The following is a 461,373-nucleotide window of genomic DNA, read 5'->3' on the forward strand; positions in this document are numbered from 1 at the left end:
ACTGTCATATAACAGTGCCGAGTCAAAAAGATGAGGAAGTATGGGAAAAATGTAAGCGAATGCATCAGGCATACAAGGATACTGATTCTCATGAGTCTGGTAAAAACGTCAGCCGTGAAGAAGCTTTCACCATGTTGATGAATAATGCAAAGAACGAGAAAGTGGACTTTATAGTTCTTTCCGGTGATATAATTAATTTCCCGTCAGAAGCTTCAGTTGATTTTGTTTATAAGGAATTGCAGAAGTGTGGAATACCATATGCCTATATATCCGGAAACCATGACTGGCATCTTGAGGGAACTCCTGGGTCTGATTATTCTCAACGTAAACAGATGATAGGTGTTCTTAAACCTTTATATAATGGAAATAATCCTTTCTGCTATTCTACTTTGTATAAAGGTGTTAATTTCGTATGTATCGATAACTCAACATATCAGGTTGACAGTGAACAGCTGGCGTTTTTCAAACAGCAGCTCAATAAACCATATCCTATTGTTCTGGTTATGCATATTCCTGTTTACACGTTGCTCAATAATGGAAACGCAACTTTCGGAAATCCAAAGTGGGGCAGGGCTATAGATGAGAGTTATGAAATAGAAAAACGTGAGCCTTGGAGTGATAAGGGAAATACAGACGAGACCAAAGAGTTTTACAATTTGGTTATGGATAATAATGTAATAGTCCTTTCCGGTCATATACATACAAACCGTGTGGATCGGGAGAAAAATCTGTTACAATTGGTGACTGGGCTTTCCAGAAATGGTGTTCACAGGATGATTAATTTTAAATCTAAAAAATGAAAGAACAGAATAAAGGCAGGCAAATGATATTAGGTTGCGGATTGCTTATGATTTCGTCACTCGCATATTCTCAGAAATCCCCCAATGTAGTAATCATATTGGCAGATGATATGGGATATGGCGATGTATGCTGCAACAATCCATATTCCCGAACATCAACACCCGCTATTGACGCTCTAGCTGCTGAAGGACTTCGTTTCACTGACGCTCATTCTGCCGGGGCTTTAAGCGGACCGTCACGATATGGCCTGGTTACTGGACGATATTTCTTTCGTGAAATCAAGCAGAAGGAATATTGGGGATATCTTTATCCTTATATATCAAAAGACCGTTTGACCATTGGCTCACTTATGCAGAAAGCCGGATATACCACAGCTTGCATTGGTAAGTGGCACTTGGGATTGAATTGGGCATTAAAGGATTCTTCACGTCCGCATATCCTTTCTCCTTCAAAGTTTGATTATACGAATACAGATTTTTCTGCTCCTGTAAGTGATGGACCAACAGAACGAGGGTTTGATTACTCATTCATATTACCCGCATCATTGGATATGCCTCCTTATGTTTTTGTACGTAACGATAAAGTGGTTGACCCTGATGTTGTTCTTACTGCAGATGTATATCCTGCTAAAAAGGAAGAAACTGTATATGCCTGGGACCGCAAGCATACTGGTGAGTCTGATATTTATTGGGAGCGAGGAGTTTGGTGGCGTAATGGTGAGATGTCCAAGTCTTTCAAATTCGAGGAATGTCTTCCTATAATAATAGATGAAGGAATTTCTTTTATTGACAGAGCCGGGAAAAGCGGAAAGCCATTTTTCCTTTATATGCCACTTACCGGGCCACACACGCCATGGCTTCCGGAAGAGCGTTTCAAAGGCTCTACATCTTTGGGCACATATGGTGATTTTATTGCTAATATAGATGACGCTGTAGCTCGTGTAAATCTGAAACTGAAAGAACTTGGTATAGACGATAATACTATTGTCATTTTTGCTAGTGATAATGGTGGAGCATGGGAAGAGGAAGACATTCAGCAATATGCTCACCAGAGCAACTGGAGCCGCCGTGGAGAGAAAGGTGATGCTTGGGATGGTGGTCATCATGTCCCTCTGATTGTGAAATGGCCAGGTGTAACCAAACCTTCAACAGTTTCGGAAAGTACAGTCGGATTGGTTGATATTATGGCAACTCTTGCCGAAATTACCAGTCAGCCATTACCCTCCGGTAGCGCAGAAGACAGTTTCAGTCTTTTACCTATATTGAAAGGGAATCTTTCTGCTCAGACTCGTGATCACATAATATATCTTTCCGGTTCCGGTAAACTGGCAATAAAAAAGGGAAACTGGAAATTTATCGACGGACTGGGCTCCTGTGGTTTCAGCTTCCCGCATAATCTCGAGCCTTTAAAGAATGGCCCTGAAGGCCAGCTTTATAATATGGCGGATGATATGATGGAGACAAATAATCTCTATCTGTCGGAACCTGAAAAGGTTGAGGAACTTAAAGGCTTGTTGGAGAGGTATGTAGATAAAGGATATAGTAGATAATAAAGAAAACAAGTTGACAAGGGAACAAGTTGACAAGTATTTCCCTTGTCAACTTAAACTCGAATTATCTACTATTAAATTCAGTTAAGTATGTAAGTTGAGTTAATCATTGTTTTTATTTGCGCTATTTTGTGAAAATACATATTTTTGTGATATGTGTCGAATAAAATAGTTACAGACAATGGACGTGAACGATTTATTATTGATTGAACAGATACGTAATGGAAAAGAGAGCGCGTTCCGTTATTTGTATGACAATCATTATGTCGTTTTATGTCGTCTTGCCAATGCCTGGGTTAATGATCCTTATGTGGCAGAAACCATAGTTGGAGATACTATTGTCCATATTTATGAAATACGTGAAACTCTTAATATCACTACATCGTTAAGGTCTTATCTTATAAAAGCAGTGCGTAATCGCTGTCTTAATTATATCAAGCAGGAAACACATTTATCAGAAGTATCAATAGAAGAAGCTGATGCATTTGAATATGTCAATAAATGTTCATTGGCTGAGACACCGTTGACATCGTTGCTTGAACGTGAATTAGAGGAGAAAATAGAAGAGGCAATAAGAAAATTACCTAAAGAAACACGCGCTGTATTTACCAAAAGCCGTTTTGAACATAAGAAAAATGAGGAAATAGCAGAAGAATTGGGAATTTCTGTAAATACAGTTAAGTATCATATGAAAAGGGCATTATCTATACTTCATAATGACCTGGGCAAATATTTTGTATTCCTGTTTTTATTTGATTGAAAGAAATTTCCACTTTTTTTAAAAAAAACATATTTTTCACTACCCCTAATTAATTCTCCGTTGTCTTACATATAGAAACAAATGATATATGAAAGACGATTTTCAAAATAAAAATATAGATAATCTTATTCTTGACTATTTGCAAAAAAGCTTGAGTAAGGAGGATGAGGCATATTTGCTTGATTGGATAAATATGTCTGCAGAAAACAAGAAATACTTTGACGATATGGTAAATGTATGGGTTGTTTCGGCAATAGCCGATGACACTTATACATTTGACTCCGACAAGGCGTTTGATAAATTCCTTAATAATATAGGAAAACAGACATTGAAAAAGAAAGTAAGATCTAAATCTTATACTCTTTATTATCGTATAGCAGGAATTGCCGCAGCTATATTCGCTATTGCATATATCTCATTTTTTATGGGAGGAAATATGGTGGAAAAACAGTTTATGGATATAGTTGTTGAAGCTCCGTTGGGTTCTAAAAGTAAAATGTATTTGCCTGATGGAACTCTTGTGTGGTTGAATGCAGGTTCTAAAATAACATATTCTCAGGGATTTGGAGTAAAAGACAGGAATGTGGAACTGACAGGAGAAGCATATTTTGAAGTTGCCCGTAATGAAAATTTACCTTTTGATGTAAATACGGAAGACCTCAAATTAGAGGTTTTGGGCACTAAGTTTAATTTCAGGAACTATCCGGACGATCCGGAAGCAGTCATTGAATTGTTGGAAGGCAAAGTTCAGGTTGAAAATTTGATGAAAGAGATGCCGGTTGAGTATTTGGCAGTAAATGAAAAAATTGTTTTGAATAAGCGTTCCGGAGAGATGGATAAGATAACTGCAAAGACAGAACAAGCCAAAGATTGGATTTCAGATATTTTGTTTTTTGATGAAAAACCGTTGTCTGAAATTGCAAATGAACTTTCCAGAATATATAATGTGAAGATTAAAATTGAATCTTCTGATTTAATGGAAAGATGTTTTTACGGATATTTTGATACAAAAAAACAGAGTGTTGATGATATATTGAATTCATTGGTTGCTACAGGTGGTTTTTCGTATATTAAAGAAGAAAGTAATACAATAGTAATAAATAAAAATAATTGATAATAAATTGTAGCCTATGGAGAAATACTGAAAATGGAAAAACAGTAAAAAATGCCGAAAAATGTACCATATTTTTCGGCGTTATGATAAGAAAAATTATTACTAATCAGCATAGCTGATTCTTGCTGCAAATATATATACCTTGAATCGCTATCTGGAATTTGTTAATCTTTAAAACTCATTGCTTATGTTAAAGTTTAAGCGGCCATTATGTATTGTAACCACCCTTCTGTGTCTTAATGTACCTTTAATGGCTAAGACTATTACAATCAATTTGAATAATGTTTCTGTAAAACAGGCTATGGATGAACTGAAAAGTATTACAGGATATACTTTTGTTTATTCATCAAATGATTTGGATTCAAAAAAGAAAATTTCCGTATCAGCTAATGATGAAGATATTGAAGCTGTTATCGGACAAATTCTTAATGGCCAAAAAGTTAGTTATGAAATAAAGGATAAGACTATTATTGTAAAGAAAATAACCAATACAACTAATACCCAGCAGTCTGCACCTAAGAAGGTTACAGGTACTGTTGTGGATGCTTCAGGCATTCCTGTTATTGGGGCTAATGTTATGGTGAAAGGTACATCTATTGGAACAATTACGGATATGAATGGTAATTTTGCATTGGATGTTCCTAAAGATGCTGTACTTGAAGTTTCGTATATTGGATATAGTTCACAAGTTCTTAAAGTCGGAGAACAGAATAATTTGAATATTTCTTTGAACGAAGATACTCAGGCACTAGATGAGATAGTTGTAGTAGGTTATGGTGTTTCAAGAAAAAAGGATTTAACTGGTGCTGTAGCTGCAGTTAAAGGTTCTGATTTGGCTTCAAGAAAAACAACTCAATTGTCAAATGCGCTTCAAGGTGCAGTTTCTGGAGTAATGGTTACAAGAGATAACTCAGAACCTGGAGCTACAGCCGGTAGTATAAAAGTTCGTGGTGTAACTACTATCGGTGAATCATCTCCGTTGGTTATAATAGATGGAGTTCCTGGTGATATTAATCAGGTTAATCCTGATGATGTGGAGAGTATGTCTGTATTGAAAGATGCTGCTTCTGCTTCTATTTATGGTTCAAGAGCAGCTGCCGGTGTAATATTGATTACAACAAAAAGAGCTAAAGAGAGTGAACTTTCTTTAGGATATAATTTTGAATATGGATGGGAAATACCTACAACATTACCTAAATATATGGATGTCCAGCGTTATATGGAGGTTGCCAACGAACTGAGATATAATGATAATCCTTCTGGTGGATGGTATCAAAACTATTCTGAAGATCAGATAAATAACTGGTTAAAGAATCATGAAACAAATCCTAATCTATATCCTAATACAGATTGGACAGATTTGATACTTAAAGGATCTGCACCTCGTCAAAAACATATGATCAGTTTGTCTGGGGGAGGGAAAAATGTCAGAACCAAAGCCTAATTTTCTTATGATCATGTAGATGGATTATATGCAGATAGATATTATGAAAGATTTATGGCACGTGTAAATAATGATATTAAAATCAATAAATATCTTGGTGCTACTATAGACTTTAATTTTAAGAGATCAAAATCTCATAAACCTACATTCTCTCCGTTTGACAGAATGAGAATAACTCCTCCTGTGTATGCTGCAGTGTGGGATGACGGTCGTATTGCTGAAGGAAAATCTGGAGCAAACCCTTATGGTAGAATGATTGCCGGAGGTGAATCTAATGAATGGTATAATCAGATAGGTGGCAAGGCTTCATTGGATTTGACTCCAATTGAAGGCTTGAAGATTTCTGGAGTTGTAGCTCCGGTGTATAATTTTGATAAAATAAAGACATTTAATAAAGCTGTACCATATACATTGGCTGATGATCCAAATACAATAGGAGGATATTTGGAAGGACAGGCATCAACTAAACTTACAGAAAAGAGAAATGATAATTATAATGTAACAATTCAAGGTATTGCCAATTATCTGAAAACGATAGGAAAACATAATCTGAATATAATGGCAGGTTATGAAACTTATTATGCTTTTTGGGAAAATCTTATGGCATCACGTGATCAGTATGAAATAAGCAATTATCCATATCTCGACTTGGGACCGTTATCTATGCGTGATAATAGTGGAAATGCTCAGGAAGTGGCTTATCAATCATGGTTTGGTCGTGTAATGTATAATTATGATAATCGTTATTTGTTACAGGCTAATATACGTTATGATGGTTCATCACGTTTTCATAAAGATTACCGTTGGGGTTCTTTCCCTTCTTTCTCCGGAGGGTGGGTTATAAGTGAAGAGAAATTTATGAAAGAGAATATGCCTAAGTGGATGTCTTATATGAAATTGAGAGCTTCTTGGGGTACATTGGGTAATGAAAGAATTTTCAAACCAAATACTAATCCGGCTGAACAAGATTATTATCCATGGCAAGCTGCTATTGTATTCAGTAATGTCTTGTTTTATCAGAATGGAAAACCAATCTCACAACTATCTGCAGCACAGCAGGCATATGCAATTGAAAATATATCATGGGAAAAAACAAAATCTTATGATATAGGTCTTGATATGCAATTTTTTGATGGTCGCTTAAGATTTGGTGGTGATTATTATAAAAAGACAACAACTGATATGTTGTTGGCTCTTGAAATTCCGGACTATGTAGGCTTTGATAACCCTCAGAAGAATACTGGAAGTATGTATACTAATGGTTATGAAATTGATTTGGGATGGAATGATCAGATAGGTGATTTTAGTTATAGTGTTTCTGTTAATTTCTCAGATTTTGTCTCAAAAATGGGAGATTTGGGAGGAACAGAATTCTTAGGAGATCAAGTTAAAATGGAAGGTTCAGAATTTAATGAATGGTATGGCTATGTAAGTGACGGACTTATTCTTACAGAAGAGGATTTAGCTGGTCCTAAAATTAATGATAATGTACAGATAGGTGATGTGAAATATGTTGATATTTCAGGACCTGAAGGTAAGCCTGATGGTAAAATTTCTCCAGATTATGACCGTGTGTTGTTGGGTGGTTCACTTCCTCGTTATATGTTTGGTGGTAATATAGCTTTAGGATACAAAGGGTTTGATTTCTCTGTAGCATTCCAGGGCGTGGGAAGCCAAAAAGTACGTTATTCTACTGTTATGGTGCAGCCGTTACGTGAAAATTACGGTAATGTTCCGTCAATATTGGAAGGAAACTATTGGAGTTCAAAAAATACAGATGAACAAAATGCATCAGTATTCTTTCCTAGGTTGACTTATACTAATGCTGGTTCAAACTACGCAATGTCTGATTACTGGTTGTTTAATGGTAGATACGTACGTTTGAAGAATATAACATTAGGATATACTCTGCCTAAAGATATTCTTCAGAAAATCAAAATACAAAATGCAAGGTTGTACGTATCTGCAAATGATTTGTTCTCAATAAGCAAATTCCCCGAAGGATGGGATCCAGAAATGGGAACGTCTGCTTATCCTATAACAACATCTTTGTTGTTCGGTCTTTCTGTTAACTTCTAATATAAAAGATTATGAGAGTAAAATATATATTATATTGCTTTATAAATGCATTATTCATAACAAGTTGTTATGAATTGGATTTGAATCCTTTGGCTCAGGGATCTAGTGAAAGCTGGTATTCAAACGAAACAGAAATTGAAATGGCTTTGAAGGATGGATATAAACATGATTTTTGGCATTCGGACAGTGAAGAGTGGACAGATGATTATGTATATAGGGAAACCAATTCTCAAATTGTGAATGGAACTCTTAATGGTCAGGATGGAATAGTAACAACGCTTTGGTCCAATCAATATAAAGCAATAGCAAGAGCTAATACAGTTCTTGCTAATATGGATAAGGCTGCAGAATTACAGATTTCTCAGGATAAGATTAACTTATATACTGCAGAAGCAAAATTTCTCAGGGCATCAAGATATGCTACTTTGATTTCTCATTTTGGAGATGTCGTATATGTTACGGAAGTTATCAGTATTGATGAGGCTTTTAAGATCGGACGTACACCAAAAGAAGAGATAATTTCAAAAGTTTATCAGGACTTCGATGATGCTATAGCTTATTTGCCGGAATCATATAGTGGAACATCAACTATAAGAGCAACTAAGGGAGCTGCGTTGGCTTTGAAAGCAAGATTCGCTTTATATAATGGTGATTGGAAAATAGCAGCTGATGCAGCTAAAGCTTGTATGGAACTGAATGAGTATGAATTGTATCCAAATTACTCAGAACTGTTCCTTGCGACAACTAGAAATACTAAAGAAAGTGTGTTTGCTCTTCCTCGTTCTGTAACGGATAAAGTTGTTTTGGGTAATGATGTTGTGCTGAATGCTATATCCAGAAACTCCGGAGGATGGGCTGCAAAGGATCCTTCTTGGGATTTGTTGGCTGCTTATACATGTACGGATGGATTACCAATTGACGAATCTCCTTTGTTTGATTCTCATGATCCATTCAAAAACAGGGATCCTCGTTGTTCCGCAACAATTGTAGCATTTGGTTCCAAACATTTAGGTTTTGAGTATAATCCTCACCCTGAAGCTTTGGAGGTTCTTAATTACAATACAGGTAATATGCAGAAAAATAATGATACAAGAGCAAATGCCCAATATGCATCTTTCAATGGTCTTATTTGGAAAAAAGGCATAGATGAAAATTGGCTGGCTAATGGTTTTACTGTAGATCCGGATAGGATAATTGTAAGATATGCAGATGTATTGTTGATGTATGCTGAAGCTAAGATTGAGCTAAATGAAATTGATCAGTCCGTTTTGGATGCAATAAACCAAGTAAGAGCGAGAGCTTATGGCGTTGGTTTGTCTGATGTTAATTCATATCCGGCAGTGACAACTATGCAGCAGGACAAATTAAGAAAAATATTAAGGACTGAACGAAGAATGGAATTTGCGTATGAAGGTTTGAGATATATGGATTTGGTTCGTTGGCGTTTAGCTTCTAAGGCTTTGACTAATAAGAATTACGGATTACTATATCCTTCTTCATTATTGATTGAAAAAGTAACAAGTAAGGGTGGTTGGTTTTGGCCTTCTGTTCCAGAAATTGATGAAGATGGAATACCTGACTTTACAAAGATGGAGGAAGCCGGACAGATTGTTGCTTTGTCTCAAAGACTTTGGAACGATAGACAATATTTATGGCCTATACCAACTAAAGAAGTATTAATTAATGAAAATTTGAAACAGAATGAAGGTTACTAAAAATATAAAACTTATTTGTTTATGTGTTGGTTTGTCAACCTTTGCAGGTTGTTCAAATGTGGAGAAAAAGGATATGCTAGATTCAATATCTGGCATTTACCCTCATTTGGCTTATTACAATAATGAGGGGGAGTGTGGAACTGGTGCGGTTGTGCCTTGGGCAGGACGTCTATGGGTTATAACTTATGGTCCTCATTTACCTAACGGGTCTTCGGACAAATTATATGAGATAACTCCTGATTTGAAACAGATCATAAGGAAAGAAAGTATAGGCGGGACTCCGGCTAACAGAATGATTCACAAGGAGAGTTCTCAGTTGTTTATTGGTCCTTATGCTATTGACAGTTTAGGTAATGTAAGAGTTATTCCATATGATGTGATGCCTGGCCGCCATACCGGTAACGCCCGTCATTTAAGTGATCCGGAAAATAAAATATATTATGGAACCATGGAAGAAGGATTCTATGAAGTCGATGTTCATTCATTGGATGTAAAAGAATTGTATCAGGATGGTAATAATAAGAAACAGAAAAAGAATGATACAGACGCTGGTCCGATAAATGATTTACTTCCGGGTGTTCATGGAAAAGGCTTGTATTCCGGACAAGGTGTGATGGTTTTCTCTAATAATGGTGAGGGTACGCAGGAAGCATTGAAGAAATTTGATGTTGAAGCTGGTGTTTTGGCTGAATGGAATGGTAAAGATTGGAAAGTGGTTCGTCGCAATCAGTTTGTTGAAGTGACAGGACCTGGTGGAATATGTGGAAATCCTTCTCCTTCCGACGATCCTATATGGGCGACAGGTTGGGATTATAAATCTGTGTTGCTTGGTGTAAGAGATAAAAACGAAGGTTGGAAATTTTACAGGCTTCCAAAATCAAGTCATTCTTATGATGGTGCGCATGGTTGGAACACGGAGTGGCCTAGAATAAGAAATATTGGAACAAATTCGCAACCTGACTATCTTATGACTATGCATGGTCTATTTTGGCATTTCCCTGCAACATTTGAAGTAGGTAATACTGCCGGTATTCGCCCCCGCTCTGCATATTTGAAGGTGATAGGTGACTTTACACGCTGGGGAGACAAGCTTGTCTTTGGTTGTGACGATTCTGCTCAGAAAGAATTTTTAAATAAACGTCAGGCAAAAGGTGAAATAGAAGGACCGGGACAGTCAAATTCTAATCTTTGGTTTACCTCTTTGTCAAAACCTGATGAGTTGGGCCCTGCTACTGTAGAAGGCGCTGTATGGGCTGATGAAAGCATTGGGAAAGGTGAGATTTCCGAGCCATTTCTGTTTTCAGGATGGAATAATCGTTGTTGTTGGATAGATAATAATGGAAAATCCAAATCTACATTTGTTTTTGAAGTTGATGAAAAAGGTTCTGATGAATGGAAAGAACTTATGACAGTATCATTAGAGCCTGGAGAATCAAAATTTATACCTTTTGATTCATCAAATAAAGCGGAATGGATTAGAGTTCGTTCAAATAATTCTACAGAAGGAACTGTTAGCTTTTCTTATACATCGGAAGATGAACGTCTGCCTGGAGATATGAATCCTATGTTTGACGGATTGTCCGTAGTTTCTGAAAAAACATCGGTAGGTGGATTACTTTATGGACTGGGAGAAAACAGACGTAGTCTGGCACTGTTGGCAAATGTTTCAGAAAACGGGAATAAAAAAGAAACAGGTTATTATGAAATGTCGGATAATTTATCTTTAGTAAAAAAAGCAGATGAAAAAACGTCTGATTTTATCCGTACAAAATTTGCTATTCCGGAAAAAGTTGTATCAATAGAAAATGGTTCAGTTTTGATTGTTGACGATTTGAAAAGACGCTGGAGATTGCCTCTAGGAGATAAAGAATTTGAGAATTTGACAAATGCTTCTCAGCTCCGCGTTTGTCGTGAGGTCGCTACAGAACGAGATTTGTTCAGTTGTATGGGTACATTTTATGAATTGCCTGCAGAAAATGCTGATGGTTACGCAAAGATTCGTCCTATATCAACTCATAATTATCAGATAAATGATTATGCCTCATATCGTGGAATGATGATTTTGACGGGTATAAATCTTGAAAATGCAAAGAATAATCCTCATATAATAGTCTCAGATGATGGAAAAGCGGCTGTTTGGGCCGGTGTTATTGATGATTTATGGAAGTTGGGAAAACCTGTGGGTAAAGGTGGTCCTTGGGTGGATTGCAAAGTTAAATCTGGAGAGTATTCAGATCCTTATCTTATAGCATTCTATGATAAAAAAGAATTGAAGTTATCTCATAAATCAGATAAAGTAATTTCTTTTGATGTAGAAGTCGATCCGACAGGCAACGGTGATTGGATGTTATATGAAACATTTAAGGTTGAACCTGGAAAAGTTTTTAATCATAAATTCCCGTCATCATTCCAGGCAAGATGGATTAGATTCTCTGTAGATAAAGACTCTGAAGTGACAACTTGGTTGGATTATAAATGATATTATGGATTAATGCTTAAAAAGGAGTTATATTTGTCTTTGGGCATAGTAATGTAAAAAGATATTATAGCTCCTTTCGTTAACTTTGTGATATAAGTAATAAAACAATAAACCATGAAATCTTTACTTTATTTTTTATCCTTCTTCTTTTGCTGCTCAGTTTTGAACTCTGCAAACCTGTTTGTTGAGGCTGAGTCATTCAAGACGAAAGGTGGTTGGGTTGTTGACCAACAGTTTATGGATTTGATGGGCTCGTCATATCTGATGGCCCATGGGATGGGAAAACCGGTGAGTGATGCGGTGACTTCCGTAGATTTCCCAGAGAAAGGAACTTATTATGTGTATGTGCGTACCTATAACTGGACTTCACCATGGAAAGATGGTGAAGGAGCAGGGAAGTTTTCTCTTTATGTGGATAATCAGAAACTGACTTCGCCTTTAGGCTGTGAGGGTAATGCTTGGATGTGGCAGAGTGCTGGAAAAATTGTAGTTAAGAATAAAAATGCCCGCTTGCGTCTTCATGATTTGACAGGATTCAATGGCCGTTGCGATGCTATTTATTTTACTACGGAAAAAGATGATTGTCCGCCGTCGGATGTAGCTGCATTGGAGAAATTCAGACGTGCAAAATTGGGTATTCCGGATGTTGCTCCTCTTGCGGGAAAATATGATTTGGTTGTAGTTGGTGCCGGAATAGCAGGAATGAGTGCTGCAGTTTCTGCTGCACGACTGGGCTGCAAGGTGGCATTGATCAACGACCGTCCGGTGTTGGGCGGAAATAACAGCTCGGAAGTTCGTGTTCATTTGGGCGGACGAATTGAGGCTGGTCCGTATAAGGAACTTGGTAATTTGCAGAAAGAATTCGGTCCTGTAAATGGAGGAAATGCAAAGCCTGCGGAAAATTATGAAGACCAGAAGAAAATGGACTGGCTTCTCCAGGAAAAAAATGTGACTTTGTTTGCTAATTATCGTGCTATTGCTGTTGAAAAGGATGGTAATCGCATTACGGCTGTAGTAGCAAAGCATATAGAGACTGGCGAGGAGCTTCGTTTTGAGGCACCATTGTTCTCTGATTGCACCGGTGACGGCACAATAGGGTATCTTGCAGGTGCGGATTATCGAATGGGGCGTGAAAGCAAATCTGAGTTTGGTGAGGCTACTGCTCCAGAAAAGGCTGATAAGATGACGATGGGTGCCTCTGTTCAGTGGTATTCCGTAGAAAAACAGAAGCCTACTGCTTTTCCTTTCTTCAATTATGGTGTTCATTTTGATGATAATAGTTGCGAAAAGGTAACGATGGGTGAATGGACTTGGGAAACTGGTATGAATTACGATCAGATAAAAGATTTCGAGCGCATACGTGATTATGGCCTTATGGTTGTTTATTCAAACTGGAGTTATCTGAAAAATGAGTTGAAAGAAAATGATATATACAAGAACAGGGAGCTTGGATGGGTTGCCTATATTTCCGGCAAACGTGAATCGCGTCGCCTTATGGGAGATTATATACTTAAGGAAGATGATTTGCGCAAGGCTGTAGAGCATGAAGATGGAACGGCTGCTACAACCTGGACTATTGATTTGCATTATCCGGACCCGGCAAACACGAAGAACTTCCCTGGTGCTGAGTTTAAGTCGATAGCCAAACATATACCGATTTATCCTTATCCGATTCCTTATCGTTGTCTGTACTCCCGCAATATAGATAATTTATTTATGGCAGGCAGGAATATCAGTGTTACTCATGTAGCTTTGGGTACAGTGCGAGTTATGCGAACAACAGGGATGATGGGCGAAGTGGTTGGCATGGCTGCATCATTGTGCAAGAAACATAACGTATTGCCACGCCGTATATATCAGTCTTATTTGGATGAATTTAAAGAGCTTATGAAAGAAGGTGTTGGAAAAAAAGGTCTTCCGAATAATCAGAGATATAATGAAGGAGGAACTTTGAAGGAGAAGCCTTCGTTTTATTGATTGTGTTTTTTGATATAATTATACAGAGAGTGTGTGTTTCAAAATAGTGTAACACAGAGTCTGAGTACAGAGAAAATAGAAAAACTCTATACTTCTGAGACTCTGTGTTTAATTCTATTTTGAGAAAACAATAACTATTCCTTTTATATCTTACTTATAACTTCATTTTAACTTATCCAAAACCTATTGACTTATCCCTAATTTTTATACATTTGTCATGTATGCTGTGAGAAACACATTTTCACTGTCTGACTTTTCTTCCTATTTTTTGATGTGAGGAAATTATTATGAAAAAAAACAAATTATTTTTTGCTGCAATACTTTGCTGTGCTGTGTCCGGAATTTCGGCTCAGAGAACAGTTTATGTTTCACCTGAGGGAAATGACACTTGGAACGGTGATAAAGAAAAACCATTTCAGACTCTGGATAGGGCTTTTGCCGAAGCTGTAGATTTTTCGGCTGATACATTGTATATCAATGTGGCATCGGGAGATTACCATTTGAATAAGACAATCCGCTTGTCCGGTTCTGTTGGTTCGCCTGTCGTTGTGCGTGGAGATAAGCTTGATATGCCTCGTTTTCTCGGAGGTATGCAGGTGCGTGGATGGGAGAAATATAAGGGAAATATATACCGTGCTTTTATCCCTGAGGTGAAGTTGTACGATTTCTCCTTCGAACAGTTTTATGTCAATGGAAAGCGTGCTACATGGGCAAGGACTCCGAATAAGGACTGGTATATGGTGAAGGGATACAAGGAATTTGCCTACGTTTCCGGTGTCCGCTCGGCAAACTATGCCACTCAGAGAATAGAACTAGACAAAGTAGATATGCAAACGCTGAAAGGCTTGTCGGCAGACGAGTTGGCTGATGTGCGTTTTCGCTTTTATCATAAATGGGATATAACGCAGAAACAATTGTCCTATGCCTGTCCGGATTCCGGATACGTGTATGTGCAGGGTGGAGGAATGAAACCGTGGAATCCGGTAACTGAAGGTTCGCGTTACATAATGTATGGATACAAGTCTGCTTTGGACACTGCCGGCGAATGGTATCTGGACAAGGCAGAGGGTTATGTATATTATATCCCACGTGAAGGAGAAGATATGTCCACGGCAGAATGTATGGTTCCGACATTACATCAGTGGCTCGTGGTGGAAGGTGAGAAAGGCAAGCCGGTGAAAGATATCCGTTTTGAGAATCTGTCTTTCCAGTATTCTGCATTCCGTATGCCTCGTAACGGAAACGAACCTATGCAGGCTGCAGCAACTGTTGAGGCAGCGGTTGAACTTGAGCGTGCCGAAAATATAAGCTTTGTAAATTGTGAGATGATGCACACGGGTGGTTATGCTTTGTGGTTAAAGTCGGCTTGCCGGAACAATAAGGTGGATCATTGTTATATTGCAGACCTTGGCGCTGGTAGTATCAAGATTGGTGAGCCTGTATATACTGAAGATACAACAATGGTGAGCCGACATAATATAGTAAATAACTCCATTATTACCCACGCGGGAAGTGAATTACCCTGCGGTGTTGGTGTAGCTATTTTCCATTCTTCCGACAATCAGGTGACGCATAATGAAATATCAGATTTGAGATATTCCGGTGTTTCCGTAGGCTGGGTTTGGGGTTATAATAATTCTGGTTCTCTGTGGACAAATGTTCTTATGGACGATGGTACCGTGGATTTCAAACAAATAAAGCTGATAAGTCCGGCAGTGAGGAATCTGGTGGCATACAACCATATTCATCATATCGGATGGGGTGAATTGTCGGATATGGGAGCTGTATATACTTTGGGTGAGTCTCCTGGAACACGTATTGTAAATAATATTATACATGATATTCTTTCGTATGACTATGGTGGCTGGGGCTTGTATACTGATGAAGGTTCCACAGGTGTTGAGATGAGTTCAAACCTTGTTTATCGTTGTAAGAGCGGCGGTTTCCACCAGCATTATGGAAAGGAAAATCGTATTGAAAATAATATTTTTGCTTTCGGCCATTTCTATCAGGCACAGTACACTCGTGTGGAGCCTCATTTGTCATTCCATTTCAGGCATAATATTATACTGCAGGACGAAGGCGAAACTCTTGCCGGTCCATGGGAAAAGGGAAATCTGGATATGGATTATAATCTATACTGGCATCTTAATGGTGAACCGGAATTCGGAAAACACAGCTTTGGTGAATGGAAGAAATTGAAGGAAAAGCATTCTATCCTTGCCGATCCATTGTTTATGGATGCGGAGAATGATGATTTCCGTTTCCGTTCGATGAAGGCTGCACGAAAGATTGGTTTCAAGCCTTGGGATTTTTCCAAAGTGGGGGTTTATGGCTCGGATGAGTGGAAAGAGAAGGCTAAGATGAATGAGAATGATATCAAGGTGTTTGAGGAGATTAGAAAAGAGAGGGATAGGAAGTGAAAGGTGACAAGTTGATGAGTTGGAAAGTAAGTTGCTCAAGTTTCGCAAGTTGAACTTTCAGATAACAAGTTGACAAGATTTTTAGATAATAATTCCCAGACACTTAAAATATTAATATAAAGATTATTGAATATGTATAACAGATTTATCCTTTTTGCAGCTTTCATAATATTGTCTATATACAATTCCGGAATATCGGCGGAGAATATTATTACTGTCAGTCCTGCATCCGGCAGTGATAATTCCAATCTTTCTGAGGCATTGGAAAAGGCAAGCAAATATAATGGCAAACCGGTTACTATCAGTCTTAAACCTGGAATATATGATTTTAGCCGTGCTGAATCATCGGAGAAAATATATTATGTGTCTAATACAACTTCAGAAGAGGAAAATCCTGAACCTTTGAAACATATAGCCTTGCTGCTGGAAGGTATGAAGAATGTCACTATTGATGGTTGTGGCTCAACTTTGCTTATGACCGGGGAGATGACTTCTTTTGTGTTTGATAAATGCAAGAACATAGTTTTTAAGAATATAAATATCGACAACAGTAACCCGACACAGACAGAGATGACAGTGAGGGAAAACGGAAAGGATTATCTGATTGCCGAAGTTCATCCTACATCTAAATATAGAATTGAGCAGGACAGACTTGTGTGGTATGGCGACGGCTGGTCATTTTCCGGAGGAATAGCTCAGTCGTATGATTATGTCAGTGACATGACATGGCGCTCATGGTCGCCAATGACTGGTTTGGTGAAAACTGTGGAGATTGAACCAAATCTTCTTTATCTGAAATACAGTAAAAAGCCTGAGGTGAAGGTTGGCACAGTGTTCCAGATGCGCGATGCCATCAGGGATGAGGTTTGCGGATTTGTGAACCGTTCGGCAAATGTCCGTTTCGAAAATGTAAACTTTTATTATCTGGGCAATTTCGGTGTGGTTTCGCAATATAGCGAGGATGTGACATTTAGCGGATGTAATTTCATGCCAAAACCAGGTTCGGGAAGGACTAATGCTGGCTTTGCCGATTTTATCCAGGTGTCCGGTTGTAAGGGTAAGATTAATATTGATGGTTGTGCATTTGCCGGGGCTCATGACGATCCGATTAATGTTCACGGAACTCATCTTAAAGTTGTGGACTTTATGGATGCAAGGACATTGAAAATTCGGTTTATGCATCCGCAGACTTATGGATTTGAGGCTTTCTTCAAAGGTGATTTGGCTGAGCTTGTAAATGCAGAAACTCTTTTTTCTGTTCTGCCGTGTAAGATAGTTGATGCAGAATTGGTCTCTCCAAGGGAAATGGTGATAAAACTGGACAGGAATATTCCTGCAAATGTTCGTGAAGTGAAGAATCTTGTGGTGGAGAATGTGACATGGACGCCGGAAGTCAATATTACAGGCAATAAATTCTCTCGTATCCCGACGCGCGGTGTGTTATTGTCAACACGCAGAAAGTCGCTTATCGAGAATAATGTGTTTTATGGAATGCAGATGAGCGCAATACTCGTTGCTGATGATGCTATGAGCTGGTACGAATCCGGTCCGGTGCATGACCTTACAATCCGCCGGAATACATTCATCCAATGCGGAGGTCCTGTTATATTTATTTCTCCTGAAAATAAGAAATATGAAGGTGCAGTTCACAGGAATATTGTTATTGAAGAGAATGTATTTGAGTCTGATAATCCTTCTGTTCAGGCTATATCTGTGAAAGGTGTTGACGGACTTGTTGTGAAGGATAATATGTTTCGTATGAAAAATGAAAATAATCTTATATTGAAAGATGTGTTGAATGTTACGGAAGATGTGAAGTGATAAAATTAATTCTCTGTGACTACACTTCTTTGTGTTTAAAATAAAAATCTAATAACATGGCAAAATCAAGAAGAACTTTCCTTAAACAAGGATTATTGGGAACACTGATGCTTGGTGCCGGCCCATTAGTGCAGACTGTGGAAGCTGCTGGCAAACCAGATAAAAGGCCTTTAAAAATAAAGGCAAAAAGAGTGGTGATGATTTCTCTGGATGGAATTTGCGTGGAAGGATTCCTGAAGGCGAAAACTCCGAATTTGGATAAGCTGCTAGCCGAAGGTGTACTATCTTTGGAGACAAGGGTTGTGATGCCATCGGTGACACTTCCAAACTGGACAAGCCATCTCACAGGAAGCGGTCCGGAGCTGCATGGAGTTGTGGACAATAGCTGGGAAATAACAAAATTCAAGCTTCCCGCAGTGGAGAAAGATGCGGACGGATATTATCCTTCTGTATTTAAAGTGCTGAAAGATAATTTGCAGGGAATGAAAACTGCATTCTATTATAACTGGCCTAATTTGATTTATCCTTATAACCAGAAATATCTGGACGAAGTGAGTTTCCTCGAAAACGATGGCTATGTCAAGAATCTGGAGAAAGCTTTTGAATTTATAAAGCAAAACAAGGATTTGCCTACAGTGGCATTTATATATTCCGTACATACGGACCATGCCGGTCATAAATACAAATGGATGTCTCCTGAATATATCAAGTCGATTGAGGAAGCCGATGTGGAAATTGGAAAATTCCTCGACAAACTGCAGAGTGAAGGTCTGAAGAATGATACTCATTTTATGTTCCTTACTGACCATGGTGGTGTAGGCAACGGACACGGCGGTGTGAGCGAAGCCGAAATGATTGTTCCGTGGGGAATTGTAGGTCCTGGAATAAAGAAAGGTTATAAATTAAGTGAACCTAACAACACTGTCAACACTGCCGCTGTCATTCTACAGCTCTTCGGTGTGAAGAAACCGTTGTGCTGGGTGGGAGAGGTACCGAGAACGATATTTGGGTGAGTTGACATGGCATTAGAGGTGAGTTGACGAGGCTACAGATACGAGTTGACAAGGTATCTGATATATATATTTATTAATTAACAACCTTGTCCCTTTGTCAACTCGTCAACTTGTTCCCTCGTCAACTTGTCCCCTCGTCCCCTTAGTATAAACCTAATTTATCATTATATTATATGAACCCAAAATTACTACTCACAACCGTCTGTCTTTACAGCGGACTGTCTGCCTTTGCCGCAGACCACACAAATATAATCCTTATAAACTTGGATGATGTCGGATATGGAGATTTCTCTTGCAACGGAGCTTATGGTTATACAACCCCAAATATTGATGCACTTGCTTCTGAAGGAGTAAGATTCACGCATTTCCTTGCCGGACAACCTATCAGTGGAGCGTCACGTGCCGGACTTCTCACTGGTTGCTATCCTAACAGAATAGGTTTTGCCGGAGCACCCGGACCGGATTCCAACTATGGTATCCACAAAGATGAAATGACAATGGGTGAACTTCTGAAACAGAAAGGATATCAGACAGCCATATTCGGCAAATGGCATTTGGGCGATAAACATCAGTTTCTTCCGTTACAGAACGGATTCGATGAATACTATGGACTTCCGTATTCCAACGATATGTGGCCTAATCATCCTCAACAGGGTGAAGTCTTTAATTTCCCTGATTTGCCGACAATAGACGGAAATGAGGTGGTTGGCTATAACACAGACCAGTCTCAGTTTACGACTGATTATACAACCCGTGCCGTTTCGTTCATCAAGAAGAACAGTAAGAAACCGTTCTTTATTTATCTTGCCCACTCAATGCCTCACGTTCCTCTTGCCGTGTCGGACAAGTTCAAGGGCAAGAGCGAACAAGGTCTTTTCGGAGATGTAATGATGGAAATAGACTGGAGCGTCGGTCAGGTGATGAAAGCTTTGCGTGAAGAAGGCTTGGATGATAATACTTTGGTTGTTATCACATCCGACAACGGTCCGTGGGCAAACTATGGCAATCATGCCGGTTCAGCAGGCGGCTTGCGTGAGGCAAAGGCAACAACTTTCGACGGCGGAAACCGAATCCCGTGTATTATGTATTGGAAAGGTCACACCAAGCCGGGCACAATATGCAACAAGTTGGCATCTAATATTGACTTGTTCCCGACATTTGCCGAAATAACCGGAGCACCGCTTCCTGAGAGAAAAATAGACGGTGTTAGCATCCTCTCGCTTATCGAAGGTCGTGAAGGTGCAAACCCGAGAGAATCATTCGTGTATTATTATAACAAGAATGACCTTGAAGCTGTGACCGATGGCGAATTCAAATTAGTATTTCCTCATAAATATGTCACCTATGGCGCATACGAGCCTGGAAATGATGGTCAGCCAGGGAAACTTACAAATCTGGAAATAATGAAACCGGAGCTTTATGACTTGCGCCGTGATCCGGGCGAACGTTATAACGTCGTGGCACAATATCCTGAGCGTGTAGCTAAGCTAAAGAAAATCGCAGATGATATGCGTGAGGAGTTGGGAGATAATCTGACACGCAAGAAAGGCAAGGAGCGCCGTGAACCGGGATTATTGTGATTATATTTGTCTGGAATATTTTTTTGTTGGATAATCCTTGATAAAAATTGTAGTTGAATGAAAACCGTGTTCAATGTTAGTAAATGGTTTGTCTTATTAAGCCTGTCAATGATAATTGATAATGCAAAGGCTCAGTCTATTGCGGATAATATTATTGATAATATTGAGTCTGTTTCTGGCTTGGTTGCATATTGGGATTTTTCTGGAGAAAAGGATTTTCTGGTTTCAAAAGGCAAAGGTGAATATCGGTTGAACTGCTCTCGAGATGAAGGTCCTGTAATAGTTAAAGAAGGTCCTTTGTCCGGAAATTCAATTTATTTTGATGGAACGGATTATTTATATATTCCATATAGTGAAACCGGAAAACTTAATGTGAAAACGAATGCTGTTACAGTTGTTGCTTGGGTGAAGTGGACTGGTGAGTAAACCGGATTTGTTGCAGGAATGTGGAATGAATATAAGGATGGAGGAAAGAGACAATATGGATTGTTTGTTTCTCTTCCTTATTATAATGGAAAAGACCAGGTTTGCGGTCATATTTCATATACCGGAAAACCTACACCTCCATTCCCGTATTCAATTGATTATTCAGCAAGTGAAGGAAAAGTTCCTATGAATGAATGGTGCTGTGTTGCTTTTACTTATGACGGAACATATATATGTTCTTATCTTAATGGAGTATTTGAAAAACGCGATGAAGAGCTCATCGAGCATACAAAAGGCTTTGACGGATATCCTGAAGGATTAAGGCAATGTAAGAATCCATATTATTTCCCTGATGGAATAGGAGATAATGGTTCAGATTTTACTGTTGGCGCTGTTCTCCTGAAAAATGGAATGGGAAACTTCTTTAAAGGGCAAATAGGTGGAATTGCTGTTTATGATAAGTCATTAAGTGATGACGATATGAGAAAAATAAGTAATCCATTTAATAAGGAAGATTAAGTTATTAAATTGGATAATAATCAAACAGAATCATTATTTATGCAACGACGAACATTTATAAAATCCTCAATATTGATGGGGCTTGGTTCTTCCGCACACTCTTTGAATGCAAAGGCGGCAGAATCAGTCACTGCCGGACTGAAAGAAAATTCCGGCAGCGATGTCAAGCCGCATATTATTTTCATAATGACAGACCAGCATCGTGGAGATGCATTGGGATGTATGGGAAACAAGGCTGTAATATCTCCGAATTTGGATAATCTTGCCAAAGAAGGAACAATTTTCCTTAATGGATATACTTCTTCCCCCAGCAGTACACCTGCACGCGCCGGTCTGCTGACTGGAATGTCGCCATGGCATCACGGAATGCTTGGTTATGGCCGTGTTGCAGAAACATATAAATATGAGATGCCGCGCATTTTGCGAAACTTGGGATATTACACTATGGGTATAGGTAAAATGCACTGGGCGCCACAGAACAATCTGCACGGATTTCATGCAACTTTGCTTGACGAGAGCGGACGAGTGGAGTCAAAAGATTTCATCAGCGATTATCGTAAATGGTTCCAGACTCAGGCGCCGGGCGAGAATCCGGATAAGACCGGTATAGGGTGGAACGACCACGGAGCTGCAACTTATAAGCTCGACGAACGTTTGCATCCTACCACTTGGACAGGACAGACTGCTTGCGAGGTGATACGAAATTATAATTCCGACAAACCACTTTTCCTGAAAGTATCGTTTGCCCGCCCTCATAGTCCTTACGATCCTCCAAAGAGATATTTGGATATGTATGACGGGGTGGATATTCCAAAGCCGGACAAAGGCGACTGGTGTGGACAATATTCCGAACTGAAGAATCCAAAAGATGTATCAACCGACGCAGCCTTTGGAAATTTCGGCGACGACTATGCCTGCAATTCCCGTAAACATTATTATGCCAATATCACATTTGTTGACGACCAGATAGGAGAGATAATAAAAACTCTCAAGGAAAAAGGAATGTATGACAATGCCCTGATATGCTTCACTGCCGACCACGGTGATATGATGGGCGACCATTATCATTGGCGAAAAACATATCCGTACGAAGGTTCTGTTCGTATTCCGTATATAGTGAAATGGCCAAAGTCATTGAAAAAAGAGGTGCCGGACGGTTCAATACTTGAGCAGCCTGTCGAGCTGCGCGATTTCCTGCCCACATTCATCGATATTGCCGGAGGAAGCGTTCCGCCAGATATGGACGGACGTTCATTGCTCGCACTCGTTGAAAACAAGAAGCCGCAGTGGCGAAAGTATATAGATATGGAGCATGCCACATGCTATAGCGAAGATAATTACTGGTGTGCTCTCACCGACGGAAAGATGAAATATGTATGGAATCTGCATAACGGTTCAGAACAGTTGTTTGATTTGCGTAACGACCGTAGCGAGAAACACAATTGTATCAATGATTCAGCTTATTCTTCCGTTCGCCGTGAAATGTATCAGGCAATGGTGGAACACTTGAAGGAACGCGGCGAGAGTTTCGTGTCAAATGGAAAACTGATGACTCTGGATAAGACAATGCTTTATAGTCCGAATTATCCGGGAAAATAATAAGTTCAATTTCAACTTTAAGGTTAAGTAATTATCAAACGTGATAAACAAATATTATGGAATATACAATAACAAACTCTAAAGATAGAATAGTCTGGCTTGACGTTGTAAGACTGATAGCTATTTTATTGGTAATAGCCTGCCACTGCACAGACCCGTTTAATGCTTCGCCTGAAGCCAGGGCAAATCCTGAGATAAATTTCTGGGGTTCGGCTTATGGCTCAATGTTGAGGCCTTGCGTGCCGTTGTTTGTCATGATGACGGGTTTTTTGCTCCTTCCGGTAAGGCAGGAAGCTTCGGCATTTTACAGGAAAAGGATTCCGAGAGTGCTGTTTCCGTTTCTGGTGTGGTCGGTATTGTTTGACCTTTCCCCTTGGTTTATACAGTTTGTTGGTGGTTCAAAGGAGCTTGTAGTACAGTTTTTCCCTTGGGAACCAAATCCTTCGGCATCGCTTGCAGACGCATTGAAGACGATAGCTATGATACCGATTAATTTCACCGTTTATGCAACACCGATGTGGTATATATATACATTGATAGGTTTGTATCTTTATATGCCTGTGTTTTCGGCTTGGGTTGAGAAGGCTTCGGATAAGGCAAAATTGTGGTTCCTTGGAGTTTGGGCAGTCAGTCTGTTTATTCCATATCTGATGGTTTTTGTATCTCAATATTTGTTTGGTACTTGTTCGTGGAACTCATTTGGACTGTTCTATTATTTTGCCGGTTTCAATGGCTATTTACTTTTGGGACACTATCTTGGCAGGATTGAAAAGCCATCTTTTGCTAAGGTGGTTTTCTGGGGAACACCATTGTTTGTTGTCGGATATTTGATTACATACTTCGGCTTCCGTTATATGACTTCCGATCCGAATGTGAGTCTGGAAGGTATGGAGCTTTTCTTTACATATTGCTCTCCTAATGTGGTGATGATGACAATACCTGTGTTTCTTATTGCCAGATATGTTAAAGTAGGTTCGGAGAAACTTCGTTTGGCGTTGGCAAATCTTACGAAATGCGGTTTTGGAATATATTGCGTGCATTATTTCTTTATCGGTCCGTGCTATGTGTTCACGCTTTGGCTTGGTGTGCCAATTCCGGTTGTTGTTCCAGTTTCTGCCTTGTTTACATTTGCTTGTTCATGGACATTTGTTTATTTTGTGAGCAAATTGCCGGGAGCAAAGTATGTAATAGGTTGACAAGAGTTGAGAAACTTAAACAATATAAATATGAAATACTTTATAATATCAGATATACATGGTTCGGCTTTGACGTTGAAAAAAGCTTTGGAGAAGTTTAAGGCTATGGAATGTGAATTCCTTGTTATTATGGGAGATATTCTGAACTATGGCCCTCGTAATTCTATTCCTGAAGGTCTTAATCCAAAGAAAGTTGTGGAAATGCTTAATCCTCTTGCCGGAAGGATTATAGCCGTTCGTGGAAACTGTGATGCCGAGGTGGACCAGATGCTTCTTGATTTCCCTTGTATGGCAGATTATGCACTTGTAGTTGATAACGGTAAGAAATTGTTTTTCACTCATGGACATATTTATAATGAAGATAACATGCCAAAAGGAGATTGGAATGTTATGTTTTATGGTCATACTCATTTGTGGAAACTGGAGAATGGTGACGGAATGATTATATGTAATTCTGGTTCCATCACTTTCCCTAAACAAGGCAATCTGCCGACATTTGTTGTGTATGATTCAGGAGTGATAAGTGTGTATTCGCTTGATGGGGAATTATTGAAAAATATCGATTTGAATCAGTAATATTCAAGATTTCATTTTTACAATAAATATCACAGCATTGTCGCTTTCTGCATTTTCCGGAAAGCAATCTTTCAAGGCATCTCCACTTTTGAAGAAAGAATAAGTATGGCAATAGATATCTGAAGGGCAAAGGCTTGAAACTCTGCCAGACAGGAAGAAATCATCCTTGAAACCGTCTTTTATCTGCCATGCTTCGTTGTGTTGTATATCAAGGCAGAATGTGTTGTTTTTCTCCGGGCAGGAATTGCTTGTAAGAGATGAAATCCAATATCTTGTTCCCAATTGCACGGGAAAAGAGGTGATGATATTTTCATCTGATTTTATGTGTCCGTCGTTATTGAAAATATACAGTGAGTCACGGAGCAGGCTTTCTGCTTCTGAAGTTTCCTTATAGGCATATATCATTCCGGAATCTTTGTTTACCATAAGATTTGCACGGTGATAGTTCGGTGCAATATGTTTTCTGCCGTTTTCTGCATCGCATAGTTTTTTCTCGCCAATTTTATTGAATGAAGTATCGTATTCCACAACGCAGTCAACAATTTTTGTGCAGCTTGATATTGAATCTTTTATTTGTTTTCTTTCAGAAGTATAAATTCTGTTGTTATAGAGAACTGCTGACATCACGTTCTGTTGAGGCAAGTCACTTTTCAGTTTCTTTTTCTTAAGCAGTTTGCCGTTAAAGTTGTAGTAGTGGATGTCGTCTTTGTTGCCCAGGACTATTATTTCTTTTTTACCTTCATTTATCATATATCCGGCAACGCTTATTTCGTCGGGATTTGTTATTTGTCTGATGAATTCACCTTTACGGTTGAAAAGGAACAATGTATTTCGGCTGACAAGAAATAGATAGTCGCCTTGTTTGTTTATGTTGCGTGCATATTTTATCGGCTCCATTCCCGAAGGTGTTTGCAAAGGTATGGCTACAACTTCTTCGGCAATGTCCGACAGAACTCCGTCATTATGTTTCTCTGTGGCTGTGTCTTTATTGATTTTATTATATAATTGCCAGGCTGATATTGAGAATATCAGTGTGAGCAGCAGAATGAATGACTGTTTCATAATTATGCGTTGTTTTATTATATAACGCAGGGGTAGGGGAAATATTGTGTGGGAGGGAAGGAATTGGGGAATAAAGGAGTTAAGTAGTTTAGAAGTTAAGGAGTCAAGGAGATTTGCTTATATTCTGTAGCCTTGTCAACTTGTTAACTCGTTAACTCAACAACTCTTCTCCTTGTCTCCTCTCTCTCTGTTACTCAATATTCTTTCTTATCTTGGCAAGATATCCTTTTATGCCTTCTGAATCTTTATTCTTTATCATTTCCTGAAGAATCTCCAATTCATTTTGGATACGTTCGATTTGTTTTGGAGTACGAGGATTGAAAAGTATTTCAGTCAGCAGATAATCATCTTCAGAGAGAAGACCACGGGCAATTTTCATGTGGCGCTTGAAAGTTGTTCCCGGTGCATCCTGATGCTTCATTGTTGCAGCGAAAACCATTGTTGATGCAAATGGAATGCCTAGAGAATAAGCAACAACTTTGTCGTGTTCCTCAAAAGAATATTCGCAGATATGTAGATGTAGTTTGCCATATAAATCTTTGAAGAATATTTTACCCAAATGGTCACCTTCAGAGATTATTATGGTATTCTCTTTTTCAAGATTACTCAGATTTGCAAATGTTGGTCCGAACATAGGGTGAGTTGAAACATAAGGGAAACCGCATGTTTCATAGAATTCCTTAAGATTAGTCTTTACAGATGCAATATCAGAGATAATACAATAAGGAGGCAAATATGGCAAAACTGAGCGGAAAGCGTCAATTGTGTGATTCAATGTGACGCAGTTTATGACAAGTTCCGGTTTGAATTCTGCTATTTCCTCTTCATTGCTGAGGCGCAGTGCGTTGTAGATAAAACGCATTCTTTTCGGATCTTTTTCCAGGACTGCAACTTCGTGTTCGAAGCTAAGAAGGTCTGTGAAAAAAGAACCCATTTTCCCTGCACCTAAAATAAGTATCTTCATTTTTCAGTATGTTTTGTTTTAAGTTTCGTAAACTTACTTATAGTTGACGAGTTGACAAGGCATTAGAGCTAATGTCTCTTTTTATTAAAAAAACAATGAGTAAATATTCAATTAATATTCCTTGTCAACTTGTCTCTGAAGCCTTGTCAACTGAACTTAAATTATTTATCATTATTCATTATTATCATCTGCTGACGTACAGATTCTTCGTGAATTTCGCGCAAGATGTTCTTTACAAATTCAGTACTCAAATCCATTTGTTCACCCATGCTTGAACGATTTTCAAGGATTTCGCTGTAGCGCGGAGACTGAAGGATTGGCATATTATGTTCTTTCTTGTATGTTCCGATTTCTTTTGAAATACGCATACGTTTAGCCAAAAGTTCAAGTAGCTGCTCGTCGATTGCATCAATCTGTCGGCGTAGAGCACTTAAGTTTTCAGTGGTCTGGTTTGACTCACGTATTACAAGCAAGTTGAGAACATAATCCAAAACGTCCGGAGTGATTTGCTGTGCTGCATCGCTCAAAGCGCAATCCGGATTGCAGTGAGATTCGATAATCAGTCCGTCGAAGCTCAAGTCCATTGCCTGCTGGCAAAGAGGAGCAACAAGTTCACGCTTTCCACCAATATGGCTAGGGTCGCAGAATATAGGCAAATTAGGCATACGGCGACGCAATTCAATTGGAATATGCCATAAAGGAAGATTTCGGTAAATCTTTTTGTCGTAAGAACTGAAACCACGGTGAATTGCTCCAAGTTTGCGGATTCCTGCACCGTAAAGACGCTGGAATGCGCCAATCCACAATTCCAAGTCTGGGTTTACCGGGTTTTTAATCAATACTGGAATATCAACACCTTTCAGAGCATCAGCAATTTCCTGTACTGCAAAAGGGTTAACTGTTGTGCGGGCTCCAATCCAAAGAATATCAATTCCTGCTTTCAATGCTTCGAATACATGGTCTTTGTTGGCAACCTCAGTGGCAACATACATTCCAGTTTCTTCTTTTACACGTTTCAGCCATTTCAAGCCTTGAACGCCGATACCTTCGAATCCTCCCGGTTTTGTACGAGGTTTCCAAATACCGGCACGGAAAATCTTAATTCCTTTTGAAGACAATTCTTTGGCTGTTGTCATAACCTGCTCTTCGTTTTCGGCGCTACATGGGCCGGCAATTACTATAGGACGATGTGAATCAATGCCTGGAAGCAAAATTGATTCTAAGTTCATTGTTTCCATATTTGTATGTTTTTTTTGTTCTTTGTTTTTGTTTGTTAGCTGAGAAGTTAACAAGTGGACAAGGTGACAGGAAAGAATCTCTATCTCCTTGGCTTCTTAATTCCTCATTTTTCCATAACTTTCTTAATTCTATCCAATGCTTCAGCCAGAGCTTCATTCTTGCAACACAGGGAAATTCTGATATATCTTTCGCCACGGCTGCCGAATATGAATCCCGGAGTGATGAAAACATTTGCTTCATAAAGCACTTTGTCGGCAACTGCTTCGCTGCCTGCAGCATCGGCTGGGATTTTTCCCCACAGGAACATTCCGACCTGATTTTCGTCGTATGTACAACCTATGGTTTTCATTATCTCACCGGCAAGAGCACGGCGGCTTCTGTAGATTTTGTTCATTCCATCATACCAGTCTTTCTTTGCAGACAAAGCTTCAACAGCTGCATACTGCATTGGCTTGAACTGTCCTGAGTCGATATTGCTCTTTACTTTCAGAATCCACTGTACGAACTGAGAGTTAGATGCAAGCATAGCCATTCTCCATCCCGGCATATTGTGAGCTTTACTCATTGAGTTCATTTCAATACAGATATCTTTTGCTCCAGGAATACTGAGGATACTGATTGGATTGTCATTAAGAATAAAACTATACGGATTGTCGTTACATATTATAATATTATGTTTCTTTCCAAACTCTACCAGTTTTGCATATAATTCCATACTGGCATTTGCTCCGGTAGGCATATTCGGATAATTGGTCCACATAAGTTTTACTGACGAAAGGTCCATTTTCTCCAATTCCTCGAAATCCGGCTGCCAGTTGTTGTCTTCTTTCAAATCATAGTTAATAAGATTTGCACCGACAAGTTTGCTGACAGAACTGTATGTCGGATATCCAGGATTTGGAACTAAAACACCATCTCCAGGATTAAGAAAAGCAAGAGAAATGTGCAAAATACCTTCCTTTGAACCGATGAGCGGCTGGATTTCTGATTTAGGGTCCAAATCAACATTATACCATGTTTTGTACCATTCTGCATAACCTTTTCTCAGTTCAGGAATACCAACATAAGGCTGATATCCGTGCTCGTTGGCATTTCGTGCATGTTCACACAGAGTTTCGATTGTCTGTTCAGAAGGCGGCATGTCCGGACTTCCGATACCAAGATTAATCACATTTTTTCCGGCTGCATTCATCTCGGCTACTTCTTTAAGCTTCTTTGAGAAGTAGTATTCCTGAACGCTGTTGACGCGTTCTGCCGGAACTATGTTACATACTTTGTTTTCCTTCTGCATATTCTCCTAATATTTTTAAGTCTTTTGTTAACGGACGTATAGCGTCCAATGCTTGTCTGTATCTTGTATAGTCTGAAAATGTCAGGTTGATATAGAACAGATATTCCCATTCTCTTCCGATAATAGGCAAAGATTGGATTTTTGAAAGATTCATATCATAAAATGACAAAACAGACAGAACTTTGGAAAGGCTTCCGGCAGTGTGTGGCAGGGCAAATACAAGAGAGGCTTTATTTTTAACGGTGTTTCGCTGCATTTCGTCGGCAGTCCATCTGTCGGCAATTGCCAGAAAACGAGTAAAGTTTCGTTTGTTTGTTTCGATGCCTTCTGCCAAAACCTCCATTCCGTAGATTTCGGCAGCTAGTTTTCCGCAAATGGCGGCATGCCCTTTAAGCTTGTTTTGTGCAATCCACTGTGCGCTTCCTGCTGTATCTTCTTTCTCAACTACCTTAGCCTGTGGAATAGTGTCAAGAAAATCGGAACATTGCATCAAGGCAATTGGGTGAGAGTTTACTTCAGTCACATCACTAATCTTTGTTCCCGGAAGAGCAACCAGAGAGTGAGATATTCTGAGTTTGTATTCACCGATTATTGAGAAATCACTTTCTCTTATCAGCTCGTGATTTTGCAGAAGACTTCCGGCAATTGTATTTTCTATAGCCATCAGACCTAAAATTTTCGGGTCTTTCTTGATTGTGGAAATCACATCGCGGAAGGTATTACATGGAATTGTTTCCACTTCATCTCCTTCAAAATATTGTCGTGCTGCTATATCGTGATACGATCCTGCTATTCCTTGTATTGCAACTTTCCTTTTCATTGATTTTATAGTTTTAAAATAAAAAAAAGTCCCACCAAAACTGGCAGGACTTTATATTTATAATTGATTATACATTCAACATCAAGTATCAATTCTTTACATACAAACTCCTGCCTTTACCTTGCTAAAAAAGTAAAAGTAATAAAAGTAATATGTAAAGCTAAATCGATTCATTTTGTCTAATTATTTTTTATTCCGTTGCAAATGTAACGATATTTTTTTAAAACCAAATATTTTTACGAAAAAAGATAGGAAAAAGTTACACTGCCTTTTGTCCGGCCTGTAACGACAGCATTTCTTTTGGTACGGAATTGCGTATGTTTTCTACCAAAATACGTGCTATACTGAAGCGCACAAAGTCTTTCCTGTTTATGAATACAATTTCACGAGTAGGCTTTGGAATAGCAAAAGGTCTGACCAATTCCTTCTGCTTCTCGCTAAGCTGTGCCACTGCAAGTTGGGGAATAAAAGTCATGCCATTTCCGTTTTCAACCATTCGCATGAAAGTTTCGAGGCTTCCTAGTCTGTAAGCTGCCTGATTGATTTTTACTTTTTCACGCTGGCAGAATCTTACAAGCTGATCGCGGAAGCAATGTCCTTCGTCGAGGAGCCATAGCCTTTCGTCGTTGATATCAGCAGTCTTTATAATTTGCTGTTCAAATATTGGCTCTTCTCTTGAAATATATCCGAAAAATTCCTCGAAATATAGAGTCGTCCCGTCGAGAGTAGGATCATCTGGCTGGTTTGCAATTATTGCAGCATCGATTTCTCCTTGTTTTATGGCTGCCATAGTAGGAGCTGTTTGCATTTCAAGAATTCGGAGATCCAGTTCCGGATATTGTTGTTGTATTTTATGCATTATGCGGGGAAGCAGGTAAGGAGCAATAGTAGGTAACACTGCAAGGCGGAATGTTCCGCTGATTTGTTCTTCCTCTTCTTTTACGATATCTTTTATTTTGGAAACCTGCTGCAAAACTGTTCTTGCCTGCTGCAAAACTTTTTTTCCGGTTGGCGTTGGCTTGATTGGCTGTGATGAACGATCAAATATTTTCACTTCAAGCTCATCTTCCAATTTCTGAATCATTGTGCTCAATGTAGGCTGAGTCACTCTGCAATGCTCGGCAGCCTTGGCAAAATGTTTATAATTCTCTACGGCTAGGATATATTCCAGTTGTTGTATGTTCATGGATTTATTATTCTTTGTTGATTAACAAAGGTATTGTTTTTACTTAAGTTTCGCAAGCTAAACATTATTGGAATTACTGGCAGGTTTGCTAATAAAAAAGACAATGCATCAAAGTTGATTATGACACATTGCCTTTAGCAAATAAATTTCTTACTTAAGATTATTAAAAATCAATATCCAGTTTTATTGGATTATCATTGGAAGTGTTTTCTATCTCTCTTTCTTCTGGCTCATAATAATCCTCTTCGTCTTGGCGTCTGTAAGGATTATTGGATCTGATGTAGTTTATTACTTCTTCCATCCCATCCATAAATTTTATAAAATCTTCTTTGTATAAGAAAATTTTATGTTTTTCGAAAGAAATAGGACCGTTTCCACTTCCACTCTTAGGCTGGATTTTCTTACTTTCTGTTATCGCAAGAAAAAGGTCGTTTTTTAGATTCTTTTTTACATCCAAGTAATAAATCCTCTTACCAGCTTTTATGGCTTTAGAATATATAATTTCCTTATCGCCATTTTCAACATGAACTTTTCTTTCAGATTCTTCCATGACAGTATATTCGGTTAATATTACACTTACAACCCCAAATTTGTAAAATTTATTTTAATATACCAACATTTTAAAACAGTTTTTCTGAAAAAAAAGATTTTTTGCTGCATTGAAAGTGTATTTTTATTAGATTTGTTCAGGAAATTAGTATATGACTTTTATAACAGAGATGCTAATTTCTTTTTTAATTTATTAAAAACTTGAACTCGTGGAAAAAAAGATAAAATTAAGGGTGCAAGGACTCACCAATAGCCAGATTCACTCAAGCGCCTATGCTTTGGTTCTTGCAGAAGAAAACGGAAACCGCCGTATTCCGGTAATTGTTGGAACTGCCGAAGCTCAGTCTATAGCAATAGCAATTGAGCGTATAATGACTCCTCGTCCACTCACTCATGACCTTTTTGTTTCGTTTTCTCATGCTTTTGCTATCGAACTAAAGGAAGTACTTATATATAAGTTTCTTGACGGTGTGTTTTATTCGGAAATGTTGTTCTCGAATGGAACAGATGAAGTGCGTATTGACTCCAGGACTTCTGATGCTATAGCAATTGCTCTTCGCGTAAACTGTGATATTTATATTTATGAGAATATAATGGAAGAGTGTGGTGTGGAATTGGAAAATGTCAAAGACAATGTGTATGAAGAAGAGGCTGATGATGACTCAAAAAATATTCTAGACCTTGAGCCGGAGGATATTGACGATCCGGCTTTGCTTAAACAATGGCTTTCGGTTCTTTCGGTTGAGGACTTACAGGAGCGTCTGGAACTTGCCGTTGAAACAGAAAACTATGAATATGCCAAAATGTATCAGGAAGAGTTGAACCGCAGAAAATTATGATATTTATGGAAATACTAAGAGGAATTGTCGGGATATTTTTTGTAGTCTTGATTGCCTATTTGTTCAGTTCGGACAGGAAGCGAATTGACTGGAAACTAGTCGGAGGAGGATTGTTCCTTCAGTTTGCCTTTGCTCTGGCTATATTGCACGTGCCTTTTATCGGGGTATTTTTCCAGTATTTGGGAAAAGCATTCATTAAGTTGATGGACTTCACTGGTGACGGTTTGTCTTTTCTTTTGGGCCCGTATGCCTCAAAAGCTAACGGATTCAGTTTTCTTCTCCACTCATTGCCAATTGTCGTTTTCTTCTCGGCTTTGGTTTCCTTGTTCTATCATTGGGGAATCATACAGCGTATTGTTGGTGCAATGGCATGGTGTCTCAGAAAGTTTATGAATATTTCTGGGGCAGAAGGGCTTGTTGTTTCAGGAAATATATTTTTGGGTATGACAGAATCACCAGTCTTAATTAAGAACTATTTGCCTTCGATGAATAAGTCTGAGATTTTCCTTGTTATGGTTGCCGGAATGTCAACAATTGCAGGTTCTGTGATGGGCTCGTATGTCAGCCTTTTGGGAAATGGCGATCCTGCAGCTCAGCTTTTGTTTGCCAAACATTTGCTTTCTGCTTCAGTTATGGCTGTTCCTGGTTCTATAGCGATAGCCAAAATAATGTGTCCTCAGACTGAAAAAGTCATCGACAGTGAAAATAAGTCTATTGAGCAAAACTCTTCAGATAATATCTTGAGTGTTATAGCTTCGGGAACGCAGACAGGTGTGAAACTTATGGTGAACATTGCAGCAATGCTTCTTGTGTTTATAGCTCTTGTTGCTCTTGTAAATTTCATTATGTGTGATATTATAGGAAAATACACAGGCTTGAATGACTGGATAGTTGAGTTCTCAGATGGCAGAGCTAATGGCCTTACATTCCAGTTTATCTTGGGTGTTATAACTGCTCCTTTAATGTGGCTTATCGGTGTGCCTTACGAGGACATGATGATTGTTGGTTCACTGTTGGGACAGAAAACAATTTTGAATGAATTTGTAGCTTATATGCAGATGCAGCAATGGCGTGAAGCTGGAATATTCGTTTATGAAAAGTCTGTAATAATGTCAACATATCTGCTTTGTGGTTTTGCAAATATTTCTTCTATTGGAATCCTGCTTGGTGGTCTGGGCGTTTTGGCTCCGGAAAAGAAAGGACTTATCAGCCGGATGGGTGTGAAATCCATGATTGCAGGAATGATGGTTGCAATACTTTCAGCTACAATTATAGGAATGATTCTTTAGGCATAAATATTGTTTCACATTATCATATTAATCAAGTTTCGCAGGAAAACAGGTTGACAAGAGTTTTTCATCCGGATGAAAAAAAAGTTTCATATATTGTGAAAAAACTTTTTCATACCCATGAAAAAAGTTTTCCAAGCTGTAAAAATCTTGTGAAAATGCAAATGATTGATATACAAGGATAAGGCTATATTGCTATTTGTGTGGAATTGTGAAGGTATACAAATTGCTGAGTATGTGACAATATTCCATATTCATTTAATAATGATTTAAACAGTAAAATTATAGATATACGATGCAAATATTTTATACTCCTGATATTGATATTAAGCAGGAACTGACAGAAGAGGAGTCCGGTCATTGTGTCCGAGTGCTACGACTCAAGGAAGGAGATGAGATACTTCTGACGGACGGAAAAGGCTTTTTCTATAAAGCAACAATTACAAATGCTCATCCAAAGCATTGTGAATTCGAAATCATTGAAACAATCAAACAGGAAGCTTTATGGCCTTTCTATTTACATATAGCTGTGGCTCCAACCAAGAATATGGACCGCATGGAATGGTTTGCCGAAAAAGCTACGGAAATCGGTATTGATGCCATAACTTGTCTGAACTGCCGATTTTCCGAACGTAAAGAGGTGAAGACTGCAAGATTGGAAAAGATTCTGGTAAGTGCGATGAAGCAATCTCAAAAATCTACATTGCCGGTGCTGACCGGAATGACAGATTTCAAGAAATTCGTTCAGCAACCTTTTGACGGTCGTAAGTTTATTGCCCATTGTGAAGAAGGAGAGAAACTTCTTCTTAAAGATACATATAAACCGGGCGAAAATGCTCTTGTGCTGATTGGTCCTGAAGGTGATTTCAGTCCGGAGGAAATAAAACTAGCCATTGAAAATGGTTTTGAACCGATTTCTTTAGGAAAGAGTAGATTGCGTACGGAGACGGCGGCGCTGGTGGCTTGTCATACGTTGCAGGTGTTGAATTGAGTAGTTAAGTAGTCAAGTAGTTATTGGTTGTTTTATCCTCCTTGACTTCTTAACTCCTTAACTCCTAAAAAATATATTTCTATGCGTAAAATTTTATTTTCAGCTTTCTTCGCCATTATGGCTTTTGCTTCCGAAGCGGCAAAAGTGGATACAGTTATGGTGAGAAGCAATACGATGAACAAAGATGTACAGACAGTGATTATTGCTCCGGATAAAGCTGCGGATGAGAAATGTCCTGTAGTGTATTTGCTGCATGGATATGGTGGTGATGCCAAAACATGGATTGTAATCAAACCGGAATTACCGGAAATAGCGGATGAGAAAGGAATTATCTTTGTTTGTCCTGACGGCAAGAACACTTGGTATTGGGACAGTCCGAAGAATAAGGACGTGAGATATGAAACTTTCATCTCAAATGAACTTGTTTCATATGTGGACTCGCACTATAATACTATTGCTGACAGAAAAGGCCGTGCAATTACTGGATTGAGTATGGGTGGACATGGAGCTATGTGGAATGCCATCCGTCATACAGATGTGTTTTCAGCAGCAGGAACAACCAGTGGCGGAATGGATATTCGTCCGTTCCCGAAGAATTGGGAAATGAGCATTCAGCTTGGTGAATTGTCGGAAAACAAGGAAATATGGGATAATCATACGGTTATAAATCTTGTTCCAACTATGAAGCCAGGCAGACTTGCGATTATTATGGATTGTGGTGAGAGTGATTTCTTCCTCGAAGTGAACAAAAACTTGCATGAAGCATTCCTGAAGCAAGGAATTGAGCATGACTTTATCACTCGTCCCGGTGAGCATAATTCTAAATATTGGAACAATTCAATAGATTATCAGATTCTGTTTTTCCAAAAACATTTTACGAAATAAAAAAAGTGCCACCCGCTATAGTCTCACGACTTTACGGGTGGCTGTTAACTTATAAGGATAAACTTGTTATGAATGAGTATGGTTAATTTGTATTTATTATTCAGCAAATTCACCGTTCTCGTTAATAATGATTACAATTTCACCACTATCAACTGTTTTTACGGTTACTTTATAGATTTTGCCATCTTCTGTTTCCTTAACAAAAGCTTCTGTAATTTCTGATTCTGAGAATTTTTCAGTCACAGCACCGGTCACAGCTGCCGGAACATCCTTTAGTTCAATCTTTGTAAAATCGTCCTGTTGGATAGTCATAGTTATGTTACTATCTGTAGGCATTACGTTTTCAACTGCGAACAAATTGGCAGAAGCCATTGCTGTAAACATCATCACTGATAAAAATGCTAACTTTTTCATACTTGAAAATTTTAATAGGTCAATTTTGTGTTTTTTGTTTCTGAAGCTCTTGCTTCTGATAACTATAGTGCAAGAGTTATGCCAAATTATAATAGGTTTTAGTAAATGATTGAAAGATAGCAGATATATGAATAATGAGTGTAAAAGAGTGGTAGAATTTGGATTGTGGACAAAGTTCTCACTTGTGGAAAAGCTCACCGGATATCTCGGTGAATTTCCACATAGATATCCGGTGGCACTATGGTGCTTTTTCAGTCAACAGCCCATTCTTTCATTTCATACATGTCTTTGTATTCTTCCCAATCGTTGTCTACTTCCGTGTAAATAGAAATTGGCAAAAGTTCGAATGAGGAAAGGGCTTCGTTCAGTCTTTCTCCAAATACGCGGACAGTTCTGGTGTAGAAAACCCATACTTTTTCATTTCCTCCGGTGTAAATGCTGGTCATAATGGCAAGTTTGTCTTTTTTCTCCATTGCTTTACGCAAAGTTTCTTCAACAGATTCCATGAGTTCGCCTACAGATTCCGAAGGCATGCCTTTTTCGTCGCCATCGTATTTCCAAGTTATTTCAACTCGTTCCTTATATTTTCCGGTTTGGATAAACTCGTCAAGTTCATCTCTTCCGCTGATAGTTATAATTTGCCCTTCCTCATTTTGGGAAAGAGCGGTGAACCAAACGTCTGATAATTTCATATATATGTTATCTCCTTTCCTAGATTATTCTTCATCGCCCATATACTGGAACGTATTATATAAATTATTGTACTTGATTTCAGCTTTCATTAACTTGTAATACTCATCCTGAGTGAGCAGACCTTTACATGTCATAGTTTCCTTGTCATTTACAGGGCAACTGTATGTGAAAGGCTTGCGTTTATATATATCTTCAAGTATTTCCTGGCGGTGCTTGTTCAGATACTTTTTGTGGGAATTGAATTGAGCAACCAAATCTTCATATTCTGTTTTTTCATCTCTTTCTTCAGGAATATAAGGATTCACAACTGCTTCCATCAATGAAATGAAGATGAAATCGTCCAGATTCTTTGCCAGATAAGTAGCGTCAATCTCATCATGCGGAGCCAGAACAACAGGAATGTCTTTTCCTTTTTTTTCGTTCAGGCAGAAACAATACAAATCTCCGGAACCATTCTGACCGAACGGAACAAGTTTTATTTCTGAAGGAATTTTTCTGTAATCATTTGGGTCAGCCATCTTTTTCATTTCTGCGTCAACATCTTCAGCATATAATATTTCAAAGTCACAGTTGAAAAGTAGCAATGGCGGATTCTTCCGGATTTTTGGATACTCAGTTTCAAACCAGTTTTCTGTATATTCGCCGGCAAACAGCATACCGTCGGCACATAATTGTCTGAACAGTTCAAGATATTTGAAGCCGAAAGTCTTTTCTATTTTCTCAAGTTCTGGGATATTTCTCATTTTTCTGACAGTTTGTATGGTTGTTATTATAATGCAAATTAAGTATTTTTTCTGTTTTAAGCAATTAGCTCGTACCAATTTCCTTCTTCCTGTATGCTGAAGGAGACATGCCCATTATCTTTGTGAATAATCGGGAGAAATAGGCAGGTTCTTCAAAACCAAGAATCATTGCTATTTCATTTAGTTTCATGTCTGTAAGCTCTATATACTGACAAGCTTTCTGTATTTTCAGACGCAGGAAATAACTTATCGGTGAAACACCTGTTTCTTTTTGGAAAAGCATAGATAAATGCGAAGGAGAATATCTGAAATAAGACGACAATTGTTCAAGGCTTAAATTATGTTGTATATTCTCTTGCATATAATGAATAACTTTTGCCGAGAAAGACAAATGCTGTTCCGGAGATGACGCAAATGACCTGTATTGCTCCAGCAGAACAAAAGATGATAAGAAAGCATAAAGATTCAGTGAGGAATACATCATATATTCCTTTATATAGCCCATGGAGAAACAACGGTAAATTTCCTCAAACATCTGTAGTCTTTCTTGTACTCTGGAGTTATCTGATGGTGAAATTTCCTTCGGCTTAGCTGATGCCGGAGCAAAGTATTTACTTAGCTTACCTTTGAAATGTAGCCAATATATGCTCCAGGGCTCATCATTGTCTGCTCCGAATGAGTATGGCACACCTTCCGGAATAATAATATATTCATTTTTTCTTACCGGATATGTTTTGTCATTTATTTTATACCAGCCTTCTCCATCAATACAGTATATAAGCATTGAGTAATCACATCCTTGTTCTTTTTGGACATAGTGATATTTTACATGCGGGAAGAAGCCTATTTTACGTATATAGAGATTCCCGATGATTGGATCTTTGCTATATTTTGCTAACAAATCGTCAGGCAAAGAAATAAAGCGTTCCCCTTTGAATCCTTCTTTTATTTTTGCCATCGCTAAATCGTAAGATTGTGTAAGTAAATAAAAACAAAGGTATAATTTCCTTTGATAATGAAGCTATACCTTTGCCGTAAAAAATAATAATATGAGAAAAATGAAGTATTTTGTATCTGGAGCTTTGTCTCTAATGTTGCTGTCGTGTTCACAGCCTTCTGCAGAAAAAATGCTGGCAGAAAAGATTCAGAAAGATATTACATTGCATCAGGTTGACAGTATGGCACGTGCCGTAATAGGTCAGGGACTGAATGCCGGAAGCGGTTATTCTCAGATTTGGGCAAGGGATATGAATACATTCATTGAAGTGGCATGCGAGGAAACTGACCATCAGGTGTTACGTCAGGCAATAGTGTTGTTTTTTGCTCTTCAGCAGCCAAATGATGAAATGATTGACGGTTACGTTTTGAAACCGGAATTTACATGGTATGATGATACTCCATATTATTCTGATGCTGCGCCAGATCATGTAGCTTTCAAGAATACAGTTGAGACAGACCAGGAAACATCATTGATACAGATTGTTGGAAAATATATCCGCAAAACAGGAGATAAATCCATTTTGAGTGAAAATGTTGCCGGACGTACAGTGCTTGAGCGTATGGACGATATGGTGGATTATCTTATGCGTGAACGTTATTCAGAGAAATATGGATTGATTTATGGCGCAATGACTGCCGATTGGGGTGATGTTCAGCCAGGAACTGGTTTTGCTTGCGATATAAATGACAAATCATATATGGCTATTGATGTTTATGACAATGCCATGTTTATAATAGCATTGGATTATCTTCAGGAAATGACTGACGATAAGGTTTTGTTGGAAAAATGGAAGAATCTTCGTGACAGAATAGCTGAAAATTCAAGAAAATATTTGTGGGACAGCGAACATCAGAAATTCATTCCTCATATTTATTTGGATAAAACTCCTGATTTTGGTGATTTCGATGAAAACCAGGTTCATTATCATGGAGGAACAGCTGTTGCAATAGAAGCCGGTTTGCTTACTAAAGAAGAAATAAAGGCTGTAAATGCTCAGATGCTTGAAAATGTCCGCCTTTCAGGAATGCCAAGTATAGGTCTTACTCTTTATCCTACTTATCCGGAAGGTTTCTTCGGTGGAGGAATGGCTGAGGCTTATAATTATCAGAATGGCGGGGACTGGACTTGGTTCGGTGGAAGAATGATTCAGCAACTTATTGCAAATGGAATGGTTGAAGAAGCCTATGACGAAGTTCGTCCGATGATTGACCGCGTAATAAAGAACAATGGTTTCTACGAATGGTATGGTAAAGGTGGCGTACCAAGTGGAAGCGGTCATTTCAAAGGTTCTGCCGGTGTGCTTGCCAAAGCAATTGAAATGTTTAATGATTGGGCTGAAAAGCAGAAATAATAAGAATAGAAGTTGAGGAGTCAAGAAGTCAAGGAGTCAAGAATTAATTCCCCGCTTTCTGTAACCTTCTCTCTTCGTCACCTTATAAACTTAAAAACTTATAAACTTAAAAACTCAAAAACTAAAAACATATGCGTAAAAGCAATTATGATAAATTTCCTGCAACCAATGTTGCTGGTTTTTTGTGGAAAGGATGGGAATCAATTTGCTCTGAGTTGAAAAAAGCTTGCAACAAAGAGAAGTTCGTTGTAGTGATTGAATGCTATCAGGGTGTTTATCACGAAGAATTGAAGAAAGGCTTTGCCGGCTTGCAGGCAGATTTGTGGATTGACACACAAAACTTGTTCAAATCAGTTTCGGAAATCGAGAAGATGACTTATCCGTACACAACTGACGACCGTTTGTTCGGTTTCCGTGCAAATTTCTCTTTTGCAGATTTCCTAGATGCGGATAAATTAGCAGAAGCAAAGAAACAGGTTGCTGAATCAAAAGCTCTGACAGTAATTTATGGTCATGGTGCTGCATTGGTTGCACCAGATGCTGATTTGATTGTTTATGTGGATATGGCACGTTGGGAAATCCAGATGCGTTCTCGCCGTCATGAAATAAATGGTCTTGGCGTTGAGAATAGTGCAGAAGGAGCTTCATATCACTATAAGCGCGGTTATTTTGTTGACTGGATTGTATGTGATAAACTTAAGAAACAATTGTTGCCTAAAGCTGATTATTGGTTGGATACACATATCGCAGGTCAGCCTAAAATGATAACAGGTGAAACTTTGCGTGAAGGTTTGAACATCACAGCACATAAGCCATTCCGTGTAGTTCCTTTCTTTGACCCGGCTCCTTGGGGCGGACAATGGATGAAATCAGTCTGTGGTCTTGATCCTAAAGAAGACAATTACGGATGGTGTTTCGACTGTGTTCCTGAAGAAAATAGCTTATATTTTAAAATAGAGGGAGAATTATTTGAAATGCCGTCTAATAATCTCGTGTTCTTTAAGACACGGGATTTACTTGGCGGTCCTGTTGAATCTCGTTTTGGCCAGGATTTCCCTATTCGATTCGATTTCCTTGATACAATTGGGGGCGGAAACCTTAGTTTGCAGGTTCACCCGACTACACAGTATATCCGTGATACATTCGGTATCTATTATACTCAGGATGAAAGCTACTATTTGCTTGATGCGGAAGAAGGTGCTACAGTGTTCCTTGGTCTGAAAACCGGAGTTAATCCTAAGGAAATGATTGACGCTTTGAATGAATCTCAGGAAACAGGAAAACCTTTCGATGCAGGAAAATATGTAAATCAATGGCCGGCTAAAAAGCATGACCACTATTTGATTCCTAACGGAACTATCCACTGTTCCGGAGCTGGAGCAATGGTGTTGGAAATCAGTGCTACTCCAAGTATATTTACATTCAAACTTTGGGACTGGGGCCGATTGGGACTTGATGGCCTGCCTCGCCCTATCAATATCGGTCATGGTTCTCATGTAATACAGTGGGAACGTCAGACCGACTTCGTGCGTGAAAACCTTGTGAACTGTATTCAGCCGATAGCGCAAGGTGAAGGTTGGAGAGAAGAACGTACCGGATTGCACGAAAACGAATTTATTGAAACACGCCGTCACTGGTTTACTGCTCCTGTTACTCATAATACGGATAATGGAGTTCAGGTGTTCAATCTTATTGAAGGAGAAGAAGCTATCGTGGAAAGTCCTACCGGTGTATTTGAACCGTTTGTTGTTCATTATGCTGAAACATTCATCATTCCTGCTTCTGTTGGTGAATATACAATACGCCCTTATGGCGCTTCTGAAGGAAAAGAATGCGGAACAATCAAGGCTTACGTTAGATTCAGAAAATGATGAAGAATTGTGAAAAAATAGTTTTGACGTTGGATGCCGGCGGAACCAATCTCGTTTTCTCAGCCATTAGAAATGGCGAGGAGATTGTTTCTCCGGTGACAATTCCAACTGTTACTGATGATTTGGATGCCTGTCTTCAAACAGTGAAGACAGGCTTTGAGACTATATGTTCAAAGCTTACCGAATCTCCGTCGGCAATTAGTTTTGCTTTTCCTGGTCCGGCTGATTATGAAGCAGGAATAATTGGAGACTTACCTAATTTCCCCGCATTTCGTGGTGGCGTGGCTTTAGGTCCGTTTCTTGAGAAACACTTCGGAATACCTGTTTTTATAAATAATGATGGAAACTTATTTGCTTATGGTGAAGCAATCGCTGGTTTGTTGCCGGAAATAAATGCCAAACTGGAAGCTAATGGAAATCCTAAGCGATATAAGAATCTTATAGGTGTCACTCTTGGTACAGGTTTTGGAGGAGGAGTTGTCATCAATAATCAACTGTTGTTTGGTGACAATCAGATAGGTGGTTATTTATGGTGTATGCCTAATAAGAAATACGAAGGAATGATTGCAGAAGAGAGTGTTAGCATTCGTGCAATCAAACGTGTTTATTCGGAAAGATCCGGAGATAATACGGAATATACACCAAAAGATATTTATGATATAGCTGAAGGTCTTCGTCCTGGAAATAAGGAGGCAGCAATTACTGCATTTGAAGAACTAGGGGAAATGGCAGGTCATACTATTGCAGCCGCAGTAACTCTTATTGATGGCTTGGTAGTTATAGGAGGTGGTGTTTCAGGTGCTTCCAAATATATAATGCCAGCTCTTATGAAGGAGCTAAGGTCAGAAACCGGAATGATGAGTGGTGTTCGTTTCAATCGTATACAGTCTGAGGTGTATTGTCTGGATAATCAGGCAGAGCTTGATAAATTTCTGGAAAGTACAGTTTGTAAGGTGAACATTCCTGGAACTGAAGATAAAGTGGATTACCAGACTGTTAGACGAACAGGTGTGGCATTGTCACATAATGGGGCAAGCCGTTCTATAGCGTTAGGCGCATACTGGTTTGCCGTTAATCAACTGGAGAGAAAGTAATTCCCCTATTTGATTGTCCATTTATATTTTGTGGATAATAAAACTCAAAAACCTAAAAACTTAAAAACTTAAAAACTTAAAAACTTAAATTTTATAATGCTAAATAAATCCATCATATTAACTATAGCTTTGGGTTTCTCTTTGTTCTCATGTTCTGTTCAGAAGCAAGGAGAAGAAACAAAGCAGGAAGACTTGACACAATATGTTGAGCCAAGAATTGGAACAGCACATTGCCGCTGGTTCCACTTCACTCCTGGAGCAATGCCTTTCGGTTTGGCAAAACCAGCACCTTCAACAAACGGAAGTTTGGGAAATAACTCTGGTTGGGAAGCTACAGGATATGATTATAGAGATAATACAATTGAAGGTTTCCCTTGTTTGCACGAATTTCAGGTTGGCGGAATTGTTTTGATGCCTACAAGTGGAGATTTGGTGACAATTCCTGGATTGCCTACTGATTCGGTGAAGACAGGTTATCGTTCACATTTCGACAGAAGTAATGAAATTGCAACTGCAGGATATTATTCAGTTATTCTCGACGATTATAATATCAAGGCTGAACTTACAGCAACTCCGCGTGTTGCTTTCCAGAGATTTTCTTTCCCTAAAGGTGATTCAAATCATATCCTCTTTAATATTGGTAACCGTCAGGGTGAGAGCGGCGCAGTCAAAGATGCTTGTGTAACATATACTGCTGACGGACATGTTGAAGGCTGGGTTGTTACTATGCCTGAATATGTGAAGAAATATCAGCCGGGAGCAACAGTTCCTTTGTATTTCTCCGCAGTTATGGATAAAACTCCGGTTTCTTTCGGTTCATATAATGGTAACTCACAGAAAGAAGGCGAACGTGAAAGCAAGGGTGTTGGTGCTGGAATGTATTTCACATTCAGCAATGACAAAGATGAAACTGTTACTGCAAAAGTCGGTCTTTCTTATACTTCAGTTGAGAATGCCCGTTTGAATCTTGAAACTGAAGCCGCAAATCTTTCGTTTGATGATGCAAAAGCTGAATCTCATCGTGTTTGGGAAGATTATTTGAGCCGTATTACAGTTGAGACTTCAAAGAAAGAAGATAAAATCAAGTTCTACACCGGATTGTATCACGCTTTGCTAGGACGTGGTATGGCTAACGATGTGAATGGTGATTATCCTCGTAATGATGGTTCTGTCGGAAAATTGCCGATGGAAAACGGAAAGCCTTTGTATAATGTTTATAATACAGATGCTGCATGGGGCGCGCAATGGAATCTTTCCCAGTTGTGGATTCTTGCTTATCCGGAATATATGACTGAATATGTAAGTACTCATTTGCAGGCATATAAAGATGCGGGATGGCTTGCTGATGGTTTGGCAAACAACAGATATGTTTCTGGTGTGGGTACTAATCTTCTAAGTACAATAATTGCCGGAGCATATCAGTGTGGTATTCGTGACTTTGATACAAAGACTGCATATGAAGCTTGTCTGAAGAACGAACTTGACGGCGAAAACCGTCCTTTCGGAGCCGGAAAAGTGAATACTGCTGAATTTGTAAAATATGGTTACGTTCCTCATCTTGACCAGGGTGAAGGTCATCATGAAACTTTCATGTTCTCTGCATCACATACTTTGGAATATTCTTATAGTGCATGGGCTGTTGCTCAGTGGGCAAAAGAACTTGGTGACCAGGAACATTATGACAAACTTATGGATTTGTCAAAAGGTTGGGAACGCTTGTATGACACATCATGCAACTTTATCCGTCCTAAAAAGGCAGATGGAAAATTCATTGACAATTTCAATCCATTACAAGTTTGGCGAGGATTCCAGGAAGGTAACGCATGGCAATATACATTCTATGTTCCTCATGATGTAGAAGGACTTGTTTCAAAAGTCGGTGCAGACGAGTTTAACGCTCGACTTGATAGTATATTCACTGTTTCTCAGAAAAAGATATTCAGTGGTGGAACAGAAGTTGGTGCTTTTGCCGGTTTGCAGACATTATATAATCAGGGAAATCAGCCTTGCTTGCATATCTCATGGTTGTTTAATGAAGCCGGACGTCCGGATTTGACACAAAAATGGGTTCGTGCCATTCTGAATGAATTTTATGGTACTGACGGAATTCATGGATATGGTTATGGTCAGGATGAAGACCAGGGACAGCTTGGCGCATGGTATGTTATATCATCAATGGGATTGTTTGACGTGAAAGGTCTGACAGATTCAAATCCTTCATTCGGTTTGGGAGCCCCATTGTTTGATAAAATAACTATTCGCTTGAACGAAAAATATTATCCGGGTAAAGAGTTTGTTATAACTACTACAGGAAATACTGATGCTAACAATTATGTTCAGGAATATAAATTGAACGGAAAAACGTTGAATGGCGTACGTATTCCATTCTCTGATGTTGTGAAAGGCGGAAATCTTGAAGTAGTTATGGGGGCTGAACCAAAGTTTAAGTATTAAGTTGACTTTATATGATAATCTGATAGATATGAAAAATTCAATTTCCATAATGAAACTGCTCCCTATAATGTTCGGTTTCTTTGTGATGGGATTTGTCGATGTTGTGGGTATTGCGACAAACAATGTCAAGAGTGATTTTGCATTGTCTGATACATTGGCAAATCTTATCCCGATGATGGTTTTCCTTTGGTTTGCTGTTTTCTCTATACCAACAGGAATTGTTATGGGCAAGATAGGCAGAAGAAATACAGTTCTTCTGTCTATGGCTATCACTATTGTGGCAATGATTTTGCCGTTGCTTTATTATAGTTTTGCTTGTTTGCTTTTTTCCTTCGCGTTATTGGGAATAGGAAATACAATATTGCAAGTTTCCTTGAATCCGATGGTTGCAAAAGTAGTGTCAGCAGACAGAATAGCAAGTATTCTTACCATGGGGCAGTTTGTTAAGGCAATATCTTCCTTCTTGGGCCCGATTATTGCCGGTGCAGCAGCATCATATTTCGGTAGTTGGAAGTTGATATTCGTAGTTTATGCAGTAACAACTGTTTTGTCTGCGTTATGGCTTATGATGTCTGTTGAGGCAGACCATTCTGTAGAAGAAAAACCTGCTACTTTCGGCTCTGCATTGTCCTTATTCTCTGATAAGACAATATTATGGTTTTTTGTCGGAATTTTGGCTGTTGTAGGTATTGATGTTGGTTTGAATACATGCATTCCAAAATTATTGATGGAAAAAACAGGACTTGCTCTTAGTGAAGCTGGATTGGGAACAAGTTTGTATTTTGTTTCCAGAACTGCAGGAGCTTTTGCTGGAGCATTTTTGTTGGCTCGTATAGCCGGTAACCGTTTCTTGCGAATCTGTATGATTATTTCAGTTGTGGCATTTGTTGCAATGTTACTAGTCAGTGATTTGTGGGTATTGCTATTTTTGATAGTAGTTGTAGGTCTGGCATGTTCCAATGTATTTTCTATATTGTTTTCTTATGCATTACAACACAAACCTGAACAGGCAAACGAAGTATCAGCACTTATGATCATGGGTGTTTCCGGTGGGGCTTTAGTTATGCCTTTTATGGGAATACTATCTGATACTTTTGGTCAGACCGCAGGAATGATACCGTTGCTGGTATGTATGCTTTATTTGGGATATTTAAAGGTGAAATAAATTTCAGTTAACGAGTTAACAAGGAAACGAGTTGACAAGAGTGTCAACTTGTCAACTCAAAACTCGAAAACTTATAAACTCAAAAACTTATAAACTAAAAAGCTATTTATGAAACTAAAGAACTTACTTCTTGTCGGAGCGATGCTGTTGTCAGGAACAGTGTCTGCCCAGTCTGTTTCCGCAGATAAGCCGGAGGTTGAGACAAAAGTCTGGCCTGCTGTTTATAAGTCGGAAAAAGGTCTCACACAGCGTGTGTGGGTAACAGTTCGCCACGAAGGAAAGCCTGTTTCGGCAACATTGCGTTTAGGCGAGCAGACTCAGAAAGTGAAACTGGCAGAAGGAGAGAACCGTTTCTTCTTTGAAATGCCGGAAGTTAAAACTACAGTTAAATTGCCATTGAGTGTTGTTTCCGGCAAGAATGAAATTGCTTCTGAAGAAATAACAGTTGCTCCTGCACGCCATTGGCAGATGAATCTGGTGCAGCACACTCATACGGATATTGGCTATACTCGTTCGCAGATGGAGATTTTGGCTGAACATCTGCGCTATATTGATTATGCTTTGGATTATTGTGATGCTACGGATGATTATCCTGAAGCTGCCAAGTTCCGTTGGACTTGTGAAATTTCATGGGCTGTCAGTGAATATCTGAAATGTCGTCCGGCTGAACAGATAGCACGATTGAAACAGCGTGTCAAGGAAGGACGAATAGAGCTTGCAACAATGTATCTTAATTTTGACGAGCTTCCGGATGAACAGACATTGGCAGCATCTCTTGCACCGATAAAACAATTCCGCGAGGAAGGTATGCGTGCAGAATTGGCTATGCAGGATGATGTGAATGGTATCGGATGGTGCTTCAGTGAATTCTTTGCTGATGCCGGAGTCAAATATTTGAATATGGGAACTCGCGGACACCGTGCTTTGATTTGTTTTGACAAACCAACGGTTTTCTGGTGGGAATCTCCTTCAGGAAAGAAAATATTAGCTTATCGTGCAGAACATTATAATCAAGGAAACTTCTTCGGGGTGCATACTGATGATTTCCAAACTTTTGAAATGCGAGTGCTGGATTATTTGAATCAGCTAGCTGACAAAAATTATCCATACGATATCTGTGCGGCACAGCATTCGGGTTATTTCACAGATAATGCACCCCCTTCAACCAAGAGTTGCGAATTTGTGAAACGCTGGAACGAAAAGTATGAATGGCCTAAATTGCGTACGGCTGTAGCCACTGAATTTATCAAAACAGTGGAAACTGAATATGCTGATAAAATTCAGACAGTACGTGGTGCTTGGCCGGATTGGTGGACAGACGGTTTTGCTTCCGGTGCCAGAGAAGCAGCCGTATCTCGCGTGACGCATTCAAATATCATTGCTAACCAGGCAGGTCTTTCTTTTGCCAAAATGCTTGGTGCAAAATTACCATCAGATGTTAATGAACAGATTTGGGGCGTTAACAATGCATTGTTGTTCTATGACGAGCATACATTCGGTCATAGCGAAAGTGTTCGTAGTCCTTATGCATTGGAAACTTGGGAACAGCGTTCGCTAAAACAATCTTATGCATGGGAAGCATATCGCCACACAGGATTGCTAGGTGAAACAACGATGGGCTTGTTGCAGGCTTTTGTCCCAAAGGCTGACGTTCCTTCTATTGCTGTATTCAATACTTTGAACTGGTCTTATAGTGGCATTGCACGAATGTATATTGACCATCAGATTCTTCCTAAAGAAAAAGCTTTTGAAATTGTTGATGCTTCAGGAAATATTATTCCTGCTCAGCCTGGTGAAAGCCGCTCGGATGGAACTTATTGGAATATTTATGTAAAAGATGTCCCGGCTCTGGGTTATGCTCAATATTATATAAAAGTGAAAGATGAGGCACGTCCTGAAACATTACAGGCTGAAAAGCTTGAAAATGTAAAAGTAGAGAATCCTTGGTATATAATTGAGTTCAATAAAGGAAAAGGAACAATAAAGAGCTTGTTCGATAAAGAACTTGGTAAACAACTGTTGACAGAAAACGCAGAATGGGAATTGGGTGAGTTTATTTACGAAATAATTGACAGTCGTCATCCAATGGAGCGCTACACTGCTCCACAGTTCCTTCGCCGTCGTCCTGAACGTATTCGTTTCGAATGCTATGAAAAAGGTGATATATGGGATACATATCGTTTCCGTGGTGAAACAGTTGCCGGTCGCGAACCGAACAATCTTATGGTTGAATATCGCGTTTACAACGTAGAGAAGAAAATAGAGATTGTATATCGTTTGCGTAAGAAGGCTGTAACTGACCCAGAAGTGGTTTATATATCATTCCCTTATCAGGTTGAAAACGGAAAGATTCATTTGGATGTTCCTGGAGGAAATATCGAAGCTGGGGTTGACCAGATACCAGGTTCTTCAAATGACTGGTACACTGTCCAGAATTATGCAACAGCTCGTAATGAAAACTCTCAGGTAGTAATGTGTAGTCAGGAAATACCTCTGATGCAATTTGGCGCGATAAATACAGGACGTTACGAAGCTGGTGCTGTTCCTCAGACGACAAATATGTATTCATGGCCTATGAACAATTATTGGGTGACAAACTTCAATGCTGATCAGATGGGGGAAATGCAGTGGAGCTATTGTATTAATTCTTCTTCAGATAATAGCATAGCTTATGCTACACGTTTTGCATGGGAAAATCGTATTCCTTTCCTTACACGTGTATTGCAGGCGGATGAGAACTCTAAATCTGGAAACAGACTACAACCGGCTTCTCTGTTGAAAATTATTCCGGACAATCTTTTGTTAGTGAATATGACACCTGTTGATGGGGAGAATGCTGTAATGTTGCAGCTAAGAGAAATAGGAGGTAAATCTGCTACATTTGAAGCTGCTTCTGAAAAGGTTAAGATTCGTAGAGTAACTGCTTGCGATGTGGCTGGTTCTCCTTTAGTAAATGGGACTTTACAGTTTAAGCCTTGGGAAAATAAATTTGTGAAAATTGAATTTTAAAACTTTTACTTTGTATTATTATGCTAATAAGCTAAAACATTGTTAGTTATTATAATATATTGACTAAAAGTTTATATATTTGTATTGTTTTTATTGTAATAATTAAGAAAAACTTGGAAACAATAAATATTACCAAAACTTATGGGGTGTTATTCCCTATATTGTTTATTAAGATCAATTAATTTGGAATAAGGAGGCCGTGAGGTCTCCTTATTTTTTTTTTTCTTTAGAATATGCAAAATGTTATTGTTTTATTGTTTTTGCTTTCCTTAAGTTGTAAAAATAAGATTTTTGCTAACGTGTGATTTAAAGAAAACTTGCTTAAAACATTGAAAGTATGTCTTTATAAATATTGTTTTGAAAAATGATTGCAATGATTTTGGTAAAAGATTGCAATCATTTGCTAGTGTCATTGCAATGATTTTGGTAAAAGATTGCAATCATTTGCTAGTGTCATTGCAATGATTTCAGCCAATTATCACAATCGTTTGGTGAAATCATTGCAATCTTTTTTTTAACAGGTGCTTTTATGGGGAGAGTCTAGTTTAGAAACCATGAAGAAGAGGCTTGATTATAGCAATTTTCAATCAGGAAGAGAAAAAATAGATAACAAATTTGTTGTTTCATTTATCAAGTATTGATTGCTAATGTAAAACAAATTGTTAGAGGAAAAGTGAATAATTGCGATAAATAATTTTTATGGTAAGAAAAAAATCGATTTTTCTGTCAATATGTATTTGCTTAACTTCATGAGGTTGCCATCTTTCAGAATTTTTTGGTAATAGCTTCGAATTATCGTAGTTTCAGAGTGGTTCGTTTGACAAATTGTCAAAATTGACAAAATGATAGATGATTTATTATTGGTAGTATTAAAATACTGAAGTGAATTTGCTGTACTTAAATTTCTTGACTGAAAATATAGTGAAAGGCTCAGCATATAAAAATAAAAAACTTGTTTTTGATTTTGTTCTGCCTTGCTGTATTCCATATTATCCAAATATAAAAAAACAATTATCATATATGTTTTTTCTTTTTTTTGTTGATGATGTTAAAAACATTGTTTTTGTAGGGAAAATATTGGTGTTTGTTTTGTTTGGGTAGCATAATGATATTAATGCTCCTTGTTTATTATCTTATTGTTTTTTAGGTGAGTATGCTGAAAATGTTAATTCGAAAGATTTTACTTGTAACGTGAATTTTTTTTTAAGGAAATACTTTTGTAATACATTTTTTTATTATAGATTTGCAAGCGGTTAACAACATTTTGAATCATCTGTAATTGCTATAAACGTAAATCTAAAGGTTAATAGACAAAACATAAATCTAATAACAATTACATTCATGTTTATTGTTGACTTTAAGGTAAAAAAGACATAAAAAAACAACTATCATTTATATAAATAAGAATAAAAATGAAAAAAGAGCCGAATTTTCGTAATTCCATGAAAATTTCATCTTTCTTGTTGGCTTCTGCTTTCAGTGCACTTGTTTTGCCAGTAAGTGCATCTGATATTAAGCTTAACGAGAGTGATAACTTTTCTGTTAATGAAACTCAACAAACCAAGAAAATCTCTGGTGTTGTTGTTGATAATGCTGGTATTCCTGTAATTGGAGCCAATGTCGTTCAGAAAGGAACAACAAATGGTGTGATTACAGACTTGGACGGAAACTTTTCATTGGATGTTCCTGCAGGAGCAACTGTTGAAGTTAGTTATATAGGTTATACTACACAAGAATTCGTTGTAAGCGGAAATCAAACAACATTTGACATTAAATTGATTGAAGACACTCAGAAACTTGATGAGGTTGTTGTTACTGCATTGGGTATCAAACGCCAGTCTCGTTCTTTGGGTTATTCAACAACTCAGGTTGGTGGTGAAGACTTCACAATGGCCCGCGACCCGAACTTGGGTAACGCGTTGTCAGGTAAGGTTGCCGGTGTAAGTGTGTCTGGTAACTCAACTGGTAGTGGTGGTTCTTCTCGTGTCGTAATCCGTGGTAACGCATCATTGACAGGTAACAACATGCCATTGTATGTTGTTGACGGTGTTCCTTTCAACAACCAGAACTTGGGTAGTGCCGGAACTTGGGGTGGTTTGGATATGGGTGATGGTTTGAACAACATCAACCCTGATGATATCGAAAGCATTCAGGTTTTGAAAGGTGCTGCTGCTTCTGCATTGTATGGTTATCGTGGTGGTAATGGTGCTATCTTGATTACAACAAAATCAGGTAAGAAAGGTAAACCAATCAGTATCGAATTTAACAACAACTTGACATTCAATACAATCTACGATTATCGTGATTATCAGAAGGTATTCGGTCAGGGAACATACGGTAGCCGCCCAACAGATATCAACTCAGCTAAATCTTCAGAAATGTCAAGCTGGGGTGATGTTATGGATGGTGGAGATGCCGTAAACTTCTTGGGTAATACATATAAATATTCATATGTAGATAACTGGGATAATTTCTATCGCACAGGAATCAACAACTCAACATCTGCTTCAATCAGCGGTGCAGGCGACAAGATTACTTATCGTTTTGGTATTTCAAATATTACGGAAAGAAGTATTCTTCCAAATGCAGGCAATAGCCAGCAGGGCATCAATATGAACACGACATATGATATCTTCAAGAACCTTCATTTGATGGTTAATGCCAACTACGTATTCGAAAAATTCAATGGCCGTTCAAACTTGTCTGATGGTAACGGTAACACCAACGCGTCTTTGATTCACCGTGGTAACTCATTTGATATCCGTTGGTTGGAACGTGGTGGCGAAGGTTGCGATTGGGGTACTAATCCTGATGGTTCTGAAATGCTTGGTGGTACTAACGTATATTTCAACAACCCGTACTGGTTGCAGTATCGCAAGACTAACGAAATGAACAAGAACCGTTTGACAGGATCTATGACATTGAAGTGGGACATCACAGACTGGTTGTATGCTCAGGGAGCTGTTCAGCGTGATGGTTACAGCTTGGATTTCAAACAGGTGCAGCCAACAGGTGCAGCTGCCGATCCTAACGGTTGGTTGACTGAATATTCAAAGAACTTCTCTGAAATGAACTTGAACTATTTGATTGGTTTCGACAAAGAGTTCGGCGACTGGTCTGTTTCAGCTTCTTTGGGTGGTAACCGCCAGCGTACAATAACAAAACAATATACTCCGAGTGACGGCGGCCGTCCTTTCATCGTTGACGGTTTGTGGTCAGTAAACAACTTGGGTGATAAGCGTGCTGCCAAAACTTATCTTGAATATCAGGTTAACTCAGTGTATGCAACTGCAGATTTCGGTTGGAAAAACCAGGTGTTCTTGAACTTGACAGGACGTAACGACTGGTTCTCAACATTGTCACCTCAGAACAACAGTTTCTTCTATCCATCAGCAACATTGTCTTGGGTATTCACTGATACATTCGATATTCCAGAGTGGTTCAACTTCGGTAAGGTTCGTGCTTCTTATGCTTCTGCATCAAACGGTACTGACCCATACAAGAACTTGTTGCTTTATAAGTTGAGAGATTATACAGTTAATGGTCAGCACACAGTTACTCAGAACAATAACGACCAGTATCCAAATCCGGGATTGAAACCTGTAAGCATTTCAGAATGGGAAGCAGGTTTGAACTTGTCATTCTTCCACAACCGTTTGACATTTGATATGGCATACTATGTGAAGAATACTAAGGACGATATCGCAGTTGTTTCAACTTCTTCTGCATCTGGTTATAGCTCAAAAGTTATGAACGTAGGTGAAATCCGAAACAGAGGTTTCGAATTCATGGTAGATTTCGTTCCTGTTCAGACTAGAGACTTCATGTGGAACTCGACATTCAACTTTGCCTTGAACGACAGTGAAGTTCTTTATCTTGGTGAAGGTGTGAAGATGTTGCAGATTGACGGTGCCACATCTCGCTCTGGTAACGTATCTGTTCAGAACGTAGTTGGTTCTTCTTATGGAGAGTTGATCGGTTATAAATATAAACGTGACCCTCAGGGCAATATCGTTTACAATAATGGTATTCCTCAGAGAGAAGATGAATTGTCAAGCCTTGGTAATGGTGTTTACAAGTTCACAGGTGGTTGGGCAAATACATTCAAGTATAAGAACTTGTCTCTTTCATTCTTGTTGGACTTCAAAGCAGGAGCTGATATATTCTCAGGAACAAACTATTCATTGTATAGCGAAGGTTTGCACAAGAATACTTTGATTGGCCGTACAGCTGAAAATCCTGGGGGAAGCATTGTGGGTGAAGGTGTAATGCTTGATGCAAATGGAAATTACGTTCCAAATACAGTTGCTGTAGATGCTCAGACATATTATAAGGGTATTTGTAATAACAACATTGGCGAAGAATTCGTTTACAATGCAAGTTTCTTGAAATTGCGTGAATTGTCATTAGGATATGAATTCCCGAAATCTATTCTTGACAAGATGAAAGTTGTTAAAGGTTTGAATGTTTCATTGGTTGGCCGTAACCTTTGGACAATTATCAAACATACTGACAACATTGACCCGGAAGCTGCATACAACAACTCAAACGGTCAGGGTCTTGAACTTAATGGTTATCCTGCAACAAGAAGCGTAGGTTTCAATGTTAATGTTAAATTTTAATTCTTGGAGTAAACGATTATGAACAAATATATTAAATATGCTTTCGCTGCAGCGTCATTGGTTTTTGCTTCTACAAGTTGTAGCGATTTCGGAGATACTAATATTGATCCGGAGCACATGAACGAAGGAAATGTTCCTTACGAAATGCTATTCACAAATGCTCAGCACCAGATGTTAGGTTCCGACTGGGATGTATGGCGTAATGCTTGTATTTACTCAGCACAGTGGATGCAGCACGTATCATCAATAAGAAACTGGTGGAACTATAGTTTATATGCATATAGCGAAGGCTATTCTTCTGCTTATTGGGGAATATACAGTGGCGACCGTGGCGCACTTCGTGATGTAACAACAGTGATGGATTTGTGGAAAGATCAGGAAGGTTATGAGATTGACTATAATATGGCACGTATCGTACGTGTTTACGGTATGCACCGTATGACAGATCTTTACGGTGATATCCCATATTCTCAGGCCGGTCGTCCGAACGAATATTCATATCCAGTTTATGATGCTCAGAAAGACATCTATATGGATATGCTGAAAGAACTTGACGAAGCTCAGGCTAATCTTAAGGCCGGAGGTGTTGCCAAGGTAGGTAAACAGGATGTTTATTTCCAGGGTGACGCAGAAAAATGGGTTAAGTTTGCAAATTCATTGATGTTGCGTATTGCTATGCGTATGTCAAAGGTTGAACCGGAAACTGCTAAGACTTGGGTTAACAAAGCTGTTTCTAATGGTTTAATCACTTCAAATGCAGAAAATGTAAAACTGGAGCATCCTGCAGGTGTTACTACAGATGACTCTTCTGAACCTTATGCAAAGATTTATTCACATGAAGATCGTGGAGAGTTTTTCGTAAGTGAATATTTCGTTAATATGCTTAAGGAAACATCAGACCCTCGTTTGGCATTGATTACAACTGTTTGTGAGGATCCGACAATTTCTGTTCAGAACGCAAGTAACTATCAGTATGGTAATTCAGATCCTGCAATCCAGAAAGGTTTGCCTTGTGGTTACAGTAACGATAAGACTAATGAATGGTTTATTGGTATAGATTATCCGGAATTTAAGGATGATAAATACCTTGATAATTATAGAAGCGTTTATTCAACTATCAACCGTTACACATATTCAAATCCGACATCACCGACATTTATCGTAACTTATGCTCAGACTCAGTTGCTTCTTGCTGAGGCTGCTGTTCGCGGATGGATAAGTGGTGATGCAAAGACATATTATGAAACAGGTGTACGTGCTGCAATGGAACAGTTCTCACAATTCCCAAATGCAACAGCTTTGTATAATCAGTATCTGACATCAGATGCTGTTGACGCTTATTTGGCTAAGAATCCGTTTGATGGTTCATTGAAACAGATTAATACTCAGTATTGGATTAACTGTTTCTGTGATGAATATGAAACATTTGCAAACTGGCGTCGTTCTGGATATCCTGAACTTGTCCCGGTTAAGAATGCAAAAACATACGGATTGTGTGCAACAGATGGTTCTATTCCACGTCGTTTTGCATATCCTTCAACAGAATCCCAGGTCAACAGTGACAATTACAATAGCGCAGTTTCAAAACTTGAAAATGGCGATACGTTTATGTCGCGTGTGTGGTGGGATGTTAAGTAATGTATAAAATTTATATTACTTTGTTTGTCTAAAGATTATTATAATATTCTTATATGTTTATGATATAAGTTTATTTTATAAAATAGCAATGAAACCGGCCCAAATTAGATTTTGTGGTCGGTTTTTTGCATGTACGCTCGGCATGAGTATTAGCTAACGGGTGCAAGTCCCCAATGAGCCCTAATAGCGGGAATCATACAGCCAAAAGCAAGGGTGTCCATCGCGAGGTGGAATCTAAAGGAAGCTGGAGGCAAACATCTGGTCTGACGAACAGAAACTTCATATAAGGCATAAGACTGTGGATGAGATTGCATGACAAATCAAAGTCCTATAGCTATTCGGAACAGTCAATGTAAATGGAGCAGACATAAGATTGAAAGTTAATACCCTTATCTGAGGAGGTCTCACGGACATATGGTGAAGATGAATCATTCGAAGTACCATGATGGAGTAACGCTTGCCGTGAGAAGTCAGCAGAGGTCGTATTACCCAAGGCATGTATGCCTATTGGGAAGGACCGAACTTTATTTAAACGACAGAACTGAAAACTACCGTTTGTTGGAATGAATGCATAAAACCAATACAGAAGTATTGGGCTGCCTTTAAAGAGATAGGACGGAATCCGAATGGTATAAAGGAGTGCAGACCTACAAATGGATGGTTGAAGATGATGTCGTGGAAGTGTCCTTCGATGTATTCGAAAGGCATCCATAGTAAAGAACTGCCACGTGCGGAACCGCATGCGTGGTGGTGTGAGAGGTCGGAAAACGAAAGTAGGAAGAAAGCTACTTCGTTTTCCTCCTACTCGATGAAAATACAATAACTTTTTTAAGTCTCCCCTAATTTTTTTACCATATATTTCTAAAAAAACTCCTCCGAATCCTCCGAATCCTCCAATACCGTATATTTTCGGCGGATTTTTCTGTGATTGTGTTTTATTTGATTGATTTGTAGGGTGTTGACTTCTGTTGTGCTTAAATTTGACTATCTAGGGAAATAACCTTCCGGACGAACTGAAAATATTGATTGGAATATGTTTTTATTATGATTTTTCTTCTGTTAAAATATACAATAAGCCATGTCTGTTTTAGATTTTAACTTCCTGTAACTACATATAACTCCTATATGTTGCACTCAGATAAACCAGATTTATAAAAATAATTTTGAGCATCTAGTTGTTTATACTAGATACATAGCCTTTGAACTCTGAATAACTGTGTTTGTTTTTTGTTTTGCAACACACTCATAACTTCTTTAACTACTGAAATATGGACTTGTGAAACTTGAAAATATAATTTTTTTGGGAATGGGTTTATTGTATTTTCTTTTATTGTAATAAATATCTAATTTGTAAGAATTGACACCGTCCGGAAGTGCTAATATTTTTCTGTGTCTTTATAGAGTTTAATGGATTTTTTTATGGCTGTAACATTTTATGTATTAGGAATGTGTGGAGAAATAGCCGGTTGGAGGTGAATTTTTTCTCCAAAAAATGGCGGTATTGGCGGTTTCGGCGGTTTTTTTACCGTGGAATATTAATGCTTATTGTAAAAAACATGGTAGTGTTTTCAGAAAAACATTACAGTCTTTCCCTTGAAACACTACCATATTTTTTTTGAATCATAGGTTGTTTCGATTATATTATTTTCTTTTTAGTTTCACATCTATAACTTGTCCGTCAGCTTCAGCAACAACTTTCAGGCCAGTTTCTCCATTTTCCTGTACCTTGATGAATTTTATTGTCACTTCACTTCCTTCAATATATTCAGAGCAAGAATATCCGAATTTTTCTTTTTTCAATTGTTGTATATCCAAGTCAGAGTTTGGAAGTTCAATTTTTGCTGTAAGTTTACCATCTTTTTGCTGAAAATTGAGTATACCTTCGTTGTATCCATAAGGTGCTGTTGGAGCATTAAAATTCCATTTACCTTGAAATACATCATTTTCTCCTTGGGCTTGTACTGTCATTGCGAAAACTGACAGGAATAAGGCTAGAAGTTTCTTTTTCATATTTCGTATTGTTTTAAAGTTTACACAATAAATATAGTCTTTTTGTTGTTAATAGGGAATGTTTTAATTGCAAAAATATTGAGATAATAATGTTTAAATATCGTAGGATGGGGGAGAGTATGATCAAAGGGGTCAATTTTAGGGGCCAATCTCCAAAAGATGTATAAAAAAGGCTACTATCACGGTCTTAAATACTTAACCATGATAGCAGCCTAATCTGTTGATTTTAAATTATCTGATATTTACTTTTGCTCGTAGAATGGACAAAGTCAATTATTCCCACTCGATTGTTGCTGGTGGTTTAGAGCTGATGTCATAAACTACGCGGTTTACACCTTTAACCTTGTTGATGATTTCATTTGAAACTTTTGCAAGGAATTCGTATGGAAGGTGAGCCCAGTCTGCAGTCATAGCATCTGAAGATGTAACGGCACGCAATGCAACAGTGTTTTCGTATGTGCGTTCATCACCCATAACACCTACTGAACGGATAGGCAACAAGATTGCTCCTGCCTGCCATATCTGGTCATACAATCCCCATTCGCGCATCAACGACATATAGATATCGTCTGCTTCCTGAAGGATACGTACTTTTTCTTCAGTGATATCGCCTAAGATACGGATACCCAAACCTGGTCCTGGGAACGGATGACGCTTGATAAGATGTTCCTGCATTCCAAGTTCGATACCTACGCGGCGAACTTCGTCTTTGAACAATAGGCGCAAAGGTTCAACCAGTTTAAGATTCATCTTCTCTGGAAGACCTCCAACATTATGATGGCTCTTGATTGTTGTTCCTGTGATAGATAAAGACTCGATTACGTCAGGATAGATAGTTCCTTGACCAAGCCATTTGATGTCTTTCAGCTTGTGTGCTTCTTCATCAAATACATCGATAAAGCCTTTACCTATGATTTTACGTTTCTTTTCCGGATCAGAAACTCCTGCAAGTTCGCTATAGAATTTGTTTTTCGCATTTACACCGATTACGTTCAAACCTAGGTGTTCATAATCTTTCAATACGTTTTCAAATTCATTTTTACGCAACAATCCATGATCAACAAAGATACAAGTAAGGTTCTTACCGATGGCTTTGTTCAATAGAACTGCTGTTACAGAAGAATCAACACCACCAGACAAAGCAAGGATTACTTTGTCATCGCCAAGCTGTTCTTTCAGTTCGGCAACAGTAGATTCGATGAATGAAGCCGGAGTCCAGTCTTTTGCACATCCGCAGATGTTCAAGAAGTTGTCAAGCAATTTTTTTCCGTCGATTGAGTGGAAAACTTCAGGATGGAACTGGACGCCCCATGTCTGTTCTCCTTCGATGCGGTAAGCTGCATTCTGAACATCGTTTGTGCTGGCGATGATTTTGAAATTCTCAGGAAGCTGAGTAATAGTGTCGCCGTGTGACATCCAGATTTGTGAGCCTGTTTCAATACCTTTGAACAAAGGATCTTCAGCATCTACTTTAGCAAGATTTGCGCGGCCGTATTCACGTGTGTTTGCCGGCTCAACCTTACCTCCTGATGTGTATGCAAGGAACTGTGCTCCATAGCAAATTCCCAATACAGGATATTTGCCACGAATTTCACTCAAATCCGCTTTAAATGCATTTTCGTCGTACACGGAATAAGGACTACCTGAAAGGATTACGCCCTTTACATCCGTTGCATCATGCGGAAATTTGTTGTAAGGAACGATCTCGCAATACATATTCAACTCTCTGACCCGTCGGCCAATTAACTGAGTTGTCTGCGAGCCGAAATCAAGAATAATAAGTCTTTCGTGCATGCAATACTATTATTATTTAATTGAGTGGTACAAAGATAATGAAATTTTTTATATCTGCGAACGAGTGATGATATCTATATTTATATTGATTATTTGGACAATGATTCTAAAACTTTCTGATAGTTAGGCTCTTCTGAGACATTTTTTACTAATTCTGTATGAATTATTTTACCCTCACTGTTTATCACTATTACAGCTCTTGCAGTCAGACCTTTCAACGGTCCATTTGTACATATCACTCCGTAATTCTTTTTGAAATCAGGACTGCGGAATACTGATAAAGGAATTACGTTGTTCAATCCCTCTATGCTGCAGAATCGTGACTGAGCAAAAGGTAAATCCATGGATACACAAAGGACAACGGTATTGTCAAGTGAAGACGCTTTTGCATTAAACTGTCTCACTGACATTGCACAAGTAGGCGTGTCGAGACTTGGAAATATGTTTATAATAACATTCTTTCCTTTATAATCTGATAGTTGTATATCGGTCATGTCGGCTTTAGTTGCCGTAAAGTTAGGTGCTGTTATACCTTCTTGTGGAATATTTCCATTCAGAATAGTTTCGACACCACGAACTGAAACTTTTTCCTGTGAATTAATATTTGATGTTAGAGTAAGGAAAGAAATAACTGCAAAAAATAATTTTCTCATAAAATTGATATTTTAGTTTGACGTATTATATAATCGTAAAAGTTTTACGAACTATGTTTATAAAGGAAACAAGATATAGTATTAATTTGTTCAAGCTTGATAACTGTAACTTTCAGTTGATGAGTTGATAATAGTGCTTGTTATTTAATATTGAATAGGTAAGGATAAACTTGGTATAGGAATAAAAAATAATGAGGAAAAACTTCACAGCCTTTCCTCATTCATAACCAAAACCTTAACTATGAAAAAAACTTGCTTTTGCAAGTTATGATGTTCATTTAAAGAGGTAAAATATTTTTGATTTTGTTTGATGCAAAAGTATTGAATAATATTTATTGTGCAAATTTATTTATTGTGTTTAAGAACATCTTTTTGTAATTAACATAAAGAAACAATCAAGCATAAATATTGACATTTATCAAATGATATTTTTGTATATGTTTAATTTACTGATTATTACTTGTATTATTATTGAGTATATAATTAGTCTTTTTGTAATAGATATTGGTATATTTAATATAATGAATCTTTGGTATATGGTTTAACTAATTTAAAAAAGATACAAAAAGTAATATTTTCATAAAACCATTACTAAAACTGAGTAATATTGCTATGAAGAAATTAGGTAGTTTTATAAAAGGCAAAACGAAATGGAAGTTATAAAAGGTTATATTTCACAGGTTATTGGTCCTGTTGTTGATATTCATTTCGAAGAAAAACAAAACGGACAAAAAATATCTTTGCCCCATATCCATGATGCCATGGAAATAACCAGACCTAATGGAAAGGTTCTGATTGTTGAGGTGCAACAGCATATTGGAGAGAATACAGTCCGTACTGTTGCGATGGATACGACTGATGGTTTAAGGAGAGGAATGGAGGCGGTCTCTTATGGTTCGCCTATCACAATGCCGGTTGGAGATCAGGTTAAAGGTCGCTTGATGAATGTTACAGGACATTCAATTGACGGAATGTCTGAGTTAGACAAAAAAGGTGCTTTCCCTATTCACCGTGAACCACCTAAATTTGAGGAACTGAAAACCAGTAAGGAAGTGCTGTATACAGGTATTAAGGTTATTGACTTGCTGGAACCTTATATGAAAGGTGGAAAAATTGGTCTGTTTGGTGGTGCCGGTGTTGGTAAGACTGTTTTGATTATGGAGCTTATCAATAACATTGCAAAGAAGAATAATGGTTTTTCTGTTTTTGCCGGTGTTGGTGAGCGTACACGTGAAGGTAACGATTTGCTTCGTGAGATGCTAGAATCAGGAGTTATCCGTTATGGCGAAGAGTTCAAGAAGAGCATGGAGGAAGGAAATTGGGATCTTTCAAAAGTAGATCATGAAGAGTTGGCTAAATCACAGGCGACATTGATATTCGGACAGATGAATGAACCTCCTGGAGCACGTTCTTCCGTTGCTTTGTCTGGTTTGACAATTGCTGAATCTTTCCGTGACTTGGCGGCAGAAGGAGAATCAAAAGATATATTGTTCTTTATTGATAATATATTCCGATTCACACAGGCTGGTTCAGAAGTTTCGGCTTTGCTAGGTCGAATGCCTTCGGCTGTGGGTTATCAACCTACACTTGCTACAGAGATGGGTGCGATGCAGGAGAGAATCACTTCAACAAAGAAAGGGTCTATTACTTCTGTTCAGGCAGTATATGTTCCGGCAGATGACTTGACTGACCCGGCTCCGGCTACAACATTTACACATCTTGATGCAACAACCGTTCTTAGCCGTAAGATAGCAGAGCTTGGTATTTATCCGGCAGTAGACCCACTTGAGTCAACTTCAAGAATTCTTGATCCATTGGTTGTAGGTAAGGAACATTATGATACTGCTCAGAGAGTTAAACAGATACTTCAGCGCAACAAGGAGCTTCAGGATATCATATCTATTTTGGGTATGGAAGAGTTGTCGGAAGAGGACAGACTTACAGTGAACCGTGCGCGTAGGGTTCAACGTTTCTTGTCGCAGCCGTTCTCTGTTGCAGAGCAGTTTACAGGAATCAAAGGTGTGATGGTATCAATTGAAGACACAATCCGTGGCTTTAATATGATTATGGATGGTGAAACAGACAATATTCCTGAGCAGGCATTCTTGAATGTCGGTACAATCGACGACGTATTTGAAAAGGCTAAGAAACTTGCAGAACAGGCTAATTGATGTTTTTTTGGTGAGACAGTAAAACTTGTAATTATAGTATTAAAGAAACTTATGAAGTTAGAAATCATATCACCGGCAGGACTGTTGTTCGAGGGAGAGACAAATAGTGTTACTTTCCCTGGTGCAGGTGGGGTGTTTGATGTGTTGCCGCATCACGCTCCATTGATAGCAGCTTTGCAGGCAGGTGTTATCCGCTATGAATCGGATGGAAAAACACAGGAGATGATGATTGAAAGTGGTTTTGTTGAGGTCAAGGATGATTTGCTTAGCGTTTGTGTTGAAGCAGGTGCTGGTTCTTACTAAAGTTACGAGTTGTAAATTGTAAATATAAGAAACATAAGAAACTGTGGGTTTGTTAAGTTAAATAAAACTGTCGAACTCACAAACTCAAAAACTTACAAACTCAAAAACTTAAATAATATGACTGGCAGATTAAAAATGAAACTGATGGCTCTCGTGACGTTCATAAACGTTGTTGTGGGTGTTTCATTGGGAGGATTGCTTTATACAATATGGCCGGACCACTATTTTCATTGGTATCCTTTGATTCCAACTTTTTACTGGTTGACGGCATTGGCTATGATTTTCTTCCTGGACAGAGTCAAGAGAAAGAAAGGTGATGTAACAGTTACTACATTTATGGTAGTAAGATTCTGCAAGTTCACTTTGGCGATAATTTTCCTTTGGCTTTATGCAGTTCTGATAGGAGAGAAGATGAGAACATTTGGTTCAACATTGATACTTTTCTATTTTATCTACTTGGGATTAGAGACATATTCTTTGTATTTGTTTGAAAAAAAGAGGATGAAAAGGGAGAAGAGAGAACGTGATGAACAGATTCAGAAATGAAATAGGTTTGTGGCTGGTTGCTCTTATGGCTTTCCTGTCTGTTGGCAGTTTGAAGGCTGAAGAGAATGCTGAGCCAGTTGATGTGCAGGAAATAGTTTTCTCGCACATTCAAGATGCTTACACTTGGCATGTGACAGAAATCGGTGAAACCGAAATATATGTTCCGTTGCCTGTTATAGTTTGGGATAAAGAATGTGGACTGGATGTTTTCCTTTCTTCACGGCTTCATGGCGGAAATGTATATAATGGCTATAAGATCGCTGAAGACGGTGAGTTTGCCGGAAAAATCGTGAGAGAAAACAGTGAAGGTGAATATGTACGTCCTGTTGATTTGTCTATGACTAAGAATGTATGTGCAATGTTGTTGGGATGTGCGCTTTTATTGGCTGCAGTCCTAGGAACGGCTTCATGGTACAAGAAACATCCGAACCAGGCACCGGGTGGTTTTGTCGGTATGATGGAAGCAGTAATAATGTACATGCAGGAAGAAGTGATAATTAAATCGGTAGGAAAAGAATACAAGATGTTCTCGTCATATTTATTGACAGTGTTCTTCTTTATCCTGTTTAACAATTTGCTGGGTATTATCCCGATATTTCCCGGTGGTGCGAATGTAACAGGAAACATTGCAGTTACGATGGTTCTTTCTGTGTTTACTTTCCTGGCAATAAATTTGTTTGCCACCAAGGGTTATTGGAAGGATATATTTTGGCCAAAGGTTCCGATATTTCTGAAACTGCCTTTGCCAATTATGCCTTTTGTTGAGTTTTTCGGTGTGTTTACTAAGCCGTTTGCTTTGATGATTCGTCTTTTTGCCAACATTATGGCAGGACATACGATAATTCTGGCGCTTACTTGCCTGATATTTATTACAGCATCAATGGGGGCTGTGATAAATAGTGGAATGACAGTTGTATCAGTTTTCTTCTGTGTATTTATGAACTGTATGGAATTGTTCGTGGCATGTTTGCAGGCATATATATTCACATTGTTATCGGCTAATTACATTGGATCTTCAAAAGTTGAAGACGAGGATTGATTTAACAAATTCATGTTTTGCAATATACTGACTTTAAGTTGAGGTGTTGCGAAACGTCTGAAAAATAAATAGTATTATCAAGATTTAGAAAACAATTAAAAACTTAAGATTATGTTATCAACAATTTTATTACAAGCAGCAGGAATGGGAATAGCAAAGATGGGTGCAACAATAGGTGCAGGTTTGGCAGCTATAGGTGCAGGTATCGGTATTGGTCTGATTGGTAGAGGTGCAGTTGAAGCTATAGGCCGTCAGCCGTCAGCCGCTGGTGATATCCGTACATCAATGTTGATTATGGGTGCCTTGGTTGAAGGTGTTGCTTTGTTTGCTATTGTGGTATGTTTCTTGGGCTTGTTCCAATAATAAAATTAAAAGCTTATGTCACTGTTAACACCAGATTCAGGTCTTCTTTTTTGGATGATTCTGTCGTTTGGTATCGTTTTGGTGATTCTTTCAAAATACGGCTTTCCAGTTATCATTAAATCAGTTGAACAGAGGAAAGCGTATATAAATGATGCATTGGATGCTGCTCGTAAAGCTAATGAGCAGTTATCCAATTTGCAGGCAGAAGGAGAGATGATCATCGCCAAAGCTAAAGAACAGCAGAATGCCATTCTGAAAGAAGCGATGAAAGAAAAGGATAATATTATAGCAGAAGCCCGTCAGAAAGCAAATGACGAAACTCGCAGGCAAATGGAAGAAGCAACTGCACGTATCCGGGAGGAAAAAGAAAAAGCAATCCGCGAAGTTCGTGCCGAAATTACAGACTTGTCTGTTGCTATTGCCGAGAAAGTTTTGCGTGAATCTCTGTCCGCCGAAGGTAAGCAAAAGCAGATGATTGATAAGCTTCTTGACGACGTTTCATTTAGAAAATCATAAATTATGGATATTGGAACACTTTCCTCAAGATACGCCAATGCTCTTTTCTCCCTTGCAACAGACAAAGGCGAGGAAGAAAGAGTTTATAAAGATATAAAAATGCTTGCTGACAGTTTCCTTATGGAAAAGGAATTGCAGACAGCTTTGGATAATCCATTGGTATCGGATGCTGACAAGGAAAAGATATTGATTGCAGCCGGAGGTATTGAGGTGTGCGATTTGTATATCCGTTTTATCCGTTTGGTTCTGCAGCATAAAAGGGAAAGCATTCTGCTTTTCATTGCCCGTTCTTTCATCGAGCAATATCGCAGGGTCAAGAAAATAACTCGAGTCCGTTTCACTACGGCTGTTCCGGTTGACAAGGATATTCAGGAACATCTGCAGAAAAAGCTGAGTGAGGAAACGGGATATACAGTTGAGTTTTCCGGTCGGGTAAATCCAGATTTGATAGGCGGTTTCCAGTTGCAGATTGGAAACTACAGGCTGGACACCAGCTATGCTTCGCAGCTCCGCAGGATAAGAAGCGGACTGCTTGCCGAAATTGAAACAGATAAATAGTGAAAGAATTATGACAGATCAGATAAAAGTTAGTGAAGTTTCGGCTGTTCTTCGTCAGCAGCTTGAAGGCATCAGCACTGATGTAAAGATGGAGGAAGTCGGAACTGTTCTTCAGGTGAGCGACGGTGTGGCTCGTATTTATGGTCTTGACAATGCCGAGGCTAGCGAGTTGCTTCAGTTTGATAATGGCATGGGTGCCATTGTGATGAACCTGGAGGTGGACAATGTCGGTGCCGTTCTTCTTGGTCCTACTGACCATGTTAAAGAAGGCGATACGGTGAAACGTACCGGACGAATTGCTTCTATCAATGTGAGTGAAGGTATGATCGGCAGGGTTATTGATCCTCTGGGAAATCCTATTGACGGAAAAGGTGCTATCATTGGTGAAACTTGCGAAATGCCACTTGAGCGTAAGGCACCGGGTGTTATTTTCCGTCAGCCGGTAAATGAACCGTTACAGACTGGTATAAAGGCTGTTGATGCAATGATTCCTATCGGACGTGGTCAGCGTGAGCTTATAATCGGTGACCGTCAGACTGGAAAGACTTCAATTGCCATAGATACGATAATCAACCAGAGAGGAAACTATGAAGCTGGAAATCCTGTTTATTGCATCTATGTGGCAATCGGTCAGAAAGGTTCAACTGTTGCTGCATTGGTGAACACACTTCAGGAAAAAGGTGCTATGGATTATACTGTTGTTGTTAGTGCAACAGCTTCAGATCCTGCAGCTATGCAGTATTTTGCTCCTTTTGCCGGTGCTGCTATTGGTGAATATTTCCGTGATACTGGCCGTCATGCGCTGGTTGTTTATGATGATTTGTCAAAACAGGCAGTTGCATACCGTGAGGTTTCATTGATTCTTCGCCGTCCGTCAGGCCGTGAAGCTTATCCGGGTGATATTTTCTATTTGCACTCTCGTTTGCTGGAACGTGCTGCTAAGATTATCAATCAGCAAGAAGTTGCTGAGCAGATGAACGACCTTCCGGACAGTCTGAAAGGTAAGGTTCGCGGCGGTGGCTCATTGACAGCATTGCCAATCATCGAAACTCAGGCAGGCGACGTTTCTGCATATATCCCGACAAATGTTATTTCTATCACTGACGGACAGATATTCCTTGAAACAGATTTGTTCAACCAGGGTAATCGTCCGGCTATCAATGTCGGTATATCTGTTTCCCGTGTCGGAGGTAATGCTCAGTTGAAGGCTATGAAGAATGTAGCCGGAACATTGAAGATTGACCAGGCTCAATATCGTGAACTAGAATCATTCTCAAAGTTCGGTGGAGATATGGACCCTGTTACTGCATTCACAATCGACAAGGGACAGAAGAATACACGACTTCTTATCCAGCCGCAATACAGCCCAATGCCGGTAGAGGAACAGATAGCAATACTTTACTGCGGAACAAAGGGTTTGCTGAAAGAGGTTGCGCTGTCGAAAGTGCATGATTTTGAATCGGCTTTCCTTGAAACAATGCGCACTTCACATCAGAAAGATGTATTGGATTTGCTGCATAAGGGAATAATCAACGATGAGATAAAGAAAACGCTGGAAACAGTGGCACGTCAACTGGCAGAATCATATAAGTAACTATGGAAACAAGAAAACAAGGAAACAGGGAGACAAGAAGCTCACTAATCTTGTCAACTCGTTACCTTGTTAACTTATAACATGGTCAACTTTCAAATTCAAAAACTCAAAAACTAAAGAACTAATTCTATGGCTTCCCTTAAGGAGATAAAATTGCGAATAAACTCTGTTCAGAGTACGCAGAAAATTACTTCTGCCATGAAGATGGTTTCTTCTGCCAAATTGCATCATTTCCAGGCTGAGGCAGAACATACTTTGCTTTATTCTGAAAAGCTGACTGGAATATTGAACGGATTGCTCGCTGATTCCGACGATTTGAACACTCCGTTTGCAGAGCAACGCAAGGTCAGCTCAGTTGCGTTGGTCGTATTTTCTTCCAGCAATGGACTTTGTGGTTCCTATAATGCCAATGTATGGAAAGAACTGTTGAATATGATTCGCCGTTATGAGGCTGAAAAAATATCCGTTCGTCTTGTTCCTGTTGGGAAAAAAGTAGCTGATGAATTGCAGCATGCAGGATATGAGATTGATGACAGATTTGTTCATGCAGCCGAAAAACCTTCATATGCCCAAGCTGTTGAAATGGCTGAAGAATTGATAAACCTTTTCATCTCTCATACGGTGGATAAAGTGGAGTTCTTGTATCATCATTTCAAGAACACGGCAACGCAGACTCTTACAACAAAGGTTTTTCTCCCTGTTGTGGTTGAGAATAATACAAACGGTGCTGTGGTTGAAGATTATTTGTTCGAACCATCAATTGAGTATCTCCAGCAGATTCTTTTTCCAAAGCTGCTGAAACTTACCGTATATACGGTTATGCTTGATACCATAACGGCAGAACATGCAGCCAGAATGATGGCTATGCAGGTAGCAAACGACAATGCAAACGATTTGATTCAGCAATTGACATTGCAATATAATAAGAACCGTCAGCAAGTAATCACCAACGAGTTGTTGGATATAATGGGCGGCTCTATGAAATGACAGAAGACAAAAGATTCCGGATATTTATTGTTCCGGATATTTTATATGAAAAAGACGATATGCAAAACCGGTATTGATATCCGTTTTTGTGTATCGTCTTTTTTATCTTTATCTTTGTGAGGATTTCACTACTAGTGAATACTTTTATGTGTTTTCTTCATAATAAAATCAAGAAATGACGGATATTCCACAAATAGAAATAGAAGCGTTGACTGCGGAAATATTTTCCCGAGACAGCTATTTGAATGATTTGACAGTTGCTGATATCGAAGGTAAAGCTCTTGTTGAAAGGATAAATAATATTGATGTATTCCGATTGAATGCATTGGTTGTGCTGTTGGTTTTTGAAGGTTCAATGGATCTTGATATAGATTATACCAGTTATACTCTTGAGTCTAATGCATTCCTGACAATAATGCCTACGCACGTTTTGAAATTCAAAAGTGCATCGGAATCATTGAGAGCTAGAATGCTGATAGTTTCACGTCCGTTTATGGAGCAGACATTTCCATCAAAGCGTTCGTCGAATATTCATTATATGAAAATACGAAAGAATCCAAGTGTACAGCTACAACCGAAAGATTTGTTCTTTTTGGATAAACGTATGCAAAGGATAAGAGAAAAAATACGTTGCAGGACACATTTCCTGCAACGCGATCTTCTGCAAAATAATTTGTTGGAATTCTTTATTGAAGTTGCAAATATAATGATATGCCGCGGCGAATTTCTTTCTCCTACAACATTGAGCAGAAAGGAAGAATTGCTAGACAAATTCCTGCAGCTCCTTTTTGAAAACTGCAAGAAAGAACACGGAGTTACGTTCTATGCCGATAAACTTTTCATCACTCCGCAGTATTTGTCTCTGGTACTTAAGGAAATGACCGGTAAATCAGCCAATAAGTGGATTGACGAATCTCTTATCGTTGAGGCAAAGATTCTTCTTAAAACTCCTGATATAACAGTTCAGCGCGTAGCCGACTTGCTTAACTTTTCTGATCAGTCAACATTCGGTAAGTTTTTCAAGAAGCATGTCGGACTTTCTCCAATGGAGTTCAGGAAATCCTGACTCCATGTTTTTCTGGAGTAAAATCCGTCAGTCTATTTGGATATAATCTCTTTTACGGAACTTATACCAGTTTATAAATTCAGTTACTCCGTATATCATTATCGCAATACCGAAGATAACAAATGTATTTGCTGCTATTGATGCAGGGTTATATATAATCATACATCCGGTTACCAAAATCAACGTTGGCAGAATATAGAATGAAACAGGAACTGAACTCCAGTTTCGTGCCTTAGCCAATGTAATTATCTGCTGAATACCTGCAATTATAAGAACTGCTCCGAGAAGATACATCATAATATTGACAAAAAATCCAGGCATAATAACAAGCCATCCGCCCAAAAGCAAGCTGCCTATTCCGTCGATAGGGAAAAATTTCTTACGTCCATTATTCTGTAATTCGTCATAAGTGAAATAGTTTATAAACGAGATAATACCAGGTATGATGAAAAATATACCGATTAGCATTACCAAATAATGAATTACAGATTCCGGCCATAAAATAAGAACCAAGCCAAGAATAACAGCTAGTATACTGCGTAGCACAGAGTTGTTGAATCGTTTCATAAATAGTTTGTTTTTAATTGTCTTACACTAAAAAATAATATAAACGGCAAAGCTTGAGATAATAGGTTAGTTTTCACCACAAGTCATTGTCTTTTTATCGTATTAATAACAAAGTTTGAGAATTGTTTGTTCAAAATAATTCATGTTATTCCACTTTTGTTTTCATGTGCTTTATTTCTGTAAAGTTTTTTACTCTTATCAATTTGTTTATTAAGCTTTTCTGTTTTTAGGTTGAATAACTTTCAAAACTTGTATTCGTAATTATATATTCTTACATTAGTGTCCCGTTAAAATCGGGACAAATTAATATTAATCGAACAATCCCGAAATAAGGGAAGAATTGAGTTCTTTGATATCGTTGAAATTAGTCTTCTCAAACAGTTCTCTAATACATGTTTTGTCCGTAAGAGAAATGCTTAGAATTTGTAAAACTTCATATGTTGACCGTTCCAGTTTCATGTCATGTTGAACTATAGCAACAAGGCAATAGCTAATAATGGCAGTACTGATTTGGATTCGGACAGCGTTTTCCGTAGTACCCCAAAACTTCTTAATTCTGAGGTGCTGCTTTAGCCATTTGAAGAACAGCTCAACCTGCCAACGGTTTTTATACAGTTCGGCGATTTCAAGTGAAGTAAGATGAAAAGCATTGGTTAGAAAGACGAACTCTCTATCCTGATCTTCGTCTCTGTACTTCACTAATCGCAAGCGCTTCGGATACTTCAACTGAGTGATTATGTCAGTAAGTTCTATTATTGAATCGGTAAGTACATTATTTGGCAATCTGCGTCTCCATCGGATACATTTAAACTGTAGATTCTTTTTGGCTCTCACCACAAAGAAAGACTCGTGCAAATGTATTTTGTAGAGTTCTTTGAAGGCATTGTAACCGCGATCAAATACATAGTAAGAGCCTGATTCATAAGGAATATACTTCATAACTTTTGAATCGTGTACAGATGCTGTAGAGATGTGGAAGTATGCTGGAACTTTTGCTTCCAAGTCATACAACACATGAGCTTTTACACCACCTTTCTTCTTACGAAATTTGGCCCACCAGAAGATTGACAGACATAAAGGTATTGTCGTAGAATCGAAGGCATATACATGCCCTTTCAACTTAAAAATATCTGCTACCTGCTTCTTCCGAGCCTGATCCATCATAAAGAATGCAAAGTCTTCAAATATGCGATAATCCCGCTTTTGGTTGGCTGAAGCAAATGTCGTTTTAGTAATAGGATTTCTCCCCATTCCAAGATGATAACATTTGCTATGATGCGCTTCCAGTGCAACGACTACATCGCGTAAACTTTCACGATTGCTAAGCTGACCAAACATCAATGCAAGAAGTTGATTCCAGCACGTGAATGATTTAACATACCGATTGCCATTATATTTGTCAACCAAGTGACGAAACTTATCTTTATCGAGAAATTCAATCAACTGGGCGAAGACATATTTGTTTTTGTTCATATGCAGTCAATCTTAATAGACTACAAAGTAGCAAATTCAAATCGTCGCACCATAAAAATGCTTGTAAAAGACTTTATTTCAACTATTTCAAAGACCGATTCCCATTTTTAACGGGACAGTAGTGATATTCTTAAAACTAAGCTTTAGTTTTTATAAATTGAGCTTTAGTTTATATAAACCAAGACTAAGTTTTTAAAAACTAAGTCTCAGTTTTAAGAATGCTTAAGCACTTTAGTGGTTAATTCCGGTAAATATTCGAGCTGAAAACTAATTGTCATACATTTTCATATGTTTGTAACATGGAGATAAGGCTTTTTGACTTTGTTAACTTGTGCCATATGCCTTTTCGACTTTATTTATGATTTATTTTGTATTGTGCGAAATGCGTAAATTTGTGTCTGAAAACCTAAGTGTTTGGTATATAATATGTAATGAATATAATTATATTTTGTGTTTGATAACATATGTTTAGAACATACTTTGTTTTTTAACTCTTTGATTGGCAAACCTTAAGAACAGAAAAGAATATACAGCTTGAGAAAATAACTGAAAATCTATTTGCTTTTTTAGTTTGTTAGTTTTACTTTTGATACAAAATAACATAAGTTTCAAAGACGAAGCATATTAAGGCGAATTTAAACATAAATGTCGGGTTGTGTAATCTAAGAAAGTGCTGCTTGAATATTTATTGAAAAACACGTTCTTATTTTGAAAAACACGTTCTTATCATATTATTCCTGTTGAAACTTGTGTGTTTTGAAACAAATGAAAAACTTAAAAACCAAATAATCGTATGAGTTATCTTAAATTTGACAAAACAGTAATGATAAATTTGGAAGAGTCTTTAACCCGTGAAGTGTTGAGAACAAATAGGTTAGGGGCTTATCATAGCAGTACTGTTGTTGATTGCAATACAAGGAAATACCACGGTTTGCTTGTAATGCCGGTACCAACCCTGGATGATGACAACCATGTCTTATTATCTTCATTGGATGAAACAGTTATTCAGCACGGTGCAGAATTTAACCTTGGACTTCACAAATATGGTGAAAACAACTTTAGTCCAAAAGGTCATAAATATATCAGAGAATATTCTTGTGATACAGTGCCAAGAACAGTATATCGCGTAGGCGGTGTGATTTTCTCAAAAGAAAAAGTATTCTCTACGTTTGAGAATCGTCTGATGATTAAATATACACTTGAAGACGCTCATTCTGCTACAACATTGCGTTTCCGTCCGTTTCTGGCTTTCAGGAATGTAAAGGACCTTACTTATGCAAATGATTCAGTAAATCAGAATTATACAGAGGTTCCGGGTGGTATAAAAACTTGTATGTATGCAGGTTATCCGGATTTGTTCATGCAGTTCAGCAAAAAGCCTAAATTTGTTTTTGACCCTAAATGGTATTACGGAATAGAATATCCGAAAGAACAGGAAAGAGGTTATCCTTATAAGGAAGATTTGTATGTTCCTGGATATTTTGAAATTCCAATCAAGAAAGGTGAGTCTATTATATTCAGTGCCGGAGACAGCCAGGTGGCTACTACACGCCTGAAATCTTTATATGAAGCAGAGATTCAATCACGTACACCTCGAACAAGTTTCTTTAATTGCTTGAAAAATTCAGCTCAGCAATTCTATTTCCGTCCTAAAAAACAGGACGCATATTTATTGGCTGGTTATCCTTGGTTTAAGGTAAGAGCAAGAGACTTGTTTATTTCTACTCCAGGATGTACTTTGTCAATAGGCGATCCTGTCCGTTTTGAAAAGATTATGGCAACAGCAATTCCTGCGTTGACAGCCTTTATGGAAGACGGTTCGCAAGATGCTGTTATCACAGAAATTGAACATCCAGATATTCTGCTTTGGGCAATATGGGCAATACAACAGTATGCAAAGAAAGAAGGTGTTGAAAAGACTAAAGAATTATATTCAGATTTTCTGACAGAAGCGTTGACTTATATCATCAGCCAGAAACATCCTAATTTGAAAGTTATGGATAGCGGACTTGTTTATTCCGAAGGACGCGACAAGGCTATAACATGGATGAATTCGGTAGTTGATGGAAAACCTGTTGTTCCACGTTTAGGTTATATTGTGGAATTCAATGCGTTGTGGTATAATGTTTTGTGCTTCTACAAAGAACTTCAGATCGAGTCAACTATAAGATCAAAGGTTGAAAGTCTGATAAAAGATATAGATGTGTCATTCCCGAATACATTTATAAATGGATACAACTATTTGTTCGATTATGTGAACGGTTCATTTGTTGACTGGAGTGTACGTCCTAATATGATTTTTGCGGTTGCACTTCCTTATTCACCTCTGACAAGAATGCAGCGCCGTGCAGTTCTTGATATCGTAACCAAAGAGTTGCTGACACCTAAGGGAATCCGTTCGTTGAGCCCTAAGAGCGAAGGCTATCGTCCGTATTGCAGCGGTCCGCAGCGCGAAAGAGACCTTGCTTATCATCAGGGAACAGCTTGGCCTTGGTTGCTTGGTGCATATTTGGAAGCTTATTTGCGAGTTTTTGGAAAATCAGGTGTGGCTTTTGCTGAACGTATGCTTATCAGTATGGAAGACGAAATGTCTAAACATTGTATAGGAACTATTGCGGAAATATTTGACGGTAATCCTCCGTTCACAGGCCGTGGAGCCATTTCGTATGCGATGAATGTGGCAGCTATACTTCGCATATTGGATATTTTAGATATGTATAACGCCGAATAAACTATGTACTATATATGAAAGCATTAATGTTTGGATGGGAGTTTCCTCCTCATATCCTTGGAGGATTGGGAACTGCCAGTTACGGTTTGACTAAAGGTATGGCTCTACAGCCGGATATGGATATTACATTCTGTATTCCAAAGCCATGGGGTGATGAGGATCAGAGTTTCTTGAAGATAATAGGAGTTAACAATGTTCCTATTGTATGGCGTGATGTGAATTATGATTTCGTAAAAGAGCGCCTGGGCAAATATATGGATCCTCAATTATATTTTGATTTCAGGAACAATATTTATGCGGATTTCTCATATCGCTATGTAAATGATTTGGGATGTCTTGAATTCTCTGGCCGTTATCCTGATAACTTGCTGGAAGAGATAAACAACTATTCAATTGTTGCGGGTGTGATTGCAAGAACTATTCCTTGCGATGTGATTCACGCTCACGACTGGCTGACATATCCTGCAGGAATACATGCAAAACAGGTTACTGGAAAACCTCTTGTAATCCATGTTCATGCAACTGACTATGACAGAAGCCGCGGTAATGTTAATCCTGATGTATATGCCATAGAGAAGAATGGTATGGATAATGCTGACCATATCATCACTGTAAGTAATCTTACACGCCAGACTGTTATTGAGAAATATCATCAAGATCCTGCTAAAGTTACAACTGTTCACAATGCAGTTGAGCCTTTGAGCCCGGAAATCCTGGCAATTCAGGACAAGAAAGGTGTGAACGATAAAGTCATTACTTTCCTTGGACGTATAACAATGCAGAAAGGACCGGAATATTTCGTTGAGGCTGCTGCTAAGGTTTTGGCTAAAGCTCCGAATGCACGCTTCGTAATGGCCGGAAGTGGTGATATGATGAACCAGATGATTCGCCTTGCTGCTTCCAGAAACATTTCGGACAGATTCCATTTCACAGGCTTTATGAAAGGAAAACAGGTTTATGAAGTTTTGAAAGCCAGTGATGTGTATGTGATGCCTTCTGTTTCTGAACCTTTCGGTATTTCACCGTTGGAAGCTATGCAATGTGGAGTTCCGACTATTATATCAAAACAATCAGGATGTGCTGAGATTCTCGATTATGCAATCAAGGTGGATTATTGGGATATTGAAGCTCTTGCTGATGCAATGTATTCAATCATAACTTATCCGGCTATGCATGAATTCCTGAAAGTTGAAGGAAAACGTGAAGTGGATAATATTAAATGGGAATATGCCGGACAGAAGGTTCGCCGTATTTATGATATGGTAATGCACAAATAGTTTTTGTGCGAAATAGTCAAAATAACAGTATAAATTTAAAAAAAAGACATACAATTATGAAAACAATCTGTTTTTACTTTCAGATACATCAACCGTTTCGCTTGAAAAGATACCGTTTCTTCGATATAGGTAATGACCATTATTATTATGATGATTTCCAGAATGAAGAAATTATTCGCCGTATAGCTGAAAAATGCTATTTGCCGGCAAACAGAACAATTTTGGAAATGATTAAAAACAGTGGTGGTAAGTTTAAGGTGGCTTTCTCAATTTCAGGTGTTGCTCTTGAACAAATGGAGATTTATACTCCAGAGGTAATTGATAGTTTCAAGGAACTTGCTGCTACAGGTAATATTGAGTTCCTTTCAGAAACTTATGCACATTCATTGTCTTCATTGGGTGATATCGATGAATTCAAACATCAGGTGAAGAAACAGGAAGATAAGATATATACTCTTTTCGGTGTTAAACCTAAAGTTTTCCGCAACACTGAGCTTATTTATTCTGACGATATTTCAGAAGCAGTTTATGAAATGGGCTATAGAGGAATGTTGACTGAAGGTGCAAAACATATTCTTGGTTGGAAGAGCCCTAACTATATGTATGCATCATGCGTAAGACCTGATTTACATTTGTTGCTTAAGAACGATAAATTCAGTGAAGACCTTTCTGAAAGATTTACAGACTACAGCTGGAATGAATATCCATTGACTGCTGATAAATTCATCTCATGGATTGCTTCAACTCCGGAATCAGAACAGGTTATAAATCTGTTTATGAATTATGAAGTTCTTGGTTCTTTGCATAGTGCTTCTTCAGGAATCTTTGATTTCTTCAAGGCTTTGCCTCAGTATGCTGCTGAAAAGAATATCGGATTCTCAACTCCTTCTGAGATTTTCAAATTGATGAAACCGGTGGATTGTTTGTCAGTTCCATATCCAATGTCTTGGGTAGATGAAGAAAGAGATACAAGCTCATGGTTGGGTAATGTTCTTCAGCAGGAAGCATTCCGCAAGATTTGTGAGATTGGTGAACGTGTTCGTATGTGTGAACCTCGCCGTATTCGTCAGGACTGGTATTATCTTCAGAGCAGTGACCACTTCTATTATATGAGCACTAAGCATATGGGACAGAAAGGTTTTAGTCCTTATGATAATCCATATGATGCTTTCAATAATTATATGAATGTGTTGTCTGACTTTATTGTTCGTGTTAAAGCTCAGTTCCCTGAAACTATTGAAAACGAAGAGTTGAACTCTTTGTTGGCAACAATTAAGAACCAGGGAGAAGAAATTGAAGCATTACAGAAAGAACTGGATAAGGTTAAGAAAAGACAGTCAAAAAAAGAAAGTAAATAATTTTAAGTTTTTAAATAATAGGGAATAAATATTTCCAGGATTGAACGAAGGGACTATTCCGATGATATTAATTCGGGATTGTCCCTTCTTTGTTTTCTTGTTTATTTGTTATTTGAAACATTAAATATTGGCATTTGGTAAAAAACTATTGATTTTTTGGAACTTATTTCCTGTCAGTTTTGCATAAGAGAAAAATATTATTTATGTTTGTGTATATATTACATTTATAAATCTGATATTTATGAAAAAAGTATTTTTGAGTTTAGCATTATTTACCACATTGTCAGTCTGTGCACAGACTCAAGTATCTGTAACTCTTCATACAGAAGAAGCTACACAGAAAATCAATAAAGAAATATACGGTCAGTTCGCCGAACATCTTGGAAGTTGTATTTATGGTGGACTTTGGGTTGGACCAGAATCGGACATACCAAATCAGGACGGATATAGAACCGATGTTCTTGAAGCCTTGAAAAAACTAAAGGTTCCTGTGCTGAGATGGCCAGGAGGATGTTTTGCCGATGAATATCACTGGATGGACGGAATAGGTCCGAAAGAAAACCGTCCAAAGATGGTGAACAATAATTGGGGCGGAACAGTGGAAGATAACAGTTTCGGAACTCATGAGTTCCTGAATTTATGTGAGTTGTTGGGCTGTGAGCCTTATATTAGTGGAAACGTAGGAAGTGGAAGCGTTGAGGAATTGGCAAAATGGGTTGAATATATGACTGCTGAACAGGGAAGTCCTATGGCAAAACTTCGTAAAGAAAACGGACGTGAAAAACCATGGAAAGTCAAATATCTAGGTGTCGGTAATGAAAGCTGGGGTTGCGGAGGAAGTATGCGCCCGGAATATTATTCTGATTTATACAGAAGATATTCAACATATTGCAGAAATTATAATGGAAACCGACTTTATAAAATAGCTAGTGGTGCTAGTGATTATGACTACAACTGGACTGAGGTACTGATGAAGAATATCGGAGGCAGAATGGATGGTATATCTCTTCATTATTATACTGTTACAGGCTGGCAGGGTAGTAAAGGTGCTGCAACAGTTTTTTCTCCTGATGATTATTACTGGACAATGGGAAAATGTCTGGAAATCGAGGACGTAATCAAACGTCATATATCTATAATGGATAAATATGACCCAAACAAGAATATAGATTTGCTTGTTGACGAATGGGGAACATGGTGGGATGAAGAACCTGGAACGACACCGGGACACTTGTTCCAGCAGAATACAATGCGTGATGCTTTTGTGGCTGCATTGACCCTGAATATATTCCATAAATATGTTGACCGTATAAAAATGGCTAACATTGCTCAGATCGTAAATGTTCTGCAGTCAATGATACTTACTGATGGACCAAAGATGGTTCTTACACCAACTTATCATGTGTTTGAAATGTATAATGTTCATCAAGATGCAACATATATTCCTTTGGATATAGAATGTGAACGTAAAGTTGTGCGTGATGACAGAATAGTTCCAATGCTTAGCGCAACTGCATCGAAAGATAAATACGGATTGGTTCATATTTCATTGGCTAATGTGAATCTTGAAGAATCTCAGACTGTATCAATAGATTTGGATGGTATAAAGAACAAAGCTGTTACAGGCAGAATCTTGGTCTCAGAAAAGATAGATGATTATAATTCATTTGAGAATCCGGATAAAGTAAAACCTGTAGCTTTCAAGGATTGCAAGATTTCCGGAGGAAAGCTGGTTGTGAATGTTCCGGCTCAATCTATTGTAGCTCTTGAGTTGAAATAAAATTGTTGTTTCATTTTAAATGTAAATTATGAAAAAGACTTTTTGGATATCTTTGGCTGCATTGTTTTCAACATCGTTTGCTTATGCCGGAGATGTAAATAATATTGTATTGAAAGCCAATAAAATCGGGGCTGAGATAAAGCCAACGATGTACGGACATTTCTTTGAGGATATAAATTTCGGCGCTGACGGTGGTCTTTATGCTGAATTGGTGAAAAACCGCTCGTTTGAGTTCCCTCAGAATTTTATGGGATGGAATGTTTTTGGTAACGTCAAACTTATGAACGATGGTCCGTTTGAAAGAAATCCACATTATGTGAGATTGGGAAATTCCGGACATAGCCAAAAACATACAGGTTTGGAGAATGAAGGCTTTTTCGGAATCGGGCTTAAGGAAAACGCTAAATACCGTTTTTCTGTTTGGGCCAGAGGTAATGGGCAGAGTATAAGAGTGGAGCTTATTGATAATGACTCCATGGCTGAAACTCAAGTTCTGGTGTCTTCCAATTTGGATATTAATTCGTCAGAATGGACAAAATATGAGTTGGAGATGGTTTCTCCTGTTACTATAGACAAAGCTCATCTGAGAATATTTCTTACATCGGACGGTAATGTTGATTTGGAACATATATCATTATTCCCGGTTGATACTTGGAAAGGACACAAAAATGGATTAAGAAAAGATTTGGTGCAAGCATTGGCTGATACCAAACCTGGAGTGTTCCGTTTCCCGGGCGGATGTATTGTTGAGGGAACAGATTTGGATACAAGATATAGCTGGAAAAACTCAGTAGGTCCGGTTGAGAATCGTCCTTGCAACGAAAACAGATGGCATTATACTTTCCCTCACCGCTTTTTCCCTGATTATTTCCAAAGTTATGGAATGGGATTTTATGAGATGTTCCTTTTGTCTGAAGAGATAGGAGCAGAACCTCTGCCTGTGTTGAGTTGCGGTTTGGCTTGTCAGTTCCAGAATGATGGCGAAGAAGCTCATGCCAAGTTGGATGAGTTGGATCCGTTCATACAAGATGCTTTGGATTTGATAGAGTTTGCTAATGGTGATGCGGCTACAACTAAGTGGGGAAAACTTCGTGCAGAAATGGGGCATCCGGAATCATTTGATTTGAAATTTATAGCTATTGGAAACGAACAATGGGGTGATTTATATACCAAGCGTCTGGAACCATTTGTTAAGGCTATCAGAAAAGTATATCCAGATATTCAGATTATAGGTTCGTCCGGACCAAATTCGGAAGGAAAAGATTTTGAATATTTATGGCCGGAAATGAAAAGAATTAAGGTAGATTTGGTTGATGAACATTTTTATCGTCCAGAAAAATGGTTCTTGGCTGAAGGAAATCGTTATGATAATTATGACAGAAAAGGACCGAAAGTGTTTGCCGGAGAATATGCTTGCCATGGAGCAAATGGCAAAAAATGGAATCATTTTCATGCCTCATTGCTTGAAGCTGCTTTTATGACCGGACTTGAGAGAAATGCAGATGTAGTTCACATGGCTACTTATGCACCGCTACTTGCACATGTGGAAGGATGGCAGTGGCGTCCGGATTTGATTTGGTTTGACAATCTTAGAGTTGTACGTTCATGCAGTTATTATGTTCAGCAACTTTATGGAAATAATAAAGGTACAAATGTTGTTCCTTTGCTAATGAATGATAAGCCTGTTGCTGGTAATTCTGATCAGAATGGTTTGTTTGCAAGTGCTGTATGGGATAATAATACAGAGGAATATATCGTGAAAATAGCAAATACTTCATCACAGCCTCAAAGTGTTAAATTGGATTTTGAAGGGCTTAAAAAGAAGAAATTATCTAATAGAGTAGAAGTAGTCACTCTTCATTCAGATGATATATATCTGGATAATACATTGGATAAACCTTCACAGATTGTTCCACAGAATTCATCCCTGAATATGGGAGATAAAGGTTTTGAAACAGATATTCCTGCTTATACATTTACGGTATATAAGTTTAAATGTGAGAAGAAATAGCAAAGGCTGTAAAGCTGTTTGTTTATTATGTGTTTCCTTTATTTTGTCCGAAGCTGATTTACTTGGCTTCGGACAAGTTTTGTGAGAAACTTAATTTATTATTTATATTATGGAGTATTAGGTGTTTAAGAAAATATAGATTTATTACAGCGTAAAAAATCCGAGGAAAAATTTGCATTTAATGAAAATGTTTATACCTTTGCACCCGCAATACGGAACTAGCTCAGTTGGTAGAGCACTGGTCTCCAAAACCAGGTGTCGGGAGTTCGAGCCTCTCGTTCCGTGCAGAGAGGGAGTCTTTTCGGATTTTATTATTCGAAAAGACTTTTTTTATATACTTATGTCTCATAATAGAAAAAGAGAAAAGCTGATTTTTTATTGAAAAAGGGAAATAAAATCTTTTATATTTATGATTTTCTCACCTTTTTTGCTTTTCTTTGCGGAAAATATTAAATGACGTGAATCTTATAATTGAACAAGGAAACACATCAACAAAAGTTGCCATTTATAAGCAGGGTTGCATGGAAGAATATTTCATGTATAAACGTATAAGTATTGATGAGATTGCAGCTTTGCTTGAGTCGTATAGTTGTACGTGCGGTATATTGTCAACAGTTATAGATATTGATGAAGAGCTTGTGTCTTATTTGCAAGCGCATTTGACGCATTTTATTTTTCTGGACGAATCCGTTAAATTGCCGGTACAGATAGAATATGATACACCTCAAACTTTAGGTAAAGACAGAATTGCTGCTGTTGTAGGAGCAAATTATCTTATGCCTGGAAAAGATTTGTTGGTTATCGATGCTGGAACAGCAATAACATATGAGCTGGTAGAGTCTACAGGTGTTTACAAAGGTGGAAATATATCACCAGGTATGACTACCCGTTTCAGGGCTCTTAACTGTTTTACAAAAAAACTACCTTTGGTACAGGAAGAAAACGAAGTTCCATTGATAGGAACTAGTACAATATCTGCCATACAGGCTGGAGTTGTCAATGGTATAGTTTTTGAAATGGATGGATATATTGACAGTTTGAGAAAGATATATCCTGAACTTTTGGTTTTTTTAACAGGCGGGCATTCTTTTTATTTTGAAAGCCGACTAAAAAACACCATCTTTGCAGATATTAATTTAGTGTTGACAGGATTAAATAGAATCTTAGAGTATAATGTTGAAGTGTAATAAATTAATAATAGTTGCATTATTGCTTCTTGTACAGTTGGGTGTAACAGCTCAAAATAATACAAATTCGCCATATACACGTTTCGGATATGGAAATTTGGCAGATCATTCATTTGGTGCGAACCGTTCTATGGGAGGCGTAGGTATTGCTTTACGTGACCCATCTCAGATAAATCCTATGAATCCGGCTTCATATAGCTGTATGGATTCAATGACTTTTTTGTTTGATTTTGGAGCTGGATTGCAATTGGCTAAATTCAGTGATGGAGCAAATAAAGATAATAAGCTGAACGGTAATTTGGAGTATTTTGCAATGCAGTTCCCAATTGCGCGTTGGCTGGCAATGAGTATAGGTGTAAAACCATATTCTTTTGTCGGTTACAGTTATGGTGCTGTTGAAACAATCGGAGATACAAAATATGCCAACACATATAGTGGAGAGGGCGGATTAAACGATTTGTATGCAGGATTGTCTATAGATATATGGAAAAAAAGATTGGCAATAGGTGCAAATGTTGGCTATTTGTTTGGTGATATTACCCATAGTCAGAATTTGACATTTAGTGATGATGCATCATCTGCATATACCACTAGCCGAAGCCAGTCTATGGATGTCAGAGATTTGAAGTTGGATTTTGGTGTTCAATATACTCATCCTATAAGTGCTACAGAAAGTATAACTTTAGGTTTGACTTATTCGCCATCAAACAGACTGAATTCAACATCCTATGATTCATTCCAACGTTATTCAAGTTCGAGCGGAACTTTGATTGAGTCAAAAGTTGATACATTGAAAGGAGTGGCATCAGACTTGCCTGAAACATACGGAGTAGGTTTGTCTTATACAAAAAAGAATAAGTTGACAGTTGCGGCTGATTTCTTATATGAAACATGGGACAAATGCTCGTATTTGGGACAGAACGATGCTTTCAACAATAGAATGCGTATTGCTGCTGGAGTTGAATATATACCGGCATATAATAAAAAACTGTATTTTAACCGTATTAAATATCGTGCTGGAGTTCATTACTCTAACTCTTATTTGAATGTGAATATGACAGATGGAGGTGTAGCCAAAAACTATGGATATAAAGAATATGGTGCTACCGTTGGTTTTGGCTTTCCGTTGGTTGACAACCGTTCTTATTTGAATTTTGGAGTTGAATATGTTAATGTAAAACCAGAACATCCATCAATGATCTCGGAACAGTATTTTCGCTTTTCCGTTAGTTATGCATTTAATGAATTCTGGTTCTTTAAACGAAAAGTGGATTAAAACAAATAGTTAACTTTAATAAGTAAGTAAAATATGAGAATCAAGGTATTACTACTAGCACTTGGCTGTACAATGGGAACATTGGGGGCTTATGCACAAAAAGGTGTCGATAATGGAACCCAATTTGGTTCTGGTGAAGACAGCGTTCGTTGTATCACAAATATCAGCTTGTTTGTACCATATGCAAAAGCTGGTAATTTCAAAGATGCACATGATTTTTGGAAAATAGCTTATGATGAATGTCCTGCTGCAACAAAGGATATTTATTTGTATGGCGTTCGTATTGTAGGTTGGCAGATCGAAAATGAAAAAGATGCTGCTAAAAAGGCAGAGCTTGTTAACAAGTTGATGGAAGTTTATGACAAGCGTGTTAAATATTTCGGTTCTGACAAACGTTATGGAAAAGACTGGATTGTAGCAAGAAAAGCTCAGGATTATATCCAGTATATGGGAAGTAATGTTGATGCAAATAAGCTTTATGGCTGGTTAAAAGAAATCGTAGACGAATTTGGAAATAATACTGATGCTTTGGGCGTTAACTTGTTTACTTATGCTTCTTTGCTTAAAATGCAGGCTGATGCTAACTTTAAAGATCAGTATATTCAGGATTATTTGAAAGCTGCTTCAGTTTTGGACGCTCAGTTGAAAGCTGCTCAGGCTGCAAACAACCAGAAAGAAGTTAAGACTGTTCAAGCTTATATTTCAAGTGTAGAAAACAATTTTGCTAATAGTGGAGCTGCTGACTGTGAAACTTTGCAGAATGTTTATGCATCTAAAGTTGAAGAAAACAAATCTAACTTGGATTTCTTGAAACAGACAATTGCTTTGTTGCGTCGTTCTCGTTGTCAGGAAGCTGAAGTTTATTTCACTGCTTCTGGTTATGCTCATGCTATTGAGCCTACTGCAGAATCAGCTGTTGGTTTGGCTAAGCAGGCTGTTAAAAAGCAGGATTATGAAACAGCAATCAAATTCTTCGAAGAAGCTGTTTCTTTGGAAGCTGATCCAGTTGAAAAAGCAAATGATTATTATATGATTGCTTTGCTTACTTTTGAACAGAACAGCTATTCAAAAGCTAGAGAATATTGCCGCAAGGCTATTGCTGAAAATGCAAATTATGGTGCGCCATATTTGTTGATTGGTAAGATGTATGCTGCTACTGCTAAGTCTGTATATCCAAGTGATGGTGTTATGGCACGTGCCGTTTACTATGCTGCAATCGACAAGTTCAGCAAAGCAAAACAGGTTGATGAATCTTGTACTGAAGAAGCTAATCAGTTGATTAGTTCATATAGCGCTCACTTGCCTTCAAATGAAGAAGTCTTCATGCACCCAGATTTGGAAAAAGGTAAAGCTGTTACAATCGGTGGATGGATTGGTGAAAGCACTATCGTAAGATAATATTTTATTATGGCAAATACGCGTTTTCTTAGTAAAACGAAAAGAAATGGCATAACAACGACCGGTATGGTTGTTGTTATGCTTCTTCTTTTATTGACTATCGCTTGCAGTTCGGAGAAAAAAGAAATTGTAGATGTAGTTTTCGATCCTGAAAAAACTTATACGATGAAAGCAACGGAAGTCAATTCCCTTGTTTCTGATTCAGGGTTGACTCGTTACAGACTGAATGCAAAAGAATGGTTGGTTTTTGATAAAGCAAAAGATCCTTATTGGTATTTTCCTGAAGGTATTTATGTGGAAAAGTTTGATACGTTGTTTCAGACAGAAGCAAGTATAAAGGCTGACACTGCATTTTATTTCAGTAAACGTGAGCTTTGGCGTTTGGTTGGTAATGTTAAAGTGGAAAGTTTACAGGGTGAGAAATTTGATACTTCGGAATTATTTTGGAACCAGAAAGAAGGAAAGGTCTATTCAGATAAATATATAAGGATTGAACAGGAAGATAAAATAATAACTGGTGTAGGTTTTGAATCTAACCAGGAAATGACACAGTATAAAATATTTAATTCAAAAGGAACATTTCCCGTTTCAGAATCTAAGGCATCCGAAAATACTGTTGAAGCTGATTCTTTGCAGAATGTTTCAAGTATAAAATAATAAAAAGAGTAAGTGGATATTTATATATACATATTAATATCATTGGCTTTTTCTGCATTCTTTTCCGGAATAGAGATAGCTTATGTTTCGGCCAGTAAATTTCGTCATGAATTGGATAAGAACGGCAATACTATTATAACAAGAATACTGGATATCTTTTATAATAATCCGAACCAGTTCATTTCAACAATGCTAGTCGGAAATAATATAGCATTGGTAATATATGGTTTGCAGATGGCGGAGTTGTTGGAACCATTCTTTCTGACTTATACTGATAATTATGCGTTGGTTGTTATTATGCAGACAATCAGTTCTACAATACTAATTCTATTTGCCGGCGAATTTGTTCCTAAAACAGTATTCAGAATAAGTCCTAATTTTTCTCTTAAGATATTTGCTCTACCTCTTTTTATTATATATATAGTATTGTTTCCTATTTCCAAGTTAGCTTCTATATTGTCAAATCTAATTTTATTGCTGACAGGAAACAAACTTTTTACGGATCAGAAAGTATCTTCTTTGACCAAAGTAGATTTGGACTATTTCTTGCAGCAACGTCTTGAGGAAGCTCCAGAGGATTCGGAAATAGAAACTGAAGTGAAGATGTTTCAAAACGCTTTGGAATTCTCAAATGTACGTTTAAGAGATTGTATAGTTCCGCGGAATGAAATAGTAGCTTGTGAATATGGAGATTCATTACAGGAACTGAAAAATAAATTTATAGAAACAGGATTGTCAAAGGTTCTTATATATAAGGATAATATTGACAATATAATAGGATATATTCATTCATCGGAGTTGTTTTTTAACCCGAAAGATTGGACAACAAGGATACGAGAGGTCCTTTTGGTACCGGAAACTATGGCGGCAAACAAGCTAATGCGTCAATTGATGCAGGAAAAGAAAGGTGTTGCTATAGTGGTTGATGAATTTGGTGGTATATCAGGAATGCTTACATTGGAAGATTTAGTTGAAGAAATCTTCGGTGATATTGAAGATGAGCATGATGTAAAAACATATGTTGCCCGCAAGATATCTGAGAAAGAATATCTTCTTTCTGGTAGAGTTGAAATAGATTCTTTGAATGAAAAATTTGATTTGGACCTTCCAGAGTCCGATGAGTTTGTAACAGTTGCAGGCTATATACTTCATCATTATCAGAATTTCCCAAAAGTTAATGAGACAATAGTAATAGACAAGTATTCTTTTAAAATAATAAGAATGACATCAACAAAAATCGATCTTGTGCGTATGAAAATCGCTGATTGATTAAAAAATAATGATAAAATGATGTATCGTTTTTATTTTTTCGTATCTTCGTGCTCTTAAATGAAAATAGCAAATATAAACTTAAAAAATAGAAAAACAATAAATGGCTACACTTGAAAAAATTAGAAACAAAGCAGGTCTGCTGGTCCTTGTAGTGGGATTGGCATTATTCGCTTTTATCATTGGAGACTTTTTAAACTCCGGTTCAACTTATTTCAGACAGTCACAGGAAAAAATTGCTGAAATTAATGGTGAAGTTATTAACTATCAGGAATATCAGCAGAGAATTGACGATATGTCTGAAGTATATAAAATGCAGACAGGTTCTTCTAGTTTACCAGAAGAATATATGACACAGATTCGTCAGTCTGTTTTTGATAACATGGTACAGGAAATCGTATTAAACGAAGCAACAGAAGAAATCGGAATGTCTGTTTGTCCTGACGAGTTGTTTGATATGGTTCAGGGTGAAAATATCTCACCGCTAATCCAACAGATGCCAATGTTTGCTAATCCTCAGACAGGTCAGTTTGACAAAACTGCATTGTTGAATTACTTGAAGGCTATCGATGATGAAAATATTGCATCAATTCCGGCTGATCAGCAAGGACAGTTCATCAAAGCTCGTAATTTCTGGTTGTTCTGGGAAAAGAATATAAAACTTCAGAGATTGGAGCAGAAATATACAACTTTGTTGAGCAAAGCTATCTCAGCAAATAAATTGGATGCTCAGGAATCATTCAACGAAACAGCTGAAACATCAAATATCGTTTATGCAATGCAGTCTTATTCTACAATACCTGATTCAACTATCCAGGTAAGCCAGAGTGAGATTGATAAACTTTACAACGATCGTAAAGAATCTTTCAAACAGAAAGAAGCTAAAGTTTTGAAATATATTTCTGTAGATATTCGTCCTAGCCAGGAAGATTATGACAATGTGCAGAAAGATATCGAAGATTTGAAAAATGAATTCTCAACATCTGAAAAGGTTGATGATATCGTAAACGAAAATTCAGATGTTCCTTATGTTGATGCTTATTTTACAGACAAAGCTTTCGATGCTTCATTGAAACAGTTTGCTACAACTGCAAGCGTTGGTGATGTGTATGGTCCTGTATTTGAAAATGAAAAATACAGAATGTTCAAGCTTGTTGCAAAAACAGAAGCTCCGGATTCAGTGAAAGTTTCTCACATTATGTTGGCTGGTAAGAGCGAAGAAGAAACAAAAACTTTGGCTGATAGCCTTATGACTGCTTTGAACAACGGTTCTGATTTCGCTGAATTGGCTAAGAAATATTCAGCAGACCAGGCTGCAGAAAATGGCGGTGAACTTGGTTGGTTTACTGAAGTTACAGCTTTGCGTGGTGTTAACGAAGATTTCAAGAATGCAGTATTCTCTTCTCCTTTGAACAAAGTTACAATTGTGAAGTCAATGTATGGAACTCACTTGGTTAAGGTAACTGAGCAGACCAAGAAAGTTACTAAATATAAAGTAGCTGATATTGATATGGCTGTTTCTCCAAGTTCAAAAACATATAGCAATATATATAATGAACTTAATCAGTTTATCTCTAAAAACCAGGATATAAACAAACTTGATGATGCAGCAAAAGAAGCTGGATATAGCATTGTGACAAACCAGACAGTAACAGCTGATAATCAGATGTTGGGAATGATTAAGAATTCTCGTCCTGTAATCCGTTGGGCTTTCCAGAATGAAAAGGGTTCAATCTCTGAGATTTTTGAATGTGATGATAAATTCGTTATCGCTGCAATAGAATCAACATTGGAAGAAGGTTATCGTCCTGTTCAAATGGTTGCATCTTCATTGAAATCAGAGTTGATTGCTAAGAAGAAAGGAGAAAAGATTGCTGCTGATTTGACAGCAAAAAATCTTACATCAGTTGAAGCTTATGCTGAAGCAATGGGAGCAAATGTTGATTCTGTTAAGTTTGTTTCATTCGGTACTCGTCGTATCTCAGGTATCGGTGTTGAACCTAACTTGAATGCTGCAGTTTCAATGGCTGCTGTTGATCAGGTAAGCCAGCCAGTTAAAGGTAATAACGGTGTTTATGTATTCAAGGTATATGAACGTAACAAAGAAAATAAAGAATATGATGAGGCATCTCAATTGCGTACAATAGATGCTACTAATTCATATAGAATATCTTATCAGGCAATCCAGTCTTTGATTAATAAAGCGGATATCGAAGATAACCGTATACGTTTCTATTAATAGAAGATATAAACTAAATATTTTAGATATGAAAGCCAAGGTAATGTATTTACCTTGGCTTTTTTTAATGGGCAGATAATAAGTGTTTTAGCTTGCGGTATTTATTCGCTGAAATATATACGGATGTATTTGGAAATAAATACGGACGTATGACAAAATATATATTGCCCCGCGTTGGGATATATCTAGATGTATTTTCAAAGGAAAAAGTATGTTCATAAAATGGATTCCTGCAATATTATTTATCGTCTTACAATGAACTCGCTTTAAACTATTATCTTTGTAATATAAACATATTAGTTTTTATGATAGAAAAGAAACGTTTACTTGGTATGACCCTTCAGGAATTGAAGCAAGTAGCAGACGAGGTTGGGTTGCCGGGATTTGCAGCAAAGCAAATTGCTGACTGGTTGTATAAGAAAAAGGTTAAGGATATATCTTCCATGACAAATTTGCCTCAGGCAAAACGTGCAGTGTTGGAAGAAAAATATGAGGTAGGAGCGTTGCCTCCAACTCATTATCAGAAATCGGTTGATGGAACAATAAAATATTTGTTTTCAGCCGGTGAAGGTATGTTTGTAGAATCAGTGTATATACCGACAGAAGATAGAGCAACGCTTTGTGTATCATCACAAGTAGGATGTAAGATGAATTGTTTGTTCTGCATGACGGGCAAACAGGGCTTTTCAAAGAATCTTTCTGCAAACGAAATACTCAATCAGATACAATCATTGCCGGAAAACGAAAGTTTGACAAATATTGTATTTATGGGTATGGGTGAGCCTTTGGATAATACGGATGAATTGTTCAAAGTGCTTGAAATATTGACTTCGTCTTATGGATACGCGTGGAGCCCGAAAAGAATAACTGTTTCAACAATTGGAGCAAAAGGTCTGAAGCGTTTTCTTGATGAAAGTGATTGTCATCTTGCCGTCAGTCTTCATTCACCATATCCGGCAGAGCGTCTTTCGTTAATGCCTGTTGAGAAAGCTTTCCCTATAAAAGGAGTGCTTGATTTGATTCGTCAATATGATTTTACTCATCAGAGAAGGGTTTCATTTGAATATATTGTATTCAAGAATCTTAATGATTCACTTCAGCATGCAAAGGCTTTGGCAGGTTTGCTGAAAGGAATTCCTTGTCGCGTGAATCTTATCAGATTTCATGCCATACCGAATGTACCTTTACAGACAACAGATATGAGCCGTATGGAAGCATTCCAGAATATTATCAATGAAAAAGGAATTACATGTACAATCAGAGCTTCCAGAGGTGAGGATATATTTGCTGCATGCGGAATGCTTTCTACGATGAAAAAAAATAATCAGGTTGATTGATGAAACTTTTTGTTTGATAAAAGGTAAAGCTTTTATCGAAAATCAAAACAGTTTCTTATTTTTGTAAATAATTAAGTTTCGCAAGCTCAACTTAAAAGTTAACAAGGCTTCAGATACTAGTCCGCAAGGTCAAAACTCTTGTTAACTTGTCTTCTTGTCAACTTGTCATCTGTAAGTTTAGCTTGCGAATCTTGAATAAATAATATATGATGTGATATGAAAAAGCAAACTTTATTTTCAATTTTGTTTTTATTGGCAATGCTCGTATTGGGAAGCTGTAATTCCGGAAGCGTGCTTACCCGTGCAACGGGTTTTGCTTACGAGGTTGTTGTCGTAATGGATCAGGCAAATTGGGAATCTGAAGGAGGAAAAGCCGTGAAGTCACAGTTGACTGCTCCAATCCCTGGTTTACCACAGGCTGAACCAAGTCTGAAAGTAACATATTCACGTCCTTCAGACTTCAATGGTCTTATGACATATGTTCGTAATATCCTTATCGTAGATATAAACAAGGATATTTATACTAAGGTTACGTTGGCTTATGAAGCAAACCGTTGGGCTCAGGGACAATATGTTATGACACTTAAGGCTCCGGATTCAAATGCAATAGTTGAGTATCTGAATAAACGTCCTACAGTTCTTACTGATTTCTTTGTGAAAATAGAAATGAACAGGGCTGTTGAGCAATTGCAGGAGAGTTATAGTTCTGTAGTTATGGATAATTTGAAGAGCAAGTATAATCTGATGCTTAATGCTCCTGAGAATATGACATTCTATAAAGATACTACAGACTTCTTCTGGGCATCTAATAATGCTAACACTGGAAGAACAGATTTGATTGTTTATACATTCCCATATACAGATAAGGATACATTTACTCCTGAGTATTTGGTGGCAAAAAGAGATTCTGTACTGAAGGTAAACCTTCCGGGTTCTTTCCCTGGTACTTATATGGCAACTGAAACCCGATTCGGTCTGGGTGTTGACTATAAAGCCATAACTGTAAATAATAAATATTGCGGTGTGATGCGTGGTTTGTGGCGTGTAGTCGGTGATATGATGGGTGGCCCGTTTGTGTCACATATCCGTCTGGATGAAGAGAACAATAGAGTTGTTGTTGCTGAAGGATTTGTCTATGCGCCGGAAACTGATAAAGGTAATTTTATACGTCGCATTGAAGCAGCTTTGTTTACATTAAAACTTCCTGGAGAATTTGAACAAGAATATGACAGTTCATTGGATGTATCTCAGGAAGAATAAAAGATAATAGATTTTATGGAAAAAGAAGAACGATTGATAAAAGTTGGTATAACTCACGGTGATATTAACGGAGTTGGATATGAGGTAATTCTTAAAACTTTTGCTGATTCCCGAATTGCGGAGATGTGTATTCCCGTAATTTACGGTTCGTCAAAAGTAGCTGCATATCATCGTAAGGTGATGGATCTTCCTGCTGTAAATATGAATATAATTTCAAGAGCAGAGGAAGCTGGGCCTAACAGAGTTAATATAATAAATTGTATAGAGGAAGACGTAAAGGTTGAATTGTCACATTCAACATCTATTGCTGGTGATGCTGCTTTCCGTTCATTGGAAGCTGCAGTAGCCGATTTGAAAAAAGGAGCAATAGACGTTCTTGTGACAGCGCCTATCAACAAACATAATATTCAGAACGAGAATTTCCATTTTCCGGGACACACAGAATATCTGGAAGAGGCTTGTGGTGACGGACAGAAATCTTTGATGATTCTTGAGAGCAGTATAATGAAGGTTGCACTTGTTACCGGTCATATTCCAATTTCACAGGTTGCATCAACATTGTCTGTTCCGTTGATTCTGTCAAAACTGACGATTTTCAATAAATCTTTGAAGCAGGACTTTGGAATTGTTAAGCCACGTATCGCTGTGTTGGCTCTTAATCCACATGCAGGAGAAGATGGTTTGCTGGGCACAGAAGAACAGACAATAATAATTCCGGCAATTAAAGAAGCAGGGAACAATGGTATTGAGGCTTTCGGCCCTTATCCGGCAGATGGATTTTTCGGTTCAAATATGATGGATATGTTTGATGGAATCTTGGCAATGTATCACGATCAGGGATTGGCTCCTTTCAAAGCTTTGTCAATGGAAGAAGGGGTGAATTTTACAGCAGGCTTGCCTTTTGTAAGAACTTCGCCAGCACATGGAACAGCATACAATATTGCAGGAAAGAATCTGGCATCAGAAGAATCTTTCAGAACTGCTTTGTATGAATCTTTGGATATCTATCGTAACAGAAAACGTTATCAGGAAGCTACTGCGCGTCCGTTGCGCCGTCAATATTTTGATAAAGGTGGAGATAACGAGAAATTGGATTTGACTAAAGACGAACCAGAAGATTTGTAGTAGAACAAAAATCTGGTATAGATATAATAAAACCACAGAGATACAGACTGTATGAAATTTATATTAGGCTTGTCTGTTTCTCTGTGGTTTTGTTTTTTTTACTGCTTCACTTTGTCCGGATTCTTTGCTATGAAATCTTTCCAACTGTTATACTTTTTCTCCATAACAGGATTTTTGGACTGTAAGTGATGGCAAAGAGCAGCAGCCAGTCCATCCGTAGCATCAAGCTGTGGCAGCATTGATTCCTGTGGAATTTTCAGAATCCGCTGCAACATTCCGGCAACTTGCTCTTTTGAAGCATTTCCATTTCCGGTAATTGACATTTTGATTTTCAGAGGTGCATATTCAAAAATGGGAACTTCCTTTTCAAGTGCGGCTGCCATTGCCACTCCTTGAGCCCTGCCAAGTTTCAGCATACTTTGAACATTCTTTCCGAAAAAAGGAGCTTCGATGGCCAACTCGTCCGGATGATATTGCTCAATCAGCGAAGTCACTCTTTCATATATCTTCTTTAAACGGAGATAATAATCCTCATACTTGTCTAGTTTCAATATACCCATCGTTTCCATGTAAGGCTTATTGTTACGTATTGCCAGAATTCCGTAACCCATAATGATTGTTCCTGGGTCTATTCCTAGAATTATTTTTTCCTTAGTCATTATTCCAGAGATATTTCTTCCATTATTGTTGTGAAACCAACAACTCTCTGATTGAATTTCTTTATCAGTCTTTTTTGGATGGCAGCTCCATCTTTTTCAAGCCAATAGTTGAGAGTTTCAGCGTTTTTTACATGAAATTGCAGAGAAAAACTTTCTCCCAAATCATCCTTTTCGTGTGGGATAATTCTGCTTAATCTGGGATGACTCAAAAAACCGCTATTAGTAGCATTAGGAATATAATCCTGTATAAGGAATTCAATGCACTCTTCCAGCACACTGTTTTCAATATGGAAAGTTGTGTTATAGATAATCATGATTTCTTTTTTATTAAATATACAAAGTTAGATATTTTTGTTGTCCTTGCTAAAATATGGAATACTTAGTTTTTGGGTTTATAAGTTTCAGTATTATTTTGTCAAAAAAACAGCAAATTAATGGACTAATCAATTTACTAGCTTACCTGATTTTTTATACTTTCACAAAAGTATAGTTTAATTGGAAATTTGTTATTAAATTGCCCGAGTTTTTTGAAGATTGTAATAAAAGTGTAATATAATTTCTAATACCAAATTCAAGTGAAATGAAAAAGTTTTATATTCTGTGCCTGGCTTTTTTATGTCTGGGTGAATTTGATTTACCTGCCCAGAATTCGGCGGTGAATAAGATTATCGAAATTGGGCAGAACGATAATCAGACAATGCATCAGCTTGATATTCTCACCAATAGATTTGGTGGAAGACCTATTGGCTCAGATGCTTATGACAATGCCGCAGAATGGATGATTCGTGAATATAAGAAATGGGGTATTGAAGCTCATCTTGAGGAAGCCGGAACTCTTCAGGTTGGATTTAACCGTGGCCCGTGGTTCGGAAAACTTTTGAGCCATGATAACGGAATGACTCTTCATTTTGCAACTCCATCATATACGGCTGGAACAAAAGGTGTTCAACGTGGACATGTGCTTATTGAACCTAAGACAGAGGATGAATTCCAACGCATGAAACATAAGCTGAAAGGTGCATGGGTGCTTATTTCCGGAACAAACACAGGCTGGCCTATTGACCGTTCTGCTGAAGGTGATTCAATCCGTGAAGCGGTCAAGAAAGAAAATTTGGAAATCACAAAAAAGAATGCCGAACTACGCAAACGTAATTACGAAAATGGCGAGAAAAACGAAATGTTGCCTTTGCGCGAGTTTCCCGCATTGTTTTACAATGAAATGAAAGAAGCCGGAGTTTTGGGCTTTATCCAATCTTCCCCAGTTCCAATCCGTGCTTTGTATGACAGGAAGATGATTGATAGCATGACATTTGATAATGCTCCCGAACTTCCGGATATCAAACTGGACGAACATCAGTTCAAAGTAATCGAACAAATGGTTAAGGAACGTCGCGAGGATTTCCTTCTTGAGTTTGATATACGTAATCACTTTAAACTTGGACCTGTAAAATACCACAATGTGGTGGCAACTATAAAGGGCAGCAAATATCCTGATGAATGTGTCATGGTGAGCGGTCATCTTGATGCATTCGATGTTGGAACAGGTGGTATAGATTGTGGAACAGGTATTGCTCCTATGATGGAAGCTGCCAGAATGATTGCCCTTTCAGGTGCAAAACCTAAAAGAACAATAGTCTTTGTTGCATTTGCCGGGGAAGAATTCGGTTTGTTAGGAGCCAAGGCATATTGCAAAACTCATGCGAAAGAATTGCCGAAGATTGCTAATCTGTTTAACCGTGACGGTGGTCCGGAGCCTCCAGTTGGTATAGCCGTTTCTCAGGCAATGTATGATGATTTTGTGAAAATTACAGAACCAGTGAAACGTATCCGCGAAGATTATCCGTTTGAAGTTACAGTACGTCCACCAAGAAAACGTCCAACTATTCCTGGAGGAGTAGATTCTGAAGTTTTTGCAGTGGAAGGTGTTCCTACATATACTTTCTCAACCAAAGATATAAAAGGATATAACTTCAGCTACGGTGAAATATGGCATACTGAGCGTGATTTATATACAAAGAATATTCCGGAATATCTTGAACATACAGCAACAGTTACAGCAATTGTAGTTTTGGGCGTTGCTAATTTGGACAAGCAATTGTCTCGCGAAGGTGTTTTTGAAGGTGAATAATTTATTGGCATTCTGATGCCGTTATATAATTGACGGGCTGTCTGGTTTATTATCTTTAGTATGAAGAATAAGCCTTGACAGTCCGTCATTTTTTTATTGTTTTTTTTCGTCGCAGTGTTCTTGAAAAAACATTGCAGTGTTTCAGAAAAAAGCTCGTAGTGTTTTTGGAAAAACATCGCAGTGTTTTTATGTCGAATATAAAGTGTTTTTAAAGGTTATATTCTGATATAAATAAATATCATTAAATTTGTCTTCCGAAAAAAGAATGACGGTATTGAAATATGATTGACCAGGCAACGATAGATAGGATATTGGATACGGCAAACATTGTAGATGTTGTTTCGGAATTTGTCACTTTGCGCCGTCGTGGCGTGAATTATGTTGGGCTTTGCCCTTTCCATTCGGACAAGACTCCTTCGTTCTACGTATCGCCTGCCAAAAATATATGCAAATGCTTTGCCTGTGGTGAAGGAGGAACAGCCGTGCATTTCATTATGAAGCACGAGCAGATTTCATATTTCGATGCACTCCGCTATCTTGCCAAGAAATATAATATTGAGATTCAGGAACGTGAGCTCACCGAAAAGGAAAAACGTATAAGGAATGACAGAGAAAGTATGCTGATTGTCAATTCTTGGGCTCAGCAATATTTTACCTCTATTCTTGAGAATAATCAGGAAGGGCGCTCCGTTGGTATGCGTTATTTCATAGAGCGAGGATTTCGTGAAGATATAATCCGTAAGTTCCAGTTGGGCTATAGCCTTAATGAGCGCGACGCTTTGTATAAGGAATCTCAGAAGAAAGGATATAAAAAAGAATTCCTTGAGAAAACAGGACTTATAATATCTTATGAGGACGGAAGGGTTAATGACAGATTTCGTGGCAGAGTTATTTTCCCCGTACATACACTCAGTGGAAAGGTCGTTGCCTTTGGTGGCCGTGTGCTTAAAAAGGAGAAAGATGCGAAAACTGCCAAATATGTAAACTCTCCGGAAAGTGAAATTTATCACAAGAGTAACGAACTTTATGGTATATTCTTTGCCAAACAGGCAATAGTAAAGGCTGACAGATGCTATCTGGTGGAAGGATATACTGATGTTATATCAATGCATCAGGCAGGAATCGAGAATGTTGTGGCTTCTTCAGGAACAGCTCTTACTCAAGGACAGATAAGACTCATCAGACGATTCACCAATAATATAACTGTACTTTATGATGGAGACGCAGCCGGAATAAAGGCTGCTTTGCGTGGTATTGACCTTCTTCTGGAAGAAGGCATGAATGTGAAGGTTCTGCTTTTGCCTGATGGGGAAGACCCAGACTCTTTTGCCCGTAAACATAATGCTACGCAGTTTACGGAGTTTATTCAGGCAAATGAGACAGACTTCATTCGTTTTAAAACAAAACTTTTGCTTGATGAGGCGGGTAATGATCCAATCCGCCGCTCTAAACTGATAAATGATATTGTAGCCTCAGTGGCTATAATTCCAGACAATATTGCACGCTCGGTATATATCCGTGAGTGTAGCAGTATGATGGAGATAGATGAACAGGTTTTGCTTAATGCCGTAAATAAAATACGTCTCGACAAGAACCAGCGCAATGAGAACAAAGTCAAACAGCAACCGGAATATTCTTCGGTCGCTCCATATAGGAACGACGACGTAAACGATTATGTTTATCCTCCGGAACTTGCCAGTCTTGAAGTGTCGGATGTGCCGGAAGTTCCGGCTGATTTTCCTATGGCTCCTCCAGTTGAGGATTTGCCGCCATCGTCTCCTGTGCCTCAGGAGGTGCCTTTGCCTGAGGAAGTCACAGCCAAGCCTGCTGCACCACAAATCAGACGTTCGCCGTATGAGCCGTATGAAATCAATCTTCTCAGATATATAATACGTTATGGCGAGCAGATATTGTTTGATTATGTAGATGATGAAACAAACGAACGAGTGCAGTGGAGAGTGGCTGAATATATCAAGTCTGATTTGGAGCAGGATGAACTTACTTTCTATAATCCATTATTCAAACGCATACTGGACGAAGCTGCCGAGCATTGCAAGGATGATAATTTTGTGGCAAGCAGATATTTCCTGGCTCATCAGGACCAACTAATCAGTAAGCTGGCTGCAAATCTTATGAGCGAGAAATACCAACTTAGCAAATATCACACCAAATATAGGGAGATTGAGGATGAGCGGGACAGACTGGACCAGCTTGTAATCAAGGATATATTTGCGCTTAAGGATGCATATATTCTTCGCCAGATAAAGGAAATCCAGGCTAAGATGAAAGAATTGCAAACCTCAGGGAATATGGATGAGGCTATGGAACTCATGAGAAAACTTGTCAGGCTTAATGAAATAAAGAATGCTTTGTCGAAAGAGTTGGGTGAAAGAATTGTTCTGAAGATGTGATGAAGTTGCTCAACTCGTTAACTTGATTTTGTTAACTGTATGTTGAGCTTGTGAAACATAAAATATATCTATATTATGAATTATCTTGAAGTAAAAGATGTAGTAAAGCGATATAGCGGGCATCTTGCTTTAGACCATGTTAATATCCAGGTTCCGAAAGGTGAAATCTTCGGATTGCTTGGTCCGAATGGTGCAGGAAAAACCACGCTTATCAGGATTATAAACCGTATAACAGCACCGGACAGTGGTGAAGTTTATTTGGATGGACGCTTGTCTCAACCGGATGATATATATCGTATTGGATATTTGCCGGAAGAGCGTGGACTCTACAAGAAAATGAAAGTAGGCGAGCAGGCTCTTTATCTGGCACGTCTCAAGGGACTTTCACGTTCTGATGCCATGAAACGCTTGAAATATTGGTTTGAGCATTTCGATATTGCTCCGTGGTGGAACAAGAAAGTCGAGGAGTTGTCGAAAGGTATGCAGCAGAAAGTGCAGTTTATCACAACTGTTATTCATGAGCCTGAGCTATTGATTTTTGACGAACCGTTCAGCGGTTTTGACCCCGTTAATGCTGAGTTGTTGAAAAAGGAAATCCTGTCTCTTAAGGAAAAAGGTCATACCATAATTTTCTCCACTCATAATATGTCGTCTGTCGAGGAGATTTGTGATAATATCGCATTGATAAACAAATCGAGAGTTGTCCTTTCCGGAGCTGTTACCGATGTAAGAAACAGTTTCCGAGAGAACAGATATATAGTTGAAATAGCGCCTTCCGTGGATGAAATAACTTCAGTTGGTGGAGTGTTTGATGTGGAAAATATTATAAAGGCGGAAGATAGATTTACTTTAATGATACGTAAGAATTATGCTGTCAGCAATTCTGCATTACTGGTAGAGTTAGGCAAGAATAATGAGATATATTCGTTCAAGGAGGCTTTGCCGTCAATGAATGAGATTTTTATTCGAACAGTATCTGAAAACTTAAAAGAGGAAAATAACAATGAGTAATATAGGATTGATAATAGAGCGAGAATATTCTTTCAGGATAAAGAAAAAATCATTTTGGTTGTTGACAATACTGATGCCGGTTCTGTTTGCTGCATTGGTTTTTGTTCCTATGTGGTTGGCAACTTTTCAGGATTCGGAAGCTAAAACGGTGGTGATTATGGATTCAACCGGAAAATATGAATCATTGTTTGAAGATACTGAAAGTTGTGTCTATATAAAGGCTGAAGGTTCGATGGACGAATACCGTAAAAAGGAAAACAAAGAGATAACAGCATTCCTCAATATCTCTGCACCTTTATCGGAAAATCCTGATGCTGCAACTTTGTATTCGTCCCGTCAGTTACCTAACAATTTGGTGAGAGATATCAACCATATACTTACTGAAGCTTTAAGAAATGAGAAGCTAGCCGGATTTAACATTGAAAATATAGACAGTGTTATGCAGGTTGCAAAAGAAAACTATTCTGTCCAGACTGTGAAATGGAATGATGACGGTTCTGAAGACAAAAGTTCATCTGATGTCGCTACAATTCTTGGGATGATGGCTACACTTATAATATATATGTTCATAATATCCTATGGAGGAATGGTTATGCAGGGTGTTATGGAGGAAAAGACAAACAGGATAATAGAAGTTATGATTTCTTCTGTCCGTCCTTTTGACCTGATGATGGGAAAAATTATTGGAATCGGACTTGTTGGTCTTACTCAGTTTATCCTTTGGTGTGTTCTCACAATATTTCTGATAGCCAGTGCGGGTGTGGCTATGGGCGAACCAGTTCAGGCTGTAGTTGCTTCGGATGTTGAAATGTCCGGATTGTCAGCTTTGTTTGCTGTGCCTTGGGCAAAGCTGTTGTTTTTCTTCTTCCTTTATTTTGTTGGAGGTTACATACTATATGGAGCAATGTTTGCCGCAATAGGTAGTGCTCTTAGTCAGCAGGAAGACAGTCAGCAGTTTATGGCACCAATGATTCTTTTCATGGTGTTCAGTTTATATGCCGGTATTTATGGTGCGGAAAATCCGGACGGACCATTGGCATTTTGGGCTTCGGTTATTCCGTTCAGTTCTCCTATGGTTATGATGATGCGTCTTGCATTTGATGTTCCTTGGTGGGAGCTAGCTTTGTCTTTGTCTGTTTTGCTGCTTACGTCTGTTTTTGTAGTATGGCTTTCTGCACGAATTTATCGCGTAGGAATATTAATGTATGGAAAGAAACCTTCTATAATGGAGATATTAAAGTGGATAAGATATAGATAATCAGATAAATTAGGAAACGAGTTGACAAAGTATTATATTATTCTTTTGACAACTCGTTTTCTTGTCAACTTGTACCTAACAAAAAAGCCGATTCAATTTCTTGAACCGGCTTTTTTCTGTTGTTCTACCAGGATTCGAACCTGGACAAACAGGACCAGAATCTGTTGTGCTACCATTACACCATAGAACAATTTGGTGATTAGCTATAAAAAGAATTTGAAAGTTGTTCTACCAAGATTCGAACTTGGACAAACAGGACCAGAATCTGTTGTGCTACCATTACACCATAGAACAATATTCATCAACTTTTGTGTTGCTAACTCTCTCGTTTGCGAGTGCAAAGGTAGATAAAATTTTATTACCACCAAATGTTTTTCGTGTTTTTTTTCAAAATATGTATTTTTCTTTGTGCTGACAGCTTTTTGTAGGAATAGTAAGACGAGACTGTGATTACTTATAAAGTTGTTTCCTTATTGGCTTGTTTCTTTATAACCTCTCTCTTAATATTGTTAAAAATGAACAGAATAATTGCCCTTTAGAAATGTATGTATTCCAAATTATCTTTTATATTTGCATCTCTAAAATACATTAAATAGAATAAATGGAAGAAACAAAAGAATTAGTACAATCAATCGTAGAAGGATTACAGGAGAAAAAAGGCTCCAATATCGTAGTAGTTGATTTAACAAACTTGTCAGGAGCAATCAGTCAATATATGGTGATAGGAGAGGGAAAGTCGCCTTCGCAGGTTTCGGCTTTGTCTGACTCTGTGTGGGAGTTTGCAAGAAAGAAAACGGGAGAAAAACCTCTTTCTATTGATGGAACGCAAGGTGCCACTTGGATTGGAATGGATTATGGCACGGTTCTTGTTCATATATTTATGCCGGAACAGCGCAAGTTCTATAATTTGGAAAATCTTTGGGCTGATGCCAAAGTGACAGAAATACCGAACTTGGATTAATCCGGTTAATATTATTTATTTCATTAAATTAATATGGACAATAAGGATTTGTTTAATAAGTCATCAAAGAAGAATAATAAGCCTGGAGGTTTTAAATTTAACCTCTATTGGATGTATGGTCTTATTCTCTTGATGCTCTTGGGCTTGTATATGACTAATAGCCCCACTTCATCGAAAGAAGTTGGATGGACTGAGTTCCAGAAACTGATGAAGGAGAATGTGTTTGAGAAGATGGTTGTTTATAACCAGAAGAATATGGTTGAGGCAACTGTAAAACCTGGAAAAGCTGATTTGGTATTTAAAAATCATTCTGAACTACCAACAGGTACGGGAATGATGGTTTATGTAAAGATTCCTTCAGCTGACAAATTTTCAGATTTCTATGATAAAGCTGTAAGTGAAAGCCAGATTGATACTGAGGTTAGTTTTGAAGAAGGAGACAGTACTTTATGGAATTTCTTTATTTCATGGTCTCCGATGTTGCTGCTGATTGCAATATGGTTTTTCCTTATGCGTAAGATGTCTGGTGGACCTGGTGGTGGACCTGGAAATGTATTTAGTGTAGGTAAAGCTAAGGCTCAGTTGTTTGATAAGGATAGTGACCGTAAAGTTACATTTAAGGATGTCGCTGGTCTTGCTGGAGCAAAGCAGGAAGTTGAAGAAATTGTTGCATTCTTGAAGAATCCATCAAAATATACAGAGTTGGGTGGTAAGATTCCTAAGGGAGCATTACTTGTTGGCCCTCCGGGAACAGGTAAAACTTTGCTTGCCAAGGCTGTTGCTGGTGAGGCAGATGTTCCATTCTTCTCTTTGTCTGGTTCAGACTTTGTTGAGATGTTTGTTGGTGTAGGTGCATCACGTGTTCGTGACTTGTTCCGTCAGGCAAAAGAAAAAGCGCCATGTATAGTGTTTATCGATGAAATTGATGCTGTCGGTCGTGCTCGCGGACGAAATGCTAATATGAATAGCAACGATGAACGTGAAAATACATTGAACCAGCTGCTTACAGAAATGGACGGTTTCGGCTCTAACAGTGGTGTTATCATTCTGGCTGCTACAAACCGCGCGGATATTCTTGATAAGGCTCTTTTGCGTGCCGGACGTTTTGACCGACAGATTCATGTGGAATTGCCGGACTTGAATGAAAGAAAGGAAATCTTTGGTGTGCATCTTCGTCCTATCAAGATTGACGATAGTGTTGATACAGAATTGTTGGCTCGCCAGACTCCTGGATTCTCAGGTGCTGATATTGCCAACGTATGTAATGAGGCTGCATTGATAGCTGCTCGTAACGATAAGAAATTTGTTCAGAAGGAAGACTTTATGAATGCTGTTGACCGAATCGTTGGTGGTTTGGAAAGACGTACTAAGATTACTACAGCTTCAGAACGTAGAAGTATTGCTATACATGAAGCTGGTCATGCAACTTTGAGCTGGTTTCTTGAACATGCAAATCCATTGGTTAAGGTGACAATTGTTCCTAGAGGAAAGGCTTTGGGTGCAGCATGGTATTTGCCTGAAGAACGTCAGATTACTACTCGTGAGCAGTTATTGGATGAAATGTGTGCTACTCTTGGTGGACGTGCAGCTGAAGAATTGTTCCTTGGACGAATATCAACAGGTGCTTCCAACGATTTGGAACGAGTTACAAAACAGGCTTATGCTATGGTGGTTTATTTTGGTATGAGTGATAAACTTCCAAATTTGAACTACTATGATTCAACTGGTCAGGATTGGGGATTTACCAAACCTTACAGTGAGGAAACAGCTCGTCTTATCGACCAGGAAGTTCAGAATATCATAAATACTCAATATGAAAGAGCAAAACAGATTCTGACAGAGAAGGCCAAAGGCCATAATGATTTGGCAGAATTATTGCTTGAACGTGAAGTTATTTATTCAGAAGACGTGGAAGAAATTTTCGGTAAACGTCCATGGGTTTCAAGAACTCAGGAAATACTTGAAGCACAGGAGCAGGAAAAGCAGGCTAAGGATGCTTCTGGTAATGAATCTCCTGTAACTGGTAATACTGAGGAATCTTCTGAAAAAGATTCTGAAAACATAGAGCAAGTTGAAAATTCCGGAAATATTTCTCAAGAGGATTCTTCTAAAGATGCTGAAGTGAAATAATAGTTCCCTATAATATTTTTATGAAGGTGTGTTGAAATTTTATATTTTGGCACACCTTTTTTCTTATCTTATTTTCAGTTTTAGGTAATATATCTCTTCTCTTTTTTCTATCTCGATTTAATAATACTATCTTTGCGCTGTAAAAGCAATTTCGGTTAGGCTTTGCAAATTAGCTATAATTTGTTTGTACATTGGGCTTATGTGTATATGCCGATTTGCTTAACAGGAATTTATTATAAACATAAAACTGAATATTTTGAATAACTTTATTACACGAACATTGACAGGGATTGTCTTCGTGGCTGTATTGGTGGGAGGAATATGTTTTCACCCTTATTTGTTTGCTCTTGTGTTTGCTATAATAACAGGAGCAAGTTTGTGGGAATTTTATGGCTTGGTACGAAAGAATGATGAAGCCGTTATTCATAAAGTTTTAGCAACAATTGGTGGAATATATTTATTCTTTTCTTGCTTTGCTTATGCTTACAATATGGCATCATCGGTAGTTTTCCTTCCTTATTTGTTGTTTATATTGTATTCATTCATAGGAGAATTATATTATAAAGCATCTGACCCGATAAAAAACTGGGCATATTTGTTCTTGGGGCAGCTTTATTGTGCAGGTTCTTTTTCTCTGCTTAATTTTATAATGTCGGCAAGTGATGAGAGCGGAGTGGCTGGTTTCAATTATATTCTAGTTCTTTCAATGTTTGTTTTTGTGTGGGTTAATGATACAGGAGCTTTCCTTGTAGGCTCAGCTATAGGAAAGCATCGTCTGTTTGAAAGAATATCACCAAAGAAATCATGGGAAGGCTTTTGGGGCGGAATGTTTTTTGCTATGCTGTTTTCTCAGGGATTTGCATATATCGACCCTTCAATCAGCCGACTTTCCTGGCTTGGACTTTCTGTTGTAATTGTTCTATTCGGTACTCTTGGAGATTTAGTGGAATCTTTGCTGAAACGCACTTTGGGTGTAAAGGATTCGGGAAAGCTGCTGCCAGGCCATGGCGGTATGCTGGATCGTTTTGACAGCATTTTGATGGCAATTCCGGCAGCTTATATATATTTCCGTCTTTTTATTCAAAATTGAAAGTAAGCACCACCATTCTGGATGTTGCTCGAGATAGACCTTCAGTGTACTTGATTGTTTCCTGTCCCTGGAGGTCACTTCTGTCTTTTTCAAGAACATCAGCAAGTCCAAAACAGAATTTAAGTTCAGGACAAAGTTTGAAGAATGGCAGATAAATATCACATCCTATACCGAATTCAACTCCGAAATCCGGACCTTTCAGCAAAATAGGAGTTCCTTTCTTCCTGCCCAAATCAAATGCACCGTAAATACCGCCTAACAGATATGGACGATAATTATTCAGCCTTAGAGCACTATACTTTATATCAAGAGGAAACATCAGATAATTGGAACGTACATTCGTTTTGAAAGTTTCCTCACTATTTTCCTTTTTGAATACAAATTGCTTGTCTCCGAAATGAATTGATGGCGTGAATCTGAGGTTGAAGAAACGGCTCAGATACATGTCTCCTATAACACCGACACTGAATCCTGGTGAATAGTTGGGTATTTCAGCAAACCATGTTTCTCCATTATATGAAGAACCTGAATTTGTCAGCAGCAAATCTTGTGAGTGCAACCCGACAAAAAAACCAAGATGAAAAAGTCGGTTATCTGTATATGGCAGATTCTTTGCTTTTTCCTTTTGAGCAATAGCCATCGTTGAGGCTAAACAGATAAAATATAATATAAAAGCTATTCTTTTCAATGTCATTCTGTTGTTTTTATTATTAACGAAGCAAAGGCAAAGATATTGCAAAATTGGGAATATTTGAGAAAATATTTGCCTCAGATATTTTTTAATATCGAATAAAACTCTACTTTTGTATCACTAATAGTTATCATTTTAAACGTTTATAAAAATGGCTTACGTAATTAGCGACGATTGTATTGCTTGCGGTACTTGTATTGACGAATGTCCGGTAGGTGCAATTTCAGAAGGTGATAAATACAGCATCAACCCTGATATGTGCACAGAATGTGGAACTTGCGCTGACGCTTGTCCTACTGAAGCTATTCATCCGGCATAATCAGACCGAAGCATGTATTAAGCATCTGCTAAGCAGATTGCTTATAAAAAATAACGAGTTGCCCTTTTTAGGACAGCTCGTTATTCTTTTATACCAATCACATCTTTTTCCGTTATTACCATATCCATTTTCCTGTCAAATCCCTCTGCGGGTATTTTATCAAAAAACTGGAAACCGAAACATATACCTATTTTCGGCACATTCAGACCGGACAGCAAACGATCGTAGAAACCTCTGCCTCGTCCCATTCTGTTCAGGCTTTTGTCAAAGGCTACACCAGGAACAATTACCAAGTCAATATTATTTTCTGGGAAAATATTATCAGGAGTTACAACCGGTTCCATTATACCAAAAGAGCCGCTTCTGAGACTTTCTTTTCCTTCGTAGCGAACCATAATCAAGTCGTCACCGTCAACTACGGGAAGAATTATGTTCTTTTTTGTGTACCACTTTTCAATCCATAAGTCTGTTTCCACTTCGCCTTTTAAGGAATAATATACAGCTATGTTATTTGCTTGTTTAAAAAGACTGGTCTGCTCAATCTTTTCCATGATTTGAGCAGACCAGTTTGATAAGTCTTCTTTGGATTGAAGCTTTTTTATACAAGCTATTTCTTTTCTGAGTTGTTGCTTTGCTTGTGATGCTTCCATTCTTATTTTAATTGTTAGTTTGGTGAGTTGAACATTGCCAACTCGTTCGCTTGTCAATTATTATTTATTAAAGTTTCGCAAGCTCAACTTGTATCTGAAGCCTTGTTAACTTTTAAGTTGAGCAACTCGCGAAACTTAAATTATTTATTTTCAAGCGGATTTGCTTTCCCTTCCTGAAGCACTTTAATAGCTTCTTTTATAGTTATATCATCGCTCAGGAAAATAGGATAGAATCCTGGATCATCAAAGAAATTCCTTACAATATAAGCATGAAGCTGTTTCTCTATCAATTTAGAGGAAATAGCAATCAGATTAGGACGTTTCTTTATACCTTTTTTAGCTGCGAAATTTGTGAATTCATTAAGAATAGGCTGTTTCTTTAAATAGTCATACAGCTCCTCATAACTCTTGTATTTTGAGAAATTATCTCTATTCTTGTCTGAATATTCAAGAGCATACAAATAAAGAACACCACTGTTGATTACATTAGAGAAATATGATGTTATTCCGCTTGTATCTCTTGGGATAAAGATATCCGGCATAATACCACCTCCGCCATAAACAGTTCGTCCGCCTGCTGTCTGATATTTCAAATTGTCATCAAGCTTGATACTGTCAGCCGAGTCAAATTCTCCGTGCATGAATCTGTTGTATATATCCTGATCATATTTGTCTCCTTCACCAAGCTCATATTGTTTCTGGATACATCTTCCTGAAGGAGTATAATATCTGGCAATAGTAAGACGAATTTCTGAACCGTCAGTCAACTTGATTGGTGATTGAACAAGTCCTTTACCATATGTTCTTCGTCCGATAATCAAGCCTCTGTCGTTATCCTGAATAGCTCCGGAGAAAATTTCACTTGCCGATGCTGATATTTCGTCTGTCAGAACAACAATTGGAGCATCTTTACAAGTTCCTGTACCGTTTGCATAAACATCAGAACGAGGAAATGATTTTCCTTCTGTATAAACAATCAGACTTCCTTCAGGCATAAATTCGTTAATCATATTTACTGCTGCTTCCATATAACCGCCAGTGTTACTTCTGAGGTCGATAATGAAAGACGAGCAACCCTTTTGTTTAAGCTTCGCTATTGCAGTTATGAACTCATTGTATGTAGTACGTCCGAATTTGCTAACCTTAATATAACCGATATTGTCAGCCACTTCATAGGCAACATCCACAGAGTTTACAGGAACATCTCCACGGGTAACTTCAAATGTCAGCAATTCCGGTTCGTTTCCTCTTTTGATACCAAGTTTTACTGTACTATTCTTGGCTCCTCTTAGATTCTTCATAATATCGTTTTGGCTGATTTTCTTGCCTGCAAAAACAGAGTCGTTTATAGTGATAATTCTGTCGAAAGGCAACAAACCGGCTTTTTCCGATGGACCACCGGGAATAACACTGATAATTAGAATTGTATCCGTCTGCAAATTGAAAGATACACCTATTCCGCTGAACGAACCTTCCAAATCTTCATTCACTCTTTCCACATCCTTTGCCGAAATATATACAGAGTGAGGGTCCAGTTCGCTGAATATTTTAGGAATAGTTCCTTCGATAAGTTTACCCATATCTACCGTGTCAACATACTGTTCGTTTATGATACGCAATATAGCATCAATTTTGTTGTTGCCGGAATTGAATCAGGGCAACCGCATCAAAATTTGTAATCATCAGTGAAGTGTTTATCTGTGCCTCACCTTAGATTTGCAGCGGCAAACCGAAACAGAAATAGAAATGATAAATTTGCAGTGAAATGAATCCATCCAAGTATTTTTCAGAAGTTACCGATCCTCGTGTAACAGGTCGTTGTCTACATTTGTTGTCAGACATATTAATGATAGGTTTGTGTACTTACCTGACAGGCGGAACAGATTATGAGGATATGCGTCTGTTTACCTTGGAACGTGGAGAAAAACTTAAGGATATGCTTTCACTTCCTCACGGTGTACCTTCAAAAGATACGTTTGAGCGTGTGTTTCAACGCATAGACCCAACCGAATTAGAACATTGTCTTTGTAGTTATGGGAAGTCAATCCTGTCGGATTTATCAGAAAAACAGATTGTTATAGACGGGAAGAAGCAAAGTGGGACATCGCCGACCTCTCGCGGGAATAAAGGTCTGTACATTTTGAATGCCTGGGTAAGCGAGAACGAATTCTGTATATATCAGAAAAAAGTGGAAGACAAGTCCAATGAGATAACAGCCATTCCCGAAGTGTTGTCAGCCATAGATATTGAGGATGCAGTTATATCCATAGACGCTATGGGAACGCAACGTGAGGTTGTAGACTTGATACTTGAAAAGAAGGGGCATTATCTATTGTCGGTAAAAGGTAATCAGAAGTCTCTATATGAGGATATTGAATGTGCTTTTAAAGTACACGGCGGCCTTGATTCGGATACGACTGTGGAAAAAGACCATGGAAGGATAGAAGTCAGGAAATGCAGCATTCTTCCAGCCATGGAATATCTGCTTCCGGAAACCATTCAATCTTGGAAAGGACTAGGGACGATTGTAAAAATGGAATCAAGTAGGGAGATGAACGGGAAAACGGCTCTTGAAACCAGATATTATATCAGTGACGAGCAAGGATTAAGTGCGTCTTACTTTCAAAAAATAATAAGAGGACACTGGAGTATTGAGAACCAACTGCATTGGCATTTGGACGTTACTTTTAAAGAGGATGATTGCAGAGCGAGGAAAGGATATTCATCACAAAACCTGTCAGTGATTAGAAAAGTGGCTTTACATATCATCTCTGAACAAAAGGATAAGTTAAGCCTTAAAAAAAGACTTTACAAGGCAGCTTTGGATATTAACTATTTAAAAAAGTTATTGCAGTTCTGACCGGATGATCTGAATCATAAAAAAGAGGCCTCTTTTTATAAGAGACCTCTCATAAGATCTTACGAATCATAGTCGAAAGACTTTGGTTGTAAAATCGACACGTAAAAAATCCAATCGCTAAGGTTGTTTTTCATAGTTAAGGTTTTGCTATCCGCAATATCCGCTTTATTTCCCAAATAACACATTTTTTTCAGAACTATTTTAACAAACCTGTTGCAAAACATATTTTGAATGGAATTTTGGTGCGGTTGCCCTGGAATTGAATTGGGTAAAAGGATTTTTCTTGCTTAATGTATTATAATGGTTGCCGACGAAAACTCCCAACGCAATGCTTAGAGCTATTATCACCGGAAGCCAAACGGAATGCTTGTTGTTCCTGTCCATAGTTTATGTTTATTTATTACGTAATGTCAACTTGTTTTCTTTTTAACTAGTTAACTGAAAAAAAACTACTTTTATTGTCAGTCTTTGTCAATTTCAATATATTCCAATTCGATATTTGCCCTTTTCAGCAAATCACAACCTTCTTCTGTCCTGTATTTTTCTGAGAAAACTACTCTTTTTATTCCTGATTGTATAATCAGTTTCGCACATTCAATGCATGGAGCGGAAGTAATATAAATTGTTGCGTCCTTACTGCTGTTTGACGAAGCTGCAACCTTTGTAATTGCATTTGCCTCTGCATGCAGCACATAAGGCTTTGTGATGTTGTGTTCGTCTTCACATACGTTTTCAAAACCGGCAGGAGTTCCGTTATATCCGTCGGATATTATCATCTGGTCTTTTACGATTAGAGCACCAACTTTTCTCCTTATGCAATATGAATTTTCGGCCCATATTGCAGCCATTCTCAGATATCTTTTATCTATTTCGTGCTGTTTATTCGCTTTGTCACTCATATATCAAGCTATTTTGAGTAGACAAGATGGCGGGATTTCCCGCCATCTTTTGTTTATTTGTCTTTTATTTTTTTATACCATTACGTATCAACAATGCATCGATAGTCGGATCCTGACCACGGAAACGCTTGTAAAGAACCGACGGATCTTCAACACCGCCTTTTGTAAGAATATTATCATAGAATGATTTTGCTACATCCTTGTTGAATATTCCTGCTTTTTTGAACATAGAGAATGCGTCTGCATCCAAAACTTCAGCCCATTTGTAACCATAATATCCGGCAGCATATCCACCGGCAAAAATATGTCCGAAGCTGCTGCTCATCAATGTTCCCGGAACATCAGGCACTGTTACAGTCGGAGCCCATGCTTTCTTTTCGAATGCTATAACATCACCTTCAAAAGGCTGTTCTAAAGTATGCCAAGCCATGTCAAGCATACCGAAGCTAAGCTGACGGCAGCAAGCATAACCGCAGTTGAAATTTGAAGCGTCGATTATTTTCTGCACCAAATCAGCCGGTATTTTCTCATTAGTTTCATAATGTTTGGCAATCTGGTCAAGATATTCCTTTTCAGTCAACCAGTTTTCCATGATTTGTGATGGTAATTCCACAAAATCCTGGTAAACATTTGTTCCCGAAAGACTTGCGTATGTTCCCTGAGCACACATTCCATGCAATGCATGTCCGAACTCGTGAAGGAATGTTTCCACTTCGCTGAATGTCAGAAGTGAAGGCTTTGTGTCAGTCGGTCGTGTGAAATTCATAACAATAATAATCTGCGGACGATGGTCTTTACCTTTTGCATCCTTATATTGTTGGCTGATACTGTTCATCCAAGCTCCGGACTGTTTGCCTTCGCGAGGGAAGAAGTCTGTGTAAAGTACTGAGAGGAATTTGCCTTCAGCATCATACACTTCATAAGCCTGAACTTCCTTGTTGTAAACAGGAATTTTCTTGTTTTCCTTGAAAGTAAGTCCGTAAAGCTGTGTGGCAAGACCGAACACACCTTTCTTCACGCTGTCGAGCTGGAAATAAGGACGAGTCATTTCATCGTTTACATTGAACTCAATGTTCTTAAGCTTTTCAGAATAATAACTCCAATCCCAAGGCATAATGTTGATATTCTTCTGCTCCATACCTCTTGCAAAACCTTGAACAGCGTTGAACTCGTTGATAGCAACAGGTTTGTAAGCTTCCAAAAGCTGGTTCAGCAAGTTATAAACATTAGCAGGAGTCTTTGCCATCTTATTCTCAAGTTTATATTCGGCAAAGTTCTTGTGACCCATCAGTTTTGCTATTTCCAGACGAATATTGACAATTCGTTTGATAATATCCTTGTTGTCATATTCATCTCCTTTGTTGCCGACGCTCATATATTCTCTATAAAGCTTTTCGCGCAACTCCCTGTTGTCGGAATAACGTAGGAAAGGAACATAACTTGGAGCAGAAAGATTGAACAACCATCCTTCCTTACCTTTTTCTTTTGCAGCAAAAGCGGCAGCTTCTCTTGCGCTTTCAGGCAATCCGGCAAGCTCTTCTTCTTTTGTAAGCAACATTTCGAAGCGATTCTCATCTTTCAGAGCATTTTGGTCAAACTGAAGAGTCAGAACGCTCAACTCAGTGCTCAGTTTACGATATTTTTCCTTGTCCTCAGCGCTCAATGTAGCACCACTTGTCTGGAAAGCTTTATAAGTCTCTTCCAGAAGTTTTGCATCTTCAATTGAAAGATTCAGTTTGTCTTTCTGATCATAAACTTCTTTTATTCTTGCAAAAAGTTTATCGTTAAGATAAATATAATTGCTGCTCTCGGAAAGTTTTGGCGAAACGCGCTGTGAAATTTCCATCATTTCATCAGTAGCGTCAGCACTTAGAACATTGAAGAAAGCATTGCTTACCTTATTCAGCAAGGCGCCACTTCTTTCAAGTGCAACAATTGTATTCTCAAAAGTTGCCGGTTTAGAATTGTTAGCAATATCATCAACTTCTTCTTTCAATTGTTTAATACCTTCTTCAAACGCCGGTTCATAATGCTCAGTTTTAATCTTGTCGAAAGGCGGAGTTTCAAAAGGCGTTTTGTATTTTCCGAAGAACGGATTGTTTGCAGCTTCTGTCATATTTATGAAACTTAATAATAAAACTACATTAAAGATAAGTCTTTTCATACTATCTCTATATTATTGATTAAACAAGTGCAAAAATAGTTTTTATTCTTTGAGACTTTTAATTTTTGAAGTAATATTTTTATTGAACTTCCCGAAGTCGTTACTTATAAATAAAAAGCTCGGCATGTTCAGGGAGAAACATGCCGATGTTCCGAAAAAAACACTGGGAGATTTTGGGAGAAAATATACTAATATCTGGATGTGATTTTATGCAACACTAATTGTCAATGTATTACATCCTCATTTTAACCATTAAAGGAATGTACTGGTTTTTCTTGTTTATATCACCTAACCCAAGCCGAGGGTAAACCATTCCTCCAATTCCAGGAATTACTTCGTTGCCTTGACGATCTTCATCCACAGCAAACTGTATGAATTGGAACTTATTACTTATCTCATTAGGAAATTCTTTCAATAAATTAGGTTGAGCATCTTTATACATCACAGGTGACATGATAACAATCATTTCTGGGTGTATACGATCAATAAGTCTAGTCAGTTGAGTCTTTACCACACATGAAGAGCTGATGATTGACTTCACAATGATCAACAGACGGCACTTTTCTATAGGTTCCTCATATGCTTTTACGATAGGTGAAATCTCGATCTTTTCTCCATTTTCTGATTTATACACGGTGTTACGAGTATTCCAATAAACAGAAACAGGAAGTTCTCCCTTACCTAAACCGTTCTCTACACCTTTGGCCAACCAGTCTGCATCTTCTGATGCACACACTAACATTGTTTCCTCTGCAGGTATGTCACCGACCTTATGTACTAATGCGCGTCCTAACTCTACACCAAGTATCTCAAATGCATTACGATACTCCTCAACACTGGTTGTTTTGTCTGCCAGTATATCTAAATACTTGCGGATCATCTTTTCATCTCCGTATTGCAGATTTTCATATCTTCTCATAACACATTTCTTTTATGATAACATTGATATTAGTTCCCACTTGTCTTTTGGATGCAGACGTATTATCTCTGTTTCTATCTCTTCGGGCCAAGGACAACTACCGTTCATACGACCTATGCTCCAATAAAACATTCTTCCACTTATATGGTATTTAAAACCATCAATAGCATCGAGAACACGTTTACACTCGTCGCTTATTTCTTCATCGGAGTAAATCTTCAGATTTACATGCTTAAAATTTTCAGCTCTACTTATTATCTCCTTAAGAGAAATTCTATTTTTTTGAATCGCATCCTTTCCAAACACCAAGAAACACGGAGGCAATATTCGCTAAAACATCAGTTGGTGTTTTTTCACCATTTGGTGTAATAGCCCTTAGTGCACGTTTTAAAGGTGTACTTATTATGACAAGACTATTTAAGTCTGCTGTATAATCAAAATATTCGGTAGATGTTTGATTCTTTATCTCTTCTGGTATTTGCTCACCAATTTTGCTGTCCTTTAGTGAATATACTAATTTTAGAGAAAATTTCTCTTTCCTCTCTTTACAGTCCTCGATCTGATGTGCAAAATCAAATGCAATATCACCTTGTTTATTTATTTTACCCCACGATAAAGATTTGGTGTTCTTTAACTGATGGTACGTATTTTGTTCAGGATGAGATATCAACATATCATCTACAAACGTGTCTTCCAATTGAGTCTGGAACTCTACACAGTTAACTGAAGATTTATATCTGGTAATAGATGATACAATTTGATAGACGGCGTAGAAATCTTCAAACAAACCACCTTTCTGATTATTTTCGCCACCTTGGTGCTTGTTCTTCAGATATAGCTTTATATCATCAGTCCTTTCCATAAGCCTCCTCTTTCGTTATTTCTTTAAATCGTGAAAGCTCAATTCCTTCTATTACAACTGTTCCATAGAACATTTCTTTCGGACGAACCCATATTTTATGTTCGCCGTAAAGTGCTTGATATATAACTACAGGAATTAACGATTCGCTATCTTGTCCTTCAGCTAGAACAACGTATTTACCTCCCTTGAAGTGACGATAATATTTCTTCGTTTTATCCATCAGTATAAAAACATTTTAATGAGAATTGATTGTAAAAATAAGATTTCTTATTTGAATGTGCAAATTGTATAACTTTGTTTTTTTATTTTGTGTTTCCATATCAAACTAGCCAATAAATGAACTTTTAAAAGTTAAGTCCTTTAATCCATGTCTGAACAGTTTTTCTTGTTGTTTCCTGTTCGTTTTGTGCGGTATAACCGCGAATGGCAATTCCTTTCATAACTGTTGCTCCTTCACAAGCAGATTGGATACGACGTTCTGTGCCTGAAAGTCCGCTTCCTTCATGTGTGCAGAAAGGAATTACAATTTTATTTTGCCAGTTATGTTTCTCGATAAATGTATATACTGCCATTGGCATTTCTCCCCACCAATTAGGATAACCTAAAAAAATTACATCGTAATCTTCCACACGAACATCTCCTTTTATTTCCGGACGAGCTTTTGATTGTTTTTCGCGTTTGGCTACTTCAATACATTCATTGTAATTTGCCGGATATGGATTTACTGTTTCGATATGAAACATATCGGCTTCAGTTTCAGCTGCAATCATTTCTGCTACTATATGTGTGTTCCCTTTCTTGATATATCCCACTGAGTAATTTTCGTCGGCCCGTGAGAAAAAGGCTACAAGAGTTTTCTGTTTTGTTTCCATAGAATTTATAGTATTTTTATTATTTGATTGTTTTGTAAAACCCGGAACTGAAGTTAGCAATAGAACCAGGATAAATATTATATGTTTCATAATTATTGTAATAATTGTTTATGGTCTAAGAGGTCCGTAAAAATATGAAGCTGTGGCTCCTCCATCCATAAGGAAATCAGATCCTGTGATGAATGCTCCTTTTTCGCTCAACAGAAGTTCTGCTACATGAGCCACTTCATCTGCGGTTCCAGGACGTCCTGCCGGACATTTTGCAAACATATTCTTATAGAAATCACCTCTTATACCGTTGAATTCGTCAATAGCTAATGGCGTAACTATTATTCCCGGTGAAATAGAGTTTATACGGGCACCATGTTCTCCCCATTTTATAGCTTCAGCCATCACACGTTTCACATTGCATCGTTTAGCCATTTGATAGGCATGTAATGTGTCTTGGATGTTTTCTTTTTTTAGTAAATCTAAGGAAAGTAGTTTTTCTGTAGGAGTAGTAGCCAAAAGCAAATCCTCATCTGAAGTAAGTGCAGCCAATCGGTGTCCAGACTGACTGGATATAGTCACTCCGCATCCTCCTTTAGCAATAACCTTTCCAATTTCTTCCAGCAATACGGCTGTCCCATATAAATCGACTTTTAGTATAGTTTCTACTGAAGCCTGACTAGGTGATACTCCTGCTGAATTAATAAGATATTTGATTTCACCATACTTACATGATTCATGTATGACTGAAAGGATGGATTCACGTGATGAAATATCTGCTTCCATTGCTACAGCATCGAATCCGTCACGGTTTAATAATTCAGCAGCTTTATGAGCATGTTCAATACTTTTGTCACCTATGACTACTTTTTTCCCTGAAGCAATTCTCCTTACAATGGCAAGTCCAATTTGTCCTGCTCCCATCCATATGATGGTATCTGTTTCTTTTCTCATTACTAATAATTATTTGTATTAATGAAGGTTGTAGTTACTTCCAAACTTCATATGCAAAAATATAGGAGGTGCTATTTGATATAATTAGATAGATTACTTTTTGATTTACCATAATTGCTGTTTTAATTCATAATACATTTAAATTTGGAAGTAAAATAGTATTTTTGGACATAGTAAAATATCTTTTAAGATTAATAAAGGATGAATACCAAACTGTTAAATATTGAAACTATAAGCCAGTATAATGAAATGCTTGGCATAGAAACATTGAACCCATTGGTTAGTGTTATAGATCTTTCCACAGCCAAACCAATGCGCCACATGAGGCATACATTCAGTTTTTATGTTGTGTTTCTCAAGGATGAAAAGAATTGTGAATTTATATATGGACGGCAACGATACGATTATCAGAAGGGTTCTGTTATATGTCTGGCTCCAGGACAGGTCATTGGTATAGAAGATACAGGTGAGGTATTTCAGCCTAAAGGATGGGCATTATGCTTTGACCCGGAATTGATTCGGGGTACATCTCTAGGTCGTAATATGTTTGAATATTCTTTTTTTTCGTATGACGTTAATGAAGCACTGCACCTTTCGGATAGCGAAAGACGGTTATTTGTTGATTGCCTTGAAAAAATCAAGATGGAGCTAGAGAATAAAACAGATAGACTTAGTAAAAGATTGATTGCCACTAATATTGAACTTCTACTAGATTACTGTTTACGTTTCTACGAACGCCAATTTGTTACTCGTGAACCTGTAAATCGGAATATCCTTGTTCGTTTTGAAACATTATTAGAAGAATATTTTTCTGGCGGAAAAGCTGTTAATAATGGACTGCCGTCAGTGAAATACTGTGCTTCAGAACTATGCTTATCTGCCGGGTATTTTGGTGACCTTATAAAAAAAGAAACAGGAATATCTGCCCAGACTTATATTCAGAATAAAGTTATAAACATTGCTAAGGAACGTATTCTAAATCCTATGTATTCAATTACTCAGGTAGCATATGAGCTTGGTTTTCAGTATCCACAACATTTTACGAGATTATTTAAAAAGGTAACTGGGAAAACACCGAAAGATTATAAGTCGTTTTCCTTATAATGTGGATTTAGTGTAAAATAAGTTTTAAGTTAAGTCAAAATATTAATCAAAAATTCTTGTGTTATAGTATACAAAAAAGAACATAATGGACAGACTATGATTGTATACAATGATATTCTTGACAAAACGTCAAACTATCATTCTGTCATCCCAACCCTTATGAGAATCCGATTTTTCGGGATAATTTACATGAAATTCGAATCGTTGGCACTCTAGTGAAGTTAAGGAAATACAAAGTGACAGGGATTTGTGGTGTTTACTTTCTTGGAATAAATATCATTGTGATGATTGTAGGAAATAAAGGAAAAATGTAAGAGAAAAGGATAAGAAGTTAGACAAAATAATAGTTCGATTTTGAATGAGATTTTGAGGCTTCCTGATAGAAAAACGTGCATTTTTTGATGGTTTTTCCATATTAACAGCAGTTTTTATGTGGTAAATACGGAGTGTTAAAAAAATGATTGCAATGGTTTGGGGAAATGATTGTGAAGAGTGTGCGAAGTTATTGTAATGACTTAGGTGAACGATTGTGATAATTTACTGAAGTCATTGTGATGATTTTCTGAAACGATGCTATTCATGTTTTCTGTTTCACTAATTTAAGAACTTTTGCGAAAAATAGCGGTTAGCAAAATTGGATTAAAATGGGCAAAAGGTTGTTGTTTTGCTAGTTTTGAAAGAAAAATGATTTTACTAAAAGTGATGGTAATTAGACGATTTAAAGTAATTATCAGTATATTGAATTTGTTAAACTTCCAGTTTTACCAATCTTTTTTCTTTAAATATTGTTGTTTGTACACTAAAAAATATATATTTGCAAAAATCACAATAAACAAAGTTAGTAACACACTATAAATATACGATTTATGAATAAGAAACCTATAGTATCAATTTTGTGTTTAGCAGGATTGTCCTGCTTTATCTCATGTTCTTCTCCTAGTGAAAACAAGGAAGAAATCAAGCAGGTGCCATTTACTCAGGTGCATATCAGTGATAGTTTCTGGCAGCCTAGAATCGAGACCAACAGAACAGTGTCAATCCCTTCAGCATTTAAGGAATGTGAAAAGAACGGACGTTTCGATAATTTCGCCATTGCCGGAAAACTAATGGAAGGCGAACATCGTGGAGATTTCTCTTTCGATGATACAGATCCTTATAAAATAATAGAAGGAGCTTCATATTCTTTGGCAAACAAATATGACAAGAATCTGGACAATTATCTGGACAGTGTTATAACTATAATTGCCGCAGCTCAGGAACCTGACGGATATCTTACAACATGTGTTACCAACAAATGTACACGCTTGTCCGGATGGTGGGGAACAAAAAGATGGGAGAAAATAAACAGTCATGAGTTGTATAACTCCGGACACTTGTATGAAGCAGCTATTGCTCATTATCAGGCAACAGGAAAAAGAACTTTGCTCGATGTGGCAATCAAGAATGCCGATTTGGTTTGTGAAGTGTTCGGTCCGGGTGAAAATCAGAAACATGTTCCTTCCGGACATCCGATAATTGAGATGGCTCTGGCAAAACTTTATAAAGTGACCGGCGACAAGAAATATCTCGACATGGCGAAATATTTCATTGAAGAAACCGGTAGAGGAACAGACGGTCATAAACTCAGCGCATATAGTCAGGACCATATGCCTATCCTTGAACAGGAGGAAATCGTTGGTCATGCCGTACGTGCAGGATATTTGTATTCCGGAGTTGCTGATGTTGCCGCTTTGACAAACGACACTGCTTATTTTAATGCTTTGACTCGTATATGGGAAAATATGGCAAGCAAGAAATTATTCATTACCGGCGGTATCGGTTCCCGTCCGCAGGGTGAAGGTTTCGGTCCTAACTATGAGTTGAACAACCATACAGCTTATTGCGAAACTTGTGCGTCAATTGCCAATGTATATTGGAATTACAGAATGTTCCTTGCAACCGGCGATTCAAAATATACTGACGTCCTGGAACGTGCTTTGTATAACGGTGTTCTTTCCGGCGTTTCTTTGAGCGGAGATAAATTCTTCTATGATAATCCATTGGAATCAATGGGTGAACACGAACGTCAGCGTTGGTTTGGCTGTGCTTGTTGTCCGGGAAATATTACCCGTTTCATGGCTTCTGTTCCATATTATATGTATGCAACACAGGCAAAGGATGTATATATCAACCTTTTCATACAGAGCAAGGCAGAGGTGAATACAGTTGATAACAATATAACAATCGAGCAGAAAACTGGTTATCCGTGGGATGGAAATATCCAGATGACTATTAATCCTCAGAAGGAAGAACAGTTCACAATTCTTGTTCGTATTCCAAGTTGGATTACTGACAGACCTGTAGCAACAGACTTATATACTTACACAGACAAGGCTAAAGATTATTCAATCCTTGTAAACGGTGAGAAAGTGAAAGCTGATATTAAAAACGGTTATGCAGCTATTTCACGCAATTGGAAAGCCGGAGACTGTATTACTCTTGATTTGCCTATGGATGTCCGTAAAGTTCGTGCAAACAAGAATGTTGAAGACGATTTGGGTAAGCTGGCAATGGAACGTGGTCCTATTGTGTTCTGTCTTGAAGGTCAGGATCAGGAAGGAAAGACTGTATTCAACAAATTTATTCCGGATACAGTTGCCGTTTCTGCATCATTCGAGAAAGATTTGCTTAATGGCGTAATGGTTCTGAAAGGAAATGCATTTGAGGTTGATAGAGACGGAAATGTTAAGAAAGTAACATTCAAGGCTATTCCTTATTCAACATGGAACAACAGAGGTGCTGACCAGATGGAAGTTTGGATTCCGGAATCAAAGGAATATGCTTGGCCAACTCCGCTTCCAACAATTGCAAGCAAAGCTAAGACTATGATGATTCAGGCTCCTATTCAGAAGGATGCTCCGGAATCAGCTTCTCAGGAAGTTCCGGCTTGGGGCGCAAACGACCAGTGGGAGCCGAAACGTTCATCTGACACTTCAAAACCTTATCACTACTGGTGGTTGAAGGAAGGAACTGTTGAATCTCTTGCTTATGAATTCGACAAACCATATAATGTATCAAGTGTGGAAGTTTACTGGTTGGATTTCGACCATTATGACGGTGATTTCCGCGTTCCGGAAAGCTGGAAACTTTATTACAAATCCGGAAAAGAATGGAAAGAAGTAAAAGCTCTTGACCCATATACAGTGGACAAAGACAAATACAATAAAGTAAACTTCGCTCCGGTAACTACAACAGGACTTAAAATTGAAGCTAAACTTCAGGATGGAGTTTCTGGCGGTATTATTGAATGGAAAGTTAATTAAGAGGACGAGTTGACAAGTTGACGAGGGAACAAGGATATAAATGTATTCAACCTGTTCTCTTGTCAACTAGAAAGTTTTTCGTATTTTAGCCCCGTTTTTATAGCATTTGGAATTATGAATAAAATCTTTTATCTGGCAGTCTCTGCCATATTGATTTGTGGTTCTTCTTGCGTATCAAAGAAGAAATATTTATTGGCAGAAAATGGAAGGCTCGACGCTTTGAAGCGCGAAGCTGACTTGAAGGAAAAGTTAATAGCAAGTGAAGATGAGAATGACCAGCTCTCAAACAGAATTGCGGCTTTGCTCCGTGACACTACTGATTTAGGCAGACAAATCCGTAATTATCAGACTATGCTGAACACAAACATGGGCGAACAGGAAAAACTGAACGCTCTGTTGCAGGAGAAAATGAAAGAACTAGACGAACGCAGCAGAACTATCAGCGAATTGCAGGATATGATGAACGCCCAGAACGAAAAGGTGCAGAGCATTTTGAACAGTGTGAAAGATGCTTTGCTGGGATTCAGCAGCGATGAACTGACGGTAAGCGAAAAGAACGGGAAAATATATGTTGCTCTTTCGGACAAGCTGTTGTTTAAATCCGGCAGCGCGAAGGTTGACAATCGAGGAAAAGAAGCTCTTGCCAAGTTGGCTGACGTGTTGAATAAGCAGACAGATATAGATGTTTCAATTGAAGGACACACAGACAGTAAGCCTATTCACACAGCACAGTTCCAGGATAACTGGGATTTGAGTGTTATCCGTGCTACTTCTGTTGTTAGAATTCTGACAAAAGAATATAAAGTAAATCCTTTGCAGATTCTGCCTTCCGGACGAGGTGAATTTATGCCTGTTGCCGATAATGAAACAAACGAAGGAAGAAGCAAGAACAGAAGAACTGAGATTATTATTTCTCCTAAGCTTGACAAATTGTATCAGATGCTGAAATAACATTGCATTTGTGATATATATAAACAAAGACGCTGAGACATTGAAGATTTGTTTTGACAAAAATCTTTTTGTCCGAGCGTCTTTGTGTTTTTTTATTTTCCAATATTCGCTTTGACGAATGATTTTTTCGTTTTAGGACATTTTCCATAAATAAAGATGTAAAATATTTGTTCCTTTGTGTAAAACAGAAAAGAAAAACGGAGGATAAGCATGGAATGGTTATATCGTCATACACAAATAAAATTAGGCGTGTTTAGCGTGATAGGTGCTTTTCTTGTGACCTTTTCCAATCTGATATGCATTCCCTGGGAAATGAATTTTTATGCTGAAACCGAACACATGAATATTTATGGGGCATATCTTTTCAGATTGCTGTTTTTTGTTGGTGTGATTTGGGGTTTGCTTGAGTTTAATCTGCGCGGTATAGAATATTTTTCATTCAAGAAACGTTTTTGGGGAAATCTGGCAATCATGACGGTTGCTTATCTGCTTTTGGCATTGATTTGCTTTGTTTTCGATGTGGAAAAGATAGATTGCACACGTTATTCTGTCTATCTGCAGTTTATGGTTGTTTTTGTGTTCAGCCTTTTTTTCGGTCATATGGTTGCCTTGAATATGGAGCGGCATCGCCGGGAATTGGAAATAGAACGTCTGCAGACCGAGAATCAACGCAGTCGTTGTGAGGCATTGGCAAATCAGATCAATCCGCATTTCTTCTTTAACTCATTGAACAGCCTTTCGGCTCTGATAAGAAAGAATGATGAAGAGAAGACATTGGCTTTCCTTAACAAACTGTCGGACGTGTTCAGATATACATTGCAGAGCGACAAAAAGGAACTGGTTACACTTCGTGAGGAAATCGACTTTGTACATGCATTTGCCTATATGATGGAAGTCCGTTTTGCCAACAAGCTGACTTTTGAGATTGATGTCAGACCGGAAGCCTTGGAGTGGTGTCTGCCCGTATTGTCGTTGTTGCCGCTGATTGATAATGTGGTTACTCATAATGCAATTGACAGCGAACATAAAATGGTGGTCAGAATATGGGTGAATGACAATGATGAACTGCAGGTTATGAATCCCGTGTTTCCGAAATTTGCTCCACCGGTAACCAATGGTACAGGATTGTCAAATTTAAGAAACCGTTTTATGCTTTTGATGGGAAAAAATATCCGTGTAGAGAAAGACGATAAAAAATTTTGTGTTTATTTGTCCTTGCAAAAATGATATTCTATGAATGTACTGATAGTGGAAGATGAAACTACCGCTTATGAGAATATGGTTGAATTGCTAGCCCGTATAGACTCAGATATTCATGTAATGGGAAATACGGAAAGTATTCGTCAAACCATAAAGTGGTTGGCCGAGCATGATGCACCAGACCTGATATTTATGGATATTCATCTGTCGGATGGTTCTGCTTTTGTGATTTTTGAAGAGACTCAGATTGAAACACCGATTGTGTTTACTACGGCATATGACCGTTATGCTATTGAGGCTTTCAAGGTAAACAGCATTGATTATTTGCTGAAACCGGTCAAGGAAGAGGATGTGCGCCGTGCATTGGCTAAGTTCGGGAAATGGGGAAGGTCTGATATCAGCCGTTATTTGTCGCAAATCACGAATATGATATCCAGGCCAAGCTACAGTGACAAGATTCTTATACCATATAAAGATATGCTGTTGCCTGTCGGAGTTTCCGAGATTGCGTGTTTTTATACTACAGATAAGAATTCCTACGTTTTCTTGAGAAACGGAATGAAATATCCGTATAACAAAACATTGGAACAGATTTATTCGACACTGGATCCTCATCTTTTTTTCAGGGCAAACAAGCAGTTTATCATAGCCAGAGAAAGTGTAACCAATATTACAATATGGTTTGATAACAGATTATTGATATCTTTGGATGTGGAAACACCGGAACGGGTATATGTGAGTAAGAACAAAGCCTCGGAATTCAAGGCTTGGATGGTTTCATAATGATAAACAATGAATTTTTCTATTAAATAATAGTTCTTAATATGTTACGTAAAATTAGATTGACGCTCGCGACACTATTCTTCGCGCTGATTACGCTCTTGTTCCTCGATTTCACCGGAACAATTCATGCGTGGTTCGGTTGGCTGGCAAAAATCCAGTTTCTACCAGCCTTGTTGGCGTTGAACGTTGGAGTAGTTGTTGCATTGTTGCTGCTTACATTCGTATTTGGTCGAGTGTATTGTTCAGTGATTTGCCCTTTGGGCGTTTTTCAGGATGTTATTTCGTGGATCAGCGGAAAGCGTAAAAAGATGAACATGCGTTTTTCTTATTCGCCGGCTATAGCCTGGCTTCGTTATGGCGTTCTGATTCTGTTTGTGATTTTGTTGGTTGCCGGAATACATTCGGCAGTTGCTTTACTGGCGCCTTACAGTGCTTATGGACGTATCGCAAACAACATGTTTTTACCGGTTTATCAATGGGGTAATAATTTGCTGGCTTATTTTGCTGAACGTGCAGATAGCTATGCGTTCTACACTGTTGATGTGTGGGTGAAAAGTGTATCAACATTTGCAGTTGCAGTATTGACTTTTGTTGTGGTGGCTGTTTTGGCTTGGAGAAACGGACGTACATATTGCAACACTATTTGTCCAGTTGGTACATTCTTGGGATTTGTAGCCCGTTTTTCATTGTTCCGTCCGGTGATTGATACTGATAAATGTAAAAACTGTAATCTTTGTGCACGTAAGTGCAAGGCTTCATGTATCAATGTAAAGGAACATACAATCGACTATAGCCGATGTGTTTCTTGTATGGATTGCCTGGATAATTGCAAGCATGATGCTCTTCACTACAAATATGCTTACGCAAAAAAAGAAGAAGGCAAAAATGCGGCTGATGCTTCTCGCCGCGGTTTCTTCTCTGCTGTAGGTGTTGTTGCTGCAACTGCTGCATTGAACGCTCAGGAAAAACAGCAGAAAGCCCTTCGTCAATATCAGAAAAATCAGACAAAACGTACTGATACACGAGTGGAACTTCCAACAGACAAGAAAGAAGTTGAACAGAAAGTTGACGGAGGTTTGGCAGATATAGAACCAAAACTTGCTCCTGAACGTCTTACACCGCTTACACCTCCGGGCTCACTTGGAATTGGAAACTTTGCCCAGCATTGTACTGCTTGTCAGCTTTGCGTTTCGGCTTGCCCTAATGGTGTGCTTCGTCCTTCAACTAAGTTGGAGAATTTTATGCAACCGGAAATGTCATACGAACGTGGTTATTGCCGTCCGGAATGTGTGAAATGTTCTGAAGTTTGTCCGACAGGTGCAATTAAGTTGATTACACGCGCCGACAAATCAGCTATTCAGATTGGTCATGCTGTTACTATTCATAAGAATTGTATTCCTGTGACTGATGGCGTAGAGTGCGGTAATTGTGAACGTCACTGTCCTACTGAAGCAATAAAGATGATTCCAGTAGACAAGAATAATCCGGATTCACCGAAGAAACCGATTGTAAATGAAGAGAAATGTATCGGTTGTGGTGCTTGTGAAAATCTTTGTCCTGCACGTCCTTACAGTGCAATTTATGTTGAGGGACATGAGCGCCATCGTGAAATTTAATATATAAAAACATCGAGAGATATGGAAACACAAGATAAGAATGCGATTAATCGTCGCGATTTCCTGAAGATTGTCGGTATCAGCACAGCTTCTGCAACTCCGTTGCTGTCCGGCTGCTCTTCACAAGGAACAGGGAGCGATGCTTCAGGCGCGTTGGGAGAGGTGCCGACAGACAAGATGACTTATCGCACTAGTCCGAAGGGCGACAAGGTGTCTCTGTTAGGATATGGATGTATGCGCTGGCCTACACTTCCTGCACCGGAAAAAGGTGGAAACCTTATTGACCAGGACGCAGTGAACCGTTTGGTGGATTATGCCATTGAGCATGGTGTAAATTATTTCGATACGTCGCCTGTTTATGTTCAGGGTTGGTCGGAGAAGTCAACAGGTATTGCTTTGAAACGTCATCCGCGTGAGAAAATATTCATCGCTACAAAGTTGTCTAACTTCCAGAACTGGACTCGTGAGAATTCAATAGCTATGTATGAGAAGTCCTTCAGAGACTTGCAGACCGATTATTTCGATTATTATTTGTTGCACTCAATAGGTAACGGTGGTATCGAAACTTTCCGTGCACGTTATATCGAGAACGGTATGCTGGACTATCTGATGAAGGAGCGTGAGGCAGGACGTATCCGTAATTTGGGCTTTTCTTTCCACGGAACAACTGAGGTTTTCGATGAGGTGTTGGCTATGCATGATTATGCTCATTGGGATTTTGTGCAAATACAGTTGAATTATGTTGATTGGCTACATGCTTCAGGCAACAACGTAAATGCGGAATATCTTTACAGTGAGTTGGAAAAACGCAATATCCCGGCAATTATTATGGAACCGTTGTTGGGTGGACGTTTGTCAAATGTTCCGGAACATATAATGCTCCGCCTGAAAGAAAGAATGCCTCAAAGCAGTGTCGCTTCATGGGCTTTCCGCTTTGCAGGTTCTCCAAGTAGCGTTTTGACAGTTTTGAGTGGTATGACTTATCTTGAGCACTTGCAGGATAATATCCGTACATATTCGCCGCTTCAGCCATTGAGCGACGAGGAGAAGGATTTCTTGGAAGAAACAGCTCAGTTGATGCTGAAATACCCGACAATTCCTTGTAATGACTGTAAATATTGCATGCCTTGTCCTTATGGTATCGACATTCCGGCAATATTGTTGCATTATAACAAATGCGTGAACGAAGGAAATGTTCCAAAGAGTTCAAAGGATGAGAATTATCGTGATGCCCGTCGTGCTTATCTGGTTGGCTACGACAGAAGCGTGCCTAAATTGCGTCAGGCAAATCATTGCATCGGCTGCAAGCAGTGTAATTCTCATTGTCCTCAGAGCATTGATATACCGAAGGAACTGCATCGCATCGATGAATTTGTGGAACAATTGAAGCAGGAAACTTTAGGTTAGTCGGTCGGGCTTGGACCTTGGTTAAATATATAAAGGGAATCCATCTTGAAGTAGATGAGATTCCCTTTTTTTGTCAGAATCATTTCTTACGGCTGGAAAACTTTTTCCATATATTATGAAAATAAAGTTTCATATATTGTGAAAAAAGATTTTCATGCGGATGAAAAAACTTTTCCAAGCCCGAAAAAAATATTGAAAATGCAATATGTTGTTTTATAGTATATTATGCAATATGCTGTTTCTTCCCTGATTTTCTGCATCTCATAGCGAAATACAATATATAAGCAAAGGCAATGAGAGGAACTGCAAAGCCGATAGACATTTCGTTTTCACCTATATATCCCATCAACATCGGACTGAATGCACCTCCGGCAATACCCATAACAATATATGACGAAGCCTTTTTGGTGTGCACTCCCATTCCTTCGAGCCCGAGGGCGAATATTGTAGGAAACATGATGGACATAAAGAAGAAAGAAATATACAGTGCATACAAAGATATATTTCCAAATTCGAATATGACCAGAATCATGCATAAAATATTTGCAAGTGAATAAATTCCCAAAAGCTTTTCCGGACTGATCTTTTTCATTATAAAACTGCCTGACAATCTGCCAAGCATGAACAATGCCATTCCTCCAAATGCCAGAATTTGTGAGGCTTCTACGTTAGTAAGTGTCGGCTTCAATTCTGTCACATAATTGATGAAAAAGCTGAATATTCCTGTTTGTGCAGCGCAATAACAGAATTGTGCCGCAATGGAGCGAACGAACTGAGGGCAGCGCCACATTGAAACTGTCGGCGTCATTTCCTTTAGTGTTGAAGCATCGTCGGGGAATAATTCTTCCATTTCTTCTTCTTTTATATCAGGAAGACTGACGAATGAGAATATCACTACGACTATAAGAACGATGCAGCCTACAAGAATATAAGGTTTTGCCAAAGCAAATGAATCGTCGGACTGAGCACCGAATATCAAGGCTCCGCCAACGAGCGGTCCTAAAATCCATCCCAATCCGTTGAACGACTGTGAGAGATTCAATCTCTGTGCAGCATATTCCGCAGGACCGAGAACAGTGGAATATGGGTTGGCTGCCGTTTCAAGTATGCAAAGTCCGCAAGCTATTATGAAAAGGGCTATCAGGAATGGTACTGCAGAATGTGTGTAAGCCGCAGGAACGAAGGCAAATGCTCCCAAAGCAAATAACATCAGTCCGGCAATTATTCCACTCTTATATCCGAAACGCTTCATGAATGCTCCGGCCGGCAATGCCATAAGAAAATAGGCAATGTAGGTCACAAACTGGACAAGTCCGCTTTCTGCTTTCGACATAGTGAAAGCTGTCTGGAAATGTTTGTTCAGAACATCAAGCAATCCGTGAGCAAATCCCCACAGCAAAAACAATGAGGTGATGAGGACAAATGGAAGCAAAAATGATTTGCCGTCAGCTGCCGACACCAAAGATTTCTTTCCTTTATTTTCCATAGGATTTCAAAGTTTGAATATTCTGTCCATTAATTGCCATTTCTCGGATGAGGAGCTGCCGGGAGCTGATTTCTGAAACTTGTCTACAAATGCTTCCCATTCTGCCTGGCGGTCAAGTGTGGCAAGGCGGGCAAATGCTTCGTCCCAGTTGAAATCATCCGGAGTTTCAACTATCATGAAAAGGCGTGAACCAAGGCGATATATTTCCATATCAAGGATTCCAACTTCGCGGATTCCGGCAGGAATTTCCGGCCATATATTTTCCGGCGAATGCCAGTGGCAGTATTCTTCGATTAATTTTTCGTCTTCTTTTAAGTCTAGTGTTTGACAATATCTTTTCATTGTTGTTTATTTTTTTAGTTGACTAGTTGACAAGTAAACAAGTTGACAAGGTTTATATCCTTGTTCCCTCGTTAACTTGTCACCTTGTTTCTGTTATTTTATAAATCGCTTTTCCCCATAATTTCCCCAAATAAGAAGCTCCTTCTTTGTTTGGATGGAGATAAAACACTCCGCTGTTTCCGTTCTCAGCCTGGAAAGCATCTTTATGATTTTTGCGGAAATAGTCAAAGCCGTCGGTATCTCCAAGATAAACACAGCCTTTTTTCACGGAGCTATAATGTTTTACCAGTTTCTTGATTTCCGGATAATATGTTTGCAGTCGGTCCAGACCTTCCTGTAAATATTCAGAAGCATTGTGTGTGTTCGGACTGTACCAAAGTGGGCGGTGAACTACAATTTTGCAACCGGGATAAAGTTCAATCAGTTTGTCGATGATGGTTCTCATATTTTTCTGATACTGTTCCGGAGAAACCGGACAGCCGTTTGTACCTCGGATAGCGCTGTCGTTAGTTCCAAGCATTATCGAGAATACAAGAGTTGCCCAATCTTCATCTTTGAATTTATCGGCTGCAGCCTTTACTTTTGGAAACAATGTGTTTGTTTCCGGAAGGAAATCCACAGTTGTACTGCCGCTCACACCTTGGTTGGAATATTTTACTGAGCCGATGAAAGGTTGTCCGGTAAGATAAATCGCAGCCTTAACAGGTGGAGCTTCGCGTGTCGGATTTTCCAGACCGGCACCATAAGTTATGCTGTTGCCGACAAACACAATGTTCAGATTTATGTTGTCGGAAGTTTTTCCAAAAGAAGTGGCAACAACAAGCAGCATTGCCAAAATGGAAATAACACTTTTCATGGTATTGTGATTTTAAGTTTAACAATTCTGGGTAATGAAGTTTATTTCATAAAAACAAAATAAACAGCTGCTACAAGGCATACGAAAGCTGCCAGGTGATTCCAATGCAATGATTCGCCCTTGAAAAGGACAGTTGTGAACACTGTGAAAATAATCAAAGTGATAACTTCCTGAATAACCTTAAGCTGCATCAGTGTGAATGGTCCGCCATTTCCCTGGAAACCGATTCTGTTTGCCGGCACCTGGCATGAATATTCCGCCAAAGCAATAACCCACGAGAAAAGAACAACTGCATAGAGCGGCCAATTGTTGATGACTTTCATTTCCTGCAACTTCAAGTGTCCGTACCATGCAAATGTCATGAAAATGTTTGATACGATAAGAAGCAAAATACTGTAAATTCCTTGCATTTTATTTTAATATTTAAGTTTGTATTTAAAGTTGACAAGGTTTTCAGAGACAAGTTGACAAGGTAAAATATTTATTACTTTGCTCTTAATTATCTGAAAGTTCTTGTTAACTGGTTTTCTTGTTAACTCGTTAACTGAATGTTGAGCTTACGAAACTTCAATGATATTATTTCTTAGGCTTCGAAGGCAAATATTCATTCTGTACATTCGTCATGCTTGCCCACAGACTGTATCGGGCTTCGGGATTGAGAGATTCCAAAGAAGCAAGAACAGCTTTCATATCTTTACGGCTCGAGCCTGATTCATACGGGCAGTTCTTAATCTGCTTTCTGTAGCCTTTCCATTCGGCAATTCTCAATAATTCCTTTTCTTCGATCAGGCACATCGGGCGGATAATCTCCATATCGAATTTGGACATTTTCAGCTTTGGTGGCATTGCGCCAAACGCTCCTTGGAAAGTAATGTTCATCAGAAGAGTTTCCAGAATGTCGTCCTGATGATGACCGAGAGCAATTTTGTTGCATCCTTCTCTTTTTGCAATGTCGAACAAAGCTTTTCGTCTTGTCCATGAGCAGAGGAAACATGGCGATTTGCGTTTGTCGGTCGAGGCATCGAATTCCGTTTCATGCAGAATGAAAGGAATGTCGTGTTCGGCAGCACAACTTTTCAGATATTCCAAATCAGAGCTGTAAGGAATATTCTTCATTACTATGTGTGCCACAATTATCTGGAAACGCGGACTGAACACTTTCGACCTGCGTCCGAGTAAATCAACCAAAGCCAGGGAATCTTTTCCTCCGGAAAGACCGATGAGAATTTTGTCTCCGTCGTTAATCAGACTATAATCCCTTATTGCTTTTCTGACTTTGTCTTCCACTTTTCGAAAGAGCATTTCTTCTTCAGTGAGTTTTGCCATAAATCAATCTTCTGCCTTATTATCTTTTATTTAAGACCTGTTCAGAAACCAGCATCTGAAAGGTGTCGCATATTTGCGGGTGCAAAATTACTACTATCAAAGCGCATGTCAAAAACAAGATTGAAAAATATTCTATTTTATGTTATTCTTAATTCAAGAGAAAAGAGTATTTTTGAAATTAGAATAGAAAGCTTTTGTTCATTTTGGACTTTCCGCACTTTTATGTCTGAGATTGTCTGAAAAACGAACGTATATCTGATAATGAGTTAATAATTTAATTACGAATAAAAGTTAGAATGAGAATTTCATTTGACAAATGGATAATGGCATTTGCTGCAACTTGTATTTGCGGCTCAATGCAAGCACAGACACTTAATGAAGCCAAGGCTTTGTATAACGAAGGAAAATATGCTGAAGCTAAACCTGCATTTGAGAAGTTTGTAAAACAATCTCCTGGAAATGCATCATATAATCATTGGTATGGTGTATGTTGTCTGGAAACCGGCGATATAGAAAATGCTGAGAAATATTTGTCTGTTTCTGTGAAGCGCAAGGTGATAGACGGATTTAAATATATGGGTGAGTTGTATTTCAAGACTTTTCGATATGATAAAGCCGTTGAAATGTATGAAGAATATATTGACTGGCTTACAAAAAAGAAAAGAGATACTGAAGAGGCAGAGCTTCGACTCGACGAGTTGGAGAATGCTGCCCGCATGATGGATAAAGTTGAGGCTGTTCATGTGATTGACAGTATCGTTGTTGATAAAAGCGATATACTTCAGGCTTATACTTTGAGTGAGGAGTGTGGCTCGCTTGTTTATTCTGACGATATGTTTTCATCTTCAGGAAATGAAAATTCTGTAGTGTTTGTAAATCAGAAAGGAAATAAGGCATATTATGGAAAGCAAACAGCAGAAAATCATTTTTGTCTGTTTACTCAGTCTTTGCTGATGGACAAATGGTCTGACGAGAAGCAGTTGCCTATGAATATAAACAGTCAGGAGGATGATAATTATCCGTTCGTATTGTCTGACGGAGTGACTATTTATTATTCGTCAAAGGGTAATGGCTCTTTGGGCGGATATGATTTGTTTGTTACCCGCTATAATATGAATACAGATACATATCTGGCTCCGGAGCAATTGGGAATGCCTTTTAATTCTCCATATAATGATTATATGATGGTTATTGATGAGGTTAAGCAGTTGGGCTGGTTTGTATCTGACCGCTTCCAGCCGGAAGGAAAGGCTTGTGTATATCTGTTTATACCGAATGAAAACCATGAAAGGGTGAATACGGAAGATGCTTCGTTGAAACAGGCTTGGGCTTCTCTGTCTTCAATCAAGACAACATGGGAGGCAGGAAAGGATTATTCCGAATTAGTGGCTTTGGCTCATGAGGTGATACCTTACGGACCACAGAAGAAAGATCATGACTTTGAGTTTGCTGTATCTCCAAATACAATGTATTATAAATGGGAGGACTTCAAATCTCCTGAAGCAAGAAACTTTTATAAGCAGGCAACAGATATCAGACAGCAGATTGAAAAGACTGAGATGCAGCTTCAGAAAATGAGACAGGAATATTCTTCTACAAAGAATACTGCCAAAAAGGAGCAGATGAAAGATAAGATTCTTCAGGCAGAAAACAAATTGCTGGAATTGGCTGACCAGCCTGCAGAATTGGAGAAGAATGCACGAAATGCTGAGGCTCCGAAATTAAAGAGAAAATAACTTGTGCGGCGTTGTATAATAAATTTTTGCAATGCCGTAGCACAATTGATTATAGCTTATGTTATCCGAAATTACTATTATCGTAATATGTATGTTGGCTGCTATTATTCTTTTGATAGCAGAAGTGTTCTTTATTCCGGGAATAACTTTGGCAGGTATTGCCGGGGCCTTGTGTGCTGGCGGTGGTATTTGGTATGCCTATAGTTTGGATATGACAATAGGACATATTACAGTTTTGAGTTCAATTATAGGATTTGTAGCTGTTTTCTGGTTTTTCGTGCGTTCACGTTCATTTAAGATTATGGAATTGAATGCAGACATAAGTTCAAAGGTTACATCAAATCTGGAACAAGGCATAAGTGTAGGGGAAAAAGGTGTCACTGTTTCCAGACTTGCGTCTGTTGGTAAGGCTAGATTCAATAGAACAATTGTTGAAGTAAAAGCGGAAAACGGATGGATTGATGAGAACACACCTGTTCTTGTAACCAGGATTGAGGACAATTATATCTGGGTCATCACAGATGAACAGGCGGAAGAAACGGAAAATAGTATTCAGTAAATAAATTATTCATTTAAAACTAAAACATATGGAAATCACAACTTCAGCTCCGTTGGTTATGCTAGGGATTGCCATTCTGCTTTTGATGGTTTTCCTTTATTATGTGCCTTTCCTTTTATGGATATCGGCAAAAGTTTCCGGGGTGAACATTTCGTTATTGCAATTGTTCCTGATGAGAATACGAAAAGTTCCTCCATACGTAATTACTCAGGCAATGATTGAAGCACATAAAGCAGGTTTGAGAAATCTTACAAGAGATGAACTTGAAGCTCACTATCTTGCCGGCGGACATGTGGAAAAGGTTGTGCATGCTCTTGTTTCTGCGTCTAAGGCAAATATTGACCTTTCGTTCCAGATGGCAACGGCAATTGACTTGGCTGGTAGAGATGTGTTTGAAGCTGTGCAAATGTCGGTTAATCCAAAGGTTATAAATACTCCTCCGGTAACTGCTGTTGCAAAAGACGGTATTCAGTTGATTGCTAAAGCGAGGGTGACAGTCCGTGCCAATATCAAGCAGCTGGTTGGTGGAGCAGGAGAGGAAACTATTCTTGCACGTGTTGGTGAAGGTATTGTTTCTTCAATCGGTTCATCAGACAGCCATAAGACAGTGTTGGAGAATCCGGATTCTATTTCAAAATTAGTATTGAAGAAAGGCTTGGATGCCGGAACTGCTTTTGAAATCTTGTCAATTGATATTGCCGATATTGATATAGGAAAGAATATCGGTGCATATTTGCAAATGGACCAGGCTCAGGCAGATAAGAATATTGCTCAGGCTAAGGCTGAGGAACGCCGTGCAATGGCTGTTGCCCTTGAACAGGAAATGAAAGCAAAAGCTCAGGAAGCACGTGCCAAAGTTATCGAGGCAGAAGCTGAAGTTCCTAAGGCAATGGCAGAGGCTTTCCGTACCGGCAATCTAGGTGTTATGGATTATTATAAGATGAAAAATATCGAAGCTGATACATCTATGAGGGAAGCAATTGCAAAACCTTCTGCTTCGCAAAATAAGACAATTAAATAAGTTTCAGTTGACTAGTTGACAAGAAAACGAGTTGACAATAGTTTTAAAACACCGGAGTTGATGATTTAAATCAGTTCCGGTGATTTTATAAAAAATCCAATAGAATATGAATCCAATTCCTTCTTCAGAATTAATAATAAATGCAGATGGAAGTATTTTTCATTTGCATATCAAGCCGGAACAGCTGGCTGAAAAAGTTGTCCTTGTTGGTGACCCGGAACGTGTGTCTATCATAGCGACTTATTTTGATAATATCGAATGCGATATCCAAAGCAGAGAATTTCATACTATAACTGGAAAGTATAAGGGAAAAAGAATAACTGTTGTTTCTCATGGTATCGGTACGGACAATATTGATATTGTTCTGACAGAACTTGATGCTTTGGCAAATGTTGATTTTGCTACAAGAACAATAAAGGATGAGATAAAACAATTGACATTGGTGAGAATCGGTACGAGTGGCGGCCTCCAGCATGAAACTCCGGTGGGAACATATGTGGCAGCAGAGAAATCAATAGGTTTTGATGGTGTTATATATTTCTATGGCAATACAGATAAAGTCCGTGATTTGGAAATGGAAAAAGAACTGGAACGTCAGCTTGAATGGAAAATAGAAGGATTACGTCCTTATGTGGTTCCGGCTGATAAGTCTCTGATAGAGCAAATCACCAAAGATGATATACTCAGAGGTGTGACTATTGCCGCAAACGGATTTTATGGTCCGCAGGGAAGGAAAATCAGACTTCCTCTTGCCGACCCAGATTTGAACAGCAAGATTCAGAAGTTCGAATATAAGAATCAGAAGATAACTAATTTTGAGATGGAAAGTTCTTCGCTTGCCGGACTTGCAGCGCTTATGGGACATAGAGCTATGACTGTGTGTTGCATTATAGCAGGCAGGGTTGAAAAGAACATGAATACGTCTTATAAAGATTCATTGTCTGAATTAATAGTCAAGGTTCTTGAACGTATTTGATTTTAATGTTTATAAGTTTTCAGATGCAAGTTGACAAGGTAGGAAAACGGACGTAAATATAAATGTCTGAATAGCTTGTCAACTTGTTTTCTTGTTAACTGGTAAACAAGAAGACGAGTTTGCATAACCAAAGTAAATAATATATATGATAGAAGAAGCTATATCGAGGTATTTGAAAGAGAACAATCAAACAGAGATAAATCCGAAAGCTGTTCTGTTTGATATGGACGGTGTTCTTTATGATTCTATGAAATTCCATGCGCGTTCATGGAAGGAAATTGCAGAAGAATATAATCTGGAAGCAGATGAGTATGATTTTTATCTGTATGAGGGAAGAACCGGAGCCAGTACCATAAACGAACTATTTATGAAAACATTCGGTAGGGAAGCTACGGAAGAAGAAAAGCATAGTATATACGAAAAGAAGGCTGCTAAATTCAGAGCCTATAATGATGGAGAAGCTATGCCGGGAACTACAGAAGTTCTGGAAAAGGTTAAATCCTGCAATATGCAGCGACTTGTTGTCACAGGCTCTGGACAAATGAGCTTGATTGATAAACTGGAACATACTTATCCCGGAATGTTTACCAAAGAGAAGATAATAACTGCATATGATGTGAAATACGGAAAACCAAATCCTGAACCATATCTTATCGGATTGCAAAGGGCAGGAGTAAAGGCTAATGAAGCGTTTGTAGTGGAAAACGCACCAATGGGTGTAAAAGCCGGGGTTGATGCCGGAATATTCACCATAGCAGTAAATACCGGTCCATTGAAAGATGAAGTTCTGCTTGAAGCTGGAGCACACCTGTTGTTCCCTGATATGAAAACTTTGGCTGCAGAATGGGATAATATAATCAGCGGAATAAACGCTTTTTCAGCTTGCAATACCAAGAAGTAGTTATTCCAATATATTGCGCTATATATTTGTCAGGAACACGGCTGATAAGCCATTTTTGATTATCATACATATAGCGTATGAATTCCTCTGCCTTGCATGACTGGCGGATTGCAAACAACGTGTACAATTTGGAGATAAGCGTAAGCATCACATTCTGATAATAGGATGCAAATAATGGATAACGTAAAGACAAGTCTTCAATATGTACACGTGAAAAGCAAAGCAATTCGCCGTCTTCAATGGCTTTTATCTCAAATTCGGAGGGCTCTTTTGTGAAGTAACCTATTGCTGAAAGAAAAGGAATGTCGCATTCGGCAGCAAAGCCTGTCACACATTCATTCCCTTTCTCGTCAACATATAAATTTACGAATAATCCTTTGTTTATAAAATAACCGTCTGTACAAAGCTCGCCGGTGCGGAGCAGATATTCTCCTTTCTTAACTTTCACAATATGAGAATGGCTTTCCAGCTCATCAATGAAAGCTTTATCACGTTTTAAAGGTTCTGGAATTCCTTCCAGAAAGCGATAAAAAGGAGATTCCGGCATTTTCCTTTAGTCTTTTAATGTGAACTTTTTCTGTCCGATAAGGTTACCGTCAGCAAAGATATCTACTCGATAAGTTCCCGGTGACAGGAATTCTTCAACATCCCAATACATAGTAACAGGAACTTCTTCTCCTTCATATTCAATCATTTTCTTCATTGAATATGAAATTTCCTTACCTTCGAAAGAGAATACATTACCTCTGTTTTTTACCAGAATGTCATCATCCGGTTTCATTATTCTGACATAAATATCTTTTTCACCAACAGGAGCTGTGATGTTCTTTGATATCTTGAAGTTCAGTACTAACTGCTGAGTTTTACTGATTTTCTTTGCTAATTTACCTCTCGAGTTAACAGGTGTAACGCTTATTGAGGTTGCATCAAGACGGCTTGCTAAAGTTACACGTTCGGTAAGTTTTTCTTTTTCTTTCTTTAAAGTAGCAGCAGTTGATGTAGCCTGTTTGTATTTTTGAACGGCTTCGTTTTTCTCAACTTTCAACTGTTCATTAGCTCTGTTCAAAGAGTCAATTTGAACAACATAGTTACGCATAATTTTACGCAAAGTAGCCAATTCCTTTTTCAATCGTGCTATTTCTTTTGCGTTTGTAGATTTTACGGTTCTAAGTTCTTCCATCAATCTTTGAACTTTTGCTTGTTCAGTAGATAGAAGTGCAACAAGTGAGTCGTTACTTACACTGAACTTATAACCTTCATATTGTAATGATAGTTCATTAAATTCGTCGGCAAGCATTTCCTTTTCAAGGTCGAATGTCTGTGTCATTGCTTCCATCTGTTCATTTTGATGGAAAATATAATAACCACCTCCGGCTACAATTAAAACCAAAACTATAACTGCAACGAGCAGCAATGACATCTTGTTGATTTCTTTTGTTTCTTTCTTTTCTATGTTATCCATAACTCTTCTTTTGTCTTATTTATATTGATCATGAGTTTTATCAAAAAACATGATTAATACACAAATTATGTTATTAATAAGTGAGCCACAAAATTAAAGATTTTTTTTCGAGCTTTTCAGAGAGTTTGCCAGTTTTTTATGTTATACAATATATTTTCGTGTGATTTCTATATCTGGATACGTTATTTCTCTAAAATAAAACCCGCCATTGGTTTCATAAATACCAATGGCGGGTTTATTATAAACTGTTATTGTTTGCTATTATTTCAATAAGTCCGGACGAAGTTTTGCAGTTCTTTCCTGTGCCTGCTGCAATCTCCACTCTTCAATTTTTCTTTGATGACCAGAGAGCAGAACTTCCGGAACCTTCCATCCTTTATAGTCCGCGGGACGAGTATAAACTGGAGGAGCCAGCAGATTATCCTGGAAAGAATCAGATAATGCACTTTGCTCATCACCGATTACACCAGGTATTAGTCTGATTACGGCATCCGAGATTATAGCAGCTGCCAATTCTCCGCCTGTAAGTACATAGTCACCCACAGATATTTCCTTTGTAATAAGATGTTCTCTGATTCTATAATCTATACCTTTGTAATGTCCGCATAGAATAATAAGGTTATTCATCATAGACATTGAGTTTGCCATTGGCTGATTGAATGTCTCTCCGTCTGGGGAAGTATAAATTACTTCGTCATATTCTCTTTGACTTTTAAGTTCGGAAATGGCACGGTCAATAGGTTCAATTTGCATAACCATACCGGCTTCACCGCCAAATGGATAATCATCCACACGTCTCCATTTATTGGTTGTATAGTCTCTTAAATTATGTAGATGGATTTCAGCAAGACCTTTGTCTTGTGCACGTTTCAGGATTGAGCAGTTTACCATTCCGTCAATCATTTCCGGCAGGACTGTAAGAATATCTATGCGCATAAGCTATGTTTGAAATCTGTCTGAATATTTGATTTTATTACCACAAATGTAATATAAAAAAAGAAGATATCCTTTTTCAGATACCTTCTTTAATTATTTGGCAATAGAATTTGTTAATTGAATAGGTATAAAAAAAGTCGTCCGAATTATAATGACGACTCTTTCTGAGTTGCGGAGGCCTGATTCGAACAGACGACCTTTGGGTTATGAGCCCAACGAGCTACCACTGCTCCACTCCGCGATGTAGTATCAATCATCCCTGATTGCGAGTGCAAAGGTAGTGATTATTTTTTATAAAGCAAATCTTTTTGGACTTTTTTGTCATTATGTTTGTAATAGATTGTATATCCGAGGTTTGATATACGGAGTTTATGGCATAATGATAGTTATATTATGTTTGAAAAACAGAACCGAACCCACATCCGTGTGGGGCCGTAATAATTTTTTTGATATATACGGCCCCGCGAAACTGTGGGTTCGGTCCTATATAACAGGCTGAATTATAATCTAGCCTTGATAGCTTCAGATTCTTTTTCGTATCCAGGTTTGTTAAGCAAAGCAAACATGTTTTTCTTGTATGCTTCAACACCCGGCTGGTTGAATGGATTTACACCAAGCATATATCCGCTGATACCGCAAGCTTTTTCAAAGAAGTAGAACAACTGACCGATATAGTATGGAGTAACTTCCGGCATAGTAACTTTGATGTTTGGAACACCACCGTCAACGTGAGCCAATTGAGTTCCCAATTCTGCCATTTTGTTTACTTCATCAACACGTTTACCAGCAAGGAAGTTCAAACCATCAAGATTTTCTTCATCGTGAGGAACCTGAACATTGTAAACTGGATTTTCAACAGAAATTACAGTTTCGAATATTGAACGTTCACCTTCCTGAATCCACTGACCCATAGAGTGCAAGTCTGTAGTCAAATCTACAGCTGTAGGGAAAATACCTTTGTTGTCTTTTCCTTCGCTTTCTCCGTAAAGCTGTTTCCACCATTCAGCAATGTAATGCAATTTTGGATGGAAGTTACACAAGATTTCAATTTTCTTACCGCTCTTGTATAATTCGTTTCTTGTAGCTGCATAGATAGCTGACAAGTTTTCAGCAAAAGGAACATCAGCTCCAGTAGCTTTTTCCATATCTACAGCACCTGAAATCAATTCACGGATACTAATACCTGCAACAGCAATTGGTAACAATCCAACCGGAGTAAGAACAGAGAAACGACCACCAACATTATCTGGAATTACAAAAGTCTTGTAACCTTCCTGAGTTGCTAATGTACGCAACGCACCTTTTTTAGCATCTGTAATAGCTACGATACGCTGACGAGCTTCTTCTTTTCCAACAGAATCTTCCAATTGTTTTTTCAAGATACGGAAAGCAATAGCAGGTTCTGTTGTTGTTCCTGATTTAGATATATTGATAATACCGAACTGGCGACCTTTCAAAACTTCGCTCAATTCATGCAAATAATCTTCTCCAATATTGTGGCCGGCATATAGCATGATAGGATTCTTGCGATCTTTCTGCAACCAGTCGAAGCTGTTGTTCATTGCTTCAACTACAGCTCTAGTTCCAAGATAGCTTCCGCCAATACCTATTGCTACAACAATTTCACATTTTGAACGAAGTAGGTTAGCTGTATTTTCGATATCAGCCAATTCTTCTTCAGTAATTGATGATGGCAAATGCAACCATCCTAGGAAGTCATTGCCTTCGCCATTTCCATTGTGCAAAGTGGCGATACACTCATTGGCTTTAGCTTCTTGAGCAAAAACCTGGTCTTTAGAAACAAATCCTAAAGCTTTTTCGATGTTTAAAGTAATGTTTTTCATAAATATTCTTCTTATAAAAGTACAGAGACATACAATGGGCTTGTATGTCTCTGCAAATATAGTGAAAGGTGAGCGGAGAGCAAAATAAAAAACTTGTTTTTGATTTTGCTGTTCCGAACCGCATCCTATAATATCTAAAATACTTATTCTATTTAAATGTTTCAGTCAGTTGTCTGATAACGGTTGTTGGAGATTTCCTTTCATATAGAATTGCATACAAAGCATTCAATATTGGCATATTGACTTTGTATTTTTGTTCGTTGATTTCGTGAATACATTTGGTTCCATAGTAACCTTCTGCAATCATTTCCATCTCCACTTGTGCCGTCTTGACAGAATATCCTTTTCCTATCATAGTTCCGAATGTTCTGTTTCGGCTGAAACGGGAATAGGCAGTAACCAGTAAGTCTCCAAGATATACCGAATCAGTGATGTCTCTTTCCAAGCCATGTACTGCATTGAGGAAGTTTCTCATTTCTTCAATTGCATTACATATGAATACGGCTAGGAAATTATCTCCATATTTCATGCCGTGACAAATGCCCGCTACAATTGCATAGACATTCTTTAAAACAGAAGCATATTCAATGCCTGTCACATCCTTACAGCAATAATTATTGAGATATTGGTTCTTGAAAACAGATGCAAAAGCATAAGCATTGTCGATATCAGGACAACCAAGTGTTATGTATGACAATCTTTCCAAGGCAATTTCCTCTGCATGGCATGGTCCGCCTATTACTGCAATATGATTTAAAGGAACATTGTAATATTCTGCGAAATAGTCTGCTACCAACATGTTCTCATCCGGAACAATACCTTTTATGGCAGAAATGATGAATTTATCCTCCATCGAAGTCTTTACCTTCATAAGGTGTTGTTTCAGGAAAGGCGACGGTGTCGCAAATATCAAAGTGTCAGAGTCATCAATAGTCTCGTTGATGTCTGAATAGAATTTAATTTTGCTTAAGTCGAACTTTACAGAAGAAAGGTAGCTTGGATTATGGCCATACTGCTTGAACTCCTCGATCTGTTCAGTACGGCGCATATACCAATTGATACTATCTTGAGTAGAAAGTACAATTTTGGCTAAGGCGGTAGCCCAGCTACCACCTCCCATTATTGCAATTTTACCAGGCAAATTCATTATACTCTGACTTTTATTTTGCTGCATTCTCTATCCATCCTGCAACATCTTCGGCTGTAGGATTTTCAAGTTCCAGCTTGTATTTCTTATTGATTTCACAAAGCTCCTGTCTTACTTTGTTCGGATTGGCTTCCTTAAGAGATTCAACAGTCAAATATCCTGCTTTCTGCAAAGCCGGAACCCAGTCTTTATTTATTCCAACAGCTACATATTTTTCTGCAGAGTCTTTCTTAACTGTCTTTTCAGGGCGCATTTGTGGGAAGAACAGAACTTCCTGGATGCTTTCCTGACCTGTAAGGAACATTGTCAGACGGTCCATACCAATACCCATACCGCTGGTTGGAGGCATACCATATTCCAAAGCTCTCAAGAAATCCTGGTCGATGAACATTGCTTCATCATCACCCTTTTCTGACAGACGAAGCTGTTCCTGGAAACGTTCGCGCTGGTCAATCGGGTCGTTAAGCTCAGAATATGCATTTGCAATTTCCTTACCGCAAACCATAAGTTCGAAACGCTCTGTAAGTTCAGGATTGTTACGATGCTTCTTTGTAAGAGGAGACATCTCGATAGGATAGTCAGTGATGAATGTCGGCTGAATGTAATTACCTTCACATTTTGCACCGAAGATTTCGTCGATGAGTTTACCTTTACCCATTGTTTCGTCTTCTTCAACACCAAGCTTATGACAAACTTCGCGAAGCTGGTCTTCGTTCATTCCTGTGATGTCGATGCCTGTATTTTCCTTGATTGCGTCAATCATGGAAATACGTTTATATGGAGCTTTGAAGTTGATTTCCTTATCACCGAATTTTACAACAGTTGTTCCAAGAACATCCATACAGATGCGTTCAAGCAATCTTTCAGTGAAGTTCATCATCCAGTTATAGTCCTTGTAGGAAACATAAATTTCCATGCAAGTAAATTCAGGGTTGTGCGTACGGTCCATGCCTTCGTTACGGAAGTTACGGCTGAATTCATATACGCCTTCAAAACCGCCTACGATAAGGCGTTTCAAATACAACTCGTTGGCAATTCTCAAATACAACGGAATGTCCAATGCGTTATGGTGAGTGATGAACGGACGGGCTGATGCACCACCAGGAATACTTTGTAGTACAGGTGTATCAACTTCTGTATAACCATGTTCATTAAAATAGTTACGCATTGAATTGAAAATCTTGGTACGTTTGATGAAGATATCTTTTACACCTTCGTTAACAACCAAGTCCACATAACGCTGGCGATAACGCATTTCAGCATCGTTGAAACCATCATATGCTACGCCATCTTTGTATTTAACAATAGGTAACGGACGTAAAGACTTAGCCAAAACAGTCAATTCCTGTGCATGAACAGAAATTTCACCCATCTGTGTGCGGAAAACAAAACCTTTGATGCCGACAAAGTCACCAATGTCCAGCAATTTCTTGAATACAACATTGTATAAGTCTTTGTTTTCGTCCGGACAAATATCGTCACGTGAAATATAAACCTGAATTCTTCCTTCAGAGTCCTGTAATTCCATGAATGACGCTTTACCCATAATGCGGCGACTCATAATACGGCCAGCAATGCATACCTGACGAGGCTCTGCATCGTCTTTGAAAGATTCTTTTATTTCTTTAGAATATGCATTTGTTTCGTACTCTGCTGCTGGATATGGCTCGATACCCATTTGGCGCAACTGTTCCATGCTGTTGCGTCTTATTATTTCTTGTTCGCTCAGTTCTAATAGATTCATTGCGTTCTTATTTTGTATAATATGGGGCAAAAGTAAAAAAAAAGTGACAATATAACAAGTTTTATCAGTCTTGCTATCAGTTTTGTTGGTCAATCACTAATAAATGTGCGACTATTCTATATAAAGTTTATTGTTTGAGATATATTCTCCAACTTTTTCCGGGAGGAAAAACCTTATATCTTTACCTGCTTTTATGGAGTTTCTGATGAAGGTTGAAGATATTTCGATGATAGGAGCAGGAACAGCATTTGCATTCTTGCAGTTTTCCGGTATTACAATTTTATATCCGTTTCTGGGATATATATATATAGGAAATTCATTCATGATATTATCATGATTCTTCCATTGTCCGAAAATCTGCCAGTTGTCAGCTCCCATTATAAGACAGAACTCCCTGTCTTCAAATTTGTTTCGCAGTGCGCTAAGTGTTGCGTATGTGTAGGAGGGCTGTGGCATTGTGAACTCAAGATCGCTTACTTGGAAATGAGGATAATCTGAAGTAGCAATTCTTACAAGTTCAAGCCGTATAGAGTCATCCAGTAGATTCCTCTTGTCTTTTAGTGGATTGTGGGGCGTAACCATAAACCATACTTCTTCCAAATCGGTGTATTCGCATAACCAATTTGCAAGAGCAAGATGTCCTATATGAATAGGATTGAATGAACCGGAATATATCCCGGTTTTTATACGCTTACTTCCCATTTTGCCTTTTGTATGAAATAATATTGTGAATTTGCAATATTAATACAAATAACATTCCTCCTCCAATAATGTATTCTTCCTTATACAAAGCAAAAATTCCGGCAAACATAGCAATAATAGCCAGGATAATGCTGGTGATGAAAATAGTTTTGCTAACTTTTTCTTTCTGGTTTATCATTATGGTAATTTTGAATGATTTCTAGATAAGTTGCTATATTATGATTGGAAGCTGTTTTTGTTTTTTCGTCTGATGATTTGGAAACTATTCTATATTATCAGAAATCTTACATTTAAATATTCAGAAACTGTTTTCGCCACAAATGTGGTTTGATTAGGTCACAAGTGTGGTTTAATTAAGTCACAGCTGTGACCTTATTAAGTCACACTTGTGACGAAAACAGTTTTTGTTATATTAAACTTAATCCTTGCTAGAACGTTCCTTATTTATCTAAGAAATTTCTGACTGTTCTCAATGTTTCCTCTTTAGCTTTGTCCAGGTCATCATTGACTATTACAACATCAAACTGTTTGGCGAAGCCTAGTTCGTATTCAGCTTTAGCAAGTCTGCTTTCTATCACCTCCGGACTATCAGTGTTGCGGCCAACTAGTCTGCGACGTAATTCTTCAACTGATGGCGGCTGGATAAATACGGATAAAGCTCTGTTTCCGTAGTATTTCTTTATGTTGCATCCGCCAACTACGTCAACATCAAAGATAACATTGTTGCCTTCCTTAAATATTCTTTCAACTTCGCTTTTAAGCGTTCCGTAAAACTTGTCTGTATATACTTCTTCGTATTCCAGAAAATCTCCGGCAGCAATGCGTTTACGGAAATCTTCAGGACTGAGGAAATAATATTCCACACCATCTTTTTCTTCTCCACGAGGAGCGCGGCTGGTTGCTGAGATTGAGAACTTAAGGTTAAGTCCCTGTTCCAGCAGATAATTTATGATAGTAGATTTTCCCGAACCTGAAGGTGCGGAAAATATTATTAGCTTTCCGTCCATATTATAATACGTTTAATACTTGTTCCTTAATCTGCTCAAGCTCGTCTTTCATGCGAACTACGATTTTCTGCATTTCCGCATGATTGCTTTTTGAACCCAAAGTGTTGATTTCACGTCCCATTTCCTGAGCGATGAAGCCAAGCTTCTTACCTTGTCCATGACCATTGTTCATAGTTTCAAGGAAATATTTAAGGTGGTTATCCAGGCGACTCTTCTCTTCGCTCACGTCGAGTTTTTCGATGTAGTAAATCATCTCCTGCTCAAAGCGGTTTTTGTCGTAGTCTTGAGCCGCCACCTTTTCCAAGTTGTCACATATGCGAGCCTTGATCTTGCTTATACGTTCATTTTCGTAAGGCTCAACATCTTTAAGCAATTGCGCAATGTTTTCTATCTTCTGACCAAACAGTTTTTGCAACATAGCACCTTCTTGAATTCGGAACTCCTGTAATTGCTTTATAGCTTGGTTTACGGCATTTTCCACAACGCTCCATTCTGCTTCGTCGGCTTCAACGACTTCAGTACGGATTACGTCAGGGAAACGCAAAACCTGTTGCATTTCAGCCCAGCTGCTAGGTTTTTCTATTCCAAGTTTTTCAGAAATCTCTTTCAATTGGGCATAATATCCTGCAACTGCTTCCTGGTTTATCTGAGCAGAAGAATCTTTTCCAATTGATTCGATATATATGCTAAACTCAACTTTTCCTCTTTCCAGAGCTTGCATCAAAAGGCTTCTGACAGCCATTTCCTTCTCTCTGTAGATAGCAGGAATACGAGTTGACAAATCCAGCTGTTTGCTGTTCAAAGCCTTGATCTCAACGGTTACTTTTCTCGAAGGCAGTTCGGCTGTAACCTTGCCGAACCCAGTCATTGATTGTATCATTGCTTTATAAAATTTTTGCAAAGATAAGAAAGCCTTTTAAGTTAAGCAATACCTCTTTTTTTGTAAGTTTGCGGAAAATTTGCGATTATGATAGAAGATTTGCTTAAGTACAATAAAGAGTTTGTAGCTAATAAAGGATATGAGAAATATATCACTAACAAGTATCCTGACAAGAAAATAGCAATAGTTGCATGTATGGACACTCGTCTGACAGAGCTTCTGCCAGCAGCTCTTGGACTTCGCAACGGTGATGTGAAAATTATAAAGAATGCCGGAGGTGTTATCTCACAGCCATTCGACAGTGTAATCAGAAGCCTTTTGGTAGCAATATATGAGTTGGGGGTCGAAGAAGTTATGATTATTGGCCATACGGATTGCGGCGTTCAGCATATGGACAGCAATATGATGATAAAGCATATGAAAGAACGTGGCATTTCTGAAGACCATATAGAAATGATGCGCTATTGCGGAATAGACTTTGAATCATGGCTTAGCGGTTTCGACGACACTGAAAGTGCGGTGAAAGAATCTGTAGATTTGGTTCAGCACCATCCGCTGATTCCTTCGGATATCGTTGTCCGTGGCTTTATAATGAATTCAGTTAGCGGAGAAATATCAGAAGTAGTTAAATGAAGTAGCAGAAAATATACTATAACAAGAATATTATGAGAATAGAACAGAACTACTCATTGGAACAACATAACACTTTCCATCTTCCTGTAAAGACTCGTTGGTTTATGGAGTATGAAACAGAAGAAGAACTGGAAAAGATTCTGCATGACGAATATTTTCAGGAATGTCTTTCTACACATATAGGAAGTGGAAGCAATCTGCTTTTCATTAACGACTATAATGGTATAATTCTTCATTCGGCAATAAAAGGAATAAATGTTGTGAGTGAAGATGACGATCATGTGGTTATTCGTGTCGGCGCAGCCGAATTGTGGGACGATGTTGTTGCCTTTGCTGTTTCAAAAGGATGGTTCGGAATAGAGAATTTATCTCTTATTCCTGGAGAAACCGGAGCTGCTGCTGTCCAGAATATCGGAGCATATGGCGTTGAGATAAAAGATGTAATAGAATCAGTCGAAGCATGGAATCAGCTGTCATTCGAAAAGGTTTGCTTCTCTGTTTCCGACTGCGATTATTCATATCGCAACAGCCGTTTCAAGAATCCGCATCTTGATCCGCATATCGTAACATACGTAAATATCAGATTATCTAAAAAAGAATCTTTCTCTTTGGACTACGGACAGTTGAAAGAGAAGTTCTCAGATGTTCAGCCAACGCTCCAGACAGTGCGCGATGCTGTTATTGCAATCCGTAGGGAAAAACTTCCTGATCCGTCGGAACTGGGCAATGCCGGGAGCTATTTTATGAATCCTGTTATCCCAGTCGAACAGTTCGACAAACTTAAAGCTCTTTATCCGACAATACCGTCATATCCGGCTTCGGAAGGAAAAGTGAAAGTTCCTGCAGGCTGGCTTATCGAGCAATGCGGATTCAAAGGCAAGCGCCATGGTGAAGTTGGAGTATATGAGAAACAGGCTTTGGTTCTGGTGAATTATGGTGGAGCAACCGGCGATGAAATTGCTCTGGTTGCGGAAAGTATCCGCACTGCCGTAAACGACCGTTTTGGAATAGAACTGATGCCAGAGGTTAAATACATTGTATAATGAAGATAACATTTCTAGGAACCGGCACTTCGACAGGAGTGCCGGAACTGCTTTGTGACTGTTGCGTGTGCAAAAGCAATGACGCAAAAGACAAACGCCTTCGCTCGTCTGTTTTGATTGAGGAAGGAAACACTTCCGTAATGATTGATTGTGGTCCTGATTTTTATATCCAGGCGCAGAAATATATAAGCAAGCCGATTGATGCAGTGCTGCTAACCCATGAACATTACGACCATGTCGGCGGCTTGGATGATTTACGTCCTTTCTGCAGATTCAAGGATATGCCGATATTTGCCGAAGCCAATGTTTGCGAGGCTATCCGAATCCGTCTACCATATGTATTTAGGGAGAATAAATATCCCGGAGTTCCAAACCTCGTTTTGCATAACATATCCGAAGCTCCGTTCCATATCGGCTCATTGGAAATTATCCCGATAAGAGTTATGCACGCCCGTTTGCCCATTCTCGGCTTCCGTATAGGAAATTTTGCATATATAACAGATATGAAGACTTTGCCCGAGAGTGAATATTCCAAATTGCAGAACCTGGATATCTTAGTCATAAATGCTCTGAGGAAAGATGAAAGGCATATTTCTCACCAAGGTCTTGAGTCTGCGCTTATGCATATATCAAACCTTGCGCCTAAACATGCATACATCACGCATATAAGTCATCGTATGGGATTGCATGCCGAAGAAGAAAAACTATTGCCCGAAAACGTAAGTTTTGCATACGACGGATTGCAACTTACAACGGAGTACATAAAGTAATGTATATCTGTTTCCTGTCAGATGTGGTTTGAGGAGTTAACTCGATGTCCGGAAAATAAAGTTTTAGTTTTCCGGCTATTGAATCTCCAAGCGAAGTGTATATGCTGTCATTAGGCACAGAGCAAGGAAAAGAGCAGAACGAGCACAGATTTCCTTCACTGGTGAAAATATCCATATTAATAGTAGAAGACGGATATTCCCAAATGACAGTATCGCCTTTCGCCAGTTTCATATGCCATTCGTTAGCCGGAACAATAAAATTAGCAGTAGCTTTATTATCGAATTCTTTCCTTGAAGTTGAAATAGGATTTGCCGACTCATCTTTATATCCGGCAAGCTGCCGGCGCGCCACATCATTCAGAAGCTTTTTGCTGAAACTGGCAATCCATAGACCATTGTGATGATAACAGCCAAGAAATGAACTTCCTTCGTTTGGATAATATTTGAAATCTATTCCATATTTCTTTTCTTCCTGAGGCGCATAGAAAGGAAGGAAACTTTCCGAAATAATTCTTTCTATTTCTTTCCTTTTCCCGTTGTTTGCCTGAATATAACAGACAACACCTTCTTTGTGGAACGACAATAGCATATACTTGAAATCATAATACATTATCAGTTTTATGAAAACTTCCGGAATATATTTGCGGAAAATGCAATTGCCGTTTTCTTTTTCCAGCACCATGTGGCGCAGTTGTCCCGGTTTGTTTACGGAAAGTATAGATGTATAATCTTCAGGAATAAGGCAAAAAATATCTTCTTTCTCCGTTTGTTTCTCTTTTTTGAGGAAACCGAAAAAGTAGCTTACGGAGATGCATGCTAAGATTAAGGTTAGCACAACAATGATGATATCTTTTGCATATTCTTTCATCCTTTTTTACTCATGAAATATTTGCACCATTTCATCAGTCCACATTCTTCACACTTTGGTTTTCGTGCCAGACAAATATATCGTCCGTGCAATATCAGCCAATGATGTGCGATTGGAATAAGTTCTTCGGGAATATTCTTTACCAGTTCTTTTTCCGTTTCCAGCGGAGTTTTGCTGTTGTTTGTCAGTCCTAGTCTGTTCGAAACACGGAAAACATGCGTATCCACAGCCATGGCAGGTTTGTCAAATATTACTGAGGCAATTACATTTGCTGTCTTTCTACCAACTCCGGGCAACTTCTGCAAATCTTTTATGTCCGAAGGAATTTCACCGTTGAACTGCTCCACAAGCATTTTTGCCATTCCTACAAGATGCTTAGCTTTGTTGTTGGGATATGAAACGCTTCTGATATATTCAAACACAACTTCCGGAGTGCTTTCCGCCAGAACTTCCGGCTCGGGAAAAGCCTCGAAAAGGGCAGGGGTGACTTGGTTGACACGTTTGTCGGTGCATTGTGCCGAAAGTATTACGGCAACAAGCAATTGGTAAGGGTTTTCATAATGCAATTCGGTTTCTGCTGTTGGCACATTTGCCTGAAACCATTCAAGAATACCTTTGTATCGTTCTTGTTTGCGCATGATTATCGTCTTTTTGTTTGTTTTTCTATTTTACCCAAAGATAAACAAACGGCGCAAATAAACAAAAAAAATACTGACAGGTTTATTTGCAATAAAAAACCTATCAGTTTCTCTTCTGTTTTATCAAGCCAAGCTGGCAACCATATTCATTTTACGTGTGTGTTTCCCCGGACCATGGTTAGTGGTCCGGGGTGGTAAAATGATTTAGGTTGCAATTTTAATTGGCTGATTCAAATTGTTTCAGAAAACGTATATCGTTCTCTGAGAACATACGTAAATCTTTTACTTGATATTTAAGGTTTGTAATACGTTCGATACCCATACCTAATGCATATCCTGAATAAACTTTGCTGTCAATTCCGCAGTTTTCAAGAACATTAGGGTCAACCATACCACATCCCAGGATTTCAACCCAGCCGGTATGCTTACAGAACGCACATCCTTTACCACCGCAAAGGTTACATGAAATATCCATTTCGGCAGATGGTTCTGTAAATGGGAAATATGATGGACGCAGGCGGATTTTAGTTTCAGCGCCAAACATTTCTTTGGCGAAGAACAAAAGTGCCTGTTTCAAATCTGCAAAAGAAACATTCTTATCCACATACAAAGCTTCAACCTGGTGGAAGAAACAGTGTGCGCGATATGAAATAGCTTCATTTCTGTATACTCGTCCCGGACAGATGATACGGATAGGCGGTTCCTGCTTTTCCATAACTCTTGACTGCACAGATGAAGTATGCGTACGAAGCAATACATCCGGCTGATGCTGGATAAAGAAAGTATCCTGCATATCACGAGCTGGATGGTCATCAGCGAAGTTCAAAGAAGAGAACACATGCCAGTCATCTTCGATTTCCGGACCTTCAGCAATGCTGAAACCCAAACGACCGAAAATATCGCAAATTTCTTTTTTAACCAATGACAAAGGATGACGTGTTCCTAAGTTGATAGGATAAGAAGTGCGTGTCAGGTCAATCTCATCGTTCGAAGTCTGGGCATTTTCAAAACCCTCTTTCAATTCGTTTATTTTGTTCTGAGCAGTTTCCTTCAGTTTGTTAATGAACATACCAACTTCACGTTTCTGTTCTGCCGGTACGTTGCGGAAATCATTCATCAACATAGAGATTTCCCCTTTTTTGCTGAGGTATTTGATACGCAAAGCTTCCAGTTCTTCAGCATTTGCAGCTGTTATATTTTCTACTTCCTGGAGTAGCGCTTTTATTTTATCAATCATTTTAATCCTTATGTTTTTATATTCGACGGGCAAAGGTAATTTATTATTTTTTGAAAAACAACGTATTTGTTGAAGTTTTTTAAGTAATCTGTTTAAATCACCACAGTCGGTAACTATGCTTTTGCTCTATTTATCGTTAAAACCTATAGATGTTATCGGAAAAATGAGTTATTAAAATAATGTATGAAGCAGCACCTCTTCCTACTTTTGGAAAAAAGATTATGAAAGTAGCGGTTTTGTATTACAGTCATAAAGGGAAAACAGCTTTTTACGCTCGTGAGATAGCAATGTATCTGTGGTCGCAAGGTTTCAGTGTCAGCTTAAGCGCTGTTTCTGATTTCAACAAGGATAAACTTAAAGAAGTAGATTTCCTGATTACCGGTTGCTGGACTTGCGGATGGTTTGTCGTCAATCAGCATCCTCACCAAAAATGGGTTGAATTCAGCAAGGAAATAGCAGGAATCATACCGCCGGAGCGTACATTATTATTTACTACTTACAAGTTCCGTATCGGAAGTATGTTTTCGAATATGAAAAAGGCTCTGTCAATTCCTAAATCTTTTCCTGTTTATGAATTGAAATCCAAAACCGGATTTCTTACAGACGAAGATAAATTAGCATTAAATAGATTTACAAATGTTTCACCTTTAAAATGAAGTTATATGGGAAATAATAAACTAACAAGTGCATCAGGTGCACCCGTTTCAGACAATCACAATGTGGCAACTGCCGGTCGTCGTGGTCCGATGTTATTGCAGGATGTTTGGTTCCTTGAAAAGTTGGCTCATTTTGACCGTGAAGTTATTCCGGAACGCCGTATGCATGCCAAAGGCTCTGGCGCTTTCGGTAAGTTTACTGTGACAAATGACATTACTGCATACACCAAGGCTGCCATTTTCTCAAAAGTCGGCAAGGAAACAGAAGTTTTCGTGCGTTTCTCAACCGTTGCCGGCGAACGTGGCGCAGCCGATGCCGAACGTGACATCCGTGGCTTCGCCATGAAGTTCTATACAGAAGAAGGAAACTGGGATTTGGTGGGAAACAACACTCCTGTGTTCTTCCTTCGCGACCCGCTTAAGTTCCCGGATTTGAATCATGCCGTAAAACGTGACCCTCGCACCAATATGCGCAGCGCACGCAATAACTGGGATTTCTGGACTCTTCTTCCTGAAGCTTTGCATCAGGTGACAATAACAATGAGCGACCGCGGTATTCCTTATTCTTACCGACACATGCACGGATACGGAAGCCATACATTCTCTTTTATCAACGCAGAAGGCAAACGTACTTGGGTGAAATTCCATCTGCACACTATGCAGGGAATAAAAAACCTTACTGACCAGGAAGCTGAAGCGCTGATAGGAAAGGACCGCGAAAGTCATCAGAGAGATTTGTATGAAAGCATCGAAAAGGGCGATTTTCCAAGATGGAAAATGTTCGTTCAGCTTATGACTGAAGAAGAGGCTGCAAAATGCCCGTTCAATCCTTTCGACCTTACCAAAGTATGGTCGCAGAAACAATATCCTCTGATTGAGGTCGGAATTATGGAGCTCAACCGTAATCCGGAAAACTATTTTGCAGATGTTGAGCAGGCAGCATTCAATCCTGCAAATGTTGTTCCGGGAATAAGCTTCTCTCCGGACAGAATGCTTCAGGGACGATTGTTCTCCTATGGTGACGCGCAGCGCTACCGTCTGGGTGTAAACCATTATCAGATTCCGGTAAATAGCAGCAAGTGTCCTTTCCTTAATATATATCATCGTGACGGACAGATGAGAGTGGACGGAAATCACGGTTCGACTCTCGGATACGAACCTAACAGTTATGGTGAATGGCAGCATCAGACAGAATATAAAGAACCGCCTTTGGAACTCGACGGCGCAGCTTATCAGTGGGATTTCAGGGAAGATGATTCGGATTATTATTCACAGCCGGGCGATTTGTTCCGCCTGATGTCTCCTGCACAGCAGCAAGTGCTTTTCGAGAATACGGCGAGAGCAATGGGCGATATTCCTGAAGAAATAAAGATTCGCCACATCAGAAACTGTATGAAAGCTGATGAAAACTATGGCAAAGGCGTTGCCAAAGCTTTAGGCATTTCTTTGGACAAGATTTGATATTTGTCGCCTTGTCTCTGAATTCATAGCAGTTTACGAAACATATATAATCTCCTTACAGAAGAACTATCCGTCTTTTGTAAGGAGATTTTTTTTATAGTATTTGCGTTAAAAAAAACAATTCCTGTATATTGTTAATATACACACAATTATATTTTCATCGTAATTCTATGCCGTGAAAAACTTTTTTCATAATATATGGAAATAAATTTTCATGCTGATGAAAAATAATTTTCATAATATATGAAAAAAGATTTTCATAATATGTGGAAAAAAAGTTTCATTGCGATGAAAAACTGTTTTAATAATTGTCGGTTTCAAGGTTCTTTCTTTTGCAATATAGAATCAGACTAATATTCTATAAAGAAAAGATATATTCAAGGTAGAAATTCAGATAAAATGAGGCATGAACATCTTACTTCAACTATTTGGTTTATCGAAATATCTGTCAGAATATTATTCTCTCTTGTCTATTCCGAATAAAATCAGTAGTTTTGCGACGCTTAAAAGAATATATATAAAATCGCGATATGAGTAAGAAATTTGCCGAATATTCGAAGTTCGACTTGTCGAACGTGAATAAAGAAATGCTAAAGAAGTGGCAGGACGGCGACGTTTTCCACAAAAGTCTTGAAATCCGTGAAGGAAAACCTTCATTCGTATTCTTTGAAGGACCGCCTTCAGCAAACGGTATGCCTGGTATTCACCATGTGATTGCACGTTCAATTAAAGATATTTTCTGCCGTTACAAAACGATGAAAGGTTTCCACGTTAACCGTAAGGCAGGATGGGATACTCACGGTTTGCCAGTTGAGCTGGGTGTAGAGAAATCTTTGGGCATTACTAAGGAAGATATCGGTAAGAAGATTTCTGTTGCTGAATATAACGCGGCTTGCCGCAAGGATGTCATGAAGTTCACAAAAGAATGGACTGACTTGACAGAAAAGATGGGTTACTGGGTGGATTTGGAAAATCCTTATATCACATACGATAACCGCTACATCGAAACTCTTTGGTATCTTTTGAAGGAACTTTACAAGAAAGGTTTGCTTTACAAAGGATATACAATCCAGCCGTATTCTCCGGCAGCCGGAACAGGTTTGAGTACTCACGAGTTGAACCAACCGGGTTGTTACCGTGATGTTAAGGATACAACTTGTACAGCTCAGTTCCGTATTCTTGACCCTAAACCAGAAATGGAAGGATTCGGTGAGCCTTGTTTCCTTGCATGGACAACTACTCCTTGGACATTGCCTTCAAACACTGCTCTTTGCGTTGGCCCGGAAATTACATACGTTGCAGTTCAGACATATAATCCATATACAGGCGTTCCTATGACTGCCGTTGTTGGTAAGGACCGTTTGGATGCTTATTTCAATCCTAAAGCTGCCGACCTTAAACTTGAAGACTATAAGGAAGGCGACAAGCTTGTTCCTTTCCGCATCGTTGGCGAATGGAAAGGTTCTGAGTTGGCTGGTATGAAATATGAGCAGCTGATTCCTTGGGTAAATCCTGGAGAAGGAGCATTCAAGGTTATCACCGGCGACTTCGTTACAACAGAAGATGGTACAGGTATTGTGCATATCGCTCCAACATTTGGTGCTGACGATAATAAGGTGGCTAAAGCTAACGGCGTGCCTGCATTGATGCTTAAGGACAAAGACGGAAATATGCGTCCTATGGTTGATATGACAGGTAAGTTCTACAAACTTGAAGATTTGGATGTGGATTATGTTCATTCTTCAATGAACGCTGCTGACTATGATGCTTGGCAGGGAAGATTCGTCAAGAATGCATATGACCCTGAACTTACAGACAAGGATGAAACATTGGACGTTTCAATCTGTATGATGCTTAAGCCGCAGAACCGTGTGTTCCGCATCGAAAAGCATGTCCACAATTATCCTCACTGCTGGCGTACAGACAAACCAGTGTTGTATTATCCGTTGGATAGCTGGTTTATCCGCACTACTGCTTGCCGCGAACGTATGATTGAACTTAACAACACAATCAATTGGAAGCCGCAGAGCACAGGTACAGGACGTTTCGGTAAATGGTTGGAAAACCTTCAGGACTGGAACTTGAGCCGCAGCCGCTATTGGGGAACTCCGCTTCCTATCTGGCGCACTGAAGACGGCAAGGAAGAGAAGTGCATCGGTTCTGTTGAGGAATTGTATAACGAAATCGAAAAAGCAGTTGCAGCCGGATTGATGGAATCAAATCCTTATAAGGATAAAGGCTTCGTTCCGGGTGAATACAATAAGGAAAACTATGACAAGATTGACTTGCACCGTCCTTATGTTGATGATATCACTTTGGTTTCTGAAAGCGGCAAGCCGATGAAGCGTGAAACAGACTTGATCGACGTTTGGTTCGATTCAGGTGCAATGCCATACGCACAGATTCACTATCCGTTCGAAAACAAGGAATTACTTGACAACAGAACTGTTTATCCGGCAGACTTCATCGCTGAAGGTGTTGACCAGACTCGTGGATGGTTCTTCACTTTGCACGCAATTGCAACAATGATATTCGACAGCGTAGCTTATAAAGCTGTTGTTTCAAACGGTCTTGTTCTTGACAAGAACGGAAACAAGATGTCTAAACGTTTGGGCAATGCTGTTGACCCATTCGCAACAATCGAGAAATATGGTTCTGACCCATTGCGTTGGTATATGATTACAAACGCTTCTCCATGGGATAACCTTAAGTTCGACGTTGAAGGTGTTGAAGAAGTTCGCCGTAAATTCTTCGGTACATTATATAATACATATTCATTCTTTGCATTGTATGCTAACGTTGATGGATTCGACTATTCACAGGCTGATGTGGAATGGAACAAGCGTCCGGAAATCGACCGCTGGATTCTTTCATTGCTGAATACTTTGGTTAAGGATGTTGACACATATCTGGAAAGCTACGAACCGACACGTGCCGGTCGTGCAATCTCTGATTTCGTTAACGACAACTTGAGTAACTGGTACGTTCGCTTGAACCGTCGCCGTTTCTGGGGTGGTGGATTGACAGAAGATAAGTTGTCTGCTTACCAGACATTATATACTTGCTTGGAAACTGTATCTAAGTTGATGGCTCCAATCGCTCCTTTCTATGCAGACCAGTTGTATCGCGACTTGGTTTCTGTAACAGGACGTGAAACTGCAGAGTCTGTTCACTTGGCAGACTTCCCGGTTTGCAACGAAGAGTTGATAGACAAAGACCTGGAAGAACGCATGCAGATGGCACAGAGCATTTCTTCAATGGTTTTGGCTTTGCGTCGTAAGGTTAATATCAAGGTTCGCCAGCCGCTTCAGACTTTGATGGTTCCTGTATTGGACGCTCACCAGCAGGAAAGCATCGACGCTGTGAAGGCTTTGATTCTTAACGAGGTTAACGTCAAGGAAATGAAATTCGTTGACAACACAGCCGGAATCCTTGTCAAGAAAATCAAACCGGACTTCAAGAAACTCGGTCCGCGTTATGGTAAGATTATGAAAGCCTTGGCTGCTGCAATCCAGCAGATGAGCCAGGATGATATCAACGCATTTGAAAAGGCTGGAACATTCACATTGAACGTTGAAGGACAGGAAGCTGTAATTGAACGTGCTGATGTTGAAATCATCTCTGAAGATATTCCGGGCTGGTTGGTTGCTAACGAAGGCCGTTTGACTGTAGCTTTGGATATTACAGTTACAGAAGAACTTCGCAAAGAAGGTTTGGCTCGTGAATTGGTTAACCGTGTTCAGAATATCCGTAAGAGCAGTGGCTTTGATATTACAGACAAGGTTAATATCACAATCCTTTCAAACGAAGCAATGGATGCAGCAGTAGCTGAATATAAAGAATACATCTCAAATCAGGTATTGGCAGCGTCTATTGAAATTGCAGATGAAGCAGTAAGCGATGCAGTGGAATTGGATTTCGAAGATTTCAAACTTCTTGTTAAGGTTGAAAAAGCATAACAATTAGTTGAAGAGTCAACTTTATATACAATCCGAATACCGTATAAAAATCGGTATTCGGATTTTTTTTGCCTAAATTGGGAATTTTCACTTCTAAAAGTTGTAAATACAATAATTATATTATCTTTGCAAGTAAATAAAGAAAGGCTTATGGATATTATATATTTTCAGAAACCTTTCTTTTGATTTTATTGTTCAACCTAAAATAAATAAATACCATGTCAGAAAAAACAAGATACTCTGATGCGGAACTTGAGGAGTTTCGTGCAATTATATTAGAGAAATTAGAAGTTGCAAAGAGAGATTATGAATTGTTGAGAGGCGGTGTAACCAATTCCGACGGTAATGATATAGCAGATACATCTCCAACATTCAAGGTATTGGAAGAAGGTGCTGCAACATTGTCAAAGGAAGAAGCAGGCCGTTTGGCTCAGCGCCAGATGAAGTTTATTCAGAACTTGCAGGCTGCTTTGGTCAGAATCGAAAACAAAACATACGGTATTTGTCGTGAAACCGGAAAGCTTATTCCGAAAGAAAGATTACGTGCCGTGCCTCATGCAACATTAAGTATTGAAGCAAAACAAGGAGGCGTAAAATAAATGAAGATATCAAAAGGTTGGGGAGCAGTGTTGATTGTAATACTGCTCCTTCTTTTAGACCAGGTATTGAAAATCTGGATTAAAACCCATTTCCAACTACATGAAAGTATAGAGATTACTCCATGGTTCTATCTGTATTTCACAGAAAATCCGGGAATGGCATTTGGAATAGAAGTTATTGGCAAACTTTTTCTTACATTGTTTCGTATAGTGGCAGTTGGTTTTATCGGTTATTATCTGTATAAACTGGTGAAAGCTAACTATAAGTTTGGTTTTATAGCTTGCGTTTCAATGGTTCTTGCCGGAGCGATGGGTAATATAATAGACTCTATATTTTATGGAGTTATATTTAACCATAGTTATGGACAAGTGGCAACATTTATGCCTGCGGAAGGCGGTTATGCGTCGTGGCTTCACGGCAAGGTTGTCGATATGTTCTATTTTCCTCTGATTGAAACAACGTTTCCGGATTGGCTTCCGATATGGGGAGGTCAGGAATTTATTTTCTTCAGACCAATATTCAATTTGGCTGATTCGGCTATTTGTGTCGGTGTTTTTTCTCTACTTCTGTTCTACCGTCACACGTTGTCAAAGAGTTTGTCTAACGAAGAAAAGTGATTATGCCTAAGGTGTGGCTGAAATATTGTATTCCGTTGTTGATGTCTGTAATGCATGTATCGTGCAGCAGAGTTCCGTCAGGTATTCTTTCTGAGAAAGACATGCAGAAAGTTATGACAGATATGTATCTGGCTGAGGCGATGATTGGAATGGACTATGATACATATAAGTCTGATACAATGAAACAGGCTTTGTATGAGTCTGTTTTCCGTAAATACAATATTACCCAGGCGGAATATGACAGTTCGATAATGTGGTACGGACGCAATATGGATATTTATATGGGCGTCTTTAACCGCATGATTGATGATTTGGATAAGCGTGCAGATGAAATGGGTGATATTCCGGCAGACCCGATTTCCGGCAGTTCCAAGAAAGATTCTGTAGATATTTGGCCACGCCGTTCATATTTCAGGTTTTCGGCAAATGCTTTGTTCAACGGAACTACGTTTGATATACGTCCATCCGAGCAATTCCCGTCCGGCAGTATTTTTGTTCTGGGTATGAATGTCTGGGGATTGGACAAGCATATGAAAAGCCGTCCGGAAATACGTATTACTGTCGAGCAGGGAGATACATCGGTTACTGTTACCGACCGTATAAATAAAGATGGTTTCCATAAGACAGTACTGAAAAGTGTAGCAACCCGCCGAATCAAGAGGGTTTATGGTTCTATCAGACTTGACAACGCTGATATGGATTATTACAAGGTATATTTGGACAGTATTAGCCTTTTCAGATATAATTATGGTTCGCAGACTCCGAAAGCTGCAGACAAATTGCCTAAACAGGTTGTTCAATGAAAAGATTCGCTTCACATTTCGTGTTCTATCACAGAATGCTTCGTTTGCATTATGTTGAATTGTCGTCCGGCAGTAACATCCTGAACGGAGTGTTTCCTCTTGAAGAAGAAATAGCAGGAACAGAATTTTATGACGGAATTTTGTTGCCGCTTCCTGCTGATTTTGATATTTCAGAAATAAATAAGATTCTGTTGAAAATAAAAGAAGAGAAGAAAAATCCGGATTGGGAAAGTTTTTCTTCTCTTCTTTCATCATATTTGGATTTGCAACTTCCGCTTGAAGGAAAGCCAATCCGTTTGCTTTTACTGGATATTCATAAGTGCACGTCTGCGGAACTCAGCGCAAATCACTGATGTTGCAATTGCTACGTTCAGAGATTCGGCAGTTTCACGTTCCGGCGGAAAGCTCGGAATAAAGAGTCTGTTGTCTATAGTCTGTTTTATTTCATCGCTGATTCCGTTTCCTTCATTTCCCATAACAATTATGCCGTGAGCTGTCAGCTCTTTCTGGTACATATTTTCTCCGTCGAGGAAAGTTCCGTAAAGCGGAATATTGTTTTCTTTCTGAGTCAGGATGAAGGTTTTCAAATCTGTATAATGAACTTTTACATGAGCCAGTGCGCCCATCGTTGCCTGAACTGTTTTAGGGTTGAATACATCGGCAGTGTCGGTGCTGCATACAATATGCTCGATGCCGAACCAGTCAGCAAGTCTGATAATCGTACCCAGATTTCCCGGGTCCTGAATGCCGTCCAGTGCCAGAACAAGGCTGCGTGAAGCATCGACCTCATTCAAATCCCACTCCGGTTGTTTGAATACGGCAAGAACATCCTGAGGATTCTTAAGAAAACTCACCTTGCGTATATCATCGTTTTCGGCAACAGCAAGCTCTGCCGCATTTATATCTCCTTGGTTTGCCATCCAGCAAGGTTTTGCAATAAGAAATTTACACTCAAAAGCCGGAAGCATGTCGGCTACAAGTTTGTTGCCTTCTGTTACGAACAGTTTTTCTTCGTTACGGAATTTTTTCAATTCCAGAGCTTTGATTTGTTTTATTTTGTTTTTGCTAATCATCGTTATCTTTTTTAAGTTGACAAGGCTACAGATACAAGTTGACAAGGAATATAATCGTCATAAAGCTTTTGCCGAATTGTCCTCTTGACTTCTCGTTGACTGTGCCACAAGCTTGCAAAATCTGAAAACTTTATTTATGAGACAAAAATACGGGAATTTATTGGAAATCCAGTAAATTTGTAGCTTTATTGATGATATGAAAAATCTGTTGCTTTATAGTAAAATATTATTGATTTGTTTGCTTTGTCTGGCTTCGTGTCATCCTACAAAATTCGTGGGTGATAATGAATATTTGCTGGATGAAGTCAAAATCGTATCAGATAACAAACACTATAAGGCTTCTGATTTGAAGGACTATGTCAGGCAGCAGGCAAACTTCAAGGTGTTTGGCTTGATGAAATGGCAGTTGTATCTGTATAGCTGGTCCGGCAAGAACGAAAAAAACTGGGTGAACAAGCAGCTCCGCAGAATGGGCGAGCCGCCTGTAATACTTGATACAACGCTTGTGGAACAGTCCGTTGACGAACTGGAGCGTTTCCTCGTGAATAAAGGTTTTGCCCATGCCAAGGTGACATCCGAGATTGATACATCACGCAGAAAGAAGGCGGTTGTTACTTATTTTGTGAAAAGCAATGAGCCATATCGAATTGTCAATTACAGGATGAACCTAAATGATACGAAGATTGACAGTATTGCAAGGTTGGAAGCTCCGAAACGTCCAAAGTTGGTTGAAGCTTTCCGTTCACAGCAGGATGAATATATATCATTGATAAAAGACAGCTGCCTTTTCGACCGTGATATGTTGGACCAAGAACGTCAGCGAATAACTTCACTTTTGCGCCGTCACGGTTATTACGCTTTTAATAGAGATAATCTGGCATATTTGGCTGACAGCTCTTACAATAAGGATATTGTAGATTTGGAAATGTTGTTGAAACCGTATCGTCATGTCCGTCAGGATGGAAAGGTTGAAGACACTCAGCATAAGCAGTATTATGTCAGGGAAGTAAAAGTGCTGACAGATTACGATCCGTTGTCGCTGGTCGATCTTGATTCATTATTTGCCAATTCAGATACAGTTTTGTATAACGGGGTGAATATAATATATGGAAACAGGAATCATTCCGTGCGTCCGTCTGTGTTACGCCGTAGTGTGTATATTCAGCCCGGACGATTGTATAATGAGAATCTGGTGGAACAGACTTACTCTGCTTTTTCACGTTTGCGTGCATTGAAGAATATTAATGTCCGTTTTAATGAGGTTGAGCAGAATGACACTATGAAACTGGACTGTATGATTCTTACAACTCCGGCAAAGACACAGAGCTTTGGTGTTGACCTTGAAGGAACGAACTCTGCCGGAGATTTGGGATTTGCTTCAAGTGTGAATTATCAGCATCGTAATATATTCAAAGGTTCAGAAACTTTCTCGGCAAAAATCAGAGGAGCATATGAATCTTTGGGTTCATCTGACAACAGTATAGGAAGTTATTGGGAGATGAGTGCCGAAACAGGATTGACATTCCCTAGCTTTGTGTTCCCGTTTATAAGCGAGAAAGTAAAAAGACGCTTGCGTGCTACAACAGAATTTAAGTTGAGCTATAGTTTTCAGACCAGACCGGAATATCAGCGTGCAATTCTTTCCGGAGGATGGAGTTATATATGGCAGGACAGACGTAACACACTGGCGCGTCATGTATTCAAACTTCTGGATATAGATTATGTGTCTCTTCCTAAAATAGACAGTGATTTCAAAAATGAACTTCCGGAATCTACCAGACTGTATAATTTTACTGACCAGTTTGTGATGGGAACAGGTTATACTTACTCTTTCAGTAATTATAATCCTCAGAACAGATTGAAAGATACACATTCATTGCGTGTGTCATTTGAAATGGCGGGTAACTTACTTTATGCCGTGTCAAAGTTGTCTGGCGCATCCAAAAATGCAGATGGTTTGTATGAGTGTTTCGGCACACCATATAGCCAATTTACAAAGGTGGATTTGGATTTTAGCAAGAGTTTTGTTCTTGATGCCCGAAATAAAGTAGCTTTCCATGTTGGTGTGGGAGTTGGATATCCTTATGGAAATACAAAGATGCTGCCATTCGAACGTAGTTATTTTTCCGGAGGAGCAAACAGTGTGCGAGGTTGGTCAGTTCGAACTCTTGGTCCCGGAAGTATGAGTCTGAAACAGGCAGCTTCGTTTGCCGACCAAGTAGGAGATATGCGTCTCGATGTTAATTTGGAATATAGAACAAAGCTTTTCTGGAAATTTGAAATGGCAGCATATGTTGATGCCGGTAACATTTGGAAGTTCCATGATGATGGCTATCATGTTGGTGCTAATTTTGACTTCTCCCGTTTTTATAAGGAAATAGCTGTGGCTTACGGACTGGGATTGCGCGTTGACTTTGATTTCTTCCTACTTCGTTTTGATACAGGTATGAAAGCCTACAACCCTCAGCTTACTGGAAAAGGACGCTGGGCTATTATCAATCCTAATTTAAAAAGAGATTTTGCCTGGCATTTTGCTGTTGGATATCCTTTCTGATATGTGTTGAAATATATATAGTCCTAGCAGTTCGTGGGGCCGTATATATTTTGAATTATATACGGCCCCACGTTGAGGTGGGTTCGGATGTATTTTTATCATTGGTTATATCGGTGAAAAATAAAATTAGTTTAGATGTATTTGTTTTCACATTTATGTTTTTTGTTACTTTTGTATAACATAAAACCTCAAATTATAATATCATGAAAAGAATTCTATTATTATGCGGAGCATTATTGTGTGCTTTTGCTTCTCAGGCACAATGGCAACCCGCCGGCGACAAAATCAAGACAGAATGGTCTGAAACTGTAAATCCAAAACAAGTATTACCGGAATATCCTCGTCCGCAGATGGTACGTGGAGAATGGTCCAATCTGAATGGAGAGTGGGAATATGCAATCAGAGCTAAAGGCGGTGTTGAACCAACTGCTTATGATGGAAATATCCTGGTTCCTTTTGCTGTGGAATCATCTCTTTCCGGTGTGCAGAAAATAGTTGGAGCAGATAACGAATTATGGTATAAAAGAACATTTGATATTCCTTCTTCATGGAAGAACAAGAATATAATTCTGAATTTCGGAGCTGTGGATTGGAAAGCCGATGTGTTTGTCAACGATATTCTTATTGGTTCGCATAAAGGAGGATATACTCCATTCTCTTTTGATATAACTCCATATCTTAAAGGTCAGAAAGGTCAGAAATTGACAGTGAGAGTTTGGGATCCAAGTGATGCAGGATTTCAGCCTCGCGGAAAACAGGTGGCAAAGCCTGAAGGTATTTGGTACACTCCGGTTACAGGAATCTGGCAGACTGTTTGGTTGGAACCAGTTGCTTCAAATCATATAACTGCGATTAAGGCAATTCCGGATGTGGATAATTCAGTTGTTGGTGTTACTGTTTCTACATCTGAGTCTTCAGTAACAGATATTGTTGAAGTTAAGATTTCAGACAAGAATAATAAAGTAGTTGCTACAGCTCAGGGTGTTCAGGGACAGGAAATGCGTCTGCAGGTTAAAGATGCAGAATTGTGGTCACCTGAGAATCCGTATCTTTATGATATGAAAGTAACACTTCTTGGTAAACAGAAAGATGAAGTGAAATCATATACAGCATTCCGTAAGATTTCTGTTCAGAAAGATGCTGCCGGAATCTACAGAATGTGCTTGAACAATAAACCTTTGTTCCAGTATGGTCCACTTGACCAGGGATGGTGGCCGGACGGACTTTACACAGCTCCAACTGACGAAGCATTGCTTTATGATATCAAGAAAACTAAGGATTGGGGATTCAATATGATCCGTAAGCATGTGAAAGTTGAGCCTGCTCGCTGGTATTATCATTGCGACCGTGAAGGTATTCTTGTATGGCAGGATATGCCAAGCGGTGATATGGGAAACCAGTGGGGACCACGTGAATATAATGCAGGAACAGATAAGAACAGAACTCAGGAATCAATTTCAAATTTCTATACAGAATGGAAAGAAATAATGAACTTGTGTATGTCAAATCCTTCTGTTGTTGTTTGGGTTCCGTTTAATGAAGCATGGGGACAATTTGATACTGAAAAGGTTGTTGCATGGACTGAAGCTTATGATCCTTCACGTTTGGTAAACCCTGCCAGTGGCGGTAACCACCGAGCTTGTGGTGATATCTTGGATTTGCATAACTATCCTGGTCCGGAAATGTACTTGGCTGATCCTATGCGCGTGAATGTTTTGGGCGAATATGGCGGTATCGGTCTTGCTTTGGATGGTCATTTGTGGTGGAACAACCGTAACTGGGGTTATATCCAGTTCAAGAGCAGCGATGAGGTGACTGCCGAATATGTGAAATATGCCAAGGAGTTGAAGACTTTGGTTAAGAAAGGTTTCTCTGCTGCAGTATATACTCAGACAACTGATGTTGAAGGTGAGGTAAATGGTCTGATGACTTACGACCGAAAAGTGATTAAGATAAATGAAGATGCAGTACGCAAAATAAACAAAGAAGTGATTGATTCAATGAATAACTGATAGTTGTGTTCTGTGCAAACATATTTTTGTGTAAGTTTGCATCATGAGTACAATGGTTAGATATATATTAGTAATATTTGGAGTATTATTTTGTATATTGGGAGTTGTAGGAATATTTGTACCATTATTGCCTACAACTCCTTTTCTGTTATTGTCTGCTGCTTTGCTGTTCAGAAGTTCTCCACGTTTATACGGAAAGTTGATTTCCCATCCGCAATTAGGTCCGTATATAATGAATTTCAGAGAGCATAAGGCTATTCCGTTGAGAGTTAAATTTATATCGGTGTCGTTGGTTTGGATTACAATTTTATACGCTGCTTATTATCTTGTGGATTATATTTGGCTGAAGGCACTGCTTATGCTGCTGGCTCTGTCGATTAGTTTTTATATTTTACATTTCAAGACGTTGCGCTGATTGGGATGGGATAGGTTTAAATATGATTAACAGTTTCTTAATGTAAAATACACTTCTTTATAACAAAATCAAAAACAAGCTTTTTATTTTGTTCTGCACTCGCCTTTCGCTATATTTAGATAATATAGGATGCGGCTTGGCTTAACAAAATCAAAAACAAGTTATTTATTTTGTTCTGCACTCGCCTTTCACTATATTTGCAAATTGAAAAATGAATAAAACTGATGAAATATAATACAGAACAGAAAAGATTGGTGTTGCCGGAATATGGTCGTAACATCCAGAATATGGTAGATTATTGCGTAACGATAGAAGACCGTGAAGAGCGTAAGCGCTGTGCCAACACCATCATAAATGTTATGGGTAATATGTTTCCTCATCTTCGTGATGTGAATGACTTCAAACATATCCTTTGGGATCATTTGGCTATAATGTCCGACTTTAAGTTGGATATAGATTACCCGTATGAGATTGTAAAGAAAGAGGACTTATATACACGCCCTCCACGAATCCCTTACAATAATTCTCGAATCCGTTATCGTCACTACGGAAAGACTTTGGAATTAATGATTAAGAAAGCAACTGAATTTGAAGAAGGAAATGAAAAAGACCAGCTTATCAAGTTGCTCGCTACTCAGATGAAGAAATCTTTCCTTACATGGAATAAGGAAACTGTTGACGATAAAAAAATATTCAAAGATTTGGATGAACTTTCAGACGGAAAAATCATTTTGGATGAGGAAGTTCATAAACTTTTGGAAAGTAAAGAATTGCTTGCCAGAAACAATAATAACAAGAAGAATTTTACACGTAAGACCAGATGAGTTCATTTATTATCGAAGGAAACTGTAAGCTGAATGGTGAGATTGTACCTCAGGGTGCCAAAAATGAGGCATTGGAGGTGATTTGTGCCGTTTTACTTACTGCTGAGAAGGTAATTATACATAATGTCCCGGATATATTGGACGTAAATAATCTGATACAGCTTTTGCGCGATATGCGTGTAAAAGTGGAACGTCTTGGAATTGACTCATATTCTTTTCAGGCAGATGATGTAGATTTGGATTATCTGAACACTGAAGACTTTTTGAGAAAGAGTGGTTCATTGAGAGGTTCCGTTATGATTGTTGGTCCGTTGGTTGCCCGTTTTGGAAAAGCTCTTATTCCGAAACCGGGTGGAGACAAGATTGGTCGCCGAAGACTGGATACCCACTTCGTTGGCATTCAGCGTTTGGGCGCAGATTTCAATTATGATGCGACTCGACAGGTATATGAAATAAAGGCAGACAAACTGAAGGGAGCTTATATGCTTTTGGATGAGGCGTCTGTTACGGGAACTGCAAACATCCTTATGGCTGCAGTTCTGGCTGAAGGTAAAACTACAATTTATAATGCGGCATGCGAGCCTTATCTGCAGCAGTTGTCGTCGATGCTCAACAAAATGGGCGCGCAAATTTCTGGTGTCGGCTCAAATCTGTTGACTATTGAAGGTGTGAAATCGTTGCATGGCACTGAACATACAATATTGCCGGATATGATTGAAGTCGGCAGTTTTATCGGTATGGCAGCTATGACCGGTTCTGATATTCTTATTAAGAACACAGGATATGATAAGCTTGGAATTATTCCTGAAGCATTCAGGAGATTGGGCATAACTGTTGAGCAGCGTGGAGATGATATTCATATACCGACTCACGATTCTTATGAAATTGATACATTCATAGATGGCTCAATTATGACAATTGCAGATGCTCCGTGGCCGGGATTGACTCCGGACTTGCTCAGTGTCTTTCTAGTTGTTGCAACTCAGGCTGTCGGCAGTGTTCTTATTCATCAGAAAATGTTCGAGAGCAGATTGTTCTTTGTGGACAAACTTATTGACATGGGCGCCCAGATTATTTTGTGCGACCCGCATAGAGCAACAGTTATCGGTTTGGGAAACAGGTTCAAACTTAGAGCATCAACAATGGTTTCTCCTGACATCCGTGCCGGAATTGCACTTCTGATTGCGGCAATGAGCGCTGAAGGAACCAGCCGTATAAACAATATCGACCAGATTGACAGAGGGTATCAGAATATAGACTTGCGTCTTAACAAGATTGGTGCCCGTATTACTCGTATATAAAATTATCTTATAATGATTTCAAGGGAAGAAGTTTTTAAAATAGGACAGTTTGCAAAACCTCATGGTATAAAAGGGGAGATTACATTGAATACACAATGCGATGTGTTTGATGAATCTGATGATCCTTATATCATTTGTGATATGAATGGAATTCTGGTTCCTTTTTTTATTGAAGATTATCGTTATAAATCAGATTCTTCTATACTGGTCAAGCTTGAGGGTATAGACAGTGAAGCTGATGCACGTGAGTTTGTCAATAAGGAAGTTTATTATTCCCTTGATGAAGTTGATGAGGATAGTATAATAGGTGATATTTCGTGGGATAATTTTATCGGTTATCATGTAGTGGATAAAAATCATGGAGATTTAGGACCGATTGTTGATGTTGATGAAACAACAATGAATGTCTTGCTTCAGATAGACCATGACGGGGAAGAACTTCTTTTGCCTGCTGCCGAGGATTTGATTTCGGATGTTGATCATGAAAAGAAAATAATGTCCGTATCATTGCCTGCAGGATTACTGGATTTGTAAAGATAAAAGTGTGAGAAATGGCTTTGAAGAAGAATAAGAAAAAGAGAGGATTTAAATCTTTTTGGAAGCAGATACGTTTCAAGTATAAGCTTTCGTTTATTAATGAGGACACTTTGGAAGAAGTGTGGTCTTTCAGATTGTCGCAATTATCAGCATTTATATCATTTTCTGTTTTCGTTTTCTTTTTGATATCTTTTACAGCTTTTATAATCATAAAGACTCCTATCCGAAATTATTTGCCGGGATATCTGGATGTGGAAGTACGCAAAGAAATCATGCAAAATACTCTTCGCGCTGATTCTTTGGAGAGAATGCTGCTCGTTCAGCAGTTATATCTGGAAAATGTGACACAGATTATATCCGGCGATGTGAAACTGGATTCTATAAAGCAAATAGATTCTATGGCACACGTGGATGCCGATTTTGAGATTCCACGCGGAAAAGCAGAAACAGAATTTGTAAAACAATTTGAGGAAGAAGAAAAGTATAGTCTGACTGCGCTTGATGCAAATCCATCTTTGCCAAACAGTGTATTTTTTATTAAGCCTGTAAATGGAGTTTTGTCTTCTACATTTGAGGCTGATATAAGACATTTCGGTATTGATATTGTGGCAACACCGAAGGAAAGCGTATTGGCAACATTGGACGGAACAGTTGTCTTTGCCGGATTCGACCCGAATTTTGGAAACGTAATACAGTTGCAGCATAAGAACGGATTTGTTTCGGTATACAAGCATAACGATGCTTTATTAAAGAAAACCGGAGACCATGTTGCAGCAGGCGAGGCAATCGCCTTGGTTGGAAATACAGGAGCTTTGTCGACAGGCCCTCATTTGCACTTTGAGCTTTGGTATAAGGGAATGCCGATAAATCCAGAAGAATATATTTCATTTTAATCGTATGAAACGACAATTAGCTATATTAGGTTCTACAGGTTCGATAGGCACTCAGGCTCTGGAAGTTGTAAGCGAACATCCGGACAAGTTTGAGGTTTATGCCTTGACAGCCAATAACAGTGTAGATTTATTGATAACACAGGCACGTAAATATATGCCGGAAGTTGTTGTCATTGCTAATGAGAATAAATATCCGGAACTGAAGGAAGCATTGGAAGATTTGCCTATAAAAGTATGGGCCGGCGCAGATGCTATTTCGCAGGTTGTGCAGGCAGAACCTATTGATATGGTTCTGACAGCCATGGTTGGCTATTCCGGTTTGCGCCCTACAATTGCAGCAATAAAAGCCGGAAAAGCTATAGCTTTGGCAAACAAAGAAACATTGGTTGTGGCAGGTGAGCTGATAACAAGTTTGGCTGCCGAGCATAATGTTCCCATTCTTCCGGTTGATTCTGAACATTCAGCCATATTCCAGTGTCTTACAGTAGGAAATAATAATCCAATAGAAAAAATATTGCTAACGGCATCCGGCGGTCCGTTCAGAAACAAAACGATAGAGGAATTGGCAACTGTTACCAAATCACAGGCTCTTAAACATCCTAACTGGCAAATGGGAGCCAAGATTACAATAGATTCTGCCTCAATGATGAACAAGGGTTTTGAGATGATTGAGGCAAAATGGCTATTTGGTGTTGAGCCTTCTCAGATTCAGATAGTTGTTCATCCGCAGTCTGTCATCCATTCAATGGTTCAGTTTGAAGATGGAGCAGTAATGGCTCAGCTTGGAATTCCGGATATGAAGCTTCCGATAGCATATGCATTCTCTTATCCTGAAAGAATGAAAAGTATGTCTCCACGTTTGGATTTCAATCAATATTCAACTCTTACATTCGAGGAACCGGATATGAAGAGATTCCGTAATCTTGCCTTCGCTTTTGATGCGGCAGGAAAAGGCGGAAATATGCCTTGCATATTGAATGCGGCAAACGAGGTGGTTGTTGCAGCCTTCCTTCAGGACAGAATAGGATTCCTTCAGATGAGTGATGTGATTGAGGCAACAATGTCGAAAGCAGCTTTCATTTCTAACCCTACATATGAAGATTATGTGGCGACTGATGCCGAAGCAAGACGCATCGCCGCTGAATTGTTTTAGTGTAACATTGCAAATATTGATTTTTAGATGGAAACATTTCTTATTAAAGCCCTTCAGCTCATATTGAGTTTGTCTATTTTGGTGATTATACATGAGTTCGGGCATTTTCTTTTCGCACGTCTGTTCAAGGTGCGCGTCGAAAAGTTTTATTTATTCTTTGACCCTTGGTTTTCTCTGTTCAAGTTTAAGCCTAAGAACAGCGATACTGAATATGGCATAGGTTGGCTTCCTTTAGGTGGCTATTGCAAGATTTCAGGAATGATCGATGAAAGTATGGACAAAGAGCAGATGGCTCAGCCGGCACAACCTTATGAATTCCGTTCTAAACCGGCAGGGCAGAGATTGCTTATTATGATAGGCGGTGTTTTATTCAACTTTTTGCTTGCGCTGTTCATCTATTCAATGACTTTATTCTATTGGGGCGATACTTATCTTCCTCTCAAGAATATGAAAATGGGTATGATGTATAGCGAAACATTCAAGGAAGTTGGTTTCCAGGATGGTGATATACTTCTTAAAGCTGATACAACAACCCTTGAGCGCTTTGGAGAAAACACTTTCCGCTCGGTGATGGAGGCTAAGAATGTAACAGTTCTCCGCAATGGTGTTGAAACTGTCATTCCTATGCCGGAAGATATGATGATGCGTGTTTTGCGTGATAAGAAAGGTTTTGCCGGAATGCGTTTCCCAATGATAATAAAGGAAGTTCCGTCTAAGGATTCTCCTGCTGCTTTGGCTGGACTTATGCCGGACGACAGTATTGTCTCTGTTAATGACAGCTCGGCTGTGACATTCGACGAAGTCGCTGTGCAATTATATAACAACAGAGGAAAAGAAGTAAACCTTGGATTCTATCGTAACGGAAAGTGCGATACCTTAACTGTGGCTGTTGATTCTCTTGGTAAGATTGGAGTTAAGGCATATACTCCATACGACCTTTATGAATATAAGAATATCAGCTATGGCTTCTTTGAGTCTTTCCCAGCCGGAATAGCAAAAGGAGTGAATACTCTGAAAGGATATGTGAATGACATGAAATATGTGTTCACAAAAGAGGGTGCTTCAAGTCTTGGTGGATTCGGTGCAATAGGAAATATGTTCCCTTCTGTTTGGGACTGGCAGTCATTCTGGGAAAAGACAGCATGGTTGTCAATCATACTTGCGTTCATGAATATACTTCCGATTCCTGCTCTTGACGGCGGACATGTTCTCTTCCTGCTTTATGAAGTTGTTGCACGCCGCAAACCGAGCGACAAATTCCTGGAGTATGCGCAGATGACAGGTATGTTCATATTGTTGCTATTGCTGCTTTATGCAAATGGTAATGATTTGTTCAGGTTTATTTTTAATTGATGAGTTGACGAGTTGACAAGGTTTTTTATAATAAAGTGAATTTATATTTGTTTGACCTTGTCAATGTTTACATGAATAATAAATATATAATAAAAAGCCCTGTAAGAGTGGAGTTTCATCCAGATCTGCTCTTACAGGACTTTTTGTTACATAAAATATCTATTGATTAGCCGGCAATGATGACAAGATTTTCGAGTAAACTCTTCCAACCGGTATTGTAAAGTTATTGTAAAGAATAATTTGTTTGCTGTTGAAACTCGAAATCCGGTGAACAGGCACAATATAAGATTTATGTACTCTAATAAACTTATCAGTCGGCAACAGCTCTTGAACATTCTTCATGCTCATTTGAGAAAGAACTGGCTTTTGGTCTGTCAAGTAAAACTTTATATAATTATCCATTGACTCAATATAAAGAATATCTGCAAGGCGGATATTTGTGTTTTTATATTCAACCTTAACAGTGATACATTCTTCCGTCATAACAGGATTAACAGCCTGCTTTCGCAAAGTCATAATGTCGCTGGCTTTCTTGATAGCCTTTTCAAATCTTGAGAAAGAGAAAGGTTTATGGAGGAAATCCACGGCGTTCAGCTCAAATCCGTCAATAGCATATTCTGCATAAGCCGTAGTGAATATCAGGAATACATCTTGCGGAAGACTTCTCGCAAGCTCAACACCGTTCACTCCTCCCATTTCTATATCCAGAAAAAGAATATCCGGATGCGTTCTCATTACGCACTCCATTCCAGCCTGAGGATTATTGAATGTTGTCAGCTCTATATTTCCTATTCGTTTACAGAATTGGGCAATAATCTCAAGTGCGATAGGCTCGTCGTCAATAGCTATGCATTTCATATATAAATGTATTATGTTGTTTTTTTAGTTTTGAGCATGAGATGGGTTTATGAGTTGACGAGTTGACAAGGCTACAGGAAACAAGTTAAATTGAAAATTGAAAATTGAAAATTAAAACTATTGACTTATAACTCCCAATAACATCTCAACTTCTCAACTCCTTGACTACTCAACTCCTCACCCCAGCCTAATAGAAAGAAGAACCTTAAAATACCCGTCAGATTCATCTATTTTCAGCGAATGTTTTCCGGGATAAATCAATTCCAGCCTTTTCCTGCAATTACTTATTCCTATGCCTTTAGATTTATTTTCCTGGTTTTGGTTTAAAATAGGGTTTTGTGTCGAAAACAGCAATTCTCCGTTTTTGGCACTTGCGGCAATATATATATCACTAGGCTTTAGAGACGAAACACCATATTTAAGAGCATTCTCAACGAATGTAATCAGTAACATAGGAGCTATTTCCTCACTTGCTGTTTCGTCGTGGTCAAATGAGAAGAATACTTTTGAATGTTCCGGCATCCTGTATTTCTGCAATTCTATATATTGCTCGATATATTCTACCTCAGAGCGGATTGGAATTTTGTCTTTCGAACCGTTCTTATACATATATCTCATAAGACTTATGAACTGGTTGAAGGCAGTTTCTGTGTTTTCCGATTGTGTCAGCACCATTCCATACAAAGTATTCAGCGTGTTGAACAGAAAATGCGGATTGATTTGTGCCTTATATAGAGCCAGCTCAGCCTTTTTCTTCTCGAATTCTATTTCCTGTCTTGCCATTATCTGACGGTGAAGTTCCGTAAGCAGACCAACAGCAAGGCTGAATGTGGTGACAACCATATACAAAAACCATACAGCCTGTTGTTGAAGCTGTATTTTAGGTGCATTTGTAGGAATTCTTATTTTCTTAATCCTCTGATGCGGATATTCCATCTGATAGTGCGTTATCAGATAAGTTCCGGCAACGGCAAGAAGCAGAAACAGAATCGCAAATAATATATATTTGTTCCCTTTGAAAAAGTAAGGCATGGTGAAACGCCTGTTTATCATATATATTAAATATAACCAGCCTATAAGCAGATACACAAATACAGAATTATACACCAGCCATCGTTCGATTGGCAAAAGCATAATCATTGCCGGTAATAGGAACAGGCAGAATACCAGGTCAATGTAGAATGGTAATTTTTTTATTTGAATCATGGTATATATATGGTTTAAACATCTTATCTGTTTGCAAAAATATTGTATTAAATCATATCAGGAAAATAAACTATGTGTTGTTTACCACTGGAACAATGCCGTTCACCACCATTTGCAAATGTTGCTGTTTTATGTAATATTTTCCTCATATACTTTTGCTGAAAAACAAATAAAGTACGGTTATGAGAAATATGTTTTTCCTTTTAATAATGGTGATGACAATGCTTAGCTGCGTGTCTGCACAACCTTTACATTCAGGTGTGAAACAACGTGTGACAATTGTAACAACCAGCAATAACAAACATGGTCATAAAAAGCCTAAGAAAGTTGTGGTTAAGAAAGTTGTAGTTGGAACTAGGGTTAAACATCGTCCGGTAAACAGTGTAGTGATTAATTTTAATAAAGTTCCTTTTTTCTATTCTATGGGGGTGTTCTATAAGAAATGTACCGATAATGAATATGAAGTGGTAAAGCCTCAAAAAGGAATGATCGTTCCCGAACTTCCTGATTATAATGTTGATGAGGTGATAATAAACGGAGAAACTCTTTTCTTGTTTGATGGAACTCTCTACAAACAGATACCAACGTCTGAAGGATTGCAATATGAGGTGACTGGATTTGTGAGTTGAGGAGTTGTCAACTCGTCAACTCAAAATACTGCATTTAGAAACAACAGGGTAAAAAAACAGACTTATGATTAAAAACTTAATATATATAATATTAGCATTCGTGTTCCCTCTGAACATGGCAGCCCAGGTTCTTTCCGGAACTGTATCGGATAAGAGAACAGATGAACCTTTGTTGTCTGCCACAGTAGGAATTTCCGGAGCTGACGGAAAGATGCAATATACAGCAACGGACATGAAAGGAATCTTTGAGTTCAAGAATATCAAATCCGGTGATTATACATTACAGATATCATATGTCGGATATAAAACTTATACAAAGAATATTTCTGTTCCGCAGTCGGGAGCCTCAATAGAAATATTTATGGAAGAGGATGTCCAGAGTATCGGTCAGGTTTCAGTTGAAGCCCGTGCAACCCGTGCCCAGCAGAAAGGCGACAGCCTTGTGTATAATGCCGAAGCATTCAAGGTTATGCAGGGAAGCACTGCCGAAGATTTGCTATCCAAGATGCCCGGCATTGTGGTTGAGGGCGGAACAGTCCAGGCTCAGGGCGAGGATGTAAAGAAAGTTCTTGTTGACGGAAAAGAATTCTTCGATGGCGACGTAAACCTGGCTTTGAAGAATCTGCCATCAGACGTAATTGCTAGCATCGAAGTGTTCGACAAGAAAAGCGAGCAGGCGGAATTCTCAGGTTTCGACGATGGAGAAGAAATAAAGACAATAAATATTGTTACCAAGGCAGGTTATCGCGAGGGAACCTTTGGTGAAGTATATGCCGGCTATGGAACTGACAACCGCTATCGTGCCGGAGGAAATATAAACCTGTTCAACGATGATCGCAGAATTTCCATACTGGGAATGAGCAACAACGTAAACCAGCAGAACTTCTCTCAGGAAGATTTGGCAGGCGTAATGTCTTCATCCCAGGGTGGCGGACGTCGCGGAGGAAGAGGCGGCGGCGGACGTGGTTCCGGTGGTGGCGGCGGCAATTCGGCAAATAACTTTATGGTTGGAAATTTGGGCGGTGTCACTTCAAGCAACGGACTTGGTTTCAATTATGTTGACCAGTGGAGCGATAAACTGAAATTTACCGGAAGCTATTTCTTCAATCAGTCTGTCAACAATAAAGAAACAAATACAGACCGTCAGTATTTCGAATCTGTCCTGCCCGGATTGAGTTATAGCGAATATAACAATTCAAGGATGGAAAACTGGAATCACAGGATAAACATGAAACTGGATTATCAGATCGACAAAAATAACTCCCTGCAGATAAAACCGAATATCAGTTTCCAGAACAATGATATGACAGGTTTTATGCAAGGAATAAACATGAACAATTCCGTTGCCGAAAATGAAATACAGAACACAACCGGTAGCAATACAAATGCATATAACATCGGAACAGATGTAATTTTCCGTCATCGCTTTCCGGTCGAAGGACGCACATTGTCTGTTATGTTCAACGGAAAGGTTTCTGATAAAACCGGAAAGACTTATAATGATTATCTCGATATTCTTTATGGGGCAACAACAACCGAAGATTCATACGGACAATTGAAAGATATCAATGAGAAGCAGTATTCATTGCGAGGAAATGTAATGTTTACGGAAAAACTCTCCGATATATTGCAGTTGCAGACAAGCTATAAAGTTTCATACTCAGACACAGAATCCGACCGTAAAGTATTCTTGCGTTCGCCAGTGAATGATCTTTATGAGCAGCTCGACGAGAATTTGTCAAATGTCTACGAATCCGGCTATCTCACTCAGGCAGGAGCATTGGGCCTTCGCTTGCACAAAGGCGGTTTTAACGTCATGGCGGGAGTTGACTTTCAGTATTCATCTCTTCAGGGAGAACAGCTCTATCCGTCGGATGCAATGATTGGAAAGAAATATTTCACTGTGCTTCCGTCGCTGACAGCAAGATATAAACTGGATCGAACAAACTCATTTATGTTGCGTTATCGCAGCTCTTCTTCTTCTCCTTCAATCACGGATTTGCAGGAAGTTGTCGATAACACCAATCCGCTGTTCCTGTCAAGTGGTAATCCAAACCTGGATCAACAGATAAATCATTCGTTGAACCTCAGATATATAAGGACAACAGCATCGGGACACACTTTCATAGGAATGCTTGGAACAACTTTGCGCACCGGTTATGTTTCAGACAGTACATTCGTCGCTACTGAAAATATAACCCTTCCATCGGGAATATCAATGGACAAAGGCGCGCAATATACTAAGCCCGTCAATATGGATGGATACTACAGCTTGCAGTCAATGATTACATACGGATTTCCGATTGATTTTATCCGCAGCAATGTCAATGTAAGCTTCTCGACCAACTATGCAAATGTTCCGTCAATTTTCAACGGAGTGAAAAACAGGACAAAGGAACTTAACCTTATTCCTAAGATTGTTGTAGGCAGCAATATAAGCCATAATCTTGATTTCACGCTTTCATATTCTGCCACATTGAACAACATTTTCAGTTCGCTCGAAAATTCAAGCTCCAGCAATTATGTGTTTCATTTAGGAGCAGCAAAAATAGGATGGACATTCTGGAAAGGTTTCACATTGCGCAGTTCATTCAGCTATCAGAATTATGCAGGTTTGGATATGGACGATTCGGATTATTTCCTGTGGAACATCTCGCTTGGAAAGAAATTCCTCAAGCGAAATCAGGCAGAAATCAAACTTGAAGCATTCGATGTGCTTTGCCAGAATCAGGCATTTACACATCAGACAGGAAGTAATTATTACGACTATGTCACATCAAACGTGCTTAAGCCTTATTTGATGTTGAGTTTTGTATATACGATAAGGTGAATAGGGGACAAGGTATCAGATACGAGTTGACAAGGTATCAGATACGAGTTGACAAGGCATCAGATACAAGTTGACAAGGTCAAAACACTTATAACGTTACGATTTTATTATCTAAAAATCTTGTCCCCTTGTCAACTCGTCAACTTGTCAACTTCTCCTCTTGTCCCCAATTCCAACGAAACAAATATTAATAATCATTTAAACAGAAAAATCATGAAAAAAGTAGTTTTATTAGCAATTGCAGTCGTTTTAGGTTTCACCACAGCAAGCGCACAGCGCCGTCAGAAACAACAGTTCACACCGGAGCAGCGAGTAGAAAAACAGATGCAGCGACTTGACTCAAAGCTTAATCTCACAGATGAGCAGGAAGAAGAAATCAAGAAACTTTACACTGAATTCTTCAACAGCAAGGTGAATAGGGAAGAAAGAAAGTCTAAAATGGATGAGCTGAACAAAAAAGTAGAATCTCTTCTGACAGACGAGCAGAAAACAACTTTCTCAGAAATGAAAAACAAGAAAAACAATAAGTGAAAGTAAATAAAAAAAGCGTATAGATAAATTCTATACGCTTTTTTGTTGTTGCGGAGGCCTGATTCGAACAGACGACCTTTGGGTTATGAGCCCAACGAGCTACCACTGCTCCACTCCGCGATGTAGTATCAATCATTCCCGATTGCGAGTGCAAAGGTATGAACTTTTTTCAAATCTGCAAATATTTTGCAAGTTTTTTTTGTAACACTTGGTAAATACCAGCTTTTTTCCATATTTTTGTGCGCAAAATGAATAAAATTGTGCAATAGTAATGCCGATGACAGTTTCAAAAACACGTGACATGTTAGTTGATGTGGCCAGACAGTTGTTTGCCCGCATGGGAGTCGATAATATAACAATGAACGATATTGCACAAGCTTCGGGCAAAGGCAGACGTACACTCTATACATATTTCAAGAATAAGAATGAAATATATCTGGCAGTTGTTGAGTCTGAATTGTCACAGTTGCATCGTGTTCTTATGGATGTTTCAGAAAAAACATTGCCAGCCGATGAGAAACTGATAACATTTATATACACCAGACTGGATGCAATCAAGGCTTTGGTGTTCAGGAACGGAACGTTGCGTGCCACTTTTTTCAGAGATATCTGGAGAGTAGAAAAAGTACGTAAGGATTTCGATGTTCTTGAAGTAAAATTGCTTAAAAATATATTGGACGACGGAGTCAAGGAAGGCATCTTTTCCATGCCCGACACCGAGATAACAGCGCTGGTGTTGCATCATGCTTTGAAAGGACTTGAAGTACCATACATCAGAGGCGTGATGGGCGACAGTATAAGTAAAAGAATAAAAAGAAGAGATAATGTAATAAATCTTATCTTTAACGGTATAAAGATAAAGTAATAACTAGAAGACGTAATGTATGTGAACGCAACAGGTTATTATGTACCTGAAGACCGGGTCGATAACCAACATTTTTTAGAATTGAATGGGCTAACCAGTGAATGGATAGAGCAGCGCACGGGAATTCGTACCCGTTCGAAGGCAAAACCGGAGGAGAATATCAACACAATGAGCATGGCTGCCATTAGAAATGCTCTTCCAAAACTGCCGTATGATATAACAGAGGTGGATTTGATTATTTCAGCATCCTATTCACCATATGATACAGTTGCTACTGCAGCTCACAACGCGCAGTACGAGTTTAATATAACAAACGCAAAGGCATTGTATCTTTCATCAGCTTGTTCGTCGTTTATCAACGCTCTTGAAGTTGTAGAAGGATATTTTGCAATGGGTAAGGCTACTAAAGCTCTTATTTTAGGAGCAGACAAAAATTCTGCATATTCAAATGAAACAGACCCGAAAGCCGGACATTTGTGGGGCGACGCAGCCGCTGCTTTCTTTATCTCAAAAGAAAGAGTGACAGACAGCGATGCCGAAGTGCTTGATGTTTACACTCAGGGCTTGGGCTATCTCCCAAAAGCTCCTCAGGCTGTGCATCTTCGTCCTCGCGATGGCGGTATCATGATGCCTGAAGGTCGTGACGTGTTCATGCAGGCTTGCACATATATGCCTAAGAATGTATTATATCTGTTGGAAAAGAACAACTATACATTTGATGATTTGAGCTATTTCATCGGTCACCAGGCAAATATGCGCATTATGTCGAACATCGCCAAGCAGCTTAATTTGCCGGAGGAAAAGTTCCTTCACAACATCGAAGAACTTGGCAACACCGGTTCTGTAAGCTCAGCTTTGGTGTATGCTCAGAATGCTGAAAACTTCAAGAAAGGTGATTTGGTAGCCCTTACAGTTTTTGGTGGAGGCTATTCAACCGGTGCTTGCCTTATCAAATGTTGAGAAACTGAGGCATAAATCCGGAACAGTATAACACAGAAATAAATTTTTAATAAATAAACCAGGTTTCGCAAGAAGGTTTGCAAAACATCAAACACAGAGGCACAAAGCCGCAGAGGTAATATCTCCGTGTTCTCTGTGTCTCTGTGTTTAAATTTGCAACAACCCAACTTGCAAAATCAAGTAAAAAAAGATAATCATGAAACTATTAGAAGGAAAAGTAGCCATTGTTACCGGTGCTGCACGCGGTATTGGTAAGGCAGTAGCTTTGAAGTTCGCTTCTGAAGGAGCAAACGTAGCTTTTACTGATTTGGTAATCGACGAAAACGGTTTGGCAACTCAGGCAGAGCTTGAAGCTTACGGAGTAAAGGCAAAAGGTTATGCTTCAAATGCAGCCAATTTTGAAGATACTCATAACGTAGTGGCTGAAATTCTTAAAGATTTCGGACGTGTGGATATCCTTGTAAACAACGCAGGTATCACAAAAGACGGTTTGATGATGCGTATGAGCGAAGGACAGTGGGATGCAGTGTTGAATGTAAACCTTAAGTCAGCGTTCAACTTTATCCACGCATGTACTCCAATCATGATGAAACAGCGCTCAGGAAGCATTATCAACATGGCTTCTGTTGTTGGTGTTCATGGAAATGCCGGACAGTGCAACTACTCAGCTTCAAAAGCAGGTATGATTGGTTTGGCTAAATCAATCGCTCAGGAATTAGGTTCTCGCGGCATCCGTGCAAACGCTATTGCTCCGGGCTTCATCATCACAGACATGACAGCTGCTTTGTCTGAAGAAGTTCGTGAAGAATGGTGCAAGAAGATTCCTTTGCGCCGTGGCGGTACTCCTGAAGATGTTGCAAACATCGCTACATTCCTGGCTTCTGATATGTCTTCTTACGTATCAGGACAAGTTATCCAGGTTGATGGTGGTATGAATATGTAATAAGTTTTGCAGGTTGTCCCCAACTTGTGTTAAACAGAAAAATCAAACACAGAGGCACAAAGCCACAGAGTTTTTAATAAAGAATCTCTCTGTTCTCTGTGTCTCTGTGTTTAAAAATTCTTGTCAACTTGTTTCTGAAGCCTTGTCAACTTTTAAGTTGAGCTTGCGAAACTTATTAATTTTATAGTTCAATGGACGTAATTTACGAAGACAATCATATAATAGCAGTCAACAAAACTTGCCGCGAAATCGTTCAGGGAGACAAAACGGGAGATAAGCCACTGTCCGAGATAGTGAAGGAATGGCTTAAGGAAAAATATAACAAGCCCGGAAATGTCTTTATCGGAGTTACCCATCGTCTGGACCGTCCGGTGAGTGGAGTTGTCATATTTGCCAAAACAAGCAAGGCACTTTCGCGTCTGAACGAAATGTTTCGTGTTGGAGGCGTAAAGAAAACCTATTGGGCTATTGTGAAGAACCGTCCGCCAAAAGAAGAAGGCGAGCTGGTAAACTGGCTTGTCAGAAACGAAAAGCAAAACAAAAGCTTTGCCTACGACACCGAACGCCCTAATTCCAAGAAAGCCATCCTGCACTATAAGGTCATATCAAAATCTGATAATTATTATCTTTTGGAAATCGACCTTAAAACCGGCCGTCATCATCAAATCCGTTGCCAGTTGGCAAAAATGGGCTGCCCGATTAAAGGCGATTTGAAATATGGCTTCGACCGTTCCAACCGCGACGGCGGCATCAGCCTTCATTCCCGCAGCGCTGATTTCATTCATCCTGTTTCCAAACTTCCAATTCATATAGTGGCGCCAATCCCTGATGATAAGCTGTGGAAGGCGTTGGGTGAGAGTGTAAGCGTTGATTAATAAGAAGTTATAATTTATAAAAATATATACGGACCTAATTGTTCGTGGGACCGTATATATTTGTAATTGGGGTCGGTCCTACGTTTGATTACTTCTATATATATTTTACAATAATTACGGTCTGTATTTTTCATAAAAAAGATGCCGACATTTACATCAAAAACATCGGCATCTTTCTTAAGGAATGATATGACCCCCAAAAGTTGGACGGTTTAACATTATATTAGGAGGCGGACTTCGATTGGAATAGGGCTCGGTATTGTACCGGGCTCTTTCCATTCAGCCTCAGTTTGATCCTGTCATTGTTGTAGTAGCGTATATACTTAACCAGTTCCTTTGAGAACTGTTCAACGCTGTCCCACTCCTGCAAATATAGCAATTCATTCTTCAAAAGTCCGAAGAAGTTCTCCATCATGGCATTGTCCAGGCAGTTGCCCTTACGTGACATGCTTTGTACGATATTTCTGTCTTTCAATGCCTTCTGGTATCTCTGATGCTGATAGTGCCATCCTTGATCAGAGTGTAGTATGAGTCCTTCCGGTATATCAGTTTTCTTGAACGCTTTATCCAGCATCTTCATTGCCATTTCCAGGTCCGGACGATATGATATTGTGTAAGATATTATCTCCCCATTGAACATATCCAGGACAGGAGAAAGATATATCTTCCTGTCCTTTATCTTGACTTCAGTCACGTCAGTTGCCCATTTCTGGTTAGGTGCAGTTGCCGTGAAGTCTCTGTCAATGACATTGGGCGCAACCGTTCCGATCTCACCTTTATATGACTTGTACTTTGCCGTCTTTCGCTTGCCATACAGGTTCATCTCTACCATAAGTTTCTGTACGGTCTTGTGGTTAAGGAGCATACCGTCATTACGCAGCTGGGCAGTTATTCTTCGATAGCCATAACGTCCTCTGTGACGATCATATATCTCTCGGATTGCGGTTCTTGCATCATTGTAGCCGTCAGGTTCTAACATCTTTTTCGTATGGTAGTAGAATGTTGATCTGGCCATCCCTGTCTTCTCCAGAAGAATCTCGAGATCATGCTCCTGCCTTAGTTCTTGGATGGCTTCCGCCCAATCTCTTTGAGACGGGCGTCTCTTGCTTCTACTAAGGCTTTCACTTTTTTTAGCAGAGCATTCTCAGCCCTCAGGCACTCATTCTCGTATCTGAGACGTTCCAGCTCTGTCATTTCTTCCGGTTTCTTTTTCCTTGATCTTCCCATGGCATTCTTTGGTAGGCGGCCTCTTGGCCTGGTGATAGCTAAAGCATCATAACCTTGAGTCCTGGCGACTTTTAGCCATACCTTGATTTGACTGGCACTTGCATTATACTTCAACGAAGCATCCAGCAAAGTTATATTATTTTCTTCAACATCACGAACGACTTCAAGCTTGAAGGCATAATCCGCCCTTACATTTTGCTTTTTCAACAATCCCGTTGGACCTTCTGAACGGTATCGTGTCCATAAATATCCAAGAAGCTCCCCGCTAATCCCAAAGCGGCGCTCAATATAATTTCGGCTAAAGCCATTCTCTAGCATATGCATATATTTTAGCCGTTCTGCATAGCCATGTTTCCTGTATTTTTTAGACATAACAAAACCCCGAAAGTTTTTTGTCTAACTTTCGGGGTGCATGTCAGAACGTCGGCATCTTTTTTATAATATATGCTGACGTTTATTTTATCTCCACAGTCAAAGACTTCAAATCCTTGTCAGCAGAAGATTTACCGTAAAGAATCTGGTATTTGCCATTTCTTACTTCCATAACCTGAGTATCGTCGTTGAATGACCAGAAAGCTTTCGGCTCAAGAGTGAAGCTCAAGCTTTGAGTTTCGCCGGCTTTGATATGAACCCTCTTGAATCCCTGCAATGACTTGATTGGTGCTTCAGGGTCGTTAGGGTTCTTGATATAAATCTGAGCAACTTCGTCGCCATCCAATTTACCAGTGTTGGTAATGTCGAATGTGATGGTTACAGACTGATCTTTTGAAATCTGGTTGGCAGAAAGTTTCGCATTCTTGTAGTCGAAGCTTGTATAACTCAAACCATAACCGAAAGGATACAGAGGCTCTTGAGTGAAATATCTGTATGTGCGGCCTTTCATGCTATAATCTTCGAAGTCCGGTAACTGGTCAGCTGACTTGTAGAAAGTGACAGGAAGTCTTCCGCCAGGGTTGTAATCGCCGAACAGAATATCTGCGACAGCAGTTCCGCCTTCCTGACCGCCATACCAAGCGTTGAGGATTGCGTCAAGATTGTCATTTTCCCAGTTCAAAGCCAGGGCGCTGCCGGTGCAGACAACGTAAACAACCGGCTTGCCTGTTGCTTTCAGAGCTTTCACCATTTCGCGCTGAACTTTCGGAATCTCAATGTTCAGACGGTCGCCTTTCTTGAATCCTTCAGCGTCAACAGGCATTTCTTCGCCTTCGAGACGTGGGGAAATACCGCCGACGAAGATAATCACGTCTGCGTCTTTTACTTTATCTGCTGTGGCTGCATAGTTTACATCTTTACGGACAGCAACAGAGAAATTCAAATCTGCAGAACCTTTTTTCTGCATATATTCTATTTTGACCGGATATTCTTTTCCTTCTTCAGCTTTGAGAATATAAGTTTTTGATGCGCCGTATTCGTTGCCCCAAACTTCTGCAACTTTTTCATCTCCGATGAACAGGCGGAATCCGTCGTTGCCCGAAATTGAGAATTCGACATCTCCGCTTACCGGTGATTTGAATGTTCCTGTAAATCTTGCCGAGAAATCTGTCAGGTTTACGTTTGGAGCAAACTGTGTGTTACCGCCGGTTGTGTAGTGAAGTTCTTTTGCAAGACCTGTATATACCGGAGTGCCGTTGAATTCTGTGTTGTTGTAGAATTCAGATTTCAGACCTTGACCGTTTTCGCTTGTGATGTTGTTTCCCAAATCTTCCATCACGAAGTTGGCGGTGTGGTTACAGCCAAGTTCGTAAACTACTTCGGCATTAGGCATTTTGTTTCTGATTCCTTCAAGAATAGTTGTTGTTTTTGTTGGGAATCCGTTGTAGTTTGCCCAAAGCATAGTTGAATCTGCGGCATTAGGACCGACTACGGCGATTTTCTTAAGATTCTTGCTCAATGGGAGAGTGTTGTTTTTGTTCTTGAGCAGCACCATACTTTGTCTTGCCATGTCCAAAGCTTTTGCCACGTGTTCCTTGCTTTCCACAACGCTGTATGGAATTTTTGAGAAAGGAACTCTTTCGTCCGGGTCGAACATACCGAGTTCGAATCTTCCTTTAAGCAGGCGAGTCAATGAAACATCCAAGTCTTTTTCCTGGATTTTTCCGTCTTCAAGGGCTTTTATTAATGAGCGGTAGCTGCCGCCACACTCAAGGTCTGTGCCGTTCAACACAGCGTCGGCAGAAGCGCTTTCTGCATCAGGGTGAGTTTCGTGTCGTGGAGTATTTTTGTCTTTCTGCCAGAAATCATCTATGGCACCGCAGTCGGAAAGGATAATATCTTCATAGCCCCATCCGTTTCTCAGGATGTCAATCAGAAGTTTGTCGCTGCTGCAGCAAGGTTTTCCTTCAAAACGGTTGTAGGCACACATCACTTCCTGAACATCGGCTTCTTTTACCAAGGCTTCGAAGGCAGGCAGATAGGTTGTCCACAGGTCGCGTGGAGTGGCTTCGGCATTATATTCGTGTCTGTTCCATTCCGGACCGCTGTGAACGGCATAATGTTTTGCACAGGCGTGAGTCTTGAAATATTTCGGGTCATTGCCTTGCAGACCTTTTACAACGGCAACACCCATGCGTGATGTAAGATATGGGTCTTCTCCATAGGTTTCCATACCACGGCCCCAGCGTGGATCGCGGAATATGTTGATATTCGGAGTCCAGAAAGTAAGACCTTTGTATCTGTCGTATTCTTTGTCTTTCTGATATTGGTGGTATTTCGCGCGGGCTTCGTCGCTGATCATATCGAAGCTTTCATACACATCAGAATCGTTGAATGTGGCAGCCAGGGCAATTGCCTGAGGGAAAACAGTTGCTTTTCCTGCGCGCGCAACTCCGTGCAGGGCTTCGTTCCACCAGTCGTATTCCGGAATACCGAGTCTTTCGATTGCCGGTGTCTGGTTCATCATTTGGCCGATTTTTTCTTCCGGTGTCAGTCGGCTGAGCAAATCCTGGACTCTTTCTTCTGTGGAGAGGTCCGGATTTCTAAAAGGATAATCTTGCTTGTTGTTGTCGCAAGATACCATCAGTAGCGCTGTGAAAGCGGCTACGGTTAGATGTTTCATTTTCATATTATTAGACTTTAATTCTTGTTGTTTCTACAATAAGGCTTATTGTATATTATATATTAAGTTGCTCTCGAAAATAAATATATTTGTCTGTTACAAAGCTAATTAAAAAAATTGTATTGACAAGGAATTAGTGATAAGTTGACAAGAAGAATAGCTATTTTTCGCTTTTAATCATCTGAAAAAACTTGTCGACTTGTTTTCTTGTCAACTCGTTAACTGAAAGTTCCGTTTGTGAAGCTTGAATTATATTAATTGCGCCTCTCAAAAGCAAAACTGGAAAAGTTTTTTGTTAAATTATTTAATAGTCCGTTTCTTATATGTATTTTTGCAGAACATGGAAAACAAATAATCAGTGGATTACAACATATTTATATATAATGAAGGCAAAAATTGAAACGAAAAAACTGACTCGTGTGCTTACTCTATGCGGACTGGCAACAGCAACTGCTGCTATGTTCTGGAGTTGTACGGGAGCTGGAGCGTCGACTGAATCTTTCGAACGTTCTGATTACTACACTCGTGGTATTGGTCATTATCCAGGAAATCCTTCTGAGGATTTTTCTCCTGAGCTTAAACCGGATGATACATATCGTAATATAGCATTGCTTCGTGCGGCGTATCAGTCATCAAGCCATGACTATAATCTTGTGGCACAGCTTGTGACCGATGGTGTTATCACAGACAAGCAACCACAGTATTTGGATTTGATTACTCCTGATGGCGAAAAGCCACGCCGTGAGCGTGAATGGATGATTGACCAAGGTCCTTATTCACGTAATATCACTGTTGGCGAGGATACTTATTTCCAGTTCTCTCTGAATAATTACAGCAAGAAGGCTGACCAGGTTTATATGCGTGGTTCGGTTGCTTATGATGCAGCTAAGGCAAATAAAGGTTATGAAATTATTTGCCAGGGTTCGAACGACGGTAAGACTTGGGAAGAACTGGGCAAATCAAGCGGAAGCGGTCTGCCGGGAAAGGCTTCTTCATATAAAATGCATTCTGACCCTAACAAGCAGAGCGAAAAAGGTGATCTTCCTGTAAGAATTATCGATCAGACTATCAGTCTTGATAAAACAGGTGATTACTCTTATTATCGTGTTTGCTTCAAAATGGCAGGTGCTGCATACTGGACTCTTATGGATATGAATTTCCTTTATCAGAATGATATTGTGGAAATGAAACCTTCGCAGTTCTATAGCAGCGCTTGGATGAGTGAAACTGACAAGCAGGAATGGATATATGTTGATTTGGGCAGTGTTTCTTCATTTGACAAAGTGGTTTTGCACTGGGTAAACAAGGCTTCAAAAGGTAAAATCCAGACTTCGAACGATGCTAAGCAGTGGAATGATGTGGCAGAGTTGCCTGGCGGTGAATCTTTGACTGACGAAATAGCAGTTAAGGGTAATGCACGCTATGTGAGAGTGTTGATGGAACAGCCTGCCGGCGAAGGTCATTATGTCCTGAGTGAAATGGAAGTGATGGGTAAGGGCGGTTTGAAGGCTCAGCCTGTTGCTCAGCCTGCTGCGGCAAACGGTGAGATTGTTCTTTCAGGCGGTAACTGGAAATTGCAGCGTGCATCTGAAGTGACTGCTAAAGGTGAGGAAATCTCTACAGCTAATTTCAATCCTCAGAATTGGATTGTGGCAACTGTTCCGGGAACTGTGTTGAGCAGTTATGTAAATGTAGGTGCCGTGCCTAATCCGAATTATGCGGATAATCAGCTCAATATTTCCGAATCATTCTTCTATTCTAATTTCTGGTATCGTGATGAATTTGAAGTTCCTGCAGATTTCAAGAAAGAACGTGTGTTCCTGAATTTCGACGGTATCAACTGGAAGGCTAATGTTTATCTTAACGGAAAACAGGTTGGCAGAATTGAAGGTGCATTCATGCGTGGCAAGTTTGATGTAACTGAGGCTATTGTTGCCGGCAAGAATGTTGTTGCCGTTGAGATTATAAAGAATAACCATATCGGCGCAATCAAGGAAAAGAACAAACAAAGTACGGACTTCAACGGTGGTATCCTTGGTGCGGATAATCCTACGTTCCATGCTACTATCGGTTGGGACTGGATTCCTACAATGCGCGGACGTAACATCGGTATCTGGAATGATGTGAAACTTACTACAACTGGTAAGGTTACGGTGGCTGACCCATTGGTGGAAACTGTATTGCCTTTGCCAGATACAACTTCTGCAAAACTTACAGCTGAGGTTATCGTCAAGAACCACGATGCTGCTGCAGTGAAAGGTGTTCTTGAAGGTAAGATTGGTGATGTGGTGTTCAATCAGCCTGTTGAATTGGCAGCAGGAGAGGAGAAGACTGTTGTGTTTGACGCTGACAAATTCGAACAGCTCAACATAAAGAATCCTCGTTTGTGGTGGCCTAAGGGTTATGGCGCTCCTAATTTGTATGATGCGAACTTCACATTCAAGGTAGATGACCAGGTTTCTGACTCAAAAGATTTCAAGGTTGGTCTCCGCCAGATGACATTCAACGAGGACAACAGAATCCTTAATATGTATATCAACGGCCGCCGTTTCATTGGTCGTGGTGGTAACTGGGGATTCAGTGAGTCAAATCTGAACTATCGTGCGCGTGAATATGATGCAGCCGTAGCTTATCATGCAGATATGAACTTTACAATCATGCGTAACTGGGTTGGTATGATTGGCGACGAAGAGTTGTATGAAGCTTGTGATAAATATGGTATAATGATATGGCAGGACTTCTGGTTGGCAAACCCTGCTGACGGACCAGATCCATATTATCCTGAAATGTTCATAGCAAATGCAGAGGACTATGTTCGCCGTATCCGCAGCCATGCTTCTATTGGTATTTATTGCGGACGTAACGAAGGTTTCCCACCTGAAACAATCGACAAGGTTTTGCGCCGAATTGTGAAGGAAGAACATCCGGGATTACATTATATTCCAAGTTCTGCTGATGATGTAGTAAGCGGACACGGTCCGTATCGTATGCTTCCGGCTAAGACATACTTTACTCTTGAAACTGGTAACGACAAGTTCCATAGTGAACGCGGTATGCCAAACGTATTGACTTACGAAGGATTCCAGCGTACATATTCTCCTGAAGGAATGTGGCCTCAGTCTCACGAATGGGGTATGCACGACTATACATTGGAAGGCGCTCAGGGAGCAACTTCATTCAATGAAATCATTGCTAAAGGTTATGGCGAAGCCCAGAATGCAAAAGAATTTACTGAAAAAGCACAGTGGGTCAACTATGATGGTCACCGCAGTTTGTTCGAATCACGCAGCAAGAACCGTATGGGTCTGTTGATGTGGATGAGCCACTCTTGCTGGCCTTCAATGGTATGGCAGACTTATGACTATTACTTCGAGCCTACAGCTGCTTATTTCGCAATCAAGAAAGCTTCTGAGCCATTGCATATCCAGTGGAATCCGGCTACTGACGAAGTGGAAGTGGTCAACTATAGTGCAGGTTATCACAAGGGACTTACTGCAAAAGTTCAGGTGTTGAACATGGATGCAACAGTTGCTTGGGAAAAAGAAGTGAATGTTGACAGCAATGAAGACACTACAAACAAGTGCATCAAACTTGAATTCCCTCAGAATATCTCTAAAGTTCACTTCATAAAGATGTGGCTTATCGAGAACGGCAAAGTTATTTCAGATAACTTCTATCACAGAAGTCTGGAAGAAAACAACTACCAGGATTTGAACAAGCTTGAGAAAGTTAAGCTTACTTCAAATGTAACTTCTGCCAAGGGTGAAGATGGAAACTGGACTGCTACTGTTGTTGTTGAGAATACAACAAAGGTTCCGGCTCTTATGATCCGCTTGAATGTTGTAGGCGACAAGGATGGCGACCAGTTCTTGCCAATATTCTATTCTGACAACTATTTCGCATTGCTTCCGGGCGAGAAGAAAGAAGTCAGCATAAAATGGAAAGATGTTGATACTCGCGGTAATGCTCCTGTAGTTAAGATTACAGGTTTTAACGTGGAATAAGAATCTCAGGAATTTTGTTTGGAGCATAAATTTGACTCTGTAACAGAATAAACAATACAAAAGACACAAAGTCGTGGATTTGCCTCTGTTGGGCAAATCCCGGTTTGTGTCTTTTTACTTATATATAAAGGATTTCAAGTTTCGCAAGCTCAATTTCCATATAACGAGTTGACATGAAGACAAGTTAACAAGATTTTTGGATAATAATTTGTGAAATTACAGGTGTTCTGATCTTGTCAACTTGTGTCTCTGAAGCCTTGTTTATTTTTAAGTTGAGCAACTTGCGAAACTTAACTTAAATTACATATTATGAAAAAGATATTATTGTCAGTTATGCTTGCTTCTGCCATGTTTTCATGCCAGCAGCCTGTTCAGCAGGAAACCGAAAAGGTTGTTCCGGCAGAAGCTTTTGTTCGCGTTCAAGGACCGGATTTGATTAAGCCGGATGGAGAAAAACTGTTTATAAAGGGAACAAATCTGGGGAATTGGCTGAATCCGGAAGGTTATATGTTTGGATTTACTAAAACAAACTCTGCAAACTTTATAAATATTATGTTTTCGGAACTTGTCGGTCCGGATTTTACAGCTGATTTCTGGAAACAGTTCAAGGATAATTATATCACCCGAAAAGATATTGAATATATTGCTTCTACGGGGGCAAATACAATTCGTCTTCCTTTCCATTACAAATTGTTCACGGATGAGGATTATATGGGATTGACTTCCGCTCAGGACGGATTTGCACGTGTGGATAGTGTGGTAAATTGGTGCCGTGACAATAATTTATATCTGATACTGGATATGCATGATGCTCGGGCGGACAGACTGGAGATAACATTGATGATAGCTATGGCTATCCTTGGCTGTTTGAAAGTGAGAAAAGCCAGCAGCTGTTCTGTGATATCTGGAAGAAAATTGCTGAACGATATAAGAATGAGACTGTGATTCTCGGATATGAATTGATTAATGAGCCAATTGCCCACTATTTTGAAAATGCCGATGAATTGAATGCAAAACTTGAGCCTTTGCATAAACGTGCAGTTAAGGCTATTCGTGAAGTGGACAATAATCATATTATTCTTCTTGGAGCTCCTCAGTGGAACAGTAATTTCTCTGTTTTTACAGATGCTTCGTATGATGATAAACTGATGTACACTTGCCATCGTTACGGAGGTGATTCAACTGCTGAGGCTATAAGAAGTTATATTGCTTTCCGCGACAGCGTGAATCTTCCTATGTATATGGGTGAGATAGGACATAATACATTTGAATGGCAATCTGCATTCTGTAAGGTGATGGAAGAAAACAATATCGGATGGACATTCTGGCCATACAAGAAGAAAGATGATTCATGTATGATGGGCATCACAATGCCGGAAAATTGGGATAAAATTATTGCGTTCTCAGAAACGACAAGAAGCACTTACAAAGAAATTCAGGCAGCACGTCCTGACCAGGAAATTGTCAGGAAGGCTATGATGGATTTTATCAAGAACTGCCGTTTTGAGAATTGTACTCCTCAAAGAGAATATATTGAGTCGATTGGATTGAGGGCAAAGTAAACCTGGATTCGGTTGACTAGTTGATAAAAAAACAAGTTGACAAGATAAAATCCTTGTCAACTTGTCCCTGAAATATCGTCAACTTATATCAAAGTATTTGCTTCTTCAACCAAATTTCCCATTGACCATACGGCACGCAGATTCAGATTTCTGTCGAAAATAAGAATATCTGCATCCTTACCTTTCTGCAATGAACCTTTTCTGTCGTCAACACCGATTAGTTTTGCCGGAGTTTCTGAAGCCATTCTCACTGCGTCAGAGAAAGGAATACCAGCTTTTACTACAGTTTGAACAAGTTTGTCCATTGTGGCAAGACTACCAGCCAAAGATGAATGGTCTGCTAGTTTGCAAACTCCATCTTCTATGACAAATCTTGGGTCGACATTCGGATTTTCACATGCAGCATAAGCCAAAGCGTCAGTAACAAGACAAGTGCGTTCAACGCCTTTGATTTTATAGACAAGTCTGATAATAGTTGAAGGCAAATGTCTTCCGTCGGCAATTACTTCAACAGTCATGTTGTCCATCAGATATACACTTTCCACTGTGCCTTCATATTTATATTCGCGGCGCTTGTGGAATCCAGGCATTGCATTATAGAAATGTGCAGCGTGAGTGAAGCCGGCAGCATAAGCAGCCTTTATATCTCCATATTCTGCTTCAGTGTGAGTGATAGCAGTCATGATGCCTTTTGAGCGAGTATATTGCGCGAACTCGTGAGCACCTTCCAGTTCCGGACTGATATCCCAGCGTTTTATGCAATCAGTGCTTTCGATAAGTTCTGTATATTCAGCTTTGTCGATTCCTTTTATATCTTCAGCAAACAGATTTCCCGCCATTTTAGGGTTCAAATACGGACCTTCGATATGGAGACCTAGAATTGTGCTGCCTTTTTCTTTCATTTTTGTTTCGCAAACAGACACAGCCTGTTTGAGAGTGGCGAAAGAAGATGATGATATAGTCGGGAATATAGTTGTTGCTCCATGATTCAGATGAGCTTTTGTGGCAGCTTCGAAAGCTTCAGCAGTTGCTTGTTTGAAATCGTAACCACCTCCACCGTGCACGTGCATAGCGACGAAGCCTGGAACAATATACATTCCTTTGGCATCAATCACTTTAGCTCCGATTACGGCTAAATCACTATTTGTAATTTCAAGGATTTTACCGTCGCTTATAAGAACTGAGCCATCGTTAAGCCAACCTTGAGGAGTCAGTATCTGACCGTTTATAATTTGTGTAAGCATAGGCATTAATTTTTTCAAGTTTCGCAAGGTTGAGATTTTTGTTGACGAGTTGACAAGTTAACAAGGGAACGAGTTGACAAGGTTTTTTTTCCCTTGTCTCTGAAGCCTTGTCCACTAGTTATCTACAAGTCGAGCTTGCGAAACTTAAGCTAAGTTATTAAAACAGTTTGTTTGTTCCTTCAACAAGTTTACCCATCGCCCAAACAGCGCGGACATTCAAATCCTTGTCCAGAACCATAATATCAGCATCTTTACCTTTCTGTAATGAGCCTTTTCTGTCATAAACACCCATTATCTTTGCAGGAGTTTCTGAAGCCATTCTGATAGCATCTTCCAGTGGAATTTCTGCTTTCTGAACAATAGTTCTGATAAGTCTGTCCATTGTTGCAATACTACCGGCAAGAGCAGAACGGTCGGCAAGTTTACAAACGCCGTCTTCGATTATGACACGTGGGTCAAAAGCAGTGTCGCTGTCGCTTGCTGCACAAGCAAGAGCGTCTGTAATCAGACAAGTACGTTCAACGCCTTTGATTTTGTGGACAAGTCTCAATATTGTTGGAGGAACATGAATGCCGTCTGCAACAACTTCAACAGTCATGTTGTCTATCAGATATATACTTTCAACTGTTCCTTCATATTTGTATTCTCTGCGTTTATGGAACCCCGGCATTGCATTGTAGAAATGCGTAGCGTGAGTGTAGCCTGCTTCATAAGCAGTATATATATCTTCATATTCAGCCTGAGTGTGACCTACTGAAGCCAACACACCTTTCGATGTAATATATTTTCCGAACTGCATTGCTCCAGGTAGTTCGGGAGCTGCGTCCCAACGCTTGATGCAGTTAGTTTCTTCCAACAGCGGAATATATTCTTCCGGGTCCGGATTTTTGATATTTTCAGGCATTTGTCCTCCAGCCATTTTCATGTTGAAATAATGACCTTCGAGGTGAAGTCCCAATACAGGGCTGTCTTTTTCTGCCATAAGTTTTTCTGTAGTTGCGGCAGCCGCACGAATCATTGGAATTGTAGAAGACGATAAAGTAGGAAAAATACTAGTGGTTCCGTGTTGCATATGGGCTTTAACAGCAGCGCGGAAAGCATCTTCTGTTCCTTCCATAAAATCGCGTCCGCCACCACCATGAACATGTATTTCTACTCCTCCAGGAACTATATACATTCCTTTGGCATCAATTAAAGTAGCGCCAACAATTGCAAGGTCGCAGTTCGTAACTTCAAGAATCTTGTTGTCCTGAATCAGAACCGAACCATCTTTGAGCCATCCCTGTGGTGTAAGGATACGGCCGTTGATAATTTGAGTTAACATATACTTGGTTTTAAGTTTTTGCGTTTATTATTCTTCTACAAAAATAAGGACTTTTGGGCAACTTTTACAGATTTTATTGATAATTATTGCCTGTTTTTATCCTTGTGATAGCATTTCTTCCAGCTCCATGGTTTTTTCTGTCCATTCGTCCATTGCAGCTGAAAGAGCTTTTTTCTTTTCAGAATATTCTGAATATAAATTTGTGTCCGAGGCTCCGTCCGGTGTTGCAAGTCTGGCTTCGATATCGGCAATTGATTTCTCAATATCTGCGATTTTTTGTTCTGCTTCGGCTACTGCTTTTTCAAGTTTCTTCACAGCTTTACTCCATTCCTTGCGAGCTTCGTATGATAATTTATTCTGTGAAGGCTGATTGTCGGCAGCAACATTGCTTGAGGCAGATTGCGATGTCTTTTCAAGCTCTTGCAAGCTTGCCAGCTTTTTCTTTTCCAAAAAGTCGTAAATGCCGCCAAGATGTTCAACAACACGTTTGTTGCCGAATTCATAAACTTTCTCAACCAACCCGTCAAGGAATTCACGGTCGTGAGATACAACTATCACAGTTCCGTCAAATTCTTTAAGCGCATTTTTCAATACATCTTTTGAGCGCATATCCAAGTGGTTTGTCGGCTCGTCGAGGATGAGAAGGTTCACAGGCTCAAGCAGCAGACGAATCATGGCAAGACGACTGCGTTCACCTCCGGAAAGCACTTTTACTTTCTTTTCAGAAGCTTCGCCGCCAAACATGAATGCACCAAGTATATCTCTGATTTTAGTGCGGATATCACCTTGGGCAACATAATCCACCGTATCGAACACGGTCATGTTGTCATCCAGCAGTTGCGCCTGGTTTTGCGCGAAATATCCTATTTTTACGTTATGGCCGAGTTTCAGATTTCCGCCATATTCTATTTCGTTCATTATACACTTCACGAGAGTAGATTTACCTTCACCGTTCTTACCGACAAAAGCAACTTTTTCTCCTCTGCGGATAGTAAGGTTTACGTGTTCGAAAACAACATGATTACCGTAGCTTTTGCTCACCTCTTCTGCGATAACCGGATAAGAGCCGGAATGTGGGGCAGGAGGGAACTTGAGATTAAGCATAGCAGTATCAATTTCGTCAACCTCAATTCGTTCAATCTTTTCAAGCTGTTTAATTCTGGATTGCACCTGAGTGGATTTAGTTGCTTTGTAGCGGAAACGCTCGATGAAAGCCTCCGTATCGGCAAGCTTTTTCTGCTGATTTTCGTAAGCTCTTAATTGTTGTTCACGACGTTCTTTTCTTAGAACCACATATTCTGAATATTTTACTTTGTAATCATAGATGTGTCCTAATTCGATTTCAATAGTGCGTGTGGTTGTATTGTCGATAAAGGCACGGTCGTGCGAAACTAGTATGACTGCATTAGCTCTTGTGGCGATGAAGTTTTCAAGCCATTGGATAGATTCTATGTCAAGATGGTTTGTCGGCTCGTCGAGAAGAAGGACATCCGGACGGCGAAGCAGCAGCTTTGCCAATTCGATACGCATTCTCCATCCGCCACTGAATTCGGAAGTAAGTCTGCCGAAATCATCACGGCTGAATCCCAAACCAATCAAAGTACGTTCCAGTTCCGCATGATAGTTGTTGCCGCCCATCATCTGGAAACGTTCAGTAAGATGAGTTACATCATCAATCAGTTTCTGATATTCCTCTGATTCATAGTCCGTGCGTTCAGCAAGTTGCAGATTGAGCTTTTCGATGTCTTTTTCCATCTCATGGATATGCTCGAAAGCCAATTCTGCCTCTTCTTTAACAGTACGTGTATCTTTCAGTTGCATGTGCTGAGGCAAATAACCGATAGTTATGTCCTTAGGAATACTGATACTTCCGGAAGTCGGTGACTGGATTCCGGCAAAAATCTTTAACAAAGTTGATTTTCCTGCACCGTTTTTCCCTACCAGAGCTATACGGTCTTTTTTATTTACTACAAATGATATGTCATCAAACAGAGTGAAGCCTCCAAATTCAACAGTTAGTGCATCTACTGAAATCATACTATTTATTTTAAATTCTTTTGCAAAGATACATATATGATAAAGATATTTTCTATCTTCGCTAATATTTATCATTAAAAATGTACTAGTATGAAAAAGAGAAATTTTTTGATGTTGATTGCGGCAACTTTGGGTTCCAGCGTTTTGCTTTCTTCTTGTATTGGACCATTTGCTTTGACAAACAAGTTGCTTTCTTGGAATAAGAGTGTTGACAATAAGTTCGTTAATGAACTTATCTTTTTCGCCTTTTGGATTGTTCCTGTTTATGAAGTAACAATATTTTTTGATGCTATTTTGTTTAACTCAATTGAATTTTGGGGCGGAAATAATCCTGTAGCTGATGTTGGAAGTGTTAAGAATGTAGAAACATCCAATGGCACTTTCTTGGTAGAAACAAAGGAGAACGGTTACCATATTCAGAAAGAAGGTGAAAAAGCTACAATGGATTTGGTTTATAACAATGAAAACAAAACTTGGAGCGTAAATGCCGATGGTAAATCTTTTGATTTGATGCAGTTTAAGGATGAAGAAAACGTCGTTATGTTTTTGCCTGATGGTGGAAAAATGGACGTAGAACTTAATGCTGCAGGTGCTATGGCATTCAAACAAGTTGCAGAAGGATATTCTACTTATTTTGCTGCAAGATAATTTTTGTGTAGTTGCAAGGTTCAGTTGATAGTACAAAAATGATTGTATGCCAACTGAACCTTGTCTGTATTTAATAATGGCGCATAACTACATTAAACAAACATATAAATTTAACATGAAACACTCAGCTAGCACTTTGATGTTGTCTGGACTTATCAGTTTTGCTTCGATAACTTCAGCAATGTCTGAAAACGAAAAATTGCCATATTGGAAAGATATCCAGACAGTGGCAGTCAACAAGGAAGCACCGCGATCGGATTTTATGAGTTATCCGGACAAAGCCTCTGCCTTGACTTTGCGTTACGAGAATAGTCCTTATTATTCTTCTCTGAACGGAACATGGAAGTTCTATTTTGTTGATGGCTACAAGGATTTGCCTGAGAATATAACAGATCCTTCAGTAAGCACATCTTCCTGGAAAGACATTAAAGTTCCGGGAAACTGGGAACGTCAGGGTTTCGGTACTGCTATTTATACAAATCATGGCTATGAATTCAAACCGCGCAATCCAATGCCGCCAACATTGCCGGAGGAGAATCCTGTCGGTGTATATAGGAGAGATATTGAAATACCTTCATCGTGGAACAATCGTGATATATACTTGTATGTAGGTGGAGCGAAATCAGGATTGTATGTTTATCTGAATGGAAAAGAAGTCGGATATAGCGAGGACTCCAAGAACCCTGCTGTTTTCCGTATAAACCCTTATATCAATGAAGGAAAGAATGTTCTTACCTTGAAGATTTTCAGATGGAGCACAGGTTCTTATCTGGAATGCCAGGACTTTTGGCGTATTAGTGGAATAGAAAGAGATGTATTCTTGTGGTCACAACCGAAAACCGCTATACAGGATTTTCACGTAGTTTCAACTCTTGATGATAAATATGAAAATGGAATTTTCCGCCTTGGTGTTGATTTGAAGAACTCTATGACTGAGTCACAGCAACTCACTGCTTGTTATGAATTGATTGACAAGGATGGAAAAACAGTAGTTTCTGAAGAAAAGGATATTTGGGTAAGCCCATATGGTGTTCAGCGTGCTTCTTTCGACGCTGTTATTCCTACCGTAGAGAAATGGAGTGCGGAAACACCTTCTCTGTACAAACTTATTATGACGGTGAAGAATGGTGACCGAGTTGTTGAGGTTGTTCCTTTCCGTGTAGGATTCCGCCGTATGGAAATGGCTCAAACAGAAGAAAAGGATGCTAATGGCAGACCATATAATGTTTTCCTGTTCAATGGCAAGCCGGTCAAGTTCAAAGGTGTAAACATTCATGAGCATGACCCGAAGACCGGACATTATGTTTCGGAAGAAACAATGCGCAAGGATTTCGAAATCATGAAGAAGAATAATATCAATGCCGTGCGTCTGTGTCATTATCCTCAGGACCGCAAGTTCTATTCTCTTTGTGATGAGTATGGACTTTATGTCTATGACGAGGCAAACATTGAGTCTCATGGTATGTATTATAATTTGAGAAAAGGCGGAACTTTGGGTAATAACCCTGAATGGCTGAAACCTCACATGGACAGAACAATGAATATGTATGAAAGAAACAAGAATTATGCATCTCTTACGTTCTGGTCTCTTGGCAACGAAGCCGGAAACGGTTACAACTTCTATCAGACATATTTATATATAAAGAATAAGGAAAAAGATATGATGAACCGTCCGGTTAACTATGAGCGTGCATTGTGGGAATGGAACACTGATATGTACGTTCCTCAATATCCGGACGCAAACTGGCTGGAGAAAATAGGAAAGGAAGGAAGTGACCGTCCTGTCGTTCCGTCGGAATATGCTCATGCAATGGGCAATTCAACAGGAAGCTTCAACAATCAATGGAAAGCCATTTATAAATATCCTAATTTGCAGGGTGGATTTATCTGGGACTGGGTTGACCAGGGATTCCTTGAAGTTGATGAAAACGGACGAGAATACTATGCTTACGGAGGCGACTATGGCGTGAATGCTCCAAGCGATGGAAACTTTTTGTGTAATGGTATTGTAAGCCCTGACCGCACTCCGCATCCGGCTATGACTGAAGTGAAATATTCACATCAGAACGTGGCATTTGAACCGGTGGATTTGGCTGCCGGAAAATTTGCAGTCAAAAACCGCTTCTATTTTACGAATCTGAAGAAATATATGATTGTATATACTGTTTCGGCTAATGGAAAAACTATTGACAACAACAAGATTTCACTTGACATTGAACCGCAGCAGTCTGCCGAGCTTAATGTTCCGGCTGTTTTGCGTCTGAAACCGAAAGCAGATACAGAATATTTCGTGAATTTCAGTGTAGTTTCAGTATATGACGAACCCGGAGTTCCTGCCGGTCATGTCATAGCTCAGGAGCAGTTCCGCTTGCCTATTGAATCACCGGTTTCGGCATTCAAAACAAACGGACCTGAATTGAAATGCTCAACTTCGGGCGATTTGCTTTCTGTCACTTCATCACGTCTTTCATTTGTATTTGACAAGTCAAAAGGAATTGTTACTTCATATAAGGTGAAGGGAACAGAATATTTTGCTGAAGGTTTCGGCATTCAGCCTAACTTCTGGCGTGGACCAAATGATAATGATTATGGAAGCCAGCAGCCAAAACGCGAACAAATCTGGAAACAGAGCAGCAAGGATTTCAATGTCACAGAAGCTACATTGAAGAAAGACGGAGAAAATGCTGTTCTTTCTGTTTGCTATCTTTTGCCGGCAGGAAATCTTTATGTGATGAATTATACTGTTTATCCTAGCGGAGCGGTTAATGTCCGTGCACATTTCACATCAACCGAGCTTACTGAAAACTCAACAGAAATGTCTGAGGAAACTCGCACAGCAACATTCTCTCCTGGTCGTGAGGCTGCACGTGCCGAAGCATCGAAGCTTAATGTTCCACGTATTGGTGTGAGATTCCGTTTGCCTGCCGAAATGAATAAGGTAGAATATTTCGGACGTGGTCCTGGCGAAAACTATTGCGACCGCAATGCCGGAAGTCCGGTAGGCGTTTACAAGACTACTGCCGAAGATATGTATTTCCCATATGTTCGTCCTCAGGAAAATGGACATCGCACCGACACAAGATGGCTGAAACTTACAGTTAATGGCAACAAAGGTCTTCTTATCAAAGCTGACAGCCTCATTGAATTTAATGCCCTGAGAAATTCAGTTGAGGATTTTGATGATGAGGAACAAGTTGCATTGCCACGACAGTGGGGAAATCTTACTCCGGAGCAAGTTGCCAACCAAAACGAGGAAGAAGCAAAGAACGTGTTGCGCCGTCAGCATCATATAAATCATGTTGAACATCGTGATTTCGTTGAAGTTTGCGTAGATTATCGTCAGCAGGGTGTTGGAGGATTCGACAGCTGGGGTGCTCGTCCGGAACCTCAATATACATTGCCGGCTAATAAAGATTATTTGTGGGGATTCACATTTATTCCTTTATAAGAAATTAGTAATTTAAGTTTCGTAAGTTGCTTAACTTAAAAGTAAACAAGGTTTCAGATACAAGTAAACAAGAGTATAATATCTGTAATTTAACTAACTTCGCCACAACTGTGGTTTGATTTCGCCACAGTTGTGACTTAATTAAATCACATCTGTGACCTGATTTCGCCACATCTGTGGCGAAGATAATATAATTAAGCTTTGCAAATAACTAAACTTAAGTTAGTAATAATAAGTACGGATTGTTTTATCCGAATTATTAAACCTCCTAGGTGAGCCAACCGTTTCACCTAGGAGGTTCAATATTTTTTACCCAATCAGACACATATAAACTAATAAACTTACAAACTATAAAACTAAATAACTGAATACTTAAATTGTTATTTGTTTTAAAAGGAGAAACAAAAAGTGTTTAATTCGTGAAATTGAGTTTAAACTATAACTGTTGTTGTTATTGAATATTTTTCGCTTTTTTGTAACTTTGCACCCATAAATTCAAAACAGAAATAAAAACAATGGGTGGTTTTTTCGGTACTATCTCAAAATCTTCATGTGCTACTGATTTATTCTATGGCACAGACTACAATTCTCATTTAGGAACCCGTCGTGGTGGTATGGCTACATACGATAAAGAAGCAGGGTTCATTCGTTCTATCCATAATCTGGAAAACTCATATTTCCGAACTAAATTTGAGGCAAACCTTCCTAAGTTCAAGGGTAATGCTGGTATTGGTATTATTAGCGACAATGATGCTCAGCCAATTGTTATCAATTCTCACCTGGGAAAATTTGCAATCGTAACAGTTGCGAAGATCAACAACATTGATGAATTGGAAAAAGAATTGCTCGAGGCCAATATGCATTTCTCTGAATTGAGTTCAGGAAAGACAAATCCAACAGAGCTAGTTGCGTTATTGATTACTCAGGGTAAGGATTTTGTTGAAGGCATAGAGAATGTTTACAACCGTATCAAAGGTTCTTGTTCTATGTTGCTCCTTACTGAAGATGCAGTTATTGTTGCACGCGACAAGTGGGGAAGAACTCCTATCATTATCGGAAAGAAGGAAGGAGCTTATGCTGCTACGAGTGAATCTTCTAGTTTGCCTAACTTGGATTTTGAAATCGATAAATATGTAGGTCCTGGAGAAATCATCAAAATGACAGCCGAAGGCTTGGAACAGCTTCGCAAGCCAAATGAAAAGATGCAGGTATGTTCATTCCTTTGGGTATATTACGGATTCCCGGTATCAAGCTACGAAGGACGCAATGTTGAAGACGTTCGTTTCCAGAGCGGATTCAAGATGGGACAGAAAGATGAATCTGAAGTGGATTGTGCATGTGGTATTCCAGATTCAGGAGTTGGTATGGCTTTGGGATATGCAGAAGGCAAGGGAGTTCCTTATCACCGTGCTATTGCTAAGTACACTCCGACTTGGCCACGCAGTTTCACTCCGAGCAACCAGGAATTACGTTCTTTGGTAGCTAAGATGAAGCTTATTCCTAACCGCTCAATGCTTGAAGGAAAACGTCTGTTGTTCTGTGACGATTCAATTGTTCGTGGAACGCAGCTTCGCGACAATGTGAAGATTCTTTATGATTATGGAGCAAAAGAAGTTCACATGCGTATTGCTTGTCCTCCATTGATTTACAGTTGTCCGTTTATCGGATTTACTTCTTCAAAGGGCGATTTGGAATTGATCACACGTCGTATAATCAAGGAACTTGAAGGTGATGAAAACAAGAATCTTGATAAATACGCAACTACTGATTCGCCTGAATATAAGAAGATGGTACAAATCATTGCAGACCGTTTCGGCTTGAGCTCATTGAAATTCAATACTCTCGAAACATTAATTGAAGCAATCGGCTTGCCTAAATGCAAAGTTTGTACACACTGTTTCGACGGAAGCAGCTGTTTTTAATTGAAGAAATCATGGCTTTGATATAAGCCGATTATACATATATATTGATAATACGGAGATTCTGTGTTTGGTTATGATTGACTTATCCAGTGTTATTAGTCAACATAAAAACACAGAGTTTCCGTGTTTTTTTATTATCCTCCATTAAAATTTGGTAGATTGAACCGCAATACTTACCTTTAGACCATAGGAATTATAATCAAAATGTAAATAAAATGACAGTTGTAGATCGTTTCCTTAAATATGTAACTTTTGATACACAGTCTGATGATACAACAGGAACAACACCTAGCACTCCTGGTCAGCGTGTATTCGCCGAAGCTTTGGTTGAAGAGCTTTCAGCATTGGGACTGGAAGATATTTCTCTGGATGACAAGAGCTATCTTATGGCAACATTGCCAGCCAACACAGAGAAACAAGTTCCGGTAATCGGATTCATTGCGCATCTGGATACAAGTCCTGATATGTCAGGAAAGAATGTAAATCCTCGTATCGTAAAATATGAAGGCGGCAATGTGATATTAAATAATGAAGAAAATATTGTTCTTTCTCCGGAACAATTCCCTGAAATAAATGATTATATCGGTCAGGATATAATTGTTACAGATGGAAAAACTCTTCTTGGTGCGGATGACAAAGGTGGCGTTGCTTCAATAATCGCAGCAATGGCTTATTTGAAAGAACATCCAGAAGTGGAACACGGAAAGATTCGCATCGCGTTTACTCCTGATGAAGAAATCGGACAAGGTGCTGACCATTTCGACGTTGAGAAGTTTGGCTGTGAATTTGCCTATACTATTGATGGCGGACAGATTGGCGAACTGGAATTTGAGAACTTCAATGCTGCTTCAGCAAAGATTTCATTCAAAGGATTGAATGTTCATCCGGGTTATGCGAAAGACAAGATGGTGAATGCAGCGCAGATTGCAGCTGAATTTGCTATGATGCTTCCGGCAGAACAGCGTCCGGAACATACAACAGGTTATGAAGGTTTCTATCATCTGATTGGTATGAGCGGAACAGTTGAGGAAGCTTCTCTTTCTTATATTATCCGTGATCATAACCGCAATACATTTGAAAAGAGAAAAGAATATATTCAGGCATTGGTTAATGTTATGAATATGAAATATCCGGGCTCAACAGTTGCTGTTGTTAAGGATCAGTATTATAACATGCGTGAGGTTGTCGAACCTCGTATGGAAATAATCGATTTGGCTAAATCAGCAATGGAAGAGGCTGGAGTAGTTCCTCTTATCAAGCCTATCCGTGGCGGAACTGATGGAGCAAGATTATCATTTATGGGATTGCCTTGTCCTAACATCTTTGCCGGCGGCTTGAACTTCCATGGCCGATATGAATTCCTTCCGGTTAAATCATTGGAAAAGGCAATGGAAACAGTGATAAACATCAGCCGACTGGCTGCAAAATAAATCGAGGAAACCGGAAACAGTAAAACTCAAAAACTTAAGAACTCAAAAACTAAAAATAATATCTATTTTATGAAAACAACACCATTCACCGATGTGCATATTGCCTTAGGAGCAAAAATGCACGAATTTGCAGGCTTTAATATGCCTATTGAATATTCCGGAATTATTGATGAACATATGACCGTTGTAAACGGAGTGGGCGTGTTCGACGTTTCTCATATGGGCGAATTTTGGGTTAAAGGTCCGAAAGCATTGGAATTTATTCAGTCGGTAACATCAAACGATGCATCAAATCTTCCTATTGGAAAAGCTCAATATACTTGTTTCCCGAATGAAAAAGGCGGAATCGTTGATGATTTGCTTGTTTATCATTATGAACCGGAAAAATATCTGTTGGTAGTTAATGCCGGAAACATTGATAAAGACTGGGAATGGTGTGTAAGCCATAATACAGTTGGAGCTGAACTTGAAAACTCTTCTGACCGCACTGCTCAGTTGGCTATCCAAGGTCCGAAAGCATTGGAAGTTCTTCAGCGTCTTACTCCGGTTGATTTGTCTGCTATTCCTTATTATGCATTTACTACAGGCGAATTTGCAGGCTGCAAAAATGTGATTATTTCTAATACAGGATATACAGGTGCCGGTGGTTTCGAATTGTATTTCTATCCTCAGGATGCAATGACAATTTGGAATGCAATCTTTGAGGCAGGAAAGCCAGAAGGAATCAAGCCAATCGGATTGGGCGCACGTGATACTCTTCGCCTTGAAATGGGTTTCTGCCTTTACGGAAATGACCTTGACGACACAACTTCTCCTATTGAAGCTGGTCTTGGATGGATAACTAAATTCGTAGATGGCAAGAACTTTACAAACAGAGCTGAGCTTGAAAGACAGAAGAAAGAAGGCGTAGCCCGCAAACTTTGTGCTTTTGAGTTGCAGGAAAAAGGTATTCCTCGTCATGGCTATCCTATTGTTGATGCAGAAGGCAATGAAATTGGTGTTGTTACATCAGGAACAATGTCTCCTGTTCTGAAAAAAGGTATTGGCATGGGTTATGTTCGCACTGACTGCTCAAAGGTCGGTTCTGAAATTTATATTCAGGTTCGCAACAAGAAATTGAAAGCAGTTGTTGTAAAAGCTCCTTTCAGAAAGTAAGAGTAATATAGAAGACAAGGCTTCAGGAACAAGTTAACAAGTCAATTCATTTTCTTGTCAACTTGTCTCTGAAGCCTCGTTAACTTTATTTATAGTTAAGACAGAACTTAATAATACTATTCAAATCAGTTTCTTTCTGAATAATGCTCTTATCCTTATCCAATAAATAGATAGTAGGGAACACCTTGATATCATAAAGAGCATTATTTTCTATATCCATATTATAGTCATAACAATTTATCCAACCTTCTGGAATATTCTTTCTGTATTCATTCCACAAAGACTTGTCATTGCCTGTATAAACAGCCAGAATCTGCAGTTTGTTCTCTTTCTGAAGTCTTGATATTGTAGTGTTGTTTCTTAGCTTTTCAGTAAACAAGCTACATTCGTCGCAACCTGGGTCATAGAAATACATAATAGTTATTTTGTCAGGCAGATTATGCAGCATAGATTTTTCATCATTATTCATGCAAATTCCGAAGTTTGCCGCAATTGTGCCAATTCTGTTTTTCTTTGCCATTTCCAACAAATAAGCCGGTCTTATTTTATCGTCTTCGCTGATGATTTTTGAATCAATGAAAGCTTCGAGAACAGGAATAAACATTTCCTCATTTTTCATTGGAGAATCAAAATCATATAGATATTTCTCAAATAAATTGTAGAAAGTAAAAACATCTTTTTCGGAATTTGCCGCCTTGTTCATAGTGCTTTTTAGTGACTGCATTGCCTCTTCTTTGCTAACAAAGCGAAACAAATCTATATAATTTACCATAGCTTGCTCTGTTGTATCTTCCGGCAGAGGTTCAGAATTGAAAGGGTATAAATCCCAATAGTGACTTACTAAAAACGAAGCTCTGTCTTCAGGTGTTATAATACAGGTGGAAATTTCTGGTAGGCAGAATGACTGGCTATATGACGAAATTGTCATAATCAAGCCAAGGCAAATTAATATATACTTCATTTGAGATAATGTTTGTTTCGGCAAATGTATTAAATCTTTTATATCTTTGTAAGAAAAGTATTATGAAAAAGGTAAGATTCGGAGTTGTAGGAACCAATTTTATAACTGATTGGGTTATAAAAGGAGCTCGTGAAGACGAGCGTTTTGAGTTGGTAGCAGTTTGTTCCCGTAGTCAGGAAACAGCTGATGCTTTTGCTGAAAAGCATAATATTCCATATACATTTACATCATTGGAAGAAATGGCAGCAAGCGATTTGATTGATGCAGTGTATATCGCATCACCAAATTTCAAGCATGCCGAGCAAAGCATATTGTGTATGCAGCACGGAAAACATGTTTTGTGCGAGAAGCCGATGGCATCTAATGCAGCAGAAGTTTCACGCATGATTGAAGCTTCAGAGAAGTATGGAGTAACTTTGATGGAAGCAATGAAGCCGACATTGACTCCTAATTTTCTTTCAGTCATGAAAAATATTCATCGTGCAGGAACTTTAAGACGCTATTTCTCTTCATATTGCCAATACTCGTCAAGATATGATAAGTTTAAGGAAGGAATAGTTCTCAATGCCTTCAAACCAGAGCTTTCCAACGGAGCAATGATGGATATCGGTGTTTATACTGTTTATCCAATGGTTGTACTTTTCGGTCGTCCTTCAAAGATAAATGCAAGCGGAGTTTTGCTTCATACAGGAGTTGACGGGCAGGGCGCAGTGAATTTCGAATACGACGGACTCAATGCAACTGTACTTTATTCCAAGATAGCAAATTCTTCTCTTCCTACAGAAATTCAGGGAGAAGACGGAAATATTACTCTCGACAGGATTAATCTTATCAGCAAAGTTGAGTTCCAGCCTCGTGCTGCCGCTGCATCAGGAAAAGGTGAGCAAAACGAACCAGAAGATATTTCAAAGCTAACTGAGCACGATGAATATTTCTATGAAGTAGAAGAATTTATCAATTGTGTTCTTTCAGGAAAACGTGAGTCTGAAATAAATAGCCATAAGAATTCACTTATAACCATTGAAATAATTGATGAGGTGCGTCGTCAGTTAGGTGTGGTTTATCCGGCAGACAAATAAAAAGTTAACAAGGCATCAGAAACAAGTTGACAAGGTCAAAACAACTGTAACTTTACAATTTATTATCTAAAAACCTTGTTAACTTGTCTCCTTGTCAACTTGTATCTGAGTCAATCACTCAAATCTAGAGTTTTTCCAAGTATATTTCTTCTCTTTGCTCTTTATAAAAGCATTGATTTTATCCAGCATTTCTTTAGGCAAATATTCAGGAGTATTGTAAATTGCTGTTAGTGTCGGCTCGTTTTCATCAAGTCTATATTCGATTAAATCGAAATCAGCAAAACTGTTTACCTCCTGCCAAGCAATAGATGTCGTGTCATTATCAGCTTTGAAGAAATCCTCTCTTTTGGCCAGATTTATTATATCTCCGGTGTTGAGTGGCTTCCAGTCTGTTGAGAAGAATTCCACTTTACTGTCAGCAACAGGACCGAAATATGTCGTCACCATACAAATCACATAAGTATTATTGATTAAAGGAAGGCGGCGCATCTCAATGCGAGTGCTTTCGGTTGACTTCAGGCGAAGATAATCCTCGTTCATCAATTCCAGAACTGATGTTCCGTTCATATTATTCTTCAATGAAGCATCTTTTCCTTCGTTATATAAATCTGTTATATCTTTTCGCCAAGCATTTTCCAGTTGAGGAATATATTGGTCCGGCATTTGGCGAAACAAAGTATTTATATCTTGAGCATTTGAGCCTAATGTCGCCACACTGGCAAACATTGTTATCAATAATTTTTTCATTTCAATCATTCTTATTTTGTTCCCAAATATAGGAATATCATTCCAATTAACACAAGCAATAAATCCAAGGCTTTGCTCTTTAAGTTTTTTTCATGGAATAGCAGAGCTCCGGCAGCAAAAGTAACAAGGACATTGCTGCGGCGTATCATTGAAATAATTGATATCATTGAATCCGGAAAACTCAGAGCATAGAAATATATCCAGTCTGCAAGGCAAATGAATACCGAGATAAACAGAATATTCCATCTCCATACAAACGGAGTTGTTTGTTTGCGGCGTGGATACCAAAGGAATATCAATATGAAACACATAATGATGCACTGATATACATTGAACCACACCTGGACAGTCATCACATCAAGGTCACCCATCAGATGCTTGTCGTATAATCCGCTACATGTTCCCAACAACACAGACAGAACAGTCAGATATATCCATTTGTTACTTGTGAATTTTATACCTTCCTTTTTGCCCGAAACAGAAAGCAGATAAAATGATGCCACAGCAAATGCCACACCAATCCACTGATACAGATTCAATCTTTCACCAAAAATGATTAAAGCTCCAAGCAGAGTCAGCACCGGCTGAGTAGCCTTAATCGGTCCGGACAATGTTATCGGCAAATGCTTCAGGGCAAAGTATCCGGAAATCCAGGACGACAGAACAATAACAGCCTTGATAAACACAGCTACATGAGTCTCAAACGACACTTTCGGAACATAAAAAGGTGTGTTGTCCAAAACGTCAGTGTAGAATGACAACAGAATGAACGGTAAAAAAATCAGACTGCAAACCAAAGTGTTGCAGAACAGAACAGGAATCACGGCGTTCCCGTTTAACGACATCTTTTTGTTTATTTCATAACATCCCAGAAGGAATGCCGATAGAAAAGCAAGTAATAACCACATATGATTTTGGAAATTTATAAAATAAAGATATCCTCCGGATAAGTAACATCAACCAGAAACAACGCATGACCGGGAACAGAAGTTCCGGCAACGCATCTGTCCTTTGCCTCAATCACTCTTCTCAGCCCAGCTTCGTCAAGTTTTCCTCTTCCAACTTCAATCAGTGTTCCCACAATGGCACGAACCATATTTCTCAGGAATCTGTCCGCCGAAATAGTGAAAACCCATAAATCTCCTTCTTTCTCCCAGACTGCCTTGTATATTTTGCAGTTATTGGTCTTCACGTCAGTATGCAATTTGCTGAAACTGGTGAAATCTATGTAATCGAAGAGCACAGAACAAGCTTTGTTCATTGCATCAAAGTCCAGAGTTCCGGGAATTTTATAGGACAATTCGTAATTGAAAGGATTCTTCTTTGTTGTAATATAATATTTATAAGTGCGGGATGTCGCGTCGAATCTGGCATGAGCATCCGGACGCACCGGCACAATCTTATGGATAGCAATATCCTTTGGAAGAATTCTGTTCATCTTTTCTGCCAGAAATGCCAAATCCTCAATAGGAGTTTCCCAGTCGAAATGAGCAATCATAAGCTTTGCATGAACTCCTGCGTCGGTTCTGCCTGCGCCGACAATGGAAACTGGTTTTCGTAACAACGTAGTCAAAGCATTCTCAATACTTTCCTGAACCGTGACTGCATTAGGTTGGATTTGCCATCCGCAAAAACTCTTGCCATTGTAGCTTAAATAAATAAAATATCGCTGCATCCTTTTTTATCATTTATTAAGTTTCGCTCGTCGCACAATTTAAAAGTTGACAAGGTCAAAGAAACATCTCACTTCTCTTCTAATTATCCTAAAAACCTTGTTAACTCGTCAACTTGTCAACTCGTTAACTGAAAGTTGAGCCAAGCGAAACTTGAATTCTTAATTAACACGGCAAAGGTATGAACACTTTTGCTTTTCTACAATAAACAGTTCAACTTGTTTTGGCACGCTTTGTTTTATGCTGTAAAACAATTATTTTTGCATCGAAAATATTATTTACTCAAGTTTCATAAATTATGTTTGAATCACTTTTGCAGACTTCCTATTTTGCTTTGTTTTTAATCATTGCTCTTGGCTTTATCCTTGGCCGCGTAAAAATCAAAGGCTTGTCGTTGGACATTTCAGCTGTTATTTTCATCGCCTTGCTCTTTGGTCATTTCGGCGTTGTCATTCCAAAAGAACTTGGAAACATTGGTTTGGTGCTGTTTATTTTCACCATTGGTATTCAGGCTGGTCCCGGTTTCTTCGATTCATTTAAAAGTAAGGGAAAGACTTTGATTATTCTGGCTATGCTTATTGTTGGCTCTGCCAGTCTTACAGGTGTAGCTTTGAAATATTTGTTTGATATAGACACTCCGAGTTTGGTCGGTCTGATTGCCGGAGCCTTGACCAGTACACCAGGTTTGGCAGTGGCAATCGACACAACTCAATCCTCAGCTGCCTCAATCGCATACGGTATAGCATATCCGTTTGGTGTAATTGGTGTTATACTGTTTGTCAAGCTTCTTCCCAAAATATTGCGTATAGATTTGCAGCAGGAAGCAAACAGGCTGGAGCTTGAACGCAAGAGCCAGTATCCTGCATTGCATGCCGCAACATTCAGAGTTGAGAATGATTCCGTATGCAACAGAACATTGGCACAATTACAGTTGCGAAGCATGACCGGTGCCGTTGTTTCCCGCCTGAAACAAGGTGACCAGATATGTATGCCAAAAGCAACTACAAAACTATCCGAAGGCGATTTGATTCGCGTTGTCGGCAATGACAAATCACTTGAGCAGGTCGGCCTTCTAGTTGGTAGCAGAGTGGATAAGGATATTCCTTTTGCCGGAACTCAGGAATTGCAGTCAATGCTTGTGACTAAGAAAAACCTTGTGAACAAGACTCTTGGACATCTTAACTTGCAGGGAACATTCGGCTGTACCGTAACTCGAGTTCGCCGAAGCGGTATCGACTTGCCTCCGAAACCGAATTTGTCATTGAAACTAGGTGATAAACTTATGGTTGCCGGAGAGAAAGAAGGACTCAAGGAATTAGGCCAGTTCCTAGGAAATGATGAGAAGCGACTTTCTGATACAGACTTTTTCCCGATAGCGGCAGGTATAGTGTTGGGTGTTCTTTTCGGTAAAATGAACATCTCATTCTCCGACAGCTTTAGTTTCTCACCGGGGTTGACAGGAGGAATATTGATGGTCGCTCTTATCCTAAGCGCGATAGGAAAGACCGGACCGATAATGTGGACCATGTCAGGCTCAGCCAACCAGTTGTTGCGTCAGTTCGGACTTCTCTTGTTCCTTTCTGAAGTCGGAACATCAGCCGGTACAAATCTTATTTCCACATTCCAGGAAAGCGGATGGACATTATTCGGAGTAGGAGTTGCCATAACAATGGTTCCTATGATAATAGCATTGATATTCGGATATTATGTATTCAAGATAAATATATTGGATTTGCTAGGAACAATTGCCGGCGGTATGACAAGTACTCCGGGTCTGGCAGCAGCAGATTCTATGTCCGACAGTTCTGCACCGAGTATTGCCTATGCCACAGTGTATCCGATAGCAATGGTGTTCCTTATTCTTTTCATCCAGTTCATAGCTTCACTGATAGTCTGAGGAAACAATTTGCTGTCCAAACCACAATATTCAGGTATATCCGCACCTGAAAATACATTTTTCTAGGTATTGCCTTGCCCTGTTGTAAAAACGAAATTTGCCATTGGATAATAAATAATGGTTTTAGGGTAAACGGCCGTGATAATTTTCGGCAATTCTGCCTTATCGCGGCCGTTCTCATTTTTAATAAGTTAAAGAATTATGAAAACAACAGGAATTTTTTTCGGTTCGTCCGGTGGAGTAACAGAAGAAGTGGCAAATAAAATAGCTGAGAAATTGGGTGTACCCGGATCTGATGTCCATAACGTAGCCTCAGCTTCGCCTGAAGATGTGGGAAAATATGAAGTATTGCTGCTAGGAAGTTCAACCTGGGGAGCCGGAGATTTGCAGGACGATTGGTATGATTTCCTTCCTAAAATCCAAAAAATGGATTTGTCAGATAAAATTGTAGCATTGTTCGGATGTGGCGACTCCTCTTCATTTGGCGACACATTCTGTGATGCCTTGGGCACAATTTACAACGACCTTCAAAATACAGGATGCAAATTCATCGGTTCTGTTGATGCCTCTGATTATACTTATGACGATTCTACGGCAGTTGTCGGCGGCCGCTTTGTCGGGCTTGCTCTTGATGAAATGAATGAGGATGACAAAACACCCGAAAGAATTGAGAATTGGGTTAATGCTCTGAAAGCAGAAATTTGTTGACATTAAAATATAGGAGATATTGCTGTATGGTTATGTTGAGCAGTGGTGTACCCGGTGAAATAAAAGTCCTTTTGAATCATATATATGAATTCAAGAAAGGAGTACGCAACCTTGTTCTCTACACTGTCAACAAGTGTTATGAACCGATTGCTGTGGAGCGTTTGGAAAGTCAGGGTATAGAATATATAAGGCAGGAAGCAGGGAAGAATTCTGTAAATATTTATTTCGGACGCTCGGAATGTCTTCACACAATAGGATTGATAGCAGATAAGCCATTGAATATGCTTTCTCCTGAAGAAGACTTCATCCTTGGAGCTCTTCTTGGATATGACCTTCGTTTGCAATGTGAGCGTTATTGCAACAGGAGGAGAAACAGTATTCAGCAATAATTTTTCAGTTGACAAAATGAGGTTGTGTCGAAATATATTTAAACGCAGAGACACCGAGATACAGAGTTTTTTTATTTAATTCATATTCAATGAATATTCTCTGTGTCTTTGTGTCTCTGTGTTTTATTTTTTGTGTTTTGACACACCATCTTCTGATATCTAGTCAACTCTCAGTTACCTATCCTTCTTAAGAAACTCAATAGACTTTTCCATATCCTCAGGAGTATCAATACCAATAGTTTCCTGATTAGTTATTCCAACCTTGATTTTATATCCGTTTTCCAGCCAGCGGAGCTGTTCCAGACTTTCTGCAATTTCCAGTGAAGACTGAGGCAGAGATGTAATTTCTTTCAGAACATCAGACCTGTAAGCATACATTCCTATATGCTTGTAATATGTGTGATTCGGCAGCCATTCACTGAAATGCTTTCCCCTCATATAAGGAATAATTGAGCGGCTGAAATACATAGCTTCCATATTTTTGTTTATAACAACCTTTGGACTGTTGGCATTGAACAGAGCCGTTTCGAAATCATCATCCGGACGGAAAGGCTTCACAAGAGTAGCAATCTGAACATCCTCCGAATCGAAGCAATGCATCAGAGCCTCTATTTGCTCCTTGCATATAAAAGGTTCGTCGCCCTGAATATTAATTATAATATCATTTTCGTTGCCTACTTTGGTGAAAGCCTCATAGCACCTGTCTGTTCCGCTCTTGTGTTTGTCGGAAGTCATAACCACGTTTCCTCCGAAACCTTTCACAGCTTCTTCGATGCGCGTATCGTCTGTAGCAACATATACATTGCTGATAACTTCTGAAACTCTTTCATATACACGCTGAATCATCGGCTTTCCGTCCATATCAGCCAATGGCTTTCCCGGAAATCGGGTTGAGGCATAGCGTGCAGGTATAATTGCTAAAAATCTCATATTGTTGAATATTAATTGATGTTTCGCAAGCTCGGTTTTAAAGTTGACAAGGTCTCAGAGACAAGTTAACAAGATTTTTTCCTTGTCAACTTGTTCCCTTGTTAACTCGTCAACTTTAAAGCCTGTCTCTTGAAACTTGAGTTATTATATCCTACTGATTGTAATATTTCAATTTGACAGAATTTTTCCTTCACTCAGTAATATTGCTTGCTTGTGTTCGCCTACAATCCAGACTATATCACCTTTTTCGAACACAGTTGAAGGTGGCGGGTTCTGTATAGATGTGTTGCCACGCTCAATACCAATAACAAGACACTTTGCCTGGTCGCGGATACCGGAATCCTGTATGGATTTTCCGATAAGAGAGGAATTTTCAGTAATGTAAAATTGCTCAATCTTAACTTCCTCCTTGCTTGCATTCTCATGTTCAAGCACAGACTCCTGATATCTTTTTTCAATATATTGATGGAAGGATTCCAAATCACTGTCGCTTCCCACAACCACAATCTTGTCAAAAGGATAAAGGCGCTCTTCACCTCCAGGAATATTTATTCTTTCATCACCTCTCACAATTGTTACTACATTGACATTGCATTTCTTGCGGAAATTAAGCTCCTTCAATGTCTTGCCAATACTTGGAGATGACTGTTTAATCTCATAGTCGGCGAGGTGCAAATCCCTTTCAAGCAAGTGATTCGTAAATTTCTGTGATATCGGCGCCTTTTTCTCTTCCTCAATTTCTCTTGCAGATAAATTGCTGAAGAAGCGGCGTTCAAGCAGAATTGACTGGCGCTTCAGCTTCCGTGAGAAAATAATGAAGAAAATCATCATTACAGCAATTCCCCACAGGAAACCCACAGTGAGGTTCACATATTTACTCAAAGGTATCATTATAAGTCCGACGCAAAGAAGAATCCTCAGAATAATCAGTGAAATAAGAGGACCGCGATTATATTTGCTGTCCTGCCACAAATGCTGGAATTCAACAGAACGGTTCTTTTTCATCATAATAGCTCTCAGGAGAGGGGCAATTATCAGGATGATTCCTGCCAGTGCTATCACGTTGCCTTTCCATCCTTCAATTTCTTTTGTGATAATAGGAGCTACAAACTGCATCCATGTGAAAATAAGAACAAGGCTCAATGACGTATATACACCAACTATTCTCAGCAAAGCCTTCAGCAGCTTGTTCCAAGTACTCTTTTGCCTGATAGTATTTGAGCCGGAAGTATATCTGTCCAGAAACCTTTTGGCTTGCTCCGGTATAACCCTTTCCGCAAATCTTACTCCCGGTTCCGCCATCCTTATCATATAAGGCGTAAAGAATGTGGTTATCACAGAAACAGCCACTACAATAGGATACAGAAAATCGTCAGTCACTTTCAATGTCTGTCCAAGCGAAGCAATGATAAAAGCGAACTCACCGATTTGGGCAAGCGAGAAACCGGACTGTATGGCAATCTTGAGAGGCTGACCGGATAACAGCACACCGAAAGTTCCGAAACATATTTGTCCGATAACCACCACAACAGTGATGATTAAAATAGGCCATTTATATTCCCACAGCAATGCCGGGTCGATAAGCATACCGACGGAAACGAAGAATATTGAGCCGAAAAGATTCTTTACAGGCTTTATAACCTCTTCAATATGCTCAGCCTCCACAGTCTCAGCCAATATGGAGCCCATAAGAAATGCGCCCAAGGCAGATGAAAAACCTGCTTTTGTCGCTATCAGAACCATGCCAAGGCAAAGACCGATGCTGAGTATAAGCATAGTTTCATCATTCAGATATTTTCTGGTCTTTTCCAATAACGACGGTATGGCAAAAATGCCGACAACAAAGCAAAACAGAAGAAACACACCGAGCTTTATAACACTGTTGAGCAGCTCCAGACCTTCCACTTCCTTGCTGACAGCCAAAGTGGAAAGCAGCACCATAAGCAAAACAGCAAATAAATCTTCGACCACCAGAATACCGAAAACCACACCGGCAAATCTCTGGTTGCGCAGCCCCATATCGTCAAAAGCCTTGAATATAATGGTAGTTGATGACATTGACAGCATACCGCCGAGGAATATAGAACTCATCTGGCTCCAGCCAAGCATCGTCCCGGTCAGATACCCGAGCGTCATCATCCCGGTGAGGATTGTAATGGCACCGATAATCGCTGTTCCGCCCACTTTCAGCAGTTTCTTTATACTGAATTCCAAACCTAGGGCAAACAAAAGGAATATAACACCTATATCAGCCCATATTCTTATGCTTTCCATATTGGTCACTGTCGGCATAATTTCTATTGACGGACCGGCAAGGATTCCTGCCACGATATATCCGAGAACAACAGGCTGTTTCAGCCATTTGAACAGAATGGTCACGATTCCTGCCAGAATAAGGATAACGGCAAGATCTGAAATTAGTGAAGGTATGTGTGACATCTTTATATGTTAATTTAATTCAAGTTCCGCAAAGCCCGACTTTCAGTTAACGAGCTGGCAAGAAAACAGGCAGGCAAGTACCATAGCCTTGTCCCCTTGTCTCTATTTATTTGTCAAAGTTATGCATTTATTTTATTTTTGCGTATCAAAAGAAAACCTAAAATGAAAAAGAAACATCCTTTGGAAGTGTTGATCGCACAGGGAGAGCATCAACAGCAGGACTTTAAGTTTGAGGTGAGCGACAGCAAGAAGATAGCACGTACTCTCAGCGCATTCGCAAACACCGACGGAGGCCGCCTGCTCATTGGTGTGAAAGATAACGGAAAAATATCCGGAATCAGAGGTGATGAGGAATACTACATGATTGAAGCTGCGTCGAAAATGTACACACGCCCGGAAGTTCCTTTCTCAAGCAGTTATTGGGATTTTGAAGGGAAAACAGTTTTGGAAATAGACATTGAGCCGTGCCCGGACCGTCCTTATCTCGCACCGGACAAAGATGACAAATACAAGGCATACGTCAGGATTGACGATGAGAATATCCTGGCAGACGAAGTTATGGTGAGGGCTTGGCGTAAACGTAACCGCCCCGATGGCACATTGCTCAGGCTCAGCGAGCCGGTCAAAATACTTTTGTCATTTCTTGAAAACAATCCCAACATCAGTGTAAGCAAGTTTTGCCGGATAGCCCATATATCATATAATGTGGCACGCAATATCCTGAGCGATTTGATGGCAATGGATGTAATCGGGTATGTTATGGTGGACAAACGTATTCTTTATTCTTTGAATGAAGATGCGAATGCCATACTCGAAGGACAGTTCGTGTAATTTTGACCTTTTAATAAATTTATTAATAAAAGGCAATAATATAATAGTTAATAATTTATAACAGGTAGAACAAATCTGAGGTTTATTCATATCTTTGTAATGTTATCAAAATTTTGATGACAGATACGACGCAAGAAGTGTCTTAACCTAATAAGATTTTTTATTATGAATGCGTTGCAATTTCAGAAAAAGTTAATGAGCATCCAGGAGAATATGTTGAATTTTGCTTTGATGTTGACTTCTAATAAGGATGACGCCCAGGACCTGATGCAGGACACTACTCTGAAGGTGTTGGACAACCAGGAGAAATTTGTTGACAACGTAAACTTTAAGGGTTGGGTTTTAACCGTTATGCGAAACATCTTTATAAACAATTATCATAAGGTTGTAAGAACACAAACGGTAGTTGATCAAGGTGTCGATTTGTATAATTTGGATGTTGTTAATGAATCCGGATTTGATTCTCCAGACGGAGCATATCATATTCAGGAAATCACTAAAGTCATAGAATCTTTGAATGATGAATTGAAAATTCCATTCTCAATGTATGTCAGCGGATATAAATATAACGAAATATCAGAAAAGCTGAACTTGCCTTTGGGAACAGTGAAAAGTCGTATATTTTTTGCACGACAGGAATTACAGAAATCCCTGAAAGATTACAGATAAGTCCGGTATGGATTAGATTTTTTTTCATTTTGAGATAAATATAAGCAAGGCGCACTCTTCATCACGAGGAATGCGCCTTTTTTTACACATCTATTTTCAATAATATGTGTTCATGTGTTTATGAAGAAAAAGTTAGTTGTTGCTTTTTTCTATTGATTTGGATTGGTATGTTTCTTACCTTAAAAAACAACTATCTTATTCATATAAACACGTTTTGTTAAATCTTGTTATTGTATAACAATCCGTCGTTTTGAAAGTTTATAGCAAAAACAAGATATTAAATTTTAATATGATATTATGAAATACAAAAACATAATTATCGAAAAATAATAATCCTGTGTTTATATTTATTTATTATGAAAGAACTCATTGCAAATGTATGAAAATAATTTAATAACTATACAAGCGTTTTTGGAAAAAAAGTGATGTGTATTGGTGAATTTCTGTCAATTATTTGTGTATTCACCGGTAATACTTGGTTATAGTCATTCTTTCTCCACTATTTGTGATAAAATATTACTTGATGATATGGGTGATTTGTTGTTAATTTCTATTTAATGACACTTTTGCTTATTCCTTATGTTTTTGACGATACTACTTTATTACTGGCGTGTTTTTGAAATGGATTTTGTAATTTTGCGAAAATTTTAAATTTTAGGGGGAAAATGAGAAGTTTTGCGAGCGATAACAATTCAGGAGTACATCCTTTAGTTATGCAGGCGTTGATAAACGCTAACGACGGACACGCAGTAGGTTATGGCGACGATGAATGGACATCTAAAGCCGTTCTTAAGTTGAAGGAAATTTTCGGTAACGAAGCGTCACCTTTCTTCGTTTTTAACGGAACAGGAGCTAATTCCGTAGCCTTGCAGGCGGTGACAAGACCGTTCAACAGTATTCTGTGCGCAGAAACAGCACATATAAATGTCGATGAATGCGGAGCTCCGGGCCGAATGACAGGATGCTCTATCGTGACAATCCCTACGGAAGATGGAAAATTAACTCCCGAATTGATAAAACCTCACCTTCATAATTTCGGAGTTTGCCATCATTCACAGCCAAAAGCTGTATATATCTCTCAGGTTTCTGAATTGGGAACCATCTACACCGTTGAAGAAGTAAAAGCAATATCCGAGCTTTTGCATTCCTATAATATGTATTTGCATATGGACGGAGCGCGACTTGCAAATGCCTGCGCTTATCTGAACTGCTCAATGAAGGAAATAACTGTCGATGCCGGAGTAGATATCTTGAGTTTCGGCGGAACCAAGAACGGTATGATGATGGGCGAAGCCGTTATCTCATTCCGTCCTGAAGTGACTGAAAACCTTGCATACATCCGCAAGCAGTCCGCCCAGCTCGCATCCAAGCTAAGATACATGTCTGCACAGTTCCTGCCATATCTCGAGAATAACCTTTGGCTGGAAAATGCCCTTCATGCTAACAAATGCGCATTGAAACTGGCTGAAGCCATGAGCAAATTCGACGAAATAAAATTTACACAGAAAATAGAATCAAATCAGCTCTTCTTCATCTTGCCAGCCGACGTTTTGGCAAAATTGCAGGAAAAATATTTCTTCTATGTGTGGAACGATGCCCGCAACGAAGCCCGACTTGTCACCTCATGGGATACAACAGATGAAGATATAGATTCTTTTATAGCAACATTGGACCAGATAATGCGTTCGAGATAAATTCCCGTTATGAAGTCAATACATATACTAACATTGCTTTTAGGCATATTTCTCCTTTCATGTGCAAATAGCAGTCAGAGTGAGAAAGAAGTTTCGGTTTTCAGGATAATGACCTATAATATCCGAAATTGCCGAGGATTGGACGATAGCGTGTCTGTCGATCGCACCGCATCCGTAATCAATAACATCAAGCCATATGTTGTGGCAGTCCAGGAAATCGACAGCGTAACCGGACGAAGCCAGGGCAAATACATACTCGGCGAACTTGCCGCCCGCACCGGAATGATTCCCGTGTTCTCTCCGGCAATAGATTATGACGGAGGAAAATATGGCACAGGCGTTCTTTGCACCGAAAAGCCAAAGGCTGTCTATCGCAGAGATTTGCCGGGAACTGAGGAAAAGCGTACACTGATTGTCGTTGAGTTCGACAAATTCTGTTTCGCTTCAACTCATTTCTCGCTGACAGAATCCGACCGCATAAAATCTGCCGCCCTGATAAAGGATTTTATAAGTAAATTCGACAAACCCGTCATAGTTGCCGGAGACTGGAACGACGAGCCTGAATCAGCATTCCTGAATGAAATGAAGAAGACCTTCAGGATATTGAGCAAAGCTGAGGAATACACATTCCCGGCATCCGAACCTTCAAAAACCATCGATTATATCGCTGTTTCGGAAAAACATTCCGAAAAACTGTCGTTGAAAGATGTGAAGGTTGTGGATGCGCCGGTTGAGTCGGATCACAGACCGCTTGTTGCGGAAATCTCAGTGGAGTAGAGTTCTAGTTGACGAGTTGACAAGTTGACAAGATGACGAGTTGACAAGTTGACGAGATATTTTTTACTAATAATTTATTAATACCTTGTCAACTTGTATCTGAAGCCTTGTCAACTTCTCTTTGAAGCCTTGTCAACTATTCCGTCACCAACTTTCAAGACTTAAATTAATAATAATATAGATTAACTTATGGCATTACAGGAACAAAAACAATCTGTTAATGAGCAGAAACCTGCGGATTTGATTTATGGAATTGACGATCGTCCACCATTCAAGGAAGCTGTTTTTGCAGCTTTGCAGCATTTGCTGGCTATTTTCGTGGCAATCATAACTCCTCCTCTGATAATTGCAGGAGCGTTGAAGCTTGATTTGGAAACAACAAGTTTCCTTGTGTCAATGGCTTTGTTTGCTTCCGGAGTATCAACATTCATACAGTGCAGGACAATCGGCCCAATCGGTTCCGGCTTGTTGTGCATTCAGGGAACAAGCTTCTCATTTATCGGTCCGATAATTACGGCAGGAACAATCGGAGGTCTGCCACTGATATTCGGAGTTTGTATGGCAGCAGCGCCGGTCGAGATGATAGTGAGCTGCACATTTAAATATATGCGTTCGATAATAACACCGCTGGTTTCGGGTATAGTCGTTCTTATGATAGGTCTTTGTCTTATCAAGGTAGGCGTAGTTTCCTGCGGTGGAGGATATTCGGCAATGGACAACGGAACATTCGGCAGCTTCGAGAATGTCAGCGTAGCCGCAATAGTTCTTCTCACCGTCTTGTTCTTCAACCGTTGCAAAAACAAATATCTCAGAATGAGTTCAATCGTTCTTGGTCTTTGCGTAGGCTATGCCGTAGCCTTCTCTCTTGGAATGGTCGATTTGAGCGCAGCTTCATCACAGAGCCTTTTCGGATTCAACATACCGGTCCCATTCAAATACGGATTGGACTTCAACTTCTCATCATTCCTTGCATTAGGTCTTATTTATCTGATTACAGCAATTGAGGCAACAGGCGATGTAACAGCAAACTCAATGATCTCAGGCAAGTCAATCGAAGGCGAATCTTATTTGCGAAGAGTTTCAGGCGGAGTTATGGCAGACGGATTCAACTCATTCGTAGCCGGAATATTCAATTCATTCCCTAACTCAATTTTCGCGCAGAACAACGGAATCATCCAGCTTACCGGAGTAGCAAGCCGATACGTAGGATATTATATTGCCGTAATGCTTATATTGCTCGGTCTGTTCCCAATCGTTGGAGTAGTATTCTCATTGATGCCGGACCCTGTTCTTGGCGGTGCAACACTGCTTATGTTCGGAACAGTAGCGTCAGCCGGAATCAGAATCATCGCTTCACAGGAAATCGACCGCAAGGCAACATTAGTGTTGGCAACAAGCATTTCGCTAGGTTTGAGCGTTGAGATGATGCCGGATATATTGAGCAAAGCCCCGGAAGCAATCCGTGCTATTTTTGCATCAGGCATAACAACCGGAGGTCTCACAGCCATTTTGGCAAATATGTTTATCAGAGTAAAAGACGAAAAATCAGAGATAAAAGAATAATACTATGGAGTTATTAAAACAGCGAATATTACAGGATGGACGTTGTTTCCCCGGCGGTATTCTGAAGGTGGACAGTTTCATCAACCATCAGATGGACCCGATGCTGATGCATCAGCTGGCAGAAGAATTCATACGTCGTTTCAAAGATGAGAAGATTAACAAGATTGTGACAATCGAGGCAAGTGGTATAGCTCCTGCAATCATGGTTGGATATCTTATGCAGCTGCCGGTAGTGTTTGTGAAGAAGAAAAAGCCAAACACTATGGAAAACATACTTACATCAGTTGTCCATTCCTTCACAAAAGGTCGCGACTATACTGTTTGTGTAAGCAATGACTTCCTAACTAAAGACGACAGAGTGCTGTTCATCGACGACTTCCTTGCACACGGAAACGCAGCAATGGGTATGGTTGACCTTGCAAAACAGGCAGGCTCAACCATCTGCGGCATGGGATTTATTATTGAAAAAGTATTCCAGGGCGGAGGAAACGAACTGCGCAAAATGGGATATCATGTCGAAAGTCTTGCCATGATCGACAGCCTTGATGATTGTAAGATAACATTTCATCAGAAATAATTCTGAGGAATAGAAAATAGTTGACGAGTTGACAAGGAATAGTTCCTGATTCATTTGAATTCGGGAATTCAAATCCTTGCCAACTCGTTTTCTTTTTAATATAACTTACTATCCTAATTTAAGGCCTTCAGCCAAAATTCAGATAGAAATATAGTTTTCTAATTAATATTGACTCTTTCTTATTTATAGGTTTCAATCTGTAACTTTTTAAAATATCAGTTTTGCAACACCCTTTTTTGAAAAAAATATCCTTCAAATTATCCATTAGTCAGATTAAATCGTATATTTGGACAGTCACACATACATTTGACAAACATTTTGTTAACTTAATATACATGAACTATGGATAATCAGCTATCAATGAATGCCAATTTGCTGGTATCTTATCTGCAAAAACCGGCAGCAGAATTTACCAAAGAAGATATCAAGAAGTATATCAGGGAAAATGAAGTCCAGATGGTGAATTTCATGTATCCGGCTGGCGACGGACGTTTGAAAACCTTGAATTTCGTCATCAACAATGAATCCTATCTTGACGAAATACTGACCTGCGGAGAAAGAGTTGACGGCTCAAGCCTGTTCTCATTCATCGAAGCAGGAAGCAGCGACTTGTACGTAATCCCAAGATTCAAGACAGCATTTGTTGATCCTTTTGCCGAACTCAAAACGGTAACAATGCTATGTTCATATTTCAACAAAGACGGACAGCCGCTTGAAAGCTCACCCGAATTCACCCTCAAAAAAGCATGCCGCGCCTTCAGGGAAGTGACAGGAATGGATTTCCACGCAATGGGAGAGTTGGAATACTACGTTATAGCTCCTGAAACCGATATGTTCCCGGCAACAGACCAGAAAGGCTATCACGAATCAGCACCATATGCCAAGTTCAATGATTTCCGCACAGCCTGTATGTCATACATTGCCCAGGCAGGTGGACAAATAAAATACGGACATTCCGAAGTTGGAAACTTCTCACAGACAGGTTTGACCTACGAGCAGAATGAAATAGAATTCCTTCCGGTATATGCCGAAGATGCAGCAGACCAGTTGATGCTTGCAAAATGGATTATCCGCAATTTGGCAAATATCTACGGTTATAACGTAACCTTTGCGCCTAAAATCACCGTTGGCAAGGCAGGTTCAGGCTTGCACATACACATGCGCCTGATGAAAGACGGCAAGAACCAGATGCTCAGCAACGGAGTTCTTTCCGAAGTGGCACGCAAGGCAATAGCCGGAATGATGGAGCTTGCACCGTCAATCACCGCATTTGGCAATAAGAATCCAACATCATATTTCCGCCTCGTTCCTCACCAGGAAGCGCCTACTAATGTTTGCTGGGGCGACCGAAACCGTTCCGTCCTGGTTCGTGTTCCTCTGGGTTGGGCAGCAAAAACTGATATGTGTGCTTTGGCTAATCCGCTGGAAAGCGCATCTGCGTATGACACAACCCAGAAACAGACAGTAGAAATGCGTTCGCCGGACGGCTCGGCAGATTTATATCAGTTGCTTGCCGGACTTGCCGTGGCATGTCGTCATGGTTTCGAAATGCAAAACGCTTTGGAAGTTGCCGACCGCACATATGTAAATGTAAATATACATAACGAAGAGAACAAATCGAGATTGGAAACCTTGGCTCAATTGCCGGACAGTTGCGTAGCTTCTGCCGAATGTCTTGCCCGGGATAGGGAAGTGTATGAAAAATATAATGTCTTCAGCCCTGCTATGATTGATGGAATTATAGCCCAGCTCAAGGCTTACAACGACTCCACTCTCCGCAAAGATATCATTGACAAGCCAGATGAGCTGAGAGCTCTTGTTGATAGATTCTTTCATTGTGGATGATGGGGGAATGATAGGTTGATGTAAATTATTCTATTCTATAAAAAACAAAGAAGACACGGATATTGCTGTTGTGCCAACAGCATTTCGTGTCTTTTTTGTATAAGCAAATTAATCTGCGTTATAAATGTTATTCTCTGATTTGTATTAATTATCTGTATCTACTATTCAATACTTCGGTAAATTTTTACCGAAAAATTAAAAGTTAAACAATAGAACCAGTAAAAGCTGGTTCGAAAACACTAAAGAGGTCATTGAAGTGTTGTCAAGACGAATGGTTAAGCATGAAGAAATGTGCTGAAAAAAAGTGTGCTAGCTTGCTGACAATAAGGGTAAAAAGTATTGCATAATTCGTTAGTTTTTAGTAAATTAGAAGTTCCCTAACTCTTCTGATTATGACTAAAGAAACACTCCTTATGCAATACCAATCTGAGTGCCTGTCGGCTCTCAAATCAGTCGTGAATATACAAAAACCTTTTGAAAAAACGTTCATGGACACCATGAAATTATTCATGGCTATCCCAGATCGTATAAACTTCCTCCAATTGGGCAGATATGGCTGTTTCTCAGAACAGACTTATCGTAACCTTTTTGAGCATGAAACTTTCGACTGGTTTGCGTTCAACGGCTCTATCATCAGCAAGCATCTCACAGGCAAAAGAAAAGCCATCGCCATCGATCCTTCCTATATCCCCAAATCAGGAAAGAAGACACCTTGGATAGGTTACTTCTGGTCTGGTTGTGCAGGAGAGTACAAGCGTGGACTGGAAATCATGGGCATCGGTGTCATTGACATCGACAACCATGAATGCATGACTTTAGGTTCCATTCAGACACCGGATTGCAAGACCTTGGATAATATGGACAAGAACCTCGTTGACTGGTACAGCAGCTATCTTATCAGTAGAAAAGACAAGATACAGAGCATATCAAGAACGGTGGTTGCAGACGCATTCTTTTCCAAGGAAACTTTCATAACGCCTATGTGCGAGAACGATTTCCATGTCATCAGCCGCTTTCGGAATGATGTAATCCTGTACTATCCGACATTGGAAAAGAAAACAGGGAAACGAGGTCATCCCAAGTGGTTTGACGGAAGAATCGACTTTGCCAATCTGGATCTGACCAGGTGCAAGGAATACGAGGTGAACAAGGGAAAACTATACGGATTGAGGGTATATGCAAAAGCTCTCAAAAGGTATGTTTCCTTAGCCATCTGGTATCCGATGGACGGGAGGACAGACAAGTGGCAGCTTTACTTCTCTACAGACGATTCCATGGATGGACGCGAGGTTCTGGATTATTACAGAACCAGATTCCAGCTGGAGTTTTGCTTTAGAGATGGAAAGCAGCATGCAGGAATCACCAACAGTCAGTCAACCGACTTCAGGAAGTTGGATTTTCACTTCAATGCGTCGCTTGCAGCTATCAACTTGGCCAAAGCGGCATGTAAGAGACTCGGAATAACCTATTCCATATCATCCTGCAAGTCTTTCATACACAATGCTTATATGCTTGAACGATTTATTTGCGTGTTTGGGATTAGCCCAGACACGCAAGTTATTGACAAACTTTTCAAAGAACTCATTTTATTTACCGCCAGAGCCGCTTAGGCTTGGCTATTTTTTAACGAACTATTGTACTATTACTTTTTATGATTTATAGATAATAATGTAATCTTAAAACTAAGGTTTAGATTTTACAAATTAAGTCTTAGTTTTTATAAACTGTGACTTAGTTCTTAAAAACTAAGACTTAGTTTTAAGATTATATCTTTACTTTTAATTTTTAAAATGAATAATTACTTGTCGGACAATAGAAATTCTTATTTTATTCCATCCCTTCCCTCAGCGCCCTCGCCATCTGATCCGGGCAAGAAGTATTCTTGTTGCCGCATTTGATACCACTGAGGCGATTGATAGCATCTTCAGCCTTCATGCCCTTAAGTAAGGCACAGATACCCTGGCTGTTGCCATGGCAGCCGCCGATAACCTGGGCGTTTTCGATAACACCGTTATTGATATCTACAATCATCATTTTTGAGCAAACACCTTGAGGATAGTATTCGATACGTTTTGTTCCCATATTTTTTATTTTGATTATTGGTTTTGTAAGTTTCTGAAAATTATATATCCGGAAATTGCGTGCAAAAGTATAAAAAGATGATACGACGGGCAAAATAAAAAAATGTTTTTCCTGTAAACTCTTCAATTAAAAGTTTAGTTTGTGAAACAAGAGTCTGTGTTATTCTAGGAAATTATTGTAATTTTGTTTGTCTAACCAATAAATCATTACGGAATATGAAAATCGGACTAATCAAAAAAATCGTTCCCTGCCTGTTTGCTGCGGGGATGCTTTTCGCTCTGTCCTGTTCGACGAAGCAGGAAAAACAAGGAATACACAAGACTGAGGCTTTGGAAAATCAGGCGTGGAATTCATCGACATGGATTTCTGCTGCTGATGCTCCGGTGGTTACGGGGCCGGTATATGACGGAACAAGGGCTGCCGATGGTGCCAGTTGGTTTGTATCGACGGTGAAGAACAGCCGGAAGGTGAGCAGTGCGCGATGGATGACTTCGGCTCTTGGGGTGTATGATATATATGTGAACGGAAAACTTATCGGCGATGAAATTCTGAAACCGGGGTTCACACATTATGAGAAGACTAAACTTTCTTTTACTTATGATATAACTGATGCTTTCAACACTGAGGCGGAGGCTGAGAATGTGCTGTCGGCACAGGTCACTCCTGGATGGTGGGCGGACAAGATTATTACTCCGGGAAACCATGATGGAATGGTTGGCAAGAAATGTGCTTTCCGCGGTGTGCTTGAGCTTACTTATTCCGACGGTAGCAAGGAGCTGCTTGGCACGGACACTAAGAACTGGAAGGCGGGTATTGCCGGCCCGGTGACTCATGCGGCTATTTTTGACGGTGAGGAATATGATGCCAGAATTCTTCCGGGTTATGAAACTCCTGAGAAATTGTCGGCTCCGGAAGTGAACGGCGAGTTCAAGGGCGAGCTGGTGCCGTCGGAAGGTGCTGAGATTTATTTCCGCCACGATTTGGCTCTTTCGCCTGTGAAGGCTTATGTGTGGGAAGGCGTAAGTGGCGAGAGCAAGGATGAATTTGGAAAAATCATTGTCAAGAAGGAATATAAGGCGGGTGAGCCGATGACGGTGAAGCCGGGCGAGAAGCTGGTGGTTGACTTCGGCCAGAATTGTGCGGGTGTGCCGTCATTTGTGTTCAATGCTGCTGAGGGAACTGTTCTGGAGTGTATCACTTCGGAATTGCTGAATGACGGAAACGGGGCTAAGAGCCGCGGTATGGACGGTCCGGAGGGAAGTGTTCACCGCCTGAACCTGAGAATCCCGGATAGCGGAATGATTTTGAAATATACTTTTGCCAATTCGGCTGAGGATGTAAGTTATATTCCGAGATGCACTTTCTTCGGTTATCGCTATGTTTCAATTACTGCTTCTGCCGAGGTTAATATCAGTAAGATTGAATCTGTGCCTGTCACTTCAATTACGAAGGAAATGGAATGTGGAAGTATTACTACGGGAAATGATATGGTGAACAAGCTGATATCAAACACTCTTTGGGGACAGCGCTCAAATTATCTTTCTGTTCCGACTGACTGCCCGCAGAGAAATGAAAGGTTGGGCTGGACTGCGGATACTCAGGTGTTCACTGAAACTGGTTCGTTCTTTGCAAACACTTCTTCTTTCTTCCATAAGTGGATGCGTGATATGATGGACAGCCAGAGTGAGCTGGGCGGTTTTCCGGGTGTTGCTCCTTTGGCTCAATATGGAAATGAGATGATGCGTCTGGGATGGGCGGATGCAGGTATAATCGTGCCTTGGACTATATGGAAGCAGTTTGGCGACACTAAGATTATCGACCAGTGCTGGGACTCGATGGATAAATTCATGAATCATATCAACGACACGAAGTATGACCACAAGACTCTGGTGAATGAGAATATGAATTATCAGTGGGCGGACTGGTTGAGCTATGAGCCGCTGGAAAGCTGTGGTGGCGGTGCTTTCGACAAGAAAGGTCCTCTGCCTGAGGCTGTGGACTACTGGAATTATCTGAGTGCATCATATTGGGTGATTGATGCAGGAATGATGCGTGATATGGCTGCCGCAAGCGGAAGAGATGCTTCGAAATATGAGAAAATGGTTGCTGATGCTAAGGCTTATATAAAGGAGAATTTCTTCACTGCTGATGGAAAGTTTAAGACTGATATTCTGAACACTATGCAGACTCCGGCTTTGTTTGCCCTGAAGAATGAGATTTGGGATGGCAAGGCTAAGGAGGATATGATTTCACGATTGAGAAAGAATTTTGAGGAGCATGACAATTGCTTGCAGACCGGTTTCCTTGGAACTTCAATACTTATGCCTACGCTTACTGAAAACGGTATGTCGGATATTGCATGGGAATTGTTGTTGCAGCGTAAGAATCCGAGCTGGCTGTATTCAATCGACAATGGTGCCACCACTATATGGGAAAGATGGAACAGTTATATGATTGAAAGCGGAATGGGACCTAAGGGTATGAACAGTTTCAATCATTATGCTTATGGCGTGGTTTGCGAATGGATTTGGGAGAGTGTTGCCGGCATTGCTTCGGATACGGCTAATCCTGGTTTTAAGCATATCATAATGAAGCCTGTTCCGGACAAGAGACTGGGCCATGTGGATGCTGTTTATGATTCTGCTTCCGGACGTATCAAGAGTTCATGGAGATATGAGGGTGATACGTGGATATGGAATTTCACTGTTCCGGAAGGATGTACGGCATCGGTTACTCTTCCTGGAGAAACTGAGGCTAAGGTTTATGAGGCTGGTGAGTATGAGGTGAGGAAGTGAGTTGAGGAGACAAGTTGACGAGGGGAGGAGTTGACAATGTCTATTATTTAGTCTTGTCAACTCGTATCTGAAGCCTTGTTACCTATAAGAATTTTGATAATATAACGTGAGTTCGACGAATTCTGAACTATCTATCAAGGCTGAAAGCCTTGTCAAATCAGGTATTTGGCTGATTTGTATAGCCCAGGGTGTGAGCCCTGGGTAAATGCAACCACCATCCGTTCTAAGCTCTGAAAGAGCGACTCTCTGTTAACGACTAAAATATAACAGAACATTGTGTCGCTCCTTCAGAGCTTTGTTTTATTATGTGTCTGTGACCCAGGACTCACGCCCTGGGCTATAAAAAGGCTTTCAGCCTTAATATTATGTCCTTTTCCCGGAATAATCCATTCTCCAAATCTGCTTTTTTATTCGTTGAACTTACGTTAATATAGGATGCGGCTCGGCATATCAAAATCAAAAACAGGTTTTTATTTTGCTCTGCGCTCTCCTTTCATTATATTTGCCCCAAAAAGAACCATATGATACAACGATTTATTATTCTGATAACCTTGTTTGTTATGAGCCTGCCGGCATGTAGCAGCCAGACTCAGGACGCTTCGGGATATAAGGATGCGCCGGCGGTGGAGATACACCGTTTTGATAAGGCTCTGCTGCAATGGCTGGAAAGTGGAGATGACGCGCAGAAAAAGGTGTTGACGGATGATTATTATCAGATGCTGGACCTTACGGGGAAAGGAATATTGAATGTTCAGACTCCGGAACGTGAGGATTTCTTCACGAAACTTTCTTCTTATTATTCGGAACCGACGTTGCGCGGGCTTTATCGTGACGCCGTATCAAATTTTGAGAATACGGATGATATGGAGAAGACATTGGGGCAGGCTTTTGCTTTTTTGAAGGATGTTTTCCCGCAGAGCCAGATTCCGGCATTGTATATGCACGTTTCGGGATTCAATCAGAATGTGCTTGTTGGCGACAGTGCTCTGTCATTGTCGATAGATAAATATCTTGGCGCTGAATATCCGCTTTACAAGGAGTTTTTCCCGGATTATGACAGGCGGAAGATGAGCAGGGAATTTGCTGTTGTGGATTATATTGCCGGATGGCTGATGAGTGAGTTCCCGTTTTCAGGAAAGGAGAATGTTCTGCTGGACCAGATGATTTATTACGGGAAAATATATTATATTGTTTCGCTGGCTTTGCCCGAAGTTTCCATTGCCGATATTCTGGGATATACTGCAGAGGACTGGCAGTGGTGTGTGGACAACGAGAAAATTCTGTGGAAAAATATAATAACAAGGAAGCATCTTTATACGCCGGATAATACGACTACACAGAAATATTTCAGTAACCGTCCGTGTACTTTCCTTGCCGACAAGGCTCCGGGAAATTTGGGAATATGGGTTGGAATACGGATTGTGGAGAAATATATCGGTGAAACAAAGGCTTCGCCTTCGGCTTTGATGAACGCGATGCCGGAAACAGCTCAGGAGTTTCTTTCGGCTTCGAAATACAGACCGTGACGTAAGAAAACAAGAAACCGTCCTATCCTCGCGAACCGGACGGCCTGAATCTTAACCTAACTTAATTCTAATACCATGAAAAACACTATATAATGGAAACAAGAAAAGCGGAGATTTTGTTGATGAAAATCTCCGCTTTTTTATATTTATTTTGATTCTGTCGCATTTTTTATTTAGAGACGTAGGTTGCCCATTCCAACTGGTCGTACCAGTCGTTGAGCTTAGGATAGTTTTTCTGGTATGCGTAGATTGAGAGTCCGCTGAATTTATCTATTGCTATTGAGCCGCACTGGGCGAAGTAGTTTTCAGGAGTGCATGCTTTGTAGATTATGGCTTTGTCCATTGCTGTTTTCAGGTTGGTATATTCTTCATTGCTTGCAATTTGGGACAGATAATCTTCCATGTCATAGAGTTTGTGGTTATTCCATGTCAGATATTCGAGGGCTTGCACCTGATATAAATCTATATTGTATAGAGATTCTTCAGTCTGTCTGCTGAGAATATTCCGGCAGGCATCTGCAAGATTGTCCAATTCGCTTGTTTTTACGACTGATACTGATGCGGAGCGTGATACTCCGGACATTTGGTCATAATGGCTGTAGAATGAATCGGCTATTCCTGTGACGTCGGCATTCAGCAGCATTGGTGTTATTTCGTTATACGGAAATCCGTCGGCAAGGATTTCCGTTGCCGAACCGATGATATAGTCTGTGCAATTTCGCAGAGCATAAACTACTTCTACGCTTGCCATATAGCAGGCGTCGAAGAGGATAAAGTCGAAATGGAAATCGTTGAGGACGTAGCTTAGGTCGTCGAGTTCCATATAATTGTTTCCGTCCTGTCCGAATGAGCGCAGATAGGAGTCGAGATTTGAGGGAAGCCATGCTGTGCCGTGGCTCCACAGAACGATGCCCATACTTTCGGAAGGAAACTGCTCTTTTACGGTTGTTATCACCGAGCGGAGATTTTCCGGAGAGGCGGAGTTTTCTTCTTCATATTCTTTTATGAGATTTCTTGAAACAATGCCATTATTGTCTTTCCGGAACTGGTATAATCCAGGTGTTGCACCTCTTTCGTCGATATATGCTATAATGTTGCCATTTTCCAAATCGGCATTCTTGCAGCCTTCTTCTATCATTTTCATATTATATTCCACAAAAGAGCTGAGGCTGTTGTCGCCAGCCATATAAATCAGTACAGTCCGTTGTGGCAAAGTCTTTTCCTCGTTCTTGTTACAGCTGAGGAGGAAAGAGAGGCATAGGACTGAGAGAATTGATATGAGGAGTTTTGTTTTCATAAATATGGTTTGAGTTTTTAAGTTTTTGAGTTTTTAAGTTTAATAGGGGACGATGTGGCGAGTTGACGAGGCTGAAAGTCTTGTTCCCTTGTCTCTGAATCCTTGTCAACTTGTCTCTGAATCCTTGTCCCCTTTATCCTTGCAAATATCCTAAAATATTTCAAAGCAACCAACAGAAGGGAATGTTATCGTGCGTTGAATCTTATTCCCAAGCCGAGCATAAGGTTGTTCGGATTCTTGAATTTGTAAAGCTGATAGCCGGTGTGGATGAATACATTCTTGGTTATATCGGTTTTCAGCACAAAAATCTGATAGAAAGAATTTGTGTCTCTTCCTTTGCACAGGAAATTTTTGCCAATACCAATATTTATGGAGAAAATAGGCATCACCACTTCCGCTCTGAGAGAAAGACCGGCTGAGAACTGTTCGCGGAATGGCGGGCGATAGAACTTCAAATCCTCAGACTCTGATGGGATGAAATCGTTGGCTATATGGTCAACTATGTTTGCGCTTTCGTCGTACTGCAAATCCAGGGAAACTCCGGCACGGAAATATTGGCTGAAATTATACAGCGGATTGAAGTTAAGACCAAGAACACCGAATGAGCCGGGAGCAAGAATCGGGTCGTGATCTTCCGGGAAAATGCCTTTTCTCTTGACTGCTCCATATACAATAAGGTCATAATTTATATAAGGCGAGAACAAAGAGCTGGAGGAAGTTGCTGAGGCAAATCTCCTTTCGGCTTTTCTGCCCAAATAGCGGGTGATTCCTACGGATGCGCCGATTGAATTTACTCCGGCATTGGGATAGCTGGTGTTTCCGTTGGAATAGTGACTGAGTCCGATTCCTGCACGGATATTGGTGTTGGGCGCAACTTCCCAGTTCAGTAGGAAGCCCAGGTTTATATAGGCATTTGTGCTTGAGCCGACTACTCTGTTTTTCGGATTTGTTTCGCTGTCATATTTCTTCCATCCGAAAGATGCGCCGAAGTTCCATTCATAATCAAATGAAAGATTACGGGAGATTGTGGCAATCCTTGATGTTTGGAATGCATAAAGGGCAATAGGATTTCCTATTTCAGCTGAATTGAAAAATGTGTTGTAGGCAAGACCTACGCCCTGTATGGCATAAGGATATAATTTCCCGAACTTTGAGTCCGGTGAAAACTGGAAGCCATATTTCAGATTTCCGGAAAGAGTTGTGTTTATGCTCTTCTGCGCATTGTTTTCACCTTTGAAGAAATCGTGAGTAGGAAATACATAAGCCGGGCGGAAGTCGAAACCTATCAGATGTGAGGCTTTTCCTGTAATTGAATCTTTCTCAGAAGCTGATATTTCGCATAAAAAAGAAAGGCATATTAATATGCATAATGTAGTTCTTATTAAATCTGTATTCTTCATCTTCACTCTAATCTCCCTAAAATAACTCAAGTTTCGCAAGCTCAACTTTCAGATAACAAGTTGACAAGAAGACAAGTTAACGAGAATTTTTAGATAATAAATTGTAAAGTTACAGGTGTCTTGACCTTGTTAACTTGTCTCTGAAACCTTGTTAACTCTTAATTTGGGCAACTTGCGAAACTTAAATAAAATAATAGTCCGTTTTTCGTTAACAAGTTTTGCAATATTAATCAAAGTCTTTTGTATTAAAAGAGTTTTAAGAATCTTTTAGAGGATTGAATGTTCTTTTTTTCGTATTATTGTGGCTGAATAAAAAGAAAAAGTATGAATAGAAGAAGATGGATTCGCAATGTTGCAGGAACAACATTGCTTTTAATGATGACACCAAATCACTTTAACCGTTTGTTTGGTGCTGAAAATTCAGTGAAAAGCCATAATGGTAAAATTGAAACACGCAGTTTCGGTGACATTAGTATTACCTGGATAAGAGACAATGCGAAGGAAGGATTTATGAACAATAGTCTTTTCAGTGATTTTGACCAGGAAATCTTGTCGCGTGTATCTCCGGACGGGAAGATGCCTTCGACCGTGAGTTGTTATCTTTTGCAGACCGAAGGAAAGAATATCCTGTTTGACACAGGAAACGGAGCTGAGGACAGTTTGCTGTTGAAAGCTTTGGAATCACTTTCGATTACTCCGAATGACATAAATGCTATTTTCCTTACTCATCTGCATGGTGACCATATCGGTGGATTAGTCAAGGATGGAAAGCCTGTTTTTGAAAAAGCATCTGTTTTTATTTCTTCTCCGGAATATGATGGATGGATGAATATGGAAGATGAAAGAAAAAATAAAACATTTGCCATTTTGGAAACTTATAAAAATAAGATACATTTGTTCAATTTTTCAGACACTCTTCCGTATGGAATTGTTGCGTTGGACGCGTCGGGACATACTCCGGGACATACGATTTACAGAATTGGAAATTGTATGATTGTCGGGGATTTGCTTCATGCTGTTGCGTTGCAGCTTGAATATCCTGATGCTTGCGCGGCTTATGACATGGATAAAGAGAAGGCTATCGGGTCGAGAAAGAAATATCTGCAATATATAAAGGATGAGAATCTGGTGTTTGCAGGAATGCATTTCCCTTCTCCTGTGTTCAGAGAGTTTGAAAAAGACTGATTCTGATAATAACACAAAAACTTGAAATATGCTCAATATTATTTTCCTGCTTGCCGGATTGGCATTGATTTTACTTGGAGCCAATATTCTGACTGACGGCTCTGCTTCGGTTGCTAAGCGTTTTAACATCTCTGACCTGGTGATTGGTCTGACTATAGTGGCATTTGGAACTTCGGCGCCGGAGTTGGTGATTAGCGTTCTTTCATCATTGAAAGGCAGTGCTGAGATGGCAATAGGTAATGTGGTGGGTAGTAATATATTCAACATACTTATGATTATAGGCTGTACGGCTTTGGTGATGCCTATGAAAGTAGGAGATGGAACAATGAGCAAGGAAATTCCTCTTGTTATTCTTTCGTCCCTGGTGTTGGCGGCTTTTGCCAATGATGTTTTGCTGGATGGAGGAGCGGCGAATGTGATAAGCCGCATTGATGGCTTGGTTTTGCTTGGCTTCTTCCTTATATTCATGCGATATACGTTTGCGATAGCACGTAATGGAGGAGAATCACAAGAGGAATCTCAGGAAATAAAGCTGATGCCGGTGTGGAAATCCGCTGTGTTTATATTGGGCGGACTTGCCGGATTGATTGGCGGCGGCCAGCTATTTGTTGAAGGAGCAAGCGGCGTGGCACGAAGCTTGGGCGTGAGCGAGTCTATTATTGGCTTGACTCTGGTTGCAGGAGGAACATCACTTCCGGAACTGGCAACTTCGGTGACTGCTGCGTTGAAGAAGAATCCGGGAATAGCAATAGGAAATGTGATTGGCAGCAATTTGTTTAATATTTTCTTTGTTTTGGGATGCAGTGCTTCGATTGCTCCGCTGCCAATGGGAAATATAAACAATATGGATATGGCTGTCCTTGTTGGCTCGTCAGTTTTGTTCTGGCTTGTCGGATGGTTTTTCCGCAAGAGAACTATTACACGTCCGGAGGGCGCTTTGCTTATTTTGTGCTATGTCGCATACACAACTTGGCTGATATTGCAGCAATAAAGGCAGAAAATGAGTATCAAGGAAATGCAGTATTCTGTATTTTTGCGAAAAAATTTTTGTGATGAATATTGTAGAGTTGACGGAACGCTATTCCGTGTTTGTATTGGGATTATTTATGATGGCGTTGGGAATCGCCTTTTGTGTTCATGCTGATTTGGGTATAACCCCTATTTCTTGTCCTCCATATGTTTTGAGTCTGGGATTGAAGCCCACAGTTGGTCAGTTTACGATAGCTATGCATGCTATCCTTGTTCTTATCCAGGTTGCTATTTTGAGGAAAGATTTTCCGAAACTGCAATATATGCAGCTGATTACGGGTTTTCTGTTCGGCTTTTTCATAGACTTTGCAATTTGGCTGACTAATTCTATTTTGCCGGAAACTTATATGATGCGTATGCTTTACGTGGTGTTCGGCTCTGCTATACTGGCTGTTGGAATACTCTTCGAAGTTACTCCGAAAGTGATGCTTATTGCCGGTGAAGGACTGATGCTGGTGTTGGCGAACAAGTGGCATAAGCCTTTTGGAAAGGTGAAGGTCGGTTTTGATTGCACATTGATATTTATAAGTCTGATTTTCTCATTATATTTGTTCGGTGAAATACGAGGTGTCCGTGAAGGGACAATTTTATCGGCTTTTCTGGTGGGATTCTTTGTCAGTCGTATCCAGCCGCATTTGCGATGGTTAACAAAATGGCTTAACAGAAGAGAAGACGGAAAACAGATGTGTTGAAGTTGCAACACAGGAAAAGCTGTCAAGGATAATAAACTGGTCCACTTTGTTTTCATGACAACTCGTATGCTGAAAGCATGGCTTTCAGAACTTGACTAATTTAATTATTTAGAGGCGTGAAGCGAATAATATCTATAATGTGTTTGTGCTTTCTGTCATTGGCTATGACATGGGCACGTCCTTTAACAGAAAGGGCAAAGGTGAGTCTGTTGACAAGTTCGCCATACGAGGCTGAGGTTTTCACTGTGTACGGACATGCGGCTTTGAGGATAAATGACCCGGGGCAGCGTATCGACATTGTGTTTAACTACGGATTGTTCAATTTCAATAAACCGTTTTTTATATACCGTTTTGCCAGCGGGGAGACTGATTATATGCTTGGCGCAATAAATTATTCCGACTATATCGTGGAATATCAGATGCGTGGAAGCACCGTGACAGAGCAGATATTGAATCTTACTGCCGAAGAGAAGGAGGCAATATGGCTAGCCTTGCAGGAAAATTATAAACCGGAGAACAGAGAATATCGTTATAACTTCTTCTTTGACAATTGCGCGACACGGCCTGTGGCTTTGATAGAAAAGAATGTTGCCGGGAATGTGGATTATTCCGGATGGAAAGCTGACAGCTTGTCTTTTCGTGATATGATTAATGATTGCACTCGCAATAAACCATGGCTTACCTTTGGCTGTGACCTTGCTTTGGGAAGTCCGACTGACCGGATGGCAACCAAGCATGAGATGATGTTTCTTCCTATGCTGCTTAAGGATGCTTTTGAGAAAGCTGAGATAGTGGGAGAGGACGGAACTAAAAGAAAACTGGTGGAAGAAACCATCGTTTTGCCTGCCGAGCCGGATGAAGCAGAGAAAACTGTAGTTACTCCTCTTGTGGCTGCAATATTATTGCTTGTTTTCTTCGTTGCGCTTTCTCTGCTGGAAGTTAGGACTAACAGATATTTTGCGGTGGTGGACGGGCTGCTGTTCTTTGTGGCCGGAATTGGCGGATGTATATTGTTTTTCCTTTGTTTCGTTTCGGAACATCCTTGCACTTGCCCTAACTGGAATCTTATATGGATTCAGCCTTTGCATCTTCTGTCTCCAATATTATATGTTGTAAAAAAGTGGAGAAAAGTCTTTTATTATTATCATTTTATTAACTTTGTGGCGATTTTGCTGTTCGTGCTGTGTTGCAGTTTTATTCCGCAACACTTCAATATGGCAGTTATTCCGTTGGCATTTAGCTTGTTGTTGCGTAGTGGAATGGTGCTGTACAGAGCGAAATCTGAAAATAGGACGTTGGCTAATCGCTGAACAATTAATACAAATATTAAGAACAAATACATTTGCATCGGCATGAAAAGCCGGGAAAAAATAATAAATGGATAAAAAAGTACGAAAAATATTATCATCACTGATAGCTATATTGGCAGTTACAAATATGGAGGCACAACAGCAGTCTCCAAAACTTGTGGTATGCATAACTGTCGATCAGTTGAGAGGTGATTATATAGAGTACTTTTATAATACTTTCGGCGAGCGCGGGTTCAAGCGCCTTATGAATGACGGTGTATTCTATAAGAATATCCGTTTTGAATTCTCCAATATAGATGAGGCAAGTGCTTTTGCCACTATTTTCACTGGTTCAAATCCTTGTTTTTCCGGTATAACAGGAAATAAGAAATATGATTTCGATAACGACAAGGAAATTTCTATCCTTAATGACCCGGAATATTTGGGAAATTACACCAAGGAGAATTATTCGCCTAATGCACTTATAAGCTCAACAATAGGAGACGAACTGAAGATTGCTTCAAAAGGAAGAAGTGATGTTTATTCTATTGCTCCTAATCCGGAAAGTGCTCTTCTTTCGGCAGGTCATGCTGCTAATGGTGCTTTTTGGATAGACAACCAGAATGGGAAATGGGCTACTACTACCTATTATAAAGGGGTACCTTGGTATGTTGACAGATATAACAGTGGAAACGAATCTCTTTCGGCACGTCTTAACCAGATGGTTTGGACACCGTCATTGCCTATGGAGAAGTATAATGCTTTCCCATATGTGCTTGATGATATTCCTTTCCGTTATACTTTCAGTGAGAATGAAAGATATTGCTATCAGAATCTGAAAACAACTCCTTTTGTAAATAAGGAGATAAATCGTCTTGCCATACAGTTCCTCGAATACGGAGGATTTGGAACACGCTCGTGTCCTGATATGCTTTCGGTGACTTATTATGCCGGAAACTATCGTGGCAATATGAACAAGGAATACACTCGTGAAATACAAGATACTTATTATCAGTTGGATCAGGATATAGCAAGTTTGCTTGATGCAATTGATAAGAAAGTTGGGCTCGACAAAACTTTGGTGGTTTTTACAGGTTCGGGCTATTACAAGAGTGAGGAGGAATATGCCGACGGTTTGCATGTGGACCGTGGTGAATTTCACCCTAAGAGATGCGTCGCGTTGCTCAATATGTATATGATGGCTTTGTATGGCCAACAGACTAAATGGGTGACAGGTTATTATAACAATCAGATATTTCTTAACCGAAAGGCGATAGAAGATGCCAAGCTTGATTTGGCTGAGATACAGAGCAAGGCTGCACGATTTGTGCAGGAGTTTACAGGTGTGCAGTCTGTTACAACCGGAACTGCGCTGATGACTGGCGACTGGAACGAAGCTACTGCATCTTTCAGACACGGAACTCATCATCTGAGACGTGGCGACTTGATTATTGAACTTCAGCCGGGTTGGCAGTTGAATTATGATAATCCTAATGAAAAAGTAAAAGTTATCAGAAATAATGCTGTTATAACTCCTCTTATATTTTTCGGTAATGGAATGAAGCCGGAGCGTATCTACCGTGAAGTTAAAGCTACGGAAATTGCTCCATCTATTACTTACATTCTAAGAATTCGTCCACCTAATGCATCACAGTCCTTGCCATTGTGGGAGCTGACTGTGAACAAGACTGTGCAATAAACAGGGAAGACGGATTTGTTTCCTTCCTTAAGATTTACTGTTTTATCAAGTGGGGACTATTGTCTTTATGTGATTTCTTGTTTGCAGGGGAGAATGCTCCTGTATCGGACATTTTGTGTCTATATATATATGAGAAAAGAAATCAAATACTTAATTAAAGAATAAAATAAAAACAAATATATTATGGGATTTAATGAATTTTTGACGAAGTTATTCGGCAACAAATCACAGCGTGACTTGAAGGAAATCACTCCTTACGTGGAAAAAGTAAAGGCGGTTTATCCTTCTATCCAGGCTTTGTCGAATGACGAATTGCGTGCCAAAACTGACGAAATCAAACAGCGTATCCAGGATTTCGTGGCTGACGAGCGTGCCAAAGTTGAACAGCTTCGTGCCGGCATCGAAGAGAAAGAGCTGGAAGAACGTGAAGCTTTGTGGGCTGAAATCGATAAGATTGAGAAAGCTATCACAGACAAGATGGAAGTGGTGCTTGAGCAGTCATTACCTGAAGTGTTCGCAATCATGAAAGATACAGCACGCCGTTTTGCTGAAAATCCGGAAGTGGTTGTAACTGCAAATGATTTCGACCGTGATTTGGCTACTCGTTTTGACTTTGTTAGAATAGAAGGCGACAAGGCTATTTATGCAAACCATTGGGTTGCCGGTGGAAATGAGATTACTTGGAACATGGTTCACTATGATGTGCAGTTGTTCGGTGGTGTCGTTTTGCACAAGGGTAAAATCGCAGAAATGCAGACTGGTGAAGGTAAGACTTTGGTTGCGACATTGCCAGTATTCTTGAATGCGTTGACTCGTAATGGTGTTCACGTAGTAACAGTGAACGACTATTTGTCAAAACGTGACTCTGAATGGATGGGCCCGATTTATATGTTCCACGGTTTGTCAGTTGACTGTATCGATAAGCACCAGCCGAACTCTGACGCTCGCCGTCGTGCTTATAATGCTGATATCACTTTCGGTACGAACAATGAATTTGGTTTCGACTATTTGCGTGACAATATGGCAACAAATCCTAAAGATTTGGTGCAGCGCAAACATAACTATGCTATTGTCGATGAGGTGGACTCTGTGTTGATTGACGATGCACGTACTCCGTTGATTATTTCTGGTCCTGTTCCTCGTGGCGAACAACAGTTGTTTGAATTGTTCCGCCCTAATGTGGAAATTGTGGTAAATGCCCAGAGAAATCTTTGCTCTCAGTTGCTTATTGAAGCTAAGAAGAAAATGGCTAGCAACGACCCGAAAGTTGTTGAAGAAGGAACAGTTCAGTTGTATCGCTCATTCAAAGGTTATCCACGCAACAAGGCTTTGATTAAGTTCTTGAGCGAACAGGGTGTAAAAGCTCAGATGTTGAAGACTGAAGAATATTTCATGTCGGAAAATATGCGTCATATGCATGAAGCAACTGACGAGCTTTATTTCGTAATCGATGAAAAGAACAATAGCGTTGAGCTGACAGATAAAGGTATCGACTTGCTTACTGGTAATGCAGGTGATCCGACATTCTTCGTTTTGCCTGATATCACAACTGAACTTTCTCAGTTGGAAAATATGGAAGGCACTGCTGAAGAAAAGCAGGCTAAGAAGGATGAAATCCTGGCAAACTATTCTGTGAAGAGCGAACGCGTTCACACTGTGAACCAGTTGTTGAAAGCATATACTTTGTTTGAGAAAGATGATGAATATGTAGTTATCGACAACAAGGTAATGATCGTTGACGAGCAGACTGGCCGTATCATGGATGGTCGCCGTTATTCTGACGGTTTGCACCAGGCTATCGAGGCTAAGGAACGTGTGAAGGTTGAGGCTGCTACTCAGACATTTGCAACTATTACTTTGCAGAACTATTTCCGTATGTATCATAAATTGGCTGGTATGACTGGTACAGCTGAAACAGAAGCTGGTGAATTCTGGGATATCTATAAATTGGATGTCGTAGCTATTCCAACAAACCGTCCTATCGCACGTAAAGACTTGAATGACCGCATCTACAAGACTAAGCGTGAAAAATATGCTGCTGTTATTGAGGAAATAGTAAGATTGACTGAAGCAGGCCGTCCTGTTTTGGTTGGTACAACTTCTGTCGAAATTTCAGAATTGTTGAGCCGAATGCTTACTTTGCGTAAGATCAAGCACAACGTGTTGAATGCTAAATTGCACCAGAAAGAAGCTGAAATTGTTGCTTTGGCAGGTCAGAGCAGTACAGTTACTATTGCAACAAACATGGCAGGTCGTGGTACGGATATCAAGCTTTCAAAAGAAGTTAAGGATGCAGGCGGTTTGGCAATTATCGGTACTGAGCGTCATGAGAGCCGCCGTGTTGACCGTCAGTTGCGTGGTCGTGCCGGTCGTCAGGGTGACCCGGGTTCTTCTGTATTCTATGTTTCTTTGGAAGATGACTTGATGCGTTTGTTCGCTTCTGAAAAGATTGCAGGCTTGATGGACAAGCTTGGATTCAAAGAAGGCGAAGTTTTGGAACACAGCATGCTGAGCAAGTCTGTGGAACGTGCGCAGAAGAAAGTTGAAGAAAACAACTTCGGTATTCGTAAACGCTTGCTTGAGTATGATGACGTGATGAACTCTCAGCGTAATGTGATTTATACTCGCCGTCGTCATGCTTTGATGGGTGAACGTGTTGGTCTTGACGTTCTGAATACAATTTATGATACTTCAAATGCTATTATTGAAGAACTTTCTGCCGGAGGTTCATATGAGGATTTGAAGATGGAAGTGTTCAAGACATTCGCAATGGAATGCCCTATTACAGAAGATGAATTCAAGAACTTGAAAGAAGATAAATTGGCTGAGAAATTGTTTGATGCAGCTCTTGATATGTTCAAACGCAGAATGGAACGTATGACTCAGGTTGCTTATCCTGTTATCAAACAAGTATTCGAACAGCAGGGTGCAAGATTTGAGAATATTATGATTCCTATTACTGACGGAAAACGTATGTTCAATGTATCTTGCAACTTGAAAGAGGCTTATGAAACAGAATGTAAGTCTGTCACTAAGTCATTCCAGAAGTTGATTCTTCTTCATACAATTGATGATGCATGGAAAGAACATTTGCGTGAAATGGACGAATTGCGTCACTCAGTTCAGAATGCAAGCTACGAAAATAAAGATCCTCTGTTGATTTACAAGCTTGAATCTTATAATCTGTTCAAGAGTATGGTCGATACAATGAATAGAAAGACTGTTTCTATTTTGATGCGTGGCCAGATTCCGGTTCACGAACCGACAGAAGAAGAACGCCGTGCAGCAGAAGCTCGCCGTGCAGCAATGGAAGCAGCAAGCCAGCAGGCTGCAGCTCTTGAGGCAGAAGCTCGCCAGCGTATCCAGATTCAGAGAGCTCAGGAAGAACAGCATGAAGATATGAGCAAATATCGCACAGAAAAAGCCGGAATCAATGGCGAAGGCGTTTCAAGTGCTGCTGCTCCTCAAGAACCGGTCAGAGGTGAAAAGCGAGTAGGACGTAATGACCCTTGTCCATGTGGAAGCGGTAAGAAGTATAAGAATTGTCATGGTGAAGGATTATAAATAATCTTTCATTAATATCATATAAAAAGGTCGGCATATTTCTAAAATAATATGCCGACTTTTTTTTAAAAACATTACCATGTTTTTTTTGAAACACTGCATTGTTTTCACTCTGTCTCAGTTATCACGATCTTCATGCTTGCACTACCTTTTTCGAGACCATAATTACTCTCGTATCCTTCAGGTTTTATTTCAGCATCAAGATGTATATTTTTGCCGGCAATTGTAGTGTCTTTTTGAATTGTGAGATAATTATCTGAATTTTTCATTTCCATATTTCTGAATATTACGTCGGGCGTATCGAATACGTTTTTGAAAGTAATATCACAATATTTATAATCTTCCGTGTTAAGTGTTACTTCTTTGTCTGTTTTTACTTCATTATTATATACCAAATTCAGATTAGGAAATTCTTCATCGGTATAATTACTGTAGATACCATCAATATAAGATTTTGTCTCATATGATGGTTTGTCTTCATCATTACAAGCACTTAATAACGCCATTGTGATAAATGATGATAAGAATAAAGTTTTTAATTTCATGATATAATTGTTTTTTTGAATTAAATGATGTGCAAATAAAAAAAACTAGCAATTTAGGTGCTTTGTTTATTGATTAATAAACTCTTTTAAATAGATTTAATATATCAAGCATTGTGTTTTAAGACTGCTATTTTCTCATTTTGTAAATGAATATCTGCTGAAGAAGTTGTATTAATTCAATAATGTGTAATAATCAGAACATATACATTTGCAAAATTGTTATTTAAACGAATGCTGATAGTTCTGCAGCTGCCAACTAGATCTCGATAATTATGTAATAAGTCCTGACAACGCGCAGAATCTGAAGCTAAGGAGGAAATAAAAGAAAACGGTATTTATATGAAAAGAATTTTTATGTTATCGGTCATGTGTCTGACATCTTTCGTCCTTTCTGCACAACAGGTGAGGACGTTGGAGGAATGTCGGGAACTGGCTGTCAAGAACAACAAGGAACTTCAGATTTCTTCGCAAAAGATTAAGATGAGCGAAGAAGAGAAAAAAGCTGCACTAACCAAGTATTTTCCGCAATTATCGGCAAGTGGCGCATATATGTGGAATCAGAAAGATTTGAATCTTTTGGACATGGGCGCCTTGCAGAGTGCAATATCGTCTTCATTGGGTGGTTTGGCTCAGTTGCCTGCTGTGGGAAATGTTGTCGGAGCTATTAATGATGTCCAGCATTTGGATATACAGAATGTTTGGGTTGGTAATGTTTCATTGGTTCAGCCTATATTCATGGGTGGAAAAATTGTGTCGTATAATCAGATTACCCGTTATGCAAGGGAGCTGGCAGAGTCGATGCATGATTTGAAACTCCAGGATATAATATACAAGACTGACGAAACTTATTGGCAAGTAGTTTCTTTGGTTAATAAAAAGAAACTGGCAGATTCTTATGTCAGCCTGCTGCGTCAGATGGATGAAGATATAACAGCAATGATAGCTGAAGGAGTTGCTACTGAGGCAGACGGACTTTCAGTTAAAGTGAAACTTAACGAGGCAGAAATAGCACAGACAAAAGTTGATAATGGTCTGGCGTTGTCCAGAATGTTGCTGGCACAGATTTGCGGTTTGCCATTGGATGAGCCGTTTACTTTGGCAGATGAATCTCTTGACGAAGTTTCGGTTTCTCCATCAGAAGGAGTGGCAGACATAAATCAGGCTTTTGCAAACAGACAGGAATTGCGCAGTCTGGACCTCGCATCAAAAATATATAAGAAGAAAGAGAAAATAGTTCTTTCGGATATGCTGCCTTCAGTTGCATTCACTGCAAATTATTTTATTACAAATCCGAACCTGATGAATGGATTCAAGAATGAATTTGCCGGAATGTTTAATCTGGGCGTTTTGGTAAAAGTGCCTCTTTCCGGATGGTGGGAAGGAACATATAAGAGAAATGCAGCAAGAGCTGAAACTCGAATCAAACAGTTGGAATGGGAAGATGCAAGAGAAAAAATAGAATTGCAAGTAACCCAGTCGGTTTATAAGATGAATGAGGCTAACAAGAAGCTTGCGTCATCAACCCGAAATATGCAAAGCGCTGAAGAGAATTTGCGTCATGCTAACTTAGGTTTTGAGGAAGGAGTTATCCCGGCTCTTAATCTGATGCAAGCACAAACTGCATGGTTTGCCGCGCATTCAACACTTATTGATGCGCAGATAGATGTTAAACTGACAAAGGTTTATTATCATAAAGCTATGGGCGATTTGAAATATTGAATTCTTGGAATAATAATTAAAACATAATATAACAATGGATAATAAAAAGAAATATTCTATCAATAACATGATGTTGGCCTTTATTGCGCTGATAATTGTGGTTGCAATTGTTGCTTTTGCTGGTTTTTTCCTTTTCTCTCCTCCTGAAGCAATAATAATGGGACAGGCTGAGGCTACAACTGTTCGAATTTCGGGAAAAGTTCCCGGACGAATTGCGGAATACCGTTTTGGTGAAGGTGACAAGGTTAAGGCTGGAGATACATTGGTGTTCATTAACACTCCGGAAGTACAGGCTAAAATGATGCAGGCTGAAGCTGCACGCGCTGCTGCTGAAGCTCAGCATACAAAGGCTATGAATGGTGCCAGAGCTCAGGAAGTAGCCGGTGCATACGAAATATGGCAGAAAGCTCAGGCAGGCCTTTCTATTGCCAAGAAATCATATGACCGAGTTCGTAATTTGTATGAAAAAGGAGTGATGTCTGCTCAGAAAAAAGATGAGGCAGAAGCTAACTATCAGGCAATGGTTGCAACTGAGAAGGCTGCACGCTCACAATACGAAATGGCGAAAGAAGGTGCCCGCAAGGAAGATAAGGCAGCCGCAGCTGCTCTTGTCAGACGTGCTGACGGTGCGATAGCTGAGGTTGCTTCATATGCAGAGGAAGGTGCTTTGGTGTCTCCGATAGACGGTGAAGTGGCTGAACGCTTTCCTGAAGTTGGTGAATTGGTTGGAACTGGTGCTCCGGTTATGAATATTGTTGACCTGAAAGATATGTGGGTTACTTTCAGCGTACGTGAAGATTTGCTTAAAGACTTGAAAGTTGGAAATGAAGTTGAGGCATTTATTCCTGCGTTGGACAATCAGCCGGTGAAACTGAAAGTTTACTATATGAAAGATATGGGAACTTATGCAGCTTGGAAGGCTACAAAGACTACAGGTCAGTATGACTCAAAGACTTTTGAAGTGCGTGCACGTCCTGTTTCCGCTGTTCAGGATTTACGTCCGGGAATGTCTGTTATATTGAAGCGATAAAGAAAGGATTAATATGACTTTAAAACAAGCAATACAGCATATAGGCATTGTTTTCGGCAGGGAAATTCGCCGCATATCAAGGTCGCCTTTATACTTGTTCTGTATATTGGGCGCACCATTGCTGTGTACGATTTTCTTCATTTCGCTTATGCGTGAAGGCTTGCCAACCGATTTGCCTATTGCAGTGGTTGACCTTGACAATTCGGCTACGTCCAGAAATCTGATTCGGCAGCTTGACGCTTTTGAGCAGACAAAAGTCGTAGTCAGAACTGCTTCCTTTAGTGAAGCAAGGATTGAAATGCAGAAGGGAAATGTCTATGGAATATTCTATATTCCTGAAGATTTTGCTGTTAAAGCAACAACTGGAAAACAGCCTAAATTGTCATATTATACAAATTCCACATATCTTATTGCGGCATCATTGCTATTCAGAGATATGAAAACTATTTCTGTTTTGGCTAATGCTTCCGTAGGATTGGAGATTGGAACGGCAAAAGGCTTGGATGAATCCAGAATAATGGGACAGTTACAACCGATAGTTATCGATACTCATGCTATTGGAAATCCGTGGTTGAATTATTCCATTTACCTGAATAATACTTTGCTGCCGGGAATATTGCAGCTTATGATATTCCTGGTTACGGTTTTCAGTATTGGTTCGGAAATAAAATTCGGAACAGCCAGGCAGTGGCTTCGTCGCGGAGGAAATTCTATGGTGACAAGTCTTATAGGCAAAATGCTTCCTTATACATTGTTGTTTACGCTGGTTGCCTGGATGATGATAGCTGTGCTTTATGGCTATAATGCTTTCCCTTTGAATTCGGGATGGTTTCCTATGCTGATGGCAACATTCTTCCTTGTGATTGCATCTCAGTCAGTGGGCGTGTTTATGATTGGAGTTCTTCCAACGCTTCGTTTGGGATTGAGTTTTGCCAGTCTTTTTGGTATGATTGCTTTTTCAATTGTCGGGTTCTCATTTCCGGTGACGGCAATGCATCCAACTTTGCAGTCTTTGACTAATTTGTTCCCGTTGCGCCATTATTTTCTGATTTATGTGGATCAGGCATTGAATGGACGAGATTTGTATTATACTTGGTCGGAATATGTGTGGCTGCTGGGATTTCTGTTGCTGCCGCTGATAATTGGCAAGACCTTGAAGAGTGCTCTGCTACATTTTAAATATATTCCTTAAAATAGGGAGATTTGCAGATGGATAAAAAGAAAAAATTGAGCTATATAATAAAAGAAGGCATACAGGATATGTTCTATATATGGAAAGAGGAATGGAAAAACGTCTTCCGTGATTCCGGAGTTATGATTTTCTTCTTCCTTGTACCTCTGGCTTATCCTTTGTTATATTCTTTTATTTATAATGAAGAGACGGTTCACGAGGCTAAGATGGTTATAGTGGATGACAGCCGTACGGCTTTAAGCCGTGAGTTTATCCGCCGTGTTGATGCTGCTCCGGATGTCCAGGTAGTTCAGGTGTGCTCAGATATGTCAGAAGCGAAAACAGCTTTAGATAAAAAAGAGGCATATGGAATAATTTCAATTCCGGGAGATTTCAGCAAATTGATTCATACAGGAAGACAAGCCACTGTGTCACTTTATTGTGATATGAGCGCATTGCTCTATTATAAGGCTTTTCTTATGACGGCAACGGAAGTGTCGTTGGATATGGGCGCTGAAATTGCAGCACATAACACTCCGGCGTCAACAGAAGAATTGCAAAGCATACAAGTTCGTCCTATACCTTCCGAGTCAATAGTGCTATTTAATACTCAGAATGGATTTGCAAGTTTCCTTGTCCCGGCTATTCTTGTGTTGGTTATTCAGCAGACATTGATACTTGGAATAGGAATGCTTGGCGGAACTGCACGTGAGAAGAACAGGTTTAGAAGTCTGGTTCCGATTAGTCGTCATTTCAATGGAACGTTGCGAATAGTTTTGGGAAAATCTTTAACATATATTGTATTGTATGTTCTGGTTTGCTTTTGGACTTTGGTTGTTGTTCCTAAGATATTCTCTTTGCCGCAAATAGGTCATTATTGGGATATTCTCATGTTTATGCTGCCATTCCTTTTTGCATCCATATTCTTTGCAATGACATTGTCCGGAATAATGAAGACGAGGGAAGAGCCTATGTTACTTGTAGTTTTTACATCTGTTATATTACTTTTTATTTCGGGGATTTCGTGGCCCAAAGAGGCAATTCCAGGATTTTGGAGAGCTGTGGGATATATTTTTCCGTCAACTCCGGCTGTGCAGGGATTTGTGAGGATAAATACATCAGCTGCAACACTTAATGAAGTTATTCATGAGTATCACACTCTATGGTTGCAGGTTGGCGTATATTTCATTACTGCTTGCTTAGTTTACAGATATCAGATAATACGTAGCAGGAAGATGTTGTTGACGCAGTATTATGCATTAAAAAAGAAACGAAATATTAAATTTTAACACAAAATATGTGTAAAAAGACGAATATAGTTTTACTTTTGCATGAAAATATTCAAACTTAACATTTAATGCTATGCAGAACAGAAGAGAATTCTTAAAGAGAGCATCTTTATTGCTCGCAGGAGGTTTGGTTGCACCTCAGTTGTTGACTTCATGTGGTGGTAAAACTGCTTCAACAGAAGCAGCAGAAGCTACAGCTAAAAATATCGGTCTTCAGTTGTACTCTTTGAGAGACATGGTTAAAGAAGAAGGTATCCAGAAAACTTTGGAAGCTGTTGCAAAGATGGGCTACAAAAACCTTGAAACTGCCGGTTACGATAACGGTAAAATTTATGGTTTAGCTCCTGCTGAATTTAAGAAAATTGTTAATGACCTTGGTATGAAATGTACAAGCGCTCACCTAGGTCAGGCATTTACAAAAGAAACAGAAGCTGAAGTTATGGCTTGGTGGGATAAAGCTATCGAAGCTCATAACGAATTAGGCGTTAAATATATGGTTCAGCCATGGATGCCAGTTAACGATAAGACTACTATCGATGACTTGAAGATGTATTGCGACTATTTCAATACAGTTGGTTACAAGACAGCTGCAGCAAGCATCGCATTCGGATATCACAACCACGATTTCGAATTCCGCAAGATTGATGATCAGTTGATTTATGACTTCTTGTTGGATAACGTAAGCCAGAATCACGTATTCTTTGAAATGGACGTATATTGGGTAACTCGCGGTGGTGGTGATCCAGTTGCTTATTTGAAGAACCGTCCATCACAGTTTAAGGCTATCCATATTAAAGATGATAAAGAAATCGGTGCAAGCGGTAAGATGAACTTCCAGCCAATCTTCGACCAGATGTATGCAAATAACATCAAAGACTGGTATGTTGAAGTAGAACAGTACACTAACAACAATCCTCAGGAAAGTGTAAAACAGAGCTTCGATTATTTGAACAAAGCTGATTATGTGAAATAATCTTTGAATTAAAATATTAAAGGTGCATCAGAATATACTGTTGTTTTAAGTATTATTCTGGTGCACTTTTTTTATTATAAACTTTAAGTTTTGCTGGTGCCATAACTTTAGTGGTACAGGAGTTATATTACTCTCCCCCAATATATCCGACCCCATTCCAAAATACATCAGTATATATTCTGCCGTGGGGCAATATATATTCTTTCGCGGGTTCGGACCTGCAAAAAATATATTCGGAATTTTTGGGAAACACTTCTGCATATATTCTGGCTTTTTTCCGATGTCGAATCTTTTAGTAAATTTCTGTTTCTTAAAATAGGTTGATTTTTTATTATGTAATTATTATTTTTGCGATATTCAACAAATAACGATAGAACTATGATAATAGGTATTGATGTAGGAGGTAGTACTACCAAAATAGTGGGAATAGAAGGTAATAAAGTTAAGTATCCGATGTTTGTCAAGGCTAACGACCCGGTTACATCGTTGTTTGGAGCTTTTGGTAAGTATATTTATGATAATTCCATATCCTTGTCTGAAATAGAACAGGTTGTATTGACAGGGGTTGGCAGTTCTTATATAAAACAGCCTTTGTACGGTTTGCCTACAGCTTGTACCGATGAATTTATAGCAAACGGATTAGGTGCTCAGTATGTGACAGATTTGGAAAAGCTAATAGTTGTAAGTATGGGAACTGGAACTTCATTCGTCCAGGTTGAAGGCGATGATATCCAGCATATAGGAGGAATAGGAATTGGCGGAGGAACTTTGATAGGTCTGTCAACTCTTCTTCTTCAATCGCATGATATACTTTGGGTTTCCGAACTGGCAATGAAAGGAAACATTAATAATATAGATCTTCAGATACAGGATATATGTAAAACATCTTTGCCGGGATTGCCTTTGGATGCTACGGCTTCTTTGTTTGGAAAAGTTGACAATAATGCCCAGCCGGAAGATGTAGCGTGTGGATTGTTCCATATGGTTATGCAATCAATAGGTCAGGCAGCTATATTGGCAGCTTTGAATACAAGCATTAAAGATTTTGTCCTTATTGGAAACCTTACTCAATTGCCTCAATGCAAACCGGTTTTTCAGTCTATAGGTGATATGTATGGAGTCAATTTTCATATACCTGAATATGCAGAATATAGAACAGCAATTGGTGCTGCTTTTACATATATAAAACAAAGGTCGGTGAAGCCTATAGGCTAGTACTGTAAAAACAAAGTATTAAACGAATATAGTATTATTTACTTAGCGTATGGAAACAGATTATTTATTGGCGCCTTTATTTTTTGTTGTTTTAGGTTTGGTTGCGGGTGCAGTACTGAAATCATTGTTGAAGAAATCTAGTTTGCCCTATACTGTTGTTTTGTTTTGTGTGGGTATTCTTTTAGGTTTGCTGGATCGATTTGGTATTTTATCAGACTATGAAATGTTTAAGTCTGCTATTGATTTTGCAGGAAATTTAAATCCGGACATGATTCTTTATCTATTTCTTCCTGTTCTGATTTTTGATGGAGCGTATGAGCTGGATTTACATGTGTTTAAGAAGTCGTTGTTTAATTCAACTTTGCTAGCCGGTCCGGGTATAGCCATATCAATGTTTATCATGGCTGCTTTTGTTATGGGTTTGGCAATGTTTGTTCCGGAGTGTAAAGAATGGAATTGGAATTATGCTCTGATGTTTGGAGCTTTAATTGGTGCAACCGACCCTGTGGCAGTAGTTGCTTTATTGAAGGAATTGGGAACCAGTAAGCGATTCTCAACATTGGTAGATGCAGAGTCAATGCTTAATGATGGAACTGGTATTGTTCTGTTTATGTTGTTCTTCAGTGCATACACTGCAATGGGTGGTGACACATCTTCGCCGCTGATGCGTATTTTGATAGTGGTTGTTGGTGGAACAGTTCTTGGATGGGCTTTGGCAAGATTTACGATTTGGTCACTTGGTCAGGTTGGAGGAGACGAATCTGTTCAGAATAGTGCTATAATAGTTGGAGCTTATATAACTTTTATAGTGGCACAGAGTTTCTTGAATGTTTCCGGAGTTATTGCTTTGGTTGCTTTTGGTCTTACTATATCATATGTTGGCCGACCTCAGCTTAAGCCGGAGGTTCACAGATTTATGCAGTCCTTCTGGGAATTGGCTGCTTATATGGCTAATACCTTAATATTTATTATAGTAGGTGTGGTTATCGCATTGAAAGTAGATGTTACATGGACAAATGTGTTGTTGCTGATAGCTGTATATGTTGGTGTTAATTTGGCCCGTGCAGCTATGGTTCTTTTGCTTTATCCTATTATGAAGAAATGCGGTTATGGCTTGACTATGCGTGAATCGGTTATTTTAGTTTGGGGTGGTCTTCGTGGTGCATTGTGTATGACATTAGCTCTTATGGTTTCTTATACACCTGCCATTCCGGAAGAAATACGTCGCCAGATATTGTTCTTTACTGCTGGTATAGTAACTCTTACTCTTACAATCAATGCAACAACAATGCGATGGCTTTTGCTTAAACTAGGCTTGACTAGGATTCCTTCAGCAAAAATGTTGTTAGATTATACTATCAAACAGAGTTTGGCTGATAACAGCGAAAAGTATTTGGAATCGTTAAAGAAGCGTGAAGCGTTGGAGATTTCAGACTGGAAACTAGTTGAAAGTTTTATGCCTAAGAAAGATAAAGCACCAGATGTAAGTTTCAAGCCGGAAGATATGTTGGCTGATATACGTTTGCGAGTTCTGAATAAAGAAAGAGCTTTGTGCTGGAATATGTATGATGAAGGTATAGTTTCGTTTGTGACTTTGCGCTGTCTTACAGCTTCGATAGATGAGTTGTATGATCACAGTGGAAGGTTGCCTCTTTCATATAGAAAACGAATTTTTGAATACTATGATAATAGCTTTTATATTCGTTTAATTAAGAAACTGCCAATTGCTAGAAAATGGCTTGATGTATATTTTCATGACTGGGTAGTTACGGGTTATGATTTGGCTCGAGGTTTTGTAATAGTCCAGAAAAAATCTATAGAGCTTATAAAAGAATTTGAGAATTCAGATGTCCTGATGGATCAGGAGAAAGAACAGTTGGTCGTTTTAAAAGATGAAATTAATTCTAATCTTCTTAAGATTACTGAGATTATGGATTATTTGTCAACGAACTATCCTGTTTCGTTCAGATGCGGAGTGACAAGAAAATCAATTCGTATGTTGCTTGCAAATGAACATCGCCAGATAGAAAGTTTTCAGAATGAAGGATTGCTTACTGCAAAAGAAGCTAGAGCTATGATTGATGATTTGGACGAGCGCCATGCTTCCATAAGCGATTTGACAACTGTCTGGAAAAATAAAGTAAAGGCTGAATAAAATATTATTGTTGTTAAAAAGTGCTTTTACGGTAAATATTAAGAGGTTTAATTGAAATAATCATTAATTTTGCACTTTAAAAACTAATAAAATACGGATAAAATGACTGCAACGAAACGAATTAAGCGTGCATTGGTTTCAGTGTACCACAAAGATGGTTTAGATGAGATATTGAGAAAACTTCATAATGAGGGTGTTACTTTTGTTTCAACAGGCGGAACTCAGACTTTTATCGAGTCTTTGGGTATTCCTTGTGATGCGGTGGAAGATTTGACAGGTTATCCTTCAATTTTGGGAGGACGAGTAAAGACTTTGCATCCAAAAGTATTTGGAGGTATTCTTGCCCGTCGTGAAAACGAAGGAGACCGTCAGCAGTTGGCTCAATATGAGATTCCTGAAATTGACTTGGTAATCGTTGATTTGTATCCGTTCGAAGAAACTGTTGCTTCTGGAGCGGAAGAGCAGGCAATTATTGAAAAGATAGATATAGGTGGTATTTCTCTTATTCGTGGTGCTGCCAAAAACTTCAAGGATGTTGTTATTGTAGCATCAAAGAACCAATATCAGCCTCTGTTGAATCTGTTGAATGAAAAAGGAGCAGAAACAACTTTGGAAGATCGTAAATGGTTTGCAAAAGAAGCATTTGCTGTATCTTCAGGTTATGATTCTGCAATATTCAACTATTTTGACGCACGCGAAGGTTCATATTTCCGTGCAACAGTTGATACTCCTATGCACTTGCGTTATGGTGAAAATCCTCATCAGTCAGCTAAGTTCTATGGCAAATTCAATGATATGTTTGAACAGTTGCATGGTAAAGAAATTTCATACAACAATTTGCTTGATATAGATGCTGCTGTTAATTTGATTGATGAATTTGACGAATTGACATTTGCGGTTTTGAAACATAATAATGCTTGTGGAATCGCATCTCGTCCAACTGTATTGGAAGCTTGGAAAGATGCTTTGGCTTGTGATCCTCTTTCTGCTTTTGGTGGAATTTTGATTACAAATACAACAATTGATAAAGAAACTGCTGAAGAAATAAACAAGATTTTCTTTGAAGTTGTAATTGCTCCTTCTTATGATGCAGAAGCTTTGGAAGTATTGCAGCAGAAAAAGAACAGAATAATTTTAATCCGTAAGGAATGTAAGACTTGTCCAATGCAGTTCCGTTCTCTTTTGAATGGTGTGTTGCTTCAGGAAAAAGACTTGAGTATTCAGAAAGAATCTGACTTGGTCCCAATGACTGAAAAACAGCCAACAGCTTCAGAAATTGAAGATTTGTTGTTTGCTAATAAGATTGTTAAGAACAGCAAGTCAAATGCAATAACATTGGTTAAAAACAAGCAGCTTTGTGCAAGCGGTATTGGACAAACTTCTCGTGTTGATTCTTTGAAACAGGCTATAGAAAAGGCTAAGTCATTTAATTTCGATTTGAATGGTGCTGTAATGGCTTCAGATGCATTCTTCCCATTCCCTGACTGTGTTGAAATTGCTGACAAAGCTGGAATTACTGCAGTTATTCAGCCTGGTGGTTCAATCAAAGATGATTTGTCTATTGCTTATTGCAATGAACATAATATTGCAATGGTGAAGACAGGTGTTCGTCACTTTAAACATTAAAATCTAACGTTTTAAAATGGGATTATTTTCTTTTACACAAGAAGTGGCTATGGATTTGGGAACTGCCAATACCATTGTAATATGCAATGGTAAAATGGTAGTTGACGAACCTTCCATGGTCGCTTTGGATAGACGAACCGACAAAGTTCTGGCTGTAGGTCAGAAGGCTCGTGAAATGCATGGAAAGGCTCATGAAAATATCCGTACCGTGCGTCCGTTGCGTGAAGGAGTTATTGCAGACTTCTATGCAGCAGAGCAGATGATGCGTGGATTGATTAAAATGGCTAGTTCGAAGAGCCGTTGGTTTACGCCTTCTTTGCGTATGGTTATTGGAATACCTTCTGGTAGTACAGAAGTAGAGATTCGTGCCGTGCGTGATTCTGCCGAACATGCAGGTGGACGTGATGTGTATATGATATTTGAACCTATGGCAGCTGCTTTAGGTATAGGTATAGATGTACAGGCTCCTGAAGGAAACATGATTGTTGATATAGGTGGCGGTACAACAGAAATTGCTGTTATTTCATTGGGCGGCATTGTTTCTAATAAATCTATACGTATTGCAGGTGATGACCTGACAGCTGATATTATGGATTATATGCGTCGTCAGCATAATGTAAAAGTTGGAGAAAGAACTGCTGAGCAAATTAAGATTAATGTTGGTTCTGCTCTGACAACATTAGATAATCCTCCAGCTGATTATGTGGTGCATGGTCCAAACCAGATGACAGCTCTGCCTATGGAAGTTCCGGTATCATATCAGGAAATTGCTCATTGTCTTGACCGTACTATATCAAAGATGGAGGCTGCAATTCTAAGTGCTTTGGAACAGACTCCTCCGGAATTGTATGCTGATATTGTGCGTAACGGTATCTATCTGACAGGCGGTGGAGCATTAATGAGAGGCTTGGATAAAAGATTATCTGATAAGATGAATATCGCATTCCATGTATCAGAAGATCCTTTGCATGCAGTTGCCCGAGGTACAGGTGTTGCTCTTAAGAATATTGATAAATTTAATTTCCTTATCCGTTAAGAGCAAGATAAGAACTGCTGTTGTTTTTAGTACATAATAAAAGCAAAGCGTATGACGTAGATTGCACGGAGAAATTTTATGTCCGATGTGCTCTGCGTCATTCGTGTTTGCATATATGTATGATTGATTATACTCTCAGATTTATATTATTCCTGAAATATGCGCAAGCTCTTAGACTTCTTGTTGAATAAAAGGCATTGGTTTCTTTTTGTATTGCTGGAAATAATTTCTTTGGTATTTGTTTATCGCAATAATAATTATCAGAGAAATGTGATGTTGAGTTCTGCTAATTACATTACTGGTTATCTGTCTTCTTTGTCATATTCATTTGTTTCATATCTTAATTTAAAGGAAGAGAATAAGGCTCTTTTGGAGAAAAACGGCTATCTGGAAATGGAAATACTCCGTTTACAGGATCAGATAGAAGTTATGATGTCTGATACAGCTTTATTCAAAGGATATGTTAAGGATTCCTTAATTCCGGATTTCAAATATGATTTTGTAGTGGCAGAAGTTGTTAGTAACAGCGTGTCGCATCTTTCCAATTACATAACGTTGAATAAAGGAAAATCAGATGGAGTTATGCCTGATATGGGAGTTGTTTCAGATAATGGCGTTGTTGGTATAGTTGTTTCGGCTTCCGATAAATATTCAGTTGTGATACCTTTGCTTAATCCCAAATCACGTCTTAGCTGTAAAGTTCTTGGAAGTAATTATTTCGGAACATTAAGTTGGAACGGTAGAGATGCAACAACCGCAACATTGGAAGAAATGCCCCGTCATGTCGAGTTTGAAAAGGGAGATACAATAGTGACTAGTGGTTATTCTGCCATTTTCCCTGCAGGAATAATTGTTGGAACAATATATGATTACAAGAAACAGCATGATGATAACTTCTACGCATTGGATATAAAATTAGCTACAGATTTTACATCTTTACATAATGTTAGGGTTATCAGAAACTTTAATCAGTCTGAACAGAAAACTTTGGAGAAGGAGGTGAATAGCAATGATTAATAATATCATAAGAGGTCTGATTTATTTTATAGTGTTTTTGTTCATACAGATTGCTGTGTTGAATAATATTCACTTTCTTCGTATTGCAACGCCATTTCTATATTTGTATATAATATTGAAAATGCCGGTAGGAATGTCCAGAAGCTTGATATTGCTATTAGCTTTTTTTATAGGACTAACTATGGATATGTTTTCCAATACAGCCGGAATGCATGCCTCAGCCTGCACATTTGCTGCATTATGCAGGGCTCCGTTGATAAATTTTCTGATAGGCAAAGATCAGGTTGAAGGTAGTTATCCTTCTTTCAATACTTTTGGTTATTCTTCATTTTTCAGATATGTTTTGTTTTTTGTATTATTACATCATATAACTTTGTTTTTAGTAGAGTCATTAAGTTTTTATGACCCATTGTTTATGGTTTTAAGAATATCAGCAAGTGTTGTTTTGACTTCTCTTCTTATTTTTATAGTAGAATCGTTCAATATCGTTGTTCGGGAAATTGGAGGCAAATAATAAATATGAACTTGAGAACAGGAAGTATGTTCTGATAGCATCAGTACTTCTTGTATTATTGATCTTTATAATCCGTTTATTTTCACTTCAAATATTAAATAATGATTATAAGGCTTGGGCTGATAGTAATGCTTTTTTGAAACGGACAATTTATCCTGCCAGAGGAATAATTTATGACCGTAACGGCAAACTTCTTGTTTATAATCAGCCTACATATGATGTTATGATAATAATGCGCGAAGTTCAGGAGTTTGATACTTTGGACTTCTGTAATATCGTTGGTATAACCAAAGATCAGTTCCTTAACAGAATAAAGGATGTGAAAAACAAAAGGCTTAATCCTGGATATTCATCCTACGTCCCTCAAGTATTTATATCTCAACTTTCAGCTCAGGAATGTGGAGTTTTGCAGGAAAAACTATATAAATTCCCCGGATTTTATATACAAAACAGAACTATCCGCGAATACAATTATCCAAATGGTGCATTGTTGCTTGGCGATTTGGGTGAAGTAAGTGTAAGCGATTTGAAAGCGGATGACTATTATGTTCGTGGAGATTATTCCGGACGTTCCGGAATAGAGAAATCTTATGAAAAGGAATTACGAGGAATCAAGGGTATGGAAATTCTTCTTCGTGATGCTCATGGCCGTATTAAAGGTAAATATGAAGAAGGAAAACATGATTTGCCGCCAATTTCCGGCAAGAATCTTACTCTGTCAATTGATATGGATTTGCAGGCTTATGGTGAGAAACTCATGCAAAACAAATTGGGCGGAATAGTTATGATTGAACCGTCAACTGGTGAAGTCCTGTGTATGGTTTCATCACCAACATTCGACCCTAATTTGCTTGTGGGAAGATTACGAGGTAAACACCACAGCGAACTTGAGAAAGATCCTCTGAAGCCTTTGTTCAACCGACCGTTGATGGCGCAATATCCTCCGGGCTCAACATTCAAACCAACGCAGGGACTTATCTTCCTTCAGGAAGGAGTTATTACTCCCGAAACACGTTTTACATGCGCTCATGGATATACATTTAGAGGTGGAAAACCAGCTTGCCACGGACATCCTTCTCCAATTAACTTGACTGGCGCTATATCTACATCATGTAACTCTTTTTTCCCTTGGGGATTACATTATATGCTTGATGACAGAAAATACTACAAATCCGTCCAAGAAGCATTTGATGTATGGAAAGATTATATGGTTTCCATGGGATATGGTTATAAATTAGGAATAGATTTACCTGGTGAGAAACGAGGTTATATTCCAAATAGCAAAGTATATGACAAAATATATCGAGGCCGTTGGAATTCCAGTACAATCATTTCAATTGCTATCGGACAGGGAGAAATCCTTGCCACTCCTTTGCAGATATGTAATCTTGCGGCAACAGTAGCAAATCAAGGATATTTTATTACTCCTCATGTGGTGAAAGATATCCAAGGCTCATCTTTGGATAGCATATATACAGAAAAACGATATACTGGAGTTGATACCAAATATTATTCTTATATAGCTCAAGGAATGCGTGGCGCCGTTGCCGGTTCTGATTATGGAGCAACTTGTAGAGGGGCAAATTTGCCGGACATTGAGGTTTGTGGAAAAACGGGAACTGCAGAGAATCCTCATGGAAAAGACCATTCTATTTTCATGGGATATGCTCCATACAAGGAACCTAAAGTTGCCATAGCCGTGTTTGTTGAGAATGCCGGTTTTGGTGCAACTTATGCAGTTCCAATCGGCAGACTGATGATAGAAAAATATCTAAGAGGAAATATATTGCCCGAAAGTGAATCTATTGAGGAATATATTGTTAATTCTGTTATTTTGCCGGAATAGTACATACTTTTATTAGCGAAACTGTTTTATCCGTATATGATTTATAAAAATAATATATTGAAGTCTGTTGACTGGGTGATAATATTGCTTTATGTGCTTATGATTGTTGCCGGATGGTTCAGCATATGTGGTGCTAGTTATGAATTTGATATGGCAAAATTATTTGAACCTTCAGGAAGACCAATGACTCAGTTGCAATGGATTGGAATATCTTCTTTTGTTATTTTCGTAATCCTGATGCTCGAAAGTGATTTGTTTGACATGTTTGCCAATATAATATATGTAGCGACAATTGTTCTTCTTGTTGTGACTATATTTATTGCGCCCGATGTCAAAGGTTCACATTCATGGCTGGTTCTTGGTCCGATAAGACTTCAGCCCGCTGAATTTGCCAAGTTCTCGACGGCATTGATGGTCTCGCATGTAATGAGTCAATATGGGTTTAAACTTACTAAGCCAACGAACTTCTTCAAGGTTCTTGGACTGATATTTCTTCCAATGATATGTATTCTGCTGCAAAAGGAAACTGGCTCAGCCTTGGTTTACTTTGCTTTCTTCCTTATGCTTTATCGTGAAGGAATGTCTGGCTATTTTCTGCTTGCTGGAATATGTGCTGTGGTGTTCTTTGTCACCGGTATGAAATATTCCGGAGTTATGCTGGGAATGACACCTTTGGGAGAATTTATCGTATCGCTGATGATATTGGCAATATCAATCGGATTGATATATGTTGAAAGCAAGAACAAGCTGGCATTGCGCATCGTTTCCTATGTTTCAGCTTCTTCATTGTTTGTTAGTTATATAGTATCATTTTTTATCCCGGTAAATTTTGCTCATATAACTATAGCTCTAATCATTCTTTCCATAATCTATCTCGTATATCTTTCCATATATCATTGGGTATGGAATTATGTAATGATAGCATTGTTCTCTATAATATCATTAGGTTTCCTTTTTTCTGTAGATTATGTATTTAACGATATTCTCGAACCTCATCAACAGATTCGTATAAAAGTATCGTTAGGTTTGGAAGATGACCCAAGCGGAGCCGGATACAACGTAAACCAGTCGAAGATAGCGATTGGCTCAGGCGGATTTCTGGGAAAAGGTTTCTTGAATGGAACACAAACCAAGTTGAAATATGTTCCTGAACAGGAAACGGATTTTATATTCTGTACCGTAGGTGAGGAACAAGGTTTTGTCGGAGCAACACTTGTGCTTATAGTCTTTTCTATATTTATAATCAGGCTTATCTTATTGGCAGAAAGGCAGGACAATAGTTTCAGCCGGATTTATGGCTATTGTGTGGCTTCCATATTCCTGTTTCATCTTATTATTAATATAGGAATGGTAACGGGACTTACGCCCGTTATCGGAATCCCGCTACCATTCTTCAGCTATGGAGGTTCTTCATTGCTTGGATTCACAATCCTCCTTTTCATTTTCATACGTCTTGATGCATCAAGGAAGGAGAGATGATTCCTGAACCTGCAGTCCTATTTCCTGTATTCCGATTATGCATGAATCTCTCATTGCCTGTTTTACGGCAAAAGTATATTGACCTTTGTGCGGAAAACGATATCCCGTTTTTATCGGGAAACTCATTTCGTATAAAGAAATTCCATGTCCATACCATTTCCCGAAGTCATCGGCGAGCATACATTCAATTGTATCTCGCTCAATTCCACCTATAGGCTTTTCCTCTTGCAGAAATAACCAGATATTCTGATAAGGATATTTGTTGTTATTTCGTATCTGCAGAGAAACATCATAGGTTTTCGACGGGTCATCAATATTGAAAGTGAAATAATATTCCTTATTCTTGTCCCACATTGTTTTATCTATGATTCTGTATTGCTCGTAGGTAAAATCCTGTTTGCAGGAAAAGAATAAGGATATTATTGCAGACAAACCTAAAACATTAAGCTTCCGAGTTATTTGAAGGCTTGGGCGCTTTGTTGTTGTTTTGTTGTTTGTTGTCATTGTTGGCTTTTGCTTTGGGGCGAGGACGATTATTGTTGTTTCTGTTGTTGTTCTGATTGTTGTTGTTTCTCGCCTTATTTTTGTTGTTTGTATTGTTTACCTTGTTGCCTTGATTTGCATTAGGCTTTTCTGCAGAATTGTTGTTTTCTGCCGCAACTTCATTCACTTTGCTTTGATTCTGCTGTGTGTTTGGTTGCTGAGCCTGCTGCACCTGTGGCTGCTTGTTGTTGTTTTCTGCAACATTGTTTGCGCTCTTCTTTTTCTTCTTTTTCTTCAGATTATTGTCGAAACGAGTAACGCTGTCCTGCCCAAGTATATCTTGTGCATCTCTTTTCGGAGCAGAAGTCTTGTTGTCAGCCTCAAGCGAAACAGGCTTAATACCTTTCTTATTCATATTTATCACATCAAAAGCTCTTGACGCATTGATGGTGACAAGATTTGCAGCAATAGTCTTGTCTGTTGAATAAGTAATTTCGCGTTTGAAAATATCAGTCTTGAAATGATAATAGCTGTTATCTTTTGTTTCAAGAACGATTTCTCTCGACGGAAGACGTTTCTGAGCCTCGACGTAAGCATCAACCTCATAATTTATACAACATTTCAGCTTTGCGCACTGTCCGGCAAGTTTTTGAGGATTCATTGATATATCCTGATATCTAGCCGCACCTGTTGCAACTGAAACGAAACTAGTCATCCAGCTTGAGCAGCACAATTCTCTTCCGCAAGGACCGATTCCTCCGATTCTTCCAGCTTCTTGTCGTGCACCAATCTGTTTCATTTCTATGCGCACACGGAAAGTCTCAGCCAGCACCTTAATCAGCTGTCTGAAGTCAACCCTTTCATCTGCGATATAATAGAAGATAGCTTTATTACCGTCGCCCTGATATTCCACATCACCGATTTTCATGTCCAGTCCCAGTTTTGCGGCAATCTGGCGGGAACGAATCATAGTGTCATGTTCTTTAGCTTTAGCCTCTTCATATTTCTCCATATCTCCTGGACGAGCTTTTCTGTAAACCTTCTTTGGCTCAAGGTCATATCTGTAGTTGTTCTTCTTCATTTGCAGAAGAACAAGTTTTCCGGTAAGCGTAACCGTTCCTATATCATGACCTGGCGAAGCTTCAACAGCAACTATATCTCCTTTTTCCAAAGGTATTTTTGTGTTGTTCAAATAATAACCTTTTCGAGTGTTCTTAAACTGAACTTCCACAAAATCTGTGGCTCCTTCGGCATCCGGAACACCACAAAGCCAGTCGTATGTGTTTAATTTATTGTTTTGTATTTTGCTGCAGCCTTTAGCCTTCATGCAGCAACTTCCTTTATTTAGTTTAAAATCCATTACAATTTTTGTTTGTGTATTATTGATAATGTCATTCGCTACATCAGTTTCGAATATCGACATTTAATGCAAAAATAACGAAATAAACTGATAGATTCGGCATTTATCAGGGCAACCGCATCAAAATTTGTAATCATCAGTGAAGTGTTTATCTGTGCCTCACCTTAGATTTGCAGCGGCAAACCGAAACAGAAATAGAAATGATAAATTTGCAGTGAAATGAATCCATCCAAGTATTTTTCAGAAGTTACCGATCCTCGTGTAACAGGTCGTTGTCTACATTTGTTGTCAGACATATTAATGATAGGTTTGTGTACTTACCTGACAGGCGGAACAGATTATGAGGATATGCGTCTGTTTACCTTGGAACGTGGAGAAAAACTTAAGGATATGCTTTCACTTCCTCACGGTGTACCTTCAAAAGATACGTTTGAGCGTGTGTTTCAACGCATAGACCCAACCGAATTAGAACATTGTCTTTGTAGTTATGGGAAGTCAATCCTGTCGGATTTATCAGAAAAACAGATTGTTATAGACGGGAAGAAGCAAAGTGGGACATCGCCGACCTCTCGCGGGAATAAAGGTCTGTACATTTTGAATGCCTGGGTAAGCGAGAACGAATTCTGTATATATCAGAAAAAAGTGGAAGACAAGTCCAATGAGATAACAGCCATTCCCGAAGTGTTGTCAGCCATAGATATTGAGGATGCAGTTATATCCATAGACGCTATGGGAACGCAACGTGAGGTTGTAGACTTGATACTTGAAAAGAAGGGGCATTATCTATTGTCGGTAAAAGGTAATCAGAAGTCTCTATATGAGGATATTGAATGTGCTTTTAAAGTACACGGCGGCCTTGATTCGGATACGACTGTGGAAAAAGACCATGGAAGGATAGAAGTCAGGAAATGCAGCATTCTTCCAGCCATGGAATATCTGCTTCCGGAAACCATTCAATCTTGGAAAGGACTAGGGACGATTGTAAAAATGGAATCAAGTAGGGAGATGAACGGGAAAACGGCTCTTGAAACCAGATATTATATCAGTGACGAGCAAGGATTAAGTGCGTCTTACTTTCAAAAAATAATAAGAGGACACTGGAGTATTGAGAACCAACTGCATTGGCATTTGGACGTTACTTTTAAAGAGGATGATTGCAGAGCGAGGAAAGGATATTCATCACAAAACCTGTCAGTGATTAGAAAAGTGGCTTTACATATCATCTCTGAACAAAAGGATAAGTTAAGCCTTAAAAAAAGACTTTACAAGGCAGCTTTGGATATTAACTATTTAAAAAAGTTATTGCAGTTCTGACCGGATGATCTGAATCATAAAAAAGAGGCCTCTTTTTATAAGAGACCTCTCATAAGATCTTACGAATCATAGTCGAAAGACTTTGGTTGTAAAATCGACACGTAAAAAATCCAATCGCTAAGGTTGTTTTTCATAGTTAAGGTTTTGCTATCCGCAATATCCGCTTTATTTCCCAAATAACACATTTTTTTCAGAACTATTTTAACAAACCTGTTGCAAAACATATTTTGAATGGAATTTTGGTGCGGTTGCCCTGGGCATTTATGAGGATTTTTATATGCTTTACTTAAGACTTGAATACCTATTACTTCTCACTTGATTATCTAAAAACTCTCCTCGACTTGTTTTCTTGTCGCCCCGTTAACTGAAAATTTAGTTCAGCGAAGCTCATATAAAATGATTAATCTGTAAAATAGGTATAAACATCTAGTTTATTGATACAATATAGTTTGTCCGTGGTTACTAATTTTGTGTTATTAATATCAGAATATTTTTTCTAAATATGCGAATATCTGTTTTTGGAATATTTAAGTAAGTAAATATTCTTAAAACTGAGTCTCAGTTTCTATAAATTAAGTCTTAGTTTCTAAAAACTAAAGCTTAATTTGTAAAAACTAAGTCTTAGTTTTAAGATTAAATAGTTATGTTCAGGATTTATAAATAAATATGCTTTATGGATAGGAGGGACTTTTTGAAAATTTCGTCGATAAGTGCATTGGCTGTAACTTCGAATGCTCAAATATATGGCAGTGAGACACAATTCCCGATTGAGAATAATTTTGCGAAAGAAAAAGCAACAGAAACAAATCATCCTGTGATGTGCGAGAAAATGAAAATGCAAGCAGACGGAATCGTCCGTTTGTCTAAAATTGAGGTTTACCCGGAATATATTGAGGAATATATGAAATATGCCGTTGAGGTTGGAGAAATTTCTTTGCTTACTGAGCCGGGAGTTCTGACCATGTATGCAGTGAGTGAAAAGGAAAATCCATGTAATGTGACTATCCTTGAAACCTATGCCAGCAAATCAGCTTATGAGCAGCACATTGCTTCGGAGCATTTTCAAAAATATAAGAAGGGAACTTTGCATATGGTGAAGAATCTGGTTCTGTCGGACCAGTCGCCGTTAAATCCGAAAAACAGGATTGTGAATTTCATTCAGGAATGAAACAAATTATGTTGAGGTTTTTAATGGTCGTTTTTTTATATATAAAAAACCTATGTTTTACAGAAGAATGCAAATGCATCCAGTAAAACATAGGTTTTTAATTTAAATATAATATCAGATAAGATAGACTTATTTGATGATGTTGTGCTTCTTGAATACTTTCTGGATAGTTTCAAGAGCATAATCCAACTGCTGCTGAGTGTGTGTTGCCATCAAAGAGAATCGGATAAGAGTATCTTCTGGCGCAACAGCAGGAGAAACAACTGGATTAACGAATATACCTGCTTCGAACAATTCTTTTACAACCAAGAATGTCAAATCATTGTTACGGATGAACAATGGGATGATAGGTGTTGAAGTATGTCCGATTTCGCAACCCATATTGCGGAAACCGTCAAGTGCATAGTGAGTAAGTTTCCACAAGTTTTCGATACGTTCAGGCTCGTTAAGCATAATGTCCAATGCAGCATTTGCAGCAGCTGTTGCAGCTGGAGTGTTACTTGCACTGAAAATGTAAGAACGAGAATTATGTCTCAAATAGTTTATTGTTTCTTTATCTGAAGCAATGAAACCTCCGATTGAAGCGAATGATTTACTGAATGTTCCCATAATCAAATCAACATCGTCTGTCAATCCGAAGTGGTTACAAGTTCCTCGACCTTGTTTACCAAGAACACCGATACCGTGAGCTTCATCAACCATGATGCTAGCATTGTATTTCTTAGCCAGCTTAACGATTTCCGGAAGATTTGCAACGTCGCCTTCCATACTGAACACGCCGTCGATAACGATAAGTTTCACTTTATCAGGAGCGCATTTCTGAAGCTGCTTTTCCAACGAATCCATATCGTTGTGCTTGTATTTCAACTTAGTTGAGAAAGACAAACGGTGACCTTCAATGATTGAAGCATGGTCTAATTCGTCCCAAATGATATAGTCTTCACGACCAGTAACGCACGAAACTACACCAAGGTTTACCTGGAAACCAGTTGAATAAACAATAGCTTCTTCTTTACCAACGAATTCAGCCAAGCGTTTTTCCAATTGAACATGCAAGTCCAATGTTCCGTTCAAGAAACGTGAACCGGCGCAACCAGTACCATATTTCTTGATAGCTTCAATAGCTGCTTCTTTAACTTTAGGATGATTGGTCAGACCCAGATAAGCGTTTGAACCAAACATTAAAACTTTCTTTCCATTGATAATTACTTCAGTATCCTGATCACTCTGGATTTCACGGAAGTAAGGATAAATACCCGCTGCCATTGCACGCTGCGGCGCATCATACTTTGCTAATTTCTCTTGTAGAAGTTTCATATTTATTTATAAAGAGAATGATTTATCTATCTAAGTTATTAAACATTTAAACAATATATATCTATATGTTTATTATTTTCTCTTTTTCTTGATTTGTTATGCCGCTCATTACAAGTGCGTTGACGGTCATAACAAATCTCTGCATGAAAGCGCAGAGTCCAAATCCGGCGCAAAAGTAGTAAAAAATGAATTAAGCTGATTCAAAATAGCTTTAAATCTTTCAGAAAAGCACTCTTTTTTATGCCAGAACTGTCGTTTTATAGTGTTTTTATGATGAAAAATTGTTTTTTTAATTAGTTGTCGGAAATATTTATCTTCTTAAAAGGCTATAAAAATGTACTCGTAATCTTTAAATATTTATATTTCGTATGTGTATGTACGGCAAACTAGTTGCACCGCTGTTTTTTTCAATTTAATTTTGTTGCGGAAATCAATTCCACTTTTATTGTGCGCTATGCTGCGGGATGTTTAGATTGGGAAAATATTTTTCAGCTATAGCTTTTTGCTACTAAAATATTAGAAATAGAGAGATGAGAGTTCATGCCATTATTAATCCCATATCGGGTGTTGGTTCAAAGAGGAAAATACCGAAATTGATTGAGCAGTTATGTGAAGAGACAGGCGACGAAGTTTCCGTTTCCTTTACTGAATATGCCGGTCATGCTAGTGTATTGACCCGTAGTGCGGTTGAGTCTGGAGTTTCCTGCATCATAGCTGTTGGCGGAGATGGTACAGTTAATGAGATAGCAAGGTCGATGTTGCATTCCGATGCGATTTTAGGTATTATACCAAAAGGTTCAGGCAATGGACTTGCACGTGAGTTGAATATATCAATGGATGTCAGAAGAGCGTTGGACGTGATTCGCGAACGCCATGTCACAACAATCGACTGCTGCAAAGCCAACGACCGTGTGTTTTTCTGTACCTGCGGTGTCGGGTTTGATGCTGCTGTCAGTCAGAAATTTGCTAATGAAAAGCGCAGAGGCTCGTTGACATATATAAAGAACACTGTTGAGGAATATTTGAGCTATCATCCGGAACAATATGAATTGCTTATCGACAATCAGTCTATCAAGGAAAAAGCATTTCTGGTTGCCTGTGCCAATGCTTCGCAATATGGAAACAATGCTTATATTGCTCCACATGCGAACATTAACGATGGGAAAATGGATGTAACAGTGTTGTCGCCTTTCCTTCCGATAGATATAGCTCCGCTTGCCATACAATTGTTCTCACGCAAAATAGACAGAAACAGTAAAATACGCACGTTCAAGGCAGAGCAGGTGTCGATTATCCGTCAAAGACCTGGCGTTATGCATTTGGACGGAGAGCCAATTATGGCAGACAGCCGTATTGACATATCTGTTATTCCGCATGCGCTGAAGGTGTTTACGCCTTCCGAAGTTTCTTTGCGTAAGGAAGTGCGCTATCTTTTCGATGAGGTTACACGTTTCTTTGACAGACGTTTGCCTTACATCTTCAGATAAAAGTCTTTCGTGAGGTTCTTGTATTCCTCGGTATAGACATGGCGCTCTATTTCAATTGTCAGACTATCCGAAATTATTTCATCAGGCTTGTTAAGGGAAAATTCTGCCATTATCCGTTTAGGTGCAGAGTCTGGAGTCGGGAAAACTTTTGTCTCTCTTGTCAGATGGAGGAAAGTTTTCTCGGCTGTTTCCATCAATAATTCTCTTTGCTCATAAGGTAATATGACGGACAGGAGTCCGTAGTCCGATAATAATCGTCTGCTGCCATTAAGTAAGTCGTATACAGACAGAGTGTCAGTATGTCTGGCAGTGTTGCGCTGTTTGTCCGGACATTTCAGCGAAGAGATAAAATATGGAGGATTTGAAACAATCAAATCAAAGGAACAAATATTTTCATTCATTTCGGCATAATCCTGCAGTTTGCACTGTTTAGCCGAGATGCGGTTCTTAAATGGACTTTTGGCAGCATTGTCGATAGTTTGCTGAACGGCACCGGAATCAATGTCAATTGCAAGGATTTGGGCATCAGAACGCTGTGCCAGTATCAAGCTTATTACACCGCTTCCACAACCAACGTCAAGAATTTGTTTTGCGTTGTTACACGAGCTCCATGTTCCTAAAAGCACGGCATCGGTGCCGACTTTCATGGCACATTTATCGTGCCACACGGTGAATTGTTTGAATTGAAAGTATGGATTAGGCATATTTTGATAATTGAAATGCGCAAATGTACACATATTTGCTTAGAACTTCGTATCTTTGGCACATTTATTGTATATATTGTAATTATTGGATTTGATTATAAATTTATAGATAGCTCATAAATACACAGAAGCATTTCTGGATATCTGTGTTAGCCATTTAATAATATATGAAGATTAAAAGGAAAAAATTATTTAGTCAGAGTACATTGGATGTAGATGATACTGTCGGTGTTGTAATGCCTATATTGACAGATTGCGATGCAGACGAAGACTTTTCGGAAGGTATAGACAAAGTGGGTGATGAGTTGCCTATTTTGCCACTTCGTAATATGGTTCTTTTCCCTGGTGTTGCTATGCCCGTGATAGTTGGTCGCCCGAAATCAATGCGTCTGATTAAGGAGGCAATAGACAATAAAGCTCTTATCGGTGTGGTTTGTCAGCGCGAAGTTGAAACTGAAGAACCAGGTTTCGATGATTTGTATGCAACTGGAACTGTTGCAGATATCATCCGTGTTCTGGAAATGCCGGATGGAACCACTACAGTTATACTTCAAGGCAAGAAACGCTTTATCTTAAACGAACTGACTGAGACTGAACCTTATCTGAAAGGTTCCATAACATTACTCGAGGAAACTCGTCCGGATGCAAGCGACCGTGAATTTGAGGCTTTGACTTCATCGGTTAAGGATATGACAATAAAACTGCTCAGTGCTAGTCCTGAGCCTGTGCAGCGTGAGTTGATTTTTTCAATCAAGAACAACCGCAATGCTTTGTATATAATAAACTTTGCATGTGCCAATATATTGACTTCGGCAGCTGAAAAGCAGCAGCTTTTGTTGATAAACGACTTGCGTGAACGTGCTTTCCGTCTGTTGTCTATTCTTAACAGAGAATATCAGCTTCTTGAGCTTAAAGCTTCAATCCAGATGAAGACTCAGGAAGACCTTGACAAACAGCAGAAAGAATATTTCCTTCAGCAGCAGATCAAGACAATTCAGGAAGAATTGGGTGGAAACATCAATGAGCAGGAAATTCGCGAGTTGAAGGAAAAAGGTCTGAAAAAGAATTGGCCATCATCTGTTGCTCAAATATTCGACAAGGAAATAAGAAAGCTTGAGAGATTGCATCCTCAGTCTCCGGATTTCTCAATTCAAATGCAATATGTCCAGACAATTGTGAATCTTCCATGGAACGAGTATAGCAAGGATAATTTTAATCTTGTTCATGCTCAAAAGGTTCTGGATAGAGATCATTACGGACTTGAGAAAGTCAAAGAGCGTATAATCGAACATTTGGCTGTGTTGAAGCTGAAAGGTGATATGAAATCTCCGATTATATGTCTTTACGGTCCTCCGGGAGTTGGAAAGACTTCGCTCGGCCGTTCAATCGCTGATGCTTTGGGCAGAAAATATGTTCGTGTATCACTTGGCGGACTTCATGATGAGGCGGAGATACGTGGTCATCGTCGCACTTACATCGGTGCAATGTGCGGACGAATAATAAGCAATATTCAGAAAGCGGGAACTTCCAATCCTGTGTTTGTCCTTGATGAGATTGATAAGATAACAAGCGACTTCAAAGGTGATCCGTCTTCTGCATTGCTTGAAGTTCTTGACCCTGAACAGAACGGAACATTCCATGATAACTATCTGGATATCGACTATGATTTGAGCAAGGTGATGTTTATTGCTACAGCCAATAATCTGAACACAATCTCACAGCCACTTCTTGACCGTATGGAACTTATCGAAGTGAGCGGATATATACAGGAAGAAAAGGTTGAGATTGCCGCAAGACATCTTGTTCCGAAACAGATTGAAGCTCATGGATTGGAGAAGAAAGCTGTAAAATTCCCTAAGAAAACTCTCGACAAGATAATTGAATCATATACAAGAGAAAGTGGTGTTCGCGAACTTGACAAGAAGATTGCTAAAGTTGTCCGCAAGGTAGCTCGTGATGTTGCAACAAACGGATATAATGGATGCGTACAGATTAAACCTGAAGAGCTGAAGGAATATCTGGGTGCAGAAGAATATAGCAGAGATAAATATCAGGGCAATGAATACGCCGGAGTTGTTACCGGATTGGCTTGGACAGCTGTTGGCGGCGAAATTCTTTTCGTGGAATCAAGTTTGAGCAAGGGAAAAGAAGGAAAGCTGACACTGACAGGAAATCTTGGTGATGTGATGAAGGAATCAGCAGTTATTGCTCTTGAATATATCCGTGCACATGCATCTTTGTTTGGAATAAATGAAGATATGTTCACTTCTTGGAATGTTCATGTTCATGTTCCGGAAGGAGCTATTCCAAAAGATGGTCCGAGTGCAGGTGTGACAATGGTTACTTCTTTGGTTTCGGCATTTACACAAAGAAAGGTAAAGAGCAGCCTGGCAATGACAGGAGAAATAACTCTCCGCGGAAAGGTTCTTCCAGTTGGTGGAATCAAGGAGAAAATCCTTGCTGCTAAACGTGCCGGAATAAAAGAGATTATTCTATGTAAGGACAATAAGAAAGATATTGATGAAATAAAGGCAGACTATTTGAAAGGTTTGAAATTCCATTTCGTTGAAGATATTCGCCAGGTTATTGATTTGGCTTTGCTTGATGAAAAAGTGGATAATCCTTTGTTTTGATTTAAGATGAATTTCTCCCGGAAGATAAGTGTTATACACTTTCTTTCGGGAGAAATTGTATTATAACTATAGTATAATAGTATAAAAAAAAAGAGACATGAAGATTCAGAATAGCTCTGTGGCTAGTACTGTTTCTTCATGTCTCTTTTATATATAAATTAATAGATAGTATGTTTATACCTTTTGCTTAGAAGCTGTATGAAACACCAAGTGCCGGAGTAAGTGCGTATGCCTGATAATGTCCGCTGAATGTTCTTGGCTGCTGAAGCAAATCCAAGTCTGTGTATGAACCGTCGCGTCCGAAACCTGTAACATACGAGAATGCAAAGTCAACAGACAAAGGCTTAACCGGTCTGAAGCTCAAACCTGCTGTAATTCCAAGTTTGTTCATACTTGGAGTTTCTGGGTTAAGATAATCGTCTTTTACAGGAGATTCATCATAGTATGCACCGAAACGGATGTCGAATCTTTCAGTAGCAGCGAATTGTGCTCCAAGGCGATAAATACGAGTGTTCTTATATTCTTTAGGAGCACTGATGTTATATTTGCCAAGTTCTGCATCTGGATTGAACTTAACGTCCAATGACTTATAAGCGCCCCAACCTACGAACTGAACTTCTCCAGAAACTGTCCATCTGTCATTAGGACGGTATGTAACGGCAGCATTCCAGTTGTCAGGCAAAGGAAGCTCCGCAGAGAATGTGCCGCTTTCCAGTGGAGGAACAGCGATTCCGTCAGGCAAATTCTGTATACCCATTTGCTTAGCCATAGCAATAAGGTTGTTCACATTGCCAAGCAATCCTTCCAAATGTTCTTTGTTAGCATATTTCAATGCAATGTCGCCTTCTTCAACTTTTGCTACAACTTTTGAGCGGTATGACAAACCGATTGTCCATTTCTCATTGATATCATACATGGCACCGACGTTGAATCCGAATCTCATTCCTGCTTTTCCGTTCAGAGAAACAGAAGCTGCGGATGTTTCGTCGTATCTTTTCATTTCTTCGATAATAGGGTCAACCATAGGTTTGATTTGGGGATATTGTTCAAGTACAGAACCAAGCATTCCGTTTGCCATATTTGTCATAGCTCCTGGTCCAATCAATGCGCGGTTTAGGGTGATGTTTCCGAATTCCATCATCAGACCTGCACCAACGCTAAGTTTATCCATGATTTTCCATGAAACTGTTGGCTGGATATTGAAAGCCTTCAATGAGATGTCCTGAACCAAATGAGCTCCCGCCCAGTCGTTACCCCAGTTAATGCTGCTTCCGTATGGAGTGTTTATCATAACACCTGCTGCAAGATTGTCGTAAATTTTAAATCCGGCATATACATATAAAGGAGTGCTAGGTGTGTTGTCTGAGTTGTATTTCTTGTCTCCAACTGTGCATGATGCATTAGGGAAAACAGCAGAAACACCTGCTGACAAATCAACGCTCTTATCCATAAACACCAAACCTGCAGGGTTGAAGTGCATACTTTCAGCGCCAAGTTTCATGGCAGCTCCAACATGTCCCATACCAGCCTGCTTTGTACTTTGTGCATTTACCTGAAAACCTTCGGCTGATGCATAAGAGAAAGGCAGTGCCGAAATACATGCTAGTGCGATAATCTTCTTCATAAAATTAAATTATAGTGAATACTAAATGCATCATAAGATGCAAAAACGGGTGCAAAGATATTAACTTTTTTGAATAATTGCACAAATAGATATAAAATGTGCAGCACAAAATTGCGTTTTGTGTGCAATATCGTTGGCGGACAAGGTGGTTTCTTTATTTTTTCATTAAATATTTTTACCTTTGTCGTTGAAAAGAAATGTATTCTTTTCCGTGTGCTTGCTAAACCACGTATTAAAAACAAGAATTTATGAAGAATAAAAATGCAGCTATGGTATGCTTCTCCGGAGGACAGGATTCAACTACTTGTCTGTTTTGGGCGAAGAAGCATTTTTCTCATGTTGAAGCCGTTTGTTTTACTTACGGACAGAAACATTCCCAGGAAGTGGAAGTGGCTCGTCAGATAGCCACAGATGCTAATGTTCCTTTCCATTTATTGGATGTCTCATTAATAAGTCAGTTGGACACCAATTGTTCCCTTACAAATTCCTCAATCGAGATGGATGCAGAGAAACCGCAGGATTCATATCCTAATACGTTTGTTCCAGGACGTAATATGGTGTTTCTTACTTTTGCAGCAATACTTGCACGTGCTCATGGCATTTACAATCTCGTTACTGGTGTTTCCGAGGCAGATTTCAGCGGCTATCCGGATTGTAGGGATACATTCATCCGTTCGCTGAATGTTACGTTGAATCTTGCTATTGACGAACAGTTTGTTATTCACACACCTTTGATGAATCTGGACAAATGCGGAGTGTGGGAGCTTTCGGACCAGCTTGGTGTTTTCGACCTTGTCCGAAACAAAACTCTTACTTGTTATAACGGTGTTATTGCCGACGGTTGCGGTCATTGTCCGGCATGTACACTTCGCAACAAAGGTTTGCAACAGTATTTGGCAAAGAAAAATAAAACTCTATAATAAATATGGATACACGAAAAGAGGAAAACGAATTGCACTTGCTGGGTGGAACAACTGTTTATCGCCAGGATTACGCACCTGAGGTGCTTGAAGCATTTACAAATAAACATCCTGAAAACGATTATTGGGTAAGATTTAACTGCCCTGAGTTTACAAGTCTGTGTCCTATTACAGGTCAGCCTGATTTTGCTACCATATATATTGATTACATACCAGATGTCAAAATGGTTGAGAGCAAAAGTCTGAAACTTTATCTGTTCAGCTTCCGCAATCATGGAGATTTTCATGAAGATTGTGTAAACAAAATCATGAAGGATTTGATTAAGTTGATGGACCCTAAATATATTGAGGTGACTGGTATATTTACTCCACGTGGCGGTATCAGCATTTATCCTTATTGTAATTATGGACGTCCTGGAACTAAGTATGAACGTCTGGCAGAACAGCGATTGTTCAATCATAATGCAGAACGTTTCTGAAAATACATCAGGATGTAACATTACTCATAAAAAATCTGCCTATGTTTTTCCGAAAACATAGGCAGATTTCTAAAAAAACGTCGGCATCTTTTTTAAAAAACATAACGACATTCGCTTTGTTAAATCAGTATATAAAATTTCCTCTTAGTCAACTCTCAAATCAAATTCATTTTTCAGTTTTCCTAAAGTCGGATTTATAGTCATTAGTAAATCTAATTTTTCGGCTGCTGTGTATGCCAGATGTTTCTCGTTTGTTTCCTGAACTCTCACTTTCATTTGGATATGAGAGTTTCCAAGTTTGTTTCTGAGAACAGATAAAATATCTATTGCGGAATTTATCAGTTCTTCCTGCTGAGGAGGATTGTGAACTGCTATCTCGAAATAAAAATTATCAAGCAACTTAGGCTTACAGTTCAGCATCGTATTCTTAAGGAATACTTTCTCTTCGATTGAATTAGCCAGATTATCCCAGGCATTGATAAGTTCTGTTTCTGTAAAATTATTGTTCTGCTCAGGCATAACAGCTGAGGCAGATACAGAATCTCCGCCAATGGTTTTCTTCTTTACTCCCAAATCTTTCAGAGAAGTTCCGCCCATTGGTGGTCTGGCTGCGCGTTTTGTAGCTGGAGGAACAGTTGGCTGAGTCAGATTGTGAGTTACTGGATTTTGTATATTAGTCGGAACATGTGTTACGACTGTTTTTTCGGTCTGTTGTTTGGCAACAGGTGTGGGAGCGTTGTTAGCAACTTCTTGTGCTGTGCTGATAGGCTCAATTATTGTTTTTTTTTTCTCTTCTTCGCTGTGCTTGTTCAGTTGGCATATCTGAATCAAAGTAAGTTCAAGCAATAATCTTTTGTTTCGGCTAGCTTTATAGTTCAAATCACAATTGTTGGCTAATTCCAATGCTTTGAATAGCACATTCTCCGGACAGCGTTTAGCCATATTCTTGTATTTTTCCTTGATTGACGAGCCAACTTCGAAAAGCACGATTGTTTCTTCGTCTTGGCATACCAGCAAATCACGGAAGTGGGAGGCAAGTCCGGAAATTATATTCTGTCCGTCAAAACCTTTGTTCAGAATTTCGTTAAGCAGCAACAATGCACCTCTGATGTTTCCATTAAGAATAAAATCCGTCATACGGAAGAAGTAATCGTAGTCCAGAACATTCAGGTTTTCAATGATTGCCTGATATGTAATGTTTCCGTTTGTATAATTCGCTGCCTGGTCAAACAGAGAAAGAGCGTCACGCATTCCTCCGTCTGCCTTTTGGGCAATGACGTTCAGAGCTTCAGGCTCAGCTTTTATGTTCTCACGTGATGCAACATATTGCAGATGTTCAACGATATCTGAAATTGTAATGCGAGAGAAATCATAAGTCTGGCAACGTGACAATATTGTAGGTAAAACTTTATGTTTCTCAGTCGTGGCAAGAATAAACAATGCATGATGAGGCGGTTCCTCAAGTGTTTTCAGGAATGCATTGAAAGCCTGGGAACTGAGCATATGAACCTCGTCGATGATAAACACTTTGTATCTTCCTATCTGAGGAGGAATACGAACCTGTTCGATTAGCTGTCTGATATCATCCACAGAGTTGTTTGATGCTGCGTCCAGCTCGTGAATGTTATATGAACGTTGCTCGTTGAAAGCTTTGCAGGATTCACATTCATTGCAAGCTTCGCCATCTGCTGTAGGATTAAGGCAGTTAATGGTTTTAGCGAAAATACGGGCACATGAAGTTTTGCCGACTCCACGAGGTCCGCAAAAAAGATAAGCATGAGCCAGTTTGTTGTTTTCGATGGCATGCTTCAGTGTTGTAGTAAGGGCTTTCTGACCTACAACATCCTTGAATGTTGCCGGTCTGTATTTTCTTGCCGATACAATATAATTATCCATTCTTTGCTTTTTTATTCTTATAGACAAAGATAAGCAAAATAATTAAATTACCTTTGTAAAAAAATTAATCTTGCATGAAACGGTTGAAAGAGCTTTATGAAAAATATTTGTCCGGTCTCAATATGTATTGGGTCGTGATAATAGTGTTCCTTATTCTTATATTTTTTGCAGGAGACAGTAGCCTATACAAGCGATATACCTATGATGAAAAAATAAGAAGTCTGAAAGAGGAAATAGAATATTACAAGAAAGAAATAGAAGTGAACAGCCGCAAACTGAATGAACTTCATACTGATAAAGACGGACTTGAGCGTTTTGCCCGTGAAGAATATTTGATGAAACGCCAGAATGAGGATATCTTTATTATTAAAGAAGAGTAATTTAAAAATTAAGAATTAATTATATACGGATGGAGTCAAAAATTAGGAGTGCGATATTCTGCTTGTCTTATACTTTGGTTGTGATTGGAGCTATGTTGTATCTCTCGAAATGGGGATTTGCACCATATTTGTTTGCGGTTGGTTCGGCAGGTGTGGCAGTTTCGTATCTTTCAGTTCGGGTAGATAATATGGAATTCCGTCAGAAACGATTGCACCGTTTCAACGTGTTGGCGGGACTTTTGATGATTGTTTCTTCTGGTTTGATGTTTAATTCCCGTACGGAATGGATATTATGTCTATTTATTGCTGCAATATTTCAGCTTTATTCAGCATTTGCCGGTGGAGGGGATAAGAAATAAGAATATATAAGAATATAGAAAAAGAGGATAAGCTTGGTGATATATCATTCCAAAGACTTATCCTCTTTTTTATATGTATTTTTCAAATTTATTCAGCAGTTTTTTCTTCTGTTGCTGCTTCAGTTTTTTCTTCAACTTTTTCCGGTTCTGCAGGAACGAATTCGGTGATTCCAGCTTCAACAAGGATGTTATACCAGCTGATAAGTTTCTTGATATCGCTTGGGTAAACACGTTCACGGTCGAATTCAGGAAGAACTTCAGCCATATAAGCACGCAATTCTTCAGGTTTAGCAGAAGTGCTGATTGAAGCTTTAGCTGCGTTTTCCTTATTTTTTACACTTTCCAGAACATCATGCAATGGAACTTCGCCTTCGTTGGTGTAGATTGCGATATCGCCCAATGAAATTACTTTATCTTTTGCATAGGCTGGAACTTTCTTCTTGTCAACCAATGATTCTACAATTAACATATTCTTTCCGTGAGAGACCAATCTGAATAGTCCTGGTCTTCCTGAAATGGATAAGATTGTTTTCAACATAATCGTTATATCTTTCTTAATAGAGTTAAACTTATATGGGTTGCAAATTTAGTATAACTTGTGGATATCACAAATCATACTTGCGCAAAAAGTTTTCCATTTGAGGTATTAATGCAGAAATTCCGTCGTTAATGATTGTAAAATCTGCAAGTTTGCTCTTTTCTTCGTCTGCCATTTGGCTGTTAATCCTGCGTTCAATCTCTTCTCTTGATGCCCCATCTCTCATAATAGCCCGTTGGATACGAATATCTTTTGGAGCATAAACCATAAGCTTGACATCAACAGTTTTGTCAAATCCTGATTCAAAAAGGATGGCGGATTCAATAGCGCAAGCTTTTGTTTTCTGTGATTCAGCCCAGCAATTGAAATGCTTGTTTACTTCTGGATGGATAATACTGTTTACCTTTGCAAGCATTTCTTTGTTCCCGAAAATATGCTTGGCAAGCAGTTTTCTGTCAAGACCATTATTATTGTAAATGTCATTTCCAAACAGAGAGACAAGTTTGCCTTTTATTACTTCAGAAGTATCTGTCAGTTTTTTGCTTTCGTTGTCAGCTATGTATACTGGTATATTATATACCGACAAGAGAGAGGCAACTACTGATTTACCACTGCCAATTCCTCCTGTTATTCCAATTCTAATCATCAGTAACTCTTTTTTTCCAATATAAATTCTATTTTATTCGGATTCAGCATATAGTCTTTTATCCATTCCGGCTTTTTAGTCAAATCTATGCTTATAGCTCCATTTATAATTTCCTCCATGTCTTTGAAAGAGAGGTTTATTGCCAAATCTTCTGCATCAAGTTCTTTGAATCTTGATATTGGAATATTGCAAGTTACCTCAATTTCTGCAGGGAAAGTCCTTATAATGTATTGCGACGGGACATCTTCGCATTCAACGTGCACTTTGATTGTTTTCTCTGTGAACTCTTCAATAGGAATGATTACAGACACTGCATCAGAGCTGAAATTCACTCCTTTTATTGGAGCAAGTTTGATGTTTCGGGAAACAGTTTTTTCTCCTTTCTCTATTTTTATAAATGAAGTTTTCACTTCAAATACAGAATCCAATACTTCTTTGTTGGCATATACGGAAATTCTCGACGGTGATATTTTTATATCTCCAGAAAGTCTGTATCCCGGCTGTGTCTTTATTTCTCCATCGAAAATTACAGGAACTTCTTTCTCGGAAATAGGACTATATTTCAAGTCAATTTTTTGAGGATAATATCCGTTGACAATAGTTGTAGACAATATTTGTTTTGATACGGATGCTTCAATCTCTTCTCTTGAAACAGAAAGAGTTCCGGTTTTTGACGATGAGTTTTTCATGTCAACTTCCAGAGGCATAAAACGTCCTCTGATACTGTAGTTAAGCAACACATTGCCTTTGTCCTTTATTCTTACTGTTATCTTCTTGGGCATTTCTTCGGAGAAAGAAATATCTGGTGGAATATTGTGATATACAACAGGGATTGATATTTCCGTTTCATATTCCTGCTGTAAACTAACAAGTAACCAAAATCCAAGGGCAAGGAGAGTGAAGGATGAAAAAATTAAAGCTTCTTTCCATCGATACCGACGCAAAGAAGCTTCAATCTTCGTCACGGCGGCCTTGAGATTGTCTTTAAAAGAATCAAGTCGTGACATATTGTTTTTACTTTTTTATTTTATTTCTGTTTAGCATCTTCTGGTGATGCGAAAACCGAAGTCTTGTCTATCTGAATGTTTACACCATTTGCGATTTCAATAATCATATAAACATCTCCGATTTCTTTAAGCTTTCCATAAACTCCTCCGGCTGTGATAACCTTATCTCCGACTTTCAGAGCTTCGCGAGCTTTCTGGATTTCCTTTTGTCTTTTCTGCTGAGGGCGAATCATGAAGAAATAAAAGATTGCTACGATAACAATCATCATGATAATCCCTGACCATTGTGACTGCTCAGCTGCATTAGCTTGAAGCAAAATACTCAATAAATTCATTGTTATAAAATTGTTTTTACATTGTTATCTGTCAATAGTGACAGGACAAATGTAAGTAAATTAATCTTTAAACAAAAGTTTTTCAGCTTTTAATTCATTTACAATAGAGTCTAGGATACCATTGATAAATGTTCCGCTCTTAGGTGTGCTGTAGTATTTGGCAGCATCGATATATTCATTCAAAGAAACACTTACCGGTATTGTTGGGAAATTCAATATCTCGGCAATAGCAACTTGCATGATGATCAAATCCATGTTTGCAATACGTTCTGCTTCCCAGTTCTTGATATGTTTGTTGATTCTTTCTCTGTATTCTTTACCTTTCAACAGTGACTGACGGAAAAGTTTAACAGCGAATGCTTTATCTTCCAAATCTTTGAACATTGGTTGGATAGGCTGTTTCTTGCCGGCAGATTCTTCGAATTTTTTGATTGTTTTCAAAGCAAAAGTTTCAACGATTTCAATATCGTCGTTCCAATAGATGCTCTTGTCTTCAAGATATTCGATGATATCATCATTTCCGCAAATCAGATTTTTGAAAACTGCACGCCAGAATTCTCTGTCTGTTTCATATGAATCGTCTTCGTTAGCCAAATATTCTGCATATATATTTGAAGAAAGAATAAGATCAAGAACCATTTTGACAAATTCTTCATCATTATCCCATGAGAGACCTTGTTCCGAAACATTTTTCTGCAACATTTCATTTTCGGCAAGTTGTGCAACAAAGCGGTTGTCGATAAAACGAGTGTTCGGATTCAAATCTTCATCTGTTGGCATAAACTTGTGTTTGCGGATGTCTAATGTCCGTCGATGAAGGTTGGTAACTTCAATGATTAGGAGGAGCAGGTAATTGTATAAGTCATACGATTTCTGAAGGCTGAACAGCAATTCATTTTCTGCTGTTTTCAAATCGCCATTACCATTCTGATAGTAAGAGTAAACTATCTGTAAAACTTTAATGCGGATTAAAATTCTGTTAATCATCGTTTGAAAGAACTTCTTGATTTGTAAATTAGACTGCAAAGATAATTGTTTTTTATTTAATAGTTTGTGTTATGCTTGTAATTTTTTTAATCAAGATTCACAAATTATATAACTTACCATGAATAATAATGAGGGAAAGGTTTTATTAATGAATTTATATTGGATGTTTATGAATAATGGATGAGGTATTAATCTCGGGAAAAATATGTAACCTATATAAAAAAGAAAAGGTTGTCATCCCGACAACCAATCTTCATTGCTAACCTTAAATCTAATACCATGAAAAACACGATGCAAATATAGAGTATTTTATGTTATTCAGCATAGTTTTGAAGCATAAATTTTCTTGGTTTAACCTTATTTTGCTAATGTGATTCCATGGGAAAGGTTAGTTAACAGTTTATTTGTTTTTTGCTACATATTCGTCAGCTTTTTCTTTCATTCTATCCACACGTTTTTGTGTTTCAGGATGACTTGAGAATAATTTTCTTATTACGCTTGACTGACTGGTTCCGCCATCCAGCTCAAGAAGTTTTGCCAATGAATCGTGCATACTATATGGGTCAAGTCCGTTTTTGATGCTGAATTCAAAACCGTAGTCGTCAGCTTCGTTTTCTTGCTTCTGTGAGTATTGTGCACCTGCCAGAGCAGTAGCCAGCTCTCCCAGTTGTGAGTCTGATAGTTTAGAGATTGTTCCTTCAATGCTTCCTACTGCATTCTTTGCAGCAGAAGTAAGATATGCATTTTTCATTGCGTCTTTTGAGTCGCTATGAACCACATGGCCTATTTCGTGACCTATTACGGCAAGAACTTCGTTGTCGTCCATTATTTTCATAAGACCGGCACATACTCTGACACTTCCGTCTCCACAGGCAAATGCGTTTACATCAACAACATTATATACTTTGAAATTCAAATCCAGTCCATCAACTTTTATGTTTTTAGTCAGACGTTCCAGTCTGGCTCCTAGTTCTGTCTCTGGACCTGCTATTTCATTGTTCTTGTCCATCCATACCATATATTCCTTACTCATTTCGGCAATGTCCTGGTCGGATAATGTTATTGCTTTTGCAACGTCCCCAGCAGCTTGTAGAACTTTACTGGTATTGATAGTTTTTCCACCAATTTTGAATTGAGCATTTATTGTACTACAAATAAATGCTGATAAAATAACTGTAAATATAATCCCTCTCATAATATAAAGTTTTTGATGATGATTTATGCAAAATTAGTGAAATTGGTAAAGAATATTGCTAATGCTTTAAAAAAACTCCCTATTCTGTTGCTCTTGTAAATAATCTTTACCAGTATAACAGATTAGGGAGTATAGATCAGAAAAATAATTTTGTAATTATGCTTTTGTGCTTAACTTATAGAACTGATTTACTTGACTTTCTTGATAGCCTCAATCCATCCTTCTGCATGTTCCTTTTGTCCAACAGTAGAGAAATGTATGCCGTCAGCACGCTGATATACTTTATCAAGATTGTCTGTATCCGGACCTATGAATATATCATCATATTTTTCTGCTAACTGTTTTTGAGCTTTTCTTATATTTTCGTTGAATCCATTGTCTTTTTCCACAAGATTAGGATGGTAGCTGGCAATTGCTATAACAATCGGAGCTTTTATACCTCTGGAACGGAACACTTCGCGTATGGTCTCAAAACGGGCAATATATTCTTCGGTTGAAGTGCCTGCAATATTATCACTCTCACCTTGATGCCATAAAATATAATCCGGTTTGATACCTTTTTCTTTTATTTGCTCAACAGTGCTGATAAGTTTTTCATGCAGAAAACCACCTTTAGCCCATGCAGAAATTTCCACGCCTCCAACTCCTATAGGAATTATTGTAACAGATTTTGCCATTTTTTCTTCAATCATCTTGTCTGCAACGATATTCCAAACGCTACCACCTTCGCCTGTTGCACCAATCAGAGGGTCTTGAGATGGATATATTTTCCCGTCGAAATAATTCATTACATTATGTGTCGGGAAATAATGTCCCTGTCCATGATTAGCAGAGTTTGATTGTCCGAAAGTAAAAATAACTTTACTGTCTTTTATGTTTGAATCAGGCAGAGCATTGTAGTTTACTGCCCATTCTCTCAGCATTTCAATAGCTTTCACCAGAACACCGGCTTCTCCACGGAATGTGCCTGAGCCTTTTGGCTCACCAGACTGAGTGTACCATTCGTTGAAACCTTTGTTTTCAATAACCCTTTGCAGCATAGGTTTAAGCTCGTTATAGGCTTCTTCTATCATTCCGTTTTCTGTCAAAGCCCAAATCATTCTGGCTCCAAACCAAGTCCAGTCTCCACCATTCTGATAACCGAAAGGATACATTCCAACACCTTTGAAATATCCTGCCGGATATGTAGGATACATAGTCAGACCGATTGTCTGAGCCTTCGCTTTTTTTACATTTTCCAGCATCTTTGCATTTGCTGTTTCAATTTCTTCTTTTGACAACAATCCGGCAAGTATAGCGACAGCTGTTCCTCCGTGATAATAAATCTGGTTCTCATCGAATGATTCAGGGAAAGGAGAGCCGTTTAGATAAATGTGAGGGATGAATTTTTCATTTTTGTTATCCCACAGATATTTTCTTATGTTAGTTTTGATATATTCTTTTACCTTGCTCCATTTCGCTTTTTTTGACGTATCGTCTGTAAGCTCGATATAATTTTCCAAAGCCAGGACAAGCATGGCATTGTCATATATATCTATAGTGAAATGTGTATTCTCGTCAATCTCCACACCCCAGATATGTTCTGGTTGCACGTCACCCCAGTCTGCTGTCGTGGCTCCTATTATAAGTCCGTATTGCTTGTTCAGCTTTTCGTTCATCAGGAATTCAAGAGATTCTTCCATTCTCTCTTCAACAGTTTTTCCTGCAACAACTGTTTTCAGGTAATTTTTGTTTCCGCTTTTCTTTATATATTGGTAAACAGCTTGGATTAGGGATGTCTCGTGGTCTGTTTCAACCGTGTTTTTGTGAGCTGCATATAACGAACATGTTTCTGAAAGTCTGTATTTATATCCGCCCACATTGTTCAGGTCTGCTTTTTTGATATCTATATATCCGTCCACTATATCTCCGTTTTTACCCTGGAAATGGAAAAAAGTATTCAGCGCGTGAGTAATTGTTGAATCCGGAGATACATCCATGGCAACTTGTATGAATGTATTGAAATCTCTTATCCAAACTTCTCCATATCCATCACCGGCGTTCAATCCAGACGAAACTATTTCGTGTGCCATCTCGTTCACACGGTCCATTGTTTTGTCTTCCAAGATTTGTTTTTGGACTATTCTTAGTTTGTTATAGTCGTTATCTGCAAATGCCGACATTGCAAAGCAACTTAATGCTGCTGCAAAAAATAATTTACCGAATTTATTCATGTTATTTGTTTTATTTCTGAATGCAAAGAAAGGAAAATGAAATGTGTGGTTTGATATACAATATATTTTTATTCTTGCATTATCTTTTGAATATGTAGGAGAGAGGGTTGTATGGTGATAATAAAAAAAGAAAGAGAAAACAATCGTTTTCTCTTTCTTCTGTCGGGGTACCAGGATTCGAACCTGGGACCCCCTGCTCCCAAAGCAGGTGCGCTAACCGGACTGCGCTACACCCCGTTTTTTGTTATCCTTGAGTGTCGTTGTTTCTCAAATGCGATGCAAAGGTAGTGATTATATTTTTATCTCCAAGCTTTTTCAGATAAAAATTTGCTTTAAATTTGTGTTTTAACTTTTATTTTGAAATTATGTATTGGTAATATTATTGCTAATCAGAGGCTTAATATGTTTTGCTTGAAAAAGAATATTTCCTCCAAGCAAAACATATATTATTAACTTAAGCCATTGATAAGGTTTCTGTCAGTCTATAATCTTCCAGTGTTTCATTGCAGCCTCAATACCGTTGTTATCAACATCTGTTGTAATATAGTCTGCCACCTCTTTCAGTGAATCGTTGGCATTCCCCATGGCAACACCCACACCGGCAACTTTAATCATGCTTATATCATTACCTCCGTCACCGAAAGCCATAGTTTCTTCTATTTCGAAACCGAAATGACGGGCAATATGTTTTATTCCGTTTCCCTTATCACTTCCAATTGCCGTGACATCGGCAAATGCAGGATACCAACGTCCGGAGATACAACCTGGAAGCATAGGCATAATATCCTTTTCCTGTTCTTCAGTGATGAATGGTGTTGTCTGGATTATTTCCTGTTCCTCCATAAGTTTGCGAGGGTCACCAACTGCAAGATTATGTACTTGCAGGAAATCGCTGAAAATCTGTTTTACAATAGGACTATTGTTGTAAACCAAAAGTTCTTTCTCTCCTACGAAAATACATGGGAATTTATATTTGTCTGAAAGGGAAATCAGTGACTCCACGTCTTTTTTAGGTATGGGATTGCATGATATTACCTCATTCCCGACAATGCAATATGCTCCATTTGTAGTGATATAGCCATCAATTAGATGTTTTATGGAGTTTAGATTGTTTATGATTGGTATTGGTCGTCCTGTTGAAATGAAAATTTTTATTCCTTTTGCTTTGGCTGCTTCGATAGCCTTAACGGTTGATTCGGGAATCTGGTGAGTTTTGAAGCTCACCAAAGTCCCGTCAATGTCGAAGAATAATGCTTTGAACATATTATCTTTATTACTTTAAATGAATTTCTGTTTTTTCAGCACTTCCATCAGTACACCAGAAAAATGCTCGTTGTTTGCTTTAGTATATCTGATATCTGTAAACACTTGCGCAAGTGTTTCTTTGTTGTTTATGCGGGTGAATTCCTTGTTTACTTCAAGTTCTTCTTTTTCCTTATATAATATGTCTATTGATTCTGGGCTGTAGTCACTATATTGTTCTTTATGCATTACAGCTTCAAGAGGCAATCTTTCTGAAACAGCAGGAAGAGGCTCTTTAGGATAACCAACTGTTATAGTTGTAATAGGAACAACCAGCTCCGGAAGATTCAATATATCAATAATCTTGTCAGCATTGTAGGTCGTAGTTCCCAGATAACATATACCCAGTCCTTTTTCTTCAGCAGCTTCAGCGAAAGCTTCGGCGAATAGCATTGCGTCGATACTCGAAGTCATGAATGTCTGAAGATTGTCGAAACCAGCATGAGCATTTCTTTGCTCAGCCCATTTGACGAATCTGTTTGCATCAGCGCAGAATGTCAACACAACAGGAGCCTCTGTAATCATCGGCTGGTTGAAATGAGCAGGAGAGAGTTTCTTCTTGTTCTCTTCATCACGAGTCACAACTACGCTGTATAATTGCATATTTCCGGTATTGGAAGCACGCATTGCAACACTGAGCAGTTCGTTTATCAATTCCTCTGAAACAGGTCTGTCGCTGTATTTACGGATGCTTCTCCGTTCTTTCATAGTGGAAATCATAGAATAACATTATTATATTTGTACGAGCAAAATTAGTGATAAATTTGCTCAATTCAAATATTTGTATTAATTTCGCGTCGGTTTTCTACCCGTGTGATGGGAAAATTAGAGAGCTAATTTTGAGTAACACATTAAATTATTGTAAGATGAAAACATTTAAACTAGAAGGTAAGACTAGAGAAATCGCTGCTAGACCAGCAGATCAGAAAAGAGCATTGAAAGCTACACGTAAACAGGACGAAATCCCTGCAGTTCTTTACGGTGGTGAAAACACAGTACACTTCACTGTTACTAACTCTGCAGTTCGTAACTTGGTTTACACTCCAGATATCTACGCTGTTGAATTGACTATCGATGGCAAAACTGTAATGGCTGTAATGAAAGATATCCAGTTCCACCCAGTAACTGACGCTATCCTTCACATCGACTTCCTTGAAGTATCTGACAAGAAACCTATCGTAATGGAAGTTCCTGTTGTTTTGGACGGTCACGCAGAAGGTGTTAAAGCCGGTGGTAAGTTGACATTGCAGATGAGAAAATTGAAAGTTAAAGCTATCTATTCTGAAATTCCTGAAAGATTGGTTATCAATGTTGATCACCTTGGTTTGGGTAAAACAATTCAGGTTGGTGCATTGAACTTCGAAGGCCTTGAATTGATGAATGCTAAGAACGCTGTAGTTTGCGCAGTTCAGTTGACTCGTGCTGCTCGTGGTGCTCAGGCTAAATCAGGTAAATAATACGATAAGTAAATAAGTCTGTAGGGTTGTGAGTTGGGATTTATAACTCTTCAAATATTCTTGCAGATTTGACTAAAACTATAAAAAGGGCTTGTTCGAAAGAATGAGCCCTTTGTTTTTTTACGAATAAATATGAAATATCTTATAACCGGACTAGGTAACATAGGCTCGGAATATGTTGGAACACGCCATAACATAGGTTTCCGGGTTGTAAATAAACTTGTGGACGAAGCCGGAGCTTCGTTCTCCGAAGAGCGTTATGGAGCTGTGGCTCGTTTCAGAGTGAAGAATTGCGAGCTTGTTGTTCTCAAACCAAACACATTCATGAATCTTAGCGGCAATGCTGTCCGCTATTGGCTTCAGAAGGAAAATATCCCTGTTGAGAATCTTCTTGTTGTTGTTGACGACCTGGCTTTGCCTTTCGGAACATTGCGCTTGAAACCTAAAGGAAGTGATGCCGGACACAATGGTCTGAAGAATATTGCACAGATGCTGGGCACTCAGAATTATGCACGTCTGCGTTTCGGCATTGGCTCTGATTTTGCACGTGGCGGACAGATTGATTATGTTTTGGGAAAATTTCCTGCCGAGGAACTTCAGCAAATGCCCGAGGTCGTATCAAAGGCTATAGAGATTGTGAAAAGTTTCTGCCTTGCAGGTATTCAATTGACAATGAATCAATATAACAATAAATGAACGAAGTACGTATAGATAAATGGATGTGGGCAACACGTATCTTCAAGACTCGTACGATTGCTGCCGAGGCTTGCAAAAAAGGACGTGTTATGATTGGGGGTGTAACCGTAAAGCCTTCCCGAATGATTAAGGTGGGAGATATTGTGCAGGTCCGAAAACCTCCAATCACATTCTCCTTCAAAGTCCTTGCACTTACCGAACGTAGGATGGGAGCAAAGCTCGTTCCGGAATATATGGAGAATGTTACAACTCCTGACCAGTATGAATTGCTGGAAATGAACAGAATATCCGGATTCGTGAACAGAGCTAAGGGACTTGGCAGACCAACCAAGAAAGACCGTCGTGATTTGGAACAGTTCACAGGTTCCGATTTTTATGATGCTCCGGATGACGATTTTGACTTTGACTTCGATTTTGATTCTGATGAGGATTGATTGCAAACTTCAATTTTAATTGTATATTTGCATCGCTATGATGAACACTGGGATTGAAGAGCGTTGCAGAATCCATGACTCTGCAACGTGCAAAAGCAGCAAATCCTAAAAATTTTAGATCAGACAAACTAATTTAATATGAAAAACATTAGAATTTTCCCTAAGGATTGGCTTCAAATCCATCCTTATACTCAGAGTACGCCGGTCGATTCATATTATACACGTATTGCAAATCGTATATACGATATATTGGAAGCTACTGAGATGGTTAACTCTTTCGAGAAAGACGAACCTGTACAGATTGCAATCCGTTTGGCTGGATATTTCGAGGACGTTATTTCACAAACAAATATATGGCGCACTTTCATCCTTGGATATAAGGAGAAATTCGGTCAGTATTTGCCTTTCTATACAACTGACGATCATTATTATGACGACGAAGTTAACTTTGAGGATATAAGACTGATTCTTTGGCATTTTACACAGCAATATCACGGATGGAAGCATGGCACTTTTGTCAATCCTGACAATCCTGCCAACGAGGCTGCTTCAAGACTTATATACGAGCTTTTCTGCGAACATTGGACAACTGCTCCTGAAAACGAAAAAATGCAGAAGCTTTTCTCTGTCGAAACAAGATATACTCCTGAGAAATATAAAGAACTTCTTCACTGGTTCCATTATTCCTCTTATCTGTTTTGCGACACCAACGAGGAACTGACTGACACTGTCAAGGACTATCTGAAGCAGAATCCTAACGGACATGGAGATATTATGATTATACATGATTCTCTGGCTCACGTTGCCAGACATCATTTCCTTGCATATACTTCCCCATACTGGCTGTCAAAACTGATTCCGGCAGAGCATCCTGATTATGAATATTTCAAACAGGAAGGCGAGAAGGCTCAGAACTTCGTTGACCCAAAAGTTCTTGAGATGAAGGATGAAATGCAGGAACAATATAAGAAGTTCAAGAAAGAAGCAAAAAGAAAACTTCTCCTTTATATGACTTCAAAAGAGGAATTCCGTGAATTCCTTAACAAGACATTGGGACTTGAACTTGAAGACATCGCCGGTGAAATTCCTGAACAATTTGCAGTTTATGCAACTCCTGAGGAAGGTATCAAGGTGTTGAGCTACGGAGTCCAGTTCGTTAAAGAAAAGAGAAATCCTTTCTATAATGCAGAAATGGCAAAACAGCAGGCTCTAAGCTTCTTCATTGTTAAACATTGCAGTCTAGGATTGTTGAAGGAGATGATGAACAAAGGTTTGCTTCCTGATGCCCAGACTAAGAGCCTTTCAAGTCCTGAACGTGGAAAGGCTATCATTCAGGACAACTGGCAGTTCCTTTGCCAGTATTTCCACAAGGAAGACCCGACATTGTGATACAATAGTTGACAAGGCTTCAGATACAAGTTGACGAGTATTCAACACTGGGTGGACAAATTGGAAATTAAAATCTCCGTGTTCTCCGTGTCTCTGTGTTGAAAAAATTATTTCTCAACTTATATCTGAAGCCTTTTAAGTTTTTAATCATAATTCTCTCTAAGCACCCTCAGTCTCATCCATCCAAATTCAACTTGCAAGTGCCGCCTTCTCCTATGTCTTCGGAACATACGTCTTGTCACGTCCAGGATAAACCATAGTAGTTTTGGCAACTTCGCTATCACTGCTTTTGAAATTGAACAGAAATTTGAGAAAGGCAATAATGAATTCAAGAATCTTTTTAAATTTAGTCATACATGTGAGTTATTAAGTTTTTGAGTTATTAAGTTTTTGAGTTGACGAGTTGACAAGTGGACGAGGCTTCAGAGACAAGGAATATAGGTTTCCATTTTGAAAATCATGTCTCCCTCCAATCCGAAATCAACTCCACAATTGCTCTGATTGTACTGGTGCACGAGACAACCGACTTCCTATACAGCTCCCTGTTATCTCCGTTGAGTTCCGTAATATACATACTGTAAGCAATCTCCTTTGCATAAGCCTCCGGCTTGTCGCTCATCTGCCATGCCGAACGGTACTTGTTGCGTATAAGCCGGGCGAAGTCCATAAACGAATTTTCTGTTTTCATATACAGTCGGAACTTCATTGAATCCGGAGAATTTCCCGCCTGGAATTTCTTCCCCTGCCAGAACTCGTTTGAACAACCATACGCCATCAGACCGAAAAAATTATTTGCTTCCTTGGCAAGCCTGCTTTCGCCCCAGCCGCTTTCCAGGGCCGCCTGCGCAAGAATCACAATCGGGTTCATTGCAAAAGCCGCCCCTGCAGCAATGGCATGGGGTAGGTTCTGCTTAACGAAGCGGATTTGAGTAGCAGTCATGGTTATTCAAGATGAGGTTTGTCGCATTCCTTAACTATTTCCGCCATTCTTTCCACGGACATATTCGATGTAGCTTTCTTCAGCTCACTTCCGGGAGTGAACACATATCTCGGCTTGCGGATAAGCGCGGTGGTGAATTCCTCTTCCGTAGCCACACCCTGGCTTCCCAGCGAAACACGCAGTCTGCCCAATGCTCCGAGCGACACTGATTCACCTCTGAGCAATGCTTCCGTAGCAACGCTGACCATACCTCTGATCACAAGCTCCACATCACCGAACGAAGCAGTGGACTGTGCCGCAATTTGCTTGCAAAGCATTTCAAAAGTCAATTCCCCGGAAGTTCTTGCCTGTGCATACACCAGTTTTTCGTCAGCTCCGGCATCCTTACTCATGTTCTTTCTTTTTACCAAACGATACTTGATAGACATAGATGTAAATTTAAAGGTTAGTGATTAATGTTTTGCAGGAGAAGTTTTTAAAGTTTACAAGGCTTCAGATACAAGTTGACAAGGAGTATTAAGTTTCTAATTCCTTAAAGGAAGTAAGTAAATAATCATTGTTCCCTGTAGCCTTGTTAACTCGTCAACTATTATGCAAAACATTGATTAATTTTCTTTGTCACAAAGGTAAGATACATGAAAATAAAGAGTAGCAGCTATGGCATTTTATGGTTGGTTGATGGGGGATAAGGAAAGAAATAGTTGAAAGTTGACGAGGCCCCTGTTCCATTGGATTTGTAATCCAATGTTGATTTTATTCGGGATTTGCAATCCTGTTCCAATTAATGTGGATTACAAATCCACCAAAACCAACCAACGTATTGCAAATCCGTTGGAACAGAAATAAAATAAAAAACTCTGTGCTCTCTCTGTGTTTAAATAATTTGTTATTGTCAAATTATTTCCCTAAACTTGCAATGTAACCATTAAAAAATCTTTCTATGAAACAAAGCGTATTTATCAGTCCGTTTGTGGACAGAGGTTTTAAAATTCTTTTCGGACAGGAAAACAGCAAGGAACTGCTGATAGACTTACTCAATGATTTGTTGGAAGGCGAGCGTCATATCGAAGACCTTACGTATATGAACACTGAAATGCCCCCTGAAACCTCAGACGGCAGAACAGCAGTGTTCGATCTTCGCTGCAAGGACAAAGACGGCAATATGTTTATAGTAGAAATGCAAAATTGCAACCAGCCTTATATTTATGAGCGTGGACTTTATTATATTTGCCGTGCCATAGCTGGTCAGGACAAGATTGGCGATGGATGGAATTTCGATATAGTACCCGTATATGGAATATTCTTCCTGAATTTTAAAAGTGGCAAGACTAACAAGGTGCGCACTGACATAATCCTTGCCGATAAGGAAACGGGTGAACCTGTATCAAAAATGATACGTGAGATATTTATCGAATTTCCATTATTCAACAAAACGGAAGAAGAATGTGAAACGCCATTGGATTATTGGTTATACAATTTAAAGCATATGGAGAAATTGGAATCTTTACAGTTCAAAGGACAGAAGGCACTTTTCCAGCGTTTGGAAGAGCTAGCCCGTATTGTCAATATGAACAAGAAAGAGCGTGATGAATATGAAGCTTGCCTGAAGGTTTACCGTGATAATTATAATACGTGGAATTATATGAAGGAACAGGCGATTGCTGAGGGAATTGCTGAAGGGAGAGCTAAAGGACTGGCTGAAGGAAGAGCTGAAGGAAAAGCCGAAGGATTGGCTGAAGTTGCCCGAAATTTAAAGAATAAAGGTATTTCTGTAGATTTAATAGCAGAATGTACAGGTTTAAGCATAGAGGAGATTGAAAATATAGATTAATATATACAAAGAGTTCTATTATAGCTCTGAAAGAGCGACACAATCCGAGTTTATTAGTGTCGCTCCTTCAGAGCTTATTTTTTTGTATCGTATCTTCAACCTGGGGCTCATACCCCAGGCTAAATATGTATCGCCCGTTCAGGACTTCCTTCATTCCAACCATTTACAACCTCAGACCACCACGAACATCTTTTGCTCGTTCCATTGGATTTGTAATCCAATGTTGATTAAATTCGGGATTTGTAATCCCGTTCCAATTAATGTGGATTACAAATTCTCCAAAACCAACCAACGGATTGCAAATCCGTTGGAACAGAAAATAACAATTAATACCCATACTATTCATGTCCAAATATTGAAATAAAAACCTGATTTTTATTGACTTAAAATTTTGATATTTAATAAATTATCCTTATTTTTAAGAAAACAAAAAACAACAATATCATGGAAAATAAATTAATCAAAAGTTATGGAGTGAGCGAATTCGCCATGCTTTATTTCCCACATCAGACACCTACTGCGGCATACAAAACAATGCGGAGATGGATAAACCTGGCACCCGGGTTGAAAGAACGCCTTGCGGAAGCCGGATACCGGCAGTTCAATAAGTATTATACGCCGAAACAGGTCAGGATTCTTATAGATCATTTTGGGGAGCCGTGATAGGAGGGGACAAGTTGACAAGGGGTTTAAAGGAGTTAAGGAGAAGAGGAGGACATAATTAAGGCTGAAAGCCTTTTTATAGCCCAGGGCGTGAGCCCTGGGTCACAGACACATAATAAACAAAAGCCCTGAAGGGGCGACACAATGTTCTGTTCCAACGGATTTGCAATCCGTTGGTTATTTGGGGTGGATTTGTAATCCACATCATTTAAAACGGGATTAAAAATCCTGAATGACATTCCCATTGGATTACAAATCCAATGGAACGGAGTGCCGCTCTTTCAGAGCTTTGAACGGATGCTTGTCGCTTTTACCCAGGGCTCGCGCCCTGGGCTATACAAATCAGGCATTTGCCTGATTTGACAAGGCTTTCAGCCTTGATAGATAGTTCAGAATTCATCGAACTCACTTTAATATAAATTATCAGTAATGAAAAATCAAGTCAAACCAGTGGAAAACAGATTCATTTATGTTAAAAACATTTATGAAAAAACCGGTTGCCGGAGCATGACGTCCGGCGAAGTGTACAACCTTATAACCGGAGGAAGTCTCCGGCAGCAGACGGAGTATATCCGGCAGCTGCAAGCCGGGGAGAACAAAAAGGAAGAAGTAGATGCCGCAAAGCGCAAGCTGGGTGGAATATTGCCCCATGCCGTGTTCAGCGGCGGTCGTGTAGGTCAGAATGCCGAGTCGCACACGGGCTGTCTGATGTTCGACATCGACCATTGCAAAACACCCGCCCGCGAGGTGGTTCGCCGCGCGTCGCAACTTCCTTACGTATTGCTTGCCACGGTCAGCGTCCGTGGCGAGGGAGTTCACGTAATTGTCAGGGCAGACGTGTGCCTTGCCAATCACACAGTGGTGTATAAGCATGTGGCAAAGATAATCACCGCCGCCCTAGGCGAGGAAATCGACCCCGCATGCAAGGACCTCTCGCGCGTGATGTTTCTCAGTCACGACGCGGAGGCTTATTACAATCCCAACGCCAGCATCCTACACTTACCCCACACTTTAACCAAAGATCAGAAAAACAATTTGACAGACAACCGCACCTTGACAACCGACATCGCCCGCTATCTCGACGCCGCCTCAATCACCATGACGAGTGGCAGCCGCCACACGCAGCTGACATCCCTTGTCGGCTGCCTGGTGAATGCCGGCTTCGATATGGACGATGCGATTAGCGAGTGCGTCCGCCGCTATGCCGAACCGGATTTCGGGGAGAAAGAAATCGAAAATGCAATCCGCGGAATATACAATAAGGGTAGGGCGGATTTCGGGAAAAACAGGAAAGAAAAGCTGTTCCGAAAGTCCTCCGAGTCCTCCGAGTCCGCCAAATCCTCCCATTTGGGAGGAGAAAATACGGAAGAAGAGCCTCAAGAGATTGACATAGAGGATAGTGGCGAGTTTTTGCCCGTTTTCCCTCAGATTGTTTACGACTCCCTTCCGGACGGTCTGAAAAAACTGGTTCCGGAGCATATGGAAGGCTCTTTGAGGGATATATCGTTACTCACGATTTTGACAATAAGCGGGTCTGCGATGCCCCTTGTCAAAGGCGTGTTCCGCCGCAGGGAAGTTTATCCGGATTTGTATGTCTCGATAATCGGCGAGTCCGGAAGCGGAAAAGGTTCGATAGCACCGCTCTACAAGCTCGTTTCGCTTTATCACAAGAAAATCTCCAACGAATCGCGCAAGCAGGTGCGCCGTTACCAGCAGGAGAAGGACGACTATGAGCAGCTCCGTGCCGCCTATCGCAAACAACTCCTCCAGAAACCCGGCAACAAGGAGAAATTCACAGCCGAAGAGCCGATGGAGGTCTATCAGAAAGAGCTATGCCTTTCCGGTTATGTTACCGCCGCAAAGCTCGACGACATGCTTGCGGTGAACTCGCCGTACTGCACCCTGTTTTTCGAAACAGAGATGGAAACCATCAACAAGCTCAATAATTCGGACTACGGGATGTATAACGACACGCTGAACAAGGTGTTCCAGCACGAGTTCGTGGGTAGCCACACCATAAGCCGCGGCTCGCAGTCGGTTGATTGTCCTAAGTTGAGCCTTGTGATGAGCGGCACTCCGGGAATGTTCAAGAAAATGATACCGGATGCCGAGAATGGCACCTTCTCGCGAATGCTGATGTACCGTCTCCGTCCGGCGGACCATTTCATCCCGCTTATTTCGGAAGAAGGTCCGTCAACGGACGAGGAACTGGAGCACCATGCCGCCTATCTTCTGGAAATGGCGGACTATCTTTGGGAATATCCCACAATAGTGAAATGGACTGACGCCCAGCGCCAGCGAGTGAACCGCTTTTTCGAATCGTGCTATGTCAGCAACATCGCCTTTTCGTGCCGTGAGCGCAACAGCACCGTGCAGCGTTATGCCCTGATGCTTTTCCGCCTATCGCAAATATTGACTGCCGCAAGGAAATATGACGACGGGTGGAAGATGAGCGAGATGTTTGTGGACGATGTAGATTTCGAAACTGCCTTTATGATTACAAAAGTATGCCTGAAACATTCCGATTTTGTGGCTACATCATTGTCGAAAGAAAAGGACAAAATCCATTATACAATGCCGGACGATATGCATACCCTTTTTGTAAAACTCTCGCCTAAGTTTACCCGTGCTGAAGCGGTAAAATTGGGAGCGACCAGAAAGATTTCCGAATCTCGAATCGAAAAGATGCTTATGAGGGCTTTGAAATGCGACTTAATTGTCCGTGAATCATACGGTTGCTATGTAAAAACAGAGCGTGGTCTGCACCTCCTCTCCGAAAAATAGGAGGATTTGGCGGACTCGGAGGACTCGGCGGATTTTTTCTCTGGATTTTGCCCCGAAAATGACGGGTACTTATTGTAAAAAACGTCGCAGTGTTTCCGCTGGAACATGGTAGTGTTTTTTTTGGAACATCGCAGTGTTTTTCTTGAAAAACTATTATGGAAAATATCTGATTTAACTCCTTGGGTGGTAAGAAAAAAGGGACGTTTTTTTTACCATCAAAATTACCTTCTCTCGCTGCAAATGTAAAAAACTTTTTATAATACAACAGTCTAATTCTGAAAATTTTCAAAAAAAATATATTCCTTCTTTAACTCTCTTAAAGTGGTAAAAAAAAACGTCCCTTTTTTCTTACCACCCTCATGATGAAACGAACTGATGAATAAACCTTCGCTTGATGTTTTGTATAGAAAAATGATACAAACAGAAGAATTGACAATAAAAAATCATAGTTAAGGATTTTATTTAATAGTCGGGGAAACAGGCAGTAGTGAATACTCCCTTTCTCCCAAGTTTAGTTCTCTTGAGATTTGAATGGTTTGAATTGAATCTCAAGATTTTAATTCAGAATTTTCGAATAGTAAAAGCCTAAGGCTTTTGAAAAAATTTATCCTAATAAAGAAATGACATTTTTTCATAGTTAAGGTTTTTATGGGAGCAGGCAGCCGGGAGGCACCCTGCTCTTGATTTTATAAAAAGGATGAACGTTTAATTATTAAATATATAGCTTATGAGACGAAAATTATTTACTTTTTTAGTCGCGTTTTTGGCGACGTTGAGTGGTGCCGTTTGGGGAGAGACTTATCAATTGGAAAGTATGTCAGGAAATACAAATATCTCTGGCGGAAATCATATAATTACAGGGACTGCAACACAGGATGTGCGATTTACTATAACGGGAGATGCTAATATCACGTTAGAAAATGCAAATTTTAAACATGATAGAACTGATGGTCTGGATCAGAATGTTTCTCCTTTCCACATTAACAATAATGTAACTGTTACGTTAATATTAAGAGGAAATAGTAGTATTGAGTCAACTCCTGCAAGTACTGCGGGGATTGCCTATGAAAGAGCCGCAGGTATTTATGTTCCAGAAGGTGCTAAATTGATTATTGCCCAAGAAAGTACCGGACAATTAACTGTAACAGGACGTGTTGCTATTGGAACAAATCTTTTCCAACTTTGGGGAGATGACGCTTGTGGCTCTATTGATATTCAAGGAGGAACTGTAGTCGCTATTGGTAATTCAGTAAGTGGTCGTTATGATGAACTTAGTGTAGGTGGAAGTAGTATCATTAATAATGATTGGGTTCCTCCCACGGGTTCTGTTACTGTAAGCAACGATGGCGTTATGATTGCTGCACAAATAGTTAATGTGCCTGATAAGCATTTTGATGGTGGTATCGTTTTTGATGCAAGTACTACAGGTACGGTAATTGGAGACCATGTTGAATTGAAATCTCCGTTGGATTTGGATAATTTGACATTAAATGTACCGAGTGGGAAAACATTGACATTAGGAAAGGGTATCAAGATAGACAATGCTGATAATTTACAAATTGAATCCGGAGGTACTGTCAATGGCTTCAAGTTTGTATATGATTCTTCTGTTAAAGGGTTTACAAACAATGAGTTGGTAGAATTGCCGGGAGTATTCTATTGTGGTCCGGAAACCCCTTATACTATATCTGAATGGATGCAAGGAGATGTTTACATAACTGATAAAGGTAATTATACACACTTCAAAGGCTATTGGGTAGATCAAAATAACGATTGGCAAATATGTGGCTCCAAAACAACCCCGACTATTTTGTCAGGAACTTTGGAGCAAAACACCACAACATTCAAGGCTGTTTGGGTAATCAAAGACAGGAACCTTTATTATGAAGCCGAAAATGGTTTGGACGGTCAAGTATATTTGTGGTATCCGATAGATGCTGAATTGTTTACAGCATCTACATCAGATACAGAGGCAATGACAAATGCCGGTTTGCGAATTGATCCAAGCAACAAGTACCAATTGGTAAAGGTTGATCCTTTCCAGATTTTAACTGAGGGGAAGTACGATATTAATTTCACAATAACTCCGCAGAATATATCTGCTCCAGCTTTGACACCAATAGTGCATGTAGATGTTAATCAAAAGCCTTTAGATTTAGATAATAAAGATCGTATTACAGTTGAAATACAACAAGGTGTAACTTATGATGGTTTGAATATTGGTAAACAAGAAACGGTTCGTATTTACATAGATAAGGATCTTTATCCTGATCATCAACCAGTTGAAGAAAATCAGTATGAAGTTTCTTATCAAAAAGAAGGAGAATCGGATTGGGTAACCTCCATTAAAGATGCCGGCACTTACAAGCTGAAAATAAAAGGAACGGGAGACGATAAAACAGGAGCCCTCACTTCTAAAGAAATAGAGCTTACAGATCAATCATTCACTGTCAGTCCCGCTGAGTTAACAGTTAAAGCCAAGGATAATGCTATTTCTTGGAATATATTGAACGAAGGGGCTAAGCCTACGTTGACTAATAATGTAGTAATTGATGAAAGTGGTATAAAGGGAAATGATGCAGTTACTGTTTCGGCTACTAACAGTAGCGTTGCCGGAGCAGAAGGTACAGAAGGTAACAACTGGGAAAATACTCCGGGTACTTATACTGTTACATTGACTGGATTTAACATCGATAATTCCAATTATACTATTTCTTCTTCTACGCAAAATGTAACATATACATTGAATGTATACAAATATTTTGATGGTGATAACTATGAACCAAAATATCCAACAGATTTGAAACCAGGTGATGGAAGCGGTTTGACTTGGAAAGAAGATGCTTTTGAAAAAGTATATGATGGCAATGCTATCGATATCCAAACATTGATACTTGATGGAGGAAAAGAAATTACAAAAGTGGACAATCTGGAAGATGGTACAGAAGGCTTTACGATTTCTTATGAACCATCCGATATTAAAAACAAAGGTAATTATAAGGCTGTTATCAATATTTCATGTAAAGGCTATTATGCTAAAAACGTTGAAATGCCATTAAGGATAACAAAAAGACCTTTGAAAGTTTCAGTAAAACCATTAAATGCTGATTTGTCAAAAACAGATATTACAGAGTCAGATGTTGAGTTTGAAAAAGCTGGGGAAAATAGAGGTTTAGTTGAAGGAGAAACTCTTGGTGTTTCAGGAAAGGTTGAAATAAAAGAAAAAGATAGTGAACCAGGAAAATATACGGCAACATTCTCTGAATTGAAGATTACCGATAATGAATCATATAAAGAAGATAACTATTTGGCTGAATTTTTGTATGGTGGGCAAACTATTTCTGGAGATCCAATCGATATAAATCCAGGTGATGTTGATGGTGATGTTACACTTCCTGAAGGTAGTGGTTGGGATTTTAAAGACAACACATATTATAGAACATATGATGGTGAAAAACATAATATTGAGAAAGTGTTAGTTAATGGTGATGAGAAAACACCTTCTTCAGTAAGTTATCAGTATACAAACGACCAGCAGTCTACTTCAATTGTAAATGAAGTTCGAAATGCAGGAAGTTATGAGGCTACAATAAATATTGAAGGTAAGATTGCTACATTGAATTTGCGTATTGACAAGAGGAAGTTGGAAGCTAAAATTTTGGATCAGGCAATAGAAAATGAAGAAAATTTTGATTCTGAAATAAATGAAAAGACAGTTAATTTTGAAGGAAATGTGAAAGGAGAGACTGTGTCTTTTGAAGGAAATTTGAAATTAGGAATCTCAGATTTGAAGTCGGGACATAAATATATTGATGCGATAGAATTTAGTGATAAATTTGGAATAGCTGATGATGACGATAATAATTTTAAAGCTTCAAATTATGAATGTGAACAATTCAAAGGTGATTTGATTGTAAAACAATCAATAAATCCTACTGATCCTGTAGATCCTACCGACCCTGAAGATCCAGATAATCCAATTATCATACCTGGAGGAGATAATAATGATGAATGGACTTGGGATGCTGATAAAAAAGCATTTGTCAGAACTTATGATGGAGAAGAACATCCTATTAAGAAATTGAAGGTTAAGATTACAGACAGTAACAATGAAGTAGATTATCAGAGTATTGATGTAAGTGCGACTTATACTCCAAATGTAACACCAAAGGATTATTTAGAGGGGGGCTATAAAGCAACTGTTACTATTCCTGAAAATAATTATATTAAAGGTGGTGATATTAAAATCGATTTGATGATTCTTAAAAAAGATTTATCTGTTGATTTCAATATTCCTAATTCATTAACAGAAGAAGAAGCTTCGGCTTGGAATTCTGATAGAATAGATTTAGACGGTTTGGTAGGAGATGAAAATCCATCAATCCCATCAGATTGTCATTTAGAAATAAATGGAGATAAAATTATTTTGAAAAACTTTGCATTGAACAATAACGTAGAAAATGGTTTCAAGAAAAGTAATTATGATGTAACTTATTATAATTGTGACAGTAAAATAGATATAACAGAAGGTGGAGAGATCGAAATACCTGGTATCGAAATTGATGACAATGACGGTGGTATCATTGTTGATTATAACGACCTCCACATTATCAAGAGCACCGGAGCAAAACTTACATCACGCTACAATAAGATGAGAGTTAAAGACGGTGGTTCATTCACATTGTCATTGGAAAAAGAAGAAGGTTATGAAGACTGCGAACCGACAGTATATATCAAACGCGGACGCTTCGATGAATGGAAGGTCTTGAAACTTGACGAAGTAAGTGGCTTCTATCAGATCCGCAACGTATATACAGACATCTACGTTAAGGTATCAGGTGACGGTATCTGGCCTGTAAGCAACGAGGAAGTTGAAGCTCAGGAAGTGAAGGTATATACTCAGAACGGAGCAATTGTGGTGGTAACTCCATCGGTAATGGACGTTCAGGTGGTATCAATGACCGGCTCAGTGGTAGCTGCTGACAAGGTTGCAGGACAGCGCGAGTTCCGCAACTTGGCTGAAGGCGTATATATCGTGAGAGTTGGTGATGAGATTGTCAAGATAAGATTGTAATACGTCAGTTGACGAGTTGAAACACGGAGACACGGAGGCACAGAGAAGGAAAAACTTTGTGGCTCTGTGTCTCTTTGTTTTTTTGAGGAGTCATGTAAATTTGCTATTATCAAAACTATTCCTTAAACTTGCAATAAATATATTTAAGTTTCGCAAGTTGCTCAACTTAAAAGTCAACAAGGCTTCAGAGACAAGTTGACAAGGTTAAAACACCTGTAACTTTACAAGTTATATCTAAAAGCCCTTGTAAACTTGTTATCTGAAAGTTAGGCTTGCGAAACTTGAGAAAACTTAATTATATGGAATTATTGAATTTTGATGGTTTGCTTATTGGCATAGTTACTTTTTTAATTATAGGATTCTTTCATCCTATTGTCGTAAAAGCTGAATATTATTGGGGAACTAAGTGTTGGTGGATATTCCTGATATTGGGCTTAGTTGGTACTTTCCTGTCTTTATTCATACAAAGTACGTTCTGGTCGGTGGTATGTGGAGTGTTTGCCTTTTCTTCATTCTGGACAATTAAGGAAGTTTTTGAGCAAGAAGAGAGAGTTTTAAAAGGCTGGTTTCCAAAGAATCCCAAAAGAACGTACAAAAAATGATAATTTTTTTTGAAAAAAAGTTTGCCTAAACTGTTGCAGATTCAAAAATAATATCTACCTTTGCACCGCAATCGAGAGAGAACGATTGGTTAACGAAATAAGAAATTTTGGAGAGATGGCAGAGTGGTCGATTGCGGCGGTCTTGAAAACCGTTGAACTGAGAGGTTCCGGGGGTTCGAATCCCTCTCTCTCCGCTGAAATCCAATCAAAGTTTGATTGAGTGTTTCTAGCAAACGGGGTGTAGCGCAGTCCGGTTAGCGCACCTGCTTTGGGAGCAGGGGGTCCCAGGTTCGAATCCTGGTACCCCGACAAATACTAGGAATACAAAGGTTTTAAATTTGTAGTCTGTAAAAGGAGATAAGCATCGTAAATCATTAGATTACGATGCTTTTTTTGTATACTTGCTTTGCTGATATTTTCAGCTTAGTTTCTCTTATTTTATGTTTTCATAGTATGGTAAAAACAAAAAGAGCAATAATTGTAGGAGCAACTTCAGGCATTGGTTATGAAGTTGCCAAGTTGTTACATTCAGAAGGCTGGGTGCTTGGAATAGCCGGGCGCCGGGAGGAAAATCTGAAGTCTATAAAAGAAGAGCTTGGTGGCACTGATATTTATATAAAGGCTATTGATATAAGAAAAGAAGAAGCTGTGACGGAGTTGTATTCTCTTATAGGTATGCTTGGTGGCATGGATTTGTATTTTCATAGTTCAGGTATAGGATTCCAGAATTATGATTTACGGGAGGATATTGAAATAAGCACACTTGAAACAAATGGTACCGGATTTGTCAGGATGGTTGGAGCTGCTTATCGTTATTTCAGGAATGAAAACAATGGTAAGGGACATATAGCGGTTATCAGTTCTATAGCCGGAACAAAAGGTCTTGGTGTTGCTCCATCGTATTCGGCAACAAAAAGAATGCAGAATACTTATATTGATGCTCTTGAACAGTTGGCTTATATCCATAACACTGAAATTGTTTTTACCGATATACGCCCGGGGTTTGTTGCTACAAGCTTGCTTAATGATGGTAAGAATTACCCAATGTTAATGAATGCAGGCAATGTGGCAAGAACTATTGTCGATTCTCTTAGAAAGAAGAAGAGAGTTGTTGTGATTGATTGGAAATATAGTATTCTGGTTTTCTTTTGGCGACTAATCCCAAGGTTCATATGGAAGAGGATGAAGATTAAAAATTGAGATTTTGATGTAAATCTAATAATTTTTTGTCTTTTGTAATATTTTGAATGTTAGATATTTGTTTGTTGTATTTAAGTCTGGTTGTATTTTTCTTGAAAGAAATTCTTATTAATAGTTTGGATTTTTATAAAAAATCACTACCTTTGCACCGCATTTGAGAAACAACGACACTCAATGATAATAAAAACGGGGTGTAGCGCAGTCCGGTTAGCGCACCTGCTTTGGGAGCAGGGGGTCCCAGGTTCGAATCCTGGTACCCCGACGTAAGGCGAGAAACGCAATAGTGTTTCTCGCTTTTTTTATTTATATGCTTATGAAATTTCAGTTGTATACTGCATAGGAGTTTCTTTGGAATATACCATGAAATAAAAAATATTTAACTTTGTGCCATTAAAACATTTTGTATGAAAAGATTTTTATCATTAGTCTGTTTACTTTTCTTATTTGTTGCTGCAGCTTATTCACAAGGATATACGATTAAAGGTCGAGTAATTGACCGTTTGAGCCGACAGCCGATAGAGTATGCTAACGTGTTGGTTGTTGGTGGTAATAATAATGGAGTGGGTGCTGCTACGGACACGGATGGAAACTTTGTGATTGAAAAAGTTAAGCCGGGAATTTGCCAGCTTTCTGTTTCTTATCTAGGGTATAAAAGTGTAGTTACACCAGATTATATTATTTCTGCGACTACTCCATTTATTGAAATTGAAATGGACGAAGACAGTAATACTCTTGAAGGTGTGGTTGTTCGTCCCAACAGATTCAATAAAACGATTGAGAGTCCTGTAAGTATGAAAGTGATTGGGTTGAGGGAGATAGAGAAGAGTCCAGGTTCTAACCGTGATATATCCAGAATAGTTCGTTCATATCCCGGTGTTTCATTCTCTCCAATAGGATATAGAAATGATTTGATTGTCCGTGGTGGTGGTCCGTCTGAAAATCGTTTCTATATGGACGGAATAGAAATACCTAATATAAATCACTTTGCAACGCAAGGTGCAACAGGTGGACCTGTAAGTATTGTTAATGCAGACCTTATTCGTGAGATAAAATTCTATACTGGAGCTTTTCCTGCAAACCGTTCAGGCGCATTAAGCTCGGTTTTAGACTTTTCACTTCAGGATGGCAATCCTGACAAGCAAACATTCAAGGCTACTGTCGGTGCTTCAGAATTATCACTTAGTGGTAGTGGACATTTGGGTAAGAAAACTACATATTTGTTTTCAGTACGTCAGTCTTATTTGCAATTCTTGTTTGATGTTCTTGGCCTTCCTTTTCTTCCTAATTATATAGATGCCCAGGTGAAAGTGAAAACTCGCTTCTCTGATACTGATGAATTGACATTCCTCGCGCTTACGGGTATTGATAAGATGAAACTTAATACTGACGAAGACAGTGAGAGTGCTCAATATATACTCAGCTATCTTCCAACTATAGAACAGGAAACTTTTACTGTTGGTGCCACTTACAGACATTATGCCGGAAAACATGTTCAGACATTTACTTTGAGTCATAATTATCTGAACAATAAAAATATCAAATACAGAAACAATGATGAATCTTCAGAGGATAATCTTACACTAAGACTTCGTTCTCTTGAACAAAAAACATCATTCCGGGCAGAGAACAGAAGTTATTTTGGTAACTGGACTATGCGTGAAGGTGTTGAACTGAATTATTCAAGTTATACAAATAACACTTGGCAGCGACTATTTACAGATGTTCCGGTTATTTCAGATTATAATACTGATTTGGGTCTGTTCTCATGGGGATTGTTTGCTCTTGCCGACTATACATCACAGGACAAGAAACTTACGGCTTCTGTTGGCTTGAGAGCCGATGCCGCCAATTATGCATCTCAGACAAAACGTGTGTGGGAGCAGCTTTCTCCTCGAGTTTCAATAAGCTATGCTTTGAATGAAATGTGGTCAATTAGCGGAGGAAGCGGAATTTACTATCAGCTGCCGCCATACACAGCTTTGGGATTCAAAAACAGTGAAGGTGTTTGGGTAAATAAAGGGTTGGACTATATGCGGGTTATCGGAGCCAATCTAGGATTCGACTGGCGCTGGCGTGACCGATGGATAGTTTCTGTGGAAGGTTTCTATAAAGGATATGGAGATGTTCCATTGTCAATCCGTGACCAAGTGCCTCTTACTTGTAAAGGCAATGATTATGGAACTTCAGGCGACGAAGCCTTGGTCTCTTCAGCAGAAGGACGCGCTTACGGTCTTGAAACAATGATTCAGTGGAATATCCCGGATAAACTGAACCTTACCGGTTCATTTACATTATTTAAAAGCGAGTACAGAAATAATTCTTCTTCTCCTTATATAGCTTCGGCATGGGACAACAGATTTGTGTTGAATTTAAGTGGAACTTATGATTTTCCTAAACACTGGAGTGTAGGATCAAAGCTTAGTTGTATTGGTGGTTCACCTTATACTCCGTATGATGTTGAGAAATCATCATTGGTGGAGGCTTGGGATGCGCAGGGACGACCATATTATGACTATGATGCTTATAATACTGGAAGACTTGATGCTTTTGCCCAGCTCGATTTGAGAGTAGATAAAGACTTTTATTTTAAGAAGTGGAGATTTGGTGTTTATCTGGATTTGCAGAATATAACAGGCAGCAAGTTGAAACAGCCGGATGCGCTTATGAGCACCGGGGTTATAGAGAATCCGGAAGCACCACATTCCGAACAGCGTTATGTGATGAAAACAGTCAAGCAGGAAAGTGGTACAATTCTGCCTACAATAGGACTTACAGTTGAGTTTTGATACAAATTCACAATTATGAATTTCTGTAATTGGAATAAAAAAACTATATTTGCATCGCTTTAATATTGATAATTTGTAACTTCTAAATAAAAATTGAGAAAATGACAAAAAGTGCATTACAAATTGCCAGAGCGGCTTATCAGCCAAAGCTTCCTAAAGCATTATTGGGTGCTGTAAAAGTAAAAGAAGGCGAACCTACTCAGTCGGTAGCCGATCAGGAAGCAATCAAACAGTTGTTCCCTAACACTTACGGTATGCCGTTGATTCAGTTCGAAGAAGGTGGCGAAGCTACTGAATTCCCTGCAATCAATGTTGGTGTAATCTTGTCTGGTGGTCAGGCTCCGGGCGGACACAACGTAATTTCTGGTTTGTTCGATGGTATCAAGAAATTGAACAAAGACAGCAAATTGTTCGGTTTCATTTTGGGTCCTGGCGGTTTGGTTGACCACAATTATATAGAATTGACTTCTGAAATCATTGATGAATATCGTAACACAGGTGGTTTCGATATCATTGGTTCTGGTCGTACTAAATTGGAAAAAGTTGAACAGTTCGAAAAAGGTTTGGAAATCATCCGCGAATTGGGTATCAAGGCATTGGTAATCATCGGTGGTGACGACTCTAACACTAACGCTTGTGTATTGGCTGAATACTATGCAGCTAAGAATTATGGTGTTCAGGTAATCGGTTGTCCTAAGACTATCGACGGTGACTTGAAGAACGAAATGATTGAAACATCTTTCGGTTTCGATACAGCTTGTAAGACTTATTCAGAAGTTATTGGTAACATCGAACGCGACTGTAACTCAGCTCGCAAATACTGGCACTTCATCAAATTGATGGGCCGTTCAGCTTCTCACATCGCTTTGGAATGTGCTTTGCAGACTCAGCCAAACGTATGTATCGTATCTGAAGAAGTTGAAGCTAAAGATATGTCTTTGGATGATGTAGTTACTTACATCGCTCAGGTTGTAGCTGACCGTGCTGCTGCTGGTAACAACTTCGGTACTGTTTTGATTCCAGAAGGTTTGATCGAATTCATCCCAGCTATGAAACGTTTGATCGCTGAATTGAACGACTTCTTGGCTCACAATGGTGAAGAATTCAACGCTATCGAACGTAACAAACAGCGTGAATATATCATCAACCACTTGTCTGCTGAAAACGCTGCTATCTATGCTTCTCTTCCAGAAGGCGTGGCTCGTCAGTTGTCTTTGGATCGCGACCCTCACGGAAACGTTCAGGTTTCTTTGATCGAAACTGAAAAACTGTTGTCTGAAATGGTTGCTACTAAGTTGGCTGCTTGGAAGAAAGAAGGTAAATATGTTGGTAAGTTTGCTCCACAGCACCACTTCTTCGGTTACGAAGGTCGTTGCGCTGCTCCTTCTAACTTCGATGCAGACTACTGCTATTCTTTGGGTTATACAGCATCTGTTTTGATTGCTAACGGTAAGACTGGTTATATGTCTTCTGTACGTAACACAACTGCTCCTGCTGCTGAATGGATTGCAGGTGGTGTGCCTATCACAATGATGATGAACATGGAACGTCGTCACGGTGAAATGAAACCAGTTATCCAGAAAGCTTTGGTTAAACTTGACGGTGCTCCTTTCAAGAAATTCGCTGCAAACCGCGATGCATGGGCTAAGGAAACTGCTTATGTTTATCCAGGTCCTATCCAGTACTTCGGTCCATCTGAAGTATGTGACGAACCAACTAAGACTTTGCAGTTGGAACAGGCTAAATAATAATCTGATTCAATAGTCAGAATACTTCTATAAAAGGAGATTTTCCGGTGTATTGGCATCGGGAAAATCTCCTTTCTTTTTTGATAGAGAAAGAAAAGTTTTTATCTTTGTTGTGTTCCTCTCCATACTGACTAAAAGGAAGGCGGAAAGGATACAGACATATTTATTGAAAGGCGTTTACTTGACGCTTTGGTTTTGAACGTATCAGAATCTCGCAAATTCAAACTACCTGTCAAAAACAAAGCAGCGGTGGATGCCCTCGGGTGTATATATGTATAGCCCTTTTTATACCCTCTTGGCTACTACCTTTATGCCAAGAGGGAAAGGGTGGATTATATACTATCGGCGTGGGGCTTTCGGCGTTGCTCGTTTCGACAGGTTGGGCAATGCGAGAGCCTTGATGCGTGGAACGAGCGACAGGATTGCTTCCACGCTTTTTTTGTTAATCTTTTCCGGAGGGAGCAGGAAAATAAATATATAATTATGAAAAAAAATTTCTTTCATACTATTTTTAATATACCAGTTGTAATATTCCTTTTTTTTCTTATTGTATGTACCTCATGTGACGAAAATATAATTCCTTTTAAAAATCCTCCTCATTTGGAGTATTTTGATTTAAATGGTAATGTTGCTGAAGTACAAACAGAATCTTATATATATTACGTTCAAGAAGAAGGATATAGCAAAATGAATTTACTTGATTTTGTAACATTTCCTCCTTTTAATAATATTTTTTTACATAAAGATGTCTTGACTAAAGACCAACTCGATGTTTTTTATCGCCCAATAGAAGAATTAAGTGAAATAAGAAAAGGACCATTCCCATTTTTAGCAAAAGTTACAGCAATATCCAAAACATTTACAAGAGAAGGGTATTTATCTTCTGCATCCTATAATTTTAAAGATACTTTATTATATTTGGCAAAGTATGAATATGATGATGAAAACAGAATTAAAATTATTAATAAGAAGTTTAAGACGCCAATATACAGCCTTTCCTTATATGAGAATTCTGTAAAGTATAATGATTATTATCATTATAGTAAAACAACATTTAGTTACGATGGAAATAATATATTAGAGAATCAGTGTAGTAAATTTACTTCTAAAAAAGATACAATTAAAATAATCTCAAATTATAGTTTCAGACAAGAAGATGATTATATATTAGAAATTAAGACTTCTCAGATGAAAGATTCTTCTAATGTTTTTTTCAAAGATTCTTCGTTTATATATTTAGATGATAAGGAAGATATATATAAAATAACTTCTTATAAAAATTATTTAAATAAAGAAAATAGTAATTCTGAAGCTAATTTATATTTAGATGATAATATAGTTTATAAAAAAATGCCTGGTCGACATTCATTAATTTATAACAAACGAGGAAAGATTGTTGAAGACAATACATATAAATACGAGTATTACGATCTTTCATCTAAAGATGATAATCAAGATTATCACGATGGTTTGTTGAAGCGTATTTATATTAAAGATATAGGTATATACGCTTTTTTTCACTACAAAAAAGATAGTAGAGGAAATTGGATAGAGCTAGAGATAATTCCAAATAGAACTATTTTTGATAAAAAAATAAATAGATTCTATGAGTTATTGGAAGAAAATAAAGAATTAGATCATTCGTTTGACGAACTAAATAATTATTACGAAAGTAATAAAAGCATGTATTATTTTACTAATAAAGAAAGGGAAAAGATTATATCAGAAATGTTAAAAATTACAGATTCAAAGAAGGCTAATGTTGAAGAACTAAACGAGTTAGAAACATATATAAAGAAGAATAGCGGAAAGTTCGCAAAAATCATAGTTAAGCGGAATATAATCTATTATAATTGAGAAATAATATTGCTTATTGTTTTAATAATTAGTTTTATTTGTGATGAATATTATAAAGATTTTAGTTGGAGCGTATATAAAAGCATGCGAGGATTTTATAGATACTTCTATGAATAAGACAGGGAGTTTTATTATAGCTGCAATTATTGGACTATTAATTAATATACTAGTATCTTATAAATTATTAGGAGAAATAGATTGGTTTAGTGTAATTGTTGCTGATATTATTATGATTCCTATCATATTGATATTTTTGTCTAATTTTATTAGTAAGTAATTATATTTATTTTATATTTAACGAGCAAGAAATATTTAAAGGCTTGCTTGTGTTTTTATGTAAGTAAAATAGTTGTTTTAGTATTAATACATATAAAAAAAATTATGGGGACATTTATTTTAATAGTTATCATTGCGTTTGTTGTTTTTATAATTGTACAATTAACAGATACATCTACTCCAGAAGTGTTTAATTTTAAATATAGAGGAAAATCTTTTTTGGGAAGTAGTGATATTGGCTTGATTTTTAATCAAAGTGAAATTTCTATTAAAGAGAAATTTATAACTATAAAAAGAGAAAATGCTCCCTATGTAAAAATGCGTATATTGGATCGTCTAATTAATCCTTATTGTATAAAATATATTTGTATGGATGGATATCGTAATAAAAGAATTGTAATAAGATATAAATATAATAGAATATCTGACTCTAAATTTTTAGATGAAATATGTGTTCAAGATGATTATACAATTGAAATATATACAAACAATCCAAATTTAGAAAATGATATAAAGAACGCAGAAACAATTATGGATTTTCTCGGATAAGAAAAATATGTTTTCTTAATATGTATAATTAAAGAAAATATGATACCATAATTTAAACTGTGTCATTTCCTGATAAGTCAGATTATCTATAATTCTGTTTTGGGTAAATGCTTGTTATTCAAGTGTTGCAAAATGATATTGTGTTAAAGAAAGAACAAATTAAAGATTTGACACAGTCTTATTTGCATTCCTGATAATTTATTTATTTGCATTATAAATATTTTCTTTAAAATCTTTTTTACATAACTTCAAAATGATTATATCAGATAATAAAATTAATACCCATGTTTAAAGATTTTTTCAACAAACTATTATCAGCTCGCACTGTTAACATTATAGTTGGTACTTGCCTTTGCATCTTATTAATACTTGTTACACTGGCTTTCATAGAAACAGGATTCTTTCCTGATGAAAGACCTTTTGCTAAAGGAAGTCGGTTAGATAAATTTGTACCGGAGAATAATGAGGAGGAATATAAGGAACTGTCAATAGATACTTTACAAGGTGATATGTTCTCATTCAAGAATTATCGTGTTCTGCCTTTTTTAGAAGTAAAGAAGACAACTATGGGAGATAAAAAGACAATTCTGAATTTCAAACTTTTCGATGTTAATTCGAAAACAGAGCAAACATTGTTTCCTTCAAATCAAAAAATTCATGTTTCCAAATTGGTAAAAACAGAGAGATGTTTGCTTTGGATGATTGAGACTTGGGATAAATATTTTTATTTATATGATGAAAGGACTGACCAATTGCTGTCTGTTGAAATTCCTAAAGGTTTTTATTTGATATATCCGGAACAGATGGATGATTCTCTTGAAAATAGTGAGGAGAGAGATTCTGAATTTTCTGGAACAACAAGTCATGTTGTAGAGCTTAACTGTCAACCATTCTCGATTCAAGAAAACCAGTTATTGATTTGCGCTGAATCGTATAAAAATAAAGACAAATGCTATTGGCTCTATAATTTGGATACTTATGAAATAAAATCTATTGGCTTTTGATATTTGGGGTAAATCTGAATTGCTGTTTTTATTTATAGTAGTCTTTCTTCTGAAACATCCAATGTTTCTCCGCAAATGTCAAATGTTTTCTGAAAAACAACAGGTATTTTCCAAAGCTATGTTTCACCATTTTTGTAAACAGATATGTATCAGAAAAATGATGTGATTTTATCATCAGAATATAATCATTCGGATAAATTGTATGAATAGTGTTAAAATATATTTATAAGTCACATTTTCTTCTTGAAAATCAGTGGTGTATGCGAGTTGTGAAACTTGCTTTCAGAAACTCCTTGTATATTATAGGAACAAAGTAAGGAATTTATGTAAAAATACTTCCGTATATAATTCAGAATATATACGGAAGTAAATTGATTTAGGTACGGAAGTAAATCAATTTACATCCGAACCCACTAAGAATTATGTCCGGATGTATTTTCTCTCATATCTTTAAACTCTTTTACCAGCGAAAGAAGCTCTTCTCCATACGTGTCCAATACCTTTTTCCCAATTCCTGGAATTGACAAAAGTTCTTTTTCCGTTGATGGAAGGAAATTCGTTATGCCGATAAGAGCTTTCTGCTGCAGTATGACATATACAGGCACTTTTTTCTCCTCGGCAAGTTTTGCTCTCCAGCTTCTTAATTTCTCGAATAATTGTGGATTGAGGATATCAGCTGTCACCATCAGCTTTTCGACGGATTCTTTTTTGTTGCGTGAATTATTTTTTACTTTTTCTGATTCATTATTGTCGTTTATTGAAACCCTAGCTTTTGCCGACAAATATTCAAGAATACTGAATCCGCTTTCCGAAGCTTTCAGAACAAGCTTTTTTATATTCAGTTCTTCATAAAGAGATTTATATGCATTATGCAATTTCTTTTTCTCTTCTTTGTTGTCGATTTCATATTCAGTCATCTTCAGCAATGGAAGGCAATAATCTGCCAGTCGTGGAAGGAAATATGCACAACCTTTGTTTATTCTTTCCTGAAGGAGAGTGTCTTCTTTATATGAAGCAGACTCGTTTACCATTTGCGTCAGTTGTCGCTGGAATTTATTGCCGACTTCCAGAATATGTGTCCGGAATTCGTCCCTTAAATTACTGCAATGCGTGCTGAAATCTGGATATAATTTCCCGAGGCTTGAATAAATCTGATATGCAGATGTCTGCATTTGTCTGTTCAGAGTCTCGAAATTGAATAATTCTAAAAGAAGATACAGATAATATCTCTTTTGCTCTTCTTCCAATTGCTCTTTTCTGGGAGTTTTGGATTCTATATCAGATGTAAAACGGTTTATTCTGTTGTCTGTTATCAGAGCTTTGCTTGTCAGATGTGAACTCAGAACCAGACCTTCCAGTGTCTTACAACGGCTAAGAGCAACGTAAACCTGTCCGTGCGAAAATGCCAAAGCAGCATCAATAATAGCACGTTCAAAAGTCAATCCCTGACTTTTGTGTATTGTGATTGCCCAGGCAAGTTTAAGAGGAAACTGACTGAATGTTCCAACTGTTTTTTCTTCTATTTCCTTGGTTTCGGGGTTTAAAGTATATTTAATGTTAGTCCATGTTTCCTGTTGAACTTTTATCTCATTGCCATCGTTGTCAACAACAGTAATCATTTTGGGATTTACAAAAACAACTTTCCCGATTTTCCCGTTATAATAAAGTTTATCTCCGGATGAATCATTCTTGATAAACATAACTTGCGCGCCTTGCTTCAGTTCAAGAACTTCTTCAGTTGGATAATTATAAGAAGGGAAATCATCTTTTATTTCCGCCTTGAATTCGTATAGTTTGCCGGGAAGCTGTTCCAATTTTCCGGAATTAATCTGCTGCGCCATATAATTATGCGTAGTAAGAGTTATATATCCGTCTTTTTCATCGGGTTTGAAATCCGGAATGAATCTGGAGTTAAGCTTTGCCAGGCTTGCATCATCCAGTCTGTTTTCTCTGACTTTATTCAGAATGTTAACAAATTCAGAATCAGATTGACGGAAAACTTTTTTCAGCTCGATTTGCCAATAATAAGTTTGCGACAATTCATGGCTGTCAAAGAAAAACGGAGAAGCATAGTGTTCCTGCAGCAACTCCAGCTCTTCGTCTTTTACCACCGGAGCAAGCTGCTGAAGGTCGCCGATAAGCAAAAGCTGAACTCCTCCGAAAGGCTGGCTGTTGCCACGGAATCGTTTCAGAACATCACTTACGGCATCAAGTAAATCAGCTCTTACCATACTCACTTCGTCAATAACCAAAAGGTCAAGACTGCGGATAATCTGTATTTTCTCCTGGCTGAATCTGAAATGCTTCTTTGTGTCATCACCTTGAGTTGTTCCCGGGATATATGGACCGAGTGGAAGTTGGAAAAATGAATGAATAGTAACACCTCCAGCATTCATAGCCGCAACGCCGGTTGGTGCAACAACAATCATACGTTTTTTGCAAATTTCTTTCAATTGTTTAAGGAATGTGGTCTTTCCGGTTCCTGCTTTTCCAGTCAGAAAAAGATTTGTTCCTGTGTTTTGGATAATCTGAAAAGCAATCCGGATTTGTTCGTTGGTTTCCATATTATATAATGTAGTTTAATTATGATAGGCTGGTTGGTAAGCAAGGGAATATGGTTGTCTGTTTTCTCAAATCCATGTTCCCTTGCTGCTGATAAATTATCCGAATAAATCCAGTGTGAGCTGTCTTTTTTCTGCTTCAAGTTTTTTGAGATGGCGTTTTCCCTGAGGCGTAAGAATTTCCATTTTGTCGAATCTGGTGCGGATAACAGTTGTCACCACATAGCTTACGTTTATTATTTCGCCAAGTTCGGAAAGCTTACGTGAAATTTCCAGAACACAGTCGATGCACATGCCGCTTGAAAAAGCCATCTTGTTGTCAATCATCTGTTTCTTGAAATCCTCGTCTTGCATATAGAAGTCGATTGTTACTCCTCCTTTATTGTATATTCCTTTCCATCTATAACGTGCATCCTTAAGCACAGGAGAGATGATTTCGATTGTAGCTCTTTGGTCTTTTACAGGAGGAAGGTCATCGCTTCTGAGGATATAATAGTCGAAATTCTCACGTTTCACTTCCAGCAATCCTGAGCGGCTGCGATTACTTTCGTTCAATTCTCGCAAAGTTATTTTTGTCACTTTCGGATAGCCTTTTATTGCTTCATAGAAGTTTGATTTGATTTTGCAGAATCTCGGCGAATTACTCAGCAAATCCATAAGATGTGAAGGTACACCTTTTGCCTCAAGCTTAAGGCTTCTCTTGAACAGAGAAACTTCCTTTTGCATCTTTTCATCATCGTCACTGTGGCGTTCCATCAAAAGCTGACCGCCAACAGAAAGAATAGGTCTTACCAGAATTTGCATTGCCATATTCAATACAACGGAAATGCAACGTGGATTTTCTCCGGCAACACTCCATATATCCTTATATCCTTCCTGGAAACTGTATGGCTCGTTATACACCATAAGCTTCACATCAAGCATATCAGACAATGAACGGATAAGATTCAGTATTTCCTTTTCACATCTGTGACGGATAGACGAATCAATATAAGTGGACTTGTCGTTGAAGAAATATCTTAGCTCCAGCTTGTTCGCAAATTTTATTATACTGCTTTTCATTTATTTTTTGTCTTTAGGTTTGCGGTCGAAGAATGGATTTTTAGATGAAGCGCTGATAGGAATTGCCATAACGCATTTACATTCGTCACCCAAAAGCTGCAATCTTTGAGCGGCAAGACCGGCGCTGAACATTACTCTTGTGTCAACTCTCAAATCGGCAGCAGTTGCACAAGCAGAACCTATGGCTATTCCCAAATCAACAGAGTTGATAGCACATGGAACATATTCCGGCTTTTCCGCACAAGTTTTGAAACCGCAGTGAGCACAATTCAAACCTTGATTGAATTGTCTTGTTCCCATAATTACAACAGCATCTGCGCTGTCAATATTGTCAGCGTCGCGGATGAGGAATTTCATTCCTGTTTCCTCAGCCAGTTCTCTCATCTTGTTTGCTAATGTCTTTATATCTTCGTCTGTAATCAATGCAATTTCAATTATATCCACACCTTTTCCCTTAGGTGCAGTGCGGGCTGCTGTCATAATCCGGTGTGCAGCTTCAATCACCAGCTCTTTTCTTATTGTGCGTTCGTTCGTAACCATAGTGTTTATGAATAAGTTGTTATATGAAATTTTCCGGACTTTTTGTCGGTATATAAAACTTCAATAGTACAAATTTACATAAAAATCGGAGAGTTTTATGTAAATTTGTTCCTAATTTAAACACTCATAATAAAATGGATAAAAATTTCGGATTTGTAAAGGTTGCAGCCGGTGTTCCTTCCGTTCAGGTTGCCGACTGTTTTTATAATATCTCACAGATAGAAAAGCTGATGCGCGAGGCTTCGGCAAAAGGCGTTCAGCTGATTTCTTTTCCAGAACTTTCCATCACAGCCTACACTTGTATGGATTTGTTCGCTCAGCAAACATTGCTTAGAAATGCAGAGAAAGCATTGCTTCAGCTTGTAGATTCAACAAAGGATTTGGATATATTTACATTGGTTGGTCTTCCTCTAGTTACGGAAAACAGACTTATCAATGCTGCAGTTGCTTTCCAGAAAGGAAAAATATTGGGCGTTGTCCCGAAAACATATCTTTCAAGTTATAAGGAATTTCAGGAAGAACGCTGGTTTACTTCTTCTCTGGAACTTTCGAAGAACGAAATCAGAATAGGGGAACATTATTATCCGATGAGCAGCATGATGCTTTTCGAAGCAGGTGAGGTGTGCGTTGGTGCAGAAATATGTGAAGATGTGTGGGTTCCGGTTCCAACCAGTTCGTGGTTGGCAATGCACGGTGCAAACATTTTGTTTAATCTGTCGGCAAGCAATGAACTGATTGGCAAGATGCAATATCGCCGTCAGCTTGTTCAGCAGCAATCAGCACGCTGTTATGCCGGATATATATATTCTTCATGCGGATTTGGCGAATCTACTACAGATTTGGTTTTCTCCGGAAATTCAATGATTGCCGAAAATGGAATTATTCTTGCCGAATCACAGCGTTTCTCTTTGGAAAGTCAACTTGTAGTTTCTGAAATAGACATCAACAATCTTCAGCACGACCGCCTTGTAACCACAAGCTTCATGCGAGGAACTCAGGCTGCAAATGTCAAAGGCGAGATTATCAGAATACCATTTACTTTGCCGGAATACGACTTGCAGGAGAATCCTCTTCTTCGCAGTATAGATCCGCATCCGTTTACTCCTTCGGGAAATGCCTTGAAGGAAAGATGTGAGGAAATATTCCAGATTCAGATTTCCGGTTTGGCAAAACGTATCCGTCATGCTCATGCACAGACTGCAGTTGTAGGTATTTCCGGAGGTCTTGATTCAACTCTTGCTCTTCTGGTAACTGTGATGGCTTTTGATTATTTGGGAATACCTCGTGATAAAGTGATAGGTATAACAATGCCTGGATTCGGAACAACCGGACGTACATATAATAATGCTGTGAGCCTTATCCGTTCATTGGGCGTGACTTTACGTGAGATTTCAATTAAAGATGCCTGTATCCAGCATTTCCACGATATTGAGCACGACAGCAACATCCACGACGTAACTTACGAAAACAGCCAGGCTCGTGAGCGTACGCAAATACTGATGGATGTTGCAAACAAGACAAACGGACTTGTCATCGGAACCGGCGACCTTTCGGAATTGGCTCTTGGCTGGGCAACATATAATGGCGACCACATGTCAATGTATGGAGTCAACGGAAGCATACCGAAAACTCTGGTTAAATATCTTGTTGAATGGGTTGCAGAGAATAAAGTAGATGCTGAATCAAGATTGACATTGCTTGATATCGTTGACACTCCTATTAGTCCAGAGCTTATTCCGGCAGATGAGAATGGAAATATCAAGCAGAAAACTGAGGATTTGGTCGGTTCTTATGAATTGCACGACTTTTTCATCTATCATATGCTGCGTTTTGGTTCATCGCCAAAGAAAATATTCTATCTTGCCCAGCAGGCATTTGCCGGAGTTTATGATGATGACACAATCAGAAAATGGCTCAACACATTTGTTCGCCGTTTCTTCCAGCAACAATTTAAGCGTAGTTGTTTGCCGGACGGTCCAAAGGTCGGAAGCATCAGTCTTTCACCTCGTGGCGACTGGCGTATGCCTAGCGATGCTGTTTCTTCTTTATGGATGGACGAGCTAAAGGCTTGATTTAATGATATTGACGGTTTTTATGGAATGCAAAGTAACAATGGAAAAACATGTTTTTTATAAGTGTTAAAAAAAATCACAGGAAAAGTTCAATCTTAGATTATTTTAAAAAATATGTTGTAGAATATCTTTTTTTATTTGTTTAGTAAATTTAAAAGTTCCATCTTTGCGTCCAGATAACCTAAACAATCTTTTTGCCTTAAAGACTAATACCTATTAAAAACCTGTAGAGGGGTCTTTGAGATAAAGACCCCTCTATGTTTTTTAATAAGAAGTAGTCTTTAAAGGCTAGTTTAGGCTTTCCTTCTCTACTTCTTATAATCTGTATCCTACGCTTAATATAAAGTCATAAGTTGAATAATCCACAGTTTCGTAATATTTATACTGAGTCTGCCTTGTGTAAAAATGAGTGTTTGCAGAAATAAACCATCTGTTTTTCAGTAGATAGGCAAGACGCATTGACAAAGTTGTCAGTCGGGCATTACTTTTATCACCCTGTATATTCGCATATTCCGGATTTATTTCGGACCAGTCCATATCGGGTTCATAACCTTTCCATGTAAATATATGGTAGTTGTCAAGCCCCAAAATGAATGCGATTTTATTCTTATATATAAGTCCTGCAGATGATTTTACACTATATCCGCTTCCCAGATTGTAATCTCTTTCGCCCAGCATCAGATAATCCGACAGACTGGCTCCTAAAGCAATACCGTTAGTATATAATTCACCGAATACAGCTACATCGTTTTCAGAAGTAGGTTTCTTGTAATAAATAATACCCGGTCCGGCAGCAGCAGCTTCCGAAATTCTGTAGGGTGCTACATTTCTGTTACTGTCTTTTCTGAGAGATGAATTGTAATATCCGAAATGCTGGAACATACCAAACATCAGCGACCTGTTGTTTTTCTTCCATACATTAGTTCCCCACAATGCACCAACAGCATTGACTTGCGAGATTAGAGGCTGTGATGATAGCAAATCCATGCCTAAATGAAATCTGAACCATTCGTAAGGTGAATAACTTTCGTCTTCAAAAGGATTTCCATAATTTATGTCGAAATTAATATTCATCCCAAGTGAACCTTTTGTGGAATGGTCCTGGTCGGCAAGAAATCTTGCTCCGGCTGAAACTATGAATCTCACCGGAACATTGCTGAATGAACGTCCCTTTTGTGGGCTATATTTCCAAGCTTCGCCACTGATAAGCCTGTTAATGCCTCTAATCGGCGAAATAAGTCCTACAAGAATTTCTCTTCCCACACGCTCTTTGCCCGAAGTTCTGTTGTCGATGAAAATATCCGAAAGTCTGTATGTTATTTCTCCCAATTCGATACCTCCGAATGTAGTTGCCATCATATCATTAATTGATGGAGGTTCTGTTTCCATAAAAAATTCCCACATCAGACTTCCTCCCAAAGTATACGGAATTGATTGCCAGAAGTTCATTCCGTTACTTCTGGCTGCATTAAAGTATAGCGAACCGTGATAAGGGTGAGCAAACAAATTTGTTGAGAATTTATCTACATCCCAAACTGGACCAGTCTTGAAGTTGTTCTTTATCGTTTTTCCATTTATCATTGCAAAATCTTCGTGCATGATAAATCTGTTGAAAGTCCATACCCCAATATTTATACCAAAAACTTCACTTGCAGCTGCCCAAGGTTTCTTTTTCGGGCAAAAAAGGGTTGTGTCACTTGTATAGTTTCTCGGTTTTATTGCATGCCAATATTCCTGTGCGCTGACAGTGCATGTGAAAGTAACGAGAAAGATTAGTTTTAATATGAAAAATCTCATTCTTAAGCTCTTCTGTTATATGAATTATAGTGCAAATATCCGTCTAATATAACAATTAAAAAATAGTTTAGTTTAGTTTTTTTGTACAAAAATATGGGCTTTATTTCCGATTTGAAACTGGAATGACTTATTAAAACATGTTTTGTCAATTATAATATAATGTTGTTAGTATTAATTGAGGCAATTGAAATGATTGAATGCAATGGTATGTCAACTTCTTTACATTGAATATATCGATTGATGGTTATTTTTATGTTGATTCACCTAGGTGAGTTGATATTTTGAATTAAATGAAAATAACTAATTATGATAATCATTATGGTATTTACATACGATTCTTCTGACTTTCTCCAGCACCAGTTCCTTTATATTTACTCTTTGTTGTGTTGAATTTGTAGCGGACAGTAAGTCGGACAGTACAATTGTTGGGCTCTTCCGTCATGTGCATTGTCTGCATATTGCTAACATACATCATGAAATCACGTTTGTAGCTGTTGAACAGGTCGTTGCATCCGACATAAAGTCCAAAAGAAGACTTAGGTTGTTGTCACATATAAAAAATGCGAATCAGCAATGAGCAACTGATCCGCATTATTAATATAATTGTGGTTACTTATCAAATATTGACCGAAACTTCAACTCCAACTTGCAACGGCTTGCCTAACTGCATGAAAGGCTGGTTGCGAGATTCGAAATAGAAGGCAGAATAAGTAGTGTTGGTCAGGTTCTTTCCCCAAAAGCATACATTGAGAATACCTTTTCTTACTCCGGCGCGAGCGTTGAGAGTAGCATAAAAGTTCTGGTAAATATTGTTGTATTCAGTCCAGAAAATTTTACCGGTACCGTTTACGTTGGCAGACAAATAGAACTGGTCTATCCAGTTGCTGCGCAACATTTTGGTGTATTGAACACCAAGGCTTGCTGTGTGACGCGGAGTATAAGGAATATATTTGCCTTTGAAATCTTCCTTTCCGTTGTCATATTCTGTGAATGTGGCATTTGTATAACCAAAGTTTGCATCTGCAGTAAGCCCCTGGATGATTTGTGCCTTCAGGGAAACTTCTGCACCAAAACTGCGAGCTTTTCCTGCATTGGTCAGAATACGTCCGTTGCCACTGTCAACGAATTTGGTGAGCTGAACGTCTTTTATGTCCATATAGAACAATGACAGTTCTGCGTTGAGATGATTCTCGATAAGTTCGCTTCTCATACCTAGCTCATAATTCCAGCTCTGTTCTGGTTTGTATGCAGCAACATCTTCGATAGGCGAAGGTTCTTTCAAATCTCCGGGAATCATGCTGCTGAACGCACTCATCATGTCGTATTGCATTTGTGTCTGCATAACGTCTGCCGACATCTGTACGTTGTATCCTCCGGTTTTATATCCTTTGGCAACTGTGAAATATGTGAAAGTCTTTGGCGAACATTCATATTTCAGAGATACTTTAGGAAGGACTTGCCAGAAATCCTGAGATGTGTTCAGGTCGATAACAGTTTCGTTATACATATCACTGAGGTCAATTACGACCGGACTGTTCTTGAACTGGGCACCAAGTTTCATCTTGGCATTGCTCTTATAGTTCATACTCTGCTTTACGTAGTCCAGGCGAACTCCGGCTGTAATTGAAAGACCTTCGATGAAAAGGTTGTTGTAGGTAGACTGATGGAACAGTGCCAAACCATACGACGGAGTTTTGAAGCTTCCCGGAATATATAATTCCTTGTCGAGAACAACTAGTCTAGGCATTGCAGAGTTCGGATTGTTACTGATAGCATTTTCATATATCTTGTCGAACACTGATTCCTGGAATATCTCTTTCATTCCGTCTTCCTTGAATGTAACCGGACCTTCTGTGTTCAATCCGCTATAGAAACCGTATAATCCGAGCGACCATTGGTAATTATTGTTGTTGTTATTGCGCAAGGCAAACTCCTGACTAACGGAATGCTGCTTCTGTTTCTGATTAAGGGTGAAGATGGATTTGGAAGAGAAATCCTGGTCCATTTTCATATCGTCCTTGAAAAACTGGTGTCCGGTTGTGCTGGTAAATATGACATGCTTATTCTTGTACTCCATCAGAAGTTGGTTGGCAAACATACTTCTGTTGTAAGATGATTTGTCGTTCATGCTTATCGGCGCCACGTTCCCAGTTTCAGCGTCATACAATCCGTAAGGGAAAGCTCCCTGGCTTGTGTAGTCGCCGGAGAAAGTATATGCCGCCTTGAAATTTGGTGAGAATCGTCCTTCTAGTTTTATTCTTCCGCCAACAACATTTTCCTTGTCTGCTTTCTCTCCTGTATATTCATTTGTGAAATATCCGTCGGAATGGTCGTAATAAACTCCGGCTGTGAAACCGATTTTGTCGCTCAGCATACCGTAATGCGAAGCCTTAGCCTTTATGTTTCCATAATTGCCTGCAGAAAGTGATATTTTCTTTCCCTGGAAATCGAAAGGAGAGATTGTGTAAACTTTTACAATTCCTCCCATAGAGTTTCTGCCGTACAAAGTTCCCTGCGGACCACGCAAAACCTCAATACGCTGGATGTCGCTCAGCTCAAAGTCGAATGTACTTTTGTCCAAATAAGGAACGTCATCCACATACATCCCGATTGACTGTCCGCTGCTTCGTGCGCCAATACCTCTTATATATATAGCCGAAGTCATTCTTGAACCGTAGTCAGGAATATACAGGTTAGGCACGAAAGAGCTTAAATCCTTCAGTGCATCAATTTGTCTTCCGGCAATAAGTTGAGGCGTGAACACAGACACTGAGCCTGGAATAGTCCTGAAATCATTAGTTTCTTTGGCAGATGATGTAACTACAATTTCATCTATATTCAGAGTTTTTATAGTGTCGTTATCTGCAATTACTTTTTCCTCTGCACTCAGTTGTGATAAACCTGCTATGGAAAAGGCTGTTATACCTAGAATGACGTGTTTCATCTTTTCGTATATGTTGGTTTGTTTATCTTGTTTGTTTCCGGATGCAAAGGAAATGTAAACATTCAAAAGCTGCAATCACTATTAGTAGTGATTTTTGAAATTTCATTAAGGATGACAAATCAAAAACATTTTTTATGTTTTCTGCACATTCCCATTTTCGTATCTTTGCACAGCATTTTTGAGAACTAATATATGGACGAGTCGAGTAGGTACATATTAAGAAGAAACATTAGTATTAATTAATTCCGAAGGAGGACATTCATTGTCAGTAGGTTCCTTTTTCGGAATATAAACACGTAGAGAAAGGAGACAGGCTGATGAGAAAGTATCTGTTCAGTGAAGCTGTGGGCTTCGTGGAAAAGAAAGAATGGCTTCCAAATTGCTGGGTAAATGTTCAGATGCCCGACAGTGATGATTTTGATTTCCTCACCAAAACACTAAATGTTCCGGAGTCCTTTCTGGAAGATATAGCCGATGTGGAAGAGCGTCCGCGTACGGAATCGGAAGGTGACTGGCTTTTGACAATTCTCCGTATTCCTGTTGCAAACAAGGACAGTGCTGTTCCTTATATCACAGTTCCAATCGGTATAATAACAAATAATGAAATAATCGTTTCCGTTTGCTATTATCAGACGGATCTTATCCCTGATTTTATTGAGCATACCAGACGCAAGAATATTCTGGTGCGCAACAAGCTGGATCTTATATTCCGCATAATGTATTCGTCGGCTGTATGGTTCCTGAAATATCTAAAGCAAATTAATCAGGATGTCACTGCTGCTGAAAACGAATTGGAGAAAAGTATCCGTAATGAGGATTTGCTCCGACTGATGAAACTTCAGAAAACCCTTGTTTATTTCAACACGTCAATACGTGGAAACGAAGTCATGATCGGTAAACTTCGTGTGATATTTCAGGATACGGATTATTATGATGCTGAACTGGTAGAAGATGTTCTGATTGAACTTAAGCAGGCTTATAATACCGTAAATATATATAGTGACATTCTTACGGGAACGATGGATGCTTTTGCTTCGATTATTTCAAACAATGTCAACGCGATAATGAAACGTATGACGAGTCTGTCCATTACACTGATGATTCCGACATTGATAGCAAGTTTCTATGGTATGAACGTTGATGTCCATATCGAGCAGGTGCCTAATGCTTTCTGGTGGATTGTTCTGGCTTCGGCTTTATTGTCAGGCTTGTCCGTAGTGGTGTTTAAGAAGATAAAATGGTTCTGATTTTTTAGTTTCCAGTCCTTGATTTCACAGATATCGGAAGGAAAGAAAATTTCATATATTGTGAAAAAACTTTTTCATATAGATGGAAAAATATTTTCATAATATATGAAAAAAGTTTTCCAGCTCATAAAAATACGGTGAAAATGTAGTTGTCTGATAATCAATAATAATTACGGATTTGTGATTTGGCATACTTTTTATTCGATGATAGTTGAAGAAAAGTTCTTATCTTTGTATGCTCAATTAATATATTTGTATGGACAGAATCCAGATTAAAGATAAAAAATTCCGTTTGTTTATTTCGGATGAAGAAATACAGGCTGCTGTAAGGAAGGTAGCTGAAGGCATAAAGAATGACGTTCGTGGAAAGGACGTATTGTTTGTCTGTATGCTGAATGGCGCATTTATGTTTGCTACAGAACTGATGAAAGAAATAGATGCCTCATATCCTATAACATTTGCAAGATATTCTTCTTATGAGGGAACAGCAAGCACAGGAGTTCTTCATGAAATAATGCCAGTCAAGGAAGACTTACGTGGTAAAACAGTGTATATCCTTGAGGATATTATCGACACAGGATTCACTATGCAATGTATGAAGAGTATGTTGCTTGATAAAGGAGCAGCAGAAGTTAAGCTTGTAACCATGCTGTTTAAGCCTGAATCATTGCGATGCGATTTGAAGCCTGATTATGTTGGTCTGGAGATTGCTCCTGCATTTATCGTGGGACACGGACTTGATTATGATGGCGAAGGACGTGCATTTAAGGATATCTATCAGGTGGAAGAATAGTGTGCTAGTCATTTAATTAATTATTTAATATAAAAAACAGACAATTATGTTGAACGTAGTAATTTTTGGTGCTCCGGGTTCAGGTAAAGGTACTCAGAGCGAATTGATTATCAAAGAATACGGTTTGGATCACATTTCAACTGGCGATGTTTTGCGCGCAGAAATGAAAAACAACACAGAACTTGGTAAAACTGCTAAAGAATATATCGAAAAAGGTCAGTTGGTTCCAGATGAATTGATCGTTAACATGTTGGCTAAGGTTTTGGACAGCAAGGAAAACTCTAAGGGTGTTATCTTCGACGGTTTCCCACGTACAATCCCTCAGGCAAAAGCTTTGAAGGCTATGTTGAACGAACGTGGAACAGACGTTTCTGTTATGTTGAATCTTCAGGTTGACGAAGATGAATTGATTCACCGTCTTTTGGAACGTGGTAAAGTTTCTGGTCGTTCAGACGATAACTTGGAAACTATCAAATCTCGTTTGGAAGTTTACCACAACCAAACTGCTCCTTTGGCTGAATATTATATCGGTGAAGGCAAACACGTTGCTATCCACGGTATGGGCTCAATCGAAGAAATCTTCGGTCGTATCAAAGAAGCTATTAACGCTGTAAAATAATATTGAAAGAAAGAGGACGAGTTGACGAGGCTTCAGAGACAAGTTGATAAGTATTAATTATTAGAAAATTCTTGTCAGCTTGTTTTCTTGTCAACTTGTTGGCTGACAATTTAACTTCAAAACTTTAATAAAAATATAAGAAGATGGCTGAATCTAACTTTGTAGATTATGTAAAGATCTATTGCCGTTCGGGTAAAGGCGGTAGAGGGTCTTCTCACTTTCGCCGTGCGAAATACATTCCGAAAGGAGGTCCCGACGGAGGTAACGGGGGAAGAGGAGGCCATATTTATCTTCGTGGAAACCGTAACTATTGGACTCTTCTTCACTTGAAATATGAACGCCATATTATGGCAACAAACGGTGAAGGCGGAGGAGCAAAACGTAGTTTCGGTAAAGATGGAGAAGACCGTGTTATCGAAGTTCCTTGCGGAACTGTGGTTTATGATGCTGAAACTGGCGAATTCATCTGCGACGTGACCGAAGACGGACAGGAAGTGATGCTTCTGAAAGGAGGACGCGGAGGTTTGGGTAACTGGAATTTCAAGACTTCTACAAACCAGGCTCCCAGATATGCCCAACCGGGCGAACCGGCACAGGAGAGAACTGTCATCATGCAGTTGAAACTTCTTGCAGACGTAGGTTTGGTTGGTTTCCCTAATGCCGGAAAATCAACTTTGCTGTCGGTCGTTTCTGCAGCAAAGCCGAAGATTGCCAACTATCCGTTTACTACGCTTGAGCCTAACTTGGGTATCGTTAGCTATCGCGACCATCGTTCGTTTGTTATGGCTGATATTCCGGGTATTATCGAAGGTGCGAGCGAAGGACGTGGGTTGGGATTGCGCTTCCTGCGTCATATCGAGCGAAACTCGTTGCTGTTGTTTATGGTTCCTGCTGATGCGGACGATATCCGTAAGGAGTATGAAATCCTGAACAATGAGCTTGTGAAGTATAATCCTGATTTGGCGGACAAGCCTCGTGTTCTGACTATTACCAAGTGTGATATGCTTGATGAAGAGCTTATTGAAGCTATGAAGCAGGAATTGCCTGAAGGTATTCCGTATGTATTCATATCTTCAATAGCACAGATAGGAATAACGGAACTTAAGGATCTTCTTTGGAAAGAACTGAACAAGGAAACATTCCACGAAGTTGAACGTATTGTTCATAAGAATATCGATGTAAGCACTCTGCCGATGGATGATGACGATGACTTTATCATTCCGGTGGATGACGATGACCTCGATGATGAAGAGTATGAAGAATACGAAGATTATGATGATTGGGAAGAAGATGAAGAATATGATGAATCTGAATCCACAAAAGCATAATGATATTGAAGTGTTGCAATTGCCGGGAATGAGCCGGTATTGCAACATTTCACATTTTATAACCACAAGGCATGGCGGTGTCAGCAAGGACGCTTATGCTTCGTTGAATATGGGACTTTATTCCGGCGATGATGAAGAGTTGATTCGCAGGAATTATGATTTGTTGTCCAATTACATAGGCATAGATAAGGAAAAAATTATAGTTCCGCATCAGACTCATGGAACGGATGTTTTGGCTTTTGATGAAAGACTTTTGTCACTTGATGCAGAAGTGAAGCAAGAGCTGCTTGATGGCGTGGATGCTTTGGTTACTGATGTGCCGGGAATATGCGTGTCTGTGCTTACAGCTGATTGTGTACCAGTTCTTTTGTATGCCCCGGACAAGGAGGTTGTAGCCTCAGTTCATGCGGGATGGCGTGGAACGGTCAAAGGAATAGTGAGAAATACTATTTATGTTATGGCTGAGAAATATGGAGTTGATGCTTCAAATATAGTTGCAGCAATTGGACCTTCCATAAGTTTGCAGTCTTTTGAGGTAGGAGATGAGGTACTTGCTGCTTTTGCCGATTCCGGTTTGTGGACTGAATCGGAGATGAAAGAAATATCAATCCGTAATGAAATTACAGGTAAGGCTCACATTGATTTGTGGAAAGCCAACAGTTTGCAGATGTTGCATTATGGTGTAAGAGCAGAAAATATTGAAGTGTCGGGGATTTGTACTTATACTGATAATCAGAATTTCTTCTCTGCCCGACGGTTGGGAATAAACAGTGGCAGAATAATGTCCGGTATATTTATAAAAGACAGATGATTAGGGGCGATTTGATGGAATTGTCAATTATGTATATTGTAAAGACCTTATTCATTTGTTTCCTGTACTTGAGAAATTAAAATTAACAAACATATATGATAGGAATAGAATTGTCTGCGGAAATCACGGATGTTTGTCCGGATTTGAATGTATTGGCTGTTTACTGCAAAATAGCAGAGAATACACCATCGGATGAAAATTTGTGGAAAGAAATTGCAGTTGAAGAAGATGCATTGCGAACTTCCCTGAAAGTTGAAGATATAAATAAGTTTGCGCCTATTTATGCTACACGTCAGGCGTATAAGAAACTTGGTAAGGATCCTAATCGCTATCGTCCGTCAGCTGAAGCTTTGCGCCGCAGGGTTCTGAAAGGGATGTCGCTTTACAGGATTGATACACTTGTGGATTTGATAAATCTTGTGTCATTGAAAACTGGCTATTCCATCGGAGGTTTTGATTCTGGCAAGATAAAAGGTGATCTTATTCTAGGTGTAGGTAAGGAAGGTGAAGTTTATCATGGAATCGGACGTGGAGAACTCAATATTGCAGGTTTGCCAGTGTATCGTGATTCAGTTGGTGGCATCGGAACTCCGACAAGTGATGAAGAACGTACTAAAATCGGTATGGAAACAAAGTCTCTTCTTATGATTATAAACGGATATTCAGGAAGAGAAGGTTTGTTTGAAGCTGGAAAATATTCGTTGGATTTGCTTCGCCGTTATTTGAATATTTCGGAAATAGAGGTGAATTTAATAACAAAAGAGGGTAAAACTGAATGTAAAGTTGATAACTTCTAAGGCTTTGAGTCAAAAATAATAATAAAAACTTTTGGAATATTATAATAATATGTACATTTGCCGGACACAAATGTAATAAAATAAAATGATTGAATTAATTGGAACAAATGCCGGACTAGTGTGGAATGCCTTGAATACCGGTGGAAAAATGACTCTTAAAGCAGTGAAAAAAGCTACAAAGATCAGAGCTGAAAAAGATATGTATGCTGCACTTGGCTGGTTGGCTAAAGAGGGTAAACTGTCTTTTGAAGAATTGAATGGAGAAACTTATGTTTCGTTGATTGGTTAACGAAATATTGAAGAATTTTAGGAAAGAGGCTGTTCATTATTTTATTGGACGGCCTTTTGTGTTTTATGTAATTTTGTGGTAATATTTTTAACAGAACCTTGGAAATTTAAATACTAAATTCTATTTTTGTATAGATTTTATTATGATATGACCGAAGAGGGAAAAAAGTTATTGTCAATTTTCGATGTCAGAATCCAGGATTTGATAGACTTGTGCGAGGCAAGGAAATCAAGGATTGCTGAGTTGGAATCATTGTTGGCGCAGAAGGAGGAAGAACTCCAGACGGCTTTGCAGACCATTCGGGACTTAAATATAAAATGTGACAATCTTCTGACTGCCAGGATTGTTTCCGTAAATGAAACTGAAGTCCGAAACGCAAAGATGAGATTGTCGAAAATGGTGCGGGAAATAGATAAGTGCATCGCACTCTTAAATGAATAATAGAGCGATGGATGATAATTTTCTTATAAATATAGAAATAGCAGGCAAGCATTATCCTCTGAATATCAAGCGAGATGAAGAAGAGAAGATTCGTGCTGCTGCTGTACAGATAAACAGTATGTTGTTTCAGTATCGCCAACATTTCGGTGGAAGTGATTCTGTTGACACAAAGGATTTACTGGCTATGGTTGCATTGCATCTTTCATATCGTAATTTGCGTATTGAAGAAGCTAATGATGCAGCTCCTTTCATTGAGAAAATATCTCAGGTGAGCGAGATGTTGAGCCAATATGTAAAGGAACAATAGGATTATTTATTTAGAAATATGATACTTTCCGCACTGCTTCGCATGTTTATCATGCAGTTGTAGTGCTTTTTTTATATATAAATATAATGAATTTAAATTATTAGTTAAATGGGAATGTATATAATCATATCTATTGTAACTTTCTTCATAGGAGGATTGCTTACATGGTTTGTTTTGCGTGTCCTGCTAAAATCGAAGTTTGAGTCTATACTTCGTGAGGCGGAAAAGGAGGCCGAAGTAATGAAGAAAAATAAATTACTTGAGGTCAAAGAGAAGTTTTTACACCTTAAAGCTGATTTGGAAAAACAGGTATCTCAAAGAAATGCAAAGATTCAGTCTATTGAGACTAAACTGAAGCAGAAAGAGCTTACAATAAATCAGCGTCAGGAAGAACTTCAGAGAAAGAATTCTGAGGTTGATGCAGTAAAAGAAAATTTGGCAACCCAGCTTGATTTGGTAGAAAAGAAAAAGGCTGAACTTGACAAATTGCATCAGAAAGAAATTGAACATCTTGAAACTTTGTCAGGTCTGTCTGCCGAAGAAGCAAAAGAACGTCTTGTTGAATCTCTTAAGGATGAGGCTAAGACTCAGGCAGCTTCTTTCATTAATGATATCGTTGAAGAAGCTAAGATGACAGCAAACAAAGAGGCTAAGAAAATAGTTATACAGTCTATTCAGAGAGTGGCAACAGAAACAGCTATTGAAAACTCTATAACTGTGTTCCACATCGAATCAGACGAAATTAAAGGACGTATTATCGGTCGCGAAGGTCGAAACATCCGTGCTTTGGAAGCTGCAACTGGTATTGAAATTGTAGTTGATGACACTCCTGAAGCAATTGTTCTTTCCGGCTTTGACCCTGTGAGACGTGAAGTTGCCCGCTTGGCTCTTCATCAGCTTGTTCAGGATGGCCGAATTCATCCGGCTCGTATCGAAGAAGTCGTAAATAAAGTACGTAAGCAGGTTGAAGAAGAAATCGTTGAAACAGGAAAGCGTACAGTAATCGACCTTGGTGTACATGGATTGCATCCTGAATTAATCCGATTGATTGGTAAGATGAAATATCGTTCTTCTTATGGTCAGAACTTGTTGCAACATGCTCGTGAAACAGCAAATCTTTGTGCTGTGATGGCTTCTGAGCTTGGATTGAATCCTAAGAAAGCAAAACGTGCCGGATTGTTGCATGATATTGGTAAAGTTCCAGATGATGAACCTGAATTGCCACACGCAATTTTAGGCTCTAAGCTTTGTGAAAAATACAAGGAAAAACCGGATATCTGCAATGCAGTTGGTGCTCACCACGATGAAATAGAAATGCAGACACTTCTTGCTCCGATTGTTCAGGTTTGTGATGCTATCTCTGGTGCTCGTCCTGGTGCTCGCCGTGAAATCGTTGAAGCATATATCAAGCGTTTGAATGACCTTGAGCAATTGGCTTCTTCTTATCCTGGTGTTGTCAAGACTTATGCTATTCAGGCTGGTCGTGAATTGCGAGTTATCGTAGGTGCAGACAAGATTAGTGATAAGGATACAGAAAACTTGTCAAACGAAATTGCTAAGAGAATTCAGGATGAGATGACTTATCCGGGTCAGGTTAAAATCACAGTAATTCGTGAAACAAGAGCTGTAAGTTTTGCAAAATAAAATAGCTTGACAGACATGTTTGTCTGGACAATGTGATTCAGAATTAATATAAAAACCGAAAGATGGTGTTGTAAATGTCGGATATTTCCGAAACACCTTCTTTCGGTTTTTCTTTTGTCAGAAAATATTCAGATATTTATCGGCTATTCTGTAAAGTTCCAATGTGTTGAATGTAATCATACATAATGTAATCAGAAGCATTGTTATGTCGATAGCGCGATAAATTCTTACCGGGACCTTTTTATATATCCAGCCTATATACATAGGGATAAGAAATAGCCAATGGCTGCCATAAGCCGGAGCGTTTTTCATATCAATCCCCAGAATGAGATGAATAATTATATCTATGGAAAAATAAGCAGACAGAAACCATACATAAGGATTCCGAATGTTCAGAAATATAGATATAATGCAAAGCACTAGTAGTAATATCGGAATTGCATATTGCCAACCCATCAGATATTTTGTTGGTCTGAGTTCTTTTTCTCCGTCAGCCCATTGAGGAATCAGAGGTGTTGACATAAATGTATTCGAGATAAAACCGTTCATTATGATATTTTTCTGTTCATCATCTGATTTCTTTTTTAAGAAGTTTGTAGAACTTTCATAATAATCTGTCTTTTTCTTTGATTCGGAAAATGCCTTTTTTGCAGAATAGATTCCAAATAAAAGGGTGGAGCATATAAGCAGAGGTAGAATACTTGAAAGCAAGGTCTTAAGTTTTTCTTTCATATTCCCTGAGAAAACAGAATGAATCATTAATGGCTTCAGCATATTTGTCAGATTTATTCCTCCAAGGATAAACGAAAACACAGCAGTTGTGTAGCTGTTGAATCGACCTCTGTTCATATATTCCGTTGATAGAACAAGAAGTGAAAGTATCAGGAAAAAGAACGAGAAAGGAAATGTTCCTATGGTGAATGAAAGAACAATTGTCGTAAAACATGCAGCTGCGTTCAGAGTCAACAAAAAAGCTCTTTTCCCAGGCAAGGCTACTATTCTTTTCAGATATCTGTAAATGCATACAAGTCCGCTACTGACAAAGAAATTCATCACAGCAATGCCTAGTGCCGCACGAATATTTATTCCCCAGAAATGTTCAACGGTTGCAGTTATACTCCATTTTATGAAATGGAAAAAGTTGAACAACGGATTTAGAGGATTAAAGTCACCGCCATCAGAATAAAACTGATATATGTTATCATAACCAAGATAAGTTCCACTTCCGGATTTAATATCTGTCAGTATATTGGAATGCTCGATAATGAATTTTCCTAAGAGACAATAAACAGAAAAGAATATTATGAAGATAATAGGTTCCGCGGCTTCGATAGGAAAAACGCTCCGTTTCACTGAGCGCCACCAGGCACGCAGGAAACGGAACGGTAAAGTAGAATAATATATAAATGTCATTTCATCAATAATTGTTTTTGCTCAATCCATTCGTTGGCTTTTTGCAAAGTCTCTGGCTTTCCGACATCCAGCAAACTTAAATTTTCCAATGGATAAGACATTATTTTTGTTCTTGCACATATGGACAGATAGAAGTTTATTATCGGGAATTTTCCGGTCCATTCGTCCATCCACTTGAATATCTCAGGTGAAATAACATGTATTCCGCTGAATGCATACTCAGTGTATTGTTCCGGATCAAAATAAGGATAATAAGATTTCACTTCGCCTGTTTCTCTGTTGCGCCATCCGCAAAGCTGGTTCTCTTTGTTGAAAAGCAGATAGCGGGATGTTTTACGCTTGCTTACCAATAAAGTTGCAAGACTTTTAGGTGTGGCAAGGTGATGATTATATAGCATTTTAAGATCTACATCCGACAGAATATCAACATTGTGTACAAGGAACGGCTCGTCTCCTGACAGAAACTGTTCTGCTTTCTTTATACCGCCACCAGTGTCGAGCAAATAGTCTCTTTCATCAGAAATATGAATATCAACACCGAAATTCTGGTTTGCTTCCAGAAAATCAATAATCTGTTGTCCTAAATGATGTATGTTTATAACAATCTGGTCGAATCCTGATTCTTTCAATTTCAGTATAACATGTTCAAGCATGGGTTTTCCTCCGACCGGAATCAAGGCCTTGGGCGTATTGTCTGTAAGAGGTTTTAGCCGGCTGCCCAGTCCGGCTGCAAATATCAGTGCTTTCATAGAGTTGGATTAAAGATTTGTTCAATATTTTGTTCCCTGTGTACTAAATGTACTTTTACGCCAAACTTACTGTTGAGGTGTTCTGCAAGATGTTGGGCAGAATAGACTGAACGATGCTGTCCACCTGTGCATCCGAAACACACCATAAGATTTGTGAAACCTCGGTCCAGATATCTTTTTACAGAAGCATCTACCAAGGTATATACATGTTCCAGAAAGTCTGTTATTTCACCGTCTGCTTCAAGGAAGCTTATAACAGGTTCATCTAGCCCGGTGAAGTGATTGTATCTCTCATATTTTCCAGGGTTATTTATTGCTCGGCAGTCAAAGACGAACCCTCCACCGTTTCCTGTCTGGTCGTTAGGAATACCTTTTTTGTAGGCAAAACTCATGACTTTTACTTCCAGGCGGCGTTTTTGTGCATCGTCTGTGAATTGTTTCAGTTCTGTTAATTCACGTAAAACAGAACATAAATACGGGTATTCCGGATAATCATTGCGCAAAAGTTCCCTTAGATTCTCTATTGCATAAGGAACACTTTGTATGAAGTGAGGCTTTTTTTCAAAATATCCACGGAAACCGTATGCACCAAGAACTTGCAAAATCCTGAACAGAACAAAATGTTGAAGCTGACTTCTGAAATATGCTTCATCTACTGGCATATACTGACGGAGAGCTTCGATGTATTCTTCGAGTAGTTCGTTTCTTAAATCCTCTGGATATTTAGCTTTAGCCTGCCAAAGAAAAGATGCTACATCATAATATACGGGACCTTTTCTTCCGCCCTGGAAATCAATTAACCATGGCTCATTGTCGCGAACCATTACGTTTCGAGACTGGAAGTCACGATACATAAATGTTGCTGATGAATTGCGTAACAAAACATCCGCCATTTTCTGAAAATCATCTTCCAGACGGTCTTCCTGAAATTCAAGTCCGGTAGCTTTAAGAAAACAATATTTGAAATAATTTAAATCCCAAAGAATAGAACGGCTATTGAATTCCGGTTGAGGATAACAATTGCTGAAATCCATACCGTCGGCACCTACAAATTGAATTTTAGGTAATAATCTTATGGTTTTGTGTAGCAGGATTTTCTCTGTTTCATCAAACACACTGCTTTTACGTCCTTTTTCTATGGCATCAAACAGGAGAGTGTCTCCTAAATCTTCTTGTAAGTAGAAAGCCTTGTCGTTGCTGGTACAATATATTTCCGGAACAGGCAAGCCTTTTTTGCGGAAATGTTCTGCCATATACAGGAAAGCTTCGTTTTCTTTGACAGAAGTTCCACTAACACCAACAATATTTTGTTTTCCACTCAAACGGAAATATCTTCTGTTTGAGCCGGAAGATGGTAATTCTACTATGTCTTCTGCTTCACTTCCTGTATAGGATTTGTATAAATCTTTCAATATGTCTGCGACCATATATATTATTATTGTTTTTTTTAGTGTTGCTAATATACAAAAAGAGTTTTGTTTTTTATACTAATCGAACCTTAAAGATTTGTTCGGAAAAAACACTGTAGTGTTTCTCGTAAAACATAATCATGTTTTGTTTGAAAGATAACGAGCTTTTTTTGCTTATATAGCTTTGGAATTTACATTCGGATGTATCTTAGATTATATACGGAAGAAAACCTGATTACTCCCGAAAGAAAATGTTGCTACATACGGATGCATTTTCTGTTTTTTTCTAAATTTGTACAAACTCTAAATCAGGATTATTATGGATAAAATGGTAGCTATAGCACAATTTACGTATCCGGCGGATGCGCAAATATTGATTTCACTTTTGAAATCAGAAGGGATAGATTGCTATTTGCGTAATGAACTGACTGCTCGCCTCCTTTATGGTTATGCAGATGTGGGAGGCGTTTATCTGGAAACAATACTTCGGTAAATTTTTACCGAAAAATTAAAAGTTAAACAATAGAACCAGTAAAAGCTGGTTCGAAAACACTAAAGAGGTCATTGAAGTGTTGTCAAGACGAATGGTTAAGCATGAAGAAATGTGCTGAAAAAAAGTGTGCTAGCTTGCTGACAATAAGGGTAAAAAGTATTGCATAATTCGTTAGTTTTTAGTAAATTAGAAGTTCCCTAACTCTTCTGATTATGACTAAAGAAACACTCCTTATGCAATACCAATCTGAGTGCCTGTCGGCTCTCAAATCAGTCGTGAATATACAAAAACCTTTTGAAAAAACGTTCATGGACACCATGAAATTATTCATGGCTATCCCAGATCGTATAAACTTCCTCCAATTGGGCAGATATGGCTGTTTCTCAGAACAGACTTATCGTAACCTTTTTGAGCATGAAACTTTCGACTGGTTTGCGTTCAACGGCTCTATCATCAGCAAGCATCTCACAGGCAAAAGAAAAGCCATCGCCATCGATCCTTCCTATATCCCCAAATCAGGAAAGAAGACACCTTGGATAGGTTACTTCTGGTCTGGTTGTGCAGGAGAGTACAAGCGTGGACTGGAAATCATGGGCATCGGTGTCATTGACATCGACAACCATGAATGCATGACTTTAGGTTCCATTCAGACACCGGATTGCAAGACCTTGGATAATATGGACAAGAACCTCGTTGACTGGTACAGCAGCTATCTTATCAGTAGAAAAGACAAGATACAGAGCATATCAAGAACGGTGGTTGCAGACGCATTCTTTTCCAAGGAAACTTTCATAACGCCTATGTGCGAGAACGATTTCCATGTCATCAGCCGCTTTCGGAATGATGTAATCCTGTACTATCCGACATTGGAAAAGAAAACAGGGAAACGAGGTCATCCCAAGTGGTTTGACGGAAGAATCGACTTTGCCAATCTGGATCTGACCAGGTGCAAGGAATACGAGGTGAACAAGGGAAAACTATACGGATTGAGGGTATATGCAAAAGCTCTCAAAAGGTATGTTTCCTTAGCCATCTGGTATCCGATGGACGGGAGGACAGACAAGTGGCAGCTTTACTTCTCTACAGACGATTCCATGGATGGACGCGAGGTTCTGGATTATTACAGAACCAGATTCCAGCTGGAGTTTTGCTTTAGAGATGGAAAGCAGCATGCAGGAATCACCAACAGTCAGTCAACCGACTTCAGGAAGTTGGATTTTCACTTCAATGCGTCGCTTGCAGCTATCAACTTGGCCAAAGCGGCATGTAAGAGACTCGGAATAACCTATTCCATATCATCCTGCAAGTCTTTCATACACAATGCTTATATGCTTGAACGATTTATTTGCGTGTTTGGGATTAGCCCAGACACGCAAGTTATTGACAAACTTTTCAAAGAACTCATTTTATTTACCGCCAGAGCCGCTTAGGCTTGGCTATTTTTTAACGAACTATTGTGGAAATTCTTGAAAAAGATTTGCCTGAAGCATTACGTATAATGAAAAATGGAGGTTATGAGTTGCCGTCAGGAAATGTCGGTTGGGCATCAGATTTGAAGAAGTTTATGGACAAATTGCCATTGTTCAAGGGGCAAAAGCTTGAAAAGCAGTTGTTGGGATGGATTATAGTATTAGCTTTATTGTTGGCTGTGGTTTTTTATACAGTGGCATTCTTCATATATGAATAAATGGAGTTTTTGCGAATGTCCTATTTACAATATTGAGTATTGTTTATATTCTGTGTTGAGTTAAATAAGTTGACAAAGAAATATTAGTTTTTGATATTATCTTTGTCAACTTGTCACATTATAAATAGACTAGTAAATATGAATCGTAAATAATAAAAACAAATTGATATAAAATATGGCGCGAAGAAAAATTTCTAACAGTCAGGCTGTGTGTCTGACTTTATTATGGGGATTTCTATGCTATTTCCTCATATCAAACACTGAGACAATAACTTTTGATGTTGTATTTGCTATTGTAGCTTCAGCAATAATAGTATTTGTCCCCATCTATAAGAATATGCGAAGAAAAGATAATGTTTGACAATTTGTAAATTATTACCTTGGAATATTACTAAATGATATATTTTTCTGATTTTTTCTTTCAAGTATTTGCATATTTCGATTTTCTGCTTACCTTTGCGATGTCGGAGCTGTGAAAGGCTATGGCAAAATGAATAGGTATTTTAAATAATAAACAAGTACTACTCTTAAATCGGCATAAGCTGACCAAATTTTGAGGCTGGTTTGAGATTAAAAAAGAAAAAACGAAAATGAAGGCAATTGAAGTATTAGACAATTTGAAAAGAAGATTTCCGAATGAACCGGAATATCATCAGGCAGTATCTGAAGTGCTAGGAACAATTGAAGAAGTTTACAACGAACATTCTGAGTTTGAAAAATCAAATTTGATTGAAAGACTTTGTATTCCTGATAGAATTTTCTCTTTCCGTGTGACATGGATGGACGATAAAGGTCAGATTCAGACAAATATGGGATACAGAATCCAGCATAATAATGCAATTGGCCCGTATAAAGGTGGTATTCGTTTCCACTCTTCAGTAAATCAGTCTATTTTGAAATTCTTGGCTTTTGAGCAGACTTTCAAGAACTCATTGACAACTTTGCCAATGGGTGGTGGTAAAGGTGGTTCTGATTTCAGCCCTCGTGGAAAGTCTAATGCTGAAATTATGAGATTCTGCCAGGCATTCGTTCTTGAATTGTGGAGACATATTGGTCCTGATACAGATGTTCCTGCAGGTGATATAGGTGTTGGTGGCCGTGAAGTTGCTTATATGTATGGTATGTATAAGAAACTTGCACGCGAGAACACTGGAACATTCACTGGAAAAGGTATCGAATTCGGAGGTTCTCTTATACGTCCTGAAGCAACTGGTTATGGAAATGTTTATTTCTTGTTACAGATGCTTAAGACTAGAAATATTGATATCAAAGGTAAAGTTGTTACAGTTTCAGGTTCAGGAAATGTTGCTCAATATACAGTTGAAAAACTTATCAGCCTTGGAGCTAAAGTTGTGACAATGTCAGATTCTGATGGTTATATCTATGACCCGGATGGTATCGACCGTGAAAAATTGGATTATATCATGGAATTGAAGAATCTGTATCGTGGTCGAATTAGAGAATATGCAGAACATTATGGCGTGAAGTATGTTCAGGGTGCTCGTCCTTGGGGTGAAAAATGTGATATAGCTATGCCAAGTGCTACTCAGAACGAATTGAATGGCGACGATGCTAAGACTTTGTTGGCTAACGGCTGTTTTGCAGTGTCTGAAGGTGCTAACATGCCATCAACTCCTGAAGCTATTGATGCATTCCTTGAAGCTAAGATACTTTATGCTCCGGGTAAGGCAGCAAATGCCGGTGGCGTTTCTGTTTCTGGTTTGGAAATGACTCAGAATGCTCAGAAATTGAGCTGGAGCAGCGAAGAAGTTGACGAAAAATTGCAGAGCATTATGAAAAACATCCATGAACAGTGCGTAAAATATGGTAAACAACCTGATGGTTACGTAAACTATGTTAAGGGTGCTAATGTTGCTGGATTTATGAAAGTTGCTAAAGCAATGATGGCGCAAGGTATATTATAATCTAATTGATGTTTATAATAAGTTATGTAATATTGAGCTTTTAATAAAAGTCTTTATATTATAAAATATATAAATTAAAGGGTTAAGATGTTCTGTATGAGGAATAATCTTAACCCTTTTTGTTTTTGAAACTATGAATTGTGATCGGGTTGGTATGTGTGTATGAATATAAAAAGAAAACTGACAGTCTGAAAATGTAAAAAAAATGAATATCTTTGCAAAAAAAGAAATATAACTGACTCTAATGATTATGGACAATACAAAAACTATGCCAGATTATCTTTTCGAAAGCAGTTGGGAAGTATGTAATAAAGTTGGAGGAATTTATACAGTACTTTCAACAAAAGCTCATACACTACAACAAACATTTAAGGATAAAGTTGTATTTATCGGCCCTGATGTATGGAAAGACACAGAAGCTTCAGATTTTAAAGAAGATAAAAAGCTATTTGCTGATTGGAAGAAGCACGCTGAGCAGAATGACAATTTGAAAATAAAGGTTGGTAGATGGACTGTTCCAGGTGAACCTCCAGTCATTCTTGTTGATTTCAAACAATTTTTCCCTGAAAAAGATATCCTATTCTTTTCTATGTGGCAGGATTTCCATGTCGATTCAATGCATGCTTATGGTGATTACGATGAATCCTGTATTTTTGCATATGCCGTAGGAAAGGTCATAGAAAGTTTTTATAATTATTACCACTTGGAAAATAAGAATGTGGTAGCTCTTTTCAATGAGTGGATGCTTTCTATGGGAGCTTTATATATACGTAAGAATATTCCTGCTATTGCAACATTATTTACAACTCATGCTACATCCATAGGACGTTCCATCGCTGGTAACAACAAAGCCTTGTATGCTTATATGGAAGGTTATAATGGCGACCAGATGGCATTTGAGCTTAATATGGAAGCAAAACATTCTGTGGAAAAACAGGCAGCTCATAATGTGGACTGCTTTACTACTGTAAGCGATATCACGGCTGTTGAGTGTAAGCAGTTGTTGGATAAAGCTCCTGATATTGTTACTCCTAATGGTTTTGAACCGAACTTTGTTCCAGAAGGAAAGCTTTACGAACAAAAAAGACAAGCTGCCAGAAAATGTTTGATTAATGTGGCAGAGAAACTTTTGGGAACTAAAATAGATTCTGATGCATTGCTTATTTCTACCAGTGGAAGATATGAATACCGCAATAAAGGTATTGATGTGTTTATTGAAGCAATGAACAGAACCAGAACTTCCGGTCAGTTGCAGAGAGAAGTTGTTGCGTTTATCATGGTTCCGGCATGGGTTAAAGATGTACGTGCTGATTTGAAAGAAGTTGTTGAAAAAGATATAAAGACAACAGAACCAATGCAAATGCCTTTCTGCACTCATTGGCTGCATCATATGAATGAAGACCGAGTTTTGAATTACATACAGTATGCCGGTTTTACAAACCAGCCTAATGAAAAACTTAAAATAATATTCGTTCCGTGTTATCAGGACGGTAAAGATGGTATTTTCAATAAGCCATATTATGATTTGCTTATTGGTATGGATGCTACTGTTTACCCTTCTTATTATGAACCTTGGGGATATACACCACTTGAGAGTGTAGCATTTGGAATACCAACGATTACAACAAATCTTGCCGGATTTGGAATGTGGGCGAAACAGCATGTTTCAGGTAATAATATAAAGGAAGGAGTTGTTGTTGTTAATCGTACAGACTTCAATTACTTTGAGGTTGCTGATGCTATTAAGCATTCAATTTTGGAATTGGCTGCTGAGGAAAACAAGGTTACATTGAATAAGATAAAAACTAATTGTTTTGAATTAGCGAAAAAGGCTGAATGGACTAAATTCATCAAATATTATGATGAAGCATTCCGCATTGCATTGGAAAAAGCCAAGAAAAGAAATAGTTAAGCAAATTTATCGACAAAAAATCGTACCTTTGCAGCGGAAAAATTAATGGCAAGTTAATTATAATGTAGAATTTACTTTAAACTTCATAATATGAAAATCAAAGCGAATAACGCAAACGAACCAATTTGGAAGGAAGTTTATTCTCAGTCAAAACTTCCTAAACAGTTAGAGCCATTAAAAGAAATGGCGACAAATCTTTGGTGGGTATGGAATCACGAAGGAGCCAAATTGTTTGGCAAAATTGATCCAGCATTATGGAAATCAACAGAAGGAAATCCTGTACAGTTGTTGCAGAATCTTTCTTATGGTCGTGTTGAGGAAATTATTTCTGATAAAGAATTGATGGCAGAAGTCAACAGTGTATATGCTGACTTCAAAAACTATATGAGTGTTAAGCCAGATGTAACAAAACCATCTGTAGCTTATTTCAGTATGGAATATGGTCTTACAAATGTATTGAAGATCTATTCTGGTGGTTTAGGTGTTTTGGCAGGTGACTATTTGAAAGAAGCCAGCGATAGCAATATTGATTTGTGTGCTGTAGGTTTCTTGTATCGTTATGGCTATTTCACTCAGACATTGTCAATGGACGGTCAGCAGATTGCAAACTACGAAGCTCAGAACTTCGGCTTTTTGCCTTTGACTCAGGTTTTGCAGTCTAATGGTGAACCATTTGTTCTTGAAGTTCCTTATCCTGGTCGTGTAGTATATGCGTATGTATGGAAAGTGATGGTAGGTCGTGTTCCATTGTATTTGATGGATACTGACATTCCTCAGAATAGCGAATGGGATCGTTCAATCACTCACCAGCTTTACGGTGGTGACTGGGAAAACCGTATGAAGCAGGAATATCTGTTGGGTATTGGTGGTATCTTGTTGCTTAACAAACTTGGAATCAAGAAACAGGTTTATCACTGTAATGAAGGACATGCAGCATTGATCAATGCTCAGCGTTTGGTTGATTATATCCAGAATGACGGTCTTTCATTCAATGAAGCTCTTGAAGTAGTTCGTGCTTCTTCATTGTATACAGTTCATACTCCTGTTCCTGCAGGTCATGACTATTTTGATGAAGGTTTGTTCGGCAGATATATGGGTGAATTCCCTGGTAAATTAGGCATCAGTTGGCAGGAATTCATTGACATGGGACGTGAAAATCCAGGTACAAATGAAAAGTTCTGTATGAGTACATTTGCTTTGAACACTTGTCAGGAAGCAAATGGTGTGAGCTGGTTGCACGGTAAAGTTTCTCAGAAAATGTTTGCTCCTATCTGGAAAGGATATTTCCCTGATGAATTGCATGTAGGCTATGTTACAAATGGTGTTCATATGCCAACATGGGCTTCAACAGAATGGAAGAAATTCTTCAAGGAAAGATTTGCTAAAGATTTCTTCCAGCATCAATCAGAAGCTAAATATTGGGAAGCTATTCAGTCTGTTTCTGATGAAGAAATATGGAATCTTCGCCAAACATTGAAGAATAAACTTATTTCATATATCAAGAATGAATATAAAACAACTTGGTTGAAAAATCAGGGTGATCCAGCTAAGGTTGTTTCAATCTTGGAAAAGATTAATCCTAATGCATTGATGATTGGTTTCGGTCGTCGTTTTGCTACTTATAAACGTGCACACCTGTTGTTTACAGACTTGGATCGTTTGGCTAAGATTGTCAACAACGAGCAGTTCCCAATCCAGTTTGTATTTACAGGAAAAGCTCACCCGGCTGACGGTGGTGGACAGGGCTTGATCAAACATATTATTGAGATTTCTCGTCGTCCTGAATTCCAGGGTAAGATTATCTTCTTGGAAAACTACGATATGCGTTTGGCTCGTCACTTGATTGCTGGTGTTGATGTTTGGTTGAACACTCCTACAAGACCATTGGAAGCATCTGGTACTTCTGGTGAAAAAGCAGAAATGAACGGTGTATTGAACTTCTCTGTACTTGATGGTTGGTGGTATGAAGGTTATCGTGAAGGTGCTGGTTGGGCTTTGACTGACAAGCGTACTTACGAAAACCAGCAGTATCAGGATCAGTTGGACGCTGCTACAATTTATCAGATGTTGGAAACAGAAATTATCCCAACATATTACGCTCGTAACAGTAAGGGCTATTCTCCTGAATGGATTCAGTATATCAAGAATTCTATGTCACAGATTGCATACGACTATACAATGAAACGTATGCTTGATGATTATATCGACCGTTTCTATAACAAATTGGCTACACGTTCAGCTGTATTGACTGAAAATAATTTTGCTAAGGCAAAATCAATTGCAGCATGGAAAGAAGAGGTAGCTTCTCACTGGGATAGCTTCCAGGTTGAATCATTTACAGCTGATGACAACTTTGTAGCAAATGGTCCTGTTGTAGGAACTGAAGCTAAGTTTAATCTTGTAATTGACCGTCATGAATTGCAGGGTATGCTTGGCGTTGAAATGGTTGTTACTAAGGAAGACATGGAAAAACATATTCCAGTAATTGTCCTTAAAGAAGAATTCAAACTTATGAAAGAAGAAGGTTCAAAATTATTCTTCGAATTGAAAGTAACTCCAACAGAAGCAGGAACACAACGCATAGGTTTCCGTGTATTCCCAAAGAATGCAGAATTGCCTCATAGAATGGACTTCGCTTATATTCGTTGGATTCAGTTATAATTTGAATACCATATAGAATATTAATTCTTATAACAGATAAAGCTGCATGCCGAAGTGAGTAATCTCATTTTGACATGCAGCTTTTTTTGTGATAATATTTGATATTATAGGGGATGACTTTTACACTGGCAATTCCTGTAAAATATATACGGAAGTAGTTAGATTTACGTCCGTATTTATTTCATTTTACGTTCGTATATATTCTATTTTACATCCGTATATATTTTTAAGTACATATCATTATAGGAATAACAATGAATTTACATATATTAACATAGACTTAATTTGTTGTTATTGTGTATCTTATGTGTTTGTATGAAAAAATATTGTCAAAACCCCTTGCAGAATAAAAAATAATATCTACTTTTGCACTCGGGTAAGTCCTACACGGCAAGCTCCCTCGGAATCCCCCAGGACTTGACCGTAGCAAGGGTACTTGGTTGTAGCGGCGCGATGTAGCAAGCTTGCCCACCTGCCTCTTTAGCTCAGTTGGCCAGAGCACGTGATTTGTAATCTCGGGGTCGTTGGTTCGAATCCGACAAGAGGCTCAAAAAAGCGGAAACTCAAATCTGAGTTTCCGCTTTTTTTTATTCCCCGGCTTCCCTTCATAATGTATAATGAGTATTGTTTCAATGCTGATTAAGCTGATATCTCTTCTTGATTAATTGACGAATAAAAACTAATTTTGCCATAAGAAAAAGGAGTGTGTCTTTGGCATATTCTTTGTGTTGTAAAATTTAATTGAGGAATAAAAATGCACAATTGGTTTGAATGTAAAGTGTCTTATGAAAAGATGCTTGAAAACGGAATGCAGAAAAAAGTTACAGAACCTTATTTGGTAGATGCTTTGTCTTTTACAGAAGCAGAAAGCCGTATCATAGAGGAAATACGTCCGTTTATCACGGGTGAATTCACTATCACTGATATTAAGCGTGCTCGTATATCAGAGTTGTTCTTTAATGAGAATGGAGACCGTTTCTATAAAATAAAGGTATATTTTATCACACTTGACGAAAAAAGCGGTGCTGAGAAAAAAACAGCTGCACAGATGCTGGCTCAGGCTTGCACTTTGAAGGAAGCAATTTCTGTTCTTGAAGACGGAATGAAGGGAACTCTTTCAGATTATGTCATAGCTTCTGTTGCTGAAACTGCCTTGATGGATGTTTTCCCATTCGGTGCAAGCAAAATTCCTTCTGAACCTAAAAGTGGTGAAGAACTCATTGCTGAACAGAAAAAATTAGCAGAAGAAAAAGCTCAGAAAGCATAATAATATTTTTAAGGAGAAAATGAAATGAGTGTATCTCAAAATATAAGACAAATAAAGGCGTCGCTTCCAAAGGAAGTGACGCTTGTCGCTGTGTCGAAATTTCATCCAATTGAGGCTATTGATGAAGCTTATAAAGCCGGACAAAGAGTGTTTGGTGAAAGTCGTGCACAGGAGCTTGTCATGAAAGAGAAACTCCTGCGATATGCAGATATAGAGTGGCATTTTATTGGAACTTTGCAAACCAATAAAGTTAAAGAAATCGCTCCTTTCATCCATACTATACAGAGTATAGATTCGCTCAAACTCTTGCGTGAGGTGGAGAAACAGGCGAAGAAAAACAACAGAAAAATCCGCGTGTTGCTCGAAATTCATGTGGCTGAAGAAGATTCGAAGCATGGGTTTAATCCGGATGAATGCCGCCAGATGCTTGATGAAAACCTCGGCGAATTTGAAAACGTGGTGTTTTCCGGTGTAATGGGTATGGCTACTTTCACTGATGATGAGTCAAAAATCCGCAAAGAGTTTAAAGAACTTCATTCTCTATTTACTGAATTCAAGGAAAAATATTTTGCAGATAATTCTGAGTTCAAGACAATTTCGATGGGAATGAGCCATGATTATCATATTGCTGTCGAAGAGGGTAGCACTATGGTGCGTATAGGTACAGATATTTTCGGCGAAAGAGAATATTGAATTATAAAATAAATGCTTACTTTTGTGTAGAGCATAAAACTATACAGACATGATAGATTTAAAAACTGAATATGCAGGGCTTACTCTTCGTAACCCTATCATTATTAGTAGCTCCGGTTTAACTCTAAGTCCGGAACGAAACAAAGAATATGAAAAAGCCGGTGCAGGCGCCATCGTTCTCAAATCATTGTTTGAAGAACAGATTGAAATGCAGAGCGACCAGCTCTCTCAACATTCTGATTATCCTGAAGCTGAAGATTATATCAGGACTTATGCCAGAATGAACCAGGTTAACAATTATCTGGACATTATCAAGAAATCAAAAGAACTGTGTTCTATTCCTATTATTGCAAGTATCAACTGTTATAAGGCTGATTCATGGATTGATTTTGCAAAGCAGATTGAACTTGCAGGTGCTGATGCCTTGGAATTAAATGTATTCTTCCTGGAAACAGATATGGAAGGAAGTTGCGACGGCGGAATTCAATCTTTATATGTGAATATTCTTCGTAAAGTTAAAGAGACTGTTTCTATTCCAATTATAATAAAGTTGGGAAAATATATTGAGAATATTCCTGCATTGGTAAATGTTCTGAAAGCTAATGGTGCTGCCGGTGTTGTTTTGTTTAACAGATTCTATCAGCCGGATATAGATATAAATTCTATGCAGCTTGTTTCAGGACAGGTGTTCAGCAATCATTCTGATTTGAGTGATACAATACGTTGGACAGCTATTACAAGCGGAAAAGTAAAAGGTATAAGTATTGCTTCATCAACAGGTATTCATGATTGGGAAGATGTTATTAAATGTCTGTTGGCTGGTGCTTCTGCTGTTCAGATGTGTAGTGCAATTTATACTCATGGAACTGAAATCATATCTCAAGTTCTGACTTGCGTGGAAGAATGGATGGGACAGGCTCACTTCAAATCATTGCCTGAGTTTGTAGGAAAATTGAGTTATTCAAACATTGATAATCCTGCAATGTATGAAAGAGTTCAGTTTATGAAGTATTTTGCTAATAGAGACTGAAAATACTTTTAATTTAAAAATATAAATGGAATCATAAAACTAAGCTTTATCGCTTATTTATGATTCCATTTTTTTCTGTTCGTGCGTTAGAGAGCCTAAAAGAAAAGGAGCAGAGCTGATAGTCGTGATTCGAATCACGACTATCAGCTCTGCTCCTTATTATATAGGATTAAATGTATTTTACCAGATATTTACTCTCTTTTCCGGTGCAAGATACATAGGATCGCCTTCTTTAATATTGAATGCTTCATAGAAGCTGTCAATGTTTTTCAAAGCAGCATTTACACGCCATTTTCCAAGAGAGTGAGGGTCAATCTTAGTCATTCTTACAATTTCCTCAGGACGGATATTCATTCCCCACAATGTTGCATATCCAAGATAGAATCTCTGCTCGTGTGTGAAACCTTCGATAGGAGCAGGAGTTTCTTTACCTTTAAGGCTGTTCATATAAGCCTGATGAGCAATAAGCAAACCGCCCTGGTCTGCGATGTTTTCACCGAGAGTGAAACGTCCGTTTGCATGAACTGTGTCAACAACAATTATATCGTCATACTGTTTTACCAAAACTTCAGCACGTTCAACAAACAGTTTCGCATCTTCCTCTGTCCACCAGTCTGAAAGGTTTCCGTCCTTATCATAATTTCTTCCCTGGTCGTCGAATCCGTGAGTCATTTCGTGACCGATTACCACACCGATAGCACCATAGTTCACAGCATCATCTGCTTCAGGATTGAAGAATGGAGGCTGAAGAATTGCTGCCGGAAAACAGATTTCATTTGTATTAGGGCTGTAATATGCGTTTACAGTCTGTGGAGTCATATGCCAACGAGATTTGTCAACCGGTTTGTTTACTTCAGACAAATTGAAATCGAATTCGAAAGTATTAGCACGGCAAATATTTGCCCAATATGAGTCATCTTTGATTTCCAAAGAAGAATAATCTCTCCATTTATCAGGATATCCGATTTTTACAGTGAATGAAGCCAGTTTTTCCTGAGCCTTCATCTTTGTTGAATCGCCCATCCATTCCAAAGCATTTATTCTTTCGCCCAAAGCTGTCTGAAGATTGTTTACTAATGTAATCATCTTCTCTTTTGATGAAGCAGGGAAATATTTCTTTACATACATTTCACCAACAGCTTCGCCCAATGTTCCGTTTACAGAATTGATAGCTCTTTTCCATCTTGGTTGCTGTTCCTGGCGGCCTGACATCACTTTGCCATAGAATTCAAAGTTTGCATCCACAAAATTGTCGCTCAGATAAGGAGCAGCAGCATCCATAAGGTTGAATGCAAGATAGTATTTCTGATCGTCAAGAGAAGCATTGCTCAGGAATTTGTCCAATGCCTTGTAGTAATCAATCTGCTTAACGTCGATTTCCTTCAGGTCAGCAACGCCTAAAGCTTCGAAATAAACATCCCAATCGAAAGCCTTGTTCTGCTTTTTAAGTTCTTCAACAGAAATTTTATTGTAATTTTTCTGAGAATCTCTCAAGTCCTCTCTGCTGTATGAGGCTTCAGCGATTCCTGTTTCGATTTTCATTACAGAATTTACAGCGGCTTCAGCCTGTTCCGGACTTGAACCAATAGCTGTAAACAAATGGTTGATATAAGTATGATAAGCATCTCTGATGCTCTTCATGTTGTCATCGTTCTGCAAATAATAGTCTTTATCACCCATTCCAAGGCCTGCTTGATAAAGCATTGCAATGTTCTGTGAGCTGTTTTTATCGTCAGCACTTACGAAGAATGCGAAATAAGGAGCCATACCTTGTCTTTGCATTGTAGCAATCATTTTTGCAACTTCTGCTTTTGAGGCAAGGTGCATAATATCGTTCAACTGCTCTTTGATTGGTTCATATCCAAGTTCGTTTGATTTAACGCTGTCAAGAGCAAGAGAATACATCGTTGCTATTTTTTGAGAAACACTTCCTGCTTCCTGAGGCTGAGAGCTCAGTTCTTCAATCAATATACGAAGCTGTTCTTGATTCTCATCCATAAGCTGGTTGAAAGTTCCGTATCTTGAATATTCCGGTTTCAATGGATTATTTTTCATCCATCCTCCGCAGGCATATTGATAAAAGTCTGTGCCGGGAGCAACTGTTGTGTCTAGATTTGCTGGGTCTATTGCCAGATTCTTAACTGCTTCTGTTTTGGGAGCAGAAGTACAACTTGCCATAGCAACCATTCCGGCTGCCAAGATTGGCAATAATAGATTTCTTGTTTTTTTCATCTTTTTCTTTTGCCTAAAAAACTGCGCACAAAAGTAATAAAAAAACAAAAGCCAAAGGCAATATTATTCATAACAAATACTTACATTTGTCTCAGTTTATAAATAAAACATTAAAATATATAGTGATGAAACCTACATTGTTTGTTTTGGCTGCCGGTATGGGTAGCCGTTATGGTGGTCTTAAGCAGTTAGATGGACTCGGACCTAATGGTGAAACTATTATGGACTATTCAATATTTGATGCAATCCGCGGTGGTTTTGGCAAAATTGTGTTCGTAATCCGTAAATCTTTCGAGCAGGATTTCCGTGAAAAGATTATTTCTAAATATGAAAATCATATTCCTGTAGAAGTTGTATTCCAGGATTTGAATAATCTGCCTGAAGGATTCACTTGTCCTGAAGGTCGTGAAAAGCCTTGGGGAACAAATCATGCTGTTCTGATGGGTAAGGATGTTATCAAAGAACCTTTTGCAGTTATCAATGCTGATGATTTCTATGGTCGTGACAGCTTTGCTGTGCTGGGAAAATGGCTTTCTGAAGTTGCTGGCAAACAGAACGAATATTGCATGGTTGGTTATCGCGTAGGAAATACTTTGAGTGAAAGTGGTTCTGTGGCTCGTGGTGTTTGCGAAACTAATGCTGACGGATATTTGACAGGCGTTGTTGAACGTACAGCAATTGAAAGAATCGACGGCGACATTCAGTTTGTTGACGAAAACGGTCAGAAGGTTGTATTGGAAGAAAACACTCCTGTTTCAATGAATATGTGGGGATTCACTCCAGATTATTTCAAATATTCAGAAGATTACTTCGTAGATTTCCTTAAGGCAAATATCAGCAACTTGAAGTGCGAATATTTCATTCCATTGATGGTTAATGAGCTTATTACAAAAGGCAAGGCTACAGTAAAAGTTCTTGACACAACTTCAAAATGGTTTGGCGTAACTTATGCAGCTGACCGTCAGGGCGTGGTTGACAAAATCCAGGCTTTGGTTGATGCCGGTGAATATCCTTCAAAACTTTTCTGATAAAGATAATTTACTGACAGATATGAAAAAGACAGTGCTCCAAACGGAACACTGTCTTTTTTCTTTATTATATAAATGATTAATCAAAAGACCATTTGATTGCCAATGTCGGTATTGCATAAAATCCGTTTCTGAAACTGAAATTATTGCTTAATTCCACTTCTGTACCGACACTTAATTTAAACTTGTCATTTACTTTCGGCAATTTGTTCAGATTAAGCCAGAATTGAGGTTCTGAAAGGAAAATGAAATCGCCGTGAGGATTGTTTCCTTTTTCTCTCCAGAAATCAGCAAAGCCGCTGAACGTACATACTCCGTTTTTCCCGAAGTGCAGATACCAAGTTCCGGTAAGCTGGAAATTGTTTGGAGATTCAAGCTTCTGAATATACTTGTACATGGCTGAAAGAGAGAATCCTTTGGTGAAAGAGCTGTTATTATATGTATATGTCAAACCACCAAGATATGCATTCTGGAATGAAGCCATGTTGTTCAATCCACCGTTATATTCTACATGGATTGAAAATGGTGGCTGCCAGAATTTAAGCTCTCTAGCGATTTCCCAGTATGCAGAAGCGATACCTTTGCTTGTATAATCCATATCCACGAAGAAATATGTGCTTCCCCATGAATCAGGTTTGAACATTTCAACTGTAGTTGTAACGACTGGGCGGTCTTTAAGGTCGTTATTGTAAAGAGCGCTTCCCAAATCATAATGAAGTTGGATGTTCTGGGCATTAAGTCCAATAAAAGAAGTCAATAGAAATAATAAAATGAAGATTCTTTTCATACAGTTAATTTATAGAAATTTGAGGTCGCAAAGTTAAGATATTTTTATATGATTTTAGGTAAAGAATATGAGAATTTGAGCTGATATGTTTCCACAAAATGAATATAGATATTCTATTTATAGGCTTAAATGTGTAAAATGCTGTATTATAATTAATTATATTTTCATCGTATTTCTATGTACTGAAAAACTTTTTTCATAATATATGAAACAAAATTTTCACAATATATGAAAAAAGATTTTCATAATATATGGAAAAAGTTTTTCACATATTATGGAATATGTGAATCATTAGCATAAAGTTTGAAACAGTTTGTCGGATAGTTTCTTTTATTATCAGATTATGGGAAGAGAGAGACAGTGTTAGACAAACAATAAAAGGCAGTGCGATTGAGTCGCACTGCCTCTAATTTATCTCTCGTCCCTCTGTTGCCAAGTGTGGAACACTCTATCCAAGTAACAGCAAGTTTTATTGAAATAGGCAGAAAAATGAATCTCAGATAACCGCGGGGTCACGCCGAAGCGACAACCAGGGAATTCGAGAATATAAAAGTTATGTCAATAATTTATGATAGAAGGGTTAGTTAGCTTCGTGCTGATTGTTCTGTCTTGAACCATAAACACGGGCAGCTCCCATACCTACAGCTAAAATGCCAAGAACTGACATCAAGATAGTTTTCATTGAACTACTTTCAAAATCACTTGTTCCGGCTAACACCAAGATGATGCATGAAACCATCATCACTGCATCTGCTAAATCTTTATTTACTTTCATGATACTATTTGTTTTTATATTGTTTGTTATTTGTTAGTTATTAATCTCTTCTGATTCAACTTCGTTGCTTAGGCTTTTCATAATTCCATATATACCGCCACCTAAAGTCAATAATACAATAAGTAATTTGATATAATCATTTGGAATTATAGAACTACATGCCAAAACGCATCCAACGATAGTTACGAATATTGAAAACCAAATTGTCATTTTTTTATTTTTAGTTGCCATATGTATTATAATTTTAGAATTAGAGGGGTTTGTAATCTTGCAAGTTCCCGGTTTAAATCAATTAGAAAACTTACAGGTTACTAAACTCTTCTGTTTTAGTTATGATTAGACAATATTATTCTTTGGGATACAAAAACATATACCATGGTTTGTATCCATCAGAAAAAAATTAGAGTAATAAAAATATCAGGAAAGGAATATATGCTTGGTGTATATAAGTTAGTGAAAGGCATATATATCCTCGAGAGAAGCTTAGATGATTAGATAAAAGCCACTCTTTGCAGAATAGAATACGGATTAGTCTAAATGATTAGTTTACGCATGGCAAATACGTGGTGAGCCATACTGCAGAATAGGGAAGAGCAGGTAACAGAACGTACGAATGCACTCTGTTCCTGTGTCTTTGATAAATTTGTAAGATTTTTTACTCTCAAATATTGTATTAAACGATAAGTCGATGTGTCAAGAACGCGAAGTGAAGTTGCGTTACTGCTTATTTGAAAAGCTCTGCGTGGAGTGAGAAGATTATTGCTTTTCAAATCATTACTTAGTATACTTATCTGGTGCTGCATATCAGAAGAACTGTCCTCTTGTGTAATAGTTTCTGTATTACATAAGAAAACATCCTCTTTATTTTGCAATGCTTTCTCTGGAGAAAACAAAAATAAAGCGAACAGCAGACCGAATATGTATAATATTTGTTTCACGCAGCAAATATATAAGGTTTTTTGAAAACAAAGGGTATTATCTGTGTTTTTTGTTCCTATTTTTGCAAAAAAAAATGTAATGAGATTTATTAGTTCTGTTTCTCTTTGGCTCAAAGCAGCGAGGCCAAAGACTTTGCCGGCTTCATTAAGCCCAGTGTTGTTGGGATGTGCATTGGCATATAGGGATAATGGTGGAATGCTGTTGCTTGTTCCGGCAGTTTTATGTTTTCTGGTTGCATTGTTTGCTCAGATTGCGAGTAATTTTGCCAATGATTATTTTGATTTTAAGAAAGGAGCAGACGGTGCGGACCGTCTGGGGCCGGAAAGGGCAGTGGCTCAAGGCTGGATAAAACCTAAGGATATGTTGAAGGCGACGGTTATCACATTGGTTTTGGCTTGTCTTTTCGGTTGTATGCTTATTCCTTATGGCGGATGGGAGCTTGTTCCTGTAGGTTTGGCAATAGCAGTTTGTGTGTTGGCATATTCCACAGGTCCTTATCCTTTAGCTTATAATGGTCTTGGTGATGTTTGCGTGTTATTGTTCTATGGAATTGTTCCGGTTTGTTTCACTTACTATGTTCAATGTTTGCACTTCAGTTTGCTGTCATTATTGTTATCTATAGCTTTAGGAGTTTTGTCTGTCAATATTCTGATTGTTAACAATTATAGAGATTATTATCAGGATAAGGCAGTTGGCAAGAGAACTTCAATTGTGATATTTGGCCGGACATTTGGGAAATATATTTATCTATTGAATGGAATAATTGCTGTAGCGCTAATATTTCCATTGTTGTTGAATGCTTCGATTATTTTCATCTTGCTTTTCTCTGCTTTTTTTGTCCTTTTCGTAAAGTCGTGGATTGATTTATCTCGATTAGAGGGAAGAGCTTTGAACAAGGTTTTAGGTGATACAGCTCGCAATGAGTTTGTTTTTGCGTTAATATTATCATTGTTCCTTATATTTGGAATCTGAAGTTTTGTAACTATGTTTTTAAAAAAAGGTCGTTATGTTTTTTATGATACATAACGACCTTTTTTATGAATTATAGCTTTCTTATAATGTGTTTCCAAATTGTAGTGGAATATCAATTACTTATTGATGCATTGTTCAATATATTCCATAATTTCAGTTTCATCGTCCGGATTGAACCATTTGATTTCATTATCGCGTTTGAACCATGTCATTTGTTTTCTGGCGTAAACCCTGCTATTGCGTTTTATTTTTTCAATAGCGAAATCCAAAGTCCATTCACCATCAAAATAATTGAACAATTCTTTAAATCCTACCGTATTGAGAGAATTCAGATGTTTCAAAGGATATACTTTCTTTGCTTCTTCAAGTAAACCTTCTTCCATCATAGAATCAACTCTAAGATTAATTCTATCGCATAATTCTTCTCTGTCACGTTTCAGACCAATCTGGATTATTTTGAAATCTCTTTCTTTGCGGCTTTTGGTTCTGAATGAAGAATAAGGCATTCCTGTTTGCCTGCAAATTTCAACGGCATGAACCACTCTTTTGTAATTGTTCCTGTCCACTTCTTCGTAATGGATGGGGTCACAGCGTTTCAATTCCTCAAGAATAGGAGCAAGGCCTTTTTCCTCATAATCTTTCCATACCTGCTGGCGTATGTCTGCTCTTACCGTTGGGATATCATCGATGCCCTTTGTTACGGCGTCGATATACATCATGGAACCTCCGGTCATAACAACTGCTGGAATAGTTTTGTGCAAATCACCTAATAGACTTATTACATCTTCTTCGAATTGGCTGGCACTATAGTAATCATTCAAATCCAATGTCCCAACCATATAGTGTTTTACACGCTTCATCTGTTCAGCCGTTGGTGCAGCAGTTCCAATAGGAATGTCCTTGTACAACTGTCTGGAGTCGGCAGAAATAATCGGAGAACCAAGTTTTTCTGCTATACGAAGGCTCAACTCTGTTTTTCCTACGCCAGTAGGACCTAAGATTATTATCAGATATTTATCCATTAATAACGGTCGTCATCATATGGATTACTCATGGCGCTGTCTCCAAATCCTTCAAAACTATCTTTGTCAAGTTCGTCGATATCATATTCAGAGTCGCCATAGAAATCTTCTCCCAAATCTGTAGAAGATGAAGCTGCAAGTTTTGTGTCGAAATCATCGAAAGACATTAACTGCACTGGAGGAACACCTTTAGATTTTGTACATACAGCTTTGTCCAAATCTTTATTTGTTATGATTTCACGCAGCTCCATAAAGAATGCACGTTCTGTCATATAATCAAAAACGTACAATAGCTTTTGATGTTCATCTTGGAGAAGTTCATCAAGGTGAGTATCTTCCATTGTATAATTATCTACATCAGAAGAAGTATCCATTTCCATTAGTGTGATTTCTGTAGTTTTACTCCAGTCATCTTCACAAATGAAGAATGATGTCATCTGGTCTTTTGTATAACCTACTGAATCTAGTATTGCATTGTGCAAATCCAGGAATGTTGCTTCAGAATCTATTTGGATTTCTCTTTTGAAGTCTTCAACTTCGTCTGATAAAAGTAAGAATCTATATACCATAATTAATGTTTTTTTGATGCTCCAAAAATAGTAAAAATAATTTATTTATACGAATATGGAGTTAAAAGGTGAGGGGTGAATGTTTCTTTTTCGTCTGGCTGTAATATAGTTTATATTATAAAAAAAAGAGACGCTTTGATGTAGATTTTACATGCATCAAAGCGTCTCTTATAAGAAAATAATTATGGTTATAATTCGTCAATAGAACCTCTTACGATACCTCTTTTGGAAGATTTAATGAAATTAAGAATCAAATCTCTTTCTTCACTTGGTTCATATTCAGTTTCAATTGCTTTTAAAGCATCTGAATTATTAAGACCTCTTGTATAGAGTGTTCTGTATATATCCTGAATCAGATATACCTGCTGGTTTGTAAATCCTCTTCGTCTCAGACCTACAATATTGATTCCACAATAAACAATAGGATCACGACCAATCAAAGTGTATGGAGGTATATCTTTTCCTATTCTTGAACCTCCTTGAATCATAACATGTTTGGAAATCCTTGAGAATTGATGGACCAATGAACCTCCACTTACTATGGCAAAATCATCTATTTCAACTTCTCCAGCAATTTGGGATGCATTGCCAATTATTATGTTATCTTTCAATACACAATCATGGGCAATATGAGAATAAGCCATTATAAGACAATTCTTTCCAACTATAGTTGTTCCTTTAGAAGCTGTACCTAGGTTTACAGTAACACATTCACGTAATGTTGTATTATCTCCGATAACAGCAGTGGTTACTTCACCTTTGAATTTTAAATCCTGTGGAATACCAGCAACTACAGCTCCTGGGAAAATTTTACAATTATTTCCGATACGAGCTCCGTCTAAAATTACTGCATGAGAGAATATATGACAATTGTCACCAATAACAACATCTTTTTCAATCACTGCAAACGGATCAATTGTTACATTTTCTCCGATTTTTGCTTCCGGATGTATAACAGCTAATGGAGAATGACTCATATTTATATTCTAATTTAGTTATTTATTCTTGATAATTTGTGCCATGAATTCAGCTTCACTGACAAGTTTGTCTCCTACGAAGACATAGCCTTTCATTGTGGAAATTCCTCGTCTGATAGGAGCTAACAATTCTAGTCGAAGGATAAGAGTATCACCAGGAACGACTTTCTGTCTGAATTTAACACCGTCAATCTTCATGAAATAGGTAGAATAACGTTCTGGTTCGTCAACAGAATTCAATACAAGCAGACCTCCAGTTTGTGCCATTGCTTCAACCTGAAGTACACCAGGCATCACTGGCTCTTGTGGGAAATGTCCTTGGAAAAATGGTTCGTCGTTTGTTATATTCTTTACACCAACTATATGGTTCTCTCCAATTTCTATAATCTTATCAACTAGCAAGAACGGATATCTGTGAGGCAAAAGTTCACGGATACGGTTTATATCCATAATAGGAGTTGCATTAGGATTATATACCGGAGCCTGAACATCATTAAGTTTAATGTCTTTCCTGATAAGACGAGCCATTTTATTGTTGATACCATGACCTGGATGCATTGCAATTACACGTCCTTTGATAGCTTTTCCAGTAAGTGCTAAGTCTCCTATTATATCAAGCAATTTGTGACGTGCCGGTTCATTTTCAAAAACAAGAGGTTTATTATTTATATATCCAAGTTCTTGAACATTCTTATGAGGCTGGCACATCATGTCAGCAAGTTTATCAAGAGATTCCTGAGATGTCTTTTGGTCGTAAATGACAATAGCATTATCCAAGTCTCCACCCTTGATAAGATTGTTCTGCAATAACATTTCAATTTCACGTACGAAAACAAATGTTCTTGATGAAGCTATTTCATCCGCAAAATCAGATATGTTATCTAAAGTAGCAAATTGGTTTGACAATACAGGAGAGTCATAGGAAATAAGAACGTTTACGCTGAATTTGTCATCAGGAAGAATTGTAATGACAGAACCAGATTCTTCATCCTTGACTTCTATTTTATTCTTTACAATATAGAAATCTTTGGCTGCATTCTGTTCTTTAAGACCTACAGCTTTAATGTTTTCAACATAGAATTTAGAACTACCGTCCAATATAGGGAATTCAGGAGCATTAACTTCTATAAGACAGTTATCTATACCCATAGCATATAAAGCTGCCATCGCATGTTCTATAGTACTTACTTGTACATTACCTTTTGATAGAACAGTACCTCGTTGAGTGTTTACAACATTTTCAGCAATGGCATCAATCACTGGTTCGCCTTCCAAATCCGAACGTTTGATTTTGTATCCGTGGTTTTCTGGAGCAGGATTAAATGTAATTGTTATTTCTAATCCTGTATGTAAACCTTTACCTTGCAAGGTAAAACTTGCAGCAAGCGTATTTTGTTTCTGCATAATTCGCCTTTATTTATTTAATTCTTTTTTTAGTTCTTCAATCTCACGTTGTAATTGTCCTATAGTCCTATACATTTCAGGCAAACGACCAAAGATCGCACTTGAACGCATGAAGTTTTTTGCAGGTATTGCTGGAGCTCCTAAGACCGTCGTTGCTTCTTTTATATCACTGATAACACCTGATTGAGCCCCAAAGTTCACATGGTCGGCAATCTTTATATGCCCAGCTAGCCCAACTTGACCTCCGAACATACAGTGTTTTCCAATTTTGACAGAGCCTGCGATACCAACTTGTGCAGCCATCACTGTATTTTCTCCAACTTCAACATTGTGCGCAATCTGTACAAGATTATCTAACTTAACTCCGCGTCTTAAAATGGTTGAATCCATAACAGCTCGGTCTATAGTTGTATTTGCTCCGATTTCAACATCATCTTCAATTACAACATTTCCTAATTGTGGAATTTTCTTGTATGTCTCACCCTCAGGAGCGAAACCAAAACCGTCCGAACCGACAACAGAACCAGCATGTAGAATACAGTTACATCCCACAACGCAACCTTCATATATAGTTACGTGAGGATATAAAACAGTGTTGTCACCAATAATAACATTATCTCCTACATAAGCATATGGATAAATTCTACAGTTTTTTCCAACTTTAGCATTATTACCAATATATGCAAAAGCACCAATGTAAGCATTTTCGTCAACGGATGCTGATTTAGCAATAAATGCAGTTGAATCAATACCGTTTTCTTTCTTTTTACTCTGTTCAACCATATTAAGCAACATAGCTAAAGATGCATAAGCATTATCCACTCTTATCAATGTTGCTGGAACTATGCCTGAAGGGGTAAAATCATTATTAACTAATACAATACTAGCTTTAGTATTGTATATATAATGCTCATATTTAGGATTTGCAAGGAATGTCAAAGTTCCTATTTTACCTTCTTCTATTTTTGAGAAATTGCTTACTTTTACATCTGGATCACCTTCTACTGTCCCATTCAGGAAGGCTGCAATTTGTTGGGCTGAAAACTCCATTACTATTCAAATATTATTACACTATGATTTACTATAAAAATATTTTTATTAATACGAGTAAACTAGTGTTATTCTTTAATGAATTATTTTGTTAAATTAATCCTCTTTCTTTCAGATAGCCAGCCATTTCTGTTTGTACTTGTTTAGCTGCTTCGCGTGATGCAGCTGCAAAATTCTCAGTTTTGTCTACATATATTATAGCTCTTGAAGAGTTTACTAGTAGTCCGCACTGATCATTCATTCCATATTTAGCTACTTCAGCAAGGCTTCCTCCTTGTGCGCCTACACCAGGAACAAGTAGGAAATGATTTGGAGCATGTTTACGGATATCAAGGAACATGCTTCCTTGTGTTGCTCCTACTACGTACATCATCTGTTCGTCACTAGCCCATTCCTGAGATTTCTTAAGAACCTTTTCAAACAAACGTTCTCCGTTTGCATCTTCAGTAAGTTGGAAATCATGTGAGCCTTTATTTGATGTAAGGGCTAATAGAATTACCCAAGCTTCCGGATATATTAGGAATGGTTTTACGCTGTCTTCTCCCATGTAAGGGGCAACAGTAACAGCATCAACCTTGATGTGATCAAAAAATGAACGTGCATACATTTCTGATGTATTTCCAATATCACCACGTTTTGCATCAGCAATTATAAACTGATCAGGATAGTTATCTCTTAAATATTTTACTGTTTTCTCGAAAGACATCATACCCTGAACTCCCATGCTTTCATAAAAAGCCAAGTTTGGTTTATATGCAACACAGAAATCTGCAGTAGCATCAATTATTGCTTTGTTGAAAGCAAATATAGGATCTTCCTCGTTTAAAAGGTGCTGAGGAATTTTTTTTATGTCTGTATCAAGACCTACACAAAGAAAAGACTGCTTTTTCTTGATATTTTCAAATAACTGTTGCTTGTTCATATGCTTTGATTTTTTTGAGCTGATATGTATTTGTTGGTTAATTGTATGATACAATATTAATATCCAATTAACCAACAAAATTTTTACAACTCTGATTCTTTTAATCTTTCTGCGTTTTCGGCAACTATAAGTTGGTCGATACAACCTTGTATATCTCCATCCATAAATGCCTATAAATTGTATATTGTGTAATTTATTCTATGATCGGTGATACGTCCTTGAGGATAATTGTATGTACGTATTTTAGCCGAACGGTCACCTGTAGAAACCATTGTCTTGCGTTTACTTGCTATGTCATCAAGATATTTCTGATGTTCCTTATCATAGATGAACGAACGCAGACGGGTCAAAGCTCTTTCTTTGTTCTTTGGCTGGTCTCTGGTTTCTGTACATTCAATAAGAATTTCCTCACTGACACCAGTTATAGGATTTTTCCATATGTAACGCAAACGGACACCAGATTCAACCTTATTTACGTTCTGTCCACCTGCGCCTCCTGAACGGAAAGTATCCCATTTAATTTCACCTTCATTAATCTCAACGTCAAACTCATCAGCTTCGGGAAGAACTGCTACTGTAGCAGCAGAGGTGTGTACACGTCCCTGCGTTTCAGTTGCGGGTACACGTTGAACTCTATGAACACCAGATTCATATTTCATAGTTCCGTATACTTTTTCTCCACTCACTGTGAATATAATTTCTTTATAACCTCCGGCAGAACCTTCATTGAAGCTGGATACAGAAATTTTCCAGCCTTTTGCCTCGCAATATTTTACATACATTCTGTATAAATCACCGGCAAAAATAGCAGCTTCATCACCTCCTGTACCTCCTCTGATTTCTACAATGGCATTTTTATCATCTTCAGGATCAGCGGGCACAAGTAACAGTTTGATTTCTTCTTCCAGTTCCGGAATCCTAGCACTACATGTTTCTAGCTCTTCCCTGGCAAGTTCTCTCATTTCCTGATCTTGCTCAGTGTCCAAAATGCTACGGGCTTCGTTTATACCGTTGAGAGTGTTTACATACTCTTCTCTGGTCTTAACGATTTTCTCCAAATCCTTGTATTCTTTATTCAGCTTAACGAAACGTTTCATATCAGCAATTACCGAAGGGTCTGTTATCAAAGTTGATACCTCTTCGAATCTTGAAACCAAACCGTCAAGTCTGTTTAATAATGAATTGTTCTCTGCCATTCTTGGATAAAAAGAAATATTAGTATTTGAATTCTCCGAATTCTGATTTAATTATCAATTCTTTCTTGTTACTTTCTTCAATATGACCAATAATCTGAGCGTCGATACCGAAAGATTTGCTTATAGCGATTACTTCTTCAGCATATTCAGCAGAAAGGTATACTTCCAAACGATGACCCATATTGAATACTTTATACATTTCTGACCAGTCAGTATTACTTTGTTCCTTTATTGTGCGGAACAATGGAGGAACAGGGAATAGGTTGTCTTTTACTACTCTGCAGTTGTCTCCAACAAAATGAAGAACTTTAGTTTGAGCACCGCCTGAACAGTGAACCATTCCATGAATATTTGGACGTAAAGCATCCAAAAGTTTTTTTACTACTGGAGCATATGTACGAGTTGGAGATAGAACTAATTTTCCAGCATTAAGAGGAGAACCTTCTACTTCGTCTGTTAATTTAAGATTGCCTGAATAAACCAAATCTTCAGGAACAGCAGCATCATAACTTTCTGGATATTTTTCTGCCAGATATTTTGCGAAAACATCATGGCGAGCGCTGGTAAGTCCGTTACTTCCCATACCGCCGTTATATTCTTTTTCGTATGTTGCTTGTCCAAAAGATGCAAGTCCGACAATTACATCACCCGGACGAATGTTTGCATTGTTGATTACATCTGCACGTTTCATACGACATGTCACTGTACTGTCAACAATAATTGTGCGAACGAGGTCGCCAACGTCTGCAGTTTCACCTCCTGTAGCGTATACACCAACACCCATCTCTCTGAGTTCTGCAAGAAGTTCATCAGTTCCGTTTATAATAGCAGATATAACCTCTCCAGGAACTAACAGTTTATTACGTCCAATAGTTGATGAAACTAGGATATTATCAACTGCACCAACGCACAGTAAATCGTCGATGTTCATAATCAGAGCATCCTGCGCTATTCCTTTCCATACAGAAAGATCTCCTGTTTCTTTCCAATACATATATGCTAATGAAGATTTTGTTCCAGCTCCATCAGCATGCATAATATTACAATACTCAGGGTCACCACCCAAAATATCAGGGATGATTTTACAGAATGCTTTTGGGAAAATACCCTTATCGATGTTCTTTATTGCATTATGAACATCTTCTTTTGATGCGGATACACCGCGCAGATTATAACGTTGATCGCTCATTTTTATAGTATTTGAACCGCAAAGATATTATAATTATTCAAGTTTTACAATAATTGTCGTAATGATTTAGACTGTAAGATTTTAAAACCAAATCGTTATTTTTGAAATTATCTTAGTCTTAAAACATCTCCATCATTAGGAACATAATCATAGTCTTTTTTGTTCAATTTATACAGACTTTTTACCTGGATTCCATATTTCTGAGAGATGCTGTACATTGATTCTCCTGCTTCAACCACATGATCATAATATGGCTTGTCGGCTTTTTTCTTCTTTTTCTCCAGATATATGATGTCTCCTTCCTGAAGAGGAAAATCATCTGGCACTTCATTGTATTTTCTCAAATGTCTTGCTTTGAAGCCTGTATCATGTGCTATTCGTTCAAAATTGTCATTTTCTTTAGCATAAACATAAAGCAGTCCGTGTGTTTTATATACAGTTCTTCTGATTATCGGTGTTGCTTCTGCTTCTTTTTCTTTTTCTCTTCGGCTTTTCTTTGAAGTATCGAATTTATATAATTCGTAATCCTCAATTACCTTTATCAGTTTATTTGCATATGAACGATCTGTTGCATACCCACATTTTTGTAATCCTTTTGCCCATCCTTTATAGTTTGTTATATTCAAGCGGAACAAACTTGAATATCTCGGACGGCAAAGGAATTTCGAATGGTCTTCGTATGAATCTTCTACTTTTTTATATTTTCTGAAACATTCTCCTCTTAGGTCATCATCATGATAAACCCTTTTCCCTTTCCAGTCGCTATGACATTTTATTCCGAAATGATTGTTTGATTTTAGTGCAAGTTTACTTCTACCTGCACCTGATTCAAGAAGACCTTGTGCCAAAGTTATACTGGCAGGAATTTTATATCTGTGCTGTTGCTCTATTGCAAGTTCTTTATACTGATTGATATATTTCTGATAAGAGGAAAGTTTTCTTTGGCTATCAGCTGTAATATTTTGTGAAACCAAAAGAAAAAAAATAATAATAGGGATGTGTTTAAATATCTTCATATTGAATAAAACCAAATCATTTTATGCAAAGATAATTTGATTATTTAATACTCAAAAAAGTAAAAGGTGAAATTTGAACTTTTTGTCTTTTGGACAATATACATTAATTTTGACAAAAGAAAATTATTGCAGAAAATGAGATTAATATTTGTTTTATTCTTATCGTTAACATTATCAGTTACTTTACAAGCTAATTCATCAGAAACTTATAGTTCAATCGTATCAGAGATACAGAAGAAAGTACAATGTTATGATGCAACTGTAGGTGTTGCTGTTATTATAAATGGGAAAGATACTATAACTGTAAATAATGATATTAGGTATCCGATGATGAGTGTTTTTAAATTTCATCAGGCTTTGGCTGTATGTGATTATTTACAGAAAAATCATATAAGTTGTGATTCTGTTATTCATGTATCTAAGTATGAGCTGAAACAGAATACTTATAGTCCTTTGCGGGATGAAAATCCTGAGGGTAATATAGATATTGCATTATCAAAATTACTTTCTTATACTTTGGTTTTTAGTGATAATAATGCATGTGATATATTATTTGATAGAATACTTAATGTTAAAAATACAGATTCTTATATACGTTCGTTGGGAATAAATGACTTTGCTATTGAAATGACAGAGGATTATATGCATATTAATTTGGATAATTGTTATAAAAATTGGTCTACACCTTTGTCTGCCGCTGTCTTGCTGGAAAAGTTTATTTCAGGTTATACAATTACAGGAGAATATAGATCCTTTATTGAGAATACAATGATGGAATGTTCAACCGGACGTTCTAGATTGCTAAAACCTTTGGAAAATAAAAATCTACGAATTGGACATAAAACAGGAACAGGTGATAAAAATAGGAAAGGAGAGTTTATAGGAATAAATGATATTGGTTTTGTGTATTTGCCGGACGGAGGCAGATATGTAATATCAGTTTTTGTAAAAGATTCTTCGGAATCATATGATACAACGGAAAATATAATAGCTGAAATTTCGTCAATAGTATATAATTCTATAATAAAATACAACAAAATCAATATTCATACTGTTTATTAACAGTAACTGAGTTTTATAGATTTTCTTTTTATAGGATCTATAAACAAAAATCTATTATTGGAAATGAAAAAAGAAATTTTGTTATTATCACTGTCTGCTTTGATGCTTGTATCATGTAAATCAGTAGAAAACTCATACTGCGAGGAAGACTTATTAGGAGAATGGCATGAAATAATGCCTGTAAATAAAGATATCACTCAAGGTTTTGTTCTTGACAAAGATGGAAATGCAGTTTCTGTTGGTATGGCTACATTAAAGTATAGTGGTTGGCAATTATTGAAAGAAAAAGACGGTGGTTCAGATATAGTTCTTATTGGAAAAAGTATAGGAAATGGTCAGACAATTCAGTTTTCTGATACATTAAAAGTTATATCCATTAATAATGATACTCTTACTTTGGGAAAAGGAGATATGTACAGAATACAATATGTCAAATCTCAGAATGAAAGCAAATTGATAGGTGGAGATGATTCTGCTATGGGTTATACATATTCCAAGCTTCTAGATAAGAAAATAAGGATTTTTGAAGAAGGGCAAAAGATGCTCTCAGCACAAGATTCTTTGTCGTCATATGTTGCATATTTTGTTTTCTTGCAGGATTCGTCTAAAGTAGAGTTGTTCATGCCAGAAGAATCTGTAATTCTAGAGAGACGAAATAGACCTGATGGTACATCAGTTTGGAATATTGAAGATGATGATACATATATGCTGGAACATTGTAATAATGAATGGCTGATAACTAGAAGAGGAAAAGTCCTTTATTCATCAACCGGATTTGAAAATATTCTAAAAGCTGAATTTGTAAACGACAATGGTCAGTCTTTATCTACATCGTTTTTTACTCACGCAGGAATTGCGCAAATTAAATATCAAGGAACAGATTATATACTTTATCAATATCCGACAGCTTCTGGTTATGGATATAAGAATTCTTTCGCAGATATCAGGGGAAAAGGAAGGAATATGACATTGACTCTTTCCGGGAATAATGAACCTATACAATTTGTGGAGAAATGATACTGATAAGAAGATAACAAAACAGGTTCTGAGTTTGTATATTTTGACTCAGAACCTGTTTTGTTATAATCCATTTTTATTGGAATACTTATGATACATGTTTTTCACTGCTTTTCGCAGAAAGCTTTTCCAAAACATAAACCAGGATAAAACCGAACAGCATAAGTCCGATTGCCATCAAAACCTGATGGTCTGAATTAGCCATATCTGGAATAATATTTGATTCAATCAAAGGCTTAACTTTGCCATGACTGTCTGTATAAGTTTCGAGCACTTGTTTCCATGGCCAAACTTTGTTGAGTGAACCTATCATAAAACCTGCCAAAGCTGCGATAGTTACATTATGAAATTTCTTAAGTGCATATGATAAAACTCTTGAAAACATTGTAATACCTATTCCTGCTCCACAAATAAACACTAGCATTACAATAATATTCAAGCTTTTCACAGCATCCATGATATAGAAGTATTTTCCCATAAGAACAAGAATGAAACTACCAGATATACCAGGAAGAATCATTGCACATATAGCTACAGCTCCACATAGAAAAATAAATGGTAGATTTGTAGGGGTTTCTGCTGGCGTTGCTACAGTTACATAATATGCAATGGCTATGCCAGCTATACAACTGATAATAGTTTTTACATCCCATTTACTTATCGTTTTTGCAACAAACCATGATGAAGCAAGAACAAGTCCGAAGAAAAATGCCCAAACTAGAATTGGATGGAACTCGAGAAGATATGTAATTAGTTTTGCCAGAGAGAATATACTTATCGCAATACCAAGCACTATTGAAACAAGGAAATTAGCATTTATTGCTTTCCAGAATTCTGCAAGTTTACCTGTGAAAAGCAATTTCAGGCTTTGTGCATTTATGCTTTTTATAGAATCAAGTAATTCTTCGTAGATTCCAACAATAAATGCTATTGTTCCTCCAGAAACACCGGGAACAACATCTGCCGCTCCCATTCCCATTCCTTTAAGAACAAGAAGCGAATAATCTTTTAAACTTCTATTCATGTTTCTATTTGTTTGTTAAATGTTAGTAGTCAGTTTTTAGTTGTTGTTACTTTTATTTTTAAGATATTCTTTTGCCAACTTAGCAGTTGAAACCATTTCTGTTATACTTGACAAAGCATCTTTTTCTATATTATATGATGGAGTTTCCGTAATTAATTTTTGCATTTCTTCTGAAGAAATATGTTTTATGCATTCTGCAAAATTATCCATATCTCTTTTTTGAAGATAGGCTATTGCCATATAAAGATTGATGAATTTCAATCCTGGATCAGCTTTTTTTGCCTCTTTATAATAATGCAGGGCTTGTTCAATATCGTCCTCTTTATGCATTCTTTGGGCAAGGCGGAAAAGTGTATCAGCATTGTTATTGCACGAAAGTTGTTCGAGATCATATCTTTCAAGGTCAAGAATCTCAAGCATTTTTTTTGCAGTAGCTATAGCTTTTTCTATTTCTTTCATTTCAAGGAATGAAATAGCCTGTAGTGATAGGAGGTTGATATTTTGCGGGAAAGTATTCACTGCTTCATGTATTGTCGCTTGTGCCTCTGACTCTCTGCCTGTCTCCATACAACAGCGGATATAGTTCAGATATGTAGAGACATCGCAGTCGTTTTCCTTGTTTATGATTGGATTCATCAATAAATAGCTTTCTTCATATTCTCCCATTTTTATATAACATTCAGCCATCAAAGGTGCTATACGTTTTTTCAGGTCATCAATTTCAATGAGCTCTTTATATATTGATATGGCACTTTCGTAGTTGGTGTTCATATAGAAACAGTATGCTTTCAGAATTTTTAGTTCGTAGTCATTTTGTTCTGAACTGCATGTTGCTACAAAGTCGAAAGCCTCGATCGCTTTATTATATTCTCCGATAATAGTATACAGCCTGCCTAATGTGAACCAATGTTCAGCCGAATATGGTGAAGCATCAATCAATTCCTGACATATTTGTATTGCTTTCGGAATGTCATTGCTCGTTTCCAGGAGAAAGCAAAGTTCATTTTTTAAATATATATTTTTCGGGAAAAGAGTTATACCTTTTGAAATGACATCAGAAGCTTCATCGTTCATATACATTTCATTAAGGAACGTTGATACAAATTCATATACAGTTTCAAGTTCGTCGAAATTTTCCTCTGTGAGTCTATTCAGTATTTTGTATGCCTGTTTTTTCTGGTTAGTTGCAAATAAGCAATTTATTTGTATTGCATACAATTCCCCACTTTCTGTTTCCTTGAGTTGATTTATAAGCAAGAGGGCTTTCTCGAATTCTTCATCACACATCAGTACTTTGCTTTTTTTAATTAGCAATTGTGTACTTTCCGGGTGCATCTTTAATCCGGCTGCCAACAAACGGTCATACAATTCAAAATCCTCTTCATCCTCAAGGATATCCAATATTTCCTCAATTTGGTCTGAATCAAGGTAGATTGATTGTCCGCGTTTTTCAGCTTCAATAAATTTGTCAAGCAGTTCGTCAAGCTCTTGTTTGTTCATCATTATATGGGTTAAAAATAAATTGACGGGCATCGGACGTTAATTTCCCATAGCCCGTCAATTTATATATATGTTCAGAATTTCGATTATTTATTTTTAATCTTGTTCCAAGTATCTTTCAATGAAACAGTACGGTTGAATATTAGCTTACCATCTTTGCTGTCAGGATCAAGATTGAAGTAACCAATACGCTGGAACTGGAAATAGTCCAAAGGCTTGCATGTTGACAGATATTTCTCAACATAACAGTTTTCCAGAACTTTCAGTGAGTCTGGGTTAATCATTTCCTGCATAGCTTCCAAAGGAGAGCAGTTCTTGGCTTCGCGTATAGCAGCCAATTCATCACGCGGATTTTCCACTTTCCACAATCTGTCGTAAAGGCGAACTTCAGCTTTAATGCAGTGTGCGCAACTTACCCAGTGCAAAGTTCCTTTCACTTTGCGGTTACTGTCTGGCATTCCGCTCTTAGTGTTAGGATCGTATTCGCAATAAACTTCAACGATATTACCGTTTTCGTCCTTCTTGCATCCTGTACATTTTACGATATATGCATTTTTCAGACGTACTTCCTGTCCCGGAGTCATGCGGAAGAATTTTTTAGGAGCATCTTCCATAAAGTCTTCGCGTTCCATCCACAATTCGCGGCTGAATTCAATAGTGTGAGAACCTGCATTTGGGTCTTCCGGATTATTTATTGCTTCCATTTCTTCAACTTTGCCTTCCGGATAGTTTGTTACAATAAGTTTTACCGGATCCAAAACTGCAGAAACTCTTGTTGAGCGAGCATTCAAATCTTCACGGACTGCACTTTCCAACAATGCAAATTCATTCAGTGCATCATATGTTGTATATCCAATTTTATCTACAAATTTACGGATAGACTCTGGAGAATAACCTCTGCGTCGGAAACCGCAAATTGTAGGCATACGTGGATCGTCCCATCCGTTGACAAGACCTTCTTTTACCAAAGTAAGAAGGTTACGCTTACTCATTAACGTATAGCTCAGATTCAGCTTATTGAATTCTGTCTGTCTTGGACGGTTATCATCCAAATCTTTTCCTTCTTTAAGCCAGTCAATGAATAAATCATAAAGCGGGCGATGAGGTACAAACTCAAGTGTACAAAGTGAATGAGTTACACCTTCAAAGTAGTCGCTCTGTCCGTGTGCAAAGTCATACATTGGGTAAACTTTCCATTTTGTACCTGTTCTGTGATGAGCAGTTTTCAGAATTCTGTAAATAATAGGGTCGCGGAAGTGCATGTTGCTGTTAGCCATGTCAATTTTAGCACGTAAAGTCATGCTTCCTTCTTCAAATTCACCCTCGTTCATTCTGCGGAACAAATCCAAGCTCTCTTCAATTGGGCGATTGCGATATGGGCTTTCAATACCAGGCTGAGTTGGAGTACCTTTTTGTTGTGCTATAACTTCTGATGACTGTTCGTCAACATATGCTTTGCCTTCTTTAATCAATTTGATAGCAAAGTCATATAATTGCTGGAAATAGTCAGACGCATAATAAACATTATCCCAGTGGAATCCAAGCCATTTGATATCCTCTTCGATGGCTTCGATGTATTCTACGTCTTCTTTTACAGGATTTGTATCGTCGAAACGTAAGTTGCAGATACCTCCGTGTTTTTCAGCAATGCCAAAGTCCAGACAAATAGCTTTGGCATGACCAATATGCAGATAACCGTTCGGTTCAGGCGGGAATCGAGTCTGTACACGTCCGCCATTTTTACCTTCGGCCAAATCTTTTTCAACTGCAGCTTCAATAAAATTCAAGCTTTTTTTGCTTTCTTCTTCTGTTATATTGATTTCGCTCATATTATAAGAAGTTTTTATTTGTCTTCGTTTTTAGATGGCAAAGTTAGTAATTTTTTTATTTTTAATACGAATAAGTTCCTAAAGGAGTTGGAAAAACATTTAATATTAATAACTGAAAAATTCTTTCGGATGTAACGTAAATTATATCCGAAAGAAAATTGATTTTCTTCCGAAAGAAAATTCTGTTTCTTTCGGACATAAATCATCTTTTATTACGAAGAGAAATTTTTATAGATAGTATCTTCTGCTATTAGAGAGTTTATCCATTATATTTATAAAATAAGAAAGGTTGTGCCTTCCTATAAAAATAGCAAGACACAACCTGACTTCTTAAGGCATAAACCTCTTTGGTATTTATATTAATTATTACTTAATTGTCTGTTATTTTATTACTGACAATTCTTTTCCTACTTTGATAAATGCAGCAATAGCTTTGTCCAAATGTTCGCGTTCGTGACCGGCAGAAAGCTGAACACGGATACGAGCTTGTCCTTTAGGAACAACAGGATAGTAGAATCCAGTTACATAGATACCTTCTTCTTGCATCTTAGCTGCGAAATCCTGAGAAAGTTTAGCATCGTAAAGCATAACAGCGCAAATTGCAGACTGAGTAGGTTTGATGTCGAAGCCTGCTTCAATCATTTTTTTACGGAAATATGTTACATTGTCAATTAATTTGCTGTGCAATGCATCGCTTTCCTTAAGCATTTTGAACATTTCCAAACTAGCACCAACGATTGCTGGAGCAACAGAGTTTGAGAACAAATATGGGCGAGAACGCTGGCGAAGCATATCAATGATTTCTTTTTTACCAGTAGTGAAACCACCCATAGCACCACCAAATGCCTTACCTAGTGTACCTGTAAATATGTCAACTTTGCCATAGACATTGAACTGTTCAGCAACACCATGACCAGTCGGACCAACAACACCTGCAGAGTGTGATTCGTCAACCATAACCAAAGCATCGTATTTTTCAGCTAATTCACAAATCTTGTCCATTGGAGCGACATTTCCGTCCATAGAGAAAACACCGTCTGTAGCAATTATGCGGTAACGTTGAGCCTGAGCTTCCTGAAGACAACGTTCCAAATCAGCCATATCTGCATTTGCGTAGCGGTAGCGTTTAGCTTTACACAAACGAACACCGTCGATAATTGATGCGTGGTTCAATGCGTCTGAGATAATTGCGTCTTCTTCTGTGAACAGTGGCTCAAACAAACCTCCGTTTGCGTCGAAACAAGCTGCATACAAAATAGTATCTTCTGTTTTGAAATAGTCTGAAATAGCAGCTTCAAGTTGTTTGTGCAAATCTTGAGTACCGCAGATAAATCTTACAGAAGACATTCCATAACCATGAGAATCCATTGCACGTTTAGCTGCATTAATCAATCTTTGGTTGTCAGACAAACCAAGATAATTGTTGGCGCAGAAATTAAGCACTTCAGTGTTTCCATTAACTTTGATATCTGCTTTCTGTGGAGTTGTGATGATTCTCTCATTTTTATACAAACCTGCTTCTTTGATATTGTTAAGCTCGTTTGTCAGGAATTCTTGAAATTTACCGTACATATTATAATCCTTTCTATAATAATATTGTTTGTGTTTAGAAAAAACTTTTACATAGAGCAAAGATGGAGCTTTTTTTCGAAAGAGTGAATAAAAAAAGGAAAAAACATAATCAAACTTCGTATTTCTGTATATCTTTGTTTCTTGAAAGAACTTAAATCTGTTTTAAAAGATGAAGAATATATTGATTATTGGTTCAACGGGCCAGATTGGCTCTGAGTTGACAATGAAATTAAGAGGTATTTATGGCGGTGCTAATGTAGTTGCTGGTTATATTCCGGGAGCAGAACCTAAGGGTGAATTGTTGGAGAGTGGTCCGTCTGCTATTGTAGATATAACAAATGAGCAGCAAATCGCCGAAACTGTATCTAAGTATAAAATTGATACAATTTACAATTTGGCAGCATTATTATCTGCTGTTGCTGAAGCAAAACCACAGTTGGCATGGAAAATCGGTATGGGTGGATTGTTTAATGTCCTGGAGGTCGCACGTGAAATGAAATGTGCAGTGTTTACCCCAAGTTCAATAGGTGTGTTTGGAAATAACACTCCGAAAGATAAGACACCTCAGGATACTATTCGTAATCCAAGAACAATGTATGGTGTTACAAAAGTTTCAGGAGAGTTGTTGAGTGATTATTACAACATCCGATTTGGTGTTGATACTCGTTCAGTTCGTTTCCCTGGATTGATTTCATATGTTACACCTCCGGGAGGTGGAACAACAGACTATGCTGTTGATATTTATTATTCAGCAGTTAAAGGTGAGACATTTGAATGTCCTATTGCTGCCGGAACATTTATGGATATGATGTATATGCCTGATGGCTTGCGTGCAGCTATTGAAATTATGGAAGCTGATTCTTCAAAATTTGTTCACAGAAATTCATTTAATATTGCTTCAATGAGTTTTGATCCGGAAATTATATATAACAATATAAAGAAATATCTTCCGGATTTCAAGATGGTATATAAAGTTGATCCTTTGCGTCAGGCAATTGCTGAGTCTTGGCCAAATTCTTTGGATGATACTTGTGCTCGTGAAGAATGGGGCTGGAAGCCAGAATTCGACTTGGATACAATGACAAGAGATATGTTGTCAAAGTTGAAAGAAAAATTTTCTATTAAATAATTCAAGTTTTTTATTTTAGAAATTTGAACTTTGTTGGTAATTTTAAAAGACTGTATCGGAAGTAATGTTCGATACAGTCTTTTTGTTCTTTATAAGCATATTCGTAATTTGTTTAATGAAGAATAACTGTTGTGAATCTCTTGACAAGTGAATTTAATTGATAGTATAAAGTACGATTGTTGTGATTTCTTTTTTGAAGTATATAAAACTTTCCGTATGTTTGTGTGACTGATAAAAAACATTATATTTTATTATGGATAGATATTTGATTATCAAGACTAGAGATGAGTTGTTAAGAATCAAAATAGGCCAGATATTATATTTTGAGGCAGATAGAAACTATACAAAACTATTATTGTCAAATGGAATACAGTTTACATTTGCTATAAATATAGGAAAAATTGAGGAGCTTCTTGAGTCTCAGTTGAAAAACGCAAATAGTATATTGATGCGAGTTGGAAAGAGTCATATAGTTAATATGAACCATATTTTGCAGATAAATCTTCCTAAACAGAAATTATTGTTGCTAATGGACGATGGAAAACCAAGAGAACTTATTATTTCAAAAGATCCTCTTAAGCTTTTGAAAGAAAGTCTTGAAAAAGAATTAAACAAAGATTCTGAGAATATATAATAGTTATACGACAGATGGTTATAAGAATAGGAAAGGCTTCAGATAATGACTATGTCGTGGATAATGAGTTTGTTAGTCGTCATCATGCTTGTTTGACGAAGAATGATGATGGATTTTGGATTCTCGAAGATTTGGAATCAGCTAATGGAACGTTTGTCAACGGCGTTCGTATTATGAAGAAACGAGTGAAGCCGACAGATAAGATAACTCTTGGGGGTAATTTGTCATTGGACTTCAATGAACTTTTAAAAGCAGGGAATGACTATACTAAAGAGTTTGAAGCTCTTAAGGATGTTTATGATAATTATATCAAGGAAAAGATACGTATACAGTCTTCAAACCAGTTCAAAACAAGATTATTTCAGGCGTTGCCATTTGCAATTCCAGGAATAATTGGTGTATTGTTGGGATTTTTGGGAAAGGGTAGTACTGAATGGTTTACGGTGAGTTTGCTGGTGACTATTTGTGCTCCTGTTATAGGTATATATATGGGGGCTCGCCAGTCGGCTCGTGTTCCTAAAGAACTTCAGGAACTTACAAACCGGTTTAAGATAGAATATGTTTGCCCGAAATGTGGCGTATTTTTAGGTGAAGTTCCTTGGGAATCATTGAAGAATAGAAAACATTGCCCTGTAAGTACCTGTCGTGCAAAATGGTCAGATTGACTTTTGTATATAAATCTATGGGCTTTTGTACATAAAACATAATATTTTGATTATCCGTATGCATTAAAGCATTGCCCGACATAATGTTTTCTTAATTTTGTAGTTGAATGCTATACTGGAGAATTTTCAGATTAATTAATAAATATATTATGGGGAACAGCTATGGTGCAAGAGGATGATTACACATTTGTGACAATCGACAGCGACGATGCATTAGACTCAAACTCATTTATTGTTGATATGAGTGCTGATGATATGCTTCTGGACGCTGTGACAATTGATGATGGAATATCAGCGGATTCTAGTGATTTTATCACATTGGCTGACGACACAGTTATGATGTCTGATTCTGATATGATCGACGGATATTCTATAGATATGGATGGTACAGATATTTCATTTATTTTATGATTTCAGTTAGATGTCCACATTGTCAGATTGGTTTGAAAGTTGACGAGGGGAAAATTCCCCTCGGTATAACTTCATTCAAGTGCCCGAACTGTAAGCAATCTATTCCTGTATCATTGCTTAAATCTGAAAATTCCAAACAGCAGGATGATTCTGAAACTGTTTTGTTGCAACATTCGGTAAAAACAAATGTTGCCCGCTTGCTTGTTGTTGAAGATGAAGATACTCCGTCGCAAGAGTATCTTTTGCATGAGGGTGATAATTGGATTGGAAGAAAATCCCAAACATCAACGGCTTCAATACAGATACAGACTAATGATAGGTTTATGAGTAGAAATCATATTTGTATTTCAGTAAAAAAAGATACAAAAGGCGGATACAAATATTACTTATCAGACAATAATAGTAAAAATAGAGCGTTATATAATAGCAACTACTTAGAAAAAGAAGAGGTGGTGGTGTTGTCCGATGGTGATGAAATTGTAATTGGCAAAACATTACTTCGGTTCAAAATTTGAATAACTAAAGTTTCGCTTATTGCTTAAGAACGGAGGTTGGCAAGTTTTCGAATTTACAGATTGTTAGAAAACTAAAAGCATAAATATTTTCCTTTAGTATTTTGTAATTTGTTGACCTTGTGTTTAGAATACGCGAAACTAAAAACATTAATGCTATGAATATATCAATTGCTCAACCTTATGCATTTACAGACCTTGGATTACGCAAGAATAATGAAGATTTTATATATCCATATCCTGAGTCTGTAACATCAAAAGAACGGCTGTTTTTGGTGTGTGATGGAGTAGGAGGTGCTGATAAAGGTGAAATAGCAAGTTCTTTGGCGTGTGAATCAATCTGCACGTATTTTGATGCTTTTTTGGAAAATAATTCTCCAACAGAAGAGTTCGTTAGAAAATCTGTAAGATATACTGAAACCTGTTTTGATTCTTATAAGGATTCTCATCCCGAGTCAGCAGGAATGGCAACTACTTTAACATTATTGTATGTTGGTGATAATGGTGTGACTATTGCTCATGCCGGTGATAGTCGGATTTATCAGATAAGAAACGGGAAAATTATTTATCAGACCAAAGACCATTCTTATGTAAATATGTTGTTAAGTATGGGTGAGATAACTCCCGAAGAAGCATCTTTGCACCCCAAAAAGAATGTTATTCTAAGGGCTATTCAGGGAACAAATTCTTGTACGGAAATAGATGTGGTTACTCTGACTGATGTGTTGCCTGGTGATGTGTTCTTTATGTGTACAGATGGAGTTTTGGAAAATTGTCCTTCTGAGACAATTGCATCAGTTCTTAGTTCTTCAAATATGCTTAATGCACGTTCAAAGATACTTGATATGTGTATGGGAAAAACAAAAGATAACTATTCATTTTATATGATTCCTATCCAAGAAGTATATGAAACAGCTGGTTTAAAACAAAATATTTTGTCTTTTCTTTATTCTTTCCTGTAAAAAGATTACTTTTGGCATATGAAATGTAACTACTTTTGTATTTGTTATGAATTTGCCAAACGGATTTTTACTTCAAAATGGAAAATATAAACTTACGCAATCTATAGGACAAGGTGGGTTTGGCATAACATATAAAGGTGTTTGGTTTACTGATGTCAAGGGCGTGTTGGGTGCAGTTCGCACTGAAGTTCCTGTGTGTATAAAGGAGTTCTTTTTTAAGGATTATTGCTATCGCGATCCTAAAACTAACTTTGTTAATGTCCATTCTGAAACAGGACGGAATTTGTTTGTGAAATTCCGTGATAAGCTAATAAAGGAAGCCAAGATATTGTCGGAAGTTCATCATCCTTATATAGTAAATGTTCTGGAAGTTTTTGAGGCTAATAACACTGCGTATATCGTAATGGAGTATATAGCAGGACAATCTTTAAAGTCTCTAATTGAACATGATGGATTTCTGCAGGAAAGCCAAACCTTGAAGTATGTCAAACAAATTGCAGAAGCTCTGGATTTTGTTCATGAGAAACATATTCTTCATTTAGATATAAAGCCAAGTAATATTCTGATAGATTCAAGTGACAATGCAAGACTGATTGATTTTGGAGTTAGTAAGCGCTATGATTTGGACAATCATGAAACAAGCACTACTATGCTTACTCTTTCAAAAGGTTTTGCGTCAATTGAGCAATATGATAATGAAGGAACATTGAACTTCTCTCCATGTCCGGATATTTATTCTTTGGGGGCAACTATGTATAATATGCTTACAGGTAAAATACCTACAGAGTCTATTTTACGTGCAACCAGAAAAATGGAAAATCCTAGAGATATTAATCCCTTAATTTCTGAGAAAACTGAATTGGTTATTCTTAAGGCTATGGAAATAAGTCCATCAAACCGTTATCAATCAGTTAAGGAAATGATGGAATCGTTGGATTTTTCATTATTGGATAAGGAGAAAGAACATATTGGTAAAGTATCGGAAAAATTGGTTGGTGATAGTGAATATTCAGACGAAACTCAGCTTATTTCATCTGATAAAGATGAAGATGAAACGATTTTGAATACTTCTGAGAATATGATTTCTTCTACTTTGGAAAGTAAGGACGAAGATAGGAATATAGCTTCTCGTAAACAAAAGAAGTATTTGCGTTTGTTGGTTTTATGTTTATCTTTGCTAGCCTTTTCTATTATAGGATTTGTGTTGAAGGATAGAGTTCTTGCTACGGGTGATAATGTCAGTCATGTGTCATCTGATTTTGAGGATAAAGAAGAGGAACCAATTCAATCTAACAATGTTAATGACAAAGAATCTCTGGTGCAAGAAAATGAAGTTCCTTCTGAAAAGCAAGATACTAGACTTGATATAGTAGAAAAAGATAAGCCTTCTTCTGTTAGAGAAGAAACGAAGAAAGATAATAACATTTCAGATTTGAATAATGTTTCTCCTACTAATGTCAGTGGAAAGGATGAAGATTTGAAAGCAGAAGTTCCTTCTTCAGTTATTGAGCCTGATGATAAAGAAAAAGAGTCTTTGTCTTCTGAAGAATTAGACAGGCAATATGGTGATTTGCTTGCTTCCGGAAAAGGTAGGATGAAAGCAGAAGATTATATTGGCGCAAAAAAGGATTTTGCTGCAGCAAAAAAAATAAAACTGACTGAAGAAGTTGTGCGGTTGATGATAGAGTGTGATGAAAAAGCAGAAGACAGAAAAATCAAAGACAGAATCTTGCTATATGAAAAGAAAATGAATTTCGGTTCATATATTATAGTAAGGAAAAAGGATAATGGCAGATATGGTGCGATTGATAATGAAGGTGTAGAGAAAATACCTTGCCGTTATCTTAGTGTAGGTGTGTCTGACAAAGGACGTGCATTTGAAAGAACAGATAATTTGTTTGATATATATGATGTTAATGGTAATTTGATAAATGAAGGTGCGGCGTATTATTAACCTGCCTTTATTTGTGCTAATAATAAACATAAGTTTCGTAGATAACTTAACTCTTGGCAAGCATGTTTTTAGTTGATTGGTTGATCGGACAGATATTAATTTATCCTGTCCGTTTGTCCTTTCAGTTAAAGACTTGTTTTGTTGGGTATAATAAAGTATAATGATGAGAAATTATATTTTTATATTCTTTTTGATATTTCTAAATCCTGCAATACTTATAGCGCAGCAGGATATTAATTACAATAAAAAAGGTGATGAAGCGATGAGAAGAAATGATTATCGCGATGCTAAGATGTGGTATGAGGAAGGTGTCGCTAACTGCGACTCTTACAGTATAGATAGGCTTACAGATATATGGCTGAAAAGTCCTTCTATGCGTCCTTCTATGCGAAGCCTTATGAATAAATGTCTTAATTGTTTGAATGTAAAAGGCACGGAAAATGATACAATAGCAATTAAGCAACTTATCCTTTATTACAAAGAAGGAATAGGTACACCTTTGAACGAAGAACTCTCATCTTATTGGACAGAAAAACTTGACGAATTGCGTAAACCAAAAGTTTCATATGAAGAGTATGTCAGACGTCTTGAATCGCAACAGACAAATAATAGAATGAAATTTTTTATTGGATATACTTATTCGATGGAAATGCCGTATGGTATAAATATTGGAGGTGTTCGAAATGGTTTCGGCTGGTATTTAAGGTTTAAGACTAATATGTCTTTCCAAAAGGGTGATGCTGAATGTACTAATAATAATGGCGGTGAGTTGGTTGATTATGGATCGTCTGATGTATATCGTTTTACCAACAGAACCAGAACTAGTGCATATGCAGCTACATTTGGAGCAATGATTAAATGTACGTCATGGCTTTATGCCTCAGTCGGATTGGGATATGGAAATCGTAGTTTGTATTATGAATATATTGAATCAGATTTAAATTCAGGAAATGATATATATACAGGATGGGCAAAGAATATTGATTCTTCTGTTTCCGGTATAGCGGGTGATTGTGATTTGATTTTCAAGGTTAATTCATTCTATATTAGCGCCGGCTGTAGTACTGTTAACTTTAAATATATTGACCTGAATGCTGGAGTTGGTGTGTTCTTTTAAAAATATCGGACATGAATAGTAAACATATTATATATATTATTTTATTACTGTCATTGAGTTATGCATGTATCGAGGATCCTGTTTTTGATGATGATGTCAGAAATGCAAAGCTTCCTCAAGTTGTTACTCTTTTAGATGACGAACATAGTGTTGAGATGTTTGCTACATCTATAGTTTTTCATGCAGAAGTTGTTAGTGCAGGTGGTGTTCCTGTTGATAGATATGGCGTTTGTTGGGGAACTGAACCCAATCCTACAATTGAATCAAATGATACAACTGTATGTGGAAGTGGAGTTGGTGAATTTAAAGCTCTAGCAAAAAACTTAAAACCAGGAACTTTATATTATTTCAGACCTTATGCAACAAATAAGGTTGGAACAAGTTACGGTGAAGAATTTCAGAAAAATACAACAGAAGGATTAGGCTTGATGAAAACCTTTGTTGTTGATTCTTTGGTGAAAGCCAGCTCTGTAGTTTGTGGTGGAAAAATTATAGACCCAGGAGAAGGTGATATTATTGAGCGTGGTGTCTATTTATCTGTTAAAGGTATTGAGAAAAAAGATACAATTGCCTTTGAAATGAAGGCTGATTCTTTTTATCAAAAAATTACTGGCTTGAAACCTGAAACGAATTATGAGGTAGAAGCTTATCTGAAGAATTCATTCGGTGTCATAACAGGAGGTGTAAAAAACTTTACAACAACAAGTGGAAAACCAGCTGTTGAAGTACCTGATACAGTAGAGATTTCATTTACTGAGGCTGTATTCTCATCTTCATTGATTTCTAATGGTGATTCTACAGTAAAACAAGTTGGCTTTTGTTATGCCACAAAGAAATCACCGAATTTGGATTCAATGCATGTTTTTGCAGAATTACAGCCTGATGGTAAGTTTACAGCATCATTGAAAGATTTGGAACCTCAGAAACAGTACTACGTCCGTGCTTTTGCAACTAATCATTATGGAACTTCGTATAGCGAAGGCGATGGTATACCTTTTGTGTTGAAGAATCAGAAGCCAACTGTTGGTATAGAAGATATAACCATCAATAAAAACGGAACGCTGTCGTTGTCTGCTTCAATTTTGTCGGAAGGAATGTCTGATATAGTTTCTGCTGGATTCTGCTGGACTAATTCTGTAGAGGAAGCTCCTTCATTAACCAATAAAAATGGAGCATACAATAATGTTCTTGAGCCGGAATCAACAGATTTAACGGCTGAAATTTCCGGATTGAAAGGTTCTGAGACATATTATATTGTTGCGTATGCTACAAACTCGGAAGGTACTTCTTATAGCGCAATAGAAACAGTGGAGCTTCCAAAAATATTTGAAGAAAGAGAAGCTGCTTCCGGTGAGCCATTAGATATACTTTCTATATCAACAGCATCTACATCTACAGTTGCTTATGTGCTTGGTGGAAATACCCATAATTCTGAATTGACAAATGAATTTTTGAAATATGATATTTCTAAGGATGATTGGAATTCAAGAGCTGCATTCCCTTTTAAAAGGAAATGGCAGACCCTGATAGCATATAATTCTTCTAATATTTTGGCTTTTGGAGGTATGGGAGATAACTCAGAATTATCTAATGATATGTATTCATATGTAGATGCAGATAATCAGTGGAGGAAAGTTGCCTATGTTGTAGGGGAAAAAGGAGTTCCTGCTCCTATGTGCAATTCTGCTGCGTTTTTAAATAATCTCAATATATATATAGTTGGAGGACGCCTATCTTCTTCCAGTGAGAAGATTACTGATGAAGTATGGGTTTTCAATACTTTAAATTCTTCTTGGTCAAAATCTACACCTCTTCCTGAACCTCAGTATGGAAGCGTAGCTTTGAATGTCGACGACAGTAAACATTTTGTCGGTTTGGGAAGAGTTAAAGGAACATTGTCTGATGTTTTCAGTAAAAAATGGTGGTCAGTCTCATTTAATGAGGACGATGTTCTGCAATGGACAGAAGAAACTCCTTTCCCGTCAAATGGAGTACTTTGTGCAACAGCATTCAAAGGCTCTGTTTATTTATTGGATACAGATGGATATATTTGGTTATATGATATTGTAAATAAATCTTGGACTAAAAAGGCTAAAGTTCCAACTGAAATAAATCAGGCAACGAATATGTTTGCTGGCGAGGATGGAATTTATATAAATTCAGTGACTGGATTAAAAGCAATGTATTTTTATAATCCTGTTTGGGATAATGTGTTACCTTGGTAATATTAACTACGTAAAATGATTACTTATGCCTAAGATATCTCCTGTCTTTTCAATGAAAAGTTATGGTCTTTATACTGAATGGGAACGAAATTCAAAAGCGTTACCCAAAATTATAAAGCATACAACAGAAATTCCGGTTGAAATAGGTGTAGAGTTTGGCTTTATTATTTCTGTAAAAAAGGGAAAAGGAATACTTTTGGATTATATAATCGAACATCCACCTTTTAATGATGACAAAGGAGAACTGGCTCCTCCTTTTGAAGGCTCTTATTTCGTCAATAGTAACGACTTTGAATTTTTCCTGGGTGATACAGTTTGGGAGCCTATTGAAGATAAGGCAGGAATATGGACTTTGTCTGTTATGTATAACGGAAAAATAATCGCAGTTAAAAGTTTTAATTTGTTTGTTAAATAGAAAATCTTTTTGCTCTAATTATATTATGGCTGATAATTATTTGGAAAGAAAATTTGAAGAAATGCAGATGAGAAAAATTTCCAGAAAAACATCTGCGGCTATAGGAAAACAAAAAACTTTCTCTGAAATGACAAAGAAGAAAATAGTTTTTGTGACAGGAGGAGCAAAAGGTATTGGGAAAGCGATAGTATCGGCTTTTGATCCGGGGCATTATCGTGTAGCTTTTTGTGATATAGATGAAATTTCCGGAAATAAGACTGCAAAAGAAACTGGAGCTGTTTTTTATAAAGTTGATATAAGAAAGCAAGAGGAGTTAGAATCTTGTATGTCAAAGATTTTCGAAGCTTGGGGTGATATTGATATCCTGATAAATAATGCAGGTGTGAGCATATTCACTCCATTAACAGATATCAGTGTAGATGATTTTGACTCGATTTTGTCCACTAATTTGAGACCTGTTTTTATTACTTCAAGGTTCTTGGCTATACATCGTAAAAAACTTTTAGTGCCAAACTTATATGGTAGGATAATTAATATATGTTCAACCAGATATTTGATGAGTGAGCCGGGAAGTGAGGCTTACACAGCATCTAAGGGAGGAATTTATTCCCTTACTCATGCTTTGGCTTTATCTTTGGCTGATCTACATATAACAGTCAATAGTATTTCTCCTGGTTGGATACAAAACTCAGATTATGAAAGTTTACGTCCGATAGATCATGTTCAGCATCCGTCTAAGAGGGTTGGAAAACCTGAGGATATAGCTAGAATATGTGTGTTCTTGTCTCAGCCAGAAAATGATTTCATTAATGCAGAGAATATAACTGTTGATGGTGGAATGACAAAGAAAATGATTTATGAGGAGTAATCAAAAGCCAAACTGGAATTAAAAATTATGACGTTCCTTTGTGTTTTTAGATAATTATTTTAAATTTGCAAACGGAAAAAATGAATAGGATAAATGTCAACGCGAGACCATATAAAAAACACTATAATTCGTCTTTTATGTGCCATAGTTTTATTATTGGTACAGTCTGACGTGTTGACTGTAGATTATTCATATCTTAAAATACCAACAACCGCAATTGAATTAATACAGGCGGAACCTGATGATGCAATCCAAAGCTTGGATACAGATGACTACTATAGACAAGCATCAAGAGCAGGATTAGGTTCAGAAGTGTTTAGTTTACTTATGTTAGCATGTTTGCCTGATATATTTTATACTCCCCAGTATAATAATAATGAGAATATATTTGTAGACAATATTGATTTTAAGTTTGGTTACGAAAGTTTCCATACTGCATTTTGTGTATTTCGAATTTAATCATTCTTATCTTTTATAATTAAGGTTCTGTTTCTGAGAACCTGTGTGTATTTCCTTAATTAATCATTTTTTATTGCGACTTTGATTTGGAATAGACTTTGGCTATTCTTTGTTATTATTCGTATGTCCTTACGAGTATTTATTGAGTCGTACACTAAACTTACAAGTATTATCTTCTTTAAACATTATGAAAATTAATTTGTATCAGATGTGTACAGCCTTTGTGTTTGTAGCTGGGCTGTTAAGTTCATGTGATGAAGCTCAGCGTGGAACTGTGTTTCATTCCTCTGCAGCAACACCGATTACTGTTCTGCAGCCTACAACAATCGACTTGCCTCAGTCTTATGTTGCGGATGTTCAGGCAATACAGTTTGTTGAAGTAAAACCAAAAGTTGAAGGTTATGTAAATCAGATTCTTGTGGATGAAGGTCAGAAGGTCAGCAAAGGACAACCTTTGTTCCGCCTAAGCTCAGAAGAGTATGCCGAAAGAGTCAAAGAAGCTCAGGCAAATTTCAAGCAAGCAGAAGCTGGATATCAGATGGCAGAGTATGAATCTCTACGAATCCAGAGGATGGTTGAAAAGAACATCATTGCAAAGATTCGTCTGGATCAGGCTAATACAGAAAAAGAAGTCGCTAGAATGAAGGTTGAGCAAGCTAAGGCTCAGTTACAGCAAGCTCAGACTAATTATTCATATACTACCGTTTCTTCTCCATTTGATGGATATATCGACAGAATACCATACAAAGTGGGAAGTTTGGTAACTCCAGCAAGTTTGCTGACTACAGTAAGTGATGTGTCAGAAATATTTGCATATTATAGAGTAAATGAAAGTGAATATCTAAAATATAAGAAGGCTCAGCTGACAGGAGAGAAACTTCCGGAAATGAACAATATAGAATTGGTTCTTTCAGACGGTACCGTATATCGTCATAAAGGAAAGTTGGAAACTGTTGAAGGAGACTTTGAAAGAGGAACAGGTTCAATTGCTTTCCGTGTACGTTTCCCGAACCCGGAAGGTTTGTTGAAGCACGGTGTAACGGGCAAGATTCGTATGCAGACTCATATGGAGAATGTATATCTTGTGCCACAGAAGGCTACATTTGAAATACAGGATTTTACCTATGTTTATGTCGTTGACAAGAATGGTGTAGCAAAAATCCGTAGTTTCCAACCTTTGGAAAGATATGGGAAATTCTATGTTACACAGGATTTTGAACCTGGAACGACTATTGTATATGAAGGAATACAAGGCATAAAAGATGGATCTACAATTAAAGCAGATACAGTAAAGTTCCAGAATATTTTAATGGAATCGTATCATACAACAGACACTACCCATAAACAATAATATATCCCATAGCTTATGTTTCAGTTATTCATTAAAAGACCCATCTTGTCGGGGGTTATTTCTGTATTGATTGTTTGTCTGGGTATTTTGGCAATTATTGGATTGCCAATTACTCAGTTCCCCGACATTGTGCCGCCTTCAGTAACAGTAACAGCTCGTTATACTGGAGCAAGTGCGGATGTTATGTCAAAGACAGTTGCAACACCTTTGGAGCGTGCCATTAATGGTGTGCCTGGTATGACATATATGACAACAGTTTGTACTAATGACGGTATGTCTTTGACAACAATATACTTTAAGGTTGGTACAGACCCAGACGTAGCAGCAGTAAACGTACAGAACCGTGTAACTACAGTCTTAGACGAATTGCCAGAAGAAGTAATTCGTGCCGGTGTGGTAACGGAAAAGGAAGTAAACAGTATGTTGATGTATCTTAATATATACAGTACAGACAGCACTCATACTGAAAAGTTCGTTTACAACTTTGCGGATATTAATATTCTTCGTGAGCTTAAGCGTATTGATGGTGTAGGTTTCGTGGAAATCATGGGTAGCCGTGATTATGCAATGCGTGTTTGGTTGAATCCGAACAGACTTGCAGCATATAATATGTCGCCACAGGATGTTACAGAAGCTATCAGAAACCAGAATATCGAGGCAGCGCCTGGAAAAACAGGTATCAGTTCTGATAAACTACCGCAGCATTTGCAATATGTGTTGCAATATACCGGTAAGTTCTCTACACCTGAAGAATATGGTGAAATCGTTCTGAAGGCAATGTCTGACGGTTCATTGTTACGTCTGAAAGATGTCGCTACTATCGAGTTTGACTCCGAAGATTATAATATGATTTCAATGACAGACGGCCGTCCTTCTGCTTCTATTATGATTAAACAGCGTCCGGGCTCTAATGCTCGCGAGGTTATCCAGAATATCAAGGCAAAAATGGAAGAAGTGAAGGAGAGCAGCTTTGTCCCCGGAATGGATTATAATATATCTTATGACGTATCACGTTTCTTGGATGCATCTATTTCAGCCGTGTTGCGAACATTGGTTGAGGCATTCTTGCTGGTCTTTATAGTTGTGTATATTTTCCTTCAGGATTTCCGCTCAACATTGATTCCTGCGATTGCTGTGCCTGTATCATTAATCGGTACATTCTTCTTCATGCAGATGCTGGGCTTCTCTATCAATATGCTTACATTGTTTGCGCTTGTGCTTTCAATTGGTATTGTGGTGGATAATGCGATTGTTGTGGTAGAGGCCGTCCATGTTAAGATGCATAATGAAAGGCTTTCACCTTATAAAGCATCAGTTGCTGCAATTAAAGAAATTGGTAGCGCTATTATAGCTATTACATTGGTTATGTCTGCCGTGTTCTTGCCTGTAGGTTTTATGGAAGGAACTGTCGGAATTTTCTATCGTCAGTTCTCATTGACATTGGCTGCAGCAATTGTTATTTCCGGTGTTAATGCTTTGACTTTGTCTCCGGCGTTATGTGCAATGTTATTGAAGGAACCAGGTGAACTTCATAAAAAAGTAGGTCTGATGGGCCGTTTCTTCAGATTCTTCAATAAGCATTATGAGTCTTTTGAAAACAAATATGCAAAAGGTTTGTCTACATACTTAAATAGAAGATTCTTTACATATGCAACATTGATTGTCTTCTTCTTGGCAACTTGGGGTATGAGTAGCATTTTGCCAACCGGCTTTATTCCTAATGAAGACCAAAGTATGATTTATGTAAATGTTGACACACCTCCTGGAGCAACATTGGAACGTAGTGAAGCTGTTTTGAATAACGTACAGGCTGCATTGTTGCCATTTGATGAGGTTGAAAGTATTTCAACATTGGCAGGTTACAGTTTGATGACAGAAACCGAAGGTGCTAGCTTTGGTATGGGTATGGTTAACTTGAAACCTTGGGATCAGCGTGAAATGAGTGCTGATGATTTGATTTCAGTATTCGCTGATAGAACATCACATATCAAAGATGCTCAGATTCAGTTCTTCTTGCCACCTGCAGTTCCTGGTTTCGGTAATGCCAGCGGTTTTGAATTGAGATTGCAGGATAGAACAGCCGGTTCTTTTGAGGATTTTGCAAATGTTGCTGATGAATTGGTTGAAAGATTGAATAATGACCCTCGTCTTGAAGGTGTTACTTCAGGTTTCAATCCTAATTTCCCAATGTATCTTTTGAAAGTTGATTTGCCAAAAGCTGCAAAATTGGGTGTTAGTGTTGAGGACGCTATGGAAACATTACAGTCATATATAGGTAGTTTCTATTCTTCAAACTTCATTCGTTTCGGTCAGATGTATAAAGTTATGATACAGGCATCTCCGGAATATAGAATGGACCCGGACGATGTATATGGTCTGTTTGCAAAGAATAAAGAAGGCAATATGGTTCCTTACTCTAACTTTATGACGATGGAGAGAGTATTCGGACCAAGTCAGATTACCCGTTATAATATGTTTACATCTGCGTTGATTACCGGTACATCAGCAGAAGGTGTAAGTTCCGGTGAAGCTATTGCCGCTGTTGAAGAAATTGCAGACGAAATGTTGCCTCGAGGTTATCATATTGAATGGTCAGGTGTGACTCGTGAGGAAAAAGAATCCGGAGGACAGACAATGATAACTTTTGGTATCTGTTTGCTATTCGTTTATTTGTTGCTCGCAGCTCAGTACGAAAGTTTGCTGTTGCCTTTCCCTGTTATATTGTCTTTGCCGGCAGGTGTATTTGGTTCTTATTTCTTCTTGCAGATTGCAGGTCTTGAAAATAACATCTATGCTCAGGTAGCGTTAGTCATGCTTATCGGTTTGCTGGGTAAAAATGCTATTTTGATTATTGAGATGGCAAATCAGTACAGACATAAAGGTATGGATATATTTACTGCAGCATTGAAAGGTGCCACTAGCCGTTTACGTCCGATTTTGATGACATCATTTGCATTTATCTGCGGTTTGATTCCTTTGATTTTTGCAACTGGAGCCGGAGCTTTGGGTAACAGGTCAATCGGTACGGCAGCTGCTGGAGGTATGTTGATCGGAACTATTGTAGGTATATTCTTAATCCCTGGCTTGTATATTATTTTTGAGGCATTAGAAACTCGTTTGAAGGGTAATAAAAAATCATATGAAGATGAAGATTAAATATATAGCATATAGTTTGGTCGGTTTTATGTCGGCTTTTACATGGAGTTGCAAAGCTCCTGAGATGACAGCTGATGAAAAGATCAAACTTCCTGATAAATATGTTTACGGACAGCCATCGTTGGGTGATACTACAACAATGGCAGACATGAAGTGGGAAGAGTTCTTTCCGGATACAATTCTCCAAGGATATATTCGTACGGCATTGAGCAACAACCATTCTTTCCAGCAGATATTGGAAAGAGTTTATATAGCTCAAACACGTATGAAGCAGTCCAAAAACGCTATGTTCCCGCAACTTTCTGCAGGAATTGGTGCCGGCATTCAGCGTTTTGGAGAATATAGTATGGATGGTGTTGGTAATGCAACTACCAACACTCCTGATTTGGATAAAGAAAAACATATACCTGACCCATACAGAGATTTGAATCTTGGCATTCAATTCCAGTGGGAAGCAGATATATGGGGTAAATTAAGTAATAAAAAACAAGCTGCCATTAAAAGATGGATGGCGTCGGCAGAAGCTGCTCAATATGCCAGAACTTTGCTGATTTCAGAGGTCGCGGTTCAGTATTTCGAATTAATTGGTTTGGACACTCAGTATGAAATATTGGAAGAAGCTATCCGTAATACAGAGGCAGCTTATCAACTCACTTATGAGTTGAAGCAGGAAGGTGAGGTCACTCAGCTGGCTGTTGACCAGTTTCAGTCTCGATTGCTGAATCTGGAAGGACAGTTGCTTGAAACTAAGCAACTGACAGGTGAGAAAGAACGTGCTTTGGCAACTTTGCTGGGTGCTTTCCCTTTCGAAATAAAAAGAATATCATTTGAGGAAATGAGAAATTTGGAATTTTCTGTTAAATCAGGAATTCCTGCTCAGTTACTTGCCAACCGTCCGGATATTCGCGCTGCAGAAATGGAACTGTTAGCTTCAAAGGCAGATGCTGAAGCTGCACGTAAAGCTTTTTTCCCGTCTTTGGTCATCGGTGCCGGTGGTGGATTTAATGCATTTGACTTAAGTAAATGGTTTGTTGCTCCCGCGTCACTTGTATATAATCTTGCAGCAGGACTTTCAGCTCCAATATTCAATCAGCATGAAATTCGAGCTTTATGGGAAGAAGCCAAGAGTAATCAGAAGATTGCTTTGTCCAAGTATCATGAAACAGTTTTAAAGGCATACGAAGAAGTTGTTAATCTGCTGGTTGCCCAGGATAATATTTCTGAAAGATATAAACTTAAAGAAGAAGAAAGTAAAACTCATCATCGTTCTATACGTGATGCTAACGAATTGTTCCGTTTGAGTTTTGTCGGCTATCTTGAAGTGCTTTCTGCTGATGAAAGATATCTGGATTGCGAACTGGAAAGAATTCAGCTTAATACATATAAATGTATCAACAATGTTTATTTGTATAGAGCTTTAGGCGGAGGTGTTTTATAATACTCATATAACTTAATAACAATAATAGAAGGAGGGTGCCGTGAGGCAACCTCCTTTATATTTTCCCTTCCCACACAAAACAGTTCTGGAAATTCTCTTTTAAAGATGTCATTTCTTTGAAAATACCAAATACAGATGAACCGGAACCGGACATTGAAGCGTATATCGCTCCTGATTCATATAATTTCTTTTTTATTTCAGCTATTTGGGGAAATTGAGGAAAAACACTTTTCTCAAAGTCGTTAACCATTAAATCCTTCCATTCTTCTACCGGATGTTTTATAATCTCTTTAAGTGATATTTCCGGAACTAAAGGTTTTGCATTTGAATATGCTTGAGGTGTGGAAACCGAAATATCAGGTTTGACAAGGCATAAATATAAGCCTTCCAATGAAAGTTCTATCGGTTCAAAGATATTTCCTATGCCTGAAGCAAACACAGGTTTGTTGTTGATGAAAAACGGGCAATCCGCTCCGATTCTTGATGCGATATTTTCTAATTTATCATTACTGATATTCAATTCGCATACTTCATTCAACATTTTAAGCATAAATGCAGCATCAGAAGAACCTCCGCCCAGTCCGGCTCCAAAAGGAATGTTTTTAAGAAGATAAATGTTGAATTTCGGTAATTCATATTCCTCAGCCAGGATATTGTATGCTTTAACAACAATGTTCTTTTCCGCCGGAACATCTATTTTTATACCACTTTGTGTGAATTTTGTCTCATTTGCAGGAATTATTTCCAACGCATCTTTTACCGGAATAGGATAAAATATTGTTTCTATGTTGTGATAACCGTCAGGACGTTTGCTAACTATATTAAGTCCAAGATTGATTTTTGCGTTAGGGAATGTCAACATATTATTAGTGAATTAAATAGTTATATTTTGTGTATTTTTGATATTACAAAAATATGTGAAATATATGTTTTGGTAATATTTTTATTCAAAATATTTTTTGTAGTTAGAGAAAATCACATATATTTGCAATACAGAATTACAGAAAAAGCTTAAAGAGTTAAGCCGCACTTGTTCGATTGGGAAACTCATCAAATTTTCACAATTCCGAGACATAGCTCTTATCGTTAATGGCGGGCCGCGCCCTTCGGGGTATGCTTCGCACGGCGGATTACAAAGACGGTAAAGCACTCAAATCCTGTCATACGGAGTTTGTTCATATCTACGGTGCGGCTTTTATTATACAAAAGGGGATTTTCCTAACGGAATTTCCCCTTTTTGCTTTTATACTATCCAGGTTTGTATATAATATTCATATTCTCAAAAATACATCTAGACCTATCACTAATTGGGGCCGTATATATTTGGATTTAGGTTCGACCCTATGCTCATTTTCTTCCGTAAATATTTTTATTTCCTTCAAATCTTTCAAGTCTTATGTTCGAACATTTTTTGTCTTTTTATTATGCATTCCAACAACCATTAATCCCTCCACAAAATCTGCCGATGTTTCTAGGAAAACGTAGGCGGCTTTTTTCAGAAACATAGGCAGCTTTTTTTCAATATATCCTGTTTTTGCTAAAAGATTTCGCTTTCAGTGGATTTCTTATACGGAACAGATTCCTTATTTGGATATAAAATCTTGTGAAATAGAATAAAATAAGTAAATTTGTGAAATATATTAATACAATAAACATTACACATTATGTTATTGCCAAAGCAAACTAAACAAATAATTATTGGAGCAGTTTCTTTCTGCATGTTGGGAATCGTTGGTTGCAGTGATGAAGCTGTTCAGCTAAATTCTAACCTGATTCCAAAGCCGCAGAGCATGCAATTCCAGAAAGGATTCTTCAAAACTGACAGTGCTGCTCTTTTTGCAGAAAATTCTGATAAGGTAAAATATCAGATTGTTGACGATTTGGCTTCGCAGGGAAGTGAAGCATATCGATTGACAGTTGACAGTAAGGGTGTAAACATTGAAGCCGCATCAGATGCCGGATTGTTTTATGCACAGCAGACATTGCTTCAGCTCCTTCAACCGGAAGGACTTCCTTATGTGACAATTTCAGACAGTCCTCGTTTCCCTTATAGAGGTTTGCACCTAGATGTTTCCCGTCATTTCTTCCCAAAGGAGGAAGTGATGAAAATCATTGATGTGATGGCGTTCTATAAAATGAACCGTTTGCATTTTCATCTTACTGATGCCGGTGGTTGGAGAATTGAGATAGATAAATATCCACGTCTGACTAGCCATGGTTCTGCACGTACAGAATCAGACTGGCGTAAATGGTGGGATGGCAAAGACCGTAAATATGTACTGGAAGGAACTGAAGGCTCATATGGAGGATACTACACAAAACAGGACATTCGTGATATCGTTGCCTATGCTTCCAAGAAACATATTGTAGTGCTTCCGGAAATCGAATTCCCCGGTCATTCAGAAGAAGTATTTGCTGCTTATCCTGAGTTATGTTGTAAGGGAAAACCTTATACAGGCGGTGATTTCTGTATAGGAAATGAAAAGACATATACTTTCATGGAAGATGTTCTGACTGAAATCATGGAGCTTTTCCCTTCTGAATATATACATATCGGAGGCGATGAGGCAGGAAAGGGCAACTGGAAAACTTGTCCGAAATGTCAGGCTCTTATGAAAAAGGAAGGAATGAAGCATGTTGACGAATTGCAGAGTTATATGATTCATCGTGCAGAAGAATTCCTTAATTCAAAAGGTCGTAAACTTATCGGATGGGACGAAATTCTTGAAGGTGGACTTGCTCCGAATGCAGCCGTTATGTCATGGCGTGGCGAAGCTGCCGGTTTCAAATCTGCAAGAATGGGACATGATGTGGTTATGACTCCGGGTAATTATATGTATTTCGATTTCTATCAGGCATTCCCAAATACTCAGCCATATGCCATCGGTGGTTATACTCCGATAAAGAAAGTGTACAGCTATAATCCTATACCGAAAGATTCATTGACTGCTGAGCAGGAAAAACATTTCCTGGGTGTTCAGGCTAATACATGGACAGAATATATCCCTACAGAAGAACATCTTGAATATATGATGTTCCCACGTGCTTTGGCAGTGGCCGAAATTGGATGGACAGCTCAGGAGTTGCGTTCGTGGGATGACTTCAAGCCTCGAATGAATGCTCACATACCTATTCTGCAGAAGAAAGGAATAAATACTTTCACATTGTCGAATGAGATTGAAGTGACAATGTCGGTTGATACATTGCAGAAACAGATTTCTGTGTTCCTTGATGCAGAGAAGTATCCGGCGGAAATAAGATATACAACAGATGGTACAACTCCTGATGCTTCTTCAGCATTATATAATGGCTCTATTATGGTAAAAGATTCTGCAGATATCTGTGCCGGAATATTTGTTGACGGAGCTTTGCAGGGCGAACCGACTGTAAAACGTGTGGATTATCACCGTGGAATAAACAAGCCGATAAAATATAACAGCAAACTATATCCGGGTTATATGGCAGGTGGAATGAATGCGTTGCTCGACGGTTATCGTGGAGGACTTACGTATCTGGACGGACGCTGGCAGGGGTATCTTGATAATCTTGATTGTGTAGTTGATATGGGCGAGGTGACAGAATTGCATAAGATATCTTCACGCTGGATGCAGCTAATCGGTCCGGGAGTTTATCAGCCTGAAAACGTAGAGCTGTTGACATCTGAAGATGGTGTGAATTTCACTTCTCAAGGTGTTGTTCCAACTAATATAGCAAAGGATAACTCAGATTTACTTTTTCAGGAATATACTTTTGAAGGAAACTGGAAAGCACGCTACGTGAAAATCAAGGCAAAGAATCCTAAAGGATTTATTTTCGTTGATGAGATAGTAATATGGTAATTCGGGTTGCAAGTTAATGGGAAAACAAGTTGACAAGCATTTCTGAAAAGAATAGTGTTGATTTTTTGTTCTTGTAATTTGTAGAAAAAGTTAAACCGAATTAGAAACTCAAAAACTCAAAAACTCAAAAACTCAAAAACTCAAATTATATAATGAAGAAACAACTCTTAAGTTTATTACTGTGTGGAGGTTTGGTAGCCTCTGCACAACAGCCTGTAGATTATGTGAATCCGTTTATCGGAACAAGTAACTATGGGACAACAAATCCCGGCGCAGTATGTCCGCAGGGTATGATGAATGTGACTCCTTTCAATGTGATGGGTTCGGAAACCAACAAGTTTGATAAAGACAGTCAGTGGTGGTCAACTCCTTATTCATCAGATAATGACTTTTTCACCGGATTTTCTCACGTTAACTTGAGTGGTGTGGGATGTCCTGAACTTGGAAGTTTGCTACTTATGCCAACAACCGGAGAATTGGACGTGGATTTCCGTAATTACGGCAGTCACTATAAGAACGAAGTTGCAACTCCAGGATATTACAGTACAACACTGACAAAATACAACATCAAGGCAGAAGCAACAGCTACAATGCGTACAGGATTGAGCCGTTTCACTTTCCCTAAAGGACAGGGAAATATTTTGCTTAATTTGGGAGAAGGATTGACTAATGAAACCGGCGCTTCAGTTCGTTTCGTTAGCGACACAGAAATCGAAGGAAGTAAATTGCTTGGAACATTCTGTTATAATCCTCAGGCTGTTTTCCCAATATATTTTGTCATGAAGCTCAGCAAAGCTCCAAAAGAAAAAGGTTATTGGAAGAAACAGCGTGAAATGAAAGGAGTGGAAGCCCAGTGGGATGTTCATTCCGGAAAATATAAACTATATACAAAATATAATCGCGAAATGAGCGGTGATGATATTGGTGTATGGTTTAAGTATGATACAGAAGAGAACGAGCAGATTTCTGTTAAAGTGGGCGTTTCTTTTGTCAGCATTGAAAATGCGAGAGAAAATATGGAGCATGAAATCAGCGGATTCCCATTTGATGAAATTCAGAAAGCAGCGCGCGACAGCTGGAACAATGACCTTTCACGCATTCAGGTTGAAGGTGGAACAAAGGACGAAAAGACTATTTTCTATACAGGACTTTATCATTTGCTGATCCATCCTAATATCCTTCAGGATGTGAACGGTGAATATCCTAAGATGGAAAGCCTTGAAGTTGGCAAAACAGACCGTAACCGTTATACTGTGTTCTCTTTGTGGGATACATACAGAAATGTAACAACTTTGATGACTCTTCTTTATCCGGACCGTCAGCTCGACATTATCAATACTATGATTGATATGTATAAGGAAAACGGTTGGTTGCCTAAGTGGGAACTTTACGGTAGAGAAACATTTACAATGGAAGGCGACCCTTCAATCCCATATATTGTTGATGCATATATGCGTGGTTTGCGTGATTTCGATGTCAACACAGCATATGAAGCTATGCTGAAAGGCGCAACAACTCCTGGTGAATATAACTTACTTCGTCCGGATGCCAATGATTATTTCAGCAAAGGTTATGTTCCTTTGCGTGAGCAGTTCGACAATTCTGTTTCACATGCATTGGAATATTACATTGCAGACTGGAACTTATGTTTGTTCGCTAAAGAATTGGGCAAGAAAGATGATGCAAAACTATTCTATGACCGCTCAATGGGATATAAACATTATTATTGCAAGGACTTTGGAACATTGCGTCCTATTTTGCCTGACGGAACATTCTATTCTCCGTTTGACCCAAAACAGGGTGAGAATTTCGAGCCAAGTCCCGGATTCCATGAAGGAAATGCTTGGAACTATACATTCTATGTTCCTCATGATATAAAAGGTCTTGCAAAATTGATGGGCGGACAGAAGAATTTTGTTAACAAACTTCAGAGCGTGTTCGATGACGGAAACTATGATGCAGCAAACGAACCGGATATTGCATATCCATATTTGTTCAGCTATTTCAAGGGTGAAGCCTGGAGAACTCAGAAGGAAGTGAGAAACATTCTGAAAACCCGTTATCACAATGCTCCTAACGGAGTTCCGGGAAATGAAGATGCCGGAACAATGTCAACTTGGGCAATATTCTCAATGCTTGGTTTCTATCCGGCTTGTCCTGGTGATGTAAACTTCGTTCTTACATCTCCAACTTTTGACAAGGTGACAATCAAGCTCGACAAGAAATATTATCCAAAAGGTGAATTGGTAATCGAGTCAAAACATTCTTCTCCTGAGTCAATATACATCAAGGATGTAAAAGCCGGAGGAAAGAAACTTAAAGGCTTTACTATTTCACATGAAGATTTGGTCAATGCCGGTAAACTTGAATTTACTTTGAGCGAGACTTATAAATAATCAGAAGTTTTTATAGTCAATTATTGGGAAAAACAGAGTAATGCACAATAAATAAGCGTTACTCTGTTTTTCTATTTTATAGTATGTGAGTAGTTATGATGAAAGCCAAATGATTGGCATATTTCCTCGAAATAAACATATAAACCAGTTTGTCAAATATCTTTCAAAACCTAATTATTTATGTCATTTTTACGGAAAATAGATTTTTATGCTAACTCACAAATTATTGATTTTCCTCTAAAATCATCAAATCCCCAGCTTTTTCTGATTCGTTTCAGAAAATGATTGCAATGATTTCAGTCAATTATCTAAATCGTTCCATAGTGTCTTCACAATGATTTGGAGCAATCATTGTAATCATTGCTTGAAGTCATTGCAATCATTTTTTTAACACTAGCTTTTTATACTGAAAAAGCCCCGTTTCTAACAGGAAAATACGTAAAATTACTGTATTTTACTCTCAGGAATGAAGAATTATATCTACTTATTATGACTGATAAAATGTAAGGAATGTCAGTTGAATTTCATTCTTTATGCTTTAGCACATAAGGTTTCATTGTGATGATTTCTTTTTCATGTAAGAATAATAAAGAAGTTCCTGACAATTTGTATTTTCTTAATTCTATGAGACTGCCATCAATTTGAACTTCCTGCAATTTGTGTTGAAATAATGGATTCTCAGCCTACTTAATTTGTCATTTTGTTATTATGACAAAATGTAAGTTAGTTGTGTATATTCTTGATTCTTGTAAATTTAAACTAACAGAATTAAACTTTCTTTAGAATTTACTTGTTTTAAAATAAAAAGCTTTATGGATCGTACCATTAAAACACATTTACGCATTTCTATGGTAACATGTTTGCTAGGTATTTCTTTGGGAGTAAAGGGGCAAATAGGATTAATATCCACAGACACATTGCGGATAGATTCTTTAAGATTAGAAGAAATCAAAGTAGGATATGCAGTTGGAAATCAACAGACTTTGTCTGGCGCTGTCGATAAGGTCTCCGAAGATCGAATGAATAAAGGATTTGTTACTACACCGTTGGAAGCTTTGAGCGGACAATCGGCTGGAGTAAGTATCTCTTCGGGTGAAAACCGTGCGGCAATGCTTTCATCGGTTCGTGTCAGAGGTACTACTTCTCTGACAGGTGGAAATGACCCGTTGGTTATTATTGATGGCGTGTCAGCTGATTTGAGTGCGTTAAATACGATTTATCCTGCAGATATTGAGAGTTTCACTATTCTGAAAGATGCTTCGGAAACCGCCCAGTATGGATCGAGAGGTGCTTCTGGCGTAATAGAGGTAGCTACCAAGAAAGGTAAGAGCGAATCATTTCGTGTAAGTTACACGGGTAATTATGGTGTTCAGTCTGTTTACAAGAATATAGAAATGTTATCTGCTGATGAATTCAGGGCAGTATCACGGCAATTAAATATGGAGATTTTGGATTTAGGGAATCAAACTAATTTCCCAAAAGAGATTACACGTCTGGGAGTTATGCAAAATCATCATATTGCTTTTGGAGGAGGAACAAATACTACCAATTATAGAGCTTCTATTGGTATGATGGATAGTAAAAAGGTGGTTCAGAACGATGATTATCAAAATTTTACTGCGAAGGTTAACCTGTCTCAGAAAGCTTTTCAAGATCGTTTCCAATTAGATATGGGATTGTTTGGTTCTTTACAAAAGAACAATTATCTGACAGATATACAAAAGACTTTTTACTCAGCTGCAACATTTAATCCTACATTCCCTAATCATAAAAATCTTGAAACTGGTTCATGGGATCAGATTACGAATGCCAGTCAGATAACAAATCCTTTAGCATGGTTGGAAGTTCTGGATGACGAATCGAATGCGCATTTTAATACACATATGAAACTGTCTTTACTATTGAATAGGCATTTGACATTTTCAGTTTTTGGTTCATATTCTTATAATGTAATAGAAAATTCGCAGTATTTGCCAACTTCGGTTTGGGCTCACGGCCAGGCATATAAAGGTGAGAATAAAACGGAAGATTTGTTGGGAAACATTATGCTGAATTATACTAATGTGTGGGGAAAACACAAATTGGATGTTTTTGGATTGGCAGAAGTACAGAAAACAATTCTTTCAGGTTTTTATACGACTGTGACGAACTTTACTACTGATAAATTTGGATACAATAATCTGCAGGCAGGAGCAGTTCGTCTGTGGGATGGAACAGGGTCGTTTTATGAATCACCAAGATTAGCTTCTTTTTTAGCTCGTTTTAATTATGTGTATGATGGAAAGTATGTTTTGACAGCCAATGCTCGTGCAGATGCATCTTCGAAAGTAGGAGAGAATAATCGTTGGGGATTCTTTCCTTCAACATCTTTTGCCTGGATTTTGTCAGAAGAAGGTTTCCTGAAAGATATATCGTTTTTAAGTAATCTCAAACTTCGTGCTGGTTATGGAGTTTCGGGAAATTTAGGAGCTATTGATTCATATAATTCTTTGCAGTTGATGAAACCTAATGGTGTAGTTTCGGTAAATGGAGCTCCTACAGTTACTATGGGAGTAATCCGAAATGCTAATCCGGATTTGAAATGGGAAGTTAAACGGACAGCAAATATAGGGCTAGATGTTGGCCTATTTCAGAACCGTTTGATTTTGGCTGCAGATTATTATTATTCCAAAACGAGCGATATGTTATACCTGTATGATGTAGGCGTACCACCATTTGCTTATAATAAGTTGTTAGCCAATTTAGGATCTATGCAGAATAGTGGCTTTGAATTGGGCTTAGGTATCACTCCGCTTCAAAAGAAAGATATGGAATTGAATATCAATCTCAATGTCGCTTTCCAGAAGAACAAACTTTTATCGTTGAGTGGTATGTATAATGGTCAATACATGTCGGCACCACAATATACTCCTATTGCTAGTTTGAATGGAGCAGGTTTTCATGGAGGAAACAACCATATTGTATATCAGATAGTGGGAGAATCATTAGGCGTTTTTTACTTGCCACATTGTACAGGATTGGTTGAACAAGCTGATGGTAGTTATAGATATGAAGTGGCTGATTTGAATGGAAATGGTGTGAATATTGAGGATGGGGAAGATCGTTATGTTGCTGGACAGGCTACGCCAAAAGCAATGTTGGGTTCAAATTTCAGTTTTCGTTATCGGAACTTCGACGTTTCTCTTCAGATTAATGGTGCATTCGGGCATAAAATTTATAATGGTACAGCATTGAGCTATATGAATATGGGAAGTTTTCCGGATTACAACGTAATGAAAGAAGCTCCAGAAAAACGTATCAAAGATCAGACAGCAACAGACTATTGGTTGGAAAACGGTGACTATATTAATTTTGATTATCTGACAGTTGGATGGAATATACCTTTGGGTAAACTTAGAAAATATATTAGGTATTTGCGTTTATCTGCGTCGGTAAATAATTTAGCAACCATAACTGCATATTCTGGTTTGACACCTATGATAAATAGTTCAATTGTAAACAACACCTTGGGCGTTGACGATAAGCGGAATTATCCTGTATCCCGTTCGTATTCAATTGGTTTGAATTTTCAATTTTAATATTAGTCAGGTATGAAGAAGTTAAATTTGTTTCTAAGTATAATAAGTCTTTTCTTGCTGATGGGATGTAGTAAATTTTTGGAAGAACATCCTCGTGATCAGATTTCGGAAGATGAAGCTTTTGATACGCCAGTAAATATTTATTTGAATACAGTTGCTACCTTATATAATTACATAGGAGGAAATAAAGATAGTCAAGGTCTGCAGGGCACATATCGTGGAGTGTATGATTTGAATACGTTTACAACGGATGAGGCTATGCTTCCAACACGAGGTGGAGACTGGTATGACGGAGGTTTCTGGCAAGGATTGTTTTTACATCGTTGGGGAACTAATAATTATTCTATTCAGGCAACATGGGAATATTTGTATAAGGTTATTGTGTTAAGTAATAAATCTTTGGAAATATTACAGAACTTACAGGAAAAGTACCCGGATTATAATTTGTCTCCTTATTTGGCAGAAGTACGGTCAATCCGTGCTTTATATTATTATTATTTGGTAGATCTTTTCGGTCGTGTTCCTTTAGTGTTGTCATCGTCCACTCCAATGCAAGATGTAAAACAAAGTGAAAGAAGTGAAGTTTTTCATTTCATTGTGGATGAGCTTCAGACAGCATTACCAGATTTAAGCTTGGAACGAAGTAATTATCCGGGTGATTATTATGGACGCATAACACGTCCGATTGCTTTTTTTCTATTGGCTAAACTTGCTTTGAATAGTGAAGTCTATTTGCATGATAATTGGACGACATCTGAACGTCCTGACGGTAAATCAATTTATTTTAATGTAGGAGGCAAATCCTTGAATGCCTGGCAAACAACTATTGCCTATTGTGATTCGTTGGCAGTCTGTGGTTATCAGCTTGCTCCTTCTTATACAGACAACTTTAAAGTTTATAATGAAGGCTCTGAGGAGAATATTTTTACTATTCCAATGGACAAGAATTTATATACTAATCAAATGCAAAATCTTTTCCGTTCGCGTCATTATAATCACGCAAAGGCTTATGGATTAGGTGGAGAGAATGGCTCTAGTGCAACTATTGAAGTGCTTAAAACATTTGCGTATGGAACAGATTCGGTTGATAGTCGTTTTGATGCTTGTTATTTTGCCGGAGTTGTATTGGATTTGAATGGAGATACTGTTCGTTTGGATAATGGAACAGTTTTGGAGTATCTCCCTTGGGATATCCAATTGGATCTTTCAGGATTAGCTTCTGAAAAAACTGCTGGAGCACGTATGAAGAAATATGAAGTGGATAGTCAGGGTACTAAGGATGGAAAATTATCTGATAATGATATTGTTCTTTTCCGTTATGCTGATGCCTTGTTGATGAAGAGTGAAGCAAAAGTACGAAATGGAGAGAATGGTGATCTCGAATTGAATGAAGTTCGTCGTCGTGCAGGAATGTCGGAACGGAAAGCTACACTTGAAAATATTTTGGCAGAACGTCAATTAGAGTTGGCTTGGGAAGGATGGCGTCGTCAGGATTTAATTCGTTTCGGTCTTTTTACGCGGACTTATAGCAGTCGTTCACAGTTACCACAGGAAGAAAACGGTTATACAACTGTTTTTCCAATTCCTGATAATGTTCTTACTCTTAATAAACTTCTGACACAGAATCCTGGATATTGAATTAAATAGTGATAGAAAAAACATTGTATAGGAATATTTAATAATAAGATGTGATTATATATAAAAGAATAAACATTTAACATTGAAAATAATATAAATACATAATTGTTGTGTTATAAAACATAATTAACTAAATTTTGCAAATTCTCTTTTAATAGATGGAAATCATAATTTATTTTAGATTCAAATCTGAAATAATATTCCAAATATGGAAAATGTATTGCCAAATATGGAAAAAACGGAAGAGAATTATAAAGTGCCTAATTTGGAAAAAGGACTGGCGGTTTTGGAATATCTGGCTTTTAATTCTGAAGGTAAAACATTGCAGGATATAAAAAGCTCACTTGATATTTCACAAACTACTGCATATCGTATTCTGAATACTTTGGTCCGTTTGGAATATTTGCAGTATTCCGATGAAAGTAAGCAATATACACTTTCCAGAAAGATGCTTACCCTTGGATTCAGAGCATTGAATGAGCATAGTATGCTTGAGATAGTATTGCCTTATCTTAGGAAACTAAGGGATGAAGTAAAGGAAACTGCTTGCTTTGGAATATTAGGCAATGAGAAAGGTATTTTTATAGAACAGGCTCAAGGACATCATACATTCCGTTTTGTCCTTTCACCGGGCAAATCTTTCGATTTGCATTGTTCTGCGCCAGGAAAAGCTATTATGGCCTACCTGCCAAATACTGTTCGTGACAGATATTTGTCGTTGATGGAGTTTCATCCATATAATGATAGAACTATAGTGACAGCTAAGGACTATTTGGAAGAGTTGGAAAAAGTTCGTAAGCTGGGTTATGCAATGGATAACGAGGAAGAAATGAGTGGGGTGATATGTGTGGGCGCTCCGTTATTTAATTATATTGGATATCCTTGTGGGGCGATTTGGATTTCCGGACCAAAGGATAGACTTAAAGGAAAAGTTCTGACATCAACCATTTCGGCTGTTAAGAACACATCAACAGAGATATCTAAGAAGTTAGGATATATTAAATGAAAAACGCAAAATAAATATTGTTACAAGCCATGAAGATACATGTTTCGTTATATAGAAAATTATTGGCATTATGCCTTTCCGGTTTTGTCAGTTCAGTGTTGTTTGCTGGCAATCCTCCTTTTTTTACAACTGATATAATAAAGGGAAAATCCGGTGAATTAATATTGACTCAGAAAGGAACAAAGAAAGTTGACATCTTTTCACCTGATGGAAAAACTTGTTTAAAATCTTTTCCTGTTGATGCTGTACCAACTGGGGTTTTGTTTGCTGATAATCATTTATATGTAACGACATCTGAAAATCGTGGTATGTTGCAAATACTGGATGCGGAAACTGGAGCGATGCAGTATGCAATACCAACTGGGATGGGAGCTTGTCACCCTATGATGAGTCCGGATGGAAAATATATTTATGTGCTTAATCAGTTCAAGAATACTGTTTCAGAGATTGATTTGGCTGCACATAAAGTTGTTCGCGAAGTTTCGGTTTTGCGTGAACCCAGATCTGCAGTGTTTACTGCTGATGGAAAATATATGTTCGTGACAAACTTTCTGCCTGCGCAAAGAGCTGACCTTGATGTGGTGGCAGCATGTGTGTCAGTCATTGACATGTCGTCTTTTGAGAAAGTAAAAGACATAAAGCTTGCAAATGGAAGTAATGCTGTTCGTGGAATGTGTATTACTCCTGATGGCAAATATATATATGTTTCTCATAATTTGGGAAGGTTTACAGTACCTACTTCTCAGTTGCAGCAAGGTTGGATGAATACGAGTGCATTCAGTATTATAGATGTAGCTAATCAGGCATTTGCAGGAGTAGTGATAGTTGATGATCCCGATAGAGGAGCAGCAGGTATCTGGAGTATTGATTGTGATGAAAATAATATTTATGTCAGTCATAGCGGAACGCATGAAGTAAGTATTATCGACCATAAAGCAATGCTTAAGAAATTCGAGGCTTACCCTGATAAAAGTCGTTTGGATTATGACCTGACATTTCTTTATGGATTAAGAGAACGTGTTCCTTTAAACGGTAATGGCCCGAGATGTATGTTGCTTGACGGTGGGGAACTGATTGTTCCTACATATTTCGCGGATGAATTGAATTTCGTTGATGTAAATACCTCTGAAGTTAAATCTGTTTTTTTGAATCCTAACAGAGAGGAAACAATGGAACATAAAGGTGAAAAATATTTCAACGATGCTACTCATTGTTACCAGAATTGGCAGAGCTGTAATGGCTGTCATCCTGGTGACGGACGAACTGATGGAATGAACTGGGATTTGATGAATGATGGAGTAGGTAATTCAAAGAATTGCAAAAGTATGCTTTACAGCCATGTCACTCCTAAATGTATGATTTCAGGAATTCGTGAATCAGCTGAGGTTGCTGTAAGAGCTGGTTTTAAGTTCATACAGTTTTACGAACCTGATGAAGAAATGGCGAAATGTGTTGATGCATATTTGAAATCACTTCGTCCTGTTCCAAGTCCATATCTTGTAAACGGGGAATTATCAGAAAAGGCAAAAGAAGGACGTAAAGTCTTTGAAAAATTAAAATGTGGTGAGTGTCACAGCGGACCATATTTTACTGATTTGAAAATGCACCGCATAGGCGATGATATAGAATTTGAACAAGGTTGGGATACTCCAACTCTTATTGAAGTTTGGAGAACTGCACCTTATTTGTTTGACGGACGTGCTGCAACATTGGAAGAAGTATTCAGTGTGCATAAGCATGGTATAGAAAAAAGAGTGTCGAAGAAAGACATTGAAGCTTTGACAGAATATGTTAATTCATTATAAGAATTTGTGGAGTATGAATTACTGCGATAGAATTCAGTATAATATCTGGACAACTGCCGATGCCGATATGGAAGAGATGGTTGACAAACTGTTGTTAAACCTTCCGACAGAACAGTTGGTTTTGCGTCTTGTATTTTTCTGCCGACATACATCTAATGAAGAATATGTTGAGCAGAAGAATTATCTGATGAAGAAATTAAGATTGTTCTGTGGTGATAAAATGCCTGTAGTTTCTTTGGTCTCACAACCGGTTATGGGAGCAGGTATGGCATTGGAAGTTCATAGCTATATACCAGGAACAAACGATATAATAAAGTTTTGCTCGGAAGGGGATTCTTCATATATATTGATAGAGAATAAGGAAGCGAAGTTTTTGTTTGCTGGGGGATTCCAGGCTGATGTGTTGAGATTGAATATTGCAGAGCAGTCTAGTAAAGTATTCTCTTCACTTGGAAATATTTTGAAGAAAGAGGGTTTTCCTATTAATTCAATAATTCGTCAGTGGAATTATATAGAGAGAATTACTGATTTCGACGGAGATGACCAACACTATCAGTCATTTAATAATGCTCGCAGTGAGTTCTATAATAATGTTACTTGGGATAATGGATATCCTGCGGCAACAGGTATTGGTGCGTATTTTGGAGGAGTATTGGTTGATGTCGATGCTGTCGTTTTTAAATCTGACAATTGCTATGCTACTCCTATAAATAACAGATTGCAGGTCGCTGCACATAAATATTCAGAAGAAGTCCTTGAACATTCAGGAAAGATAAAGTCTACACCTAAATTTGAACGTGCAAAGAGTATGACTTTTGATAATCAAGATATTATATATATATCTGGTACGGCTGCGATACGTGGAGAAGAGAGCCTTAAAGGTGTAGGTTTGAAGCAACAACTTCATACAACTATGGAGAATATTGCAGAATTGATAAAAGAAGGTAAACATGAACTTTTGCGTGTTTATCTTAAGAGTGATTCTTTTTACAGAGAGTCAAGGAAACTGCTTAAAGAATATGACTTGACTATACCTGTGATTTATCTTCATGCAGATGTTTGTAGAGATGAATTACTTATTGAAATAGAAGGTATAGCTAAAAGAAATAATTCTAAACAATAAATAAAATAAATATGAAAAAAGTAAATTCAATGAAAATGCTGTTGGCTGCAGCAGCCCTTACAGCATTCACTTCTTGTAACAATCAGTCAAATACATCAAAAGACTGTGAAGAAGACTGCTGCAAATCAGAACAACCATGTGAAACTAAAAATAAAAAAGCTATGACTTATTCTAAAAAGTACACAAATGCCGATTTCTATAAAGACGGCAAATTCCAGCAGGATGTAGCTATCGAAGCTATGAAAGATATGTTTGCTTTCTATGATGTTCCTTTCACTGATTTGATGGCAAAAGAAATGTGGGTAACAGATTTCGGATTAGGAGATTTTGAAAATGTAGGTATGGGTGGTATTTTCTGGGTTAATGACCCTGAATATGGATATTTCGCTCACGCAATTTATCTGTTGCCTGGTCAGATGATTCCTGAACATGCACACGTAAAGACAAAATTCCCAGCTAAACATGAATCATGGATGGTTGAAAAAGGTTGGGTTTATAATTTCTCAGAAGTTGGAGAAGAAACACCTAATGCTCCTGCAACACCTGCAACTCATGGCCCTATCAAGAGCAAGAATTTCGTAGTTCAGAAAGTTGGTGATGTTTTGCGTTTGAAACAGTTGGAAACATTCCACTTTATGATGGCTGGTCCGGAAGGTGCTGTTGTTTCTGAATGGGCATGTTATCACGACAATGACGGCTTGAGATTTACAAACACAAAAGCTGCATTATAATCAATTTTTATTAGTTGACACTAAATCCATATACATGAATAGAATGCATATTCTTGTATCAGTTATGTTATCATCTTCTCTTGTTGCTTTCGGGCAAAAGCAAGAGAAGGTTGATAACTGGATTGATGCATCAGTTAAAACAAAGGCAGAATTGAGAACAGTTTTGCAAAAAGCTCAGATGCCGATTGAGTCGGCATGGATGAAGGCTAAGCAGACTGCGGCTCCAATTTCTGCGAATATAGAAGGGCTTGAACAGCTTGTTCTTGTTACTTCTGAAGGTCCTGATGGAAATTCTTGGGACTGGGGAACTTGGGCAAATGCCAAGTTAATCCGTAAGGATGGTTCTTCTGTGTGGTTGGACGAATTGGACCCGGTTTATTGGGAGTCTGGTTCCGGCAGCATATCAAAAAATAAAGATTTATATGGAAAACCATTGGTAATTGACGGCAAGAAATATGAACATGGTATCATGTGCCATGCCAATGGTGTTATGGTCTTTAATCTGGGTAAAGAATTTTCTCGTTTTGAAGCTGAAGTCGGAGTTGTTGATGAATCAACAGTAGGTAGCGTATACTTCAAAGTGATGAATGTATATCCTAAGAACGAGGCAAAATCATTGATGGCTTCTTTCCCGGAAGAAATAGGATCGTTAAATGCAACAGTCAACGGTTTGGAAAATTGGTTGGCTTCAGCTGATAACAGTGTTGAAAAACAGGCTATCCTGAGCATTGTTGAGCAGTTGCAGAAGAAAGATTATTTCAAAGCTGAAGTAAATAAAGTTGCTGCGGAGAAGGACTTGAATAAGCAGCTTACTTCATATTTGAATTTGTACGAAAAAGTACAGAAGGTTTATACTCTTCAGAAAGAGCTTAAATGGCTTAATATGGAAGCAATCAGACTTGCTTTCAATGATATGAAGGGTATGAAAGGCTACGATAGCAGTAAATATGCTTCATTGTTGTCTGAATTGGAATCTTTGGTAAAGAAAGGTTTCGATGGAATGTATAGTGGTGATGCATCTGCTGTTGCTTCAGCAGAAAAGGCTATCGCAAACAAAAGAGCTATTTTGCTTTCTAACCCTTTGCTAGACGGTGATAAAGTTGTAGCTGCCAGATATAAATTGGGTGCTACTGCTCACACTGCTATGGCTCCTCAATTGGGAACTCAGGCAAACAACTGGAGTAACCAGGAGTCTGCGCGCCGTGAGGGTTTTGATGCGGATATTGTTGAGTTGACAAATTTACGTGGTGATGTAAATGTTCGTTCTGTTTACAAGCCATCAAATACATCTTCAATCGCGGACTTGAAACTTCATTGGGATGGTGACAGAGTGATGTTCACACAGACAATGGACGACAAGAGATGGAATATCCATGAAGTCAAATTGGATGGAACAGGATATCGTCCATTGATGGAAATGCTTGAGCCGGATTTGGAATTCTATGACGGAACATATTTGCCTGATGGTAGACTTATTGCCATTTCAAATATCGGTTATCAGGGTGTTCCTTGTGTAAGCGGTGACGACCCTGTAGGAAATATGGTTCTTTATGATCCAAAGACAAAGACTATGCGCCGTTTGACATTTGACCAGGATGCAAACTGGAATCCTGTCATTATGAATAACGGTCGTGTTATGTACACTCGTTGGGAATATACAGATTTGACTCACTATTACACTCGTATTGTGATGCATATGAATCCGGATGGAACAGAGCAAAAGGCTTTGTATGGTAGTGGTTCAATGTTCCCTAACAGTACATTCGATGTGCAGCCATTGCCAGGACATGCTTCTTCATTTGTCGGCATTATTTCCGGACACCATGGTATTGCACGTTCAGGACGTATGATTGTGTTCGACCCAAACAAGGCTCGTGCAGGTGCAGCCGGTATGGTTCAGGAAATTCCGTATCGCAATCGTCCGATTGTTGAAGAAGTGAAGGATGAATTGGTAAATGGCGTATGGCCACAGTTCATCAAACCAACAGCACTTAACGACAAGTATTTCCTTGTTTCAGCTAAATTGGATCCTAACGGTTTGTGGGGCTTGTATTTGGTTGACGTGTATGACAACGTAACTTGCTTGATGGAGAGCGAAGGTGAAGGATATATTAGTCCTATTGTTGTCCGCAAGACTAAAACACCTCCGGTAATTCCTGATCGTGTTAAATTGAATGAAAAAGAAGCAACATTCTTCATTCAGGATATTTATGAAGGCGAAGGCTTGAAAGGAATACCTCGTGGAACAGTTAAGGAATTGCGTTTGCATGCTTATGAATATGCTTATGTGAAGACTACATCAGACCATAACTGGCATGGTATTCAGTCAGGATGGGATATCAAGCGTAATTTGGGTACAGTTCCTGTAGAAGAAGACGGTTCTGTTATTTTCAAGGCTCCTGCTAATACTCCTATTTCTATTCAGCCATTGGATAAGGATGGAGTTGCTGTTCAGTGGATGCGTAGTTGGGTAACTGGCCAGCCTGGTGAGGTTGTATCATGTATCGGTTGTCATGAAGACCAGAACCAGATTGCAATACCTAAACGAGTAATTGCTTCACAGAAAGAGCCTTCTAAACTGAAGACACCGGAAGGTGGCGTACGCTCATTTACTTTCGATTTGGAAATTCAGCCTATTTTGGACAGAGCTTGTATTGCCTGCCATAACGGAGAGAAAGCATTTGATTTGCGCGGTGGTAAGAAAGATAAACTTGGATATGGAACTTCATATTTGAATTTGCATCCATATGTTCACCGTCAGGGTGGAGAAGGTGATATGCAGGTTCTTAATCCTTATGAATATCATCCAAATACAAGTGAACTTGTTCGTCTGTTGAAACGTGGACATGCAAATGTTAAGCTGACAGATGAAGAATGGCGCAAATTGTATAACTGGATTGATTATAATGCACCTGATAAAGGATATTTCAATGCAAATGTTTTGACTTGTATTCCTTATAAGGGCTATGATCAGATTGCTCGCCGTAAAGAACTTACAGACAAATATGCTGGTGGTGCAGGTGTTGACTGGAAGAAGGAAATAGAAGATTATGCTGCTTATCTGAAAGGAAAAGGAGAAATCAAACCTGTTATGCCTGAACCATTACCTCCAGTCAAGGAAAAGACGGTGAAAGCTAAGAACTGGCCGTTTGGTGCAGACCAAGTTAAGGAAATGCTTGCCGACGAAAAAGAAACTCGTAAAGTTATTGAATTGGCTCCTGGTATTAATATGACATTTGTTCGTATTCCTGCCGGAGAATTCGTAATGGGTAGCTACAATGGTCCGTCTGATACATATCCGACAACTAAAGTCAAGATTAAGAAGGCATTCTGGATGGCTGAAATCGAAACTACAAACGAGCAGTTCAGAACTATTTTCCCAAATCACGACAGTAAGTATATGGACCAGCAGTGGAAAGACCATGTTGTTCCTGGATATAAGGCTAATGACCCTGATCAGCCAGCAATTCGCTTGAGCTATAACGAAGCAATGGAGTTCTGCCAGAAACTTAGCGAAAAGACTGGTCTGAACGTGACATTGCCAACAGAAGCTCAGTGGGAATGGGCTTGCCGTGCAGGTAGTGATTCTGACTTCTGGTTTGGAAATATGAACTCTGATTTCGGTAAGAAAGACAACTTGGCTGATAAGACAACATTGAAACTTGCAGTTAGCGGTATTGACCCTCAGCCGATGCCTACGACTTCAATGTGGTACAAATACTACATCTTCCTTCCTAAAGAAGAAAATGTAGATGATGGAAGCCTTGTTCAGGTTCCTGGTAAGAAATACGAAGCAAATCCGTTTGGTTTGTATGATATGCACGGAAACGTAGGCGAATGGACTCGCTCTGACTATGTGCCATATCCTTACAAGGAAAATAGCAAGGTTGAAGCTGAATATAAGGTTGTTCGTGGTGGTTCATTCATCGAACGTCCTAAATTCTCAACAGCATATTCTCGTAAAGGATTCTATCCATATCAGAGAGTATTCAATGTTGGTTTCCGTGTAATAATCGAAGATTAATCTTTAAATATAAATTTAATTATCATGAGAACATTAAGTCATATTGGAATTCCAGTGAATTATAAGCCAGAAGGCGCAGTCTATAACGAAGGTTTGAATATTTGGCTGACTGATTATAGCCAGAGTCCAAACAAGATTGAATTTATACATTTGGAATCAGGTGAAACTCCTCTTCCAGAATTGGTGATATCTACAGCTCATGTTGCTTATGTTGTTCCTTCATTGGAGGAAGAATTGAAAGGCAAAAAAGTAATTTTCGGTCCTGCTCCATGTGATGAGCACCTGACAATTGCTTTTATCGAAGAAGAAGGTATTGCTGTTGAAATTATGGAAGTAAAATAAATCGAGTCGCGCTGGGCTCGACTTGAAGGTGACAGGTGACGAGTTGACAAGGTAACAAGGTAATAATATTATTCTTTATTCTTGTCAACTTGTCTCTGTAGCCTTGTCAACTTTAAAGAGTCGCTCTATTGTGTAACTCTAATAAATTTAAAAGGAGAATTTTATTATGTCAGAATTGAAAACTAAGTTCATTAACGAACCTGAGAATATTACTGCAGAATTGTTGGAAGGCTATGTATTGGCTTATCCGGACAAAGTTAAATTGGGTGGCGAAAACATTGTTGTTCGTGCTAATCCAAAAAGTGAAGATAAAGTTGCTATCGTAACATTGGGTGGTTCTGGTCACGAACCAGCATTGAGCGGTTTCGTTGGTAAAGGTATGTTGGACTGCTCTGTTGTTGGTGATATTTTTGCAGCTCCAGGTGCTCAGCGTGTGTTCCAGGCATTGCAGCTGATGAAACGCGAAGCAGGTATTTTGCTTGTTGTGTTGAATCACTCTGGTGACGTTATGAGTGCAAACATGGCTTGTCAGCTTGCCGGTCGTATGGGTATCAAAGTTAAACAGTTGCTTACACACGATGATATAAGTGCTGGTATCGGTGCAGACAAAAACGATCGTCGTGGTTTGGCAGGATGTGTTCCTTTGTTCAAGATCTTGGGTGCTGCAGCAGAAGAAGGCAAATCATTGGATGAATTGCTTGAAATAGGTGAACGCTACAATGAAAAGGTTGCTACCTTGGCAGTTGCTATGCGTTCTTGCTCACATCCGCAGAATGGTGGTGTCATCACTAATTTGCCAGAAGGAATTATGGAAATTGGTATGGGACAGCATGGTGAAGGTGGTGGCGGACAGAAACCACTTGTATCTGCAGACGCTACAGCAGCTGAAATGGTAGATTTGCTTTGCCAGCAGTTGCAGCCAAAAGCCGGCGATAAGATGATGTTGATTATCAACGGCGTTGGAGCAACAACTCATATGGAGTTGAATATCATTTTCCGTAAGGCTTACAAGGAACTTGAAGCTCGTGGCTTGCAGGTAGTTGAATCTCGTATTCAGGAGATTTTGACAGTGCAGGAACAGGCTGGTTTCCAGATGATTCTTGCTATTCTTGATGAGGATCATATCGATTATTTGAAGAACAAACAATCTGATGCTCCTTATTGGACAACAATTGGAAAATAAATGACAGGTGACGAGGTGACAAGATGACGAGTTGGCAAGGTAACAAGATGATAATTTATTTTTTATCCTTGTCAACTTGTCCCTATAGCCTTGTCACCTCGTCACCTATAATTACTATTAGAAAAAGATTTTTATTATGGCAAAAACTCTGACAATTGATAATTTCAAAGCAATGCTTGACAAAGCATTCGAGCAAATAAAGTTGCGTGAAGAAGAGTTCTCTAAGTTGGACGCTGTTATCGGTGACGGAGATCATGGAACAGCTATTGTTACTGCTTTCTCTGTTATTCATCGTATTGCTCAAAATGGAACTGAGTTTAAGGCAATGCTGATGGACATGGGAATGGGTGTGATGATGGAAGTTAGCGGTTCAACAAGTACACTTCTTGGCGCATTCTTCCTTGGAATGAGCGACTGTGCCGAAGGTACAGAATTGGATGCTGCCGGAGTGAAAGCAATGTTCGCCGGTGGTTTGGCAAATGTTCAGCAACAGACTGCTGCTAAACGTGGCGACAAAACAATGATGGATGCATTGATTCCTGCAGTTGAGGCTATGCAGGCAGTTGAATCTGACGACATCAAGGAAATACTCCAGGCAGGTGCAAAAGCAGCTTTGGCAGGAGCTGAAGAAACTGTTCAGATGAAGGCTAATTTTGGTCGTGCCCGCAACTACGGCGAGCGTTCAATTGGTTTTGCAGACAGTGGCGCAACTTCATGGAGCTGCATGATTGCTGCTTTTGCTGATGCAATCTGACAAAAGGATTGATGTAATAAACTCAAAACTTAAAAACAAAGAAACTTAAAAACTCAAAAACTCAAAAATATGGCAGATATGGACGGCTTCAGAGAAGCCAATAACTTCGGATTAAATCAGAAAGTTGAGAATGCTCAGTTCCACGTTAAAGGTGCTGACAACCTTGCTTGGGGTATGAAAGACCGTTTGTCTCGTATTTTCAATCCTAAGACTGGCCGTACAGTGATGTTGGCATTTGACCATGGTTTCATTATGGGCCCAACTTCAGGTTTGGAAAGAATTGACTTGAGTATCGTTCCTCTTGCAAAATATGCTGACTGTTTGATGGGAACACGCGGAATGATTCAGACTTGCATTCCTGCAAACGTCAACAAACCTATTTGTTTGCGCTCTGACGCTGGTTCAACAATCCTTACTGAATTGAACCGTAATGTTTTGATTGACATCGAAGATGCAATCCGTATGAATGCTTCAGCTATGGCTGTTATGTTCTCAGCAGGTGATGGTGACCAGGAAGCAATCACAGCTGCAAATCTTGTGAAAGCTGCAGATATGGGTAACCGTTACGGCATTCCTGTGATGGGTGTTACTGCTGTCGGCAAACAGATGGCTCGCGATGCTCGTTATTTCGCTTTGGCATCACGCGTATGTGCAGAAAACGGTGCAAACATCGTTAAGACATATTATTGCGAAGGCTTCGAAAAAGTAGCTGCTGCATGTCCTGTTCCAATCGTAATTGCCGGTGGTAAGAAGTTGCCGGAAAAAGAAGCTTTGGAATTGTGTTATAAGGCTGTCAACGACGGAGCTGCCGGTGTGGATATGGGTCGTAACGTGTTCCAGAGTGAATGTCCTGCTGCAATGATTCAGGCTGTATATTCAGTTATTCACGAAGGTTTGACAGCAGACCAGGCATATGAAAAATTCCAGGACTTGTCAAAATAATATAAAACTATAATTTGGAAATTCCCTTCTTTAGGCCTTTAAGGTTCTTTGGAAGGGATTTTCTTTAGAATTTAGGGGATAAGGAGTTAAGGAGTCAAGTAGTTAAGAAGATTATACTAATATCCTTGTTAACTTGTCACCTCGTCACTATAAAAAATTATTCATCATGAAAATATCAGCTTTGTTAGCTGCTGGCTTATTGTTGCTGACTACATCTTGCCAGCAAAAGAAAGAAAAATTGTTGTTGGGTGGTTCCGGATGGAACAAAGTAGTTATCCTTGATAAAGAAACTAAAACCATAGAATGGGAATATCCTTTGGAAAAAGGATGGGAGTGTAATTCCGTAGCAATGACAGACAACGGCAACATATTGTTCTCTTATTCAAAAGGAGCAAAACTTGTCACTGCGGATAAGAAAGAAATCTGGAACATTCCGGCTCCTGCAGGTTGTGAGATGCAAACAGCAAGAATCTTGCCGGATGGAAATTTCCTTCTCGCATGGTGCGGAACTCCGGCAAAAGTAATGGAAGTGAACTCAAAAGGAGAAATCATTTCTGAAACCTCATACGAAACAGGCATTGAGCAGGCTCACGCCCAGTTCAGACAAATAAATAAAAACAAAGAAGGAAATTATCTCTTCCCTCTGTTTGCAACATCCGAAGTTCGCGAAGTCAATGCGAAAGGCGAATTACAGAAGTCTGTTAATGTTGGCGGAACTCCTTTCAGCCTGATGTTCCTTCCAAATGGAAACTATCTTGTGGCTTGTGGCGACGGTCATAAATATGTGGAATTGAATTTTGCAACCGGAGAAATAGTAAAATCTGTTGAGCAGAATGATATTGAAGGAGCAAAATTGTTTTTTGTAGCCCAATTATATCCATCTTCAAACGGAGGTTATTATATTTGTAACTGGCAAGGACATGATTCCTCTGCGACTGAGGGTAATTATCCTCAGCTGATTGAAGTAGATAAAGACGGAAAGAAGGTTTGGGAGCTGAATGATAATGCAACCTTTGGTATGATATCTTCAGTTTATGAGTTTTCAAGATAAATAGAAACCTTTGAATTTTCTTCCGAGAGTAATTCATTTTTCTTTCGGAAGAAAGTTGAATTTGTTCCGAAAGAAAAACAAATTACATCCGAAAGAAATTGCCACTTCCTTCCGATAGAAAATTAAGTGTCATAATACCGTTAAAAACATTATAATATCATGGGAGTAAAAGAATATTGTTCAGGATTGCAGCATATAGGCATTCCGACAAATAACATTAATGAAACAGTTGAGTTTTACAAGAAATTAGGTTTTGAAGTAGCTTACACCACACGTAATGTTGATGAAACTGTTACTTTCCTTCGTATGTATGACTTGGTTATTGAAACTTATGAAAATAATCAGGCGGTAATGAGAAGCGGAGCTATCGACCATTTTGCGATTAATGTGAAGAATATCGATTCCCTTTTTGAAGAAATAAAGGGAATGGGCTTTGAAATGTTGGACAAACAGGTAAATTCCCTTCCTTTTTGGGAGAATGGGGTTAAGTTTTTTACAATACTCGGACCAAACAAGGAAAAGGTTGAATTTTGCGAGTATTTGTGATTTATAATGAAATATTGATGAAGATAGGGGAATGAGCATTATTCCCTTATCTTTATTTATTGAGATTTTTGTGTGTGCGATTATTTTGTATATATAGTTAAAACCCGAATTTAATGAACCGTTTGTTTTTTATATTACCGATATTGATAGCTTTCCCTGTCAGTTGCTTTGCTGAATCAAACACGGATTCAGAAACAATAGTGAAGTATGTGAGTTTTTTTCTTAACATATTATTTTTGCTGGCTGGAATTTTAGCTTTTTATTTCTTTAATAAAAAATGGAAAGCTGCTCAGTTTGACAGAATGCAGAAAGAAAAACTGAAATTTTTCTCGGACCTTTCGTATGAAATTAGGACACCTTTGACAATGATAATGACGCCATTGGCAAAACTCATTGCTAAGGGAGACAATCCTTCGCTTTTGCCTACATATAATATTATGTTCAAGCATTCCAATGAATTGTTGCAACTGATAAACCAGATAAAGGATTTGTATTATCTGGAGTGCAGAAAAAAACATATCTATGTTGAAGAAATGAATTTAACGCGATTAGTTTCAAAGCTGAAAGATTCATTTGATATTCTTGCAGAGGAAAGAGAGTTGGATTTTAGATTTCAATCTACTCCGGAAACAATTATAGGTTATGCTGATAGTGAGATATTGTCGAAGATACTTTTTAATCTTATTTCTTCAGCAATTAGCAGGACAGAAAGGGGAAGTGTAAATATTGAAATGTCATGTGTAGACAAATCTGAATTAAAGATTAAGATTAAAGATACAGGTGCGGCAATTTCTGAATATTCGCAGAAGTTGATGTATGAAAAATATTTTAGTGTGGATAAAGGAAATGAAGACCTGACAATAAAATCTACATTGTTACTTCATTTAACAAATAAAATTGTGATGCTTCATCATGGAAAAATAAATACCCAAACTGATGAAAAAGAAGGAAATTTGTTTGAATTGACTATACCGATTAACAAGGATTCTTATACACAGGAAGAACTTACAAGGAATAATGAAATTGATGCAGAGTTCTCAACAGCTCCTGTTTTGAACTTAAGTATTAAATCATTCTCAAAAGAATCAAAGAAACGTAACCGTAAAGATTCAAAGGTTAAAATGCTTGTTGTAGAGGATAATCCTGATATACGATTATTGTTAAGAGAAGAGTTTTCGGATGATTATAATATTATTGAGGCAGAGAACGGAAAGGATGCTTTATATAAAACTCTTGAGTTTAATCCTGATATTATAATAAGTGATATTCTTATGCCGGAAATGGATGGAAAAGAGTTTTGTAAGAAAATACGCAATAATGAAAGTACCCAGTTGATACCAATAGTTCTACTTACTGCTTGTTCTTCAATGAATCAGCAGGTTGAAGGTCTTCAGGTTGGTGCAGATGCATACGTTACGAAACCTTTTGATTTGGATTACCTGCGAGCTTTGGTAAATCGTTTGTTGCAGTCAAAAGCTCAAAGTCGGCAACAGGCAATTGCTGAATCTGATGATAATAAAGAAGAAGACTTGGATAATGAGCCTTCTGTTATGGATAAGGTTATTTTGGATAATATAAATAAGCTAATACAAGAACATATTGATGATTCAGAATTTTCGGTTGAGACACTTTGCAAAGAAATGTCGTTAAGCAGAACTCATCTTAATAGAAAAGTAAAAGAACTCACAGGCGAGTCTCCTGCTTCATATATTAAACAGGTTCGTTTGAGAAAGGCGGCAATCCTTTTGAAGAAAAAAACACTTTCTATTTCAGAAATTGCTTTTATGACTGGTTTTTCTTCTCCGTCTTATTTTAGTCAGGCTTTCAGAGAATATTATGGTATGACACCTAAAGAATTTGTTAATCATAGATAGTCTATTATATGTATAAGATTTATATGTAGCCGATGAATTTTATGTGTAAATAATGTCTTTTTAACTAAGACTTCCTTTTTTTAATTTAAATGGTTCATTTTTGATGGTTTTTTGGTTCGAAAACAACATTTAGAAAGTAAAATATAAAGAGAATACACTGAATTTTATATTTGAAGCATAGGGATATAGATACATTTGTGTTACAAATATTACCTGTTTTTAACATAGTTTTTAGAATGTGGTATTTGTAAACATATTAATGTAAATCTTAAATCCTATGCACATGAAAAGAGGAAGATTAGACTTCTTATTTAGGAAAGGATGGCTAACAACTTTGTTACTCCTTAATGTTTTTATCAGTTTTGCTCAGAAAACTGTAAATGGAGTGGTGGTTTCAGCTTCGGACAATATGCCGCTGATTGGTGTAAATATTGTGGAAAAGGGAACAACCAATGGAACAGTTACCGATATGGACGGTAAATTCTCAATTAGTGTTGCTGACAACGCTCAGCTTTTGTTTTCCTACATCGGGTACATTGAACAAACATTACCTGCAGAAGAAGGAATGAAAGTTCTACTTAAAGATGACACTCAATCTTTGGAAGAGATTGTTGTTGTAGGTTATGGTGCAGTTAAGAAAAAAGACCTTACAGGTGCAGTATCTTCTGTTCGCCGTAAAGATATGGGCGATTTGGCAGTGTCAAATGTTGAGCAGATGATTCAGGGACGTGTTGCTGGTGTGGAAGTAATCAACAACAGTGGTCTTCCTGGTTCAGGAACTTCTATCAAGATCCGCGGTGTTGGTACTTTGTATAACTCTGACCCTCTATATATTATTGATGGTATGCCTGGTGATATCAACTCCGTTAGCCAGTATGACATTGAAAGTATAGAAATTCTTAAGGACGCATCATCTACTGCTATCTATGGTGCTCGTGCTGCAAATGGTGTAGTTCTTGTAACAACAAAGAAAGGACGTTCTGGTAAGGCTACTGTTAATTTGAATGCTTACGTTGGCGTTGCTCAGGCAGCAAAGAAAATAGATATGCTTAATGCTAGTCAGTATATTGACTTGGCATTGGAAATGAATCCGAACTTCTTCAAAGATGCTAAGCGTTTCGTTCCAACATCTGAAGGAGGTTTGGGATATGATGAAGCTTGGGCTCGTACTGACAGAAATAATATGCAGGACGAAATATTCCGTTTGGCTTTGCAGCAGGAATATCATATGAATATTAGTGGCGGTAGTGATAATGCTGTATACAGTGTTTCCGGTTCATATACAGATCAGGATGCTATCACTGAAGGTTACAATTATAAACGTCTTAATATTCTTGCAAACAACGAATTTACTATTCGTAAGTATGTGAAGGTCGGCCAGAACTTGACAGTCAGGAGAACAGATACAGATGGCGTTACTCCGGACTTTACAGCTGTTATGAATTATGCTCCTTATATGCCTGTGGAAGATGCTGAAAACAGTTGGGGTTATTCAAAAACATCTTCTGTTTTGGATGGTGGAAACGACTCATTCAACCCGATTACAATGTTGAACAGGAATCATTCAAATAAGAAAAGTACTTTCATTCGTGAACAGGTTTATTTGGAAGTATCATTCCTTGACATGTTTAAATGGCGTACTCAGGCTCAGTATACAAACTCTTCAAGTAATGATTTGACTTATAATGAATATTCTGAGAACGGAGATATTATCAATAAAGCAAGTATAAATGATTCTTATTCGTATAGCCAGAGTGCAATGATTGAGAACTATTTGAATTTTACTAAGGAGTTTGGTGTTCATTCAATTAATGCAATGATTGGTAATTCTTTTTCTTCAAGTAAATATAACAATGGTCGTTCAGCAACAATCGCTGGTTCTGCTTCTGAGGAAATGGATTGGGAGAATATGGAAGTATTACTTGTTAACAAAACTCCCAAATATACAGTTTCAGGAAATAATACATGGCATAGTGCTTATTTGTCATACTATGGTCGTATTAATTATTCTTTGATGGATAAATATTTGCTGACATTCAATTATCGCCAGGATGCTTCTCCTAATTTCTCTCCATCAAACCGATGGGGTCGTTTCCCTTCTTTAGCTTTGGCTTGGAAAATTGATGAAGAAAACTTTATGCAGTCATTCGATGATTTGTCTCAGTTGAAACTTCGTTTGAGTGTTGGTCGCTCTGGTAACGACCGTATTGCAAGCTATGCTTATCTTGCAAATCTGTATTCTGGTTCTGGAAACAATATCGTATCAGCTATAGGAGTTAATCAGGGACAAGCCTTTGGAGTTACAATCAATGGCTTGCCTGCTACGGATATTCGTTGGGAAACAACAACTTCATATAATTTAGGTGTTGATGCTGGCTTCTTCAATAATGCACTTACTGCTTCTTTGGATGTTTATACAAGACAGACAGACGGTATTTTGGTAAAAGTTCCAATTCCTGGTTCTTCAGGTATCGACCAGTCACCTTATCAGAATGCGGCAGAGGTTGAAAACAAAGGTTTTGATTTCTCTATCGGTTATAACAAACAGATTGGTGATTTCGGATTCTCTGCATCAGCAGTTGTAGGTTTCAATGATAATAAGGTTCTTTCATTGGGAGCAGGTGAACCTATATCTATGGCAAGCCAGACAATTGGTTATCTGACTCGTACGGAAGTTGGTCATTCTATTGGGGAGTTCTATGGCTATCAGGTTGACAAAGTTTTGTCTACAACAGCAGAGGCTAATGCTTATAATGAAAAATACGGACAAAATGCTGCAGCTGGTGATATAGCATTCAAGGATATAGCTGGTCCAGCTGATGAAAACGGTAATCCAACTGGTCCTGATGGAAAGATTGATGACAACGATAGAACGTTCATAGGTAATCCAGCACCGAAATGGAACTACGGTTTGAATATTAACGCAAACTACAAGAATTTCGATATGCAACTTGGATTTACAGGTGTAGCTGGAAACAAGATTTTTGATTTTGCTGGAATATATGAAAGACAAGGTATGCGTCGTTTGTTCAATCAGTCAGCTGATATTCTTGACCGCTGGCAGGAAGAAGGAGACGTAACAGATATTCCAAGGGCTGTTATTTCTGACCCTAACAACAACTTGCGAGTTTCGGACCGTTATATAAAGGATGGAAGTTATCTTCGTTTGAAGAATTTTACTGTAGGTTATACAGTTCCGTTCAAATCAAACGAAGTGATTGATAAGCTTCGCTTTTATGTGACAGCTCAGAACTTGTTCACTATTACAAAATATGATGGTTATGATCCAGAAATCAGTTCTCCAAGCAGCTGGAATGCTGATAGCTATAATCTGGAAAGAGGTATTGTAACAAAGAGTAATATGTTACCTATACCTCGTACATTCCTTTTGGGTGTTCAGGCTACATTCTAAATAATATTTTATGTATAAATGTTCTTGAAAACCTTTTGTAATTGTAACAAGAAGTGAGATAATAGATTAATAACATTAAATTCTGATTATTATAATGAAAAATATAGTATATGCAGCCATTTTAGGCTCAGCTTTATTATCAACCGGATGCAGCGAGAGCGTGTTGGATCTTAAGAATCCGGCTGAATATAATGAGGATACATATTATAAAACACAAAAAGAATGTCAGGAAGCAGTTCTTTCATGCTATTCAGTGTTTACAATGGCTCCATTCTATTCCCGCGAGTGGTATTATATGTTTGATCTGATGTCAAACCAGGCAGCAAAAACTGAGAAATTGTCAGGACTTGCGCAGTTCGGTATGTTTGTTTTCCAACAAGACAACAATGAAGTACGAACATTGTGGGAGGGCCTTTACAGAATGAATATGAGAGCACTTGTGGCATTGGAAAAAGTATCAGCTTGGGAAACCAAGTCTGAAGAGGAAAAAACTGCTCAGTCTTATTTTATCGGTGAGGCTTATTTCTTCCATGCATGGGCATATTACAATCTTACTGAGCTGTTTGGCGATGTTCCTTATCATGAGTCATGGCTTTCAATCAAGGAAGAACCGGCTAAGCCACGTATGGCATATTCTGAAATACAACCGAAAATAGAAGCTGCTCTTAAGGAAGCCATAAAATATTTGCCAGAAGAATGGGATGAATATAATCTTGGGCGTATTACCAAGAATGCAGCAAGAACTCTTTTGGGTAAGCATTATCTGACGCTTGGTAAGAATGAGGAAGCTGTTGATATTCTTTCTCAAGTCTCCGGTGTAACTTTGTCCTCTGATTACTGTAGTTTATTCGACCGTGGAAATCATACAAATCAAGAGATTATTTTACAGGTTCTGCATAAAAACTGGGGTAGAGGAGAAGGAAGCCCTGAATATGTTTTTGGTGGAAAAGAATCTTGGGGAGGAAAGTCTACAAACACAGCGAGACATTTGGAGTATGGATTTAATGATTGGCATAATGTTTATGTACCGGATGCTTCTGTTGCCAAATTCAAATATTCCATCAATGGAAAATCAGATTATATAGATCCGCGCGGAAAGATGATATTTTATGGTGATGGAGTTCTGGGTGATGAAGATTTTGCAGGAGGAGCTTTCCCGTATATACCATATAATGGAACTCTTGCTTCTGGTTTCCAATGGAAAAAATATTGCAGTTATGAAACAGAAGAACACATGATAATGGATAATGGTGATATTTCTTCTGTATTATTACGCCTTGCAGATGTAAAGCTTATGTTGGCTGAAGCATATATTGCGTTGAATCAGTATGACAAAGCATTGGAAGAAATCAATGAAGTACGAGAGAGAGTTGGTGCAGAGAAATATAATAATATTACTTCTGCAAATGCTTTTGAAATTTTGAAACGTGAAAGATATATTGAATTATATGGTGAGCAGCAATATTGGTTTGACCTCATTCGTTGGGATCGACTTGGTAAGATGGATATGATGTCTGAATTACCAGAGGGAACTAATCCTAAGTATAAAAAATTCCCAATTCCTATCACTGAAATAGATGAAAATCCTCAGATGATTGTAGAAAATGGCTGGAATTAATTGTAAATATTTCTTATAATTTATTTATGTAGGGCTCTAATCTTTATTAATAGGATTTGAGCCCTTTATGTTTTTTATCAAAAATCAAAATCTCTTTGTTATATAGGTATAATTTATATAGATTTGAATTCTTAAATTATTGTCTGTAATATAGTTGTTAACTAAATAAATTATGTTATGAAAAAAGTATTATTAATATTATGCTCAATTTTAGGTTTTTCAAGTTGTAGTTTTTCTGAAAATAAAAAAGAATCTATGATAGACAATAGTACAGTAAAAGTATTTGACCTTAACAGATTTGTTGGTAAATGGTATGAAATTGCACGCTATGAACATAGGTTTGAGAAGGGTATGACTCATGTGTCTGCAACCTACACTTTACTTGATAATGGAAAAATTGAAGTATTCAATCAAGGAATTAAAGATGGTGAGAAGAAAGAAATCAAGGGAAAAGCAAAACAGCCTGATCCATCAGATCCTGGAAAGCTTAAGGTATCTTTTTTCCTGTGGTTTTATTCTGATTATTATGTTATGGAAGTAGATGACGACTATCAATATATGCTTATCGGCAGCAGTTCTGATAAATATCTATGGATAATGAGCCGTGAGAAATTTATGGATGATAAATTGAAAGAAGAACTGCTGGCGAAGCTCAAGTCACGCGGTTATGATACCGGACGGTTAGTGTTTGTGGAGCAAGGAGAATAATGTAACCATACAAAGATAGCTCCGGGAACAAGAATCATCACGGCAGTTACTAACAGCGCTGTTTTTAGAGAATAAACATCATTCAGCCAACCTACAAACGGCGCTGTTATTGCAAACATAAGACGAATGATGAAATTTCTTATGGAAAGGACTGTTGCCCTCATTTCTGAAAATGTCATCTGATTGATGTAGCCTTTAAGTATAGGAGTGGCGAAACCTCTGAAAATATAGAATACGAACAAGACTGCGAGTCCTGCATACGTAAGGTTGTAGGCAAGGGCAATATATCCTCCAGCTATGGTCAGAAGAATTAATGTGTTCATTTTGTTCATACCAAAATATTTTTCCACTCTATCGGAATATAATGCTGCTACACCTACAGTAAGGTTAAGTATAGTCCATATAACGCCAAACCACTCAGTTGGCGTATTCAAATGGATTAATACAGGCTGAACGAACCACGCCATCATAAGAGTAGCGGCACCGATAATGCCGGAATACATTATATTATAACATAATTTTTTGTTTGTAATCAATGAGTATTTGACAATACGTATTATCTCATGAGCCGGATTTTGAATCTTGCCCTGTGATGTAAATTCTCTTAGAGCAAATGCTGCAGGAATACCAGAGAACGCAATTAATGATTGGGCGTAAAACGGATATCTTAAAGAATATGCGGCAAGCAAACCTCCGAAAATTCCTGCTATGGCTTCAGCAAAATTCCCTATCATGGTGATTCTTCCTTCATATCTGAGATACATATTTTCTTTGTTGTAGTGTGCTGTTGTGTCGTAGAGCAGGGCTGAGTCTGCTCCGTTTACCATTGTTTGGCCTATACCGAGTAAAAGCTCAGCAACTACAAAAGCATGAAATGTTGATGTGAAAGAATAACAAAGATATCCGAGGAAAAACAATATACAGCCTAGTATGAGAGTTTTTCTTCTTCCCCAAACATCCGCTATATATCCTGAAGGTATTTCTAAAGCTACAGCAGCAACTGAATAAATACTTTTCAGGATGAAAACATCTTGTAGCCCCAATTTGTGCTCTTCATAGAACAAAACTATGATAGGCATTACCAATGTGAACAATTTTGATAGCTTAATTATGTAAAGTGAAAGAAGATTACGCTGCATAATGGAAAAATTATTATTTTCAGCGTGCAAAATTAATGAAAAAGTTGTTTCTTTGTACAGAAATGTTAATCTAACTAATAAATTTAGACCATGATTTGGAATGAAACAATTGAGTGCATGAACCGCGAGGATATGCGGAAATTGCAAGGTATAAGATTGAGACGGGTAGTTGAACATGTTTATCATAATTCCTCTTTTTACAGAAAGAAAATGCAGGAATTAGGTTTGACTCCTAATGATATACAGACTATAGATGATATAGTCAAGCTTCCTTTTACCGTAAAACAAGACTTGAGGGATAATTATCCATTTGGATTGATGGCTGTTCCGATGTCTGAGATAGTTCGCCTACATGCTTCTTCAGGAACAACTGGCAAACCTATAGTTGTAGGTTATACGCGTAAGGACTTGTCAATATGGGCGGAAGTCGTTTCACGTTGTTTGACAGCATACGGTTTCAGCAAAAATGATGCAGTACAGGTTTCTTATGGTTATGGCTTGTTTACCGGTGGACTTGGGCTGCATGGCGGTGTTGAGAATATAGGTGGAACAGTTATACCGATGAGTAGCGGTAATACTCAGAAACAAATACAATTGATGCATGATTTTGGAGCAAAAGGTTTGGCTTGTACTCCTTCTTATGCGTTGTATCTTGCTGAAACAATAAGGAAATCAGGAGTGTCTTTGGACGAGTTTCAGCTTCGTATTGGAGTATTTGGGGCTGAACCATGGACTGAAAATATGCGTAAGGAACTTGAAGAGAAGTTAAATATAAAGGCATATGATATTTATGGTTTGACAGAAATATGCGGTCCTGGTGTTGGTGGAGAATGTGAGTGCCAGAACGGAACACATTTGTGGGAAGACCACTTTTTCCCGGAAATTGTTGATCCTGTTACATTACAGCCTGTAGAACCTGGACAACAAGGTGAACTTGTTCTGACAACTCTTACCAAAGAAGGTATGCCAATGATTAGGTACAGAACTCGTGACTTGACGACTTTGAATTATGAAAAATGTGATTGTGGACGTACAGCCGTAAGAATGGGTAGAATTATGGGAAGAAGTGACGATATGCTTATTATTCGTGGCGTAAATGTTTTCCCGTCTCAGGTAGAATCAGTAATTTTGGAAATGCCGGAATTCGAAGCTCAGTATCTTATTGTTGTTGACCGTGTCAATAATACAGATACTTTCCAGATTCAGGTTGAAGTTCGTCCGGAATATTACACAGACGAGATGAATAAGCTTTTGGCTTTGAAAAAGAAAATTGCAAACAGAATACAAAGTGTTATTGGCTTGCAACCGGATATTAAGATTGTTGAACCTTGTACAATTGAAAGAAGTATGGGCAAGGCTAAGCATGTGATTGATAACAGAAAATTAGTTTAATTAATAAAACTGGAGGTGTTTATGTTAATCAAGCAATTATCTATATTTTTGGAAAATAAACGCGGACGTTTTACAGAAGTAGCTAAAATCCTAGGAAATGCTGGAATTAATATGACAGCTTTTACTGTGTCTGAAAATTCAGATTTTGGAATATTACGTCTTATAGTTTCTGATACTGATAAAGCAATTCAGGTATTGCGTGAACATACATATGCTGTGAGTATTGCTGACGTCGTATGTCTTCATTGCCCAAACCAACCAGGAGCATTAGCTAAAGCTATGGAAGTCATAACTCAAGCTGGAATTTTCGTGGAATATATGTATGCTTTTTCACAGGGAGAAGCTGCAAATGTAATTATCCGTCCGGATAATGTGGAACGCTGTGCTGAAGTATTAAAAGAAAATAAATTGGAGCTGATTGCTGCCAGTGAACTGTATAAGTTGTAAAACATTATGCATTTCATTTCGTTTATTCAATAGGAAATATTATCTTTGCACGCTAAATATACGTTGAATGAAGAAGATTGTTATTTTATGGTTGATGAGTGCTGTATTGTTCACTTCATGTGGAGAATATAACAATATATTAAAAAGCACAGATTATGAATTGAAATATTCATATGCAAAGAAATATTTCAATGCGAAGCAGTATTCAAAATCTGCAACATTGCTGGATGAGTTGGTGACAATCTTTAAGGGAACTGCTCATGCGGAAGAGTCTCTTTATCTGTTGGCTCAAAGTTATTATGGACAGAAGGACTACCAGACAGCTGCTGAATATTTTGAGACGTATTACAAGACTTATCCAAAAGGTGAGTTTACAGAATTGTCAAGATTTTATTCGGGATATGGCTTGTATTTGGATTCTCCGGAGCCTCAGTTAGATCAGTCTCAGACATATAAGGCAATAGAGCAGTTGCAGCTTTATTTGGAATATTATCCACAGAGTGAAAGAGCAAAAGAAGCACAGCAGATAATGTTTGAACTTCAGGAAAAACTTGCTTTGAAGGAACTGATGGCTACTAAACTCTATTTCAATCTTGGAACTTATATGGGTAATAATTACCTTTCTGCAGTTATTACAGCTCAGAATGCTTTAAAAAATTATCCGTATTCCAAGTACAGAGAAGAATTTATGTATCTTATTGCTAAAGCAAAATATGAGTTGGCATTAGTCAGTGTGGATGAAAAATTGCAAGGACGATACAGAGATGTTGTTGATGAATACTATAATTATACTAATGAATATCCGGAAGGAAAATACTTGAAAGATATTCAGAAGTATTATGATTATGCAAGTAAACGAATAACTGATACATATTAAATTTTCAATATTACAACAGTATGGATTACAGAAAAACAAACGCTCCTTCAAATACGATTACTCGTGATATGATGAGCTTATGCGAAGACACAGGTAATGTATATGAAACAGTAGCGATCATTGCAAAGCGGGCTAATCAGATTAGTGTTGAAATGAAACAGGATCTGGAAAAGAAACTCCAAGAGTTCGCCTCTTATAATGATAATCTGGAAGAGGTTTTTGAAAACAGAGAACAGATTGAAATTTCTCGCTATTACGAGAAGCTTCCTAAACCAGTGTTGATTGCAGCTCAGGAATATCAGGAAGGAAAAATTTATTATAGAAATCCGTCTAAGGAAAAGAATAATATCTAAAACTTGAAAGACATTGTTTTTAATAACAATAGTTTCAGGTTTAATTGTAAAGTGAGCAATCAGAGATGATAATTTCAATGTTCGTTCGGACTATATTATTATCAGTACTGGTTGCTCACTTTTTTGTTTTGTATGAATAACCTAAAATAATTTCATTATGCTACAGAGAATACAGACTGTTTATTTATTGTTGATTGTAGTTCTTATGACAGCTACTTTGTTCTTGCCATTGTCCGCATTACAATTAGGAGATAATTTTTATACTTTTGATGCATCTGGTATTTCTACTTATTTAGTTGAGCAACCGGAATTGCTTTATCCTGCATGGGGCTTGTTTGCTCTTACAGCTGTTATTGCCATCGTTGCTTTGGTTACAATATTTTTGTTTAGAAAAAGAATCCTTCAAATTCGATTGTGTGTGTTTAATGCATTATTGATGTTGGGATTTTATGGTTTCTATGCTTTTTTGTTGTTCTCTATTAAAGGAGAATTAGGTGATGAGCTTTCTGTTACAGGTAAAATAGCTTTGACATTTCCTTTCATAAGTATAGTCCTGGATTATCTTGCCATAAGAAATATTGGTGCAGATGAGGCTTTGGTTCGTTCTTTGGAAAGATTAAGATAAGGTTAAATAGAATATGTGACATAATCAAATTTTACACGAGGCTGATGTCGCAGAATGCGGCTCCGGCCTCGTGTTTTATTATGTTGTATATAGAGATTTTATTAAAGGGAAGATTTATTTTAATTAATAATGCAATATTAGATAATACTATTATTTCCCAGACTACCCTTATTAAATTTGTCATGTTAAATAGCATGTTGTCTGTATATATATTTATATCAATAGATTAATGCTTATTATAGTTTTTATCAATCATATGATTGATTTATTCAATCGGCATAATCTTGCTTATATTCTTAAACTTTCTCATCTTTGTAATGCGATTAGAAAAATACAGTATAAACCAATATTAAAATTATAAAGTTATGACAAAGAAATGGATTTGCACAGTATGCGGTTACGTTCATGAAGGTAATGAAGCTCCAGATTTCTGCCCACAGTGTAAGCAGCCTAAAGAAAAGTTCAAAGAATTAGTTGAAACAGAAGGCGCTTTGACTTTTGCTGACGAACACGTTATTGGTGTAGCAAAAGGTTGCGATGAAGAAATGATTAAGGATTTGAACGCTCACTTCATTGGTGAATGTACAGAGGTTGGTATGTACTTGGCAATGAGCCGTCAGGCAGATCGTGAAGGTTATCCTGAAGTTGCAGAAGCTTTCAAACGCTATGCATGGGAAGAAGCTGAACACGCTGCTAAGTTCGCTGAATTGCTAGGTGATGTAGTTTGGGATACTAAGACTAACTTGGAAAAGAGAATGAACGCAGAAAGCGGTGCTTGCGCTGATAAGAAACGTATTGCTACTAGAGCTAAACAGTTGAATCTTGATGCTATCCATGATACAGTTCATGAAATGGCTAAAGATGAAGCTCGTCATGGTAAAGGTTTCGAAGGTTTGTTCAACCGTTATTTCAAGAAATAATCCATATAAGTAATATATAACTCAACAGAAAGCTGTCTCAAAATAGAATTGAGACAGCTTTTTTTGTTTTTTATAATGTTTTATATTTAACTTTATCAAGAATAACAATTCGAGTATAATTTCCTTATATCATTATTTATGCATACATTTGTAATTTAACAACTGAAAAAATGAAGGCTTTGGCACAGAAAATAAAATGTAAGACTTTTACACTAAGTAATGGTTTGACTGTTTGGCTGAATGAAGATCATCATCAGCCAAAAGTGTTTGGTGCCGTTGTGGTCAAAGCCGGAGCTAAGGATTGTCCTAATACAGGAATTGCTCATTATTTTGAGCATATAATGTTTAAGGGAACAGATAAGATTGGGACTGTTGACTATGAGTCGGAAAAAGTCTATCTTGATAAAATTGCTGAGAAATACGATGAATTAGCTGTTGCAACAGACGAACAGCAGCGTGTTCAGATTCAGCAAGAAATAAATAAGCTCAGTGTCAAAGCCGCTGATTTTGTAATACCGAATGAATTTGACCGGCTAATATCAAAATATGGTGGAACAAAACTGAATGCTGAAACTTCAATCGATTTCACCTCGTATTATAATGTCTTTTCACCTCAGTATCTTATGCAATGGCTTGAGATTAACAGTGAGAGATTTCTGAATCCTGTCTTCAGAATGTTCCAGAGTGAACTTGAGACGGTTTATGAGGAAAAGAACATGTACGGAGATTATATTGGTGGTCTTTCAATGGAGAGATTGAAGGAAAGGTATTTCAAAGATCATCCTTATGCTTATCCTATAATTGGCAGTACTGAAAATTTGAAGAATCCGAGATTGTCGGAAATGCGCCGTTTTTTTGAGAAATACTACGTTGGTCCAAATATGGGACTTATCCTGTGTGGTGATTTTAAAACGGAACAGGCTCTTCCGATGATTGAAAAGGCTTTTTCAAGAATTCCAAAAGGTGAGCCAATATCCAGAATTACTTATCCGCTTCCGGAATTCAAAGGTCGCGAGACTTTCTTTCTGAAAGTACCAGTTCCATTTGTTAAGATAATGGTTCTTGGTTTCAGAGGCGTTCCTGCTAATCATCCGGACGAAGTGGCTCTGAAGATTATATCATCTTTGTTGAACAACAGTAATGGAACTGGTTTCCTTGATAGGCTCGTAGTGGATCATAAAGTTCTTGCCGCAACTGTTATCAATGAGCAGATGAATGATGCAGGTATTCTGGCAATTGTAGTTATGCCCCGAATGCTTTTTCAATCATATTCTTCTGCAGAAAAAAAGGTCTGGAATGAGATTGAGAAACTTAAGAAAGGAGAATTTTCTGACGAGTTCTTCCAGAGTCTTAAGCTGGAACAGAAAAGAAATTATACTTCTGCTCTGGAAGATATTTCTTCAAGAGCGAGAGTTATGATGAATATATTTTCCCAAGGAAAAACCTGGAACGAATATCTTTGTGAGATAGAGAGAATTGACGCATTGACAAAAGAAGATATTGTGAATGCTGCTTGTCGCTATTTTACGGAAGATTATTTGCATGTGTTGAAGAAAACCGGGCAATATCCGAAGGATGATTTATCAAAGCCTGATTATGCGCCTATTGTTCCGAAGCATCAGAACGAGTCTTCTGATTATGCAAAGGAACTGGAGAAATTGCCAGTAGAGCAGTTGAGTCCGCATTTCATTACTGCAGAAACTTGTGGAATGCAAATAAAGGACTTGACTCCTTATGTAAAATTGTATGTTACGGAAAATCCGGTCAATGAGATTTTTTCCCTTGATTTGTTGTTTTCAATAGGTTCAATATCCGAACCAAGATTGAAGCTGATGGCAAATTATTTGCAACATCTCGGAACCACAGAGCTTTCGTTTGCAGAATTCCGAAGCCGTTTGCAGTCTTTGGGAAGTATTATGACTTTCGAAGCAAACGAAAGGAGTTTTGTTGTGCGTATAACAGGATTCGACAATAATTTTTCAGAAACATTGGTTCTTGTTTCTTCTTTCTTGAAACAGGCTAAGCCTAATGATAAGAAACTAAGGCATCTTGTGGACGAAATAAGGGTTTTGGACAAGTCTTTCAAGCAATCGGCAGACAGTATGGCACGTGCCTTGATGGAAAAGATGATTTATGGAGAGAAATCCATTTATCTGACTAAACCATCTGTGTCTGAAGTGAAGAAGATGAAAGGAGAAAATTTGGTATCTCTTCTGCACAATGTCATGACTTATGCCTGCGATATTCATTATTGCGGAAACAGAAGCAGGGAAGAGGTTGAAGAGCTTTTGCTTCGTCATTTGCCATTGGGTGATGTTGTTAACAAATCAATATCTCCTTGTTTAAGAAAACTGAAATCATACAAGAAACCTCAGGTCTTTTTCTACGACAAATCTGATATAAGCCAAAGTATTATCGGAAGTTTTGTTTGTGGTGAAACATTGCCCGAGCAGCGTGAGCGTTTCATTGCCAATATGTTTACTGAATATTTTGGTGGAAATATGAATTCTGTATTGTTTCAGGAGATAAGAGAGTTTAGATCGTTGGCTTATAGAGTTTCTGGACGTTTTCAGCTTCCGTCCAGACAACATATTGAGCAACCGGGATTTATGCTTGGGTTTTTGTCAACGCAATGCGACAAAACTATTGATGCAATGTCTGTTTTGCAAGCTTTGATTGATGATATGCCTTTATATCCTGATAAACTTGATGATATCAAGCAGTCAATTCGTAATGAGGTAAACAGTATGTTTCCTTCGTTTAGAGATGTTTCTCTCCGCTGGGCATTTTATAACAAAGAAGGTTTCGAGGAAGATCCGAACAAGCTTATGTTGGAAGCAGTTGACAGTTTTTCTTTGTCTGATATATTCAACTTTTACAAACGTCACCTCAAAGGACGTCCGGTTAACTATGCCATAGTTGGTAACCGAAAGAAAATAGATATGGAAAAACTATCTTCTTTCGGAGAGATAGTTTACATGAAGGACAAGGATGTTTTTAAGTAGTAATATACTGCATTTGGTAATTGACTTGAGTTTGAGAGGCTAAACTTACAATAAAAAGTTGACGAGTTGACAAGTTGACGAGAAGACAAGTTGATAAAAGTTTTTAGATAATAATATTTATGGTTATAAGTGTTTTAACCTTGTCAACTTGTCCCTGAAGCCTTGTCGACTTTTAAGTTGAGCAACTTGCGAAACTTAAATAATTGATTAATTCATAATATATAAATATGTATAGTAAAGACGAGCTAAAGAAACTTAAAGTAGAGTTTTGGGAAAGCTTTGCCGCTTATTGTGAAGTTCAGCCATATTTGCGCCGCCGTCGCAAAATGTGGGTTTTATATAATACCAAGGTAAAAGGAATGGAGCTGAAGTTCGACGTCAACAGGAACGGAGCTTACGTAATACTTGAAGTCAATCATCGTCAGGAGGATGAAAGACTTGAGGCTTTTGAGAAGCTTACCTGGTATAAAGACGTTTTAGAGAAAGATTTTCCTGAAGGTTTGATTTGGGATATTTGTTATATCAGAGAAACCGGGAATCAGGTGGCACGCATATATACTAAGAAAGAAGGTATAGATTTCCACCGTCGCTCGGATTGGGGCGAATTTTTCTCTTTTATGGCTAGACAGATGTATTTGTTGGAAAGGAATTTTATGAGTATTGCTGAATATCTGAAAGAAGTATGAAAGGTTTGTTTGTTGCACTGGGCACATTTGCCTTATTTGTTTTATCCTCCTGTTCGAATTTGAAAGAGCATAATATCTACACTTCAGAGCCGGGAGTAAGCAAGGAACTTGCAGAGTTCAGAAAAACACACTTTCTGGAAGTAAAGTATGATTTGTCTTTCAGAATTCCTGAAAGTAAGGAAGAACCTGTCGTGGGAGTAGCCAAACTGAGATGGATTCAGGATAAACCTGAGCCATTGATGATTGACTTCCGTGCTGATTCTTCTCAGATTGAGTCGGTTGTGGTAAATGAATCACCAATTAAGTTTGGTGTTGTTAATGAGCATATCGTTTCTTTAGGCAATAAATCAGTCACACATGCCGGAACGAATGAGGCTGTGATAACATTCAAAGCCAACGACCAGTCTTTGAATCGCAGGGATGAATTCCTTTACACATTGCTTGTGCCGGACAGAGCAAGAACGCTTTTCCCGTGTTTCGACCAACCTGATATCAAGGCTAAATACTCATTATCTCTGGATATTCCTATCAGTTGGAATGCAGTTTCTAATTCCGCTGTTTCTTCATTGGATACACTGTCCAGACCCGGCAGAAAACTTTTGTCGTTTGGCGAGACTGAGCCATTGAGTACTTATTTATTCTCATTCGTTGCAGGTAAACTTAAGTATGAGACGTTTACACGTGGAAATCGCTCGATAAGCCTGTATCATAGGGAAAATAATCCTGAAAAAGTTTCTCAAACACCGGTTATTGCTTCTCAGGTCTTTGATGCTTTGGAATGGATGGAAAATTATACTGGTATAAATTACCCTTTCAGTAAATATGATCTTATCGTTCTTCCGGGTTTCCAATATGGTGGAATGGAACATACGGGAGCAACATTATATGCAGACCGTACTATCTTTCTGAATGAAAATCCTACGTTGAACGAAGAACTTGCCCGCAGCTCTTTGATTGCACATGAAACAGCGCATATGTGGTTTGGCGATTTCGTTACGATGGCTTGGTTTGACGACGTATGGACTAAGGAAGTCTTTGCCAACTATTTCGCTTCGAAAATGGTTCAGTCAATGTTTCCGACTGTTAATCATCGTCTGAACTTCATCCAGGACTATTTCCCGCCTTCATATTCGGAAGACAGAACAGCTGGAGCTATGCCTATCCAACAACCATTGGACAATCTGTCGAATGCAGGCCTTATATACAGTAATATTATATATAACAAGTCGCCTATTGTGATGGAAAAGCTGGTTCAACTTCTTGGTGATGATGCTTTCAGAAAAGGCATACAGGAATATTTGAATACTTATGCTTATGGCAATGCTACTTGGGATAATCTGATTTCGATTTTGGATAAGTATACTGATTCAGACCTTGAACAGTGGAGCCATATATGGGTGAAGGAAAACTGCATGCCGACAATTCAGGCGCGTTGTGAAGATTCGCAACTTGTTGTCAGACAATCTGATCCGCAGGGAAAAGGACGTTTGTGGCCACAGAATCTTAAGTATATCGTGAAAAGTGGCGACAAAGAAGCAGTGCTTAATGTCTGCATGACATCAGATACATCAGAAATCATTGTGGATTTACCTTTTGAAGCAGGAGAGAAGTCTGTTGTTATTCCTAATGCGGACGGAATAGGGTATGGATATTTCCTGATTGACAATTCTGAAGCTGACGCGTTGTTTAATGTTTTGGATACGGCAAGCTCTGAGGTGCTGAAAGGTTCTGTTCTTATTACATTGTTTGAGAATGTAATCAATAAATCCATCTCGTCAGAGAACTACATTAAATCTATGCTTTCCTATATTCCAAAGGAAAAGAATAAGTTACTTTATACAATGGCATTGGGATATATGTCGCAAGCTCAAACTCTGTTTCCTGTGAACTCTGAAATTGTGGAGAAAGCATTGATGGGTGAGATTACGAATCAGCAGGACAAGTCACTCCGTTTGCAGGCTTTCCGTAAGTATGTCAGTCTGTCCGGCAGTAAGAATGCCAATACATATATATATAATGTATGGAAGAATCAGAAAGCTCCTCGCGGATGTTCTTTGTCTGAAAACGATTATGTGAATATAGCATACGAACTTTCAGTGAGAATGCCTGATGAATATGAGAATATAATTAAGACACAGTCTGCAAGATTTTCGAATGCCGACCGTCTGCAGGAATTTGAGTTTATATCTCCGGCTGTTTCGCCGTTGGAATCTGTGCGTGACAGCGCCTTCAATTCATTGCTTAAAGCTGAGAACAGGCGTGTTGAGCCGTGGGCTTCGTCAGCTTTGAGGTATCTAAATCATCCGTTGCGCCAGAATGAAGCGGTAAAATATATCAGACCGGCATTGGATATTCTGCCTGAAGTTCAGAAAACGGGAGATATATTTTTCCCAACAGCGTGGTTGCGTGCTCTTTTGTCCGGACATCATTCGGAAGCAGCAAAGAGTGAGGTTGATGCTTTCCTTAAAGAAAATCCAGATATGAATTATCTGCTGATAAGCAAGCTTAAGCAACAGGCTGATCATTTGTATAGATGATGGAATAAATATGGGAGAAAAAAGCTCGTAGTGTTTCAGAAAAAACATAACTATGTTTTTGGAAAAACATAACGAGCTTTTTTTGAAAAGGTAGTATCCTTTTTGGGGGAGAACTATTTTTCTGACTGAAAAATTCGTAATCGGAAAAAATTCGAAATATGTGCAGAAGCGCTTCCAAAAAGTTCTGAAGATATTTTTTGTAGGTCCGACCCCGCGAAAGAATATATATTGCCCCACGGAGAAATATATACGGACGTATTCGGGAATGGGGTCGGATATATTTTTGAGGGTAATATAACTCAAATTTTATTACAAGTCAAAATTCAAGAATATTAGTCAGCAAAAATTTCTTTCCTTAAAAAGAAATATTAACTTTGCAAACTGAATAAAAGAAATTTTTAGTGAACAGAATATGATTAAGATTACATTTCCGGATAATTCCGTAAGAGAATATGCTGAAGGAACAACTGCAATGCAGATTGCAGAAAGCATCAGCTCACGATTGGCTCAGGATGTCTTGGCTGCAAGTGTGAACGGTGAAATCTGGGATTTGACTCGTCCTATAAACGAGGATGCAAGTGTAAAACTGTTCAAGTGGGAAGACCCAGAAGGCAAGCACGCATTCTGGCATTCAAGTGCCCACCTGATGGCTGAAGCTTTGCAGGAGTTGTACCCTGGAATCAAGTTCGGTATCGGTCCGGCTATTGAAAATGGATTCTACTATGATGTAGATCCGGGTGAAGGAGTTATTAAAGATAGCGATTTTGCAACCATCGAGGCAAAGATGATGGAGCTTGTTGCCCGCAAAGAAGCTATCGTACGTCAGGATATCACCAAAGCTGACGCTTTGGCTATGTTTGGCGGAAGAAACGAAGAATACAAAGTTGAATTGATCAACGAGTTGGAAGATGGAACAATCACCACTTATACGCAGGGTGCATTTACAGACCTTTGCCGTGGTCCGCATCTTCCTAACACATCATATATCAAAGCCGTAAAAGTTCTTAGTGTTGCCGGTGCATATTGGCGTGGTGATGAAAAGCGCAAACAGCTTGTTCGTTTGTATGCTATCACATTCCCTAAGAAGAAAATGCTCGATGAGTATTTGGCTATGCTTGAAGAAGCAAAGAAACGTGACCACAGAAAGATTGGTAAGGAACTTGATTTGTTCATGTTCTCTGATACTGTAGGTAAAGGTTTGCCAATGTGGTTGCCAAAAGGAACTGCTCTTCGCTTGCGTTTGCAGGATTTCTTGCGCAGAATTCAGGCACGTTATGATTATCAGGAAGTGATTTGTCCTCCAATCGGAAACAAATTGCTTTATATAACTTCCGGACACTATGCTAAATATGGTAAGGATTCATTCCAGCCAATCCATACACCGGAAGAAGGAGAAGAATATTTCTTGAAACCGATGAACTGTCCTCATCACTGTATGATTTTCAAGAATTCTCCTCGTTCATACAAGGATCTTCCTTTGCGTCTTGCTGAATTCGGTACAGTTTGCCGTTACGAACAGAGTGGCGAGTTGCACGGATTGACACGTGTAAGAAGCTTTACTCAGGATGATGCGCATATTTTCTGCCGTGCAGACCAGGTTAAGGAAGAATTTTTGAATGTTATGGATATTATTTCTGTAGTGTTCAAATCAATGAATTTCGAAAACTTCGAGGCTCAGATTTCTTTGCGTGACAAAGTGAACCGTGAAAAATATATCGGTAGCGAAGAAAATTGGGAAAAAGCAGAACAGGCAATCATCGAAGCTTGTCAGGAAAAAGGTCTTCCTGCTAAGATTGAATATGGTGAAGCTGCATTCTACGGTCCTAAGCTTGACTTTATGGTTAAGGATGCTATCGGCCGTCGTTGGCAGTTGGGTACAATCCAGGTTGACTATAACTTGCCAGAGCGCTTCGAACTTGAATATACAGGTGAGGACAACCAGAAACATCGTCCGGTTATGATTCACCGTGCACCGTTCGGTTCAATGGAACGTTTCGTTGCTGTGTTGATTGAACATACAGCTGGTAAGTTCCCATTGTGGTTGACTCCGGATCAGGTATGTATTTTGCCTATCAGCGAACGCTTCAATGACTATGCAAAGAGTGTAGCAAAAGAATTGAAGAAACACGATATCCGTGTTCTTGTTGATGACAGAAATGAGAAGATTGGACGCAAAATTCGCGACAATGAGATGAAAAGAGTACCATATATGCTTATTGTAGGTGAAAAAGAAGCAGAAAATGGTGAAGTTTCTGTAAGAAAACAGGGCGAAGGTGATAAAGGTTCAATGAAAATTGCTAACTTTGCAGCGCTTTTGAACAGTGAGGTTGATGAAATGATGAACCGCTGGTAAAAAAGTGACATATAAAAAACAAGTAATAACTTAAAAAGGAGAAAGAAATCATTTTTGATGAAGAATGACAATCCGAAAGAGCAGTACAGAATTAACGAGCGTATTCGCGTTCGTGAAGTTCGATTAGTCGGTGACAATGTAGAGCAAGGTGTGTATCCCACTTCTCAGGCACTGAAGATCGCCGAAGAACAGGGTTTGGACTTGGTTGAGATTTCACCTAATGCTGCGCCTCCCGTTTGTAGAGTGATTGATTATCAGAAGTTCCTGTATCAGCAGAAGAAACGTCTGAAAGAACAGAAGGCTAAATCTGTCAAGGTTGTAGTGAAAGAGATTCGTTTCGGACCTCAGACTGATGATCATGATTATGATTTTAAATTGAAGCATGCCAAAGGTTTCTTGGAAGAAGGAGCAAAGGTTAAAGCTTATGTGTTCTTCAAGGGACGTTCAATCTTGTTTAAAGAACAGGGAGAAGTGTTATTGCTTCGTTTTGCAAATGACTTGGAAGATTACGGAAAAGTTGAACAGATGCCTTTGTTGGAAGGAAAGCGTATGATTATCATGCTTACACCAAAGAAGGCTGGTGCTCCGAAATCTGCTAAAAAACCTGCAGCAGCTCCTGCAAAGGAAGAAGCTGAGAAAAAAGAAGACTGAGAAAAAATGTCCGAGGCTGCAAAGCCTCGGATAAACTAAAGTTTAATTAATTAAATATATTTGGAAAATGCCTAAGATGAAGACTAATTCCGGTGCCAAAAAAAGATTCGCTCTTACCGGAACAGGTAAAATCAAGAGAAAACACGCTTTTAAAAGTCACATTCTAACAAAAAAGACTAAAAAGCAGAAGAGAAATTTGACTCACACTGGTTTGGTTGCAAACGTAGATGTGAACAATGTAAAGAAAATGCTTTGCATGAAGTAATTTTTAATTAGCGAGTTTTTTACAAGATTTTTATTAACCGAATTTTTAGCAAATTAAGTTCATCCTTCGGTTTGAAGTGATGGCGCTAACATTCAAAACAGATTAGAATTATGCCTAGATCAGTAAATCATGTTGCTTCAAGAGCAAAAAGAAAGCGCATTTTGAAACTTACCCGTGGTTATTACGGTGCTCGTAAAAATGTTTGGACAGTAGCCAAAAATACATGGGAAAAAGGTTTAACTTATGCATTCCGCGACCGTCGAAACAAAAAACGTAACTTCCGTGCATTGTGGATTCAGCGTATCAATGCTGCAGCTCGTTTGGAAGGTATGTCTTATTCTCGTTTGATGGGTGCTTTGCACGCTGCAGGTATCGAAATCAACCGTAAGGTTTTGGCTGACTTAGCAGTTAACCATCCTGAAGCTTTCAAAGCAATCGTTGCTAAAGTGAAGTAAGAATTAAATTCTTAGGATATAAAAAGGTTGTACGAGAGTACAGCCTTTTTTTATATCGTTTAAGAGAAATAAAATTATTGTATATTTGTCTTTGTAATTACCGGGAAATTGAAAAATAAAAGAAACTCATCTCAGCTCATACGTTTTGTCATTATCGGAACATTAAATGCTTTGATAACTGCATTGGTTGTTTGGATAATGATGGAGATTTTATGCTTCAATTATTTGTGGGCTAATGTTGCCGGGTATATTGCAGCATTAATAAATAATTTCTTTTGGAGTAAGTATTGGGTGTTTGCTGTTGGAAAAGGCTCTTTTTTGAGGCAGTCGTTGTTATTTTTGGTTGCCTTTGCTTTTGCCTATTGTTCCCAGTTCCTTGCGTTGCTGCTTATGGTTGAGGTTTTAGGTTTGAATGAGTATGTTTCACAATTCCTTGGTCTGTTCGTTTATGGTGCAGTAAATTTCGTTTTGAATAAGAAAATTACATTTGTTGACAAACGTATAAAAAATAAATTGCAATGACAGAGGAAGTAAAATCAAAGCTTGTTGCATGGGCTGCAGAGTTTCATAATTCTAATTTTATCCCTGCTGACCCGGTTCAGTTCCCTCATAGGTTTGAGAAAAAGCAGGATATAGAAATTAGTGGACTGTTGACAGCTTTACTTAGCTTTGGAAACAGAAAACAGATATTGAAAAAAGCGGAAGAATTGCATGCTTTGATGGGAAAATCTCCGTTGGAATATATCAAGTCAATGAAATGGAATGATGATTTTCCGGCAGATAAGCGAGTAAGTTTCTACAGAATGGTTTTCTATTCGGAGATGAATGTTTTTTTCTGCAAACTTTACAATGCATATACAAGTTTCGATTCGTTGGAAGACTGTTTGAATAGCTTTGCCGGTTCTCCGATGGATAAGATATGTGCTTTTATGGGAGTATCAAATAAAAGCCCTCAAAAGAAACTGAATATGTTTTTGAGATGGATGATTCGCCGCGATTCAGCTGTTGATTTTGGAATTTGGAATTCATTTTCTCCATCAGAACTGATAATACCACTCGATACGCATGTTTGCAGAGTAGCGTTTGAACTTGGCCTGGTTTCGACAGAAACATTTTCATTAGGAAACGCCAGGAAAATAACCCAAGCTTTGAATGAGATATTTCCCGGCGATCCATGTTATGGAGATTTTGCTTTGTTCGGATACGGAGTTAACAATCCAAAGTAACTTCGACAGGGCAATGGTCTGAACCGAATATTTCTGTATGAATTTTTGCATCCGACAGTTTATCCTTTAATCTGTCGGATACCAGAAAGTAGTCGATACGCCAGCCTGCGTTTTTCTCTCTTGCTTTGAATCTGTATGACCACCACGAATATATATTTTCCTGTTCAGGATAGAAATATCTGAATGTGTCGATGAATCCGTTGTCCAGCAGAATTTGGAATTTCTCTCTTTCTTCGTCTGTGAATCCTGCATTTTTCCTGTTAGTCTTAGGATTCTTCAAGTCAATTTCTTTGTGAGCAACATTCAGGTCGCCACACACGATTACAGGTTTGTTTTTGTCGAGAGAAAGCAGATATTTGCGGAAATCTTCTTCCCAGGTCATTCTGTAGTCTAGTCTTTTTAGTCCGTCCTGAGAATTTGGAGTATAAACAGTTACCAGATAGAAATTATCCATTTCTAATGTAATGACTCTTCCTTCGTGATCGTGCTCGTCAATTCCTATTCCATAAGAAACGGAGATAGGTTTATGTTTTGTAAAGATAGCAGTGCCAGAATATCCTTTTTTTTCTGCATAATTCCAATAAGATTCATATCCTTCGAACGAAAGGTCAAGTTGTCCTTCCTGCATTTTAGTTTCTTGCAGACAGAAAAAATCAGCATCCAGTGTTGCAAATGATTCTCTGAATCCTTTGTCACAGCAAGCTCTTAGTCCGTTAACATTCCATGAAATCAGTTTCATAAAAGTGGGATGATAATGTTAGTTATTAATTACATATATTTATTTCTATACAAATATAGCGAAAGGCGAGTGCAGAGCAAAATAAAAACTTGTTTTTGATTTTGCTCTGCAGAGCGGCATCTTATATTATCTGAATATAGAGGAAGGAGTAAGCTTGGGCAAAATATAGAAGTATAAAGAATGGAAGTTTGTGATATTATCCGAATATATAGTTAATGTTCTAAATTACAAGAATATTGTAATTGGATACTGATTTTTATTTACAAATCATAATTAATCACATGGAATTTTTATTGTGAAAAAAACAATATTTCTTTTGCATATTAAAAAATCATGCTTATCTTTGCAGCCGTTATCGCGGAAGTAGCTCAGTTGGTAGAGCATAACCTTGCCAAGGTTAGGGTCGCGGGTTCGAGTCCCGTCTTCCGCTCAAGAGCAAAAGAGATATTTGTTTTATTGAGCCCAGGTGGCGGAATGGTAGACGCGCTCGTTTCAGGTGCGAGTGGCTTTGCGGCTGTGCAGGTTCGAGTCCTGTTCTGGGTACTGTAGTTTCTTTTGAAGCGCAGATGGTGAAATTGGTAGACACGCTACTTTGAGGGGGTAGTGCCGGTTTCGGCGTGTGAGTTCGAGTCTCATTCTGCGCACATTGTAAGTGTTAATAGGATTGTCTGTACACGTAATAGTGTATGGGCATTTTTTTTAATATATACTTTTTGTTAATTTTGTTTTGAATAATAATCTGTCTAATACATAATATTTATGGAAAAAGAAAAGAAAATCGGACATGCCAGAGTTGATGTTGCCGACGTGCTTCGAGGTTTGGCAGTTATGGGAATTATAGTTCTTCATTCTATCGAACATTTCAATTTTTATTCTTATCCCGATACATCTACCCAATGTGATTTCCTTAATTTTACAGACAAAGCCGTTTGGGATGGTCTGTTCTTTATGTTTGGGGGAAAGGCATATGCGGTTTTTGCTCTTCTTTTCGGATTTAGCTTTTTCATACAGGATGACAACCAAAGAATGAGAGGAAATGATTATCGTTTGCGTTTTTGCTGGCGATTGGTTCTTCTGTTTATATTTGGAAATCTAAATGCTTCATTTTTTACGGCTGAAGTTCTCGTACTGTATTCGTTAGTAGGTTTTGTTTTGGTTCTTACAGCTAGAATGTCTGACAAGAAACTACTTATATTGGCTGCGATTCTGTTGATTCAGCCATTACCTTTATATTATACAATAAGAGCAGCATTGGATCCTACATATATACCAGCAACTATTCCTACCCGTGAATTATGGGCAATGACTAAGGAATCACAGCTCACAGGTGATTTTATTAGTACATTGAAGACAAATCTATGGGAAGGTCAATTGGCTAGTTTAGCTTGGGCATGGGATAATGGACGAGTATTCCAAAGTGCGGCTTTATTTATACTAGGTATGCTTATAGGTAGAAACAGGCTGTTCCTGAAAGAGAAGTTGTCTGTATGGAATAAAATATGTGCAGCCGCTATTATTTCATTCTTCCCATTATACGGGCTTTGCAATATGTTGCCTGGTTTCATAGAAAACAAAGGACTTTTGACTCAGCTTACTTTGATATTGAAGTCATTGTCTAATTTCGCATTCATGCTGATGCTTGTATCCGGAGTATTGTTTATGTATTATAGAACTAATATGAAGTCTGTGCTGGATAAAATCATCCCTTATGGAAAAATGAGTTTGACAAACTATATTGTCCAAAGTATATTTGGTTCGTTTATATTCTATAATTGGGGATTGTCTTTGCATGATGACTTGACAATTACAGCAAGTTGCTTTGTTGGTATAGCATTTTTCTTCGTTCAATTGAGTTTCTGCAAATGGTGGATGAAGCATCACACTCACGGGCCATTGGAATATATATGGAAGCGTGCAACTTGGCTGAAGTAAATTTGTTGCATCTGAAAAAAAACAGTAATTTTGATTTAGTAATAAATTGGATACTGAATGAAAAGGCTTGTTTTTTTCCTGTTAACTATATTCCTACCCTTTTCAGTTTCTTCTCAGACAGTTGGATTGGTCTTAAGTGGAGGAGGAGCTAAAGGAGCTGCACATATTGGAGTTATCAAGGCTCTTGAAGAGAATAATGTTCCTATTGATTATGTTACGGGAACATCTATTGGAGCTATTATTGGAAGTTTGTATGCAATAGGATATACTCCTGATGAAATGCTTGAGTTGATGTTGTCAGAAGAATTCGGTTATTGGCAAAAAGGAAAAGTAGAAGATGATTATATGTATTATTTTCGAAAGCCAGATGCAACTCCCGAATTCTTCAATATATCTCTTGATTTTTCAGATTCGTTGCATATTAAGACAAATTTCCTTCCTCAAAGCCTTATTGACCCGATACAGATGAATCAGGCTTTTATGGGTCTTTATGCTCAGGCTTCAGCAAAAGCAGGCTGGAATTTTGACAATTTGTTTGTTCCCTTCAGATGTGTCGGCTCTGATGTTTACAATAAGAGAGCCGTTATATTCAAAAATGGAGATTTGGGTGATGCTGTCCGCGTGTCTATGACTTTCCCAATGGTATTTAAACCAATATGGAAAGATAAAGTCCCATTGTTTGATGGTGGTATTTATGATAATTTCCCGGTTAAACCTATGCAGGATTCTTTTAATCCTGATTTCATATTAGGTTCAAACTTGTCAAGTGGTCCGAATAAACCATCAAATAATTTGTATAGTCAGCTAGAGGCTATGATTATGCAGGATGGTCAGAAAGGGATATCCGAAGAGGAAGGAGTTACGGTGCGTTTCAATTTCCAGGATGTTTCTTTATTGGATTTTGACCGTGCGGAGGAACTTATGGAAATAGGTTACAAACGTACTATGCAATTGATGGATTCCATCAAGAAACGTGTGCCTCGTGAACTTCCAAAAGAGGACTTGGCAAGAAGGCGTAAAGAATACAGAGATAATCTGCCACCATTGGAATTCAGGAATATTTATATTACTGGTGTTACTGAAGCGCAGAAGAAATATATCGAGTCTCAGCTGCACCGCGATATAAATGGAACTTTCTCGATGGAAGAATTTAAGAAAGCATATTTTAAGATGCTTGCATATTCAAAGATAAAGGAGATAGTTCCTCATGCAGTTTATAATAGGCGTAACAAGACTTTTGATCTTTATCTGGATGTCAAGATGTCAGAAGAAATTGATATAAATTTCGGAGGTAATATTTCTTCTCATCAGGCAAATCAGCTTTATTTGGGGTTAGGTTATAAATATCTAGGCAGATTTGCATCAAATTCAAAAGCTGGTTTTCATGTCGGAAATTCTTTTAGTGGAGTTTTGTTGGATGAGCAGATTTTTCTTCAGACACGTATTCCTACATATTTAAGATGGCAAGGAGTATTTTCATATAAAAAATATACAGAGACACAATCTTTATTTTATGAAGATGTTGTTCCTGCTTTTATTAAGCAGAAAGAACTATATACGAAACTTACTCTCGGTTTTCCTTTCCTGAATATGGCGAAGGCGGAGATTGGTTTTGCTTATGGCGTGCTTAACGACTATTATTTGCAATCAACTGATTTATCATTGTCAGATTCTCAGTTTGATCATAGCAGGTATGATTTGTTCTGTGGTTCTTTGCATATCGAGCATAGTACTCTTGATGCAAAACAATATCCTATATCTGGTGAAGAAGTTAGTTTGACGGCGCAATATGTTACTGGGTTTGAGAATTATGAGCCATCACGCTCTGAGCTATTAAATTTGTTCAGCCGGAAAACACATACTTGGTTACAGATGAAAGGTCATTGGGAAAAGTATAGTAGTTTGGGTAAGAACTTTAAATTAGGTTATACTGGAGAATTAGTTGTTTCCAGCAAGAACTTAATGGAAAACTACACAGCTTCCATACTTCAAGCTCCGGCGTTTACGCCAACGCCCCATAGCTCAATAGTTTTCAATGAAGCATTCAGAGCTAACCAGTATGTTGCTTTAGGATTATCACCGATTTGGAAATTCAATGACATGTTCCATCTTAGGTTTGATATGTATGGTTTTTCTCCGTTATATGAAATTCAGAATCATTCAGTAGTATATAATAATTCAGTATTGAATGTTGCTAAATATGGTAAATTCATGCATTCTTTCCAATATATGGGTGAGTTAGCTTTGGTTGTAAATCTTCCTGTAATAAGTCTTAGCCTTTATGCAAACGGATATAGTTATCCGGATAATAATTTCAATTTTGGACTTAATATTGGTTATTTGATATTTAATCCAAAGATGTTGGACTAATTATCTTTTGATAAAGAAGTAGAAATAATAATAGGATCACTCCTTGTATGACTTAGGAGTGATCCTATTTTATTTTGACACCGAACTCTTTCATATTTGAGAGTTCATTAATTTTTCTTTTAGATTAGATAATAGCTTTTCTTATTCTAATCAGTTTTTCCAATAAACCTTCAAGCAAATCAAGTTGAAGCATATTTGCACCGTCTGATTTAGCAATTGATGGTTGTGGATGTGTTTCTATGAATAATCCATCTACACCAACAGCAATTGCAGCTTTAGCTATGGTTTCAATCATTGAAGGTAAGCCTCCGCTTACACCTGAAGTCTGGTTTGGTTGTTGCAATGAATGAGTAATATCCATTACTACGGGATAACCAAAAGACTGCATTTCCGGAATACCTCTAAAATCAACAACTAGATCTGTATAACCGAATGTTGTACCTCTTTCTGTAAGCATTACATTTTTATTACCGGCATCTGCGACTTTTTGAGCGGCAAACTTCATAGCTCCAGCAGAGAGGAACTGTCCTTTTTTAATATTTACAATTTTTCCTGTTTTGGCAGCTGCCACCAACAAATCAGTTTGTCTGCATAAAAAAGCCGGAATTTGCAGAACATCAACATACTCAGCAGCCATATCTGCTTCGTGAGTTTCATGGATATCAGTGACTGTTGGTATATTGAAAGTTTCTCCTACTTTTCTTAGAATTTTCAAAGCCTTTTCATCTCCAATTCCTGTAAATGAATCAAGCCTTGAACGATTAGCTTTTCTGTACGAACCTTTGAATACATATTTTATATCGTGTCGTTGTGCTATTTCAGAAATCTTTTCAGCGATTCTCAGAGCCATATCTTCTCCTTCTATTACACAAGGACCGGCTAGAAGGAAAAAGTTTTCTTTGTTTCTCAAATCTTCAATTGAAAGCATAACTTGTTTATTTATTATTTTATAAAGTCTAGAACCTTCTCTATTTTTTCTTCTGTTGGAAGCGTAGCATCAATCCAATGTATCGTAAAGCCACGTCTTTCCATCCCACGAAACCATGTCATTTGACGTTTTGCAAACTGATGGATAGCTATTTCAAGTTGTGAAACCATGTCTTCGTAACTTAACTCCCCAATGATATATTGTGTCAGGAATTTATATTCCAATCCATAATATATCAAATCTTCAGGTTTAACACCTGTGTTAAGGATGTTTCGGACCTCATCCACCATGCCTTCGTCCAAACGACTTCTTAATCTTCGTGATATTTTTTCCCTTCTCAGCTCTCTGTCGATTTGCACACCAATTATCAAGCTGTTTATTGGTTCATATTCGTTCTTATCCGGAGCTTGAGTTTTGTAGTATTCTTCAATTTCAATAGCCCTAATAGCCCTTTGTGCCGAATCTACATCTGTTTTATTGTGTAACGTTTTATAGCTTGAAAGAATTGTTTCAAGTTCTTCTAAAGATTTTCCTTTAAGACTATTTCTTAATTCCGGATTAGGAGGAACATCTAAAAGCTTATAACCTTTAAGAACGGCTTCGATATACATCCCCGTTCCTCCACAGAGAATAGGTAATTTCCCTTTATCTTTTATACTATTGAAAGCCTTGAAGAAATCATGCTGATATTCGAATACGTTATATTTATATCCTGGTTCACAAATATCTATAAGATGGTATGGTATCTGTTTACCGTTTACAATGTAATCAGCCAAATCTTTACCAGTTCCAATGTCCATTGAGCGGTAAATCTGACGTGAGTCACCACTGATAATTTCAGTATCAAGCCTTTCAGCAAGAGCTGCGGCAAAAGCTGTTTTTCCGGAAGCCGTTGGTCCCAGTATTGTTATCAGCTGATAATCTGAATTATGTTTTGTATCGTTGTTCATCATAAAACAAAGATAAACAAAAAAAGCCGCATCCAAAAGGATGCGGCTTTGAAACTATATAATCTTTATAGATTAGCAGTTTACAGATGCCATGTGAGCGATCAAATCCAATACTTTGTTAGAGTAACCGATTTCGTTGTCATACCAAGAAACAACTTTAACGAAAGTATCAGTCAAAGCGATACCAGCTTTAGCATCGAAGATAGAAGTACGAGTGTCACCCAAGAAGTCAGAAGAAACAACAGCATCTTCAGTGTAACCAAGAACACCCTTCAATTCGCCTTCAGAAGCTTCCTTCATAGCAGCGCAGATTTCAGCGTAAGTAGCTGGTTTAGCCAAGTTAACTGTCAAGTCAACAACTGAAACGTCCAAAGTAGGAACACGCATTGACATACCTGTCAATTTACCGTTCAATTCAGGGATAACTTTACCTACAGCCTTAGCAGCACCAGTTGAAGAAGGGATGATGTTACCAGAAGCAGCACGACCACCTCTCCAGTCTTTCATTGAAGGACCGTCAACTGTTTTCTGAGTAGCAGTTGTTGAGTGAACTGTAGTCATCAAACCGTCTGTGATACCCCATTTGTCGTTCAATACTTTAGCGATAGGAGCCAAGCAGTTTGTAGTACAAGAAGCGTTAGAAACGAACTGAGTACCTTTAACGTAAGTCTTTTCGTTAACACCGCAAACGAACATTGGAGTGTCATCCTTAGAAGGAGCAGACATTACAACATATTTAGCACCAGCCTGGATGTGAGCCTGAGCTTTTTCTTTAGTCAAGAACAAACCTGTTGATTCAACAACATATTCAGCACCTACAGCATCCCATTTCAAGTCAGCAGGATTCTTTTCAGCTGTAACGCGGATTTCTTTACCGTTAACGATCAATTTGCTGTTTTCAACGTCAGCTTCGATAGTACCTTCGAATTTGCCGTGCATTGTGTCATATTTCAACATGTAAGCCAAGTAATCTACTGGGCACAAGTCGTTAATACCTACGATCTGGATATCGTTTCTGTTCTGAGCTGCACGGAATACGAAACGGCCGATACGACCGAAACCGTTAATACCTACTTTAATCATTGTAATAATAGTTTTTTATTGGGTTTATTAAAAAATGTTGTCTTTATAAATCTAAACAACTTTAAGAACTTATTAGGTTCTTTCTTTTAACGCCGCAAAGTTAATTATCTTTTTTATGAAGACAATCAAATTCGGCAAAAAAGTGAGTCTTTAAGTCTAATTAAATGTTAAATCTCACTTTTCTTTGAACGGAAAAGTGAAGTAATCATCTTTCTGGCTTTTTTTATGCCCCAACTGAGCATAATAGGCTGAATAATTTCCCACGCAACGGGTAGAAGACCTTTCGCAATAGAGATGTAATCGCTTAAACCAAACGAAACAGGTGGTATCGCATCCTTGCTGACACTCTGGTTTGTTTCCTTCGTTTTATTGGTAGATTTATTTGCAGGAAACAGCAGCGAAGACAAACCGGAAATCAACAAGCTTCCTGCATTTTCCTGGAAATAGCAAAGTGTTTCGTTTAGCTTTGTTTCTTGTGCTTTACATTCTTCCTGCAGACGGGCTTTGTCAGCCAATAGTTTCTCCAGTGGTGTTTGCTGTCTGTTGTTCATTGTCGGAATTGTTTTTCTTGTCATCATTAGCCGTAAGTGCAGCAATGATTTCGTTTATGACTTTGTTTCTGATTTCATCTCTCAATGCGAGGATAATTACTATTAGAATAAGATACAATCCTGCCACAATGCCGAAACCGGCTCCAAACGAATCAAGCAATTCACTCAGAAAGAATCCTAATGCCAAAAAAATGAATAGTATGGCGAAAAAAGCCAGGAATACAAGAATCAAACCATATGAGAGAATGCTGATAACTTTCCCCATTCTCTCATATGCGTTCAATTTGAATAGTTCTGTCCTGAGTTCAACATAATTGGTCAGGTCTTTCTTCAGTTCCTGGAAGATTTTGTCAGAATCATTCATCTTTTATTGTTATTCTGTTGCAGTGTCTTCAGCTTTAGCAACTAATTCCTGTTTGCTTTCTTTGTATTTAGCAATTGCTGAATTGAAACCTTCTTTTACTTTGCCAACTACTCCGTTAAGTTCTTCAAGAATTTCTTCTTTTCTGTCAGTTGCCATCAAATATCCTACTGCGCTACCTACTGCAGCACCAATAACCAAGCCTAATAATAATTTTGAATCTACATTTTTCATATTACTTTTTCTTTTATGTGATTAATAATACGCCTAAGATAGACGATTTATTTCTTATTAATAAGTTTATATGTATAAAATGTGTTAATTTATTTGCAGTATTAAATTTTTTCTAACATTACTGTGCTTTTACAGCAACCCAATTGTCTTTTTCGGAATAAGAAACCAGATTCAATCCGTTTTTATTACATTCTTCCGAGATTGCTGGGATATCTTCAGTGTAGAATCCGCTCATAAATAATGTTCCTCCATCTTTCAGATGAGCTTTATATACGTGCATATCGTTCAATAGAATGTTACGGTTGATATTGGCAAATATGATATCAAATTTTCCGAATTCATCGATTTTTTCTGCTCCACCAAGTGCTGTCTGTATCTCTTCGGTATGATTAAGCTTGATATTCTCTATTGCATTGTTATAAGCCCATTCATCAATGTCAATAGCAACAACACGTGATGCATTTTTCATTTTTGCAAGAATTGCCAGCACGGCTGTTCCACAACCCATGTCCAGAAGTTCTTTTCCTTCAAGGTCAAGTTTCAGCATTTCGCTTATCATTAGGAAAGTTGTAGCATGGTTTCCTGTGCCGAAAGCCATTTTCGGGTCTATGATAATGTTATATTTATATCCTGGTTCATCCTCATGGAATGAAGCTCTGATAATGCAGTCATTATTTATTTTTATGGGCTTAAAATAATTCTTTTCCCATTCTTCATTCCAGTCGCGGCTTTCAACGTATGAAGTAGTATAGTTGAACTCCACGCCATCAATAGGGAAGGAAGCAAGAACTTCCTTGATAGCATCTTCATTATAAACTTTCTCAGAAATATATGCCTGCAAGCCGTTTCCGTTTTCAGTGAAGCTTTCAAAACCAACTTCGCCTAACACGGCAGCAAGAATATCATTTATAACTGAAGTTTCAATTTCAGAATTGTAAGTGAAATTAAGCTCGTAATAGTTCATAATATTTTAGTTTTTGGCAAATCTACAAAAAAATCTTATAAACAGTAGGGAGGAAATTAATTTACATAATTCTTGTGTTCGGATTTTGATGCTAATGATTCATGTTTTTCATAATATATGGAAAACTTTTTCCATATATTGTGAAAATAAATTTCCATATATTATGAAAATCTATTTTCATGCTGATGAAAAAAGTTTTTCAGGGCGAGAAAATTTTATGAAAATGCAATTCTTTGACTAACAGGGTATTATAAAGATGGCGTTTTGTTGCTGAAAAATAAGTCTATTTAGGTATGGATTATTTGAGATTGTAAACAAATTCAATTTTCGAATACATATATATGTATAAACAAAAAAGGCATTACGGAGATATAAGTTCCGCAATGCCTTAAATGATTATTTATTGAAACAGTTTATTTTACAAAAGGAGCATTCAGCAAATATTTTGCACTAGCTTCAACGCCTTCAAACTGTGGGCGATGTTTTCTTCTGTCGCTTTCCAATTCAACGAAATAATTCAAAACTCCGATTTCTCTTGCTTTTGTAAAGATCTTTTCAAAATTCATCATACCTGAATCTCCAAGAATCCAACGGTCTTTGATATGAAGCAGTTTGATGCGATTTGAATAATCTTCCATCCATTCAATTGGGTCCTGCTGTCCCATCACAGTCCAATATACATCCAATTCAAACATTACTTTATCAGGGTCTGTATTCTTCATGAACAATTCCTGTATATAAGTACCTTTTGGAGGAGCCCAAGGATTAGGATTCTGTTCTGGTTTTTCTCCAGCTTTAAGAACACGTTTGAATTCATTGCTGTGATTGTGATATCCCCAAAGAATACCTGCTTTGTTTGTAATTTCACCTGCTTTATTGAAGATTTCGCAAACACGTTTTGCATCATCTTCGTTTTCGATTTTTGGTAAACTTGGCTGAACCATATATTTCACTCCAATTTCAGCATGTATATCTGTTGCCTTTTTCCAGAAGTCTTCAAATTTTGAGATATTTTCCGGAGTATATTCACGAAGATTTGGAGTAAGGTGTGAGCTGGTAATTCTGATACCTGCGTCATCAGCTATTTTCTTATATTCTTTACCTGAGAAGAATATCTGGTTTTCCTTAGAATATGTACCGAATTTACCAGTGTTTTCCTGATAACCGAACAATTCAAGGTCTGTATAACCCATCTTAGCCAATCTCTTCAATCCATTAGGAAGGTCTTTAAGCAAATCTTCTCCAAGTGAGTATGTCTGCAAACCAATTTGTTTTGCAGTTGTAGCGTTGGCAGACGTTGTTGAATTAGTATTTAAAAGATTGTTTGATGAGGCAAAAGCATTCTGACTTGCCAATCCGCCTAAAGTCAGAAGGGAAATATTCTTCAAAAAAGTTCTTCTGTTTGACATAATTTTAAATTTAAAGTTCAACAATTATTATACTCACAAATATAAAATAGATTTTTAGTAAAAACTACACTAAAAATATTGAAGTGTTCAATTCTTGACTTTCGTCAATTATGTCCTGACTTCAGGATTCAAGGGCGGATTTTATCTTTTCCATTGCTTTGTCGGCATCGCCATATTCTTCCAGAAGTTTCACAAATTTACTTCCAATGATTATTCCGTTTGCATAATCCGTTGCTGCATCTTTAGTCGCTTTGTTGCTTATACCGAAGCCGATAAGCCTTGGATTGTTGAGTTTCATATTGTTGATTCGTGAAAAATATGAAATAATGTTTTCTCCGAAACTATCCTGTGCGCCGGTAGTTGAAGCGCTGGAAACCATATAGATGAAACCATCAGTATGATTGTCGATTTCAATTATTCTGTCTTCTGAAGTCTCCGGTGTAATCAGCATTATAACTTTTATATCGTAAATATCTGCAATCTCTTTATATTCTTTGATATAGTCCGAAAAAGGCAAATCCGGAATTATAACTCCGTCAACACCCACGCTGCAACAGCTTTTGCAGAATTCCTCAAATCCATATTGCATGATCGGATTCAGATATCCCATAAGAACAACAGGAATATCAATTGTCTGTCGCATATTTTTCAGCTGACTGAAAAGCAGGCGCAATGACATTCCATTGTTCAGAGCTTTCTGTGTTGCTTGCTGAATCACAGGTCCGTCAGCCATAGGGTCAGAGAACGGAATACCAATTTCCACCATATTCACATCATTTCTTTGCAGAGCTTGCAATACATTCATTGTTGAGTCTTTTTCCGGGAAACCTGCCGGAAAATATATTGACATCACTTCTTTATTTTTCTCCTGGAATAATTTATTTATGCGGTTCATAGTTGTTTACTGTTTTATTGAGTTTATGAAATTCTTTATTTTATTTACGTCTTTCAGAGCCGGAGATATTTCGAATCTGCTGTTTATGTCGATTCCGGCAAACATCTTATGACTGATTTTATTTATCGCATCTTTGTGGCCGTCATCAATTCCTCCGCTGATGATGAAAGGCGTATTTCCCTTATAATTATTCAGCAAATTCCAATCAAAAGATTTGCCTGAGCCGCCGAATTCATTGCATTTCGTATCGAACAGGAACATGTCGGCACAATCATTGTAAACTTCAGTTTTTCCGAAATCATTTTCATTTTCAATTGAAAATACTTTTATCACGGAATAACCTTCTTTTCTCAGAGCATTGCATAAATCAGGATTCTCATTCCCATGCAATTGGATAATATCAAGGTTGTATGCTTCTGCCATCGGAATAATTTGTGAGAATTCCTCATTTACAAATACACCTGCCTTTTTACATTTTATATTTCTCAACAGCACTTTCAGCCTTTCGTTTTCTCCTTCTTTCTCAACGAATCGAGGTGAGGAAGGGAAGAAGATGAATCCCATTATATCTATTGGAAGTCCGCTTATCTGAATGATATTTACGATATCACGCATTCCGCAAACCTTAATGATTTTGTCAGAATTCATAATTGACCGGATTTTTCTATTTGTTCGATAAAATCTTGTAAAGCTTTTGCCGGACTTTCACATTTCATAAATGCTTCTCCTATCAGAAAACCTTTGAATCCTTTTTCCCGAAGGCTCAAAACTGTTTCCGGCGTTGAAATACCACTTTCGGCAATAAGCAGCGGAGAAGAATGTTTTTCCGGATTGTCTTTGAGGAATCGCTCAACTTCCTCGGACAACGACATGGAATTCTGTACGTCTGTGTGGAATGTTCCGAGATTGCGGTTGTTTATTCCCAGCAAGTCGATGTCTTTACTCAGATATTGCAGCTCCGAAGCCTCGTGTATCTCCAGTAATGTTTCCATTCCAAGCTCTTTGGCTTTTGCTGCAAGAATTCTGCATTCTCCCGGTGACAAGGCTGCGGCAATAAGAAGAATTACATCTGCCCCGATAATCCGGCTTTCATATATCTGATATTCATCAATTATGAAGTCTTTGCGCAAAAGAGGAATATTTGCCAATTCTCGTGCTTTTATGAAATCTGCAGTATTTCCACCAAAGAATTTGCTGTCGGTCAGAACTGAGCAAACACTAGCTCCGGAATTACAATATTCCGGAACAACTTCCTCTACTTTTGCATCCGGATGAATCCAGCCTTTCGAAGGACTGCGACGTTTGAATTCTGCTATAATTCCACTTCCTGACTCCGACAAAGCTTTCCTTGCCGAAATAGGTTTGTGACTCGCGCCTTTGTCAAATTCCTTTATTAATTCTTCTTTGCTGATTGAGGCTTTACGCTCTTCAACTTCCTTTCTCTTATTAGCTATTATTTCTGCCAGAATATCCTGTTTCATTGCTCTATCAGCTGTTAAGTTTAACGAATTTGTTGAATTTCTGCAATGCTGCTTTACTGCGAAGAGAATGAGCTGCTTCATTTATGCACTCTTCGATAGTCTTTTCCGGACAAATAACTTGTATTGCGAAAGCAGCGTTGGCAATAACGCAGTTCATCTTTTCTTCACTTGCGGTACATTGTAATACGGAATCGAATATTGCTGATGCTTCTTCCACTGTTTCGCCTCCGCACAAATCACTTTCGCTGTTTTGTTTGAAACCAAGCATCTGTGGTGTGTATATTTTCTCTTTTCCGGCAGTGGACACTTTGAATTCTCCTGTCAGAGAAATCTCGTCATATCCGTCAAGGCTGTGAACTACGGCAAATTTTGTTCCGCTTTCCTGATATGTGTAATTGTAAAGGCGCAACAACGGCAGATTATACACACCAAGAAGCTGATATTTCGGTCTTGCCGGATTTACCAGCGGACCTAATATATTGAAGAAACTTCTCACTCCCAGCTGTTTTCTTACCGGAGCAACAGCTTTAAGTGCCGGGTTGAACAGCGGAGCATGCAGATAAGCAATTCCGCACGATTCCATCGACTGGCGTATTTTTGAAATATCATTACTGAACTTTATTCCATGCTGCTCCATAACATTGCTGGCGCCGCTCACCGATGTAGCTCCGTAGTTGCCATGTTTCACTACCGGATAACCTGCGCCGGCAACTACAAAACATGCTGCCGTACTGATGTTGAATGTATTCTTTCCGTCGCCACCGGTTCCCACAATATCTATAGGCTCGAATTCGTCCAAATCCACCGGAATACACATTTCCAGCAAAGCATTGCGGAAACCAATTATTTCTTCTACGGAAATTTCTCGCATAAGGAAAACTGTTATGAGGCTGGCAATCTGAGCATCGTTGTATGCGCCGCCGGCAATTTTGTGTAATATGCCTTGTGCCTCTTCCTTTTCCAAATATTGGTGTTCAAATAGTTTATATAATGTCTCTTTCATTTCGCTTACATTTTAATCCAGTTTTCTATCATTTTCTTTCCTTCGGGAGTCAGTATTGATTCCGGATGAAATTGAATGCCGCGTACATCATATTCCTTATGTCGCAATGCCATTATTTCACCGTCTGCTATTGTAGTTGCTGTTATTTCGAGACAGCCCGGAAAATCTTCTTTTGAAACTACCCATGAATGATATCTTCCTGCCATAAATCTTTTGCCTATGCCTTCAAACAATGCATCATCCTTGCAAACTTCCACTTCCGAACTGATTCCGTGATGCACTTCCTTCAGATTTATCAGCTTCGCTCCAAATGCTTCGCCGATTGCCTGTTCGCCAAGGCATACACCAAGAATACTTTTGGTCGGTGAATATTTGTGGATAAGAGGAAGAAGTATTCCAGCTTCCGACGGGATTCCAGGTCCCGGAGAAAGAAGTATCTTGTCAAAGCGATCCACTTCTTCAAGAGATATTTTGTCGTTGCGGTGAACTTCCGTATCTGCTCCAAGTTCTTTCAGTATGTGAAGCAAATTATATGTGAAAGAGTCATAATTGTCGAATAATAAGATTTTCATATCGTTGATATTTTGTGTTTGTAATCTTTCTGCCATTATATTATATTGTGATGGCGGAATTTCAGTTAATAATGTTTTCTGCCAAAGATATTGCTTTTTTCAATGCGCCGAGCTTGTTGTTTACTTCCTGCAACTCTCTTTCCGGATTGCTCTTTGCCACAATGCCAGCACCAGCCTGATAGAACAACGTGTTTCCGCGACTCACAAATGAACGTATGGTTATTGCCTGATTCAAATCACCGTTGAAACCGATGAAACCAATGCATCCGCCATAGGCTCCGCGGTCGTTTTTCTCAATTTCACTTATGAGCTGCATCGCACGCACTTTGGGAGCTCCGCTTAGTGTTCCGGCAGGAAATGTGTCGATATATGTCTTTATTGAAGAACTGTCGTCTTTTACTTTGCCGCAAACCCTTGAAACCAGATGTATGACGTGGCTGTAGTATTGCACTTCCTTATAGAAGTTTACTGAAACATTCTGGCAATTCCTTGAAAGGTCATTACGTGCAAGGTCAACAAGCATCACGTGTTCGGCATTTTCTTTCGGGTCGTTGAGCAAAGCCTCTGTCAGTTTCTTGTCCTCATCCGCATTGCCGGTTCTGAAAGCTGTTCCGGCAATTGGGTCGATACTTGCCGTTCCTTTTTCTATTTTGCAGTGAGTTTCCGGAGAAGAACCGAAAATGCGGAAACCGCCGAAATCGAAATAGAAAAGATAAGGTGATGGATTTATGCTTCGCAATGCTCTATAAACTTTAAAATCGTCGCCTCTGAATGGCTGGGCAAAACCACGGCTCAGCACTATCTGGAATACGTCGCCACGCAGACAGTGAGATATTCCGCGGCGAACCATTTCCTTGTATTCCTCGTCGCTCACCGGCGATGTTTCTTCTCCATTGCGATAGAAATTATATGAAGCATAATTTCTGTTGTTTATCATTGTTTCCAGACTTTGCAGATTTGACTTTTCTGCGTCTGAAAGCAATTCCACAAGTTTCAGCTCGTTCTTGAAATGGTCGAAAATTATGATATACTTATACATTATATATAGCATATCCGGAGCATCATTCTCGTTATGATGAAATTCTTTTATATCCACCGGCTCAAAATATTTCACGGCATCAAATGCTGTGTAGCCGAATAAACCATATTTATCTTTGTCTTCTCCTTCGATAATGAATTTTCCAAGAAACTCATTTATGCCGCAAGCTACGTCATAATTTTCGTTTAATGTCTTTTCCTCTTTGTTTCCGTCCGGGAAAGTGAAAGAACAGATATTGCTGTTAACGCTCACACGTGCCAACGGACACAGTGCGATATAAGAAAGACTGTTTGAATTACCGTGGAAATCCGAACTTTCCAGCAATGCTGATTCAGGATAAATGTCACGAACTTTCAGATAAATACTTACCGGAGTCTGTAAGTCTCCAAGCACTTGTTTGCTATTGGTATTGAATTTGTATTTCATAACGTAGATTTTGCTTTAATGTAAGTTTCCATATCTTTGTCTCCTCGTCCCGAAACTGTTAGAACAACAATGTCATCAGCCTTAAAGTTTATCTTCTCCAACGCTGCCAGAGCATGTGAACTTTCGAGTGCGGGAATTATGCCTTCAGTTCTTGTCAGTTCGAATGCTGCCTTAAGAGCTTCATCATCGTTTATGGCAAGCACTTTTGCCCTCATCGAAGCTGAAAGGTTTGCGTGCATCGGACCGATACCAGGATAGTCCAGACCTGCGGAAATTGAATAAGGCTCTTCAATTTGTCCGTCCTCGTTCTGTATCACCAAAGTTTTCGAACCATGGATAACACCTTTCTTGCCGAGGTGAATTGTCGCTGCGCTTTTCCCTGTTGTAATTCCCAGTCCACCAGCTTCGGCAAGAACAATCTTGACACGTTCGTCGTCCAGATAGTGGTAAATAGTTCCGGCTGCATTGCTTCCCCCGCCAACGCAGGCAATGAGATAATCGGGATAATCGCGTCCTTCTTTTTCCATCAATTGCTTTTTAATTTCCTCGCTGATAACGGACTGAAGACGTGCCACCATATCAGGATAGGGATGAGGACCGACAGTGGAGCCAATAATATAATATGTGTCCGATGGATGACAGCACCAGTCTCTGATGGCTTCGTTTGTCGCGTCTTTCAGTGTCATATTGCCCGAAGTTACCGGAACCACTTTTGCACCGAGCATTTCCATTTTCTGCACATTCGGCATTTGTCGTTCCACATCAGTTTTCCCCATATACACAATGCATTCCATATCCATCAGAGCGCATACGGTTGCTGTTGCAACACCGTGCTGTCCGGCTCCGGTTTCGGCAATTATTCTTTTCTTGCCCATTCTTCTTGCCAGCAGAATCTGTCCGATAGTGTTGTTTATCTTGTGAGCGCCGGTATGGTTGAGGTCTTCTCGTTTCAGATAAATGCGGCATCCATATTTTCTGCTCAATCTTTTTGCCAGATAAAGAGGAGAAGGGCGGCCCACATAATCTCTCAGAAGCTGCTCATATTCTTTCTTGAAATCATCACTCTGCAGCACTGTGAGATATGTATGCTGCAATTCATCAACACAGCGGTGGAGTATTTCTGGAATATAAGCTCCGCCGAATTCACCATAGAAACCGTTTTCGTCAACTTGATAAGTTTTCATATCCATCGTATATTATTTTTTATATTAATTCATTCCCTTAAAATCCATAGATTACCATTTAATCTTAAAACTAAGCCTTAGTTTTTAAGAATTAAGTTTTAGTTTTTATAAACTAAGATTCAGATTTTATAATCTAAGCCTTAGTTTTAAGATTAGGATTAACCTTTATAACTTGTTTTTATATCTTTGGTGATGATATATTTCCTGAATATTTTCTTGGATTTGTGTAAAAAAGAAAAGCGGTCCGCCGCAAGTGCGACAGACCGCTTTTTGTATAATCTAAAAATTCAGGAATTCAATCAATCTTCGTATATACATAAGTGTCTTCGTCTCTTACGACCGTTCGGGTTGTATGAGGCGCCACCACCAAAATGTATTTACGATAAATGTTGTCATTGTATTCTATTATTTCGTTGTTTTCTTTTACTTCGTTGGCAAATGTATGGACTAAATTTTAAAATGCAAATATTTTGAGAGTTTTTTTAGATATTTTTTTTCGTGCGAATAAAATCCGGTTAATACCAGCAATTATGTCTTAACCCTGCAAATAGCTGATTTGAATACTGTTTCTTTTTATTTATCCAAAAGATTACGTTGTCAAGAGATTTTAGAAACATTATTATCTATATTATTATTGTTGCAAATTGGACTAACATATTTTAAAATTATCCGAAAAATTCCAGTATCTTTGCATACGATTGAACACTAAAATTGATTAACAAAAACACGGAAAAAGTATGAAGAATGTTATTCTCCCTGTAGGCTTGGCGCTTTTGGCAAGTGCAGTGGTAAGCTGTTCTACAACCGAATACAAAAAGTATGAAGGGGATAAGGCAAAACAAGTTGCTTCAATTATCCGCGAAAACGGTTGTATGGACTGCCATTCTGCAAATGCTCCTGTACCTTTCTATGGCAAATTGCCTATTATTGGCAAAGTAGTTGCAGATGATATGGTTCAGGGAACACGCTATGTGGACTTCACATCAATGCTTGAAGCATTGGAAAATGGCGGAAAGGTTTCAGAAGTCGATTTGGCTAAGCTTGAAAACACAGCTTTGAGTGGCTCAATGCCTCCTGCTAAATTTTCTTATATGCCAAATCATTGGGGAACCAATCTTGACAATGATGAGAAAGCCGTGATTCTTGCTTGGGCGGCAGAAGAGAGAAAAGCCAACTTTAAGTCGCCGACAGTATGTGATGAATTTGCAAACGAGCCTTTGCAGCCGTTGATGGAATCTATTCCTACTGATTCAGCGAAAGTTGCTCTTGGTTTTGCTTTGTATCACGACACACGTCTTTCTGCTGACAACACTGTTTCTTGTGCAACTTGCCATGGTCTTAACACTGGTGGTGTGGACCGCAAGCAGTTCTCAGAAGGTATTGGCGGACAGTTTGGTGGCGTTAATGCTCCAACAGTTTATAACTCAGCTTTGAACTTCGCCCAGTTCTGGGACGGACGTGCTGCCGACTTGAAAGAACAGGCTGCCGGACCTCCATTGAACCCAGTGGAAATGGGACATAAGTCATTCGATGATATTTGTGCCGTTCTTGCTGAAGACAAAGAATTTTCTGAAATCTTCAAGAAAGTTTATCCTGACGGTTTCACTCAGTCAAATATTACAGAAGCAATTGCTGAGTTCGAAAAGACATTGCTTACACCTTCACGCTTCGACAAATATTTGCGTGGCGACAAGTCTGCTCTTACTGCAGAAGAAATCGAAGGTTATGCTTTGTTCAAGGAAAACAAATGTGCAACTTGCCACGTTGGTATGAATATCGGTGGTCAGTCTTATGATTATATGGGTATTAAGAACAGCTATTTCGATTATCGTGGAACCGGACTTACTGACGGTGACAACGGACGTTATGCTGTGACTAAGCTCGAGAGCGACAGACATAAGTTCAAGACTCCGACATTGCGTAATATAATGATTACTTATCCTTATATGCATGATGGTTCGGTTAATAGTGTTGAGGATGCTGTACGCATTATGCACGAGTTCCAGATTGGAACAACTATATCTGATAAAGATATGACTAAGATTGTTGCTTTCCTTGGTTCATTGACTGGAGAGTATAATGATGAGGAATTGAAATAATAAAAATGCGCCTGAATAAGGAGCGTGAAAATTTCTTATATTAATGCAGAGACACTGAGGATACAGAACTTGACTGTGAATAGGCAAAGAATTCTGTATTTTCGGTGTCTCTGTTTTTTTCTTTGATAATTAATGACAGTTATTGTCTGCTATTATCTAAAGCCTTGTCAACTTTATTATTAACCTTATAATAATTGAAATATGATAAAATCGTCATCTCTGGTGTTTTTCCTTCTTTTTGTCCTGTCAAATATAATGTATGCCCAGGATGAGGGTTTTGCATCGTATTATCATCATCGTTTTCATGGGAAGATGACGGCAAGTGGGCGTATTCACAACAGATATGAATTTACAGCTGCACACCGCACTTATCCTTTCGGAACTTTTCTGAGAGTTACAAATCTTGAGAATATGTTGAGTGTCGTTGTCTGTGTGACAGACCGAGGACCTCATCAGCGTAGCAGGATAATTGATTTATCTGAGGCTGCTGCAAAGAAGCTTAAATTTAAGTCGGGTGGAGTTGTTAAAGTAAGGATTGAAGAAGTGCCTTGTGCACTTGACCTTCGTTATCTGGACTTGATTTATCCGCCTACGCCATATTTTGATTTGGAAGCAATAAAGGTTGTTATTCCTTTAAGGTTTGGGATTGATGAGGATTATTAATTGTAATTACAATATATAAATACTTATGAACTATAGAGTGCTGACAGAAGATAAAGACCCGATGGGTGCAGCCATCCGTGATTATTTCAAGAATGGGAAAGCAGGCAGACTTTCCGTTTTTTCATCTCAGTTTGACGAAGACGAAATACCTGTAAAAGATTTGTTCAGAACATATAACGAAATGTCACCTCTTGAGCAGGAGGCTTTGCAGATAGCGAAAGGCAGCATTCTGGATGTCGGAGCCGGAAGCGGATGTCATTCCATTGCTTTGAAGGAAATGGGAAAGGAGTCTTTTGCTATAGATATTTCTCCACTTTCAGTGGCTGTTATGTGTGAAAGAGGTGTTGATGCTGCAAATATAAATTTGTTTGATTTGTCGTTTACTTCACGTTTCGACACAATTTTGATGCTTATGAACGGTTCCGGAATTATCGGACGTTTGCAGAACATTGGAGAGTTTTTCAAGCGCATCAAAACTTTGCTTAATCCTGGAGGATGTGTGTTGATGGATTCAAGCGATTTGAAATATCTGTTTGAGGATGAGGATGGCAATTTCGAGATAGACAGTACAGACGGTTATTATGGAGAAGTGGATTTTTCCATGCGCTATAAGAATATAAAAGGTGAATCATTCGACTGGCTTTATATTGATTTCGACACTCTTTCTCTCTATGCATTACAATACGGTTTCAAGGCTGAGCTGGTGAAGAAAGGCGAGCATTATGACTATTTGGCAAAACTGGTTGAAAAATGATATTTAGATAATTAAGTCTTGTCAACTTGTTCCCTTGTCAACTGGATGCAGAACTTGCAAATCTTAAATAAAATCATTATATTTACAAAATACCAATATTTATATTATGATAACCATATTACTATCTTTAGCACTATGTTTTGCCTTTACCGGATTTGTATCGGCAAACAACAATGAGGGGAAATCTGTGAAGGTTGAAGTAAATCCCTCAGTGAAATATCAGAAACTGGAAGGCTGGGGAAGTTCGCTTTGCTGGTGGGCTGCACAAGTCGGAAAATGGGAAGAATCAAAGGTGGATTCCATCGTTGATATGCTTGTTTCAGAAGACGAACTGAATATGAATATATTCAGATATAATATCGGTGGAGGCGACGATCCTTCTCATCTTGGCGGGCATATGGTGAAAGGCAAGGGCAAGAGAGCGGAAATGGAAGGATTCAAGGCTACGGAGAATAGTCCTTATGACTGGAATGCCGACCGTGGACAAAGAATATTACTCCAAAAAATCAAAGAGAAAAGACCTGATGCTGTGTTTGAGGCTTTCTCAAATTCTGCACCTTATTGGATGACTGTAAGCGGTTGTGCCGGAGGACATAAAGATCCTCTTAAGGATAATCTTAAGCCGGAATATTATGAAGCATTCTGTAAATATCTTATTGATGTGTGTCTGCACTTCAAAGATGAATATGGAATAGAATTCAAGACATTGGAGCCTTTCAACGAGTCTTATTCCAATTACTGGTATGCAGAGGGAACCCAGGAAGGTTGCCATTTCGAACCGGAAACTCAAATCAAGATAATTCGTATTCTTTATCCTATGCTAAAATCAAGTGGAATGAATACGGTGATTTCCGCATCGGATGAAACTAACTTGAATCACTTTCTCACAGTTCAGTCGCATTATGAGAAGGCAGGAGATATATGGGAAAAAGTAGGTCAATTAAATACTCATACTTACAGCGGAACAAATGAGGAGCGCGAAGCTGTCCGTGCAGTAGTTGAACGTGCCGGTAAACCTTTCTGGCAATCAGAAACCGGACCTTCTGAAGGTGTTGATTTGGAAAGTAATCTTGGATTGACACAGAAAATGTTCAATGATTTGAGGATTATGCGTCCGCAAGCTTGGCTCGACTGGCAGATAATGGAAGAGGGCAACAATGAATGGTGTTTGTTGCGTGGAAACTTTGAGACAGAGAAGTTTCATAAAGTGAAGAATTATTATGTCCGTAAGCAGGTTACAGGTTTTATAAAGCAAGGATATATATTTGTGGATACAGACAATGCTCAGACTCTTTCAGCAGTTTCTCCATCTGGAAAAGAGCTTGTGATAGTTTATCTGAACAAATCTGATAAAGGTGAGAATGTAGATTTGGCAATAAAGGCAGCTGCTTCGTCTGATGTTTCTGTGTGGCGAACAAGTGAAGAAGAAGATTGTAAATCCCTTCCGAATATGAGAATCGATAATGGTTCATTAAGCTTTGCTGCTCCTTCAAAGTCGCTGACTACTTTTGTCGTTAAACTAAAATAAAGCTTTTTGGGCTTCTGTAAAAAAGTAGACAAGGATTCTTAATCAGCAATCCTTGTCTACTTTTATTTAGCTGTATTATTTACAGAAATACTTGCTATAGACTTCCGAATAATTGCTGTTTTCTGCCAACTGTTTCAGAACAACCTTGAACTCTTCCGGCATAATTGCGGAAGTTACGGAAATCATACTGTTTGGAATATCTTTATAATAAGCTTCGGCAATCGAACCGGTTATGCAAGCCAAAGTATCGCTGTCACCACCGATTGAGACGGACATTCTTATGGCACTTTCAAAGTCCGAGCTGTCAAGAAAACATATTATAGCTTGCGGAACAGTACCTTGGCAACTTGAATCCCATGAATAAGTTTTGTTCAGGTATTCCCAAGTTGAATCCAGGTTATATTCATATTTTGATTCGATATATTCTTTTATTTCTTTCTTGTTAGCTCCGTTTCTGGCAAGAAATATTGCTGCTGCTACAGCCTCAGCTCCTTTTATTCCTTCTGGATGATTGTGGGTGATAGATGCAGAAATTGCTGCCACTCGCTCAGTCTCTTCTATTGAGTCGAAAAGCCATCCGATTGAAGAAACTCTCATAGCTGAGCCGTTTCCCCATGAATTGTAAGGACAACGCTTTCCGGCAAGTTCTCCAGTACGGTAATCTATGAGACCTTGAGGATAAAACAGCCAGGTGCTGAATGCCATTCCATAGTCGCCTTTCGGATTTGGATATCTTTCAGCAGTAGAAACCATTATTTCTTCTAATGATTTCAGGTCAAAATCTGCTTTCCGTTTACATTTTAATGCCCATTCCGCAACAGCAATGGTCATTATTGTATCATCAGTTATATCACTATCTTCTGAAAATAGTTTGAAGTCGTAATCTTTAGTATTGTTGAATTCATACACAGAACCGACAATATCACCGATAATTGCACCTATCATAATTTTAGTATTAAGTTTTGCAGTTTTTGTAAAGTAGATGATTCCGGACTTATATTCCATTCAGTAGTGTTACGTGAAATATTTGCCTTAAGTTCAGATATAGCATCATTAAGAATATCATTATGGTCGAAAGCTAGATTGGGAATTTCATCGAGAGAAAACCAACGAGCCTCGGCAGCATCGTCTCCACCTTTAACTTCTGTAATTTGGGTGATTGCATAATATGCAATAGTTATAACTCTGTCTCTTGGGTCGCGGTTTACTTTCGTATATGCACCAAGTTGTTTTATAAACATTGGGTCCATATTTGTTTCTTCTTTCAATTCTCTAAGAGCTCCTGTTTCGGCATCTTCATCCATATTAAGAAATCCGCCGGGAAAAGCCCAGCATCCTTTGTACGGATCAGATTTTCGTTGTATAAGAAGGAGAGAAAGAGAACTTACTTTTTCATCATAACCGAATATAACGCAATCAGTAGTTACTGAAGGGCGTGGATATTTATAGCAGTATTGATGATTTTCCATATATTCTTAGTTTATGAGTTTTGTCTAATATTATGCCAGTTCGTTATTTCGTCAACTATACACAATAAAAGCGGAATCTTCCAGTTTTAATCTATCGTCATTATCAGCCATAAACCTTATGACAGCAAAAGCTTTGTCTGTATTCAGCTTATATTTGTTGATGAAATCGGGCACTGATATTGGTGTATCTTTTGGCTGTTCAAGAATCAGTTTCTGTATTTTGTTGTAATCTTTATTGGCAATTCCGGAATCATGCTTTGCAAGGCAAATATCACAAGTTCCGCAATCTTCATCCATATTTTCTCCGAAATAAGAAAGAAGTATGCGTGTTCGGCAAATACTTTTCTCATTATTGTATTCAAGGACCTTGTTTAATCTTTGCTCGAAACGCTCCTTTCTGTCCTCATACGCAGAAGGCAGGATTCTGACATTTTCTTTCTCGACACGGACTTGTCTGAATATTATTATTGGAGTTTTCTTCTCAGGAATATATTTTATTATATGATATTTTGAGAGATTCAGCAACACATGATATACAGTATCTCTGTTTACGTTTGTTGCCGCTGCAATATATGATTCATTAATATAAACATAATCAGAGAATACACCGGAATAGGAGCGGAGTATTACTGACAGGATATCATCTATTGTTTTGTCCTGACCAAGATATCTGTATAATTCCTCGCGAGTCGCAGTGAATATAATGCGTGAAGCATTATCAACGTTTTCTATATATTCAATATATCCGCATAACTCCAGAATTTTTAGAGAACTGTGGGTCTGAGTTATTGGCAACTTGAATGCCATACAGAAATCATTAAGATCGAAATCGTGTGCTGTGTCAAGCCCGAATCCGACTGCAATCTGGAAGTAATTACCAAGAGCTTCGTATACTCGTTTTATCAAATCCTTTTCTGGAAAAGAATCTGTGAGTTGTTTTTTTAGTCTTGCGTTGTCAATGTTTGAACTAATCACTACGGCATACGCTTTTTCTCCGTCACGTCCTGCACGTCCTGCTTCCTGATAATATTCTTCAAGAGAACCGGGCATATCCAGATGGACAACGAGTCGTACATCCGGTTTATCAATTCCCATACCGAAAGCGTTTGTTGCCACAATTATGCGGCACTCACCCTTCATCCACCGGTCTTGTCTGAGATTTTTTTCTTCCATACTCAGTCCGGCATGGAAGAATTCAGCGGTAAAACCATTGCTTTTCAGGAAATCCGCAGTTTCCTTTGTCTTTTTCCTGCTTCTGACATATACAACAGCACTTCCTTGTACACGTTCAAGAATGTATTTCAGTGTTTCAGTCTTATTATCAGATTTTCTTATGATATACGCAAGATTCTTACGTTGGAAACTTTTCTTGAATACATTTTTCTCCTTGAAAAGTAGTTTTTCCTGAATATCATCAACAACGGCAGGAGTGGCGGTTGCAGTTAGTGCAAGTACAGGAACGTTGGGTAATATTTTCCTAATATCTGCTATTGCCAAATAAGACGGTCGGAAATCATATCCCCATTGTGAAATACAATGACTTTCGTCAATGGCAAGAAGGCAGACGTTCATTGCCTTAAGCTTTATCTGGAAAATTTCTGAGGATAATCTTTCAGGTGATACGTATAGGAATTTATAATCTCCGAATATGCAGTTTTCTAGTTGGGAGATGATAAATTCTCTCGATTGCCCTGAATGAATTGATGTAGCTTTTATTCCACGTTTCTTCAGGTTGTCAACCTGGTCCTTCATTAGGGCTATCAAAGGAGTAACCACAATGCATATACCTTCCATAGCCATTGCCGGAACTTGGAATGTTATGGATTTTCCTCCACCTGTTGGCATAAGCCCGAATGTGTCTTTCCGTTCATATACAGAATGAATAATATCTTCCTGTAATGGACGGAAAGATTTATATCCCCAATATTGGGATAGAATTTGATGGAAAATATCAGGGCTTTCAGGCATATGATTTAAATTATATGCAGTTGTTATCCGTTTTTATATCCTTAATCAGTAATTGCAGTGATGTGTTGCCATTATATGTATTTTCCTCAACCGTATAACAAATGTTGAAAGGTAACATTTGCTTGATATGGGCATTGTATTTTGACATTCCGAATGCAATACCATGAATAGGAGAGGCAGCTGATTTGCCGTCGATTATTTCCAGTTTTATATGTTCCTGTTTATGTCCCACAAGTTTACTTGTTCCATAATCTTTCACATCAAAAGTACAGAAAACTGGTTTTTGATTGTTCGGACCGAAAGGACTCATCTTCTTTAAATCGCTCATGAATTTATTGTTGATCTCCTTGAGGTCAATAATAGCATCAATATCGATTTGCGGAGTCAGTTGCTCAGGGATGATTTCTTGAGCAACAAGTTGCTGAAGTCTTTCTGTGAAAGCTCCCAGGTTCTCTTCTTTCATCGAAAGACCTGCTGCATATGTATGACCACCGAAATTTTCCAGCAAATCACGGCATCCTTCTATTGCCTTATAAATATCAAAACCAGCTATTGAACGAGCAGAGCCGGTAACCAAATCTCCGGATTTTGTTAAGACTATTGCCGGACGGTAATATTTCTCCGTAAGTCTTGATGCTACAATGGCTATCACACCTTTGTGCCAATTCGGATTGTAAACTATCACTGCCTTGTTTTCATCGTGATTAGGAATGGAGTTTATAATCTCGTTTGCCTCTTCGGTGACTTTTTTGTCAAGTTCCCTTCTGTCTTCGTTATACTGGTTTATGCTTTCGCTTTTCTTTCTAACAACGTCAGCATCTTTTGCCAACAACAAATCTACGGCTTCTTTACCTTTCATCATTCTTCCGGAAGCATTCAGCCTTGGGCCAATTTTAAATACGATGTCGCTGATTGTAATTTCCTTATTACTTAATCCGCATACATCAATAATTCCTTTTAGTCCCAAACTTGGATTGCTGTTTATCTGTTTCAGTCCGTAATATGCAAGAATTCTGTTCTCACCTGTGATTGGAACAATGTCAGAAGCAATACTTACAGCGACAAGTTCCAGCAACTTGTCAAGATCTGAAAGAGGAAGTTTATTGTTCATAGCAAAAGCCTGCATGAACTTGAATCCGACTCCACATCCTGAAAGATGCTCATAAGGATATACCGAATCAGCACGTTTTGCGTCGAGCACAGCAACTGCATCAGGCAATTTATCATCCGGCATATGATGGTCGCAGATAATAAAATCTATGCCTTTTTCTTTGGCATATTCAATTTTGTCAATGGCTTTAATACCACAGTCAAGCGAAATAATCAATGTTATCCCGTTCTCCTTTGCATAGTCAATACCTTTATAAGAGATACCATATCCTTCATCATCTCTGTCAGGTATGTAATAATCCAGCAGATTTGCAGACGAAGTGCACGTACGTAAATATTTATATACGAGAGAAACAGCTGTTGTTCCATCAACATCATAGTCACCGTATATCAATATTTTTTCTTTATTGCCCAGAGCCTTGTTAAGGCGTTTTACCGCCTTGTCCATATCCGGCATAAGGAACGGATCGTGCAAGTCGCTCAAAGTCGGCTTGAAAAATTTCTTCACCTCACTAACCGTCGTAAGGCCGCGCTGGACAAGTAACAGGCTGATTACAGGGCTTATGCCCATTTCCTCTGAAAGCCTGTCCCTTAGGTTTAGCTCTTCCTGTGTTGGAGGTCGATAGTTCCATTTATTAGTCATTATATAT

374 protein-coding genes, 13 tRNA genes and 7 pseudogenes (1 of these 394 running past the window's edge) are annotated in these 461,373 nt (G+C 38.4%); 253 read left to right on the plus strand and 141 right to left on the minus strand.

Annotated elements, in window-relative coordinates:
- The 17 genes and pseudogenes from ACYIAR_RS12950 to yfcE all read left to right on the plus strand — a co-directional run.
- Window positions 1-800: the 3' portion of a metallophosphoesterase family protein gene (locus ACYIAR_RS12950; RefSeq protein ID WP_480330018.1), read on the plus strand. It extends 226 nt beyond the left edge of the window; 800 of the gene's 1,026 nt are visible here — the last part of the coding sequence; its start codon lies off the left edge, out of view; its stop codon occupies window positions 798-800.
- Window positions 797-2,350, plus strand: coding sequence for a sulfatase family protein (locus tag ACYIAR_RS12955; RefSeq protein WP_480330020.1), 1,554 nt, complete (start codon window positions 797-799; stop codon window positions 2,348-2,350). Before ACYIAR_RS12950 ends, ACYIAR_RS12955 begins: the two co-directional genes overlap by 4 nt.
- 181 nt (window positions 2,351-2,531) lie before the next feature.
- Complete coding sequence (locus tag ACYIAR_RS12960; protein WP_480330022.1) at window positions 2,532-3,110, plus strand: RNA polymerase sigma-70 factor; 579 nt, start codon at window positions 2,532-2,534, stop codon at window positions 3,108-3,110.
- 88 nt (window positions 3,111-3,198) lie between these two features.
- A complete protein-coding gene (locus ACYIAR_RS12965; RefSeq protein ID WP_480330024.1) occupies window positions 3,199-4,224 on the plus strand; it encodes a FecR family protein in 1,026 nt (341 codons plus the stop codon).
- 301 nt (window positions 4,225-4,525) lie between these two features.
- Window positions 4,526-7,747 (plus strand): annotated as a pseudogene (locus tag ACYIAR_RS12970) (TonB-dependent receptor).
- Between the two features lie 11 nt (window positions 7,748-7,758).
- Window positions 7,759-9,462, plus strand: a complete 1,704-nt coding sequence (locus ACYIAR_RS12975) for a RagB/SusD family nutrient uptake outer membrane protein (RefSeq protein WP_480330026.1) — start codon at window positions 7,759-7,761, stop codon at window positions 9,460-9,462.
- Window positions 9,449-11,941: a hypothetical protein gene (locus ACYIAR_RS12980; protein ID WP_480330028.1), complete on the plus strand. Its 2,493-nt coding sequence runs from the start codon at window positions 9,449-9,451 to the stop codon at window positions 11,939-11,941. Before ACYIAR_RS12975 ends, ACYIAR_RS12980 begins: the two co-directional genes overlap by 14 nt.
- 114 nt (window positions 11,942-12,055) lie before the next feature.
- On the plus strand, window positions 12,056-13,918 hold the full coding sequence (locus tag ACYIAR_RS12985; protein WP_480330030.1) for an FAD-dependent oxidoreductase: 1,863 nt from the start codon (window positions 12,056-12,058) through the stop codon (window positions 13,916-13,918).
- Window positions 13,919-14,205: 287 nt separating this feature from the next.
- A complete protein-coding gene (locus ACYIAR_RS12990; RefSeq protein WP_480330032.1) occupies window positions 14,206-16,341 on the plus strand; it encodes a right-handed parallel beta-helix repeat-containing protein in 2,136 nt (711 codons plus the stop codon).
- A 132-nt stretch (window positions 16,342-16,473) separates the two neighbouring features.
- The gene (locus ACYIAR_RS12995) at window positions 16,474-18,162 is read left to right on the plus strand and encodes an alpha-1,3-galactosidase-related protein (protein ID WP_480330034.1); all 1,689 of its coding nucleotides are present in this window, start codon (window positions 16,474-16,476) and stop codon (window positions 18,160-18,162) included.
- A 56-nt stretch (window positions 18,163-18,218) separates the two neighbouring features.
- Complete coding sequence (locus ACYIAR_RS13000) at window positions 18,219-19,175, plus strand: alkaline phosphatase family protein (RefSeq protein ID WP_480330036.1); 957 nt, start codon at window positions 18,219-18,221, stop codon at window positions 19,173-19,175.
- A 173-nt stretch (window positions 19,176-19,348) separates the two neighbouring features.
- Window positions 19,349-20,755 carry a sulfatase family protein gene (locus tag ACYIAR_RS13005; protein WP_480330038.1) on the plus strand — a complete coding sequence of 469 codons (1,407 nt, stop codon included), beginning with the start codon at window positions 19,349-19,351 and terminating at the stop codon, window positions 20,753-20,755.
- Window positions 20,756-20,812: 57 nt separating this feature from the next.
- Window positions 20,813-21,181 carry a hypothetical protein gene (locus ACYIAR_RS13010; RefSeq protein ID WP_480330040.1) on the plus strand — a complete coding sequence of 123 codons (369 nt, stop codon included), beginning with the start codon at window positions 20,813-20,815 and terminating at the stop codon, window positions 21,179-21,181.
- A gap of 18 nt (window positions 21,182-21,199) precedes the next feature.
- The gene (locus ACYIAR_RS13015) at window positions 21,200-21,700 is read left to right on the plus strand and encodes a hypothetical protein (RefSeq protein WP_480330042.1); all 501 of its coding nucleotides are present in this window, start codon (window positions 21,200-21,202) and stop codon (window positions 21,698-21,700) included.
- A 39-nt stretch (window positions 21,701-21,739) separates the two neighbouring features.
- Complete coding sequence (locus ACYIAR_RS13020) at window positions 21,740-23,299, plus strand: arylsulfatase (protein WP_480330044.1); 1,560 nt, start codon at window positions 21,740-21,742, stop codon at window positions 23,297-23,299.
- Window positions 23,300-23,355: 56 nt separating this feature from the next.
- Complete coding sequence (locus ACYIAR_RS13025) at window positions 23,356-24,495, plus strand: acyltransferase (RefSeq protein ID WP_480330046.1); 1,140 nt, start codon at window positions 23,356-23,358, stop codon at window positions 24,493-24,495.
- A gap of 30 nt (window positions 24,496-24,525) precedes the next feature.
- The gene (gene yfcE, locus ACYIAR_RS13030; protein WP_480330048.1) at window positions 24,526-25,071 is read left to right on the plus strand and encodes a phosphodiesterase; all 546 of its coding nucleotides are present in this window, start codon (window positions 24,526-24,528) and stop codon (window positions 25,069-25,071) included.
- Between the two features lie 3 nt (window positions 25,072-25,074).
- On the opposite strand, the gene ACYIAR_RS13035 is transcribed toward yfcE, so the two are convergent.
- The 7 genes from ACYIAR_RS13035 to ACYIAR_RS13065 form a co-directional block, all read right to left on the minus strand.
- Window positions 25,075-26,133, minus strand: coding sequence for a 6-bladed beta-propeller (locus tag ACYIAR_RS13035; protein WP_480330050.1), 1,059 nt, complete (start codon window positions 26,131-26,133; stop codon window positions 25,075-25,077).
- A 190-nt stretch (window positions 26,134-26,323) separates the two neighbouring features.
- The gene (locus tag ACYIAR_RS13040; RefSeq protein ID WP_480330052.1) at window positions 26,324-27,097 is read right to left on the minus strand and encodes a prephenate dehydrogenase; all 774 of its coding nucleotides are present in this window, start codon (window positions 27,095-27,097) and stop codon (window positions 26,324-26,326) included.
- A gap of 161 nt (window positions 27,098-27,258) precedes the next feature.
- The gene (locus tag ACYIAR_RS13045; protein WP_480333657.1) at window positions 27,259-28,326 is read right to left on the minus strand and encodes a chorismate mutase; all 1,068 of its coding nucleotides are present in this window, start codon (window positions 28,324-28,326) and stop codon (window positions 27,259-27,261) included.
- 113 nt (window positions 28,327-28,439) lie between these two features.
- On the minus strand, window positions 28,440-29,627 hold the full coding sequence (locus ACYIAR_RS13050) for a pyridoxal phosphate-dependent aminotransferase (protein ID WP_480330054.1): 1,188 nt from the start codon (window positions 29,625-29,627) through the stop codon (window positions 28,440-28,442).
- Window positions 29,602-30,447: a prephenate dehydratase gene (locus ACYIAR_RS13055; protein WP_480330056.1), complete on the minus strand. Its 846-nt coding sequence runs from the start codon at window positions 30,445-30,447 to the stop codon at window positions 29,602-29,604. Before ACYIAR_RS13055 ends, ACYIAR_RS13050 begins: the two co-directional genes overlap by 26 nt.
- 259 nt (window positions 30,448-30,706) lie before the next feature.
- Window positions 30,707-31,633, minus strand: a complete 927-nt coding sequence (locus tag ACYIAR_RS13060; RefSeq protein ID WP_480330058.1) for a LysR substrate-binding domain-containing protein — start codon at window positions 31,631-31,633, stop codon at window positions 30,707-30,709.
- Between the two features lie 163 nt (window positions 31,634-31,796).
- Complete coding sequence (locus tag ACYIAR_RS13065; protein ID WP_480330060.1) at window positions 31,797-32,183, minus strand: DUF3276 family protein; 387 nt, start codon at window positions 32,181-32,183, stop codon at window positions 31,797-31,799.
- Between the two features lie 208 nt (window positions 32,184-32,391).
- Between ACYIAR_RS13065 and ACYIAR_RS13070 the strand changes: the two genes are divergently transcribed.
- From ACYIAR_RS13070 to ACYIAR_RS13085, 4 genes are all read left to right on the plus strand, one after another.
- Complete coding sequence (locus ACYIAR_RS13070) at window positions 32,392-33,021, plus strand: bifunctional nuclease family protein (RefSeq protein ID WP_480330061.1); 630 nt, start codon at window positions 32,392-32,394, stop codon at window positions 33,019-33,021.
- Between the two features lie 5 nt (window positions 33,022-33,026).
- Window positions 33,027-34,310, plus strand: a complete 1,284-nt coding sequence (locus tag ACYIAR_RS13075; protein ID WP_480330063.1) for a NupC/NupG family nucleoside CNT transporter — start codon at window positions 33,027-33,029, stop codon at window positions 34,308-34,310.
- A gap of 295 nt (window positions 34,311-34,605) precedes the next feature.
- Window positions 34,606-35,301 (plus strand): 16S rRNA (uracil(1498)-N(3))-methyltransferase, encoded by a 696-nt coding sequence (locus ACYIAR_RS13080; RefSeq protein WP_480330065.1) that lies wholly within the window; start codon window positions 34,606-34,608, stop codon window positions 35,299-35,301.
- Between the two features lie 81 nt (window positions 35,302-35,382).
- A complete protein-coding gene (locus ACYIAR_RS13085; RefSeq protein ID WP_480330067.1) occupies window positions 35,383-36,186 on the plus strand; it encodes an alpha/beta hydrolase in 804 nt (267 codons plus the stop codon).
- 96 nt (window positions 36,187-36,282) lie between these two features.
- Here the strand turns inward: ACYIAR_RS13085 and ACYIAR_RS13090 are convergent, their stop codons facing one another.
- From ACYIAR_RS13090 to ACYIAR_RS13105, 4 genes are all read right to left on the minus strand, one after another.
- Complete coding sequence (locus tag ACYIAR_RS13090) at window positions 36,283-36,600, minus strand: hypothetical protein (protein WP_480330069.1); 318 nt, start codon at window positions 36,598-36,600, stop codon at window positions 36,283-36,285.
- A gap of 251 nt (window positions 36,601-36,851) precedes the next feature.
- Window positions 36,852-37,292 (minus strand): DUF695 domain-containing protein, encoded by a 441-nt coding sequence (locus tag ACYIAR_RS13095; protein ID WP_480330071.1) that lies wholly within the window; start codon window positions 37,290-37,292, stop codon window positions 36,852-36,854.
- Between the two features lie 24 nt (window positions 37,293-37,316).
- Window positions 37,317-38,036, minus strand: a complete 720-nt coding sequence (locus ACYIAR_RS13100) for an SMI1/KNR4 family protein (RefSeq protein ID WP_480330073.1) — start codon at window positions 38,034-38,036, stop codon at window positions 37,317-37,319.
- Between the two features lie 64 nt (window positions 38,037-38,100).
- Window positions 38,101-38,994 carry an AraC family transcriptional regulator gene (locus ACYIAR_RS13105; protein ID WP_480330075.1) on the minus strand — a complete coding sequence of 298 codons (894 nt, stop codon included), beginning with the start codon at window positions 38,992-38,994 and terminating at the stop codon, window positions 38,101-38,103.
- A gap of 91 nt (window positions 38,995-39,085) precedes the next feature.
- On the opposite strand from ACYIAR_RS13105, the gene ACYIAR_RS13110 reads away from it, so the two are divergent.
- The 8 genes from ACYIAR_RS13110 to ACYIAR_RS13145 all read left to right on the plus strand — a co-directional run bounded on the left by ACYIAR_RS13110 (window position 39,086) and on the right by ACYIAR_RS13145 (window position 56,240).
- Complete coding sequence (locus ACYIAR_RS13110; protein ID WP_480330077.1) at window positions 39,086-40,387, plus strand: amylo-alpha-1,6-glucosidase; 1,302 nt, start codon at window positions 39,086-39,088, stop codon at window positions 40,385-40,387.
- 131 nt (window positions 40,388-40,518) lie between these two features.
- A complete protein-coding gene (locus ACYIAR_RS13115) occupies window positions 40,519-42,258 on the plus strand; it encodes a class I mannose-6-phosphate isomerase (protein WP_480330079.1) in 1,740 nt (579 codons plus the stop codon).
- Complete coding sequence (locus ACYIAR_RS13120) at window positions 42,255-43,352, plus strand: ROK family protein (protein ID WP_480330081.1); 1,098 nt, start codon at window positions 42,255-42,257, stop codon at window positions 43,350-43,352. Before ACYIAR_RS13115 ends, ACYIAR_RS13120 begins: the two co-directional genes overlap by 4 nt.
- A 96-nt stretch (window positions 43,353-43,448) precedes the next feature.
- Window positions 43,449-45,806, plus strand: coding sequence for a GH92 family glycosyl hydrolase (locus ACYIAR_RS13125; protein ID WP_480330083.1), 2,358 nt, complete (start codon window positions 43,449-43,451; stop codon window positions 45,804-45,806).
- Window positions 45,807-45,834: 28 nt separating this feature from the next.
- A complete protein-coding gene (locus tag ACYIAR_RS13130; RefSeq protein WP_480330085.1) occupies window positions 45,835-46,971 on the plus strand; it encodes an MFS transporter in 1,137 nt (378 codons plus the stop codon).
- A gap of 108 nt (window positions 46,972-47,079) precedes the next feature.
- Window positions 47,080-49,980 carry a glycoside hydrolase family 38 N-terminal domain-containing protein gene (locus ACYIAR_RS13135; protein WP_480330087.1) on the plus strand — a complete coding sequence of 967 codons (2,901 nt, stop codon included), beginning with the start codon at window positions 47,080-47,082 and terminating at the stop codon, window positions 49,978-49,980.
- Between the two features lie 1,412 nt (window positions 49,981-51,392).
- The gene (locus tag ACYIAR_RS13140) at window positions 51,393-54,602 is read left to right on the plus strand and encodes a SusC/RagA family TonB-linked outer membrane protein (RefSeq protein ID WP_480330089.1); all 3,210 of its coding nucleotides are present in this window, start codon (window positions 51,393-51,395) and stop codon (window positions 54,600-54,602) included.
- 18 nt (window positions 54,603-54,620) lie between these two features.
- Window positions 54,621-56,240, plus strand: a complete 1,620-nt coding sequence (locus ACYIAR_RS13145; protein ID WP_480330091.1) for a SusD/RagB family nutrient-binding outer membrane lipoprotein — start codon at window positions 54,621-54,623, stop codon at window positions 56,238-56,240.
- 334 nt (window positions 56,241-56,574) lie between these two features.
- Here the strand turns inward: ACYIAR_RS13145 and ACYIAR_RS13150 are convergent, their stop codons facing one another.
- From ACYIAR_RS13150 to tpx, 4 genes are all read right to left on the minus strand, one after another.
- Complete coding sequence (locus tag ACYIAR_RS13150; protein ID WP_480330093.1) at window positions 56,575-57,060, minus strand: hypothetical protein; 486 nt, start codon at window positions 57,058-57,060, stop codon at window positions 56,575-56,577.
- Window positions 57,061-57,881: 821 nt separating this feature from the next.
- The gene (locus ACYIAR_RS13155) at window positions 57,882-58,250 is read right to left on the minus strand and encodes a hypothetical protein (RefSeq protein WP_480330095.1); all 369 of its coding nucleotides are present in this window, start codon (window positions 58,248-58,250) and stop codon (window positions 57,882-57,884) included.
- Window positions 58,251-58,523: 273 nt separating this feature from the next.
- Window positions 58,524-60,044, minus strand: a complete 1,521-nt coding sequence (gene guaA / locus ACYIAR_RS13160; protein WP_480330097.1) for a glutamine-hydrolyzing GMP synthase — start codon at window positions 60,042-60,044, stop codon at window positions 58,524-58,526.
- Between the two features lie 89 nt (window positions 60,045-60,133).
- Entirely contained in the window at window positions 60,134-60,697 is a 564-nt protein-coding gene (gene tpx, locus ACYIAR_RS13165) for a thiol peroxidase (RefSeq protein WP_480330099.1), read from the minus strand.
- A gap of 650 nt (window positions 60,698-61,347) precedes the next feature.
- Here tpx and atpD point away from each other — a divergent pair.
- From atpD to ACYIAR_RS13215, 10 genes are all read left to right on the plus strand, one after another.
- A complete protein-coding gene (atpD, locus tag ACYIAR_RS13170) occupies window positions 61,348-62,868 on the plus strand; it encodes a F0F1 ATP synthase subunit beta (RefSeq protein ID WP_480330101.1) in 1,521 nt (506 codons plus the stop codon).
- A gap of 51 nt (window positions 62,869-62,919) precedes the next feature.
- Window positions 62,920-63,171 (plus strand): F0F1 ATP synthase subunit delta/epsilon, encoded by a 252-nt coding sequence (locus ACYIAR_RS13175; protein WP_480330103.1) that lies wholly within the window; start codon window positions 62,920-62,922, stop codon window positions 63,169-63,171.
- A gap of 117 nt (window positions 63,172-63,288) precedes the next feature.
- Complete coding sequence (locus ACYIAR_RS13180; protein WP_480330105.1) at window positions 63,289-63,717, plus strand: hypothetical protein; 429 nt, start codon at window positions 63,289-63,291, stop codon at window positions 63,715-63,717.
- Window positions 63,718-63,742: 25 nt separating this feature from the next.
- Window positions 63,743-64,756, plus strand: a complete 1,014-nt coding sequence (gene atpB / locus ACYIAR_RS13185; RefSeq protein WP_480333659.1) for a F0F1 ATP synthase subunit A — start codon at window positions 63,743-63,745, stop codon at window positions 64,754-64,756.
- A gap of 111 nt (window positions 64,757-64,867) precedes the next feature.
- A complete protein-coding gene (gene atpE / locus ACYIAR_RS13190; RefSeq protein WP_480330107.1) occupies window positions 64,868-65,119 on the plus strand; it encodes an ATP synthase F0 subunit C in 252 nt (83 codons plus the stop codon).
- A gap of 15 nt (window positions 65,120-65,134) precedes the next feature.
- Entirely contained in the window at window positions 65,135-65,635 is a 501-nt protein-coding gene (gene atpF, locus ACYIAR_RS13195) for a F0F1 ATP synthase subunit B (protein WP_480330109.1), read from the plus strand.
- A gap of 3 nt (window positions 65,636-65,638) precedes the next feature.
- Window positions 65,639-66,193 (plus strand): F0F1 ATP synthase subunit delta, encoded by a 555-nt coding sequence (locus ACYIAR_RS13200; RefSeq protein WP_480330111.1) that lies wholly within the window; start codon window positions 65,639-65,641, stop codon window positions 66,191-66,193.
- 10 nt (window positions 66,194-66,203) lie between these two features.
- Entirely contained in the window at window positions 66,204-67,787 is a 1,584-nt protein-coding gene (gene atpA, locus ACYIAR_RS13205) for a F0F1 ATP synthase subunit alpha (RefSeq protein WP_480330113.1), read from the plus strand.
- Between the two features lie 129 nt (window positions 67,788-67,916).
- Window positions 67,917-68,774, plus strand: a complete 858-nt coding sequence (atpG, locus tag ACYIAR_RS13210) for an ATP synthase F1 subunit gamma (RefSeq protein ID WP_480330114.1) — start codon at window positions 67,917-67,919, stop codon at window positions 68,772-68,774.
- 175 nt (window positions 68,775-68,949) lie between these two features.
- On the plus strand, window positions 68,950-69,840 hold the full coding sequence (locus tag ACYIAR_RS13215; protein WP_480330116.1) for a helix-turn-helix domain-containing protein: 891 nt from the start codon (window positions 68,950-68,952) through the stop codon (window positions 69,838-69,840).
- A gap of 27 nt (window positions 69,841-69,867) precedes the next feature.
- Here the strand turns inward: ACYIAR_RS13215 and ACYIAR_RS13220 are convergent, their stop codons facing one another.
- Entirely contained in the window at window positions 69,868-70,407 is a 540-nt protein-coding gene (locus ACYIAR_RS13220) for an HdeD family acid-resistance protein (protein WP_480330118.1), read from the minus strand.
- Between the two features lie 309 nt (window positions 70,408-70,716).
- Window positions 70,717-71,880 carry an IS4 family transposase gene (locus tag ACYIAR_RS13225; RefSeq protein WP_480330016.1) on the minus strand — a complete coding sequence of 388 codons (1,164 nt, stop codon included), beginning with the start codon at window positions 71,878-71,880 and terminating at the stop codon, window positions 70,717-70,719.
- Between the two features lie 793 nt (window positions 71,881-72,673).
- On the opposite strand from ACYIAR_RS13225, the gene ACYIAR_RS13230 reads away from it, so the two are divergent.
- The 15 genes from ACYIAR_RS13230 (at window position 72,674) to pdxA (ending at window position 92,785) form a co-directional block, all read left to right on the plus strand.
- Window positions 72,674-74,611, plus strand: a complete 1,938-nt coding sequence (locus ACYIAR_RS13230; RefSeq protein ID WP_480330120.1) for a glycogen debranching enzyme N-terminal domain-containing protein — start codon at window positions 72,674-72,676, stop codon at window positions 74,609-74,611.
- A 14-nt stretch (window positions 74,612-74,625) separates the two neighbouring features.
- A complete protein-coding gene (locus ACYIAR_RS13235) occupies window positions 74,626-75,888 on the plus strand; it encodes a glycosyltransferase (protein WP_480330122.1) in 1,263 nt (420 codons plus the stop codon).
- A gap of 56 nt (window positions 75,889-75,944) precedes the next feature.
- Complete coding sequence (locus ACYIAR_RS13240) at window positions 75,945-77,246, plus strand: glycoside hydrolase family 57 protein (RefSeq protein ID WP_480330124.1); 1,302 nt, start codon at window positions 75,945-75,947, stop codon at window positions 77,244-77,246.
- A 241-nt stretch (window positions 77,247-77,487) separates the two neighbouring features.
- A complete protein-coding gene (locus ACYIAR_RS13245; RefSeq protein ID WP_480330126.1) occupies window positions 77,488-79,026 on the plus strand; it encodes an alpha-N-arabinofuranosidase in 1,539 nt (512 codons plus the stop codon).
- A 28-nt stretch (window positions 79,027-79,054) separates the two neighbouring features.
- The gene (locus ACYIAR_RS13250; RefSeq protein ID WP_480330128.1) at window positions 79,055-81,037 is read left to right on the plus strand and encodes an alpha-L-arabinofuranosidase C-terminal domain-containing protein; all 1,983 of its coding nucleotides are present in this window, start codon (window positions 79,055-79,057) and stop codon (window positions 81,035-81,037) included.
- 212 nt (window positions 81,038-81,249) lie between these two features.
- Window positions 81,250-81,322 (plus strand) — tRNA-Trp (locus ACYIAR_RS13255).
- Between the two features lie 173 nt (window positions 81,323-81,495).
- Window positions 81,496-82,224, plus strand: a complete 729-nt coding sequence (locus tag ACYIAR_RS13260) for a type III pantothenate kinase (RefSeq protein WP_480330130.1) — start codon at window positions 81,496-81,498, stop codon at window positions 82,222-82,224.
- Window positions 82,211-83,500: a BamG family beta-barrel-assembly machinery protein gene (gene bamG, locus ACYIAR_RS13265; RefSeq protein ID WP_480330132.1), complete on the plus strand. Its 1,290-nt coding sequence runs from the start codon at window positions 82,211-82,213 to the stop codon at window positions 83,498-83,500. The genes ACYIAR_RS13260 and bamG overlap by 14 nt, the downstream gene beginning before the upstream one ends.
- Before the next feature lie 33 nt (window positions 83,501-83,533).
- Window positions 83,534-84,898: a tetratricopeptide repeat protein gene (locus tag ACYIAR_RS13270; protein ID WP_480330134.1), complete on the plus strand. Its 1,365-nt coding sequence runs from the start codon at window positions 83,534-83,536 to the stop codon at window positions 84,896-84,898.
- Window positions 84,899-84,907: 9 nt separating this feature from the next.
- Window positions 84,908-85,555: an LPS export ABC transporter periplasmic protein LptC gene (gene lptC / locus ACYIAR_RS13275; RefSeq protein WP_480330136.1), complete on the plus strand. Its 648-nt coding sequence runs from the start codon at window positions 84,908-84,910 to the stop codon at window positions 85,553-85,555.
- Between the two features lie 12 nt (window positions 85,556-85,567).
- The gene (locus ACYIAR_RS13280; protein ID WP_480330138.1) at window positions 85,568-86,824 is read left to right on the plus strand and encodes a hemolysin family protein; all 1,257 of its coding nucleotides are present in this window, start codon (window positions 85,568-85,570) and stop codon (window positions 86,822-86,824) included.
- 103 nt (window positions 86,825-86,927) lie between these two features.
- Entirely contained in the window at window positions 86,928-89,063 is a 2,136-nt protein-coding gene (locus tag ACYIAR_RS13285; protein WP_480330140.1) for a peptidylprolyl isomerase, read from the plus strand.
- Between the two features lie 305 nt (window positions 89,064-89,368).
- Window positions 89,369-90,400, plus strand: coding sequence for a dual-specificity RNA methyltransferase RlmN (gene rlmN, locus ACYIAR_RS13290; RefSeq protein WP_480330141.1), 1,032 nt, complete (start codon window positions 89,369-89,371; stop codon window positions 90,398-90,400).
- 216 nt (window positions 90,401-90,616) lie between these two features.
- Window positions 90,617-91,660: a DUF4837 family protein gene (locus tag ACYIAR_RS13295; protein ID WP_480330143.1), complete on the plus strand. Its 1,044-nt coding sequence runs from the start codon at window positions 90,617-90,619 to the stop codon at window positions 91,658-91,660.
- A gap of 15 nt (window positions 91,661-91,675) precedes the next feature.
- Window positions 91,676-92,785, plus strand: a complete 1,110-nt coding sequence (gene pdxA, locus ACYIAR_RS13300; RefSeq protein ID WP_480330145.1) for a 4-hydroxythreonine-4-phosphate dehydrogenase PdxA — start codon at window positions 91,676-91,678, stop codon at window positions 92,783-92,785.
- A 98-nt stretch (window positions 92,786-92,883) separates the two neighbouring features.
- Here pdxA and ruvC read toward each other — a convergent pair whose 3' ends face one another.
- Window positions 92,884-93,444 carry a crossover junction endodeoxyribonuclease RuvC gene (gene ruvC / locus ACYIAR_RS13305; RefSeq protein ID WP_480330146.1) on the minus strand — a complete coding sequence of 187 codons (561 nt, stop codon included), beginning with the start codon at window positions 93,442-93,444 and terminating at the stop codon, window positions 92,884-92,886.
- The gene (locus ACYIAR_RS13310) at window positions 93,444-93,758 is read right to left on the minus strand and encodes a DUF4286 family protein (RefSeq protein ID WP_480330148.1); all 315 of its coding nucleotides are present in this window, start codon (window positions 93,756-93,758) and stop codon (window positions 93,444-93,446) included. Before ACYIAR_RS13310 ends, ruvC begins: the two co-directional genes overlap by 1 nt.
- A gap of 266 nt (window positions 93,759-94,024) precedes the next feature.
- On the opposite strand from ACYIAR_RS13310, the gene ACYIAR_RS13315 reads away from it, so the two are divergent.
- From ACYIAR_RS13315 to ACYIAR_RS13330, 4 genes are all read left to right on the plus strand, one after another.
- On the plus strand, window positions 94,025-95,572 hold the full coding sequence (locus ACYIAR_RS13315) for a M28 family metallopeptidase (protein ID WP_480330150.1): 1,548 nt from the start codon (window positions 94,025-94,027) through the stop codon (window positions 95,570-95,572).
- A gap of 281 nt (window positions 95,573-95,853) precedes the next feature.
- On the plus strand, window positions 95,854-97,983 hold the full coding sequence (dnaG, locus tag ACYIAR_RS13320; RefSeq protein ID WP_480330152.1) for a DNA primase: 2,130 nt from the start codon (window positions 95,854-95,856) through the stop codon (window positions 97,981-97,983).
- A gap of 75 nt (window positions 97,984-98,058) precedes the next feature.
- Window positions 98,059-98,994: an ABC transporter ATP-binding protein gene (locus ACYIAR_RS13325; RefSeq protein ID WP_480330154.1), complete on the plus strand. Its 936-nt coding sequence runs from the start codon at window positions 98,059-98,061 to the stop codon at window positions 98,992-98,994.
- Window positions 98,987-100,252 (plus strand): ABC transporter permease, encoded by a 1,266-nt coding sequence (locus ACYIAR_RS13330; RefSeq protein ID WP_480330156.1) that lies wholly within the window; start codon window positions 98,987-98,989, stop codon window positions 100,250-100,252. The genes ACYIAR_RS13325 and ACYIAR_RS13330 overlap by 8 nt, the downstream gene beginning before the upstream one ends.
- Before the next feature lie 119 nt (window positions 100,253-100,371).
- On the opposite strand, the gene ACYIAR_RS13335 is transcribed toward ACYIAR_RS13330, so the two are convergent.
- Window positions 100,372-100,442: transfer RNA gene (locus ACYIAR_RS13335), tRNA-Gln, on the minus strand.
- Between the two features lie 33 nt (window positions 100,443-100,475).
- Window positions 100,476-100,546, minus strand: a tRNA-Gln gene (locus ACYIAR_RS13340).
- A gap of 307 nt (window positions 100,547-100,853) precedes the next feature.
- Here ACYIAR_RS13340 and rsfS point away from each other — a divergent pair.
- The 3 genes from rsfS to ACYIAR_RS13355 all read left to right on the plus strand — a co-directional run bounded on the left by rsfS (window position 100,854) and on the right by ACYIAR_RS13355 (window position 104,433).
- Window positions 100,854-101,213 (plus strand): ribosome silencing factor, encoded by a 360-nt coding sequence (gene rsfS, locus ACYIAR_RS13345; RefSeq protein ID WP_480330158.1) that lies wholly within the window; start codon window positions 100,854-100,856, stop codon window positions 101,211-101,213.
- A 33-nt stretch (window positions 101,214-101,246) separates the two neighbouring features.
- Window positions 101,247-103,343 (plus strand): ATP-dependent zinc metalloprotease FtsH, encoded by a 2,097-nt coding sequence (ftsH, locus tag ACYIAR_RS13350; RefSeq protein ID WP_480330160.1) that lies wholly within the window; start codon window positions 101,247-101,249, stop codon window positions 103,341-103,343.
- A 256-nt stretch (window positions 103,344-103,599) separates the two neighbouring features.
- Window positions 103,600-104,433 (plus strand): phosphatidate cytidylyltransferase, encoded by an 834-nt coding sequence (locus ACYIAR_RS13355; RefSeq protein WP_480330162.1) that lies wholly within the window; start codon window positions 103,600-103,602, stop codon window positions 104,431-104,433.
- Here ACYIAR_RS13355 and porT read toward each other — a convergent pair.
- Window positions 104,420-105,127: a type IX secretion/gliding motility protein PorT/SprT gene (gene porT / locus ACYIAR_RS13360; protein WP_480330164.1), complete on the minus strand. Its 708-nt coding sequence runs from the start codon at window positions 105,125-105,127 to the stop codon at window positions 104,420-104,422. The two genes, ACYIAR_RS13355 and porT, sit on opposite strands and share 14 nt — an antisense overlap.
- A 148-nt stretch (window positions 105,128-105,275) precedes the next feature.
- On the opposite strand from porT, the gene ACYIAR_RS13365 reads away from it, so the two are divergent.
- Window positions 105,276-105,443, plus strand: a complete 168-nt coding sequence (locus tag ACYIAR_RS13365) for a DUF362 domain-containing protein (protein ID WP_480330166.1) — start codon at window positions 105,276-105,278, stop codon at window positions 105,441-105,443.
- A gap of 80 nt (window positions 105,444-105,523) precedes the next feature.
- On the opposite strand, the gene ACYIAR_RS13370 is transcribed toward ACYIAR_RS13365, so the two are convergent.
- Window positions 105,524-106,093 carry a 5-formyltetrahydrofolate cyclo-ligase gene (locus ACYIAR_RS13370; RefSeq protein ID WP_480330168.1) on the minus strand — a complete coding sequence of 190 codons (570 nt, stop codon included), beginning with the start codon at window positions 106,091-106,093 and terminating at the stop codon, window positions 105,524-105,526.
- A 140-nt stretch (window positions 106,094-106,233) separates the two neighbouring features.
- Window positions 106,234-107,739, minus strand: a pseudogene (locus ACYIAR_RS13375) (S41 family peptidase); the annotation flags it as partial.
- A 119-nt stretch (window positions 107,740-107,858) separates the two neighbouring features.
- Between ACYIAR_RS13375 and ACYIAR_RS13380 the strand changes: the two are divergent.
- Entirely contained in the window at window positions 107,859-108,953 is a 1,095-nt protein-coding gene (locus ACYIAR_RS13380; RefSeq protein ID WP_480329149.1) for an ISAs1 family transposase, read from the plus strand.
- A gap of 461 nt (window positions 108,954-109,414) precedes the next feature.
- On the opposite strand, the gene ACYIAR_RS13385 is transcribed toward ACYIAR_RS13380, so the two are convergent.
- From ACYIAR_RS13385 to ACYIAR_RS13415, 7 genes are all read right to left on the minus strand, one after another.
- Window positions 109,415-109,852: a deoxycytidylate deaminase gene (locus ACYIAR_RS13385; protein ID WP_480330170.1), complete on the minus strand. Its 438-nt coding sequence runs from the start codon at window positions 109,850-109,852 to the stop codon at window positions 109,415-109,417.
- A gap of 64 nt (window positions 109,853-109,916) precedes the next feature.
- The gene (locus ACYIAR_RS13390; RefSeq protein WP_480330172.1) at window positions 109,917-112,016 is read right to left on the minus strand and encodes a M3 family metallopeptidase; all 2,100 of its coding nucleotides are present in this window, start codon (window positions 112,014-112,016) and stop codon (window positions 109,917-109,919) included.
- Window positions 112,017-112,248: 232 nt separating this feature from the next.
- Entirely contained in the window at window positions 112,249-112,935 is a 687-nt protein-coding gene (locus tag ACYIAR_RS13395) for a hypothetical protein (RefSeq protein ID WP_480330174.1), read from the minus strand.
- Window positions 112,936-113,209: 274 nt separating this feature from the next.
- Complete coding sequence (locus ACYIAR_RS13400) at window positions 113,210-113,797, minus strand: hypothetical protein (protein WP_480330176.1); 588 nt, start codon at window positions 113,795-113,797, stop codon at window positions 113,210-113,212.
- Window positions 113,784-114,017, minus strand: a complete 234-nt coding sequence (locus ACYIAR_RS13405; RefSeq protein WP_480330178.1) for a DUF1653 domain-containing protein — start codon at window positions 114,015-114,017, stop codon at window positions 113,784-113,786. The genes ACYIAR_RS13400 and ACYIAR_RS13405 overlap by 14 nt, the downstream gene beginning before the upstream one ends.
- Window positions 114,018-114,141: 124 nt before the next feature.
- A complete protein-coding gene (locus ACYIAR_RS13410; RefSeq protein ID WP_480330180.1) occupies window positions 114,142-114,669 on the minus strand; it encodes a flavodoxin in 528 nt (175 codons plus the stop codon).
- Between the two features lie 108 nt (window positions 114,670-114,777).
- The gene (locus tag ACYIAR_RS13415) at window positions 114,778-115,611 is read right to left on the minus strand and encodes an SDR family oxidoreductase (RefSeq protein ID WP_480330182.1); all 834 of its coding nucleotides are present in this window, start codon (window positions 115,609-115,611) and stop codon (window positions 114,778-114,780) included.
- 201 nt (window positions 115,612-115,812) lie between these two features.
- On the opposite strand from ACYIAR_RS13415, the gene ACYIAR_RS13420 reads away from it, so the two are divergent.
- The 7 genes from ACYIAR_RS13420 (at window position 115,813) to ACYIAR_RS13450 (ending at window position 125,974) form a co-directional block, all read left to right on the plus strand.
- On the plus strand, window positions 115,813-116,715 hold the full coding sequence (locus ACYIAR_RS13420; protein WP_480330184.1) for a helix-turn-helix domain-containing protein: 903 nt from the start codon (window positions 115,813-115,815) through the stop codon (window positions 116,713-116,715).
- Between the two features lie 866 nt (window positions 116,716-117,581).
- Window positions 117,582-120,017, plus strand: coding sequence for a glycoside hydrolase family 127 protein (locus tag ACYIAR_RS13425; RefSeq protein WP_480330186.1), 2,436 nt, complete (start codon window positions 117,582-117,584; stop codon window positions 120,015-120,017).
- A gap of 114 nt (window positions 120,018-120,131) precedes the next feature.
- Window positions 120,132-120,968 carry an OmpA/MotB family protein gene (locus ACYIAR_RS13430; RefSeq protein ID WP_480330188.1) on the plus strand — a complete coding sequence of 279 codons (837 nt, stop codon included), beginning with the start codon at window positions 120,132-120,134 and terminating at the stop codon, window positions 120,966-120,968.
- Window positions 120,969-121,178: 210 nt separating this feature from the next.
- Window positions 121,179-122,195, plus strand: a complete 1,017-nt coding sequence (locus tag ACYIAR_RS13435) for a sensor histidine kinase (RefSeq protein ID WP_480330190.1) — start codon at window positions 121,179-121,181, stop codon at window positions 122,193-122,195.
- Window positions 122,196-122,201: 6 nt separating this feature from the next.
- On the plus strand, window positions 122,202-122,951 hold the full coding sequence (locus ACYIAR_RS13440) for a LytR/AlgR family response regulator transcription factor (protein ID WP_480330192.1): 750 nt from the start codon (window positions 122,202-122,204) through the stop codon (window positions 122,949-122,951).
- A 41-nt stretch (window positions 122,952-122,992) separates the two neighbouring features.
- Window positions 122,993-124,567, plus strand: a complete 1,575-nt coding sequence (locus tag ACYIAR_RS13445) for a 4Fe-4S binding protein (RefSeq protein ID WP_480330194.1) — start codon at window positions 122,993-122,995, stop codon at window positions 124,565-124,567.
- A gap of 21 nt (window positions 124,568-124,588) precedes the next feature.
- Window positions 124,589-125,974 (plus strand): aldo/keto reductase, encoded by a 1,386-nt coding sequence (locus tag ACYIAR_RS13450; RefSeq protein WP_480330196.1) that lies wholly within the window; start codon window positions 124,589-124,591, stop codon window positions 125,972-125,974.
- 223 nt (window positions 125,975-126,197) lie between these two features.
- Here the strand turns inward: ACYIAR_RS13450 and ACYIAR_RS13455 are convergent, their stop codons facing one another.
- From ACYIAR_RS13455 to ACYIAR_RS13475, 5 genes are all read right to left on the minus strand, one after another.
- Window positions 126,198-127,460, minus strand: a complete 1,263-nt coding sequence (locus ACYIAR_RS13455) for a sugar MFS transporter (RefSeq protein WP_480330198.1) — start codon at window positions 127,458-127,460, stop codon at window positions 126,198-126,200.
- Window positions 127,461-127,466: 6 nt separating this feature from the next.
- Window positions 127,467-127,802 (minus strand): L-rhamnose mutarotase, encoded by a 336-nt coding sequence (locus ACYIAR_RS13460; protein ID WP_480330200.1) that lies wholly within the window; start codon window positions 127,800-127,802, stop codon window positions 127,467-127,469.
- A gap of 79 nt (window positions 127,803-127,881) precedes the next feature.
- Window positions 127,882-128,658, minus strand: coding sequence for a GDSL-type esterase/lipase family protein (locus tag ACYIAR_RS13465; protein WP_480330202.1), 777 nt, complete (start codon window positions 128,656-128,658; stop codon window positions 127,882-127,884).
- 41 nt (window positions 128,659-128,699) lie between these two features.
- Window positions 128,700-129,068, minus strand: coding sequence for a DMT family protein (locus tag ACYIAR_RS13470; RefSeq protein ID WP_480330204.1), 369 nt, complete (start codon window positions 129,066-129,068; stop codon window positions 128,700-128,702).
- 166 nt (window positions 129,069-129,234) lie between these two features.
- The gene (locus tag ACYIAR_RS13475; protein WP_480330206.1) at window positions 129,235-129,984 is read right to left on the minus strand and encodes a PP-loop family protein; all 750 of its coding nucleotides are present in this window, start codon (window positions 129,982-129,984) and stop codon (window positions 129,235-129,237) included.
- A gap of 296 nt (window positions 129,985-130,280) precedes the next feature.
- On the opposite strand from ACYIAR_RS13475, the gene ACYIAR_RS13480 reads away from it, so the two are divergent.
- The 5 genes from ACYIAR_RS13480 (at window position 130,281) to ACYIAR_RS13500 (ending at window position 135,177) form a co-directional block, all read left to right on the plus strand.
- The gene (locus ACYIAR_RS13480) at window positions 130,281-131,720 is read left to right on the plus strand and encodes a tetratricopeptide repeat protein (RefSeq protein ID WP_480330208.1); all 1,440 of its coding nucleotides are present in this window, start codon (window positions 130,281-130,283) and stop codon (window positions 131,718-131,720) included.
- Between the two features lie 58 nt (window positions 131,721-131,778).
- Window positions 131,779-132,279, plus strand: coding sequence for an NfeD family protein (locus tag ACYIAR_RS13485; RefSeq protein ID WP_480330210.1), 501 nt, complete (start codon window positions 131,779-131,781; stop codon window positions 132,277-132,279).
- A 28-nt stretch (window positions 132,280-132,307) separates the two neighbouring features.
- Complete coding sequence (gene floA / locus ACYIAR_RS13490; RefSeq protein ID WP_480330212.1) at window positions 132,308-133,300, plus strand: flotillin-like protein FloA; 993 nt, start codon at window positions 132,308-132,310, stop codon at window positions 133,298-133,300.
- A 106-nt stretch (window positions 133,301-133,406) separates the two neighbouring features.
- On the plus strand, window positions 133,407-134,276 hold the full coding sequence (locus ACYIAR_RS13495) for a nucleoside phosphorylase (RefSeq protein WP_480330214.1): 870 nt from the start codon (window positions 133,407-133,409) through the stop codon (window positions 134,274-134,276).
- Between the two features lie 145 nt (window positions 134,277-134,421).
- Window positions 134,422-135,177 carry an inorganic diphosphatase gene (locus ACYIAR_RS13500; RefSeq protein ID WP_480330216.1) on the plus strand — a complete coding sequence of 252 codons (756 nt, stop codon included), beginning with the start codon at window positions 134,422-134,424 and terminating at the stop codon, window positions 135,175-135,177.
- Here the strand turns inward: ACYIAR_RS13500 and ACYIAR_RS13505 are convergent.
- The 11 genes from ACYIAR_RS13505 to ACYIAR_RS13555 form a co-directional block, all read right to left on the minus strand.
- Window positions 135,134-135,724: a Crp/Fnr family transcriptional regulator gene (locus ACYIAR_RS13505; protein ID WP_480330218.1), complete on the minus strand. Its 591-nt coding sequence runs from the start codon at window positions 135,722-135,724 to the stop codon at window positions 135,134-135,136. The two genes, ACYIAR_RS13500 and ACYIAR_RS13505, sit on opposite strands and share 44 nt — an antisense overlap.
- 6 nt (window positions 135,725-135,730) lie before the next feature.
- A complete protein-coding gene (locus ACYIAR_RS13510) occupies window positions 135,731-136,639 on the minus strand; it encodes a hypothetical protein (protein ID WP_480330220.1) in 909 nt (302 codons plus the stop codon).
- Window positions 136,640-136,900: 261 nt separating this feature from the next.
- Window positions 136,901-137,575 carry a tRNA (guanosine(37)-N1)-methyltransferase TrmD gene (gene trmD / locus ACYIAR_RS13515; RefSeq protein ID WP_480330222.1) on the minus strand — a complete coding sequence of 225 codons (675 nt, stop codon included), beginning with the start codon at window positions 137,573-137,575 and terminating at the stop codon, window positions 136,901-136,903.
- Between the two features lie 169 nt (window positions 137,576-137,744).
- Window positions 137,745-137,816: transfer RNA gene (locus ACYIAR_RS13520), tRNA-Met, on the minus strand.
- A 259-nt stretch (window positions 137,817-138,075) separates the two neighbouring features.
- Window positions 138,076-139,419: a glucose-6-phosphate isomerase gene (locus ACYIAR_RS13525; protein ID WP_480330224.1), complete on the minus strand. Its 1,344-nt coding sequence runs from the start codon at window positions 139,417-139,419 to the stop codon at window positions 138,076-138,078.
- A 148-nt stretch (window positions 139,420-139,567) separates the two neighbouring features.
- Window positions 139,568-140,566 carry an NAD(P)H-dependent glycerol-3-phosphate dehydrogenase gene (locus ACYIAR_RS13530; RefSeq protein WP_480333661.1) on the minus strand — a complete coding sequence of 333 codons (999 nt, stop codon included), beginning with the start codon at window positions 140,564-140,566 and terminating at the stop codon, window positions 139,568-139,570.
- Window positions 140,567-140,579: 13 nt separating this feature from the next.
- Window positions 140,580-142,310, minus strand: coding sequence for a lysine--tRNA ligase (lysS, locus tag ACYIAR_RS13535; protein ID WP_480330226.1), 1,731 nt, complete (start codon window positions 142,308-142,310; stop codon window positions 140,580-140,582).
- 111 nt (window positions 142,311-142,421) lie between these two features.
- Entirely contained in the window at window positions 142,422-143,012 is a 591-nt protein-coding gene (nadD, locus tag ACYIAR_RS13540) for a nicotinate (nicotinamide) nucleotide adenylyltransferase (protein ID WP_480330228.1), read from the minus strand.
- Entirely contained in the window at window positions 143,002-143,190 is a 189-nt protein-coding gene (locus ACYIAR_RS13545; protein WP_480330230.1) for a hypothetical protein, read from the minus strand. Before ACYIAR_RS13545 ends, nadD begins: the two co-directional genes overlap by 11 nt.
- Window positions 143,191-143,452: 262 nt before the next feature.
- A complete protein-coding gene (gene gmk, locus ACYIAR_RS13550) occupies window positions 143,453-144,019 on the minus strand; it encodes a guanylate kinase (RefSeq protein ID WP_480330232.1) in 567 nt (188 codons plus the stop codon).
- 1 nt (window position 144,020) lies between these two features.
- Window positions 144,021-144,899, minus strand: a complete 879-nt coding sequence (locus tag ACYIAR_RS13555) for a YicC/YloC family endoribonuclease (protein ID WP_480330234.1) — start codon at window positions 144,897-144,899, stop codon at window positions 144,021-144,023.
- Between the two features lie 87 nt (window positions 144,900-144,986).
- Between ACYIAR_RS13555 and ACYIAR_RS13560 the strand changes: the two genes are divergently transcribed.
- Genes ACYIAR_RS13560 through ACYIAR_RS13570 form a run of 3 tightly spaced genes read left to right on the plus strand, consistent with a single transcriptional unit; the run spans window position 144,987 to window position 147,345 of the window.
- Window positions 144,987-145,532, plus strand: a complete 546-nt coding sequence (locus tag ACYIAR_RS13560) for a beta-class carbonic anhydrase (protein ID WP_480330235.1) — start codon at window positions 144,987-144,989, stop codon at window positions 145,530-145,532.
- A 32-nt stretch (window positions 145,533-145,564) separates the two neighbouring features.
- On the plus strand, window positions 145,565-146,575 hold the full coding sequence (gene murB, locus ACYIAR_RS13565) for a UDP-N-acetylmuramate dehydrogenase (protein WP_480330237.1): 1,011 nt from the start codon (window positions 145,565-145,567) through the stop codon (window positions 146,573-146,575).
- Window positions 146,575-147,345, plus strand: a complete 771-nt coding sequence (locus tag ACYIAR_RS13570) for an MBL fold metallo-hydrolase (RefSeq protein ID WP_480330239.1) — start codon at window positions 146,575-146,577, stop codon at window positions 147,343-147,345. Before murB ends, ACYIAR_RS13570 begins: the two co-directional genes overlap by 1 nt.
- Here the strand turns inward: ACYIAR_RS13570 and ACYIAR_RS13575 are convergent.
- From ACYIAR_RS13575 to pheS, 3 genes are all read right to left on the minus strand, one after another.
- The gene (locus ACYIAR_RS13575) at window positions 147,323-148,213 is read right to left on the minus strand and encodes a hypothetical protein (protein WP_480330241.1); all 891 of its coding nucleotides are present in this window, start codon (window positions 148,211-148,213) and stop codon (window positions 147,323-147,325) included. The two genes, ACYIAR_RS13570 and ACYIAR_RS13575, sit on opposite strands and share 23 nt — an antisense overlap.
- Window positions 148,210-148,851, minus strand: coding sequence for an endonuclease III (gene nth / locus ACYIAR_RS13580; RefSeq protein WP_480330243.1), 642 nt, complete (start codon window positions 148,849-148,851; stop codon window positions 148,210-148,212). Before nth ends, ACYIAR_RS13575 begins: the two co-directional genes overlap by 4 nt.
- A 217-nt stretch (window positions 148,852-149,068) precedes the next feature.
- On the minus strand, window positions 149,069-150,088 hold the full coding sequence (gene pheS / locus ACYIAR_RS13585) for a phenylalanine--tRNA ligase subunit alpha (protein ID WP_480330245.1): 1,020 nt from the start codon (window positions 150,086-150,088) through the stop codon (window positions 149,069-149,071).
- 221 nt (window positions 150,089-150,309) lie between these two features.
- Here pheS and ACYIAR_RS13590 point away from each other — a divergent pair, with 221 nt between their 5' ends.
- The 7 genes from ACYIAR_RS13590 (at window position 150,310) to ACYIAR_RS13620 (ending at window position 158,537) form a co-directional block, all read left to right on the plus strand.
- Window positions 150,310-150,744, plus strand: a complete 435-nt coding sequence (locus ACYIAR_RS13590) for a hypothetical protein (protein ID WP_480330247.1) — start codon at window positions 150,310-150,312, stop codon at window positions 150,742-150,744.
- Between the two features lie 6 nt (window positions 150,745-150,750).
- The gene (locus tag ACYIAR_RS13595) at window positions 150,751-152,205 is read left to right on the plus strand and encodes a catalase (RefSeq protein WP_480330249.1); all 1,455 of its coding nucleotides are present in this window, start codon (window positions 150,751-150,753) and stop codon (window positions 152,203-152,205) included.
- Window positions 152,206-152,735: 530 nt separating this feature from the next.
- A complete protein-coding gene (gene ileS / locus ACYIAR_RS13600) occupies window positions 152,736-156,164 on the plus strand; it encodes an isoleucine--tRNA ligase (RefSeq protein ID WP_480330251.1) in 3,429 nt (1,142 codons plus the stop codon).
- Window positions 156,165-156,382: 218 nt separating this feature from the next.
- Entirely contained in the window at window positions 156,383-156,763 is a 381-nt protein-coding gene (locus ACYIAR_RS13605) for a TraR/DksA family transcriptional regulator (RefSeq protein ID WP_480330253.1), read from the plus strand.
- A complete protein-coding gene (locus ACYIAR_RS13610; RefSeq protein WP_480330255.1) occupies window positions 156,764-157,381 on the plus strand; it encodes a lipoprotein signal peptidase in 618 nt (205 codons plus the stop codon). It begins immediately after the preceding gene.
- A gap of 2 nt (window positions 157,382-157,383) precedes the next feature.
- Window positions 157,384-158,184: a DUF4296 domain-containing protein gene (locus ACYIAR_RS13615; RefSeq protein WP_480330257.1), complete on the plus strand. Its 801-nt coding sequence runs from the start codon at window positions 157,384-157,386 to the stop codon at window positions 158,182-158,184.
- The gene (locus ACYIAR_RS13620) at window positions 158,181-158,537 is read left to right on the plus strand and encodes a hypothetical protein (protein ID WP_480330259.1); all 357 of its coding nucleotides are present in this window, start codon (window positions 158,181-158,183) and stop codon (window positions 158,535-158,537) included. The genes ACYIAR_RS13615 and ACYIAR_RS13620 overlap by 4 nt, the downstream gene beginning before the upstream one ends.
- Here ACYIAR_RS13620 and ACYIAR_RS13625 read toward each other — a convergent pair.
- Window positions 158,487-159,257, minus strand: coding sequence for a TrmH family RNA methyltransferase (locus ACYIAR_RS13625; RefSeq protein WP_480330261.1), 771 nt, complete (start codon window positions 159,255-159,257; stop codon window positions 158,487-158,489). The genes ACYIAR_RS13620 and ACYIAR_RS13625 overlap by 51 nt on opposite strands.
- A 196-nt stretch (window positions 159,258-159,453) precedes the next feature.
- Here ACYIAR_RS13625 and tamL point away from each other — a divergent pair, with 196 nt between their 5' ends.
- The 9 genes from tamL (at window position 159,454) to rseP (ending at window position 170,299) form a co-directional block, all read left to right on the plus strand.
- Window positions 159,454-161,811 carry a translocation and assembly module lipoprotein TamL gene (gene tamL / locus ACYIAR_RS13630; protein WP_480330263.1) on the plus strand — a complete coding sequence of 786 codons (2,358 nt, stop codon included), beginning with the start codon at window positions 159,454-159,456 and terminating at the stop codon, window positions 161,809-161,811.
- A gap of 203 nt (window positions 161,812-162,014) precedes the next feature.
- On the plus strand, window positions 162,015-163,823 hold the full coding sequence (locus tag ACYIAR_RS13635) for a glycoside hydrolase family 2 protein (RefSeq protein ID WP_480330265.1): 1,809 nt from the start codon (window positions 162,015-162,017) through the stop codon (window positions 163,821-163,823).
- Window positions 163,824-163,875: 52 nt separating this feature from the next.
- Window positions 163,876-164,238 carry a YbaN family protein gene (locus tag ACYIAR_RS13640; RefSeq protein ID WP_480330267.1) on the plus strand — a complete coding sequence of 121 codons (363 nt, stop codon included), beginning with the start codon at window positions 163,876-163,878 and terminating at the stop codon, window positions 164,236-164,238.
- A gap of 224 nt (window positions 164,239-164,462) precedes the next feature.
- Window positions 164,463-165,062 carry a DUF4290 domain-containing protein gene (locus ACYIAR_RS13645; protein ID WP_480330269.1) on the plus strand — a complete coding sequence of 200 codons (600 nt, stop codon included), beginning with the start codon at window positions 164,463-164,465 and terminating at the stop codon, window positions 165,060-165,062.
- Window positions 165,059-166,363, plus strand: coding sequence for a UDP-N-acetylglucosamine 1-carboxyvinyltransferase (murA, locus tag ACYIAR_RS13650; RefSeq protein ID WP_480330271.1), 1,305 nt, complete (start codon window positions 165,059-165,061; stop codon window positions 166,361-166,363). The genes ACYIAR_RS13645 and murA overlap by 4 nt, the downstream gene beginning before the upstream one ends.
- Before the next feature lie 12 nt (window positions 166,364-166,375).
- Window positions 166,376-166,897, plus strand: a complete 522-nt coding sequence (gene rimM / locus ACYIAR_RS13655) for a ribosome maturation factor RimM (RefSeq protein WP_480330273.1) — start codon at window positions 166,376-166,378, stop codon at window positions 166,895-166,897.
- A 17-nt stretch (window positions 166,898-166,914) separates the two neighbouring features.
- Window positions 166,915-167,793 carry a M23 family metallopeptidase gene (locus ACYIAR_RS13660; RefSeq protein ID WP_480330275.1) on the plus strand — a complete coding sequence of 293 codons (879 nt, stop codon included), beginning with the start codon at window positions 166,915-166,917 and terminating at the stop codon, window positions 167,791-167,793.
- 4 nt (window positions 167,794-167,797) lie between these two features.
- Window positions 167,798-168,946, plus strand: a complete 1,149-nt coding sequence (locus tag ACYIAR_RS13665; RefSeq protein WP_480330277.1) for a 1-deoxy-D-xylulose-5-phosphate reductoisomerase — start codon at window positions 167,798-167,800, stop codon at window positions 168,944-168,946.
- 27 nt (window positions 168,947-168,973) lie between these two features.
- Window positions 168,974-170,299, plus strand: coding sequence for an RIP metalloprotease RseP (gene rseP / locus ACYIAR_RS13670; RefSeq protein WP_480330279.1), 1,326 nt, complete (start codon window positions 168,974-168,976; stop codon window positions 170,297-170,299).
- A 159-nt stretch (window positions 170,300-170,458) separates the two neighbouring features.
- Here rseP and ACYIAR_RS13675 read toward each other — a convergent pair whose 3' ends face one another.
- Together ACYIAR_RS13675 and ACYIAR_RS13680 are read right to left on the minus strand one after the other, a co-directional pair.
- Window positions 170,459-171,157 carry a LytR/AlgR family response regulator transcription factor gene (locus ACYIAR_RS13675; protein ID WP_480330281.1) on the minus strand — a complete coding sequence of 233 codons (699 nt, stop codon included), beginning with the start codon at window positions 171,155-171,157 and terminating at the stop codon, window positions 170,459-170,461.
- A 177-nt stretch (window positions 171,158-171,334) separates the two neighbouring features.
- Entirely contained in the window at window positions 171,335-172,363 is a 1,029-nt protein-coding gene (locus ACYIAR_RS13680; RefSeq protein ID WP_480330283.1) for a sensor histidine kinase, read from the minus strand.
- A gap of 182 nt (window positions 172,364-172,545) precedes the next feature.
- On the opposite strand from ACYIAR_RS13680, the gene ACYIAR_RS13685 reads away from it, so the two are divergent.
- The 3 genes from ACYIAR_RS13685 to ACYIAR_RS13695 all read left to right on the plus strand — a co-directional run bounded on the left by ACYIAR_RS13685 (window position 172,546) and on the right by ACYIAR_RS13695 (window position 176,353).
- Window positions 172,546-172,992 carry a DUF6515 family protein gene (locus ACYIAR_RS13685; RefSeq protein WP_480330285.1) on the plus strand — a complete coding sequence of 149 codons (447 nt, stop codon included), beginning with the start codon at window positions 172,546-172,548 and terminating at the stop codon, window positions 172,990-172,992.
- Window positions 172,993-173,056: 64 nt separating this feature from the next.
- Window positions 173,057-175,822, plus strand: a complete 2,766-nt coding sequence (locus ACYIAR_RS13690; RefSeq protein ID WP_480330287.1) for an outer membrane beta-barrel protein — start codon at window positions 173,057-173,059, stop codon at window positions 175,820-175,822.
- A 213-nt stretch (window positions 175,823-176,035) separates the two neighbouring features.
- On the plus strand, window positions 176,036-176,353 hold the full coding sequence (locus ACYIAR_RS13695; protein WP_480330289.1) for a hypothetical protein: 318 nt from the start codon (window positions 176,036-176,038) through the stop codon (window positions 176,351-176,353).
- 48 nt (window positions 176,354-176,401) lie between these two features.
- On the opposite strand, the gene ACYIAR_RS13700 is transcribed toward ACYIAR_RS13695, so the two are convergent.
- Window positions 176,402-176,473, minus strand: a tRNA-Met gene (locus ACYIAR_RS13700).
- A 151-nt stretch (window positions 176,474-176,624) separates the two neighbouring features.
- Between ACYIAR_RS13700 and ACYIAR_RS13705 the strand changes: the two genes are divergently transcribed.
- The 4 genes from ACYIAR_RS13705 to ACYIAR_RS13720 all read left to right on the plus strand — a co-directional run bounded on the left by ACYIAR_RS13705 (window position 176,625) and on the right by ACYIAR_RS13720 (window position 179,996).
- Complete coding sequence (locus ACYIAR_RS13705) at window positions 176,625-177,218, plus strand: TetR/AcrR family transcriptional regulator (protein WP_480330291.1); 594 nt, start codon at window positions 176,625-176,627, stop codon at window positions 177,216-177,218.
- Between the two features lie 15 nt (window positions 177,219-177,233).
- Complete coding sequence (locus ACYIAR_RS13710) at window positions 177,234-178,178, plus strand: 3-oxoacyl-ACP synthase III family protein (RefSeq protein ID WP_480330293.1); 945 nt, start codon at window positions 177,234-177,236, stop codon at window positions 178,176-178,178.
- Between the two features lie 196 nt (window positions 178,179-178,374).
- Window positions 178,375-179,121 carry a 3-oxoacyl-[acyl-carrier-protein] reductase gene (gene fabG / locus ACYIAR_RS13715; RefSeq protein ID WP_480330295.1) on the plus strand — a complete coding sequence of 249 codons (747 nt, stop codon included), beginning with the start codon at window positions 178,375-178,377 and terminating at the stop codon, window positions 179,119-179,121.
- 191 nt (window positions 179,122-179,312) lie between these two features.
- Complete coding sequence (locus ACYIAR_RS13720; RefSeq protein WP_480330297.1) at window positions 179,313-179,996, plus strand: RluA family pseudouridine synthase; 684 nt, start codon at window positions 179,313-179,315, stop codon at window positions 179,994-179,996.
- A 223-nt stretch (window positions 179,997-180,219) separates the two neighbouring features.
- Here the strand turns inward: ACYIAR_RS13720 and ACYIAR_RS13725 are convergent.
- The 3 genes and pseudogenes from ACYIAR_RS13725 to xyl3A form a co-directional block, all read right to left on the minus strand.
- A pseudogene (locus ACYIAR_RS13725) lies at window positions 180,220-181,068 on the minus strand (IS3 family transposase); the annotation flags it as partial.
- Window positions 181,053-181,595: a helix-turn-helix domain-containing protein gene (locus tag ACYIAR_RS13730; protein ID WP_480330299.1), complete on the minus strand. Its 543-nt coding sequence runs from the start codon at window positions 181,593-181,595 to the stop codon at window positions 181,053-181,055. The gene ACYIAR_RS13730 and the pseudogene ACYIAR_RS13725, both read right to left, overlap by 16 nt.
- 82 nt (window positions 181,596-181,677) lie before the next feature.
- A complete protein-coding gene (xyl3A, locus tag ACYIAR_RS13735; protein ID WP_480330301.1) occupies window positions 181,678-184,284 on the minus strand; it encodes a xylan 1,4-beta-xylosidase in 2,607 nt (868 codons plus the stop codon).
- Window positions 184,285-184,661: 377 nt separating this feature from the next.
- Here xyl3A and ACYIAR_RS13740 point away from each other — a divergent pair, with 377 nt between their 5' ends.
- Entirely contained in the window at window positions 184,662-188,282 is a 3,621-nt protein-coding gene (locus ACYIAR_RS13740) for a glycosyl hydrolase 2 galactose-binding domain-containing protein (RefSeq protein ID WP_480330303.1), read from the plus strand.
- Window positions 188,283-188,591: 309 nt separating this feature from the next.
- A pseudogene (locus ACYIAR_RS13745) lies at window positions 188,592-189,844 on the plus strand (glycoside hydrolase family 5 protein).
- 83 nt (window positions 189,845-189,927) lie between these two features.
- Here ACYIAR_RS13745 and nagA (ACYIAR_RS13750) read toward each other — a convergent pair.
- The 3 genes from nagA (ACYIAR_RS13750) to ACYIAR_RS13760 all read right to left on the minus strand — a co-directional run bounded on the left by nagA (ACYIAR_RS13750) (window position 189,928) and on the right by ACYIAR_RS13760 (window position 194,449).
- On the minus strand, window positions 189,928-191,088 hold the full coding sequence (gene nagA / locus ACYIAR_RS13750) for an N-acetylglucosamine-6-phosphate deacetylase (RefSeq protein WP_480330305.1): 1,161 nt from the start codon (window positions 191,086-191,088) through the stop codon (window positions 189,928-189,930).
- Between the two features lie 157 nt (window positions 191,089-191,245).
- Window positions 191,246-192,412, minus strand: coding sequence for an N-acetylglucosamine-6-phosphate deacetylase (nagA, locus tag ACYIAR_RS13755; RefSeq protein ID WP_480330307.1), 1,167 nt, complete (start codon window positions 192,410-192,412; stop codon window positions 191,246-191,248).
- Window positions 192,413-192,508: 96 nt separating this feature from the next.
- The gene (locus tag ACYIAR_RS13760; RefSeq protein WP_480330309.1) at window positions 192,509-194,449 is read right to left on the minus strand and encodes an ABC-F family ATP-binding cassette domain-containing protein; all 1,941 of its coding nucleotides are present in this window, start codon (window positions 194,447-194,449) and stop codon (window positions 192,509-192,511) included.
- Between the two features lie 90 nt (window positions 194,450-194,539).
- On the opposite strand from ACYIAR_RS13760, the gene ACYIAR_RS13765 reads away from it, so the two are divergent.
- The 5 genes from ACYIAR_RS13765 to gcvT all read left to right on the plus strand — a co-directional run bounded on the left by ACYIAR_RS13765 (window position 194,540) and on the right by gcvT (window position 203,052).
- A complete protein-coding gene (locus ACYIAR_RS13765; protein WP_480330311.1) occupies window positions 194,540-195,097 on the plus strand; it encodes a DUF3332 domain-containing protein in 558 nt (185 codons plus the stop codon).
- 115 nt (window positions 195,098-195,212) lie between these two features.
- Window positions 195,213-198,545, plus strand: a complete 3,333-nt coding sequence (locus ACYIAR_RS13770; RefSeq protein WP_480330313.1) for a glycoside hydrolase family 2 TIM barrel-domain containing protein — start codon at window positions 195,213-195,215, stop codon at window positions 198,543-198,545.
- Between the two features lie 515 nt (window positions 198,546-199,060).
- The gene (locus ACYIAR_RS13775; protein ID WP_480330315.1) at window positions 199,061-200,467 is read left to right on the plus strand and encodes an amidophosphoribosyltransferase; all 1,407 of its coding nucleotides are present in this window, start codon (window positions 199,061-199,063) and stop codon (window positions 200,465-200,467) included.
- Between the two features lie 215 nt (window positions 200,468-200,682).
- Entirely contained in the window at window positions 200,683-201,897 is a 1,215-nt protein-coding gene (gene pepT, locus ACYIAR_RS13780; RefSeq protein WP_480330317.1) for a peptidase T, read from the plus strand.
- 69 nt (window positions 201,898-201,966) lie between these two features.
- A complete protein-coding gene (gene gcvT, locus ACYIAR_RS13785; RefSeq protein WP_480330319.1) occupies window positions 201,967-203,052 on the plus strand; it encodes a glycine cleavage system aminomethyltransferase GcvT in 1,086 nt (361 codons plus the stop codon).
- Between the two features lie 85 nt (window positions 203,053-203,137).
- Here gcvT and ACYIAR_RS13790 read toward each other — a convergent pair whose 3' ends face one another.
- Window positions 203,138-204,013: a DUF5106 domain-containing protein gene (locus tag ACYIAR_RS13790; protein ID WP_480330321.1), complete on the minus strand. Its 876-nt coding sequence runs from the start codon at window positions 204,011-204,013 to the stop codon at window positions 203,138-203,140.
- Between the two features lie 62 nt (window positions 204,014-204,075).
- Between ACYIAR_RS13790 and ACYIAR_RS13795 the strand changes: the two genes are divergently transcribed.
- Window positions 204,076-205,092 (plus strand): Gfo/Idh/MocA family protein, encoded by a 1,017-nt coding sequence (locus ACYIAR_RS13795; protein ID WP_480330323.1) that lies wholly within the window; start codon window positions 204,076-204,078, stop codon window positions 205,090-205,092.
- 114 nt (window positions 205,093-205,206) lie between these two features.
- Here ACYIAR_RS13795 and ACYIAR_RS13800 read toward each other — a convergent pair whose 3' ends face one another.
- Genes ACYIAR_RS13800 through truA form a run of 3 tightly spaced genes read right to left on the minus strand, consistent with a single transcriptional unit; the run spans window position 205,207 to window position 207,514 of the window.
- Entirely contained in the window at window positions 205,207-205,839 is a 633-nt protein-coding gene (locus ACYIAR_RS13800; protein ID WP_480330325.1) for a DUF3256 family protein, read from the minus strand.
- An 11-nt stretch (window positions 205,840-205,850) separates the two neighbouring features.
- The gene (locus ACYIAR_RS13805; protein WP_480330327.1) at window positions 205,851-206,747 is read right to left on the minus strand and encodes an EamA family transporter; all 897 of its coding nucleotides are present in this window, start codon (window positions 206,745-206,747) and stop codon (window positions 205,851-205,853) included.
- Window positions 206,748-206,761: 14 nt separating this feature from the next.
- Window positions 206,762-207,514, minus strand: coding sequence for a tRNA pseudouridine(38-40) synthase TruA (gene truA, locus ACYIAR_RS13810; protein ID WP_480330329.1), 753 nt, complete (start codon window positions 207,512-207,514; stop codon window positions 206,762-206,764).
- Between the two features lie 296 nt (window positions 207,515-207,810).
- Between truA and ACYIAR_RS13815 the strand changes: the two genes are divergently transcribed.
- The 3 genes from ACYIAR_RS13815 (at window position 207,811) to ACYIAR_RS13825 (ending at window position 210,506) form a co-directional block, all read left to right on the plus strand.
- A complete protein-coding gene (locus tag ACYIAR_RS13815; protein ID WP_480330331.1) occupies window positions 207,811-209,409 on the plus strand; it encodes an aspartate:alanine exchanger family transporter in 1,599 nt (532 codons plus the stop codon).
- 201 nt (window positions 209,410-209,610) lie between these two features.
- Complete coding sequence (gene fldA, locus ACYIAR_RS13820; RefSeq protein ID WP_480330333.1) at window positions 209,611-210,117, plus strand: flavodoxin FldA; 507 nt, start codon at window positions 209,611-209,613, stop codon at window positions 210,115-210,117.
- Between the two features lie 32 nt (window positions 210,118-210,149).
- Window positions 210,150-210,506 carry a DUF2023 family protein gene (locus ACYIAR_RS13825; RefSeq protein WP_480333663.1) on the plus strand — a complete coding sequence of 119 codons (357 nt, stop codon included), beginning with the start codon at window positions 210,150-210,152 and terminating at the stop codon, window positions 210,504-210,506.
- Between the two features lie 174 nt (window positions 210,507-210,680).
- On the opposite strand, the gene kdsB is transcribed toward ACYIAR_RS13825, so the two are convergent.
- Window positions 210,681-211,436 (minus strand): 3-deoxy-manno-octulosonate cytidylyltransferase, encoded by a 756-nt coding sequence (gene kdsB, locus ACYIAR_RS13830; protein WP_480330335.1) that lies wholly within the window; start codon window positions 211,434-211,436, stop codon window positions 210,681-210,683.
- Between the two features lie 168 nt (window positions 211,437-211,604).
- Entirely contained in the window at window positions 211,605-213,875 is a 2,271-nt protein-coding gene (locus ACYIAR_RS13835; protein WP_480330337.1) for a monovalent cation:proton antiporter family protein, read from the minus strand.
- Between the two features lie 162 nt (window positions 213,876-214,037).
- Between ACYIAR_RS13835 and ACYIAR_RS13840 the strand changes: the two genes are divergently transcribed.
- The 8 genes from ACYIAR_RS13840 (at window position 214,038) to ACYIAR_RS13875 (ending at window position 223,441) form a co-directional block, all read left to right on the plus strand.
- Window positions 214,038-214,706, plus strand: coding sequence for an AlbA family DNA-binding domain-containing protein (locus ACYIAR_RS13840; protein WP_480330339.1), 669 nt, complete (start codon window positions 214,038-214,040; stop codon window positions 214,704-214,706).
- 165 nt (window positions 214,707-214,871) lie between these two features.
- Entirely contained in the window at window positions 214,872-215,375 is a 504-nt protein-coding gene (locus tag ACYIAR_RS13845; RefSeq protein ID WP_480330341.1) for an RNA polymerase sigma factor, read from the plus strand.
- Window positions 215,376-216,040: 665 nt separating this feature from the next.
- Entirely contained in the window at window positions 216,041-217,069 is a 1,029-nt protein-coding gene (locus tag ACYIAR_RS13850; protein ID WP_480330343.1) for a threonine aldolase family protein, read from the plus strand.
- A gap of 9 nt (window positions 217,070-217,078) precedes the next feature.
- Window positions 217,079-217,846, plus strand: a complete 768-nt coding sequence (locus ACYIAR_RS13855) for an endonuclease/exonuclease/phosphatase family protein (RefSeq protein WP_480330345.1) — start codon at window positions 217,079-217,081, stop codon at window positions 217,844-217,846.
- Window positions 217,847-218,035: 189 nt separating this feature from the next.
- Window positions 218,036-219,409, plus strand: a complete 1,374-nt coding sequence (locus ACYIAR_RS13860; RefSeq protein WP_480330347.1) for a nucleobase:cation symporter-2 family protein — start codon at window positions 218,036-218,038, stop codon at window positions 219,407-219,409.
- A 4-nt stretch (window positions 219,410-219,413) separates the two neighbouring features.
- Window positions 219,414-219,986 carry a xanthine phosphoribosyltransferase gene (xpt, locus tag ACYIAR_RS13865; protein WP_480330349.1) on the plus strand — a complete coding sequence of 191 codons (573 nt, stop codon included), beginning with the start codon at window positions 219,414-219,416 and terminating at the stop codon, window positions 219,984-219,986.
- A gap of 342 nt (window positions 219,987-220,328) precedes the next feature.
- Window positions 220,329-221,831 (plus strand): glutamine synthetase family protein, encoded by a 1,503-nt coding sequence (locus ACYIAR_RS13870; protein ID WP_480330351.1) that lies wholly within the window; start codon window positions 220,329-220,331, stop codon window positions 221,829-221,831.
- Between the two features lie 392 nt (window positions 221,832-222,223).
- On the plus strand, window positions 222,224-223,441 hold the full coding sequence (locus tag ACYIAR_RS13875) for a transposase (protein WP_480330012.1): 1,218 nt from the start codon (window positions 222,224-222,226) through the stop codon (window positions 223,439-223,441).
- Window positions 223,442-223,658: 217 nt separating this feature from the next.
- Here ACYIAR_RS13875 and ACYIAR_RS13880 read toward each other — a convergent pair whose 3' ends face one another.
- Window positions 223,659-223,913 carry a TIGR03905 family TSCPD domain-containing protein gene (locus ACYIAR_RS13880; protein WP_480330352.1) on the minus strand — a complete coding sequence of 85 codons (255 nt, stop codon included), beginning with the start codon at window positions 223,911-223,913 and terminating at the stop codon, window positions 223,659-223,661.
- A 266-nt stretch (window positions 223,914-224,179) separates the two neighbouring features.
- Here ACYIAR_RS13880 and ACYIAR_RS13885 point away from each other — a divergent pair, with 266 nt between their 5' ends.
- Together ACYIAR_RS13885 and ACYIAR_RS13890 are read left to right on the plus strand one after the other, a co-directional pair.
- Window positions 224,180-226,708, plus strand: a complete 2,529-nt coding sequence (locus tag ACYIAR_RS13885) for a family 78 glycoside hydrolase catalytic domain (protein ID WP_480333665.1) — start codon at window positions 224,180-224,182, stop codon at window positions 226,706-226,708.
- A gap of 521 nt (window positions 226,709-227,229) precedes the next feature.
- The gene (locus tag ACYIAR_RS13890; RefSeq protein ID WP_480330354.1) at window positions 227,230-228,234 is read left to right on the plus strand and encodes a gliding motility protein GldB-related protein; all 1,005 of its coding nucleotides are present in this window, start codon (window positions 227,230-227,232) and stop codon (window positions 228,232-228,234) included.
- Between the two features lie 169 nt (window positions 228,235-228,403).
- Here the strand turns inward: ACYIAR_RS13890 and ACYIAR_RS13895 are convergent, their stop codons facing one another.
- Together ACYIAR_RS13895 and ACYIAR_RS13900 are read right to left on the minus strand one after the other, a co-directional pair.
- Window positions 228,404-229,531, minus strand: coding sequence for a clostripain-related cysteine peptidase (locus ACYIAR_RS13895; protein WP_480330356.1), 1,128 nt, complete (start codon window positions 229,529-229,531; stop codon window positions 228,404-228,406).
- A gap of 185 nt (window positions 229,532-229,716) precedes the next feature.
- Window positions 229,717-230,931, minus strand: coding sequence for an acyloxyacyl hydrolase (locus ACYIAR_RS13900; RefSeq protein ID WP_480330358.1), 1,215 nt, complete (start codon window positions 230,929-230,931; stop codon window positions 229,717-229,719).
- 324 nt (window positions 230,932-231,255) lie between these two features.
- Here ACYIAR_RS13900 and ACYIAR_RS13905 point away from each other — a divergent pair, with 324 nt between their 5' ends.
- The 6 genes from ACYIAR_RS13905 to secA all read left to right on the plus strand — a co-directional run bounded on the left by ACYIAR_RS13905 (window position 231,256) and on the right by secA (window position 240,389).
- A complete protein-coding gene (locus ACYIAR_RS13905; protein WP_480330360.1) occupies window positions 231,256-232,116 on the plus strand; it encodes an MBL fold metallo-hydrolase in 861 nt (286 codons plus the stop codon).
- Window positions 232,117-232,144: 28 nt separating this feature from the next.
- A complete protein-coding gene (locus tag ACYIAR_RS13910) occupies window positions 232,145-233,107 on the plus strand; it encodes a calcium/sodium antiporter (protein ID WP_480330362.1) in 963 nt (320 codons plus the stop codon).
- A 61-nt stretch (window positions 233,108-233,168) separates the two neighbouring features.
- Window positions 233,169-233,837 carry a YczE/YyaS/YitT family protein gene (locus ACYIAR_RS13915; protein ID WP_480330364.1) on the plus strand — a complete coding sequence of 223 codons (669 nt, stop codon included), beginning with the start codon at window positions 233,169-233,171 and terminating at the stop codon, window positions 233,835-233,837.
- A gap of 116 nt (window positions 233,838-233,953) precedes the next feature.
- Complete coding sequence (locus tag ACYIAR_RS13920; protein ID WP_480330366.1) at window positions 233,954-235,147, plus strand: lipoprotein N-acyltransferase Lnb domain-containing protein; 1,194 nt, start codon at window positions 233,954-233,956, stop codon at window positions 235,145-235,147.
- Window positions 235,148-235,214: 67 nt separating this feature from the next.
- Window positions 235,215-236,825 carry an alkaline phosphatase family protein gene (locus tag ACYIAR_RS13925; RefSeq protein ID WP_480330368.1) on the plus strand — a complete coding sequence of 537 codons (1,611 nt, stop codon included), beginning with the start codon at window positions 235,215-235,217 and terminating at the stop codon, window positions 236,823-236,825.
- A gap of 183 nt (window positions 236,826-237,008) precedes the next feature.
- Window positions 237,009-240,389, plus strand: a complete 3,381-nt coding sequence (secA, locus tag ACYIAR_RS13930) for a preprotein translocase subunit SecA (protein WP_480330370.1) — start codon at window positions 237,009-237,011, stop codon at window positions 240,387-240,389.
- Window positions 240,390-240,496: 107 nt separating this feature from the next.
- On the opposite strand, the gene ACYIAR_RS13935 is transcribed toward secA, so the two are convergent.
- Entirely contained in the window at window positions 240,497-240,895 is a 399-nt protein-coding gene (locus ACYIAR_RS13935; RefSeq protein ID WP_480330372.1) for a hypothetical protein, read from the minus strand.
- A gap of 378 nt (window positions 240,896-241,273) precedes the next feature.
- On the opposite strand from ACYIAR_RS13935, the gene ACYIAR_RS13940 reads away from it, so the two are divergent.
- From ACYIAR_RS13940 to rodA, 13 genes are all read left to right on the plus strand, one after another.
- On the plus strand, window positions 241,274-242,653 hold the full coding sequence (locus tag ACYIAR_RS13940) for a TolC family protein (RefSeq protein ID WP_480330374.1): 1,380 nt from the start codon (window positions 241,274-241,276) through the stop codon (window positions 242,651-242,653).
- 34 nt (window positions 242,654-242,687) lie between these two features.
- Window positions 242,688-243,683 carry an HlyD family secretion protein gene (locus ACYIAR_RS13945; RefSeq protein ID WP_480330376.1) on the plus strand — a complete coding sequence of 332 codons (996 nt, stop codon included), beginning with the start codon at window positions 242,688-242,690 and terminating at the stop codon, window positions 243,681-243,683.
- Between the two features lie 13 nt (window positions 243,684-243,696).
- Complete coding sequence (locus ACYIAR_RS13950; protein ID WP_480330378.1) at window positions 243,697-244,875, plus strand: ABC transporter permease; 1,179 nt, start codon at window positions 243,697-243,699, stop codon at window positions 244,873-244,875.
- A 17-nt stretch (window positions 244,876-244,892) separates the two neighbouring features.
- A complete protein-coding gene (locus ACYIAR_RS13955) occupies window positions 244,893-246,143 on the plus strand; it encodes an ABC transporter permease (protein WP_480330380.1) in 1,251 nt (416 codons plus the stop codon).
- Between the two features lie 73 nt (window positions 246,144-246,216).
- On the plus strand, window positions 246,217-247,116 hold the full coding sequence (locus tag ACYIAR_RS13960; RefSeq protein ID WP_480330382.1) for a sugar phosphate isomerase/epimerase family protein: 900 nt from the start codon (window positions 246,217-246,219) through the stop codon (window positions 247,114-247,116).
- Window positions 247,117-247,494: 378 nt separating this feature from the next.
- Window positions 247,495-248,331: a type II pantothenate kinase gene (gene coaW, locus ACYIAR_RS13965; RefSeq protein ID WP_480330384.1), complete on the plus strand. Its 837-nt coding sequence runs from the start codon at window positions 247,495-247,497 to the stop codon at window positions 248,329-248,331.
- A gap of 49 nt (window positions 248,332-248,380) precedes the next feature.
- Window positions 248,381-250,486 carry a cation:proton antiporter gene (locus ACYIAR_RS13970; protein ID WP_480330386.1) on the plus strand — a complete coding sequence of 702 codons (2,106 nt, stop codon included), beginning with the start codon at window positions 248,381-248,383 and terminating at the stop codon, window positions 250,484-250,486.
- A gap of 102 nt (window positions 250,487-250,588) precedes the next feature.
- Entirely contained in the window at window positions 250,589-252,112 is a 1,524-nt protein-coding gene (purH, locus tag ACYIAR_RS13975; protein ID WP_480330388.1) for a bifunctional phosphoribosylaminoimidazolecarboxamide formyltransferase/IMP cyclohydrolase, read from the plus strand.
- A 16-nt stretch (window positions 252,113-252,128) separates the two neighbouring features.
- Window positions 252,129-253,148: a rod shape-determining protein gene (locus ACYIAR_RS13980; protein WP_480330390.1), complete on the plus strand. Its 1,020-nt coding sequence runs from the start codon at window positions 252,129-252,131 to the stop codon at window positions 253,146-253,148.
- A gap of 159 nt (window positions 253,149-253,307) precedes the next feature.
- The gene (gene mreC, locus ACYIAR_RS13985) at window positions 253,308-254,165 is read left to right on the plus strand and encodes a rod shape-determining protein MreC (RefSeq protein ID WP_480330392.1); all 858 of its coding nucleotides are present in this window, start codon (window positions 253,308-253,310) and stop codon (window positions 254,163-254,165) included.
- Window positions 254,158-254,679 carry a rod shape-determining protein MreD gene (gene mreD, locus ACYIAR_RS13990; protein WP_480330394.1) on the plus strand — a complete coding sequence of 174 codons (522 nt, stop codon included), beginning with the start codon at window positions 254,158-254,160 and terminating at the stop codon, window positions 254,677-254,679. Before mreC ends, mreD begins: the two co-directional genes overlap by 8 nt.
- Window positions 254,666-256,525 (plus strand): penicillin-binding protein 2, encoded by a 1,860-nt coding sequence (gene mrdA, locus ACYIAR_RS13995; RefSeq protein WP_480330396.1) that lies wholly within the window; start codon window positions 254,666-254,668, stop codon window positions 256,523-256,525. The genes mreD and mrdA overlap by 14 nt, the downstream gene beginning before the upstream one ends.
- A gap of 36 nt (window positions 256,526-256,561) precedes the next feature.
- Complete coding sequence (gene rodA, locus ACYIAR_RS14000; protein ID WP_480330398.1) at window positions 256,562-258,004, plus strand: rod shape-determining protein RodA; 1,443 nt, start codon at window positions 256,562-256,564, stop codon at window positions 258,002-258,004.
- Here the strand turns inward: rodA and ACYIAR_RS14005 are convergent.
- Both ACYIAR_RS14005 and ACYIAR_RS14010 read right to left on the minus strand, forming a co-directional pair.
- On the minus strand, window positions 257,987-258,508 hold the full coding sequence (locus tag ACYIAR_RS14005; RefSeq protein ID WP_480330400.1) for a gliding motility lipoprotein GldH: 522 nt from the start codon (window positions 258,506-258,508) through the stop codon (window positions 257,987-257,989). The two genes, rodA and ACYIAR_RS14005, sit on opposite strands and share 18 nt — an antisense overlap.
- Window positions 258,447-259,847, minus strand: a complete 1,401-nt coding sequence (locus ACYIAR_RS14010; protein ID WP_480330402.1) for a PSP1 domain-containing protein — start codon at window positions 259,845-259,847, stop codon at window positions 258,447-258,449. Before ACYIAR_RS14010 ends, ACYIAR_RS14005 begins: the two co-directional genes overlap by 62 nt.
- A gap of 219 nt (window positions 259,848-260,066) precedes the next feature.
- On the opposite strand from ACYIAR_RS14010, the gene ACYIAR_RS14015 reads away from it, so the two are divergent.
- Window positions 260,067-261,161, plus strand: coding sequence for an ISAs1 family transposase (locus tag ACYIAR_RS14015; RefSeq protein WP_480329149.1), 1,095 nt, complete (start codon window positions 260,067-260,069; stop codon window positions 261,159-261,161).
- Window positions 261,162-261,834: 673 nt separating this feature from the next.
- Window positions 261,835-262,329 carry a putative quinol monooxygenase gene (locus tag ACYIAR_RS14020; protein WP_480330403.1) on the plus strand — a complete coding sequence of 165 codons (495 nt, stop codon included), beginning with the start codon at window positions 261,835-261,837 and terminating at the stop codon, window positions 262,327-262,329.
- A gap of 129 nt (window positions 262,330-262,458) precedes the next feature.
- On the opposite strand, the gene spt is transcribed toward ACYIAR_RS14020, so the two are convergent.
- Complete coding sequence (gene spt, locus ACYIAR_RS14025; protein WP_480330404.1) at window positions 262,459-263,646, minus strand: serine palmitoyltransferase; 1,188 nt, start codon at window positions 263,644-263,646, stop codon at window positions 262,459-262,461.
- A 530-nt stretch (window positions 263,647-264,176) separates the two neighbouring features.
- On the opposite strand from spt, the gene ACYIAR_RS14030 reads away from it, so the two are divergent.
- On the plus strand, window positions 264,177-265,133 hold the full coding sequence (locus tag ACYIAR_RS14030; protein ID WP_480330406.1) for a diacylglycerol/lipid kinase family protein: 957 nt from the start codon (window positions 264,177-264,179) through the stop codon (window positions 265,131-265,133).
- Here the strand turns inward: ACYIAR_RS14030 and ACYIAR_RS14035 are convergent.
- Window positions 265,118-265,837, minus strand: coding sequence for a tRNA1(Val) (adenine(37)-N6)-methyltransferase (locus ACYIAR_RS14035; RefSeq protein ID WP_480330408.1), 720 nt, complete (start codon window positions 265,835-265,837; stop codon window positions 265,118-265,120). The genes ACYIAR_RS14030 and ACYIAR_RS14035 overlap by 16 nt on opposite strands.
- A 167-nt stretch (window positions 265,838-266,004) precedes the next feature.
- Here ACYIAR_RS14035 and lon point away from each other — a divergent pair, with 167 nt between their 5' ends.
- The gene (lon, locus tag ACYIAR_RS14040; protein WP_480330410.1) at window positions 266,005-268,470 is read left to right on the plus strand and encodes an endopeptidase La; all 2,466 of its coding nucleotides are present in this window, start codon (window positions 266,005-266,007) and stop codon (window positions 268,468-268,470) included.
- Between the two features lie 187 nt (window positions 268,471-268,657).
- Here lon and ACYIAR_RS14045 read toward each other — a convergent pair whose 3' ends face one another.
- The gene (locus tag ACYIAR_RS14045; protein ID WP_480330412.1) at window positions 268,658-270,094 is read right to left on the minus strand and encodes an OmpP1/FadL family transporter; all 1,437 of its coding nucleotides are present in this window, start codon (window positions 270,092-270,094) and stop codon (window positions 268,658-268,660) included.
- 248 nt (window positions 270,095-270,342) lie between these two features.
- Here ACYIAR_RS14045 and queC point away from each other — a divergent pair, with 248 nt between their 5' ends.
- Both queC and queF read left to right on the plus strand, forming a co-directional pair.
- Window positions 270,343-271,014 carry a 7-cyano-7-deazaguanine synthase QueC gene (queC, locus tag ACYIAR_RS14050; RefSeq protein WP_480330414.1) on the plus strand — a complete coding sequence of 224 codons (672 nt, stop codon included), beginning with the start codon at window positions 270,343-270,345 and terminating at the stop codon, window positions 271,012-271,014.
- 5 nt (window positions 271,015-271,019) lie between these two features.
- Complete coding sequence (queF, locus tag ACYIAR_RS14055) at window positions 271,020-271,493, plus strand: preQ(1) synthase (RefSeq protein ID WP_480330416.1); 474 nt, start codon at window positions 271,020-271,022, stop codon at window positions 271,491-271,493.
- A 144-nt stretch (window positions 271,494-271,637) separates the two neighbouring features.
- On the opposite strand, the gene ACYIAR_RS14060 is transcribed toward queF, so the two are convergent.
- Window positions 271,638-273,389: a DNA polymerase III subunit gamma/tau gene (locus ACYIAR_RS14060; protein ID WP_480330418.1), complete on the minus strand. Its 1,752-nt coding sequence runs from the start codon at window positions 273,387-273,389 to the stop codon at window positions 271,638-271,640.
- A gap of 74 nt (window positions 273,390-273,463) precedes the next feature.
- On the opposite strand from ACYIAR_RS14060, the gene ACYIAR_RS14065 reads away from it, so the two are divergent.
- Together ACYIAR_RS14065 and ACYIAR_RS14070 are read left to right on the plus strand one after the other, a co-directional pair.
- Window positions 273,464-273,769: an FtsB family cell division protein gene (locus ACYIAR_RS14065; protein ID WP_480330420.1), complete on the plus strand. Its 306-nt coding sequence runs from the start codon at window positions 273,464-273,466 to the stop codon at window positions 273,767-273,769.
- A gap of 29 nt (window positions 273,770-273,798) precedes the next feature.
- Window positions 273,799-274,128, plus strand: coding sequence for a hypothetical protein (locus ACYIAR_RS14070; protein WP_480330422.1), 330 nt, complete (start codon window positions 273,799-273,801; stop codon window positions 274,126-274,128).
- An 88-nt stretch (window positions 274,129-274,216) separates the two neighbouring features.
- On the opposite strand, the gene ACYIAR_RS14075 is transcribed toward ACYIAR_RS14070, so the two are convergent.
- The 10 genes from ACYIAR_RS14075 to ACYIAR_RS14120 all read right to left on the minus strand — a co-directional run bounded on the left by ACYIAR_RS14075 (window position 274,217) and on the right by ACYIAR_RS14120 (window position 283,071).
- Complete coding sequence (locus ACYIAR_RS14075; RefSeq protein ID WP_480330424.1) at window positions 274,217-274,666, minus strand: DUF5606 family protein; 450 nt, start codon at window positions 274,664-274,666, stop codon at window positions 274,217-274,219.
- Between the two features lie 67 nt (window positions 274,667-274,733).
- On the minus strand, window positions 274,734-275,312 hold the full coding sequence (gene coaE, locus ACYIAR_RS14080; protein ID WP_480330426.1) for a dephospho-CoA kinase: 579 nt from the start codon (window positions 275,310-275,312) through the stop codon (window positions 274,734-274,736).
- Window positions 275,312-276,319 (minus strand): CdaR family protein, encoded by a 1,008-nt coding sequence (locus ACYIAR_RS14085; protein WP_480330427.1) that lies wholly within the window; start codon window positions 276,317-276,319, stop codon window positions 275,312-275,314. Before ACYIAR_RS14085 ends, coaE begins: the two co-directional genes overlap by 1 nt.
- 20 nt (window positions 276,320-276,339) lie before the next feature.
- A complete protein-coding gene (gene yajC / locus ACYIAR_RS14090) occupies window positions 276,340-276,654 on the minus strand; it encodes a preprotein translocase subunit YajC (RefSeq protein ID WP_480330429.1) in 315 nt (104 codons plus the stop codon).
- A gap of 60 nt (window positions 276,655-276,714) precedes the next feature.
- Window positions 276,715-277,641, minus strand: a complete 927-nt coding sequence (gene nusB / locus ACYIAR_RS14095; protein ID WP_480330431.1) for a transcription antitermination factor NusB — start codon at window positions 277,639-277,641, stop codon at window positions 276,715-276,717.
- 400 nt (window positions 277,642-278,041) lie between these two features.
- Complete coding sequence (locus ACYIAR_RS14100; RefSeq protein ID WP_480330433.1) at window positions 278,042-278,836, minus strand: M48 family metallopeptidase; 795 nt, start codon at window positions 278,834-278,836, stop codon at window positions 278,042-278,044.
- Between the two features lie 188 nt (window positions 278,837-279,024).
- A complete protein-coding gene (locus ACYIAR_RS14105) occupies window positions 279,025-281,049 on the minus strand; it encodes a sialate O-acetylesterase (protein ID WP_480330435.1) in 2,025 nt (674 codons plus the stop codon).
- A 162-nt stretch (window positions 281,050-281,211) separates the two neighbouring features.
- Window positions 281,212-281,286, minus strand: a tRNA-Pro gene (locus ACYIAR_RS14110).
- 240 nt (window positions 281,287-281,526) lie between these two features.
- Window positions 281,527-282,312, minus strand: coding sequence for a Cof-type HAD-IIB family hydrolase (locus ACYIAR_RS14115; protein ID WP_480330437.1), 786 nt, complete (start codon window positions 282,310-282,312; stop codon window positions 281,527-281,529).
- Window positions 282,313-282,327: 15 nt separating this feature from the next.
- On the minus strand, window positions 282,328-283,071 hold the full coding sequence (locus ACYIAR_RS14120; RefSeq protein WP_480330439.1) for a nitroreductase family protein: 744 nt from the start codon (window positions 283,069-283,071) through the stop codon (window positions 282,328-282,330).
- A gap of 146 nt (window positions 283,072-283,217) precedes the next feature.
- On the opposite strand from ACYIAR_RS14120, the gene ACYIAR_RS14125 reads away from it, so the two are divergent.
- From ACYIAR_RS14125 to ACYIAR_RS14140, 4 genes are all read left to right on the plus strand, one after another.
- Complete coding sequence (locus ACYIAR_RS14125; RefSeq protein ID WP_480330441.1) at window positions 283,218-283,808, plus strand: 50S ribosomal protein L25/general stress protein Ctc; 591 nt, start codon at window positions 283,218-283,220, stop codon at window positions 283,806-283,808.
- 132 nt (window positions 283,809-283,940) lie between these two features.
- The gene (gene pth / locus ACYIAR_RS14130; protein ID WP_480330443.1) at window positions 283,941-284,504 is read left to right on the plus strand and encodes an aminoacyl-tRNA hydrolase; all 564 of its coding nucleotides are present in this window, start codon (window positions 283,941-283,943) and stop codon (window positions 284,502-284,504) included.
- Complete coding sequence (locus tag ACYIAR_RS14135) at window positions 284,501-284,938, plus strand: RNA-binding S4 domain-containing protein (protein ID WP_480330445.1); 438 nt, start codon at window positions 284,501-284,503, stop codon at window positions 284,936-284,938. Before pth ends, ACYIAR_RS14135 begins: the two co-directional genes overlap by 4 nt.
- A gap of 138 nt (window positions 284,939-285,076) precedes the next feature.
- Entirely contained in the window at window positions 285,077-286,327 is a 1,251-nt protein-coding gene (locus tag ACYIAR_RS14140; protein WP_480330447.1) for a DUF3843 family protein, read from the plus strand.
- 213 nt (window positions 286,328-286,540) lie between these two features.
- Here the strand turns inward: ACYIAR_RS14140 and ACYIAR_RS14145 are convergent, their stop codons facing one another.
- The 3 genes from ACYIAR_RS14145 to ACYIAR_RS14155 all read right to left on the minus strand — a co-directional run bounded on the left by ACYIAR_RS14145 (window position 286,541) and on the right by ACYIAR_RS14155 (window position 287,695).
- The gene (locus ACYIAR_RS14145; protein ID WP_480330449.1) at window positions 286,541-286,681 is read right to left on the minus strand and encodes a hypothetical protein; all 141 of its coding nucleotides are present in this window, start codon (window positions 286,679-286,681) and stop codon (window positions 286,541-286,543) included.
- A 103-nt stretch (window positions 286,682-286,784) separates the two neighbouring features.
- Window positions 286,785-287,267, minus strand: coding sequence for a glucosaminidase domain-containing protein (locus ACYIAR_RS14150; RefSeq protein WP_480330451.1), 483 nt, complete (start codon window positions 287,265-287,267; stop codon window positions 286,785-286,787).
- Between the two features lie 2 nt (window positions 287,268-287,269).
- Window positions 287,270-287,695: an HU family DNA-binding protein gene (locus tag ACYIAR_RS14155; RefSeq protein WP_480330453.1), complete on the minus strand. Its 426-nt coding sequence runs from the start codon at window positions 287,693-287,695 to the stop codon at window positions 287,270-287,272.
- Between the two features lie 512 nt (window positions 287,696-288,207).
- Between ACYIAR_RS14155 and ACYIAR_RS14160 the strand changes: the two genes are divergently transcribed.
- On the plus strand, window positions 288,208-289,098 hold the full coding sequence (locus ACYIAR_RS14160; protein ID WP_480330455.1) for an Rpn family recombination-promoting nuclease/putative transposase: 891 nt from the start codon (window positions 288,208-288,210) through the stop codon (window positions 289,096-289,098).
- A gap of 163 nt (window positions 289,099-289,261) precedes the next feature.
- Here ACYIAR_RS14160 and ACYIAR_RS14165 read toward each other — a convergent pair whose 3' ends face one another.
- Window positions 289,262-289,435: a hypothetical protein gene (locus ACYIAR_RS14165; RefSeq protein WP_480330457.1), complete on the minus strand. Its 174-nt coding sequence runs from the start codon at window positions 289,433-289,435 to the stop codon at window positions 289,262-289,264.
- 107 nt (window positions 289,436-289,542) lie between these two features.
- Here ACYIAR_RS14165 and ACYIAR_RS14170 point away from each other — a divergent pair, with 107 nt between their 5' ends.
- Both ACYIAR_RS14170 and ACYIAR_RS14175 read left to right on the plus strand, forming a co-directional pair.
- The gene (locus tag ACYIAR_RS14170) at window positions 289,543-289,761 is read left to right on the plus strand and encodes a DUF4248 domain-containing protein (protein ID WP_480330459.1); all 219 of its coding nucleotides are present in this window, start codon (window positions 289,543-289,545) and stop codon (window positions 289,759-289,761) included.
- Window positions 289,762-289,993: 232 nt separating this feature from the next.
- Window positions 289,994-290,119 (plus strand): hypothetical protein, encoded by a 126-nt coding sequence (locus tag ACYIAR_RS14175; RefSeq protein ID WP_480330461.1) that lies wholly within the window; start codon window positions 289,994-289,996, stop codon window positions 290,117-290,119.
- Window positions 290,120-290,184: 65 nt separating this feature from the next.
- On the opposite strand, the gene ACYIAR_RS14180 is transcribed toward ACYIAR_RS14175, so the two are convergent.
- Complete coding sequence (locus ACYIAR_RS14180) at window positions 290,185-290,487, minus strand: hypothetical protein (RefSeq protein ID WP_480333687.1); 303 nt, start codon at window positions 290,485-290,487, stop codon at window positions 290,185-290,187.
- Between ACYIAR_RS14180 and ACYIAR_RS14185 the strand changes: the two are divergent.
- Window positions 290,416-290,676: pseudogene (locus ACYIAR_RS14185) on the plus strand (BT4734/BF3469 family protein); the annotation flags it as partial. The gene ACYIAR_RS14180 and the pseudogene ACYIAR_RS14185 overlap by 72 nt on opposite strands.
- A gap of 174 nt (window positions 290,677-290,850) precedes the next feature.
- Here ACYIAR_RS14185 and ACYIAR_RS14190 read toward each other — a convergent pair.
- Window positions 290,851-291,240 (minus strand): hypothetical protein, encoded by a 390-nt coding sequence (locus ACYIAR_RS14190; RefSeq protein WP_480333689.1) that lies wholly within the window; start codon window positions 291,238-291,240, stop codon window positions 290,851-290,853.
- A 27-nt stretch (window positions 291,241-291,267) separates the two neighbouring features.
- Between ACYIAR_RS14190 and ACYIAR_RS14195 the strand changes: the two are divergent.
- The 12 genes and pseudogenes from ACYIAR_RS14195 to ACYIAR_RS14250 all read left to right on the plus strand — a co-directional run.
- Window positions 291,268-292,545 (plus strand): annotated as a pseudogene (locus ACYIAR_RS14195) (DUF3987 domain-containing protein); the annotation flags it as partial.
- Window positions 292,546-293,272: 727 nt separating this feature from the next.
- Window positions 293,273-297,619, plus strand: a complete 4,347-nt coding sequence (locus ACYIAR_RS14200; protein WP_480330463.1) for a hypothetical protein — start codon at window positions 293,273-293,275, stop codon at window positions 297,617-297,619.
- A 299-nt stretch (window positions 297,620-297,918) separates the two neighbouring features.
- Window positions 297,919-298,221, plus strand: coding sequence for a DUF4491 family protein (locus tag ACYIAR_RS14205; protein ID WP_480330465.1), 303 nt, complete (start codon window positions 297,919-297,921; stop codon window positions 298,219-298,221).
- 109 nt (window positions 298,222-298,330) lie between these two features.
- Window positions 298,331-298,415 (plus strand) — tRNA-Ser (locus ACYIAR_RS14210).
- Between the two features lie 40 nt (window positions 298,416-298,455).
- Window positions 298,456-298,530: transfer RNA gene (locus ACYIAR_RS14215), tRNA-Pro, on the plus strand.
- 144 nt (window positions 298,531-298,674) lie between these two features.
- The gene (locus ACYIAR_RS14220) at window positions 298,675-299,421 is read left to right on the plus strand and encodes an SDR family NAD(P)-dependent oxidoreductase (protein WP_480330467.1); all 747 of its coding nucleotides are present in this window, start codon (window positions 298,675-298,677) and stop codon (window positions 299,419-299,421) included.
- A 187-nt stretch (window positions 299,422-299,608) separates the two neighbouring features.
- A tRNA-Pro gene (locus tag ACYIAR_RS14225) sits at window positions 299,609-299,683 on the plus strand.
- 142 nt (window positions 299,684-299,825) lie between these two features.
- Window positions 299,826-302,207, plus strand: coding sequence for a TonB-dependent receptor (locus ACYIAR_RS14230; RefSeq protein ID WP_480330469.1), 2,382 nt, complete (start codon window positions 299,826-299,828; stop codon window positions 302,205-302,207).
- A gap of 101 nt (window positions 302,208-302,308) precedes the next feature.
- Complete coding sequence (locus ACYIAR_RS14235) at window positions 302,309-303,955, plus strand: diphosphate--fructose-6-phosphate 1-phosphotransferase (RefSeq protein WP_480330471.1); 1,647 nt, start codon at window positions 302,309-302,311, stop codon at window positions 303,953-303,955.
- Window positions 303,956-304,438: 483 nt separating this feature from the next.
- The gene (locus tag ACYIAR_RS14240; protein WP_480330473.1) at window positions 304,439-305,812 is read left to right on the plus strand and encodes a hypothetical protein; all 1,374 of its coding nucleotides are present in this window, start codon (window positions 304,439-304,441) and stop codon (window positions 305,810-305,812) included.
- Window positions 305,813-306,193: 381 nt separating this feature from the next.
- Window positions 306,194-306,637: a hypothetical protein gene (locus tag ACYIAR_RS14245; protein WP_480330475.1), complete on the plus strand. Its 444-nt coding sequence runs from the start codon at window positions 306,194-306,196 to the stop codon at window positions 306,635-306,637.
- 284 nt (window positions 306,638-306,921) lie between these two features.
- Complete coding sequence (locus ACYIAR_RS14250; RefSeq protein ID WP_480330477.1) at window positions 306,922-307,641, plus strand: hypothetical protein; 720 nt, start codon at window positions 306,922-306,924, stop codon at window positions 307,639-307,641.
- A 413-nt stretch (window positions 307,642-308,054) separates the two neighbouring features.
- On the opposite strand, the gene ACYIAR_RS14255 is transcribed toward ACYIAR_RS14250, so the two are convergent.
- The 3 genes from ACYIAR_RS14255 to ACYIAR_RS14265 all read right to left on the minus strand — a co-directional run bounded on the left by ACYIAR_RS14255 (window position 308,055) and on the right by ACYIAR_RS14265 (window position 311,804).
- Window positions 308,055-310,205 carry an HRDC domain-containing protein gene (locus tag ACYIAR_RS14255; RefSeq protein WP_480330479.1) on the minus strand — a complete coding sequence of 717 codons (2,151 nt, stop codon included), beginning with the start codon at window positions 310,203-310,205 and terminating at the stop codon, window positions 308,055-308,057.
- A gap of 96 nt (window positions 310,206-310,301) precedes the next feature.
- Window positions 310,302-311,264, minus strand: coding sequence for a hypothetical protein (locus ACYIAR_RS14260; protein WP_480330481.1), 963 nt, complete (start codon window positions 311,262-311,264; stop codon window positions 310,302-310,304).
- Window positions 311,265-311,804 (minus strand): ferredoxin domain-containing protein, encoded by a 540-nt coding sequence (locus ACYIAR_RS14265; RefSeq protein WP_480330483.1) that lies wholly within the window; start codon window positions 311,802-311,804, stop codon window positions 311,265-311,267.
- 134 nt (window positions 311,805-311,938) lie between these two features.
- Between ACYIAR_RS14265 and ACYIAR_RS14270 the strand changes: the two genes are divergently transcribed.
- Complete coding sequence (locus ACYIAR_RS14270) at window positions 311,939-313,876, plus strand: NAD(+) synthase (protein ID WP_480330485.1); 1,938 nt, start codon at window positions 311,939-311,941, stop codon at window positions 313,874-313,876.
- 315 nt (window positions 313,877-314,191) lie between these two features.
- Here ACYIAR_RS14270 and ACYIAR_RS14275 read toward each other — a convergent pair whose 3' ends face one another.
- From ACYIAR_RS14275 to ACYIAR_RS14285, 3 genes are all read right to left on the minus strand, one after another.
- A complete protein-coding gene (locus ACYIAR_RS14275; RefSeq protein ID WP_480330487.1) occupies window positions 314,192-315,673 on the minus strand; it encodes a DUF3943 domain-containing protein in 1,482 nt (493 codons plus the stop codon).
- Between the two features lie 325 nt (window positions 315,674-315,998).
- A complete protein-coding gene (locus ACYIAR_RS14280) occupies window positions 315,999-316,148 on the minus strand; it encodes a hypothetical protein (RefSeq protein ID WP_480330489.1) in 150 nt (49 codons plus the stop codon).
- A gap of 141 nt (window positions 316,149-316,289) precedes the next feature.
- On the minus strand, window positions 316,290-318,617 hold the full coding sequence (locus ACYIAR_RS14285) for a TonB-dependent receptor (RefSeq protein ID WP_480330491.1): 2,328 nt from the start codon (window positions 318,615-318,617) through the stop codon (window positions 316,290-316,292).
- Between the two features lie 317 nt (window positions 318,618-318,934).
- Here ACYIAR_RS14285 and ACYIAR_RS14290 point away from each other — a divergent pair, with 317 nt between their 5' ends.
- The 10 genes from ACYIAR_RS14290 (at window position 318,935) to rny (ending at window position 326,893) form a co-directional block, all read left to right on the plus strand.
- Complete coding sequence (locus ACYIAR_RS14290; RefSeq protein WP_480330493.1) at window positions 318,935-319,864, plus strand: magnesium transporter CorA family protein; 930 nt, start codon at window positions 318,935-318,937, stop codon at window positions 319,862-319,864.
- A 256-nt stretch (window positions 319,865-320,120) separates the two neighbouring features.
- The gene (locus ACYIAR_RS14295) at window positions 320,121-320,657 is read left to right on the plus strand and encodes a phosphoribosyltransferase (RefSeq protein ID WP_480330495.1); all 537 of its coding nucleotides are present in this window, start codon (window positions 320,121-320,123) and stop codon (window positions 320,655-320,657) included.
- Between the two features lie 46 nt (window positions 320,658-320,703).
- A complete protein-coding gene (locus ACYIAR_RS14300; protein ID WP_480330497.1) occupies window positions 320,704-321,276 on the plus strand; it encodes an adenylate kinase in 573 nt (190 codons plus the stop codon).
- Between the two features lie 143 nt (window positions 321,277-321,419).
- Complete coding sequence (obgE, locus tag ACYIAR_RS14305) at window positions 321,420-322,604, plus strand: GTPase ObgE (RefSeq protein ID WP_480330499.1); 1,185 nt, start codon at window positions 321,420-321,422, stop codon at window positions 322,602-322,604.
- Window positions 322,522-323,415, plus strand: a complete 894-nt coding sequence (gene pgeF, locus ACYIAR_RS14310; RefSeq protein WP_480333667.1) for a peptidoglycan editing factor PgeF — start codon at window positions 322,522-322,524, stop codon at window positions 323,413-323,415. The genes obgE and pgeF overlap by 83 nt, the downstream gene beginning before the upstream one ends.
- A gap of 95 nt (window positions 323,416-323,510) precedes the next feature.
- Window positions 323,511-324,212, plus strand: a complete 702-nt coding sequence (locus tag ACYIAR_RS14315; RefSeq protein ID WP_480330501.1) for a B3/B4 domain-containing protein — start codon at window positions 323,511-323,513, stop codon at window positions 324,210-324,212.
- A gap of 85 nt (window positions 324,213-324,297) precedes the next feature.
- The gene (locus tag ACYIAR_RS14320) at window positions 324,298-324,501 is read left to right on the plus strand and encodes a winged helix-turn-helix domain-containing protein (protein WP_480330503.1); all 204 of its coding nucleotides are present in this window, start codon (window positions 324,298-324,300) and stop codon (window positions 324,499-324,501) included.
- A 147-nt stretch (window positions 324,502-324,648) separates the two neighbouring features.
- Complete coding sequence (locus tag ACYIAR_RS14325) at window positions 324,649-324,942, plus strand: hypothetical protein (protein ID WP_480330505.1); 294 nt, start codon at window positions 324,649-324,651, stop codon at window positions 324,940-324,942.
- Window positions 324,943-324,949: 7 nt separating this feature from the next.
- Complete coding sequence (locus tag ACYIAR_RS14330) at window positions 324,950-325,249, plus strand: cell division protein ZapA (RefSeq protein ID WP_480330507.1); 300 nt, start codon at window positions 324,950-324,952, stop codon at window positions 325,247-325,249.
- Window positions 325,250-325,357: 108 nt separating this feature from the next.
- Window positions 325,358-326,893: a ribonuclease Y gene (rny, locus tag ACYIAR_RS14335; RefSeq protein WP_480330509.1), complete on the plus strand. Its 1,536-nt coding sequence runs from the start codon at window positions 325,358-325,360 to the stop codon at window positions 326,891-326,893.
- A gap of 117 nt (window positions 326,894-327,010) precedes the next feature.
- Here rny and ACYIAR_RS14340 read toward each other — a convergent pair whose 3' ends face one another.
- From ACYIAR_RS14340 to ACYIAR_RS14350, 3 genes are read right to left on the minus strand one after another with little or no spacing between them, the layout of a single operon-like run.
- Entirely contained in the window at window positions 327,011-328,306 is a 1,296-nt protein-coding gene (locus ACYIAR_RS14340) for a DUF6080 domain-containing protein (protein ID WP_480330511.1), read from the minus strand.
- Window positions 328,303-329,055 carry a nucleotidyltransferase family protein gene (locus tag ACYIAR_RS14345; RefSeq protein ID WP_480330513.1) on the minus strand — a complete coding sequence of 251 codons (753 nt, stop codon included), beginning with the start codon at window positions 329,053-329,055 and terminating at the stop codon, window positions 328,303-328,305. The genes ACYIAR_RS14340 and ACYIAR_RS14345 overlap by 4 nt, the downstream gene beginning before the upstream one ends.
- On the minus strand, window positions 329,052-330,482 hold the full coding sequence (locus tag ACYIAR_RS14350; protein ID WP_480330515.1) for a RapZ C-terminal domain-containing protein: 1,431 nt from the start codon (window positions 330,480-330,482) through the stop codon (window positions 329,052-329,054). The genes ACYIAR_RS14345 and ACYIAR_RS14350 overlap by 4 nt, the downstream gene beginning before the upstream one ends.
- 301 nt (window positions 330,483-330,783) lie before the next feature.
- Between ACYIAR_RS14350 and ACYIAR_RS14355 the strand changes: the two genes are divergently transcribed.
- The 11 genes from ACYIAR_RS14355 (at window position 330,784) to ACYIAR_RS14405 (ending at window position 342,132) form a co-directional block, all read left to right on the plus strand.
- Entirely contained in the window at window positions 330,784-330,957 is a 174-nt protein-coding gene (locus ACYIAR_RS14355; protein WP_480330517.1) for a putative signal transducing protein, read from the plus strand.
- A 212-nt stretch (window positions 330,958-331,169) separates the two neighbouring features.
- On the plus strand, window positions 331,170-332,387 hold the full coding sequence (locus ACYIAR_RS14360) for a transposase (protein ID WP_480330012.1): 1,218 nt from the start codon (window positions 331,170-331,172) through the stop codon (window positions 332,385-332,387).
- Window positions 332,388-332,413: 26 nt separating this feature from the next.
- Window positions 332,414-332,644: a hypothetical protein gene (locus ACYIAR_RS14365; RefSeq protein WP_480330519.1), complete on the plus strand. Its 231-nt coding sequence runs from the start codon at window positions 332,414-332,416 to the stop codon at window positions 332,642-332,644.
- A 175-nt stretch (window positions 332,645-332,819) separates the two neighbouring features.
- Window positions 332,820-333,005 (plus strand): hypothetical protein, encoded by a 186-nt coding sequence (locus ACYIAR_RS14370; RefSeq protein WP_480330521.1) that lies wholly within the window; start codon window positions 332,820-332,822, stop codon window positions 333,003-333,005.
- 229 nt (window positions 333,006-333,234) lie between these two features.
- Complete coding sequence (locus tag ACYIAR_RS14375; protein ID WP_480330523.1) at window positions 333,235-334,569, plus strand: NADP-specific glutamate dehydrogenase; 1,335 nt, start codon at window positions 333,235-333,237, stop codon at window positions 334,567-334,569.
- Window positions 334,570-334,819: 250 nt separating this feature from the next.
- Window positions 334,820-336,481, plus strand: a complete 1,662-nt coding sequence (locus ACYIAR_RS14380; RefSeq protein WP_480330525.1) for a glycosyltransferase — start codon at window positions 334,820-334,822, stop codon at window positions 336,479-336,481.
- Between the two features lie 90 nt (window positions 336,482-336,571).
- Window positions 336,572-339,142 (plus strand): alpha-glucan family phosphorylase, encoded by a 2,571-nt coding sequence (glgP, locus tag ACYIAR_RS14385; RefSeq protein ID WP_480330527.1) that lies wholly within the window; start codon window positions 336,572-336,574, stop codon window positions 339,140-339,142.
- A 474-nt stretch (window positions 339,143-339,616) separates the two neighbouring features.
- Window positions 339,617-339,690 (plus strand) — tRNA-Thr (locus ACYIAR_RS14390).
- Between the two features lie 206 nt (window positions 339,691-339,896).
- The gene (locus ACYIAR_RS14395; protein WP_480330529.1) at window positions 339,897-340,409 is read left to right on the plus strand and encodes a DUF4494 domain-containing protein; all 513 of its coding nucleotides are present in this window, start codon (window positions 339,897-339,899) and stop codon (window positions 340,407-340,409) included.
- A 24-nt stretch (window positions 340,410-340,433) separates the two neighbouring features.
- Window positions 340,434-341,102 (plus strand): YggS family pyridoxal phosphate-dependent enzyme, encoded by a 669-nt coding sequence (locus ACYIAR_RS14400; RefSeq protein WP_480330531.1) that lies wholly within the window; start codon window positions 340,434-340,436, stop codon window positions 341,100-341,102.
- 49 nt (window positions 341,103-341,151) lie between these two features.
- Entirely contained in the window at window positions 341,152-342,132 is a 981-nt protein-coding gene (locus tag ACYIAR_RS14405; RefSeq protein ID WP_480330533.1) for a dihydroorotate dehydrogenase-like protein, read from the plus strand.
- Between the two features lie 180 nt (window positions 342,133-342,312).
- Here ACYIAR_RS14405 and ACYIAR_RS14410 read toward each other — a convergent pair whose 3' ends face one another.
- Window positions 342,313-344,364: a M13 family metallopeptidase gene (locus ACYIAR_RS14410; protein WP_480330535.1), complete on the minus strand. Its 2,052-nt coding sequence runs from the start codon at window positions 344,362-344,364 to the stop codon at window positions 342,313-342,315.
- Window positions 344,365-344,489: 125 nt separating this feature from the next.
- Between ACYIAR_RS14410 and ACYIAR_RS14415 the strand changes: the two genes are divergently transcribed.
- Window positions 344,490-345,392: a glycosyltransferase family protein gene (locus ACYIAR_RS14415; protein ID WP_480330537.1), complete on the plus strand. Its 903-nt coding sequence runs from the start codon at window positions 344,490-344,492 to the stop codon at window positions 345,390-345,392.
- A gap of 79 nt (window positions 345,393-345,471) precedes the next feature.
- On the opposite strand, the gene ACYIAR_RS14420 is transcribed toward ACYIAR_RS14415, so the two are convergent.
- The 4 genes from ACYIAR_RS14420 to ACYIAR_RS14435 form a co-directional block, all read right to left on the minus strand.
- Complete coding sequence (locus ACYIAR_RS14420) at window positions 345,472-346,179, minus strand: nucleoside-specific channel-forming Tsx family protein (RefSeq protein ID WP_480330539.1); 708 nt, start codon at window positions 346,177-346,179, stop codon at window positions 345,472-345,474.
- 580 nt (window positions 346,180-346,759) lie between these two features.
- Complete coding sequence (locus ACYIAR_RS14425; RefSeq protein WP_480330541.1) at window positions 346,760-346,954, minus strand: hypothetical protein; 195 nt, start codon at window positions 346,952-346,954, stop codon at window positions 346,760-346,762.
- A gap of 33 nt (window positions 346,955-346,987) precedes the next feature.
- Entirely contained in the window at window positions 346,988-347,185 is a 198-nt protein-coding gene (locus ACYIAR_RS14430) for a hypothetical protein (protein ID WP_480330543.1), read from the minus strand.
- Between the two features lie 302 nt (window positions 347,186-347,487).
- Window positions 347,488-347,892: a hypothetical protein gene (locus tag ACYIAR_RS14435; RefSeq protein WP_480330545.1), complete on the minus strand. Its 405-nt coding sequence runs from the start codon at window positions 347,890-347,892 to the stop codon at window positions 347,488-347,490.
- A gap of 79 nt (window positions 347,893-347,971) precedes the next feature.
- On the opposite strand from ACYIAR_RS14435, the gene menA reads away from it, so the two are divergent.
- Window positions 347,972-348,865, plus strand: coding sequence for a 1,4-dihydroxy-2-naphthoate octaprenyltransferase (menA, locus tag ACYIAR_RS14440; protein WP_480330547.1), 894 nt, complete (start codon window positions 347,972-347,974; stop codon window positions 348,863-348,865).
- A gap of 116 nt (window positions 348,866-348,981) precedes the next feature.
- Here the strand turns inward: menA and miaA (ACYIAR_RS14445) are convergent, their stop codons facing one another.
- The 9 genes and pseudogenes from miaA (ACYIAR_RS14445) to ACYIAR_RS14485 all read right to left on the minus strand — a co-directional run bounded on the left by miaA (ACYIAR_RS14445) (window position 348,982) and on the right by ACYIAR_RS14485 (window position 358,210).
- Window positions 348,982-349,887 (minus strand): tRNA (adenosine(37)-N6)-dimethylallyltransferase MiaA, encoded by a 906-nt coding sequence (gene miaA, locus ACYIAR_RS14445; RefSeq protein WP_480330549.1) that lies wholly within the window; start codon window positions 349,885-349,887, stop codon window positions 348,982-348,984.
- Window positions 349,887-350,456, minus strand: coding sequence for an IS1096 element passenger TnpR family protein (locus ACYIAR_RS14450; RefSeq protein ID WP_480330550.1), 570 nt, complete (start codon window positions 350,454-350,456; stop codon window positions 349,887-349,889). The genes miaA (ACYIAR_RS14445) and ACYIAR_RS14450 overlap by 1 nt, the downstream gene beginning before the upstream one ends.
- Window positions 350,457-350,644: 188 nt before the next feature.
- Entirely contained in the window at window positions 350,645-351,433 is a 789-nt protein-coding gene (lpxA, locus tag ACYIAR_RS14455; RefSeq protein ID WP_480330552.1) for an acyl-ACP--UDP-N-acetylglucosamine O-acyltransferase, read from the minus strand.
- Window positions 351,434-351,451: 18 nt separating this feature from the next.
- On the minus strand, window positions 351,452-352,837 hold the full coding sequence (locus ACYIAR_RS14460; protein WP_480330554.1) for a bifunctional UDP-3-O-[3-hydroxymyristoyl] N-acetylglucosamine deacetylase/3-hydroxyacyl-ACP dehydratase: 1,386 nt from the start codon (window positions 352,835-352,837) through the stop codon (window positions 351,452-351,454).
- 9 nt (window positions 352,838-352,846) lie between these two features.
- Entirely contained in the window at window positions 352,847-353,887 is a 1,041-nt protein-coding gene (gene lpxD, locus ACYIAR_RS14465; protein WP_480330556.1) for a UDP-3-O-(3-hydroxymyristoyl)glucosamine N-acyltransferase, read from the minus strand.
- 91 nt (window positions 353,888-353,978) lie between these two features.
- Complete coding sequence (gene pyrF / locus ACYIAR_RS14470) at window positions 353,979-354,809, minus strand: orotidine-5'-phosphate decarboxylase (protein ID WP_480330558.1); 831 nt, start codon at window positions 354,807-354,809, stop codon at window positions 353,979-353,981.
- Between the two features lie 83 nt (window positions 354,810-354,892).
- Window positions 354,893-356,005 (minus strand): annotated as a pseudogene (prfA, locus tag ACYIAR_RS14475) (peptide chain release factor 1).
- Window positions 356,006-356,024: 19 nt separating this feature from the next.
- On the minus strand, window positions 356,025-357,194 hold the full coding sequence (locus ACYIAR_RS14480) for an AIR synthase-related protein (RefSeq protein ID WP_480330560.1): 1,170 nt from the start codon (window positions 357,192-357,194) through the stop codon (window positions 356,025-356,027).
- A gap of 107 nt (window positions 357,195-357,301) precedes the next feature.
- Window positions 357,302-358,210 carry a glucosaminidase domain-containing protein gene (locus tag ACYIAR_RS14485; protein WP_480330562.1) on the minus strand — a complete coding sequence of 303 codons (909 nt, stop codon included), beginning with the start codon at window positions 358,208-358,210 and terminating at the stop codon, window positions 357,302-357,304.
- 126 nt (window positions 358,211-358,336) lie between these two features.
- Between ACYIAR_RS14485 and bla the strand changes: the two genes are divergently transcribed.
- Window positions 358,337-359,272 (plus strand): class A beta-lactamase, subclass A2, encoded by a 936-nt coding sequence (bla, locus tag ACYIAR_RS14490; protein ID WP_480333669.1) that lies wholly within the window; start codon window positions 358,337-358,339, stop codon window positions 359,270-359,272.
- Between the two features lie 63 nt (window positions 359,273-359,335).
- A complete protein-coding gene (locus ACYIAR_RS14495) occupies window positions 359,336-360,289 on the plus strand; it encodes a lipocalin family protein (protein ID WP_480330564.1) in 954 nt (317 codons plus the stop codon).
- 88 nt (window positions 360,290-360,377) lie between these two features.
- Here the strand turns inward: ACYIAR_RS14495 and ACYIAR_RS14500 are convergent, their stop codons facing one another.
- The 4 genes from ACYIAR_RS14500 to kbl form a co-directional block, all read right to left on the minus strand.
- Window positions 360,378-361,313 carry a DUF368 domain-containing protein gene (locus ACYIAR_RS14500; protein WP_480330566.1) on the minus strand — a complete coding sequence of 312 codons (936 nt, stop codon included), beginning with the start codon at window positions 361,311-361,313 and terminating at the stop codon, window positions 360,378-360,380.
- A gap of 36 nt (window positions 361,314-361,349) precedes the next feature.
- Window positions 361,350-362,816, minus strand: a complete 1,467-nt coding sequence (locus ACYIAR_RS14505) for a tetratricopeptide repeat protein (protein ID WP_480330568.1) — start codon at window positions 362,814-362,816, stop codon at window positions 361,350-361,352.
- 83 nt (window positions 362,817-362,899) lie between these two features.
- Window positions 362,900-364,642 carry a glutamine--tRNA ligase/YqeY domain fusion protein gene (locus ACYIAR_RS14510; protein WP_480330570.1) on the minus strand — a complete coding sequence of 581 codons (1,743 nt, stop codon included), beginning with the start codon at window positions 364,640-364,642 and terminating at the stop codon, window positions 362,900-362,902.
- A 381-nt stretch (window positions 364,643-365,023) separates the two neighbouring features.
- Window positions 365,024-366,214: a glycine C-acetyltransferase gene (kbl, locus tag ACYIAR_RS14515; protein WP_480330572.1), complete on the minus strand. Its 1,191-nt coding sequence runs from the start codon at window positions 366,212-366,214 to the stop codon at window positions 365,024-365,026.
- Between the two features lie 169 nt (window positions 366,215-366,383).
- Here kbl and ACYIAR_RS14520 point away from each other — a divergent pair, with 169 nt between their 5' ends.
- From ACYIAR_RS14520 to ACYIAR_RS14590, 15 genes are all read left to right on the plus strand, one after another.
- Window positions 366,384-367,343 (plus strand): NAD-dependent epimerase/dehydratase family protein, encoded by a 960-nt coding sequence (locus tag ACYIAR_RS14520; protein ID WP_480330574.1) that lies wholly within the window; start codon window positions 366,384-366,386, stop codon window positions 367,341-367,343.
- Window positions 367,344-367,596: 253 nt separating this feature from the next.
- Window positions 367,597-367,977 carry a LytR/AlgR family response regulator transcription factor gene (locus tag ACYIAR_RS14525; protein WP_480330576.1) on the plus strand — a complete coding sequence of 127 codons (381 nt, stop codon included), beginning with the start codon at window positions 367,597-367,599 and terminating at the stop codon, window positions 367,975-367,977.
- A 14-nt stretch (window positions 367,978-367,991) separates the two neighbouring features.
- Window positions 367,992-368,642, plus strand: coding sequence for an FHA domain-containing protein (locus tag ACYIAR_RS14530; RefSeq protein WP_480330578.1), 651 nt, complete (start codon window positions 367,992-367,994; stop codon window positions 368,640-368,642).
- Between the two features lie 162 nt (window positions 368,643-368,804).
- On the plus strand, window positions 368,805-369,053 hold the full coding sequence (locus ACYIAR_RS14535) for a hypothetical protein (RefSeq protein ID WP_480330580.1): 249 nt from the start codon (window positions 368,805-368,807) through the stop codon (window positions 369,051-369,053).
- Window positions 369,050-369,568 (plus strand): FHA domain-containing protein, encoded by a 519-nt coding sequence (locus ACYIAR_RS14540; protein ID WP_480330582.1) that lies wholly within the window; start codon window positions 369,050-369,052, stop codon window positions 369,566-369,568. Before ACYIAR_RS14535 ends, ACYIAR_RS14540 begins: the two co-directional genes overlap by 4 nt.
- 155 nt (window positions 369,569-369,723) lie before the next feature.
- On the plus strand, window positions 369,724-370,527 hold the full coding sequence (locus tag ACYIAR_RS14545) for a PP2C family protein-serine/threonine phosphatase (RefSeq protein WP_480330584.1): 804 nt from the start codon (window positions 369,724-369,726) through the stop codon (window positions 370,525-370,527).
- Between the two features lie 46 nt (window positions 370,528-370,573).
- Window positions 370,574-372,481: a serine/threonine-protein kinase gene (locus ACYIAR_RS14550; protein WP_480330586.1), complete on the plus strand. Its 1,908-nt coding sequence runs from the start codon at window positions 370,574-370,576 to the stop codon at window positions 372,479-372,481.
- A 262-nt stretch (window positions 372,482-372,743) separates the two neighbouring features.
- Window positions 372,744-373,598, plus strand: coding sequence for a hypothetical protein (locus ACYIAR_RS14555; protein WP_480330588.1), 855 nt, complete (start codon window positions 372,744-372,746; stop codon window positions 373,596-373,598).
- Between the two features lie 11 nt (window positions 373,599-373,609).
- Window positions 373,610-375,823 carry a Kelch repeat-containing protein gene (locus ACYIAR_RS14560; protein ID WP_480330590.1) on the plus strand — a complete coding sequence of 738 codons (2,214 nt, stop codon included), beginning with the start codon at window positions 373,610-373,612 and terminating at the stop codon, window positions 375,821-375,823.
- 25 nt (window positions 375,824-375,848) lie between these two features.
- Entirely contained in the window at window positions 375,849-376,238 is a 390-nt protein-coding gene (locus ACYIAR_RS14565; protein ID WP_480330591.1) for a DUF3859 domain-containing protein, read from the plus strand.
- A 25-nt stretch (window positions 376,239-376,263) separates the two neighbouring features.
- The gene (locus ACYIAR_RS14570; RefSeq protein ID WP_480330593.1) at window positions 376,264-377,106 is read left to right on the plus strand and encodes an SDR family NAD(P)-dependent oxidoreductase; all 843 of its coding nucleotides are present in this window, start codon (window positions 376,264-376,266) and stop codon (window positions 377,104-377,106) included.
- Window positions 377,107-377,199: 93 nt separating this feature from the next.
- Complete coding sequence (locus tag ACYIAR_RS14575; protein WP_480330595.1) at window positions 377,200-377,565, plus strand: hypothetical protein; 366 nt, start codon at window positions 377,200-377,202, stop codon at window positions 377,563-377,565.
- 187 nt (window positions 377,566-377,752) lie between these two features.
- Window positions 377,753-378,916, plus strand: coding sequence for an efflux RND transporter periplasmic adaptor subunit (locus tag ACYIAR_RS14580; protein ID WP_480330597.1), 1,164 nt, complete (start codon window positions 377,753-377,755; stop codon window positions 378,914-378,916).
- A gap of 15 nt (window positions 378,917-378,931) precedes the next feature.
- On the plus strand, window positions 378,932-382,072 hold the full coding sequence (locus ACYIAR_RS14585; RefSeq protein ID WP_480330599.1) for an efflux RND transporter permease subunit: 3,141 nt from the start codon (window positions 378,932-378,934) through the stop codon (window positions 382,070-382,072).
- On the plus strand, window positions 382,056-383,510 hold the full coding sequence (locus ACYIAR_RS14590; RefSeq protein WP_480330601.1) for an efflux transporter outer membrane subunit: 1,455 nt from the start codon (window positions 382,056-382,058) through the stop codon (window positions 383,508-383,510). Before ACYIAR_RS14585 ends, ACYIAR_RS14590 begins: the two co-directional genes overlap by 17 nt.
- A gap of 55 nt (window positions 383,511-383,565) precedes the next feature.
- Here ACYIAR_RS14590 and ispE read toward each other — a convergent pair whose 3' ends face one another.
- Window positions 383,566-384,372, minus strand: a complete 807-nt coding sequence (gene ispE / locus ACYIAR_RS14595; RefSeq protein ID WP_480330603.1) for a 4-(cytidine 5'-diphospho)-2-C-methyl-D-erythritol kinase — start codon at window positions 384,370-384,372, stop codon at window positions 383,566-383,568.
- Between the two features lie 802 nt (window positions 384,373-385,174).
- On the opposite strand from ispE, the gene ACYIAR_RS14600 reads away from it, so the two are divergent.
- From ACYIAR_RS14600 to ACYIAR_RS14690, 19 genes are all read left to right on the plus strand, one after another.
- Window positions 385,175-387,349: a glycoside hydrolase family 20 protein gene (locus tag ACYIAR_RS14600; protein WP_480330605.1), complete on the plus strand. Its 2,175-nt coding sequence runs from the start codon at window positions 385,175-385,177 to the stop codon at window positions 387,347-387,349.
- 152 nt (window positions 387,350-387,501) lie between these two features.
- A complete protein-coding gene (locus ACYIAR_RS14605) occupies window positions 387,502-389,745 on the plus strand; it encodes a GH92 family glycosyl hydrolase (protein ID WP_480330607.1) in 2,244 nt (747 codons plus the stop codon).
- Window positions 389,746-390,557: 812 nt separating this feature from the next.
- Window positions 390,558-393,323, plus strand: a complete 2,766-nt coding sequence (locus tag ACYIAR_RS14610) for a SusC/RagA family TonB-linked outer membrane protein (RefSeq protein ID WP_480330609.1) — start codon at window positions 390,558-390,560, stop codon at window positions 393,321-393,323.
- 60 nt (window positions 393,324-393,383) lie between these two features.
- Window positions 393,384-394,961 (plus strand): RagB/SusD family nutrient uptake outer membrane protein, encoded by a 1,578-nt coding sequence (locus ACYIAR_RS14615; protein ID WP_480333671.1) that lies wholly within the window; start codon window positions 393,384-393,386, stop codon window positions 394,959-394,961.
- 208 nt (window positions 394,962-395,169) lie between these two features.
- Window positions 395,170-395,967, plus strand: coding sequence for an IclR family transcriptional regulator (locus tag ACYIAR_RS14620; RefSeq protein ID WP_480330611.1), 798 nt, complete (start codon window positions 395,170-395,172; stop codon window positions 395,965-395,967).
- 29 nt (window positions 395,968-395,996) lie between these two features.
- Entirely contained in the window at window positions 395,997-397,772 is a 1,776-nt protein-coding gene (locus tag ACYIAR_RS14625; protein ID WP_480330613.1) for a cytochrome D1 domain-containing protein, read from the plus strand.
- A gap of 13 nt (window positions 397,773-397,785) precedes the next feature.
- Window positions 397,786-398,895 (plus strand): chorismate transformation FkbO/Hyg5 family protein, encoded by a 1,110-nt coding sequence (locus ACYIAR_RS14630; protein ID WP_480330615.1) that lies wholly within the window; start codon window positions 397,786-397,788, stop codon window positions 398,893-398,895.
- 11 nt (window positions 398,896-398,906) lie between these two features.
- Window positions 398,907-399,626 carry a cupin domain-containing protein gene (locus tag ACYIAR_RS14635; RefSeq protein ID WP_480330617.1) on the plus strand — a complete coding sequence of 240 codons (720 nt, stop codon included), beginning with the start codon at window positions 398,907-398,909 and terminating at the stop codon, window positions 399,624-399,626.
- A 34-nt stretch (window positions 399,627-399,660) separates the two neighbouring features.
- Window positions 399,661-403,650: an SUMF1/EgtB/PvdO family nonheme iron enzyme gene (locus ACYIAR_RS14640; RefSeq protein ID WP_480330619.1), complete on the plus strand. Its 3,990-nt coding sequence runs from the start codon at window positions 399,661-399,663 to the stop codon at window positions 403,648-403,650.
- A gap of 24 nt (window positions 403,651-403,674) precedes the next feature.
- On the plus strand, window positions 403,675-403,992 hold the full coding sequence (locus ACYIAR_RS14645) for a hypothetical protein (RefSeq protein ID WP_480330621.1): 318 nt from the start codon (window positions 403,675-403,677) through the stop codon (window positions 403,990-403,992).
- Window positions 403,993-404,158: 166 nt separating this feature from the next.
- Window positions 404,159-405,175 carry a dihydroxyacetone kinase subunit DhaK gene (locus tag ACYIAR_RS14650; protein WP_480330623.1) on the plus strand — a complete coding sequence of 339 codons (1,017 nt, stop codon included), beginning with the start codon at window positions 404,159-404,161 and terminating at the stop codon, window positions 405,173-405,175.
- Between the two features lie 136 nt (window positions 405,176-405,311).
- Window positions 405,312-405,929, plus strand: coding sequence for a DAK2 domain-containing protein (locus tag ACYIAR_RS14655; RefSeq protein ID WP_480330625.1), 618 nt, complete (start codon window positions 405,312-405,314; stop codon window positions 405,927-405,929).
- A gap of 69 nt (window positions 405,930-405,998) precedes the next feature.
- Window positions 405,999-406,871, plus strand: a complete 873-nt coding sequence (gene lsrF / locus ACYIAR_RS14660) for a 3-hydroxy-5-phosphonooxypentane-2,4-dione thiolase (protein ID WP_480330627.1) — start codon at window positions 405,999-406,001, stop codon at window positions 406,869-406,871.
- 166 nt (window positions 406,872-407,037) lie between these two features.
- Window positions 407,038-407,922: a YncE family protein gene (locus tag ACYIAR_RS14665; RefSeq protein WP_480330629.1), complete on the plus strand. Its 885-nt coding sequence runs from the start codon at window positions 407,038-407,040 to the stop codon at window positions 407,920-407,922.
- A gap of 159 nt (window positions 407,923-408,081) precedes the next feature.
- Window positions 408,082-408,468, plus strand: coding sequence for a VOC family protein (locus ACYIAR_RS14670; protein WP_480330631.1), 387 nt, complete (start codon window positions 408,082-408,084; stop codon window positions 408,466-408,468).
- A gap of 113 nt (window positions 408,469-408,581) precedes the next feature.
- Complete coding sequence (locus ACYIAR_RS14675; protein WP_480330633.1) at window positions 408,582-410,342, plus strand: hybrid sensor histidine kinase/response regulator transcription factor; 1,761 nt, start codon at window positions 408,582-408,584, stop codon at window positions 410,340-410,342.
- A gap of 283 nt (window positions 410,343-410,625) precedes the next feature.
- A complete protein-coding gene (locus tag ACYIAR_RS14680; protein ID WP_480330635.1) occupies window positions 410,626-413,754 on the plus strand; it encodes a SusC/RagA family TonB-linked outer membrane protein in 3,129 nt (1,042 codons plus the stop codon).
- A 94-nt stretch (window positions 413,755-413,848) separates the two neighbouring features.
- On the plus strand, window positions 413,849-415,372 hold the full coding sequence (locus ACYIAR_RS14685) for a RagB/SusD family nutrient uptake outer membrane protein (protein WP_480330637.1): 1,524 nt from the start codon (window positions 413,849-413,851) through the stop codon (window positions 415,370-415,372).
- Between the two features lie 255 nt (window positions 415,373-415,627).
- Entirely contained in the window at window positions 415,628-416,080 is a 453-nt protein-coding gene (locus tag ACYIAR_RS14690) for a lipocalin family protein (RefSeq protein ID WP_480330639.1), read from the plus strand.
- Here the strand turns inward: ACYIAR_RS14690 and ACYIAR_RS14695 are convergent.
- Window positions 416,038-417,219 (minus strand): MFS transporter, encoded by a 1,182-nt coding sequence (locus ACYIAR_RS14695; protein WP_480330641.1) that lies wholly within the window; start codon window positions 417,217-417,219, stop codon window positions 416,038-416,040. The genes ACYIAR_RS14690 and ACYIAR_RS14695 overlap by 43 nt on opposite strands.
- 90 nt (window positions 417,220-417,309) lie before the next feature.
- Here ACYIAR_RS14695 and ACYIAR_RS14700 point away from each other — a divergent pair, with 90 nt between their 5' ends.
- From ACYIAR_RS14700 to ACYIAR_RS14770, 15 genes are all read left to right on the plus strand, one after another.
- Window positions 417,310-418,611 (plus strand): phenylacetate--CoA ligase family protein, encoded by a 1,302-nt coding sequence (locus ACYIAR_RS14700; protein WP_480330643.1) that lies wholly within the window; start codon window positions 417,310-417,312, stop codon window positions 418,609-418,611.
- Window positions 418,612-418,632: 21 nt separating this feature from the next.
- Entirely contained in the window at window positions 418,633-419,058 is a 426-nt protein-coding gene (locus tag ACYIAR_RS14705) for an amino acid-binding protein (RefSeq protein ID WP_480330645.1), read from the plus strand.
- 67 nt (window positions 419,059-419,125) lie between these two features.
- On the plus strand, window positions 419,126-419,935 hold the full coding sequence (locus ACYIAR_RS14710) for an outer membrane protein assembly factor BamD (RefSeq protein WP_480330647.1): 810 nt from the start codon (window positions 419,126-419,128) through the stop codon (window positions 419,933-419,935).
- A gap of 20 nt (window positions 419,936-419,955) precedes the next feature.
- On the plus strand, window positions 419,956-420,288 hold the full coding sequence (locus ACYIAR_RS14715) for a DNA-directed RNA polymerase subunit omega (RefSeq protein ID WP_480330649.1): 333 nt from the start codon (window positions 419,956-419,958) through the stop codon (window positions 420,286-420,288).
- 157 nt (window positions 420,289-420,445) lie between these two features.
- On the plus strand, window positions 420,446-420,913 hold the full coding sequence (locus ACYIAR_RS14720; protein ID WP_480330651.1) for a DUF4293 domain-containing protein: 468 nt from the start codon (window positions 420,446-420,448) through the stop codon (window positions 420,911-420,913).
- Between the two features lie 365 nt (window positions 420,914-421,278).
- A complete protein-coding gene (locus ACYIAR_RS14725) occupies window positions 421,279-421,833 on the plus strand; it encodes an NADH peroxidase (protein ID WP_480330653.1) in 555 nt (184 codons plus the stop codon).
- A 170-nt stretch (window positions 421,834-422,003) separates the two neighbouring features.
- Window positions 422,004-424,838 carry a M16 family metallopeptidase gene (locus ACYIAR_RS14730; RefSeq protein WP_480330655.1) on the plus strand — a complete coding sequence of 945 codons (2,835 nt, stop codon included), beginning with the start codon at window positions 422,004-422,006 and terminating at the stop codon, window positions 424,836-424,838.
- A gap of 227 nt (window positions 424,839-425,065) precedes the next feature.
- Window positions 425,066-425,524, plus strand: a complete 459-nt coding sequence (locus tag ACYIAR_RS14735) for a DUF4268 domain-containing protein (protein WP_480330657.1) — start codon at window positions 425,066-425,068, stop codon at window positions 425,522-425,524.
- Window positions 425,521-428,061: a M1 family metallopeptidase gene (locus ACYIAR_RS14740; protein ID WP_480330659.1), complete on the plus strand. Its 2,541-nt coding sequence runs from the start codon at window positions 425,521-425,523 to the stop codon at window positions 428,059-428,061. The genes ACYIAR_RS14735 and ACYIAR_RS14740 overlap by 4 nt, the downstream gene beginning before the upstream one ends.
- A 412-nt stretch (window positions 428,062-428,473) precedes the next feature.
- A complete protein-coding gene (gene thrS, locus ACYIAR_RS14745; RefSeq protein ID WP_480330661.1) occupies window positions 428,474-430,414 on the plus strand; it encodes a threonine--tRNA ligase in 1,941 nt (646 codons plus the stop codon).
- Between the two features lie 57 nt (window positions 430,415-430,471).
- On the plus strand, window positions 430,472-431,065 hold the full coding sequence (gene infC / locus ACYIAR_RS14750) for a translation initiation factor IF-3 (protein WP_480330663.1): 594 nt from the start codon (window positions 430,472-430,474) through the stop codon (window positions 431,063-431,065).
- A gap of 67 nt (window positions 431,066-431,132) precedes the next feature.
- The gene (rpmI, locus tag ACYIAR_RS14755) at window positions 431,133-431,330 is read left to right on the plus strand and encodes a 50S ribosomal protein L35 (protein ID WP_480330665.1); all 198 of its coding nucleotides are present in this window, start codon (window positions 431,133-431,135) and stop codon (window positions 431,328-431,330) included.
- A gap of 110 nt (window positions 431,331-431,440) precedes the next feature.
- Complete coding sequence (gene rplT / locus ACYIAR_RS14760) at window positions 431,441-431,785, plus strand: 50S ribosomal protein L20 (RefSeq protein WP_022455800.1); 345 nt, start codon at window positions 431,441-431,443, stop codon at window positions 431,783-431,785.
- Window positions 431,786-431,893: 108 nt separating this feature from the next.
- Complete coding sequence (locus ACYIAR_RS14765; protein ID WP_480330667.1) at window positions 431,894-432,307, plus strand: GtrA family protein; 414 nt, start codon at window positions 431,894-431,896, stop codon at window positions 432,305-432,307.
- The gene (locus ACYIAR_RS14770; protein WP_480330669.1) at window positions 432,304-433,011 is read left to right on the plus strand and encodes a TIGR02757 family protein; all 708 of its coding nucleotides are present in this window, start codon (window positions 432,304-432,306) and stop codon (window positions 433,009-433,011) included. Before ACYIAR_RS14765 ends, ACYIAR_RS14770 begins: the two co-directional genes overlap by 4 nt.
- Here the strand turns inward: ACYIAR_RS14770 and ACYIAR_RS14775 are convergent.
- The gene (locus ACYIAR_RS14775) at window positions 432,995-433,750 is read right to left on the minus strand and encodes an exodeoxyribonuclease III (protein WP_480330671.1); all 756 of its coding nucleotides are present in this window, start codon (window positions 433,748-433,750) and stop codon (window positions 432,995-432,997) included. The two genes, ACYIAR_RS14770 and ACYIAR_RS14775, sit on opposite strands and share 17 nt — an antisense overlap.
- A 357-nt stretch (window positions 433,751-434,107) precedes the next feature.
- Between ACYIAR_RS14775 and ACYIAR_RS14780 the strand changes: the two genes are divergently transcribed.
- The 5 genes from ACYIAR_RS14780 to ACYIAR_RS14800 all read left to right on the plus strand — a co-directional run bounded on the left by ACYIAR_RS14780 (window position 434,108) and on the right by ACYIAR_RS14800 (window position 438,052).
- Window positions 434,108-434,180 (plus strand) — tRNA-Gly (locus ACYIAR_RS14780).
- Window positions 434,181-434,210: 30 nt separating this feature from the next.
- Window positions 434,211-434,293, plus strand: a tRNA-Leu gene (locus tag ACYIAR_RS14785).
- A gap of 17 nt (window positions 434,294-434,310) precedes the next feature.
- Window positions 434,311-434,394: transfer RNA gene (locus ACYIAR_RS14790), tRNA-Leu, on the plus strand.
- 115 nt (window positions 434,395-434,509) lie between these two features.
- Complete coding sequence (locus ACYIAR_RS14795; RefSeq protein ID WP_480330673.1) at window positions 434,510-435,682, plus strand: DUF418 domain-containing protein; 1,173 nt, start codon at window positions 434,510-434,512, stop codon at window positions 435,680-435,682.
- A gap of 57 nt (window positions 435,683-435,739) precedes the next feature.
- Window positions 435,740-438,052, plus strand: coding sequence for a patatin-like phospholipase family protein (locus ACYIAR_RS14800; protein WP_480330675.1), 2,313 nt, complete (start codon window positions 435,740-435,742; stop codon window positions 438,050-438,052).
- Between the two features lie 124 nt (window positions 438,053-438,176).
- Here the strand turns inward: ACYIAR_RS14800 and kdsA are convergent, their stop codons facing one another.
- From kdsA to trpB, 15 genes are all read right to left on the minus strand, one after another.
- A complete protein-coding gene (kdsA, locus tag ACYIAR_RS14805; RefSeq protein WP_480330677.1) occupies window positions 438,177-438,980 on the minus strand; it encodes a 3-deoxy-8-phosphooctulonate synthase in 804 nt (267 codons plus the stop codon).
- A 14-nt stretch (window positions 438,981-438,994) separates the two neighbouring features.
- The gene (gene miaA / locus ACYIAR_RS14810; RefSeq protein ID WP_480333673.1) at window positions 438,995-439,930 is read right to left on the minus strand and encodes a tRNA (adenosine(37)-N6)-dimethylallyltransferase MiaA; all 936 of its coding nucleotides are present in this window, start codon (window positions 439,928-439,930) and stop codon (window positions 438,995-438,997) included.
- Between the two features lie 72 nt (window positions 439,931-440,002).
- Entirely contained in the window at window positions 440,003-441,013 is a 1,011-nt protein-coding gene (gene gap, locus ACYIAR_RS14815; protein ID WP_480330679.1) for a type I glyceraldehyde-3-phosphate dehydrogenase, read from the minus strand.
- Between the two features lie 167 nt (window positions 441,014-441,180).
- Entirely contained in the window at window positions 441,181-441,591 is a 411-nt protein-coding gene (locus tag ACYIAR_RS14820; protein WP_480330681.1) for a hypothetical protein, read from the minus strand.
- Complete coding sequence (locus tag ACYIAR_RS14825; protein WP_480330683.1) at window positions 441,521-441,928, minus strand: phage holin family protein; 408 nt, start codon at window positions 441,926-441,928, stop codon at window positions 441,521-441,523. The genes ACYIAR_RS14820 and ACYIAR_RS14825 overlap by 71 nt, the downstream gene beginning before the upstream one ends.
- Before the next feature lie 9 nt (window positions 441,929-441,937).
- On the minus strand, window positions 441,938-442,159 hold the full coding sequence (locus tag ACYIAR_RS14830; RefSeq protein WP_480330685.1) for a YtxH domain-containing protein: 222 nt from the start codon (window positions 442,157-442,159) through the stop codon (window positions 441,938-441,940).
- Between the two features lie 118 nt (window positions 442,160-442,277).
- Window positions 442,278-443,123 (minus strand): 50S ribosomal protein L11 methyltransferase, encoded by an 846-nt coding sequence (gene prmA / locus ACYIAR_RS14835; RefSeq protein WP_480330687.1) that lies wholly within the window; start codon window positions 443,121-443,123, stop codon window positions 442,278-442,280.
- A gap of 413 nt (window positions 443,124-443,536) precedes the next feature.
- Window positions 443,537-444,532 carry a sugar phosphate isomerase/epimerase family protein gene (locus tag ACYIAR_RS14840; RefSeq protein WP_480330689.1) on the minus strand — a complete coding sequence of 332 codons (996 nt, stop codon included), beginning with the start codon at window positions 444,530-444,532 and terminating at the stop codon, window positions 443,537-443,539.
- Window positions 444,533-444,653: 121 nt separating this feature from the next.
- Entirely contained in the window at window positions 444,654-445,427 is a 774-nt protein-coding gene (gene trpA, locus ACYIAR_RS14845) for a tryptophan synthase subunit alpha (protein ID WP_480330691.1), read from the minus strand.
- 6 nt (window positions 445,428-445,433) lie between these two features.
- The gene (locus tag ACYIAR_RS14850) at window positions 445,434-446,075 is read right to left on the minus strand and encodes a phosphoribosylanthranilate isomerase (RefSeq protein WP_480330693.1); all 642 of its coding nucleotides are present in this window, start codon (window positions 446,073-446,075) and stop codon (window positions 445,434-445,436) included.
- Window positions 446,072-446,908, minus strand: coding sequence for an indole-3-glycerol phosphate synthase TrpC (gene trpC / locus ACYIAR_RS14855; protein WP_480330695.1), 837 nt, complete (start codon window positions 446,906-446,908; stop codon window positions 446,072-446,074). The genes ACYIAR_RS14850 and trpC overlap by 4 nt, the downstream gene beginning before the upstream one ends.
- Before the next feature lie 7 nt (window positions 446,909-446,915).
- Window positions 446,916-447,911, minus strand: a complete 996-nt coding sequence (trpD, locus tag ACYIAR_RS14860; RefSeq protein ID WP_480330697.1) for an anthranilate phosphoribosyltransferase — start codon at window positions 447,909-447,911, stop codon at window positions 446,916-446,918.
- Between the two features lie 5 nt (window positions 447,912-447,916).
- Window positions 447,917-448,483 carry an anthranilate synthase component II gene (locus ACYIAR_RS14865; protein WP_480330699.1) on the minus strand — a complete coding sequence of 189 codons (567 nt, stop codon included), beginning with the start codon at window positions 448,481-448,483 and terminating at the stop codon, window positions 447,917-447,919.
- Window positions 448,484-448,544: 61 nt separating this feature from the next.
- Window positions 448,545-449,948: an anthranilate synthase component I family protein gene (locus tag ACYIAR_RS14870; RefSeq protein WP_480330701.1), complete on the minus strand. Its 1,404-nt coding sequence runs from the start codon at window positions 449,946-449,948 to the stop codon at window positions 448,545-448,547.
- Window positions 449,945-451,132, minus strand: coding sequence for a tryptophan synthase subunit beta (gene trpB / locus ACYIAR_RS14875; protein WP_480330703.1), 1,188 nt, complete (start codon window positions 451,130-451,132; stop codon window positions 449,945-449,947). The genes ACYIAR_RS14870 and trpB overlap by 4 nt, the downstream gene beginning before the upstream one ends.
- 737 nt (window positions 451,133-451,869) lie before the next feature.
- Here trpB and ACYIAR_RS14880 point away from each other — a divergent pair.
- From ACYIAR_RS14880 to ACYIAR_RS14895, 4 genes are all read left to right on the plus strand, one after another.
- Entirely contained in the window at window positions 451,870-453,231 is a 1,362-nt protein-coding gene (locus ACYIAR_RS14880) for a cytochrome c peroxidase (protein ID WP_480330705.1), read from the plus strand.
- Between the two features lie 201 nt (window positions 453,232-453,432).
- Window positions 453,433-453,894 (plus strand): septal ring lytic transglycosylase RlpA family protein, encoded by a 462-nt coding sequence (locus ACYIAR_RS14885; RefSeq protein ID WP_480330707.1) that lies wholly within the window; start codon window positions 453,433-453,435, stop codon window positions 453,892-453,894.
- Between the two features lie 25 nt (window positions 453,895-453,919).
- Window positions 453,920-454,648 (plus strand): class I SAM-dependent methyltransferase, encoded by a 729-nt coding sequence (locus ACYIAR_RS14890; protein WP_480330709.1) that lies wholly within the window; start codon window positions 453,920-453,922, stop codon window positions 454,646-454,648.
- 106 nt (window positions 454,649-454,754) lie between these two features.
- Window positions 454,755-456,176 (plus strand): glycoside hydrolase family 30 protein, encoded by a 1,422-nt coding sequence (locus ACYIAR_RS14895; protein ID WP_480330711.1) that lies wholly within the window; start codon window positions 454,755-454,757, stop codon window positions 456,174-456,176.
- A 75-nt stretch (window positions 456,177-456,251) separates the two neighbouring features.
- On the opposite strand, the gene ACYIAR_RS14900 is transcribed toward ACYIAR_RS14895, so the two are convergent.
- The 4 genes from ACYIAR_RS14900 to recJ are packed head-to-tail and all read right to left on the minus strand — an operon-like array spanning window position 456,252 to window position 461,366.
- Window positions 456,252-457,121 (minus strand): ADP-ribosylglycohydrolase family protein, encoded by an 870-nt coding sequence (locus ACYIAR_RS14900; protein WP_480330713.1) that lies wholly within the window; start codon window positions 457,119-457,121, stop codon window positions 456,252-456,254.
- Window positions 457,118-457,645 (minus strand): NUDIX domain-containing protein, encoded by a 528-nt coding sequence (locus tag ACYIAR_RS14905; protein ID WP_480330714.1) that lies wholly within the window; start codon window positions 457,643-457,645, stop codon window positions 457,118-457,120. The genes ACYIAR_RS14900 and ACYIAR_RS14905 overlap by 4 nt, the downstream gene beginning before the upstream one ends.
- A gap of 51 nt (window positions 457,646-457,696) precedes the next feature.
- Window positions 457,697-459,613, minus strand: coding sequence for a RecQ family ATP-dependent DNA helicase (locus ACYIAR_RS14910; protein WP_480330716.1), 1,917 nt, complete (start codon window positions 459,611-459,613; stop codon window positions 457,697-457,699).
- A gap of 10 nt (window positions 459,614-459,623) precedes the next feature.
- Window positions 459,624-461,366: a single-stranded-DNA-specific exonuclease RecJ gene (recJ, locus tag ACYIAR_RS14915; RefSeq protein WP_480330718.1), complete on the minus strand. Its 1,743-nt coding sequence runs from the start codon at window positions 461,364-461,366 to the stop codon at window positions 459,624-459,626.
- Window positions 461,367-461,373 lie beyond the last annotated feature (7 nt).

The sequence above is a fragment of the Parabacteroides sp. KHUB-01 genome, assembly GCF_056640935.1.

What these genes read in the sequence shown, in the direction of transcription:
- ACYIAR_RS12955 (WP_480330020.1), top strand. Translation starts at nt 797, where the DNA reads ATGAAAGAACAGAATAAAGGCAGGCAAATGATATTAGGTTGCGGATTG.
- ACYIAR_RS12960 (WP_480330022.1), top strand. Translation starts at nt 2,532, where the DNA reads ATGGACGTGAACGATTTATTATTGATTGAACAGATACGTAATGGAAAA.
- ACYIAR_RS12965 (WP_480330024.1), top strand. Translation starts at nt 3,199, where the DNA reads ATGAAAGACGATTTTCAAAATAAAAATATAGATAATCTTATTCTTGAC.
- ACYIAR_RS12975 (WP_480330026.1), top strand. Translation starts at nt 7,759, where the DNA reads ATGAGAGTAAAATATATATTATATTGCTTTATAAATGCATTATTCATA.
- ACYIAR_RS12980 (WP_480330028.1), top strand. Translation starts at nt 9,449, where the DNA reads ATGAAGGTTACTAAAAATATAAAACTTATTTGTTTATGTGTTGGTTTG.
- ACYIAR_RS12985 (WP_480330030.1), top strand. Translation starts at nt 12,056, where the DNA reads ATGAAATCTTTACTTTATTTTTTATCCTTCTTCTTTTGCTGCTCAGTT.
- ACYIAR_RS12990 (WP_480330032.1), top strand. Translation starts at nt 14,206, where the DNA reads ATGAAAAAAAACAAATTATTTTTTGCTGCAATACTTTGCTGTGCTGTG.
- ACYIAR_RS12995 (WP_480330034.1), top strand. Translation starts at nt 16,474, where the DNA reads ATGTATAACAGATTTATCCTTTTTGCAGCTTTCATAATATTGTCTATA.
- ACYIAR_RS13000 (WP_480330036.1), top strand. Translation starts at nt 18,219, where the DNA reads ATGGCAAAATCAAGAAGAACTTTCCTTAAACAAGGATTATTGGGAACA.
- ACYIAR_RS13005 (WP_480330038.1), top strand. Translation starts at nt 19,349, where the DNA reads ATGAACCCAAAATTACTACTCACAACCGTCTGTCTTTACAGCGGACTG.
- ACYIAR_RS13010 (WP_480330040.1), top strand. Translation starts at nt 20,813, where the DNA reads ATGAAAACCGTGTTCAATGTTAGTAAATGGTTTGTCTTATTAAGCCTG.
- ACYIAR_RS13015 (WP_480330042.1), top strand. Translation starts at nt 21,200, where the DNA reads ATGTGGAATGAATATAAGGATGGAGGAAAGAGACAATATGGATTGTTT.
- ACYIAR_RS13020 (WP_480330044.1), top strand. Translation starts at nt 21,740, where the DNA reads ATGCAACGACGAACATTTATAAAATCCTCAATATTGATGGGGCTTGGT.
- ACYIAR_RS13025 (WP_480330046.1), top strand. Translation starts at nt 23,356, where the DNA reads ATGGAATATACAATAACAAACTCTAAAGATAGAATAGTCTGGCTTGAC.
- yfcE (WP_480330048.1), top strand. Translation starts at nt 24,526, where the DNA reads ATGAAATACTTTATAATATCAGATATACATGGTTCGGCTTTGACGTTG.
- ACYIAR_RS13035 (WP_480330050.1), bottom strand. Translation starts at nt 26,133, where the DNA reads ATGAAACAGTCATTCATTCTGCTGCTCACACTGATATTCTCAATATCA.
- ACYIAR_RS13040 (WP_480330052.1), bottom strand. Translation starts at nt 27,097, where the DNA reads ATGAAGATACTTATTTTAGGTGCAGGGAAAATGGGTTCTTTTTTCACA.
- ACYIAR_RS13045 (WP_480333657.1), bottom strand. Translation starts at nt 28,326, where the DNA reads ATGAACTTAGAATCAATTTTGCTTCCAGGCATTGATTCACATCGTCCT.
- ACYIAR_RS13050 (WP_480330054.1), bottom strand. Translation starts at nt 29,627, where the DNA reads ATGCAGAAGGAAAACAAAGTATGTAACATAGTTCCGGCAGAACGCGTC.
- ACYIAR_RS13055 (WP_480330056.1), bottom strand. Translation starts at nt 30,447, where the DNA reads ATGAAAAGGAAAGTTGCAATACAAGGAATAGCAGGATCGTATCACGAT.
- ACYIAR_RS13060 (WP_480330058.1), bottom strand. Translation starts at nt 31,633, where the DNA reads ATGAACATACAACAACTGGAATATATCCTAGCCGTAGAGAATTATAAA.
- ACYIAR_RS13065 (WP_480330060.1), bottom strand. Translation starts at nt 32,183, where the DNA reads ATGGAAGAATCTGAAAGAAAAGTTCATGTTGAAAATGGCGATAAGGAA.
- ACYIAR_RS13075 (WP_480330063.1), top strand. Translation starts at nt 33,027, where the DNA reads ATGGAAATACTAAGAGGAATTGTCGGGATATTTTTTGTAGTCTTGATT.
- ACYIAR_RS13080 (WP_480330065.1), top strand. Translation starts at nt 34,606, where the DNA reads ATGCAAATATTTTATACTCCTGATATTGATATTAAGCAGGAACTGACA.
- ACYIAR_RS13085 (WP_480330067.1), top strand. Translation starts at nt 35,383, where the DNA reads ATGCGTAAAATTTTATTTTCAGCTTTCTTCGCCATTATGGCTTTTGCT.
- ACYIAR_RS13090 (WP_480330069.1), bottom strand. Translation starts at nt 36,600, where the DNA reads ATGAAAAAGTTAGCATTTTTATCAGTGATGATGTTTACAGCAATGGCT.
- ACYIAR_RS13095 (WP_480330071.1), bottom strand. Translation starts at nt 37,292, where the DNA reads ATGAAATTATCAGACGTTTGGTTCACCGCTCTTTCCCAAAATGAGGAA.
- ACYIAR_RS13100 (WP_480330073.1), bottom strand. Translation starts at nt 38,036, where the DNA reads ATGAGAAATATCCCAGAACTTGAGAAAATAGAAAAGACTTTCGGCTTC.
- ACYIAR_RS13105 (WP_480330075.1), bottom strand. Translation starts at nt 38,994, where the DNA reads ATGGCAAAAATAAAAGAAGGATTCAAAGGGGAACGCTTTATTTCTTTG.
- ACYIAR_RS13110 (WP_480330077.1), top strand. Translation starts at nt 39,086, where the DNA reads ATGAGAAAAATGAAGTATTTTGTATCTGGAGCTTTGTCTCTAATGTTG.
- ACYIAR_RS13115 (WP_480330079.1), top strand. Translation starts at nt 40,519, where the DNA reads ATGCGTAAAAGCAATTATGATAAATTTCCTGCAACCAATGTTGCTGGT.
- ACYIAR_RS13120 (WP_480330081.1), top strand. Translation starts at nt 42,255, where the DNA reads ATGATGAAGAATTGTGAAAAAATAGTTTTGACGTTGGATGCCGGCGGA.
- ACYIAR_RS13125 (WP_480330083.1), top strand. Translation starts at nt 43,449, where the DNA reads ATGCTAAATAAATCCATCATATTAACTATAGCTTTGGGTTTCTCTTTG.
- ACYIAR_RS13130 (WP_480330085.1), top strand. Translation starts at nt 45,835, where the DNA reads ATGAAAAATTCAATTTCCATAATGAAACTGCTCCCTATAATGTTCGGT.
- ACYIAR_RS13135 (WP_480330087.1), top strand. Translation starts at nt 47,080, where the DNA reads ATGAAACTAAAGAACTTACTTCTTGTCGGAGCGATGCTGTTGTCAGGA.
- ACYIAR_RS13140 (WP_480330089.1), top strand. Translation starts at nt 51,393, where the DNA reads ATGAAAAAAGAGCCGAATTTTCGTAATTCCATGAAAATTTCATCTTTC.
- ACYIAR_RS13145 (WP_480330091.1), top strand. Translation starts at nt 54,621, where the DNA reads ATGAACAAATATATTAAATATGCTTTCGCTGCAGCGTCATTGGTTTTT.
- ACYIAR_RS13155 (WP_480330095.1), bottom strand. Translation starts at nt 58,250, where the DNA reads ATGAAAAAGAAACTTCTAGCCTTATTCCTGTCAGTTTTCGCAATGACA.
- guaA (WP_480330097.1), bottom strand. Translation starts at nt 60,044, where the DNA reads ATGCACGAAAGACTTATTATTCTTGATTTCGGCTCGCAGACAACTCAG.
- tpx (WP_480330099.1), bottom strand. Translation starts at nt 60,697, where the DNA reads ATGAGAAAATTATTTTTTGCAGTTATTTCTTTCCTTACTCTAACATCA.
- atpD (WP_480330101.1), top strand. Translation starts at nt 61,348, where the DNA reads ATGGAAGTTATAAAAGGTTATATTTCACAGGTTATTGGTCCTGTTGTT.
- ACYIAR_RS13175 (WP_480330103.1), top strand. Translation starts at nt 62,920, where the DNA reads ATGAAGTTAGAAATCATATCACCGGCAGGACTGTTGTTCGAGGGAGAG.
- ACYIAR_RS13180 (WP_480330105.1), top strand. Translation starts at nt 63,289, where the DNA reads ATGACTGGCAGATTAAAAATGAAACTGATGGCTCTCGTGACGTTCATA.
- atpB (WP_480333659.1), top strand. Translation starts at nt 63,743, where the DNA reads ATGGCTTTCCTGTCTGTTGGCAGTTTGAAGGCTGAAGAGAATGCTGAG.
- atpE (WP_480330107.1), top strand. Translation starts at nt 64,868, where the DNA reads ATGTTATCAACAATTTTATTACAAGCAGCAGGAATGGGAATAGCAAAG.
- atpF (WP_480330109.1), top strand. Translation starts at nt 65,135, where the DNA reads ATGTCACTGTTAACACCAGATTCAGGTCTTCTTTTTTGGATGATTCTG.
- ACYIAR_RS13200 (WP_480330111.1), top strand. Translation starts at nt 65,639, where the DNA reads ATGGATATTGGAACACTTTCCTCAAGATACGCCAATGCTCTTTTCTCC.
- atpA (WP_480330113.1), top strand. Translation starts at nt 66,204, where the DNA reads ATGACAGATCAGATAAAAGTTAGTGAAGTTTCGGCTGTTCTTCGTCAG.
- atpG (WP_480330114.1), top strand. Translation starts at nt 67,917, where the DNA reads ATGGCTTCCCTTAAGGAGATAAAATTGCGAATAAACTCTGTTCAGAGT.
- ACYIAR_RS13215 (WP_480330116.1), top strand. Translation starts at nt 68,950, where the DNA reads ATGACGGATATTCCACAAATAGAAATAGAAGCGTTGACTGCGGAAATA.
- ACYIAR_RS13220 (WP_480330118.1), bottom strand. Translation starts at nt 70,407, where the DNA reads ATGAAACGATTCAACAACTCTGTGCTACGCAGTATACTAGCTGTTATT.
- ACYIAR_RS13225 (WP_480330016.1), bottom strand. Translation starts at nt 71,880, where the DNA reads ATGAACAAAAACAAATATGTCTTCGCCCAGTTGATTGAATTTCTCGAT.
- ACYIAR_RS13230 (WP_480330120.1), top strand. Translation starts at nt 72,674, where the DNA reads ATGAGTTATCTTAAATTTGACAAAACAGTAATGATAAATTTGGAAGAG.
- ACYIAR_RS13235 (WP_480330122.1), top strand. Translation starts at nt 74,626, where the DNA reads ATGAAAGCATTAATGTTTGGATGGGAGTTTCCTCCTCATATCCTTGGA.
- ACYIAR_RS13240 (WP_480330124.1), top strand. Translation starts at nt 75,945, where the DNA reads ATGAAAACAATCTGTTTTTACTTTCAGATACATCAACCGTTTCGCTTG.
- ACYIAR_RS13245 (WP_480330126.1), top strand. Translation starts at nt 77,488, where the DNA reads ATGAAAAAAGTATTTTTGAGTTTAGCATTATTTACCACATTGTCAGTC.
- ACYIAR_RS13250 (WP_480330128.1), top strand. Translation starts at nt 79,055, where the DNA reads ATGAAAAAGACTTTTTGGATATCTTTGGCTGCATTGTTTTCAACATCG.
- bamG (WP_480330132.1), top strand. Translation starts at nt 82,211, where the DNA reads ATGTTGAAGTGTAATAAATTAATAATAGTTGCATTATTGCTTCTTGTA.
- ACYIAR_RS13270 (WP_480330134.1), top strand. Translation starts at nt 83,534, where the DNA reads ATGAGAATCAAGGTATTACTACTAGCACTTGGCTGTACAATGGGAACA.
- lptC (WP_480330136.1), top strand. Translation starts at nt 84,908, where the DNA reads ATGGCAAATACGCGTTTTCTTAGTAAAACGAAAAGAAATGGCATAACA.
- ACYIAR_RS13285 (WP_480330140.1), top strand. Translation starts at nt 86,928, where the DNA reads ATGGCTACACTTGAAAAAATTAGAAACAAAGCAGGTCTGCTGGTCCTT.
- rlmN (WP_480330141.1), top strand. Translation starts at nt 89,369, where the DNA reads ATGATAGAAAAGAAACGTTTACTTGGTATGACCCTTCAGGAATTGAAG.
- ACYIAR_RS13295 (WP_480330143.1), top strand. Translation starts at nt 90,617, where the DNA reads ATGAAAAAGCAAACTTTATTTTCAATTTTGTTTTTATTGGCAATGCTC.
- pdxA (WP_480330145.1), top strand. Translation starts at nt 91,676, where the DNA reads ATGGAAAAAGAAGAACGATTGATAAAAGTTGGTATAACTCACGGTGAT.
- ruvC (WP_480330146.1), bottom strand. Translation starts at nt 93,444, where the DNA reads ATGACTAAGGAAAAAATAATTCTAGGAATAGACCCAGGAACAATCATT.
- ACYIAR_RS13310 (WP_480330148.1), bottom strand. Translation starts at nt 93,758, where the DNA reads ATGATTATCTATAACACAACTTTCCATATTGAAAACAGTGTGCTGGAA.
- ACYIAR_RS13315 (WP_480330150.1), top strand. Translation starts at nt 94,025, where the DNA reads ATGAAAAAGTTTTATATTCTGTGCCTGGCTTTTTTATGTCTGGGTGAA.
- dnaG (WP_480330152.1), top strand. Translation starts at nt 95,854, where the DNA reads ATGATTGACCAGGCAACGATAGATAGGATATTGGATACGGCAAACATT.
- ACYIAR_RS13325 (WP_480330154.1), top strand. Translation starts at nt 98,059, where the DNA reads ATGAATTATCTTGAAGTAAAAGATGTAGTAAAGCGATATAGCGGGCAT.
- ACYIAR_RS13330 (WP_480330156.1), top strand. Translation starts at nt 98,987, where the DNA reads ATGAGTAATATAGGATTGATAATAGAGCGAGAATATTCTTTCAGGATA.
- rsfS (WP_480330158.1), top strand. Translation starts at nt 100,854, where the DNA reads ATGGAAGAAACAAAAGAATTAGTACAATCAATCGTAGAAGGATTACAG.
- ftsH (WP_480330160.1), top strand. Translation starts at nt 101,247, where the DNA reads ATGGACAATAAGGATTTGTTTAATAAGTCATCAAAGAAGAATAATAAG.
- porT (WP_480330164.1), bottom strand. Translation starts at nt 105,127, where the DNA reads ATGACATTGAAAAGAATAGCTTTTATATTATATTTTATCTGTTTAGCC.
- ACYIAR_RS13365 (WP_480330166.1), top strand. Translation starts at nt 105,276, where the DNA reads ATGGCTTACGTAATTAGCGACGATTGTATTGCTTGCGGTACTTGTATT.
- ACYIAR_RS13370 (WP_480330168.1), bottom strand. Translation starts at nt 106,093, where the DNA reads ATGGAAGCATCACAAGCAAAGCAACAACTCAGAAAAGAAATAGCTTGT.
- ACYIAR_RS13380 (WP_480329149.1), top strand. Translation starts at nt 107,859, where the DNA reads ATGAATCCATCCAAGTATTTTTCAGAAGTTACCGATCCTCGTGTAACA.
- ACYIAR_RS13385 (WP_480330170.1), bottom strand. Translation starts at nt 109,852, where the DNA reads ATGAGTGACAAAGCGAATAAACAGCACGAAATAGATAAAAGATATCTG.
- ACYIAR_RS13390 (WP_480330172.1), bottom strand. Translation starts at nt 112,016, where the DNA reads ATGAAAAGACTTATCTTTAATGTAGTTTTATTATTAAGTTTCATAAAT.
- ACYIAR_RS13395 (WP_480330174.1), bottom strand. Translation starts at nt 112,935, where the DNA reads ATGAGAAGATATGAAAATCTGCAATACGGAGATGAAAAGATGATCCGC.
- ACYIAR_RS13400 (WP_480330176.1), bottom strand. Translation starts at nt 113,797, where the DNA reads ATGGAAAGGACTGATGATATAAAGCTATATCTGAAGAACAAGCACCAA.
- ACYIAR_RS13405 (WP_480330178.1), bottom strand. Translation starts at nt 114,017, where the DNA reads ATGGATAAAACGAAGAAATATTATCGTCACTTCAAGGGAGGTAAATAC.
- ACYIAR_RS13410 (WP_480330180.1), bottom strand. Translation starts at nt 114,669, where the DNA reads ATGGAAACAAAACAGAAAACTCTTGTAGCCTTTTTCTCACGGGCCGAC.
- ACYIAR_RS13415 (WP_480330182.1), bottom strand. Translation starts at nt 115,611, where the DNA reads ATGAGAAAAGAAACAGATACCATCATATGGATGGGAGCAGGACAAATT.
- ACYIAR_RS13420 (WP_480330184.1), top strand. Translation starts at nt 115,813, where the DNA reads ATGAATACCAAACTGTTAAATATTGAAACTATAAGCCAGTATAATGAA.
- ACYIAR_RS13425 (WP_480330186.1), top strand. Translation starts at nt 117,582, where the DNA reads ATGAATAAGAAACCTATAGTATCAATTTTGTGTTTAGCAGGATTGTCC.
- ACYIAR_RS13430 (WP_480330188.1), top strand. Translation starts at nt 120,132, where the DNA reads ATGAATAAAATCTTTTATCTGGCAGTCTCTGCCATATTGATTTGTGGT.
- ACYIAR_RS13435 (WP_480330190.1), top strand. Translation starts at nt 121,179, where the DNA reads ATGGAATGGTTATATCGTCATACACAAATAAAATTAGGCGTGTTTAGC.
- ACYIAR_RS13440 (WP_480330192.1), top strand. Translation starts at nt 122,202, where the DNA reads ATGAATGTACTGATAGTGGAAGATGAAACTACCGCTTATGAGAATATG.
- ACYIAR_RS13445 (WP_480330194.1), top strand. Translation starts at nt 122,993, where the DNA reads ATGTTACGTAAAATTAGATTGACGCTCGCGACACTATTCTTCGCGCTG.
- ACYIAR_RS13450 (WP_480330196.1), top strand. Translation starts at nt 124,589, where the DNA reads ATGGAAACACAAGATAAGAATGCGATTAATCGTCGCGATTTCCTGAAG.
- ACYIAR_RS13455 (WP_480330198.1), bottom strand. Translation starts at nt 127,460, where the DNA reads ATGGAAAATAAAGGAAAGAAATCTTTGGTGTCGGCAGCTGACGGCAAA.
- ACYIAR_RS13460 (WP_480330200.1), bottom strand. Translation starts at nt 127,802, where the DNA reads ATGAAAAGATATTGTCAAACACTAGACTTAAAAGAAGACGAAAAATTA.
- ACYIAR_RS13465 (WP_480330202.1), bottom strand. Translation starts at nt 128,658, where the DNA reads ATGAAAAGTGTTATTTCCATTTTGGCAATGCTGCTTGTTGTTGCCACT.
- ACYIAR_RS13470 (WP_480330204.1), bottom strand. Translation starts at nt 129,068, where the DNA reads ATGCAAGGAATTTACAGTATTTTGCTTCTTATCGTATCAAACATTTTC.
- ACYIAR_RS13475 (WP_480330206.1), bottom strand. Translation starts at nt 129,984, where the DNA reads ATGGCAAAACTCACTGAAGAAGAAATGCTCTTTCGAAAAGTGGAAGAC.
- ACYIAR_RS13480 (WP_480330208.1), top strand. Translation starts at nt 130,281, where the DNA reads ATGAGAATTTCATTTGACAAATGGATAATGGCATTTGCTGCAACTTGT.
- ACYIAR_RS13485 (WP_480330210.1), top strand. Translation starts at nt 131,779, where the DNA reads ATGTTATCCGAAATTACTATTATCGTAATATGTATGTTGGCTGCTATT.
- floA (WP_480330212.1), top strand. Translation starts at nt 132,308, where the DNA reads ATGGAAATCACAACTTCAGCTCCGTTGGTTATGCTAGGGATTGCCATT.
- ACYIAR_RS13495 (WP_480330214.1), top strand. Translation starts at nt 133,407, where the DNA reads ATGAATCCAATTCCTTCTTCAGAATTAATAATAAATGCAGATGGAAGT.
- ACYIAR_RS13500 (WP_480330216.1), top strand. Translation starts at nt 134,422, where the DNA reads ATGATAGAAGAAGCTATATCGAGGTATTTGAAAGAGAACAATCAAACA.
- ACYIAR_RS13505 (WP_480330218.1), bottom strand. Translation starts at nt 135,724, where the DNA reads ATGCCGGAATCTCCTTTTTATCGCTTTCTGGAAGGAATTCCAGAACCT.
- ACYIAR_RS13510 (WP_480330220.1), bottom strand. Translation starts at nt 136,639, where the DNA reads ATGGATAACATAGAAAAGAAAGAAACAAAAGAAATCAACAAGATGTCA.
- trmD (WP_480330222.1), bottom strand. Translation starts at nt 137,575, where the DNA reads ATGCGCATAGATATTCTTACAGTCCTGCCGGAAATGATTGACGGAATG.
- ACYIAR_RS13525 (WP_480330224.1), bottom strand. Translation starts at nt 139,419, where the DNA reads ATGAAAAACATTACTTTAAACATCGAAAAAGCTTTAGGATTTGTTTCT.
- ACYIAR_RS13530 (WP_480333661.1), bottom strand. Translation starts at nt 140,566, where the DNA reads ATGAATTTGCCTGGTAAAATTGCAATAATGGGAGGTGGTAGCTGGGCT.
- lysS (WP_480330226.1), bottom strand. Translation starts at nt 142,310, where the DNA reads ATGAATCTATTAGAACTGAGCGAACAAGAAATAATAAGACGCAACAGC.
- nadD (WP_480330228.1), bottom strand. Translation starts at nt 143,012, where the DNA reads ATGGGAAGTAAGCGTATAAAAACCGGGATATATTCCGGTTCATTCAAT.
- ACYIAR_RS13545 (WP_480330230.1), bottom strand. Translation starts at nt 143,190, where the DNA reads ATGATAAACCAGAAAGAAAAAGTTAGCAAAACTATTTTCATCACCAGC.
- gmk (WP_480330232.1), bottom strand. Translation starts at nt 144,019, where the DNA reads ATGGACGGAAAGCTAATAATATTTTCCGCACCTTCAGGTTCGGGAAAA.
- ACYIAR_RS13555 (WP_480330234.1), bottom strand. Translation starts at nt 144,899, where the DNA reads ATGATACAATCAATGACTGGGTTCGGCAAGGTTACAGCCGAACTGCCT.
- ACYIAR_RS13560 (WP_480330235.1), top strand. Translation starts at nt 144,987, where the DNA reads ATGATAGAAGATTTGCTTAAGTACAATAAAGAGTTTGTAGCTAATAAA.
- murB (WP_480330237.1), top strand. Translation starts at nt 145,565, where the DNA reads ATGAGAATAGAACAGAACTACTCATTGGAACAACATAACACTTTCCAT.
- ACYIAR_RS13570 (WP_480330239.1), top strand. Translation starts at nt 146,575, where the DNA reads ATGAAGATAACATTTCTAGGAACCGGCACTTCGACAGGAGTGCCGGAA.
- ACYIAR_RS13575 (WP_480330241.1), bottom strand. Translation starts at nt 148,213, where the DNA reads ATGAAAGAATATGCAAAAGATATCATCATTGTTGTGCTAACCTTAATC.
- nth (WP_480330243.1), bottom strand. Translation starts at nt 148,851, where the DNA reads ATGCGCAAACAAGAACGATACAAAGGTATTCTTGAATGGTTTCAGGCA.
- pheS (WP_480330245.1), bottom strand. Translation starts at nt 150,088, where the DNA reads ATGATTGATAAAATAAAAGCGCTACTCCAGGAAGTAGAAAATATAACA.
- ACYIAR_RS13590 (WP_480330247.1), top strand. Translation starts at nt 150,310, where the DNA reads ATGAAAGTAGCGGTTTTGTATTACAGTCATAAAGGGAAAACAGCTTTT.
- ACYIAR_RS13595 (WP_480330249.1), top strand. Translation starts at nt 150,751, where the DNA reads ATGGGAAATAATAAACTAACAAGTGCATCAGGTGCACCCGTTTCAGAC.
- ileS (WP_480330251.1), top strand. Translation starts at nt 152,736, where the DNA reads ATGAGTAAGAAATTTGCCGAATATTCGAAGTTCGACTTGTCGAACGTG.
- ACYIAR_RS13605 (WP_480330253.1), top strand. Translation starts at nt 156,383, where the DNA reads ATGTCAGAAAAAACAAGATACTCTGATGCGGAACTTGAGGAGTTTCGT.
- ACYIAR_RS13610 (WP_480330255.1), top strand. Translation starts at nt 156,764, where the DNA reads ATGAAGATATCAAAAGGTTGGGGAGCAGTGTTGATTGTAATACTGCTC.
- ACYIAR_RS13615 (WP_480330257.1), top strand. Translation starts at nt 157,384, where the DNA reads ATGCCTAAGGTGTGGCTGAAATATTGTATTCCGTTGTTGATGTCTGTA.
- ACYIAR_RS13620 (WP_480330259.1), top strand. Translation starts at nt 158,181, where the DNA reads ATGAAAAGATTCGCTTCACATTTCGTGTTCTATCACAGAATGCTTCGT.
- ACYIAR_RS13625 (WP_480330261.1), bottom strand. Translation starts at nt 159,257, where the DNA reads ATGATTAGCAAAAACAAAATAAAACAAATCAAAGCTCTGGAATTGAAA.
- tamL (WP_480330263.1), top strand. Translation starts at nt 159,454, where the DNA reads ATGAAAAATCTGTTGCTTTATAGTAAAATATTATTGATTTGTTTGCTT.
- ACYIAR_RS13635 (WP_480330265.1), top strand. Translation starts at nt 162,015, where the DNA reads ATGAAAAGAATTCTATTATTATGCGGAGCATTATTGTGTGCTTTTGCT.
- ACYIAR_RS13640 (WP_480330267.1), top strand. Translation starts at nt 163,876, where the DNA reads ATGGTTAGATATATATTAGTAATATTTGGAGTATTATTTTGTATATTG.
- ACYIAR_RS13645 (WP_480330269.1), top strand. Translation starts at nt 164,463, where the DNA reads ATGAAATATAATACAGAACAGAAAAGATTGGTGTTGCCGGAATATGGT.
- murA (WP_480330271.1), top strand. Translation starts at nt 165,059, where the DNA reads ATGAGTTCATTTATTATCGAAGGAAACTGTAAGCTGAATGGTGAGATT.
- rimM (WP_480330273.1), top strand. Translation starts at nt 166,376, where the DNA reads ATGATTTCAAGGGAAGAAGTTTTTAAAATAGGACAGTTTGCAAAACCT.
- ACYIAR_RS13660 (WP_480330275.1), top strand. Translation starts at nt 166,915, where the DNA reads ATGGCTTTGAAGAAGAATAAGAAAAAGAGAGGATTTAAATCTTTTTGG.
- ACYIAR_RS13665 (WP_480330277.1), top strand. Translation starts at nt 167,798, where the DNA reads ATGAAACGACAATTAGCTATATTAGGTTCTACAGGTTCGATAGGCACT.
- rseP (WP_480330279.1), top strand. Translation starts at nt 168,974, where the DNA reads ATGGAAACATTTCTTATTAAAGCCCTTCAGCTCATATTGAGTTTGTCT.
- ACYIAR_RS13675 (WP_480330281.1), bottom strand. Translation starts at nt 171,157, where the DNA reads ATGAAATGCATAGCTATTGACGACGAGCCTATCGCACTTGAGATTATT.
- ACYIAR_RS13680 (WP_480330283.1), bottom strand. Translation starts at nt 172,363, where the DNA reads ATGATTCAAATAAAAAAATTACCATTCTACATTGACCTGGTATTCTGC.
- ACYIAR_RS13685 (WP_480330285.1), top strand. Translation starts at nt 172,546, where the DNA reads ATGAGAAATATGTTTTTCCTTTTAATAATGGTGATGACAATGCTTAGC.
- ACYIAR_RS13690 (WP_480330287.1), top strand. Translation starts at nt 173,057, where the DNA reads ATGATTAAAAACTTAATATATATAATATTAGCATTCGTGTTCCCTCTG.
- ACYIAR_RS13695 (WP_480330289.1), top strand. Translation starts at nt 176,036, where the DNA reads ATGAAAAAAGTAGTTTTATTAGCAATTGCAGTCGTTTTAGGTTTCACC.
- ACYIAR_RS13705 (WP_480330291.1), top strand. Translation starts at nt 176,625, where the DNA reads ATGCCGATGACAGTTTCAAAAACACGTGACATGTTAGTTGATGTGGCC.
- ACYIAR_RS13710 (WP_480330293.1), top strand. Translation starts at nt 177,234, where the DNA reads ATGTATGTGAACGCAACAGGTTATTATGTACCTGAAGACCGGGTCGAT.
- fabG (WP_480330295.1), top strand. Translation starts at nt 178,375, where the DNA reads ATGAAACTATTAGAAGGAAAAGTAGCCATTGTTACCGGTGCTGCACGC.
- ACYIAR_RS13720 (WP_480330297.1), top strand. Translation starts at nt 179,313, where the DNA reads ATGGACGTAATTTACGAAGACAATCATATAATAGCAGTCAACAAAACT.
- ACYIAR_RS13730 (WP_480330299.1), bottom strand. Translation starts at nt 181,595, where the DNA reads ATGTCTAAAAAATACAGGAAACATGGCTATGCAGAACGGCTAAAATAT.
- xyl3A (WP_480330301.1), bottom strand. Translation starts at nt 184,284, where the DNA reads ATGAAAATGAAACATCTAACCGTAGCCGCTTTCACAGCGCTACTGATG.
- ACYIAR_RS13740 (WP_480330303.1), top strand. Translation starts at nt 184,662, where the DNA reads ATGAAGGCAAAAATTGAAACGAAAAAACTGACTCGTGTGCTTACTCTA.
- nagA (WP_480330305.1), bottom strand. Translation starts at nt 191,088, where the DNA reads ATGCTTACACAAATTATAAACGGTCAGATACTGACTCCTCAAGGTTGG.
- nagA (WP_480330307.1), bottom strand. Translation starts at nt 192,412, where the DNA reads ATGTTAACTCAAATTATCAACGGCCGTATCCTTACACCACAGGGATGG.
- ACYIAR_RS13760 (WP_480330309.1), bottom strand. Translation starts at nt 194,449, where the DNA reads ATGATTTCAGTAGATGCACTAACTGTTGAATTTGGAGGCTTCACTCTG.
- ACYIAR_RS13765 (WP_480330311.1), top strand. Translation starts at nt 194,540, where the DNA reads ATGAAAAAGAGAAATTTTTTGATGTTGATTGCGGCAACTTTGGGTTCC.
- ACYIAR_RS13770 (WP_480330313.1), top strand. Translation starts at nt 195,213, where the DNA reads ATGAAACACTCAGCTAGCACTTTGATGTTGTCTGGACTTATCAGTTTT.
- ACYIAR_RS13775 (WP_480330315.1), top strand. Translation starts at nt 199,061, where the DNA reads ATGGGTGGTTTTTTCGGTACTATCTCAAAATCTTCATGTGCTACTGAT.
- pepT (WP_480330317.1), top strand. Translation starts at nt 200,683, where the DNA reads ATGACAGTTGTAGATCGTTTCCTTAAATATGTAACTTTTGATACACAG.
- gcvT (WP_480330319.1), top strand. Translation starts at nt 201,967, where the DNA reads ATGAAAACAACACCATTCACCGATGTGCATATTGCCTTAGGAGCAAAA.
- ACYIAR_RS13790 (WP_480330321.1), bottom strand. Translation starts at nt 204,013, where the DNA reads ATGAAGTATATATTAATTTGCCTTGGCTTGATTATGACAATTTCGTCA.
- ACYIAR_RS13795 (WP_480330323.1), top strand. Translation starts at nt 204,076, where the DNA reads ATGAAAAAGGTAAGATTCGGAGTTGTAGGAACCAATTTTATAACTGAT.
- ACYIAR_RS13800 (WP_480330325.1), bottom strand. Translation starts at nt 205,839, where the DNA reads ATGAAAAAATTATTGATAACAATGTTTGCCAGTGTGGCGACATTAGGC.
- ACYIAR_RS13805 (WP_480330327.1), bottom strand. Translation starts at nt 206,747, where the DNA reads ATGTGGTTATTACTTGCTTTTCTATCGGCATTCCTTCTGGGATGTTAT.
- truA (WP_480330329.1), bottom strand. Translation starts at nt 207,514, where the DNA reads ATGCAGCGATATTTTATTTATTTAAGCTACAATGGCAAGAGTTTTTGC.
- ACYIAR_RS13815 (WP_480330331.1), top strand. Translation starts at nt 207,811, where the DNA reads ATGTTTGAATCACTTTTGCAGACTTCCTATTTTGCTTTGTTTTTAATC.
- fldA (WP_480330333.1), top strand. Translation starts at nt 209,611, where the DNA reads ATGAAAACAACAGGAATTTTTTTCGGTTCGTCCGGTGGAGTAACAGAA.
- ACYIAR_RS13825 (WP_480333663.1), top strand. Translation starts at nt 210,150, where the DNA reads ATGTTGAGCAGTGGTGTACCCGGTGAAATAAAAGTCCTTTTGAATCAT.
- kdsB (WP_480330335.1), bottom strand. Translation starts at nt 211,436, where the DNA reads ATGAGATTTTTAGCAATTATACCTGCACGCTATGCCTCAACCCGATTT.
- ACYIAR_RS13835 (WP_480330337.1), bottom strand. Translation starts at nt 213,875, where the DNA reads ATGTCACACATACCTTCACTAATTTCAGATCTTGCCGTTATCCTTATT.
- ACYIAR_RS13840 (WP_480330339.1), top strand. Translation starts at nt 214,038, where the DNA reads ATGAAAAAGAAACATCCTTTGGAAGTGTTGATCGCACAGGGAGAGCAT.
- ACYIAR_RS13845 (WP_480330341.1), top strand. Translation starts at nt 214,872, where the DNA reads ATGAATGCGTTGCAATTTCAGAAAAAGTTAATGAGCATCCAGGAGAAT.
- ACYIAR_RS13850 (WP_480330343.1), top strand. Translation starts at nt 216,041, where the DNA reads ATGAGAAGTTTTGCGAGCGATAACAATTCAGGAGTACATCCTTTAGTT.
- ACYIAR_RS13855 (WP_480330345.1), top strand. Translation starts at nt 217,079, where the DNA reads ATGAAGTCAATACATATACTAACATTGCTTTTAGGCATATTTCTCCTT.
- ACYIAR_RS13860 (WP_480330347.1), top strand. Translation starts at nt 218,036, where the DNA reads ATGGCATTACAGGAACAAAAACAATCTGTTAATGAGCAGAAACCTGCG.
- xpt (WP_480330349.1), top strand. Translation starts at nt 219,414, where the DNA reads ATGGAGTTATTAAAACAGCGAATATTACAGGATGGACGTTGTTTCCCC.
- ACYIAR_RS13870 (WP_480330351.1), top strand. Translation starts at nt 220,329, where the DNA reads ATGGATAATCAGCTATCAATGAATGCCAATTTGCTGGTATCTTATCTG.
- ACYIAR_RS13875 (WP_480330012.1), top strand. Translation starts at nt 222,224, where the DNA reads ATGACTAAAGAAACACTCCTTATGCAATACCAATCTGAGTGCCTGTCG.
- ACYIAR_RS13880 (WP_480330352.1), bottom strand. Translation starts at nt 223,913, where the DNA reads ATGGGAACAAAACGTATCGAATACTATCCTCAAGGTGTTTGCTCAAAA.
- ACYIAR_RS13885 (WP_480333665.1), top strand. Translation starts at nt 224,180, where the DNA reads ATGCTTTTCGCTCTGTCCTGTTCGACGAAGCAGGAAAAACAAGGAATA.
- ACYIAR_RS13890 (WP_480330354.1), top strand. Translation starts at nt 227,230, where the DNA reads ATGATACAACGATTTATTATTCTGATAACCTTGTTTGTTATGAGCCTG.
- ACYIAR_RS13895 (WP_480330356.1), bottom strand. Translation starts at nt 229,531, where the DNA reads ATGAAAACAAAACTCCTCATATCAATTCTCTCAGTCCTATGCCTCTCT.
- ACYIAR_RS13900 (WP_480330358.1), bottom strand. Translation starts at nt 230,931, where the DNA reads ATGAAGAATACAGATTTAATAAGAACTACATTATGCATATTAATATGC.
- ACYIAR_RS13905 (WP_480330360.1), top strand. Translation starts at nt 231,256, where the DNA reads ATGAATAGAAGAAGATGGATTCGCAATGTTGCAGGAACAACATTGCTT.
- ACYIAR_RS13910 (WP_480330362.1), top strand. Translation starts at nt 232,145, where the DNA reads ATGCTCAATATTATTTTCCTGCTTGCCGGATTGGCATTGATTTTACTT.
- ACYIAR_RS13915 (WP_480330364.1), top strand. Translation starts at nt 233,169, where the DNA reads ATGAATATTGTAGAGTTGACGGAACGCTATTCCGTGTTTGTATTGGGA.
- ACYIAR_RS13925 (WP_480330368.1), top strand. Translation starts at nt 235,215, where the DNA reads ATGGATAAAAAAGTACGAAAAATATTATCATCACTGATAGCTATATTG.
- secA (WP_480330370.1), top strand. Translation starts at nt 237,009, where the DNA reads ATGGGATTTAATGAATTTTTGACGAAGTTATTCGGCAACAAATCACAG.
- ACYIAR_RS13935 (WP_480330372.1), bottom strand. Translation starts at nt 240,895, where the DNA reads ATGGCGTTATTAAGTGCTTGTAATGATGAAGACAAACCATCATATGAG.
- ACYIAR_RS13940 (WP_480330374.1), top strand. Translation starts at nt 241,274, where the DNA reads ATGAAAAGAATTTTTATGTTATCGGTCATGTGTCTGACATCTTTCGTC.
- ACYIAR_RS13945 (WP_480330376.1), top strand. Translation starts at nt 242,688, where the DNA reads ATGGATAATAAAAAGAAATATTCTATCAATAACATGATGTTGGCCTTT.
- ACYIAR_RS13950 (WP_480330378.1), top strand. Translation starts at nt 243,697, where the DNA reads ATGACTTTAAAACAAGCAATACAGCATATAGGCATTGTTTTCGGCAGG.
- ACYIAR_RS13955 (WP_480330380.1), top strand. Translation starts at nt 244,893, where the DNA reads ATGGATAAAAAGAAAAAATTGAGCTATATAATAAAAGAAGGCATACAG.
- ACYIAR_RS13960 (WP_480330382.1), top strand. Translation starts at nt 246,217, where the DNA reads ATGCAGAACAGAAGAGAATTCTTAAAGAGAGCATCTTTATTGCTCGCA.
- coaW (WP_480330384.1), top strand. Translation starts at nt 247,495, where the DNA reads ATGATAATAGGTATTGATGTAGGAGGTAGTACTACCAAAATAGTGGGA.
- ACYIAR_RS13970 (WP_480330386.1), top strand. Translation starts at nt 248,381, where the DNA reads ATGGAAACAGATTATTTATTGGCGCCTTTATTTTTTGTTGTTTTAGGT.
- purH (WP_480330388.1), top strand. Translation starts at nt 250,589, where the DNA reads ATGACTGCAACGAAACGAATTAAGCGTGCATTGGTTTCAGTGTACCAC.
- ACYIAR_RS13980 (WP_480330390.1), top strand. Translation starts at nt 252,129, where the DNA reads ATGGGATTATTTTCTTTTACACAAGAAGTGGCTATGGATTTGGGAACT.
- mreC (WP_480330392.1), top strand. Translation starts at nt 253,308, where the DNA reads ATGCGCAAGCTCTTAGACTTCTTGTTGAATAAAAGGCATTGGTTTCTT.
- mreD (WP_480330394.1), top strand. Translation starts at nt 254,158, where the DNA reads ATGATTAATAATATCATAAGAGGTCTGATTTATTTTATAGTGTTTTTG.
- rodA (WP_480330398.1), top strand. Translation starts at nt 256,562, where the DNA reads ATGATTTATAAAAATAATATATTGAAGTCTGTTGACTGGGTGATAATA.
- ACYIAR_RS14005 (WP_480330400.1), bottom strand. Translation starts at nt 258,508, where the DNA reads ATGACAACAAACAACAAAACAACAACAAAGCGCCCAAGCCTTCAAATA.
- ACYIAR_RS14010 (WP_480330402.1), bottom strand. Translation starts at nt 259,847, where the DNA reads ATGGATTTTAAACTAAATAAAGGAAGTTGCTGCATGAAGGCTAAAGGC.
- ACYIAR_RS14015 (WP_480329149.1), top strand. Translation starts at nt 260,067, where the DNA reads ATGAATCCATCCAAGTATTTTTCAGAAGTTACCGATCCTCGTGTAACA.
- ACYIAR_RS14020 (WP_480330403.1), top strand. Translation starts at nt 261,835, where the DNA reads ATGGATAGGAGGGACTTTTTGAAAATTTCGTCGATAAGTGCATTGGCT.
- spt (WP_480330404.1), bottom strand. Translation starts at nt 263,646, where the DNA reads ATGAAACTTCTACAAGAGAAATTAGCAAAGTATGATGCGCCGCAGCGT.
- ACYIAR_RS14030 (WP_480330406.1), top strand. Translation starts at nt 264,177, where the DNA reads ATGAGAGTTCATGCCATTATTAATCCCATATCGGGTGTTGGTTCAAAG.
- ACYIAR_RS14035 (WP_480330408.1), bottom strand. Translation starts at nt 265,837, where the DNA reads ATGCCTAATCCATACTTTCAATTCAAACAATTCACCGTGTGGCACGAT.
- lon (WP_480330410.1), top strand. Translation starts at nt 266,005, where the DNA reads ATGAAGATTAAAAGGAAAAAATTATTTAGTCAGAGTACATTGGATGTA.
- ACYIAR_RS14045 (WP_480330412.1), bottom strand. Translation starts at nt 270,094, where the DNA reads ATGAAGAAGATTATCGCACTAGCATGTATTTCGGCACTGCCTTTCTCT.
- queC (WP_480330414.1), top strand. Translation starts at nt 270,343, where the DNA reads ATGAAGAATAAAAATGCAGCTATGGTATGCTTCTCCGGAGGACAGGAT.
- queF (WP_480330416.1), top strand. Translation starts at nt 271,020, where the DNA reads ATGGATACACGAAAAGAGGAAAACGAATTGCACTTGCTGGGTGGAACA.
- ACYIAR_RS14060 (WP_480330418.1), bottom strand. Translation starts at nt 273,389, where the DNA reads ATGGATAATTATATTGTATCGGCAAGAAAATACAGACCGGCAACATTC.
- ACYIAR_RS14065 (WP_480330420.1), top strand. Translation starts at nt 273,464, where the DNA reads ATGAAACGGTTGAAAGAGCTTTATGAAAAATATTTGTCCGGTCTCAAT.
- ACYIAR_RS14070 (WP_480330422.1), top strand. Translation starts at nt 273,799, where the DNA reads ATGGAGTCAAAAATTAGGAGTGCGATATTCTGCTTGTCTTATACTTTG.
- ACYIAR_RS14075 (WP_480330424.1), bottom strand. Translation starts at nt 274,666, where the DNA reads ATGTTGAAAACAATCTTATCCATTTCAGGAAGACCAGGACTATTCAGA.
- coaE (WP_480330426.1), bottom strand. Translation starts at nt 275,312, where the DNA reads ATGATTAGAATTGGAATAACAGGAGGAATTGGCAGTGGTAAATCAGTA.
- ACYIAR_RS14085 (WP_480330427.1), bottom strand. Translation starts at nt 276,319, where the DNA reads ATGTCACGACTTGATTCTTTTAAAGACAATCTCAAGGCCGCCGTGACG.
- yajC (WP_480330429.1), bottom strand. Translation starts at nt 276,654, where the DNA reads ATGAATTTATTGAGTATTTTGCTTCAAGCTAATGCAGCTGAGCAGTCA.
- nusB (WP_480330431.1), bottom strand. Translation starts at nt 277,641, where the DNA reads ATGATTAACAGAATTTTAATCCGCATTAAAGTTTTACAGATAGTTTAC.
- ACYIAR_RS14100 (WP_480330433.1), bottom strand. Translation starts at nt 278,836, where the DNA reads ATGAGAGGGATTATATTTACAGTTATTTTATCAGCATTTATTTGTAGT.
- ACYIAR_RS14105 (WP_480330435.1), bottom strand. Translation starts at nt 281,049, where the DNA reads ATGAATAAATTCGGTAAATTATTTTTTGCAGCAGCATTAAGTTGCTTT.
- ACYIAR_RS14115 (WP_480330437.1), bottom strand. Translation starts at nt 282,312, where the DNA reads ATGTTCAAAGCATTATTCTTCGACATTGACGGGACTTTGGTGAGCTTC.
- ACYIAR_RS14120 (WP_480330439.1), bottom strand. Translation starts at nt 283,071, where the DNA reads ATGATTTCCACTATGAAAGAACGGAGAAGCATCCGTAAATACAGCGAC.
- ACYIAR_RS14125 (WP_480330441.1), top strand. Translation starts at nt 283,218, where the DNA reads ATGAAAACATTTAAACTAGAAGGTAAGACTAGAGAAATCGCTGCTAGA.
- pth (WP_480330443.1), top strand. Translation starts at nt 283,941, where the DNA reads ATGAAATATCTTATAACCGGACTAGGTAACATAGGCTCGGAATATGTT.
- ACYIAR_RS14135 (WP_480330445.1), top strand. Translation starts at nt 284,501, where the DNA reads ATGAACGAAGTACGTATAGATAAATGGATGTGGGCAACACGTATCTTC.
- ACYIAR_RS14140 (WP_480330447.1), top strand. Translation starts at nt 285,077, where the DNA reads ATGAAAAACATTAGAATTTTCCCTAAGGATTGGCTTCAAATCCATCCT.
- ACYIAR_RS14145 (WP_480330449.1), bottom strand. Translation starts at nt 286,681, where the DNA reads ATGACTAAATTTAAAAAGATTCTTGAATTCATTATTGCCTTTCTCAAA.
- ACYIAR_RS14150 (WP_480330451.1), bottom strand. Translation starts at nt 287,267, where the DNA reads ATGACTGCTACTCAAATCCGCTTCGTTAAGCAGAACCTACCCCATGCC.
- ACYIAR_RS14155 (WP_480330453.1), bottom strand. Translation starts at nt 287,695, where the DNA reads ATGTCTATCAAGTATCGTTTGGTAAAAAGAAAGAACATGAGTAAGGAT.
- ACYIAR_RS14160 (WP_480330455.1), top strand. Translation starts at nt 288,208, where the DNA reads ATGAAACAAAGCGTATTTATCAGTCCGTTTGTGGACAGAGGTTTTAAA.
- ACYIAR_RS14165 (WP_480330457.1), bottom strand. Translation starts at nt 289,435, where the DNA reads ATGGGTATTAATTGTTATTTTCTGTTCCAACGGATTTGCAATCCGTTG.
- ACYIAR_RS14170 (WP_480330459.1), top strand. Translation starts at nt 289,543, where the DNA reads ATGGAAAATAAATTAATCAAAAGTTATGGAGTGAGCGAATTCGCCATG.
- ACYIAR_RS14175 (WP_480330461.1), top strand. Translation starts at nt 289,994, where the DNA reads ATGACATTCCCATTGGATTACAAATCCAATGGAACGGAGTGCCGCTCT.
- ACYIAR_RS14180 (WP_480333687.1), bottom strand. Translation starts at nt 290,487, where the DNA reads ATGGTCGATGTCGAACATCAGACAGCCCGTGTGCGACTCGGCATTCTG.
- ACYIAR_RS14190 (WP_480333689.1), bottom strand. Translation starts at nt 291,240, where the DNA reads ATGCTCCGGAACCAGTTTTTTCAGACCGTCCGGAAGGGAGTCGTAAAC.
- ACYIAR_RS14200 (WP_480330463.1), top strand. Translation starts at nt 293,273, where the DNA reads ATGAGACGAAAATTATTTACTTTTTTAGTCGCGTTTTTGGCGACGTTG.
- ACYIAR_RS14205 (WP_480330465.1), top strand. Translation starts at nt 297,919, where the DNA reads ATGGAATTATTGAATTTTGATGGTTTGCTTATTGGCATAGTTACTTTT.
- ACYIAR_RS14220 (WP_480330467.1), top strand. Translation starts at nt 298,675, where the DNA reads ATGGTAAAAACAAAAAGAGCAATAATTGTAGGAGCAACTTCAGGCATT.
- ACYIAR_RS14230 (WP_480330469.1), top strand. Translation starts at nt 299,826, where the DNA reads ATGAAAAGATTTTTATCATTAGTCTGTTTACTTTTCTTATTTGTTGCT.
- ACYIAR_RS14235 (WP_480330471.1), top strand. Translation starts at nt 302,309, where the DNA reads ATGACAAAAAGTGCATTACAAATTGCCAGAGCGGCTTATCAGCCAAAG.
- ACYIAR_RS14240 (WP_480330473.1), top strand. Translation starts at nt 304,439, where the DNA reads ATGAAAAAAAATTTCTTTCATACTATTTTTAATATACCAGTTGTAATA.
- ACYIAR_RS14245 (WP_480330475.1), top strand. Translation starts at nt 306,194, where the DNA reads ATGGGGACATTTATTTTAATAGTTATCATTGCGTTTGTTGTTTTTATA.
- ACYIAR_RS14250 (WP_480330477.1), top strand. Translation starts at nt 306,922, where the DNA reads ATGTTTAAAGATTTTTTCAACAAACTATTATCAGCTCGCACTGTTAAC.
- ACYIAR_RS14255 (WP_480330479.1), bottom strand. Translation starts at nt 310,205, where the DNA reads ATGGAAACCAACGAACAAATCCGGATTGCTTTTCAGATTATCCAAAAC.
- ACYIAR_RS14260 (WP_480330481.1), bottom strand. Translation starts at nt 311,264, where the DNA reads ATGAAAAGCAGTATAATAAAATTTGCGAACAAGCTGGAGCTAAGATAT.
- ACYIAR_RS14265 (WP_480330483.1), bottom strand. Translation starts at nt 311,804, where the DNA reads ATGGTTACGAACGAACGCACAATAAGAAAAGAGCTGGTGATTGAAGCT.
- ACYIAR_RS14270 (WP_480330485.1), top strand. Translation starts at nt 311,939, where the DNA reads ATGGATAAAAATTTCGGATTTGTAAAGGTTGCAGCCGGTGTTCCTTCC.
- ACYIAR_RS14275 (WP_480330487.1), bottom strand. Translation starts at nt 315,673, where the DNA reads ATGAGATTTTTCATATTAAAACTAATCTTTCTCGTTACTTTCACATGC.
- ACYIAR_RS14280 (WP_480330489.1), bottom strand. Translation starts at nt 316,148, where the DNA reads ATGATGTATGTTAGCAATATGCAGACAATGCACATGACGGAAGAGCCC.
- ACYIAR_RS14285 (WP_480330491.1), bottom strand. Translation starts at nt 318,617, where the DNA reads ATGAAACACGTCATTCTAGGTATAACAGCCTTTTCCATAGCAGGTTTA.
- ACYIAR_RS14290 (WP_480330493.1), top strand. Translation starts at nt 318,935, where the DNA reads ATGAGAAAGTATCTGTTCAGTGAAGCTGTGGGCTTCGTGGAAAAGAAA.
- ACYIAR_RS14295 (WP_480330495.1), top strand. Translation starts at nt 320,121, where the DNA reads ATGGACAGAATCCAGATTAAAGATAAAAAATTCCGTTTGTTTATTTCG.
- ACYIAR_RS14300 (WP_480330497.1), top strand. Translation starts at nt 320,704, where the DNA reads ATGTTGAACGTAGTAATTTTTGGTGCTCCGGGTTCAGGTAAAGGTACT.
- obgE (WP_480330499.1), top strand. Translation starts at nt 321,420, where the DNA reads ATGGCTGAATCTAACTTTGTAGATTATGTAAAGATCTATTGCCGTTCG.
- pgeF (WP_480333667.1), top strand. Translation starts at nt 322,522, where the DNA reads ATGAAGAGTATGAAGAATACGAAGATTATGATGATTGGGAAGAAGATG.
- ACYIAR_RS14315 (WP_480330501.1), top strand. Translation starts at nt 323,511, where the DNA reads ATGATAGGAATAGAATTGTCTGCGGAAATCACGGATGTTTGTCCGGAT.
- ACYIAR_RS14320 (WP_480330503.1), top strand. Translation starts at nt 324,298, where the DNA reads ATGATTGAATTAATTGGAACAAATGCCGGACTAGTGTGGAATGCCTTG.
- ACYIAR_RS14325 (WP_480330505.1), top strand. Translation starts at nt 324,649, where the DNA reads ATGACCGAAGAGGGAAAAAAGTTATTGTCAATTTTCGATGTCAGAATC.
- ACYIAR_RS14330 (WP_480330507.1), top strand. Translation starts at nt 324,950, where the DNA reads ATGGATGATAATTTTCTTATAAATATAGAAATAGCAGGCAAGCATTAT.
- rny (WP_480330509.1), top strand. Translation starts at nt 325,358, where the DNA reads ATGGGAATGTATATAATCATATCTATTGTAACTTTCTTCATAGGAGGA.
- ACYIAR_RS14340 (WP_480330511.1), bottom strand. Translation starts at nt 328,306, where the DNA reads ATGACATTTATATATTATTCTACTTTACCGTTCCGTTTCCTGCGTGCC.
- ACYIAR_RS14345 (WP_480330513.1), bottom strand. Translation starts at nt 329,055, where the DNA reads ATGAAAGCACTGATATTTGCAGCCGGACTGGGCAGCCGGCTAAAACCT.
- ACYIAR_RS14350 (WP_480330515.1), bottom strand. Translation starts at nt 330,482, where the DNA reads ATGGTCGCAGACATATTGAAAGATTTATACAAATCCTATACAGGAAGT.
- ACYIAR_RS14355 (WP_480330517.1), top strand. Translation starts at nt 330,784, where the DNA reads ATGGATAAAATGGTAGCTATAGCACAATTTACGTATCCGGCGGATGCG.
- ACYIAR_RS14360 (WP_480330012.1), top strand. Translation starts at nt 331,170, where the DNA reads ATGACTAAAGAAACACTCCTTATGCAATACCAATCTGAGTGCCTGTCG.
- ACYIAR_RS14370 (WP_480330521.1), top strand. Translation starts at nt 332,820, where the DNA reads ATGGCGCGAAGAAAAATTTCTAACAGTCAGGCTGTGTGTCTGACTTTA.
- ACYIAR_RS14375 (WP_480330523.1), top strand. Translation starts at nt 333,235, where the DNA reads ATGAAGGCAATTGAAGTATTAGACAATTTGAAAAGAAGATTTCCGAAT.
- ACYIAR_RS14380 (WP_480330525.1), top strand. Translation starts at nt 334,820, where the DNA reads ATGGACAATACAAAAACTATGCCAGATTATCTTTTCGAAAGCAGTTGG.
- glgP (WP_480330527.1), top strand. Translation starts at nt 336,572, where the DNA reads ATGAAAATCAAAGCGAATAACGCAAACGAACCAATTTGGAAGGAAGTT.
- ACYIAR_RS14395 (WP_480330529.1), top strand. Translation starts at nt 339,897, where the DNA reads ATGCACAATTGGTTTGAATGTAAAGTGTCTTATGAAAAGATGCTTGAA.
- ACYIAR_RS14400 (WP_480330531.1), top strand. Translation starts at nt 340,434, where the DNA reads ATGAGTGTATCTCAAAATATAAGACAAATAAAGGCGTCGCTTCCAAAG.
- ACYIAR_RS14405 (WP_480330533.1), top strand. Translation starts at nt 341,152, where the DNA reads ATGATAGATTTAAAAACTGAATATGCAGGGCTTACTCTTCGTAACCCT.
- ACYIAR_RS14410 (WP_480330535.1), bottom strand. Translation starts at nt 344,364, where the DNA reads ATGAAAAAAACAAGAAATCTATTATTGCCAATCTTGGCAGCCGGAATG.
- ACYIAR_RS14415 (WP_480330537.1), top strand. Translation starts at nt 344,490, where the DNA reads ATGAAACCTACATTGTTTGTTTTGGCTGCCGGTATGGGTAGCCGTTAT.
- ACYIAR_RS14420 (WP_480330539.1), bottom strand. Translation starts at nt 346,179, where the DNA reads ATGAAAAGAATCTTCATTTTATTATTTCTATTGACTTCTTTTATTGGA.
- ACYIAR_RS14425 (WP_480330541.1), bottom strand. Translation starts at nt 346,954, where the DNA reads ATGAAAGTAAATAAAGATTTAGCAGATGCAGTGATGATGGTTTCATGC.
- ACYIAR_RS14430 (WP_480330543.1), bottom strand. Translation starts at nt 347,185, where the DNA reads ATGGCAACTAAAAATAAAAAAATGACAATTTGGTTTTCAATATTCGTA.
- menA (WP_480330547.1), top strand. Translation starts at nt 347,972, where the DNA reads ATGAGATTTATTAGTTCTGTTTCTCTTTGGCTCAAAGCAGCGAGGCCA.
- miaA (WP_480330549.1), bottom strand. Translation starts at nt 349,887, where the DNA reads ATGGATAAATATCTGATAATAATCTTAGGTCCTACTGGCGTAGGAAAA.
- ACYIAR_RS14450 (WP_480330550.1), bottom strand. Translation starts at nt 350,456, where the DNA reads ATGGTATATAGATTCTTACTTTTATCAGACGAAGTTGAAGACTTCAAA.
- lpxA (WP_480330552.1), bottom strand. Translation starts at nt 351,433, where the DNA reads ATGAGTCATTCTCCATTAGCTGTTATACATCCGGAAGCAAAAATCGGA.
- ACYIAR_RS14460 (WP_480330554.1), bottom strand. Translation starts at nt 352,837, where the DNA reads ATGCAGAAACAAAATACGCTTGCTGCAAGTTTTACCTTGCAAGGTAAA.
- lpxD (WP_480330556.1), bottom strand. Translation starts at nt 353,887, where the DNA reads ATGGAGTTTTCAGCCCAACAAATTGCAGCCTTCCTGAATGGGACAGTA.
- pyrF (WP_480330558.1), bottom strand. Translation starts at nt 354,809, where the DNA reads ATGAACAAGCAACAGTTATTTGAAAATATCAAGAAAAAGCAGTCTTTT.
- ACYIAR_RS14480 (WP_480330560.1), bottom strand. Translation starts at nt 357,194, where the DNA reads ATGAGCGATCAACGTTATAATCTGCGCGGTGTATCCGCATCAAAAGAA.
- ACYIAR_RS14485 (WP_480330562.1), bottom strand. Translation starts at nt 358,210, where the DNA reads ATGAAGATATTTAAACACATCCCTATTATTATTTTTTTTCTTTTGGTT.
- ACYIAR_RS14495 (WP_480330564.1), top strand. Translation starts at nt 359,336, where the DNA reads ATGAAAAAAGAAATTTTGTTATTATCACTGTCTGCTTTGATGCTTGTA.
- ACYIAR_RS14500 (WP_480330566.1), bottom strand. Translation starts at nt 361,313, where the DNA reads ATGAATAGAAGTTTAAAAGATTATTCGCTTCTTGTTCTTAAAGGAATG.
- ACYIAR_RS14505 (WP_480330568.1), bottom strand. Translation starts at nt 362,816, where the DNA reads ATGATGAACAAACAAGAGCTTGACGAACTGCTTGACAAATTTATTGAA.
- ACYIAR_RS14510 (WP_480330570.1), bottom strand. Translation starts at nt 364,642, where the DNA reads ATGAGCGAAATCAATATAACAGAAGAAGAAAGCAAAAAAAGCTTGAAT.
- kbl (WP_480330572.1), bottom strand. Translation starts at nt 366,214, where the DNA reads ATGTACGGTAAATTTCAAGAATTCCTGACAAACGAGCTTAACAATATC.
- ACYIAR_RS14520 (WP_480330574.1), top strand. Translation starts at nt 366,384, where the DNA reads ATGAAGAATATATTGATTATTGGTTCAACGGGCCAGATTGGCTCTGAG.
- ACYIAR_RS14525 (WP_480330576.1), top strand. Translation starts at nt 367,597, where the DNA reads ATGGATAGATATTTGATTATCAAGACTAGAGATGAGTTGTTAAGAATC.
- ACYIAR_RS14530 (WP_480330578.1), top strand. Translation starts at nt 367,992, where the DNA reads ATGGTTATAAGAATAGGAAAGGCTTCAGATAATGACTATGTCGTGGAT.
- ACYIAR_RS14535 (WP_480330580.1), top strand. Translation starts at nt 368,805, where the DNA reads ATGGTGCAAGAGGATGATTACACATTTGTGACAATCGACAGCGACGAT.
- ACYIAR_RS14540 (WP_480330582.1), top strand. Translation starts at nt 369,050, where the DNA reads ATGATTTCAGTTAGATGTCCACATTGTCAGATTGGTTTGAAAGTTGAC.
- ACYIAR_RS14545 (WP_480330584.1), top strand. Translation starts at nt 369,724, where the DNA reads ATGAATATATCAATTGCTCAACCTTATGCATTTACAGACCTTGGATTA.
- ACYIAR_RS14550 (WP_480330586.1), top strand. Translation starts at nt 370,574, where the DNA reads ATGAATTTGCCAAACGGATTTTTACTTCAAAATGGAAAATATAAACTT.
- ACYIAR_RS14555 (WP_480330588.1), top strand. Translation starts at nt 372,744, where the DNA reads ATGAGAAGAAATGATTATCGCGATGCTAAGATGTGGTATGAGGAAGGT.
- ACYIAR_RS14560 (WP_480330590.1), top strand. Translation starts at nt 373,610, where the DNA reads ATGAATAGTAAACATATTATATATATTATTTTATTACTGTCATTGAGT.
- ACYIAR_RS14565 (WP_480330591.1), top strand. Translation starts at nt 375,849, where the DNA reads ATGCCTAAGATATCTCCTGTCTTTTCAATGAAAAGTTATGGTCTTTAT.
- ACYIAR_RS14570 (WP_480330593.1), top strand. Translation starts at nt 376,264, where the DNA reads ATGGCTGATAATTATTTGGAAAGAAAATTTGAAGAAATGCAGATGAGA.
- ACYIAR_RS14575 (WP_480330595.1), top strand. Translation starts at nt 377,200, where the DNA reads ATGTCAACGCGAGACCATATAAAAAACACTATAATTCGTCTTTTATGT.
- ACYIAR_RS14580 (WP_480330597.1), top strand. Translation starts at nt 377,753, where the DNA reads ATGAAAATTAATTTGTATCAGATGTGTACAGCCTTTGTGTTTGTAGCT.
- ACYIAR_RS14585 (WP_480330599.1), top strand. Translation starts at nt 378,932, where the DNA reads ATGTTTCAGTTATTCATTAAAAGACCCATCTTGTCGGGGGTTATTTCT.
- ACYIAR_RS14590 (WP_480330601.1), top strand. Translation starts at nt 382,056, where the DNA reads ATGAAGATGAAGATTAAATATATAGCATATAGTTTGGTCGGTTTTATG.
- ispE (WP_480330603.1), bottom strand. Translation starts at nt 384,372, where the DNA reads ATGTTGACATTCCCTAACGCAAAAATCAATCTTGGACTTAATATAGTT.
- ACYIAR_RS14600 (WP_480330605.1), top strand. Translation starts at nt 385,175, where the DNA reads ATGTTATTGCCAAAGCAAACTAAACAAATAATTATTGGAGCAGTTTCT.
- ACYIAR_RS14605 (WP_480330607.1), top strand. Translation starts at nt 387,502, where the DNA reads ATGAAGAAACAACTCTTAAGTTTATTACTGTGTGGAGGTTTGGTAGCC.
- ACYIAR_RS14610 (WP_480330609.1), top strand. Translation starts at nt 390,558, where the DNA reads ATGGATCGTACCATTAAAACACATTTACGCATTTCTATGGTAACATGT.
- ACYIAR_RS14615 (WP_480333671.1), top strand. Translation starts at nt 393,384, where the DNA reads ATGGGATGTAGTAAATTTTTGGAAGAACATCCTCGTGATCAGATTTCG.
- ACYIAR_RS14620 (WP_480330611.1), top strand. Translation starts at nt 395,170, where the DNA reads ATGGAAAATGTATTGCCAAATATGGAAAAAACGGAAGAGAATTATAAA.
- ACYIAR_RS14625 (WP_480330613.1), top strand. Translation starts at nt 395,997, where the DNA reads ATGAAGATACATGTTTCGTTATATAGAAAATTATTGGCATTATGCCTT.
- ACYIAR_RS14630 (WP_480330615.1), top strand. Translation starts at nt 397,786, where the DNA reads ATGAATTACTGCGATAGAATTCAGTATAATATCTGGACAACTGCCGAT.
- ACYIAR_RS14635 (WP_480330617.1), top strand. Translation starts at nt 398,907, where the DNA reads ATGAAAAAAGTAAATTCAATGAAAATGCTGTTGGCTGCAGCAGCCCTT.
- ACYIAR_RS14640 (WP_480330619.1), top strand. Translation starts at nt 399,661, where the DNA reads ATGAATAGAATGCATATTCTTGTATCAGTTATGTTATCATCTTCTCTT.
- ACYIAR_RS14645 (WP_480330621.1), top strand. Translation starts at nt 403,675, where the DNA reads ATGAGAACATTAAGTCATATTGGAATTCCAGTGAATTATAAGCCAGAA.
- ACYIAR_RS14650 (WP_480330623.1), top strand. Translation starts at nt 404,159, where the DNA reads ATGTCAGAATTGAAAACTAAGTTCATTAACGAACCTGAGAATATTACT.
- ACYIAR_RS14655 (WP_480330625.1), top strand. Translation starts at nt 405,312, where the DNA reads ATGGCAAAAACTCTGACAATTGATAATTTCAAAGCAATGCTTGACAAA.
- lsrF (WP_480330627.1), top strand. Translation starts at nt 405,999, where the DNA reads ATGGCAGATATGGACGGCTTCAGAGAAGCCAATAACTTCGGATTAAAT.
- ACYIAR_RS14665 (WP_480330629.1), top strand. Translation starts at nt 407,038, where the DNA reads ATGAAAATATCAGCTTTGTTAGCTGCTGGCTTATTGTTGCTGACTACA.
- ACYIAR_RS14670 (WP_480330631.1), top strand. Translation starts at nt 408,082, where the DNA reads ATGGGAGTAAAAGAATATTGTTCAGGATTGCAGCATATAGGCATTCCG.
- ACYIAR_RS14675 (WP_480330633.1), top strand. Translation starts at nt 408,582, where the DNA reads ATGAACCGTTTGTTTTTTATATTACCGATATTGATAGCTTTCCCTGTC.
- ACYIAR_RS14680 (WP_480330635.1), top strand. Translation starts at nt 410,626, where the DNA reads ATGAAAAGAGGAAGATTAGACTTCTTATTTAGGAAAGGATGGCTAACA.
- ACYIAR_RS14685 (WP_480330637.1), top strand. Translation starts at nt 413,849, where the DNA reads ATGAAAAATATAGTATATGCAGCCATTTTAGGCTCAGCTTTATTATCA.
- ACYIAR_RS14690 (WP_480330639.1), top strand. Translation starts at nt 415,628, where the DNA reads ATGATAGACAATAGTACAGTAAAAGTATTTGACCTTAACAGATTTGTT.
- ACYIAR_RS14695 (WP_480330641.1), bottom strand. Translation starts at nt 417,219, where the DNA reads ATGCAGCGTAATCTTCTTTCACTTTACATAATTAAGCTATCAAAATTG.
- ACYIAR_RS14700 (WP_480330643.1), top strand. Translation starts at nt 417,310, where the DNA reads ATGATTTGGAATGAAACAATTGAGTGCATGAACCGCGAGGATATGCGG.
- ACYIAR_RS14705 (WP_480330645.1), top strand. Translation starts at nt 418,633, where the DNA reads ATGTTAATCAAGCAATTATCTATATTTTTGGAAAATAAACGCGGACGT.
- ACYIAR_RS14710 (WP_480330647.1), top strand. Translation starts at nt 419,126, where the DNA reads ATGAAGAAGATTGTTATTTTATGGTTGATGAGTGCTGTATTGTTCACT.
- ACYIAR_RS14715 (WP_480330649.1), top strand. Translation starts at nt 419,956, where the DNA reads ATGGATTACAGAAAAACAAACGCTCCTTCAAATACGATTACTCGTGAT.
- ACYIAR_RS14720 (WP_480330651.1), top strand. Translation starts at nt 420,446, where the DNA reads ATGCTACAGAGAATACAGACTGTTTATTTATTGTTGATTGTAGTTCTT.
- ACYIAR_RS14725 (WP_480330653.1), top strand. Translation starts at nt 421,279, where the DNA reads ATGACAAAGAAATGGATTTGCACAGTATGCGGTTACGTTCATGAAGGT.
- ACYIAR_RS14730 (WP_480330655.1), top strand. Translation starts at nt 422,004, where the DNA reads ATGAAGGCTTTGGCACAGAAAATAAAATGTAAGACTTTTACACTAAGT.
- ACYIAR_RS14735 (WP_480330657.1), top strand. Translation starts at nt 425,066, where the DNA reads ATGTATAGTAAAGACGAGCTAAAGAAACTTAAAGTAGAGTTTTGGGAA.
- ACYIAR_RS14740 (WP_480330659.1), top strand. Translation starts at nt 425,521, where the DNA reads ATGAAAGGTTTGTTTGTTGCACTGGGCACATTTGCCTTATTTGTTTTA.
- thrS (WP_480330661.1), top strand. Translation starts at nt 428,474, where the DNA reads ATGATTAAGATTACATTTCCGGATAATTCCGTAAGAGAATATGCTGAA.
- infC (WP_480330663.1), top strand. Translation starts at nt 430,472, where the DNA reads ATGAAGAATGACAATCCGAAAGAGCAGTACAGAATTAACGAGCGTATT.
- rpmI (WP_480330665.1), top strand. Translation starts at nt 431,133, where the DNA reads ATGCCTAAGATGAAGACTAATTCCGGTGCCAAAAAAAGATTCGCTCTT.
- rplT (WP_022455800.1), top strand. Translation starts at nt 431,441, where the DNA reads ATGCCTAGATCAGTAAATCATGTTGCTTCAAGAGCAAAAAGAAAGCGC.
- ACYIAR_RS14770 (WP_480330669.1), top strand. Translation starts at nt 432,304, where the DNA reads ATGACAGAGGAAGTAAAATCAAAGCTTGTTGCATGGGCTGCAGAGTTT.
- ACYIAR_RS14775 (WP_480330671.1), bottom strand. Translation starts at nt 433,750, where the DNA reads ATGAAACTGATTTCATGGAATGTTAACGGACTAAGAGCTTGCTGTGAC.
- ACYIAR_RS14795 (WP_480330673.1), top strand. Translation starts at nt 434,510, where the DNA reads ATGGAAAAAGAAAAGAAAATCGGACATGCCAGAGTTGATGTTGCCGAC.
- ACYIAR_RS14800 (WP_480330675.1), top strand. Translation starts at nt 435,740, where the DNA reads ATGAAAAGGCTTGTTTTTTTCCTGTTAACTATATTCCTACCCTTTTCA.
- kdsA (WP_480330677.1), bottom strand. Translation starts at nt 438,980, where the DNA reads ATGCTTTCAATTGAAGATTTGAGAAACAAAGAAAACTTTTTCCTTCTA.
- miaA (WP_480333673.1), bottom strand. Translation starts at nt 439,930, where the DNA reads ATGAACAACGATACAAAACATAATTCAGATTATCAGCTGATAACAATA.
- gap (WP_480330679.1), bottom strand. Translation starts at nt 441,013, where the DNA reads ATGATTAAAGTAGGTATTAACGGTTTCGGTCGTATCGGCCGTTTCGTA.
- ACYIAR_RS14820 (WP_480330681.1), bottom strand. Translation starts at nt 441,591, where the DNA reads ATGATGACAAGAAAAACAATTCCGACAATGAACAACAGACAGCAAACA.
- ACYIAR_RS14825 (WP_480330683.1), bottom strand. Translation starts at nt 441,928, where the DNA reads ATGAATGATTCTGACAAAATCTTCCAGGAACTGAAGAAAGACCTGACC.
- ACYIAR_RS14830 (WP_480330685.1), bottom strand. Translation starts at nt 442,159, where the DNA reads ATGAAAAATGTAGATTCAAAATTATTATTAGGCTTGGTTATTGGTGCT.
- prmA (WP_480330687.1), bottom strand. Translation starts at nt 443,123, where the DNA reads ATGAACTATTACGAGCTTAATTTCACTTACAATTCTGAAATTGAAACT.
- ACYIAR_RS14840 (WP_480330689.1), bottom strand. Translation starts at nt 444,532, where the DNA reads ATGTCAAACAGAAGAACTTTTTTGAAGAATATTTCCCTTCTGACTTTA.
- trpA (WP_480330691.1), bottom strand. Translation starts at nt 445,427, where the DNA reads ATGAACCGCATAAATAAATTATTCCAGGAGAAAAATAAAGAAGTGATG.
- ACYIAR_RS14850 (WP_480330693.1), bottom strand. Translation starts at nt 446,075, where the DNA reads ATGAATTCTGACAAAATCATTAAGGTTTGCGGAATGCGTGATATCGTA.
- trpC (WP_480330695.1), bottom strand. Translation starts at nt 446,908, where the DNA reads ATGAAACAGGATATTCTGGCAGAAATAATAGCTAATAAGAGAAAGGAA.
- trpD (WP_480330697.1), bottom strand. Translation starts at nt 447,911, where the DNA reads ATGAAAGAGACATTATATAAACTATTTGAACACCAATATTTGGAAAAG.
- ACYIAR_RS14865 (WP_480330699.1), bottom strand. Translation starts at nt 448,483, where the DNA reads ATGAAAATCTTATTATTCGACAATTATGACTCTTTCACATATAATTTG.
- ACYIAR_RS14870 (WP_480330701.1), bottom strand. Translation starts at nt 449,948, where the DNA reads ATGAAATACAAATTCAATACCAATAGCAAACAAGTGCTTGGAGACTTA.
- trpB (WP_480330703.1), bottom strand. Translation starts at nt 451,132, where the DNA reads ATGAAAACTTATCAAGTTGACGAAAACGGTTTCTATGGTGAATTCGGC.
- ACYIAR_RS14880 (WP_480330705.1), top strand. Translation starts at nt 451,870, where the DNA reads ATGAAGAATGTTATTCTCCCTGTAGGCTTGGCGCTTTTGGCAAGTGCA.
- ACYIAR_RS14885 (WP_480330707.1), top strand. Translation starts at nt 453,433, where the DNA reads ATGATAAAATCGTCATCTCTGGTGTTTTTCCTTCTTTTTGTCCTGTCA.
- ACYIAR_RS14890 (WP_480330709.1), top strand. Translation starts at nt 453,920, where the DNA reads ATGAACTATAGAGTGCTGACAGAAGATAAAGACCCGATGGGTGCAGCC.
- ACYIAR_RS14895 (WP_480330711.1), top strand. Translation starts at nt 454,755, where the DNA reads ATGATAACCATATTACTATCTTTAGCACTATGTTTTGCCTTTACCGGA.
- ACYIAR_RS14900 (WP_480330713.1), bottom strand. Translation starts at nt 457,121, where the DNA reads ATGATAGGTGCAATTATCGGTGATATTGTCGGTTCTGTGTATGAATTC.
- ACYIAR_RS14905 (WP_480330714.1), bottom strand. Translation starts at nt 457,645, where the DNA reads ATGGAAAATCATCAATACTGCTATAAATATCCACGCCCTTCAGTAACT.
- ACYIAR_RS14910 (WP_480330716.1), bottom strand. Translation starts at nt 459,613, where the DNA reads ATGCCTGAAAGCCCTGATATTTTCCATCAAATTCTATCCCAATATTGG.
- recJ (WP_480330718.1), bottom strand. Translation starts at nt 461,366, where the DNA reads ATGACTAATAAATGGAACTATCGACCTCCAACACAGGAAGAGCTAAAC.